Here is a 461,373-nt window from a genome sequence, read left to right as displayed (position 1 = left end):
TCGACGCGCGAGTCGCCGACGACGTAGGCGCCCCACCCCTCCGACGTGTAGGAGGCGACGGTGACGGTCTTGCCCGCGAACTCGGGATTGTCGGCGGCGGCCTGCGCGAAATCCGCGTCGATCTGCGACAGCAGTTCGGCACCCTTGTCCGGGACACCGAGCGCCGCTGCCACGGTGGCCACCTGGTCGTCGAGCGACGTGAGGTAGGCGTCGCTGCCTTCCGGGCCGCCGACGGTCGGGGCGATCCCCGACAGCGTCTCGTAGCGGGCCGGCTCACCGGAACTCTTGGTGTCGAGGATCAGATCGGGCTCCTGCGCCGCGAGCATCTCGAAGGACGGCTCGATCGTGCCGATGAGCTCCGGCGGCGAGTCGTACAGCCCCTGCGCCCACGGCCCCACGCCGTCGCCGCCGAAGGCGAGCCAGTCACTCGCCGCCACCGGCTGAACGCCGAGTGCCAGTGCAGTTTCGGCGTCGCCCCAGCCCAGAGCCGCGACGCGTTCGGGGGCGGACTCGATGGTGCCCTCCCCGAACTTCGTGTCGACCGTGACGGGGAAGGCGCCGTCGGCCGGTGCCGAACCGGAGTCGGACTCCGTGTCGGACGATCCGCACGCGGTCAGCACGATCGCGGTGGCCGTGAACAGAGCGGCGGAACGGAGCAACGCAGCGGATCGGCGTGTCATGACGGGCCTCGAGTCTGTCGAACAACAAGTGAGGCGATCCTAACCCGGCGGGGTGACCGAAGGTGAAACCCCGCCGGAAACCGCGCAGGGCAGCCGCTCGAGCGCGCACTATGTGTCCGTGACCCGACCTGACGACGGTCGGCCGGCACGGGCGAAACCGGTGCTGGCCTCCTTGATCCTCGTCGCCGCCGTGGCGAATTCGAACCTCGCCGTCGCGAACGTGGCACTGCCCGACATCGGGAAGGCGTTCGACGCGAGCCAGACCCAGCTCAACCTCGTCGCAGTCGGCTATTCCGTCGGTCTCGCCGCGTCCGTGCTCTACCTCGGTGCCGTCGGCGACCGTTACGGACGCAAGACGATGCTGCTGCTCGGCATGGCGTTGTCGGTTCCCGCCTCGGCGGTCGCCGGGTTCGCGCCGAGCACCGAGGTGCTGTTCGCGGCGCGGGTGCTCGGCGGTCTCTCCGCCGGTCTGGCGTTCCCCACCACCTTGGCCCTGATCACTGCACTGTGGTCGGGCGCAGCCCGCACGCGCGCGATCGCGTTGTGGTCGTCGATCGGTGGTGGCCTGACCGCGCTCGGCCCGCTCGTCGCCGGCACCCTGCTCGAACAGTTCTTCTGGGGTTCGGTTTTCCTGGTGACGATTCCGCTCGCGCTGATCGCTTTCGCCCTGACCTGGATATTCGTGCCCAGTCACGTCAACGAATCGACCGATCCGGTCGATCATCTCGGCGGTGTGGTCTCGATCGTGTTGGTCGGCTCGCTCGTCCTCGGCATCAACTTCGTGCCCGTCGACGGGATGGAGACCATCGCGGTGTCCGCTCTCGTGATCGCTCTCGTCGCGGTGATCCTCTTCGTCATGCGCCAGCTGCGAGCGGCGAACCCCCTGTTCGACCTGCGGGTCGCCCGGCGTCGCGTGTTCTGGGTCGCGGCCGTCGCGGGCATCATCGTGTTCGGCACCCTGATGGGCACGATGTACATCAGTCAGCAGTACCTGCAGAACGTGCTCGGCTACTCGACTCTCGCAGCTGGATCGGCGGCGCTGCCCGCCGCTTTCGTGATGGTGCTGGTGGCGCCGCAGTCGGCGAAACTCGTCGGGTCGCGCGGCTCCCGTTTCACGCTGCTGTCCGGTTACGTGGCGATCGTGGCCGGACTCGTCGTCGCACTGATGCTCTGGGACGAGGACGCGCATTACTGGGTGATCGCCCTCGGATACATGTGTCTCGGAGCCGGTGTCGGTCTCGCCGGTACCCCGGCCTCGCATTCGCTCACCGGCTCGGTGCCGGTCGCCCGTGCCGGGATGGCCTCCGGCACGGCCGATCTGCAACGCGATCTCGGTGGCGCGATCGTCCAGTCGATCCTCGGCGCCCTGCTCACCGCCGGATACTCGGCCTCCCTCGCCGCGACGATCGCGGCGAGTCCTCAGGCCACGGCCGTCGACGAGCAGACCGAGACCGCACTGGAGAAGTCGTTCGCGGGTGCCGTCGGGATCGCCGAGCACTATCCGCAGTACGCGCAGCAGATCATCGAGGCCGCGCGGTCGGCCTTCCTCGACGGCGACACCCGCGCCTACACGGCCGCGATCGCGATCGTGCTGGTCGGAGCGGCGCTGGTGGCCCTTGCGTTCCCCTCACGCTCGGCCGAGATCGCGCTGCTCGAACGGTACGCCGAGGAGGACGGTGACGCGGCGGTCGACTCGTCGGAAAAACCGGCCCACTGAACCCGGATCCTCACGCAGTTCGGGTCGGTCAGGCGGTCAGAACGACTGCGACCAGCGTCCGACGTCACCCCGCTCGAGCGCGACGGCGAGCAGTTCCGGGAAACGGTCGGGCGTGCACGCGAAGGCAGGAACTCCGAGTTCGGCGAGTGCCGCCGCGTTGTCGCGGTCGAAGGACGGCGCCCCGTCGTCGGACAGAGCCAGCAACACCACGACCTGCACACCCGCGGCGAGCATCTCCCGGATGCGCGAGAGCATCTCGGCGCGGATGCCGCCCTCGTACAGATCCGAGATGAGCACGAACAGCGAATCGGCCGGGCGCGTGATCAGCGACCTGCTGTAGGCGATCGCCCGATTGATGTCGGTGCCGCCGCCGAGCTGGGTGCCGAACAGCACGTCCACCGGGTCGGCGAGCTTGTCGGTCAGGTCCACCACCGCGGTGTCGAAGACGACCAACGAGGTGCGCAGTGCCCGCATCGACGCCAGGACCGCCGCGAACACCGACGCGTACACCACGCTCGACGCCATCGACCCGGACTGGTCCACCGCGAGCACCACGTCGCGTTTCACCGCCTGGGAGCGGCGCCCGTAGCCCACCAGCTTCTCGGGCACCACCGTGCGATGCTCCGGCAGGTAGTGGGCCAGGTTCGCGCGGATCGTGCGATCCCAGTCGATGTCGCGGAGTTTCGGGTTCGACGTCCGCGACGACCGGTCGAGCGCACCCGTGACGGCGGCACGGGTGTGCTGCGCGATGCGAGCCTCGATCTCGCGCACGACCTTCTCGACGACCGTCCGTGCCGTCGCCTTGGTGGTCTCCGGCATCACGCGGTTCAGGCTCAGCAACGTGCCCACGAGATGCACGTCCGGTTCGACGGCTTCGAGCATCTCGGGTTCGAGGAGCAGCCGGGTCAACCCGAGCCGATCCACCGCGTCGCGCTGCATCACCTGGACGACGGATGTCGGGAAGTAGGTGCGGATGTCGCCGAGCCAGCGCGCCACCCGGGGCGCGGACGCGCCGAGACCTGCGGTGCGCGGTGCGGTGCCGTCGCCGGGCGCGGTGTCGTACAGCGCGGCGAGCGCGGCGTCCATGGCGCTGTCGTCGGCCGAGGACAGGGAGCCCGTCGAGTCCTCGGCGGCCTCGCCGAGTGCGAGCCGCCAGCGGCGCAAACGTTCGGTGTCTCCGGATTCGGTTGTCATGCCGACACTCCCAGGATCGACGCGGTGGCGGTCAGGGCGATCCGGCCGCGATCCACGGCGGGCGGTGCCTCCGTGCGGCGGGTGCGTTCGCCCCGCACCGTCTGCCCGAGCAGGCGTCGCTCACCGAAGGCGAACGACCCGAAGGTGCGCCGGAGGACGGGCAGGACGTCGACGAAATCGTCGTCGGTGAGACCGCTGATCCACTCGTCGACGAGATCGAACAGTGCGCTGTCGTGGACGAGCAGGAGTCCGCCCCCGCCGAGGAACCCGTCGATCCAGCGCGCCTTCGCGGGTGCCGATGACCCCACCGACAACGCTCGCGCGACCCGCACGGACGCCTCGTACTCGCCGAGTCGGCCGGTGTCGCGCAGCATCCGGGTGGTGCGGCCGACGAGCAGACCGTCGATGTCGTCACGCTCGCTCACCGACGTCAGTGTGTCGAGCCATCGGACGGTCGCGGTCGGGTCCTCACGCAGCGCGAGAGCGAGATGCACGTCGTCGATCGCGGTGCGCAGTGCATCGGCGGCGTCGTGGTCGAGACCGGTGACCGCCGCCGGGAGACCGGCGCACACACGCGCGAGCAGGGCGTCGCAGACATGTTCCAGGGAGGACAGATCGGTGCCCCGCACATCGCCGTAACGGACGGTGCGCACGAGGGTCGGCAGGGCGCTCATCAGGTGCAGCACATCGTGATCGAGTGCAGCCGCCGCGTCGATCGCCGTCACCAGCGACGGGATCGTGGTCCGCAGGTCGGCGAGCAACGCCCGTTCGAGCAGTTCGGTGAGGTCGGCGAGCGCGATCCCGGAACGAGTGGCACGGTCGGCCACTGTGGCGCCCGCTGCGGATTCCACCGTCGTGCCCCACCGCGACGCCTCGACGATCGCCACCGACAACTCCGGTTCCCACCGCAGCGTCCAGGTCTCGCGGAAGGTGCCGGTCGAGCGCACCTCGCTCTCCGCCGGTCTACCCCAGTCGATACCGAGCAGCGCCAGGCGGTGCAGCAGTCGCGACCGGGCGACGTCGATCTCCCGGCGCAGGTCCAGATCGAGATGCCTGGCTTCGGCGGACCGCTTGAGACGCAACGACTTCGCATTCCGCTGCAGGTCGGTGTCGAGCGGGACGGTGGGGGTGTCCTCGGAGACGGAACCGAGTGCCTCACCGACGACGAGCCGGCGGGAGACGAGACCGAGCAGGACGTCGTCGCCGTCGCACAGCACCGACCGCGTCGCCTCGACGACCTCGTCGAGTCCGGCCACCGCGCGACCGCGCAACGCCGCGAGCGTGTCGGCGAGACGTGTCGCCTCGATGATGTGGGCGCTCGAGACGGGTAGATCCTCCTCGCGCAGGACACGGGCCACGCGGGTGAACCAGCGTGCGGTCGTGTCCGCGGGCTGTGTGAACAGGTGGTGGTACCAGCCGGGTGAGGTGATGCCGGCGCCGTAGCCCGACGACAGCGACAACCGGGAGTGGCTCCACGGCACCCACGTGAGGGTGGTCTTGACCTTGGGCATGCCCTTGAGCAGGCGCGCGTCGGGCGCTGCCGGTCCGAGCCGGCCGGTCAGTGCGGGTGCGTGCATCGCTCCGCACACCACGGCGATCGCGCGGGCCCCGGCCTTGACCGTCGCGCGCAGCACCTGCCGCATGTGCGCCTCGCGTCGCGCGGTGTGGTCGTCGATCCCGACGTCCTCGCGCAGCGCGCGCATCGCGTCCGTGATCTCGTCGAAGGCCTGTGCGGTGCCGTGCTCTACCACCGCGTCCCACCACTGCTCGAAGTCGGAGTATCCGCCGGCGCGGGCGAGTATGCCGAGCAGGTTGTCGGTCGCGCGGTCGCCGACCTCGCGCTCCGCGCCGAGCGACATCGACGCCGGAAGGTCGCAGAACCGCACGTCGGCATCGTGCAGGTACGCCCAGCGCAGGGCCTGCCATTCGGGGGAGAAGGCCGCGAACGGCCAGAACGCCGCCCGCGCCGGTTCGTCGCGTGCGTAGGCCAGCAATGCCACCGGCGGCACCATGTCGTCGGCCACGGTGAGCGGGAGCACCGGATCGGCGTCCGACGGACCCTCGATGAGGACGGTGTCGGGTTCGAACTCCGCGAGTGCCTGCAGGACCGCACGCGCCGAACCCGGCCCGTGGTGCCGGATCCCGAAGACCCGGATCTCCGCGGGCGCATCCGCGCGGTCGAAGAGAGCGTCGGTCACCCGGTGATCTCCCGGCACGCCCGGTAGAAGTCGGTCCAGTCGCCGCGTTCTCGGACGACGGCCTCGAGATATTCGTTCCAGACCACCCGATCGGAGACAGGGTCCTTGACCACCGACCCCAGGATTCCGGCCGCAACGTCGGAGGGCCGAAGCACCCCGTCACCGAAGTGCGCCGACAACGCCAGGCCGCCCGTGACCACCGAGATCGCCTCGGCGGTGGACAGCGTGCCCGACGGGGACTTCAGCTTGGTCCGGCCGTCGGTGGTGACGCCGCTGCGCAACTCCCGGAACACCGTGACGACGCGGCGGATCTCCTCCGCGGCCGCAGGCACGGTGGGAAGTTCGAGTGCGGTGCCGAGCTGTTCGACGCGGCGGGTGACGATCGAGACCTCGTCCTCCTCGCTCGCCGGCAACGGCAACACGACGGTGTTGAACCGTCGACGCAGCGCGGACGACAGGTCGTTGACCCCGCGGTCGCGGTCGTTGGCGGTGGCGATGACGTTGAACCCCTTCGTCGCCTGCACCTCGATGCCGAGTTCGGGGACGGGAAGCGTCTTCTCCGACAGGACGGTGATCAGCGCATCCTGCACGTCAGCGGGGATGCGCGTGAGTTCCTCGATCCGTGCCACGGCGCCGTCGCGCATCGCGGTCATGACCGGGGAGGCGACCAGCGCGTCGGCGCTCGGCCCTTCGGCGAGCAACCGCGCGTAGTTCCAGCCGTACCGCACCGACTCCTCGGTCGTACCCGCCGTTCCCTGCACGAGCCGGGTCGACGAACCGCTGATCGCGGCGGCGAGATGCTCCGACACCCAGGTCTTCGCGGTACCCGGCACACCGAGCAGCAACAGTGCCCGGTCGGTCGCCAGGGTCGCCACGGCAACCTCGATCAACCGGCGCGGACCGACGTACTTCGGGGTGATCACGGTGCCGTCGGGCAGTTCGCCGCCGAGCAGATAGGTCACCACCGCCCACGGGGAGAGTTGCCACGACGGCGGGCGCAGCCGGTCGTCGAGTCGCGCGAGCGCCGCGAGTTCGTGCGCGTACTGCTGCTCGGCGTGTGGGCGCAGCAGGTCGGTGCCGGACCCGGCGGTCTCGGACGTGCCCGTCTCGGGCATCGCGGCCTCGTCGGTGCCGACAACTGCAGGGGTCGACTCGAAGTCGGTCAACTCAGCTCCTCGTGGATCGTCTTGCGGAGGGGCAGGGTGTCGGCTGCGCTCGCGAACAGGTGCAGGCGACCGAGATCGTCGGTGCGGTTCGCGGCGTCGGCCAGCAGATCGGCCAGCTCGAACGGTGCCCGGTGGGCGAGCAGCGTCAGGACGTCGCTCACCAGACGGGTGGTCGTCAGCTTCGTGTACAGCGCGGTGAGCACCTTCTCGGCGACATCGCGCGGCCACGGCGCCGGGAGCGCGGCGAGCAACGCGTCGTCGAGAACCGCGGGCGGCGACGCCTCGCGCAGGTGCGTGAGCAGGATGTCGCGAGGTACGACCCGGGCGACCGATGTGTCGCCGGTGCCGTCGCGTCGCAGCAACGCCGCGGCCCATCCGCTGTCGCGTTGCCGGACCGCCGCGCGGCCCCACGCGTCCGTCAGTGCCGTGCGGAGGGCGTCGTCGACGTCGAACTCCGGCAGCACCCCGTCTCCGACGTGCTCGCGCCACACCGACAGCGGAGCGGCCGCGACTGCCGCCACCAGCAGATCGCGGGCCGGACCGTCGGAGAGACCGTCGCGGAGTGCGCTCTCGTCCGGCCGTTCGGGGACGGCGAGGGTGACGGTCGAGCCGTCGACGAGCAGCCATTGCCGCACTCGTTCGGCCATGCGTCGCGCGAACGCGGAGTCGGGGAGGCGGGGAAGAAGGTCGAGCGCGACGGCGCGAACCTTGCGGCTACGGTCGTCGAGGGCGCGCTCGAGCAGGTCTTCGTCGTGCGGGCCGAGACCGACCGCGAGCAGGGCGACGAGCTCGGCCCGCTGGGCGGCGGTCTGCGCACCCCATGACGCCGCGAGCGTGGCTGTCGCCGCGGCCGGATCGTGCGCGCGGAGCACCTCGAACCATCGGCGTCGCCGGGCGGGCGGACCGACGTGCCAGGGCGTGTCGTCGAGCGGGTCGGGTGGCAGCAGATCGGCCCATTCCGGGTGGCGCGCGGCCACCCAGCGCCCGCGGGCGCCGGTGAGAGCGATCAGCCGGTCGCGGTGCACCGCGTCGGTGGTCGCGACGATCAGCAGGTCGACCACGATGTCGTGCGACGCGCGGAGCCGGGCCGCCACCTCGAACCATTCGTCGAGTAGCGGGGAGCGGACGGCGAGCAGCGCGCGCAGGCGTTCGGCAGCCGCGCCGGGCAGGACGGGACGGTCGTCGTCCGGGGCCGGCGACGGCAGCTCGCGGATCACCGGCACGGTCGCGGCGGTGAGGAAGGTCGCCTCCAAGGCGGCAGCGGCGAGCAGTGTCGCGGCGGGGTCTCCGGCGAGTTCGCCCGCGGCACCGGCCGTGTGCAGCGCGCCGAACTCCGGAGCGGAGCGTGCCGTTCCGAGAAGTGCTGCGGCCGTCAGCGATTCGGGCAAGGCGGTCACCAGGTCATCACCTGTCCTCCGGTGAACAGTGAGACGGGAGTGAGAGCGGTTCCGTCCCAGTCGCCGCAGACCGTCACGGGACGGCCTCCCGCGACGGCGTGCAGCCGCCAGCGGCTGTCGTCGTCACCGGCCAGCGGCAGCGCCCGTCCGGACGGGTCGACGACGTACCAGCCGTCCTCGCTGTCGGTGGGAGTGACCGCGTCGAGCAGGACGGGCCAGGTGCGCAACCACGGATCTGCTCCGCGCATGCGGGCGTACTCGTCCAGTGCAGCGTCGAGTCCGGTGGCGGGCAGGGTCGTGAACGGCTCCGTCTCCCCGTGCTGCCGGCCGAGTACGGCTCGCAGTGGGGCCGCGCCGGGGGAGAAGTGCAGATCGGCGTCGACCAGCGAACCGGGGAAGGGGAGGGGCGTGGCGAAACGCGCTGTGCCGTGAGCGAAGTCGAGCAGGATCGCCCAGCGTCCGCTCGACCTCCCCCGAAGCCACGTCTTGCGGGCGAACATCCGGCTCTCCTCGGTGACGCGCACGGCGAGGACCTGCCAGCGGTCGCGCACAGCCGTTTCGGCGCGGACCTCCTCGCTGCGGGTGCCGAAACCGAGATGGGTCTGCAGCGCACGCAGGAGCGGCCTCGGCAGCTCGTCGCGCTGCCGGTACGCCACGGCCATGAGGTGCAGGCGCGCATACTCTTCGAGCAGACTGGCGGGCCAATCGGTTTCGTCGTTCACGACGGCGGCCAGAGCGCGCAGTGCCGACGCCGCGCCGGGAGCCTGGGCATCCACCATGCGGGCAGCGATCGCCTCGTAGATGTCGTAGCCGTGATCCACCGCCCCGAGGCCGTGCCGGATGCGGTCGGTGAGCCAGCGGTCGAGGTCGTCGAGTCCTGCCGCGACCCGCTCGGCGCGACGCCGGGCGGTCGCAGGGTCGGGCGCCTTGACCGGCTCGTCCGCCGGGGCGGGAAGTGTGGTGGACGCGATGCGGGCGGCGAGCCATCCGGTCACGAAGTCGGGCGCCTGCGCGGCCGGCACGGCACCCTCGGACCAGCGCACGAGCAGTGACAGGGCGTGCTTGCAGGGCAGCTTCCGGCTCGGGCACGTGCACGTGTAGGCGGGAGCGCTCGGGTCGATCGCCGTGCGGTACGGCGTGGTGCCGCGTCCGCGGCACAGTCCCCACAGGGCGGTGGTGTCGTGGCCGGTCTCGAGCCATGCGGAGGCGACGCCGCGCGCAGCCGTCATCGAGGACGGATCGGGCGCGACGGCGTTGATCTGCTGGAGGGTCCAGGGGGCGGTCACGAGCGTCGAAGGTAGGAGACGGGTCCGACAGGAACGGCGGGATCAGGATGTCGCACGGGTCTCCAGACGTGCGCGGATGCCGTCGACGAACAACCGCAGACCGAATTCGAACCGGACGGCGGGGTCGCCGTCGAGCAGGTCGTCGTCGGCCTCGGCCGGCTGTTCGGTCGCGACATCGGGGGAGAGAGGTGCGCGCGTGAGCGCACCGAGTTGCTCGAGTTGCGCGCGGGACTGCTCGTCGACGGTGTGGCCGAGCACGTAGTGCAGCAGCGCGTAGCCGGTCAGTTCGGCGTACGCCCGGGACAGACCCGCGCGTTCGGCGGTGGCCACGAAGGCGTCGCGGGCCCGGGAAGTGGTCAGCCGGGAGGCGTAGCTCGAGGCGACGAGTTCGGCGCCGTCGCGATGGGCGAGCAGCGCGGCGCGGAAACGGTGCGCCAGCTCGGAGAGGGCGTCGTCCCAGGCATCGCTCGCGGGCGGCTCGTCGACACCATCGAGGATGCGGTCCGCCATGGCGCCGAGCAGGGTCTGCTTGTTCGGGAAGTGCCAGTACAACGCGCCGGGCTGGACGCCGAGCGACGACGCGAGCTTGCGCATCGTCAGGTCGCCGAGTCCGTACTCGTCGAGGATCGCCATGGCGCCGTCGAGGACGTCGCCGCGTCGCAACTGCACTGCTCTTCTGCTCCCGCTTCTCCTGCTGCCCGCGGCGGTACAGCGCCACCGGGGATCCGACCGAAGGATTCGTGCCTTTGACACTATCGGACGCTTCGCCCTAACCTGAACGCTGTTCAATTGAACGATGTTCAAGTTCTCGCCACCCCAGGAGACGGCAGTGACCCAGGCGCCCGCCCGCACCGACATCCTCGACATCGCTCGCGACCAGGTGCTCCGTCGCGGCATCGGTTTCGACCGCGACCAGACCCTCGAGGTCCTGCAGCTGCCGGACGATCGCATCGACGACCTGCTGGCGGTCGCCCACGACGTGCGCATGGCGTGGTGCGGACCGGAGGTGGAGGTCGAGGGGATCATCAGCCTCAAGACCGGTGGCTGCCCCGAGGACTGCCATTTCTGCTCGCAGTCCGGCCTGTTCGCCTCCCCGGTGCGGGCCGCCCGGCTCGACATCCCGTCGCTCGTCGAGGCCGCGAAGCAGACCGCCAAGACCGGGGCGACCGAGTTCTGCATCGTCGCGGCCGTGCGCGGACCCGACGAACGCCTCCTCGCGCAGGTCGCGGCCGGTATCGAGGCGATCCGCAACGAGGTCGACATCCAGATCGCGTGCTCGCTCGGCATGCTCACCCAGGAACAGGTCGACCGACTCGTCGCGATGGGTGTGCACCGCTACAACCACAACCTCGAGACCGCCCGCTCGCACTTCCCGAATGTCGTCACCACCCACACCTGGGAGGAGCGCTTCGAGACGCTGCGCATGGTCCGCGAGGCGGGTATGGAGGTGTGCTGCGGAGGCATCCTCGGAATGGGTGAAACCGTCGAGCAGCGAGCCGAATTCGCAGCCGACCTCGCGGCGCTCGAACCCGACGAGGTACCGCTGAACTTCCTCAATCCGCGCCCCGGCACCCCTTTCGGGGATCTCGAGGTGCTGCCCGCCACCGAGGCGCTCAAGGCGGTGGCGGCCTTCCGATTGGCGTTGCCGCGCACCATCCTCCGGTTCGCCGGTGGCCGCGAGATCACGCTCGGCGACCTCGGCGCGCAGAAGGGGATCCTCGGCGGGATCAACGCCGTCATCGTCGGCAACTACCTCACCACGCTCGGCCGACCGGCAGAGACCGACCTCGATCTGCTCGGCGAACTCAAGATGCCGATCAAGGCCCTCGGCGAGACGATCTGATGTTCGATCCGTTCACCGGCGAAGCGATCGTCGACGGGACGATCCGAACCCGTTCCACAGCAGTGCAACTCGGGCTCGAACCGCCGCGCTTCTGCGCGCAGTGCGGTCGCCGGATGATCGTCCAGATCGCGCCGGACGGGTGGTGGGCACGGTGCTCGCGCCACGGGACCGTCGACTCGGTGATGAGCGAACAACGCTGACCTACCGTGGCGCGTCTCGGATCGTGCCGGGCCGACTGTGCGACCGATTCGCGAAAGTTACGGCGACCGAACGATGTAGCTTCGTGTGCATACTGAATACTCGACTGCTGCCGTTACGCAACGACCGAGCACAGCTGCGGGCGATGATCGGCGACGACGCGGCCGCCTACGCCGCCGGGACGGCAGATCCACTCGTGCGCCGGTACGCGCACCTGCCCGAACCGGCGTATACGGAAGCGTCCGTCGCAGCGTTGATAGACGGCGAGATTCGGCACGGGCTGGAGCGCGGAGATCTGGCCGTACTGACGATCGCCGATCCGGAGACCGATCGCTTTGCCGGCAGCCTGGTGTTGTTCGACATCGCCGACGAGGAGGCAGAAGTCGGATTCTGGTTGCATCCGCACGGTCGTGGGAAAGGGCTCGCTGCCGATGCACTCGAACTTGCGGCCGAGTTCGCGCGGCGCAGCGGATTACTTCGCCTGACCGCGCGCACCCTCCCCGAGAACGAAGCATCACAGCGCGTGCTCGAGCGGTGTGGTTACATCCGCGGTGACCGAACCCGGACCGTCACTCCGTCGGGGGCGGAAGCCCTCGCCGTGCACTACTCACGGGATCTCGGATGATGCGTGTTGTCGCTGTCTCCCGGGCGGGGCGAGCACGCGGGCCTCTGCGAGGCTCGGAACGCTACGGGAGCTCACGTTCTTCGGCAGGATAGGTCACGATCCCGTCGGAACCCACCGACGGCGTCGCGCCCCACTGTCCCAGTTCGTGCTGTCGCGGCTTCGCGTTGTTGACGAGATGCACGACGGTCCATCCCCGTGCGGCGAGGGTGTTCGCGATCAACAGTCGGTGACAGCGCCACGGCATCGGCTCGCCGCACATGATCGCGACGTGCCGATGCTCGGCCAGTTCGGTAAGGCGCTCCAATCCGGCCTCGAAGTCGTCGGTGAGGGTGTAATCGGCGTAGTTCTTGAAACTCGCGTTCTTCCAGCCCGCGTTGACGGCCGGATCGATGCCCTTCTGCTTCGGCCGCCTGCCGCCGAGTTCGGTGAGGTGCAGATAGCCGATCCCGGCGCTGTCGAGCCAGGAGGGCATCTCGTCGGCGTCGAACTGTGGGCTGCGGCGCGAACCGGGCATCTTCCGTACGTCGACGACGAGTTCGATGTCGGCCGAGGTCAGCGTGTCGAGCAGGACGGACTGCGGACACGTCCAGTGGCCGATGGTCCACAGGACGCGGGTGTCGGCACTCATGCCTCCATCGTGCCATCACGCGTGCGCCAGCCGGCGGCGCAGTTCCCCGGCGCCGTCGCCCTCCAATCGGGACAACCCCGCGCGACGGCCCGAGAGCAGCAGCAGGATCGCGGAGATCGGTCCCCGCACCTCGGGTCCGGAACCGGAGGACCACTCGGCATCGGTTGCGGTGAGACGGAATCCGTCGAGCGGGAGGTCGGCGAAGACACGGGCCTTCCCGGTGCCGCGGGTGGACCACAACCGAGTGGCGCCCGCTGTTGCGGCGTCCGGCGGCATCGGCAGGTCGCGCTGCAGGGGTATCGCGATGTCCTGGCCGTGGACGAGCAGATCGACCATCGTCTCGAGCGGGGTGATGCCCACATTGTGCCGGCGGGAGCCGATCATTCCCCGGAGATCGGCGATCAACTCGGCCGTCGGCTGTCGGGCGCGGTGCCGGGAGGACTCACGGATGATCGTGTTCACGCCACCGGGATGACGCAGCGCCATCCGAACGAGGTCGACCACGGTGAGCTGCTGTAGCGTGAGGTGGGCCGCGACGTCGCGCACGGTCCAGCCCTCGCACAGCGACGGCCGGCTCCACTCGTCGTCGGTCAGTTGCTCCAGCAGATCGGCGGTGCGTACGCGCTGCTCGTCGATCGCGTTCCAGATGTCGTCGACGTTCATGGGATCACCCGACCTGTGCTCCGCCCGACACACGATCCACCCATTCTAGATCGCGGATCGTGCCCCACCCGAGGATTCCGGTGCCGGTACGGCGTCCTCCGCGGCACGGCTCACCGACTCCCACTCGAGCCAGGTGGCAATCTTCTCCCGGGTGGCGGCCACGGCCGCATCCAGGACGGCGCTGCCCAGGACGATGCGTCGCGGCGGTCGGTCGGCATCGACGACCTCGAGCAGTGCCCGCGCGGCCAGGGCGGGGTGGCTGTCGATGCTCGTGGACGCGCTCTGCTTTTCGATCTCGGCTCGCAGCGAGTCGTAGTCCGATCGCGGAGCGCTCACCGTCATGGTGGTATAGAGGTCGGTCCAGTAGCCGCCCGGCTCGACGATCGTGACGTCGATGCCGAAATGCGCGGCCTCGAGAGCCAGGGCTTCACTGAGTCCTTCGAGGGCGAACTTGCTCGCGCTGTACAGCCCTGTGCCGGGCCCGCTCAGTACGCCCCCGATGCTCGAGATCTGCACGAGATGCCCGCGCCCTCGGCTCCGGAAGGCCGCCATGGCGGCCTGGCTGACCCACATCGCTCCGAAGAAGTTCGTCTCGAACTGTGCACGCGCCTGCTCCTCGGTGAACTCCTCGACGAATCCGTAGGCCATGGTGCCCGCGTTGTCGACGACGATGTCGAGGCCTCCGAAATGCTCGCGGGCGGTGTCGAAAGCGGCGAACACCGCCGTGCGGTCGGTGACGTCGGCCGGGAGTCGGAGGAGACGTTCCGGATCCCGGGGGAGATCGGCCGATTCGATCGATCGGGAGACGGCCACGACGTTGTCGCCTCTCGACAGCGCCGCACGGGCGAACTCCCTGCCCAGGCCGCGGCTCGCGCCGGTGATCAACCAGGTGCGGGGACGGACGCCGGGGGTGGTGGGGGACGCGGTCGTCGGTTGGGCCTTCAATGCATATCTCCTGAGTGAGACGAGACGGTCCGTCTCGTTCATTCGAGGATGACCCTCCGAAGGGCGCCTGTCAAGACGCAACGTCTCGTCTCGATGAGATATCGTCGTCCCATGCCCCCACGCCCCGAAACCGGACACTCCCGGCGGAACCCCGCCTCGCGGAAAGCGATCCTCGATGCCGCTTTCGGCCTGGTCGCCGAGGTCGGCTACTCGAAACTCGGTATCGAGGCGATCGCCGCCCGGGCCGGCGTGGGAAAGCAGACGATCTATCGCTGGTGGCCGTCGAAGGGAGCCGTGCTCCTCGACGCGTATCTGGCACACACGCAGGGCGATGCCGGAGACGAGGCCGCGCTGCCCGACACCGGCGACCTCCGCGCGGACCTCGTCGCGGTGCTGCAGGCCACCGTGGCGGAGCTGCGTGATCCGACGTTCGCCGTCCCCCTGCGAGCGTTGACCGTGGCGGTACTCGAAGACCCCGAACTCGCAGCGGAATACGAACACCGCCTCGACGCGCCGATGCGGGAGATGAAGAAGGCCAGGCTCCGGGCCGCGCAGAGTGCGGGGCAACTGCCGGACGACCTCGATCTCGATGTCGCCGTGGACATGTTGTTCGCGCCTGTCGCTCAGAAGTGGTCGACCGCCGGCGAGCCCCCGTCGGACGGCTATGTCCGCACACTGGTCGAGACCGTTCTCTCCGGCCTGACGCGCTCGGCCGAGGGCGACCGGTCCGCCGATCTGTAACGTACGACTCCTCTTGTCCGACACACACGTCGGAATCACATGACGATCAGGGGAGGGGCAGCATGGGTTCGGTCGATGTTCTGGAATGGATCCGCGAAGGTTATCTGGCGGGCGACCCGCTGCGCTCGGCGCTGTTCGTCGGGTCGGCCTTCCTGGCGATGCCGCTGCAGTTGCTCGAGGTCATCATGGGACGGCCTTTCTGATCTCCTCCGGGAGGTTCACACCGGCGGTCGCAGGGCGGCGAATTCGTCCGTCACGCGCAGCCTGGAATCGGTGAAGCGGTAGAGCGCCGGGGGGCGACCTCCCGCTTTGCCGGACGGTGCGGTGTTGCCGGTGCGGGTGAGCACGTTCCGGCGCGCCAGCACCCGTTGGAGATTGGTGGCATCCACCTCGTAACCCAATGCAGCGCAATAGATGTCGCGCAGCGTGGACATCGAGAACTCCGCCGGTGCGAGGCCGAATGCGATGTTCGTGTACGACAGCTTCGCGGCAAGGCGCGCATGGGCGTTCGCCACCATCACCCCGTGGTCGAAGGACATCGCGGGAAGGTCCGAGACCGGATGCCAGGCCGTATCGGACGGCAGCTGGGGATCCGAGGTGAGGGGGATCAGACCGAGATAGGTCGACGCGATCGTGCGCGGTCCCGGCACCCGATCCGGGTCGGAGAAGACCGACAGCTGTTCGAGGTGCGCGACCTTGCGGACGTCGACCTTCTCCGCCAGTTGCCGCCTCGCCGACGTCGTGAGGTCCTCGTCGTTGCGTAGTTGGCCGCCGGGGAGCGACCACGTGCCGACCTGCGGATCGAGGGCCCGCTGCCACAGCAGCACCCCGAGTTCGGGCTCCTCGCGGAGGGCTCCCGAGGCGTCCGGGAAGCGGCGAACCTGGAACACGGCGATGAGCACTTCGTGGCGGGGGTTACCATGTGTCATGTTTTCGATCCTAAGTCGAAAACCTCGAATACGGCAATTCCGGTAGAACCCGCCGGGATGACACCCTCGAAGGAGCTAGGCCATGACCACGACCGAGTGGGCGGGAGCCGCCACCATCGTCGACGGCCCCGGCGGATACACGGGCGTCGAGGCGACGCCGGAGTGGGCCGAGGAGGTCCGCCGGTTGGCCCGTGAGCGCAACGCCACGCTGCTCGCGCACAACTACCAGCTTCCCGCGATCCAGGACGTCGCCGACCACGTCGGCGACTCGCTCGCGCTCTCGCGTATCGCCGCCGAGGCCGAGGAGGACACCATCGTCTTCTGCGGCGTGCACTTCATGGCCGAGACCGCGAAGATCCTCAGCCCGAACAAGACGGTGCTCATCCCCGACGAGCGCGCCGGCTGCTCGCTCGCCGACTCGATCACCGCCGACCAGCTGCGCGAGTGGAAGGCCGACCACCCCGACGCCGTGGTGGTCTCGTACGTCAACACCACCGCCGAGGTCAAAGGCCTGACCGACATCTGCTGCACGTCCTCGAACGCCGTCGACGTCGTCGCGTCCATCGACCCCGACCGCGAGGTGCTGTTCCTGCCCGACCAGTTCCTCGGCGCCCATGTCAAGCGCGTCACCGGTCGCGAGAACATGCACATCTGGGCCGGGGAGTGCCACGTGCACGCCGGCATCAACGGCGACGAGCTCGCCGCGCAGGCCAAGGCGCACCCCGACGCCGACCTGTTCGTCCACCCCGAGTGCGGTTGCGCCACCTCGGCGCTGTATCTCGCCGGGGAGGGCTTCGTGCCCGACGACAAGGTCAGAATCCTGTCCACCGGCGGGATGATCGACGCCGCCCGGGAGACCGGCGCGAAGCAGGTCCTCGTCGCCACCGAGGTCGGCATGCTGCACCAGCTCCGCAAGGCCGCGCCCGGCATCGACTTCCAGGCGGTCAACGACCGGGCGTCGTGCCCCTACATGAAGATGATCACGCCCGCCGCGCTGCTGCGCTGCCTGCAGGAGGGACGCGACGAGGTCCACGTCGCAGCCGACGTCGCCGAGCGGGCCCGCCTGTCGGTGCAGCGCATGATCGCCATCGGCAACCCGGGCAGCGGCGAGTGACCACCGCCATCACGGTCGCGTGGGAGGACCACGCCGACCTGGTGGTCGTCGGGGGTGGCGTCGCCGGTCTCACGGCCGCGCGCGCCGCCTCCCGGCGCGGCGCGCGGGTGCTCACGGTGAGCAAAGGGGGCCCCACCGACACGGCCACCCAGTACGCCCAGGGCGGTATCGCCGTGGTGGCGCCGGTGGGCGACAGCGTCGACGCCCACGTCGCCGACACCCTCGCGGCGGGCGGGGGACTGTGCGACGAGGACGCGGTGCGCTCGATCGTCACCGCCGGCCCCGATGCCGTCACCGCTCTGCGCGATCTCGGCGCGGTGTTCGACACCGCCGGAGACGGCGACATCGCCCGCACCCGCGAGGGTGGGCACAGCACCCGCCGCATCATTCACGCCGGTGGCGACGCGACCGGCGCCGAAGTTCAGCGCGCCCTCGGCGAGGCGGGCTTGCCCGTCCTGTTCGGCGCCGCTGCCGCCCGGGTCCTCACCGACGCGCGGGGTGTCACCGGACTGCTCGTCCTCGACGAGCGCGGGTACGGCGTCGTCCACGCCCCGGCCGTGTTGCTCGCGACCGGTGGCCTCGGGCAGCTGTACGCGTGCAGCACGAATCCGCCCGGCGCCACCGCCGACGGCATCGCGCTGGCCCTGGCCGCCGGCGCCGGTGTCGCCGACCTCGAATTCGTCCAGTTCCACCCGACCGTGCTGTTCGCGGAAGGGGGCACCGGACGTCGGCCGCTCATCAGCGAAGCGGTGCGCGGTGAGGGAGCGCGACTGGTCGACTCCCGCGGCCGATCGATCACCGAGGGTGTGCACCCGCTCGGCGACCTCGCACCCCGCGACGTCGTCTCACGGGCCATCGCCGAGCGTCTCACCGCGCTCGGCGAGGGCCACGTCTACCTCGACGCCCGTCACCTCGACGGCTTCGCCACACGTTTTCCGACCATCACGGCGATGTGCGCCGACGCCGGTCTCGATCCGGCCCGGGATCTGCTGCCGGTCGCTCCCGCCGCCCACTATTCGTGCGGCGGTGTCGTCACCGATGTGCACGGCCGCACCCGCATCCCCGGTCTGTACGCGGCCGGTGAGGTGGCACGCACCGGCCTGCACGGCGCGAACCGGCTCGCCTCCAACAGCCTTCTCGAAGGGCTCGTCCTCGGCGAGCGCGCCGGGGTGGCCGCAGCGATCGAACGGACCGGAACGCGTGTCGAGACCGACGGCATTCCCGTCGTCGCCCCGACCGTCTGCGATCGTGCGGTGCTGCAGCAACTCATGACCCGGCACGCGCTGGTCGTGCGCGACGCCGACGGATTGTCCGCTGCCGCAGTCGAACTCGACGGCGCGAGCGTCGCCACGGCGTGTGCCGACGCGGAGCGGCTCGAGGACGCGGCGCTCACCGTCACCGCGCGGGCCCTGCTGCTCGCGGCGCAGCGCCGCACCGAATCGCGGGGATGCCACACCCGCAGCGATCATCCGGACTCCGACCCGGCGCAGGCTCGCAGCCTCGAACTGCGTATCGACGATGACGGCGAGTTGTCCTTCACCACACCGGAACTGACAGGAGTCAACTGAGATGACCACAGCGCTGCCCGACGGACTCGACCTCGCCGAGACCCGCGAGCTGGTCCGGAAGGCGCTCGACGAGGACCTGCGCTACGGACCGGACGTCACCACCGACGCCACCGTGCCCGCCGACGCTGTCGCCACCGCCTCGGTGGTCGCGCGGCAGGCCGGCACCCTCGCCGGTCTGGACGTCGGTCTGCTCGTCCTCGACGAGGTCATCGGTGCCGATCATTACGGCGTGCTCGATCGCAGGTCCGACGGCGAGCGCGTGCTGCCCGGGGATTCGGTCCTGACCGTCGAGGCGCCGACCCGCGGCCTGCTCACCGCCGAGCGCACGATGCTCAATCTCCTGTGTCACCTGTCGGGCATCGCGACGGCGACCTCGCACTGGGTCGATGCGGTGACGGGCACCGAGGCGAAGATCCGCGACAGCCGCAAGACACTGCCGGGAATGCGCGCGCTGCAGAAGTACGCGGTGCGGAGGGGTGGCGGCGTCAACCACCGCATGGGGCTCGGCGACGAGGCGCTGATCAAGGACAACCATGTCGCGGCGGCCGGTTCGGTGGTCGCGGCGCTGCGAGCCGTCCGCGAGCATGCCCCCGACATCGCGTGCGAGGTGGAGGTCGACACCCTCGAACAGTTCGACGAGGTGCTCGCCGAGAACGTCGAGTTGATCCTGCTCGACAACTTCCCGCTGTGGCAGACGCAGATCGCGGTGCAGCGGCGCAACACCCACGCGCCGCAGACACGACTCGAATCCTCCGGCGGCCTGTCCCTCGACGTCGCCGCGGACTACGCGCGCACGGGCGTCGACTTCCTCGCGGTGGGTGCGCTCACCCACTCTGTGACCGTCCTGGACTTCGGCCTCGACATGTGAGCGTGCAGGTCGCAGGTCGCGGCACGGATGAATCGGATGCGCCACCGGAACATCCGTCGGTGAGACGGTCCCCGCACGTGCGCTTTCTGGGGTAGAACTGACAGCACATCGACGTGCCGGTACCGGTCACGTAGGGGCGGTGCTCCGGTTGTCGCCGGTGCCGGGTGGGGGAGGAAGACAGAACACGATGCGGTTACCGATGTCACCGACCGACTCGATGTTCCTGCTCGGCGAGTCGCGCGACCACCCGATGCATGTCGGCGGTCTCCTGCTGTTCCAGCCGCCGGAGGGCAAGGACGCGAGTGACCTGAAGTCGATGTTCGCCGAGGCGCTCGCCCGGGAGGAACCCGCCGGGCCGCTGTGGCGCAAGCGGCCCACCCGCTCGCTGTTCACCCTCGGGCAATGGGCCTGGGAGGACGATCCGCGTTTCTCGATCGACTACCACGTCCGGTTCAACGCGCTGCCGTCCCCGGGCACGATGGACGATCTGTGGGAACTCGTCTCCCGTCTGCACGCCTCGCTGCTCGACCGCACGCGCCCACTGTGGGAGATGCATCTGATCGAAGGGCTGGCAGACGGTCGCTACGCCCTGTACGTGAAGATCCACCACGCGCTCGCCGACGGGGTGGGGGCCATGCGTCTGATGCGCCGCGCGCTCAGCACCGACCCGGAACGCACCGACATGCCGGCGCCGTGGGCGGTCGACGACGCCCGGTCGCCGAGCCGCTCGGCGATGGGCACCGCGATCGGGTTCCCCGGTGCGGTCGTCCGTGCGGCGACCGGCGTGGTGAACGACGCGGTGAACATGGTGTCCGAGGCGATGGCGCTGGTCCCGGCCCTCGTCGGCACCGTCGACCGGGCACTGCACAATCGCGGGGGTTCGTTGTCGCTGGGCGCTCCGAACACCATCCTCAACCGTCAGATCTCCGGATCGCGCAGGTTCGCGGCCCGGTCGTGGCCGATCGAACGCCTGCGCATGGTGGCCAAGGCGGCCGACGCGACACTCAACGACGTCGTCCTGGAACTGTCGGGTGGGGCTCTACGGGCGTTCCTCACCGAACACGATGCGCTGCCGGACGATTCGCTGGTTGCCATGGTTCCGGTGTCGTTGCGCCAGAGCACGAACTCGTCGGGCAACGAGATCGGCATCCTCATGTGCACGCTCGGCACGCAGTGCGCCGACCCGGTGGAACGGCTTGCGCGCGTGCGGGGGTCGATGATCGAGGGCAAGCATGCGATGAATTCGATGTCGAAGCTCGGTCGTCTCGCGACGAGCGCGGTGGGCGTGGCACCCCTTGCGGTGGGGGTGCTCACCGGTAACCGGGCGCTCCCACGGCCGCCGTTCAACGTGATCGTCTCGAACGTGCCGGGACCCGATTCGCCGCTGTACTGGAACGGTGCGCGCGTCGACGCGTTGTATCCGCTGTCGGTGCCCGTCGACGGACAGGCGCTGAACATCACGTGCACGAGTACCGACGACGAGATCGCCTTCGGGCTGACGGCGTGCGGCCGCACGGTGCCGGACCTTGCCCGGCTGCTCGATCACCTCGACGACGAACTCGGCGCCCTGGAATCCGCTCTCGGAGTCCGGGTGGAGGTCGACGACGAGGGGAGCGGGGAGGGAGACGCCGGGAACGACTGACCGTGCCGTTTCGAGAATCGGCGCGCCGCATCGCCGAACGGCCCGGGATGAGTCAGGACGTCGCCGCCACACGGCGGGCGTGCGGCGTCCACACTTCGGTGAGGGTGCGGCGGCCGATGAACAGCCCGATGTGACCGGCGTCGGCGACGGTGCTGGTGATCCTCTGCGGCGGGGTCGATACGTACTCCGCGAGCGTGGTGACCTGCCGGGGAGTCGCGATCGGGTCGGCGGAGCCGGCGATCAGATGGACCGGGCAGTCGACGGCCGCGAGATCGACGACGCGTCCTTCGGCCTTCAGGCTGCCGGCGACGAGTTCGTTGCCCACGAACAGGTGGCGCATTATCCACGCGCGGAAGGCCGAAGGGATCTCCTGCTTCCACGTGAACCAGTGCCGTTCGGCCTCCCAGCGCGCCACTTCGTCGGGATCGTGGAGCAGGGCGAGCAGCGTCATCGCTCGTTCGATCTCACCGATCGGATCGGTGGTCGGCACTCCGACGGTCCGAGCCGCCCCGTACCAGAAGTCGATCGTTGTGGCCGCGGCACCGTGGGGCGCGCGGGCCAGCACCGACAACGCCGGCTGGTCGACGTGGAAGTCGATGGGTGCTCCCGCCACGGTCAGCGAGTGCACGCGCTCGGGATGCAACGCCGCGTAGACCGTGCCGAGCCACCCGCCCTGACTGTCGCCGATCAGGTTCACCCGGCCACCGAGATGGTCGACGGCCTCGGCGACGACCGCCAGGTGCTCGTCGATCGAGCAGCCGTCCGTCGCGAGGGTCGCGGGCGCCCAGTCGAGACAGTGCAGGCGGGTCAGGCCACCGGCTCGGAGGGCTTCGACCTGACTGCGGTCGGCGGAATGGTCGACGATGCACGAATGGGTGCCCGCCTGCGGCGGCAACAGCAGCGTCGGGATCTCGTCGCGTGCGGGGTCGGAGGTGCTGCAATCACGCAGGCCTCCGAGGGGCCACCGGCGCACGACCGGCCAGTCCGTGGTCCAGCGCGGCGGCGTGGCCGATGTCAGGGCGCGGCTGTACCGGTTCGCGTCGGAGACCAACGTGCACGGTGTGGCGCCGCGTCGTACGAGGCCGGCGAGATAGCCGCTCCAGCCGGCGATCGCCGCGGTCCCGAGACGAAACGGGGCCGCGGCGATCCGGGCGGGTGTCAGGGACAGCATGCACTGCACCGGAGAACGTCCGCTGATGCGGTGTTCGGTATCGACTGCATCGAGGAGTCGACGATTACTTCAGCAGGTCGCGAGCGGTGCTCGTGACGGTGGTGGTGAGCTCGCGAGCGAAGGAGACCTGCGCCTTGGCGAGATCGGCGACCCACTCGACGGGGGTGGCGTCGGCGACCTTCTCCTGCAGATCCAGGAGGCTCGAGACGGCCTTCTCGTAGGTGTCGACGCCGAGGTTTCCGCTCTGCTTCGCGGCGTCGACGAACTTCGCGTTGAACTCCTGGAAGCGCTCGGTGGCCTCGTCGACGGTCTTGGTGAACTCGGTCGCGGCCTTGTCGGCAACCGCAGCGGCCGTCGAGGTGAGCTTCTCGGCCGACTGCTGGGCCGTTGCGGTGGCCTCGGCGGCGGCCTTCGTGGCGGCTTCCGTCGCCTTGGCAGCGGCATCGGTGGCCTTGGCGTTGGCGGCGGTGGTCTTGGTCGGTGCGGTCATGATGTGTACCTTCCGTGGGCGCTCGTGACAGGAGCGGGGCTTCCCCTGTGGGGGTGCGCTCGGATCAGCGCTGTTAGCAGGTTAGCAATATGATAGCTAACGCGCAACGTCACTCGAAGACATAGGTTCCCGGGGCATCGCACCGCGGCGGATGCTGCGCGCTGCCCATCGCCGGGGGAGCGACCAGCTCACCGGCGCGCTTCGTCGACCATGCGGTCCAGTCCTCCCACCACGACCCGGCGGTGCGAGTGGCCTTTTCCGACCACGCCTTCGGGTCCTCGGGTAGCGTCGGCAGCTTCTCGCCGTCGGGCGCGCCGACGGCCTCGAACCAGGCCTTCGGGTTGGGGGGATTGACCGCGCCGGCCACATGGCCGCCGCTGGTCAGGACGTACCGGACCGACCCGCCGAGCAGGCCCGTGGCCTTATACGATGACGTCCACGGCACGATGTGGTCGTTGATCGCGCCCACCACATAGGTGTCGCACGTGATGTCCGACAGGTCGAGGACCTCGCCGTCGAGCTCGTACACGCCGCGCGCGAGCTCGTTGCGGCCGTACAGCGACCGCAGGTAGTGCGAGTGCATCTTCGCCGGCATGCGGGTGCTGTCCTCGTTCCACGCGAGGATGTCGAAGGCGGCGGGCTTCTCGCCCTTCATCCACCGCGACACCCAGTAGTTGAAGATCAGATCGCGCGCGCGGATCATGTCGAAGCTGCCGGCCATCTCGTTGCCGGAGAGGAAGCCCTGCTTGCTCATCCGGAACTCGACGCGGTCGAGTGTGGCCGGGTCGGTCAGCAGTGCCAGCTCGCCGACCTCGCTGTAGTCCAGGAGTGTGTTGAGCATCGTGAACGCGCTGATCCGCTTGTCGCCCAGCCTGCCCATGCGGGCCGCGGCCATCGCCGCCATCGCGCCGCCCAGGCAGATCGACAGCACCTCGATACGCGAGGATCCGGTGATCTCCTCGACGGCGTCGAGAGCCGCGGCGACACCCTGCCGGTAGTAGTCGTCCATCGTGATCTCGTGCATCGACTCGTCCGGGTTGCGGTACGAGATCGCGAACACGGTGCGGTTGTGCTGCACGGCCCACTCGATGAGGCTGCGCTGCGGCGCGAGATCGAGGATGTAGTACTTGTTGATCCACGGTGGCGCCGCCAGGATCGGGATCTCGTGCACCTCACCGGTCTGGGGGGCGTACTGGATGACCTCGATGAGGTCGTTGCGGAAGACGACCTTGCCGGGGGTCGCGGCCATGTTCTCGCCGAGGGTGAACGCCTCGCGGTCGACCTTGAGCGGCAGGCCCTTCCGGTGCACGACATCCTCGATGGCGTACTTCGCGCCGCGGAACAGGCTTGCGCCACCGGTGTCGAGCGCGCGCACGAGCACACCCGGGTTGATGAGGAAGTTCGAGGGGGCGAGTGCGTCGAACATCAAGTTCGCGAACTGGCGGGCCTTGCCGTCCTGCACGGGATCGCCCGAGCCGGCGTCGGCGAGATCCTCGACGTACTCGCGGGTGGCGAGATAGCTCTGCAGCAGCGAGAAGTAGGCCGGGTTCTCCTTCCAGGCGGCATCGGAGAACCGGCGGTCCTTCGAATCCAGCGGCATCGGGGGCTGCGGATCGGCGGCGTTCCACACGCGTGTCGCCGCTGCCGGGATGTTCGCCAGGCGGGTGGCGTACTCCGTGGTCGCGCCGGCCACGGCCCGCGGATTCTTCACTGCACGGCCGGCGACGGATGCGACGGCCGGTCCCCACCCGATCGGGTCGAGGGAGGAGGTGAGCTTCTTCTGCAGATGGTTGAGCACCGAGCAACTCCAGAACTGGGTGAATGGTCCGGAGCCGATGGTGACGTCGCCGAGAAAGGTGCGCATCTTACCCCCAGGTACGTGCTACCTGCATGTTCGTCGATGAGGCGACGAAATCGGGCTGACCTCGGACGCTAGGTGGCGCACGAACGCACTCGGTACCGATTGTGAGAATGCTCACTTCTCGTCGGGTTCGCGTCCTCCACCACGCCGACGGCGCGCGACGGTGACCTCGCGGAACGCCTCGTACATCTCCTCGAGCGAACGCCGTTGGGGATTGGTCAGGTCGGGATCCTCGCGGATCGCCCGCAGGACCGCGGACTCCGCTCCGTCGTCGGCCTGCGCGTGGGTCGCGAGGGTGTCCGCTGACAGGTGCAACTGTTCGGCGATCGCTTGCAGCACACGCTCGCTCGGCGCCCGCAGGTTCCGCTCGATCTGCGACAGGTACGGATTCGAAATGCCCACCATCGCCGCGAGTTGACGCATGGGCAGTTCTGCGAGCTCACGCTGGCGGCGGATCAATTCGCCCAACGTGCTCGGGCGCGACTCGTCCTCGTCCATGCCGTCAGCATAAGCACGGTGATCCGTGTCGAGAGCATCCTCACGCGGGCGCGACTTCGAACGTCACCACTCGATGCGAGATAGTAGAAGGTGACCCCTGTTCGACGAGAGAGGACACCTCATGCTTGCCCGCACCGACCTGCGCGGTCGTACTCCCACCACTGCGGAGCTCAGGGGCGCACTGCCCCGCGGCGGAGTGGATGTGGACGCGGTGCTCCATCAGGTCCGTCCCGTCGTCGACGACATACGCGATCGCGGCGCCGAGGCCGCGCTCGACTACTGCGAGAAGTTCGACGGGGTCCGCCCCGCCTCGGTACGTGTTCCCGCCGCGGAACTCGGCCGCGCGCTGGCCGAACTCGCCCCCGCCGTCCGTGCCGCTCTCGAGGAGGCCATCGCGCGCACGCGCGTCGTGCACGCGGCCCAGCGCCGCACCGACGTCACCACCGAGGTCGTCCCCGGCGGTACCGTCACCGAACGCTGGGTGCCGGTCGAACGCGTCGGCCTCTACGTGCCGGGTGGCAACGCGGTCTACCCGTCGTCGGTCGTGATGAACGTCGTGCCGGCGCAGGCCGCCGGCGTCGAATCGCTCGTCATCGCCTCGCCGCCGCAGAAGAACTTCGGCGGACTGCCGCACCCGACGATCCTCGCCGCCGCGGCCCTGCTCGGCGTCGAGGAGGTGTGGGCCGTCGGCGGCGCACAGGGTGTCGCACTACTGTCCTACGGCGGCACCGACACCGACGGCGCCGAACTCGCCCCGGTCGACATGATCACCGGCCCCGGCAACATCTACGTCACCGCCGCCAAGCGGCTGTGCCGCGCGGTCGTCGGCATCGACGCCGAGGCCGGTCCCACCGAGATCGCGATCCTCGCCGACCACACCGCCGACGCGGTGCACGTCGCCGCCGACCTGATCAGTCAGGCCGAGCACGACGTCATGGCCGCCTCGGTGCTCGTCACCACCAGCACCGACCTCGCCGACGCCGTCGATACCGCGCTCGCCGCGCAGCTCGAGCTCACCGAGCACCGCGAGCGCGTCACCACCGCGCTGTCCGGCAGCCAGTCCGGCATCGTCCTCGTCGACGACATCGAGCAGGGCCTGAAGGTCGTCAACGCCTACGCCGCCGAGCACCTCGAGATCCAGACCGAGAACGCCTCCGAGGTCGCCGCGCGTGTCCGGTCGGCGGGCGCGATCTTCGTCGGGCCGTGGGCGCCGGTCTCCCTCGGCGACTACTGCGCCGGATCGAACCACGTGCTGCCCACCGCCGGCTGCGCCCGGCACTCGTCGGGCCTGAGCGTGCAGACCTTCCTGCGCGGCATCCACGTCGTCGAGTACACCGAGGCGGCCCTGAAGGACGTCTCCGGTCACGTCATCACCCTCGCGAACGCCGAGGACCTGCCCGCCCACGGTGAAGCCGTCCGTCTGCGATTCGAGGCGCTGAAGTGACCCAGATCCCCGGCTCCCGCATCACCCTCGCCGACCTGCCGTTGCGCGAGAATCTGCGCGGCAAGTCGCCCTACGGTGCACCGCAGCTGACGGTGCCCGTCCAGCTCAACACCAACGAGAACCCGCACCCGCCCACGCAGGCGCTCGTCGACGACGTCGCCGAGGCCGTGCGTGAGGCGGCGACGCAGCTGCACCGCTATCCCGACCGCGACGCGGTCTCGCTGCGCACCGACCTCGCCGCTTATCTGACGAAGGCGTCCGGTGTTCCCCTCGGCGTCGAGAACGTCTGGGCCGCGAACGGTTCCAACGAGATCCTGCAGCAGCTCCTGCAGGCCTTCGGTGGCCCCGGGCGCACGTCGATGGGCTTCGTGCCGTCGTACTCGATGCACCCGATCATCGCCGACGGCACCCAGACCGAGTGGCTGTCCACCTACCGGCGCGACGACTTCACCCTCGACGTCGAGGCGTCCGCCGCGGCCGTGCGGGAGCGGCGGCCCGACGTCGTCTTCGTCACCAGCCCCAACAACCCGACGGGACACAGCATCCCGCTCGACCAGTTGCGGGTGATCCTCGACGCCGCCCCCGGCATCGTGATCGTCGACGAGGCGTACGTCGAGTTCTCCTCGCAGCCGAGCGCTCTGTCGCTGATCGACGAGTACCCGACGAAGATCGTCGTCTCGCGGACGATGAGCAAGGCGTTCGCCTTCGCCGGCGGACGGCTCGGTTATCTCGCCGCCGCCCCCGCGGTGATCGAGGCGCTGCTGCTCGTGCGCCTGCCCTACCACCTGTCGGTCGTCACCCAGGCCGCCGCGCGTGCGGCCCTGCGGCACGCCGACGAAACTCTCGCGTCGGTTGCGGAACTGGCCGCCCAGCGCGACCGCGTCGCCGCCGAACTCGCCCGGTTCGGCTACGACGTGATTCCCTCCGACGCCAACTTCATCCTCTTCGGCCACTTCGCGGACGCCCCTGCCACCTGGCAGCGGTATCTCGACGAGGGTGTGCTCATCCGCGACGTCGGGATCCCCGGCTACCTGCGCACCACGATCGGCCTGACCCACGAGAACGACGAGTTGCTGCGAGTGAGCGAGAAGCTCGCGGCCACGGAAATCGAGGAAACCCGATGAGCGACCGCATCGCGCGCGTCGAACGCACCACCAAGGAATCGAGCATCACCGTCGAGATCGACCTCGACGGCACCGGTCGCACCGAGATCTCCACGGGGATCCCGTTCTACGACCACATGCTCACCGCGCTCGGCCAGCACGGTTCGTTCGACCTCACCGTGCAGGCGCAGGGCGACATCGAGATCGAGGCCCACCACACCGTCGAGGACACCGCCATCGTCCTCGGCCAGGCCTTCGGTCAGGCCCTCGGCGACAAGCGTGGCATCCGGCGCTTCGGCGACTGCTTCATCCCGATGGACGAGACCCTCGCACACGCGTCGGTCGACGTCTCCGGCCGTCCCTACTGCGTGTTCACCGGTGAGCCCGACTACATGGTGCACTCGGTGATCGGGGGATATCCGGGCGTGCCCTACTCGACGGTGATCAACCGGCACGTGTTCGAGTCGTTCGCCTTCCACGCCCGCATCGCACTGCACGTGCGGGTGCTCTACGGCCGCGACCCGCACCACATCACCGAGGCCGAGTTCAAAGCGGTCGCCCGCGCGCTGCGTGAGGCCGTCGAACCCGACCCGCGGGTGACCGGCATCCCGTCGACGAAGGGCAGTCTCTGACATATGGATGTCGTCCTCACCTACCTGTGCTTCATCGTGGCCGGATTCGCCGCGGGCGGAACGTGGTCGATGTGGAAGGCGCGCAACACGTTGTTCGCGGGTGTGCTGCTGGCTCTGACCGTGCTGGCAGTCGCCGCGGGCGTCTTCCGGCTGCTCTGACGTGGCGGAACAACAAGGACTGTTCACCGTTCGTGGTCTGATCCCGGCGTGGTCGACGTCCGCGGCGGCCTTCGGCGGCTTCTCGTTGCTGCTGCCGGTCGTGCCATGGGCGATCGCCGAGGCCGGCGGCAGCGACACGCTCGCCGGGTCGGTGACGGCGGTGTTCATGTTCACCACCGTCCTCACCCAGCTCGCGATGCCGCGACTGCTGCGCGCGTTCGGTCACCGCGCGACGCTCGCGGCCGGCTGCCTGTTCCTCGGGCCGCCGTCGCTGCTGTTCCTCGTATCGATGGCTCCGGCGGCGGTGCTCGGCATCTCCGCGCTGCGCGGTATCGGTTTCGGCATGATCACCGTGGCGGCGGCCGCCCTCGTCGGCGAACTCGCGCCGCCGCGATTGCTCGGCCGGGCCACCGGCATGCTCGGCATCGCCATCGCCGCGTCCCAGACGATCGGCCTGCCCGCCGGCCTGGCGATCGCCGAGCGGTTCTCCACCACGCCGGTGTTCGTGCTCGGCGCGATCATCTCGTCCGCCGGTCTGCTCGCCGCGATCCGTCTGCCGCGGCTGACCGCGAAACAATCCCGGACGGCGCGACGGGTGCCTCCGGTCGTGCTGTTGTTCCCGCTGGTCGCGGTGGGCGCGGGTGCGATCGCCTACGGCGGTCTCACCTCGCTGTTGCGCATCGCGGTCGCCGGTCTGCCCGTCGCGGCGGCATTGGCCGTGCTCAGCGCGTCCTCGCTGATCGGGCGGTACGCGGCCGGTTCCGTCGCGGACCGGATCGGCGCCGGCAAATTGCTGCCGGTCGGTCTCGGGCTCGCGGGCCTGGCGATGATTCCCTTCGCGCTCGTCGCCGACGACCGAGGGGGAGCGGTGCTGCTGATCGTCGCCGCGATCGCCTTCGGCTTCGGCTTCGGTGTCGTGCAGAACGAGGCGCTGCTCGTCGCGTTCCGTCGCGCCGGCGCGGGCAACACCGGGTCGGCGAGCGCCGCCTGGAACATCGGCTTCGACGCCGGCACCGGCGCCGGTTCGTTCGCCCTCGGCGCGGTGGCCGCCGCGGCCGGATACCCGGCGGCCTTCGCCGCCGCCGCGGTCCTGGTCCCGGCGCTGCCGTTGCTGGCCCGACTGGCCGGGCCGTCGGAACGTCCCCGTCCCACCACATAGAATCGACATCATGAGCGCAACCACGGTCGCCGTCCTCGACTACGGCTCGGGCAATCTCCACTCCGCCACGCGGGCGGTCGCCCGTACCGGCGTGCACGTGGAGGTCACCGCCGACCCGAAGATCGCGCTCGCCGCCGACGGACTCGTCGTCCCCGGCGTCGGCGCCTTCGACGCGTGCATGAGGGGCCTGCGCAGCGTCGGCGGAGACAAGATCATCGGCCCCCGCCTCGCCGGTGGACGCCCGGTGCTCGGCATCTGCGTCGGCATGCAGATCCTGTTCGAACGCGGCGTCGAGCACGGCATCGAGACCGAGGGCTGCGGGGAGTGGCCGGGCACGGTCGAGCGTCTGGACGCGCCGGTGCTGCCGCATATGGGCTGGAACACCGTCGAGGCCCCCGCCGATTCGGTGCTCTTCGCCGGCATGGACGCCGACACCCGGTTCTATTTCGTCCACACCTACGCCGCCCGCACGTGGGAACTGGATGCTCCCGAGCGCCTCGCCCCGCCGAAGGTGACCTGGGCCGAACACGGCAGCCGGTTCGTCGCCGCCGTGGAGAACGGTCCGCTGTCGGCCACCCAGTTCCACCCGGAGAAGTCCGGCGACGCCGGCGCGCAGCTGCTGCAGAACTGGGTCGACTCGTTGTGACCGACCCGCGGCGCGGCCGGTCGAGCGGAGACTTCTCCTTCGGCCGTCACGCCCTGATGTCCGTCGGCACGGCGACCGTCGTGCTGCTCGTCACCGCGATCGTCGTCGTGGCGGTCCGTCCCACGCCGGTCGTCGGGCTGGTCGTCGCACTCGTCGGCATCGTGGCGGCCGTCGTGGCGATGGGTGTCGTGTCGACGCGGTCGGCCCGCCGCGCCTTCGGTCCCGCCGAGGACGACCGCCCCGGAAGCTGACGCGCCGAACCGGATTTCGCCCGGCGTGTTGCGGTAGCGAACCCCGGTCGGGCGCGCGAGGAGCTTCGTAACGCAGCTGTGCGGAACTCGAAATCGATCTGCCGCGCCCAGATTCACCTCGCGCCGTCCTCGGAGGGGACGACGGCGTCCTGCGCCGCCGCGCGCAGACGATCGGCGAACACCGCGCAGGCCCGGACGATCTCCGGGTCCGCGCGCATCCGGACGTCGGCGTCGAGGGTGGCGAGCGCGAGGACGAGCCACTGCCACGACTCGACCGCGAGGTGCACCTCGGTCCGGTCGTCACCCGTCGGCCGGATCTCGGCGTCTTGGTACTTCAGCGCGTCGGCGACGTGCGTGGCCGAGGCCGCCACGTCCAGGTGCACCGGTGTCCGCCCCTGCCGGAGTCCTTGCCGCAGGTATTCCGTGGCGGACCCGGCGGGAAGTCGGCGGGGTGCGAACCGTCGGCCGGTGCGGAGCAGGTCGCGCACACGATCGAGGCGGAAGACCCGCCAGTCCTCGCGATCGACGTCCCATCCGAGGAGGTACCACCGCAGCAGGTGGTGGCCCTGCCGGTACGGCTCGACCCTGCGCGAGGTCGGCGAGCCCTGCGCGTCGACGTAGTCGAAGGTGAGCGTGTCACACCGTGCGATCGCCTCCGCCACGGAGCCGAGCAGCTCCGCCGACACGCTGGGCGCCTGCAGCGCACTCGTCTCCACCGCGCTGCGGACGGCCGCGACCCGCGGGCGCAGCCGCGCGGGCAGGAACTGGTCGAGCTTGCCGTAGGCGCGGGTGGCAGCGTCGTCGAGTCCGCCTTCGGCCGGCCCGGTCGCGGCGAGAGCGCCGAGCCCCAGAAGCACCGCGACGGCCTCGTCGTCGTCGAGCACCAGCGGCGGCATCGAACGTCCCGACGCGAGACGGTAGAAACCGCCGGGCCCGGAGCGGGTTTCGACGGGATATCCGTAGCCGCGCAGCCGGTCGACGTCGCGGCGGAGCGTCCGGCGGCTCACCTGCAGCCGCCGGGCCAGCTCGTCCCCGCCGATCGCGCGTCCGGTCTGCAGGATCGACAACAACGCGAGCATCCGCTCGGTGACGTCCGCCATGCCGTCATCCTCCCACCGGTTGCGGTCAGGATCCGGCCGCAACCGGTCGTAGCGTCGAATCCATGACCACCACCGTCACGACCACCGAGGCGGCAGTGCGAGGCCGCGCCATCACGATCCGTCGCGTCCGCACCCACAACCTGGCCGACGTCGATCTGACCGTTCCGCGCAACCGGCTCGTGGTGATCGTCGGGGTGTCCGGCTCCGGGAAGTCGTCGCTCGTCTTCGACACGATCGCCGCGGAGGCCGGCTACCAGCTCAACGAGACGTACCCGCCGTTCACGCGCAATCGGTTGCCGAAGTGGACACGACCCGACGTCGACCACATCGACGGTCTGACGCCGGTGATCGTCGTCGACCAGCGCCGCCTCGGCGGCAACGCCCGCTCGACGGTCGGCACCATCACCGACACCTGGACCTATCTGCGGCTGCTGTATTCCCGTGTGGGCACACCCGTCCTCGGGGAGTCGAACCGCTTCTCGTTCAACGACCCCACCGGGATGTGCCCGACCTGCTCCGGGCTCGGCGAGATCGTCGTCAGTGCCGTCGAGCGGTTCCTCGATCTCGACAGGTCCCTCGCCGAGGGCGCGATCCTGGTGCCCGGCTTCGGCAACGGTGGGTACTGGTACTCCCAGTACGCCGACATCGGTTCCTTCGACGCGGACACACCCCTGCGCGAGTGGAAGCCCGCCGAGCGGGAGGCACTGCTCTACGGCGGCGAGGCCGCAGCGGCGCTGGGCCACAAACCGCCGGACGGATACGAGGGCGTCGTCGAGAGGTTCGAGCGCATCCACCTGCACACCTCCGACAACCTCTCCGAACGCAAACAGGACGTCATCCGACGTTTCACCCGCGCCGAGACGTGCCCGGACTGCGCCGGAGAACGGCTGAACGCGGCCGCGCGGGCGGTCACCCTTCGCGGCCGCACGATCGGGGAGCTGTCCCGCCTCGAGATCATCGAGCTGCTCGAATTCGTGCGCACGATCGACGACTCGCGCGCCGCACCTGTGGTGTCCGCACTGGTGGGCCGTCTCGAGGCGATGGTGACGATCGGCCTCGGCTATCTCGCGCTCGCCCGGGCGACCACCACGCTCTCGGGCGGCGAATCGCAACGGATCAAGTTGGTCCGGCACCTCGGGTCGAGCCTGACGGAGATGACCTATGTCGTCGACGAACCGACGGTCGGTCTGCATCCCGCCGACGTGGAGACGATGATCGACCTCCTTGAACGGCTCCGCGACAGCGGCAACACCGTCCTCGTCGTCGAACACGACCCGAGCGTGATGGCCCGGGCCGACCAGGTGATCGAGATCGGTCCCGGTGCGGGCTCGTCCGGTGGTCGCCTCGTCTTCCAGGGCACTTTCGACCGGCTCCGAACGGCCGACACTCCCACCGGCCGATCGCTGCGGCGCGACATCGGCCGCGGTCACCCCGCCCGCGAGGCGACCGGTCGTCTCACGATCGCCGATGCGTGTCGCAACAACCTCCGCGACCTGACGGTGCGGATCCCCACCGGCGTGCTCACCGTATTCACCGGGGTCGCTGGTTCGGGAAAGTCCAGTCTCGCAGCCGAACTCGTCGATCAGTACGACGCCACGGTGATCGACCAGCGGCCGGTGAGCACCAATCGCCGCTCCACCCCGATCACCTACGCCGGCATCGCACCCACCCTGCGGCGGATGTTCGCCGAACACAACGGTGTGCCGGCGAGCCTGTTCAGCGCGAACTCGGCGGGTGCGTGCCCGACCTGCACGGGGGCCGGTGTCGTGTACATCGACCTCGCCTTCATGGACGGACGCGAGGTCGTCTGCGACACCTGCCACGGCCGCCGGTTCACCGCCGAGGTGCTCGGGCACACCGTGAACGGCCTGTCGATCGCCGATGTCGACGACCTCACCGTCGGTCGCGCCATCGAGGAACTGCCGCACGCGGAGATCGCGCACCGACTGAGTGCGCTCGCCGGGGTGGGCCTCGACTACCTCCGCCTCGGACAGTCGCTCGACACGCTCTCCGGTGGCGAGTGTCAACGGGTGAAGATCGCCAAGGAACTCGGACGAGCGAAGACGCCGACCCTCTACGTCCTCGACGAGCCGACCACCGGCCTGCACGCCGAGGACGTCGGCACCCTCCTGTGCGTCTTCGACGACCTCGTCGACCGAGGGCACACCGTCGTCGTCATCGAACACCACCTCGACGTGATCCGGCACGCCGACCACATCGTCGACCTCGGGCCGGGACCTGGACGGCACGGCGGAACCGTGCTGTACGAGGGGTCCGTCGACGAGTACACCGGCCGTCCGACCCCGACCTGCCGGGCCCTCGACGCAGCACGGTCGGCATGACGCACGGCGCTTTCCCGGCGCCCCGGCCACGCGTTTGGCGATGTCACAGGTACAGGCACTAATGTGTACGCAGTGAGCCTGGTCCTTTTGCCCGCAGTCGACGTCGTCAACGGTGAAGCAGTTCGCCTCGTTCAGGGAGAGGCGGGCAGCGAGACCGGCTACGGTTCGCCCCGCGACGCCGCCCTCGAATGGCAGAACGCCGGCGCCGAATGGGTGCACATGGTCGACCTCGACGCGGCGTTCGGTCGCGGCGACAACCGCGCCCTCCTCGCCGAGGTCATCGGCGAACTCGACGTGAAGGTCGAGCTGTCGGGCGGCATCCGCGACGACGAGACCCTCGCCGCCGCCCTCGCGACCGGCTGCGCCCGCGTCAACCTCGGCACCGCCGCGATCGAGAATCCCGAGTGGTGCTCGCGCGTCATCGGCGAGTTCGGCGACCGCATCGCCGTGGGCCTCGACGTCAAGCTCCTCGACGGCCAGTGGCGGCTGCGCGGCCGCGGCTGGGTCTCCGACGGCGGCGACCTGTGGGAGGTGCTCGAACGCCTCGAACGCGACGGCTGCTCGCGCTACGTCGTCACCGACGTCACCAAGGACGGCACCCTCTCCGGCCCCAATCTCGACCTGCTCCGCGAGGTGTGCGCGGCCACCGAATCGCCGGTCGTCGCCTCCGGTGGCGTCTCGACCGTCGACGACCTGCGTGCCATCGCGACGCTCGTCGACGAGGGTGTCGAAGGTGCCATCATCGGAAAGGCGCTGTACGCGGGCCGATTCACGCTGACCGAGGCGCTCGACGCCGTCTCGCGCTGACCCATGGCCGATCCCGCAGACCTGAACCGGCTGCTCGCCGTCGCGAGCGGTGTACTCGACGAGGTCGCGGAACGATTCGTCGCCGGGCACGGTGCGCCGCGTTCCGTCGACAAGGGGCCGAACGACTTCGCGACCGACCTCGATCTCGAACTCGAGCGGCGGATCTCCGGTGCCCTCGCCGAGCGCACCGGTATCCCCGTGCACGGTGAGGAGTTCGGCGGCCCGTCCGCGGGGGAGGGCACCGTCTGGTTGCTCGACCCGATCGACGGCACCATCAACTACTCCGCCGGGCTGCCGATGGCCGGGATCCTCCTCGCTCTCGTCGAGGACGGCGAACCGGTCCTCGGCCTCACGTGGCTGCCGCTGACGAATCAGCGCTTCGCGGGAATCGCCGACGGGCCGCTGCTCGTGAACGGCGAGCCCACCGAACCGCTGCAACCGGCGCGGCTCGAGGACGTGATGATCGCGGTCGGCAGTTTCGACATCGACAGTCGCGGTCGGGTGCCCGGCACCCGGCGTCTCGCCGTCATCACCGAGCTGAGCCGGCGCGTCGCCCGGCTGCGGATGCACGGCTCCACCGGTGCCGACCTCGCGTTCACCGCGGGAGGCGCGATCGGCGGTGCCGTCGTGTTCGGCCACCACCCCTGGGACAACGCCGCTGGTGTCGCACTCGTGCGGGCCGCCGGTGGCATCGCCACCGACTTCGCGGGCCGGCCCTGGCGGATCGGGTCCGGATCGGTGGTCGCTGCAGCGCCCGGAGTGCACGGCGAGATACTGAAGATTGTGCAGTCGGCGACGGAACGGTCCGTGGCCGAGCAGTCGGGTTCCGAAGGAGATCGAACATGACACTGGCCGTGCGGGTCATCCCGTGCCTCGACGTGGACGCGGGGCGGGTGGTCAAGGGTGTCAACTTCGAGAACCTGCGCGATGCGGGTGACCCGGTCGAACTCGCCGCGCTCTACAACGAGCAGGGTGCCGACGAACTGACCTTCCTCGACGTCACCGCGTCGAGCGGCGACCGCGGCACCATGCTCGACGTCGTCACGCGCACCGCCGAGCAGGTGTTCATCCCGCTCACGGTCGGAGGCGGCGTCCGCACCGTCGAGGACGTCGACCGGCTGCTGCGTGCCGGCGCCGACAAGGTCTCGGTCAACACCGCGGCCATCGCCCGGCCCGAGGTGCTGCGCGAGATGTCCGAGCGCTTCGGCTCGCAGTGCATCGTGCTGTCGGTCGACGCGCGCACCGTGCCCGCCGGTCAGGAACCGACGCCGAGCGGCTGGGAGGTCACCACGCACGGCGGCCGCCGCGGTACGGGGATCGACGCGGTCGAGTGGGCCCGGCGCGGCGAGGAACTCGGCGTCGGCGAGATCCTGCTCAACTCGATGGACGCCGACGGCACGAAGAACGGATTCGACCTGAAGATGATCGAGGCCGTGCGCGGGGCCGTGCACGTGCCCGTCATCGCCTCCGGGGGCGCCGGAGCCGTCGAGCATTTCGCGCCCGCCGTGCAGGCCGGTGCCGACGCGGTGCTCGCCGCGAGCGTCTTCCACTTCCGGGAGCTGACGATCGGCGAGGTCAAGGACGCGATGCGTGCGGAAGGGATCACGGTTCGATGAGCAGCGACATCCTGAATCCGGCGATCGCCGCCCGGCTGAAGCGCAACGACGACGGTCTGTTCGCCGCCGTCGTGCAGGAGCGGGCCACCGGCGCCGTGCTGATGATGGCGTGGATGGACGACGAGGCGCTCGCCCGCACCCTCGCGACCCGCAAGGCCACCTACTACTCGCGGTCGCGGCAGCAGTACTGGGTCAAGGGCGAGACGTCCGGGCACACCCAGTACGTGCACGAGGTGCGTCTCGACTGCGACGGCGACACGGTGCTGCTCGTCGTCGACCAGGTCGGCGCCGCCTGCCACACCGGCACGCACACCTGCTTCGATACCGACGTCCTACTCGAGGCACCGCAGATCGCCGAGTAGCCGGTCGCCGAACTCCACCGGCAGGTCGTGCGGGCGCAGACGGAGTGCCCTGAGGCCGCGGTGCGCATCGTCGGTTTCTCGCAGGGCGCCGCTGTGGCCGGTGACGTCCTCGCCGACCTCGCGCACGCCTCCGACCGACCGGCCGATCTCTCCGGTCTGCTCATCGCCGATCCGCGGACGTCCGGGACCGGCGCGGAGGTCGTGGTGCCCGCCGCCCTGCCCGGTATCTCGCCGAGCGGGGCGCGAGCGGGCTTCGGGGACGTTCCGGTGGCCACCGTGTGCGCCGCCGGCGACGCCGTGTGCGACATGGTCGATCCGCTGTCGGATCCCACGGGCGCCGCGGGCCGCATCGAGGGCTATTGCGCTCTGCGCCAGCACTATTCGACGCCGGTGGTCGACGGTGTCCCGTTCGTCGATGCGATGGTTGCGCTCGTCGAGCATCCGCGGACGACGGAGGTCCGGATCGTACCGTGACGGACACGGCGCAGGACCGATCAGCGGGTCGTGCGACGGGCTGCAACAATGCCCGCATGCCTCTCATCCAGATCAGCCAGACGCCGGGCCTGTCCGACGAGCAGAAGGCCGAGGTGATCTCCGCAGTGACCCGCGCGTACGCCGAGGCCTCGGGCAAGAATCCGTCGTCGGTGTGGGTGACGATCACCGAGGTGCCCCGCGAGAACTGGGGCGTGGGCGGAACTCCGCTCGGCTGAACCGACTCGGTCCACCCGAGTCCGTCCTCGCGTACCCGTTTCTTATCCGATGAGACTAGTGTTCTCTGTATTGAGAGTGCTGTCTTCTGACGACGGGGTGAAGGGGCGTGCGGTCGCGACATCGAGCCCCGATGCGGACGAACTCTTCTGTGCCGCAAAGGCCTACATCGGGCAGTACGGCAGCGAGTTGGTGCAGGACTGCATCCGGATCCACGACGGGATCGGCGTGACCTACGAACACGCGCGGGAGGGTCGTCGAGCGGCGGCTCAGGCCTTGCCGATACCGCCGGCGATACCTTCGTCGATCTGCTCGACCAGGGCGGAGCCCAGGCGCGCGAGCGCGCGGACCTGGTTGTCGTCGAGGCCGTCGAACACGAGCCTGCGCACCGCCTTCACGTGGCTCGGTGCCGCTTCGACTACTGTGTCGTAGCCGGCATCGGTGAGCACTGCGTACGAACCGCGACTGCCCGGAACCGGTTCGCGTCGCACCCAGCCGCGCTTCTCGAGGCGGGTGACGACGTGCGAGAGCCGCGACAGCGACGCGTTGGCCTCGGCGGCGAGGGCGTTGAGACGGAGCCTGCGCTCGGGGTGCTCGGAGAGCAGCGCGAGGACGAAGTACTCGAAGTGCGTCATGTCGGAGTCGCGCTGCATCTGGGTGTCGAGCGCGGCCGGCAGTCGCGTGACGACGGAGACGAGCGCCCGCCAGGCGTTCTGCTGCGCCGGATCGAGCCACTGCGGGTCCTCGTTGCTCATGCCTGCTCCTCGCTCGTTCGGTTTCGCTGTCGCACCCGGTCGGGGAATGGGAATGGCCGCGCGACGGGTTCTCCTCTATGATACTTGAAGCTTCAACTTGAGGGGATGTCATGACCATCGATTCCGCGACCACGCCCGCCCTGTTCCTCAGTCACGGCGCCCCGCCGCTCGTCGACAGCGAACTGTGGGTCTCGCAGCTGCAGCGTTGGGCGGCCGACCTGCCGCGACCCACAGCGATCCTCGTGGTCTCGGCGCACTGGGAATCCGCTCCGCTGACCATCGGGTCGACGATCACCGGCACCCCGCTCGTGTACGACTTCGGCGGCTTCCCGCGCCGCTTCTACGAGGTGACCTACACCAGCCCCGGCGCGCCCGAACTGGCCCGGCAGGTCGCGGCACTGATGCCCGACGACGAACCGGTGGTGCAGCAGCCGAACCGAGGACTCGACCACGGTGCCTACGTACCGCTGACCGTCATGTACCCGGACGCCGACATCCCGGTGCTGCAGATCTCCCTGCCCACCCTCGACCCGGAACGGCTGTTGCACCTCGGCGCCCGGCTGCGTCCGCTGCGTGAGCAGGGCGTACTCATCATCGGGTCCGGGTTCACCACGCACGGTCTGCCCTTCCTGCGCGACCCGCGTCCCGAGGCCGCCGCGCCGGGCTGGTCGTCGGAGTTCGACCACTGGACCGCCGAGCAACTCGCGCGCGGCGACGTCGACGCTCTGCTGGACTTCCGGCACCGCGCACCGGGCATGCCCTACGCGCATCCGTCGGTCGAGCACTTCGCTCCGCTGTTCGTCACCCTCGGTGCCTCCGACGCCCCCGGCCACGGCATCGACCAGGTCGTCGACGGCTTCTGGATGGGCCTGGCCAAGCGCTCGTTCCAGGTCGCCTGACGGCGGCTGCAGAGCCGGACGAGGTCCCTGGGATGATGGGGCGCATGTCCGGCGAGCCCACCACCATTCCCGCAGCCACCACCGACTCCTCGGGTGGCGGCCGTTCCGATTCGACGACCACCCGCGAGCAGTTCCGCCAGCTGGCCGCCGAGCACCGCGTGGTCCCGGTGACCCGCAAGGTGCTCGCGGACGCGGAGACCCCGCTGTCGGCCTACCGCAAGCTCGCGGCCGACCGCCCCGGAACCTTCCTGCTCGAGTCGGCGGAGAACGGCCGGTCGTGGTCGCGGTGGTCGTTCATCGGCGCCGGGAGCCCGGCCGCGCTGACCGTCGTCGATGGCGACGCTGCCTGGTACGGCAACGTCCCGGCCGGCGCGCCCACGGGTGGCAACCCCGTCGACGTCCTCGGCGAGACCCTCCAGTTGCTCCACACCGACCGCATCCACGGACTGCCGCCCCTGACCAGCGGCATGGTCGGTTATCTCGGCTACGACGTCGTCCGCCATCTCGAGAAGCTGCCGACGCTCGCCGAGGACGATCTGCAGATCCCCGAAATGGTGATGCTGCTGGCCACCGACCTCGCGGCCGTCGACCACCACGAGGGCATGATCTGGCTCATCGCCAACGCCGTGAACTGGGACGGCTCCGACGAGCGCGTCGACGAAGCCTACGACGACGCCGTCGCCCGCCTCGACCGGATGACCGCGGCCCTCGCCGCGCCCGCATCGGCCACCGTCGCGATCTACTCGCGGCCCGAACCCGACTACCGCCGCCAGCGCACCACCGAGTCGTTCTGCACGGACGTCCGCAAACTGATCGGCGACATCGAGGCCGGTGAGGCCTTCCAGGTGGTGCTCTCGCAGCGCTTCGAGATCGACTGCGACGCAGAGCCGATCGACGTCTACCGGATGCTCCGCGCGTCCAACCCCAGCCCGTACATGTTTCTGCTCCACATCCCCGGCCCGGACGGTGAGACGGCCTTCTCGATCGTCGGATCGAGCCCGGAGGCGCTCGTGACGGTTTCGGACGGGGTGGCCACCACTCATCCCATCGCAGGGACCCGGTGGCGCGGCGCGAACGAGGAGGAGGACATCCTGCTCGAGAAGGACCTCGTCCACGACGAGAAGGAGAACGCCGAGCACCTCATGCTCGTCGATCTCGGCCGCAACGACCTCGGCCGGGTGTGCACGCCGGGCACCGTCGAGGTGCACGACTACCGCCACATCGAGCGGTACAGCCACGTGATGCACCTCGTCTCCACGGTCACCGGGCGACTCGCGGAGGGCAAACACGCCCTCGACGCCGTCACGGCGTGTTTCCCCGCCGGGACCCTGTCGGGGGCGCCGAAGGTGCGCGCGATGGAACTGATCGAGGAACTCGACCCCACCCGCCGCGGCATCTACGGCGGCATCGTCGGCTATCTCGATTTCGCGGGCGACGCCGACACCGCCATCGCGATCCGCTCCGCGCTCGTCAAGGACGGCGTCGCCTACGTGCAGGCGGGTGCCGGCATCGTCGCCGACTCCGATCCGGAGGCCGAGGACACCGAGGCCCGCAACAAGGCCATGTCCGCCCTCGCCGCAGTGGCCGCCGCGTCCACCCTCACCACCTACGGCGGTGACGCACGGTGACCGCGGAGACGCCGGACGCCGGCCCCACCACCGGACGCCGGCGCCGGCCGACCGTCATCGCCGCCCTGCTGCTCGGGGTCGGTGCGGCCCTGCTCTGGGCGTCGAGCCGGATGACGTGGGTCACCGCGGTCTCGTCCGACGGACTCGGGATCGACCGCGTCGACGACCTCGAGGGTGGCCGCTGGGCGGCGGCACTGACCCCGCTCGCTCTCGTGCTGCTCGCGGCGGTCGCCGCCGTCTTCGCGGTGCGCGGACTCGCGCTGCGTCTCGTCTCGCTCGTGGTCGCGGCCGTCGCCGTCGCCGCCGCGATCCCCGCCGTCCGGTTGCTCACCGGCGACGCAGACCCCGAGACCGCGGCCGGTGTGGCCGCGCTGCCCGACCGCGCGACCGTGACCGCCGTCGAGACCTATCCGTTGCCCGCCGTCCTTGCGATCGTCGGCGCCGTCGCGGCCCTCGCCGCGGCGGTGACGCTGTGGCGCACCCCGCGCGAGGCGGCCGGACTGTCGTCGAAGTACGACGCCCCGGCAGCACGTCGCGAGGCGGCCGCCCGGCGCGCCGAGAACGATGAACCCCTGTCCGAACGCGGTCTGTGGGACGCACTGGACGCAGGTGAGGATCCCACCGACGACGGTGGCGAGGGTGATACGGGCACCCGCCGGTGACCGCTGTAAACCACTTCACTACTCTTCTAGACAGATCCGATGAGCTTGATCACATCGGGATTGAGCAGGGTGGGAAAGGACTCGAGCCACGATGACAGTTCTCGATTCGATTCTCGAAGGAGTGCGAGCAGACGTCGCCGCCCGTGAGGCGGCCCTCGATCTCGCGTCCGTCAAGGCTGCCGCCGCAGCCGCGCCCCCACCGATCGACGCCAAGGCCGCGCTGCGCGAACCGGGCATCGCGGTCATCGCCGAAGTGAAGCGTGCCAGCCCCTCGAAGGGTGCTCTCGCCGACATCGCCGATCCCGCCGAACTCGCAGCAGCGTACGAGTCCGGAGGCGCTCGCGCCATCAGCGTTCTCACCGAGGAACGCCGATTCCACGGCAGCCTCGCCGACCTCGACGCCGTCCGTCGCGCTGTCCGTATTCCCGTACTGCGCAAGGATTTCGTGGTCGGTCCCTACCAGATCCACGAGGCGCGGGCACACGGCGCCGACATCGTGCTCCTCATCGTCGCGGCCCTCGAGCAGACCGTCCTGACGGCGCTGATCGACCGCGTCGAGTCGCTCGGCATGACCGCGCTGGTCGAGGCGCACACCGAGGAGGAGGCCGACCGTGCCCTCGAGGCCGGCGCCACCGTCATCGGCATCAACGCCCGCAACCTCAAGACCCTCGAGGTCGACAAGACGACCTTCTCGCGCATCGCGCCGGGCCTGCCCAGCAACGTGCTCAAGATCGCCGAATCCGGTGTCCGCGGCCCGGCCGATCTGCTCGCGTACGCGGGTGCCGGCGCCGACGCGGTGCTCGTCGGAGAGGGACTGGTGACCAGTGGGGATCCGCGCCAGGCAGTCGCCGAACTGGTGACGGTGGGCACGCATCCGTCGTGCCCCAAGCCCGCACGCTGACCGTCCCGGCCGGTCCGGACCCCCACGTGATCCGCATCGCGTGGTGGGGCAGACTGGACGCGTGACTGCAGACGATTCCGCACTTTCCGCCAAAGGCCGAGGGCTTCCCTCGATGAGCGAAGCCCTCGCCACTCCGACCGCGCACGAACCCGACGTCCGCGGCCATTTCGGAGTCTTCGGTGGCCGCTATGTGCCTGAGGCGCTCATGGCGGTGATCGAGGAGGTCACCGCTGCCTACGAGAAGGAACGCGTCGATCCGGGCTTCCTCGCGGAACTCGACCGCCTGCAGCGCGACTACACCGGCCGCCCGTCCCCGGTCTACGAGGCCACCCGCCTGAGCGAACACGCCGGCGGAGCGCGCATCTTCCTCAAGCGCGAGGATCTCAACCACACCGGCTCGCACAAGATCAACAACGTGCTCGGGCAGGTGCTGCTCGCCAAGCGCATGGGCAAGACCCGCGTGATCGCCGAGACCGGCGCCGGCCAGCACGGCGTCGCCACCGCCACCGCATGCGCGCTGCTCGGTCTCGAATGCCGCGTCTACATGGGCGAGGTCGACACCGAACGGCAGGCCCTCAACGTCGCGCGCATGCGTCTGCTCGGCTCCGAGGTCATCGCCGCCAAGACCGGCTCGCGCACCCTCAAGGACGCGATCAACGAGGCGATGCGCGACTGGGTCACCAACGCCGACAACACCTACTACTGCTTCGGCACCGCCGCCGGCCCGCACCCCTTCCCGGCGATGGTCCGCGACTTCCAGCGCATCATCGGCCTCGAGGCCCGCGCACAGATCCGCGAACTCACCGGTCGCCTGCCCGACGCCGTCGTCGCCTGCGTCGGCGGCGGATCGAACGCGATCGGCATCTTCCACCCGTTCATCGACGACCCGTCCGTCAAGCTCGTCGGCTGCGAGGCCGGGGGGGACGGGGTGGAGACCGGACGGCACGCCGCCACCATCGGCGGCGGCACTCACGGTGCCCTGCACGGCGCGTTCTCGTACCTGTTGCAGAACGAGGACGGCCAGACCATCGAATCGCATTCGATCTCCGCCGGTCTCGACTATCCCGGCGTCGGCCCCGAACACGCCTGGCTCGCCGACACCGGCCGGGCCGAGTACCGCGCCGTCACCGACAGTGAGGCCATGGAGGCCTTCGCGTTGCTGTGCCGCACCGAGGGCATCATCCCCGCTATCGAGTCGGCCCACGCCGTCGCCGGTGCCGTCGAGCTCGGCCCCGAACTCGGCAAGGGCGCCATCGTCCTGGTCAACCTCTCCGGCCGCGGGGACAAGGACGTCGACACCGCCGCCAAGTGGTTCGGTTACCTGCCGACCGACGAGTCCGCCGACCGGACCGGCCCCGAAGGAGCAGCCCAGTGAGCGCCCCGCACGAACGCCTGACCGAGATCTTCGCGACCTGCCGCGCCGAGAACCGCGCCGCACTGGTCGGTTACCTGCCGGTCGGCTATCCCACCGTCGAGCGCTCCGTCGAGGCGATGAAGACGCTCGTCGAGGGCGGCTGCGATCTCATCGAGGTCGGCATCCCCTACAGCGACCCGGTCATGGACGGCACCACCATCCAGAACGCGGCGTTCGAAGCGATCGCCAACGGCGTCCGGGTCCGCGACGTCTTCCCGGCCGTCGAGGCGATCACCGCCGCCGGCGGCGCCGCGGTCGTGATGACCTACTGGAACCTCGTGCTCAAGTACGGCGTCGAGAACTTCGCGCGCGACCTCGCGGCCGCGGGTGGACTCGGCATCATCACGCCCGACCTCGTCCCGGACGAGGCGGAAGAATGGATCGCCGCGGCCGACAAGTACGGACTCGGCAGGATCTTCCTGGTCGCACCGTCGTCGACCAACGAGCGCCTCGCGACCACCCTCGACAAGTGCCGTGGCTTCGTCTACGCCACCTCGACCATGGGTGTCACCGGCGCCCGCGACAGCGTCGACAACCGCGCGCCGGAGATCGTCGCCCGGGTGCGCACGCACTCCGACATCCCGGTCGGTGTCGGTCTCGGTGTGCGCAACGGTGCCCAGGCCGCGGAGATCGCGGGCTACGCCGACGGCGTGATCGTCGGTTCGGCGCTGGTCTCCGCCGTCGCCGAAGGGCCCGACGCGTTGCTCGCACTGACTCGGGATCTCGCGAAGGGCGTTCGCTCCGCTAACGTGCACTCGTGACATCCACTGCGTCTGTTCTGGCCTATCTGCCGAGTCCGCCGCAGGGCGTCTGGTATCTCGGACCGTTCGCCCTCCGTGCCTACGCCCTGTGCATCATCGTCGGGATCGTCGTGGCGATCTGGTGGGGCGACCGCCGCTGGGTCGCGCGCGGCGGACAGGCCGGCACCGTCCTCGACATCGCCGTGTGGGCGGTGCCCTTCGGCCTGATCGGTGGGCGGCTCTACCACGTCGCCACCGACTGGCAGAAGTACTTCGGAGACGGCAACGACCCGGTCGACGCCCTGAAGATCTGGGAGGGTGGCCTCGGCATCTGGGGTGCGGTCGCCTTCGGTGCGCTCGGTGCGTGGATCGGGTGCCGTCGGCGGGGGATCCCGCTGCCGGCCTTCGGGGACGCTCTCGCCCCGGCGATCCTGCTGGCGCAGGCCATCGGACGCCTCGGCAACTGGTTCAACCAGGAACTCTACGGTCGCGAGACCACGGTGGCGTGGGGACTCGAGATCTACGAACGGCGCAACGACGCAGGGCAGGTCGCGCCAGGATTGGTCGACGGCGTGTCCACCGGCGAGGTGGCCTTCGTCGTGCACCCGACCTTCCTCTACGAGCTGCTGTGGAACCTCGCCGTCGTGCTGCTGCTGGTGTTCGTCGACCGGAAGTTCACGATCGGTCACGGACGCCTGTTCGCCCTCTACGTGGCCGGGTACTGCGCGGGCCGGTTCTGGATCGAGCTGATGCGCACCGACGCGGCGACCCAGATCGCCGGTATCCGGATCAACTCGTTCACCTCGGGCATCGTATTCGTGCTCGCGGTCGCCTACTTCGTCCTCGCCCGCAAGGGCCGCGAGGACCCCGCGTCGCTGAACCCCGCCGCCGCGGGCGCCGGGGGAGAGCCGGCCGCGCAGGGCGAGGGCGGGGCGGGCGCCGAGTCGGACAGCTCGTCGTCCGCCGCCGGTAGAGTCGACGAAGCGACGTCCGGAGACAGCAAAGGGGATCACTCGTGACCACACAGGACCCGGGAACTTCGGGAGCATCCGATTCGGAGCCTGCCAAGCCGGAGCCCGACAAGACGGAGCCTGCCCAGCCCGACCTGACGAAGCGGAGCGAGTCCGCCTCCGGCGCCGACACGCCGGAGCGGTCCTCGGAGAGCGAGCACACCCCGCCGCCCGATCTCGGACGCGCGTTCGACTACGACGCCACCGCGCAGGCCTCGTTGTCCGCTCAACCGCCCACACTCGACTCCCTCGGTGGCGCCACCGGCACTCCGGGACCGGGATGGGACACCTACTCGGGTGTCGGCAACGGACCGGGCTGGGGGACCACGCCCAGCTACCCGCCGCCGGCCGAGCACGAGTCCGACTATCCGTCCCCGGGCGACTACCCCTACGGCGAGCATCAGGGCCGGCCCGAGACCGGCACCGGACCGGTCTACGGGACACCCGACCCGCACTACCCGATCGGGTCCCCGCAGCAGGACCCGTCGCAGGGCCGGTACACCGGTCCGCAGGGAACGCAGCAGCCGGGTTACGGTCCGCCTCCGCAGGGCGGGCAGGGTTACGGTCCGCCTCCGCAGGGCGGGCAGGGTTACGGTCCGCCTCCGCAGAGCGGACAGGGATACGGTCCGCCGCCCGGCTACGGGGTGATGCCCGCCTACGGCTACCCCGACCCGTCGAACCCGTACGGTCACGACGCCGCAGCGCCCTTCGGACGCGATCCCTACACCGGCGAGCCGTACTCCGACAAGAGCAAGGTCACCGCAGGTGTGCTGGGGATCCTGCTCGGCGCCTTCGGTGCCGGACGCTTCTACCTCGACCAGCCGGGCACGGCGGTCGCGCAGATCGCCGTCACCTGGCTCACCTGCGGTATCGGGGGCATCTGGCCGCTGATCGACGGCATCCTCATGCTCACCGGCAAGGTCCGCGACAAGAACGGACGCCAGCTCCGTCCGTGACATCCCGACGTCTCCGTCGCCTGTGACATCCCGACGTCTCCGTCCCATCGGCACCCCGGCGACACGCACCGGGGTGCTGGGATGGAGGGTCGCAGGCTCGGAGGCTAGGCTCGAAGCGTGACCCGACGCACCAAGATCGTTTGCACTATGGGGCCGGCCACCGCCGACCCCGATGTCCTGCGGAATCTCGTCGACGCCGGAATGGACGTCGCCCGCCTGAATTTCAGCCACGGTGAACACGCCGACCACGAGGGCCACTACAACCGGGTCCGCGCTGCGTCGGAGGCCTCCGGGCACGCCGTCGGTATCCTCGCCGATCTCCAGGGGCCGAAGATCCGGCTCGGACGATTCGCCGAGGACCGCACCGTGTGGGAACACGGTGAAGTGGTCCGCATCACCGTCGACGACGTGGTCGGAGACCACGACCGCGTCTCGACCACCTACAAGGAACTCGCCCAGGACGCCGTCGCCGGCGACCGGTTGCTCGTCGACGACGGCAAGGTCGGTCTCGTCGTCGAGGCGGTCGAGGGCAACGACGTCGTCTGCCGCGTCATCGAGGGCGGACCCGTCAGCAACAACAAGGGTGTCTCCCTGCCGGGGATGAACGTCTCCGTTCCGGCCATGTCGGAGAAGGACATCGAGGATCTCGAGTTCGCACTGCGCCTCGGTGTCGACTTCATCGCCCTGTCGTTCGTGCGGTCGCCGGCCGACGTCGAACTCGTTCACGAGGTCATGGACCGCGTCGGGCGGCACGTGCCGGTGATCGCCAAGCTCGAGAAGCCCGAGGCCGTCGAGAATCTCGAGGCCGTGGTCCTCGCCTTCGACGCGGTCATGGTGGCGCGCGGCGACCTCGGCGTCGAACTTCCGCTCGAGCAAGTACCGCTCGTGCAGAAGCGCGCGATCCAGATAGCACGTGAGAACGCCAAGCCCGTCATCGTCGCGACGCAGATGCTCGAATCGATGATCGAGAACTCGCGTCCCACTCGCGCCGAGGCCTCCGACGTGGCCAACGCCGTGCTCGACGGCACCGACGCCGTGATGCTCTCGGGTGAGACCTCCGTCGGCAAGTTCCCCGTCGAAACGGTCCGCACGATGGCGCGCATTATTGCCGCCGTCGAGTCGGATTCGACGGAAGTGCCTGCGCTGACGCACGTTCCGCGCACCAAGCGCGGTGTCATCTCGTACGCCGCCCGCGACATCGGCGAGCGTCTCGACGCCAAGGCGCTCGTCGCGTTCACCCAGTCGGGCGACACCGTGCGACGACTCGCGCGGTTGCACACCCCGCTGCCGCTGCTCGCGTTCACGCCCGTCCCGCACATCCGCAACCAGCTGGCGCTGACGTGGGGCACCGAGACCTTCTCGGTCGAGCCGGTCGACACCACCGACCAGATGGTCGAACAGGTCGACGCGGCGTTGCTGTCGCTGGGCCGGTACCAGCGCGGCGACCTCGTGGTGATCGTCGCCGGAGCGCCTCCGGGACGCTCGGGTTCGACCAACCTCATCCACGTGCACCGGTTGGGTGAGAAAGACACCCGGTGACACTGTCGGACACAACGGATCTCGACGTTCTCCTCGGCCTCCTCGATCTGGAGCAGGTCGAGGAGAACGTCTTCCGTGGTGGTCATCCCGAGCAGGTCGGCAGCCGCACCTTCGGCGGTCAGCTCGTCGCGCAGGCGCTCATTGCGGCCGGACGCACCGTGGGTGATCGTCCTGTGCACGCGATCAACGCCCATTTCATCCGGGGCGGCGACGTCAAGCGGCCCATCGACTACCACGTCGTCACCCACCGGGACGGCCGCGACTTCGCGAACCGGATGGTCACCGCCTACCAGGACGACCAGGAACTGTTCGTCATGCTCGCCGCCTTCCAGCGGTGGGGCAAAGGCCTCGAACACTCGGTGACCGTTCCCGATGTTCCCCTGCCCGAAGCGCTTCCGCCGATCGGCGAACGCCTGCGCGGCTTCGAGGAGCAGTTGCCGCATTTCGTCGGCGCGCTCAAGCCGATCGACATGCGGTACGCCAACGACCCCGCCTGGGTGTTGCGGGGAACGGGGGAGAAGCTCGGCCACAACCGCGTGTGGATGCGCGCCGACGGGCAACTGCCCGACGATCCGCTGCTCCACGTCGCCACGCTGGCCTACGCGTCCGACACGACCGTCCTCGATTCGATCCTCACCACGCACGGCCTGTCGTGGGGACTCGACCGGATCGTGGCGGCGACGGTCAACCATTCGATCTGGTTCCACCGTCCGCTCCGCTTCGACGAATGGCACCTGTACGCCACGGAATCCCCGGTAGCGGCCGGTTCCCGTGGTATGGCAACGGGACGCTACTTCACCATCGAGGGCGAACTCGTCGCGACCGTCGTGCAGGAAGGGCTCATCCGTCACTTCCCGCCGCGTCGTCCGTCGGGGAGCTGATCGGCCGATCGGTCGAGGGCGGCCGACAGCGCGCGCATGCCCTCCACGATCCGCGCCAGGTTCTCGGATCCGGTCTCCTCGCACAGTGCCCGCGCGGCGTCGGCGTGAGCGGGGCCGATGGCACGGATCGCGTCGCGACCGGCCGGTGTCATCGCGACGAGCTTGGCGCGACGGTGCGCCGGATTGGGCCGGTACTCCGCCAGGCCCTTGTCGACGAGGAGATCGGCGATGCGCTGCACGCTCTGCCGGGTGATGCCCATCTCGCGGGCGATCGCGGACACCGGCAGCGGAGCGGAGGAGACCGCGCCGAGGACCTGCCACCAGGCCGCGGTCAGGCCCACCGGACGCGCCAGGGTCTCGGCCAGCGCGAAAAACTGGCCGTTGAGCCGGAAGGCCGTCAGTGCGGCCGCGCTGAGCAGTTCGGCCTCCGCCGGGTGCTGCTCGGCCGCGTTCTGCTCCGTCACGAGCCGGAGGACATGAGCTCGTAGTAGCCGCGCGGGTCGCGCTCGCCGTAGAGGGCGTACCAGGCGTCGAGGACGCGCGGTTCGTACATGTCGAGCCGGGTGAAGATCGCGCGGGCGAAGTCGACCGGGGCGATGCCGCTCGCGGTGATGAGATCGCCGTCCGTGACCGCGGGTTCGTCCCGGTACAGATCGGCGCCACCGTATCCGACGCTCTGCAGGAATTCTGGAGCGTTGCTCGTGTGCGGCCGCTCGTCGAGCAGGCCGGCAGCCGCGAGCGCTCCGGTCGCGCCACAGATCGCGGCCACCGGAACGCCGGCGTCGAGGAATTGCCGGGTCTTGTCGACGAACGGGGCGTAGGCGTCGGTCGGCCAGATGTCGTTGCCCGCGAGGATCAGCATCGCGCTGTCCTCCGGCGTGATGTCTGCGAGCACGGCGTCGGGAAGGATGCGGAGTCCGCCCTTGGTCGTGACCGGTTCCGTCGTGGCTCCGACGGTACGGACGCGGTACCGGCCGGGGCTGCGCTGCCATTCGGGATCTGCGATATGTGGCGTGACGTATCCGATCTCCCAGTCCGCCAGGGTGTCGTACACGGCGACGTGAACTGTTTCGGTCATGACAGTATGCTGACAAAACGACAGCCTACTGTCAATGATGTCGCACTGCCGGTCGAGGATGATTTGCCGGGTGGTCCAGGCGGCGATTAGCCTTGATCAGGACCACGTCGTGGCGCCACTGTCGTCGAAGGTCGCACGCGACCTCATCGGAGGAGAACATGGGCAACACTCACGCGCAGACTGTGAGCACACGCGCTCGAAGCGCCGTGGCTCCTGCGTGTTGTCGTTGCCGCTGATCACCCCTGTCGGGGCTGCTCGCACTGTTCTCACGATTCCCCTGGGTCCGCTGTGACCGACGATCCGGCGGTGACCGGGATTTCCTCGCATCCGATGCGGTTCGAAAGGCACATCATGTCCGATTCGACAGTATTGCCCGTCATCGATCTGTCCGATCTCGACGGCGACGACACCACACGCAACGCCCTGCTCGATCGCCTCCGGGAGGCCACCCACGAGATCGGGTTCTTCCATCTCGCCGGTCACGGGATAGAGCCCGCGCTCGCCGACGGGCTCGTTGCGGCAGCACGCGAATTCTTCGCCCTCCCCGAGGCGGGCAAGCTCGCGATCGAGAACATCCGCTCGCCCCACTTCCGCGGCTACACCCGTGTCGGTGGCGAACGCACCCAGGGCTATGTCGACTGGCGCGAACAACTCGACATCGGCCCGGAACGCGATGCCGTCGCCGAGGTCGACCCCGACCGCCCCTGGGAGGTGCTGCACGGCCCCAATCTGTGGCCCGAGCAGGTCCCCCGACTACGCGAACTGGCCCTGCGGTGGATCGACGAGGCCGGCAACGTCGGACGCCGACTGCTCGGTGCATGGGCCGAATCCCTCGGTGCCCCCGCCGATCACTTCGAGGACGCCTTCGCCGATCCCGACCCGCTGCTGAAGATCGCGCGGTATCCCGGGCACGACCGCTCTGTCACCGATCAAGGGGTCGGCAGCCACAAGGATGTCGGCGCGCTGACGTTGCTGTATCCCGAACCCGGCAGCACCGGCTTCCAGGTCGAACGCGACGGACGTTGGGTCGACATCGACCCGCTCCCAGGGCATTTCATCGTCAACATCGGAGAACTTCTCGAGGTCGCCACCGGCGGTTACCTCCAGGCGACCGTCCATCGTGTGCTGCCGCCCCCGGCGGGCACCGACCGCGTGTCGCTGCCCTTCTTCCTCAATCCCGGCCTCGACCGCGAACTCCCGGCGGTGGAGTTGCCCGCAGATCTGGCCGCGGCCGCCCGCGGCGTCGGCCCCGACGCACACGGCGGCACGCTGCACGCCGTCTACGGCCTCAACGCACTCAAGTCCCGCCTGCGGGCACATCCGAACGTGGCGGAGCGTTTTCACGCGGATCTCCTCGCCCGCTTCGCCGCACCCCGATAATCGATCTGTCCGTCCCCGTATTTCCAACGTCCCCGCATTCCCAACGGAAGGTATCCACCCGATGTCACTGCGTCGTATCGTCGTCGCGTCCGCCGCGCTCACCCTCGCTGCGGGTCTCGCGGCCTGCTCGTCGTCCGAAGGTGACGACACCACCCTCCGGATCTCGGCGTCGTCCACCCCGCACGTCGAGATCCTCGACCAGATCGTGAGCACCGGGGCGCTGGGCGACTACAAGCTCGACATCGTCGAGATCACCGGGGAGGTCGATCCCAACGAACTGCTCGAGGCCGGTGACGTCGACGCGAACTTCTTCCAGCACGAGCCCTACCTGGCGGACTGGCAGAAGCAGAAGGGTATCGACGACCTCGTCGCCGTCGCCGACGTGCACCTCGAGCCCATCGGCCTCTACTCGAACAAGATCGCCTCGCTCGACGAGCTGAAGGACGGCGACACTGTCGCCGTGCCGCGCGACACCACCAACTACGCCCGCGCGCTGTACCTGCTCGAATCGGCCGGTCTGCTCGAGATGGACGTGCCCTTCGAGGAGGCCGACCTGTCGGTGGTCACCGAATCGAACATCACCGCCAACCCGAAGAACCTGAACCTCGTCAGCATCGAGCGTCCGCAGCTCGCCCGTCAGCTCGACGACGCGCAGATCACCGCCGCCGTGATCAACTCCAATTACGCGCTCGAAGCCGGCCTGAACCCGGCCGAGGACGCCATCGTCACCGAAGAGGTCGAGAACAACCCCTTCTCCAACCTGCTCGTCGTGCGGGCCGAGAACGAGAACGACCCGGCAGTGACCGCGCTGGCCGAGGCCCTCGAGTCGCCCGAGACGGCTGCCTGGATCGAGGAGACCTACTCCGGCGCCGTGCTTCCGGTCCACTCGACGAACTGATGATCGTCGTCGAGAACCTCGTCAAGACCTTCCCCGGAGCCGGGCGCTCCGGGGAGGTCGCGGCGTTGCGAGGGGTGTCGCTCGAGATCCCCGACGGCGAGATCTACGGCATCGTCGGCCCGTCCGGATCCGGCAAGTCCACCCTTCTGCGTTGTCTGAACCTGCTCGAGCGGCCTACCTCGGGACGGATCCTGCTCGGCGGGGACGACCTGTCGACCCTGTCCGGCGCGGAACTGCGAGCGGCGCGTCGCCGGATCGGGACGGTCTTCCAGCAGTTCAACCTACTGCACTCGCGCACCGTGATCCGGAACGTCGAATTCCCGCTCGAAGTGGCGGGGATCGACAAGGAACAGCGCCGCAAGCGGGCGCTCGAGCTGCTCGATCTCGTCGGCCTGGCCGGCAAGGGGGAGAGCTATCCCTCGCAGCTGTCCGGTGGACAGCAGCAGCGCGTGGGCATCGCCCGCGCACTCGCCGTCGAACCCGAGGTACTGCTGTGCGACGAGGCCACGAGCGCCCTGGACCCGGACACCACCGATCAGGTCCTCGATCTCGTCGCCGAGGTGAACAGACGACTGGGCGTCACGGTCGTGGTGATCACCCACGAACTCGGGGTGCTGCGCCGGATCTGCAGCTCGGCAGCTCGGCTCGCCGCCGGGCAGGTGGTCGAGACGGGCCGGATCGTCGATCTCGTCGCCGATCCCGAGTCGGCGCTCGGGCATGCGCTCGTCCCGGTCGGCACCGACCCGTCGACGGGTTCGGGTGCCGACACGGCTCTGGTCACCGCGATCGGTGATGCCGCGCACGGACCGTGGCTCGCGGAGATGATCCGCGCGATCGACGCCGACATCGCTGTGGTCGGCGGCCGGGTCGAACAGGTCGGCAGCGTCACCGTGGGCCGGATGCGCCTTCGGTTCACGGCGGGTACCGATCGGGCACTCATCGAGGGGTTCGTGGCCGAACGCCCGTATCTGAGCCTGGCGTGGGGGACGGAAGCCGAATTGGAGGGACTCACGGAATGACGGTGCAGGCGCGATGAACAAACTGCAGTGGTACGACGCCTTCCCGGAGGTGTGGGAAGCCACCCTCGAGACGCTCTACATGGTTGCGGTGTCCTTCGTGCTCACCGTCGTCGGTGGTGTGCTGGTCGGAATCGTGTTGCAGTTGACGTCCCCGTCCGGACTGTGGCCGCGCAGGACGCTCAACACCGTCCTCGGCGTGATCGTCAACCTCTTCCGGTCGCTGCCCTTCCTCATCCTGCTGATCGCGCTGATCGGGTTCACCCGCTTCATCGTGGGTACCGCGATCGGGCCGACCGCGGCGATCGTGCCGTTGACCATCGGTGCCATCCCGTTCTTCGGCCGGATCGTCGAATCCGCTCTGCGGGAGGTGCCCCGGGGCCGGGTCGAGGCGGCTCAGGCGATGGGGGCCACCAACGGGCAGATCGTGCGCAAGGTGCTGCTGCCCGAAGCACTGTCCCCGCTGATCGCCGGTGCCACCCTCACCCTCGTGCTGCTGGTGGGCTATTCGGCCATGGCCGGTGTCATCGGTGGTGGCGGTCTCGGCGACTTCGCGATCGTCTACGGCTACCAGCGGTTCAACACGCCGGTGCTGTTGCTCGCGGTGGTCGTCCTCATCGTGATGGTGCAGATCATGCAGTCGATCGGTGATCTCATGGTCCGCAGGCTCCCGCACCGGCGGTGACGCCCGAGAGCCGGGCGCACCACCGGTGCGTCCGGCTCAGCGGTCGAGCTTCGCGATCGCCTCGTCGACGAGCGGGACGTAGCGGTCGATCGACCACGGCACGGTGAGCGGATTGATCATCGACGATCCCGTGACGAACGGCTGTTCCTCCGGCGCGACGAGCGAGCCGCGCGCGATCGCCGGAATTTGCTGGTAGACGGCCTGCGATTCGATCTCCGCGCGGTTCGCCGGGTCGGAATAGAACGTGAAGATCAGATCCGAGTCCTTCAGCAGTCCGGCGTTCTCGAGCCCGATGACCGCCGAGTCGGTGCCCTCGGTCTCCTCGAGCGTCTCCGCGACCGGGTCGACCGTCAGCCCGAGTCCGCGGACCATCGCCACGCGCTGCTCGTCGGGCATGAACACGCCCAGCGTGCTGGGGCCGGTGTTGTAGATATACGAGAACGTCACCCCGGCGTATTCGGGATGCTCCGCCGCGGTGCGTTCGAAGGTGTCGTCGATCCCCGTGATCAGATCCAGCGACTCGTCGTGCCTGCCGAGTGCGGTGCCGATGGTCTCGATCTGGTCCTGCCAGGTGATCGTCCAGGGCAGTTCGGGGTAGGCGACGGTCGGGGCGATCGCCGACAGCAGGTCGTACTGCTCCTGCGTGATGCCCGACCACGGCGCGAGGATGACGTCCGGGGCGAGTCGGGCGATCGCCTCGACGTCCACCTCGGCGCCACCGGTGAACTGCTCGGGCAGCGGCTCGCCGCGTTCGGTCAGTTCCTCGTGGATCCAGGGCAGATATCCGGTTTCGTCGCTGCCCCAGGGATATTCCTCCATCCCCCCTGGGGTGACACCCAGTGCGATCGCCGTCTCGGCCGAACCCATCCCGAGCGTGACGACCCTTTCGGGCTGCGCGTCGATCTCGGCGGTGCCCAGTGCGTGCTCGATCGCGACGGGTTCGAAGTCGCCCGTCGGAGAACCGTTCGAGTTGTCGCCACTGCCGGACGAGCAGGCGGTGAGTGCGACGGAGGCGGCGAGCGCGACTACCGCGCGTGACCCGAGGCGGCGCGGGGACAGAAATTTCATGGATACCTCTCACTGATCGGACCGGTTCGAGAGGTGAGCCTAACCTTCTGAATGGGATGACGGTTATCGGCAGATTTCCGGGCCGTCCGCAACTTCGTGATGTCCCACAAACAGATCACGAGACGGATGTCACATTTGATAGTATTCTGTTATCGAAACCGCTCACGTCCCGGGCGGGAAAGGGGACAGCCGCACTCGGCCACCGCGGGGGTTCGCTCATCACCGACGATTCGTCGACCGGGAACGATGAGTGGATGCGGGGGTACCGGATGCGTCGTTCCGGGGAGGAACGGAGATGCTCATGGTTGCATCCACGGATAAGAGGTCCGATTCGATGCCACGCTCGAACCGGCGGATTCTCGCGATCATCGCGCTCACGGGAATGCTCACGATCGGATTCCTGGCTGCGGTGTTCACCGCGTCGTATCTGATCGGTGCCGCATTCGCCATGCTCACCGGCGCATGCATCGTGCTGGCGCACCTGATGATCGCGCCCGCCTCGATCATCCACGACGACGAGACGGAGACGGCCGTCCGTCCCGAGATCCGCGAGCGGTGGCATCCGCTCGGTAGCGAATCCTGAGCTCGTCCCGGCCCGCCGACGTCGCGGCGCCGCCGCGACACGCGGGTTCCCCGGACGGGCGGGTGTGCTCGGTTAGCATCTTGCCCGTGACCGACTCGCTGCGCATCCTCGTCTACAGCGACGATGCGACCGTGCGGCAACAGGTTCGTGATGCCCTCGGTACCCGGCTGCACCCGGATCTGCCTCCACTCGACTACGTCGAGGTCGCGACACCGCCGGTCGTCGTCGAACGCATGCACGCCGGCGACATCGCCCTCGCCGTGCTCGACGGTGAGGCCGCCCCCGCGGGCGGCATGGGCCTCGCGAAACAACTCGAGGACGAACTCGACTCGTGCCCGCCGATCATCGTGTTGATCGCCCGGGCCGACGACGAATGGCTCGCCCGCTGGTCGGGCGCCGAGGTGGCGCTGCGTCATCCCGTCGACCCGATTCGGCTCGGCCGGCAGGTCCTCGCGCTGCTCACCCCTCGCTCCCGCCCCTCCTGACCCTTCCGACGCGCGACCGCCCGGCCGCGAACTCGTATGTGGGGCCGGAAAATCTACCCTCCTTCCCGTTGTCGAGCAGCCCGACACGCCGCCCCGAATCGAGGGCGTGAAATCGCGACAAGTCCGACGCGAACAGCACTAGTGTGTGCCGTGACTCACAACCCTGGGCCGGGACGGAACCGCCCGGTGCACGGCGGGGGTGGGTTCGCGGGCGACGAGCAGACCCGCGGCCGGATTCGCGCAAGCAACCGGAGGTCGCATGAACGCTTACGTACCGATCCTGGTACTCGGTGGCATCGCGCTTGCCTTCGCGGTCTTCTCCGTCGCGGTGGCGAGCCTCGCGGGCCCGAGCCGATACAACCGCGCCAAGCTCGATGCGTACGAGTGCGGCATCGACCCCACACCCCAGCCGGTGGGAGGTGGCCGCTTCCCGGTGAAGTACTACCTCACCGCGATGCTGTTCATCATCTTCGACATCGAGATCGTCTTCCTGTACCCGTGGGCGGTCCATTTCGACGCGCTCGGCGTCTTCGGTCTGGCGGCGATGGCGCTGTTCATGTTCAACGTCTTCGTCGCCTACGCCTACGAGTGGAAACGAGGAGGCCTGACATGGGACTGACGACCCGCGTGTACGACGGGATGTCCTGCCAGCGAAGGGGTTACGAGAGCGGACGACAAACGACCGGGCGTCCGGTCCGATTCCGGGGAAGGTGACGGGCGATGGGCATCGAGGAGAAGGTCCCCAGCGGTTTTCTGCTCAGCACCGTCGAGACCCTGGCCGGTTTCGCGCGCAAGGGCTCCTTGTGGCCGGCGTCCTTCGGGCTCGCGTGCTGCGCCATCGAGATGATGGCCACCGCCGGTGGCCGCTACGACATCGCCCGCTTCGGTATGGAGGCCTTCCGGGCCTCCCCGCGACAGGCCGACGTCATGATCGTCGCCGGCCGAGTCAGCCAGAAGATGGCTCCCGCCCTGCGCCGCGTCTACGACCAGATGGTCGAACCGAAGTGGGTGCTCGCGATGGGCGTGTGCGCCTCGTCGGGCGGCATGTTCAACAACTACGCGATCGTTCAGGGGGTCGACCACGTCGTCCCCGTCGACATCTACCTTCCGGGCTGCCCGCCCCGGCCCGAGATGCTCCTGCACGCCATCCTCATGCTGCACGAGAAGATCGCGCAGATGCCACTGGGTGTGAACCGGGCCGAGGCGATCCGCGCCGCCGAGGAAGCGGCCCTGGCCCAACGTCCCCTCATCGAACTGACGGTGCCGCCGCGATGACCGATCTCGAACGGACAGGATCCGACCACGACGACCGCGCCGACGAGGTGATCGCCGTCCGACGCGGCATGTTCGGGGTGCGTGGATCCGGTGACACCAGCGGCTACGGCCGCCTCGTGCGCCGGGTGACGCTGCCCGGCAGCACCGAGCGACCCTACGGCGGGTACCTCGACAACCTCGTCGACACGCTCGAGGACGTCCTCGACGAGCGATCCGGCGACACCGGCGTCGGCTATGCCCAGGCGGTCGAGAAGGTCGTCGCGCACCGCCACCAGCTGACCGTCTTCGTCCGCCGCGAACATCTGCCGCTCGTGGCCCGCACCCTGCGCGACCATGCGGACCTCCGCTTCGAGCTGTGCCTCGGGGTCAGCGGGGTGCATTACCCGCAGGAGACGGGCCGCGAACTGCACGCGGTGTATCCGCTCGTCTCGATCACCCACAACCGCCGGATACGGCTCGAGGTCGCGATCCCCGACAGCGACCCGTACGTCCCCTCGCTCTACCGCACCTACCCGACGAACGACTGGCACGAGCGCGAGACCTACGACTTCTTCGGAATCGTCTTCGACGGGCACCCCGCGCTCACCCGCATCGAGATGCCCGACGACTGGCACGGACATCCCCAACGCAAGGACTACCCTCTCGGCGGCATCCCGGTGGAATACAAGGGCGCCCGGATCCCGCCACCCGACGAACGGAGGGCGTACACGTGACGAGCGAACCCGCGACCGAGACCGTCTTCGACGCCGTCGGACGCGACTGGGACGGCATCACCGCTGCCGTACGCGACAGCGGCGAGGACCACATCGTCGTCAACATGGGCCCCCAGCACCCATCCACCCACGGAGTGTTGCGCCTGATCCTCGAGATCGACGGCGAGACCGTCACGGAGGCCCGATGTGGAATCGGCTATCTGCACACCGGAATCGAGAAAAACCTCGAATTCCGCAACTGGACGCAGGGCGTCACCTTCGTCACTCGCATGGACTACCTCGCCCCGTTCCACAACGAGACGGCCTACTGCCTCGGCGTCGAGAAGCTGCTCGGCATCGAGGATCTCGTCCCCGAACGCGCGCAGGTCGTGCGGGTGATGCTCATGGAACTCAACCGCATCTCCTCGCACCTGGTGGCGCTGGCCACCGGTGGCATGGAACTCGGCGCGACCACCCCGATGCTGTTCGGTTTCCGCGAACGCGAACTGATCCTCGACGTCTTCGAGACGATCACCGGACTGCGGATGAACCACTCCTACATCCGGCCCGGCGGACTGTCCCAGGACTTGCCCGACGAAGCCGTGCCGATGATCCGCGACCTGCTCGCCCTCCTACCCGGCCGGCTCGCCGATCTCGAAGCCCTGTTCACCGACAACCCCATCTTCATCTCACGCACCCGCGACATCGGCTGCCTCGACCTCACCGGTTGCATGGCCCTCGGGATCACCGGACCGATCCTACGGTCCACCGGACTGCCCTACGACCTGCGCCGCGCCGAACCCTACTGCGGCTACGAGACCTACGAGTTCGACGTCGTCACCGCAGAGGGATCCGACTGCTACGCGCGCTATCTCGTCCGGATCGGGGAGATGCACGAATCGTTGAAGATCGTCGAACAGTGCCTCGACCGGCTCCGCCCCGGACCGGTGATGGTCCAGGACGGCAAGATCGCCTGGCCGTCGGAACTGCAGCTCGGACCGGACGGACTCGGCAACTCGCCCGACCACATCCGGCACATCATGGGCGAGTCGATGGAGGGTCTGATCCACCACTTCAAGCTCGTCACCGAAGGCATACGTGTCCCGGCGGGACAGGTCTACATCGGCGTCGAATCGCCACGCGGCGAACTCGGCGTCCACATGGTCAGCGACGGCGGCACACGCCCGTACCGCGTGCATTACCGCGACCCGTCGTTCACGAATCTGCAGGCCGTCGCGGCGATGTGCGAGGGCGGCATGGTCTCCGACGTGATCGCTGCCGTCGCCAGCATCGACCCGGTGATGGGGGGAGTGGACCGATGAACACCGAATTCGTGCGGGCTGCGGGCGCGGAGACCACCGGCACCGCGGCCACGAGCGAGACGACCGCCGCCGTGCCGATGACCGAACCGGCCGGACGCGAACCCGTCCTCGTGCCGCTCGGGCCGCGACCCGACGAGGACACCTATCTCACCCCACCTGACGCACCGCGCCGCTATCCCGACGACGCGCGCGCGCGCCTCGACGCCGACGCCGACCGGATCATCGCGCGCTACCCGCAGCCACGATCAGCGCTGCTGCCGCTGCTGCACCTCGTGCAGGCGGAGGACGGTTACATCACGCCGGCCGGCATCGAGTTCTGCGCCCGGCGGCTCGGACTCACCGGCGCCGAGGTCGCCGCCGTCTCCACCTTCTACACCATGTACCGCCGCTCGCCGACCGGCCGCCACCACGTCGGAGTGTGCACGAACGCGTTGTGCGCGACGATGGGCGGCGACGAGATCTTCTCCGCGCTGTGCACCCGGCTCGGCATCGGGCACGACGAGACCACCGCCGACGGCGCGATCACCCTCGAGCACATCGAATGCAACGCGGCGTGCGACTACGCCCCGGTGATGACCGTCGACTGGGAACTGTTCGACAACCGCACTATCGACTCCGCGATCGAACTCGTCGACGACCTGCTCGCCGGCGGCACCCCCGCACCGACGCGCGGCGCCCCGCTGCGCAGCTTCCGCGACACCGCACGCTTGCTCGCGGGGATCCCCGACGACCGGCCCGGTGCGCTCGAGGCCGCCGGTACCGCCGGGCCGGCCTCCCTCGCCGGGCTCGAGGTCGCCCGCAAGCACGACATGCGGGCACCCGAACCGCCGGAGAATGACGAGGCCGTCGTCGCCGTCGCGAAATCACCGACAGGTCTGACCCCCGTACTCACCCGTTATTGGGCCGAGGAACAGGCGTGGACCCTCGACGCCTACCGGCGGCACGGTGGATACGAAGCCCTGCCCATCGCGCTCGGCATGGACCCGGATGCGGTCATCGCCGCAGTCAAGGATTCCGGGATCCGCGGTCGCGGCGGCGCCGGATTCTCCACGGGCACCAAGTGGTCGTTCATCCCGCAGGGCGACGACAAGCCGCACTATCTCGTCGTCAACGCCGACGAATCCGAACCGGGCACCTGCAAGGACATCCCGTTCATGCTGGCCACCCCGCATGCCCTCGTCGAAGGCGTGATCATCGCCGCCTACGCGATCCGCGCCCGGCACGCGTTCGTCTATCTCCGCGGCGAAGCCGTCCCGGTGCTGCGGCGCCTGCACGCGGCGGTCGCCGAGGCCTACGAGGCCGGTTATCTCGGACGCGACATCCTCGGCTCCGGATACGACCTCGAACTCGTCGTCCACGCCGGTGCGGGCGCATACATCTGCGGTGAGGAGACGGCGCTGCTCGACTCCCTCGAGGGCCGCCGCGCCCAACCACGCCTGCGCCCGCCCTTTCCCGCCGTCGCCGGCCTGTACGCATGCCCGACCGTCGTCAACAACGTCGAATCCATCGCGAACGTCCCGTTCGTCATCCGCAACGGTGTGGACTGGTACCGCTCGATGGGCACCGAGAAATCACCGGGATTCGCGATGTTCTCGCTGTCCGGGCACGTCACCACCCCCGGCCAGTACGAGGCCCCGCTCGGCATCACCCTGCGCGAGCTGCTCGGCTACGCCGGAGGTGTGCGCGCCGGCCACCGGCTCAAGTTCTGGACACCCGGCGGTTCGTCGACCCCGATCTTCACCGACGAACACCTCGACGTCTCCCTGGACTACGAGAACGTCGCCGCCGCCGGGTCGATGCTCGGGACCCGGGCCCTGCAGATCTTCGACGAGACCACCTGCGTCGTCCGCACGGTGCTGCGCTGGACCGAGTTCTACGCGCACGAATCGTGCGGCAAGTGCACCCCCTGCCGCGAGGGCACCTGGTGGCTCGTGCAGATCCTCGAGCGGCTCGAACACGGCCGGGGCGCCGAAGCCGACCTGGAGAAGCTGCTCGACATCTCCGACAACATCCTCGGCCGGGCGTTCTGCGCGCTCGGGGACGGCGCGACCAGCCCGATCACGTCGTCGCTGAAGTACTTCCGCGACGAATACGTCGCCCACTTCGAGCACGGCGGCTGCCCGTTCGACCCGCACCTGTCGACGCTCGCCGCCGACGCCCCCGCGGAAGGAGGCGAGCGATGACCGCAGTGTCCGGTGCCGGTGCGGAGAAGTCCGAGACCACCGACCTCGTGAACGTCACCATCGACGACACCGAGATCGCCGTGCCCAAGGGCACTCTCGTGATCCGCGCCGCCGAACTGATCGGGGTCCAGATCCCGCGGTTCTGCGACCACCCGCTGCTCGAACCGGTCGGTGCGTGCCGCCAGTGCCTCGTCGAGGTCGAGGGCCAGCGCAAACCGCTCGCCTCGTGCACCTCCGTGGTCACCGACGGGATGGTCGTGCGCACCCAGTTCACCTCACCGGTGGCCGACAAGGCCCAGCGCGGCGTGATGGAACTGCTTCTCATCAACCATCCGCTCGACTGTCCGGTATGCGACAAGGGCGGCGAGTGCCCGCTGCAGAACCAGGCGATGTCCAACGGACGCGCCGAGTCCCGCTTCGAGGACACCAAACGCACCTACCCGAAACCCATCGCGATCTCCTCGCAGGTGCTCCTCGACCGCGAACGGTGCGTGCTGTGCGCGCGGTGCACCCGCTTCGCCGACCAGATCGCGGGCGACCGGTTCGTCGACATGCTCGACCGCGGGGCGCTGCAGCAGGTCGGTATCTACACCGAGGAACCGTTCGAGTCGTACTTCTCCGGCAACACTGTCCAGATCTGTCCGGTCGGCGCGCTCACCGGCGCCGCCTACCGGTTTCGCGCCCGCCCGTTCGATCTGGTCTCCACGCCGAGTGTGTGCGAACACTGCGCGAGCGGCTGCGCCCAGCGCACCGACCATCGTCGCGGTGCCGTGCTGCGCCGACTCGCCGGGGACGACCCCGAGGTCAACGAGGAATGGAACTGCGACAAGGGACGCTGGGCGTTCACCTACGCTACCGCCGACGATTGCCTCACGACACCGCTCGTCCGCGACGATACCGGAGCGCTCGTCCCCGCCTCGTGGATCGAGGCGCTCGGCGTCGCCGCCCGCGGGCTCGCGGCGGCGCGCGGTAGGGCCGGGGTGCTCACCGGTGGCCGGCTCACCGTCGAGGACGCCTACGCGTACGCGAAGTTCGCGCGAACGGCGCTCGGCACCAACGACATCGACTTCCGCAGTCGAGCCCTGTCGGGGGAGGAGACGGACTTCCTCGCCTCGCGGGTCGCCGGGCGGCGCCTCGACGTCACCTACCGCGACCTCGACCGCGCGCCGGCGGTGCTCCTCGTCGGATTCGAGCCGGAGGAGGAGTCGCCGATCGTCTTCCTGCGGCTGCGCAAGGCGGTCCGGCGGAACAGGCTGCAGGTCTTCACGATCGCACCGTTCGCCTCGCGCGGTGTCCACAAGCTGTCGGGCCGGGTCGAACAGTGCGTCCCGGGCGACGAGGCACGCGCGCTCGACGCGATCCGCACCGGCGCATCCGCCGACGCCGCGGCCGCGCTCCGGGCTCCCGGTGCGATCGTGCTGGTGGGGGAGCGGGCAGCAGCCTCGCCCGGCACGCTGTCCGCCGCCGCCGTCCTCGCCGACGAGACCGGAGCCCGCCTCGCGTGGATCCCGCGCCGCGCCGGTGATCGCGGAGCCCTCGAAGCCGGCGCCTTCCCGACACTTCTCCCCGGCGGTCGCCCGATCGGCGACCCGCAGGCCCGGCGCGACATCGAGTCGGCGTGGGGTCTACCGGCCGACACCCTGCCGTCGGAGCCGGGCCGCGACACCGACGCCATCCTCGCCGCGGCCGCCGAAGGTGATGTGGCTGCGCTCGTGGTCGCCGGCGTCGCCCCCGCCGACCTGCCCGACCCCGATGCCGCACTCGCGGGTCTCGACGGTGCCGGCTTCGTCGTGAGTCTGGAAGTGCGACGCAGCGCGGTGACCGACCGCGCCCACGTCGTCTTCCCCGTCGCGCCGGTGGTCGAGAAGGCCGGGAGCTTCCTCGACTGGGAGGGACGCGAACGTGCCTTCCCGATCGCCCTCCGCGACACCGGAGCACTGCCCGACCACCGGGTGCTCGCGGCGATCACCGACGCGATGGACCTCGATGGAGGCCTCGACGATCCCGGCCCCCACGACGTCGAGCCCCTCCGCCACGAACTCGCGGAGCTCGGACGATGGACGGGCACCGTTCCCGAATCGCCGGGAGTGTCCCCGCGACCCCCGCGACGTCCCGTTCTCGGGGAAGCGGTCCTCGCCACCTGGCGGATGCTCCTCGACGCGGGCCGGTTGCAGGACGACGAACCGCACCTCGCCGGAACGGCGCACGAACCCGTCGCCCGTCTGTCGGCCGCGACAGCCGCGGAGATCGGCGCCGCCGACCATCATTCGATCACCGTCTCCACCGAGCGCGGCTCGATCACGCTGCCGCTGGTGGTCGACGACCTGCCCGACCGTGTCGTCTGGCTGCCCACCGCCTCACCAGGATCGATGGTGCACGCCGATCTCGGTGTCACCGCCGGTGACGTGGTGCGGATCCGGGCCACCGCCACGACGGGCTCCGGATCGGACGAGGAGGATCCGCGATGAGCGTCACCGCCCAACCCGTGGACCTGTCGATGTTCGGCATCGACCCCTGGTGGCTCGTCGTCGTCAAGGCCGTGGCGATCTTCGCGTTCCTCGTCCTGACGACCCTCGTGATGATCCTCGCCGAACGCAAGATCATGGCCTGGATGCAGATGCGGGTCGGACCCGACCGGGTGGGGCCGAAGGGACTGTTCCAGACCGTCGCCGACGGTCTGAAACTCGCGCTCAAGGAAGGCATCATCCCTACCGGGGTGGACAAGCCGATCTACATGCTCGCCCCGATCATCGCGACGGCCCCGGCGTTCATGGCGTTCGCGGTCATTCCCTTCGGGCCCGAGGTGTCGATCCTCGGGAACCGGACGCCGCTGCAGCTGACCGATCTTCCCGTCGCGGTGCTCTACGTCCTGGCGATCACCTCCGTCGGCGTCTACGGGATCGTGCTCGCCGGCTGGGCCTCGGGTTCGACCTATCCGCTGCTCGGTGGTCTCCGCTCGACCGCGCAGGTCATCTCCTACGAGATCGCGATGGGACTCGCGTTCGCCGCGGTCTTCCTGCAGGCGGGCACGATGTCGACCTCGGGCATCGTCGCCGCGCAGAACGACCTGTGGTTCGTCGTGCTGCTGCTGCCGTCCTTCCTGGTGTACTCGGTGTCGATGGTGGGGGAGACCAACCGCGCCCCCTTCGACCTGCCCGAGGCCGAGGGCGAACTCGTGGGCGGTTTCCACACGGAGTACTCGTCGCTGCGGTTCGCGATGTTCATGCTCGCGGAGTACGTCAACATGGTCACCGTCTCCGCGCTCGCGACCACCCTGTTCCTCGGTGGCTGGCACGCGCCGTGGCCGCTGACACTGTGGAGCGGCGCGAACTCGGGCTGGTGGCCGCTGCTGTGGTTCGTGATCAAGGTGTGGGTCGTGCTGTTCGTCTTCGTGTGGCTGCGCAGCACCCTGCCGCGACTGCGCTACGACCAGTTCATGGCCCTGGGCTGGAAACTGCTCATCCCCGTCTCGGTGGTGTGGGTGATGATCGTGGCCGCGCTGCGCATCCTCGACACCGACGACGTCCTGCCCGGCACCGCGAGCCTCATCGTCGCCGGGGTGCTGTCCACCGCCCTGCTGTTCGCCTACCTCACCCTGCAGGGGCGGCGGAGCCGGCGCATCGCACAGGCGACGGAACCACCCGCCGGCGTCGACGAGGAGTTCGACGCCATGGCCGGAGGTTTCCCCGTGCCGCCACTACCTGCTCGGTCGAGCACCCGATCGAGTCCGCCCGCCCCGGCGGGTCGTCTCCCAGGAGGATCGTGATGGTCGAATTCCGCGGCCCGCTCGCCGGTTTCGGTGTGACGCTCACGACGATGTTCAAGAAGCCCAACACCGAGCAGTATCCGGAACAGAAGAGACCCACCGCCCCCCGCTATCACGGACGCCACCAGCTCAACCGGTATCCGGACGGACTCGAGAAGTGCATCGGCTGCGAACTGTGCGCGTGGGCCTGCCCCGCCGACGCCATCCACGTCGAGGGTGCCGACAACACCGACGAGGAGCGGTACTCGCCCGGCGAACGGTACGGGCGCGTCTACCAGATCAACTACCTGCGGTGCATCGGCTGCGGATTGTGCATCGAGGCGTGCCCGACCCGCGCGCTGACGATGACGAACGAGTACGAGATGGCCGCCGACAACCGCACCGACATGATCTACGAGAAGGACCGCCTGCTCGCGCCGCTCGAACCCGGGATGCAGCCACCCCCGCATCCCATGGCACCCGGCGCCACCGACGAGGACTACTACCGGGGCACGATCCCCGTCCCGGAACATGCGTCCGCCGCCGACGGGGAGGAACACCGGTGACCACCGCGCTGCTCGCCGCCGAACTCACCACGACCTCCACCGGGGAGGCCGTGCAGTTCTGGATCCTCGGTGCCGTCGCGGTACTCGGGGCGCTCGGTGTCGTCGTCGCCCCGAAGGCCGTGTACTCGGCGCTGTTCCTCGCCATGACGATGATCGTGCTCGCCGTCTTCTACATCGCGCAGGATGCGTTGTTCCTCGGTGTGGTGCAGATCGTCGTCTACACCGGCGCCGTGATGATGCTGTTCCTGTTCGTGCTCATGCTCGTCGGTATCGACTCCGCCGACTCCCTCGTCGAAACCATCAAGGGACAGCGCGTTCTCGCGATCGTCGTGGCGGTCGGCTTCGCGGCGATGCTCATCGGTGGCATCGGGAACACCGCGGTCTCCGGCTTCGCGGGACTCGACGCGGCCAACGCCGGCGGCAACGTCGAGGGCCTGGCGGTGCTGCTGTTCATCGACTACGTCTGGACGTTCGAACTCACCGGAGCGCTGCTCATCACCGCCACCGTCGGTGCGATGGTGCTCGCCCACCGGGAACGTCTGCAGCCGAGGCAGACCCAACGCGAACTCGCCGCACGCCGGTTCCGCGAAGGGGAGCGCGTCACACCGCTGCCGGCCGCGGGTGTCTATGCCCGCCACAACGCCGCCGACGTCCCGGCCCTGCTCCCGGACGGATCGTTCTCCGAACTGTCTGTCGGTGAGCTGCTCGGCCGCATCGGGCGTGACTGGGACCACACCGAACTCGGCCTGCGCGAACCCGGCGACGACGCGAGGAAGGATCGGCGATGAACCCCGAGAACTACCTCTACCTGTCGGCGCTGCTGTTCACCATCGGCGCGGTGGGAGTTCTCCTCCGCCGCAACGCGATCGTCGTGTTCATGTGCGTCGAGTTGATGCTCAACGCCGCGAACCTGGCCTTCGTCACCTTCGCGCGGATGCACGGCAACCTCCACGGACAGGTGTTCGCCTTCTTCACGATGGTCGTCGCGGCCGCCGAGGTCGTCGTCGGCCTCGCGATCATCGTGACCATCTTCCGGACGAGGCGATCGGCCTCCGTCGACAACGCCGACCTGCTCAAGTACTGACGACCCCACGAGGACGGTGAGTGTGAGAGCCCACGACGAACCGAGAGGACACGCGGCATGACTTCGTTCCTGAACTCGGCGCTGTGGACGATACCGGCACTGCCCCTGGCCGGCGCGTTCGTTCTGCTGCTCCTCGGGCGTCGCAGCGACCGCTGGGGACATCTGCTCGGGTGCGCCACGGCGATCGCCTCGTTCGTCGTCGGCGCCGTTATGTTCGCCGGACTGCTCGGACTCGACGCGAGCGAGAGGCTCGCGCAGCAGACCGTGTTCACCTGGGTGCCGGTCGGAGAACTGCAGGTCGATCTCGGACTGCGGCTCGACGCGCTGTCGATCTGCTTCGTACTGCTCATCACCGGCGTGGGCTCGCTGATCCACCTCTACTCGATCGGCTACATGGCGCACGATCCGGAACGCCGGAAGTTCTTCGCCTATCTCAACCTGTTCCTCGCGGCGATGCTGGTGCTCGTCCTCGCCGACAACTTCCTCGTCCTGTACCTCGGGTGGGAGGGCGTCGGTCTCGCCTCCTACCTGCTCATCGGCTTCTGGCAGTACAAGCCCACCGCCGCGACCGCCGCGAAGAAGGCGTTCGTCGTCAACCGCGTCGGCGACATGGGGTTGCTCATCGCTCTCATGATCATGTTCGCGACCTTCGGCAGCCTCGACTACGACACGGTCTTCGCCTCGGTCCCCGCCGCGACCGAAGGCACGGTGACGGCGATCGGCCTGTGTCTGCTCCTGGCCGCGTGCGCGAAATCCGCTCAGCTGCCGCTGCAGTCGTGGCTCCGCGACGCCATGGAGGGCCCCACCCCCGTCTCCGCACTCATCCACGCCGCGACCATGGTCACCGCCGGTGTCTACCTCGTGGTCCGCGCGAACGCGATCTTCGACGCCGCACCGTCCGCACGACTCGCGGTGGTGATCGTCGGCGCCGCGACGCTGCTCTTCGGCGCGATCATCGGCTGCGCCAAGGACGACATCAAGAAGGCGCTCGCGGCATCGACGATGAGCCAGATCGGCTATATGGTGCTCGCCGCCGGTCTCGGCCCCGCCGGGTACGCCTTCGCGATCCTGCACCTGCTCACCCACGGCTTCTTCAAGGCCGGACTGTTCCTCGGCGCCGGCTCGGTGATGCACGCGATGAACGACGAGACCGACATGCGCCGCTACGGCGGACTGCGCGCGGTCATGCCGATCACCTTCGCCACCTTCGGGCTGGGCTACCTCGCGATCATCGGCATCCCGCCGTTCGCCGGGTTCTTCTCCAAGGACAAGATCATCGAGGTGGCCTTCGCCGCCGGCGGTGTCGAAGGCCTCGTGCTCGGTGTCGTCGCGCTGCTCGGTGCGGGACTGACCGCCTTCTACATGACCCGCGTGATGATCCTGACCTTCTTCGGCGACCGGCGATGGGCGCCCGACGCCGTCCCGCACGAGTCGCCGGCCTCGATGACCTGGCCGATGATCGCTCTCGCCATGGGCTCGGTCGGTGCCGGCGGTCTGCTGGTGTTCGGTGGCTCGTTGCAGCACTGGCTCGAACCCGTCGTCGGCTACGACCATCACGAAGGTGGTTTGCCCGTCTGGCTCGTCACCACCGTCACGCTGGCGGTCGTGCTCGCCGGTGTCGCCGTCGCCTACCGGCAGTACGTGCGCGCACCGGTCCCGGCGACGGCACCCGAAGCGGTGTCGGCGCTGACCGTCGCCGCGCGTCGCGACCTCTACGGCGACGCCGTGAACGAAGCGGTGTTCATGCGTCCCGGTCAGGGTCTGGTGCGCGCCCTGGACGGCGTGGAATCCACCGGCATCGACGGCTCGGTCACCGGTGCCGCCACCGGGATCGGTGCGCTCTCGCGCGGACTGCGCCGGCTGCAGACCGGCTTCGTCCGTTCGTACGCGTTGTACATGTTCGCCGGCGCGACCGTCGTGGTCGGCGCGCTCGTCCTGATGACGCTGTGATGGGGGTGTACTGGTGACCACCGTTCCCTGGTTGACGATCCTGTGGGTGCTCCCGCTGCTCGGCGCCGCCGCGATCGCGGCCCTGCCCGCACGCCTCGGTTCCGCCACCCGGTCGATCGCCCTGACGGTGTCGATCGCCGTTCTGGTGGTCGCGGTGATCGTTGCCGTCGGATTCGACCGCGCGGGAGAGCGTTTCCAGTTCGTCGAATCGCACGACTGGATCCCCTCGTTCGGCGCCGGCTACCGGCTCGGCGTCGACGGCATCGCCCTGGTGCTGGTCCTGTTGACCGCCGCGCTCGTGCCGTTGCTCCTGGCCGCCGGATGGCACGATCACCGCGCCGCCGACGAGGACGCCGGCGCGGCCCGCCCACGCTCCGCGCACACCTATGTGGCGCTGATCCTGCTCGTCGAGTCGATGGTGCTCGTGTCGTTCACCGCCCTCGACATCCTGCTGTTCTACGTCTTCTTCGAGGTGATGCTCGTCCCGATGTACTTCCTCATAGGCGGGGTCGGGTCGCCGGGGACACCGCGTGCCGACCGGGCACGAGCCGCCGTGAAGTTCCTGCTGTACAACCTGCTCGGCGGACTGGTGATGCTCGCCGCGTTGATCGGCCTGTACGTGGTCACCGCCCGATCCGGGCTGGGGGAGACCGCGGGAGTGGGCACCTTCGACGTCCGGACCGTCACCGCCGCCGCCGTCGCCGGTGATCTCGACGCAACCCCCGCCGTGCTCGCCGCACTGTGTTTCGGTTTCCTCGTCGCCTTCGCGGTGAAGGCTCCACTGTGGCCGCTGCACGGGTGGCTACCCGACGCGGCGGTGCGGACCACGCCGGTCGCGGCGGTGCTCATGATGGCAGTGGTCGACAAAGTCGGCACCTTCGGCATGCTGCGCTACTGCCTGCAGCTCTTCCCCGACGCCTCGGTGACCTTCGCGCCGGTCGTGGTGACTCTCGCCGTCATCGGCATCGTCTACGGCGCGGTGCTCGCGATCGGTCAGACCGACGTGATGCGCCTGATCGCCTACACCTCCATCTCGCACTTCGGGTTCATCGTCCTCGGCATCTTCGCGCTGACCTCGCAGGGGCAGGCCGGCTCGACGCTGTACATGGTCAACCACGGGATCTCCACGGCCGCACTGTTCCTCATTGCCGGTTTCCTCGTCTCGCGGCGCGGAGACCGCACCATCGCCGCCTATGGCGGGGTGCAGAAGGTCGCTCCGGTCCTCGCCGGAACCTTCCTCGTCGCCGGACTGGCGACCCTGTCCCTGCCCGGGCTCGCGCCGTTCGTCAGCGAGTTCCTCGTCTTCGTCGGCACCTATCCGCGCTACCAGGTGGCTGCGGTGATCGCGACACTCGCGCTCGTGCTGTCCGCGCTCTACGTGCTGTGGCTCTACCAGCGCATGATGGGCGGACCCGTGCGCCTGCCCGGTGGGGACGACGGTGACGACGGGAACGGCGGTGCCGAACACGCCCGCAGGCTCTCCGATCTCGTGCCTCGTGAGGTCGCGGTGGTCGCGCCGCTGATCGCGTTGCTGCTCGTTCTGGGGATCTATCCGAAACCCGCGCTCGATGTCATCACCCCGGCGGTCGACGACACGCTCGTCTCGATCGACATCTCCCGGCCCGAACCGGTGGTGCCCGCCGAGCGACCCGTCGCCGAGAGTGGTGTTCCCGCGCACGGTTCCGAGGAAGGTGAAGCCGAATGAACCCCTCCGAGGGCATCGTCGTTCTAGCCGCATCAATTCCCGCCCCGGCGATCGACTACGGACTGATCGCACCGATCCTCATCGTCTTCGCCGCCGCCGTCGTCGGTGTGCTGATCGAGTCGTTCGCGCCGGCCTCGGCACGCTACCTCGCCCACGTGCTCCTGACGACGGGTGCGCTCGTGGCGGCGTTCGTCGCCGTGGTGATGCTCGCGGGAACCGGTGCGACCACCCTGTCGGGGGCGGTCGTGATCGACGGACCGGCGCTGTTCCTGCAGGGATCGGTCCTGATCGTGGCGGTGCTGTCGGTTGCGCTCGTCGCGGAACGGAGTATCGAACAGGTTCGCGCGCAATCGGTTTCCCGCGCCGCGGCCGGTGCGCATCTCGACGCATTCGCGCCCCAGGCGTCGGCGATTCCGGGTACCGCGGCCGAACGGCAGGCGCTCGCGGCGGGCGGCGCACGGACCGAGGTCTTCCCGCTCCTGCTGTTCGCGGTGGGCGGGATGCTCGTGTTCCCGGCCTCGAACGACCTGCTGACGATGTTCGTCGCGCTCGAGGTGCTGTCGCTGCCGCTGTACCTGCTGTGCGGTCTGGCGCGGCGCCGGCGGTTGCTCTCCCAGGAAGCAGCACTGAAGTACTTCCTGCTGGGCGCGTTCTCGTCGGCGTTCTTCCTGTACGGCGTGGCGATGCTCTACGGCTACGCCGGGACCGTCCACCTCGGCGGGATCGCCCTGGCCATCGACACCGGCGCGGGCAGCGAGACCACCGCGCTCGTCGGGGTGGGTCTGCTGGCCGTCGGGTTGCTCTTCAAGATCGGAGCGGTGCCCTTCCATTCGTGGACGCCGGACGTCTATCAGGGCGCGCCGACGCCCGTGACGGCGTTCATGGCCGCCGCGACGAAGATCGCCGCATTCGGCGCACTGCTGCGAGTGCTCTACGTCGCGGTTCCCGGTTCCGCCGACCAGTGGCGTCCGATCCTGTGGGCCGTCGCGATCGCGACGATGATCGTCGGTGCGGTTCTGGCGGTGACGCAGAACGACATCAAGCGCATGCTCGCGTACTCGGCGATCAGCCATACCGGATTCGTGCTCACCGGTGTCGTGGCCGGCACCGCGTCCGGGGTGTCGTCGACGTTGTTCTATCTGCTCGTCTACGGGATCGGGACGGTCGGTGTGTTCGCCGTGGTGACGCTTGTGCGCGACCCGGAAGGCGAGACGTGGGAGCTGTCGCGCTGGGCCGGTGTCGGGCGGCGCTCACCGTTGCTCGGCGGGGCGTTCGCGCTGTTCCTGCTGTCGCTGGCGGGCATTCCGCTCACCAGCGGGTTCATCGCGAAGTTCGCGGTCTTCGGTGCGGCGATCGAGGGCGGTGCGGCTCCGCTCGTGATCGTCGGTGTGCTGGTCAGTGCGGTCGCCGCCTACTTCTACGTGCGGGTGATCGTGCTGATGTTCTTCACCGACCCGACCGACGACGCCCCGCGGCTCGCGACCTCGACCGTGGCGACGAGCGCGGCGATCGCGTTCGCGGCGGTGGCGACGGTGCTGCTCGGCATCCTGCCGCAACCCGTCCTCGACCTCGCCGAACGGGCGGCGGTGTTCGTGCTCTGACCACGAGCGGGCGCGGGCAGGGAATGTCGCGACCGTCGTATCGGTTCCACCTCCCGAGGAGGCGTAATGACCGATACACGCAACGCGATTCTGGCAGGCGGATGCTTCTGGGGGATGGAGGAGCTGATCCGGAGACAGCCCGGGGTGGTGTCGACGCGGGTCGGCTACACCGGTGGGCAGAACGATCACCCTACCTACCGCAACCATCCGGGGCACGCGGAGTCCGTCGAGATCGTCTACGACCCCGCACGGACCGACTACCGGGCGCTGCTCGAGTTCTTCTTCCAGATCCACGATCCGACCACCCTGAACCGGCAGGGCAACGACGTCGGGGCGTCCTACCGTTCTGCGATCTTCTACCTCGACGACGAGCAGAAGCAGGTCGCGGTGGACACCATCGCCGACGTCGAGGCGTCGGGTCTGTGGCCCGGCACGGTGGTCACCGAGGTGACTCCCGCGAGCACCTTCTGGGAGGCCGAACCCGAGCACCAGGACTATCTCCAGCACTACCCGAACGGGTACCCCTGCCACTTCCCGCGGCCGGGCTGGAAGCTGCCGAACAGTCGCATCACCGACGCGGCGAACTGAATCACGCGCACGGGTGGTTCCTTCCGCGGATCCGTATCGTGGAGGTACAGGTTGTGACGCCACTGCGGAGGAGTGCTCGATGGGAATGTTCGGCAAGGCTATGAAGAGCGCCGCCGTGGTCAAGGCGATCCAGGTCGTCCGACGCGAAGCGGCCAAGCCGGAGAATCAGCGCAAGGCCAAGGAGATGCTCGCCAAGCTGCAGCAGAAGCGCCGCGGCCCGCAATGATCTGTCCCTCGCCGGTCCGTTGTCCACCCGGGCAGCGGATCGGCGTGCAGGCTCCCCGGTTTCGTTCTGCCGTCGGTCCGCTCGGGACCGAGCCTCAGCGGTGCTGCTGCTTCACGAGGGTGAACTGCTGGACGTCGATGAGGCGACGTCGGAAGTTCGCGGCGCACCCGGTGAGGTACCTGATGTATCGCTGGTAGACCTCCTCGGAGGCCATCCGCACCGCGTCGTTGCGCCGCGCCTCGAGGGCTCGCGCCCACAGGTCGAGCGTGCGAGCGTAATGAGGTTGCAGGGACTCGATGTTCTGCACCCAGAAGCTGTTGCGTTGTGCGCCGGTGATGACCAGATCCCGGTCGGGGAGCTGTCCTCCGGGGAAGATTTCCCTCATGATGAACCGCAGGAACAGTGCGTCCTCGCGGGTGACCGGCACCTTCATCGCCTCGAACTGGGCGCGGGAATGGCCCACGATGGTGTGCAGCAGCATCCTGCCGTCGTCGGGCAGGATGCGAGAGGCGCGGTCGAAGAAGGTTTCGTACCGCTGTCGGCGGAAATGCTCGAACGCTCCGATGCTGACGATGCGGTCCACCGGCTCGTCGAACTCCTCCCAGCCTTGTAGACGCACTTCCGCGGTACGGCCTCCGGAGGCCATGCCCGAGAGCAGACCGGACACGTGTTCGTACTGGTTGCGGCTCAACGTCAGACCGATGACGTGCACGTCGTATCGCTCCGCCGCCCGCATCATCGTCGAGCCCCAACCGCAACCGATATCCAGCAGCGTCATCCCGGGCCGGAGATCGCACTTACGGAGAGCAAGATCGACTTTCGCGATCCGAGCTTCCTCGAGGTTCATGTCGTCGCATTCGAAGTAGGCGCAACTGTACGTGCGCGTGGGGTCGAGGAACAGTTCGAAGAAGTCGTCGGACAGGTCGTAGTGGGTCTGGACCTTCTCGTAGAACGGCGTCAGTTGCTGCATTCGGACCTACTCTCCGCGAGGAGTGGGACATGAGTTCCGGTGCGGGGCGTCGGTGCGTCCCGGCGATACACCGCTATCGGTCGATAGTGCTCCGGCAGAGCGCCTTCTCCCACGGGAACGGCGATTCCTGGGGCAGATGTCCGACTCGGGCACCGGCGTGCTGCCGTTATTCCGTGGTGTCAGCCCGCACGGACGGATGTCTCGTCGGCGACCGGCACGATGTCGAACGCGTCCTCCAGCTCTCCGAGGGCGGTATGGAAGTGGTCGAGCAGAGGCTGCAGCTGCGGCAGGCTGCGACTGCACGAGGTCAGGCCGAAAGCGATCGCGTCGTCGGTGCTCGTGCACGTGATGTTCAGTGCCTGACCGTCGACCGGCACGGACAGTGGATACACCGCATCCACGCGAGCGCCGTTCCAGTACAACGGATCCGGAGCTCCCGGCACGTTCGAGACGATGACGTTGAAGGGCGGTCGCGGGAGTGCACGATTGCGGGTGAGGATCCCCACCGCCAGAGGCGCGACGCCGAGTGCACTGGCCGCCAACCGGGACAGGGAGGACATCCCCTGCATAGAGGCCTTGCCCTGCGTCGTCGATGCCGACACCCGGGCCAGCCGGTCGGCCGGATCGGCGAGATCCGTACCCATATCAGCCATCAGGACACCGAGTTCGTTTCCGGCGCAATCTTTGTCGGGTCGCAGGCACATCGGGACCATGGCCACGAGCGACTTGTCGGGCAACGCCCCCTGCTCGCTCAGGAAGGCGCGCAGTGCTCCCGACGACATGGCCAGCACGACATCGTTGACGGTCGCGTCGGCCGCTCTCGACACAGCACGCAGGCGGGTCAGCGTCCACGAGCGCGCGGCAAACCGGCGCGTCCCCGAGATCGGCACGTTGATCATGGTGTTCGGCGCGGCGAGCGACAGCGATCCGCCACCGCCGCGCAGCGCCCTGTTCACGGTGCCGGCCAGCGCGGGCACGAAACCGGTGACCTCGGACGTCGCCGTCCGCACCGCCTGCATCGCGGCTTCGGGAAGATCTGGCGCGGTCCCGGACGAGTGGGAGCGGCTCGGCGCGTCGAAGAGCGACCACGGTGCCGGCATGTCGGTCTGCTCGGAGTCCGGACTCAGGGCGCGGCGCAGCAACTTCATCGCGCCCACGCCGTCGGCGAGGGCATGGTGGATCTTCGTGTAAACGGCGAGCCGGCCGTCCGCGAGACCCTCGATGACATGCATCTGCCACAACGGCCGGCTCCGGTCGAGCAGCGTGCTGTGCAGCCGGGAGACGAGATCCCACAGTTCGTCGAGCCCGCCGGGCTGCGGCAACGCGTTGCGTCGTACGTGGTAGCTCAGGTCCAATTCCGAGTCCTCTTCCCACGCCCACTGGCCGAAGGTGCCCAGGGAGCGGACCGCGCGCTTACGCCACAGCGGGGCGACCTCACCGTTCTGTGTGGCGGCGGTGAACAGTGCCCCGAGATCCGCGGCGCTCGTACCGTCCTGGGGACTCAGAAGGATCAGTCCGCCCACATGCATCGGATGATCACGGGACTCCCCGAGAAGGAACATCGAATCGGCGGGCGACATGGGTGGACGCATCAGCACGTTTCCTCCGCCCGGTACCCCGGGCAGTTCGCGACGAGGCCCCCCGCTGCCCCGTCGACATGTGCGTCAAACCATGACCCCATCACAGATTTATGACGCGACACAACTAATACGCGACACCGGGCCATATCGCCAAGTCCGGACGCCCGATTTCCCACCGAAGTGAGAATTGTTGTCCGATTTGCGAACTCCGAGGCGCTTTCGCGGTCCACATGACGCTGTCGACGACGGTTCCCCATTCAGCATCTCGGACCTCCGACATCTGCCAGTGGACGTCGAATCCTTTCAAGGATCACCCCGCGCGGCGGTTGGGGAATACCCGGACGCCGAATCGCGTAGGTCGATCCCGTGATCGGTCACTCCTCGTCCCCGCGATTGCGACGACGCCACTGCACGGCGGCCGTGAGCAATCGGATCCCGAGAGCGAGGAAGATCAGATTTGCGATCATCTGCACCGACACGACGGCTCGCGCGGTCTCGGTTACAGCGGAGATGTCCCCGAATCCCACCGTGGAGAAGACCGTCAGACAGAAGTACAGGGCATCGACGCGGGACAGTGGTTCGGTGAAGTTGTCCGGATGCGCCACGGACATGCGGAGGTAAAGGGTTGCGAAGACCACGAGATAGGCGGACACGATCGTGGTGAGTGCCTCGACGGCCTGGACCGCCGGGTACTCGGACGCGAGAATCCTGCGGATCTGCCACCAGCCGACCATCAGGACCGCAGTGCCACCACCGACGAGGGTCAGGACCTCGGACGTGCTGCGGACATGCTCGACCGGAATCACGAAGTAAACGCTGACCAGCACGAAGGCGGTGAGCGTCGGACGCGCTATCGCGGTCAGGATCAACCGTTTCCGCTCCCGCGGATCAGGTGTGCGCGGAGGATCGGCCACGGTCGTCCCCGTCCCGGAATGATGACCTTTGCCCCTACGGTATCGATCGGGCCGGGGCGACGATGGGAAGACCGAGTATCCGATCCGGCCCGGAAGGTCGACGCGGGCGGGGAGTGTGGGGAGTCGTCGATGACCGAACACGAACTGTGGGTCCGACCGATCGCGGAGGTGGGCGCCGCCGACGCGCCGACCGTCGGTGGCAAGTCCGCGAACCTCGGAGAGCTCACCCGCGCAGGCTTTCCGGTACCGCCGGCGTTCGCCGTCACCACCGCCGCCTATCTCGACGCGATGGACGCAGCCGGCATCCGATCCCGGCTGGCCGCCGAGGCCGTGCCCGACCCCGATATCGACGACGCCACCCTCATCCGTACCTCCGCGGAACTCGCCGCCCTGGTGACGGGTTCGAGCGTCCCGGCCGGGATGCGCGCGGCGATCGTCTCCGCCTACGAGAGCCTCGGTCCCGACGCGCCGGTTGCAGTGCGGTCGTCGGCTCCCGCGGAGGACGCCTCCGACACATCGTTCGCCGGGATCCACGAGTCGTACACGAACGTCATCGGTCCGGACGCGGTGATCCGCGCGGTGCAGGCGTGCTGGGCCTCGTTGTGGTCCGAACGCGCCCGCACCTACCGAGGGTTGCGCGGGGTGACCGACGAGCCGTCCATCGCGGTGGTGGTCCAGGTGATGGTGAAGTCCGAATTGTCGGGCGTGGCCTTCACGGCCGACCCGCGCACGGGCGAACTCGATCGCATCGTCATCGAGGCAGCTCTCGGTCTCGGAGAGGTCGTCGTCGGCGGGCAGGTCGAACCCGACACCTATGTCGTCGCGAAGGACGGCCTCGAGGTGCTCGACGTGCGTCTCGGTCATCAGGAGTTCCGCATCACCTCCACCGACAGCGGGGACAGTCGCGTCGCCGTCGATCCCACGCGCCGCACCCGAGTGCTCGACGACGATCAGCTCGTGCGCGTCGCGCGCCTGGCCGCCGGAGTCGAAGAGCACTACGGGCGCCCCCAGGACCTCGAGTTCGCGTTCGCGGACGACGAATTGTGGATCGTGCAGACCCGCCCGATCACCACGCTCGATCACCCGGCGGCGCCCGCCCCGTCCGGAAACGGCGAGGCACGAGCGTTGCTGGCCGGTCTCGGTGCCGGCCCCGGGACGGCGACCGGCCGAGTGCGGGTGCTCCACGAACTGGTCGACGGGAAGAAGCTGAGCGACGGCGAGATCATCGTGGCGCCGATGACCAGACCCGACTGGTTGCCGATTCTGCGCCGCGCCGGCGGCATCGTCACCGACGGTGGTGGTATCACCTGCCACGCGGCCATCGTCGGACGCGAACTCGGCAAGCCCGTCGTGGTCGGTGCACGTACCGCCACCAAGGATCTGAAGGACGGGCAACTGATCACCGTCGACGGCAACGCCGGTGTGGTGTTCGACGGCGCAGTCCACACGGCGGAACGGCCCGTCGCGACGGTATCCGCGTCTGCGGCGTCGGCCGTAGCCGCCGAAACCGTTACGGCCACAGCGGTCTACGTCAATCTCGCGACTCCGGATGCCGCGGAGTCGGTCGCCGCGACCGATGTCGACGGCGTCGGTCTGCTCCGTGCCGAGTTCATGATCACCGAAGCACTCGCGGGCGAACACCCTTCGCACATGATCGCGCAGGGGCGCCGCGACGAGTACGTGGAGAAGATGGCGGGTGGCCTGGCGCGGATCGCGGCGGCATTCGCCCCGCGTCCGGTCGTATACCGTGCGATCGACTTGCGCAGCAACGAATTCGCCGATCTCGAGGGTGGGGAGGTCGAACCCCACGAAGAGAACCCGATGATCGGTTACCGCGGGTGCTTCCGGTACATCCGGGATCCGGAACTGTTCTCCTTGGATCTCGATGTGCTGCACCGGGTTCGGCGCACACACCCGAACGTGCATCTGATGATCCCGTTCGTGCGCACCCGCTGGGAGCTGCGGGACTGCCTCGCCCAACTCGACCGGCATCCGCTCGGTTCCGACCAGCGCATGCAGCGCTGGATCATGGCCGAGGTCCCGTCGGTCGTCTACTGGTTGCCGGAATACGCGAAGCTCGGCATCCACGGCGTGTCCATCGGAACCAACGACCTCACGCAGTTGATGCTCGGCGTGGACCGGGACTCGGAGGTGTGCAAGGACCTGTTCGACACCCTCGACCCCGCGGTGCTCGACGCGATCGACCACATCATCGAACGGGCCTCGGCCGCGGGACTGACGACGTCGTTGTGCGGTCAGGCCGTGTCGACGAGCACCGACCTCGCCGAGCATCTCGTGCGGCGCGGCATCACCTCCGTGTCGGTCGCGCCCGACGCCGCGGCGCAGACGAGACGGACGGTGGCGCGAGCGGAACAACGCATCCTGCTCGACCGCGCCCGGCGCGCCGGGGCATGACCGGCGGGGAACCGTCCTTCGTCAGGGGCGCCGCGCACTACGGGACGACCATCACGGGCCAGGTCACCGTGTACAGCAGCGCCCATGTGGTGGATCCCAGCATCAGGTTCGGGACCCCGCCTCGACCACGACGGCCGAGAACGAGCAACTGCGCATCGGCAGCGTGCGATGCCAGATAGTGGGAGGGCTGGTCCAGCACCACCACCGGGTGCACCCGCACGTCGGGGAACTCCTCGCCGTGCCCGGCGAGACTCTCGGACAACAGTGCCCGCTCCTTGTTCTCCACGCTGTCCCACTCGATCCGGAATCGGAACGGACCGCGCACATCGAGGTCGGACCACGCGTGGGCTGCCACCACGTCGGTGCCGCGCAGCGAGGCCTCCTCGAACGCGGCGGACACCGCGCACACTGTGCTCCGAACCGTCGACGCCGACGACCACCGGACGCGTGACCACCGCTCGGCTGACCGAACCGAATCGCTCCCAGCCGAACCGGTTGTCCCCGGCCCCGACCACGACCATCGACGCCGACTTCGATCGGTCCACCAGTTCGAGCGACGGAGAATCGGTGCACAGGTGGGTCTCGATGTCGAGCTCATCCTCGGGCACCGCGCGGCGCGCGTATCCGGGCGGCATCGAGGAGCATGTCGCGTCCCTCGGATCCCTCCTGCTCGAAGAATCCGGCGGGCATGCCGATCGGGACACCGAACGTGTTGCGGACCGACACGATGGTGACCAGCGACAACCGGAGCCGGCACCGTTCCGCCTCGCGAGCTGCCCAGACCACGGCCTGCAGGGACGCTCTCGATCCGTCCACTCCGGCGACGATGGGGTGGTGTGCTGTCATCACGATCACCTCGGTGCCTGTCCGAGCTGCGGGCACGGCCGTTTCGGGCCCTGCTTTTTCCGGGATCCTGCGGTTTCGGGACCCTGCCAGCACACGCTCGGACCGGTCGGTCGCACAAGAGTCGACGGTCCCGACCTGCCCGCAGGAAGTGACCGAAGACCCTCACGTGCCGTGCACGCCGCTTCTCACACTGGAGACTGCATCCGGCGCAATCACCCACTGCCGAAAGGCCCCGCCATGTCCGTCCTGATCGGCTACGCGACCGCTCGAGGGTCGACGCGGGGAATCGCCGAACGCATCGCTACGGGACTGGAAAGCCGCGGTGCCGTGGAACTGCGCGCGCTCGGCGATGTCGCGTCGGTACGAACGTACGAGGCGCTGATCGTCGGAAGTGCGATCCACAACGGGCAGTGGCTCCCCGAGGCTTCCGATGCGATCTATCGGCTGGGCACCGAATCGGAAGGGCGACCGGTGTGGGCGTTCTCCGTCTCGTCGATCGGAGCGACCAGCACGATTCTCTCGCCCCGGGTGGCGGCATATCTGCGACGGGTCACGCCGGAACCTCGGGCGGTGCAGAACCTCCGTTCGATCACCGATGTGCGTGATCACCGTTTCTTCGCCGGTGCCATCGCTTCGGGCGACTGGGCCGGAATCGGGCGGATCGTCTTCCGGCTGATGGGCGGACACTACGGCGATGCCCGGGACTGGGTCGACGTCGACGCGTGGACGGAGAGGATCCGGGAAGGCCTCATCGATATACCGCGTGATCAGGGCTGACCGGTGCCGGTCGGGCCGGCCGGGGGAGTGACGGAGACCTAGCCATTTCCCCAGCCACAGCCACCGCGACAACGGTTCGTCGAGATCGCCGCGCAGATGCACCGGATAGGGCACCGCCGCCGGGTGCGAAGGTGCGGTGACCGGAGTGGCGCCGGTAGCGGGAGCGGACACCGGACTGGGCGGCGGAGGCCCGTGCCGACCGAGTCCGACCGCGCCGGCGAGCAGCAGAGGGACACCGACGGCGAGAAGAACCAGACCGAGGATCAGCAGGGCGAGCACGGCCGGTCCGAGCAGGTCGATGTGGATCCCGGCGCGCACGTCCACGCCGATCCCTGCGGATGCGTCGGCGTTCATCACCACCACGGTCCATGTGCCGTCGCGCAGATCCCATTCCACTTGCTGGGTGCCGGTCCCTTCCGCCGATGCGACCCAGAACTGTTGCGCGTAAGGAGCAGCCGGGGTGTCGCCCCCGGGAACGTCACGGTAGGTGACCTCGAACGGCTCGAACCGCAGATCGGTCACGACGGTGTGGGCGACCCCTGAGAGATAGGCCTCGACCTCCCCGACGGGAGCGATCCCGACGAACACCGCCGATGCGGGATCGAGTGCGGTGGCCTGCACCAGAAGCCGGCCGATGTCCTCACTGCGCAGACCCGTGGGGCTCTGATCGTCGGTGACGAGGTCGAGACGTTCGGAGACCAACGCGTGCGTCTGCGTCCGGAGGGTCCCCTCGGGACCGGTGATGAAACCGTCGGCGCGCTGGACGACGAAGAACCACCCCAGAATGAGCGCTCCGACCGCGGCAGCGCCTCCGAGGAGCACGAGGAGAATACCGACGACCAGCATGACCACTTTGCCGACGTTCATCGATCCGTCCTCCGCGCACCGTGACGATCACCGAGTCGCTACGGGAGGGTGTTCGTAGAACGATTGTGGCAGCTCGATCGGTCTTTCTCGGCGTCAATCGAGCATTACGGGGTATCGAGAACTTCCTCGGCCGATCGAGCGATCAGCGAAGGCCGAAGGACGGACTCTCCTCGCGCCGCCGCGCGACGATGTCGTCGAACGCGTCGATCAGCCCCTCGGGATACCAGCGGGGATTCGTGTCGGCGGTGGTGGCGACGAGCAGCAACTGGTGTTCGCGTGCGTCCACGGCTACCCGGGCGAGCCGGGTGCGCCCCTCGTCGTCGAGCGCCGCGACCGTGGCGGCGAGATCGGCGACGAGCAACACGCGCGGGGGGTCGACGACCGGCGAATCGAGTTCGGCGACCACGTCGGTGATCTGATCGGTGGTGGTGGCCCAGCAACACGGCCCCGTGGGGAGCGAGGCGGAGCCACCGAGCCAGCGATGACGACGGTGCGGATCGATGACCACCAGGTCGTGGGTGCCGCCGGTCAGTGTCGTCATCGCGATCAGGTCGAGCGACACGCTGGGCGACGAGCGGCGCTCGTCGCGTCGGATCAGCAGGTGCCGTCCGGCGGACAGATCCCACGAGACGGGCGTGCCGTCGTTGTCGCGCCCGAACGGGATCGTCGTCCGGCACGCGATCACCCGGGAGCCCGGTCCGCGAGCGGGGCGCACCGGGACAGACGATCGACACGGTCGACGAGTGGGCGGAGTGGCGGGCATCGACATGGTGGATCCGTTTCGTGTCGCTGGTTCCGGAGCGATCCTCGGACGACCGAACTGTAGAGGCGGGCACCGACAGGAACGGCCGCGTGCAGGTCGCGGCCGTCACTGCTCGTCCGCTTCGGGGTAACCGCCCGATTGCGACAGCCCTCGCCGTAGCCGCCCTCACCGCCCTCGGCGGTCACATCGCCTCCGCAGCGCCCGCGCCGATCGTGGACGACACCGGCGCGATCCCTGCTCCCAGCAGTACCCAGATCTCGTTCGCGCACACCCCGACCGGTCTGCGCGCCGGCACTGCGAACGAGCACGAGTCCCGCGCCGACGTGTCGATCGTCAAGATGTATCCGGCCGAGTACGTTCTCACCTACGTCGATCCTGCGGATCACGCCGACGCGACGGAGATGATCCGGTCGTCGAACGACGCGATCGCGGACCGCCTGCACGCGGAATACCCCCAGGCGATCTCGTCGACCGCGGCGGAGTTCGGGCTCACCGACACCCACGTGCCCGGCTACTGGGGTGTGGGCACCACGTCGACGCACGACATGGTCACCTATCGCGAGACGAAGAAGCGCACTGATCCCGGTTCGCCGGTGCTCGCCGCGATGGCCACGGCCTACGACACCGCGGTCGACGGATATCCGCAGGACTACGGCACGGCGCTGATCGCCGGAGTGATCGGCACGAAGCGGGGTTGGAGCGACGACCGCTCGTTCCACGCCTCCGCCTCGTTCGGTCCCGATTTCTCGGTCGCGGCGTCGACCTACGGATCGGCAGGGACGCTCTCGGAGCACGTCCTCGGCGCGTTCACCGAAAGGGTCCCACCCGGACCGGAGACCGGTCCTTCTCTGCAGGATTGCCCGCCGCTGTGCCGGCTCGCCGACGATCCGCTTCTCGGGCCGCCCGCGCAGGATCTCCTCGACGGGTTGCCGCCGGTCGTCACCGATCCGATCTGCGGCTGATCCCGGTAGGCATCAGATGCGGCGCATAACGGACACGACGGTGCCCAGCACCACCGCCTCGTCGCCGTCGAGGACGGGATAGGCGGAATTCCGGGGTTCGAGGTGGACGTGGCCGCCTCGGCGCCGGTACACCTTGACCGTCGCCTCGCCGTCGATCATCGCCGCGACGATCTGACCGGAGTGGGCCTCGTGCTGCCGCCGAACCACCACTGTGTCGCCGTCGCAGATCGCCGCGTCGACCATCGAGTCGCCTCGCACGCGAAGCGCGAAGACCGTGCCGGAGCCGACCAGATCGCGGGGGAGGGTGAGCAGGTCGTCGGTGTGCTCCTCGGCGAGAATCGGTGCGCCCGCGGCGATGTCGCCGACGACCGGCACGGTCACGGTGTCGTCGGATGCGCGTTCACCGCCGGACGAGCCGAGGAAGGGGCGCACGTCGAGCTGGCGTGCCACAGCGGTGCCGCGGCGGAGGAAACCCTTGTCCGCGAGGCTCTTCAGATGCTTCGAGACCGTCGACGTCGACCGCAGACCCACCGAATCGGCGATCTGCCGGGTGCTCGGCGACGATCCCTGCGCAACGATCCAGTCGCGGATCGCGGCCAGGATCTGCTGCTGGCGCAGCGGCAGGGACGCGGGGTCGAGGCCCCCGAACATGTCGAACTCGTCGAAACCGGTCACCCGGAGAATCGTAGCTACGCGGTCTCCGCCAGGTCCGGGGGAGTACCTGCGGAGGAGCTCTGCCCGTTCTGCAGCTGTTCCATGGCCCGTCGCTCCCGCAGCGCCCGGATGAGCTGCCGCTCCTGCAACTCCGCCGGATCGGCGGACAGGCCGGGAATCGAGAATCCGACCAGGGCACCTGCCAGCAGCGCGAGCGCCACCCGCGCCGAGTCGCCCTCCCGGATGCCCAGGACGAGTTCCACGAACACGAGCGCTCCGACGGCGACGAACACCACTGCGATCAGGGCCAGGATCCGGCGGATCCTGGGCTTCGGACGCGATCCCGGCGCCAACGGCATCGACTGGGCCGCGAGCTGCCACAACCGGGCATCGACGCTCTCCCGCAGGGGGCGCTTCCGGAACTCGTCGCCGAGTCCGTTGTAGATGGCCAGATCGGCTGCGATCCGGGTCCGGAGGTTTCGACGGGACAGCTCGCGCGACAGACGTGCGGCCGCCCACGACACCACCCCGGTGACGAGTGCAACGACGACGGGAACCCAGATACTCACGCCGGAACATTACGACAGCGGAGCCGGAATCGGCGGGATGCGGAAAGCGTGCTCCGGCCGTGTAGCGCGAACCGAAAAGTGGTGCCCCCGGTGAGACTCGAACTCACACTGGACGGGTTTTGAATCCGTTTCCTCTGCCAATTGGGATACGGGGGCGTTGCGGACACCACTGTAGAGGATCGGGCGAAGCGGGCGCGCACCGGTACCCTTCTTACGTTCCACCCTGCACCGGGGACCGCCAGTACCGAGGGGAAGGCCCGACCATGACCTCCGCGCCGCACGACAGCACACCAACTCCTCGTCGGGTCGTCGTAGCGGAAGACGAGGCCCTGATCAGGCTCGATCTCGTCGAAATGCTGCGCGAGGAGGGCTACGAGGTGGTCGGTGAGGCCGGCGACGGACAGCGTGCCGTCGAACTCGCCGAGGAACTCCGGCCCGACCTGGTGATCATGGACGTCAAGATGCCGCGCCGCGACGGCATCGACGCCGCCTCGGAGATCGCACAGCGGCGCATCGCCCCTGTGGTCATTCTCACAGCCTTCAGTCAGCGCGAGCTCGTCGAACGCGCCCGCGACGCAGGCGCCATGGCGTATCTCGTCAAGCCGTTCTCGAAGAGCGATCTCGTGCCCGCCATCGAGGTGGCCGTCAGCCGCTTCTCCGAGCTGCGCGAGCTCGAGCGCGAGGTGCAAGGGCTCAACGAGCGATTCGAGACCCGCAAGCTCGTCGACCGGGCCAAGGGACTGCTCATGGAGAAGCATGCGATGACCGAACCGGAGGCGTTCCGCTGGATCCAGCGCGCCGCGATGGACCGCCGTACCACCATGAAGCAGGTCGCGGTGGTCGTCCTCGAGACCCTCGGAAGCGACACCGCCGGCTAGCCGCGCGAACCGGTTTCGAGTGCTCACGGCGCCCGACGCGTTACCGCCACATCAAATCTCCGCCCCGCAGATAACGGTCGTATCACAAGGATTTCGGCCGGGTTCGCGGGGTGCTTCCGACCGCTATGTTTCGACCACATCCGGAATCCGCCGGATGCGGTGTCAGGCGTTCGAAGGAGAGTTGAATGGCAAGACGGACTCTGGTCCGCGCCGTAGCGGTACTCGGTGCTGCGACGCTCGCCCTCACCGGGTGTGGTTCGGACAGCGACGATTCGGCATCCGGTACGTCGGCCGGTGACGAGGGGGCGGCGGCCGCGACGACCGTCGAGACCGACTGCGAACCACAGCAGGCCACAGCAGGGGCGACTCCCGCCACGGGACCGCTGAAGATCGGCACGATTCTCCCCGAGACCGGCAGTCTCGCCTTCCTCGGACCGCCCGAGGTCGCTGCCGTCCGGCTCGCCGTCGACGACATCAACGCCGCGGGCGGTGTTCTCGACCAGCCGGTCGAACTGTTCCCGGGCGATTCCGGGGACACGACGACCGACACCGCGAACACCACCGTCGACCGGCATCTCGCCAACGGCACCCAGGTGATCGTCGGCGCCGCCTCGTCGTCGGTCTCGCTCAAGGTGATCGACAAGATCGTCAGTGCCGGCGTGGTGCAGTTCTCGCCGGCGAACACCTCCGACCAGTTCGTCTGCTACGCCGACCGCGGGTTGTACTTCCGCACCGCCCCGACCGACGTGCTCCAGGCGCAGGCGCTCGCGCAGCTGATCGCCGAGGACGGGGCGCAGCGCGTGTCGATCCTGGCGCTGAACGATCCGTACGGCACCGGCCTCGCCGAGAACACCGTGACCAATCTCGTCGACGCCGGTATCCCGGAGGACCAGATCCAGAAGATCATCTACGACCCCAACGCGCAGTCGTTCAACGCGGAGGTCGACCAGGTGGCCAACTTCGCACCGGATGCTGTGGCACTCATCGGCTTCGAGGAGTCGGCGAAGATCATCACCCGCATGCACGAGGTGGGCATCGGCCCGTCCGACGGCATGGCGGTCTTCGGTGTCGACGGCAACATGGGGAACGCGCTGGGCGAGAACGTCGCCGAAGGACTGCTCGACGGCATGGCCGGCACCACGCCGCTGACCGACACCGGCGAGGAGTTCCAGCAGCGACTGCTCGGCGTCGATCCGGGCCTGATCGACTTCAACTACGCCGGAGAGTCCTACGACGCCGTGATCGTCTCGGCGCTGGCCGCGGAACAGGCAGGGTCGACCGCGGGGGTGGACATCGCCGCGAACATCAACTCGGTGACCCGCGACGGGGAGAAGTGCACCAGCTACCAGCAGTGCCTCGACCTGCTCCGTGCGGATCAGGACCTCGACTACGACGGTGCCACCGGTGAACTCACCTTCGTGGATGCGGGCGAACCCGGCGTGGGCTCGTACGGCCGACTCGTGTTCGGTCCCGACAACACCCTGACCACCGAGGACTACATCGTGGTGGGTGAGTGCCCCGCCGGTCGTGAGCGAAGGGGTGATCGCCGGTAGGCGGTCACCCCTTCCGCTTCTCCCGGCTGCCGGCGAGAGTGCCGAGATACAGTTCGACGACCTTCGGGTCGTGCATGAGATTGCTGCCGGTGTCGGTGTACGCGTTGCGGCCCTGGTCGAGAACGTATCCGCGATCGCAGATCTGCAGGCAGCGACGCGCGTTCTGCTCGACCATGATGATCGACCCCCCCGCCGCGTTGATCTTCTTGCAGCGGATGAAGACCTCGTCCTGGAACATCGGCGACAGTCCCGCCGACGGCTCGTCGAGGAGCAGCACCGACGGCTCCATCATCAGCGCGCGGCCCATCGCGACCATCTGCCGCTCACCACCGGAGAGCGCTCCCGCCTTGACCTTCCGGCGCTCGGACAGCAACGGGAACAACGACGCCACCCGCTCGAACTGCTTCTCGAAGTCCTTCGGACGCAGATAGATCCCCATCTCGAGGTTCTCCTCGATGGTCAGTGAGGGAAACACGTTCTGCGTCTGCGGCACGTAGCCGATCCCCTTGCGCACCAGGATGTGTGCGGGCGCCGAGGTGATCTCGTCCCCGCCGAGCGTGACGGTGCCGCTGCGGATGGGGATGAGGCCGAACAACGCCTTGAGCAGGGTCGACTTGCCGGCTCCGTTCGGGCCGATGATGCCCACGATCTCACCGTCGCGCAGGTAGAAGTTGCAACCGCGCAGAATATCGACCCCGGGGAAGTAACCGGCCACGAGATCGTCGGCGCGCAGGAGAGCTATGGTCGCCAGGCGCGCATGTTCCTCCGGGGTCGCGGCACGTTCCGCCGGCGTCGTCCCGGTGAGTGCAGGAGTGATGTTGTCGCTCAAGGCTTCTCCAGGGTCGTGGCCGTCGCGTCGGTCGACGCCGAATCGGGATCGGACAGGTCGCCTCCGGCCTCGAGGGTCTGCGCTTCCGCGTCCGCGAGGGCGTCGGCGAGTTCGGCGGTCGCGCCCACGGGATTGCCCTCGTCGTCGAATTCGAGTGCCTGGTCGTGGTGACTGCCGAGATAGGCGTCGACCACGGCCGGATCGGACGACAGGGCGTCCGGCGGTGCCTCCGCGATCACCGAACCCTGCGCCATCACCACGACCCAGTCGGAGATGTCGCGGATGACGTCCATGTCGTGCTCGACGAATACCACGGTCGTCCCGTCGTCGCGCAGGGTCTTGATGTGTCCCAGCAGATTCTGCGTGAGCGCCGGATTGACGCCGGCCATCGGCTCGTCGAGCATGACGACGGTCGGTTCGGTCATCAGCGCACGGGCCATCTCGAGCAGTTTGCGTTGACCGCCGGACAGTGAACCGGCGAAGTCGTCGGCCTTCGCGGCCAGACCGAAACGGTCGAGCAGTTCGTATGCGCGCGCGGTGATCTCGCGTTCCTGGCGGCGCCACGTCCACGGTAGCAGTGCACCGGCCATGCGCTCGCCGGTCTGGTGCCGGGCGCCGAGGCGGACGTTGTCGAGGACCGTCATCTTCGACAGCGCCTTGGTGAGCTGGAAGGTGCGCACGATCCCGCGCCGCGCCACCTGATGGGGATGGAGCCGGCCGAGCGGGACGCCGTCCATCGCCCAGGTGCCGGTGTCGGGCCGGTCGAAGCCCGTGAGGAGATTGAAGAGGGTGGTCTTGCCGGCGCCGTTCGGGCCGATCAGGCCGGTGATGCACGAGCGCTGGATCTCGAGGTGGGCCACGTCCACGGCCTTGAGCCCTCCGAATGTGCGGCACAGATCGTCGACGACGAGGATCGGGTCGGGTTTGGCGGCGCCGGGGGCGCGGTCGACGCCGGCGAACAGTGCGGCGCGTTCGTCCGCGCCGAGGACCGTGCGCGGTGGTGTCGGGTCGGGTCGGATCGTGTCAGGCATCGAGTTGCACCTTCCGCTTGCTTCCCAGGATGCCTTGTGGCCTGAAGACCATCATCACCGCGATGAGGATGCCGAGCAGCACGTACCGCATCGCGCCGACCTGTTGTTCGGTGAGCGGGAGCAGCGGGTCGGGTCCGGCGATCGCCTGACGCAGGAAGGCATCCGGGAGGGTGAGCAGGAACCAGAACACCATGGCGCCGAGCACCGGTCCGAAGACCGTTCCCGCACCCCCGAGGATCAGCGCGCCGAACGCGAAGAAGGTCTGCGCGGTCGAGTAGAAGTCGGGGTTGATCGACTTGGTCTGCAGAGCGTTGAAGACGCCGCCGAGACCGCCGATCATGCCGCCGAGTACCAGGGCCTGCATCTTGTAGGCGAAGACGTTCTTGCCGAGCGCGCGGGCAGCGTCCTCGTCCTCACGCACCGCCTCGAGGACCCGCCCCCACGGACTGTGGGAGAGGAGGTAGACCAGCCCGCACAGCAACAGCACGAGGGTCCAGCCGACGACCATCGCCCACAGGTCGTCGCCGTAGAACCGCATACCGAGCAGGTTGTACTGGCGACTCGAATCGAACGGGCTCAGGGACGTGAACGGGTCGGCGAAACCCCACAGGCCGCGGGTCGATCCGGTCACCGAGTCGGACGCGGTCGAGCGGAACATCAGCCGCAGGATCTCCGCCGCGGCGATCGTCGCGATGGCGAGATAGTCGGCCCGCAACCGCAGGGTGGGGATGCCGAGTACGAGCGCGAGCAGACCTGCCAGTGCGAGACCGACGAGGATGCCCACCCACAACGGCTGGTCGTAGGTGACGGTCATGATGCCCACGCCGTAACCGCCCAGGAGGGCGAAACCGATCTGCCCGAAGTTCAGCAGCCCTGCATAGCCGTAGTGCAGGTTCAGGCCGATCGCGAGCAGTGCGTAGAAGATCGCCGACGGGCCGATGAGCTGGGCGAAGGAAACCTGGAGTACCGACACGATATCCATGGGTCAACCGATCCTTGTCCGACTGCCGAGGATGCCCTGGGGGCGGATGACCAGGATGACGATGAGTACGAGCAGACCGCCGATGTACTTCAGGTCCGGGTTGATCACGAGGGTGGACAACTGGACCAGCAGTCCCACCACGACGCAGCCGACCAGTGCACCGTAGGCGGTGCCGAGGCCGCCGAGGATGATGCCGGCGAACATCAGCAGGAGCAGCTTGAAGCCCATCTCCCACTGCACGCGCCCGCCGAGTTCCGACAGGCCGAACAGCACCCCGCCGAGCGCGGCGAGCCCGCCACCGAGACCCCACACGAAGCGGATGACGTGTTCGACGTCGATCCCCGACGATGCCGCGAGGTCGCGGTTGTCGGCCACCGCGCGCATCGCCTTGCCGATCCGGGTGCGCTGCAGCAGCAGGGCGACCCCGACGAGCACCACCAGGCTGATCACGATGCACGCGAGGTTGCCCGGGGTGATCGCGATCGGCCCCCACACCAGTTGCTGCTGTGCCTGGTAGTCGTCGAACGGCTGGGTGCGGTCGGAGTAGAAGGCCAGGATGAGATAGCGCAACGAGATCGCGAGGCCGATCGACACCACCAGCTGGGCGATCAGGCCCGTGTGGCGGCGCCGGAGCGGAGCCCAGATGAGTGCGTTGTTGAGCAGGCCGATGATGACGCCGACGATCACCGCCAGGATCGTGGCCGGTATCAGCTGGACACCGAGGGTGACATTGAAGATCCACGCCGCGACCGCCCCGAGGGTGACCAGCTCGCCGTGGGCGAAGTTCGTCAGGCCGGTCGTGCCGAAGATCAGACTCAGGCCCACTCCGGCGATCGCGATGACCAAACCGAAACGCAGACCGTCGACGATCGTGCGCACCAGCGTCTCGCCCCACGCGACCGTCGAACCGCTACGCGCCTCCCCGAACGAGAAAATCACCGTGTTCGCCCGTCCCGGAGCGACATCGCGGGTCACCGAGGTCTGGACGGTGACGTCGTCGGGCAGGCTCTCGGTGTCGACCTCGAAGACGTACGTGCCCGGCGGAACGGTGAGTTCCCAGCGCCCACCGTCGGCGGACTCCGTCTCGGTGACCACCTCGCCGCTCTCGGTGGTCGCACGGACGACGACACCGTCGAGTCGTTCGCCGGCATTGTTGAGCGTTCCGCGGACGGTCACCCCCTCCGCGGATTCCTCGTCGGGTGCGGCCGGTGCCGTGTTCGCGGGCGGTGAGGGTGGGTCCGGCGGATCCTGGGCGGAGGAGAGGCCGGCGCCGACGAGGACGAACAGGACACTCGCGAGCGTGACGAGTGCGGCGCGGACCGATCGGTGGAGGGTCGAGGTCGGTCGTCGCCGACATCCCGAGGTAGGGGCCACGCAGGTCCTCCCGGTGGGTGCGCTGTCATCGAGCGCGGCACTGCGCCCGGGGCATCATCGTCAACCTCGATGACGCCGGACTACGGTGTCGTGACAGGGGACTCTAGCGGCTGGATCGCACGTCCACGGGAAAAATTGGATCACCCGGACGTTTCGGTCTCGTTTCTTCGGACAACGAGTGTTCGCACATACCGGAGAGGTGCTGGTCGGGCGGTGTGGCCGACGCTGTCGTCCTCGGTCCCTAGACTGGCACGCGTGACCCGTGCATCCACTTCCGCGACGTCCACCGCGGCCACCGACGACCGCCCGACCCTGCTGCTCCTCGACGGCCATTCCCTCGCGTTCCGCGCGTTCTACGCGCTGCCCGCCGAGAACTTCAAGACCCACAGCGGGCAGACCACGAACGCGGTCTACGGGTTCACCTCCATGCTCATCAACCTGCTGCGCGACGAGCAGCCCACGCACGTCGCGGCGGCATTCGACGTCAGCCGCAAGACCTTCCGTGCCGAACTGTTCGCCGCCTACAAGGCCCAGCGCAGCGCCGCACCCGACGACTTCAAGGGGCAGATCGACCTCACCAAGGACGTCCTCGGCGCGATGGGGATCCCGGTGATGGCGATCGAGGGCTACGAGGCCGACGACATCATCGCCACGCTCGCGACGCAGGCGCACGCCCAGGGCTTCCGGGTGCTCGTGGTGACCGGCGACCGCGACGCGCTCCAACTCGTCAACGGCGACATCACGGTGCTGTATCCGCGGCGCGGCGTCTCCGACCTGACGCGCTTCACCCCCGACGCGGTGGAGGAGAAGTACGGACTCACCCCCCAGCAGTATCCGGACTTCGCGGCGCTGCGCGGCGACCCGAGCGACAACCTGCCCGGCATCCCCGGCGTGGGCGAGAAGACCGCCGCGAAATGGATCCGCGAGTACGGAAGCCTGAGCGGACTCGTCGACCGCGTCGACGAGGTGCGCGGCAAGACCGGCGACGCGCTGCGCGAGAACCTGTCCAACGTGTTGCTCAACCGCCAGCTCACCGAGATGGTGCGCGACGTGGCCGTGCCGTACACCCCCGAACAACTCGCCCTCGCCCCGTGGGACCGCGACCGCATCCACCGCCTGTTCGACGACCTCGAGTTCAAGGTGCTGCGCGACCGGCTGTTCGAGACGCTCTCGTCGGCCGAGCCCGAGGCCGAGGAGGGCTTCGAGGTGCGCGGCGGGATCGTCGAGCCGGGTGCCCTCGGCGACTGGCTCGCCGAGCACGCCCCGGCGGGTCGACGTCATGGGCTCGCCGTGGTGGGCACCGGCACTCCCTACGGAGGCGACGCGACCGCGATCGCCGTCGCCGGGGCCGACGGTGAGGGCGCCTATGTGAGCACGGTGGCGCTCACGCCCGAGGACGAGAACGCCCTCGCCGCATGGCTCGCGAACCCCGCAGTGGAGAAGGCCGTGCACGAGGCGAAGTTCGCCATCCACGCGCTGCGCGGACGCGGCTGGACGCTCGCCGGCATCACCAGCGACACCGCGCTCGCCGCCTATCTGGTGCGGCCCGGCCAGCGCTCGTTCAAGCTCGACGACCTGTCGCTGCGCTACCTCAAGCGTGAGCTGCGAGTGGAAGACACCGGCGCGCAACAACTCTCGTTGCTCGACGACGAAGACGCCGCCGACGCGCAAGCGGCCGAGGCGCAGATCCTCGCGGCGCGCGCCGTCGTCGACCTCGCCGCGGCCCTCGACACCGAACTCGGCGAGATTGAATCGGTGCGCCTGCTCACCGAGATGGAACTGCCCCTGCTCGAGGTCCTCGCAGAACTCGAGGCCACCGGCATCGCCGTCGACTCGGCGCACCTGCACGACCTGCAGTCCGAATTCGCGGCCCAGGTCGCCGCCGCCGCGAACGCCGCCTACGAGGTGATCGGCAAGCAGATCAACCTCGGCTCGCCGAAACAGTTGCAGGTGGTGCTGTTCGACGAGCTCGAGATGCCGAAGACGAAGAAGACCAAGACCGGCTACACCACCGACGCGGATGCCTTGCAGAACCTGTTCGACAAGACGGGCCATCCCTTCCTCGAACACCTGCTCGCGCACCGTGAGCACACCAAGATGAAGACCACCGTCGACGGACTCATCAAGTCCATCGCCGACGACGGTCGCATCCACACCACCTTCAACCAGACCGTCGCGGCGACGGGCCGGCTCTCGTCGACCGAGCCGAACCTGCAGAACATTCCGGTGCGGACCGAGGCCGGTCGCCGGATCCGCGACGGTTTCGTGGTGGGCGACGGATTCGACGTGCTGCTCACCGCCGACTACAGCCAGATCGAGATGCGCATCATGGCGCACCTGTCGGCCGACGAGGGGCTCATCGAGGCATTCCGTACGGGCGAGGACCTGCACACCTTCGTGGCGTCGCGGGCGTTCGGGCTGCCGCTCGAGGAGGTCACCCCGGAGCTGCGTCGCCGCGTCAAGGCGATGTCCTACGGTCTCGCCTACGGGTTGAGCGCCTACGGTCTCGCCCAGCAGCTGAAGATCTCCACCGACGAGGCCCGCGAGCAGATGGAGGCCTACTTCACCCGCTTCGGCGGCGTGCGCGACTACCTCTACAACGTGGTCGAGGAGGCCCGCAAGGTCGGCTACACGTCCACCCTCTACGGCCGCCGCCGGTACCTGCCCGACCTCAACAGCGACAACCGGCAGCGCCGGGAGATCGCCGAGCGCGCCGCGCTCAACGCCCCCATCCAGGGCACGGCCGCCGACATCATCAAGGTCGCGATGATCGACGTGCAGAAGGCGCTCAGCGAGGCCGGACTGCGGTCGCGGATGCTGCTGCAGGTGCACGACGAACTCGTGCTCGAAGTGGTCGAAGCCGAGCGCGAACAGGTCGAGGCGCTCGTGCGCGACAAGATGGACTCCGTCATCGAATTGTCGGTGCCGCTCGAGGTCTCGGTCGGTTACGGCCGCAGCTGGGACGCCGCGGCGCACTGAGTCGCGGGGACACCGAGTCGCAGGGACACCGGCCGCAGGTACACACACCGTACGTACGACGGCGCCCGCCCCCGGATCACCGGGGACGGGCGCGGTCGACGCGACGAGTGGGTCAGCTCTGCTCGGCGCGAGCCTCCGCGATCTGCTTGCGCACATCGTCCATGTCGAGGTTCTTGACCTGCGAGACGAGATCCTCGAGAGCGGCGGGCGGAAGAGCACCGGCCTGGTTGTAGACGAGGATGCCTTCGCGGAACGCCATGATCGTGGGGATCGAGCGGATGTTCGCCGCCGCCGCGATGGCCTGCTCGGCCTCGGTGTCGACCTTCGCGTGCACGACGTCGGGATGCTTGTCCGACGATGCCTCGAAGGTGGGCGCGAACTGCTTGCAGGGGCCGCACCAGTCGGCCCAGAAGTCCACGAGCACGATGTCATTGCTCGTGACGACCTCGTCGAAGTCCTGCTGGGTGAGAGCCTTGGTTGCCACGGAAATCCTTTCGGTCGGGCGTGTCGACGGGTCCAACATCCGGCCGCCGCTGTTTCTTCCCGTTCGTTCCCGCCGTCACGCGTCGTGACGGGGTTCCTTCCGCCACGCTACGTGACGTGTCCGATCCGGGGGTGTCGTCGGGAGGTGCCGATCGAGGGACGCGTCACACGCCGACCGGTTCGACGGACCGCCGGAAGGTCCGTCGGTAGGCCTGCGGAGTGGTCTGGCGCAGGCGCAGGAAATGCTGGCGCAGCACCGCAGCGGTGCCGAAACCGACGCGGTCGGCCACCACGTCGATCGGAAGGTCGGTCTCCTCGAGCAGGCGCTGCGCGGCCAGGACCCGCTGATCGCGGAGCCAGCGCGCGGGCGTGACCCCAACCTCGGCGACGAACCGCCGCGCGAAGGTCCGCGCCGACATGTGCGCCTTCTGCGCCAGTGCGGCCACCGGGAGTTCCCGGTCGAGGTGCTCGCTCATCCAGTCGAGCAACGGCGCGAGCGACTCGTCCTTGCATTCGGGCAGTGGCATCGCGACGTACTGGGCCTGCCCACCGTCGCGGTGCGGTGGCACCACCATGCGCCGGGCGATCGTGTTGGCGACCTGGGCTCCCTGGGCGGAGCGGACGATGTGCAGGCACAGGTCGATGCCGGCCGCGGTGCCTGCGGCGGTGAGGACCGGATGGTCGTCGACGTAGAGCACGTCCCGGTCGACCTGCGCCGTCGGATAGGTCCGGGCGAGACGGTCGGCGTGCATCCAGTGGGTCGTGCAGCGACGCCTGTCGAGCAACCCGGCCGCACCGAGGATGAACGCCCCGGTGCACATGCTCGCCACGCGCGCGCCGCGGTCGACGGCGGCCCGCAGTTTCGCGAACAACGGTTCGAGGCGCCCGTCGTCGAGCGCGATGCCGTCGCTGTTCACCGCTGGCAGGAGAATCAGGTCGGCGTCGTCGAGGAGATCGAGCCTGTGAGGCACCTCGATGGTGTAGCCGAAGCGGGTGCGCACCGGATCGGAGGTCGCGGCGACGAGGTGGAAGTCGTAGGTCGGCAGGCCGTCGTCGGAGCGGTCGAAGCCGAACACCTCGCACGCCACGCCGAGTTCGAAGGTCTCGACGTAGGGGAGGACGGGGACGACCACCTTCTCGAGCCGGCCGGTGGTTCCAGGTGTTCCGGACACGCAACCCAGTGTGACACCGTGGTGGCAGAAAAACGATGTTCTCCGACGGCTCTGCCACTGTCGGGTGGGACCCCGGCGCGGCAGGCTCGAAGCATGATCCTGCTGGTCCTCGTACTTCTGGCGGTCTTTCTCCTCCTCGACGTGCTGGCCCTCACCGGACGCACGCCCGACACCCATATGGAAGTGACGCAGTTCGGCGACTACCGTTTCTGAACGGCGCACCGTCCCGCTGCTCAGGTGAGCAGCCACTCCCGCTTGGCCTCGCCGTCCCAGCGCCGCACTCCTGCACTCGATCCGGTCAGCTGCCGCTCCGGCGTCTGCGCCGCCAGGACCGCGGTACCGATGCGCGCGGCCGGCACCCGCCGTGCGAGGGTGACGTGCGGCGTCCACTCGCCCGGCCGGATGTGTGCGGGGATGCCGGGGCATTCCGAGAGCACCTCGAACACCCGCGCCTGGAGTTCGAGCAGTTCGATCGACGGCACGACCGTGCGGGCGAGCGTCGCGTACCGGCCACCGAAGATCACCACGCCACCGAGCCGGAGGGTGATCCGCCGGACCGTGATGGTGGCCCGCAGCGCGTCCTCGAGTTCGTCCGGCAGGGCATGGGCGACGAACAGCGTCACGTGCGGACGGTTGGATTCGGAACGGACGCGTCCCTGACTGTGCAGGCCGGCGTCGAGCAGCCGGGTCCACTCGTCGCGCACCGCCGTGTCGAGCGGGGCGTCGAGGAGGAGTTCCACCGACTGGACCACGGTAGGCAATGATGACCGGGTGACCGACGACACCGCAACGCTTCAGACCCATCGCATCGGACTTCTCGAGGGGGACGGCATCGGTCCCGAGATCGTGCCGGCGACCCGCAGGATCGTCGACACCGCCGTCGCGGCAGCCGGGGTCGCGGTCGACTGGGTGCCGCTGCCCGTCGGTGCCTCCGCGATCGAGACGCACGGCAGCCCGCTGCCGCAGGTCACCCTCGACACCCTCGCCGAGCTCGACGCGTGGATCCTCGGCCCGCACGACAGCGCCTCGTACCCACCCGAGTTCCGGGGTCAGCTCACTCCGGGCGGTCGGATCCGCAAGCACTTCGACCTGTACGCGAACATCCGGCCGGCGTGCGCACTGCCGGGAGCGGCGTCGGTGTCACCGAAGATGGATCTCGTGGTCGTCCGGGAGAACACCGAGGGTTTCTACGCCGACCGGAACATGGCCGTCGGCAGCGGCGAGTTCATGCCCACACCCGACATCGCACTCGCGGTCGGAGTGATCACCCGCGCCGCCTGTGAACGCATCGCGCACACCGCCTTCGACCTCGCGTCGCGTCGCCGCAAGCGCGTGACCATCGTGCACAAGGCCAACGTGCTCGCCAGCACGACCGGCCTGTTCCGGGACGTGTGCCAGGAAGTGGGTCGTCTCTACCCGAGCGTCACTGTCGACGACCAGCACGTCGACGCGATGGCCGCGCTGCTCGTCCGCCGCGGCGCCGAGTTCGACGTGATCGTGACGGAGAACATGTTCGGCGACATCCTGTCCGACCTCGCCGCCGAACTGTCCGGCTCGCTCGGTACCGCGGCGTCGATCAACGCGTCGCGCACCAAGGCCATGGCCCAGGCCGCGCACGGCGCCGCACCCGACATCGCCGGGCAGGGCCGCGCCAACCCGATCGCGCTGATCCTCTCCGCCGCCATGCTTCTCGACCGTGTCGGTGCACGCGCGGACATCGAATTCTCCGCGGCCGCCCGCGCCATCGAGGACGCCGTGCGCGCGACCGTCGCGGCGGGTGTCGCGACCGCCGACCTCGGTGGCACCGCGTCGACGGACGAGTTCACCGCCGCCGTCATCGCCCGCCTCGAAGCCTGAGCTTCGGGTTTGCATTCGGACCCCTCCCTGGTTGGATACTGTGCGACTGTGAATCGAGCAGTGCACACCCGCCGCGTGACCTCGTGGGGGCGTCGTCATGTCCGGACCCTGAGCAGGCTGGCGGCGGGAGCGGCGGTGCTTGCCTTCGCGACCGGGTGCGTGGTGAACAGCGAATCGACCGTGCCGCCCGGCGACCGAGTCACCGTCGAGAAGGTCGACGCCATCGCGAGGCAGTTGCCGCCCGACATCGCCGACGGCGGCACCCTCGAGGTCGGGGTGAACGTCCCGTACGCCCCCAACGAGTTCAAGGACGACGACGGCACCATCGTCGGCTTCGGCGTCGAACTCGTCCACGCCCTCGGCGACGTCCTCGGACTCGAGGCGGTGCTCAACGAAGCCGACTTCGACCGGATCATCCCGGCCGTCCAGGCGGGCACCTTCGAGATGGGCTCGTCGTCGTTCACCGACACGAAGGAACGCGAGGAATCGGTCGACTTCGTCACCTACTACAGCGCCGGAGTGCAGTGGGCGCAGCGCACCGGCGAATCCGTCGACCCCGACAACGCGTGCGGACTGCGGGTGGCGGTACAGACCACCACCATCGAGGACCTTGAGGAGGTCCCCGCGAAGAGCGAGGAATGCGTCGCCCGCGGGCTGCCGCCCATCGACAAGGTCAAGTACGACAGCCAGGACGAGGCTGCCAATGCCCTCATCCTCGGCCGGGTGGACGCACTGTCCGCCGACTCGCCGGTCACGGCGTACGTCATCGCCCGCAGCGAGGAACGACTCGAACCGGCCGGTGAGGTCTTCGACGCCGCGCCCTACGGATTCGTCGTCGCGAAGGGGTCGCCGTTCGGTCCCGTACTGCAGCAGGCAGTGCAGTACCTCATCGATTCCGGTGCGTACGACGAGATCACCGCGCGCTGGGGCATGGAGGACGGCGCGATCACCGCCTCGCAGATCAACGGCGCGACGAGCTGAGAAAGGGAACCATGAGCGAGTCCACGTCCGCGAGATCCGCGGAACCGCGACCGGACGACCCGGAGCCGATACGCGCAGTACCCCTGCGACATCCCGGACGATGGATCTCCGGCGCGATCGTCCTGATCGCACTCGGGTTGTTCGCCTGGGGAGCGGCCACCAACGAGGCCTACCGCTGGGACATCTACGCCCGGTACCTGTTCGACGCCCGCATCACCGCAGCCGCGTGGAAGACCGTGCAGCTGACGGTGCTCGCCATGGCCATCGCCGTCGTCCTCGGCGTGGTGCTCGCGGTGATGCGTCTGTCCCCGAATCCCGTGCTGCGTTCCGTCGCGTGGCTGTACCTGTGGGTCTTCCGCGGTACCCCGGTGTACGTCCAACTCGTGCTGTGGGGACTGTTCCCGTCGATCTACAAGCAGATCGACCTCGGGATCCCGTTCGTCCACCAGTTCGTCCACATCGACGTGCAGGGTCTGAACGCGGCGTTCCTGTTCGCCGTCATCGGCCTGGCACTCAACGAGGCGGCCTACATGGCGGAGATCGTGCGCGCCGGCATCACCTCCGTGCCCGAGGGGCAGCTGGAGGCGTCCACGGCGCTCGGCATGTCGTGGTCGCAGACCATCCGCCGCACCGTCCTGCCGCAGGCGATGCGGGTCATCATCCCGCCGACCGGCAACGAGCTGATCAGCATGCTCAAGACCACCTCGCTGGTCGCCGCCGTGCCCTACAGCCTCGAGCTGTACGGCCGTGCCCGCGACATCTCGGGTGCGAACTTCCAGCCGATCCCGCTGCTGCTCGTCGCCGCGACCTGGTACCTGGCGATCACCAGCCTGCTCATGATCGGCCAGTACTACCTCGAGCGGCACTACTCGAAGGGCCTGAGCCGGCAGCTCACGGCCCGTCAGCTGCAGGCACTCGCCGACGCACAGAACGTACCGGTCGCCGAGGCCGGCAAGCCGACGCCGAAGCCCGGCGCACCGGGGGAGGAACACATATGACGTCCGTCGAGACGCCGATGGTGCGGGCCGACCGGGTCTGCAAGAGTTTCGGCGCCGTCAAGGTGCTCAAGGGCATCTCGCTCGAGGTGGGGCGCGGCCAGGTGACCTGCCTGATCGGTCCGTCCGGATCCGGCAAGTCGACCTTCCTGCGGTGCATCAACCACCTCGAACGCGTCGACGCCGGTCGCCTGTACGTCGACGGCGATCTCGTCGGTTACGCCGAACGGGGTTCGAAACTGTACGAACTGCACCCGCGGGCCGCCGCGAAGCAGCGCCGCGACATCGGCATGGTGTTCCAGCACTTCAACCTGTTCCCGCACCGCACCGTGCTCGAGAACATCATCGAGGCGCCGATCCTCGTGAAGAAGCTCAAGCGTGACGAGGCGGTGGAGAAGGCCCGGGACCTGCTCGCGCGGGTCGGGCTGGCCGACAAGGTCGACGCCTATCCCGCGCAGCTCTCGGGCGGCCAGCAGCAGCGCGTCGCGATCGCCCGCGCGCTCGCCATGGATCCCAAGCTCATGCTGTTCGACGAGCCCACCTCGGCCCTCGACCCCGAACTCGTCGGCGAGGTGCTCGCGGTGATGCGCGATCTCGCCGACGGCGGCATGACGATGGTCGTCGTCACGCACGAGATGGGCTTCGCGCGGGAGGTCGCCGATCAGCTCGTGTTCATGGACAGCGGCGTGGTCGTCGAGGCCGGTGATCCCCGCCAGGTGCTGGCCGACCCGAAGGAGAGCCGGACCCGGGAGTTCCTGTCCCGGCTGCTGTGAGTCGGGATCAGGTGGGTTTGCGGCTGCAGAAGATGGCGGTGCCCGGGAAGATCGAACCGCGCAGCGGGCTCCACTGTCCCCACTCGCGGTCGAGATGCTCGGGCCACTCGGGTTCGACGATGTCGTAGACCTCGAGGCCGGCGGCGACGAGTTCGCGCACCCGGTCGCCCACGGTGCGGTGGTGCTCGGCGTAGGTCGCCCGGCCCGTCGCGTCCACCTCGACGTAGGGGGTCCGGTCGAAATACGGGAACATCGCGACCAGGCCCTGTTCGCCCGGATCGTCGGGGAAGATCCACCGCATCGGGTGGTTCACGGAGAACACCCACCGTCCGCCGGGTCGCAGCACCCGCGCCACTTCGCGCATCACCCGGGCGGAATCGGCGACGAAGGGCACCGCGCCGAACGCCGAGCACACGATGTCGAAGCTTCCGTCGGCGAACGGCAGGTTCTCGGCGCCGGCCTGTACGAGCGGAACCGTCGGGCCGGAACCGGTCATCGCCGCGCGTCCGCGCTGCAGCATCCCCATGGAGATGTCCAGCCCGACCGCCCGGGCACCCTGCCCGGCGATCCAGCGGGCGCACGGCGCCGAACCGCACCCGAGTTCGAGGACGTCGCGTCCGGCAACCGGGCCGAGCAACTGCACATCGCCCTCGTGCAGGCCCTCCGGGCACCACACGAACTCCCCGGCGGCCGAGTCCACGCCCAGGAACTCGCCGTGCGTGCGGTGGTAGTCGTCGGTGTCGGCGTCCCACCAGACCCGGTTCGCGCGTTCGCTCTCGAGGGAGCCGAGGCGGGTCCGGGTGGGTCGGGTCTCGCCGAGGATCGTCTCGGCGTCCGCGTGCCGCGCGGCCTCGTCGTCGGTTCCCTCCGGGACGCCCGAAAGGTCTGGAAAAGGGGGGTTCGCGGAGCCCGGCATGGGTGTGAGCCTATCGGGTGCGGGGGAGCGGTCCCGATATCGGTTTGCCCGGGTCCCCTCGAAGCGCGTAGCCTGGTGATCGCGAGTGTCCGCAGTTCGGCCCCAGGCTCGAACGAGGAACTCGCCGTGACTCGCACATCGCCGTATCGCAGTGGGTGTTTCACGTGCCCGACCGAATTTGACCAACCGACTATCAACCCGTCCGGAGCAACTCAACACATGGCCTCCACCACCGTCACCTCGCCGCAGGTAGCCGTCAACGACATCGGCTCCGCCGAGGATTTCCTCGCCGCCATCGACGCCACGATCAAGTACTTCAACGATGGCGACATCGTCGAGGGCACCATCGTCAAGGTCGATCGCGACGAGGTGCTGCTCGACATCGGTTACAAGACCGAAGGCGTCATCCCGTCCCGCGAGCTCTCCATCAAGCACGATGTCGACCCCAACGAGGTCGTGTCGGTGGGCGATGAGGTCGAGGCTCTTGTTCTCACCAAGGAGGACAAGGAAGGCCGTCTGATCCTGTCCAAGAAGCGTGCTCAGTACGAGCGCGCCTGGGGCACGATCGAGGAGCTCAAGGAGAAGGACGAGGCCGTCAAGGGCACCGTCATCGAGGTCGTCAAGGGCGGCCTGATCCTCGACATCGGCCTGCGTGGCTTCCTGCCCGCGTCGCTCGTCGAGATGCGACGCGTCCGCGACCTCCAGCCTTACGTCGGCAAGGAGATCGAGGCCAAGATCATCGAGCTCGACAAGAACCGCAACAACGTGGTCCTGTCGCGCCGCGCATGGCTCGAGCAGACCCAGTCCGAGGTTCGCAGCGAGTTCCTGCACCAGCTCCAGAAGGGCCAGGTCCGCAAGGGCGTCGTGTCCTCCATCGTCAATTTCGGCGCCTTCGTCGATCTCGGCGGTGTCGACGGCCTCGTGCACGTCTCCGAGCTGTCCTGGAAGCACATCGATCACCCGTCCGAGGTCGTCGAGGTCGGCACCGAGGTCACCGTCGAGGTTCTCGACGTCGATCTCGACCGCGAGCGCGTCTCCCTGTCGCTCAAGGCGACGCAGGAAGATCCGTGGCGTCAGTTCGCCCGCACCCACGCGATCGGTCAGATCGTGCCGGGTAAGGTCACCAAGCTCGTTCCGTTCGGCGCGTTCGTCCGCGTCGAGGAGGGCATCGAGGGCCTCGTCCACATCTCCGAGCTGGCCGAGCGCCACGTCGAGGTCCCGGACCAGGTCGTTGCTGTCGGCGACGACGCGATGGTCAAGGTCATCGACATCGACCTCGAGCGTCGTCGTATCTCGCTGTCGCTGAAGCAGGCGAACGAGGACTACACGGCCGAGTTCGACCCGTCGAAGTACGGCATGGCCGACAGCTACGACGAGCAGGGCAACTACATCTTCCCCGAGGGCTTCGATCCCGAGACCAACGAATGGCTCGAGGGCTACGAGAAGCAGCGTGAGGAGTGGGAGTCCCGCTACGCGGAGGCCGAGCGTCGCCATAAGATGCACACCGCTCAGATCGAGAAGATGGCTGCCGACGAGGCCGCCGAGGCTGCGGCCGGCGTGTCCGGTAGCAACTACTCCTCCGAGTCGGGTGCCGAGGCGGCTCCGGAGACCACCGGTGGATCGCTCGCGAGCGACGCCCAGCTCGCCGCTCTGCGCGAGAAGCTGTCGGGTAACGCCTGATACAGCGCTTCGACGGACGACCCCGCACTGTTCGGTGCGGGGTCGTCCGCGTTCCGGGGGGTCATTGTTGCTGTGGCACAAGGGCTCCCGGGCCGCAACGGGACCGGCCCCCTTCCGAATCGGAGGGGGCCGGTCTTCGTGTGTCGTCGATAGCAGGTGCTCAACTCACGGCGAGCTCATCCCACGGCGGGAGTGGCCCACTGCGCGGGTAGGGCCGTCGCTCGCTTGCGCATCGCGGCGTGGCTGTGGCGCGCGTTCGTCAGCAGCGCGGTGAACCAGTTCCGCCGGTGCTCGGCGAGGGCGGCAGCGACCTCGGGGATGAGGATGCAGTGAACACCGTTTTCCATGCCGAGGCGATGCCGACCTGTGGTTGAGGTGGAGGATCGCATGGCCTGCCTTCTCGAATGCTCCGGACGAGCCGGGACGGATGCTTCGCAACGACGATATCGGACAGTCGGTCGAATTCTCCGCATTTACCCCAGGTAGAAGGGGGTGTGTCCAGTTTCCGAGCGGCGTTGCGACCGCCTCGTGACCCCGCCGTGATCGATGTGTGATCCCCGGAGCCCCTCTGAGGGGAGACGTCGACGGTTCTCTCGGCCGTCCAAGAAGTACACCCGGTTCGTCCCAAGCGACGCGGCGCACCGTGTCCGAGGTCCACACACCTCGACACGGAAGGATTCTCGATGACCACACCGACCCCTGCGAGAAGTACCGCGACGAAACGGATCACGCTGCTGGTCGTGTGCGTGACGACGGCGATGCTCATGCTCGACATCGCCGTCGTCAACACCGCACTGCCGTCGATCGCCGTCGACCTCGACGCGGGCGTCAGTTCACTGCAGTGGGTGATCGACGCCTACACCCTCGCCCTGGCCACAGCCGTCCTCGGCGCCGGGTCGTGGGCCGATCGTCGCGGCCGCCGCCAAGTGTTCGTCGTCGGCCTCGTCTGGTTCACGGGCGCCTCGCTCCTGTGCGCCCTCGCACCGACGATCTGGGTCCTCGATCTCGCCCGGGCAGTGCAAGGCATCGGTGGGGCGGTCCTGTTCGCCTGCTCGCTCGCCCTCCTCGCCGACGTCTTCGACCGAGGGCGGGCGTGGGCGTCGGCCCTGGCCGCCTACGGCGCGACCATCGGCGGCGCCTTCGCGGTCGGTCCGCTCGTCGGAGGTCTGCTCACCGAACTGCTGGACTGGCGCGCGATCTTCTTCGTCAACGTGCCGATCGGTCTCGTGACCCTGCTCCTGACCCTGCGCTGGGTGCCCGAATCGCGAGATCCCCGTCCGCGCGCCGCCGACGTGCCGGGGCAGCTCCTGGCCGCGGTGGGGCTGGCGGCGTTCGTGTTCGCCGTGCTGCGTGGCCAGGAGATCGGGTGGTCCGATGCGCAGGCCGTCATCGCCTTCGTGCTCGCTGTCGGTGCCCTCGTCGCCTTCGTCGCGCACGAGATGCGCACCGCCGAACCGATGCTGCCCCCGTACCTGCTCGCCAACCGGGCCTTCGTCGGAGCGCAGGTCGCGGCCTTCGCCATCTCGGCGTCGTTGTTCGCGGTATTCGTCTACACCACGCTGTATCTGCAGAACGTCCTGCTGCTGTCGCCGGTGCAGGCCGGGCTGGTGTACCTGCCCGCGACCGTCGCCATGTTCGTCGTCGCCGGTGCGACGGCGAAACTCGATCGTGTCGTCCCTGCGTGGGTCTCGTTGTCGTGCTCGCTGGCGCTCGTCGCCGTCGGGTTGCTCATGATGACGGTCGCCGAGGCGGACAGTTCGAAGTACGTCCTGCTGCCGGGACTCGTCGTGGCCTGCGCGGCCGCCGGCGTGTTCAACCCGGCGATGAGCGGGATCGTCCTCGGGGAGAGCACCGCGGCGCATTCCGGTCTCGCGGCCGGTATCAACGACGCTTTCCGTCAGACCGGCATCGCCGTCGGCGTCGCGGTGCTCGGGATGTTCCTGCCGGCCGAGTCGCTGTTGCCCGGCGGATCACCGCAGGACTTCGTGTCGGGCCTGCAGGGGGCGCTCGTGGCGGCGGCGTTCGTTGCGGCTCTCGGAACCTTGGTGTGTGCAGTCTGCCTGCGTCCCCGGCCGCAGACCGCACCGGTGTTCGGGGACGCCGAGAGCGACACGGTCGAACTCCCGGCCGTGACGGGATGAGAAGTCGCCGCGCACCCGGCGAAAACGTCCTTACACTGCAACGATCGCGTAGTTCGGCCGGGGTCGAGGGGGCTCACCACATGATGTACCGACTGCTCGGACCGCTGGAGGTGGTCCGGGTCGCGTCGACGGCCGATCCGGCGGTGCCCTCGTCGGAGTCGCAGGTCGATCTCGGGCCGCGCAAGCAGCGAGCGGTCCTCGCCGTCCTGCTGCTCAACCGGGGGCGGGTGGTCTCCACCGACCGGCTGATCGACGCCCTGTGGCAGGACGAAGCGCCTGCCAGTGCGATGGCGAGTATCCAGGCGTACATCTCCAATCTGCGCAGGGTGCTGCGAGGGGAGAGCGGTGCGGCCTCCCCGATCGTGCGCCAGCCGCCCGGCTATGTCCTCGATATCCCGGCCGAGTCGGTCGACCTGGCCCGCTTCCTCGACGACGCCGAGACCGCCCGTCGGCATGCCGAGAACGGGGAATGGGAGTTCGCACTCGACACCGCCGACCGTGCCCTCGACTCCGTGCGGGGGCATCTCCTCGAGGACCTGCGCGACGAACACTGGGTGGAGGTCGCGGCGGCATCCTTCGACGAGGTGCGCACCGAATGCCGCGAGACCCGGATCACCGCACTGCTCGCCCTCGGTCGCCTCGCGCCCGCTCTCGTCGACGCCACCGAACTGTGCAGCGAGTTCCCATTCCGCGACCGCACCTGCTGGCTGCGCATGCTCGCTCTGCACCGAGCGGGGCGTTCGTCGGAAGCACTCGAACAGTTCCGCGTCCACGAGACAAGGCTGGACACCGAGCTGGGGTTGCGGCCCGGCACCGAACTCACCGACTTGCAGGGCGCGATCCTCCGGCACGAACCGGGACTCGCCGCGTGGCCCCGAACCCCGGGATGGACGGGCGCGGAGGAGGTTCCGACACCGGCCGCGCCCACCATTCCCGCACCCACCCCGGCGCCGGGCCCCGGACGCATCTTCGTCGGACGCACCTCCGAGACCGGCGTCCTCGACCGCATGCTCGACGAGGTCCGCTCCGGCGCCACCCGCTGGGTCGTCCTCACCGGGCCCGCCGGTATCGGCAAGACCCGCCTCGCCGAGGAATGCGACGCCCGGACCGCCGCGATCGGCGGGAACACCGTGTGGGCGCGGTGTCTCGAGGACGACGGAGCACCCGCCTGGTGGCCGATCCGGCGCATCCTGCGCGAACTCGGCGTCGACGCCGACACCACCCTGATCCCGCCCACCGGAGTGGAGTCCGACGAAGCCCGCTTCGCGGTCTACGAACGGGTTCTGGGCGTCGTCGAAACGGCCGCGACGCAGACTCCCGTCTTCACCGTCGTGCTCGACGACATCCAGTGGGCCGACCCGACCTCTCTGCGTTGCCTGCTGTACCTCGTGGGAGCCCTGCACAAGCGGGGTGTCTGGATCGTGTGCACACTCCGCGACTCGGAGACGACCCCCGGCGTCCAGCGGTTCGTGGACGCCGTGCTGCACGGCGAGGGTAACCGGCACATCGACGTCCCGGCGCTCGCCGAACCCGAGGTCGCCGCCCTGGCCGGGCATGTGAGCGGCGCGCCGCTCGATTCCGACGAGGCGCGCCTGCTCGCCGAACGCACCGGCGGCAACCCGCTGTTCGTGTCCGAATACGCGCGACTTCCCCGGGACGAACGCCTCGACGGTGGGATCCCCATGGCGGTCCGGTCGGTCCTCGCGCGGCGGCTCGCCGCGGTGGAACCGGCCGTGCTGCAGGTGCTCCGGGTGGCCGCGGTCGTCGGCGACACCATCGAGATGGACATCCTCACCGGTGCGACGCGCCTCGATCCCGACACCCTCGCCGACTACCTCGACGACGCCGCCGACGAGCGCATCATCGTCGCCGATCCGGGACTGCGGGGGTACGCCTTCGCCCACGGATTGCTCCGCGACGAGGTCCTCGCGGCGATTCCCGCCCTCCGCCGCCAACGCATGCACGCACGCGTCGCGGAGGTCCTGGCAGACTCCTGCGACCCGGATCGTGCCGGCAGACGAGCCCGGCATCTCATGGCGGCACTGCCGCTCGTCGACGCTCGCGTCGTGCTCGACGCCTGCGTCATCGCCGCCCGCGAGGCCACCGAGAGATGGAACTCGGAGGAGGCGGCACGCTGGTGGGACGATGCCGTCCGGGCCTTCGACCTGCTGCCCGCCGCGGAACGATCCCCGGGCGATCGCGACGATCTGCTCGTCGCGCGTGTCGAGGCACTCGCCCGGGCGGGGCGCGGCCAGACCGTACTCGACGTCGTCGACGCGGGCCTGCTCGACGCGGTCCGGGACGGCCGAACGTCGACGGCCGGTCGCCTGGCCGCAGCGCTGCTGCGCGCAGCCGGTGCATGGCCGTGGGTGTCCTACGGCAAGGATCCGGGACCGGTCCTCGACCGCCTCGCCGCACTCGAACCGTTCGTCGCGGCCGACCGCGCGGCGCACGCACGGGTACTCGCGGCGCTCGCCGTGGGCAGTTGCTATCACCCCGATTCGTCCGTCCCCGACGGGATGAGCCGCACCGCGCTGGAGATCGCACGCGAACTCGCCGACCCGGACGTCGTCGCCGACGCCTTGCTGGGCCGCATCCTCCTCTACTCGGGGGTCGCGACACACAGCCGCGAATCCGCCCGGCTCACCGACGAACTCCTCGCACTGCCGCACCAGCAGGCCCGGTTCGACGAGGTGATCGCCCACGCCGTTGCGAGCATGACACTGACGAACCTCGGCGACGTCGACGCCGCGACGTCCCACGTCCGCCTGGGCATCGCCGGTTGCGATCTGCTGCGTCTGCCCGTGCTGCGCGTACAACTACGATGGATGGAAGCGACGCTTGCGGCATGGCACGGCGACTTCGCCGAGACCCGGCGCCACTACGACACCGCCACTCAGTTCCACCTGCAGACCGAGCTGTACACGGCGGGCAGCTCCGACCTCGCCACCAACACCCTCGAATGGGAGTACGGCACCCTCGCCGACGCGGATCCCGGCACCGTGGAACCGGATTCCTGGAGCATCGCGATCGCCGGCGCCCGTCGGGACACCGGGACGGTGATCCGCGACATCGAACAATGGGCGGCAAAAGGCGCACCCTTCACCTGGACGACCCTCGGGCATCGCACACTCATCGCGCGCGTCGTCGCCGACCTCGCCCTCGTCGACTACGCCGAGATGTTCCTCGAGCTCCTCGATCCGTTCACCGATCGCATCGCGACGGTGGGACAGGTCGGGGTGATCGGTTCGGTGGCGGAGGTCTGCGCACGCCTGCAGGCACTGCTCGGGCGCACCGACGACGCCGCGGCGCTGCTGGATCGGGCCGAGGACCTCGCGACCCGCACATCGAGCCCCCCGACGCTGATGCGGTGCCGGTTACTGCGCGCCCAACTGCGGCCGGACGCGCCCGAACGCAGCCGGGAGATCGCCGCGATCGCCGACGAAGCGGCCCACACCGGCATGCTCGGACTCGCCGCCTACGCCCGCTCGATCCCCACCTGACCGGTTCTTGGCGACCGCTTGGACGGCGGCCCGCGCCACCGCAAGAAGCCGCCAAGCCGGTCCCGGCACTCTTTTGTCGCACCCCATCCAGTGCGACGAAAGGAAGTGCACATGAACCAGCGGACGCCCACCGTCGGCACCGACCCCATCGACGCTCTCCGTACCGCGGTCACCGGATCGATCTCCCTTCCGGGCGAACCCGGCTACGACGTCGCAACCCCGTGGAACGTGGCGGTGCCAGTCCGTCCCCGCGCGGTGATCGCGGTCGAGAACGCCCTCGACGTCAGCGCCACCGTCCGGTTCGCGGGCGAACACGGCCTGAAGGTGGCCGTGCAGCGCACCGGTCACGGCGCCGTGCCGCTCGGCGACGATGTGCTGCTCGTGCACACCGGCCGCCTCACCGAATGCTCGATCGACCCCGACACCCGCACCGCCCGTCTCGGCGCCGGCCTGGTGTGGCAGCAGGTCGTCGACGCCGCCGCACCCCACGGCCTGGCCCCGCTCGCCGGATCGGCACCCCACGTCGGCGTGGCCGGTTTCCTCACCGGCGGGGGCATCGGCCCATTGGTCCGCACCTACGGACTCTCCTCCGACCACGTGCTGGCCTTCGATCTCGTCACCGGTGACGGAGACCTGCTCCGGGTGACTTCCGAACAGCACGCCGAACTGTTCTGGGGCCTGCGCGGCGGCAAGGCGACCCTCGGGATCGTCACCGCGGTGGAGATCGATCTCGTGCTCCTGCCGCACTTCTACGGTGGCGCGCTGTATTTCAACGGCGCCGACGCGGACGCGGTGGCGCACGCCTGGCTGGACCTGTGCGCTGGCCTGCCCGAGCACAGTTCGACCTCGCTGGCCTTCCTTCAACGGCCACCGCTGCCGGGAGTCCCGGAACCGCTGGCCGGTCGCGCCACCGTGGCCGTCCGTTTCGCGAGCGTCGCCGGCGAAGCCGAGTCCGAGGAGATCCTCGGCGCGCTGCGCACGGTCGCGACCCCGATCCTCGACGGCATCGGCACCCTGCCGTACACGGCACTGGGAGCAGTGCACGCCGACCCGGTCGACCCGATGCCCGTCCACGAACACAGTGCGCTGACACGCGAACTGACGCACGACGCGATCGACGTATTGCTCTCGGTGGCGGGACCTGGTTCCCACTCGCCGCAGACCATCATCGAGATGCGGCTCCTCGGCGGAGCGCTGGCACGTGAACCACGGCATCGCAGCGCCTTCTGCCACCGCGACGCCGCCTTCTCCCTCTTCGTCAGCGGCGTCCTCGCGCCACCCTCGGCCGACGTCGTCGTCGCGCACATCCAGGTCATCGATCGGGCACTGGCACCGTGGGCCACGGGCACGTCGCTGCCCAACTTCACCGCCACCTCGGATCCGGACCGCATCGCGCGGACCTACGACGACGACACCGCGCACTGGCTCGGCGCTCTCGCCGACGAGCACGACACCCACGGTGTGCTGCGCGTCGGGCAGGTCGTGCGCCGACCCCGATGAGACCGACACCTCCCACCGCGAACCCATCCACTCACGCAAGGCAGGCAATGCGCACTTCTCGATCGATCACCGCACTCGCCTTCTCCACCTGCACCGTTCTGACCCTCGCGGGTTGCAGCGACGGATCCGTCCCGACCGCCGAGGGTGCGGAGACGGCAGGGCACGACCATGGTGTCACCACCCTCTACGGGCCGGAAAGCGAACTGGGGGAGGGAATCTCCCGCGCATATATCGTCGTCGATCACGGCGGGAGACCGCGCGAGGTCGGTATCCGGATGTCGGAGTCCGTGCTCACCGGACTTCCCGAGGGTCCGGGCGCCGGCACGACGATGCTCATGCCGGATCTTCCCGCGGGTGCTCCGGACACCGGTTTAGACCACGTGATGCTGGGCTGGAACCCGAACGGGCACGACCCGGAGATCCTCTACGGCGCGCCCCATTTCGACATGCACTTCTACACGACGGACGCCGACCACGAGGTGGACCCGGCCGCACCTGATTTCGCGGCGCGCGCGGCGCGGCTCCCCGAACCCGAGTACGTTCCGGAGGGATACATCCCACCACCCGGTCCACCCGTCGAGAACACCGTGCCGTTCATGGGCATGCACTGGACAGACACCGCGGACGACGTGATCCCCGGCTCCTTCGAGTTCACCGAGGTGCTGCTCAACGGATCGTGGGACGGGGAGTTCATCTTCATCGAGCCGATGATGACGCGGGAGTGGTTGGCGACGAAGCCGTCCCTGCGGGAGATCGTGAAACAACCGTCGTCCTACCGGCGGACCGGCTACTACCCGACGGTGTACACCGTCGACTTCGACGAACAGGCGGGCGAGGATGTCGTCGCGCTGTCGGGGCTGACGATGCGCGAGGCCTCGTAGGGACCGCGAAGGTGCCTCGGTGACGTAGTGATGCGAGACTGGGCAACGTGCTGCGAATGGGGTTGACCGGAGGAATCGGCGCGGGCAAGTCGACCGTCGCCAAGGAGCTCGTCGAACTCGGGGCGGTGATCGTCGACTCCGATGTCGTCGCCCGGGAGATCGTCGCTCCCGGCTCCGAGGGCCTCGCCGAGCTCGTGGACGCCTTCGGTGAGGACATCCTGCAGCCCGACGGCACCCTCGACCGTCCTGCCCTCGCCGCGAAGGCGTTCGCCAGCGAGGACGCGCGCGCGGTTCTCAACGCCATCACCCATCCCCGGGTCGGGCGCCGTACCGCCGAGCTGGTCGCCGCTGCGCCCGACGACGCGGTGGTCGTGCAGGATATCCCGTTGCTCGTCGAGGGCGGGATGACGCCGGCCTTCCACCTCGTCGCCGTCGTGCACGCCGACGAGGCGGAGCGGATCCGGCGTCTCGTCGAACTGCGCGGCATGCCCGAGGCGGACGCCCGCGCGCGGATCGCGGCGCAGGCGACGGAGGAACAGCGACGCGAGGTCGCCGACGTGTGGCTCGACAACACCGGTGATCAGCAGGTGCTGGTCGAGCAGGTCCGGACGCTGTGGAACGATCGCCTGGTGCCGTTCGAGAGAAATCTGCGCACCGGTGTGGTGGTCGAGGCGGATCCGGTTCTCGTGCCCGCGCGCGAGGAATGGCATCGGCAGGCGCAGCGGCTCGTCGCCCGGCTGGCCCTCGCAGCCGGGGGCGCGGCGAAGCGTATCGACCACGTGGGCTCCACCGCGGTGCCCGGTCTGGCCGGCGTCGACGTCATCGACCTGCAGATCACCGTCGGCGATCTCGCGGCAGCCGATGCGCTCGCACCCGCCTTGGCTGCTGCGGGCTTCCCGCGCATCGACGATGTGGTGACCGACGATCCGAAACCGTCCTACGGGGCCGGGGGAGAGACCGACCCGGCGGTGTGGGAGATGCGGTTGCACGGCAGCGCCGATCCCGGCCGTCCGGCGCGGGTGGCGGTCCGGGTGGACGGCTGGCCCGCCCAGCAGTTCGCGTTGCTACTGCGCGACTGGCTGTCCGCGGTCGACACCGCGAAGCGCGAGTACGCCGACCTCAAGGCCGATGCCGCAGTCGGGGCGTCGCAGAAGACGGATCGTGCCGAGGCGGCGGCCACCTACGCAGCGCTCAAGGCGCCGTGGTTCGACCGGGCGCATCACCGCGCGTGGGAGTGGGCCGAGAGCACCGGCTGGTCGGCCTAGGGGGTCCGGATCCCGGGCGGAGACCCGCCCGGGAATCTTCCGGGCGACCCGCCCGTTAGAATAGTTGACAGTTCAACTACTTGACGGAGGTTCGACCGTGCAGTTCGGCATCTTCACCATCGGCGACGTCACGCGCGACCCCACGACGGGCCGGGTCCCCACCGAACATGAGCGCATCGTCGCGATGACGAAGATCGCGCTGAAGGCCGAGGAGGTGGGCCTGGACGTCTTCGCGTCCGGCGAGCACCACAATCCCCCCTTCGTCCCGTCCTCGCCGACGACGATGCTCGGCTGGATCGCCGCGAGGACCGAGAAGCTCATCCTCTCGACCGCGACCACCCTCATCACCACCAACGACCCGGTGAAGATCGCCGAGGACTTCGCGATGCTCCAGCACCTGTCCGGCGGCCGCGTCGACCTCATGATGGGACGCGGGAACACCGGACCGGTCTACCCGTGGTTCGGCAAGGACATCCGGCAGGGCATCCCGCTCGCCATCGAGAACTACCACCTGCTGCGACGGCTCTGGCGCGAACGCATCGTCGACTGGGAGGGCAAGTTCCGCACACCGCTGCACGGCTACACCTCCACCCCGTGGCCGCTCGACGACACCCCGCCCTTCGTCTGGCACGGTTCCATCCGTTCGTCCGAGATCGCGGAACAGGCCGCCTTCTACGGCGACGGCTTCTTCCACAACAACATCTTCTGGAACAAGGAACACATCCAGCAGATGATCGCTCTCTACCGGCAGCGGTTCGAGCAGTACGGTCACGGTGCCGCAGACCAGGCCGTCGTCGGGCTCGGTGGCCAGGTGTTCATGGCGGAGACCGAGGCCGAGGCGAAACGGATCTTCCGTCCCTATTTCGACAACGCCCCCGTCTACGGCCACGGCCCGTCGCTCGAGGATTTCTCGACGATGACACCGCTGACCGTCGGCACACCCGAGCAGGTCGTCGAACGCACGCTCGGTTTCGCCGACTACGCCGGCGACTATCAGCGTCAGCTGTTCCTCATGGACCACGCCGGCCTGCCGCTCGACGTCGTGCTCGAGCAGATCGAGATCCTCGGCCGGGAGGTCGTGCCGGTACTGCGAGCGGAATTCGAACGCCGCCGCCCTGCCCACGTGCCGTCCGACCCGCCCACACACAGCACGCTCGCCGCGCAGGGAGCCGACTCGGCGCACCGTCAGGTGATCCCGGCCCGCGTCGACCTCGTGCCGGAAGAGGCGGACGCCCGATGACCCGCCGTATCGTCGTCGTCAGCGGTGGCCTCGCCGAGCCGTCCACCACCCGTCTGCTCGCCGACCGCATCGCCGAGGCCACTCGTGTCGCGGTCGGCACGCGCGGAGACGACGCGGAAACCGAGGTCATCGAATTACGCAGCCTCGCGATGGATCTGGCCACCACCTTCACCGCCGGTGTCCCTACCGCAGCGGTCGCACGAGCCCGTGAACAACTCGCGACTGCCGACGGCCTGATCGCGGTGAGCCCGGTCTTCGCCGCCGGTTACTCGGGTCTGTTCAAGATGTTCTTCGACGCGCTCGATCCGGACACGCTCACCGGTGTGCCCACGTTGCTCGCCGTGACCGCGGGTAGCGCCCGACACTCACTGGTCCTCGACCATGCGATGCGGCCGCTGCTGAGCTATCTGCGTGCGCTCGTCGTGCCCACCGGCGTCTTCGCCACCACCGACGACTTCGGAACAGGCGAGGCCGCCACGGCACTGAAGGGGCGGATCGGCAGGGCGGCGGACGAACTCGCCGAGCAGATCACCCGCAGCACGGGATCACCCCGCGGGTTCTCGGACGCCGTGCCCGCCGGACGGCCGCGCGTGTCGGGAAACGCGGTCCGCACGGACGGGCCGTCCTTCCGGGAACTGCTCGGACGTCACCTGGGGTGAGCCCCGACGTCGCGGACCGGTTCGGTCGTCCGCCGGCGGATGCGCGCTGAGCAGGTTCGCGGCGAGAGCGAAGCTCGGCCGCCGGGCCGTTCGCCCGGTGCAGCCCGCCGAGAACGAATCGGCGACTTGCCGTTCCCTGAAGCCACACCTATAGTTCCTTAAGTTATGGGGTCTAACTCAAGGTGACCGGAGGAACGAGCGGGGTGGCCGGCGTCCGCAGACGTGTACGCAAGATCGACATGGAGGACATCATCCGTGTCGGTCGAGCGATCGGGCTGCGCCAGTTGAGCCTCAACGCTGTCGCCGCGGAACTCGGCGTCTCCACAACGGCGCTGTACCGCCACGTGGACGGTCGCTGGGGACTCGAACTCGTCGTGGGGGAGAGTCTGCTCGGCGATCTCGTTCTGCATGACGATTCGGAGCACGACATCGAACGGCACCTGCTGTCGTTCGGTCTGCAGCTACGCGCGTTCGTCCTTGCCCATGCGGGCCTGGGAACCTACATGCAGACCCTCTTCCCGCGTGGGGAAGCGGGGCAGCGGCTGATGGTGAGCGAGGTCGAGGCTCTCGTGCGCCGCGGGTACACACCCGACGTCGCGGTCGCACTGGCGAGTGCGGTGGCGAGCACCGCGATCAACTTCGCGGTCGCCGAGGAAGCGCAGCTCGCGCGTATCTCGGGGCTCCGACAGCAACGCGACGACGTCGCCGAACGGCTGAGCACCGACGAACGCTTGGGTGAGGCCCATCGCGACCTTCCGGAATTCGACCACGAAGGATTCTCGACGATGGTCCTCACGGCGACGATCCGAGGTCTACTGGCGGTCGGTCCGGTCGGGCGACCACTGCACGAGGTGGTCGCCGATCTCGGATCGACCGGGATGGGACTGCGATGATGCGGGCCGGATCTCTGCAGGGCCGGCTACCTCGAGTCGGGATCGGTTGCGTCGACGACGAATTCCGGCTTCGGCAGCTCGTCGTTGCCGTGATCATCGAGTTGTTCGATCGGCAGGTCGTCGATGGCGGGGTGCTCGATATCGTTCTCATCGATTCCCTCGACGGGAACCAGTTCGGTTCCGATGCGAGGGGTGAGGGGATCGGTGGCGATATGGAGCACCCGACGCCAGGCGTCCTCGGGTAGTTCGGGAATCCGGTCCATCGGATCGAGTCCCAGCGATTCCCTTGACGGGGGCAACGAAATCGGTTCGCTCTGCGTCATTGCTCATCCTTCCGGGTTGTCCTCGGCGGTTCGGTGCCCTCCGTTTCGGCGGACCCGACCGTCGGTCGGAGGGCAACCTCTTCGGCGCCGAGCAGTGCCGGACTCAGTAGATCGGCGAGTTGCATACGGGCACGCCTGATCCGGCTCTTCACCGTCTGCACACCCACGCCCTGGTGCGTTGCGATCTCGGCGTAACCGAGCTGCGCATACTCACGCAACACGATGACAACCCGAAACTGTTCGGGGAGAAGGAGAAAAGCTCGCCGGACCACATCACCGTCGACCACGCTCTCGGCGAGAGGCGTTTCCCCGGAGACGTATTCGCCCCGAGCCGTTCGTCGAGGACCTCACCACGTCGCGTCCGCACGACAGCGAGCGCCGCATTGCTCGCGATGTGATACAACCACGTTCCGGATGCTGCTGTGCCACGGAATCTGCCGAGATTCTGCCACGCCGCGATCAGCGCATCCTGCAGTGCATCCTCGGCGTCGTGCCGGTTTCCTGTGATCCGGACGCAGACCGCCCACACGCCTTCCCGTGACGGTGCGACGAGCTCGGCGAACGCTGCCCGATCGCCTGCCCGTCACCGCTCGATCAACTCGGCTTCGTCCATCGAGCCCCCTCGCCATCCCGAGCAGTCACATTGCCCCACATGCGCATTCGAGACTCGGCTCGACGGGCGGCGGAGTTACGAACGTTTCGCGGCCCGAAGTGGTCGACGCCGTCGGGGGCAGCGTCGACCACCCGTCGACAATACCGCGAGATCAGTTCTCGCCCAAGCCTATCTCCTCGGAGCGGACGAACTTCACGTACTGGGTGGCCAAGCGCTGTGACATCGTACGAAGCGAGTCGTTCTCGGGAGCCTCGTTCCCCACCGGCCGCAGCCCGAGAGTTCGGCCACGTACCGCTCGTGGACCATCGACCGTCTCCGCGAGCGCAGCCTCGAAGTCCCGGTGCTCGTGCTCACGACCTTCGACGACGACGAACTCGTGCTCGCGGCCCTACGTGCCGGAGCCCGGGGAAATCTCCTCGAGGACGTCACGCTCGAGCAACTCGCCCGTGCGGTACGGACCCTCGAGGAGGGTGGCACGCTCGTCGCCCCCTCGATCACCGACCGGTTGCTGCGCGCGATCCGCTCCGCTCCACAGCCCGACGACACCCCGGTCGTGCAGGAGTTGACCGAACGTGAACTCGAGGTGCTGCGGTTGATGGCCGAGGGCTTCGGCAACCGCATGATCGCCGACGTGCTGTTCCTGGCCGAGGGCACCGTGAAGAACCACGTGTCGTCGATCCTGCTCGAGCTCGGCGCCCGGGACCGCACGAATGCGGTCCTCCGAGCCGTGCGGGAGGGAATCCTGCGGTGACGGTCAGATCAGATCCTCGCCGTCCCGTCGGGCCTGCAGCCACTCCTTGAAGAACCCGCGGCAGAGCGCCGCCAGAACACCGGCGACGAGTACGGGCCAGATCAGGACGTAGACGGTCAGTGCGAGCGTGCTCATCGGTTCTCCTTCTCCGGAGTGGTCGCCGCGGCGTCCGTCTCGGACCCAGGGGTTTTCGCCGAGGCAGGGACGTTCGCCGAGGCAGGGGCGTTCGGGGAGTCAGGGTCGGTTTCGGGTGTCACGTCGTCCGCAGCCACGTCGAAGTCACCGACACGCTGCGCGATGACCTCGAAGTCGAAGTTCTCGTCGGAGTTCACGGACATCGCCCAGCACACGACCGTGCTGACCGCGTAGGCGACGAGCGAGGCGCTGAGCACGGCGTAGTCGTGGACCGAGCCGAGCGCGAAGGGCGCCACGACCCCCGCGGCGACGACACCGATGACGCGTGCGGCCCGGAGTCCGAAGAAGCCGAATGCCATCAGACCCGCGATCACGCCGACACCGACGACCGATGCGATGTCCACCGTCCAGGCGAGCACCCCGTCCATCGGGAACCACCCGAAACGCACCGGCAGGAACGCTGCCAGGGCGACGAGCACCGACGTCGTGAACGCCTTGTTGGTGACCTTGTGCCAGTAGAAGCTCGCGATGACGGGGAAGACCAGCGCACCCCAGAGCGCGCCGACGAACACGAGCAGGTCGAGGATGCTCAATCTCATGCTCGCGAACGCCACGGCGGCTGCGGTCGCGACGACCATCGTGGCGCGCCCGATGAAGAGCATCCGCTTGGGATCGGCATTGCGGGTGCCGCCGGCGATGTTCTGGCCGTAGATGTCGGCCATGACGATCGACGACAACGCCGACAGGTCGGAATCGGCCGTGGACGACAGCGCACCGATGATCATGACGAAGAACACGACGACCAGAGCCGTGGGCAGGAAGGACGCCACCATCTGCGGCACGATGTTGTTGACATCGCCGTCCATCGGGTCGATGCCCAGGTACAGCGCGAGCACACCGAACATGCCGACGCCGATGACGGTGGCGCCGTAGCCGATCGTCGCGGTGACGAAGGTGGGCTTGATGAGATCCTCCCGCACCGCGAACAGGCGCTGCGCGATCGTCTGGTTGCCGATGGCGTACGCGAGCACGGCGGCGATGTACGGCGCGCCCTGGTTCAGGAAGGCATCGCTGGAGAAGAAGTCGCTCTGCTGGTCGGTGAGGTTCCCGGAACCACCGTCGAACGCGTCGGGGAAGCCGGTGATGAAGAAGACCGCCGGGATGATGACAACGACCGCACCGAGCATCGCCACGACCTGCATGAAGTCGGTGAGCACGGACGCTCGGAAGCCGGACCACAGGGTGTAGAGCAGCACACCGGCGGCGATGAAGACGACACCCTGGACGAAGCCGAACGGCGAGATCAGCGAGATGAGCACACCGCCGGCGATGAAGTTGGACATCAGGCTGATGAGGCTGCCGACGAGATTCGAACCGGCCAGCATGAGCTGGCTCGACCGCCCGTGCCGGGCGAACATGACCTCGGCGAGGGTGTGTGCTTTCGGGGCGACCGCGCGGATGCGCTTCCCGAAGGGGTAGATGAACAGGATCATCAACGCGCCCCACAGCCCGTAGTGGATCGGGCCGGAGATGCCGTAGGTGTATCCGGAGGTCGCCGAGGCGTACAGCGAGGACGCCCAGATCCAGGTGGCGGTCATGCTGGCCGCCGACACCCCGAAACCGACCTTGTTGCCAGCGGTCATGTAGCCGTCGGCGTTCTCGTCCTTCTTCCCGATTCGGGCGGAGACGAGAAGCGTTCCGCCGTAGAAGATTACGAGCAGGGCAACGATCGTCGCGGCGCTGAACTGAACGAGCTCGGTGCCGTTCACTGCGACCTCCTTCGTGTTCGCGTCACGTCCGCGGTCGTCGGAGCGCAGTGGAACGCAGGGCGCGCTGCACGCGTCCTGTCTGTCGGTTCCGCTGCGGCGTCGGTCCGATCCACCGCCGGACGGTGGGCATGCGTCGGGCGCCCGATCGGCCACGGGCCGGCGGGCGCGGCATACCGCTCCAGCAGGGCACGCCCGGATCCGGGCGTGTGCCGACGAAGTGATCGGCGGTGTTCTCGTCGGCGCTCGTGGGCTGCACGGGCGCGCGCCGCCGGCGCGAGGGGTGTCCTCGGTCGGGTGATGTGCACGCGGAGGGGCGATCCGGGCCGGCCCCGATGGTCGCCTTCTCGGTGCACTGCTTCGCCGGCCGGGGCAGATTACCATGTCCTTTGCGGCAGTAACTTTTTCGCTTCTGCGCCCCCGCTGTCTGCGCAGGTGACGGCACCTGCGCAGCGGTGGTGCGCGTCAGCGCCAGGAGACGGGCGCGCCCCGCTCCCGCAGCCACGCGTCGAGGTCGTGGCCGTGCGCGGCGATGCCGTCCACCGCCCGCAGTGCCGTGTCGATCGCCGTCTCGGCCGCCGCCGCGTCGATCATCCCGGCGGTGACCGCGACCACCAGTTCGTCGATGTCCTCGACCGTCGTGTCGCGGCCCGTGCGGACGATCAGGTCGAGATAGTGGTCGCGGGAGTACCAGACGTCGCCCTCGCGCCGAAACTCACCGACGTCGACGTAGCGGTCCTGGTCGCGTTCGTTGCCCGGCGTGAAATGGAAGATCGAGGCCCGCAGACGCAGGTCCGGCAGCAACCACGATTCGAGATAGTGGAACTGCGGGTGGTCGGACGATCGCGCCATGTACAGCCCCCACTCCTCGACGCGGTACTCGTCGACCGCCCGCGCGAAGCCCTTGGGGTCGATGTTGGTCTTCGTGGCGACGTCGAAGATCTCGGTCTTCACGGGATGCGGGGTCGCGGACACGGGATGCACGCTAGCGTGCGAACCGCGCCGCACGCAGGACCGCGATGCGTGTCGGTGGGAGCGCTTACTCTGGATTCCATGGCGTTCGCAAGTGAGCATCCCGTCGTCGCACACTCCGAGTTCCGGCCGGTGGGTGAGATCGAGCGCACCGAGGCCCGTTTCGAGGTCGTCAGCGAGTACGAACCGGCCGGCGATCAGCCGGCCGCCATCGACGAGCTCGAGCGCCGGCTGAGGGCGGGGGAGAAGGACGTCGTCCTGCTCGGTGCCACCGGTACCGGCAAGTCCGCCACCACCGCGTGGCTCATCGAACGCGTCCAGCGACCCACCCTCGTGATGGCGCCCAACAAGACTCTGGCCGCGCAGCTCGCCAACGAGCTGCGAGACATGTTGCCCAACAACGCAGTCGAGTACTTCGTCTCGTACTACGATTACTACCAGCCCGAGGCGTACATCGCGCAGACCGACACCTACATCGAGAAGGACTCGTCGATCAACGACGACGTCGAGCGGCTGCGGCACTCCGCCACCTCGTCGCTGCTGTCCCGCCGCGACGTCGTGGTGGTCGCGTCCGTCTCGTGCATCTACGGTCTCGGTACCCCGCAGTCCTATCTCGACCGGTCCATCCAGCTCGAGGTCGGTGTGGAGGTGCCGCGTGACGCGCTGCTGCGCCTGCTCGTCGACGTCCAGTACGCCCGCAACGACATGGCGTTCACCCGCGGATCGTTCCGCGTCAAGGGCGACACCGTCGACATCATCCCCGCCTACGAGGAACTCGCCGTGCGGATCGAGTTCTTCGGCGACGAGATCGACGCGCTGTACTACCTGCACCCGCTCACCGGCGACGTCGTGCGCAAGGTCGACTCCCTGCGCATCTTCCCGGCCACCCACTACGTCGCCGGTCCCGAGCGCATGGAACGCGCCGTCGCGAGCATCGAGGCCGAGCTCGAGGAGCGCCTGGCCGATCTGGAGAACCGCGGCAAGCTGCTCGAGGCGCAGCGTCTGCGCATGCGCACCCAGTACGACATCGAGATGATCCGGCAGGTCGGCTTCTGCTCCGGCATCGAGAACTACTCCCGCCACATCGACGGACGACCCGCCGGGTCCGCGCCGGCGACGCTCATCGACTACTTCCCGGAGGACTTCCTACTGGTCATCGACGAGTCGCACGTCACCGTGCCGCAGATCGGCGCGATGTACGAGGGCGACATGTCGCGCAAGCGCAACCTCGTCGACTTCGGTTTCCGTCTCCCGTCGGCGGTCGACAACCGGCCACTGACCTGGGAGGAGTTCGCCGCCCGCATCGGGCAGACGGTCTACCTGTCGGCCACCCCCGGCCCGTACGAGCTCGGACAGACCGGCGGCGAGTTCGTCGAGCAGGTCATCCGCCCCACCGGCCTCGTCGACCCGCAGGTCGTCGTCAAGCCCACCAAGGGGCAGATCGACGATCTCGTGCACGAGATCCGCGAACGTGCCGAGCGCGACGAACGCGTCCTCGTCACCACCCTCACCAAGAAGATGGCCGAGGACCTCACCGACTACCTGCTCGAACTCGGTATCCGGGTGCGCTATCTGCACTCCGACATCGACACCCTGCGCCGCGTCGAACTGCTGCGACAACTGCGCCTGGGCGAATACGACGTGCTCGTCGGCATCAACCTGCTCCGCGAGGGTCTCGACCTCCCCGAGGTGTCGTTGGTGGCGATCCTCGACGCCGACAAGGAAGGCTTCCTACGGTCGACGACCTCGCTGATCCAGACCATCGGCCGCGCGGCCCGCAACGTCTCGGGCGAAGTGCACATGTACGCCGACAAGATCACCGACTCGATGGCGCGGGCCATCGAGGAGACCGAACGGCGGCGCGAGAAGCAGATCGCCTACAACACCGAACACGGTCTCGATCCGAAACCGCTGCGCAAGAAGATCGCCGACATCCTCGACCAGGTCTATCAGGAGGCCGAGGACACCGAGGCCGTCGAGGTGGGCGGCTCCGGCCGCAACGCTTCGCGTGGTCGCCGAGCCCAGGGCGAGTCCGGACGGGCCGTCAGCTCCGGTGTGGTGGAAGGTCGCGACACCTCGACGATGCCGCGCGCCGAGCTCGCCGATCTCGTGCAGCAGCTCACCGACCAGATGATGCAGGCCGCCCGCGACCTGCAGTTCGAGTTGGCCGCACGGCTTCGCGACGAGATCTCCGATCTGAAGAAGGAACTGCGCGGGATGGACGCCGCGGGTCTGAAGTAGTCGCCCGGCCCGATCGGCGCCGGCGACTCGGTAGGGTCCACTCCCATGGATCCCTCTTCCGCCGGGCGTGCTGCCCGCGCACTCGAGCTGCTGCACTCGGTCGTCTACTTCGCGCCGGACATCGCGGGTGAACTCGCCGCGCTCGGTGTCGACGGACCGGCTGCGCAGTACTTCGGTGGACGCGCGGCACCCCTGGGTGCCGTCGGCCCCGGGGTCGTGACCGCGACGTTCTGCAGCTTCTCGCCCCGCCTGGTGGCATCGGCCGTCCCGGCAGTGTGGGAGACGGCCGAGCCGGCCACGATCATCGCGGCGCGGTTGCGGGCTTTGGACGCACTCCATCGACGGGTCCTCGGGCAGGACGTACTCGGCTCCGCGGAGATGAACGAGGCGGCGGACCTCGCGGCCACCGCGGCGCGGGCGATTCCCGGCCCGGACGGTCGCCCGCTCTACGCCGCCTACGCCGATCTGCCCTGGCCCGAGGAGGCGCACCTGCGCCTGTGGCACGCCCTGACCCTGCTGCGCGAGTATCGCGGCGACGGTCATATCGCGGCCCTGCAGACGGCAGGGCTTTCGGGGCTCGATGCGCTCGTCACCCACACGGCGACCGGTATCGGGTTCGCCACTGATCCGGCCCGGAAGCTGCGGGGCTGGTCGCGGGACGAGTGGGCGGACGCCGAGAAGGGATTGCGCGGGCGCGGCCTGCTCGACAAGCGCGGCGAGCTCACCGGTGAGGGCTTCGAGGTCCGCGAACTCGTCGAGGATCTCACCGACGACCTGGCGGTCGCGCCGTGGACTGCGCTCGGTGAGGAGGGGGTGGAACGTTTGCTCGACCTCGCGTTGCCGTGGCGCGACGCCTTCGTCGACGCCGAGGTATTCCCTGCCGGCCTGTTCGGCCCGCGTTACGGTGACGCGCGGTAACATCAAACCTGATTGTGGGATGAGACCCAAACCTCCCACCCGGGCCGCCCATCCCGCTACTGTCGACGCAGCGTATGGCGGGGGAGCGTGCGTGTCCTCCGTCGACGACGGCATCGGCGGCCCGCGTCGATGGACCACACACTCGATGGAGGATGAATGAGCGCCTACCGGACCATAGTCGTCGGAACCGATGGTTCCGAATCGTCGTATCGGGCCGTGGAGAAGGCAGCTGCTCTGGCCGGCGACGCGGGCGCCCAACTGGTGATCGCCTGCGCCTACTACCCGGCCGACCCCAAGGACACCGCACAGGCCGCCGACGCGCTGCGCGACGAGGCGTACCAGGTCACCGGCTCCGCACCGACCTACGAGATCCTGCGCACCGCACGGGAGAAGGCAACCGTCGCCGGCGCCCGCAAGATCACCGAGCGGCCCATCGTCGGTGCACCTGTCGAATCGCTCCTCACGCTCGTCGAGGAGGTCGAAGCCGATCTCATCGTCATCGGCAATCGCGGCCTCAACACGCTGACCGGGCGGCTGCTCGGCTCCGTCCCCTCGGACGTCGCCCGCAAGGCCCTGTGCGACGTGCTGGTAGTGCACACGGTCCGCTGACGGATCAGCAGTACTCCTCGCGGGCGGTTTCGAGATAGCGCGCGGCGGCGTCGTCCGCCGACATGCGCGAACCCGAGGCGCCCGCGGCGTAGGCGGCGATCGGCCGGAGCGTGACGAGGACGTCGTGCTCCGGCACGCCCGCGCGCAACTGGTCGCACACCCCTCGCACCACCGCAAGCACCGTGTCGTCCGTGACGTCGGCGACCAGACCGGACGCCTCCAGTGCCTCCTTCACCCGCAGAAAACGCGCGTCGGGCGGCGTCGACGAGGTAGGGGATACCGACGTCGTGGACGTCGTGGCCTGCGCCTCGTCCTGGGTCGGCGTGACCGATCCGCACGCGGCGGAGACGAAGAACCCGCTCAGCGCCGCGATCGCAGCGCACCCCGCTCGACGTATCCGGTGGTGCGCTGCCCGATAGGCCACGTGTTCGTTCCCTCCGCGGATGATCCGTCCCATCTCCTTGCCCCGAAGGACGGTACCGTCCGGTGGCCGGTCCCGGGGTCCGCTCGGCGGTGTCGGCCGAACCGTGTCGGTTCAGCAGCGTGTCGGTCCGGCGATACCGGCCAGCACCTCCGGCAACGCCTCCGAGTGCACCACCCCGAGACGCTGGGTGGCGCGGGTCAATGCCACGTACAGGTCGTTCATCCCGCGTGAGGAATCGGTGAGAATCTCCGCAGGTTCGACGAGCAGCACCGCGTCGAACTCGAGTCCCTTGACCTCCTTGACGGTCGCGACCGTGACCGACTCGGACGCGAGGTGCTCCCACGCACCCACGAGTCGCGCCGGGGCGAGCACGGCAGTCGTACCCGGGCCGGTCTCCGCCTCGAGAGCTGCCTGCACGGTGGCGAGCACCGCGTCCGCCTCGACGTGCTGCGACCACGGCTCGAAACCGGACTCGCGCACCGACTGCGGCGGCACCTGGTCGGGATCGATCTCCGCGAGCACCGCGTGCGCGATCCGCATGATCTCCGCCGGCGTGCGGTAGTTGACCGTCAGTTCGGTCTTCTTCCACCGGTTCGCGACATACGGTTCGAGAATCTGCTGCCACGACTCGGTTCCCGCCGGATCCCCGGTCTGCGCGGTGTCGCCCACCAGGGTCATCCAGCGATTCGGGATGCGGCGCATGATCGTTCGCCACGCCATCGCCGACAACTCCTGCGCCTCGTCGACGATCACATGACCGTACGTCCAGGTGCGATCGCCGGCCGCCCGCTCCGCCGTGGTCTCGTGACGACGGTGGTTCTGCCGTTCGGCGAGCTGGGTGGCGTCGATCAGGTCGTACGCCATGAGCAGTTCGGGATCGAGGTCGTCCTCGAGATCCTGCGGTGCCGAACCGGTGAGGATGTCGAGTGCGCCCTGCGCGTCGGCGATCTGCTTGCGCCAGCGCCGCTTCGCGCGTTCGCGTTCGGCGGCGTCGTCCACCCCGAGCAGTTCGGCGAGCTCGTCGAGCAGTGGAGCGTCGGCGGCGCTGAAGTGTCCCGATGCATCGGGACGGTGCAGCGCATCGATCTGCTCGTCGGTCAGGGCCGGAGCCGCCGACGCGATCCGGTCGCGGGAGGCCAGCAGATCCGAGAGCACCTGCTGCGGGGACAGTTCCGGCCACAGCGCGTCGATCGCACCGACGATGTCGGGATCCGAACGCATCTCGGACCGGATGTCGTGGATGTCCTCCCGGCTCAACAGGTTCGCGCCACCGAGCGGGTTCGATCCGATGATCCCGGCCAACTGGTCGGCGAGGGCATCGATCACACCGTTCACGAAGATCGGCCGGGCCAGGTTGTGCGGCCGACGGGACGACCGGGCGCGACCCCGCGCACGGGTCACGATCGTGCGGTCGAGGGTGAGCGCGTAGGTGTCGAAACTCAGCTGCACGGGGGATCGGGGCACCTCCTGCCGGTCGCGGACCGCCTTCTCGAGCACCTTCACCATGTCCAGGGAGCCCTTCAGTTCGCCGGCCATCGGATCGTCCTCGATCGTCGGCGTGACCCCCGGATACAGATCCCCGACCGTCGACAGCAGCACGCCGGTCTCACCGAGCGAGGGCAGCACCTGACCGATGTAGTCGAGGAAGCGGCTGTTCGGACCCACGATCAGCACGCCGCTCTTGGCCAGTTGCTTGCGGTAGGTGTAGAGCAGGTAGGCCGCGCGGTGCAGCGCGACCGCGGTCTTGCCGGTGCCCGGACCGCCCTGGACGACGAGCACACTGCGATGCTCGGACCGGATGACCGCGTCCTGCTCGGCCTGGATCGTCGCCACGATGTCGTGCATCTGCCCGGTACGCGCGGCGTTCAGAGCGGCGAGCAGCGCCGATTCTCCGGCCACGCCACCGGCCGGTGGGGTGTCGGCGTGCTCGAGCGCGGCGTCGAGGTCGAGGTACTCGTCGTGCAGTGCGGTGACGGAGCGGCCGCGGCTGCGGATGTGGCGGCGCAGCACGACACCGTCCGGAGCGGCGGGGGGCGCGAGGTAGAACGGGCGGGCCTGGGGTGCGCGCCAGTCGAGCAGCAGCGACTCGTAGTCGTTGTCCTCGTCGAGGATGCCGAGGCGGCCGATGTAGCGGGTCTCCGCGCCGTCCTCCGTCACGGGGCCGGAGGTGTCCGTCCCGTCGTCCCTCACATCGATGCGGCCGAAGCACAAGCCGTGCTCGGCGGCGTCGTACTTCGCGATGTCCTCGGTGTACATGTGGGTGTACGACTCGCGTTCGCTGCGCGCCTGGGGGGTGCCTCCGGTCTCGCGCAGCACGCGGGCCAGCCGGGTCTTCGCGTAGTCGCGCAGACCGTCGAGATGCGTGTAGAGCATCGCCACGTAGGCCTGCTCGCGATCGAGCTCCGGATGGGACGCGCCATCAACCGGCACAGGGACTCCTCGGGGATAGACAGGACGAGATCGCTCGCCGCCGCAGGGGTGACGCGTCGACGAAAGTGCCCGAGAAGTCTAGTCGCCGCAGGAGGAAAACGGGCAGAAAGCCTGATCACAGCAGTGCGGGCGTGCGATGCCCTCGCACGCCCGCACCACGGTGCCGTACCGGACTACTTCTTCTTCTCGATGCTCTTCTCGAGCGCCTTCAGGTTCTTCGCGAGCTTCTTCTCCGCCTTCGTGCCCTGCTTGCGCGCGGCCTCGGCACGCAGACGGGCCTTCTCCGCGGCGACGTGAGCCCGAGCGTTCAGGATCGCGGACTGCTCCTCGGCGAGCTTCGCCCATTCCGAGCTGCGATCGACCGTGGTGTCCCACAGCTTCGAGCCACGCTTGCGGGCGACGTCGGCGAGCTCAGGGGTGCGCTCGCGCGCCAGCCCGAGCAGTTCGGTGCCGCGTTCACGGGCGCCCTCGGCGAGTTCGGGGGCGCGCTCACGCGCGACACCGAGGATCTCGGCGCTGCGATCGCGCGCCCGTTCGGTCAGCACCGGGCCGCGGTCGCGGGCGACCTCGAGCAGTCCGCTGCTCCGCTCGCGTGCGGCCTCTGCGAGTTCGGGTGCACGTTCCTTGGCGATCTCGAGGATGTGTCCACCCTGCTCGCCGGCTTCCTCCGTCAGCGTCTTGACCCGCTCGGCGACGGTGTGCAGCGTTTCGGCCGTGTGACCGTCCGAGGAATGGCCCGGCAGTGCAGCGGCCACCGACTTCTGCGCGGCACGCGCGGCGCGACGGCTCCGCCAGCCCAGCGACGGCTTGCCCTCGGTGTCCACGGCGGCGATGAGCAGACCGCCGATCAGGCTCACGTTCTTGATGAGCTGGGTGCGCTGCTGGGCGCGGGCCTCGGGGTCCTCGACGTTCCAGAAGTCATGGCCCGCGACGGTCGTCGGCACGAGGCTGCCGATCAGCGCGAGAGCGGACAGACGAGGTGCTTTCCCGAGAGCGAACAGGGTCCCGGCGCCGATCTGCACTGCGGCGTTGATCTGGACGAGAGTCTCGGGATTGCTGGGAAGCCGGTCGGTGATCGACGCCGGCAAGGCGTTCACAGCCTGATCGAGCCCGGGCTGCGCGGCACCTGCTTTCGGCTCGGGCTTCCGCAGGGCGTCGATACCCCCGGCGATGAAGATGGACGCGAGCATGGGCCGCGCAATTCTCCGGACGAGCATGTGGTTCCTCCCGTGGTCGGCTGTGTTTCCAAACCCTGACACAGGTACCCCAAGCGTCACGGGAATATGCACGAAGCAGGGCCGAAGGGTATGAAACGATATTTCGGGCCATACGGAAACTCGAAAAAACCCGAATTTCGTCGTCGACGAGCGCCCCCGACATCACCTCGACGGCCGACTCGCCGCGCGGGACGTCGGAATCTCAGGCGGCCGATCCTCAGTAGTGAGCGGCAGATCCGTGACGGTCTCGAACAGGTGCGGACCCGAGGCGGTGTCGACGCTGCGCTCGATGGTCAGGTGCGCGACGCGTCCTCGCGTCCGCAGGGTGGCGATCTGGTTCCCGAAGCTCGGACCTGCCATCTTCGACCACGAGAACGACGTCTCGGGAACGGCCGTCACCGGACCGAGCAGCAACCGCACGACGCGCTCCGCCTTGCGTCCCCATGCGGCGCGGAAGGCGACCCGGACAGCTGCGGGGACGTGGTTGTGCAGGGGCGAACAAGTCAGTTGGTACACCGTGCCGGCGGTCGGCGTCGCGAATCGGACGCGGGCGGCGTAGGCATGGTGCACGTCGCCCGAAAGGACACAGATTGTCGCGGGCGCGCAGCCGGATGTTTCGGCGCGACGCCCGGCAGCGACATCCAGCAACAAACGGGCGAGTCGCTCGAACGAATCGCGGAAGGCCGCCCAGTGTTCGAGATCGGCGGCGCGCCGGAGCTTCTCGGCCCACCGCGCCCATCGGTCACCGCGTACACCGGACGCGAGCTTCTCGTCCCACGCCTCGAGGTCGTGCATCGTGCGGGGGAGGAGCCACGGCAGCGACGTGCCGATCAGGAGGTGGTCGTAGTCGCCGTCGGTCTGCTCCTCGATCCAGTCGAACTCCGGATCGGACACCATGTCGCGCCGGTCGGGCGCGAGCACCCGCCCGCACCGCGAATCGATCACCAGCAGACGCACCGGTCCGAAATCGCGGCGATACGACCATCGCACTCCCGGACTGCCGTCGGCTTCCTCGTCGGCGCCGGACGCGAACGCACGCAAGATCGGTTCGGCGTCCCCGGCACAGTTCCGCACCCGGTCGTAGAGCGGGTCCTCGTCCAGCTCCGAGGGAGCGAGGTTACCGAGATGCTGATAGATCCAGTACGACGCCAACGCCCCGACGATGCGTTCCTCCCACCACGCGGAGGCCTCCATCTCCCTGCGCCACGAATAGGAGGTGTTCCAGTCGTCGTGCACGTCGTGATCGTCGAAGATCATCGAGGTCGGCACGTTCGACAACAGCCATCGGACGTTGTCCTCGGACCACGACCGGCTGTACAGCCAGGTGTACTCCTCGAAGTCGCGTACCTGGGCTCCGGGCGGTTCCGACAGATCGTGACGCTCACCGACCCGTCGCTTCATCTCCTCCGACAGCTCGTCGGCGTAGACCTGATCTCCCAGCAGCAACAGCGCGTCGGGCCATTCGTCGACCGGTAGGGAACGCATGCGCTGCGCGTAGGCGACGAGAGCGTCCTTTCCGAGGACGGCTGTCGGTTCCGCGCTCTCCGAGGCCACCCGGCACGACCCGAAGGCGAGCACTAAATCCTCGGGGTCGTCTTCCGCGGTCCTGATCAGCGGCGATGCAACACCGACGGGTGGCCACACGACCCGGCCGTCGAGATCCACCTCGTAGGGCGTCACCGATCCGGGTTCGAGGTCTCGGACGGTGACGAGCGCGTAATGGTGCCCCGCGACGGTCCACGTGTGTTCGGAACTGCCGAGCACATGCACCGTGCACGGCTCGGACGTCTCCACCCAGATCGTGGCGTCCGTATCGCCGATGTGCCTGAGCACCGGCCCCAGTACGAGATCCGCCACAGTGTCAGGCCTCCGTGCTCGTGCGAGCTCGTCCGGTTTTCGAGCGTACTCGCGGCAGTGGAGCACAGGAGGATTCCGGCGAACTCCGATCCTCGTTCGGCCTCCGCGCCTCTGCGACGGGGCGCACGCTGGAACGGACGCAGCACAAGCGGCCCGCTCGGGTCGTTGCCGCGTGCTGGAAGGGGGCCCGGACATGACCGACGCGGAGAATCCGACCCGCTGGGATCGGCTCGACGACGAAGAGAAACGGCAGGCGAGGGAGAAGGCCGAGGAGATCGACCGCATGTACGAACCGGGAGCGCGGCCGACCACGGTCGTGCCGGGCACGAACGGGATGGTCTCGGGAACGGCCTTCGCAGATATGGCGGGCGAGCGCTCGAGGGACGAGCCTGCCGGAGCGGGCAAGGGCGAAGGGTCGGCCGACAGGGACGGTGCCCCCGACTAGACGTCGTGCGAGCACGCTCGGGTGTCACAGATCCGGCCGTCGCAGGCTAGGCCTCGTACCGAGTGCCGTCCGGCCCGAGGCGGACCGAGACGGACCGTCACCAGCCCCGCTCGCGCCACTCGCCGAGATGCGGACGTTCGGCTCCGAGGGTCGAGTCCTTGCCGTGTCCGGGGTAGAAGATCGTCTCGTCGTCGAAGCGGTCGAAGATCTTGGACTCGACGTCGCCGAGGAGCGATCGGAAGGCGTCGTCGTTCGGGGTCTTGCCGACGCCGCCGGGGAACAGTGAATCGCCGGTGAAGATGTGCGTACGACCCGTGCCCCGTTCCGTGAGGACCAACGCAACCGACCCCGGAGTGTGTCCTGAGAGGTGGATCACCTCGAGATTCAGCTCACCGATCTGCACGGTGTCGCCCTCGGCCAGGATCCGGTCGGGCGTCACCGGCAGGGGATCGGCGTCGAGTTCGTGTGCGGCGGTAGGCACACCGGTCTCCGCGGCGACCCGCTCGAGACCCTGCCAGTGATCCCAGTGCTGATGGGTGGTGACGATGAGCTCGAGCTCCGGCGCGTTGTCGCGGAGGAATCGCACGAGACGGTCGGGTTCGTTTGCGGCGTCGATGAAGACGGACTTGCCGGTGGCGTCGTCGGTGACGAGATAGGTGTTGTTGTTCATCTCGCCGACGGCAAGTTTGACGATGCTCGCTCCGGGAATCCTTCGGCGTTGCGCGGGTCCGCCGGGAGTGACGTCGCCGGTGTAGGTGTCTTCGATGATCACGGGCTGCTGCGTCATGCAGCCAAACCTACCTTCGGGTGCGCGCGCGTGAGCCTGAGGCGCGCGGTTGTTCGTCACGGAAACGTGTCGGTACCCGCGCCTACCATGGCTGAGGGCCGAATTCCGGCCTTGTCTACAGGAAGGATGTGGCGTGGCAGACCGCCTGATCGTGCGTGGAGCCCGGGAACACAACCTGCGTGGTGTCGACCTGGACCTGCCGCGCGACAGTCTGATCGTGTTCACCGGGCTGTCGGGTTCGGGCAAGTCGAGCCTCGCGTTCGACACCATCTTCGCCGAGGGGCAGCGGCGCTACGTCGAGTCGTTGTCGGCCTACGCCCGCCAGTTCCTCGGTCAGATGGACAAGCCGGACGTCGACTTCATCGAGGGCCTGTCGCCTGCGGTGTCGATCGACCAGAAATCCACCAACCGCAACCCGCGGTCCACCGTGGGCACCATCACCGAGGTCTACGACTACCTGCGTCTGCTGTACGCCCGGGCCGGCACTCCGCACTGCCCGGTCTGTGGCGAGCAGATCTCCCGGCAGACGCCGCAGCAGATCGTCGACCAGGTGCTGGAGATGGAGGCCGGGGCCCGTTTCCAGGTCCTCGCGCCCGTCGTGCGCACCCGCAAGGGCGAGTTCGTCGACCTCTTCGAGCAGCTGACCGTCCAGGGCTACTCCCGCGTGCGTGTCGACGGGGTCGTCCACCCGCTGTCCGATCCGCCGAAGCTGAAGAAACAGGAGAAGCACGACATCGAGGTCGTCGTCGACCGCCTCGCCGTCAAGCCCAGCGCGCAGCAGCGACTCACCGACTCCATCGAGACCGCGCTGCGGCTCGCCGAGGGTGTCGTCGTGCTCGACTTCGTCGATCGTGAGGAGGATGCCCCCGATCGCGAGCGTCGGTTCTCCGAGAACCTGGCGTGCCCGAACGCGCACCCGCTGTCGATCGACGAACTCGAGCCGCGGTCGTTCTCCTTCAACTCGCCCTACGGTGCGTGCCCCGAGTGTGCGGGTCTCGGTGTGCGCAAGGAGGTCGATCCCGATCTCGTCGTGCCCGACCCGGATCTGAGCCTGGCCGACGGCGCGATCGCGCCCTGGTCGATGGGCCAGAGCGCCGAATACTTCGGCCGACTGCTGTCCGGCCTGGCCGACGCCCTCGAATTCGACATCGACACCCCGTGGCGGAAACTGCCCGTCAAGGTGCGCAAGGCCGTGCTGGAGGGCAGCACCGAGCAGGTGCACGTGCGCTACAAGAACCGCTACGGCCGCGTCCGTTCGTACTACGCCGAGTTCGAGGGCGTCATGCCGTTCCTGCACCGCCGTCTCGAGCAGTCCGAGTCCGAGCAGGCGAAGGAACGTTACGAGGGCTACATGCGGGAGATCCCGTGCCCGGCCTGCGCCGGTGCCCGCCTTCGTCCCGAGATTCTGGCCGTGACGGTCAGCGCGGGCGACTTCGGTGCGATGTCCATTGCCGAGGTGAGCGACCTGTCGATCGCCGAGTGCGCACGCTTCCTCGACGGTCTCGTCCTCGGCGCCCGCGAGGCCGCCATCGCTGGGCAGGTCCTCAAGGAGATCCAGGCCCGGCTCGGCTTCCTGCTCGACGTCGGACTCGACTACCTCACCCTCTCGCGCGCCGCGGGCACCCTCTCCGGTGGTGAGGCACAGCGCATCCGTCTCGCCACGCAGATCGGATCCGGTCTCGTCGGCGTTCTGTACGTGCTCGACGAGCCGTCGATCGGTCTGCATCAGCGCGACAACCGTCGTCTCATCGACACCCTCACGCGACTGCGCGATCTGGGCAACACGCTCATCGTCGTCGAGCACGACGAGGACACCGTCCGTGCCTCCGACTGGGTCGTCGACATCGGACCGCGCGCGGGCGAGCACGGCGGGACGGTCGTCCACAGCGGCACTTACAAGGAGCTGCTCGACAACCCGGAATCGCTCACCGGCGCCTATCTGTCCGGACGCGAGGAGATCGAGATCCCCGCGCTCCGGCGGCCGATCGACAAGGGCCGGCAGGTCACCGTCGTCGGCGCCCGCGAGAACAATCTGCGCGAGATCGACGTGGCGTTCCCACTCGGCGTCCTCACCTGCGTCACCGGTGTCTCCGGCTCCGGGAAGTCGACACTCGTCAACGACATTCTCGCGACGGTGATGGCCAACAAGCTCAACGGCGCGCGGCAGGTTCCCGGACGGCACACCCGCATCAACGGACTCGACCAGCTCGACAAGCTCGTGCAGGTCGACCAGTCGCCGATCGGCCGCACCCCGCGCTCGAACCCCGCGACCTACACGGGTGTATTCGACAAGATCCGCAGCCTGTTCGCATCCACCACCGAGGCGAAGGTGCGCGGCTACCAGCCGGGTCGGTTCTCGTTCAACGTCAAGGGCGGGCGGTGCGAGGCGTGCTCGGGCGACGGCACGTTGAAGATCGAGATGAACTTCCTGCCCGACGTGTACGTGCCGTGCGAGGTGTGCCACGGCGCCCGCTACAACCGCGAAACGCTCGAGGTGCATTACAAGGGCAAGACCATCGCCGAGGTGCTCGACATGTCGATCGAGGAGGCGGCGGAGTTCTTCCGGCCGGTCACCTCCATCCACCGCTACCTCAACACGCTGGCGGAGGTCGGTCTCGGTTACGTGCGCCTGGGCCAGCCGGCGACGACCCTGTCCGGCGGTGAGGCGCAGCGCGTCAAGCTCGCCGCCGAACTGCAGAAGCGTTCCAACGGGCGCACCGCGTACATCCTCGACGAGCCCACCACGGGCCTGCACTTCGAGGACATCCGCAAGCTGCTCGGGGTCATCAACGGTCTGGTCGACAAGGGCAACACCGTGATCGTCATCGAGCACAACCTCGATGTCATCAAGACCGCCGACTGGATCATCGACATGGGTCCCGAGGGCGGTTCCGGTGGCGGCACGGTGGTCGCGGAGGGCACTCCGGAAGAGGTGGTCACGGTGGAGGAGAGCTACACCGGACGCTTCCTTGCGGAGATCCTCGACGGGCGGATCACTGCACCTGCTTCCGCGCCGGTACGCAAGCGCGCGACGAAGGCGACCAAGGCGACCGCGACCAAGACTGCCGCTACGAAGTCGGCCACGAAGGCGAAGACCGCCAAGAAGAAGGTGGCGGCCGCGAGCTGACGAATCGAGCCGCCCGCCTCGGAAGAGGCGGGCGGCTCGATCTCGTGGCTCGTGAAGCAGCCGGGGAGCGTGAAGTGGGCGGGACTCCGGTTCGGCTCAGTAGACCGGGCCGGTGTACTTCTCGCCCGGGCCCTTGCCGGGCTCGTCGGGCACCGCCGACGCCTCGCGGAAGGCGCGCTGCAGTGCCTGCAGTCCTTCGCGCAGCGGGCCGGCGTGCGGACCGAGATATTCCACCGACGAGGTGATCAGGCCGGCGAGTGCGGTAATCACGCGGCGGGCCTCGTCGAGGTCACGTCGCGCGCTGCTGTCGGGATCCTCGTCGGCAAGACCGAGCTTCTCGGCAGCCGAACTCATGAGCATCACGGCTGCGCGGCTGATCACCTCGACGGCCGGGATGTCGGCGAGTTCGCGCACATCCTCCGCCGCAGCGTCCTGATCGGGGGTCTCGGGAGCATCCGTCATAGCGTCGAGCATAGGGTCGCGCCGCTCGGCGCCGACCGTGCGGGTGCGGCGCCGACGCGCCGATTCGTCGTCGACGTGGCTTTTTGTTAGACTTGATCCCACGACCGCCCGCGGTGATCCTCCGTGGGCAGCAAAGTGGAGTCCGACTCCCACCTCTGGCGGCACATCGATGCAGCTGAGAGGTCCGGTCCTCCGGGCGTAGAAGCCCGGATGTCCGCCCTGCATCGGGCGGTGCGGATCACGCAGCGTGAGCTGGGTGCCGTCGACCGGTCGGTATCGGACCCCGCGTGGAGCCTCGGCACCACAGCGGGGTCTTCTTGTCGAGGAGTAGGGCCACGTGCTGCGGTGCGGTCAAACCGACCACACCGCTCTACCTAGGAGGCCCCATCAGCGCTGAGACCCGCATCAACGAACGCATCCGAGTTCCCGAAGTCCGGCTCGTCGGACCCGGCGGTGAACAGGTCGGAATCGTGCGTGTTGAAGATGCCCTCCGCCTGGCAATCGAAGCCGACCTCGACCTTGTCGAGGTGGCGCCCGACGCCCGGCCGCCGGTCTGCAAAATCATGGACTACGGCAAGTTCAAGTACGAAGCCGCGCAGAAGGCGCGCGAATCGCGCAAGAACCAGCAGCAGACCGTGATCAAGGAGCAGAAGCTCCGTCCGAAGATCGACGACCACGACTACGAGACCAAGAAGCGCAACGTCGTGCGCTTCCTCGAGGCCGGTTCGAAGGTCAAGGTCACGATCATGTTCCGCGGCCGCGAGCAGTCGCGCCCCGAACTCGGATACCGGTTGCTGCAGCGCCTCGGCGCCGATGTCGCCGACCTCGGCTTCATCGAGACCAGTCCGAAGCAGGACGGCCGGAACATGACCATGGTGCTGGCCCCGCACAAGGGTGCGAAGACCCGCGCGAAGGCTCAGGAAGCCGCGCAGGCCGCACCGGCGCAGGCCGCACCGCGCCCGGCAGCCTCCGCTGCCCCGACCACGGAGTCCGCGCCGTCCGCGCCGGCTCCCGGGACGGGCGACGCCCCGAGCAACTAGCCCGCTCAGGCAGCACATCCGGTGCTGTCCGTGAGCACCGATGTACGCACACGACAAGAACTGAGGACTCCATGCCCAAGTCGAAGACCCACAGCGGCACCGCGAAGCGATTCAAGGTGTCCGGTAGCGGAAAGGTCCTGCGCCAGAAGGCGGGTCGCCGCCACCTGCTCGAGCACAAGTCCTCGCGGGTGACGCGTCGCCTCGACGGCAAGGCCGTCGTCGCCGATGCCGACGCTCCGCGCGTCAAGCGCATGCTCGGGCTCTGAGCCTCTCCGACCGATCCATCCGGGGACACCTCGTTCGTCCCCCGAACTCTGACAGGACACATAACCAGTGGCACGCGTGAAGAGGGCCGTCAACGCCCAGAAGAAGCGTCGTTCGATTCTCGAGGCCTCGAAGGGCTACCGCGGACAGCGCTCGCGTCTGTACCGCAAGGCCAAGGAGCAGCAGCTTCACTCGCTGACCTACGCCTACCGCGACCGTCGCGCCCGCAAGGGTGATTTCCGCAAGCTGTGGATCAGCCGCATCAACGCTGCTGCCCGCGCCAACGACATCACCTACAACCGCTTCATCCAGGGCCTTAAGGCCGCCGGTGTCGAGGTGGACCGCAAGATCCTCGCCGAGCTCGCCGTCTCCGACGCCGAAGCCTTCGCCGGCCTCGTGGCCGTCGCCAAGGCTGCCCTTCCGGCCGACGTCAACGCTCCGGCTGCCTGAGTGCTGCCCTGAGCTACGACAACATCCAGGAACGACCCGTGGACACGCTCACCGAGCGCACACCACGGGTCGTTTCTGCTGTGAAACTGCTCCGGGCCGCCGAGCGTCGCAAGACCGGGCGGTTCCTCGCCGAGGGTGAGAACTCCGTCACCGAGGCGCTCGCCGCTGCACGCGTGCACGAACTATTCGTCACCGAGGCGGCCGCCGGCCGGTACGCGACGGTCGTCGACGAAGCACGCCACAAGGGTGTGCGCGTGGGGATCGTCACCGAGCGGGCCGCCGCCCGGCTGTCCGACACCGTCACCCCGCCCGGCCTCGTCGCTGTGTGCGACACCCTCGACGTGCCGCTCGCCGAAGCGGTGACCCCGCGGTCGCGGCTGCTCGCCGTGCCCGTCGCGGTCGCCGAACCCGGCAACGCCGGCACCCTCATCCGCGTCTCCGACGCCGTCGGCGCCGACGCCGTGGTCCTCGCCGGCGACAGCGTCGACCCGCACAACGGCAAGTGCGTGCGCTCCTCGGCCGGCAGCATCTTCCACCTGCCGGTCGCGCGCGAACGCGACACCGACCGGGTACTGGCCACGCTCGCCGAGGCCGGCGTGCAGATCCTCGCGACGGCCGCCGACGGGGAGATCGACCTCGACGACGCCGACGAGTTGCTCGCCGCGCCCACCGCGTGGCTGTTCGGCAACGAGGCCCACGGACTCGATCCGCAGGTCGCCGCCCGCGCCGACCACCGCGTCCGCATCCCCATCCGCGGACGCGCCGAATCGCTCAACCTCGCCACCGCCGCCTCGATCTGCCTGTATGCGAGCGCGCGGGTGCAACATCGGGCCGCTCGGCCCATCACATAGGATTTCCCGGGTGCGCCGCGGCCTCCGGCCCGGACCGCACCCACCGAGATCACCCGTTCGTCCGAAGAAGGAGATGCACCGGTCGTGGCCAAGAAAGAGGGCGGGCCCCCGCCGGCAGTCGATCCGAGCGCCCTGACCGAGGACGCGCTCACCGCCGCCGAGAAGTCCGCGATCGACGCGTTCGCCGCTGCGACCGACCTCGACGAACTCGCCCAGTCGAAGATCGACCACCTCGGCGACAAGGCGCCCATCTCCCTCGCCAAGCGCGCCCTCGGCTCGCTGCCCGGCAACGAGCGCGCCGACGCCGGCAAGCGGGTCAACGCCCACCGCACCAGCGTGCAGGCCGCCTTCGACGACCGCAAGGCCGTGCTGCAGGCCGAACGCGACGCCGCGGTCCTCGTCGCCGAAGCCGTCGACGTCACCCTTCCCGCGACCCGCCGCGCGCTCGGCGCCCGCCACCCGATCTCGATCATCTCCGACGAGGTCGCCGACGTCTTCGTCGCGATGGGCTGGGAGGTCGCCGAAGGCCCCGAGGTCGAGACCGAGCATTTCAACTTCGACGCCCTGAACTTTCTGCCCGACCATCCGGCGCGCACGATGCAGGACACCTTCCACATCGCCCCGGAGGGTTCGCGGCAGGTGCTGCGCACCCACACCTCGCCCGTGCAGGTCCGCACCATGCTGCACCGCGACATCCCGATCTACGTCGTGTGCCCCGGCCGCACCTTCCGCACCGACGAACTCGACGCCACCCACACCCCGGTCTTCTCGCAGGTCGAGGGTCTCGCCGTCGACAAGGGCCTGACCATGGCGCACCTGCGCGGCACCCTCGACGCGTTCGCGCGGGCGCTGTTCGGGCCGGAGACCCGCACCCGGATGCGCCCGAACTACTTCCCGTTCACCGAACCGTCCGCCGAGGTGGACGTGTGGTTCCCGAACAAGAAGGGCGGCGCCGGCTGGGTCGAGTGGGGCGGCTGCGGCATGGTCAACCCCAATGTGCTCCGGGCCTCGGGCATCGACCCCGACGTGTACACCGGGTTCGCGTTCGGAATGGGCCTCGAACGCACCCTGCAGTTCCGCAACGGCATCCCCGACATGCGCGACATCGTCGAGGGCGACGTGCGCTTCACCCTGCCGTTCGGCGTGCAGGGCTGACAGCCCGCTCCCGACACCGACTCCACCGACCGACGACCGAACGAAAGAGCTGAGCACAAGTGCGAGTAGCGCAGTCCTGGCTGACCGAGATCCTGCAGCGCGCCACCCCGGAGTGGAACGTCACCGCCGAGGAACTCGACGCGGGATTCGTCCGGGTCGGACTCGAGGTCGAGGACATCGAGACCCTCGGCCGCATCGACAACCTCGTCGTCGGACGGGTCGTGGAGATCACCGAGCTCACCGAATTCAAGAAGCCCATCCGTTTCTGCAAGGTTGACGTCGGTGAGGAGGAACCGCGCGGCATCGTGTGCGGTGCCCGCAACTTCGCCGAGGGCGACCTCATCATCGCCGCCCTGCCCGGCGCCGTGCTTCCCGGCGACTTCGCCATCGCATCGCGCAAGACCTACGGGCACATCTCCGACGGCATGATCTGCTCGCTGTCCGAGCTGGGCATCGGCAAGGACCACTCCGGCATCCTCGTGCTCGAGCCCGGCACGGCCGAACCCGGCACCGACGCCAACGATCTGCTCGGTCTCGGCGACACCGTCGTCGAACTGAACATCACCCCCGACCGCGGATACTGCTTCTCCGTCCGCGGCCTCACCCGCGAACTCGCGTGCGGCTTCGACCTCGAATTCGCCGATCCCGCGGCCGTGCCGGCACTGCCGTCCGACGGCGGGGAGGCCTACCCGATCCGGCTCGAGTCCGAGACGAAGGCCACCCGGTTTGCCGCACGCCGCGTCACCGGCATCGACCCGAAGGCCGTCACCCCGTGGTGGATGCAGCGCCGCCTGCACACCGCCGGTGTCCGCCCGATCTCCCCGGCCGTCGACGTGACCAGCTACGTCATGCTCGAACTCGGCCAGCCGCTGCACGCCTTCGACGCCGCCAGCCTGCAGGGTGAGCTGGTCGTGCGACGCGCCCGGGCAGGGGAGAAGCTCACCACCCTCGACGGTGTCGAGCGCGATCTCGATCCGGAGGACGTCGTCATCACCGACGACTCCGGGGTGATCTCCCTCGCCGGCATCATGGGCGGCGCGACCACCGAGGTCGGCGACAGCACCACCGACGTGCTGCTCGAGGCCGCCGTCTGGGATCCGCTCGCCGTCTTCCGCGGCAACCGTCGGCACAAGGTCAGCAGCGAGGCCGGCAAGCGTTTCGAGCGCACCGTCGATCCGGCCCTGGCCCGCGCCGCGCTCGACCGGGCTGCGAGCCTGCTCGTCGAGATCGCCGGCGGCCGCGTGGAGTCGACCCTCACCGACATCGTCGTGCCCACCGAGAGTCCGACGATCCGCATGGACATCGACCTGCCCGACCGCATGGCCGGGGTGAGCTACCCGAACGGCACCGCTGCCCGCCGTCTCACGCAGATCGGATGCGCGGTCGAGGTCGGTGTCGGCGAGGACGGCCACGGCCAGCTCGTCGTCACCCCGCCGACCTGGCGCCCCGACCTGCGTCAGCCTGCCGACCTGGTCGAGGAGGTGCTGCGCCTCGAAGGCCTCGAGCAGATCCCGTCGGTGCTGCCCACCGCTCCCGCCGGCCGCGGTCTCACGGCCACGCAGAAGCGCCGCCGCGCCGTCTCCCGCGCGCTCGCCCACGACGGCTATGTCGAGGTCCTGGCTCCGGTGTTCCTGCCGGCCGGCGTGTTCGATACCTGGAAGCTCGACGCCGACGACCCGCGCCGGGTGACCACCAAGGTGCTCAACCCCCTCGAAGCCGATCGTCCGGAGCTGGCCACCACGCTGCTGCCGGGCCTGCTCGAGATCCTCGGCCGCAACGTCTCGCGCGGCCAGCGCGACCTGTCGCTCTACGCAATCGCGCAGGTCGTGCATCCCACTTCCGAGACCAAGCCGGTCGACGCGCTCCCGGTCGACCGTCGTCCCACCGACGACGAGATCGCCCTGCTCGAAGGGTCGCTGCCGAAGCAGCCGGTCCACGTCGGTGGTGTGCTCGCCGGTTTGCGCGAACCGGCCGGGCCGTGGGGCACGGGACGCGCCGCCGATGCCTTCGATGCCTTCGCCGCCGCGGAGACCGTGGCACGTGCCGCCGGGGTGCGCCTCGAGCGCCGCGCCGCGCAGTACCTGCCCTGGCATCCCGGCCGCTGCGCCGAACTGCTTGTCGACGGGGTCGTCGTCGGCCACGCCGGTGAACTGCATCCCGCGGTGATCGAACGGGCCGGTCTGCCCGCACGCACGTGCGCCTTCGAACTCGACCTCGACGCGTTACCGATCGTGGAATCGCTTCCGGCGCCGGTGGTCTCGCCGTTCCCGGCGGTCCTGCAGGACGTCGCGGTCGTGGTCGACGCGAATGTGCCGGCCGCCGACGTCGAGAGCGCCCTGCGCTCGGGTGGCGGCGAGCTGCTCGAGGACATCCGTCTGTTCGACGTCTATCAGGGCGCCCAGCTGGGGGAGAACCGCAAGTCCCTCGCGTTCGCGCTGCGCTTCCGCGCCCTCGATCGCACCCTCACCGAGGACGAGGCCAGCGCCGCCCGCGAGGCAGCGGTGGCCGCCGCGGCCACCGCGGTCGGTGCCGAACTGCGCGCCTGAGCCGCCCGCGTCCCCGCCCGGCAGCCACACCTCGGGCGGGACCGTGGTGACCTTGCGGACCGCCCGGTCGAGGATGTGCCCGGCGATCTCCGCGAGGGTGCGCATCGGGGTGCGGCCGTCGACCGCGAGCGCCGACAGGGTCGCGCGATCGGTGGCGGAGATCGTCGTGCGTCCGCGCCGCTCACCCACCCGCCGGGAGCCCGACGTCAGTTCCCCTCGCTCTCCCGGACCGAGCGCGTTCAGCCGCCACGCCCCGCCCTCGGTGAACCACTCCGAGACCACATGGGTGCGGATCGACGCAACGCCGGGCAGCTTCCCCAGGTCGGCGCCCGCCCACGGCACCTCGACGGTCACCGTGCCCGAGATCGCCGCGATGACAAACCGCAAATCCCTCACGGTGCCCGCCGCGGTCCTGAAGTTCGCCCTGAGGATCGGGCGCGCGTTGGGATCGACCGAGCACGGCCCGGAGCGGGTCGCCTTCCTGCAGTACCGTCCAGTGCTCGACAACCGGCGGTTGCGTGAGGAACTCGGTGTGCCCCTGCGGTACACGAGCCGGGAGGCCCTCGAGGCGTATCTGCTGGCTCGCGCCGAAGAGGACTCAGTGGCAGCCGGGCGACGTAGCCTGGAGGCATGAGCAAGGACGAAGCCGGCCGGGTGCCGTCTCCCGAGGAGCCCGACAAGCCGGAGCAGCCCGTCCCCGACGTGACCCCGGCCGGGCCGGAGACGCCGACGGTGCCGGATATTCCCCCCGCCCCGGATATCCCGGACGTGCCGCCGATCGACCCGGAGCCGAGCCCCGATCCCGACGTGACCCCACGCGAGGAAGAGGTCCACGACGCTCAGGTCCACGACGCCGAGATCGTCGAACCGGGTGTCGTCGACACCGGATCCGTCGACGGCCCGGTCCGCGCACCGACGATCGAGGAGATCACCGGATACACCGCGGACGGGGTGCCGACCTTCGAATCGGTGCGTGAGAAGATCGAACAGCGTTCGGCGACCGCGCTCGGCGCGGAGGAACTCGCGCACGCGACGGGTGCGGGTCGCACGCTCGAGGAGCAGTACGAGGAGCGCAAGGCGGCCGCTGCCGACCGGCTCGCGGAGATCCGGCGGTCGTTGCGGTCGGAGTGAATCCTCCGAAAGGGACACCCCCTATGAAATGATTTGCATGAGGGTGCATAATCATTCGTATGGGTACTTCACCGGACTTCACCGCCACCTCCGAGTCGCCGCTACGGGTCGCCGTGGCCGGCGCCAGCGGCTACGCGGGCGGCGAGATCCTGCGCCTGCTCCTCGGCCACCCCGCCTACCAGGACGGCTCGCTCGTCATCGGCGCGCTCACCGCCGGGGGTAACGCGGGCGCCACCCTGCGCGAGTTCCATCCCCATCTGCTGCCGCTCGCCGACCGCGTGCTCGGCGCCACCGACATCGACACCCTGCTCGGGCACGACGTCGTCTTCCTCGGCCTGCCGCACGGCCACTCCGCCGTGATCGCCGAGCAGCTGCCCGAGACGACCGTCGTCATCGACTGTGGCGCCGACTTCCGGCTCGAGAACGCCGCCGACTGGCAGCGCTGGTACGGCAGCGACCACGCCGGCACCTGGCCCTACGGCATGCCCGAGCTGCCCGGCAAGCGCGACGCCCTCGTCGGCGCCACCCGCATCGCGGTCCCCGGTTGCTACCCGACCTCCGCCTTGCTCGCACTCGCACCGGCCGTCGCCGCCGGCATCGTCGAACCCGTCGTGAACGTCGTGGCCGTCTCCGGCACCTCCGGCGCCGGGAAGTCCCCGAAGGTCGACCTGCTCGGCTCCGAGGTCATGGGCTCGGTCCGCGCCTACAGCGTCGGCGGCGCCCACCGGCACACCCCGGAGATCAAGCAGAACCTCTCCGCTCTTGCCGACACCGACGTGAAGGTCTCGTTCACCCCGATCCTCGCGCCCATGCCGCGCGGCATCCTCGCGACCTGCACCGCACCGACCACGGTGACCGCCGCCGAGGCCCGCGCCGTCTACGAGAAGGCCTACGCCGACGAACCGTTCGTGCAGCTGCTGCCGGAAGGCGCACTACCGGCCACCGGCGCGGTGGTCGGCTCGAACGCCGTCCAGATCGCCGTCACCGTCGACACCGACGCCGGACTGCTCATCGTCGTCGCCGCGCTCGACAACCTCACCAAGGGCACCGCCGGTGCCGCCGTGCAATCGATGAACCTGGCACTCGGCCTGCCCGAGACCGCCGGCCTGTCCACCGTGGGAGTGGCTCCGTGACCGAGAACAAGTACGCAGACGACGTCTACACCGGCGCCACCGAGATCGCCGGGGGACGCCTGATCCGCACCCAGGGTGTCACCAGTCCCGCCGGCTTCCGGGCCGCCGGCATCCCCGCCGGCATCAAGGTCTCGGGCAGACAGGACCTCGCGCTCGTGGTCAACGAGGGCCCCGAACTCACCGCCGCCGGTGTGTTCACCACCAACAAGGTCAAGGCCGCCCCCGTCCTGTGGTCCCAGCAGGTGCTGAAGTCCGGCAGCCTGCGCGCGGTGATCCTCAACTCCGGCGGCGCCAACGCGTGCACCGGCGCCGGTGGTTTCCAGGACACCCACGCCACCGCCGAGGCCGTCGCCGACGCCCTGAGCAACTGGGGCACCGAGACCGGTGCCGGTGAGGTCGCCGTGTGCTCGACCGGCCTGATCGGCGACCGTCTGCCGATGGACAAGGTGCTCTCCGGGGTGCAGGAAATCGTCCACGAACTCGCCGGAGGCATCTCCGGTGGCACCGACGCCGCCTACGCGATCATGACCACCGACACCGTGCCCAAGCAGGCCGCCCTGCACCACGCCGACAAGTGGAACGTCGGCGGCATGGCCAAGGGCGCCGGCATGCTCGCCCCCGCCCTGGCGACGATGCTGTGCGTGGTCACCACCGACGCCGTCGCGACCGCCGATCAGCTCGACACCGCGCTGCGCCACGCGTCCCGGCTCACCTTCGACCGCCTCGACGTCGACGGCGCGACCTCCACCAACGACACCGTGCTGCTGCTGGCCTCCGGCGCGAGCGGGATCACCCCGAGCCAGGACGAGCTCAACGCCGCCGTCCTCGCCGTGTGCGACGACCTCGCCGAGCAGATGATGGCCGACGCCGAGGGCGTCACCAAGCGGGTCACCGTCACCGTCCGCGGCGCCGCCAGCGAGGCCGACGCCCTGATCGGTGCCCGCACCGTCGCCCGCGACAGCCTCGTCAAGACCGCACTGTTCGGCTCCGACCCCAACTGGGGCCGCGTGCTCGCCGCCATCGGCATCGCCCCGATCGAACTCGACCCCGACAAGATCTCCGTGTCGTTCAACGGCAACCCGGTGTGCATCGACGGTGTCGGTGCGCCCGGCGCCCGCGAGGTCGACCTGTCCGCGGCCTACATCGCACTCGACATCGACCTCGGCCTCGGCAACGCGCAGGTGTCCATCCGCACCACCGACCTCTCGCACGCCTACGTCGAAGAGAACTCGGCGTACTCGTCGTGACCGGAACGAACACAGGAGACGACGTGACCGACGCACTGATCGCCGACCTCACCTCGCACCAGAAGGCGTTCGTCCTCGCCGAGGCCCTGCCGTGGCTGCAGAAGTTCCGCGACAAGATCGTCGTCGTCAAGTACGGCGGCAACGCCATGATCGACGACACCCTCAAGACCGCCTTCGCCGCCGACATGGCGTTCCTGCGCACCGTCGGCATCCACCCCGTCGTCGTGCACGGCGGCGGCCCGCAGATCAACGCCATGCTCGAGCGACTCGGCCTCGCAGGTGAATTCCGCGGCGGCTTCCGTGTCACCACCCCCGAGGTCATGGACGTCGTGCGGATGGTGCTCTTCGGGCAGGTCGGACGCGAACTCGTCGGCCTGATCAACAGCCACGGCCCCTACGCCGTCGGCACCTCCGGCGAGGACGCCGGACTGTTCACCGCGACCCGCCGCACGGTCGTCGTCGACGGCGAGGCCACCGACATCGGGCTCGTCGGCGACGTCACCAGCGTCGACCCCGGCGCGGTGCTCGACCTCATCGCCGCCGGGCGCATCCCCGTCGTCTCCACGATCGCGCCCGACGCCGACGGCGTGGTGCACAACATCAACGCCGACACCGCCGCGGCCGCCCTTGCCGAAGCGCTCGGCGCGGAGAAGCTGGTCGTGCTCACCGACGTCGAAGGCCTCTACACGAACTGGCCCGACCGCAGCTCGCTCACCTCGCGGATCGACGCCGACGCGCTTACCGCGCTGCTGCCGTCGCTCGACTCCGGCATGGTCCCGAAGATGGAGGCGTGCCTGCGCGCCGTTCAGGGGGGAGTGCCCACCGCGCACGTCATCGACGGGCGCCAGCCGCACTCCGTGCTCCTCGAACTGTTCACCGAAGAAGGCATCGGCACCATGGTGGTGCCGTCCTCCGAGAAGGAAGGCCCCGCATGACCGGCACGTCCGACCTCCAGCAGCGCTGGGCGGGTTCGCTGATGAACAACTACGGCGTGCCCAAGGTCGCGCTGGTCGCGGGCGACGGTGCCGTGCTCACCGACGCCGACGGCAAGCAGTACCTCGACCTGCTCGGCGGCATCGCCGTCAACAGCCTCGGCCACCGCCACCCGGCGATCATCGAGGCCGTCACCGCCCAGCTGAACCAGCTCGGCCACGTGTCGAACCTGTACGCCTCGCCGCCGGTGCTCGAACTCGCCGAGAAGCTCCTCGATCGCTTCGGTCACGAGGGCCGCGCCTTCTTCTGCAATTCCGGCACCGAGGCCAACGAGGCGGCCTTCAAGATCGCCCGGCTCACCGGACGGCCGAGGATCGTCGCGTGCGAGAAGGCCTTCCACGGCCGCACCATGGGCGCCCTCGCCCTGACCGGCCAGCCCGACAAGCGCGCCCCCTTCGAACCGATGCCCGCCGGCGTCGAGTTCGTGCCCTACGGCGACCTCGACGCCCTCGAGGCCGCGGTGGACGAGAACACCGCCGCCGTCTTCCTCGAACCGATCATGGGCGAATCCGGCGTCGTCGTCCCGCCCGAGGGTTATCTCGCCGGCGCGCGTCGCATCACCACCGAACGCGGCGCCCTGCTCGTGCTCGACGAAGTCCAGACCGGTATCGCCCGCACCGGTACCTTCTTCGCCCACCAGGCAGCGGGCATCACCCCCGATGTGATGACCCTCGCCAAGGGCCTCGGCGGCGGACTGCCCATCGGTGCGGTCCTCGCCACCGGTCCGGCCGCCGAGCTGTTCCGGCCCGGCAAGCACGGCACCACCTTCGGTGGCAACCCGGTGTGCGCCGCGGCCGCCCTCGCGGTGCTGCGCACGATCGACGAGCAGAACCTGCTCGACCACGTGAACACCGTCGGGAAGACCCTCGCCGCCGGCATCGAGGAACTCGGGCACCCGCTCGTCTCGCACGTGCGCGGCTCCGGGCTGCTCCTCGGTGTCGTCCTCACCGCCGCGAAGGCGCCGGCCGTCGAGACCGCCGCCCGCGAGGCCGGTTTCCTCGTCAACGCCGCCGCACCGGACGTGATCCGCCTCGCGCCCCCGCTGATCCTCACCGAACAGCAGGCCGAGAGCTTCGTGACGGCGCTGCCCGCCGTCCTCGACACCGCCGACCGGGAAGGGAACTGACGACCCGTGCTCCGCCATTTCCTGCGCGACGACGACCTCACCCCGGCCGAACAGACCGAGGTGCTCGAACTCGCCGCCGAACTGAAGAAGGCGCCGCTGTCCCGCCGCCCCCTCGAAGGGCCCCTCAGCGTCGCCGTGCTGTTCGACAAGACCTCCACCCGCACCCGCTTCTCCTTCGACGCCGGCATCGCCCAACTCGGCGGGCACGCCGTCGTCGTCGACACCGGCTCCACCCAGATCGGGAAGGGTGAGACCCTCGAGGACACCGCCCGGATGTTCTCCCGGTTCACCGAAGCGGTCGTGTGGCGCACCTACGGCCAGGACCGCATCGAGACGCTCGCCGAGCACTCGACCGTGCCCGTCGTCAACGCGCTCACCGACACTTTCCACCCCTGCCAGGTCCTCGCCGACCTGCAGACCATCCGCGAGAACAAGGGCGCCACCGCGGGCCTGCGGATGACCTACTTCGGCGACGGCGCCAACAACATGGCGCACTCGCTGATGCTCGGCGGCGTCACCGCCGGCATGCACGTGACCATCGCGTCCCCGGCCGGGTTCACCCCCGACTCGCAGGTCGTCGACGCGAGCCGCGCACGGGCAGAGGAGACCGGCGGCAGCGTCACCGTCACCGACGACCCGCGTACCGGAGCCAGCGGCGCCGATGTGCTCGTCACCGACACCTGGGTGTCGATGGGGCAGGAGGACGACGGCAAGGATCGCGAGGCACCCTTCCGGCCGTTCCAGCTGAACGACGACCTCGTCTCCCTTGCCGACACCGACGCGATCGTGCTGCACTGCCTGCCGGCCTACCGCGGCAAGGAGATCACCGCCGAGGTCATCGACGGACCGCGGTCTGTGGTGTGGGACGAAGCCGAGAACCGCCTCCACGCACAGAAGGCCCTGCTGGTGTGGCTGCTCGAGCAGAGCCGGAGCTGACCGTGAGCACCGCGGCGAACCATGCGGACAGTGCGGCGACGGCGACGGCGCCGACGCGCGCGGCGCGGCAGGCCCGCATAGTCGCACTGCTCGCCGCGCACCCGGTGCGCAGCCACACCGAACTCGCCGCACTCCTCGCCGAGGACAGCATCGAGGTGTCCACCGCCACCCTGTCCCGCGACCTCGAGGAACTCGGCGCCGTCAAGCTCCGCGCGGCCGATGGGGGCGCCGGGGTGTACGTCGTCCCGGAGGACGGCAGCCCTGTGCGCGGCGTGACCGGAGGCACCGACCGCCTGTCCCGGTTGCTCGGCGAACTGCTGGTGTCCACCGACTCCAGCGGCAACATCGCCGTGCTGCGCACCCCGCCGGGGGCGGCGCACTATCTGGCCAGTGCACTCGATCGGGCATCATTACCCGAGGTGGTCGGAACGATCGCCGGCGACGACACCATCGCGGTCATCGCCCGCGAACCGACGACGGGAGCCGAACTGGCCGCGAAAATCGAATCACTCGCCTGACCTACCACTCATAGACGCACGTCGAAATACGAAGGAGCACAAAGACAATGGCCGAACGCGTCGTACTCGCCTATTCGGGCGGGCTGGACACCTCCGTCGCCATCAGCTGGATCGGCAAGGAGACCGGCAAGGAGGTCGTCGCCGTGGCCATCGACCTCGGCCAGGGTGGCGAGGACATGGAGGTCGTGCGTCAGCGCGCCCTCGACTGCGGTGCCGTCGAATCGATCGTCGTCGACGCCAAGGACGAGTTCGCCAACGAGTACTGCCTGCCCACCGTCCAGGCCAACGCGCTCTACATGGATCGCTACCCGCTCGTCTCGGCCATCAGCCGCCCGCTGATCGTCAAGCACATCGTGCAGGCCGCCCGCGAGCACGGTGGCACCGTCGTCTCCCACGGCTGCACCGGCAAGGGCAACGATCAGGTCCGCTTCGAGGTCGGCTTCGGCGCCCTCGCACCCGACCTCCAGGTCATCGCACCGGTCCGCGACTACGCCTGGACCCGTGAGAAGGCCATCGCCTTCGCCGAGGAGAACGGCCTGCCCATCAACGTCACCAAGCGTTCGCCGTTCTCCATCGACCAGAACGTCTGGGGCCGCGCCGTCGAGACCGGCTTCCTCGAGGACCTGTGGAACGCCCCCACCAAGGACGTCTACGACTACACCGAGGACCCCACCGCCCACTGGCAGGCCCCCGACGAGCTGATCATCAGCTTCGAGGCCGGTCGCCCCGTCGCGATCGACGGCAAGCACGTCACCGTCCTCGAGGCCATCCAGGAACTCAACCGTCGCGCCGGCGCTCAGGGTGTGGGCCGCCTCGACATGGTCGAGGACCGCCTCGTCGGCATCAAGAGCCGCGAGATCTACGAGGCCCCCGGCGCCATCGCCCTCATCACCGCGCACCAGGAACTCGAGCACGTCACCCTCGAGCGCGAACTCGGCCGCTACAAGCGTCGCGTCGAGGAGCGCTGGAGCGAGCTGGTGTACGACGGCCTGTGGTACTCGCCGCTGAAGACCGCCCTCGACGCCTTCATCAAGAACACTCAGGAGCGCGTCACCGGCGACATCCGCATGGTGCTCCACGGCGGACACATCACCGTCAACGGCCGTCGCAGCCCCGAGTCGCTGTACGACTTCAACCTCGCCACCTACGACGAGGGTGACAGCTTCGACCAGTCCAACGCCAAGGGCTTCGTGCAGATCCACGGCCTGTCGTCGAAGGTCGCCGCGAAGCGCGATCTGGGCCTGTAGTCATGACGGCTCACGGCACCAACGAAGGTGCCCTGTGGGGCGGCCGGTTCGCATCCGGACCGGCCGCCGCCATGGCGGCGCTGAGCAAGTCCACGCACTTCGACTGGGCGCTCGCCCCGTACGACGTGCGCGCCTCCCAGGCCCACGCCAAGGTTCTGCACCGTGCCGGACTCCTCACCGACGACGACCTCGCCACGATGCTCGACGGCCTCGACCGGCTCGCCGCCGATGTGGCCTCCGGTGCGTTCGGCCCCGCCGAGTCCGACGAGGACGTGCACGGCGCGCTCGAACGGGGACTCATCGAACGGGTCGGCCCCGAGGTCGGCGGCCGGCTCCGCGCGGGCCGCTCCCGCAACGACCAGGTCGCGACGCTGTTCCGCATGTGGCTGCGCGACAGCGCGCGGCGCATCGCCGACGGTGTCCTCGATGTGGTCGATGCGATCGCCGACCAGGCCGCGGCGCACCCCGATGCCGTCATGCCGGGCAAGACGCACCTGCAGGCGGCGCAGCCCGTGCTGCTCGCGCACCACCTGCTCGCCCATGCGCATCCGTTGCTGCGCGACGTCGACCGGTTACGCGACTTCGACAAGCGCGCGGCGGTCTCGCCGTACGGGTCGGGAGCGCTCGCCGGATCGTCGCTCGGTCTCGACCCCGACGCGATTGCGACCGACCTGGGCTTCGACTCGGCGGCGGACAACTCGATCGACGCCACCAGCTCCCGCGACTTCGCTGCAGAAGCGGCGTTCGTGTTCGCGCAGATCGCCGTCGACCTCTCCCGCATGGCGGAGGAGATCATCCTGTGGAGCACCCCCGAGTTCGGGTACGTCACCCTCGCGGACGAATGGTCGACCGGGTCGTCGATCATGCCGCAGAAGAAGAACCCGGACGTCTCCGAGCTCACCCGCGGTAAGGCCGGTCGCCTCATCGGCAACCTCACCGGTCTGCTGGCCACGCTCAAAGCGCAGCCGTTGGCCTACAACCGCGACCTGCAGGAGGACAAGGAGCCGGTCTTCGACTCCGTCGCACAGCTCGAGCTGCTGCTCCCGGCGATCGCAGGGCTCGTCTCGACGCTGACCTTCCACACCGAGCGCATGGCCGAGCTCGCACCCGCCGGCTTCACCCTCGCGACCGACATCGCCGAGTGGATGGTCCGCCAGGGTGTGCCGTTCCGCGTCGCCCACGAGGCGGCCGGGGCGTGCGTGCGGGTCGCCGAAGGCCGCGGAGCCGGCCTCGAGGACCTCACAGACGAGGAGTTGGCCGGTGTAGATCCGGCACTGACCCCGCAGGTGCGGGAAGTGCTCACCGTCGAAGGCTCCATCGCCTCGCGCGACGCTCGCGGCGGCACCGCGGGCGTGCGGGTGGCCGAGCAACTCGGCCGCGTGCGCGACGCCGCGGCACAACTGCGCGACCGGGTTCGCGACTGACACGCCTGCCGTCCCGGGCACACCCCGAGTTGCCCGGGACGGTGAGGGCCGTGTGGCAGGCTGGCACATACTCTCGGCATGCAGCGGGTACCGGTGTAGAACCGCAGGTGCCGGGGACCGGTGCGGATACATCGTCGAGAAGGGGAACGGACCGTGGGACTGGACGCCGATGTAGTGACCGAGTCGGTGCGACGGCTCGTCGCCACTGCCCAGAACGGTCTCGAAGTCCTGCGCTTCGGTGGCCTCGAACCCGGCCGGTCGTCGTCGCCCTATCAGGTCGTCGAGCGCACCTCCATGTACCGGCTCCGCCGGTACTTCCCCGAATCCGACACCGCCTCCACGGGCATCCCCGTCGTTCTCGTACCACCGATGATGGTGTCCGCCGAGGTGTACGACGTCACCCGTGACGCCGGCGCCGTCGGCAGCCTCCACGAAGCGGGTCTCGATCCGTGGGTCGTGGACTTCGGATCGCCCGACCAGGAGGAGGGCGGCTGGAAGCGCACCCTCACCGATCACATCCTCGCCCTCGACGAGGTCGTCGACTGCGTCCGTGCCTACACCGGTCGCGACGTGCATCTCGGCGGATACTCGCAGGGTGGCATGTTCTGCTATCAGGTCGCGGCCTATCGGCGCAGCCGCGGCATCGCGAGCCTGATCACCTTCGGCAGCCCGGTCGACACCCTCGCCGCCCTGCCGTTCGGGATCCCGGAGATCGTCGCGACCCACTCCGCCGACTTCCTTGCCGACCACGTCTTCAACCGCCTCGCGATCACCGGATGGATGGCGCGCACCGGCTTCCAGCTGCTCGATCCGGTCAAGACGCTGCGATCGCGCATCGACTTCCTGCTCCAGCTCCACGACCGGGAGGCGCTGTTGCCGCGCGAGCCGCAGCGCCGATTCCTCGACACCGAGGGATGGGTGGCGTGGTCCGGTCCCGCCGTCGCGGAGGTACTGCGCCAGTTCATCGCCCACAACCGCATGGTCAGCGGTGGGTTCGTCATCAATGACCGGGCCGTGAGCCTCGCCGAGATCACCTGTCCCGTCCTCGCAGTCGTCGGCGAGGTCGACGACATCGGGCAACCGCTCGCCGTGCGCGGCATCCGCAAGGCCGCACCCCGCGCGGAGGTCTACGAATACACCTTGCGCGCAGGTCATTTCGGACTCGTCGTGGGCAGTGTCGCCGGCCAGCAGACGTGGCCGTCGGTCGGGGAATGGGTGCAGTGGCGCGAGGGCGTCGGGGACCGGCCCGTCGGCATCGCGCCGATGGCGGTGCCGAACCCCACCGACGAGGGCACGGGCGTCTCGGTCGCATCCCGCATCACGCACACGGCCGCAACGCTCGCCGACGTCGGGACCGATCTCGGCAAGGGGCTCGCGGGGATCGCGGTCGGTGCCGTCCGCGGCGCACGCGATCTCACCGGGGAGGCCGCCCGCGCCCTTCCCCGCCTCGCGCGGCTCGGGCAGATCCAGCCGCGCACCCGCATCTCCGTCGGCGGTCTGCTCGCCGAGATCGGCCGCAAGTCGCCGAAGCGGGAGTGCTTCATCTTCGAGGACCGGGTCTACACCTTCGAGGCCGTCAACCGGCGGATCGACAACGTCGTCCTCGGGCTCGCCGACAACGGCATCCGTCCCGCGATGCACGTCGGCATCCTCATGGACGTGCGCCCCAGCGCAATGGCGGCGGTCGCGGCGATCTCCCGCCTCGGCGCCGTCTCCGCCCTCATCCCGCCGGGACCGGACATCGCCGAGGCCGTGCGACTGGGCGGTGTCGAAAAGATCGTCGCCGATCCCGAGAACCTCGACGCGGCCGTCGCGACCGGTCTTCCCGTGCTGGTCCTCGGCGGCGGCGACGTCCGCGACCTCGACGTCGAGCCCGGCGCCGACGTCGTCGATCTCGAACGACTCGACATCTCCTCCGTGCAACTGCCGGGCTGGTACGTCCCCGATCCCGGACTCGCGCGCGAACTCGCATTCATCCTGTTCTCCGGTGGTGGCGACACGCTCGCGGTGCGGCGGGTCACCAACTACCGGTGGGCGCTGTCGGCCTTCGGTACCGCCACCGCCGCCTCGCTCGGCCGCGGTGACACCATGTACTGCCTTGCGCCCCTGCATCATTCGTCCGGTCTGCTGGTCAGTTTCGGCGGGGCGCTCGCGGGCGGGGCGCGTATCGCACTGTCGCGCGGGGTGAATCCGTCGCTCTTCAGCGACGAAGTGCACCGCTACGGCGTCACCGTCGTCACCTATACCTGGTCGATGATGCGTGAGGTGCTCGACAGCCCGTCGCTGCACATCGACGCCATCCATCCCATCCGGTTGTTCATCGGTTCCGGCATGCCACCGGGCCTGTGGCGCCGCACGCTCGACCGGTTTGAGCCCGCCCGGGTTCTCGAGTTCTACGCGTCGACCGAGGGCGACGTCGTGCTCGCGAACGTCTCCGGTTCGAAGATCGGCTCGAAGGGCCGGCCGTTGCCCGGTAGCGCCGATGTGCGCCTCGCTGCCTACGACGCCGGCGTCGGCCGACTCGTGGAGGACGAACGCGGCTTCGTGCGGGAGGCGCAGGTCGGCGAGGTCGGACTGCTGCTCGGCAGACCCGGTCCCGCAGCCTCGGCAATCACCGGTGTGATGCGCGGCGTGTTCGAACCGGGCGACGTGTGGGTGCCCACCGACAACCTGTTCCGACGCGACGACGACGGCGACTACTGGTTGCTCGACAGTCGGGGGACGGTGATTCCCACCTTCCACGGCCCGGTTTTCACCCAGAGCGTGGCGGACGTGCTCGAAGCGATCCCGCGTGTCGATCTCGCCGTCGCCTATGGCATCTCGGTGGGAGGTCGCGACATCGCAGTGGCCGGCTGCTCGCTGCGGGGCAACCGTGCACCGACGGCCGCGGAGATCACTGCGGCGTTCGACTCGGTCTCGGCCGACGAGCGACCCGATCTCGTGCACGTCGTGCCCGACATCCCGTTGGGCCCGTCCTATCGCCCGTCCGCCGATCGTCTGCGCGAACAGGGATTGCCCGTGCCCACCGTCCGTACCTGGTACCTGAACCCCGACACCGGGACGTACAAGCGGTTCACCAAGGCCGTGGCCACGGCGTGGAAGGCGGGCACGGCCGGTTCGCCCGCCGGGGCGCGGTAGCCTGGGTCCGGTTCGGTTCCGCCCTTCGAAAGGACATCCGTGGCTGTCGATCCCACGTTGCTGAGCATTCTGGCCTGTCCGGAGGACAAGGGGCCGTTGCTTCTCGTCGACGACGTCGTCCTGTACAACCCGCGACTGCGGCGGGCGTATCCGATCGAGAGCGGTATTCCCGTCCTCCTCGTCGACGAGGCGCGGGAGGTCAGCGACGCCGAGCACGAGGACTTCACCGCGCGCGGTGTCGCCGGATGGAGCACCGACTGAGCCGCAATCATCGATCCGTCCGCGGCGAACTCGAAAGACTCGATCCGGTCGAGGCCGCCGAAGCGCTGCTCGGAGCAACCATCCGAGTGGGGGAGACCGCCGTCCTGCTGACGGAGGTCGAGGCCTACGGCGGCCCCGAGGACGGACCGTGGCCGGACCCGGCCGCGCACTCGTACCGCGGACCGACCCCGCGCAATTCGGTCATGTTCGGACCAGCGGGACATCTGTACGTCTACCGCAGTTACGGACTGCACTTCTGCGCGAACGTCTCCCTCGGTCCCGACGGCACCGCTGCGGCGGTGCTGTTGCGCGGTGGTGAGGTGATCGCGGGGGAGCAGGCCGTCCGTTCCCGGCGCACGTCCGGCACGCCGTTCGCGAACCTTGCGCGCGGTCCGGGCAATCTCGCTGCTGCGCTCGGTCTCGATCTGGGCGACAACGGCATCGACGTGGATGGTTCCGACGCTCGGGTGCGGGTGGAACTCCCGGCCGAACCGCTGGTCGGGGAGGCCGCGCGGGGGCCGCGGGTGGGGATCAGCGTGGCGGCCGACAGACCGTGGCGGTTGTGGGTTCCCGGGGCGATCGGGGTCTCCGCGTACCGGCGCAGCCCACGCGCGCCCGCTGCGCCTCGAGCGTGATGGGATGATCGAACGGTGACTGAGCACATTCTCGACGAACTGACCTGGCGCGGGCTCATCGCGCAATCGACCGATCTCGACGCACTTCGAGGCGAACTCGACAAGGGTCCGATCACCCTCTATGCCGGTTTCGATCCGACCGGCCCGAGCCTGCACGCCGGTCACCTCGTTCCGCTCCTCGCACTCAAGCGTTTCCAGCGCGCCGGCCATCGGCCCATCGTTCTCGCAGGTGGCGCGACCGGCATGATCGGTGACCCGCGGGACGTGGGGGAGCGCACCATGAACTCCGCCGACACCGTCGCCGAGTGGGCAGGGCGGATCCGTGGGCAGCTCGAGCGGTTCGTCGACTTCGACGACTCCCCGACGGGAGCCGTGGTCGTGAACAACCTCGACTGGACCGGCAAGCTGTCCGCGATCGACTTCCTGCGCGACATCGGGAAGCACTTCTCGATCAACGTGATGCTCGCCCGCGACACCGTCAAGCGCCGCCTCGAAGGTGACGGCATCTCGTACACCGAGTTCAGCTACATGCTCCTGCAGGCCAACGACTACGTGCAGCTCCGCCGCGAGTACGGATGTGCGCTGCAGGTCGGTGGTTCCGATCAGTGGGGCAATATCATCGCCGGCGTCGAGCTCAACCGCCGTACCGACGGCGAGAGTGTGCACGCCTTGACCGTCCCGCTCGTGACCTCGTCCGACGGCAAGAAGTTCGGCAAGTCCACCGGTGGTGGCAGCTTGTGGCTCGACCCGGAGATGACGAGCCCGTACGCCTGGTACCAGTACTTCGTCAACGCTGCCGACGCCGACGTCATGAAGTACCTGCGCTGGTTCACCTTTCTCGACAAGGACGAACTCGCTGAACTCGAGACCGCCACCACGGAGCGTCCGCACGCACGGGAGGCCCAGAAGCGACTCGCTGCCGAGATGACCACGCTCGTGCACGGAGCGCACAACACCGCAGCGGTCGAGTTGGCCAGCCGCGCCCTCTTCGGGCGAGGCGAGCTGGGCGAGCTGGACGAGCCCACGCTCGCGGCCGCCCTGACCGAGGCGTCCGTGACGGAGCTCCGCGCCGGCGAGCCGGACACGATCATCGACCTGCTCGTCGCGTCGGGGCTGTGCGAGAGCAAGGGAGCTGCGCGTCGCACCATCAAGGAAGGCGGCGCGTCGGTCAACAACGTCCGTATCGCCTCGGAGGAGTGGACCCCGCGCGACGGAGAGCTGCTGCACGGACGCTGGCTCGTCCTGCGTCGGGGCAAGCGGAACTTCGCCGGTGTGCGAGTCGTCCGCGACTGAGGCCTTTGCCGACGCTGGCGAGCCCCTGACCAGCGGGTTTGACGGCGCGTTAGCGTCGGCGTAACTTAGTCGTCGTTCGAGCGACACCGAACAGCCCGCCGGACCGAGAGGTTCGGAAACAGGCATGTTCGATGTCGCATCGATCGGCTCTCACAGAAGAGAACGGGAAAGCAACGATTTGCGGCCCTGAAATCGGACGTGATAGCTTGGAACGGTTGCCTCAGAGCGAGCCGGACAGGTGTCCGGTAACGTGATGATGTGTGCGTGTTCTTTGAGAACTCAACAGTGTGCCGATGAATGTCAGTGCCAAATAATATTTGGTGCGGCCACTTCACTTTTTGTGGGTGGTTGTTGCTGGACATCGCATTCTTCCGTCTGCGGTGGTCCAGTGTTTGAGCTAGTTTGAGTTTTTTTGCTAGTGATTTGACTCTTTTGTCTTTGACTAATTACCCCTTTTTTGGGGGTGATTGTGAGTCTTCAACGGAGAGTTTGATCCTGGCTCAGGACGAACGCTGGCGGCGTGCTTAACACATGCAAGTCGAACGATGAAGCCCAGCTTGCTGGGTGGATTAGTGGCGAACGGGTGAGTAACACGTGGGTGATCTGCCCTGCACTCTGGGATAAGCCTGGGAAACTGGGTCTAATACCGGATATGACCTCTTGCTGCATGGCGAGGGGTGGAAAGTTTTTCGGTGCAGGATGAGCCCGCGGCCTATCAGCTTGTTGGTGGGGTAATGGCCTACCAAGGCGACGACGGGTAGCCGGCCTGAGAGGGCGACCGGCCACACTGGGACTGAGACACGGCCCAGACTCCTACGGGAGGCAGCAGTGGGGAATATTGCACAATGGGCGCAAGCCTGATGCAGCGACGCCGCGTGAGGGATGACGGCCTTCGGGTTGTAAACCTCTTTCACCCATGACGAAGCGCAAGTGACGGTAGTGGGAGAAGAAGCACCGGCCAACTACGTGCCAGCAGCCGCGGTAATACGTAGGGTGCGAGCGTTGTCCGGAATTACTGGGCGTAAAGAGCTCGTAGGCGGTTTGTCGCGTCGTCTGTGAAATCCCGCAGCTCAACTGCGGGCTTGCAGGCGATACGGGCAGACTCGAGTACTGCAGGGGAGACTGGAATTCCTGGTGTAGCGGTGAAATGCGCAGATATCAGGAGGAACACCGGTGGCGAAGGCGGGTCTCTGGGCAGTAACTGACGCTGAGGAGCGAAAGCGTGGGTAGCGAACAGGATTAGATACCCTGGTAGTCCACGCCGTAAACGGTGGGCGCTAGGTGTGGGTTTCCTTCCACGGGATCCGTGCCGTAGCCAACGCATTAAGCGCCCCGCCTGGGGAGTACGGCCGCAAGGCTAAAACTCAAAGGAATTGACGGGGGCCCGCACAAGCGGCGGAGCATGTGGATTAATTCGATGCAACGCGAAGAACCTTACCTGGGTTTGACATGTACCGGACGACTGCAGAGATGTGGTTTCCCTTGTGGCCGGTAGACAGGTGGTGCATGGCTGTCGTCAGCTCGTGTCGTGAGATGTTGGGTTAAGTCCCGCAACGAGCGCAACCCTTGTCCTGTGTTGCCAGCACGTGATGGTGGGGACTCGCAGGAGACTGCCGGGGTCAACTCGGAGGAAGGTGGGGACGACGTCAAGTCATCATGCCCCTTATGTCCAGGGCTTCACACATGCTACAATGGTCGGTACAGAGGGCTGCGATACCGTGAGGTGGAGCGAATCCCTTAAAGCCGGTCTCAGTTCGGATCGGGGTCTGCAACTCGACCCCGTGAAGTCGGAGTCGCTAGTAATCGCAGATCAGCAACGCTGCGGTGAATACGTTCCCGGGCCTTGTACACACCGCCCGTCACGTCATGAAAGTCGGTAACACCCGAAGCCGGTGGCCTAACCCCTTGTGGGAGGGAGCCGTCGAAGGTGGGATCGGCGATTGGGACGAAGTCGTAACAAGGTAGCCGTACCGGAAGGTGCGGCTGGATCACCTCCTTTCTAAGGAGCATCTCCTGTCTCGGACCAGCACGTAGGTGCTGGGGGAGCAGGCAGAGCCATTACGGATTCACAGGTAATCCGGTGGTGCTCATGGGTGGAACGCTGACAATCATCACCGCGTATGGCGGGGATACAGATCCTCGTCGCGGTGGTTATATCGGTGCACTGTTGGGTCCTGAGAGAACACGCAATGTGTTTGATCAGCGACGATGACTTACGAAGGCGGTTGGCCGTGTGGCCGGCGTTGGTAGGGGTTGTTGTGTGTTGTTTGAGAACTGCACAGTGGACGCGAGCATCTTTGTTGTAAGTGTTTATGAGCGTACGGTGGATGCCTTGGCACCAGGAGCCGATGAAGGACGTGGGAGGCTGCGATATGCCTCGGGGAGCTGTCAACCGAGCTGTGATCCGAGGATTTCCGAATGGGGAAACCCAGCACGAGTGATGTCGTGTTACCCGCATCTGAATATATAGGGTGTGTGGAGGGAACGTGGGGAAGTGAAACATCTCAGTACCCACAGGAAGAGAAAACAACATGTGATTCCGTGAGTAGTGGCGAGCGAAAGCGGATGAGGCTAAACCATGGGTGTGTGATAGCTGGCAGGCGTTGCATCCGTGGGTTGTGGGGCTTTTCTTCCCGTCACTGTCATGACGGGCGAGAGTAAGAAACCGGTTGGTTAGTCGAAGTGGTCTGGAACGGCCTGTCGTAGAGGGTGAGAATCCCGTAGACGAAAACTTGCCGGCTCTCGTGAGAAGTACCCGAGTAGCACCGGGCCCGTGAAATCCGGTGTGAATCTGTCGGGACCACCCGATAAGCCTGAATACTCCCTGGTGACCGATAGCGGACTAGTACCGTGAGGGAAAGGTGAAAAGTACCCCGGGAGGGGAGTGAAATAGTACCTGAAACCGTGCGCTTACAATCCGTCAGAGCCGATGCACGATTCAGTTCGTGGTGGGTGATGGCGTGCCTTTTGAAGAATGAGCCTGCGAGTTAGTGGCATGTCGCGAGGTTAACCCGTGTGGGGTAGTCGTAGCGAAAGCGAGTCCGAATAGGGCGTATGTAGTGGCATGTTCTAGACCCGAAGCGGAGTGATCTACCCATGGCCAGGGTGAAGCGATGGTAAGACGTCGTGGAGGCCCGAACCCACTTAGGTTGAAAACTGAGGGGATGAGTTGTGGGTAGGGGTGAAAGGCCAATCAAACTCCGTGATAGCTGGTTCTCCCCGAAATGCATTTAGGTGCAGCGTCGCGTGTTTCTCACCGGAGGTAGAGCTACTGGATGGTCTAGGGGGCCCACAAGCTTACCGAAATCAGCCAAACTCCGAATGCCGGTGAGTGAGAGCGCGGCAGTGAGACTGCGGGGGATAAGCTTCGTAGTCGAGAGGGAAACAGCCCAGATCGCCGGCTAAGGCCCTAAGCGTGTACTAAGTGGAAAAGGATGTGGGATCGCTGAGACAACCAGGAGGTTGGCTTAGAAGCAGCCACCCTTGAAAGAGTGCGTAATAGCTCACTGGTCAAGTGGTTCTGCGCCGACAATGTAGCGGGGCTCAAGTACACCGCCGAAGCCGCGGCACTCACACAACACCCATTCGTTCCTGCGGGAACGTGTGCAGTGGTGTGGGTGGGTAGGGGAGCGTCGTGCAGCCGTGGAAGCGCCGGAGTGATCCAGGTGTGGAGGCTGCGCGAGTGAGAATGCAGGCATGAGTAGCGAAAGACGAGTGAGAAACTCGTCCGCCGGATGACCAAGGGTTCCTGGGCCAGGTTAATCCGCCCAGGGTGAGTCGGGACCTAAGGCGAGGCCGACAGGCGTAGTCGATGGACAACGGGTTGATATTCCCGTACCCGTGTATCCGCGCCCAATGGCGAATCAGTTGTGCTAACCGTCCAAAAGTTTCCGCTGTTCCTTCGGGAACTGTGGGGATGGCTGCACGGGACCCTGATTGTAGTAGTCAAGCGATGGGGTGACGCAGGAAGGTAGCTGGGCCAGGTGATGGAGTACCTGGTGTAAGCCGGTAGGGCGAATGGTAGGCAAATCCGCCATTCATCAAGCCTGAGAGGTGATGCGTACCCGTTGAGGGGAATTCAGTGATCCTATGCTGCCGAGAAAAGCCTCTAGTGAGTTGGTACACGGCCCGTACCCCAAACCGACACAGGTGGTCAGGTAGAGAATACCGAGGCGATCGAGAGAACTGTGGTTAAGGAACTCGGCAAAATGCCCCCGTAACTTCGGGAGAAGGGGGACCACGCTCGGTGACGGCCCTTGCGGTCCGAGCTGGGGGTGGTCGCAGAGACCAGAGAGAAGCGACTGTTTACTAAAAACACAGGTCCGTGCGAAGTCGTAAGACGATGTATACGGACTGACGCCTGCCCGGTGCTGGAAGGTTAAGAGGACCGGTTAGCGGAGCAATCCGCGAAGCTGAGAATTTAAGCCCCAGTAAACGGCGGTGGTAACTATAACCATCCTAAGGTAGCGAAATTCCTTGTCGGGTAAGTTCCGACCTGCACGAATGGCGTAACGACTTCTCTGCTGTCTCGACCACAGACTCGGCGAAATTGCATTACGAGTAAAGATGCTCGTTACGCGCGGCAGGACGAAAAGACCCCGGGACCTTCACTATAGCTTGGTATTGGTGTTCGGTTCGGTTTGTGTAGGATAGGTGGGAGACTGTGAAGCTCATACGCCAGTATGGGTGGAGTCGTTGTTGAAATACCACTCTGATCGTATTGGACCTCTAACCTCGGACCATGATCTGGTTCAGGGACAGTGCCTGGTGGGTAGTTTAACTGGGGCGGTTGCCTCCCAAAATGTAACGGAGGCGCCCAAAGGTTCCCTCAGCCTGGTTGGCAATCAGGTGTCGAGTGCAAGTGCACAAGGGAGCTTGACTGTGAGACTGACAGGTCGAGCAGGGACGAAAGTCGGGACTAGTGATCCGGCACCGGCATGTGGAAGCGGTGTCGCTCAACGGATAAAAGGTACCCCGGGGATAACAGGCTGATCTTCCCCAAGAGTCCATATCGACGGGATGGTTTGGCACCTCGATGTCGGCTCGTCGCATCCTGGGGCTGGAGTAGGTCCCAAGGGTTGGGCTGTTCGCCCATTAAAGCGGCACGCGAGCTGGGTTTAGAACGTCGTGAGACAGTTCGGTCTCTATCCGCCGCGCGCGTTAGAAACTTGAGGAAGGCTGTCCCTAGTACGAGAGGACCGGGACGGACGAACCTCTGGTGTGCCAGTTGTCCCGCCAGGGGCATGGCTGGTTGGCTACGTTCGGAAGGGATAACCGCTGAAAGCATCTAAGCGGGAAGCCTGTTCCAAGATGAGGTTTCTCACCCCCTCGAGGGGGTAAGGCCCCCGGCAGACCACCGGGTTGATAGGCCGGAACTGGAAGCCCAGCAATGGGTGGAGGTGACCGGTACTAATAGGCCGAGGACTTACCACGAAGATGTTACGCGTCCACTGTGCGGTATCTGAAACAACACACACAGATCCGAAAATCCTGCAGCAGCAGGTGATTCGAGGAATCTGCGTGGACTATTGTTTCATAGAGTTACGGCGGTCATAGCGACAGGGAAACGCCCGGTCCCATTCCGAACCCGGAAGCTAAGCCTGTCTGCGCCGATGGTACTGCACTCGACAGGGTGTGGGAGAGTAGGACACCGCCGAACACCCGTTCCGAAAGGGGACCCACTCGTTTGGGTCCCCTTTCGCGTTTTCATGAGAGGATTTTTCTGTGTCCGACGGCAACGGTGAACGTCGGTCCTTCAGGAGTGGAGGATCCACTCCGTGGTCGGGCCGCAAGAACGAGCGCGAGGAACGCGCCGGCGACAGCCGCGACGAGCGCGCACCCCGCGACCGCGACGAGCGTGGACGCGGCGACGACCGCCGGAAGGGTGGCTACGGATCCGCCGGACGTTCGTCCGGACGAGACGACCGTCCGCAGCGCGGTGACGATCGGCGCCCCCAGCGCAGTGACGATCAGCGCTCCCAGCGTGGCGACGACCGCCGTTCCTTCCAGGGCGGAGACCGCCGGGATCGCGGCCGCGACGACGCTCGTTCCGGTCGCAGCGACCGTCCCTACCGCGAACGTTCCGGAGGCGACGACCGCCCCCGCCGCAGCGATGACCGGTCGAGCCGCGGCGACGAGCGTGGTCGGCAGTACGGCGACCGTCCCCGTCAGGGTTCGGACCGTCCCGGCGGTGAGCGCAGCTACGGCAACCGCGACGATCGTCGTGGTGGCGACCAGCGAGGTGGCGGCGACCGGCGAGGCTATTCCGGCGACCGCCGTGGCCCCCAGTCCGGCGACCGTCGTGGCGAGGGAGCACCCCGTCGTCGTGGCGGTGAAGGTGGATTCGGTCCGGGTCGCGGGCGCGATGGCATCGCACCGCAGCGCCGCGATGCACGTCCGGACGAGCCGGACATCCCCGACGACGTCGAGGCATCCGAGCTCGACCCGACGATCCGCCGCGATCTGCTGAGCCTGGACAAGTCGAACGCGAACTCCGTCGCCCGGCATCTGGTGATGGCCGGTCGTCTGCTCGACGACGATCCTCGCGCCGCGCTCACCCATGCTCGCGCCGCCCGTCAACGCGCCGGCCGCATCGCGGTCGTCCGCGAGGCCGCCGGCATCACCGCCTACCACGCCGGGGAGTGGGCGGAGGCGCTGTCCGAACTCCGCGCAGCACGTCGCATGTCCGGTGGTACCGGACTGCTCGCCGTGATGGCCGACTGCGAACGCGGTCTCGGTCGCCCCGAGAAGGCGCTCGAACTGGGCCGGAGCGAGGAAGCTCGCAAGCTGACCGGCGACGAGGCGACAGAGCTGCGGATTGTCCTCGCCGGTGCCCGCATGGATCTCGGTCAGTACGACCAGGCCGTCGTCACCCTGCAGACGCCCGATCTCGACCCCGAGCGGACCGGTACACCGGCTGCCCGTCTCTTCTACGCCTACGCCGACGCTCTCGTCGCCGCCGGGCGGACCGAAGAAGGCCTGCAATGGTTCCTGCACTCCGCAGGCGCGGACATCGAAGGCGTCACCGACGCCGAGGAGCGGGTGGAGGAGCTCACCGGAGAGTCGCCGTGACCGACGGCACCGACGTTTCCGGCAGTACGGCTTCCAGCGACAGTCTGCGTCGGATCTACGACGTCCTGCTGCTCGACCTCGACGGCACCGTCTACCGGGGCGCCGAACCCGTCCCGGGTGCTCGCGAGGCGCTGGCCGCCGGTGACGACACCGTTCTGTACGTGACGAACAACGCCAGCCGCCGGCCGTCGGAGGTCGCCCTGCACCTGCGAGAACTCGGCTTCCCGGCCGACGACTCGTCGGTGGTGACGAGCTCGCAGTCCGCTGCGCGCCTGCTGGCCGAGCGGTTCCCGGCCGGTGTGCCGGTGCTCGTCGTCGGCACCGAGGCCCTGGCCGAGGAGGTGGCCGGTGTCGGCCTCACCCCGGTTCGGTCCGCGGACGCGCATCCGGTGGCGGTGGTGCAGGGGCATTCCCCGGACACCGGATGGGCGATCCTGGCGGAGGCGACGCTCGCCGTCCGCGCAGGCGCTCTGTGGGTGGCCACCAACGTGGACTCGACTCTGCCGACCGAGCGCGGACTCGTCCTCGGCAACGGGTCGATGGTCGCGGCGGTGCACAACGCCACCGGCGCGACCCCGATCGTGGCGGGCAAACCCGCAGCTCCGCTGCTCGAGGACGCGATCCGTCGCGGCGGTGCCCGTCGTCCCCTCGTCATCGGTGACCGGTTGGACACCGACATCGAAGGCGCCAACGCCGTCGGTGCGGATTCCCTGCTCGTGCTGACCGGGGTCAGCACCGTCGACGATCTGCTGCGGGCTCCGGCCGAGCAGCGCCCGACCTACGTCGCGGCCTCGCTCGCGAGCCTCGATCAGCCGGCCGACCGGATCCGTGTCGCCCCGCACGACTCGTGGGACGTCACGGTCGACGGAGGTGATCTTCACCTCGCCGCCGCGCAGTCGGCCGCCGATCCGATGGAGGCGCTGCGGGGTCTGCTCGACATCGCCTGGGCCAACCCCGGATTCGGACAGGTCCGTCCGGTGGACGAGCGTGCGCGGTCCGTCGTGGACGCGTGGGCGGCGACGGTCTGATCCGCACCGGAGGGTGTAGCCCGGTCGCATCCATCGACTAGCGTGGACGGCGATGAGCACGCCGATTCCACGTCCGGGCGAACACCTTCCCGGCGCACGCCCCACCGTCGATCCCGCACACGTCCGCGAGGAGGTCGACGCGTTGCTGGCGCGTGTCCGCGAGGGCGCATCCGTCCCCGGTGCCGAGAGCGCCGATCAGTCCGTGCTGCTCGAGCAGGCCGACCTGCTCGAACGAGCCCACGAGGTCCTCGTGCAGGCTTTGTCGACCGTGGACAAGATCTGACGTGGCACGCCGGGCACGCGTCGACGCGGAACTGGTGCGGCGGGGTCTGGCGCGCTCACGCGAGCACGCCAGCGAACTGATCGCCGCAGGTCGGGTGCTGATCGCCGGCACCGTGGCCTCCAAACCGGCGACCGCCGTCGAACCGAACACGCCGCTGATCGTCACCGAGGGGAGCGACGAGGTCTCCTGGGCGTCCCGCGGTGCCCACAAGCTCCTCGGCGCCCTCGAGGCGTTCACGCCGCAGGGGTTGCAGGTGTCGGGGCGTCGCTGCCTCGACGCCGGCGCGTCGACCGGCGGTTTCACCGATGTCCTGCTGCACGAGGGTGCCGCGGAGGTCGTCGCAGTGGACGTCGGCTACGGCCAGCTGATCTGGCGCCTGCAGTCCGACGAGCGTGTCCACGTGATCGATCGAACGAATGTGCGTAGCATCGACGCGGAGACGATCGACGGGCGTGTCGACCTGGTGGTCGCGGACCTGTCGTTCATCTCGCTGAAGTTGGTGTTGCCGGCGTTCGTCGCCTGCGTCGCCCCCGGCGGCGACCTGCTGCCGATGGTCAAACCGCAGTTCGAGGTGGGCAAGGACCGCGTCGGCAGCGGTGGCGTGGTGCGCGATCCGGCGCTGCGCACCGAGGCGGTGCTCGACGTCGCGCGCGAAGCGCAACGCCAGGGTCTGCTCACCCTCGGAGCGGTGGCGAGTCCGCTGCCCGGACCGTCCGGGAACGTCGAGTACTTCCTGTGGCTGCGGGCCGGAGAGCCGGGGCCGGCGGAACTCGACCCTGCGGTGGTCGAACTGATCGAGCGTGCGGTGCAGGAAGGACCACAGTGAGCGAAGAGACCGCCGCGGCCGCCGCGGCCGCCGCGGCCGCCGCGGCCGACGCGGTGCGATCGGGCCGGGAGATCCTGCTGGTCTCCCATTCGGGGCGCGACGAGATCGCCGGCACCGCGCTGCGGGTCGCCAAGATGCTCGGTGAGGCCGGCATCGGTCTGCGCACCCTCGACGACGAGGCGGTGAGCAACGGACTCGGCGTCCTCGCCCTGCCGGGCAGTTTCATCAGCGTCGTCGAACCGGGACCGGAGGCGGCCGCCGGCTGCGAGATGGTGATCGTCCTCGGGGGCGACGGCAGCTTCCTGCGGGCCGCCGAACTCGCGCAGTACTCGGCGGTGCCCGTCCTCGGGATCAACCTCGGCCGCATCGGTTTCCTCGCCGAGTCCGAGGCCGAACACCTCGAGGAAGCGCTCATGCAGGTGGTGCGCCGCGAGTACCGCGTCGAACAACGCATGACGCTCGACGTGACGGTGCGCATGGACGCCGAGGTCCTCGACCGCGGGTGGGCGCTCAACGAGGCGAGTCTCGAGAACAAGTCGCGGCTCGGGGTCCTCGAGGTGGTGCTCGAGGTCGACGGTCGTCCGGTCTCGTCGTTCGGCTGCGACGGTGTCCTCGTCGCCACCCCGACGGGATCGACGGCCTACGCCTTCTCGGCCGGCGGACCGATCGTCTGGCCCGAACTCGAAGCGCTGCTGGTGATCCCGAGCAACGCACACGCTCTGTTCGCGCGCCCGCTGGTGACCAGCCCCGAGTCGATCATCGCCGTCGAGACCCTCGCCGGCGGCCACGACGGGGTGGTCTTCTGCGACGGTCGCCGCATCATCGACGTCCCGGCCGGGGCCCGGCTCGAAGTGGTGCGAGGATGCGATCCGGTCCGCTGGGTGCGGCTCGATTCGGCACCGTTCGCGGATCGGATGGTGCGCAAGTTCGAACTTCCGGTGAAGGGCTGGCGGGGAAGGAAACTCTGAGATGCTCGCAGAGATCCGGATCGACAACCTGGGTGTGATCTCCGAGGCGTACGCGCGCTTCCACGGGGGACTGACGGTGCTCACCGGCGAGACCGGTGCCGGCAAGACGATGGTCGTCACGAGCCTGCATCTGCTCTCCGGGGTGCGCGCCGACCCCTCCCGGGTACGGGTCGGCGCCAACCGCGCCGTGGTCGAAGGACGCTTCGAGATCGAACCGGCGCCCAGCCACATCGAACAGCAGATCGCCGAACTGCTCGAGGCCACCGGCGCCCAGCGCGACGAGGACGGCAGCATCATCGCCGTGCGCACCGTCGGTAGCGACGGCCGCTCCCGCGCCCACCTCGGCGGACGCAGCGTGCCGGTGGGGGTGCTGTCCGAATTCACCGGGCCGCTGCTGACCGTGCACGGCCAGAACGACCAGCTGCGGCTCCTGCGTCCCGACGAGCAGCGCGCCGCGCTCGACCGGTTCGGCGGCAAGACCGTCGCCGGTCTGCTCGACCGCTACCGAACCCGGCGACGCCGCTGGCTCGAGGCCCGCGCCGAACTGCAGGAACGCACCGAACGGTCGCGTGAGCTCGCGCAGGAGGCCGATCGCTTGCACTTCGGTCTCGACGAGATCGACCGCGTCGCACCCGAACCGGGGGAGGACACCCGCATCGTCGACGAGGTGCGGCGCCTGTCCGACCTCGACTCGCTGCGCGAGGCGGCCACCGTCGCGCACAACGCCCTCGCCGGCGACGACAGCGGCGACGCCGACGCGTACTCGGCGGCACTCGACCTGCTCGGCGAGGCCCGCGCCCGCCTCGAGGGCTGCGACGATCCCGCCCTGCGCGAGCTCGGGCCCCGCCTCGGCGAGGCGATCGCGGTGGTCACCGACGTCACCGGCGACATCTCCGGTTATCTGTCCGACCTGCCGTCCGACCCGAGCGCGCTCGAAACCCTGCTCAACCGGCAGGCGGAACTGAAGAACCTCACCCGCAAGTACGCCGCCGACATCGACGGCGTGCTCGAGTGGGCGCGCGAGGCCCGCGAACGCCTGTCCGGACTGGACGTCTCCGCGGAGGCGATCGACAAGCTCGCCGCCGAGGTCGACGCGGAGGCCGCCGCGACCGCGGAGACCGCCACCGCGCTGTCGGCGGCGCGGCACAAGGTCGCCGGCAAACTCGCGAAGGCCGTGAGCAAGGAACTGTCCGGCCTCGCGATGGGGCGCGCCGTGCTCGACGTGCACATCGCCGACCGCGCGGCGACCGTGAGCGACACCGCCCCGCTGTCGGTCGGCGACCGGCTCCTGCACGCCGGCGAATCCGGGATCGACGAGGTGGAGTTCCGGCTCGCTCCGCACAGCGACGCCCCGGCCCGCCCGCTCGCCCGCAGCGCGTCCGGCGGTGAGCTCTCCCGCGTCATGCTCGCCCTCGAAGTGGTGCTCGCCGGTTCCGAGCGCGGCGCGACGATGGTCTTCGACGAGGTCGACGCCGGGGTCGGTGGCCGCGCCGCCGTCGAGATCGGCCGGCGTCTCGCGCGCCTGTCGCGCACCCACCAGGTCATCGTGGTCACGCACCTGCCGCAGGTCGCGGCGTTCGCCGACACCCATCTCGTCGTCGACAAGGTCGACGACCGGGCCGGGGTGATCAGCAGCGGGGTGCGCACCCTCAGCGAGGAGGAGAGGGTTACCGAACTGGCCCGCATGCTCGCCGGTCTCGACGACACCGAGACCGGACGTGCGCACGCCGAGGAACTGCTGGCCGTCGCCCACGCCGAGCGCACCGGCTGACCCGCCCGGCGCGCCGGGGTGATGTTCACACGACTACCGGCGCGCCTCCACAACCTCACTCGTATACCGGCGCATCATCTCTTGCATGAAGATGCCGGCGCTGCTGTCCCGTAACAACGAAACGCTGCCCGGAGTGAGTGGCATTGCCCGGGTCGACAGGAACACCGCGAAGCTGCTGCGCCGGATCGGTCCCGGCGACGTGGTCGTCCTCGACGCCATCGACCTCGATCGTGTCACCGCCGACGCGCTCGTCGAGGCGGGCGTCACCGCGGTGATCAACGCGTCCCCGTCGATCTCGGGCCGGTACCCGAATCTCGGTCCCGAAGTGATCGTCGCGCACGACATCGTGCTCGTCGACAACGTCGGCACCGAGGTCTTCAAGAAGATCAAGGACGGCGCGAAGGTCCGGGTGCACGAGGGTGGCGTGTACGCGGGGGAGAAGCTGCTCATCGAGGGCGACGAGCAGACCGACATCGAGATCTCCGACCGCATGATCGAGGCGCGAACCGGGCTCGTCGATCACCTCGAGGCGTTCTCGGGCAACACCATCGAGTTCATCCGCTCGGAGAGCCCGCTGCTCATCGACGGCGTCGGCATCCCCGACATCGACCTGGACCTGCGCGACCGGCACGTCGTCGTCGTCTCCGACGGCCCCGGGCATGTGCAGGACCTCAAGGATCTCAAGCCGTTCATCAAGGAGTACTCACCGATCCTGGTGGGCGTCGGCCCCGGCGCGGACGCCCTCTCCAAGGCGGGCTATCGCCCCGACCTCATCGTCGGCGACCCCGACGAGATCGGCACTTCCACCCTCAAATCGGGCGCCGAAGTGGTGCTGCCCGCCGACCCGGACGGCCACGCCCCGGGTCTCGAGCGGATACAGGATCTCGGCATCGGCGCGATGACCTTCCCCGCCGTCGGCACCCCCACCGACCTGGCGCTGCTGCTCGTCGAGCATCACGGTGCGGCGCTGGTGGTGACCGTCGGCAGCACTGTCTCGCTCGACGAGTTCTTCGACCACGGCCGTCGCGACACCAATCCGTCGGCGGTGATGACCCGTCTGAAGGTCGGGCCGAAACTCGTCGATGCGAAGGCGGTGGCCACCCTCTACCGCAGCCGCGTCTCGGGCGGCGTGATCGCCCTGCTCGTCTTCGCGGCCCTCATCGCCGTGATCGCCGCACTCGCCGTGTCCAATCTCGGTGCCGACGTCGTCGAACTCGCCCGGCAGTGGTGGGACTCCGCCGTCGAGTGGATTCGGGGTCTGCGCGCGTGATCTCGATGCGCCATCACGTCGTTTCCCTGGTGGCGGTGTTCCTCGGCCTGGCGGTCGGGATCGTGCTCGGCTCCGGATTGCTGGCCGACAGCGTCGTCTCCGGTTTGCGCGACGACAAGGCCGAGCTGCGCCGCGAGATCCAGGAGGCCGAGGACCACGGCAGCCGGCTCGAGGCACAACTGCTCGCCGCCGACGGGTTCGACTCGACCGTCGGCCCGCGGATCGTGCGCGACGAACTCCTCGACCGCACCGTCCTTCTCGTGACCACCCCGGACGCCGCACCCGAGGACGTCGACGCCGTCGTGCGGTCCGTCGGTGATGCCGGCGGCCGGGTCACCGCCCGGATCGCGCTGACCGATTCGTTCGTCGACGCCTCCGGCACCGACCAGCTCCGCACAACCGTCACCAACGTCGTGCCCGCCGGCGTGGAACTGCAGACCGGCGCCGTCGACCCGGGCAGCCTCGCCGGGGATCTGCTCGGCGCGGTGCTGCTCGTCGACCCGGGCACCGGGCAACCGCGCAGCACCCCCGAGGAACGCGCCCTCGCCCTGACCACGCTGCGCAGCGGCGGTTTCGTCACCTACGAGGACGGTCAGGTCGAACCGGCCCAGAGCGCCCTCGTTGTCACCGGCGACCACAGCGGCAACGCCGAACGCGCCGGCAATCGCGGGTCGCTCATCGCGCGCTTCGCCGGGGTCGTCGACGGCCGCGGCGCCGGCGCGGTGCTCGCCGGCCGCACGGGGGCAGCGGAGGGCAACGGACCGATCGCCGTCGTGCGGGCCGACGCCGCGCTCGCCGCGGGCCTGTCCACGGTCGACAATCTCGACCGCGAATCGGGGCGCCTGACGACGGTTCTGGCGCTGCGCGAGCAGTACGACGGGGGCACCGGCCGGTACGGGACGGGGCCGAGCGCCACCGCCGTCACAGTCGGCTCCCCGGCCCGCTGAGCGTCGCCGCCTGTGACGTCGATTGCACCGAGGGTCGGCAATCGCGAGTCGGGTACGCGCCCGCCCACGGAGGTGTTACCGTGAAGTTCCGTGGGTCGGCAGGCCCCAGCTGTATCGCATCAGTCCAAAAGTCCTGCACCTGACGTCACGGGAGCTTCTTTGCCACAGTCACGCCACTCGCGTACCCCTACCAAGCACATCTTCGTCAGCGGGGGCGTCGCGTCCTCTCTCGGCAAGGGGCTCACAGCGTCGAGCCTGGGCACTCTGCTCACCGCACGCGGCATGCGCGTGACGATGCAGAAGCTCGACCCGTACCTCAATGTCGACCCCGGCACGATGAATCCGTTCCAGCACGGTGAGGTCTTCGTCACCGAGGACGGCGCCGAGACCGACCTCGACGTGGGCCACTACGAGCGCTTCCTCGACCGCGACCTGTCCGCCGACGCGAACGTCACCACCGGGCAGGTGTACTCCACGGTCATCGCCAAGGAACGCCGCGGCGAATATCTCGGCGACACCGTGCAGGTCATCCCGCACATCACCGACGAGATCAAGCGCCGCATCCTCGCGATGGCCGCACCCGACTCCGAGGGCCAGACCCCCGACGTGGTGATCACCGAGATCGGCGGCACCGTCGGCGACATCGAGTCGCAGCCCTTCCTCGAGGCCGCCCGCCAGGTGCGCCACGAGGTCGGCCGCGACAACTGCTTCTTCCTGCACGTCTCGCTCGTGCCCTATCTCGGGCCGTCCGGTGAGCTGAAGACCAAGCCCACCCAGCACTCGGTGGCCGCGCTGCGCAACATCGGTATCCAGCCCGACGCGCTCGTACTGCGCTGCGACCGCGACGTGCCGGCCTCGCTCAAGGCGAAGATCTCGCTGATGTGCGACGTCGACGTCGCCGGCTGCATCTCCTGCCCCGACGCGCCGAGCATCTACGACATCCCGAAGGTGCTGCACAGCGAGGGACTCGACGCCTACGTCGTGCGCCAGCTCGGCCTGCCCTTCCGGGACGTCGACTGGACCGTGTGGGGCAACCTGCTCGAGCGGGTCCACAACCCCCGCGAGACCGTCGAGGTCGCGCTCGTCGGCAAGTACATCGACCTGCCCGACGCCTACCTGTCGGTCACCGAGGCGCTGCGCGCCGGCGGTTTCGCGCACCGCGCGAAGGTCAAGATCCGCTGGGTCGCCTCCGACGAGTGCGAGACCGAGGCCGGTGCCGAGAAGCACCTCGGCGACGTCGACGCCGTCCTGATCCCCGGCGGCTTCGGCATCCGCGGTATCGAGGGCAAGCTCGGCGCCATCCGGTTCGCCCGCACCCGCCGGATCCCGCTGCTCGGCCTGTGCCTGGGCCTGCAGTGCGTCGTCATCGAGGCCGCCCGGTCGGTCGGCATCGAGGACGCCTCGTCCACCGAGTTCGATCCCGACACCACCGCCCCGGTCATCTCCACGATGGCGGACCAGGAACAGGCGGTCGCCGGTGAGGCCGATCTCGGCGGCACCATGCGTCTCGGTGCCTACCCGGCCGCGCTGAAGAAGGGATCGGTCGTGGCCAGGGCCTACGGCAGCGAGCAGGTCTCCGAACGGCACCGGCACCGCTACGAGGTCAACAACGCCTACCGCGACAAGATCGCCAAGTCCGGTCTGGTGTTCTCCGGCACCTCCCCGGACGGGCGACTCGTCGAGTTCGTCGAGTACCCGGCCGAGCAGCATCCGTTCTTCGTCGCCACCCAGGCGCACCCGGAACTCAAGAGCCGGCCCACCCGCCCGCACCCGCTGTTTTCCGGCCTCGTTGCCGCGGCACTGCAGTACAAGGCGGCTGAGCGACTCCCGGTCGACATCCACGGCGAGAGCAGCACCTCCGAGGAATCGGTCGGCTCGACCGCGTCGACGTCCACCGCCGGCGACGCCGAGTAGTCGACATGGCGCAGCGACACGACTTCCGCACCCTGGACAGCCGGCGGATCTACACGGGCGCCATCGTGTCGCTGCGCGTCGACAACGTGGCGATGCCCGACGGGCACACCGCCGAACGCGAAGTGGTCGAACACCACGGTGCGGTCGCGGTGGTGGCCGTCGACGAGAAGGACCGGGTGGTGCTCGTGCACCAGTACCGGCACCCGCTCGGCCGGCGACTGTGGGAACTGCCCGCCGGGCTGCTCGACGCACCCGGCGAGGACCCCCTCGACACCGCCCGCCGCGAACTCGCCGAGGAGACCGGCCTGGCCGCCGCCGACTGGGAACTCCTCGTCGACCTCGCGCTCTCACCCGGATTCACCGACGAAGCCGTGCGCGTCTTCGCCGCCCGCGGCCTGAGCGAGGTCGACCGGCCCGAACCCGAGCACGAGGAGGCCGATCTCGAGGTCCGCCGCGTCCCGGTGGACGAGGCCGTGGCGATGGTGCTGCGCGGGGAGATCGTCAACGCCACCGCGGTGTCCGGTCTCCTCGCGTTCGCAACCGCCCGCGCGACGGGCACCGCGACCCGCGCACCGGACGCGCCGTGGCCGGACCGGCCCACCACCTTCGCCCGCACGCGCGCGGAGGGGTGAGCAGTGCTGCCCGGTGAGGAGCGTCCCGCCACGCAGGTCGCTCCGCAGCCGTCCCCGACACTCACCGGGCAACTCGACGCCTATCTCGCGCACCTGACCGTCGAACGGGGGGTCGCGACGAACACCCTCGCCTCCTACCGCCGCGACCTGCTGCGCTACGTCGAACACCTCACCGACATCCACATCGGTGACCTCGCCGACGTGCACGAACACCACATCAGCGACTTCGCCGCGAGCCTGCGCCGCGGAGACCCGGAACGCAACCGCCCGGCGCTGGCAGCGAGCTCGGCCGCCCGCGCCCTGATCGCCGTGCGCGGCCTGCACCGCTTCGCCGCCGCCGAAGGACAGACCCCGGTCGACGTCGCCCGCACCGTCAAACCCCCGGCGCCCGGGCGTCGCCTGCCCAAGGCGCTGACCGTCGACCAGGTCACCGCGATCCTCGACGCCGCCGGCCGCGACGCCGACGGACCCCGCAGCATGCGCGACCGCGCCCTGCTCGAACTGCTGTACTCCACCGGCGCCCGCATCTCCGAGGCCGTCGGGCTCGACGTCGACGACATCCACACCGAATCACGCTCCGTGCTGCTGCGCGGCAAGGGCGGCAAACAGCGACTCGTCCCGGTCGGACGCCCGGCGCTCGGCGCGCTCGACGCCTATCTCGTGCGGGGACGACCCGCCCTGACAACCGGCCGCACCGCCGCGGTCTTCCTCAACGCGCGCGGCGGCCGCCTGTCGCGGCAGAGCGCGTGGAAGGTGCTGCAGACCGCCGCCGAGCGCGCCGGAGTCGACGTCGGGGTGTCCCCACACACGCTGCGGCACTCCTTCGCGACGCACCTGCTCGACGGTGGCGCTGACGTACGCGTGGTACAGGAGTTACTGGGGCATGCTTCTGTGACGACCACGCAGATATACACCCTGGTCACCGCCGGTGCCCTCCGCGAAGTATGGGCGCAGGCGCATCCGCGGGCACGATGACCGACTCCCCAGGGGACGCGTGTCCGTGCGGTGATCCTGCCGCCGAAGCGGTAGCGTTCTGGGGACGAGCCGCCGGGCCACCCGGCGGGTCGAGGAGAGAACATCTGGGTCGCAAGACAGGGGGAGTACCGAACGTGGGCACACCTCGGCCACCCGCCACGTACATGGAGCCGGAGCACCTCCGGTCGCACACCGTCCCGGTCGACGCACACGGCCGCGAGGACACCGACAGAACGTCCACCACCGAGCCGACCACGACCTCCGGAACCGCCGCCGAGCCCGATCTCGGACCGACCGGCCGGCCCCGCCGTCCCGTCCCGGAACCGGTGCCGTTGTCCACCCACGGACCGGCCCGCATCATCGCGATGTGCAACCAGAAGGGCGGGGTCGGCAAGACCACCTCGACCATCAACCTCGGGGCGTCCCTCGCCGAGTACGGGCGCCGCGTCCTGCTCGTCGACCTCGATCCGCAGGGCGCACTGTCCGCCGGACTCGGTGTCGCCCACCACGATCTCGATCTCACCGTGCACAACCTGCTCGTCGAACCGCGGGTGTCCACCGACGACGTGCTCGTGCGCACCCACGTCGAGGGCCTCGACCTGCTGCCGAGCAACATCGACCTGTCGGCGGCCGAGATCCAGCTCGTCTCCGAGGTCGGCCGCGAACAGGCCCTGGGCCGCGCCCTGTACCCGATGCTCGACCGCTACGACTACATCCTCGTCGACTGCCAGCCGTCGCTGGGGCTGCTCACCGTCAACGCGCTCGCCTGCGCCGACTCGGTGCTCATCCCCATGGAATGCGAGTTCTTCAGCCTGCGCGGCCTGGCACTGCTCAACGACACCGTCGCCAAGGTCCGCGACCGGCTCAACCCGAAGCTGACCGTCGCCGGCATCCTCGTCACCATGTTCGACCAGCGCACCCTGCACGGACGTGAGGTGATGTCGCGGGTCGTGGAGGTCTTCGGCGATCTCGTCTACGACGCCGTCATCAACCGCACCGTCAAGTTCCCGGAGACCAGCGTCGCCGGCGAACCCATCACCCGCTGGGCGCCCACCTCCGCCGGCGCCGAGTCGTACCGCGCCCTCGCGCGGGAAGTGATCCACCGGAGCGGTCGCTGAGCCCCGTGCACGCTCCCGTCCAGGACTCGGCGGAGACCGGCACGGCACCCGATGTGGAGGTCGACGCGGTGGTCCTCGAGGAACCCCCCGAACCGGCCGGCTCGCAGGTCGAGGAGACCACCTCGGGCTTCCATGTGCGCCTGCGCAACTTCGAAGGCCCGTTCGACCTGCTGCTCACCCTCATCTCGCAGCGTCGCCTCGACGTCACCGAGGTGGCCCTCCACGAGGTCACCGACGACTTCATCGCCTACACCCGCAAACTCGGTCCCGAACTCGGCCTCGACCAGACCACCGAGTTCCTGGTCGTCGCCGCGACCCTGCTCGACCTCAAAGCCGCCCGGCTGCTGCCCGCCGGCGAGGTCGACGACCCCGAGGATCTCGCCCTGCTCGAGGCCCGCGACCTGCTGTTCGCGCGTCTACTGCAGTACCGGGCCTACAAGCAGATCGCCGAACAGTTCGCCGCCCTCGAGGCCGCCGCCCTGCGCCGCTATCCGCGCGCGGTGTCGCTCGAGGAGTGCTACGAGAATCTCGTACCGGAGGTCGTGCTCGGTGTCGACGCGCACCGCTTCGCCGAGATCGCGGCCGCGGCGTTCCGGCCGAAACCACCACCGACCGTCGGCCTCGACCACCTGCACACCCCGAAGGTGTCGGTTCCCGAACAGGCCGCCCACATCCTCGGCCTGCTGCGCGCCCGCGGCGCCGGCGTCTGGGTCGGATTCGACGAACTCGTCGCCGACTGCGATCTCGGACTGCTCGTCGTCGCCCGGTTCCTCGCGCTGCTCGAGCTCTACCGCGAACGTGCCGTCACCTTCGAACAACCCGACCCACTCGGACATCTGCAGGTCGCGTGGACAGGGGAGACCGACGGGGAGGCCATCGATTTCGAGGAGGACTACGGGTGAACGACGACACCGTTGCGCGGGAGCACGCGGACGACACCGTCGCGCGGGAGCACGCGGACGACGCTGCGCCCGAGAGTGACGCTGCGCCCGAGAGTGACGCTGCGCCGGGGAGCGCGGACCACACCGCGCGGGAACGTGACGAAGACGCTGCTGCGCCGGAACGCGCGTGGGACGGTGAACTTCTCGAGATCGCCGCCGACGAACTCACTGCGGCACTCGAGGCACTGTTGCTCGTCGTCGACACCCCCGCGCCGACAGAGCAGCTCGCGACCGCCATCGGGGTCACCGCCGACCACGCCGAGGCCGCACTGCGGCGTCTCGCACAGGACCTCACCGCGCGCGGATCCGGCATCGACCTGCGGTTCGCGGGCGACGGCTGGCGCTTCTACACGCGCCGCGATTTCGCGCCCTACGTCGAGAAGCTGCTGCAGGGTGGCGCGCGCACCAAGCTCACCCGCGCCGCACTCGAGACGCTCGCCGTGATCGCCTACCGGCAACCGGTCACGCGCAGCCGTGTCCGTGCCGTGCGTGGCGTCAACGTCGACGGGGTGATGCGCACCCTGCTCGCGCGGGATCTGATCGCCGAGGCGGGCACCGATCCGGAGACCGGCGGCACGCTCTACGTCACCACGGAGCTGTTCCTCGAACGCCTCGGCCTGGCATCTCTGCAGGATCTGCCGCCCGTTGCGCCGCTTCTGCCCGATGTCGATGTGATCGACGACATCGCCGACAGTCTCGAGTCGGACCCACGATTTGAGAGAATGGGTAGGAACGCGCGTCCCGAGACTCTCTCGCCCGCGGAGTTCGATCCAGAGAACTGACAGGAACCAAGTGAATACACCCGCTCGCCGTGATGGCACACCGGACCGTAGAAGAGACAATCCTCGTAGCGCGAACACGCGCAACACCGGGGGATCCCGCTCGGGACGCGCGGAAGCACCGCGTTCCGGAGGACGCACCGAAGCTCCCCGCTCGGGGCGCGCAGGGGCTCCCCGTTCGGGGGAGCGCACCGACTCACCCCGCTCCGATCGCCGGGCCACTCCCGGCCAGTCGGCCGGGGGCCGCAATCCGGCACAGTCGGCCGGAGGTCGCAAACCGGCACAGTCGGCCGCCGGTCGCAAACCGCACCGCAAGGGCACCTCGACCGGTAAGCCCTCCAAGCCTGCCGCCAAGCGCGTCGCGCAGCGCGTCGTTCCGACCGTGAGCAACGCCCGTCCCGCGCGGCACCAGCATCGCGAGGCCGGCCCCGCCCAGCTGCCCGCCGGTGAAGGCGTGCGGCTGCAGAAGGTGCTCGCCCAGGCCGGCGTCGCCTCGCGCCGCGCCGCCGAGGAACTCATCGCCGCGGGTCGCGTCGAGGTCGACGGCAACATCGTCGTCGAGCAGGGCCTGCGCGTGGACCCGGAGAACGCCGTGATCCGGGTCGACGGCGTCCGCGTCGTCATCAACAAGGATCTCGTGCACCTCGTGCTGAACAAGCCCCGCGGCTGGCAGTCCACGATGTCCGATGATCTCGGCCGTCCGTGCGTCGGCGACATCGTCTCCGAACGCGTCGCCGCCGGGCAGCGCCTGTTCCACGTCGGTCGTCTCGACGCCGACACCGAAGGGCTGCTGCTGCTCACCAACGACGGCGAACTGGCCCATCGGCTGATGCACCCGTCCTTCGAGGTGCCCAAGACCTACCTGGCGACCGTCAAGGGTGTGCTCGCCCGTGGTGTCGGCAAGCAGCTCAAGGCAGGCATCGAACTCGAGGACGGCCCCGCCTCCGTCGACGAGTTCTCGCTGCTCGAGGTCCACGAGGGCCAGTCGCTCGTGCGGCTCGTGCTGCACGAGGGGCGCAAGCACATCGTGCGACGTCTACTCGACGCGGTCGGGTTCCCCGTGATCCGGCTCGTGCGCACCAACATCGGTCCCGTGGCGCTCGGCGACCAGCGTCCCGGCACCCTCCGTGTCCTCGGCCGCAACGAGGTCGGGGGCCTGTACCAGGCGGTGAAGCTGTGACCGGCGCACCGGCCGACGCGTTGGTCGTCGCGATGGACGGGCCGTCCGGCACGGGCAAGTCCACCGTCTCCAAGCGTCTCGCGCAGCATCTCGGTGCCGCCTATCTCGACACCGGCGCGATGTACCGCATCGCGACGCTGCACGCCCTGCGCCGCGGCGCCGATCTGACCGATCCGGCCGCGATCGCCGCGGTCACCGCCGGCCTGCCGTGGTCGATCGGCACCGACCCCACCGTCGAGGACATCCGCCTCGACGGGGACGACGTGCGCGAGGTCATCCGCGGTGCCGAGGTCACGGCCGCGGTCTCCGCGGTCTCCGCCGTGCCCGAGGTGCGCACCCTGCTCGTCGAGGCCCAGCAGCGGCTCGGCCGCGCCGAGCACCGCGTCGTGATCGAAGGACGCGACATCGGCACCGTCGTCTTCCCCGACGCGGACGTGAAGATCTTCCTCACCGCTTCGGCGGAGGCCCGCGCGCACCGGCGCAACAACCAGAACATCGCCGAGGGTCGCGGCGACGACTACGAGGCGGTCCTCGCCGCGGTGCAGCGCCGCGACCACCTCGACTCCACCCGCGCGGTGTCCCCGCTGCGTGCGGCGGACGACGCGGTCGTCGTGGACACCAGCGACATGAACATCGACGAGGTGATCGCCGCGCTGCTCGCGGTGGTCACCGAGCAGACTGGAGCGAAGCTGTGAGCGACGACCTGAGTACCGACTACACCGGGTTCGACGGCGACGGCACGTGGTCGGAAGAAGGCGACTGGGACATCGAATTCGCCGAGGGCGGCGACCTCGAGGAGTTCGTCCCGGTCCCGACCGTCGCCGTGGTCGGCCGACCGAACGTCGGCAAATCCACCCTGGTCAACCGCATCATCGGCCGACGGGAAGCCGTCGTCGAGGACGTCCCGGGCGTCACCCGCGACCGCGTCTCGTACGAGGCGTCGTGGAACGGCCGCCGGTTCATGGTGCAGGACACCGGCGGATGGGAACCCGACGCGAAGGGCATGCAGCAGTCCGTGGCCCGCCAGGCGGAGGTCGCGATGCGCACCGCCGACGCGATCCTCGTCGTCGTCGATGCCACCGTGGGCGCCACCAGCGTGGACGAGGCCGTCGCGAAGGTGCTGCGTCGGTCGAAGACTCCGGTGCTGCTCGTGGCGAACAAGGTAGACGACGACCGTGTCGAATCCGAAGCCGCGACACTGTGGTCTCTCGGACTCGGCCAGCCCTATTCGGTATCGGCCACCCACGGTCGCGGCACCGGTGATCTGCTCGACGAGCTGCTCGCCAAGCTGCCGGCCACGCCCCGCGAGGGTACCGGTGGGGAAGGGCCTCGCCGCGTCGCGCTGGTGGGCAAGCCGAACGTCGGCAAGTCGAGCCTGCTCAACAAGCTCGCCGGCGACGAACGGTCGGTGGTGCACGACATCGCCGGCACCACCGTCGACCCGGTGGACTCGATCGTCGAGCTCGGCGGCAAGCCGTGGCGCTTCGTCGACACCGCCGGTCTGCGCAAGCGCGTCAACAGTGCGTCCGGCGCCGAGTTCTACGCCTCCCTGCGCACGCGGGGTGCGATCGACGCGGCCGAGGTGGCGGTGCTGCTCATCGACGCCTCGCAGCCCATCACCGAGCAAGATCAGCGGGTCATCACGATGGTCGTCGAGTCCGGGCGCGCCCTGGTGATCGCGTTCAACAAGTGGGATCTCGTCGACGAGGATCGCCGCTACGAACTCGGCCGCGAGATCGACCGCGACCTGTTGCGGGTGCCGTGGGCATCGCGGGTGAACATCTCCGCCAAGACCGGTCGCGCCGTGCAGAAGCTCGTCCCGGCCATGGAGACGGCCCTCGAGTCGTGGGACAAGCGCATCTCGACCGGACGCCTGAACTCGTGGCTCAAGGAGGTCGTGGCCGCGACTCCGCCGCCGATGCGCGGCGGTCGCCTGCCCCGGGTGTTGTTCGCCACCCAGGCGGCCACGCGGCCGCCGACCTTCGTGCTGTTCACCACGGGCTTCCTCGAGGCCGGCTACCGCCGCTTCCTCGAGCGTCGCCTGCGGGAGGAGTTCAACTTCGACGGCAGTCCCGTGCGGATCTCGGTGCGCGTGCGGGAGAAGCGCGACCGCCGCAAGTGAGCTCCCGACGTCCGGTCGTGAAAACGCGCTGACCAGCCGATTAGTGTTTCGGTCCGTTCCTGTTGTAATCTCTGAGAGCGCTCGGAGAGAGCGCGGACGGGCTGTGGCGCAGCTTGGTAGCGCACTTGACTGGGGGTCAAGTGGTCGCAGGTTCAAATCCTGTCAGCCCGACGTAAACGCCCAGGTGAGAGTAAGTTTCTCGCCTGGGCTTCGTCATGTCCCGGGGGCGTTTTTGCCTGGTCCCCCGGCCGGCCGAGCAGCCGCGTCGGTGCGGTGCGGTGCGCGACGTTGGCTCGGCGGCTTCCTGTGGATAAGGGGACCAGAGCCGCAGCGAAGCGGTCGATCGGCGGTCACAGCCTGCGCCCCTGCCGGGCTCGCGGTGCCTTGGACTTCGCGGCACCGCGAGACGATCTGCTGAGAAGGGCGTTGGCCTGCCGGTAGTCGATTTTCACCTGGGCGAGGGCGGCCTGGAGCCTGAGCGAGTTGGTCCAGGCGTACTCGGGTCCCTGGACACCCCGGCGCCGGCGCACTCCAGCAACAGGCGGACGTTCGCTTCCCGCAGCCCCTCCAAGAAGGCGCCGATATCGCAGCCATAGACCCCGATCGTCATGATCGTGAGCATCGTATGCTCCCCATCTTCCTGCTGCTCGCGCCGGCGAGACCGGCACGAGCAGCAGGAGTGGCAAGGCCGCGTTACGCGACAGCGGTTCCTTCGAGTTCGATCATCTGACCGGGGATCGCCAGCCGCGTCACCCCGAGCATCGTGGTTGTGGGCGCGACGCCCGCGGCGCCGAGCCGCCCGGCGAGCACGCCGTAGTGCGGGAACAGCGCGTCCACGTCGGTGGTGTACACGTTGAGCCTGACGAGGTCTGTTAGGGACATGCCGGCCTCGGCGAGCACGGCTTCGAGGTTGTCCACGGCCAGCGCGAGCTGGGCCGCGATGTCCCCGTCGTGCTCGGGCCGGCCGTCCTTGCTCATCGCGGTCTGCCCCGAGATGTAGAGGGTCCGGGTGTGCCCTGCGACGACCTCGCCCTGGTTGAATCCCATCTCCTGCGACCATGTCACCGGGTTGACCGCTGTTCGTTCCATTGCCACTCCAATCGTTGCGACTGCGAGCGCCCGGCGGCCGGGTGGCCGCCGTCCTCAACGCCCGCAAACTCAGCCTCCCAACAAAACGCGACATCTTGTGTCATGATTTTTGATAGGAATGAAACTATGCGAGCCGATCGGTTGGTCTCACTGGTGCTGCTGCTGCGCCAGCGGGGTCGGATGACCGCGGACGAGCTCGCCGGCGAGCTGGAGGTCTCCGCCCGCACGGTGCTGCGCGACATCGAGGCGCTGTCCACTGCCGGCGTCCCGGTCTACGCCGATCGCGGGCGACACGGCGGGGTTTCCCTGCTTCCCGGCTTCCGCACGGAGCTGACCGGACTGAACCATGACGAAGCCCTCGCGCTGCTGACCGCCGGGTCGGGCCGCGGCGAGAAGGTCTTCGGCCTCGGCACCGCGCTCGCTTCCGCGATGCGCAAGGTGGTCGATGCGCTGCCCGAAGGCCACCGCACCAGCCTGGACGATGCGGCCCGGCGGTTCCTGGTCGAGCCCGACACCGACCTGCTCTCACGACGGCTGGTCACCGAGGACGTGGCGAGTGGCGTGATGGGCGTAGTCCGCCATGCCGTGCTCACCGAGCACAAGCTTCGCTTCCAGTACACCGCACCGGACAAGGCACCCCGCTGGCACGCCGTCGATCCGATCGGTCTGGTCACCGTTCGCGGCCGCACCTACCTGCTGGCCACCAAGTCGGGAGAGGATCGGACGTACCGGCTCTCGCGCATGGTGACCGCCGAGGAGCTTCCGGAACTGGCCGAGCGTCCCGCGCAGGTTGACCTCGACCGCATCTGGGCCGAGCGCAGCGCCCAGTTCTTGTCGAAGAACCACATCCCTGTGCTGGTCAGGGTCGAACCCACGCGACGTGAGGAGTTGCTGAACACCGCGCGAGCTGTCCGCGCCGAGGAACCGGAGGAAGACGGCTGGGTGCGTCTCGACGTGACCTTCGAGGACCTGCGGCACGCTGTCTGGGCGATCTGGCAGCTCGACACCGCCGCCGAAGTCCTCGCACCCGAGTCGCTGCGTGCGGCCCTCCGCGACCGGGCGGCAACCCTCAATGCCAGATACGAGAGCTTTGCCCGGTCACCTGCGGAGCCTTCGCGCGGCTCAACGCCCGACAGCCACTAGGAGTGACGCCCACGCTACGGCGAAACTGACGGGCAGCGAAGTTCGGATCGCCCCACCCCACCCGCTCAGCGATCGTCGTGATCGGCGCAGCCGTAGTGCGCAGACATGCTGCCATTCGCTCGGTCCGGAGCATCGTCGGGTACGCGATCGGAGATTGCCCGAAGGGCGACGACGCCGAGGCAACGGTGTCCGACGGCGACGTCTCGTCGTGGGCGGTCCCGCGACGTGCGGTCGGGCGCGTGCTGGCCGATCTGGTCGACCGACCCGAGTATGCCCGCGCCACAGTGGCGGTCTCCTGACACGGATCGCGCCGAACGCTCCCGGATCCGGTGCGCACCGTCCACGATGAGAAATGCGTCGGCAGACGGTCATTCTTCGTGCGGCACCATCCGTGCCCTGCGGCACCCGCGAAAGGACCACGATGACCACACGATTCAATCCCTATCTCGCATTCCGCGATTCCGCGCGCGAGGCCATGGAGTTCTACAGGTCGGTGTTCGGCGGCGAACTGACGGTGAGCAGATTCGCGGACATGAACGCCTCGCAGGATCCGAGCGAGGACGACAAGGTGATGCACTCGATGCTCACCACCGACCGCGGCTTCGTGCTCATGGCCTCGGACACCCCGAACGGCATGGACTACACGCCCGGCACGAACTTCTCGCTGTCGCTCAGCGGGGACGACGAGAGCGTGCTCCGGGGTTGGTGGGACGCGCTGAGCGACAGCGGTCGCGTCGACATGCCGCTCGAACGTGCCCCCTGGGGCGATCTGTTCGGCATGTGCACCGACCGCTTCGGCGTGTCGTGGATGGTCAGCATCGGCGACCAGCAGGGCTGAACCCGCGCCGCTCGGCGCCCGTCAGCCGAGGCGGGCGTCGAGCTCGCGCACCAGTTTCGGTGGCGCGGTCTGCCGATAGGACATGTCGAGCAGTTCGGCGACCTCGTCCCAGTCCACCTCCGGACGGGCGAGGTCGTACCCGACCCACCCGGACGGCCCGAAATACATCGGCACATAGGTGTGGGGTTCCTCGAGCAGCGCGCGGCGCTCCTCCTCGTCGGGCTTGACGATGAGGGAGCGGGGAAACGGTGCGCGGGTGCCCTTCTCGCCGCCTCCGTAGACCGCGAAGGCCGTCCTGGTGGAGAAGAACGGACGGCCGTGCGAGATCTTCTCGGAGGCGCCGGGCAGGGCCAGCGCGAGCGAGCGCACACGAGCTAGCAGGGGATCCGCCTCGTCGAACATCACCGGATGCGGCATGAGCGGAGCGTACCGAGCGACTACGACAACGGTCGCGAGATCAACTCTTCCGACTCGTCAGCGCATGGATACCGGCGTGCAACAGCGGCTCGACGCCGCGGCCGAGTTCCTCGAACCCGTCGCCGACCGTCTTGCCCTGACGGAACCGGAAGTAGATGCCCTCGAGGATCACCGCGAGCTTGTAGTAGGCCAGGGCGAGGTGGAACGCCATGTCCGACAGGTCGCGTCCACCGGCGGCCTCGTACCGCGCGAGCAGTTCGTCGTCGCCGAGGAAGCCCGGAGCGCGGGACACCGTCGAGACGGGGAATTCCGTGTTCTCCCGCGCCAGCCGCTGGTAGACCAGCAGCAACGCCACATCGGTGAGGGGATCGCCGATCGTGGCCATCTCCCAGTCCAGCACCGCGACCACCTTGTCGTCGTCGTCGACGAGGACGTTGTCGAGCCGGTAGTCGCCGTGCACGATGCCCACCTCGCCGTCGCCCGGCAGATTGTCGACGAGCAGCCGGTGAAGCTCGTCGGCGCCGTCGAGGTCCCGGCTGTGCGAGTTCTCGAGCTGGGTGGTCCAGCGCCGCACCTGCCGCTCGAGGAAGCCCTGGGGGCGGCCGAAATCCTCGAGTCCCACGGCGGACGGGTCCACCGCGTGCAGGGCGGCCAGGGTGTCGACCATCCGCTCGGAGATCACGCGCGTGCGCTCGGCGCCGAGCGGTTCGAGTTCCTCCGCGGTGCGATAGGGCGTCCCCACGACCAGATCCATGAGATAGAAGGGCGCACCGAGCACCGAATCGTCCTCGCACAGCAGGTACGAGCGGGGGACCGGTACCGCGGTGCCGGCGAGCGCGGAGATGACGCGGTACTCGCGAGCCATGTCGTGTGCCGTCGCGAGGACGTGTCCGAGTGGGGGACGGCGCAGCACCAGCCGCCGGTCACCGTCGGTCACCTCGTAGGTGAGATTCGAGCGCCCACCGCTGATCAGGCGCGCGCGGAGGGGACCGGAGAACAGGTGGGGGGCGGAGGTCTGCAGATAGGCATCGAGCGCATCGAGGTCGAGGCCGGCGGGCACGTCGTTCATCGAGCTCCTTTCCGTCGGCTCCCACTATGACCGCGGGTGGGGATCCGTGTTCGGAGAACTCCCACCCCATGCAGATAATCCGGACTGCACGGAAACCATAAATAACCAGAACTCTCCCCCTCAAGGCCGGTGTCACCGACACCGGCCAGGGCATGCGCCTAGCCGCCGGGGCAGTTGTGACGAACTACTGTCGACCCATGCCCGCTGCTCATCCTCTCGACAGAGACAACGTCCGCGACGCGCTGGACGCGTTCGATTCGCGCCGACTGCCGCTCGACGGCCGCCGGCACGCAGCCGTCGTCGTGGCGGTGCTCGACGACGGGAACGGTAACCCCGTCATGCCCCTCACGCGGCGACCGACCCGTCTGCGGGCGCATCCCGGCCAGTTCGCGTTGCCGGGCGGGCGTCTGGACGAGGGGGAGCAGGCCGAGGAGGCCGCCTTGCGCGAGTTGCACGAGGAACTCGGACTCGACCTCGGCCCCGAGGCCGTGCTCGGCCGGCTCGACGACTACATCACGCGCTCCGGTTACGTCATGTCGCCGTTCGTCGTGTGGTCGGACACCGCCGTGACCGATCTGAAGCCCAGCCCCGACGAGGTCGACGTGCTCTTCGCCGTCACCACCGACGAACTCGACGTCGATCCGCGCTTCGTCACCATCCCCGAATCCGACAAGCCGGTGATCCAGTGGCCCTTCCGCGGTCACCTCGTGCACGCACCGACCGCCGCGGTGGTCTACCAGTTCCGCGAGGTCGTGCTGCGCCGGCGGGCCACGCGCATCGACGGTCTCGAGCAGCCGGTCTTCGCCTGGCGTTGACACCCCGGAATCTCCGGTCGCGCGGCTGTGGAAGGCTGGACTCCGTGCCCGAACGGAACTCCGGCGGGGCACCACGAGAACGACCTCACGAGAACACGGAGCGGCCCACCATGACCGATGCGACCGGAACCGCCGACGCGCGCGGATCGGACCGCATCCTCACCGTGCCGAACGTCCTCAGCTTCGTCCGACTGCTGGGTGTGCCCGTCTTCCTCTATCTCGTCCTCGTCGCCCACGCCGATGTCTGGGCGCTGATCCTGCTGGCCGCGAGCAGCATCACCGACTGGGCCGACGGCAAACTCGCCCGGTTGCTCGACCAGACCTCCCGACTCGGCGCCCTTCTCGATCCCGCCGTCGACCGCCTCTACATCGTGGCCACCCTCGTCGCCCTCGTGGCGCGCGACATCGTGCCCTGGTGGATCGCGGTGATCCTCGTCGGCCGCGAACTCGTCCTGGCCCCGACGCTGGCCGTCTACCGGCGCCGGGAACTGCCCCCGCCGGACGTGCTGTACCTCGGCAAGGGCGCCACCTTCCTGCTCATGTGCGCACTGCCGCTGATGCTCGGGGCCGTCGCAGTGCCCGCCTCGGAGCCGATCACCGGCCCGCTCGGCTGGGCTGCCCTGATCTGGGGGACCGTGCTGTACGTGTGGACCGGCCTGCTGTACCTCGGGCAGGCCGTCGTGACGGCACGGATCGTGCCGGCCGGGCGGTGATCCGATGAGCCGCGCATGGGAACGCATCCGGCGCAATCCGGTGCCCTCGCTCCTGAAGTCGCTCCTCGAGGATCATCTCGACCCCGGCTACGCCGCGTCCGCCGCGGACCGGGCGGCAGGGCGCTCGAGCACCTCTCCGCGCGCGTCGCGCGCGTGGCTCGGCGTCGGAGTTCTCCTCGCCGGCCTCGTGATCGGCGTCGCGTACGCGCAGAACGCCGACGTGCAGGCCGGCACCGACAGCACCCGCGCCGAGATCCTCGACTCCCTTCGGGCAGGGGACGAACGCATCGCCGCGCTCACTGCCCAGCGGGACGAACTCGGTGCCGCGGTCGACGAACGACGCACCGCCCTGTTCTCCGACGGAGGCGACGGCGCGACCATCCTCGACCGACTCCGCGACGCCGAGGCCGCAGCCGCGGCAACACCGGTGCGCGGTCCGGGGATCACGGTCACCCTCACCGAACCCACCGCGCGACCGAACCTGTCGGATGCGGCGCGAATCGAGGACCGACCCACCGCGCTCGTCCTCGACCGCGACCTGCAGTCGGTCGTCAACGCGCTGTGGGCGGCCGGTGCGGAGGCCGTAGAGGTCGGGGGCGTGCGGGTGGGTCCCGGGGTGACCATCCGGCAGGCCGGGGGAGCGATGCTCGTCGACAACCGGCCCGTATTCTCCCCGTACACGGTCTCGGCGGTGGGATCTCCCTCCCGACTGCAGACGACCTTCGTCGTCAGCGACGCCTACCTGCGCATCGCGGGGATACAGCAGCTCTACGGGGTGGGATTCACCCTCGCAGAGGAGGACGATCTCGAGTTTCCGGCCGCCACGGTCCGGAAACTCGGCAGCAGTGGAGAAACGGGGTACAGGTGAAGCGACTCGAACACGGTCACGCGCTCTACGCGGTGCTCGCACTGGCGATCGGGATCGGCGCCGGAATCGTGTTCAGCCCACAGGTACCCGATGTCGTGCAGCCCTACCTGCCCATCGCGGTGGTCGCCGCGCTCGACACGGTCTTCGGCGGTCTGCGCGCCTATCTCGACGACATCTTCGACGCGAAGGTGTTCGTGGTGTCCTTCGTCTTCAACGTCCTCGTCGCCGCCCTGATCGTGTGGCTCGGCGACCAGCTCGGCGTGGGCACCCAGTTGTCGACCGCGGTCATCGTCGTCCTCGGCATCCGCATCTTCGGAAACGCTGCAGCCCTACGTCGTCGCCTGTTCGGGGCCTGACCGTGACCGAACCGCAACAACCCCGCCCCGCACCCGACACCGGCGCAACGCCCGAAACCGGCACTGCGCGCGCCACCCGATCGCAACGCGTCTTCCTCGTCCTCGCGGCGATTCTCGTCGTCCTGCTCGGCGCCGGCATCGCCACCCAGGTGCGTACGACCGATACCGGCGACGACCTCGACTCGGCGCGCCCTGCGGACCTGCTCGTGCTGCTCGACAACCTCAATCGCCGCGAAGCCGCTCTCCGCCAGGAGATCACCGAACTCGAGCGCACCCTCTCGAGTCTCGAACAGGAAGGCTCGGAAGCGGCACTCGAGGAAGCCCGCACGCGCCTGTACACGCTGTCGGCGCAACTCGGCACCGAACCCGCCACCGGGCCCGGAGTGGTTCTCACCGTCGACGATCCGCGCGAGGGTGTCGGATCGGAGGTGCTGCTCGACATGATCCAGGAGCTGCGCGCGGCGGGTGCCGACACGATGCAGATCGCCGGGGCGAACGGTGAGACCGTGCGCATCGGGGTCGATTCGTGGGTCACCGGACCGGGCGGCGACATCGTCGTCGACGACCGCCGACTCGATGCTCCGTACACCGTCACCGCCATCGGCGACGGACCGACTCTCGCCGCCGCGCTGAACATTCCCGGCGGAGTGGTCGACACGGTCGCCCGTGCGGGCGGATCATTGTCCGTAGAACAGTCTCCGCAGGTGGAGGTGTCCGCCTTGCGGGAGATCGAGCCACGCCAATACTCTCAGCCCGGTAACTGAATCCGACGTTCCGGTCGAACGTCGTCTCCGAAAGGACCAGTCTTGACCGATTTCGCGACACCCGAGGATCTGCGGTACACCCCCGAGCACGAGTGGGTGCGCAGGACGGGCGCGACGACCGTGCGCATCGGGATCACCGACTACGCACAGTCCCAACTCGGCGACGTGGTCTTCGTGCAGCTGCCCGAGGCGGGCGCCGAGATCGCCGCCGGCGAGTCCTTCGGAGAGGTCGAGTCCACCAAGAGCGTGTCGGACGTGTTCGCGCCGCTGACCGCGAAGGTGACCGCCGTCAACATGGAACTCGACGCGAATCCCGAACTGGTGAACAGCAGCCCGTACGAGGACGGCTGGCTCGTCGACGTGGAGATGGGCAACGAGAACGACCTCGACGAGGCGCTCGCGGAGACGCTCGACGCGGAAGGTTACCGCGGGATCACGGAAGGCTGACGGACCCGACAGGTAACGTGACCGCGACTGTCTGCGTCAGTACCCCCGAGCGGGGTACGGTCGGATATGACGTGTGCCGTGTCGGACCTGAACGGGGCGAACGAATCAGCGACCGTCCGGGATCACCCGGGTGGTCGAACGGATAAGGAGAAACGGTGAGCGAGAACGGCAACGCGGGTTACGAGGAGACTCCTGCAGAGACCACTTCGGTATTTCGCGCCGACTTCCTGAACGAAGTGGAGGGCGCGGGTTCGGCCACCACCGAAGCGCCCGTCTCGGGTGTCGAGGGCCTGCCCGCCGGATCGGCGCTGCTGGTCGTCAAGCGGGGGCCCAATGCAGGATCGCGCTTCCTGCTCGACCAGCCCACCACCTCGGCGGGTCGGCATCCCGACAGCGACATCTTCCTCGACGACGTGACCGTCAGCCGTCGGCACGCCGAGTTCCGCCAGGACGAGGGCGAATTCCAGGTCGTCGACGTGGGAAGCCTCAACGGCACCTACGTCAACCGCGAGCCGGTCGACTCCGCCGTTCTCGCGAACGGCGACGAGGTGCAGATCGGCAAGTTCCGGCTGGTGTTCCTGACCGGTCCGCGAGGTAACCAGGGCGCAGGTAGCTGATGACCGCGGCCCGCCAGCCGGCGCCGGCCGGAATGTCGATCGGGTCGGTGCTCGACCGCCTGCGTCCGGAATTTCCGGACGTGACGATCTCGAAGATCCGGTTCCTCGAGGCCGAGGGACTGATCAGCCCGGAACGCACACCCTCGGGCTACCGCCGCTTCTCGATCGCCGATTGCGAGCGTCTGCGGTACGTGCTCACCGCGCAGCGCGATCAGTACCTTCCGCTCAAGGTGATCAAGGAGCAGCTCGAGGCGATCGACCGCGGCGCCGCCACGGTGGGATCGGTCGAGACCCGGATCACCCGGCCGCGTCCGCTGGCGGTGGCCCGCGGCGAGGTCTCGCCGGAGGATCTGCGCACCGATCGCGAGATCCGGGTGAGCCGCGAGGATCTGTGCACCCGTGCCGGGATCGACGCGGCCTTCCTCACCGAGCTGGTGGGGGCGGGCCTGCTCAAGCCGGGCCCGGCCGGTTTCTTCGACGAGGACGCGGTGCTGCTCGCCCGCACGGCGAAGGCGATGGCGGAGTTCGGCCTCGAGGTTCGGCACCTGCGGGCGTTCAAGCTCGCCGCCGACCGCGAGGCCGCGCTCGTCGCTCAGATCGCCGGCCCGATCGCGAAGGGCCGCGACGCCGGGGCACGGCAGCGCGCCGAGGAGATGGTGCGCGAACTGGCCGCACTGTCGTTGACATTGCACACCTGCCTGGTGAAAGCGGCGGTGCAAGGAGCCCTCGACCGTTAGGCGACGAGTTCGTCGTCGAGTGCGACCACGGCCCTCCGCCAGGTGGTGACCTACGGCACCTGACGGATGCGCTGGAGGACACTAGAATTCCAGGCAGTACCTGTCGGGTGGTCCCACCACCGACGAGCAGCAGGACGGAGGCATCGCGATGAGCGAGATGCGGATAGTAGGGATTCGTATCGAACAGCCGCAGAACCAGCCTGTCCTCCTGCTGCGGGAGGTCGACGGCGATCGGTATCTGCCGATCTGGATCGGGCAGAACGAAGCGACCGCCATCGCCCTCGAACAGCAGGGGGTCGAACCGGCACGGCCGCTGACCCACGACCTGATCAAGAACCTCCTCGAGGCGTTCGGTCGCAACCTCCGCGAGGTGCGCATCGTCGACCTGCGCGAAGGGACGTTCTACGCGGATCTGGTCTTCGACGGAGGGATGCGTGTTTCCTGCCGGCCCTCCGACGGGGTCGCGGTGGCCTTGCGCATCGGCGCGCCGGTCCACGTCGAGGAACCGGTGCTCACCGAGGCAGGACTGGTCATGCCCGACGAACGGGAGGACGAGGTCGAGAAGTTCAAGGAGTTCCTCGACTCCGTCTCGCCCGACGATTTCAAGGCGACGGACGGCTGAGCGCCGTCCGTCGCACGGCGACGAGCGTTGGCGCGCGCGTCGGCCGTGACGGTAGTAATGTCGAACGTTGCCTTCCGGTCGGCGTGTCGCAGCCCGACGCCCAACACCGGAGCGTACGCTGAGTTGATCCGCCAGGGATGACTCGGTGAGCCTGGGAGGGCTCGATGATCGGATGTGGTCGGGGGATCCACCAATCGATCGTTGCGAGGCAGAACTGGGCGCGCGAGAGGGAGTCAGTAGTGCGAGATCGGACGAAGGGACAGCCACTCGGCGTCGATTCCGGCGATCGCTCGAATCCGGCGCCGCGGACGAACGAGACCGACGAGATCCAACCGGGCCTGTTTCCGGACAACTCGGCGCCCGACGAGCTCGTCGGCTACCGCGTGCCCATCGCCTGCCAGATCGCAGGAATCAGCTACCGCCAGCTCGACTACTGGGCCCGCACGAATCTGGTCGTACCGTCCATCCGCGGGGCTGCCGGTTCCGGTAGCCAACGGCTGTACTCGTTCAAGGACATCCTCGTCCTCAAGATCGTCAAGCGCCTGCTCGACACCGGCGTCTCGCTGCAGAACATCCGCGTCGCCGTCGACCATCTCCGCAGCCGTGGGGTGGGCGACCTCGCGAAGATCACTCTTTTCTCCGACGGCACCACCGTCTACGAATGTACGTCGCCCGAAGAGGTCGTCGACCTGCTGCAGGGCGGGCAGGGCGTCTTCGGGATCGCGGTGAGCGGCGCGATGCGCGAGCTCACCGGCAGCATCGCCGATTTCCCCGCCGAACGCGCCGACGGCGGCGGCGTCGAGGAACGCCCCGAGGACGAACTGGCGTCGCGTCGCCGCGAACGCATCAACCGCCGCATCGGCTGACCACACCACTGATGTCGCATCGGCCGACCACATGACCGCTCCACTCCACCGCCGGCGGCACTTTCCGCACCTGCGGTATTTCGACCCCCGCGACGTGAACTAGACTCGAAGACGCGTCGCCATCACGCGGGAGAGACCCGGACACCGAGCCGGGCGCCGAAGGAGCAGCACCTCCCCGTCAATCTCTCAGGCAACCGGGACCGCGTGAGCTCCGACGTCTCTGGAAAGTGGCGGGAGCACCCGCCCGCCCACGGGGAAAGGCTCTGGCCGGCCGAATCTCTCAGGCGCTCGCTCCGCGAGCTCACGACAGAGGGGGAGGAACCACCTCGCGCGACCGCGCGCATGTGGACCTCGCCGACCAGCCCGGGAGCTGCGATGACAGATGCCGTCACCTCGAACTTCGCCGATCGCCACATCGGCCCCGACACCGCCGGCCTGAACCGGATCCTCGACGTCGTGGGAGTCGATTCCCTCGACGCCCTCGCCACCGCCGCGGTGCCGGCCGCCATCCTCGACGACCGTGCAGACAACGTGCCGACCGGCCTCGACGTCCTCGACGCGCCCCGCTCCGAGCACGACGTACTCGCCGAACTGAAGGCACTCGCGTCGCAGAACACCGTGGCGACGTCGATGATCGGCCACGGCTACTACGACACGCTCACGCCGCCCGTGCTGCTGCGCAACATCATCGAGAACCCCGCCTGGTACACGGCCTACACCCCCTACCAGCCGGAGATCAGCCAGGGACGCCTCGAGGCGCTGCTGAACTTCCAGACCATGGTCGCCGACCTGACCGGCATGGAGATCGCGAACTCGTCGATGCTCGACGAGGCCACCGCCGCTGCCGAGGCCATGACCCTGCTGCGCCGCGCAAACCGCAAGTCCAAGAGCCCGCGCCTGGTCGTCGACGTCGACCTGTTCGCGCAGACCGCCGCGGTGCTGGCGACCCGCGCCGAACCGCTCGGTATCGAGATCGTCACCGTCGACCTCGCTGCCGACGGACTTCCCGAGGGCGAGTTCTTCGGCGTGATCCTCCAGGTGCCCGGCGCTTCGGGCCGCATCATCGACGCCGCTCCGATCATCGCGGCAGCCCACGGCCGCGGCGCGCTCGTCGCCATCGGCGCCGACCTGCTGGCCATGACCTTGATCACCCCGCCCGGGGAGCAGGGTGCCGACGCGTGCTTCGGCACCACCCAGCGGTTCGGTGTGCCGATGGGCTTCGGCGGGCCGCACGCCGGCTACCTCGCCGTCGGTAGCGCCCACACCCGCACCCTGCCCGGACGCCTCGTCGGTGTCTCGGTGGACGCGGACGGCAACCCGGCCTACCGCCTCGCGTTGCAGACCCGTGAGCAGCACATCCGCCGTGAGAAGGCCACCAGCAACATCTGCACCGCCCAGGTGCTCCTCGCCGTGCTCGCGGCCATGTACGCCTCGTACCACGGCGCCGAAGGCCTCACCGGCATCGCCCGCCGCGTCGCCGGGCACGCCCGCCGCCTCGCCGACGGTCTGCGCGCCGGTGGCGTCGAGGTTGTCCACGATGAGTTCTTCGACACCGTCCTCGTGCGCGTCCCGGGGCGTGTCGACGCCGTGCTCGCCGCCGCCCTCGAGGCCGGCATCAACCTGCACCGGGTCGACGACGATCACGTGTCGATCTCGTGCGACGAGGCCACCACCGCGGCGCACGTCGACGCGGTCCTGCGCGCCTTCGGCGTCACCGCCGGGGACGCCGCCGAGGGAACGGCGCTGCCGCAGGCCCTTGCCCGCACCAGCGAGTTCCTGCAGCATGCGGCGTTCACCCGCTACCGCACCGAGACCGCGATGATGCGTTACCTGCGGCGCCTGTCCGACAAGGACCTCGCCCTCGACCGGACGATGATCCCGCTGGGCTCGTGCACGATGAAGCTCAACGCCGCCGCCGAGATGGAAGCCATCACCTGGCCCGAGTTCGCGGGTCTGCACCCCTTCGCTCCGGCGGATCAGACGGCGGGGATCCGCCGCCTCATCGCCGACCTCGAAGGCTGGCTCGCCGCGGTGACGGGGTACGACGCCGTGAGCCTGCAGCCCAACGCCGGCAGCCAGGGCGAGTACGCGGGTCTGCTCGCGATCCGTCACTACCACCTCGATCGCGGCGACACCGATCGGGACATCTGCCTGATCCCGTCGAGCGCGCACGGCACCAATGCCGCATCCGCCGTGATGGCGGGCATGCGTGTCGAGGTCGTCGCGTGCCGCCCGAACGGGGATGTCGATCTCGACGACCTGCGCGCCAAGATCGCCGACCACGGTGCGCGCCTGGCCGCGATCATGATCACCTATCCGTCCACGCACGGTGTGTACGAGCACGACATCGCCGACATCTGCGGTGCCGTGCACGACGCCGGCGGTCAGGTGTACATCGACGGTGCCAACCTCAACGCTCTCGTGGGTCTGGCGCGGCCGGGCAAGTTCGGGGGCGATGTGAGCCACCTGAACCTGCACAAGACGTTCTGCATCCCGCACGGTGGCGGCGGTCCGGGTGTCGGCCCGATCGGCGTCCGTTCGCATCTGGCCCCGTACCTGCCGGGCCATCCGGCGGAGCCGGGACTCGGGGGAGCGGGACCGGTCTCGGCGGCGCCCTACGGATCGGCGTCGATCCTGCCGATCACCTGGGCGTACATCAAGATGATGGGTGCCGAGGGGCTGCGTCGCGCGTCGCTGACGGCGATCGCGTCGGCCAACTACATCGCGCGTCGTCTCGACGAGTACTTCCCGGTGCTGTACACGGGGGAGACCGGCATGGTCGCCCACGAGTGCATCCTCGATCTGCGTCCGCTGACGAAGGCGACGGGGGTGACGGTCGACGACGTCGCGAAGCGTCTGGCCGACTACGGCTTCCACGCGCCGACGATGAGCTTCCCGGTGGCCGGCACCCTCATGGTCGAGCCCACCGAGAGCGAGGACATCGCCGAACTCGACGCGTTCATCGACGCGATGATCTCGATCCGCGGTGAGATCGACCGGGTCGGGGCAGGGGAGTGGCCGGTGGACGACAATCCGCTGCGCGGCGCTCCGCACACCGCGGAATGCCTGGTGGGCGAGTGGAACCACCCGTATTCGCGGGAGATCGCGGTGTTCCCGATGGGGAAGAGCCGAGCCAAGGTTTGGCCGGCGGTGCGGCGTATCGACGGCGCACACGGCGACCGGAACCTGGTGTGCGCGTGCCCGCCCCTGGAGGCGTACAGCGGCTGATGCCGGGGATGGCCGACGGACACGTCCGTCGGCCATCGTCATCGATAGGATAAATCCGAACGATACGGAAATCATAGAAAACCAGAATTGTCTCCCTGCCTACAACGAAACTCACCGAACCACTAAGACAAGGCCGTCAGTTCGCGGCGGTCAGCTCGAGGACGGAGATCTCCGGTGGAGTGCCGACCCGCACGGGCGGTCCCCACGCGCCGGTGCCCTGGGACGTGTAGATCTGCGTGTCGCCGAAGCGGTCGAGTCCGGTGACGGTCGGGTTGGCCAGGGAGACGAACGGCCGCAGCGGCCACATCTGTCCGCCGTGGGTGTGCCCGGACAGTTGCAGGTCGACTCCGAGCTCGCGTGCCTCGTCGACGTGCCGCGGCTGGTGGGCGGCGAGGATCACCGGGGTACCGTCCGCGATGCCGGCGAGGGCGGCGGGCATGTCGGGGTGGTGCGGTTCGGGGGCGGTGTAGTCGTGGACGCCGGCGAGCGCGACGACGTCGCCGTCCCGCTCGAGGACGACATGGTCGTTCCGCAGGGTGCGTACACCGAGCGTCTCCCAGTGGTTCAGCCACGATTCGGCGTCGTCGGAGTAGTACTCGTGGTTGCCGCTGACGCCGTACACCCCGAGCGGGGCCTGCAGTTGCCGGAGCGGTTCGAGATCGGAGCCGACGAGTTCGACGGTGCCGTCGGCGAGGTCGCCGCCGAGCACGATCAGGTCGGGTTGCTCCTCGGCGACGAGGTCGACGACACCTTGCACGAAGTCGGCTCCGCGGGAGGGTCCGACGTGCAGGTCGGTGACGAGCGCGATGCGGGCACCGTCGAAGCCGGCAGGCAGGTCCTGCAGGGCGACGGGCACAGTGACGATCTGCGGCCGGTCGGCCTCGATCGTGCCGTATCCGACGGCGGCGACCGCGGCCACGACGAGCACGGCGGTCGCGATACGCAGCCCCCGTCGCGGGGTCTCGACGGTGCCGTCCTCGGTGATCGGCCGGGGTTGCCCGCGTCGGGCGAGGCGGGCGACGAACAACGCGACTCCGATGAGCAGGAGCCCGAGCATCAGGTACAGCACCACCGCCAACCAACTCCAGCCGAGGAACCCGATGGGGCGGGCCCAGGCAGGATCGAGCACCGTGCCCACCCCGGAGGCGCCGAGCGTGAGCACGAACAGGACGACGAGGACGAGATCGGCGGCGAGTGCGGCAGGTCGCGGCAGGCCGGGTGCCCGGACGAGTCGTCGATGCAGCAGGTAGGTGAGGAGGGCAAGGAAGACCCCCACGACGAGAAGTCGGAGCACGTCAGGACGTCAGCTTTCGGAGGAGGTCGGTGAGATCGGCGGGGTCGGTGGTGTCGACGACGGTGAGGCTGCCGTCGGTGGCTTCGGCGGCCTGTTCGAGGACGAGGTCGGCGCGGTCGCCGAGGACGACGACGTCGATCCGCACGGGGGTCTCGGGGGACGAGAGTTCATCGATCGCGGCGCGCAGGTCGCGGGCGGCTGCTTCGTCGGGGTCGTCGCTGTCGACGACGACGAGTACGGAGTTCGGTCGGCCCGGGTCGTAGTTGTCGACGGCGTCGCGGTAGGCGGCGGTGAGAGTGGCGTAGACGGGTTCGCGGTCGACGAGATCGATGTCGTCGAGGATCGAGGACATCGCCGCGCGCTTGGCTGCGGTGAGCCCGTCGCGGATGACGGCGACGCGGTGTCCCTCGGGGGTGTCGGCGAAGACGTACATGCCCATCACCGAGTTGATGGACGCGCGACGCATGGCCTCGCGTACGGCGCCTGCGGTCGCGGTGAGGCGGGTGCCGTCGCCGGCGGGGGTGCCCATGGAGGTGGAGGTGTCGACGACCATCGTGACCTTGCGCGGGGACACCGGGGCGAGACGCAGTGCGACGAGGACGTCGTCGACGGTGGGGTCGGCGGGGGCGAGGACGGTGTCGACGCGGGGCAGCGGAAGTTCCCCGGCGGGTTCGGGGACGGCGTCGGCGGTGCGGAAACCGTGGGCGGTGAGGATGCCGGCCTGCTCGGGGCGCCGCGCGTAGTCGGTGAACTCCGCGGCGGCGCGGGCGAGCGTCTCGTCGACCCAGGGGGCGTCGACGACGGCCGTGGGGAAGTCGACGACGGGCGCGACGCCGATCGGCAGGTGGCCGGTGAGGCCGCGGACCTGTCCATCTGTGAGGGCGCGGTGCAGTTGCTGTTCGATGACCGGCACGGCGTGGATCGGGGCCGCGGTGTCGGGGTGGGTGCCGAGCGCCGCGAGGGTGTCGGCGGTGGTACCGACCGCGCCGAGGGTGTCGGCGCCGAGGGCGAGGGTGCTCACGGCGGTGATGGCGGCGGGGGTGGCGGCCTGTTCGAGGGTGACCGGTCCGGCGCCGATGCCGGTGGTGGCGGCGGTGACGGCTTCGAGGGCGAGGGTGGTGGCGTGGGTCTGGGTGCCGGTGGGCAGGGCGAGGCCGAGGGTGCCCCAGATGTCGAGTCCGCTCTCGCGCATGGCGGCGGGGTCGTTCTGGAGTCGGGGCAGGTCCTGCCAGCGGACGGTGGCGGTGGTGAGGGCGCGGCCGAGGTCGGTGGGGACGGCGAGCACGACCGGGGAGGTGGCGAGGGATCGGGGGGTGCCGTCGATGGCGTCGGCGGCGCGGGCGCTCATACGGGTGTCGAGGGGTACCCACAGGGCGGGTTCGGGGCCGAGCGTCGGATCCCAGGCGTCGGTGCCGAGGGTGTCGGCGGCGGCGAGGCTGTCGACGGCGGTGATCTCGGCGGTGACGCAGTGGTCGCGGATGACGCGGACGCCGCCGTCGGTCCATTGTTCGGCGAGTTCGGTGAGGGCGGGGGCGATGAGGGGGTCGGCGGCGATGTGCAGGACGGTGTCGCCTTCGACGCAGGTTTCGGCGGCGGCGGTGGCCTGGTTGTCGATGTTGTCGCGGAGGCGGAACCAGCCGAGGACGGCGAGCAGGGAGAGTACTACGCCTAGGGTGACCACGATGACGCTGGTGCTGATTCCTCGTCGTCCGCTACCGCGATGTCGCCCGCTCACGTCGTGTCCGCCTCGTTTCGTTCGTCGATCCGATGGTCGAGTCTAGTGAGGGGCGGGATGTGATCCGGCTCCGCCGCGCGGTGCGGGGACGGGCAGGGCCCCGATCCGTGTGGATCGGGGCCCTGTGGTGTCGGTGTGCGGGTCAGGCGTACTTGGCCTTGTACTCGCGGCGACGGCGGTGCAGGATCGGCTCGGTGTAGCCGCTGGGCTGCGTGGTGCCTTCGAGGATGAGTTCCTTGGCGGCCTGGAAGGCGATGCTGTCGTCGAAGTTCGGGGCGAGCGGCCGGTAGCCGGGGTCGCCTTCGTTCTGCCGGTCGACGACGGGGGCCATGCGCTCGAGGGAGGCGACGACGTCGTCGGCGGTGACGACGTCGTGGCGGATCCAGTTGGCGAGGAGCTGGCTGGAGATGCGCAGGGTGGCGCGGTCCTCCATGAGCGCGACGTCGTGGATGTCGGGGACCTTGGAGCAGCCGACGCCCTGGTCGATCCAGCGCACGACGTAGCCGAGGATGGACTGGCAGTTGTTGTCGAGTTCTTCGCGCTTCTCCTCGGCGGACCAGTTGGGGTTCTCGGCGAGGGGAATGGTGAGGATGTCGTCCACGGTGGCGCGGCTCTTGCCCTGGAGCTCGTTCTGGACCGCGAAGACGTCGACCTCGTGGTAGTGGGTGGCGTGCAGGGTGGCTCCGGTGGGTGAGGGTACCCAGGCGGTGTTGGCGCCGGCCTTGGGCTGGCCGATCTTCTGCTCGACCATGTCGCGCATGAGGTCGGTCATGGCCCACATGCCCTTGCCGATCTGGGCCTTGCCCTGCAGGCCGCAGGCGAGGCCGGTGTCGACGTTCCAGTCCTCGTAGGCGGCGATCCAGCGCTGCTGCTTCATGGCGGCCTTGCGGACGACGGGTCCGGCCTCCATGGAGGTGTGGATCTCGTCGCCGGTGCGGTCGAGGAAGCCGGTGTTGATGAACACCACGCGGTCGGAGGCGGCCTTGATGCAGGCGGCGAGATTGACGGTGGTGCGTCGCTCCTCGTCCATGATGCCGACCTTGAGGGTGTTGGTGGGCAGGGAGAGGACCTCTTCGACGCGGCCGAACAGTTCGGTGGTGAAGGCGGATTCCTCGGGGCCGTGCTGCTTGGGCTTGACGATGTAGATCGAGCCGGTGCGGCTGTTGGCGAGCGGGCCGTGGTCCTCGTCGATGTGCAGGCCGTGGATGGCGCACAGGCTGGTGATGAGCGCGTCGAGGATGCCTTCGGGGATCTCGTTGCCGTCGCGGTCGAGGATGGCGGGGTTGGTCATGAGGTGCCCGACGTTGCGGACGAACAGCAGGGAGCGGCCGTGCAGTTCGAGGTCGCTGCCGTCGAGGGCGGTGTAGACGCGGTTCGGGTTCAGCTTACGGGTGAGGGTCTTGCCGCCCTTGTCGAAGGACTCGGACAGGTCGCCGCGGTTGAGGCCGAGCCAGTTGCGGTAGCCGACGACCTTGTCGTCGGCGTCGACGGCGGCGACGGAGTCCTCGAAGTCCATGATGGTGGTGACGGCGGATTCGAGGACGACGTCCTTGACGCCGGCGGCGTCGGTGCTGCCGATGGGGGATTCGGGGTCGATCTGGATCTCGATGTGCAGACCGTGGTTGCGCAGCAGCACCGAGGAGGGGGTGGCCTTGTCGCCGAGGTAGCCGACGAGCTTGTCGGGCTGGGCGAGTCCGGTGACGGTGCCGCCCTCGAGGGTGACTTTCAGTTCGGTGCCGTCGATGCTGTAGCCGGTGGAGTCGGCGTGCGAGCCTTGCGCGAGGGGTGCGGCCTTGTCGAGGAAGTCGCGGGCCCAGGCGATGACCTTGTCGCCGCGGACCTTGTTGTAGCCGGTGCCCTTCTCGGCGCCGCCCTCTTCGGGGATGACGTCGGTGCCGTAGAGCGCGTCGTAGAGCGATCCCCACCGCGCGTTGGAAGCGTTGAGCGCGAAGCGGGCGTTGAGGACGGGCACGACGAGCTGCGGACCGGCGGTCTCGGCGATCTCGGTGTCCACGTTCTCGGTGCCGATGGTGAACGGTTCGGGGGTGGGGACGAGGTAGCCGATCTCTTCGAGGAAGGCCTTGTAGGCGACGGGGTCGTGGGGCTGTCCGGCGCGGTCGCGGTGCCAGCCGTCGATCTTGGCCTGGAGGTCGTCACGCTTGGCGAGCAGTGCCCGGTTCTTGGGGGCGAGGTCGTGGACGATCTTGTCGGTACCCGCCCAGAAGGTGTCCGCGTCGACCCCGCTGCCGGGGATGGCCTCGTTGTTGATGAAGTCGTAGAGAACCTGCGCGATCTGGAGTCCGCCGACCTGCACGCGTTCTGTCATCACCCTCACTCTTTCCGGTTGCTGTGCGGCCGGAAACGTCCCGGCCACACGGAATCGTCGATTATGTTACCCGCCGGTAGTAACGGACGCAGTGGTTCTGTGCGTCTGCAGGACGGTACATCGATTCACCAGCTCTTCTCTCAGAGCTGCGGCGCGACGGGTGAGCGCCGACTGCTCGCGGACGTACTGTGCGCGTCCTGCGGCAGTCTCGATCCTGATGGGCGAGTAGCCGTAGTCCTCGAGATCATACGGGCTCGCCCGCATGTCCAATTCACGGGCTGCGGACGCGTGTCGCAGGCACCGCACCGTCAGCTCCGAATCCGTCAGGGGCAGCAGCTTGTACGCCCACTTGTACAGATCCATGCCGGCGTGCAGACAGCCGGGTTGCTCGGTGCGTACCTGCTGGTCGCGGGTCAGTTCGGTGGCGTTGCGTGGGACGGCGTCGGGGGTGAAGAACCGGAACGCATCGTAATGGGTACATCGGAGCTGCATTGATTCCACCACTGTGTCGGTTCCGGTAGGGCCGAGCCGCAACGGCACCGACGAGTGCCGCACCCCGTCGGCTCCCGCCCGGTACACCATCGCCCATTCGTTCAATCCGAAGCAGCCGAGCTGCGGCGGCCGGGAGGCCGTCGCGGTGAGCAGCCCCGCGACGAAGTCGACGGTGTCGGCGCGCCGGTCGAGCACCTCCCGGCCCACCCGCACCCCCGGCTGCCCGTCGACGGTGACCCGCTCGTAGCCCGGATGGTCGCGGTAGCCGCGCACCGCGGCCGCGCCGAGCAGCACGGTGCCGTAACCGGGATGCCAGCGCCGCAGCTGGCTCGGCCGCAGGTTGTAGTAGGTGAACAGGAAGTCGTGCACGGGATGGGTGCGGCCGGCGGCGCGTCGTTCGAGATGCCCGGCGAGCAGCTCGTCCACGGCGGCGTGATGGGCGTCGCGCCGCGCGGTCCACTCGTTCTCGGTGAGGATCGCCGGGCGGTCGGTCACGGACAGGGAGCGGGTCATGGTTCTCGTTCGGTCGATCGGGGTGCGGTGGTGCGGGGGCGGTTGCCCAGCGGATCCGCGACCCGGTGGGTGGCGTCGCGGACCGTTCCGACGAACTCTTCCACGAGGTCCTCGAGCGCGACGATGCCCCGCAGCGTTCCGGTGGTGTCGGTCACCCCGGCCAGATGCGCGTTGTTGCGGCGCAGCGCGGCCAGCGCCTCGTCGAGACCGTCACCGATCCCGATGGTCGGCAGCTTCCGGATCACCGCGGTAGGGATGACGGTCTCGGGACCGGTGGACTGTTCCCGCACCAGATCGAGCACGTCCTTGATGTGCACATAGCCGGTGATCGTGCCGTCGGGTCGGCGCGTGGGATACCGGGAGAAGCCGGTGGTGGTGACCGCGTGCTCGACGTCGCCGAGGGTCGGGCCCGCGCCGGTGTGCGGGACGGTGCGCACCCGGGCGAGCGGGATCATCACGTCGGCGACGGTGCGGTCGCCGGTGGCCAGAGCACGGGTGAGGCGCTTGTGTTCCTCCGCGTCGAGCAGCCCCTCGGAGCGGGATTCACCGATCATCTCGGTGAGCTCCACGGCGGAGACGGAGGTGTCGAGTTCGTCCTTCGGGTCGATGTGCGCCGCGCGCAGGGTGGCGTTGGCGCACAGGTTGTAGAAGGCGATGACCGGCCGGGCGGGTCGCATGAACAGCAGGTGGATCGGCACGAGCAGCATCGCGGCGCGTTCCGGGCCGGCGATGGCGATGTTCTTCGGCACCATCTCGCCGAGCAGGATGTGCAGTACCACCACGATCGTGAGCCCGATGGTGAACGCGATGGGGTGCAGCAGCGCGTCGGGCACCCCGGCCGCATGCAGCGGTACCTCGATCAGGTGCGCGATGGCCGGTTCGGCGACGCGGCCGAGCAGGATCGAGCAGATCGTGATGCCGAGCTGGGAGCCGGCGAGCATGAGCGAGAGGTGTTCGCCGGCGTGGATGACGGTGCGGGCGCGGGTCTTGCCCTGGGCGAGCAGTGTCTCGAGCCGGTCGCGTCGGACGGTGATGAGGGAGAACTCGGCGCCGACGAAGAAGGCGTTGCCGGCGAGCAGCAGAACGGCGAGGACGATCGCGAACCAGTCGCTCATCGACGCTCACCACCCTCGTCGGCAGCGGGGGCGTCGTCGCTGTCGTCCCTGTCCCCATCGCTGTCGCCGTCGGGGTTCTCGGGGTCGGGGGCGGCGCCGGGGACGAGCAGCACCCGGTCGATGCGGTGCCCGTCCATCTCGAGGATGCGCGCGTACCAGGTGAGGTCGCGTTCGCCGCGGCGCAGCGGCAGCTGGATCTCGTCGTCGACCTCGGGGATGCGGCCGAGTTCGGTGAGGATCAGCCCGGCGAGGGTCTCGTAGTCGCCGTCGGGGGCGCGGTAGCCGGTGAGCTGGGCGAGCTCGTCGGTGCGCAGCAGACCCGTGCACGACCAGCCCTCTCCGTCGCGGTGGGCGTCGAGTTCGGTCTCGTCGTGTTCGTCGCGGACGTCGCCGACGATCTCCTCGACGAGGTCCTCCATGGTGATCAGTCCGGCGGTGCCGCCGTATTCGTCGACGACGAGCGCGACCTGCATGCCGTCCGAGCGCACCCGTTCCATGACGGTGTCGCCGTCGAGGCTGGTCGGCACGGTGGGCACGAGGCGGGCGAGGGCGCCGACGGCGGTGGTGCCGCGCGCCGGGCCGGGCACGGTGAACGCGTGCTTGACATGCACGACGCCGAGCGGGGCGTCGAGGTCGCCGTCGACGATCGGGAAGCGGGAGTAGCCGGTGCGGGCGGACAGTTCGATGAGGTCGAGGACGGTGGCGTTGCGGTCGAGGCTCTCGACGGTGCTGCGCGGGGTCATGAGGTCCTCGGCGGTGCGGTCCCCGAACTGCAGGGATCGGTAGACCAGGCGGGCGGTGTGCTCGTCGAGGGTGCCGCTGCGGGCCGAGGCGCGCACCAGCGAACCGAGCTCCTGCGGGGAACGCGCTGAGCGCAGTTCCTCGGCCGGTTCGATGCCGAAGCGCCGCACGATGTGGTTGGCGGCGCCGTTGAGTCCGAGGATCGCCCAGCGGAACAGCAGGGAGAACGCCAGTTGGAGACCGGCGGTGGCGCGGGCGGTGCCCATGGGCCGAGCGATGGCGATGTTCTTGGGGACCAGTTCGCCGAAGACCATGGAGAAGGACGTGGCGATGAGCAGCGCGAGGATCAGCGAGGCGGTCGAGGCGACGGAGGTGCTCAATCCGATCGCGTCGAACAGCGGGGTGAAGAACTGCGCGAGGATCGGTTCGGCGAGATAGCCGGTGATCAGTGTGGTGATGGTGATGCCGAGCTGGGCGCCGGACAGCTGGAACGACAGGGTGCGGTGCGCGTGCTGGACCTGCCGGGCGCGCCGGTCGCCGTCGTGGGCGTGCGCGTCGACGGCGCTGCGTTCGAGGGCGGTCAGGGAGAACTCGGCGGCGACGAACAGGGCGGTGCCTGCGGTGAGCGCCACGAAGCCGAGGAGCGCGACGATATCGAGCAGGACGGACATCAGAGGCGGTCCTGCCGGGCGGGGTGGTGGCCGGGGTGGTGCCCCGGCCCGATAGAGGATCCTTCCGGCCCGGAGTCGCACTCCGTGCAGGGGGAGGAGGTGTCGGGCGGTGGGGTGGCTGTGGGTGCCGCGGGCACCGGTGTCCTCTCGTCGGGTCCGGTCGCGGACGGTGTCTGCTTGCCGGAAGTGGTTTCGACGGGTACCGATTCTACTGAGGGTGGTTGCCGTGTGTTGCGGTGCCGGTGACGGCGCGGCGCCTACGGTGGGGATCGAGCAGGTGTCCCGGTGGAACGAAGGAGCGTGGATGAGCGGCGGCGAGGGTCCGGAACACGGTGGCGGCGAGCGGGTGCCGAGCCGGTGGGAGGAGATCGTGGCGGAGAATCCGGCGCATTCGTCGTGGTACGTCAAACGGTTCCGTGCGATGGTCGCCCAGGGGCAGGACACTGTCGGGGAGGCCCGGTTGATCGATGCGATGGTGCCGCGTGGGGCGCGGATCCTCGACGCAGGGTGCGGGCCGGGCCGGCTCGGCGGTTATCTGCATCGGGCCGGGCACAGTGTGGTCGGGGTGGATGTCGATCCGGTGCTGATCGCGGCGGCGGAGGAGGATCATCCGGGGCCGAGGTGGCTGGTGGGGGATCTGGCCGAGCTGGATCTGCCGGCCCGCGGTGTCGACGCCGATTTCGATGTGATCGTGTGCGCGGGGAATGTGATGACCTTCGTGGCGCCGTCGACCCGGGTGGCGGTGCTGCGCAATTTCGCGGCGCATCTGGCGCCGCAGGGCCGGGGGGTGATCGGTTTCGGGGCGGGCCGTGAGTATCCGTTCGAGGAGTTCTTCGCCGATGCGCAGCAGGCGGGTCTGGCGGTGCAGGTGCGGTTGTCGACCTGGGATCTGCGGCCGTTCAGCGATGACGCGGAGTTTCTGGTGGCGGTGCTGGGGCGGGCGTAGCCGCGGCGTCGGCGGGGGTGTCGGCGGCCTGGGCGCGGGAGAGCGCCACGGTGGTCACGAGCATCACGACGACGGCGGCGCTGACGAGGATCCGTCCGGGGCCGTCGGTGCGCAGGTGTTCGCCGAGCACGGTCATGCCGAGCACGATCGCGGCGAGCGGTTCGCCGACGGTCAGGGCGGGCAGCGATGCGGTGAGCGATCCGGCCTGGAAGGCACGTTGCTGCAGGTAGATCGCGGTGGCGCCGGCGGCGACGAGTGTCCAGGTCTGCCACGAGCCGAGCAGTTGCGGGATGCCGTGTTCGGCGAGGTCGGTGACGTGTTTGGTGAACGCGCTGGTCACGCCGTAGAGGACGCCGGCGGCTATCCCGAACGACAGTGCCCGCCGTCGCGGGGAGAGGAGGGCGACGACGACTGCGGCGGCGGTGACGGCGAGCACCGTTCCGAGCGGCAGCGCCCAGCGGGCGGCGGCGGCATCTCCGGTGCCTTCGCTGGGGTTGCCGGCGAGCAGGAAGATCGCCAGCGCCGCGCACAGTGCGCCGGCGAGTAGCCAGGTGGTGCGGGTGACGCGGCGGCCGGTGGTGGCGGCGGCGAGCGGCAACGCGAACAGCAGTGACGCGACGAGCAGGGGCTGGACGAGCAGCACCGATCCGAAGACGAGCGCGATGACCTGCAGTACGTAGCTGCCGCCGTCGCCGAGGATGCCCGCCCACCAGCGGGGGCTGCGCAGCAGCGAGCCGACGAAGGAGTCGGTGTCGGGCACGGCAGCGGCCGAGGTCTGTTGCGCGACACTGCCGACCGCGATGAGCGCGGCGGCGGCGAGTGCGCACAGGACGGCGACTGCCGTGCCCGTCATCGGGTCAGGCCTGCACTTCGGAGCGGTCCCCGCTCCACAGGGTGTGGAACTTGCCGGGCTTGTCGGTGCGCTCGTAGGTGTGGGCACCGAAGAAGTCGCGCTGGCCCTGGGTGAGGGCGGCGGGCAGCCGGTCGGCGCGCAGCCCGTCGTAGTAGGACAGCGACGACGCGAAGGCCGGGACGGGGATGCCGAGTTGGGTGGCGGTGACCACGACGCGCCGCCAGCTGTCGATGCCGATCTCGATGGCGTCGCGGAAGTACGGTGCGAGGATCAGGCTGGGCAGGGCCGGGTCGGCGTCGTAGGCCTCTTTGATGCGGTTGAGGAACTGGGCGCGGATGATGCAGCCGCCGCGCCAGATCGTTGCGAGCGCGGCGCGGTCGACGTTCCAGCCGTATTCGGCGCTGCCGGCGGCGATCTGGTCGAAGCCCTGCGCGTAGGCGACGATCTTCGACGCGTACAGGGCGGCGCGGATGTCCTCGGTGAACTGCGCGGCGTCGGTGGGGGCGGCGCCGAGGTTGCCGGCGGCAAGGCCGCGGGCGGCGGCGCGCTGGTCGCGGGAGCCGGACAGGGCGCGGGCGAAGACGGCTTCGGCGATGCCGGTGACGGGGACGCCGAGGTCGAGGGCGGCTTTGACGGTCCAGCGGCCGGTGCCCTTCTGTTCGGCGGCGTCGACGATGACGTCGACGAGGGGTTTGCCGGTGGCGGCGTCGGTCTGGCGCAGCACCTCGGCGGTGATCTCGATGAGGTAGGACTCGAGGGTGCCGGTGTTCCAGTCGGCGAAGACGTCGGCGATCTGCCCGGCGTCGTAGCCGAGGGCGTCGCGCAGCAGGTGGTAGGCCTCGCCGATGAGCTGCATGTCGGCGTATTCGATGCCGTTGTGAACCATCTTCACGAAGTGGCCGGCGCCGTCGGGGCCGATGTGGGTGCAGCAGGGGGTGCCGTCGACCTGGGCCGCGATGGTTTCGAGCAGCGGGCCGAGCGCCTCGTACGATTCGGCGGGGCCGCCGGGCATGATGGACGGGCCGTTGAGGGCGCCTTCCTCGCCGCCGGAGATGCCGGCGCCGACGAAGTGCAGGCCGCGGGCGCGCAGGGCGGCTTCGCGGCGGATGGTGTCGGTGTAGAGGGCGTTGCCGCCGTCGATGATGATGTCGCCGGGTTCCATCGCGTCGGCGAGCTCGTTGATGACCGCGTCGGTGGCGTCGCCTGCCTTGACCATGATCAGGACGCGGCGCGGCTTTTCGAGGGCGGCGACGAATTCGTCGATGGTTTCGGTGCGGACGAAGGTGCCGTCGCTGCCGTGCTCGGCGAGCAGCGCGTCGGTCTTGGCGATGCTGCGGTTGTGGAGGGCGACGGTGTAGCCGTGGCGGGCGAAGTTGCGGGCGATGTTCGAGCCCATCACGGCCAGTCCGGTCACGCCGATCTGGGCCTGCGGTGTTTCGGTGCGTTCGACGGTCATGGTCTACAGCTTCCCCCGAAACGGGGGCCGATCGAAATCGGGGCGGGCCGAACGGCGCGGCGTGTCGCGGCTCAGAGGCCGAGCAGCAGGGACAGTTCGGTGAGCCAGGGCACCGCCACGGCGATGGTGGGTACGACGAGGATGGCGGCGGCGGCGGTGTAGGCGGCGGCGGAAATGCCGAGGTTGGGCCCCGGTCCGGTGAGGCGCTGCACGCGCAGCACGGTGCTCGGTCCGCCGACGGCGAGGGCGCCGGTGGGCGTGTGGGCGCCGGCGCAGGCCACGAGGGCGCGGGCCAGCGGTGCGGGGCCGGTCTTGCGGACGGCGGAGTCGTCGGCGAGCAGCTCGACGAGCAGTTTGACCGAGCCGAGCGCCGAGCCGGAGCGCACGACGCGGGGGAACGCTTCGTAGACGGCGGTGAACGCCTCGAGGATGAGGTCGTGGCGGGCGCGCAGGTGGGAGTGTTCGTGGCGCAGGATCGCGCGTAGTTCGTCGTCGCCGAGGTTGTCGAGGGTGCCTTCGCTGAGCACCACCCGGTGCCGCAGCCCGGGCAGGCAGTAGGCGATGGGGTCGGCGGTGTCGAGGATCCGCACGTGCGGGTGGTGGCGGACGGCGGCGCCGCTCTCGCGGCGGTCGAGCAGGTCGACGAGCATGCGGTGGCGGGAGCGGCGGCGGCGGGTGCGTACCGCGACGCGCAGCATGGAGAAGGTCAGGCGGGCACCGATGAACACGGTCAGGGCGAAGACGATGACGTAGGTCAGCCACAGGGGCAGACCGAGGGCGTCGATCTCTTCGAGGGGCCCGGTGGTGGGTCGGCCGTCGGCGCCGGGTGCGAGGAGGCGGGCGGCGATGGCCAGGCCGCAGGAGAACGCGGAGAGCACCGCCGCCAGGGCCACGGACTGCCACAGCACGAGGGCGGCCCGGGGGTTGCGGTGCGGCCAGGTGGCGCGGGCGAGCAGCCCCGGCACCGGACCGGCGAGGAGAAGCGCTGTGGTTCCGAAGAACAGCGCCGTGGTCGCGTTCATGACATCGAGTGTGTCAGCCGGCCCGCTCGGTGTCGTGGCCGGTGCTGTCGTCGCCGTGTTGCGCTTCGAGTTTCGCCAGCGCCGCGCGCAGGGCGGCTGCTTCGTCGGCGCCGACGCGGCCGACGAAGTGGACGAGGGCGGCGGCGCGGCCGGCGGTCTCGTCGGCCTGGTCGAGGGCGTCGACCATGAGGCTGGCGACGAGTTCGTCGCGGCCGTGCACCGGCAGGTAGCGGTGGGCGCGGTCGTCGCGTTGCTGGATGACGAGGTTCTTCTTGGCGAGGCGCTGCAGGACCGTCATGACGGTGGTGTACGCGAGGTTGCGTCGAGCCGAGAGGGCTTCGTGGACCTGCCGGACGGTCTGTGGTTCGGGGGTGGACCACAGGTGGTCCATCACTGCGCGTTCGAGTTCGCCGAGTGCTGCCATGGGTCGATTCTACGGATTTCTCCGACGAATGTGCGTACTACCCCCAGTCGTAGGTTCTGACCTGCGGTGGGACCATCGTCACCTCCGGTGGGGACCTCCGGCGGCGCCGTAGACGTGGCGGGTGCCGATGGGCACGATCAGCGGCCGGTCGGACACCGGATCGTCGATGACCGAGGCGTCGAGGTCGAACACCTCGCGCAGCAGTTCCACGGAGATCACCTCCGAGGGCACCCCGGAGGCGACGACGCGGCCGTCCTTCATCACCACGAGGTGGTCGCTGTAGCGCACGGCGAGGTTCAGGTCGTGCAGCACCATCACCACGGTGCGACCGAGTTCGCTGTGCAGCCGGTCGACGAGGTCGAGGACCTCCACCGAGTGCGCCAGGTCGAGATAGGTGGTCGGTTCGTCGAGCAGCAGGATGTCGGTGCCCTGTGCGAGCGCCATGGAGATCCAGGCGCGTTGCCGTTGCCCGCCGGACAGTTCGTCGATGGGCCGGTCGGCGAGGTCGGCGATGCCGGTACGTTCGAGGGCGATGGCGACCTCGTCCTCGTCGTCGGAGGACCACTGCCGGAACCACGACTGGTGCGGGTGCCGGCCGCGGGAGACCAGATCGGCGACGGTGAGCCCTTCGGGCGCGACGGGGGCCTGCGGCAGCATGCCGAGCACCCGGGCGACCTCGCGGGTGCGCATGGTGGTGATGTCGTGCCCGTCGAGCAGCACGGTGCCGGTGCGGGGCTTGAGCAGCCGGCTCAGCGCGCGCAGCAGGGTGGATTTGCCGCAGCCGTTAGGGCCGATGACGGTGGTGACGACCCCGGTGGGGATGGACAGGTCCAGGTCGTCGACGATGAGCCGTTCGCCGTAGCCGAGGCTGATGTGCTCGGCGACCAGTCGCGGCGCCGCGTGCTCGATCGGGCCGGGGGCCGGGACGGCAGGCAGATGGGTGTCGGTCATCGGGAGACCTTTCGGTTGGAACGCACCAGCAGGTACAGCAGGAAGGGGCCGCCGAGTGCGGAGGTGACCAGGCCGACGGGCAGCGGCACCGGCAGGATGGTGCGGGCGATGAGGTCGGCGGCGACGACGAACAGCGCCCCGGTCAGGGCGGAGGCGATGATCGGGCTGCCCGCCGAGCCGACGAGGCGCAGGGCGATCTGCGGGGCGGCGAGGGCGACGAAGCCGATGGGGCCGGCGGCGGCGGTGGCGACGGCGGCGAGCGCGCACGCCGCGACGAGCAGCAGCGCCTGCTGGGTCTGCAGCTTCACGCCGAGGGAGCGGGCGGTGTCGTCGCCGAGGCGCAGCGCCCCGACGGTGAAGGAGGCGGTCGCGGCCCAGCCGCCGACGAGCAGCAGCGCGATCGCGGCGGGCACCACCTGACTCCAGGAGACACCGTTGAGCGAGCCGGTCAGCCACACCTGGGCGCGGCTGACGTCGTTGATGTCGGCGGAGACGAGCATCCACTGGGTCAGGGCGATGAGCATGGCGTTGATGCCGATGCCGATGAGCACGAGCCGGAAGCCGTCGGCGCCGCGCCGCCAGGCCAGCAGATAGATGACCGTGGCGGTGAGCAGCGCGCCGAGCAGCGCCGACATCGGCAATCCGAGGGTGGCGAGCAGTCCGACGATGGAACCGCCGCTGGTGACGACGATCAGGGCCACGGCGGCAGCGGAGGCGCCGGCGGTGATGCCGAGGATGTCGGGGCTGGCCAGGGCGTTGCGGGACACCGATTGGGTGATGGCGCCGGAGACCGCGAGGGCGGCGCCGACGACCACGGCGGCGATCCCGCGCGGCAGGCGCAGGTCGAAGACGATGAACCGGTCGAGGCGTTCCCCGCCGCCGAGGAGCACCTCGACGACCTGCAGGGGGCTGAGCGGGTAGTCGCCGCGGCCGAGGGAGATCGACAGCAGCACCGCGGTGGCGACGACGATCAGCGCGCACACGATGACCATGCGGGCACGCCAGACGACGGAGACGGAGCCGAGCCGGAAGGCGGGCCGGCCCGGGACGCGGGTGGAGACCTGCGCGGGTGAGCGGCGCTTGTCCGTCGTCGGCTCGTTCGTGTCGAGGGACGGGGTGGGGGTGTCGTTCACAAGGCCACCAGCTTCCGGCGACGGACGAGGGCGATGAAGAAGGGGGCGCCGATGAGGGCGAGCACGATGCCGACCTGCAGTTCGCCGGGGCGCACCACGATGCGGCCGACGACGTCGGCGAGGACGAGCAGTGCCCCGCCGAGCAGCCCGGCATAGGGCACGAGCCAGCGGTAGTCGGGGCCGGTGACCGCGCGGGCGATGTGCGGGACGATCAATCCGACGAAGGCGATGGGTCCGCAGGCGGCGGTGGCGGCGCCGGTGAGCACGGTGATCGCGGCGATGCCGATCACCCGGGTGGTGACGACGTTGGTGCCGAGCGAGCGGGCGACGTCCTCGCCGAGGCTGAGCAGGTTCAGGGCCGGGGTGGAGGCGAGCGCGACGAGCAGTCCGACGACGATGAACGGCAACACCTGCCAGAAGACGTCCATGCCGCGGCCGGCGACGGAGCCGACCACCCAGAAGCGGTAGCCGTCGAGGCTGGTCTGGTCGAGCAGCACGATGGTCTGGATCATCGCCTGCAGGAAGAACGCCACCGCCGCGCCCGCCAACGCGAGACTGAGCGGACTCGAGCCGCCGTTGCCGATGGACGCGAATCCGAACACCACGATGCTGGCGAGCGCGGACCCGGCGAAGGCGAACCACAGATACTGCGCCGGGGTGGAGAGCCCGAACAGGTAGATCGACAGCACCACCAGGAAGGCGGCGCCGGCGTTGATGCCGAGCAGACCGGCGTCGGCGAGCGGGTTGCGGGTGTGCCCCTGGATCAGTGCGCCGGCGACGCCGAGCGCGGTGCCGACCAGCAGCGCGAGCAGGGTGCGGGGGATGCGCAGCGAATGCACGATCACGTCGGTTTCGGAGCCGTCGTTGACGACGAGGGCGTGGAAGACCTCCGCGAAGGTCATCGGGCGGGCGCCGACGGCGATGCTGGCGAGCGCGCCGAGCACCAGCAGTACGAGCAGCGCGGCCAGGCCGAGCAGGCGCCGGCGGCGCAGGGCGGCGACGTTGCCGTCGGTGGGGCGCGGGGTGAACTCGTCGTGGCGGGCGTGGCGTTCGGTGACGATCTCGGTGCCGCGGCGCAGCAGGGCACGGCGGGTGCCGGCCGGTCCGGTGGTGGCGCGGTCGCGCAGCACGAGCCCGGTCCACTGCAGGCCCAGACTTTGGCCGGTGCGGCCGGCGCGGTAGCCGTGGTTCCACCACAGCAGTCCGGCGGCGGCGGCCAGGGCGGCGCCGCCGAAGACGATGCGGTCGGTCTGGCCGCCGCCGTTGGCGTCGGCGAGGGTGTCGACGACGAGGGCGCCGATGAGCAGGGGGATGGCGAGGAGCGCGAGGTCGCACAGGACGGCGGCGATCCGGCGTCCCGGGCGGGGCGGGGCGGTCGGGTCGGCGTCCGGTGGGGCGTGGGGGGTGACGGTCACGGGCGCGGGGTGCTCCTCGGGAAGGCGGTGGTGCGGTTCGGGTCGTCGCGGATCGTGGGGAACGCGAAGGCCTTCGGAGTTAGGTTACGGAATCCTATGTGCCGACGGGAGTAGGGGATGGGGTTGCGCACACCACCCCCGGATGCAATGGTTAGGCTTACCTAATCAAGATTCACCGTCGATCAGGAGGTGTCGGATGACGACGCTGCTGCTGCCGCCCACGGCGGCACCCGTCCGCCCGTTCGAGGACACGCGCGCTCGGCTGCGCGCACTCGCTGCGGGAGCCCCGCGCGTGTATGCGGTGGCCTGTATCGACGAAGAACCCCGCCGCCGCTGGTGGTTCCTCGGCGGCGGTGAACGCCAGCAGCGCATCGAGGCGCTCTACGACCGTGCCCTGCTCGACACCGAGGACCCGCGCATCGCCGTCGAGCAGGTCGCCGGCGCCCTCATCCACGCCGTGGTCGGCCGCGTCCTCGCCCCCTACGCCCTCGAGGGCCGCGTCTGGGATCCGGGTCTGGACAATCTGTGGCTGCACCAGGACAGCGACGGCTGCATCGACTGGGCCGGTCTCGCCGACGACACCCTGCGGGTGCTGCCCGAGGACCGCGCCGTCGGGGAACGCGACGTGGTGGTGCTGCCGTGCGAGCAGGCGATGGCGGTGTGGACCGCGCACCGCGCCGCGACCGCTCTCGATGCCGTCCATCTCGCGCTGCGGTCCCTCGTCCCGCTCGACCGGAACCGCTTCTGGGCGATCGTCGGGCGCACCGTCGTCACCGGCGCCGCCCAGCTACCCGTGCTCGGTGGTGCCTCCCGCCGTACCGCCGCGCGCCGCGGTCAGGCATTGCTCGACGCCTTCGTCGCCGCCGGCTATCCCGTCCGAGGCCTTGCCGGATTAGGGCAGCCTTCCCTATAATCGAATCCGTTCCGACTGCCGGACCGCAGCGGAGTCCTGAGGGCTGCAGTGACTCCCGGTCCCTTCCCGCGGCGGGCCTCACATCCATGTGGGGCCCGCCGTCGTGTGTCCGGAGCACCCCGCGCCCGGCGTGCACGGCAATTCGGTCATGGACGACGCCGGTGCCCGCTTCACACGACGCCGGAGCGAACTCGGCCCCGACGCCACCCCCCGTGAGGCGATCCGCGCGGTCCTGACGGAACTGCTGCCCTCGACGAGCAACGACGCGAGGAGACCCCGGTGCTCGGCGCGTTCGGATGGTCCGCGATCACCGGCGGGGGCATCACCGCCGAGGACACCTTCGCGGCGCCGCGCGCCCTGGCGACCATCGTCGCCGACCAACTCCGGCGGACACGCACCGGCGAGGACGCCGGTGATCCGGAAGCGGGCGCCGATCTCGTCGTCATGGCAGCGGGGGGACTGGCGCAGGGCATGCTGCAGGGATACTCGACCTCACGGACGCCGCTCGACCTCGTCGAGCATCTTCTCGACCGTGTCCTGGGAAGCACCGAGAGATGACCACCCTGTGGATGATCGAAGACCTCGAACCGTGGCCCGACCCGCCTGCTCCCGGCCAGGTGTGTGAACCGACCACCTCCTGGATCACACCGGGCGCGAGCGACTGCATCCGCGAACTCGCGCGGCACGTGCCCGCCCGGGTCGAGCAGGTCACCGTCGACGATCGGGTCGAGCTGCTCGCCCATCTCGGTCACGGCTTCACCACCGTGCTGCCACCGCAGCTCGACACCCTCGGCGACGTCGTGCTCACGGGGCATCTGGTGTGGGACCGCTATCTGTGGATGCTGTACCGCATCCGACCGCACGGGCGCGCCCGGGTCGCCGAACGGCATCCGGTGATCCAACGAACCAGGAGGATTCCGACCGCGGACGCGGGTTGGTACGGCGTCGAGTACGAGGGCCCGCGGACCGTGCACCGGTTCGGGCCGATCCCCGACGGCCACTCGATCGTCGCCTACGCGCTGCTGGTGACCCTGCAGTGACCACCCCGCTTGCCACGGTCGGAGGTGGGCCGGCCGAAAACCGCCATGTCCTACCATCGTTCGACGGCCACCTGTCCCGGCGGCCGGTCGAGACCACGCACGAACAAGGGAAGCCCGTATGAGCGACCAGTCCACCTCCGCCCCGGCCCAGCACGACGTGCAGGCGATCAACGCCGTCAACGACACCGGCTTCAACACTGCCCTCGGCCTCGAGTTCGTCGAACTCGGCCCCGATCTCGCGCGAGCCCGGTGGACGATCACCCCCACGCAGCACCAGCCCTACGGCATCGTGCACGGCGGGGTGTACTGCGCGGTGATCGAGACCGTCGCCAGCGTCGCCGGCGCCAACTGGTTGGGGGACAAGGGCAACGTCGTCGGGGTCAACAACAACACCGACTTCCTCCGCGCCACCCGCGAAGGGGTCCTCACCGCGACCGGCACCCCGGTCCACCGCGGCCGCACCCAGCAGGTGTGGCGGGTGGAGATCGTCGACGAGCAGGACCGTCTCGTCGCGCAGGGACAGGTGCGCCTGGCGAACATCACGAACGCGGACCGCATCGGGCACTGACCCTGTAGCCGGGCGGCTCCGGCCGGGACACCGCGCCCGGCCGGAGCGCCGACGGTCAGCCCGCAGCCTGCGTCCCGCCGCGGCCCTGCCCGGCCGGCGCCTGTGCGGAGCGGTCCCCGTCCTTCGTCGCGCTCTCGCCGTTCTGCGAGTCGCCGTCGGGTTCGTCCGCGCGCATGTGCTCGAGCGCGATCCGCGCGAACACCTGCTGCTCGGTCGCGGCCATCTCGTTGCGGCCGGTGGAGAAGAACGCCTGCGCCCACGACAACAGCGTCGACAGCTTCGACGAGAACCCCACCAGATACAGCAGGTGGATGAACAACCACGCCACCCAGCCGAGGAACCCGCTGATCTCGAGTTTGCCGACCTTCGCGACCGCACTGAACCGCGAGATGGTCGCCATGCTGCCCTTGTCGAAATACTTGAACGGTTCCCGATGGGTCGGGTCGGCGCCGTCGAGGGAGGCGATGATCTGCCGGGCCGCGTACTTGCCGCCCTGCATCGCCACCTGCGCCAGACCGGGCAGCTTGTTCAGCGACATCATGTCGCCGATGACGAACACGTTCGGATGCCCCGGCAATGTCAGATCCGGCAGCACCTCCACCCGCCCCGCCCGGTCGACCTGCGCCCCGGACTGCTCGGCGAGCTGCTTGCCGAGCGGACTGGCCGACACGCCCGCCGACCACACCTTGCACTGCGACTCGATGCGCCGCTGCGAACCGTCCTTCTCCTTGACGACGAGACCGTCGGCGTCGACATCGGTGACCATCGCGCCGAGCTGGATCTCCACCCCGAGCCGCTCGAGGGTGTTACGGGCCTTGCGGCTGAGTTTGCCGCCGTAGACCGGCAACACATCGGAGGCGCCGTCGAGCAGCACCACCCGCGCCTCGGTCGGATCGATGTTGCGGAAGGTGCCCTTGAGGGTGCGGCGTGAGAGCTCGGCGATCTGCCCGGCCAGCTCCACCCCGGTCGGACCGGCACCGACCACCACGAAGGTCAGCAACCGGGCGCGTTCGTCGTGATCGTGGGACAGTTCGGCCTGCTCGAACGCCCCGAGGATCCGGCCGCGCAGCTCGAGGGCGTCGTCGATGGTCTTCATGCCCGGCGCGAACTCGGCGAACTGGTCGTTGCCGAAGTAGGACTGGCCGGCGCCGGCGGCGACGATGAGACTGTCGAAGGGCGTGGTGGTGTAGCGCTCGAGGAACCGGGAGGTCACCGTCCGGTTCTCCAGGTCGATCCTCTCGACGTCCCCGAGCAGCACCTGCGCGTTCTTCTGTTTGCGCAGCACCATGCGGGTCGCGGGGGCGATGTCGCCGACCGACAGGATGCCCGTGGCCACCTGGTACAGCAACGGCTGGAACAAGTGATGGGTGGTGCGCGCCACGAGCGTGACGTCCACATCGGCACGAGCCAGGGCCTGGGTCCCGAACAGCCCACCGAAACCGGATCCGATCACGACCACACGATGACGGCGGGGGTCGGTCTGCTCGACGCTCATGGATGCTCCTTCACGTTGCCGGATGGATCTTGTCCCCAGTCTTGCAGTTGCCGCGCCCGCCCACAGCGCAACCGACGAGCTAGCCCGGCCCGTCGCCGAGCGACCCGAGCAGCCCGTAGACGGGGTTGTGCCGGGCGGCGTGCCGCACCGCATCGTTGGTCGCCGAGGTGTACACCTGCACGGTCTGCAACGACCGGTGCCCGAGCAGCTGCTGCAACTCGACCATCGTTGCGCCGCTGTCGGCCAGGCTCGTCGCGAAGGTGTGCCGCAGCGCGTGGGCGAGCGCACCGCGTTTGCGTTCGGACTCGATACCCGCGCGGCGGTAGATGCGCCGCACCCGGTACTGCAGGGTGCCGCGGGTGATGCGTTTGCCGTCCGCGCCGACGAACAGCGGGTCGGCCGGGTCGTGCCGCTCCCACACGGGCAACTCGTCGCGGTCGCGGGTGCGGCGCCGCGCGGCGGGGAAGCGGGCGTAGCGTTCCTCGAGATAGGCGGTGACGATCGCCGTCCAGCTGTCTTCGAGGGGGATCTCCCGTTCGATCGCGCCCTTGCCGAGCACCCGCAGCACCGGTGCCCGGCAGCCACCGAGGATGCTGCCCACATCGAGCCGGATCAACTCGTCGGAGCGGATCCCGGTGAGCAGCAGGGTCGCGATGAGCGCGAGATCGCGTTGCGGCCAGTCCCGCGCCGACTCCGCGGGGCGTTGCGCCTCCACGGTGACGGTGTCGACGAGTTGGTTGATCGCGGTGGGGGAGAACGCCTTCGGGGTGTGCTGTGGTTTCTTGGGCTGCGCGATCGAAGCCATCGGGTTGCCTTCCGACACCCCTTCGGAGACGAGGAAGTTGCAGAAGTTGTTCCACACCGACCAGGCGCGGCGCACCGACGCCGGCTGCCGCTCGGCGGCGAACGCCGCGAACGCCGACCGCAGCCCGCGTACCGTCACGTCCCCGAGCGTCAACGCGTCCTGCGGCACGGCGGCAGTCGCCGCGAGATGCGCGCGCACCGCGTGCAGGTCGAGCCGGTAGGCCTTGATGGTGTGCGGAGACCGTTTCGCGGTCTGCAAGGTCTCCAGATACGACCCGATCCAGTCCGACAATCCCGGCTCGGTCGCGCTGCCCACCACGATGCCCCTCCCGTGAAGATCCGCTCGTACAGATGTGCGAGTCCAGTGTGACAGCAGGGACCGACGGGACAGCAGAGACCGCGTCCGGATTCGGGGAGACCGGCGCCGGGTACGCGATGGACAACCGACCGTTCGTGGAGAGGAGCACCCCATGCCCGCAGGCGATGTCGAGACGTTCCACCAGGACGGATCCTGGCACAACCGCATCGAGGGCTCGAGCGACCTGCTCGGCACCTATCCCACCCGCGAGGAGGCCGTCGCCGCCGGCCGCGACGAGGCGCGCCGCCGCAAGGTCGAACACCTTGTCCACAACCTCGACGGGACGATCGGCGAACGCAACACCTACGGTCACGACCCGCGCGACATCCCGGGCTGATCGACCCCGAACCGACCGTCGCCGGGGCGATCGATACCGAGGAGGTCAGTCGCGGCGGCGTTTGGCGCGCGCGGCGAACTCGTCGAGCACCCGCACCACATCCTTGGCCTGCCAGATGCGATTGCGGCGCCCCTCGGTGATCTGCGTGAGGATCCCCGCGTCCACCAGCCGATCGATGGCGATCTGCGCGTTGGCGCCGGTCACCGACAAGGCCGCGGCGGCCGACCGGTTGTCGATCACCGGCTGGCGCAGCAGTACGTCCGAGAGCCGGTGCACTGCCGAATCCCGCCGCGCCGTCACCCGGGACCGCCACAGCTCGCGTACCGCCTCGAGATCGGCGACGAGCGTGCGGCCGTTGGCGACCGCCGCGAACGACGCGTCGACGATCGAGTGCACGATCGGCCCGATGTCCCCGGCGCGGTAGGCGCCGAGCGCATCGAAGTACTCCCCGGTGTTGTGCAACAGGCCCGCCGAGACCGGCACGGCGACACTGCGGGTGAGCTGCCCGCCGCGCAACATCGCCTGGATCAGCGCGCGACCCACCCGGCCGTTGCCGTCCGGGAACGGGTGGATGGTCTCGAACTGGGCGTGCGCGACCGCGATCTGCGCGACCACCGGCAGATCCACCCGGTGGGCGAAGGCCACCAGATCGTCGATCAGCTCGGGCACCCGCGCGTGGTGCGGGGGCACGAACTGCGCGGTGTGCGGGCCCAGGCTGCCCCCGCCGATCCACACCTGCTGGGTGCGCCACCGTCCCGCGATGGTCGGATCGTCGTACTCGAGCAGCGCGTGGTGCATCCGCAGGATCGCGGCGGCGTCGATCGCATCGGACAGCTCGAGCGCCGCGCGCATCGCCCGCACGTTGCCGACGATCAGGCGAGCGTTGCGGGAGGCGTGTTCGCCGAGTTCGGCGAGCGCGATCTGCCGCGCCCCGCTGGAGAGGTTCTCGATCTCCGAACTCGACGCGCTCTCGGTGCGCAGCAGGATGGAGGCGAACGGGGCGGTGATATGCCCGACCTCGACATCGAAGCGGGTCAGTTCCGTCGCGGCTTCCTCGGTGAGGGCCTGCAGTTCGCCGTCGAGCGGGAGGGGCCGGTGGGCGATGAGCGGGGGGACCGCGGCGCGGTAGGGGCCGGTGGTCAGGCGTTTCTCCCGCCGCGAGCCGTAGGCATCGCTGCTCACCCACGGGTGCTGTTCGTAGGTGACCGCGGGCCAGCCGGGCGCGACGTCAACCGATGCCATCCCCGGAACATACCATCGGATAGTCGATTATCCGATGGTATGGATCGGGGGTGGGTTCGGATCCGGCCGTTGTGCACGGCCGGAACCGGAGGTTTGGGCCACAGGTGGTTCGGACGTAGGGTGCTGGGCCATGGCATTACCGACCTTCGACATCGACACGCCCATGGCCTATCACGTTGCGCAGCACAACATCCTGCAGAGACTCGATGCCGGCGACGACGCCGGGACGGTGCGGGAGGAATGGCGGCAGGCCATCGAGCGCATCATCGACAACCATCTCGCCGGCCACGACGCGCTGAGCTTCGTGACCGCTCCCGCGCTCGGCCCGGTCGACTGACGCACCGCTCGGTACACCCCGCCCCGCGGACCGGCACGGGCCGCGGAGCGGGGACGCCGGGCTTGCGCACCGCTACACGACGGTGTCGAACAACTGGCCGACCCCGTAGGTCACCACCATCGCGAGCGCACCACCGAACACCACCCGCACCACCGCCCGGCCCCGCCGGGCGCGGCCGAGCCACGCACTGATCGATCCCGTCGCCGCCAGCGCACACAACACCGCCACGAACGTCACCGGGATACGCACCGTGTCGGGCGCCGCGACCACCATCAGCAGCGGCACCAGCGCCCCCAGGGTGAACGACACGGCCGACGACAACGCCGCCACCCACGGATTCGCGAGTTCGGTCGGGTCGATCCCCAACTCCACTTCGGCGTGCGCGGCCAGCGGGTCCCGCGCCGTCAACTCCTCCGCCGCGGCACGCGCCGTGACCGCCGACAATCCCTTCCCCTCGAGCAGGGCGGCGAGTTCGGCGAGTTCGGCCTCCGGCATGGCGGCGAGTTCGCGACGTTCCGTGTACAGCGCCGCGCGCTCGGTGTCGCGTTGGGCGCTCACCGACACGTATTCGCCCAGCGCCATCGACACCGCCCCCGCGGCCAGCCCGGCCGCACCGGCGGTGAGGATCGCCGACTCGTTCGCCGTCGCGGCCGCGACACCGACGACCAGTCCCGCGGTCGAGACGATGCCGTCGTTCGCGCCGAGCACACCCGCCCGCAGCCAGTTGAGTTTGCTCGCCAACCCGGCGGTGTGCGGTTCGCGGTCCTCGTGCGGCCTGCGGGAATCGTTCGGGGACGACGGATCCGGACGTGACATGTCATGAAGCTACACCGGCGGTCGGCGGCGCGGTGGGATACCCACGGCGGAGTATCGGCGCGCCTCCGCGGCGGCGACCGCCCATTCCGGATCCCCGGGCAGCGCACCCATCGGGTCCCGCTGCGCGCACGGCACACTCACATCGGCGGGCAGCACTGCGCGCTGCAGCGCCTGCACGATCCCCACCGGCCGATGAGCGGCCGGGACCAGGCGGCCGATCCACCGACGATCGCGGGCCGTCATGTCGTGTCGCAGGCTCTCCATCAGCGCCGCCACGGTTCCCGACGGCACCTCCGTCAGCCACGAGCCGATCCGGCCGATCACCGCGCCCGGCAATCCGGCGACGGTGACCTGGGCGCGCGGCATGCCCGTGATCTGCCCGTAGAGGCGGAGCAACTCGGGATAGCGCAGCGACTGCCCGCACCCCACGTCGAACGAGTCCGTGGGGGTGTCGGCGACGGCCGCCCCGAGCACCGCGGCGACCAGGTCGACGACCGCGATCGGCTCGACCCGCGAGTCCATCCAGTCGGGTACCACGGTGACGGGTAGGCGCCCCGCGAGTTGGCCGAGCACCTCGAAGCTCGTCGACCCGGAGCCGAGCACCACCCCGGCCCGCAACGTGATGACCGTCCGGTGGGAGCGGGACAGTTCCTGCTCGACCTCCCAGCGGGAGAGCAGATGCTCGGACAGCGCGTCCGGCGCACAGTCGGGGACGAACCCGGAGACGTAGACGACACGCGTCACCTGCGAGGCATCGACCGCGTGCCGGACGGTGCGGGCCGCTGCCAGGTCGAGGTCCCGGAAGTGCGCCGAGCGCATCCCGTGCACGAGATAGACCACGACGTCGACATCGTCGAGCGCGGATGGGAGAGTGTGCGCGTCGGTGACGTCCACTCGCGTGGTCTCGACCTGGTCGTGCCACCAGCAGCCTCGCAGGGACGCGGGGTTCCGGGCGGCGGCGCGCACGGGGCAGCCGATAGCGAGGAAGGCGGGGACGACCCGGCTGCCGACGTAGCCGGATGCACCGATCACGAGAACTCTCATGCGCTGTCCCGTCCCTTGTCGCCTTCGGGAGGATGCACCGTGTAGGACGGCGGTGAAACATCGGGACCGGTTCCCGCCACAAAAATAGTGTTACCGTTGGTCACAAATACAGTGGCCGGTATCGAAGGAGGCCTCCCATGTCGATGCTGCGCGACAGCCCACTCCGACATCGGATCCTGTTCGTCCTCGCCGTCCCCCTCGGCGCCGGACTGCTGTCCGCCCTCGGACATCTCGTCCAGCGCCGCCACGGCCGGCCCACCTCCGTCTCCGAATCCCTCTTCGCCATCGCCAGCAGCCTGCGCCGCCGCACACTGTTCACCCGGCCCACCGGCGACCACCCACCGGCCCCCGAGACGCCAGGACAACCATGACCACAGGACGACCATGACCACCCACACCGTCACCAACGGGCCCGTCCGACTCCACGTCGTCGAAGAAGGCAACCCGCACGGACCGACCCTCGTCCTCGTCCACGGCTGGCCCGACACCCACGCCCTGTGGGACCGCGTCGCACCCCTGCTCGCCGACGACTTCCGCATCCTGCGCTACGACAACCGCGGCGCCGGCGCCTCCACCGTCCCCCGCGAGGTGGCGCACTACCGGCTCGAACACCTCGCCGCCGACCTGCACGCCGTCATCGACGCCCTCGCCCCGAACGACCCCGTCCACCTGCTCGGCCACGACTGGGGCGCCGTGCTGTGCTGGGAAGCGGTATGCGAACCCGACGCCGGCGAGCGCATCGCCTCCTACACCTCGATCTCCGGTCCCAACCTCGACCACCTCGGCCTGTGGATGCGCCGCCGCCTCCGGCACAAACGCCCACTCGGCCCCGCCGAACAGGCCCTCGCCTCCGCCTACACCCTCGCCTTCCAGATCCCCGGCCTGCCGAATCCGGTGCTGCGCGGCCCGCTCGCCCGCCACTGGCCGGCCTTCGTCGGATTCTTCGACCGCACCGACCCCGCCGCGATCGCCCCCGTCGCCCCGACCCTCGCCGACGACATGGTGCACGGACTGTCCCTGTACCGGGCGAACATCCGCACGCGGCTCGCCCGACCCCGCGAGCGGCACACCGACGTCCCGGTCCAGCTGATCCAGAACCTGCGCGACCGAGCCGTACGCCCCGTCGGCTACGAGGACACCTCCCGCTGGGTCACCGACCTGCGCATCCACCCACTCGACGCCGGGCACTGGTCGCCGCGCTCCCACCCCCGCAACATCGCCGACGCCACCGCCCGATTCGTGCAGCAGATCGAAGCCGCGCGCACCTGACCGCATGACCTCAGCCGGACGACTCCGCGCGCGGCGCCGACTCCACCGGCGCATCGTCGTCGTGCACCGATAGCCGCCGCGGACCCGGACCCTGCTGCCCGAGCACGTCACCGGGATTCGCGAGCGGACACGACGCCAAACTCAGGCACCCGCAGCCGATGCAATCGGTGAAACTGTCGCGCAACGCGGTGAGATCCTCGATGCGGCGGGTCAGCCGGTCGTGCCACGCCCGCGACAGTCGCGCCCAGTCCTCCGTCGTCGGCACACGACTGTCCGGCAACGAATCGAACGCATCCTTGATCTCCTCCAGGGACACCCCCACACCCTGCGCGACCTTGATGAACGCCACCTTGCGCAGCGTGTCGCGACGATAACGCCGCTGATTGCCCGAGGTGCGGCGACTGGTGATCAGACCACGCGACTCGTAGTAGTGCAGCGCCGAGACCGCCACCCCGGAACGGTCCGCCAACTGCCCGGGTGTCAGCCATATCGCAGGGTTCATCGGCCCCCTCCTCGCCCCGCAGACATCGTGATCGAGTTGTGCTGCACAGTACCGGCCACCGAAGACACCGGGCACCCGGGTCGCGTGAGCGCCCGGGGTCAGAACGACGGCGGCCCGAACTCGGCAGCGACCTCCGGCGCATCCATCCGCAACATGTCGTACGCGGTGTGCGCCAGCGTCCGCACCGACTTCGGGTACGGCCGCTCGAACCGCTCGCAGACCCGCGCCGTCGCCAACGCCGCCTCGAACCGCCACTTACGGGAACCGCTCACGAACGTCCGGGCCTGGAACAGATAACTCGATGCGGGGATCGTCACGTCGACCACCGTAGAACCTCCGACCGGCACAGCGGGGGAGCGGCACCCCGCGCGCCACGCCGATCCCACCCGTCCCGACCACATTCCTAAGGGAGTGTTAGGAACCGCCACAGACCCTTCCGCAACCACTGTGACCCGAACCACTGTGGGGAGCGCACAGATCCACGCAGCGAAAGGAGTCCCGGGTGAGCACCACCTCGACGGGCGAACGCCGAGTCATCGGCAACGTGTTGAAAGGCTCGGTCGGCAACCTGATCGAGTGGTACGACTGGTACGTCTACGCCGCGTTCAGCGTCTACTTCGCGAAGGAATTCTTCCCCGAAGGCGACCCCACCGCCCAACTGCTGTCCACCGCAGCGATCTTCGCCGTGGGATTCCTCATGCGACCGATCGGCGGCTGGATCATGGGCCGCTACGCCGACCGGCGCGGACGGCGCTCGGCGCTGACCCTGTCGGTCACCGTCATGGCCGTCGGCTCCCTCATCATCGCCGTCACCCCGGACTACGCGACCATCGGACTCGCCGCACCCCTTCTTCTCGTCCTCGCCCGCATGATGCAGGGACTGTCCGTCGGTGGTGAATACGCCACCAGCGCCACCTATCTCGCCGAGGTCGCCTCACCCGGACGCCGCGGGTTCTACTCGAGCTTCCAGTACGTCACCCTCGTCGCCGGACAGCTCATCGCCCTCGGCGTCCAGATCGTCCTGCAGCTCACCCTCTCCGCCGAGGCCATGCAGGCGTGGGGCTGGCGCATCCCGTTCGTCATCGGCGCCGTCGCCGCCGTCGCCGTGATGTGGCTGCGCCGCACCATGGACGAATCCGAAGCGTTCACCGAGGAAGTCGCGGCCAAGAGCGCCACCGACCGGCCGGAGAGCACGCCCGAGCAGGGCGGCATCCGGATGCTGCTGCAGTACCCCCGCGAATGCCTACTGGTGTGCGCGCTGACCCTCGGCGGCTGCGTGGCGTTCTACACCTACACCACCTACATGCAGAAATACATGATCAACACCTCCGGCATCTCCAAGGACACCGTCGCCTGGATCAACTTCGCCGCCCTGCTGGTGTTCATCGTCCTGCAACCCATCGGCGGGGCCCTGTCGGACCGCATCGGCCGCCGCAAACTGCTCATCTTCTTCGGGGTCGGCGGCACCGTGCTCACCGTCCCGTTGATGACGATCCTCGGCAGCACCACGAACCCGCTGATCGCGTTCGGGTTGATGATGCTCGGCCTGACCGTCGTCACCGGCTACACCTCGGTCAACGCCATCGTGAAGACCGAACTGTTCCCCACCAAGGTCCGCGCGCTCGGCGTCGGCCTGCCCTACGCTGACCCTGGCGATCTTCGGCGGCACCGTCGAAACCGTCGCACTCGCGCTCAAGCGCGCCGGCCACGAATCGCTATTCTTCTACTACGTGACCGGCTGCATCGCCGTCTCGCTCGTCGTGTACTTCTTCATGCGGGAGACCTCCGACGGCTCACCCCTGGACCGCACGAGCACCGACCGCACGAGCACCCACACCGACACCCCCGACGAGCACGCCGACCTGGCCACCTCGCGACACTGACCGAAAGGGACCCACGTGCAGATCGCGGTGGTCGAGGACGACGACGGCGTCGGCGACGCCCTCGTCGAAGCCCTCACCTCCCACGGCCACCGGCCGATCCGCATGCGGCGCGGCGCCGACCTGCTCCTCGGACACCGCGACCTCGACGTCGTCATCCTCGACCTCGGCCTGCCCGACGCCGACGGCCTGCAGGTGCTCCGGCAACTGCGGGCCGTCAACGACGTCCCCGTCGTGATCCTCACCGCGCGCGGCGACGAACGCTCGGTGGTACGCGGCCTGCGCGGCGGCGCCGACGACTACCTCGTCAAACCGGCCCGCCTGGCCGAACTGCTCGCCCGCGTGGACGTCGTCACCCAACGGCGCCGCGCGCTGTCCGAGTCCTCCCGCATCGTCCGCGCCGGCGACGTCGTCGTCGACCTCGACGCCCGCGAAGTCGAGGTGGGCGGCGAACCGGTCACCCTCACCCCGAAGGAATTCGACCTGCTCGCCGTCCTCGTCGCCCGCCCCGGCGCCGCGGTCAGCCGCCAACAACTCATGGACGCCGTGTGGGGCGACGCCTATGTGGCGATCTCCCGGTCGCTCGACGTGCACATGACCGGGCTGCGCGCCAAACTCGCCCGCCCCGGACTCATCTCCACCATCCGCGGCTACGGCTACCGGTGGGGCGGCTGACATGCAGCGACGCGTCCTGGCGGTGCTGCTCGTCTTCGCGACCGTCGCCGTCGTCGCCTTCGCCGTCCCGCTCGCCCTCGCCACCAGCGCCGGCCGCACCGCCGTCCTGGGAGCGAACCGGGAAGCCGACGCCCACCACTTCGCCACCCTCGCCGTCCAGACGCGCGCCCCCGGCAGCACCGCCCTGCTCGACGAGGAGGTCACCCGCTACGACCGGCTCTACGACGAGGGCGTGCTCATCGTCGACGCGCGCGGCGCACCCCGCGCGAGCGCGGGCCTGACCCCGACCGACCCCGGTGTGCCGGAGGCGATCACCGCCGGTCTGCGCAACCAGAAACAGGGCATCGGCGGTCCGCTGACCCCGTGGTCCCCGCACCGGGTACTGCTCGCCGTGCCGGTGGGTACCGGCGCCCAGGTCGAAGGAGCCGTCGTCGTCGACGTGTCCACCGACGCCGCCCGCCACGACATCCGCACCTCGTGGCTGCTCATCGTCACCGGCGCAGCGGCGGCGCTCGTGCTCGTCACCATCCTCGCGACCGCCCTGTCACGGTGGACGGTCCGCCCGCTCACCGCGCTCACCGCGCGGGTCGCGGCGCTCACCGACAGCGTCCCGGCGCTGCATCCACGCTCCCGGACCGGGGACACCACCACCTCGGTCCGGCATCACGGCCCCCCGGAGGTCCGGGAACTCACGCAGGCCTTCGACACCATGTCCGAGGCGGTCCGCACGTCCACCCGCGCCCAGAGACAGCTCATCGCCGACACCGCGCACCAACTCCGGAACCCGCTCGCCGCCCTGCACATCCGACTCGACTCCCTCGAACCGCACGTCGGCGCCACCGGCGTGGAGACCTATCGGCGCACGGCCGTCGAAGTCGACCGGCTCGGCGGCATCCTCGACGGCCTGCTCGCCCTCGCCACCGCCGAATCACCTACCGATATCACCGAGACGGACGGGCACGACGGGTGCGATGTCGGCGCCGTCGTCGCCGACCGCGCGGATGCCTGGTCCGAGGCCCTGGCCGAGGCCGGTATGACCGTCAGCGTGGACGAACCGTCCGGGCAGCGCCTGCAGGCCGGCTTCTCCGCCGACCATCTCGCTCAGGTGCTCGATGTGCTGCTCAGCAACGCGAGCAAGTACGCCCGCGCGGCCACCGGGGTCCGCATCACCACCCGACACCACGACGGGACCATCCGGATCCGCGTCGAGGACGACGGCGCCGGAGTCGCACCCAATGAGCTCGGCGCCCTCACCTCCCGGTTCTTCCGCGGGTCCCGAGCCGACGGGCCCGGCACCGGCCTCGGGCTGTCCATCGCGGTCGCGCTCGTCGAGACCGGCGGCGGCACCCTCGACCTCGCCGCCGCCGACCCGCACGGACTGGCCGTCACCCTGACCCTGCCCGCCGACTCCCGCGCGGAGGCATCATGATCACCCGCCGCGATCTCCTGCGGTCCGTCGCGCTGCTGGCGGTGGGCGGAGCCGCCGCCGGCTGCACGCGCACCGGAGAGCGTGAGGAACTGATCCTGGCGGCAGGGGAGGAGGGTGGGTTCTTCTGGGAGTTCGCCGAACTCACCGCGGCCGCCGCCGACCGGGCGGGCCTGCCCATCGCGATAGTGCCGGAACACACCCCGGGGTCGGTCACCAATCTCGCCGCGCTGACGGCGGGGAATGCGGAGCTGGCGTTGACCCTCACCGATGTCGCGGTGCGTGCCCACGACGAGGGCGCGCGGTTCACGGCGATCGGACGGGTCTACGAGAACTACATGCAGTTGGCCGTGCGTGCGGACTCACCGATCCGGAAGATCGCCCAGTTGCGGGGCGCACGGATCAGCCTCGGCGCTCCCGGATCGGGTGCCGAATTCACCGGCGAACGCATCCTCGCCGTCGCCGGGCTCGCCGAGCCGGGAGCCGTCACCCGGGTGCACCTGTCGATGGCCGACGCCGGTCGCGCGCTGGTGGACGGCGAGATCGACGCGGTGCTGTGGGCGGGTGGTGTTCCTACCCCGTCGTTCGCGAACCTGGGCGTGCCGTTGCGGCTGATCGATCTGTCCGTGCTCCTCGAACCGCTGCGGGCCCGATTCGGTCCGCGATACGAACCGGTGCTCATCCAGCCCGGCACCTACGGGCAGCCGGACGCCGTCGCCACTATCGGGTTGGGCAACCTGCTGCTCGCCGGGGCATCGGTGTCGAACGAGGCCGCCGCCGCACTGGTGGATCTGCTCGTCGACCATGCCTCCGAACTCGTGCCGGCCCAGGCCACCGGCAGTCAGTTCCTCGACCGGCAGTCGCTGATCGTCACGGCCGATGTCCCGCTGCATCCGGGAGCGGTGGCCGCGTACCGGCGTCATCACGGCTGACGAGACGGGCGGACAGGGGAGAAGGGGCCCTGAATCGTGCCGACCCAGGCACATAGTGGGGTGGAAGGCATGCGCTGGTGTCGGTGGGATGCGGTGCGGAGATCGGGCTCGCCCTCGAGGTTCGAGGAGATCGGGACCGGATCGGCTGTGCAGGGGACATGCGCGGGGCACAATGGAACCGTTCACCTCTGTGTGCGTGAAATTCGTTGGCAGCCAACACGATTCATGGATAACGGTGATTATCCATCAAATGTGGAAGAGGCGAGAAGGGGCGATCGGTGGTCGCAGCACCCCGGGGGACGGGATGATCCCGCGCCACCAACATGCGCATCGTCCGCGCGATCTGCGGCGCGCAACGCGCACGCGAGACGACCACACGGTGCTGCCGCAACGCCGCATCGGTGAACCGTGGGTCGGTGCAGTGTGCGCGTCGCTGCGGCATGGCACCCGATGCATGAGCAGCCGAACGCGCGTCGAGCGGATCGGCGGCTCGATCCGGCACGGGCGCCGGCAGGCCGGTCGCAGTCCGGAGGTGAGCCGGACTCGAGCCAGAGGCGGTGGGGCCCATCGCATCGATCCGGGGCGAACCAGGGATCTCCGAACGCCTCGGACGCCCTGCCGCACCTGTCCGGAGGAGGTCCGGTTCCACTCTAGTTAACATAATGTAGATTATCGGCAATTTGGATATGGGCGGTGACCTGGGGTTCGGCGCTGATAATCCCGATGCCGCCGAGTGACGTCCCTGATCCGCAGATTCGAGCCGTCGTCGCACGCACTGCATCGCGTCGTGCGACGTGCCGTCCGGCGCGCGTTGTTCCCTCCGCCTCGTGCGACGTGCGAACCGCGCCGCACGACGCGCTCCCGGCGCTCGAGCTTGCCGCGCATTCGCCGTGCCTGGACCGGTCCGCCGCCTGGTGTCGGTTCGCCGCCTCGGACGCCCGATACGACCTTCCGGGCCCGCCACCCTCGCCCCCTGCCTGTCCGCCCAGCCGTCGTGAAAACGTCACAGTGACGTTTTCACGTGGTCTAGCGGGTCCCGCTGTGGACACCTATCTGCGTCGATATCATCGGCGCGGCAGTGACAACGCGATCCGGGAAGGTCGACCGTGACGCAACCACGGCTCCTGCGTTCCTGGGTGGTCTTCGCGATCAACACCGTCCCGTTCTATCTCTGGGGTGCACTCACCGACGGTGAATTCGACATCACCGGTGCGCGTCTGCCGGTCAGTGCGTTGATGTTCGTCTGCCCGGCACTTGCGGCCCTCGCCGCCGGCGGCGGGCGCGAGTCGGCCCGGCGGCGCATGTGCACGCTGCCGCGCGCGCTGTGGCTGATCGTCGCACTGTTTGTATCAGCTGCGCTGGTGCTGGTCGCATCCATCGTGGTCGCCGGTACCGGTCCGTCCGGCATCTCGGTCTCCCTCGTGGCGGTCGTCGGTGCGTATTTCGTTGCGGCGGTGTGCGAGGAACTCGGGTGGACGGTGGACGCTCCTGGCGGCGAGCGGGACCTGCTCGCCTGTCGCGTCCGCGGTGGCCGTCGGGGTCGAGGGTGCGGACTCCCCTCCTCTGCCTCGGACGATAAACCCAGAAACGTCACAGTGACGTATTAATCTCGCCTCCCGTGCATTATGACGCTCGCCGCAACCGCCGCAACTGCGCGGACAGATAATCCCGGGCACGGCGATGACCACCGACCCGGACGAGTTCGTCGGCGAGCTCCTCGAGCAGCCGTGACAGCAGCTCCTCGTCGGGTGACCAGCCCTCGCGCTGCCGGCACCGGTCGAGCCATTCGACCGGCGCGATGTGTCCGCGGTCGGCGTTGCAGCGTCGGCACGCGGCGACCTCGTTGGCGGTGATGCTCGGCCCGCCCTTCAGGCGCGGCACCAGATGATCGGTGGTCGGGGTGATCAGCCGCCCGAACTCCCGTCCACACCACAGGCACCGCCCGTCCTGACGGTCCAGGGCGAGCGAGAGTCGGGTGACTCGGTCCATCCTCCGATCGTCGCCTATCGGCGCCGTCGTAGTCGCCGATGAGTCCGATCCGGTGTCCCGGAGACTGTTTCAGGGGCGTGCTTCGAGGACGAGGTTGAAGGGTGTTTCGGTGGCGCGGCGGAAGGTGCCGAATCCGGCTTCGGCCGCGACATCGGCGAGCCGTCGCTCCCCGGCCTGCGCGCCGAGCCCGAGCGCGACCGGCTGGTCGAGGGACGACGGGGTGCACAGCACTGTCGATGCGGCGTAGTACATCCGGCCGACCGGGTTGAGGTTCTCGGGCAGGCTGTCGCGGGCGAACGGTTCGACGAGCATCACCGCGCCGTCGTCGGCGAGCGCGCCGCGCGCGTACCGCAGTGCGCCGACGGGATCGCCCATGTCGTGCAGGCAGTCGAAGTAGCAGATCAGGTCGTAGTCGGATCCGGGGAAGTCGGTCGCCGAGGCGACGGTGAAGGTGGCGTTGTCGACGCCGTCCTCCGCGGCCAGTTCCGTCGCCCGCGCGATGGACGCGTCGTGGTAGTCGAAGCCGCGGATGGTGGACTGCGGGAACGCCTGCGCGAGCAGGGTCGTGGAGACACCGTGGCCGCAGCCGATGTCCGCGACGGTGGCGCCGGCGCGCAGTGTGTCGACGACCCCGTCGAGGGCGGGCAGCCACACGTCGACGAGGTTGGCGCGGTAGCCGGGGCGGAAGAACTGTTCGGTGCCGACGAACAGTTCGGGATCGTGTTCGTGCCAGCCGAAACCTTCGCCGTTGCGGATGCGTTCGGCGATGCGGCTGCGGTCCTTGTACACGGAGCCGATCAGGTGGAAGCCGCCGGCCAGATAGACGGGGCTGTCCTCGCGGGCGAGGGTCATGGCGTGTTCCGGTGCCAGACTGAACGTTCCGGCGTCGGGATCGTAGGTGAGATAGCCGCTGGCGGTCTCGGCGGAGAGCCATTCGCGCAGATAGCGTTCGCGGATGCCGGTGCGGTCGGCGAGTTGTTCGCTGCTGACCGGGCCGGCTTCGTCGAGCGTGCGCCACAGTCCGAGTTCGGCGCCGATGAGCACCAGTGCGCCGTTCATGGCCGCACCCATGTCGACGACGAGTTGTCCGAGGGTCTGCTCGAGTCGTGCTTGGTCGGGTTCGTGCATCTCCGTGGTCATCACGCACCTCCTGGCGATGGGAGTACTCGCTCACGGTAGGTCGCGTGGCCGGTTCCGCGGCGACGGCTCGGGTTCGATCGGGTGTCGATCCGGGTGGCGGTGCGTAGCGGGAGGTCACGAACCGGGTGGTGGCGGGAGGATTCGGGGGTGCGTGGCGTGTTGCAGACAGCTACGCTTGTAGCAGACTGCAACATCAGGAGGCCGTCATGACGTCATCCACCGACAAGGTCACCCGCTTCGACGCCGAACTCGTCGACAGCGCCATCGCCGAGGGCGGCCGCCAGAACCGCACCGGACGCCAGCAACTCGAATACTGGGCCCGCATCGGCCGCGCGATGACCGCCCACGAGACCGCCTCCCTGCACCGGGTGCGCGAGGCGCTGGCCGGGACACAAGAGCTGAGCGAGCTCACCGCCGCCGAGGGACGGCTGTTCGACGCGGAGATCGATGCGCGCCTGGCGGACGGGCTGGCCCGCACCGACTACGCCGAGATTCTCGCCGCGCGTGGGGTCACCACGGTGGTGCTCGACGACGAAGGCCGGCTGGTCGAGCAGCGTCCCGACGGTAGTCGCCAGGTGCTCGACGACGCATGAGGCGTCTGGATCTGATCGTCGGTCCCAACGGTTCCGGCAAGTCGACGTTCGTCGAGTTGTCCCTCGCTCCCCTGCTGCCGCGCAGCGTGTTCGTCAATGCGGATGTGATCGCGCGGCAGCGCTGGCCCGACCGGGCGGAGGAGATGTCGTACGAGGCGGCGCAGCTCGCCGCGGCGGCGCGGGACCGGTTGCTGCGGCAGGGCCGGTCGTTCATTGCGGAGACGGTGTTCTCGCATCCGTCGAAGCTGGAGTTGATCGACCGCGCGCACGAGGTGGGGTTCACGGTGGTGCTGCACGTGATGCTGGTGCCCGAGGCGATGTCGGTGCTGCGTGTACAGCACCGGGTGGCCTCCGGTGGGCATGCGGTGCCCGAGGACAAGATCCGGGCGCGTTATCGGCGGTTGTGGCCGCTGGTGACCGAAGCGATCGGCCGCGCCGATCAGGCGTCGGTGTACGACACGGCGTCCGGGACCCCGGTGGTGGTGGCGCGGTTCGCCGGCGGGGGGCCGGTGGGTGCGGTGCGCTGGCCGGGATGGGCGCCGGCGGCGCTCACCGGGCTCGGCTGAGAGATCCGGGCCCGGTGGGCGGATGCGTCGAGGTCAGTTCCGGCGGTCCCCGTTGCGTCCGGCGACCTGCACCGCGACTCGTCCCCACCGGCGCAGCGCCGCGTCGCTCTCGGTCAGCCGCGCCGAGAGCACCGCGACGATCGTCTCTACCGCCCGGGCACTCACCATCTCGTGGTGATCGCAGTCGAGCCGGTACTGGTGGATCTCGCCGGCGATCACGTTGTGCCAGGCCGCCACCGCCGGGACCGGGGTCTCCGAGCGGGCCGCGGTGAAGAACAACGCGTCCCCGTCGAAGGTGTCCGGTTCGTGCCGCCGCGCGGCGCGGGCGGTGTCGGTCGACCCGGCGTGCAGCCGTTCGAGGTGGGCGGCGGTCAGGCCGGTGCCGCCCCCGAACGCCTCGTCGAGCACCGCGGCGGCGTGTTCGAAGCTCGGCTCACCGTCGTCGACGGGAAGCCCGAGATCGCGCAGCATGTCGCGGGTGCCGACGGCCGGGGACGCCCCGACCATCAGGTGGCTGTCGAGCAGGGCGAGGGTGTCGACGATCTCCCCGTCGCGGCGCAGTTCGACGGCGACGGCGTGCGCGACCACCCCGCCGAGCGACCAGCCCAGCAGGTGATATGGGCCGTGCGGCTGCACCCGGCGGATCTCCCGCACGTAGTGGCGGGCCAGCGCGGTGATGGTGTCGTGCCGCGGACCACCGGACAGGGCCGGCAACTGCAGACCGTAGACCGGCCGGTCGTCGTCGAGGCGGTGCGCGAGGGCGCTGTACGGCCAGGCCAGCCCCGCGGCGGGATGGATGCAGAACAGCGCGGTGCCGGTGCCGGGGCGCAGCGGCACGAGCACCCGGAACGCCTCGTCGATGCCGTTGCTCTCCTCGGACTCGCCGCTGCTCAGGTGTGCGGCGAGTTCTGCCGGGGTCGGATGGGTGAAGATCGACGCGATCGGCACCCGCCGCCCGAGTCGTTCCCCGAGCGCCGGTAGCAACCGGGTCGCCAGCAGCGAGGTGCCGCCGAGGTCGAAGAAGTCGTCGTCGACACCGACCCGGTCGAGGCCGAGATGCTCGGCGAACAGGTCGGTGACGAGCTTTTCGAGGTCGGTGCGCGGCGCCCGGTAGTCCCCGACCGGGGCGGTGAAATCCGGGGCGGGCAGCGCGGCGCGGTCGAGTTTGCCGGCCGGGGTGAGCGGGATGTCGTCGAGCACGGTGATCACCGCCGGCACCATGTGCGGCGGAAGATGCTGCGCGACGAACGTTTTCACCTCGGCGGCGGTGATGTCGGTATCAGGGGCGAGGCGGAGGTAGGAAACCGGCACGGCCTGCCCGGACGGGGCGGTGTGGCCGAGGGTGTGGGCGAAGACCACCTGCGGGTGCGCGGTCAGCGTGGCGTCGATCTCGCCGAGTTCGACGCGGAAGCCGCGGATCTTGACCTGGAAGTCGGTGCGGCCGACGTAGTCGAGGCGATGATCGGTGGTCCACCGCACCAGATCCCCCGTGCGGTACATCCGCTCCCCCGTGCCGGTGGGATCGGGCACGAACCGGGCGGCGGTCAGCGCGGGCCGGTCGTGGTAGCCGCGGGCCAGACCCGGCCCGGCGACATATAGTTCCCCGGCCACCCCGACCGGGACGGGTTGCAGCCGCCCGTCGAGGACCAGGGCGTGGAAACCGCGGCTGGGGGTGCCGATGCTGACGGGTTCGCCGACGGTGAGCGGCTCGCCGAGGGAGGTCATGATCGTCGCCTCGGTGGGACCGTAGGCGTCGATCACCCGCCGCGACGGCGCCCAGCGTGCCACCAGCTCCGGTGGGAGTGCTTCGCCGGCGACGAGCAGGGTGTGCAGTTCGGGGACGGTGTGCGGGTCGAGCGAGGCCAGCGCGGTGGGGGTGATGAAGGCGTGGCTGACCCGCTGTGCGCGCAGCACCGCGGCGAGCTCGTCGCCGCCGTAGACGTGCGGCGGCACGATCACCAGCGTCGCCGCGGCGCACAGCGCCATCATCTGCTCGAAGATCGACGCGTCGAAGCTCGGCGACGCCAGATGCGACACCCGGGCCGCGGCGGTGACCTGCAGACGGTCGCGTTCCTCCCGGGCGAGGGAGGCCAGGCCGCGGTGGGTGACCGCCACGCCCTTGGGGCGGCCGGTGGAGCCGGAGGTGTAGATCAGGTAGGCCGGATGATCCGGGCGCAGCACCGTCGGCCGGTCCGCGTCGTCGATCGGTGCGAGCGGCCCGGCGGTGAGGTCGAGGTCGTCGAGGACGAGCCAGTCCACCTCGTCGGGCAGCGCGTCGCGGTGCGCGGCGACGGTGATGCCGATGCGCGCGGCACTGTCGTCGAGCATGAAGGCGATGCGGTCGGCCGGATAGGTGGGGTCGACCGGCACGAATGCCGCGCCGCTGCGCACCGTCGCCCACACCGCGGTGACCGATTCGAGCGAGCGCGGGATCGCCAGGGCGATCACCTGTTCGGGTCCGGCGCCGCGGTCGAGCAGGCGCCGCGCGAGCCGGTGCGCGCGGGCGTCGAGTTCGCGGTAGGTGACCTGCCGGTCGTCGTCGACGACCGCGACCGCGTCCGGGGCGGTGGCAACGGCGGTGTCGAGCAGGTGCGGCCACAGCACCGCCGGTTCGGCCTGCGGTCCGATGGCGGGCACCAGCGCGGTGTGTTCTGCGGTGGTGAGCAGGTCGAGATCGCCGACAGGACGGTGCGGGTCGGCGGCGATCGCGTGCAGCAGCCGGGTGAACCGGTCGGCGAAGCCACGCACCGTCTCGGCGTCGAACAGGTCGGTGGCGTAGACGAAGGCGGCGTCGAGGCCACCTTCGGCGTTCTCCCCGATGAGCAGTTCGAGGTCGAAGTTGCACACCGTCGGGTCGAGGGCGACGCCCTGCACGCTCAGGTGCGGCAGTTCCACCGCGGGCAGTTCGGCGGTGTGGAATTCGATGGAGACCTGGAACAGCGGTGAGTGTGCGGTCGAGCGGGTCGGGGCGAGCGCGTCGACGACCCGGTCGAAGGGCAGGTCGGCGTGCGCGAAGGCATCGAGGTCGCTGTCGGTGACGGCGGTGAGCAGCTCGGTGAACGACGCTTGCGCGGGCACCGGGGTGCGCAGCACGACGGTGTTGACGAACATGCCCACCAGATCGTCGAGGGCGCGGTGTCCGCGACCGGCGACCGGCGAGCCGACGGCGATGTCGTCGCTGCCCGACAGGCGGGCGAGCAGCACCGCGAACGCCGCGTGCACGGTCATGAACACGGTGCTGTGCCGGACGGCGGCGAGCTGCTGCAGCCGGGCGAGCAGATCGGCGTCGACGGTGAAGCGGGTGATGTCGCCGCGGAAGGACTGCTGCGGCGGCCGGGGCCGGTCGGTGGGCAGCGGCAGCACCTCCGGCAGCCCCGCGAGGCGCTGCTGCCAGTAGGTGGTCTGGTCGGCGGCGAGGGTGCCGGGGTCGTCCGGGTCGCGGAGCCGGTCGAGTTGCCACAGGGTGTAGTCGGCGTACTGCACCGGCAGCGGTCCGAACGCCGGGGTCTCGCCGCGGCTGCGGGCGGCGTAGGCGATCATCAGGTCGCGGGCGAGCGGGCCGGTGGAGCCGCCGTCGGCGGCGATGTGGTGTACGACCAGCACGGCGAGATGGTCGTCGCGGCCGAAGGAGAACACCCGTGCCCGCACCGGGATGTCGACGGTGACGTCGAATCCGGCGCCGAGGAAGTCGGCGATGGCGGTGTGCACGGTGTCCTCTCCGGCGGGCACCACGTCCAGCGGCAGCGGGGCGTCGGCGGCGGCGAGGATCCGCTGGTGCGGTCCGGCCGCCGACGCCGGGTAGATGGTGCGCAGGCTCTCGTGCCGGGCCAGCACGTCGTGCAGGGCGGCGCCGAGCGCGGCCGGGGACAGATGCCCGGACAACCGGATCGCCAGGGGGATGTTGTAGGCGGCGGAGGTCGGATCGAACTGGTTGATGAACCACAGTCGTTGCTGCGCCGGGGAGAGCGGGATGTGCTCGGGGCGCGGTCCGGCGATCGGGCCGGAGGTGGTGTCGGCGGTGGGTTCCTCGACCTCGGTGGTGGGCCGGTGGTCGAGGTGTGCGGCGAGCGCGGCGACGGTGGGGGCTTCGAACAGGGCGCGCACCGGCACGGGTCGGCCGAGCCGGTCGCCGAGGCGGGCGACGGCGCGGGTGGCGAGCAGTGAGTTACCGCCGAGGTCGAAGAAGTTGTCGTCGACGCCGAGTCGGTCGAGGCCGAGCACGTCGGCGAGTTCGTCGGCGACGAGCGACTCGAGCGGGTCGGTGGGTGCCGGACGGTCGCCGGTGCCGGCGGTCAGGTTCGGTGCGGGCAGGGCGGCGCGGTCGAGTTTACCGACGGGGGTCAGCGGGATCTCGTCGAGCACGCTGATGACGGTGGGCACCATGTGCGCCGGAAGACGCTCGGCGACATGGTATTTCACAGCGGCGTGGTCGATGTCGGCGCCGGGTGCGGGGTGCAGGTGGGCGACGAGGACCGTCTCTCCGCTCGGGGCGCGGTGCGCGACGGTGGCGGCGAATCCGACGGCCGGGTGGGCGGCGAGCACGGCGTCGATCTCGCCGAGTTCGACGCGGAAGCCGCGGATCTTGATCTGGAAGTCGCTGCGGCCGACGTATTCGATGCGCAGATCCCGCCGGTCGAGGTCACCGACCCAGCGCACCAGGTCCCCGGTGCGGTACATGCGTTCGCCGGGGGCGCCGTAGGGGTCGGCGACGAACCGGGCGGCGGTCAGCGCGGGCCGGGCGTGATAGCCGCGGGCCAGGCCCCAGCCGGCCAGGTACAGCTCACCGACGGCACCGAACGGCACCGGTCGCAGCGCGGTGTCGAGGACGACGGCGTGCACCCCGCGCAGCGGACCGCCGAGGGTCAGTGGGTCGTCGACGCCCAGGGGGTCGCTGATCGCGGCCATGATGGTGGTCTCGGTGGGCCCGTAGGCGTCGACGAGACGCCGCCCGGGCGCCCAGGTGGCCTGCAGGTCCGCCGGCCACGCCTCCCCACCGACCGCGAGATCGGTGAGGTCGGTCGGATCCGCCGGGTCGAGGGAGGCGAGCGCGGCGGGGGGGATGAACCCGTGGGTGACCCGCTGCTCGCGCAGCAGCGCGCCGAGTTCGGCGCCGCCGACGATGTGCGGGGGCACGATCACCAGTTCGGCGCCGGACCCGAACGCCAGGAGGTATTCGAAGATCGACGCGTCGAAGCTCGGCGACGAGACGTGCATGACCCGCGCGCCGGGTCCGGCACCGAAGCGGCTGCGCTGGTCGCGGGCGAAGTTGTCCAGGCTGCGGTGGGTGGTGATCACACCCTTGGGGCGGCCGGTCGAGCCGGAGGTGTAGATCAGGTAGGCGGGATGATCGAGCCGCAGCGCGACGGGGCGGTCGGTGTCGTCGATCGTGGTGGTGTCCTCGCCCGCGGCGTCGCGGTCGAGGTCGTCGAGCAGCAGCCACGGCACCGTGTCCGGGAGCCGGTCGCGGTGTGCGGTGGTGGTCACACCGACGGTGGCGCCGCAGTCGTCGAGCATGAATGCGACGCGTTCGGCCGGATAGCGCGGGTCGACGGGCACGAACGCCGCCCCGGTCTTGGTGATCGCCCACATCGCGGTCACCGACTCGACGGAGCGGGCGATGCCGAGGGCGACGAAGGTCTCCGGTCCGGCGCCGCGGCGCAGCAGCACCCGCGCCAGCCGGGTGGAGCGTTCGTCGAGTTCGCGGTAGGTGAGCACCCGCTCCCCCTCGCGCAGGGCCGGCCGGTCCGGGTGTGCGGCGGCGGTCGCGGCGAGCAGTTGCGGCAGGGCGACGTCGCTGCCCCCGGCCGGGCCGTGCACCGGCAGCAGCGCGTCCTGCTCGGTGGCGGTGAGTGCCGGCAGCGCGGTGATCGGGGCGGCCGGGTCGCCGGTGAGTGCGTCGAGCACAGCGGTGATGCGCGCGGCGATCGCGGCGACGGCGTCGCGGTCGAAGACCTCCGGCAGGTATTTCATGCGCAGGTGCACCGCGGTGTCGGTGTGCACGACCACCGACAGCGGGTAGTGCGCGGCGTCGCGGCCGGTGATGTCGGCGACCCGCATGCCGCCGAGGTCGGTGTCGCGGTCGAGACCGGCGCGTTCGACCGGGTACGACTCGAAGACGGTGAGGGTGTCGAATCGCACGGCGGCCCCGAGGTGCCGGTCGAGGGTGCCCAGGTCGAGATGGTGGTGATCGAGCAGGGCGACCTGTTCGGCCTGCACCCGGTCGATGAGCGCACCGACGGTGTCGTCGGGCCGCACGGTGATGCGCACCGGGACGGTGTTGATGAACAACCCGACCATCGCCTCGATGCCGGGGATCTGCGGTGGCCGCCCGGAGACGGTCGCCCCGAACACCACGTCGGTGCGGCCGGTGAGGGCGCCGAGCACCACACCCCAGGCGGTCTGCACGAGGGTGTTGACGGTGACGCCGCGGGCGGTGGCGGTGTCGTGCAGCCGCACCGACAGAGCGGTGTCCAGGTCGAGGTCGAGGTCCTCGGAGATCCCGGCGGTGGTGCCGGGGCGGTGCTGCGGGGCGAGCAGGGTCGGTTCGTCCACCCCCGCGAGGGCGCGGCGGTAGGCGTCGAGGGAGGCTTCCGGGTCGCGGTCGGCGAGCCAGGTGAGGTAGCTGCCGTAGTGCGGCGCCGGGGGCAGTGCCCGCTGGTCCGCGTCGGTGGCGTAGAGCATCAGCAGTTCCCGGATCAGCACCGGGGTGGACCAGCCGTCGAGCAGCAGGTGATGGTTCGTCAACGCCAGCAGGTGCCGGCCCGGGCCGGTGTGCACGACGGTCGCGCGCAGCAGCGGCGTGGTCTCGGTGTCGAAGCGGGTGCGTCGATCGAGGGCGAGCAGTTGCGCGGCGGCGTCGTCCGGGTCGGGGTCGTCGCTGGTGTCGGCGACGGTGAACGGCACCTCCACGTGGGTGGGGATGACCTGGACGTGTCCGTCGCCGGCGGCGGGGAACGCCGCGCGCAGCGCCGGATGCCGGTCGAGCAGCAGTTGCAGGGAGCGGCGCATCCGGCTCGCGTCGACCTCGCCGCGCAGGTCGAGGACGAGCTGCACGATGTAGGCGTCGGGGCGGTCCCCGGCGAGCAGGGCGTGGAAGAGCAGCCCGGTCTGCAGCGGCGCGGTCGGCCACACCGTGTCCAGGGGCCCGTAGCGTTGCTCGAGGCGTTCGATGACGTCCTGGTGCAGTCGCACCAGCGGCAGATCCGAGGGGGTCAGGCCACCGGCGTGCGGGCTGCGGGTGTGCCGGGTCAGTGCGGTGGCGGCGGTGGCGAAGTGGTGCGCGAGGGCGGTGACGTCGGTGTCGTCGAGCAGCCCGGCCGGGTACGACCAGTGCACCTCGAGTACCGGCCCGGTGGGGGTGTCGGTGGTGACGGCGTTGATGTCGAGCACCGCGGCGGCGGGCATGTCCGGGCTCTGTGCCCCGCCGTGGGGGAAGCCGTCGATGGGCAGCCAGGGGGTGTCGGTGTCGGTGACCCCGGCGGTGGGGCGGCCGAGATAGTTGAAGCTGACCTGCGGCGTCGGTGCGTTCGCGAGTTCGGTGGCGGTGTCGGGGTCGAGATAGCGCAGCAGCCCGAAGCCGGTGCCGTGGTCGGGGACGGCGGCGAGGTGTTCCTTGACGGTCTTGACGGCGCGACCGGCGGCCGGGCCGGCGGCGAGCGCGTCGTCGAGGTCGATGCCGGTCAGGTCCAGGCGCAGCGGGTGGATGGTGGTGAACCAGCCGACGGTGCCGGACAGGTCGGCGCCGGCGGCGGCATTGCTGTCGCGGCCGTGCCCTTCGAGGTTGAGCAGCAGCTGGGCCGGGTGGTGGCCGCGGTCGCGGCGCCACGCCGCCACCGCGAGGGCGAGTGCGGTGAGCAGGCCGTGGTCGACGGCGCCGTGGAAGGCGTTGGGCACGGCGGTGAGCAGCGCCTCGGTGACGGAGGTGGGCAGTTCGGTGGCGACGGTGATGACGGTGGCGTTGGTGTCGCGGACCGGATCGAAGGGGCGGTGCCCGAGCGGCGGGTTCGGTCCGTCGAGCGTGGCGCGCCAGAAGTCGAGTTCGGTGCGGCGGGTGGGGGCGGCGTCGCGCAGGGCGTGGGCCCAGCGGCGCACGCTGGTGCCGGTGTGGGGGGGCAGCAGCGCACCACTCGTGGCGCCGTCGGCCGCGGCGGCCGCCCACGCGGCGGCCAGGTCGGGGACGAGGATGCGCCAGGACACCCCGTCGACGGCGAGATGGTGGATGACGATGAGCAGTCGGCCGGCGCCGCTGGTGGCGTCGAACCACACCAGCTGCACCACCCGCCCGCTGTGCGGGTCGAGGCGGTCGGCGGCGGCGTCGAGTTCGGCGGCGGCCAGGGCGAAGAAGTCGTCGCTGTCCGCGGCGCTGGTCACCGGCACCCGGTGGATGACGGTGTCGACGTCGACGCTGCCCGGGGCGGGCACGTGCAGGACGTGTCCGCCGGGGACGTCCGGCACCGCGTGCAGGTGCACGCGCAGCATGTCGTGCCGGTCGAGGACCGCGGTGACGATCGCTCGCAGCGTCGCCGCGTCCAGGCCGGTGGGCAGGCGCAGCAGCAGCGCCTGCGAGTAGCGGCCGATGCTGCCGCCGCGGTCGAGCATCCAGTGCGCGATCGGCGGTAGCGGCATGTCCCCGACCCCACCGCCGGGCAGCTCCGCGAGCGTTTCGGTGGGGGTGGCGGTGCCGACGACGGCGGCGAGCGCGGCGGGGGGCTTGTGTTCGAACACCTCGCGCGGAGTCAGGTCCAGGCCGGCGGCCTTCGCGCGGGAGACCAGCTGGATGGACATGATCGAATCGCCGCCCAGGGCGAAGAACGAATCGTCCACCCCCACCGTCGGCAGACCGAGGACCTGCGCGAACAGTTCCACCAGCACCGTTTCGTGGCCGCGCGCGGGGGCGCGGGAGACGGTGGTGCGGGCGGCGAAGTCGGGGGCGGGCAGCGCGCGCCGGTCGAGTTTGCCGGTTGCGGTGACCGGCAGCGTGTCGAGCACCACCAGGGTGGACGGCAGCATGTACGCGGCGAGTTCCCCGGCGGCATGCTCGAGCACCACGTCGACGTCGAGGTCGTGGCCGGGTTCGGGTACCGCGTAGCCGACGAGCCGGTCGGTACCGGAGGCCGGGTCGGTGTGGACGACGACCACGGCGCGGCCGACACCGGGGGCGCGCAGCAGCGCCGCTTCGATCTCGCCGAGCTCGATGCGGAAACCGCGCAGCTGCACCTGGAAGTCGGCGCGGCCGAGATATTCGATCTCGCCGTCGCGGGTGCGGCGCGCCAGGTCCCCGGTGCGGTAGATCCGGTCGCCGGGGGCGCCGTGCGGGTCGGCGACGAACCGGGTGGCGGTCGGATCGGGGCGGTGCAGGTAGCCGCGGGAGAGCTGGGCGCCGGAGACGTACAGTTCGCCGATCACCCCGGTGGGCACCGGATGCAGCCGGTTGTCGAGGATGTGCAGGCGCAGCGACGGCAACGGTGGGCCGATCAGGCTTGCCGCGGCGGTGGCGGCGAGTTCGCGGGTGATGGTGCGGGCGGTGACGTGCACGGTGGTCTCGGTGATGCCGTACATGTTCACCAGCGTCGGGGCGGTGTCGTCGTGGCGCCGGTACCAGCGGTCGAGCTGCCCGAAGTCGAGGGCTTCCCCACCGAAGATCACCCGGCGCAGCGCCGGCAGGTCGGTGCCGGCGGCGCGGTCGGCGTCGATGAGCTGGTAGAAGGCCGTCGGGGTCTGGTTGAGCACGGTGACCCGTTCGCGGCGCAGCAGTGCCAGGAATTCCTGCGGGTTGCGGGCGGTGTGGTAGTCGACGACGACGAGCCGGCCACCGTGGGCGAGGGCGCCCCACAGTTCCCACACCGAGAAGTCGAAGGCGTAGGAGTGGAACAGTGTCCACACATCGGAGGCGTCGAAACCGAACATCTCGGTGGTGTCGGTGAGCAGGGTGACGACGGTGCGGTGCGGGACCATCACGCCCTTGGGGCGGCCGGTGGAGCCGGAGGTGTAGATGACGTACGCCGCCGCCTCCGGGTGCACGCGTGGCAATCCGTCACCGCCGCTGGGCATCTCGTCGAGGCGGGTGCGCACGGCCGGGTCGTGCAGGTCCACGATCGGCGGGGTGTGCGGGGGCAGAGCGGTGGCGTGGTCGGCGGTGGTGAGCAGGCACACCGGGGCCGCGTCGTCGAACATGTACGGGAGCCGGTCCGGGGGGAACGCCACGTCGATGGGCAGATAGGCGGCGCCGCTGTGCAATACGGCGAGCAGCGCGACGATCAGGTCGGTGCCGCGCGGCAGGGCGACGGCGACGAGCCGGTCGGGTCCGGCGCCGTGCTCGACGAGCAGCCGCGCCAGGCGCTGCACCCGGTCGGTGAGCTCGTCGTAGCGCAGCGTCCCGTCGGGGGCGGTGACCGCGATCGCCGCCGGGTCGAGTCCGGCGCCGCGGGCGTACAGATCGAGCAGCGACGCCGAGGCGGAGCCGAGCACGCTCGCCGAGGCGGAGCCGAGCACGCTCGCCGTGGCCGGGCGCAGCGGCGCCGGGGCGGTGGGACGTTCGTCGTCGGTGAGCAGGTCGACGTCGCCGATGGGGCGGTGCGGGTCGGCGGTGACCGCGTCGAGCAGCCGCACCAGCCGCTGCGCGAAGGAGGCGACGGTGTCGGGATCGAACAGGTCGGTGGCGTAGGTGAACGCCGCGGGCATTCCGTCGCTCTCCCCTGTTCCGGTCGGGTCTGGATCCTGCAGGGTCAGTTGCAGGTCGAACTTGGCGACGGGCAGCTCCGGGTCGAGGGCGTCGACTTCGAGTTCGGGCAGCACCAGGTGGGCCCGTTCGGTGTTGCCGTATTCGAGCACCACCTGGAACAGCGGGGACCGGTCGGTCTCGCGGGCCGGGGCGAGCACGTCGACGAGGGTCTCGAAGGGCAGCTCGGTGTGCCCGAAGGCCGCGAGGTCGATCTCGCGGGTGCGGTGCAGGTGGTCGGTGAACGACAGCGCCCCGTCGACGGGGGTGCGCAACACTACGGTGTTGACGAACATGCCGACCAGGTCGTCGAGGGCGCGGTGGCCGCGACCGGCGACCGGGGAGCCGATGACGATGTCGGATGTGCCGGTCAGGCGGGCCAGCAGCGCCGCGAACGCTGCGTGCACGGCCATGAACACGGTGGTGTCGTGCTCGGCGGCCAGCGCCTCGAGGCGCCGCTGCACGTCGGCGGGCACGGTGAAGCGGTGCAGGGCACCGTGGAAGCTGCGCTGGGTGGGGCGCGGCCGGTCGGTGGGCAGCGGCAGCAGTTCGGGGGCGTCGGCGAGGGTGTCGCGCCAGAACCGCAGCTGCGCGGCGGCGAGGGAGGTCGGGTCGTCCGGGTCGCCGAGCAGCCGGCGCTGCCACAGGGCGTAGTCGGCGTACTGCACCGGCAGCGGCGACCGATCCGGGTCCGTCCCGCCGGTGCGGGCGGTGTAGGCGAGCATCAGGTCGCGGGCCAGCGGCGCCATCGACGAGCCGTCCGCGGCGATGTGGTGCACCACCACCGCCAGGACATGAGCGTGCTCGTCCAGGCGCCACAGCCGTAGCCGCACCGGCACCGCCGCGGCCACGTCGAAACCGGCACCGATGAAGTCGGCGAGGTCGGTGGGCAGGTCGTCGCCGGTGACCGGCCGCGCCGTGAGCGCCGGCAGCACCCGGTCGGTGTCGACGACGACCTGGCGCGGGCCCTGTTCGTCGCCGGGATACCAGGTGCGCAGGCTCTCGTGCCGGTCGAGCACGTCGCGCACCGCTCCGGTCAGTGCCGCGACGTCGAGGCGGCCGGACAGGCGGATGGCGAGCGGAATGTTGTAGGCGGCGGAGGTGGTGTCGAACTGGTTGACGAACCACATGCGTTGCTGGGCCGGGGACAGCGGCAACCGTTCGGGCCGGTCGGCGGCGACCAGCGGCACCCGTCCGTGCCCACCGTGATCGTCGAGGATCCGCGCGGCGAGCGCCCGCACCGTGGGCGCCTCGAACAGGGCGCGGACCCCGGCGTCGGTGCCGAGCGCGGCGTTGAGGCGGGCGACGACGCGGGGGGCGATCAGCGAGTTGCCGCCGAGATCGAAGAAGTTGTCGTCGACGGAGACCTGCGGGTGCCCGAGGACCTCGGCGACGATCTCGGCGACGGTTGCCTCGAGGTCGGTGCTCGGGGGACGGTAGTCGCCGCCGAGCCGTGTCAGGTCCGGCACCGGCAGGGCGCGGCGGTCGAGTTTGCCGACCGGGGTCAGCGGCAGCTCGTCGAGCACCACCACCGCGGCGGGCACCATGTGACCGGGCAGCCGCGCCGCGGCCCAGGCGCGCAGTGCCCGCGGATCGATCTGCGTGGCGGTGGTGTCGGTGGTGTCGGGCAGTATGTAGGACACGAGCACGGTGTCGCCGCTGGGTGCGGGGTGCCCGATGGTGTGGGCGAAGGCGATCGCGTCGTGGGCGGTGAGCGCGGCGTCGATCTCGCCGAGTTCGATGCGGAAGCCGCGCACCTTGACCTGGAAGTCGGAGCGCCCCAGATATTCGACGGTGCCGTCGTGCCGCCAGCGCACCACATCCCCGGTGCGGTACATGCGTTCGCCGGGGGTGCCGTAGGGGTCGGCGACGAACCGGGCGGCGGTGAGGTCGGGGCGGCGATGGTAGCCGCGGGCCACGCCCGGCCCGGCGATGTACAGCTCGCCGGCCACCCCGACGGGGACGGGCCGCAGTCGGTCGTCGAGGACGGTCTGGTGGAAGCCGACGGCGGGGCCGCCGATGGTGACGGTGTGCCCGGGCCGCAGCTGCGGGCTGACGCTGGTCTCGATGGTGGCCTCGGACGGGCCGTAGCCGTTGAACATGCGCCGTCCCGGCGCCCAGCGCGCCACCAGTTCCGGTGGGCAGGCCTCGCCGGCGACGACGAGGACCTCGAGGTCGTCGAGTCCGGTGGGGTCGAGGGAGGCGAGCGCGGTGGGGGTGATGAAGGCGTGGGTGACCTTCTCCTCGCGCAGCAGCCGGGCGAGTTCGTCGCCGCCGTAGACGTCCGGCGGCACGATCACCAGGGTGGCGCCGGCGCAGAACGCCTTGGTGAACTCGAAGATCGACGCGTCGAAGCTCGGCGACGCCAGGTGCGAGACGCGAGCCTGGTGGGTGATGGTGAAGTGGCTGCGCACCTCGGCGTTGAGGTTGGTCATGCCGCGGTGGGTGACCACCACGCCCTTGGGGCGGCCGGTGGAGCCGGAGGTGTAGATCAGGTAGGCCGGGTGGTCGAAGTGCAGCGCGGCGGTGCGGTCGGCGTCGGTGATGGGTGCGTCGCTCGTCGCGGCGATCCGGGCGGCGACGGCGTCGTCGTCGAGCACCAGCCACGGCACCTCGGCGGGCAGCGCGTCGCGGTGCGCGGCGGTGGTGATGCCGAGGGCGGCAGCGCTGTCGGTGAGCATGTAGCTCACCCGCTCCGGTGGGTAGGCGGGGTCGACGGGCACGAACGCCGCGCCGGTCTTGGTGACCGCCCACACCACCGCGACCGATTCGAGCGAGCGGGTCAGCGCGAGCGCGACGACGGTTTCCGGGCCGATCCGGTGCTCGTCGACGAGCAGCCGCGCCACGCGGGTGGACCAGGCGTCGAGTTCGGCGTAGGTGATCTGCCGGTCGGCGAAGCGCAGGGCGACCGCGTCGGGCAGGATCGCGGCGATCGAGGTGAGCAGTTCCGGCCACAGTTGCGGTGAGACCGGTGGCAGGCCCCGCGCCGGGGCCAGGTCGGCCAGTTCCCGCTCGGTGACGATGTCGATGTTGCCGACCGCGATGTCGGGGGTGTCGGTGATCGCCTCGACGATGCGCACGAACCGGTCGGCGAACGAGGCGACGGTGGCGGCGTCGAACAGGTCGGTGGCGTAGGTGAACGACGCGCGGATGCCGGCGGGGCCGTCGGCGTCGGTGGTCTCGGCGATGGACAGCTGCAGGTCGAACAGCGCCAGCATCGGGTCGAGGTCGATCACCCGCACCGACAGGTCGGGCAGTTCGATCTCGGGGCGTTCGGTGTCCTGGAATTCGAGCAGCACCTGGAACAGCGGGGTGTAGGCGGTCGAGCGGGGCGGGTCGAGGCCCTCGACGAGCCGCTCGAAGGGCACCTCGGTGTGCCCGAAGGCGGTCAGGTCGCCGGTGCGGATGCGGTCGAGCAGCGCGGTGAACGGCTCGTCGTCGTCGACGCGGGCGCGCAGCACCACGGTGTTGACGAACATGCCGACCAGGTCGTCGAGGGCCCGGTGGCCGCGCCCGGCGACGGGGGTGCCGACGACGATGTCGTCGCTGCCGGACAGGCGGGCGAGCAGCACCGTCAGTGCGGCGTGCACCAGCATGAACACCGACGCGTCGTGGGCGCGGGCGATGTCGAGCAGCCGGCGGTGCGCGGCCGCGTCGAGGGTGAACGGGATGCGGGCGCCGCGCCGCGACGGCTGCACCGGGCGCGGCCGATCCAAGGGCAGTTCGAGCAGTTCCGGGGCGCCGGCGAGGGCTGCGCGCCAGAACCGGAGCTGTTCGGCGGCCAGGGAGGTCGGGTCGGTGTCGTCGCCGAGCACCCGGTGCTGCCAGAGGGTGTAGTCGACGTACTGCACCGGCAGCGGGGTCCACTGCGGGGTCTGCCCGGCGTGGCGGGCGCTGTAGGCGGCGATGACGTCGCGGGCCAGCGGCCCCATGGAGAAACCGTCGGCGGCGATGTGGTGGGCGACGAGCACGAGCACGTGCTCGTCCTCGGCCAGGGCGAGCACCCGGATGCGGGTGGGGATCTCGGTGGCCACATCGAATCCGGCCGCGAGGATCGGGGTGAGCTCGCTGTCGAGGTCGGTGCCGTCGTCGACGGTGAGCATCACCAGATCGGGGACGGCGGCGCCGGTGGGCACCACGACCTGCACGGGCCCGTCGTCGGTGAGCGGATAGCGGGTGCGCAGCGATTCGTGCCGGGCGACGACGTCGCCGATGGCGTGCTGCAGCGCCGCCTGATCGAGCCGGCCGCTCAGGCGCAGCGCGACGGCGATGTTGTAGGCCGGGGAGGTGGTGTCGAACTGGTTGATGAACCACATCCGCTGCTGCGCCGGGGACAGCGGGACCGGGTCGGGGCGCGGCCCGGCCACCGGGGCGCCGCGCCCGGCGCCGGTGCGGTCGGGCTGGTCGAGATGCGCGGCGAGATCGGCGACGACCGGATGATCGAAGATCTCCCGGATGCCGAGCTCACCGCCGGTGTCCGCGGCGAGCCGGGCGGCGGCGCGCATCGCGAGCAGGGAGGTGCCGCCGAGGTCGAGGAAGTGGTCGTCGGCGCCGACCCGGTCGACGCCGAGCAGGTCGGCGAAGACGGTGGCGACGAGCTGTTCGGTGGGGGTGCGCGGCGCCCGGTAGCCACCGGCGGCGGTCGGTGCCGGCGGAGCGGGCAGCGCGTTGCGGTCGAGTTTGCCGTTGGGGCCGACCGGCAGCGCGTCGAGGACGACGAGGGCGGCGGGCACCATGTAATCCGGCAGGTGCGCGGCGAGATCGGCGGTGACCGCGGCGGTGTCGATGCTGCGGCCCGGGGTGGGCACGAGATAGCCGGTGAGCCGGTCGTCGGCGCCGTGGTGGACGAGCACCACCGCCTGCCCGATCTCCTCGCGGGCGCGCAACACCTGCTCGATCTCCCCGAGCTCGATGCGCAGACCGCGGATCTTGACCTGGAAGTCGGTGCGCCCCAAGTACATCAGGGCACCGTCGGCGCGGCGGGTGGCCAGATCCCCGGTGCGGTACATCCGCTCCCCCGGCGCCCCGAACGGGTCGGCGACGAACCGGTCGGCGCTCAGGCCCGGGCGGTCGAGATAGCCGCGGGCGAGCTGGATCCCGGCCAGATACAACTCGCCGGCGGCGCCGGCGGGCACCGGATGCAGCCGCGCGTCGAGCACGTAGGTGCGGGTGTTCCACACCGGGCGCCCGATCGGCACCGACCCGGCATCGGTGTCGGTGGTGGTCCAGGCGGTGACGTCCACCGCGGCCTCGGTGGGCCCGTACAGATTGTGCAGGGCGGTGTGCGGCAGCGCCTCGCGTAGCGCGGCGGCGGTCTCGGCGGGCAGCGCCTCCCCCGACGCGAACACGTGCCGCAGCGCGAGCGGCTCCCGGCCGCGGCCGTGCAGGGCGTCGACGAACACCGCGAGCATCGACGGCACGAAATGCGCCACGGTGACCCGCTCCTCGGCGAACAGCCGCAGCAGGTAACCGGGATCGCGGTGCCCGCCGGGGGCGGCGACGGCCAGCCGCGCCCCGACCTGCAGCGGCCAGAAGAACTCCCACACCGACACGTCGAAGGTGGCGGGGGTCTTCTGCACCACCGTGTCGTCGGCGGTCAGCGGATAGGTGTGCTGCATCCAGCGCAACCGGTTGGCGATCGCGGCGTGCGGCACCGCCACCCCCTTGGGGCGGCCGGTGGAGCCGGAGGTGAAGATCACGTAGGCGAGATGCGCGCCGGTCGGCTCCGGTCGATCCGCCGAGGTGAGGGCCGCCGGGGATTCGTCGGCGAGGTCGAGGCGGTCGATGCGCAGCACCTCGGCGCCGGTGTCGGGCAGGGCGTCGGCGACATCGCTGGTGGTGAGCACCGCGCGCGGGGCGGCGGTGTCGAGGACGTAGCGCAGCCGCTCGGCGGGATGCTCCGGATCCAGCGGCAGGTAGGCGGCACCGCTCTTGACGATCGCGTACATGCCGACGAGCAGATCCAGCGACCGCGGCGCGGCGAGGGCGATCACCCGGTCCGGTCCGGCGCCGGCGCGCAGCAACCGCCGCGCGAGTCGGTTGGTGACCGCGTCGAATTCGGCGTAGCCGAGGGTGTGGCCGTCGACGGTGACGGCCGGGGCGTGCGGGGTCGCGGCGACCTGCGCGGCGAACAGTTCCCCGAGGGTGGTGGCGGGTCCGGTGTCGGCGGTGGTTGCGTTCCACGTGTCGAGGACGGTGCGGCGTTCGTCGGCGGTGAGCAGCTCCACGTCGCCGACCGGCACCGCCGGATCCGCGGTGACCGTCTCGAGCAGCCCCACGAGGCGCTGCCCGATCGCGGCGGCGGTGGCGGGATCGAACAGGTCGGTGGCGTAGGACAGCGCGCCGCGCAGTGCGTGGGTGCGGCCGTCGCCGTCGGCGACCGCGCCGAGCTGCAGATGCAGGTCGAATTTGGTGGTGTGCGTGTCGATTTCGGCGATGTCGACGTCCAGGCCGGGCAGGGACAGGTGCGCGCCGGTGGTGTCGGAGAAGGCGAGCATCACCTGGAACAGCGGCGAGTAGGCCGCCGAGCGGGCGGGCACCACGGCGTCGACGAGCCGGTCGAACGGCAGGTCGGTGTGCGCGAAGGCCGCCAGGTCGGTGTCGCGCACCGCGGCGAGGAAGTCTGCGAAGGACAGGTCGGCGGGTACGGCGGGGCGCAGCGCGACGGTGTTGACGAACATGCCGACCAGGTCGTCGAGGTGGCGGTGGCTGCGCCCGGCGACGGGGGTGCCGACGACGATGTCGTCGCCGCCGGACAGGCGGGCCAGCAGCACCGCCAGGGCGGCGTGCACGACCATGAACTCGGTGGCGGTGTGGGCGTGGGCGAGCTGCCGGATCCGCCCGTACAGCTCCGGGGCGATCTCGACGTCGACGCTCGCGCCGCGGAAGGACTGCTGCGGTGGGCGCGGCCGGTCGGTGGGCAGCGCCAGCAGGTCGGGGGCGCCGGTGAGGATCTCGCGCCAGTACTCGAGTTGCCGGGCGGCGCGGGAGGTCGGGTCGTCGACGTCGCCGAGCAGATCCGCGAACCACAGGGTGTAGTCGGCGTACTGCAGCGGCAGCGGCGCCCAGTCCGGGGCGGTGCCCGCGGCGCGGGCGGCGTAGGCGGTGACCAGATCCCGGGACAGCGGCGCCAGCGACGCGCCGTCGGCGGCGATGTGGTGCACCACCACGGCGAGCACGTGCTCGTCGCCGGCGACGCGGAACAGCCGCATCCGCAGCGGCGGGTCGACGGTGACGTCGAACCCGGCCGCGACCACCGCCGCGACGTCCGCGTCGAGATCGTCCGTGACCGTGGGGGTCAGATCCAGGGCGAGCGCGTCGACGGGCAGCACCTGCTGGATCGGCCCGGCCGGGGTGGCCGGGTAGACGGTGCGCAGCGCCTCGTGCCGGTCGAGCACATCGCGGGTCGCCGCGACCAGCGCCGCGTGGTCGAGGGCGCCGCGCAGCCGCAGCGCGATCGGGATGTTGTAGGCGGCCGAGGACGGGTCGAGCTGGTCGACGAACCACAGGCGTTGCTGGGCGGCGGAGACCGGGATGCGGTCCGGGCGCGGCAGCACCGGCGCCGGGGCGGGCCGGTCGACGTCGTCACCGGCGGGCAGGTTCGCCGCCAGCGCCCGCACGGTGGGGGCCTCGAACAGCGACCGCACCCCCAGATCGGTGCCGAAGGCGTCGTTGATGCGGGAGATCACCCGGGTGGCGACCAGCGAGTTGCCGCCGAGCTCGAAGAAGCTGTCGTCGGCGCCGACCTCGGCGACGCCGAGCTGGTCGGCGAAGATCGCGGCCAACGCGGTCTCGGTGGGCGACATCGCCGCCGCCCCACCGGCGCCGGCGAAGACCGGTTCGGGCAGTGCCGTGCGGTCGAGTTTGCCGACGGCGGTCAGCGGGATCTCGTCGAGCACCATGATCGCGGCGGGCACCATGTGGGCGGGCAACCGCGCCGCGAGCGCCGCGGACAGCTGCTCCGGGTCGAGGGTGCAGCCGGCATCGGGCAGCACATAGGACACGAGCATCTGTTCCCCGGAGGGCGCGGCGCGGCCCAGGGTGACGGCGAAGGCGACGTCGGGGCGGTCGCTGAGGGCGGCGTCGATCTCGCCGAGTTCGATGCGGAACCCGCGGATCTTGACCTGGAAGTCGGAGCGGCCGAGATATTCGACGGTCACCGAGCGGGCGGGACGGTGCGGGTCGCGGATGCGCCAGCGGGTGACGTCACCGGTGCGGTACATGCGCGATCCGGGAGGGCCGAAGGGGTCGGCGACGAAACGGGTGGCGGTCAGGCCCGGCCGGTCGTGATAGCCGCGGGTGACGCCCGGCCCGGCGATGTACAGCTCCCCGGCGATCCCGACCGGCACCGGGTGCAACCGGCCGTCGAGGATCAGCTCGTCGATACCGCACACCGGGTGGCCGATGGTGACGGTCTCCCCCGGCACCAGCATGTCGGTGATATTGCAGACGATGGTGGTCTCGGTGGGCCCGTACGCGTTGTACATCCGGCGGCCGGGTGCCCAGCGCGCCACCAGTTCCGGTGGGCACGCCTCGCCCGCGACGGTGACCGCCTCGCATTCGACGCCGGTCGGGTCCACCGACGCCAGCGCGGCCGGGGTGGAGAACAGGTGGGTGACCTGTTCGCGGCGCAGCAGCGCCGCCAGTTCGTCGCCGCCGTAGATGTGGGCGGGCACCACCACGAGGGTCGCGCCGATGGCGAAGGCGGTCATGTACTCGAAGATCGACGCGTCGAAGCTCGGCGAGGAGAAGTGCGAGACCCGGGCCGCCGGGGGTGGGGCCAGGCGGGTGTGCAGGGTCGCCGACAGGTTCGCCAGGCCGCGGTGCGGCACCACCACACCCTTGGGGCGTCCGGTGGAGCCGGAGGTGTAGATCAGGTAGGCGGGATGGTCGAACAGCAGGGTGGCCGGCCGGTCGTCGTCGGTGACCGGCTCATCGCTCGCCTGCGCGATCCGCGCGTCGAGATCCGGATCGAGGACGAGCCAGGGCACCGTGTCGGGCAGCTCGTCGCGGTGCGCGGCGGTGGTCAGGCCCAGGATCGCCCCGGAGTCGGTGAGCATGTACTCGATGCGTTCGGCCGGATACTTCGGGTCGACGGGCACGAAGGCGGCCCCGGACTTGGCGATCGCCCAGATCACCGCCACCGATTCGACGGAGCGGGTGATGCCGACCGCGACGAAGGTCTCCGGTCCGGCGCCGGCGTCGATGAGGACGCGGGCGAACCGGTTGGACCAGGCGTCGAGTTCGCCGTAGGTCATGCGCCGGTCCTCGCACACCACCGCCTCGGTGTCCGGCACCACCGCGGCGACCGCGCACAGGATCTCCGGCAGGGTCTGCGCGGAGCGGGCCGGGTCGCCGTGCGCCGGGACCAGACCGGCGACCTCGTCGCTGCCGACGAACGGCAGATCCCCGATGGGCAGGTGCGGGTCGGTGAGCACCGCGGTCAGGGCGCGGCCGAGTCGCCGGCCGGTGGTGGTGGCGGTGTGCGCGTCCACCCGGTCGGGCCGGTAGCCGGTGCGGACCTGCAGGGCGGTGCCGGTGGTGTCGATCGTCACGCGTAGCACCGCGTCCGCGGGGGCGGAGGTCGGGTCGTCGAGGGTGAGCACCACCGGGCAGGCGGGGGCGAGGCCGGCGAGCACGGCCGGGTCGACCTCGGCGTGGGCGGCGAGATCGGCGCCGAGGGTGCGCACGCGCCGCACCAGCTCGGCGAAGGGCTCGGCCGGGTCCAGCTCGACGCGCAGCGGCAGCACCCGCCCGTCGCGGGCCACGCCGACGAGGACGTCGTCGTGACCGGTGAGCCGGGCGATGAGAGCCGCCGTGGCGGCGTGCAGCACGGCGGCGACGGTGGTGTCCGGGGCGTCGCCCTCGGTGGTGGCGAAACGCGCGGCGAGCGCCGCGGCCGTGACCGCCAGGCGGTCCTCGACGTCGGCGGGGGTGTCGTCGGCGGGGGCGGTGACGGGGCGGGGCAGTTCGAGGCGTTCGGCGGCGTCGGCGAGCTGCTGCCGCCAGAAACCGGCGTCGGCGGCGGCGCGGCGGCGCTGCTCGCCCAGGGTCACGCTGGCCGGATGGATCACGGCGACCGCGCGGTCGGGGGCGCTGCGCAGGAAATCGTCGAGCAGTTCGACGAACCGGTCGTGGTGGGCACGGAGTTCGTCCTCGTCGTAGCGGTGCGGGTTGCCGCGGAAGTCGAGGAAGGTCCGGGCCGGGTCGCCGCTCTGATAGATGTTGACCAGCAGGTCCTCGACGGGACCGGAGGTCATGATGTGGAACTCGCCGCGGATGTCGCCGAGCACGATCTCCTGCCGGAACAGCATGACGTTGACCATCGGCCCGGCATAGCGGTACGGGTCGCCGGCGGCGCCGGTCTCGCGGCGGATGTCCTCGAGGCTGAATCGCTGGTGGCGCAGCGCCCCGGTGAGTTCGAGCTGCACCCGCCGCACCAGGTCGGTGCGGGTGTCGTCCGGTTCGAGAAAGATGTGCAGCGGCGCGGTGTTGACGAGCATGCCGCCGGAGCGGCGGGCCATGGCGGTGGTGCGGGCGAAGACCGGCAGGGTGATCATCACGTCGTCGCGGCCGGTCATCCGCGCCAGATAGCACGCGAACGCCGCGATGACCGCCGCCGTCGACGACAGTCCCGGTTCGTCGTCGACCGCGGTCAGCGCGTCGACGAGGTCGTCGGGGAGGGTGTGGCTCGACAGCAGCGACACCGCCGCGGTGGGGGCGTCGCGTTGCGCCAGAGTCGAGCCGTCCTCGAGTCCGGCGACCCGCTCGATCCAGTAGTCGCGGTCGGTGCGGTAGCGCTCGGAGGTGCGGTACTCGCGGTCCCAGTCGTACAGGGCGCGCAGGTCGGCGGCTTTCGACGGTTCCGGCTCGCGGCCGTCGATCTCCGCGGTGTAGAGGGCGGCGATGCGGTTGACCATGGTCATCGCCGCGAATCCGTCGAGGGCGACGTGGTGGATGCGGGCGTACCAGAGGAACCGGTCGTCGGCGACCTGCAGGATCGTCATGTTCACCAGCAGGTCGTTCGCCAGGTCCACCGGGGTGGCGTAGTCGGCGGTCATCCACTCGTGCGCCGCGGCCATCGGGTCGGGTTCGCCGCGGAAGTCGAGCAGCGGGATCCCGTTGCGGTCCTCGACGGTGGGGTCGACGTACTGGACGGGTTCACCGTCGACGTCGACGACCCGCAGATAGGCGGACCGGAACTCGGCACCGGCGCGATATCCGCAGCGACGCAGCAGATCCAGGTCCGGGGCGCCGCGCAGATCCACATACTGCGCGATGCACACGGGTACCTCGGGTGCGAGCTGCTGCGCGAACCAGATGGCCCGTTGCGCGGACGACAGCGGGAAAGCGCCGACCGGTATCTGCGGACGACGGTGTCGCAGCGACATGTCCCCTCCGAAAGCGATGTTGTTGGCCGTGATCGGCGTGTGTCCCCCGACATCGCGTGCAGGGGCCGACCCCGGTGCCGCTGGGCGTGCGGCGCCGCGATCGGACCCCCGTTCGATCGTGTGATCCCGTGTGACCGGGACCACACAACAAGCTAGACCACCTGTGCGACCGGTACGACCGGATTGCGGCGACGACCGCACCACTCCCCGCCGATGCGCCCCGGAGGCCGTGCCCGTGCCGCGACAGGACCGGTACGGAACCGCGAGTGACCTCGGAGATCGTTCCCGTGCAGGGGATCAGTCGCGTTTCGATAACGTTTTCCCGACGGCCGGGAGGAATGCCCTGTTCGTGACCGGAGTGACGAATGAGGTCGGCGTCGAAGCAGGATCGGGCTCGCCGGAAACGCCCCGAAACCGGACAGCTCTCCTTATTCTCGAAGCGGCCGTCACCTTCGTGCCCCCGTGCCGCGACCCGTGCGTGATCGGATCGCGACCGGATCGTCTCGTCCCGCCCGCTCGACCCGATTCGAAGGAGCCCGAGATGTTGCGTCGCCGATCCGCCCCGCTCGTCACCGCCCTGCTCGCCGCAGCCCTGCTCGCGGCCCCCGCCCAGGCCGCCGCCGACACCGCCCCGCCGGGGGTGCCGCTCGATCAGCTGCGCGCGGAGGTCGCCGACTCCCCCGAGACCCTCGCCGCGCTCGAGCGGCTCGTCGCCGACTCCGGCTCGGCGGATCCGTTCGCGCCGCCACCGAAGAACATCCCGCAGCCGTTCTCGTCACCCGCACCGACCGTCGGTCCGGGCTGCGGCGGCGGTTTCGTGCCGTTCGCGATGACCACCGCGTGGGTGCATCCCGGCCCGCACGGTCAGGTGCCGTTCGGGTCGATCGAGGTGATCGTCGAACCCACCGCCGGTGCGCCGGTGACCGCCTCGGACCTGAAATTCGTGTGGATCAACATGGAGAACATCCGGGCCGGGGTCGCCACCCTCGACAACAACGGCGGCGGATTGCAGTCCACAGTGATCGACAGCGGTCCCGGCGCGGTGCTCGGCGCCCTGTTCGGCTCGCTGCAGTACGCCAACGGTGCGTTCTGCCAGGTGATCTACACCATGGGTGGCTTCTTCGCCTGAGCCCGCGCTCCCCGATCGGGGCGGTCAACGCAGTCGTTCGGCGTCGCGGGCCAGATCGAGCAGCTCCGCGCACAGGGCGGTCAGCTCGTCGGCCGCGGCGCCCTCGGCGACCGCGGTGGCGACGTCCTCGGCGGCGCAGCGCGCCCGGAACGCGCGGTCGGCGAGTGCCTCGACCTCGCCGGCGGTGAGCACCACCGAATCCTCGGGCAGTCCGGCGCGGCGGGCGCTGCTGCGCTGCTCGTAGGCGCGTTGCCGGCACGACTGGCGGCAGTAGCGGCGTCGCCGCCCGGTGCCGATCTCCGGTACCGGGCGCCCGCACCACAGGCACGTGCTCGCTCGGGTGTCACGTCCGGTCACGAGCGTCACTGTACTGCCCACCTGCACCCCCGGCGGGGCGGCGGGAACCCCGGACGCACGGGCCGGTGCGGGCACCGTGCGCGCGGCGGTGCGGCGAGTCGGTAGACTGGTCCCTCGGCTCCTCGGTGGGCCGCGGGAACGGAATCGGCTCCGCAGACGTTGAGCACAGTGGACGTCGAGCCCGGTGTCGATGCCGCACGGCATCGTCACCCGGGCGGAGCACACAAGGAAGGACACCACCATGGCAGATCGTGTACTGCGAGGCAGCCGACTCGGGGCGGTGAGCTACGAAACCGACCGCGACCACGATCTGGCGCCGCGGCGAATCGCGCGCTACCGCTGCGACAACGGCGAGGAATACGACGTGCCGTTCGCGGACGACGCGGAGATCCCCGGCACCTGGATCTGCAAGAACGGCCTCGAGGGCACCCTGGTCGAGGGCGCCGCACCGGAGCCGAAGAAGGTCAAGCCGCCGCGCACCCACTGGGACATGCTGCTCGAGCGTCGCTCCGTCGAGGAACTCGAGGACCTGCTCAAAGAGCGCCTGGACCTGCTCAAGGCCAAGCGCCGCGGCGCCTGACACCCGCGCCGCCGAACACGTACGTGTGCCGCCCCGGACGATCGTCCGGGGCGGCACACGTCGTTACGGACCCCGCAAGCGCAGCCCGACGGGACGGTGGTTCCGCGAATTCGATTGCGGCCCCGCCACGAATCGATCAATCGTCGATATCGGCCGGACGGTGCGTGCAATCATGATCGCACGCCGATCGATCATGATCGGCACGCCCGATCCACGACCTTCGCGCCGGTGCTCCGGCGGGTCGCTTGCAAGGGGGTGAATGTCCGTGACCGACCGTCACCACACTGCGGCGGACGCGCCGCCGACACAGGCCGCCGCCGATTTGGCCGACCTGCGTGCCGAACTCGACGACATCGACCGGACCCTGCTCGACGGGATCCGCGCCCGCCTCGAGGTGTGCGGACGCGTCGCCGAACTCAAGCAACGCCACGGCCTCGACGTGCTGCAACCCGGCCGCATGGAGGTCGTGCACCGCCGCGCCCAGGACTACGCGCACAGGCACGGCCTGTCGGGCGACTTCGTGCGCTCGCTGTACACCCTGCTCATCGACGAGGCATGCCGGGTCGAGGACCGCATCGTCTCCGGCGGCGCCCCCGCGGACCGGGTCGGCTCCGGTCGCCGCGGCGACGGCACGAACTGAGGCCCGTCGTGTCCGCGCCCCGACCGATCCGCACGGTGTTGATCGACAACTACGACTCGTTCACCTACAACCTCTACGACCTGATCACCCGCGTCAACGGCATCCCGCCGCGGGTGCTCACCAACGATCGCAGCTGGGACGAGCTCGTCGCCGAACCGTTCGACAACATCGTCATCTCCCCCGGCCCGGGCCGACCCGACCGGGCCAGGGACTTCGGGATCAGCGCCCGCGCCCTCACCGACGCCGAAGTGCCGCTGCTCGGGGTGTGCCTGGGCCATCAAGGGCTGTGCCAGCTGTTCGGCAGCGCCGTGATCACCGCCCCCGAACCGGTGCACGGCCGCACCAGCCCGATCCTGCACGACGGCACCGGCCTGTTCGCCGGGCTGCCGTCGCCCTTCGAGGCGGTGCGCTACCACTCGCTGATCGCCGACCCCGTCCCCGACGAGCTCGTCGCCACCGCCCACACCCCGGACGGGTTGCTCATGGCCGTCGCGCACCGGCACCGGCCGCTGTGGGGGGTGCAGTTCCATCCCGAATCGATCGGCACCGCCCACGGCGCGCAACTGCTCGCCAACTTCCGCGACGCCACCCCGCCGCGCAGCCCGATCACCGTCACCGCCCCCGTCGATCCGGAACCGGTACCCGAACCGGCTCCGCGCTATCTGCTGGCCAGCCGCCGGCTGCCGCTGCACCCCGACCCGTCCGCGGTGTACGAGGCGCTCTTCGCCGCCGGCCCGCACGGCTTCTGGCTCGACGGCAGCGCCGCGCTGGAGCCGCAGTCGCGGTTCACCGTCCTCGGCAACGGCGCCGGACCCCGCGCCGACTACCTGACCTACCGGGTCGGGGAGGGCATCGTGCGCGAACACCGCGCCGACGGCACCGTCGAGGAACACCGCCGCCCCGTCTTCGACCATCTCACCGCCCGCCTCGCGGAGCGCCGCGCCGCCGCCCGCGACGACCTGCCGTTCGGGTTCGCGCTCGGCTACGTCGGGTATCTCGGCTACGAACTCAAGGCCGACGCCGGCGCGCAACTCGTGCACACCTCCCCCTACGCCGACGCCGCGCTGGTCTTCGCCGACCGGGCGGTGATCGTCGACCACGACGACCGCTGCTGCTACCTGCTCGCCCTGACCGAGGACACCGACGATCCCGAGACCCTCGCCTGGTTCGACGCGACCGCCGCGATCCTGTCGGCGCTGCCCGAACCGGTGACCGACGAGCAGATCCCGGTGCCGCTGATCGGCGCGGACGGTGGCCCGCAACTGCGGCTGCGGCACTCCCCGCAGCGCTATCTCGATCTGATCGCCCAGTGCCAGAACGAGATCCGCAGCGGCGAGACCTACGAGGTGTGTCTGACGAACACCGTCACCGTCGACGGCGGCATCGACCCGCTGAGCACCTATCGGGCGTTGCGCCGCATCAGCCCCACCCCCTACAGTGCGCTGCTCGACTTCCCCGAGGTCGCGGTGCTCAGCGCCTCCCCGGAACGGTTCCTGCGGATCGACGCCGACGGCACCGTCGAATCGAAACCGATCAAGGGCACCCGCCCACGTGGCCGGACCCCCGGCGAGGACGCCGCGTTGCGGGACGAACTGTGGGCCAGCAAAAAGGACCGCTCCGAGAACCTGATGATCGTCGATCTGGTGCGCAACGACCTGTCGCGGGTGTGCGTGCCCGGCTCGGTGCACGTGCCGGCACTGTTCGCAGTGGAAACCTATGCGGCGGTGCATCAGCTGGTGTCCACGGTGCGCGGCACGCTGCGTCCGGACGTCTCGGCGGTGGACTGTGTGCGCGCCGCCTTCCCCGGCGGATCGATGACCGGTGCCCCGAAGCTGCGCACCATGGAGATCATCGACAAGCTCGAGGACGGCCCCCGCGGGGTGTACTCCGGGGCCATCGGATATCTGTCGCCGACCGGCGCCGCCGACCTGTCGGTGGTCATCCGCACCCTCGTCGCCACCGCCCACGAGGTCACCTTCGGGATCGGGGGGGCGATCGTGGCGCTGTCCGATCCGGACGACGAACTCGACGAGACCCTCGTCAAATCCGTGGTGATGCGCCGCTGCCTCGCCGCGGCCCGCGACACCACCCCGACCAACGGATCCGGGGAGGTCGGCTCCGCGGACCCGGACGATCTCGTCGACGGGCCACCGGTGCTGCCGGGGCGGGCCGGGCCGTGACCACGCCCGGCCGGGTGATCGTCGCCGGCGGATGCGGCGCCGTCGGCGCCTTGCTCACCGCGGCGTTGCGCGAGGCCGGCCGTCAGGTGCTCGTCGTCGACCCGGCCGCCGCCCCGGCTGCACCCGGGATGCTGCGCGCCGATCTGACCGCCCCCGACACCCGCCTCGCCGCGGCACTCGACGGCGCCGACATCGTGGTCCTCGCCGTCCCCGACGTCGTCGCCGGTGCCGCCCTGCCGGTGCTCGCGCGGCTGCTGCCCCCGCACACCCTGCTGGTGGAGACCCTGTCGGTGAAGACCCCGATCGCCGCGGCGCTGCACACCTACCGGCCCGGCGCCCCCACGCTCGGCATCAACCCGATGTTCGCCCCCGATCTCGGATTGCCCGGCCGGCCCGTGGTGGCGGTGCGTCACCACGACGCACCGGTCGTGACCGAGTTCGTCGCGGCGCTGCGCGACTGGGGTGCCACCGTGGTCGAGACCACCGCCGACGAACACGACCGGATCACCGCCGCCGTGCAGGTGCTCACCCACGCCGCGATCCTCGCGTTCGGTATCGCCCTCGACCGGCTCGACGTGCCGGATGCCGCCGCGCGGGTCGCCGCGCCCCCGCACACCGTGCTGCGCGCGCTGCTCGCCCGCGTTTCCGGTGGCACCGCCGAGGTCTACCACGACATCCAGCTCACCAACCCGTACGCCGCCACCGCCCGCCGCGCCCTCGCCGGCGCGGTCGCCGATCTCGACGCCGCCACCGACGCCCTGCCCGACTTCGCGGCGCTGCTCGACCGGGCCCGCGCCGCGCTCGGCGACGGGCAACCCGCCGCCACGCAGCTGTGCGGGCAGCTGTTCGCGGCACTGCCCCGCGATCCGGGCGCGGTCGGCGGTCCGAGCGAGGAAAGGAGCCGGACATGAACGAATCCGACATCCCCGGCCCGCAGCTGCGCGCGCCGGAACTCCCGCAGTACGACCCGTCCGATCCGGCGGAGAGCGCGGTGATCGCCGGGCTGACCCGCTCGTGGCCGCGCCGCGCCGCCGTCAAGAAACCCGAGGTCGACCTCGACGCGCTGTTCGAGGCGGACCGCGCCGACTATCCCGAGCAGATGCTGCCCTTCGCCGAGCATCCGCGTTATCTCGCGCTCGACGAACAACAACAGGCGCGGCTGCGGGCCTGGGCGTGGATCGCCTACAACAAGAGCGTCGTCGACATCGAACAGCACGTCGTCAACCCCGGCTTCGCGTTGATCACCGAGGACGCCTTCGGTATCGGCCCGTCCGACACGGTGGTCACCGGGGGGCTCCAGGCGATGGTCGACGAGCAGTACCACACCCTCATGCACCAGCAGGCCAACGTGCTCACCCGCCGCCGCCGCGGCTGGGCGCTGAAGGAGTCGGTGCTGCCGCCGTGCCCGACCGTGCGCGAGCATCGCGCCGCGGTCGCGCACGCCGAGACCCCGCGGGACGCGGCGCTGGTGCAGCTGGCGTTCACCACCGTCGCAGAGACTTCGATCAGCGCCTATCTGGCGTTGCTCACCACCGACCCGGAGCTGCAACCGGTCAACCGCGCGACGGTGACGGTGCACCGCCGCGACGAGCTGTGCCACGCCTCCCTCGCGGGTGGGCTGCTCACTGCGGTGCTCACCGAACTCGACGACACCGATCGGGTGCGGCTGCTCGACGCGCTTGGTACCGCGGTCGCGGCGTTCAACGGCGCCGACACCTCCACCTGGGCGGCGATCATCGCGCGCGAGAACATCCCCGGCGGCGACGAGTTGGTCGCCGACACCATCGCCGTGACCGAGGGCCGGCCGGTGGTGCAGGACTGCAGCGCCATCCGCCGGCTGTGCGCGGGACTGGGGCTCGGGGAGGAACTCGACGCCCGCTGGCCGTGGCCGCGCAGCGCCTAGCGCCTCGGCCGCACAGCGCCTAGCGCCTCGGCCGCACAGCGCCTAGCGCCTCGGCCGCACAGCGCCTGGTATCCCGGCCGCGCGGGCCGAGTCAGCGGCCCAGCAGTGCCCGCAACCGCGCGAGACGGCTGCGCAGCCCCCACACGGTGACCCGCACGAGGGCCTCCTGCACGATGTTGCCGTTCATCTTCGACTCGCCGATTTCCCGTTCGGTGAACGTGATGGGCACCTCGGCGACGGTGAATCCGGCCTGCAGGGTGCGCCACGCCAGATCGACCTGGAAGCAGTAGCCGTGCGAGGCGATCGCGTCGAGGTCGAGCTTCTCGAGCACCTCACGGCGGTAGGCGCGGTAGCCGCCGGTGATGTCCTGGATCGACACCCCCAGCGCGAGACGCGAGTAGATGTTGCCGCCGCGGGAGAGCACCTCGCGGTGCCACGGCCAGTTCACCACCGTGCCGCCGGGCACGTAACGGGAGCCGAGCACCAGATCAGCGCCGGCGTCGACCTTCTCCAGCAGCAGGTGCAACTGCTCGGGGGCGTGGCTGCCGTCGGCGTCCATCTCCACGAGCACCGTGTAGCCGTGCTCGAGCCCCCACCGGAAACCGGCGATGTAGGCGGCACCGAGACCGTTCTTCTCGGTGCGGTGCAGCACCGCGATGCGCTCGTCGGCGGCGGCGAGGTCGTCGGCGAGGTCACCGGTGCCGTCGGGACTGCCGTCGTCGACGACGAGGACATGGGTGTGCGGCAGCGCAGCGTGCAGCCGCGTGATGATCCGACCGAGGTTCTCCCGCTCGTTGTAGGTCGGAATGATCACCAGGGTGCGGGCGCTGGGTGCGCTGTCGTTCCCGGCCGGCGTCGCCGCTGCCATCAGAGGTCCTCCTTGTCGAACCGGCCACCGGCCGGTGCTCCTGCTGCGCCGGTGCTGGTGCGAGCTGCCGCACCGGCCTTCTCCCGCCGTCCTCGCACCAGGACGAAACCGGCGGCGGCCACGGCCGCGGCGCAGAGCACAAGCTCCGGCGCCACTCCGAGCCGACTAGCCAGCGTAACGTCTGCGCGCACGGGCACCTGCGCCACCAGGGCATCGGGCACGAACAACGGTGTGCTCTGCTGCACCCGACCGGCCGGATCGACGATCGCGCTGACCCCGCTGGTCGCCGCGACGATCACGGCCCGGCCGTGCTCGACGGCCCGCACTCGCGACATCGCCAGCTGCTGGTAGGTCATCTCGGTGTCGCCGAAGGTGGCGTTGTTCGTCGGCACCGCCAGCAGTTGCGCGCCGGCGTCGATCGAGTCGCGGAACGCCCGGTCGAAGGCCACCTCGTAGCAGGTCGCCACCCCGATGTCGATGCCGCCGGCGGTGACCATGCCGTCGCCGTCGCCGGGCACGAAATGGCCGGCGCGGTCGGCGTACTCGGAGAACAACCGGAAGAACGACCGCCACGGCAGGTATTCGCCGAACGGCTGGATGATCTTCTTGTCGTGCCGCTCCCCCGGACCGGTCTGCGCGTCCCACACGATCACCGAATTGGTGGTGGTGCGGTCGTCGTTGACGAGCACCGCCCCGACGAGGATCGGCGCGTCGATCGCGGCGGACGCGGCGGAGATGTCGCGTGCGGCATCGGCGTTGCGCAGCGGGTCGATATCGGAGGCGTTCTCCGGCCAGATCACCACATCCGGGGCCGGGGCCCGTCCGGCGGCGACGTCCTCGGCGAGGACGAGGGTGCGGGCGACATGATTGTCGAGCACCGCCTTGCGTTGGGCGTTGAAGTCCAGGCCCAGGCGCGGCACACTGCCCTGGATCGCCGCGACCGTCACCGTCGACGACTCGTCGGTGGTGGTGCGCACCAGCGGCCACGCCGCCGCGGCGAGCAGCGGACCGAGCAGCGTCACCGCGACCGGCACCGTCCAGGCCCGCACGGGGCGGGGACGGCGGGAGGCGGTCAGGGCGAGGGCGGCGAGCCCGGCGCCGGTCGCGGCCACGGCGAACGACACCAGCGGGGCGCCGCCGACGACGGCTAGGGAGACGAACCCACCGTCGGGTTGGCCGAAGGCCAGCCGACCCCACGGGAACCCGCCGAACGGGACGCTCGAGCGCAACCATTCGGTCAGGCTCCACGCCGCCGCGATCCACAACGGCGCGACCGGCAGCGACCGCAGGTGCACCACCAGCGCCCCGAACAGGCCGACGAAGACCGCCTCGGCGGCGGCGAGCGCCAACCACGGCAACGGCCCGACATAGACGCCGATCCAGGGCAGTAGCGGCACCAGGAATCCGAGGCCGGCGAGATAGCCGTAGCCGAACCCGGCGCGTCGCCGCATCGGTACTGCAGTCGATACACCGACCAGGAGCGCGATCCCGACGGGGGCGAGGAACCACAGCGGACGCGGCGGGAACGACGCGAACAGCAAAACTCCCGCGACGACGGCCAGCAGCGCGCGCAGCGCGACGACACGCACCGCCCGCACGGTGACCGTCGCGAGGGGCCGGCCGGTCACCGCGCGTACACGACCCGGCCGCGGTGCACACTGCGCACCAGCACCGGATCGGCGGTGCCCGGGGCGAGATCCGGCAGCGGCGCCACCCGGGACCGCGGATCCGTCGACCATCGCTGCACCGAATCCTTCGGGGCGCTGACCACCAGCTCCCCGACCTCCCAGATCGCATACGACGCCGGCGCACCCGGATCGAGGGTGCCGGCCAGACCGTCACGCACCCCACCGGCACGCCACGCCCCGCGGGTCGCGGCGGCGAACGCCGCCCGCGGCGAGATCCCGCTGCCCTCGGTGCGGTGGTGCACCGCCGCCCGCAGCATCGGCCACGGCTGCGGCGCCGTCACCGGCGCATCCGAGCCGAACGCCAACGCCAGCCCGGTCGCTGCCAGCGGCGCGAACGCGTTCAACGCCGCGGCGCGGTCGGCGCCGAGCCGCTGCGCGTACATCCCGTCCGCCCCGCCCCACAGGGCGTCGAAGCTCGGCTGCATGCTCGCGATCACCCCGTACCGCGACAACACCTCCGCCTGCGCGACCGTCAACGACTCGACGTGCTCGAGCCGATGCCCGCGCGCGGCGAGCACCGGTCCCCCGACCTCCGCGGCGACCGCCTCGAAGGCCGCGACCGCGGCGGTGGTCGCCGCGTCACCGATGACGTGGAAACCGGCCTGAATGCCCGCCGAGGTGCACGCGCGCACGTGCGCGGTCAGCTCGTCCTCGGTCAGATAGCGGGTGCCGCAGCAGTCCGGCAGATCGTCGTACGGGCGGGCCAGCGCGGCGGTGTGCGAACCGATCGACCCGTCGACGAACAGATCCCCGCCCAGGGCATCGGCGCCGGTCTCGGCGAGCAGCTCCGCGGCTTCCTCGCCGGTGCGCGCCGCCTGACCCCAGTAGCCGCGCACCTGCACCGGATGGTCGGTGCCGAGCAGTTCGGTGAAGTCGTCGAGCCCGGAGATGTCGGGGCCGGCGCATTCGTGCACCGCGACGTAACCGTGCGCGGCGAAATCGTCGAGGGCCGCCAGGCGGGCGCGGGCACGCTGCGCGGCGGTCAGCCCGCGGCGGGCGGCGCCGCGCACCGCATGATGCGCCGCGGCGGTCAGCGGCTGCTGCGGATCGAAGCCGGCCAGCTCGTCGAGGGGTTCGGCGACGGCCCGCAACGCGCTCGACGCCGCCGCCGAATGCGCATCGATCCGGCCGAGATAGACGAGCCGGGCCGGGGCGGCGGCATCGAGGTCGGCGGTGGTCGGTGGCGTCGGGTCGGGCCAGCGGGTCTCGTCCCAGCCGTGCCCCCAGATCACCGCGTCGTCGTGCGCATCGGCGTGCGCGCGGACCCGGCGCAATGCGTCGTCGCGGTCGACGGCGTCGGTCAGATCCAGCCCGGTCAACGCCAGGCCGTGGCTGGTGGTGTGCACGTGGGTGTCGACGAAACCGGGGGCGACGAACGCGCCGTGCAGATCGACGATCTCGGCGTCCGGGTGCAGGGCGCGGCCGGGCCGGTCCTGCCCGACCCACACGACCGTGCCGTCGGTGACGGCCATCGCGGTGGCATCGGGGGCGCTGGCGCTGTAGATGCGGACGCCGACGAGAAGCTGGGTGTGCGGTGCAGGGCTCACGAGTGCCCAGTCTGCCCGTTACCGCTCCTCGTGGCGGCGCGGGGTCTCCACGATCTCCCCTTCGAGCACGGTGCCACGGTCGTCGACCTGCTCGGTCACGGCCGCACCACCGGTCAGGTGCGGGGCACCACCGACGACACTGTGATCGACGACCTGCCCGTCGACCACCACCAGCCGCTGCGCGGAGAACTCGGTGACGCGGGCCCGCCGCGCGACCAGCGTGCGCACCGCCGGACGCAGCGCGGCGCGGGACGGCAGCAACAGCAGCACCCCGAGCACGGTGCTGACGATGCCGGGAATCAGCACCAGGGCCGCGCCGGCGCCGATGAGCGCGCCGTCGGTGAGCACCCGCTCCGGGGAATTCGCGTGCGGTGCCCGGCCGCCGCGCAGCTCACCGAGGTTGCGCAGCGCGCGGCGACCCAGGGCGGCAAGCACGAGATAACCGGCGGCGCTGACACCGAGGAAGATCAACACGGTGGCCAGGGCTCCGAGGGTGGAGCCGAGCCAGGCCAGCACCGCGATCTCCGCCACGACGTAGAGCACGAACAACAACGGGTACACGGCGGGACTTCCTTCCGTCGGCGGTTTCTGTCCGGTCAACGAACGGGCCACCGGTTTTGCTCCCGCACCCGACCCGCGGATGCGGCGCGTGATCGAATGGCCGCCATGACTGCAGGTGACTGGGCGTTGCTGATGACCGCCGCGACAGCCGCCGGCTGGGTGGACGCGGTGGTCGGCGGCGGCGGGCTGATCCTGCTGCCCGCCCTGTTCCTCGTCGCCCCGCAATTGACGCCACAGGCGGCGCTGGCGACGAACAAGCTCACCGCGATCTGCGGGACCGGCGCGGCGGTGCTGACCTTCGCGCGGCGCATCCCGCTGCGCTGGTCGCTGCTCGGCCCCGCCGCCCTGGTCGCCGCGCTGGCCGCGGCGGCGGGGGCGGCGGCGGTCTCGCTCATCGACCGGGAGGTGTTCATCCCGATCGTGATGGTCGTGCTCGTCGCGGTGGCGGTGTTCGTCACCGCCCGCCCGAAACTCGGCACCGGCAGCACCCGCCGCCCGTCCACGCTGCGGCTGGCCACCGTCGTGGTCACGGCCGCGGCGGTGATCGGCTTCTACGACGGGATCCTCGGGCCCGGCACCGGCACCTTCTTCATCATCGTGTTCGCGGCGATGCTCGGCAGCGAGTTCGTCACCTCGGCGGCGATGGCGAAGGTGCTCAACTTCGGCTCGAATCTCGGGGCGCTGGTCCTGTTCGCCGTCGGCGGGCACGTGTGGTGGGCGCTCGGGGCGGCGCTGGCGGTGTGCAATGTCGCCGGCTCGGTGCTCGGCTCCCGGATGGCGCTCGCCCGCGGCGCCGGGTTCGTGCGGGTGGTGTTGCTGGTCGTGGTGATCGCCATGGTGATCCGCCTCGGCATCGAACAGTTCGGCTGAACCACCCCGCGGGGCTCGGTGCGGCAACCCCGATGCCGCACATCCCGGCGTTACCGTGGGCGGGTGAATGCGGTGGACGACGATTTCCTGGCCCTGCCGTTGCACGCGGCCGCCGACGCGGGCCTGACGGTCGCGCGGGCGGCGGGCGCGAGTCACGCCGATGTGCGGGTGCATCGGATCCGGACCGGGACGAGCACCCTGCGCGACGGCGCCCTGCAGGCGGCGGTGGACGACAGCGACTGCGGGGTGGCGGTGCGGGTGCTGCTCGACGGCACCTGGGGATTCGCGTCGCATCCGGTGCCCGGCCCGGACGGCGCCGCCGACGCCGCGGCCCGCGCCGTCGCGGTCGCCCGCACCCTGCGCGCGTTGAACCGGGATCCGGTGCAGTGGGCCGACGAACCGGTCCACCGGGACGCGGTGTGGGTCTCGCCGTACGAGATCGACCCGTTCACCGTCCCCGCCGCCGAGCGCATCGCGTTGCTCGAGGACCGTTCGCGGCGACTGCAGGACGCCGACGGCGTCGACCACGTCGCCGCGAATCTGACGCTGGTCAAGGAACAGACCTTCTACGCCGATCTCGCCGGGTCGACGATCACCCAGCAGCGGGTGCGGATCCACTCCGACCTCGACGCGACCCGCGTCGACCGTGCGGCCGGCACCTTCGAGTCGATGCGCACCCTGGCCCCGCCGGCCGGCCGCGGCTGGGAGTATGTGGCCTCGGACCGGTGGTGGGACTGGAGCCGTGAGCTCGCCGAACTGCCCGAGCAGCTCGCGGAGAAGGCGCAGGCCCCGTCGGTGATCCCGGGCCGCACCGATCTGGTGATCGACCCGACGAATCTGTGGCTGACGATCCACGAATCGGTCGGGCACGCCACCGAATACGACCGCGCCATCGGCTACGAGGCCGCCTACGCCGGCACCTCCTTCGCCACCCCCGACCTGCTCGGCAGCCTGCGCTACGGCAGCGACGTCATGCATGTCACCGCCGACCGCACCGAACCGCACGGCATGGCCACCGTCGGCTACGACGACGACGGGGTCGCCGCCCAGTCCTGGGATCTCGTGAAGGACGGGGTGCTCGTCGGCTACCAACTCGACCGGGCGTTCGCCCCGAAGCTCGGGGTGGCCCGCTCGAACGGCTGCGCCTACGCCGATTCGGCGCATCACGTGCCGATCCAGCGGATGGCGAACGTGTCGCTGCGACCCGATCCGAGCGTCGATCGCAGCACCGCCGATCTGATCGCCGGGGTCGACGACGGGCTGTACATCGTCGGCGATCGCAGCTGGTCGATCGACATGCAGCGGCACAACTTCCAGTTCACCGGTCAGCGGTTCTACCGGATCCGCGGCGGCCGGCTCGCCGGGCAGGTCCGCGATGTGGCCTATCAGGCGTCGACCACCGAGTTCTGGGGTGCCCTCGAGGCAGTCGGCGGCGCGTCGACCTGGCAGCTCGGCGGCGCGATGAACTGCGGCAAGGCGCAACCCGGGCAGGTCGCGTCCGTCTCGCACGGCTGCCCGTCGGTGCTGGTGCGCGGCGTGAACGTGCTCAACACGGTGCAGGAAGGTGGCCGATGATCCCCGGAGACCGACTCGTCGAAACCGCCCTGGCGACCTCGCCTGCCGACGAGACCATCGTGATGGTCACCGACAGTGCCGAGGCGTCGCTGCGGTGGGCCGGCAGTTCGATGACCACCAACGGCTCCGCCCGTGCCCGCGGCGCCACGATCCTCGCGATCCGCCGCACCCCCGACGGGGCGCACTGCGGGGTGGTCAGCGCCCCGATCGTCGACGCCGACGACATCGGCGCGGTGGTTGCCGCGGCGTGGGCGGCCGCGCAGCAGGCCCCGGCGGCCCCGGATGCGATGCCGTTGATCGACGGCGACGACACCGACCCGCAGTGGGGCGACGAGGCCGTCGGCACCGACGTCGAGGTCTTCGCCCCGCTCCTCGACGGGCTCGCCGCCGGCTTCGACGACACCGACGCCCTCTACGGATTCGCCCACCACCAATCCACGACGATGTGGCTGGGCACCTCCACCGGGGTGCGGCGCCGCTGGGTGCAACGCGACGGGTCGCTCGAGATCAACTGCAAACGCGGCGGCCTGACCGGGGCGAGCGCCTGGGTCGGCGCCGGCACCGTCGACTTCACCGACATCGCGATGGATCCGCTGCGCGCCGAACTGGCGCGGCGGATGGACTGGGCCGGTACCCGCGTCCACCTGCCCGCCGGACGGTACGAGACGCTGCTGCCACCCTCGGTGGTCGCGGACCTGATGATCCCGCTGCTGTGGTCCCTCGACGGGCGCGGCGCCGAGGAGGGCCGGTCGGTGTGGGCGGGGCCCGGCGGACCCCGCCTCGGCGAGCAGATCGCCGCGCTGCCGGTGACGTTGACGTCCGATCCGGCCGCCCCGGGGCTCGGTTATGCGCCGTTCGTGGTCGCCACCGCCTCCACCGACAGCGTCTCGGTGTTCGACACCGGGATGAGCGCCTCGCGGGTCGACTGGCTCCGCGACGGCGCCCTGCACGCGCTGGCGTATCCGCGGGCCGCAGCCGCCGAATTCGGGGCCACCCCCACGGCGCCGGGTGAGAATCTGCTGCTCACCGGTGGCAGCACCGCCGATGTGGACGACATGATCGCCCGCACCGAACGCGGTCTGCTGCTGACCACCGTGTGGTACCTGCGGGAGGTCGATCCGGCGGTGCTGTTGCTGACCGGCCTGACCCGCGACGGGGTGTATCTCGTCGAGGACGGGCAGGTGCGGGCGGCGGTGAACAACTTCCGGTTCAACGAATCCCCGGTCGATCTGCTCGGCCGCGCCACCGAGATCGGCGCCACCGAACGCACCCTGCCGCGGGAGTGGAAGGACTGGTTCACCCGCACCGCGATGCCGCCGGTGCGCATCCCCGACTTCCACATGTCCTCGGTCAGCGCCGCCCACTGACCTCCGGTCCGGTCGGTGACGTCCATCGATCGGACCCGGTAGGGGCTCAGAGCAGGTCGGTGAGTTCCTTGCCGATCTCCTCGGGGGTGACCGTCGGCTCGAAGCGGCGCACCACCGCACCCTGCGGGTCGACGAGGAACTTGGTGAAGTTCCACTTCACCTCGTCGGTGCCGATCGCCTCCGGACGGGTCTTGCTCACGTGCTCGAACAGGAAACCGTGCTGCGGCCCGAAATCACCGGGAGCCTCGGCGCGCAGGTGCCGGTAAAGCGGGTGCGCGTCGTCGCCGTTGACATCGACCTTCGCGAACACCGGGAAGGTGACGTCGAAGTTCACGCGGCAGAACTCCTGGATCTCGCTGTCACTACCCGGTTCCTGACCACCGAACTGGTTGCACGGGAACGCCAGGATCTGCAGGCCGCGCTCGCCCAGCTCGCGGTGCAGCGCCTCGAGGGCCTCGTACTGCGGGGTCAGGCCGCACTTGCTGGCGACGTTGACGATCAGCAGATGCCGGCCGGCGAAGCGGGCGAGATCCTCGCTGCCGCCGTCGGCGGTGGCCACGGTGTACTCGTGCACGGACATGCGCTCTCCTGAACTGGGTTCGATCGGCTCCGCCCCGCAGGTGAGGCCGAGATCACCACGGACCCTACGGGATCGGACGACCCGGGCGGGGCTGCCGGTGCGGGGTCAGTCCAGGTCGCGGACGTGCCGGGCGGGGCTGCCCAGATGCAGCGTGTGCGGGGCACAGTCCTTCGTCACCAGCGAGTTCGCGCCGATCACCACACCGGCGCCGATGCTCACGCCCGGCATGACCACCGCACCGGAGCCGATCCACGCGCCGTCGCCGATGGTCACCGGCTCCCCCGTCAGCGTCGACGCGCGCTGTTCCGCGGTGCCCATGCGGTGGCTGCTGGTGAGCACCCGCACGTGGTCGCCGAGGAACACCCGCTGCCCGAGGGTGATGTCGGCGACCGTGTCGAAATAGCAACCGTGGTTGACGAACGAGCCCGCGCCGAGGGTGAGCCGGCCGAGGCCCTGCACCACCACGCCGGTGTGGATCAGGCTCGGCGGTGCGGCGTCGACACCGGCGCGGCGCAACCACTTCCAGCGACTCCCGCTGGAGATCAGCGGGCTGCTTGCGAGCGCCACCGCGATCGCCTGGGACCGATAGGTATGAGAACGAGCCACGACGCCTACCCGCCGAGCTTCTCGTCGGCAGGATCGAGCACACACGCCAACCCGACGGTGCCGGTGCGGCCGCGGCGCACCACGCTCGCGCCGACGATGATCCGGCCGAGCAGCCCGTACTTGCGGGCGATCAGCGACCGGGCGTGCGCCGACCCGTCGGCGTCGAGCACCTCCCCGGTGCCGGGCACCGCCGCCGACTTCGGGTTGCCGCGCGCGTCGCAGATCGCCAGGGACACCCGCGGATCGCGGCGCAGTCGCCGCACCTTGTAGGCGTCGGCGACCGTCCACACCAGCAGCCGGTTCCCGTCGGGCGCCGCCCACACCGGGGTGTCCACCGCGCTGCCGTCCTTGCGGTATGTGGTCAGCAGCACGAACTTGGCGGCGGCGAGGTCCGCGAAGGTGGGGGTCGTCGACTCGGGCATGGCCACCACCCTACAAACCGCCCGGTCTCACGGCACCGCTCGTCCCCCCGGCGCCGCGTTCTACGCTGGCGGTCATGGCCGATACCGCTGTCGACGTGCACCTGCCCGCCGGGCACCTGACCTCCGCGCAGGTGCAGGTGCTCGCCGAACTCGCCCACACCCACGGCGGCGGCGAACTGCACCTGACCGCCCATGCCCAGCTGCGGGTGCGCGGCGACCACGCCGCGATCAGCGCGGCCGTCACCGCCGCCGGTCTCACCGTCGACGTGCCCACCCGCGCACGGCTTCTCGTCTCCCCGCTCAGCGGCCGCATCGGCGGACACCACGACCTGCGCGAACTCACCGCCACGGTGATCGCGCGCCTGGACGACCGGCCGGTGGCGGCCGGCACCGTCCTCGGGCTCGACGACGGCACCGGCGACATCGTCGCCCTCGCCTCCACCGTCGCGGTCCTCGCCCGCCCCGACGGCCGCTTCGCGGTGATCCGCGACGGCGCCGACACCGGGGTGCGCGTCGACCCGCAGGACGCCGCCGAGGCGCTGCTCACCCCACCGACCGACCCCACCGGGGATCCGGAACCGGTACCGGAGCAGCCGCGGCCACCGATCGGGTGGCTCGACCAGCCCGACGGGGCCGTCACCCTCGCCGGCGGGCTGCCCGGCGGGATCCTTCCCGCACGACTGGCGGAATTCCTCGCCGCCGTCGAACGTCCGGTGATCGTCACCCCGTGGCGGTCGGTGCTGCTGTGCGATCTCGACGAGTGGACCGCCGAACAGGTGGTGCGGGTGCTCGCCCCGATGGGGTTGATCTTCGACGCCGACTCCCCGCATCTGCGCTGAGCCGCCGCTGACCTGCACGAACGGGCGGACTTCGCGAACCGGACCGTCGCCCCCGATCCGGCCCGCCGACGGTTCGGCCGCGCCTATCGTGGACGGATGAGCGGTCCGACAGCGGAATCCGACAGTTATGACGTGATCGTCCTCGGCGCGGGCCCGGCCGGGGAGAACGCCGCCCAGTACGCCATCGCCGGCAGCGACCGCACCGCGGTGCTCGTCGAACACGAACTCGTCGGCGGCGAATGTTCCTACTGGGCCTGCATGCCCAGCAAAGCCCTGCTGCGCCCCACCCAGGTGCTCACCACCGCCCGCAACATGCCCGGCGTCGCCGACAAGATCAGCGCCCACGGCGTCGAGGTACCGGCCGTACTCGCCCGCCGCGACAGCTTCACCCACAACCGCGACGACAGTTCCCAGGTGGACTGGGCCGAGGGCGCGGGCATCGACGTCGTGCGCGGCCACGGCCGCCTCGACGGCGAACGCACCATCACCGTCTCCGGTGCCGACGGCGAGCGGCGCCTGCAGGCCCGGCACGCCGTCGTCCTGGCCACCGGCACGCTGCCCTCGATCCCGGACCTGCCCGGGCTGCGCGACGCGCTGCCGTGGACCTCCCGCGATGCGACGAACCTGCTCGAGGTCCCCCGCCGGGTGCTGGTGGTCGGCGGCGGTGTCGTCGCCTGCGAAACCGCCACCTGGCTGCGGCAACTCGGCGTCGAGGAACTCACCCTCGCGGTGCGCGGCGACCGGTTGCTGCCGCGCGTGGAGCCGTTCGCCGCCGAACGCGTCGCCACCCGCATGGCCCACAAGGGCCTGAATGTGCGCTACGGCACCGAGATCCGCTCGGTGCAGCGCCCCGACGTCAAGGACACCGGCGTCGGCCGCATCCACGGCGGTCCCGCCACCGTGGAGTTGTCCGACGGCAGCACTGTCGAGGTCGACGAGATCGTCGTCGCCGCCGGCCGCTGCCCCGCCGTGGACGGGCTCGGTCTCGACACTGTCGGCCTGACCGACGGGAAGGTGACCGTCGCCGACGATCTCACCGTCGACGGGGTCGACGGCCAGTGGCTGTATGCGGTCGGGGACATCGCCGGTCGCGCCGCACTGACCCACATGGGCAAATACCAGGCGCGGGTGTGCGGGGACGTCATCGCCGCCCGCGCCGAGAACCGCCCCACCGACGGGTCACGATTCCGGGCGAGCGCCGACCACGGCCAGGTCCCGCAGGTGATCTTCACCGTCCCGGAGATCGCCGCGGTCGGCCGCACCGCCGAGCAGGCCCGCGCCGACGGACTCGACGTCGAGGTCCTCGAGGCCGACATCGACGTCGCCGGGGCCTCGCTCGCCCGCGACGACTACGCCGGCCACGCCGCGCTCGTCGTCGACCGCGCCACCGACACCCTCGTCGGCGCGACCTTCGTCGGTCAGGAGGTCGCCGAACTCGTCCACGCCGCCACCATCGCCCTGGTCGGGAAGGTGCCGCTGGACGCCCTGTGGCATGCGGTGCCGTCCTACCCCACCATCAGCGAGATCTGGTTGCGGCTGCTCGAATCCCGCCGCAGCTGACCGCCTCTCGAACGTGCAGTTGTCGTGGCGACACGCCGCGTGGCGACGAGAACTGCACGCCGACGGTCAGCGCGGCAGACGCCGCCACACCGCGCGCGGCAGCAGGCGCATCCCGAAGAACACCGACGGCATGCTGCGCCGCACCCTGCGCTCCCCCGACGGTGCCGAGGGCACGCAGTTCCCCGCGGTCTACGTGCATTTCGGCACGTAGACCGGCGACTTGTTGGAGCCCGGGCCGACGATGAGCGCGGGTTGCCTCCGGTGATGCGGACGCCACGGACCTCATCAACAGCGGTGACTGTCACCTGATGCGCCGGTGCCGCCACCTACCTGCTCACCGTTTGTTTCACGCCCGTAGTTCCCTGGCTCCGACCGACACCACCACCAGGACGGTGGGTTTGACAATGTGACGGCCGACCGGCGCGGACGACATCGTGAACGATCGAAGATCGTCATTCCGATTCCCTGTCGATGTCCTTGTCGGCTCCCCGCGCCGGTGAAGGACAGTCGGACCGTAGGCTGGGACCAGGACGCGAGCGAGGGAAGGAGGCGATTGTGCTGGTAGGTGTGCTGGCCACAGTCCTCGGTTGTCTGCTCCATAAATGGGCAGCCGTGGCAGCCGCTCGACTGAATTTCGGCTCTCGGTTTCCTTATCTGTGGGGCATGTATCCGGTGCGTCCGACGCGTCGGGTCAAGCGCGCTCAGACAGCAGGGTGGCTGCTCAGCATTGTCGGTGCGTTCGGTGTCGCGAGGCGTTGTGGAATACGGCCCCTGGACGGAGTCTCGACGCCGTCCTCTCCATACTCGTCGTGGTCAACCTCGTCGTGGTCAACGCAGGTCCGAATCTCGTCACGACAGTCATTCATAACCGCACTGTTCCCCAACCTTGAGCAGTGGCGGTATCGGCTGTCGGGAACTTTCGCTCACGAATATTCAACATTCCCACAGACATCCGGCTGGTCCTGCAAGGTCGTGGACGCGATCGAGCGCTCCGAGACGGGCTGGACACGGACAAACGTCTACCTCGGGGTGCACGAGCGACGATGACCCTAGTCTCGGAAAGGTGCCTTTCGGAGAACTGGTCGCTCCGCCTCTGGGGCGGTAGGTGGACCCCTACCCGCAACGTCGCTGCTGAGGGGATCCCTGTGACTTTCCGAGACACGTCTCGACACCGATATCGTCCGGGTGTTCGCGCTGGCAGGTGTCGCCGTCGGCCTGATCTTGTATGTCGCTGCCTTCTTCATCACCGCACCGACCGAGGTGTGCATGACTCGACTGACATCGCACATGACCGGCTCCGAGGCAGTGGTAGCGACCTCAGCGAGCGCCGACAAGCAGTGGGTGGGGATCGTCGCATCCCGCTGTCAGTGGACGTTCGCGACCGGGCCCCACGCCGGCGCTTCCGTGTCCGAGCATGTCGTGGAATGGGGGCCGTCGGCATTGGCGATCGTTGGCCTTGTCGTCGCGGTGGCCGGCGTGGGGAGCTGGATGTGGTTCCGCACCAAGCACATAAATGTTGCGCGGACCGACCGCGGGTGACGTCACATCACGGAGGCGCGGATCGAGCGAGCGACACAGCAGACTCGGGGTCGTCTACCGATGCTGAATGCCGTTGTCGCTACGAACAATATTTGTCAGACCTGCCCCTGGTTCTGCAAAGTTATGGACGCGATCGGCCGGTCTCCGGCACCGTCCCGGTCCAGAAAACGCGCTCACCTTGGGTTTCGAGGCTGGCGGTGCGTAATTGACAATTAGCAGCACCGACTTCGCACAAACCATGAGTGACAAGGGGTCGCGTCAAGTTATCGTGCGGTTTCGCTTCGCGGGTGTAGGTTCTACGAGTCAGTATCGGTTTCCGTATTCGTGTCGGTGAACCCTCTCATCTCGGCGTTTCCCCAGTTCAGAGGTAGAGGCGCAGCGAGATGAGGACGGAATGTCTGTGGACTTCGACAAGCTCGCAAGCATCCCTGGCATGAGCTTGGAACCGAGCAGGTCCAGAGCTGCACTTGCACTACTGGACGACTTTCAGCGAGAACCTCCATTGTCGACTCTCCCGTCCAGGAGTGTTTCTGGGGATCGGCTGCGGCCTTCAACTCGGTTGTTCGTGCAAGTTCGGAAGGCCTACCTGGGTTGTTCGCCAGATCAATCGCGAATCATAGATTTGATCAAATAATGTCGGTAGCGGGTTCTCGCCCGGGTCTCATTCCGCGAACCTAGCAGCTGAAGTGTCAGTTTCCAGAAATGGTTCTTTGCAGGAAGGGATGAACACCGCCATCCCGTCACAGAAGGGGTGGAAATTTGATCAAATCTTGGTAGTCTCGGCACATCCTCGCTGTCATCATCGAGCTGAACTCTCGTTGTGGAAGGAGTTGCTGATATGAGGGAAGACATCCTCGGCCGGTCCCGCGTGGAGGACACCGACGAGTTGGTGCAGTTCTACCGCCGGCTCGAGACGATGGGCGCCGGAGCGTTGTGGACGGTGGCCAACGACATCGAGCCGTGGTATCCACAACCGAAATCGGTGCCGATGCTGTGGCGCTATGAGCAGCTGCGACCGTCGGTGCTCGAATCGGCCTCGTTGGTCTCCGGTGACGATGCCGGCCGACGGGTGGTGATGCTGGTCAACGACGGCCGCAAGGACCTCAGTGCGGCCGTGGGTCTGCTCTACACCGGACTGCAGATCATGAACCCGGGCGAGTCGATGACCGCACACCGACACGCAGCCTCCGCGCTGCGGTTCGTCATCGAAGGTGAAGGAGCGTGGACGATCGTCGACGGCGACCGACTCGAGGCCGGAGCGCGGGATTTCCTGATCACCCCGAGTGGCACCTGGCACGAACACGGCAACGATTCGGCCAGCTCCCCGGTGATCTGGCAGGACGGACTCGACATCCCCCTGGTCAACACACTCGACGCGAACTTCTACGCCGTGCATCCGGAGCTGCATCAGCAACCCGGAAAAGTCGTCAACACCTCGCTGCGCGAGTACGGGTCCGGGATCCTCACCCCCGCCGACCGCGGATGGAACAAGCGTTACTCCCCGCTGCTGGCCTACCCGTGGGAACGCACCTACGAGGCGTTGCTCGCCCGCGCGGAGGTCTCCGACGGATCACCGTACGACGGCATCATCATGGAGTACGTCAACCCGCTCACCGGCGGTTCGGTCATGCCGACGATGGGCGCGCACATGCAGCTGCTGCGTCCCGGTCAGGCCACGCTCGCGCATCGGCACACCGGGTCGGTGATCTACCACGTGGCCAAGGGCCGCGGTCATTCCATCATCGGCGGGCAGCGGTTCGACTGGCAGGAAAACGACATCTTCTGCGTGCCCTCGTGGGCCTGGCACGAACACGCCAACGACGACGACCGCAACGATGCGTGCCTGTTCTCGTTCAACGACTTCCCCGTCATGCACGCACTCGACCTCTACCAAGAAGCCGCCTACACCGACAACCACGGACACCAAACCGTAGAAGACACCCTCGAACCGGCGACGACGGTGCAGCAGTAAGTACATCACCACCGTGGATGCAGTGCCCCGAGCACCGCAGACAACGGCCTCGAAGAAGGATCTGGAACTTCCATGGGTAAGTACATCGATATCGTTAAGGCCTCTGGCGAAACATTCGCCGCCTACCTCGCCGAACCCGAGCAGGGATCCGGACCCGGCCTGGTCTTGTTACAGGAGATCTTCGGCGTCAACGACTACATGCGCGAAACCGCCGAGCTGTACGCCCGAGAAGGCTATGTCGTGCTCGTGCCGGACCTGTTCTGGCGATCCGAACCGCGCGTGGAACTGGGTTACGACGACAACGGCGTTGCCCGCGGACTGCAACTTCGAGATGCGCTCGACAATGACACCGCGATCGACGACATCGCCGATACCATTCGCACCCTGCGTGCGTTCGACAATCAGGCCGGGGGGGTTGGCATCGTTGGATACTGCATGGGCGGGTTACTGTCCTATCTATCGGCGGTCCGTCTCGACATCGACTGCGCGGTAAGTTATTACGGTGTCGGCGTACATGAGCACCTCGACGAGGCAAAGAACCTGCAGGTGCCGACTTCATTCCACCTGGCCGAGCTGGACGCATTCTGCCCCGAGCCGGCGCGAACCGCTATCCGTGCAGCGTTTACCGACAACGATCTTGTGCAGATCTACGACTACGACGGTGTAGACCACGCGTTCGGCACGACCGGACGAGACGTATTCGATCCGGTTGCAGCCGACCTCGCTTACGCTCGAACACTGGCAGTGCTACGCAACACGATCGGCCCCCGATACGATCTCAACGCGATCTGGGACAATCACGTCTACCACGAATTCGTCACCCGCGATGTGCCCGCGACCATGGCGACGATGATCGACGAACCGTACGTCAACCACATCCCGACACTTACTGGCGGAGTGGGACAGAAGGATCTGTCCCGGTTCTATGCCTACCACTTCGTCCCTACCAATCCCTCCGACCTGAAGTCCATCACCCTGTCTCGTACCGTCGGTGCCAACCGGATTGTCGAAGAACAGCTGCTGTGCTTCACACATGATCGAGAGATGGATTGGCTTCTTCCCGGTATCCCGCCCACCGGCAAGTATGTGGAGATCCCCCTCGTGGCCATCGTCACCATCGAAGGCGACAAGCTTTGCAACGAACATATCTACTGGGATCAGGCCGGTGTGTTGGTGCAGATCGGCTTGCTGGAACCGACCGGACTTCCTGTGGCAGGAATCGAACAAGCACGCAAGCTGGTCGACAAGACTTTGCCGTCGAACGAGTTGATGGCGAAATGGTCCACCAGCGAGGGGAAGCCGATTTCGTGACGGCCTCCGCACCGGAACAACACCGTAGCGCTTTGGTCACCGGCGGCGCCGGCGCCATCGGACGACATATCTGCCTTGCTCTGGCCCGATCCGGGTTCGCCGTCGGAGTCGGCTATCGAGGTGACAGCACACGGGCACAGGAAGTCGTAGATGAGATCAACACCGAGGGCGGAGCCGCAAGGGCCGTCCCAGCGGTGCTGGACGATCCGGACTCGGTGATTCCGACGATCGCAAGGATGCACGCCCAACTCGGCCCTCTGGGTGTGCTGGTGAACAATGCGGTGGCCTGGCCAGACAATGTCGAGCAGGCGGAGCCTTTCTACCAGACCACAATGGACTGGGCGTCGCTTGTGCGCACGAATCTCGAGGGCACCTTAGCGATCACTCGGCATTGCGCACAGGCAATGGCCCACCACCACTGGGGACGAATAATCACCGTCTCCACCGATCTGGTCGACGGTTCGATGCAGTCCGATGTCTCGTACATCGCCGCCAAGGGCGGGATGACTGCGGCCTCACGCGCGCTGGCGTGGGAGCTGGGGCCGGCAGGAGTCACGGTCAATCTCGTAGCTCCCGGCCTGACCGCCGAGAAAGGCGCCACGATTGCCCCGCATGTCGTCGCCGAGCTCGTCGAACACACTCCGCTTCGCCGGTTGGTGACAGCGGCCGAGGTCGCCGCGGCGGTGGCGTTCCTCGCGTCCGAGAATGCAGGCGCGATCACAGGACATGTCCTGACGGTCAGCGGCGGGCACTGAATCTCTTCGTTCCTTCGCTTCCGTCGAGCAGCAAAGGACGTAACGGAACCCGTGCGCCGCACACTCCGGCCGATAGACGAGGACAACGACACCGGACCCTAGACAGATGCAGTGCCCCGCCAAGCTCATCCTTGGCGGGGCACTGCATCTGTCCAGGACGAGAACCTCGCCTGCTTCAGAGTGACTGAACGCAACTCGTCTCGGAGCTGAACCCGTGGTACGGCTACAGCTTTTCCCACGTGTCGTCGGTGACACCCTCGTTCCGAAGAACTGCCTTGGACACCTTGCCGTTGGCAGTCAGCGGTAAGGCGGCGACTATACGCACATAGCGGGGCAGCGCAAAGGCCGGCAGATGAGGTTCCGCGAATGCCATCAGTTTTTCGATCTCGGTGGTACTACCGTCGGTCATCTGCAAGCAGACCATCACTTCGTCCTCACCGAGATCACTCGGTACTGCGATCGCTGCTGCTGCAGCCACCTCCGGATGCTCGAGGAAGGCAGCTTCGACTTCGTAGCTGGAGATGTTCTCGCCGCGGCGACGGATCGAGTCTTTCAGCCGGTCGACGTATCGGTACATACCATCTGACTGTTTCCTCACCAGATCACCGGTGTGAAACCACAGATTGCGACGTGAGGAAGTCGTGGCCTCGGGGGCGTTGAAATCCCCCGCCGAGATCAGAGCAGGTTGCCGGGGGCGAATGACGAGCTCACCGACGTGCCCGTCCGGCAGCGGGCAATCCGCGGCATCGACGACAGCGACCTCGTAGTCCGGATGGGGAAATCCCAGCAGTCCTTCGGTGTGCTGGCCCAACGGGGTATAGAACGCCACTCCGATTTCGGTCATGCCGAAGCCCTCGGCCACTTCGACTCCGAAGTGGTCTTCGAAGTCGCGTTTGATGGCAGGTTCGATGCCTGGTCCGAGGATCACACGCAGTGCGGAGTTCTCCTTGTCGAACACCTCGGGTTTGCGGTTCCACAGCATGCTGCTCATCGCCCCGAGAAGGAAGGTGACCGTGGCCTCGGACTGACGCAGGCGGTCCCAGAACGCCGACACCGAGAACTTCGGACCGATGACCGCGCGTGCCTGGGCGCCCAGCGCCTGCAACAGCGTGGTCAGCGCATTGGTGTGAAATAGCGGCAAGCAGGTGTACAAGGTGTCGGCCGACGTCAACTGCAACTGCTCGGTGCAGATCACCGACCACCAAAAGAACTGCCCATGGGGCATGATGACACCCTTTGATGGTCCCGTGGTACCCGAGGTGAACAAGATGGCCGCCGTCGTCTCCGGCACTACCGTAACTGCTTCGGCGCCGGTCTCCCCGAGCTGGAACTCGACTGCATTCGCTACCGAAGCGTGGTGTCGATCCACTTCATCGTCGGCATATCCGTCCAGCGGCTCTGTCGAGATCCGGACCAACACCGGATCCGGGTGATCGAATACATCGCTCGCCTCGGCGAGATTGGTCTCGGTGACACGATCGAACACCACCACAGTAGGGCGTGCTGCGCGGAGTTGGTGGCGCAGCATCTCCCCCCGCAGTGCAGGGTTGAGAGGAGTGAATACTGCTGCGCTCCACGCACACCCGAGGAACAGTTCGATCATTTCTCGGCGATTGGCGGTGGCAACGACCACCCGGTCCCCGGGTGTGACACCGTGACGCTGCAAGAACTGCGCACAGCGGGCAGCGACATCGGCGAGGTCACGTCCGGTATAGGAGCGATCGGCGACGGTCAGTACCGGTTCATCCGCCTGGTGTTCAGCAGCGTGACAAATGATTTCTTGGAGCGTACGACGTCGATGAGGCCACTGACGCCACGGATGCGCCCCGGTCGATGCTGGGGTCTTCATTGTGCACTGTCTTTTCTGTCACCACCGGATCGGTGGCCACGTAGATAGGCCGCAATATCGGCAGGGCAGCCGAAGACTTCGGCAGCCCTGCCGTCACGGAAAGTGGTGTTACCGATCGTGAATGTGTTCGCGATCCCATGTGGTGTCGGTCCTGCCGCGCTCGCGGAGTTCCGCTTTGCGTATCTTGCCGTTGGCGGTCCTGGGCAGTTCGGCAACGATGTCGACGAAGCGGGGCACAGCGAACTTGGCCAGCCTGTCGCTGCAATGGGCCACGATGTCTGCTGGGTGCAGTTCGTAGCCCTCCTTGGGCACGACTGAGACCATGACCTCGTCCTCGGCCATGTCCGATGCCACCGGAAACGCCGCGGCGGTTCTCACGCCGGGATGCAGACAAAGAACCTGCTCGACCTCGAACGAGGAGATGTTCTCGCCGCGACGCCGGATCACGTCCTTGAGACGATCGACGAATCTGAACCATCCGTCCGGCTCCCGGACCACCCGATCACCGGTATGGAACCACAAGTTCTGCCAGGCTTCGACGGTCTTGTCCGGCATGGTGAAGTAGCCGGTGGCGAAGCCGAACGGCACACGGGATCGCAACAGCAGTTCGCCCGGAGTACCGTCCGGAACTTCCACGTCGTATTCGTCGACGACAATCGCTTCGAAGTCGGGTTGCACGCGCCCCAGATAACCGGCCCGAGGCGCTTCTGGCGCCGAGTTGATCGTCGCGTTCGTTTCCGTGGATCCGAACCCGTCGCTGAGATCGAACCCGAAACGCTGCCGGAAAGGTTCGAACAAGGTGGCCGGTGTGGCCGGTGACAACGCGATACGCACCCGGTGGGCGCGGTCGAAGGGACCTGGCTCACGGGACCACAAGATGTTGATCATCGCACCGAGCAGATAGGTGACCGTAGCACCCGATTCGGTGACCTCTTGCCAGAATCGACTGGCGGAAAATCGTCTGCCGACAACGAAAGTGGCACCCGAGACCAGAGCCTGGACGAAGGTATTGAGGGCATTGGTGTGGAACAACGGCAGACAGGTGTAAAGGACATCCTTCTCGGTGATACCGAGCTGCTCACTGACATTGACGCCCCACCAGTAGAACTGGGCATGAGGGCAACACACTCCCTTGGACACACCGGTGGTGCCCGAGGTATAGAGCAGTGCTGCGGTGTCTCCCGGAGCAACAGGCGCGGCCGGTCTCGCACCCGAGAGTGCGGGGAATCGCTCGACACGTAGCGCAGAAACCGGCTCGGCGGAAGGGCTGTCCAAGGACCACACTCGCTCCAATGTGGAGGGGAGGGTGATCTCCTGGAGCCGTTCGAGCAGAGCGGGTTCGATGACCAGAATGCGGGCGCCGGAGTTGGCCAGCGCATGGAGAAGTTGCTCTCCTCGCAGTTCTGCGTTCAAGGGCACCGCCACCGCCCCCATCCAGGTAGCTCCCAGGATGGTTTCCAGCAGTTCGAGTCGATTGCCCGTCAGTGTCGCGACTCGGTCTCCGGACCGGATTCCAGCCTGTTCGAACACCGCGGCCGTCATGGCAGCGCGATCACGAACCTGGATGTAGGTGTAGGACGAGCCGTCGATCTCGAGCAATGTCTTGCTCCCGAAGGCGTCGGCCTGTCGGTTCAACAACGCCGGCAACGTGCATTCGGTGATGGGCAGTCCACGTAAGGGCGCGGACGCACGTTCGCGTGCAGCTAGTTCCACTGTCATCGTTTCTCCTGGGCGTGGGGTGTCGGTACGTACCCGATCGGGTTGTCCGGCGCTGTCGGAGGTATCGAGGTCAGCTCGATCGTCGTTCCCGGTGTGATGGGCGGACCGTGGACGGCCGCGACGACGATGGGGCCGAGGTCGCAGCGGACGGAGGCGAAGCGAGTAGGTGGTTCGGTGTGTTGGGCGGTCCATTCTTCGACGGTGCCCTGCCGTGCCATGACGTTCTCGAATTCGTGACCATGGCAGTGAGGGCACAGGAGCCGGAACGGAAAGGCGACGGTGGCGCATCGGGTGCAGCGCTGCATCTGGATTCCGGTAGTCACATCGCCTCCAGAATCGTCATGTTGGCGCACGCACCATAGCGGTAGGTGACCATGCCGTATCCGGTCACTGCCGCCAGGCGTGCTTCGACTTGCCGCTTCCCGGCGTGCCCGAGCAACTGCGTAGTCGCTTCAACGAGCCCGTGCAGTCCCCCTGCCGACCCTGCCTGGCCTGCGGACAATTGCCCGCCCGAGGTGTTGACGGGCCATCGGTGGTGGAGCATGCGATGTACCGCTTTGCCGAAGTCGTCATCAGGCACGAGCCCGAGGTCGGCGAGTTGGATGAGCACCATCACGGGGTAGTCGTCGTAGACGTTGACGAGGTCGATATCGGTCGGGTCCACGCCGCTGCGCTCCCACAGACCGGGTGCGATATCTGTCAATCCTGTCTGTAATCCGTCACCGGTGTGGTTGTCCCAGTTGATACTCCCGCCGATGGCGCGAACTCGGACAGTATGTCGGTCGGCAGCCAGGTCCGCTCGGGTGACGACGACAGCATCAGCACCGCTGACGGGGGGAACGCAGTCGAAACGCCGCAGCGGTGCGGCCACCATCGGGGCGGCGAGGTAATCGTCGAGTGTCATGGGCGTGCGGTAGACCGCACGGGGATTCAGCGATGCCCATTGCCGCTGGGCCACAGCGATGGCGCCGTAGTCGGTTTCCGCCAGTTCGTACTTTTTCATGTGGCGCTGGGTCAGCAGAGCGAACATTGCGTTGGGACCCGACATACCGGCAGGTGTGACGTGGTCTCGAGTAATGCCGTTGTATTCGGAGACCAGGATCCGGAAGTCGTCATGAGTCATACGGTCACCAGCGGCGATGACAATTGTGTTGGCGTCGCCGGCTTCGACTGCGCGTACCGCGTGTTGGAGCATGTTGACCCCGCTGGCGCCGCCGTTGGTGTCTTCCATGATCCAGCGCAGACTCAAACCACACTTCACGGCCAGATCGACAGCATGGTCGGGTTTGAGGGTGAAGCTCGATACCGCCAGGCCATCGATATCCGCAATCGTCAAACCCGCGTCGGCGACAGCACTGCGGATGGCGGCAGCAAGCATCGATTGTGTAGTCGTAGCGCCGGCGGGATGCCGAGTGTAGGGCTCTTCTGCAGCGCCGATGAGGACAGCAGTGTTGGCGGCGCTCATACCGACTCTCCGATGCGTCCTGTGTTCGCTGAGTTGTGATCGCGACCCGAGCCCGGCGTCGAGGTCTGGAACCGGCTTGCGGGCTCGGGAGCGCAGTAGACCGCGATGGTGCTGATCAGACCGAGAATCGCCAGGTAGATGGCGATCGGCCAGAAGTGCCCGGCCCAGGCGAGCAGGGCCGTAGCGATGAGTGGGGCGACGCCACCGGCGAAGATCGCCGCGACTTCATGACCGATCGACAGACCGCTGTAGCGGACCTTGCCGGTGAACAACTCGCTGAAGAAACTCGGTTGGGTGCCGATCATGGCGCTATGGCACAGACCCACGGCGACGATAATGGCGATCCAGATCATTGCCGGTGTTCCCGTGTTCATCAGCAGGAAGAACGGCACTGCCCACACGACGACGCCGATCGCACCGAAGAGATAGACCGGTCGGCGACCCACACGGTCGGACAGTCTGCCGAAGCCGACCATGGTGAAGGTCTGCACGACGTTGGCCGCAATGATGGCCGGCAGGATGACATCGCTGCTGATACCCAGATGACTGCCGTACGCCAGGGAGAAGACCAGAAAGATGTAGGAGCCGCCGTTCTCGGCCATCCGCGCACCGACCGTGAGCAGGATGGAACGCCGTTGCGTGCGAATCGCCTCGAGTGCGGGGTAACGCTCGACCTTGCCTTCGGTCTGCAGTTCTTGGAAGACAGGGGTTTCGGTGATCTTCATGCGGATGATCAAACCGGCGAGCATGAGAACCAGACCCAGCAGGAAGGGGATGCGCCAACCCCATGTCAGAAACTGGTCGTCCGGAAGGAGAGTGACCAGGGCGAAGACCGACGATGACAAGATGAAACCGATGGTGACGCCGACCTGGCTGAAGGCGGAGAAGAAGCCTCGGCGATGGGGCTGAGCATTCTCACTGATCAGCAGCACAGCACCGCCCCATTCACCGCCGACTGCGATGCCCTGGATGATGCGAAGCACAACCAGCAGGACCGGGGCCCAGAAGCCGATTTGCTGATAGGTGGGAAGCAGACCGATCAGGGCGGTACATACGCCCATCATCATCAAGGTGATCACGAGCATCGACTTCCGGCCGAGTCGGTCACCGAAGTGACCGAAGACAACCCCACCGATGGGTCGGGCGACGAAGCCGATGGCGAAGGTGCCGAAAGCCGCCAGCGTACCGGTCAGCGAATCATCGCCGGTGAAGAACAATGGGCCGAAAACCAGTGCGGCGGCGGTGCCGTACAAGAAGAAGTCGTACCACTCGAGGGCGCTGCCGATCAAGCTGGCCGTTGCAACCCGTTTGATCGGAGTCGCCGGTGGTGAGGGATTGGATCCGGGATTGCCGGTGTCAGTTGTCATCGATCAGGTCCTTCGAACGTCTCACGTCCCGTGCGGAATATGTTCGGGAATCGGAGGGGATGTGGGAGGGGGCTTGTGGGGTCGGGCTCGATGGTGCGATCACCTTCGCAGTTGGGAGCCCCTCGAGGTGACCGAGGTGGCGGTCAAGTGGTTTGGTGTCCGTGGTTGTCGGTGTAGGCGGCTTCTTGGTAGAGGTCGAGTGCGTGCATGACGGGGAAGTCGTTGAACGAGAACAGGCACGCATCGTTGCGGTCGTCGTCGTTGGCGTGTTCGTGCCAGGCCCACGAGGGCACGCAGAAGATGTCGTTTTCCTGCCAGTCGAACCGCTGCCCGCCGATGATGGAATGACCGCGGCCCTTGGCCACGTGGTAGATCACCGACCCGGTGTGCCGATGCGCGAGCGTGGCCTGACCGGGACGCAGCAGCTGCATGTGCGCGCCCATCGTCGGCATGACCGAACCGCCGGTGAGCGGGTTGACGTACTCCATGATGATGCCGTCGTACGGTGATCCGTCGGAGACCTCCGCGCGGGCGAGCAACGCCTCGTAGGTGCGTTCCCACGGGTAGGCCAGCAGCGGGGAGTAACGCTTGTTCCATCCGCGGTCGGCGGGGGTGAGGATCCCGGACCCGTACTCGCGCAGCGAGGTGTTGACGACTTTTCCGGGTTGCTGATGCAGCTCCGGATGCACGGCGTAGAAGTTCGCGTCGAGTGTGTTGACCAGGGGGATGTCGAGTCCGTCCTGCCAGATCACCGGGGAGCTGGCCGAATCGTTGCCGTGTTCGTGCCAGGTGCCACTCGGGGTGATCAGGAAATCCCGCGCTCCGGCCTCGAGTCGGTCGCCGTCGACGATCGTCCACGCTCCTTCACCTTCGATGACGAACCGCAGCGCGGAGGCTGCGTGTCGGTGTGCGGTCATCGACTCGCCCGGGTTCATGATCTGCAGTCCGGTGTAGAGCAGACCCACGGCCGCACTGAGGTCCTTGCGGCCGTCGTTGACCAGCATCACCACCCGTCGGCCGGCATCGTCACCGGAGACCAACGAGGCCGATTCGAGCACCGACGGTCGCAGCTGCTCATAGCGCCACAGCATCGGCACCGATTTCGGTTGTGGATACCACGGCTCGATGTCGTTGGCCACCGTCCACAACGCTCCGGCGCCCATCGTCTCGAGCCGGCGGTAGAACTGCACCAACTCGTCGGTGTCCTCCACGCGGGACCGGCCGAGGATGTCTTCCCTCATATCAGCAACTCCTTCCTGCATCACTGCGGGGGAACAAACGCGTTGTGAGGGAACGGTAGACCCTAATTTGATCAAATGCGAGACCTGACAACGAATTTTTTCATGACGGAAACATGACTAGGCAAGAGGCACTCTTCGAATAGGTGGTGAATTACCTGCTCAAACCTCTGAACGCTCAACTCTCGATCGAGGCACCTCTTGCGAGTAGACGTATAATTTGATCAAATCCTAGGCATGATGGTCTACACGTTCAGCAACGAAGGACACCGGAGATGACCGCATACCCGAAGTTTCGAGCCGCCGCAGTGCAGGCGGCTCCGGAGTTCCTCGACACGCCCGCCACGGTGGACAAGGCATGCCGTCTGATCGCAGAGGCGAGCGCACACGGTGCTGAGCTGATCGCTTTTCCCGAGGTGTTCGTCTCGGCGTACCCCTACTGGAACTGGACCATGACGCCCGTTGAAGGGGGCCCCTGGTTCGAAAAGCTATTTCACGCAGCCATCGACATCCCCGGGCCCGAAGTCGCGGCCTTGTGCGCTGCTGCTCGCGCAGCCGATGCCCACGTCGTCATCGGAGTAAACGAACGAGATCCGTACTCCTTGGGCACGCTGTACAACTCGGTCCTGTTCATCAGCAATACGGGTGAACTACTGGGCGTCCACCGCAAGCTGGTGCCGACCTGGGCCGAGAAGCTGACCTGGGCCGGCGGAGACGGCAGCTCACTGCGCGTCTACGACACCGGTATCGGGCGACTCGGTGGACTGGCATGCGGGGAGAACACCAACACCTTGGCCCGGTTCAGTCTCCTGGCACAAGGAGAGCAGGTCCATATCGCCAACTACATCGCCCTTCCAGTCGCACCGGCCGAGTACGACATGGTCGAAGCCATCAAGACCCGCGCTGCTGCACACAGCTTCGAAGGCAAGGTCTTCACCATCGTCGCCTGTGCCGCGATCACAGATCAGATCGTCGATACCGTGGCACACAACGAGGCCGCCCGCGCGCTACTCGAGCGTCCGCACAGCGCCTTCAGTGGCATCTTCGGTCCGGACGGGCGCCTGATAACCACGCCCCTCATCGACGAGGAGGGAATCGTGTACGCCGACATCGACATCAATGCATCGATCCAACCCAAACAGATGCACGACATCATCGGCCACTACAACCGGTTCGACATCTTCCAACTCAGCGTCAACCAGCAACCGCAGTCCAGCGTCGTCCTCAACAGTCACCAGGCACCTACCTTCCCACCTCCCCACTTCACGGAAGTTCCTGGCGAGACCGAAACGGCCTAAGGGTTTTCCCGTACATTCATCGAACAAGGAGAATTTCGTGCGCTTTGTCAACTTCAGCTTCGGCACCGACGGGGAACGTCATCTCGGAGTCGTCCTCGACGATGCTCTCGTCCTCGATCTTGTCCCCGCCCTGCAGTCGGTGATCGATGTTCCCAACGACCTGCGCGACTACATCGCCGCCGGCCCGGACCTGCACCGCCGGGTCGCCCAGACCATCGCCACCACCCAGTCCTGGCCCGCAGAAGCCACCCGTTCACTGGACGAAGTGGTGCTGCACGCCCCATTCCGTCCCGGCAAGCTCATCGGTGTCGGACTGAACTACGTCGAGCACGTCGAAGAATCGAGCCGATCCCTCGACACCGACGAGAACCTGCCGACGCGACCGGTGCTGTTCAGCACACCGGGCACCGCGGTGATCGGCCCCGACGAGCCGATCCTGCACAACAGCGAGCTGACCGAACAGCTGGACTGGGAATGCGAACTCGCCGTGATCATCGGCGATATCGCCAAGTCGGTGACCGAAGACGACGCGATGAACCACGTCTTCGGCTACAGCATCGTCAACGACATCAGCGCCCGCGACCAGCGCCGCTCCGGGCAGTGGTTCTTCTCCAAGGGACAGGACAGCTACAAGCCCTTCGGTCCCATGGTCGTCACCGCGGACGAACTCGGTGACCCCCACACCCTCCAGTTGTCGCTGACCGTCAACGGTGAGCAGCGCCAGAACGGAAACTCTCGGCACATGTTGTTCAAGATTCCCCAGCTCATCGCCGATATCACCTCCGGAGTCACTCTCGAACCCGGCGATATCATCGCCACCGGCTCCCCTCAGGGCGTAGGTGCGGCGATGACCCCGCCGACGTACCTGACCCCGGGTGATGTCGTGGCCGCAACCATCGAAAAGATCGGCACCCTGGCCAACCCCGTCAAGGCGGTCTGACCATGACCACACCGGCATCCCCCCGCGCCTACCGCATCGGCCAGATCGTCCCGAGCTCCAACATCACGATGGAAACCGAGATCCCCGCGATGCTGCGCGCCCGCGAAGAGGTCGAACCCGAGCGCTTCACTTTCCACTCCTCGCGTATGCGGATGAAAGAAGTGACCAAGGCTCAGCTCGAAGCGATGGACGACGAGTCCGATCGCTGCGCCCTGGAGCTGTCCGACGCCCACGTCGATGTCCTCGGCTACGCCTGTCTGGTAGCGATCATGACCCGCGGCGCCGGGTACCACTGCACCTCGGAGAAGCGCCTGCACCAGGTGACCGTCGACAACGACGCCGAAGCGCCGGTGGTCACCAGCGCCGGCGCCCTGGTCGACGGGCTGAAGGTACTCGGTGCCCGCAAGGTCGCCCTCATCGCACCGTACATGCGCCCCCTGACCGAGCAGGTCGTCGACTACATCTCCGGTGAGGGCTTCGAGGTCACCGACTTCATCGCCCTCGAAATTCCCGACAACCTCGAGGTCGGCTCCCGGGACCCGATGGCGCTGGTGGACATCGTCGAACGACTCGACCACAGTCAGGCCGATGTAGTCGTGCTGTCCGCGTGCGTGCAGATGCCGTCGCTGGCAGCCGTCCAGGTCGTTCAGGACCGAATCGGCAAGCCTGTGCTGTCTGCAGCCGTCGCCACCACCTACCAGCTGCTGAAAGAACTCGGCCTGAAGCGGTACGTTCCCCGTGCAGGCGAACTGTTGAACGGGAGCTACTGATATGACCGCAGCCGGAGTGAAGAAACCCAAGCGCTCGACAACACTCGAACAGGCGTACAACGCCATTCTCGAGTCCATCTGCAACGGTGATATCCCGCCGGGCGCTCCACTCCGGCTGCAAGAGCTGTCGACCACCTTCGGGATGAGCATGATGCCCATCCGCGAGGCACTCCGCCAGCTCGAGGCCATCGGCGTGATCGAGATGACCCCCCACAAGGGGGCGCGGGTCCGAGAAATATCGACGGACGACCTCATCGACACCTACCGGACCCGCATCACGCTCGAAGGCATCCTCTGCAGCCGCGCCGCCGAAAATTTCGACGCAGACGACGAAGCGGCGGCCCGCGAGGCATTGGAACGGCAGCGCATCGCACTCGAAGACGGCGACATCATCGAGGCTCGCATCGCACACAAGGACTTCCACTACGCCATCTACCGCGCCGCCGGCTCGGTATGGATGCTCCGCTCCATCGACCCGACCTGGCTCAACAGCGAACGCTACCGTGTCACCAGCGAACAGGATGGTGACCAACTCACCCTCCGCCGCGAAGAACACGAACGCATGCTCGCAGCGTGCGTTGCGCACCGGCCCGAGCAGGCCCGCCAAGCCTTGCGAACCCACCTGATCAGCACCGTTGCCCATCTGGACAAGAACCTGGCCAAACGCCTGGACATCCTTACCGCCGGGGCGTGCTGTTGACCCAAGGCCGCTCCCCCATGTACTCGATCGACCCGACCGCCGACCCATATACTCGCTTCGATCCGGCCGTGATGCGTGCTGCGGACTTCTATCACGTCCTGGCTGCCTCGGTGGTGCCGCGCCCCATCGCCTGGGTGTCGACGCGCTCGAGCGCCGGGATCTTGAATCTCGCTCCGTACAGCTTCTTCACCGTTGCCTCCACCAAGCCTCCGATCGTGCAGTTCAACTCGGTCGGTCACAAGGACAGCTGGCGCAACATCACCGAAACCGGTGAATTCGTTGTGAACATCGGGACCGAAACACTCATCGACCCCATCAACGCCACCTCCGAATCCTTTCCATACGAGATCGATGAGTTCACCCAGGCGGGAATGAACCCCCACGACAGCGACGTCCTGGCTGTCCCTCGAGTTGCCGAAGCGCCGATCGCGTTCGAATGCGTCAAGCACACGATCGTGGAGATGGGAAACTGCTCATTGATCTTCGGACGCGTCGTCAACGTCGTTGTCGCTAGCGCCGTACTGGCCAAGGACGGACTTCCCGACTTTTCCAAGGTCGCACCGCCGAGCCGACTCGGACGTTCGGAGTGGGGCCTTGCCCCATCCACGGTGACACGCGTACGACCCTGACACCTCCAACGCAACCAGCAGGAGCATCGCGATGCGCATATATCCCGTGATCCACGTCCACGATCTCGACCAGGTGTCCGAACAAGTCGAGGTCGCTCGTCGACATCCCATTTCCGGAGTCTTTCTCATCGATCACGACGCAGATGACATCCGCCTGGCCCGATGCATCGATCACGTCCGCCTGAAGCAACCCGACATCTTCCTGGGCGCAAACGTCATTCGCCGCAGCGCAACTGAGGCACTGAACATCCTCGCACCGCACTTTCCTGGCGGTATTCCTCTCGACGCCATCTGGACCGACAACGCCGGCGTCTCCCTCGACGGCGACGACCACGAGTTCCGTTCACTCCACTCAGCACGAGAACGAACCGGATGGACCGGACTGCACTTCGGCGGCATCGCCTTCAAATACCAAACCCCCGTCTCAGAATCCGATCTTCCCCGCCTGGGCGAACTCGCACGCCGCCACGTCGATATCCCCACCACCTCCGGACCCGGCACAGGACTAGCCGCCGACACCCACAAACTTGAGGCCCTTCGCCAGGGACTCCACAACCATCCGCTCGCCTTGGCCAGCGGTGTCACGCCGGACAACGTCGAGTCATTCATAGGCCTTGTTGACCATATTCTCGTTTCCACAGGAATCGCCGACGACAACGACCGCATCGACTCCGGAAAGTTGGCGGCCCTACTCGAACGTTGCACTGTCGAACAAAAAAAATGAACCCTACTTCCGTCCCCGCGTAGACGGTGAAGCACCGAAGCGTTCCCGCGTTCCGCTGAAACGGAGAGTTCAGCCTTCGACCGGAACCTTCACATATGGGTGCCCCTCGTCTTCTAGGGGAATATGAGCAGCCCCGTTGCTGAGACCCGATTCCACTCCGAAGGTGTCAGGGTTCCCTGATGGACTATCAGGTAATCGGTGGATTCGTTTCTGACACATCGGATTAGTTGGTGTTCAGGGTGATTCGTCCTTCGAAGGCGATCGCGAAAGCGTTCAAGGCTCCTTCCACCGTGATGTCCATCGTGCGCGTCCTTTGCCGGTCGGGTCCAGAGCACGAGTGGCAGATACAGGCACGCGAGCGCGGCTGCTCGTTGGGAAACGCCCACGAGCCTGGTTCGTCCGCCGGTACCGGACGTTGAGCGACTCGATCGCGAACGCCCTCGCAAAGCATCCGGCGCATCGTGGTCCGACATTGGAGGAGCCGCGAAGGTCAGCCATCAATCTGCCCATGAGCGGTGGGGTTGACGGCGTGTGCTGTTCGACGATCCCTAACCAGCATGATTTCGAGTACAGGGCCAGAGCAGTGGTGAGACTTCGTTGCGCCGGGATGGACGCCCTGACTCTGGCAGTTGAAGTGGCTCCTGGTTCTTTGCAGCAGTCAATTCGTGGCCGAATCCGATGCTTGGCGGAGTAGGAACTTCGTGAGGTGAGCGCCCTACATCCGCGGTGCGCTGCTGATGGGCAGGTCGATGATGAACCGTGCCCCGCGGCCAGGGCCAGCACTGTCGGCGCGGATCCGGCCCTGGTGGGCCTCGACGAGTGCGCGGGTGATGGTCAGGCCGATTCCGCTGCCGCCGTGGCGGCGGTTGCGGGCGAGATCGGCTCGGTAGAAGCGGTCGAAGAGGTGATCGAGGTGTTCGGCGGCGATACCTTCTCCGGTGTCGGCGACCACGATCTCGGCGTAGGTGGGGTCGGTCTGCCGGCAGGTGATGGTGACGGTGCCCCCGTCGGGGGTGTGGCGCAGCGCGTTGTCGAGCAGGTTGCCCAGGACCTGCCCGAACCGGTCCGGGTCGACAGTGACCGGCACGGAGTGCTCGATGCAGGTCTCGAGGGTGACGCTCTTGTCGTCGTAGCGCGTGCGGACCGCCTCGGCGGCTGCGGTGATCAGGGTTGCGGTGTCGGTGGGGACCGGGATGATGCGGGTGAGATGTTCCTCGGCGCGGGAGACGGCGGTGATGTCCTGGGCGAGGCGGTCGAGGCGTTGGGTGGCGGCACGCAGGATTTGCAGAGTGTCCTCGTCCAGGCTGCGGACGCCGTCTTCGAGGGCTTCGAGGTAGGAGTCGAAAGTGGCGATCGGGGTGCGCATCTCGTGACCGAGGTCGGCGAGCATCCGGCGCCGGGTGGTTTCGGTGGCTTCGAGGCGGCGGGCGACTTCGTTGACGGTGACGGTGAGATCGTCGAATTCGCGGCCAAGTCCGGGGCTGTGCATGCGGGTGTCGTAGCGGCCGGCGGCGATCTGGGCGGTGGAGGTGGTCACCGCCGTCAGCGACCGTTGAACGCGCCGGGCGATGTACCAGCTCACCGCCAGGGACAGCAGCACCGCGATGGCGATGGCCAGTCCCCAGGCGAGGATGATCGCCCAGGTGAAGGCCTCTTCGACGTGATGGGCCTGGTTGGAGTTGTGGTCGATGCCGGCTTGACCGAGGTGATCGTGGAAGATGCCGGGTGCGAGCGCCGAGGCCACGATCCAGGCGCTGACGGCGCAGCCGAGCACCACCACGGTCAGGGCGAGGAACAGTCGGGTGCCGAAACTCGCGGTGTTGATGGTGCGGCGCAGGGACCCGCCTGGTGTGGACGATCGGGCGGTCATGATCCGGTGCCCATTCGGTAGCCGACACCGCGGATGGTGCGCACGTAGCGGCCGCGGGTGGCGTCGTCGCCGAGTTTGCGGCGCAGGTGCCCGATGTGCACGTCGACCAGGTGTTCGTCACCGACCCAGCTCGGCCCCCATACCGCTTCGATCAGCTGGGTGCGGGTGAGCACCACTCCGGGATCGCGTGCCAGGGCGGCAAGGATGTCGAATTCGGTGCGGGTCAGGGCGATCGGCCGCCCGGCGACGGTGGCCTCGCGGCCGTCGACGTCGAGGGCCAGGTCCCCGAAGCGGTGTGGCTGCGCAACGGTCGCGGCGATGGTGGTGCGGGGACGGCGCAGCATGGCCTGGATGCGCGCTGTCAGCTCGCGGGGGCTGAACGGTTTGGTCATGTAGTCGTCGGCGCCGACGGACAGCCCGATCAGGGTGTCGATCTCCTCGGTGCGGGCGGTGAGCATCACGACGTAGGCGTCGGAGAAGGTCCGCAGTTGCCGGCACACCTCCACCCCGTCCAGGCCCGGCAGTCCGAGGTCGAGGACCACCACATCGGGATCGACCTGCCGGGCGAGGGGAACGGCCTCGGCGCCGTCGCCGGTGACCGCGACCTCGAAACCGTCCCGCTCGAGATAGGAGCCCACCAGATCCGCCAGTGACGGTTCGTCCTCGACGACCATCGCCCGCAAGCCGGTGGAGGGACGCGCCGGCGTCGCCGGGTCGCTGCCGGGTGCGGGTGGTCGAGCAGAGGAGGTCATGGGGTCCATCATCGCCAGCACCGTCGCGGTGCCGGTATCGCGGCGACGCGACAGGGAGTTTCTTGAGCAAATCTTCATACGACCTCCATCGAACCTGTGGGGTGGGAACCCGATGCTGAAGCTACGAAACCGAGGGATGGAGACGATCATGATGGGCTGGGTCGGTGACATCGGTTGGGCGGGATGGACCGTCATGGCCGTGTGCATGCTCGCGTTCTGGACGGTGGTGATCTATCTGGTGGCCGTCATGTTCCGCGCCGACCGTACGAGCGGTCCTGCTGGCATCGAGCATGAGGGTGATCCGCTGCGGATGCTCGAAGAGCGGTTCGCCCGAGGCGACATCGACTCCGATGAGTTCGTCGCCCGGCGGCAGGTATTGACGCAGACCGGCAACCTCGCTGCGATTGCTGATCGGCGAGGGCAGGTCCGTGGGTAGATTGACCCGCCGAGCCTTCCTGATCGGCTCGATGCTGACCGGTGCCGGAGTCCTGGCGGCCTGTTCCGGGGCGGGGGCGGCGACCGGCGTGCCGGTGGCCGCCACGTCACCGGTGGTGCGTCGTCTCGAGCAGCAGCGACGTGTCCCGGGCCAGCAGGTGGTCTCGGCCCGGTTGACGCCGCGTCCGGTCGAGGTGGACCTCGGGGGACGCATCGTGTCCACCTGGGCCTATGACGATCAGGTGCCGGGACCGCTGATCCGTGCCCGAGCCGGGGATCTCCTGCGGGTGGAGGTCGACAACCAGCTACCAGCGGAGACGAGTGTGCACTGGCACGGGCTGGCGTTGAGCAACGACATGGACGGTGTTCCCGGGCTGACCCAGGACCCGATCGCCACCGCAGACCGATTCGTCTACGAGTTCACCGTCCCTCATGCGGGCACGTACTTCTATCACTCGCATTCGGGTCTGCAACTCGACCGCGGGCTCTACGGTGCGCTGATCATCGATGATCCGGCCGAGCCGGGCGACTACGACCACGAATGGATCGTGGTGCTCGACGACTGGCTCGACGGCACCGGCCGCACCCCCGACCAGGTGGCCCGCGAGCTCGGCATCGGCAGCGGAGCAGGAAACGGTGACGGCGCCGCGATGGGCACGATGGACCACGACGCCACGGATATGGACATGGGTGGGGAAACGATGCTCTCCCCGCTGCTCGGGGGCGCCGGGGACGTGCGCTATCCTCACTTCCTGCTCGGCGGGCGCGTGCCCGAAGATCCGATGGTCTGGACCGCCGCACCCGGACAACGAGCACGGATCCGGTTCGTCAACGCCGCCGCCGACACCGCCTTCCGGGTCGCGTTGGGTGGACACCGGATGACGGTCACCCACACCGACGGTTTCCCGGTCGTACCGCAGGACACCGACGCAGTGCTCATCGGCATGGGTGAGCGTGTCGACGTACTCGTCACCCTCGACGACGGGGTGTTCCCGCTGTTCGCTCAGGCCGAGGGCAAGACCGGGCACGGGCAGGCCGTGGTGCGCACCGCCTCTGGCGAGCTGCCACCACAACCCCGTCCCGACGAGCTCGATCGGCGGGTACTGCTCGGCACCGACCTTGCGCCACGGGAGTACGTGCGGCTGACCGAACGTGATCACGATCTGTACCACAGCGTGGACATGGGCGGCACCATGTCGCCGTACCGCTGGACCCTCAACGGTCGCGCCCACCCCGACAGTGCACCGCTGACCGTCAACGAAGGGCAACGGGTGCGCATGCGGATGCGCAACATGTCGGACATGTTCCACCCCATGCACCTGCACGGACACACCTTCGCGCTCACCGATACCGGACTGCGCAAGGACACCGTCACCATCGGGCCCATGCGCACCGTCGAGATCGAATTCGACACCGACAACCCCGGTCAATGGGCGTTGCACTGCCACAACGCCTATCACCAGGAAGCCGGAATGATGACCACCGTGTCCTACCTGGCGTGACCTGGGTCCTGCCGACCGGCGAGGCCGAACTGGGCCATCACGATGCCTGTGCTCGTTCGAGAAAGGAACACACCCTGATGAACAAGAAGACCCTTGCTGCCGGCGTCACCGCCCTGGCGGTGGTGTTCACCGCCGCTGCCTGCAGCGACTCCGACACCGGCACCACGGCCGCGACCTCGACCTCGACCTCGCCAGCTTCGGCGAGCACGCCCACCGAACAGACCGCGGCACACAACGATGCCGATGTGATGTTCGCGCAGATGATGATCCCGCACCACAGTCAGGCCATCGAGATGAGCGACATGATCTTGGCCAAGGACAACATCCCCGCCGAGGTCAGTGCCTTGGCCGAGCAGATCAAGGCCGCGCAGGGTCCGGAGATCGACCAACTCGAGTCCTGGCTCGATCAGTGGGGTGCACCCACCTCGATGCCCGACGGGGCTCACGACATGCCCAGCATGGACGAGGACATGGGCATGGATGGGATGAGCGACGGCATGAGCGGGATGGACGGGATGATGAGCGACGAGGACATGCAGGCACTATCGGATGCCCAGGGCACCGACGCGGCCCGCCTGTTCCTCAAGCAGATGATCACCCACCACGAAGGCGCCGTCGAGATGGCACGGACCGAGATCGCCGAGGGACAGTTCCCCGAGGCGGTGGTGATGGCCCGCAGCATCGTCGAGACCCAGCAGCAGGAAATCGAGACGATGCGCCAACTGCTCGACACCCTCTAACGCACCCCGCTCACCCCCGTCGGCCGCCCCAGACAGGAGCTTTTCGATGTCGCACCCGGAACACCGACACTCCCATCCGGCGCCGGCCGGACACGATCACGGCACCTCCACACAGAGCCCGCCGCCCGACGCGGAAGATGCGCATGCCGGGCACGGCGAACACCTCGCCCACCTCGGCGGGTCCGCCGAACACACCGGGCACGGCGGCCACGACCGGCACGCCGGGCACGGCGCGCACGGGGAGATGTTCCGCCGCCGCTTCTGGGTGTCGCTGATCCTGTCGATCCCGGTCGTGGGGTTCAGCCACATGGTCGCCGAGCTGCTCGGCTATCCCATGCCGGACTTCCCCGGGGCCATGTGGATTCCGCCGGTGCTGGGCACGGTGATCTTCGCCTACGGCGGCATGCCGTTCCTCACCGGCGGCTGGGCCGAACTGCGTTCGCGCCGCCCGGGAATGATGCTGCTGATCGCGATGGCCATCAGCGTCGCCTTCGCCGCCTCGTGGATCACCACGCTCGGCCTGGGCGGCTTCGACCTGGACTTCTGGTGGGAGCTGGCGCTGCTGATCGTGATCATGCTGCTCGGGCACTGGCTCGAGATGCGTGCCCTCGGTTCGGCCTCGGGAGCGCTCGACGCGCTGGCGGCGATGCTGCCCGACACCGCCGAGAAGATCACCGACGACGGCACCGAGGAGGTGCCGCTGTCGGAGTTGACCCTCGACGACGTGGTGCTCGTGCGGGCCGGGGCCCGCGTCCCGGCCGACGGCACGGTCGTCGACGGGCGCGCAGAGGTCGACGAGTCGATGATCACCGGCGAATCGAAGACCGTTACCCGCGAGAGCGGTGACACGGTGGTCGCCGGCACCGTCGCCACCGACAGCGCCCTGCGCGTACGGATCACTGCCATCGGTGAGGACACCGCCCTGGCCGGCATCCAACGCATGGTCGCCGACGCTCAGGCCTCCTCCTCGCGGGCACAGGCGCTGGCGGACAAGGCCGCGGCGTTCTTGTTCTACTTTGCCGCCATCACCGGGCTGCTCACCTTCGTGGTGTGGGCGTTGCTCGGCAACGTCGACGAAGCGGTGGTGCGCACGGTCACCGTGCTGGTCATCGCCTGTCCCCACGCCCTGGGGTTGGCGATCCCGCTGGTGATCGCGATCTCCACCGAACGCGCCGCCAAGGCCGGGGTGCTGGTCAAGGACCGTCTCGCCCTCGAACGCATGCGCACCGTCGAGGTGGTGCTGTTCGACAAGACCGGCACCCTGACCCAGGGCCAGCACCAGGTCACCGGCGTCGCGACCGCCGATGGGATCGGCGAGTCGTATCTGCTGGCCCGCGCCGCCGCGGTCGAAGCCGACAGTGAACATCCCGTCGCGCGTGCGATCGTGGCCGCAGCGGACACCGGTGTCCCGACGGGCGAGAAGATCACCGCCACCGACTTCCGGTCGTTGCCCGGCCGTGGCGTGCGCGCGGTCGTCGACGGCACCGAGGTCACCGTCGGCGGCCCCGCGATGCTCACCGACCTGGCGTTGTCGGTACCCGAGGAGGTCACCGCCGTCACCGAACAGTGGGTGCAGCGCGGAGCGTCGGTGCTGCACATCGCCGAAGGTGATCGGGTGCTCGGTGCCGTGGCGCTCGAGGACGCGGTCCGGGAGGAGTCCCGCCAGGCGATCGACGCCCTGCACGCCCGCGGAGTCAAGGTCGCGATGATCACCGGTGATGCCCGGCAGGTCGCCGACGCCGTCGCCGCCGATCTCGGCATCGACGAGGTGTTCGCCGAGGTGTTGCCCGAGCACAAGGACGCGAAGGTCACCGAACTGCAGCAGCGCGGGCACAAGGTCGCCATGGTCGGCGACGGGGTGAACGACGCCCCGGCCCTGGCCCGCGCCGACGTGGGGGTGGCGATCGGTGCCGGTACCGATGTGGCGATCGAATCCGCCGGGGTGGTGCTGGCGGCGAACGATCCGCGGGCGGTGCTGTCGATCATCGAGCTCTCCCACGCCAGTTACCGGAAGATGTGGCAGAACCTGGTGTGGGCGACCGGCTACAACATCATCGCTGTGCCCCTGGCCGCCGGTGTGCTCGCCTTCGTCGGGGTGGCGATCTCCCCGGCGGTGGCCGCGGTGCTCATGTCGGTTTCGACCATCGTCGTTGCCCTCAACGCACAACTGTTGCGCCGCCTCGACCTCGACCCCGCCCACTTAGCCCGCACCTGACCTGCGTGGCCCTGCCCCAGAGAGAAAGTTCTTCTGCGTCCATGTGGATATCGTTCGCGCGCCCCTGCCGGGGTGTGCTCGTCGCCGCTGCCCTGACCGTGCTCGTCGGATGCTCGACCCAGCAGCCCGCTACGACACCGACCCGATCGGGGTCTGTCCCGACCGCGGAGGTGCCCGCGGTGGCATTGACCCCTGCCCTCGATCACCTGCACGGGTTACACCTCGGTGCCGACGGCACGATCCTGGCCGGCACTCACACCGGCCTGGTCACCCTCGGCGTCGACGGGCGCACCACCCGGGTCGGCACCTCCGACGACGACTTCATGGGACTGACCGGGGTGCCCGGCACCGATCGGCTCTTCGCCTCCGGACATCCCGGACCGTCGAGTTCGGCACCGAACCCGCTCGGACTGATCGACAGCATCGACGGCGGACGGACATGGACCCCGAAATCCCTGACCGGAGAGGTGGACTTCCACGCCCTGGCCACCGACGGGACGGTGCTCGTCGGCTTCGACGGAACCACCGGACTGCTGGTCTCCACCGACGCCGGCACCACGTGGAGTTCGGGAGCCCCGCTGGCCGCCGCAGCACTGGCTGTCACCGACAGCGGTGTCTGGGCGGCCACCGCCGAGGGGCTGCAGCACAGCACCGATACCGCCCGCACCTTCACCACCATTCCCGAGGCCCCCACACTGGTATTGCTCTCCGCCGCCGGTGACGGATCCCTGTGGGGTGTCGACACCGACGGTGTCGCCTGGCGCAGCCACACCGGTCGAAATTGGGAACAGAAGGCAATGGTCGGTCCGGTCGAGGCGTTGCTGGCCGTCGATGCCGACACCGCCTATGCCGCCACCGCGCACGATCTCTACACCCTCGAGTGACCCGATACTGCCGAGCGCGGTCCCACCACTCGGCGCCGCCGACCGAGGGGACCGGTACCAAGTGCACCTCGCCTCGGCATCGGTCGCGGGAGGGGCTCAGCCGGCGGTTTCGGGTTGATCGGACAATCCCAGGCGCAGGTGCTCGCTGTGGTAGACGGCCTCGTCGAGAAGTTGGGCGACGTGGTTGTCGTAGAGGCTGTAGACGATGGAACGGCCCGCTCGGGTGCCGACAACCAAGCCGAGATTGCGGAGCAGGCGAAGCTGGTGGGAGACCGCGGACTGCTCCATTCCGACGGCCTCGGCCAGTTCGGTGACCGGGCGCGGGCCGTGGCGCAGTTCGGTGAGGATCAACAATCGGCTCGGCGTCGCCAAGGCCTGCAAGGTGGTGGCGACATGGGCGGCGGACTCGGCGTCCAGCCGGGCGGCCGGGCGGTCGCGGCCCTCGATTCCGTGTCCCATGACCGCGGAGCCTACCCCGAAATCAATACATGAAGACCTCTTCATTTGTTCTGTTATCGTGGTTCGCATCTGTTGTCTGTCGCCCTGGAGGTGACCTGTGGTCGCACCGACCGCCACATCCACCCATCCGCATCCGACGCCCCCGTCGACAGCGGTACGCCGTACGACCCTGTTCGAACTCACCGAGGTCCGCTGGGCCGGCGCAGCCCTCGTCCTGTTCCTCCTCGGTCTGATCGCCCAGTTCGCCGGTGCGCCGACCTGGACATGGTGGGCGCTGTATCTGGCCTGCTACGCCGCCGGCGGCTGGGAACCCGGCGCGGCCGGGATCCGGGCGCTGCGGGACAAGACCTTGGATGTGGATCTGCTGATGGTCCTCGCCGCGATCGGCGCGGCGGCCATCGGGCAGATCACCGACGGCGCACTGCTGATCGTCATCTTCGCTACCTCCGGCGCGTTGGAAGCATGGGCGACCGCCCGCACCGAGGACTCGGTGCGCGGACTACTGGAGCTCGCCCCGGAGACCGCCACCCGCCTCGATGCCGACGGCCGGGAACACTCGGTTGCCGCGGCCGAACTCGAGGTCGACGACCTGGTGCTGGTGCGCCCCGGGGAGCGGATCCCGGCCGATGCGACGGTCATCGGCGGGGGCAGCGAGGTCGATCAGGCCAGCATCACCGGCGAGCCCCTGCCGGTGGACAAGACCGCCGGGGACGAGGTGTTCGCCGGGACCGTCAACGGCACCGGTGTCCTGCGGTTGCGGGTGGTTCGCCGGGCCGCCGATTCGGTGATCGCCCGCATCGCCACTTTGGTCGAGGAGGCCGGCCGCACCAAGGCCACCACGCAGTTGTTCATCGAGAAGATCGAGCAGCGCTACTCGGTGGGCATGGTCGCGGTGACCCTCGCGGTGTTCACCATCCCACTGCTGTTCGGCGAACCGCTCGAACGTGCACTGGTGCGGGCGATGACATTCATGATCGTCGCGTCCCCGTGTGCGGTGGTGCTGGCAACGATGCCACCGCTGCTGGCTGCCATCGCCAACGCCGGCCGCCACGGGGTGCTGGTCAAATCCGCCGTGGTGATGGAACAGCTCGGCACCGCCACCCGCCTCGCATTCGACAAGACCGGCACCCTGACCCACGGCACCCCCGAACTCGTCCGGATCGAGGCGGTGGACCCGCGAGTCGACCCCGACGAAGTGCTGCGGTGGGCGGCCGCTGCCGAACACCCCAGCGAGCATCCGCTCGCCGCGGCGATCATGCGCGCCGCACATACCCGCACCCTGACCTGGCCGGCAGCACAGCAATTCACCGCACTGCCGGGCCGCGGGGTCTCCGCCCTGATCGACGACCACATCGTCACTGTCGGCGCCCCGGCCGCGCTGCTCGAACGACACAGCACCCACCCCCCCGCCGTTACCGTGGTCGAGGACTTCCAGAACCAGGGTTACACCGCGGTGGTCGTCACCCGCGACGATCATCCCGTCGGGGTGCTGGGCCTGACCGACACACTGCGCCCGCAGGCAGCGATCGCCGTGGCCGCCACTCGGGCGCTCATCGGCACCGCCCCCACGCTGCTGACCGGCGACAATCCGGTCGTCGCCGCACGGCTCGCCGCCGAGGTCGGCATCAGCGAGGTACAGGCCGGGCTGCTGCCCGACGACAAGGTCGCCGCCGTACGCGCGCTGCAGGCCGACGGAGAAAAAGTTGTCGTCGTCGGCGACGGCATCAACGACGCCCCCGCGCTGGCCGCTGCGCATGTCGGTATCGCCATGGGCGGCGCCGGATCGGACCTGACCTTGCAGACCGCCGACGCGGTCGTCGTCCGCGACGACCTCACCACCATCCCCACGGTGATCCACCTGGCACGGCGGGCCCGACGCGTGGTCATCGCCAACCTCGCCATCGCCGCCTCGGTCATCGCGGCCCTGGTGACCTGGGACCTGGTCGGCCCCCTGCCGTTGCCGCTGGCGGTGGCCGGCCATGAAGGCTCCACCATCCTCGTCGGCCTCAACGGACTGCGGCTGCTGCGAGAGACCGCATGGCGCCGTGCTGTCCGCACAGGCTGACACGGTCCCGCGGCACACGTGTGACCTCGCCACCGGTGGTGATCTGACCGAATCCACCTTCGGCGCTCACCCAACCCGGCCGTGCGGGACAGCACGGTCGAACCCGAACGCCGCGGAACGATCAGCCCTTCGCTGCGTCGGCGCTCGCACAGTTCATTACGGGCGAAGCGTTTCCGCAGGGCGTGACTGCCGGACTGTGGTCACCCCACCTCTACTGCAAATGCCGATACAGCGTCGTACGACCAACCCCAAGAATCTCCGCGATCTCGACCTGACTCATTCCGTTGTCGCGCATCAACTTCGCCTGCTTGATCTTCTTCGCCGTCATCTTCGGCGGCCGGCCCCCGACCCGGCCCCGAGCTCGGGCCGCTGCAAGTCCGGCCGAGGTGCGTTCACGGATGAGGTTGCGCTCGAACTCGGCGAGCGCACCGAAGATCGAGAAGATCAGCTTGCCGCCGGCCGTGGTGGTGTCGATCGACTCGGTCACCGACCGGAACCCGATGCCCCGTTCCTCGAGATCGGTGACCACCTGAAGCAGATGCGGCAGGGAGCGGCCGAGCCGATCGAGCCGCCACACCACCAGGGTGTCGCCAGCCCGCAGGTGCGAGAACAGGTCGTCGAGTTGCGGCCGGGCGGTCGTGGCACCGCTGGCGGTCTCGGTCCAGATCCGCGAACACCCCGCCGCCCTCAGCGCGTCGCTCTGCAGATCGAGGGTCTGATCGGTCGTCGAGACCCTCGCATAGCCCAAAAGTTCGCTCACAAGCTCGCAGTGTTCCATAACTCGCCGACAAGGCTGGTTTTGAACCAGAGGTTTTAGACATGGGTTTCGGAACAGTTGTCGCGCCTAGTCGGTTGTGACCTTCAGAAAGAGATGGCTGGAGATCTTCGATGAAATGTGGCATTGAGCCAGAGGCCACCGGCCGCTGTTGACCGATGAGTGCACCCCTGCACCCGGTAATCTCCAGATCGGGTTCGGATTCGGACAACTCGTAGAGGCCGTATCGAAGGAGACGTACAGAAGTGCAGCCACGACGTCGCGGGGTGAAGGCTCTGGCAGCAGTAGCCGTCTGCGCTGTTGTGGCTGCTGCGGCGATCGGAGTGTGGAAGACCGGATCGAGGGACACTCCGGCCGCGGCGCGCAGTCACGATGCGGCGAGTACGCCATCCAGCCCGACCTCAGCCCCGGAATCGTCTATCGAGAATCCGCCCGATCCCGTTGGTACGTCGGAGCGTTTGACGACCGTCGTGCAACGCGCCGCGGAGTTGTTGCGGGTCAACGGCGCCGCATGGGGGCCGCAGGTCGCCACCGGGACCGAACTGTCCATCGGCGAAGCACTTGCGCAAGCCAGTTCGGTACCTGGGGACGCCACGATCGCGGAAATGGAATGGCTACGCCAGGCGGATCGGGACGGGATGTACGACGACCCGAATCGCCCTCTCGACAGGCTGGTTCAGCACCTCGAGGCGACCACGATCACCGACGCTGACCTCGCCGAGCATCTGGGACCGAACTGGCCGACCATCGTCGATACCTTCACCACCGTCGCGGCGATCGGGTTCGACGACTACGTCGCCCAGGTGCGCCGGTCCCCGCCGATGCGCGTCGCCGATGCCCTCGATATCCGTGCGCAGTTACAGGAGGCGGCTGCCGCAACCGGACTGCGGGAGCAGTGGGCTCGTTCCCAGGACCTGGTCGCCGCCTACTTCGAGCGGTGCATCACCGAGTCGTTGAGCAGGCGCGATCCCACGGATCCTCTGGACGAGTACATCCGGGACTGGTCGCTTGCGCAGGCGCTGGCCCACGATGCGGTCGCAGCAGCGTTCTTCGCAGAGGGAGCCGGTGCCGATGAGGACCAGGTCGAAACACTGGCGCGGGGTCTGCAGATCGTCCAGGCACCGGAGAGATTCGATCGAGACGGCTCGCTGACCCGCACGGTGCAACCGGGCGAGAACCTGTCTGCCGAAGACGCCGAACTGCTCGACGCGGAAGAGCCCTTCCTCGAGGATGAATGACCCTGCCCGAGCGCACCGCATGGACGATGCCGGCTGCGCTCAGTGGTGCAGGCGGTCGATGTAGTCGGTGAGTTCCCCGATCGGCGCGACGACCTCCCCCGTGTATCGTCCCCACACAGCTCGACCGTCGACGATTCTGGGTGTCAGATGCCGGCCGTCGGGCAGCGTGGGCCATTGCAGCCATTCGTCGACGTCTTGGAAGTAGGAGGCGATCTCGACCGTGGTGGCGACGTCCTCCACCGCGCTGGAGATACCGAAACCGCTGTGCGGCGTGCCGCCGACGACGAGGGAGCACACCAACCCCGGCACGGGGACGACCTCGAGTCGGATGTCGATGCGCCACACCCCGGGATCGAACGTGTTCATCGCCTCGAAGCGCAGCGTGTCGCGGGAGAGCCGGGCGAACGCGGAGACGAGTACGTCCCGAATGTGATCGGTGGGTTCGAAGGTGAACTCGATGTCCCACCGCGAACCGATCTCCGAGCCGGGTATGCGCATGCTGCGACATTATTCGATGCTCGTTCCGGCAGGTGGACGGAGAGCATCGGTGTCCACCGGCTGCCGGGACCGCGACTCTTCTAGGCTGACGAGGTGTCCGAGAGGCGTGGCGAATACCGATTGGCGTTGCTGTGGTGGAGTGCCTTCGCCGGGATCCTCGTCTGCGCATTGAGCTACTGGCCGGCGGTGATGGCCATGCAGCGCGCGTTCGACGTGCCGTCTTTTCCACCCGGCGGGGTCGACTACTGGCTGTGCTGGGCTGCTCCGCTTGTCGCAGTGGCGACAGCGGGCGCGGTCGCGTTCCTGGTGTGGCGGCGTGCCCGGTTGGCCCTCGCGGGCTTTCTCGTGGCATTTCTGCTGACCGGCCTGTGCATGGGTATGTTCGGCTATTCGGTCGACAGCATGCCGTACTACATGTGACCCGGGCACGGCCGGTGGGACATCGGCACAGTGCTACCGAGCCGGTCGATCGACCTTCATCACCGGGGTCGGTGGTCTCGGCGCGGTTTCGGGCCATAGCTGCATGAGATAGCGTTCGACGAGATCATCGCCGGCTTCTTGCAGTTCAACTGCGCAGTCGCGACCTGTGGCGTAGAGGCGGGCTCGGTACCGACCCGGTAGGGAAACAAGGCTTGCGTCGAGGAGTGCGGTGTCGGCGTCGAGATCCCGAAGTCGGACATCGCCGCTGTCGAACTGGACCGATACCTCCTGCCATTCGTCCCATCCGGCACCGTCTATCGCAGGCTCGGCAGTTACTATCTCGGAGCGAAATGCGACCGCACCCAACGAGGACGCCGTCGCTACGACCAGGAGTCGTTGGGCGCCATCCCACGTGAGGATGTCGCCGGTCGCGGCAGGAAGATCCGGCATCGGCATGCCGACCTGCTGAAAGGGCAAGGTGGATCCGTATTGGACATAGAGTTCGGCTTCGATCACCTTGATGCTCTTCCGATCTCACGCCACCTCAACGGGAAGTCCGTACGGCCCACCTCGCTGATCGTCGCTGCAGACGGATCGGTGAGCGGCAGGTCACCGGTAATCGTCGACCTCGGTCGCGGCTTCACGATTCGTCCGTCACCGAGCTGCCGGATTCGTGCGTCGAGGACGGGGTGTTCTCCGGAATGCCGTAGCCCGGCATCTCCCACCGTTGCGCGGGCTCGAGGACGCTGCAGTCGTCGGGCCACAGCCGCAGGCGCCACACATCCCCTGGGGTGGTCGAACCGGGCCAGCCGTAGTTGACGAAACCACGCCCGGACACCTCCACCACATATTGCCCGGGCGGCACCGCAACGGTGACCGGCTCGGTGGTCGGGGACGACAGGCTCAGCACCCCGGGCGCGTCGACTTCGAGGCGGTCTTCGCTGACCTGCTGCCACTCCGACCGATCGGCGGCGGGACGGCGGTCGAAGACCTGCACGTCCACGCTCATCTCGAAGTTGTTCTGATGCGGGCACACCACCACAACCATGGTGCCGTCACCTGCGCTGGGCTGCTCCGCTTGGGCCTGCTCGAGCAGCTCGATCTCGTTGTCGATATCCCCGAGTCCGCCGTCGAGGCAGAACTGCCCGTAATCCATCGCCAGTACCACCGTCGATTCCAGGATCGGGCTCGTCTCTGCGTTCATGCCGGTGATCTTGACACGCCTACCCGACAACCATGCGGGTCCGCGCCGATGATCGCAGCTGTATCGAAGCAGCGATCTCGATCCGGTGCATCCCCGGAAGCAGCGGGGCGATCGACAGGCTACTTCGACAGAACGTAGATCACGCTGGTTGCTCTTCGTACGAATAAGCACAGGTACGAGCGGTCGGTCCGAGTGATCGTTGTCGATCCAGGCGGTCGGGCTTGTCGATCTTCGCCGCATCTCAACACCTACAAATAGGGATAAATCAGGCAGATTCGCCCTAGCGCCGTGGTCACTCACGGTTTCTGCGGGGTCGGAGTCGTAAATTGCCGTTTACGCACCATCGACCCCGAACCACCAGGTGAGCGCGTTTTCCGTGCCGGAACGGTGCCGGAGCCCGGCCGATCGCGTCCATAACCTCGCAGAACCAAGGCAGGGGTGACAGACATTGTTCGTAGCAACAACGGCATTCAGCATCGGTAGACGATCCCGAGTCCGCTGTGTCGCTCGCCCGATCCGCGCCTCCGTGTGAGACGGCAAAAACGACGTTCCCCGAGCGGGCGATTTGACTGACCGTTTCAGAATGACGGTCCTGCCGCCGGGCACTCCGGCGAGCGTTGAACAGATCGAGGGGGCGCGCCGGCACGGGAATCGTCGTCTACCGTGGGCACAATGGCACACCGGCACGCCGTGATCCTACTTCGGGGGTGTACACATGGAGTTCTACTCCCTGAGCTTGCCGCGTCCGGACCTGTCGATCCAATGGCGGGAGGACGACATGATGCGCAGCGGTCCTGCGTCCACGATCGAGAACGAACACTGGTCACCGGTGTCCGTCCTGTACACCACCGATCCGGAGAGTTTCCCGCACGAGATCACACAGCAGGTCTGGCCCGGAGACAGCCTCGACCCGACATGATGGTTGGTGATCGGCGCACTGAACACACCGACGGCGGCAGCAGCTCAGCTCGCCGACGGGATGGACCCCCAAGGTGGCTGGGTGCCGATCCGGTGGTTCTGTCGAACATCCGGACGATCGGCGCTGCCCCATTCGGGTGGGCGGCCTCTGATGCTCGTCGATCAGGCGACGGGCACGAGCCAGGCGGTGAGTTCCGTTTCTACGGTGGATCCTCAGCCTGGTGTCTTTTACGTCCTAGTCGGCGAATGTTGCGTATAGCGTCACCGACGACGAAAAGACCTACCAGTGGGGGAAGGATAAGAACGAATATCTGGGCGGCATAGTCATTCGAGCCCACCAGGGATAATTCACCGCGTGCGAGGCCGAGATATCCGTTAAGGGACTGCCCTGCGATGAACAAACCGACAAGTATCTGAACGATTTGGCGCGTGTACGTCGTACGCCGCCGTTGTGGCGCTGTGGTCATGTCTCGCGTCCTCGTCTAGCGCATGTGTGACAAACATATCCTGCAATCGGCGAGCGCTCGCCGAATTCTTCTACGGCAGAGCGATGATCGCGTCGGCAAGATCCGCCGGGTCCGGAAGCACCAGGTGCGTGATCACAGGTTCGAGTCCGATCTCGGGCCATTCAGCGATCAACGGCAGATCACGGGTGGGCGGTAGCCCGGTGACTTCGTACAGGTACTCGCGTTGATACAACTCGTCGGTGTCGTACCATCCGCGATTGTCGCTCCGAGGCACCGGCTGAAGAACCGAATCGTCGAGGGCACGCAGCCGCAACGGGCGACCGCGTACCTGCCCGGGGCGGCGTTTACCGGTCTGCGGATCGATGACCGCCGGTGCCCTGTACTGCCGCTTCATCGCTTCGACGTGTATGCCGCGGCCCACGACGGTCACCGCGATCTCGAGACCGGCCGAATACGCCATGATCGACTGTAGTCCCACGGTGATGCCCTCGACGCGGGCGAGTAGCACCGGACCATGGGCGATCGCCCCGATCTCCTTGTCGTTCGACGGGTCGATCATGAACCAGGCCATGTCCGGATCCTGACATGTTTTCAGGGCGTGCCGACCGTGAACGCCCCCGCACCAAGGATCCCCACACGGGATCGCCGATCGAGCAGCACAGCGATGTAGACGCCGAGGGAGTCGACGGCACGGGAAAACTGACCACGGTAGGGCCGGTGCGGACCTGGCTCCTACCCGATCATGGTGTCCCCACGCGGTCGCCGTCACCGATGCCCGACGGGTCGCTGCCGGGGGGGAACTCGTGTAGATAGAACGTCGCTCCCTCCTCGATCTCGCCCGCGTGGAAAGAGGGCGACTCGAACCGGTTCACAGTAATCGTGTAGCCGCGCTGATTCGCAGGGACCGCGTCGAAGTGCGCTACATAGGTACAGACCCCCGTAGCGTCGGCGTTGCGTTCGACGGTGTCGACTTCCAGCACAGAACGTGCCGAGGCGGCCGCGCTCTCGCCGTGTATCCACACCGTGTCGTTCGGTGCGACCGGGACGGCGGCGATGATGCACTGTCCGGTCTGGGGGTCGGCGTGCTCCGCGTTCCCGACGACGGTCACCGTAGCGGGGAAGGTCTCCGGCTTCTCGGTATTGGATACACAACCGGTCAGGACCACCGTCCCGATCGACAATGACGCTGCAACCAGTCCGCTCCTTCGTCCCATGAGGCCACCGTACGGTCTTCGAAGAAGGTCTGTCCCTTGCTGACCGTTTCAGAAATGACGGCCCTGCTGCCGGGATACTCCACGCGGGCATTGAAGAAATCGAGGTGCGCGACGGCACGCGAAGTGTCGTCTACTGTGTGCACAACGGCACGCCGTGATCCCATGTCGGAGGTGTACGCATGGAGTTCTACACCCTGACCTTGCCGCGTTCGGGCCTGTCGATCCAATGGCGGGAGGACGACATGGAGCGCAGCGGTCCCGCGTCCACGATCGAGAACGAATACTGGTCGCCGGTGTCCGTCATGTACACCACCGATCCGGAGAGTTTCCCGCACGAGATCAAACAGCAGGTCTGGCCCGGAGACAGCCCCGACCCGACATGGTGGCTGGTGATCGGCGCGCTGAACACACCGACAGCGGCAGCAGCTCAGCTCGCCGACGGCACCGTCGTCCCGGTGCACCGCCTCGGTCCACTGGTGCTGTGCGAATGGACGAGCACCCCACAGCTGCTGACGTTGACGCTCGGATCCGTCACCCACACATTGGCGCCGTTTCGAGCACCGTCACGGGGTCCGGCTCCCTATCCGTACCCGCGATCCGATACTCCCGGCGGCGAGGGCGGCTGGGTCGATTTCACACGAATCGAGTGACGTACATGTCTATTTCTCGCCCACGTGGTCGACCGCTTGCCGGAGCAGCCCTCCTGCGGAACGTGCTGCTGTCCTGGAGGCATGGGCAGCCTCGAGACTGAGCCTGGCTCGATCGGCATCGATATCCTGACGTCTCGCCCCATTTCGACGCTGCACACCCCGGCAAGGCCCCTTTTATCGGGCCGCACCCTCATGTGTTGTGCAGACCCCCGGGCCGACGCTCCCGATGCACACTGGTCACACACACCTATCGAGGCGCTTCGTTGTCCCCTTGGATGACACCGATCGAGTCCCCACCGAAGATCACCTGCCCACCCACGGCGGGTGGCGGACCGTCCGGGTACTGACCGACCGCGGCGTCGCGAGCAAGCTCTTCCCAGGTGGTGGGTTCACCGTCCTCGATGACCGGATCCTCGAGTGAGAGGTCGTAGTCGTCCTCGAGCTCGGCCTCATCGTTCGGGAAAGGATCGTTCGAACTGGTCATGGTGGTACCTTCCTCGGCCGGATTGGGGGTGTCAACAGGACTGTGCTGCATAGCCACCGCACCACCCATCATCGCTGCCGCCCCGGCAAGGAGTGCAGCACCCATCAGATATGCGGCCCTGCGCATCCTTACCTCCCAGTGTCGCCGGCTCCCCGATGGAGAAGCGTGTTGCTCGGCGCTGCCTCCCTCTGGGACAGTAGTCGGCTCCAACTCCCCGGACCGGAATGATGTCGATCATGCCCCGTGTGGACCCGCGGAACGAAGACAGCTTGATATGGCGCATCCCTGTAGTCGACAGCGAACCCGGACCGACCGAGGGGCCCACTGTCGATCCCCTGGCCCGTGGGTCAAGGCTCTGGCCGCCGTCGGCCGAGATCTGCGTTGCCTTCGATACGGACGGTACGTGGACACGAACAAGCTGGTGTGGGACTTGACGATCAACGGCGACTACTACGTCTTCGTCGGCTGGCAGAGCATTCGGGGGATCGGCGGGTTCAACACCGGTGGAGGGTTGACCATGGACGCCTCATTCGGTGAAGCCGCCGCCTGGATCGCAGAAGTCGTTCAGGACAACCTCGCGGGATACGAGTTCGTGCAATGGCCCAGCCACGGCAGTCATCTGCTTGTTCCCCGACTACGGTCGGCAGAGGCGGTCTGGATCGATCCGCACGGCGACGCGACGATCTGCCCGGTCGGCACACTGTGCGACCACGCTGACCGGTGACCGGTTACGCCGACCTCGGAGTACCCCGTCCGAGGAACTCCAAGGAACGGAGGTCACGATCTTCCTCGAGTTCGCGACCTCGTTCGCCGCGATTCAGTGAGACTGCTCGACATCCCTTCGCGGGATATGTGCCGGGCTAGGCTGCGGATGTGTCCAGAGCAGTGTGGTGGGTTTCGGCATTGGTCGCGTTGGCTTTCACGGTGTGGGTGGGGATCTCGTGGTCGATGGCCGAGGTGTCGTTGTCGTGCTCGAAGATCGGTGAAAGCCAGTCCTGGTTCCGGTGTGAAGACCGCCTGGTCGACGTGCTGGGGATCTGGCCTCTGGTCGGCCTGGGACTGTTGCTCGTGCTCCCGCCCGTGGTGGCGGCATTGGCCATGCGCAGGTGGGTTTCCTGGCTGATTGTCGCCGTGCTTGTTGGTGTGGCCATCGCCGGGTTGGCGAACTGGACTTCCCTGTGGGGATCGCTGCTCTTCGCTGTTCTGCTGGCAGCCCTGGGAGCGGTCGCGGCTGCGCTGCAAGGCCGCCCCGCGCCGGGCAACTCCCGCGAGCGGTCTGTGGCAGCGACGTGAGGACAGGGTGGACGACGTTCTCCCCGGGGTGGTCATGTGCCAGGCATGCGTTAGCTGTCGAGGGTTTCGTCAGCGGACAGCCCTACGTCCGGGTCTACGAGGACGCCGGCCTCTACGCTCACGGTCATGGTGCGCCGTGCAGTGTTCGACCCCACCGATCGTGAATTGTTCAGCAAGCAGCGGCAACGTTTCGATTGGAGCCTGCTGCAGAACGGCCATGCCTTCCGTTACGACACCGGCTTCGAGCTCGACAGTGCGTGTGATCGGCTCGGCGGCGTGGGATATCTCGTGCACCGCATCGATGCGCACCCGTGGACCTCGGTCGAGGACATGTACGACGCCCTCGCCGATACCTTGTCCTACCGCCGTTCTTATGGCGGAAGTCTCAACGCGCTCGCGGATGTGTTCGCCGATGTGGGCGCCTATCTGTTCGGCAGTGACCCCGCCACCACGGGCACGGTCCTGGCGATCGCCGGATTCGACACTCTGCTCGGTCTCGATTCCCGCACCGCGCATGTGCTTCTCGACGATTTCGCCCGACAGGCACGCCTGGCCGGCTTGTACGGCCATCCCATGCTGTGTCTGATCGACACCAGCGCCACCGACCTTCCGCCGGTCGGCGGAATCGGCATCTACCGTGGCAGCGTCTGGGATGCCGAACCGGATCCCCCGAATCTGTTCCACCCCGACGACCTGCTCGAGTACACCCTGCACGTCTTGACCGCCGATGTAGTCGGCTACCTCGTCGCCCTCCGAGCAGTGCTGACCGACCTTCTTGCACCTATCGGGCGCTGGCAGATCAGCGACCCCCACCGGATCACCGATCCCAGGGTGATGGACGATGCCCGAGCCAACGCCCAGCACCGCCCGCACCCGTTGACTTCGGATGACGAGTTGTGGCACATCCGCATCGGGATCCGCGGCGCAGGCGATGAAAATCAGCTCGGGGACCACCTCGTCCACGCCCACCACGACGCGGGGCTGCATTTCGAGGGATTCTTCTCGCACCTGTACGCCGCCGGCACCACCGAGCACGCGCAGGCATCGACCAGGTATCCGGACCTGCAGGACTGAACCGGCAGAAAGAAGGGGCTCGAGATACCGGTCACGACCAGAGCAGACGACCCTCAACGGATCCGGGCATCCGGACGCCCCGCGCCGATCGAGGTCCACACCCTGCTCCGACCCGAGAACCTCGGCGCGCACCGGGCGCTGTTCGCCCGGGCAGACGGGTGCGCCCTGACAGACGGATGCCACACGATGAGCTCTGCGGACTCGGGCGGGTTTGTGAACTGGCGTGTCCGTCGCGGTTAGAGTAGGTGCACGGTGACTCCGTGCCCGAGAGCGTCGCCTCTCGGACCTTGTCTAGTGCACGGAGATGGTCATGTCGTCCGACAACGAAGACACCCGATCTGAACGAGTGGAAGCATCCTCGGTTGTTCCTACGCCGCGGCGTCTGTTGACAGTGGTGGTCGACGGGTGGGTGATCGAGGACGGATCGATCGTGCCCCCGAAGGTGGGGAACACAGTGTCGGTGGCGTTGCAGTTCCACCAGTACACACCGGATCCGGCCGATCCACGGACCTGCACGGTGCGAGCCTGGGCGCAACCGATCCAGGCAGACACAGCCCCAATCGTCGACCGCGACGGGCAGTGGTGGTGGACGATCATGCTGCGCGGCGACGGCTGGAGCGCAGTGTGCCGAACCCCGCGGCCGCTGATCGATCATGTCGAGGTCACCGGGATGTTCTTCGCCCATACCGATCTCGGCAGCGGCACCGCCCGCGGGTTGGTGCGGCGGGTGCAGTTGATGACCGGCGAGACCACCTTCGATCCCCACACCCGGAGTTGGGCAGCGGTGGCGGACGAAGACATCCGGTACACCGATATCGAGGCGTCGCCGCGGTGGTTCGAGCGCCCCGACCCACCGGACCCCGCGCACGCCGACCATCCTGTCGAGCGTCAGCTGGGGGTGCTGATCGAGCTGGATCTCGATGCCGCCGAACCGGCTCCGTTGCGGCCGCGGGTGCGTCCCGGTGTCATCAGCAGCGGCGGCCGGGTGTTGTGGGTGCTCGACCGGCAACTGCCGGTCCTGCTGCAGATCGACGACCCGGCCGGGGCCGTGGCAGTGACCGAGCATCTTCTGCCCCTCTCCATCGCCACCACGGCCTTTTCGCCGCCACGGGGGCGGGTAGTTGCCGACGCGTCGGGATGCTGGGTCGTCGCCGAGCAGGCGGTGCTGCGCTGCACCCTCGCAATGGCCGGAGCCCTCGAGGTGCACCGAATCGATGTGGGCCACCGAATGGCAGCGGCCGCGGCCTGTGGCTCGGTGCTGCTCGCTGCGGGCGAGGGCGTGTTTGTGCTGCGTCCCGGCACCGAACCGCTGAGGGTGGAGTTGCCGACCGCACGATGGGTGGCGGCTACCTCGGAAGGGTTCGTGGCGGTGGTGCCGGCCGTGCCCGAGGATTGCGCGGCGCCATTCCCGCGGATCTATCGTATGGTGCGCATCGATCTCGACGGCACGGTCACCGACGGACCGCAGATGCCGTTGTCGTTTCCTGTTCGTATCGCCTCTGTCGGTGACCGGATGGCCATCTACGATCGCCGCGGTGTGGCGGTGTCGATCGGTGTGGATCTGACGAGCACGCCTGTGCCCGCTCTCCCGGCTCGGCCGCTGACGTTCGGTGGAGCCGGTGGGTATCTGTGGATGACCACCCACCGTCCCGACGGCACCGGCAAGACCGGCTGGTGGCCGTTCGACGGTTCGGACGAGGTGCCGGCCCGCGAGCACGGGCGGTGGCTGCTGGTGCTGCTCGATCCCGCCACCCACCGGGTCGTCGCGGCGGCGATCGACGATCCGGAGCCAGCGGTGACGATCGACGAGCAGAAAAGGGTGTGGGTGGCCACCAAGAAAGGCGTGTATCTGCTCGATCCGGTCGGCACACTCGTCGAACTCGATATTGCTGCACGGCTATGCACCGCATAGCTCGAGGCCTTTCGAGCGGGCGGAGCATGTCGTGGGGTTATCTACGATGTCGCTGGGATCGTGGGCCCTTGTCGATGCGGCGTTGCCGGTCGACGGGTTCGTCGGGGTGAAGCATGCGGTGAAGATCGGCGATGGTGTCGTCGTTGAGGTCGCCGTGGATCACCCCGGCTGCCCAGTCCCAGGCGGGAGTCGACCAGACGTAGAACAGTGCGCCCCACGACGGTTCCCACCCCTCGGCGCTGCGGGGCCGACGCGAGAGCATCGTCAGGTCGTTTCCCGCGTCGAACGCCCCCGTTTGCGGATCATGGGACGGTACCCGATCGGGGGTGAAATCCATCGGCACCCGCGTGCGGAGCGGCACCTCGGTGACCGCGGTGGTGAACCAGTGTTGTTGGTCGCGTTCGAGAGCGAACTGGCGTTCGCGGTACATCTGCTGTTCCTGTTCGGCGGTGAGTACCGGCCCGTCCCACCCGAACAAAGTGTCGTCGACGGGTTTGCCGACGACGAGGTCGACGAAGTGCGCGCCCAACCCCGCCTGCTCGATATGTTCGCCCAGCATCTGCCCGGTCTCGATGTCCACCCAGATCTGCATCGGGTACGGCTTGTGCGGCGGCGGTGCCAACTCCACCGTCCAGCAGCGCCGGCCCGCGAACTCGACCTCCTCGACCGGGCCGGTCGGTTGGGCGAAGTCGTCACCGGACCATTCGGCCGCGCTGCGCCGCTGCAGCAGGAACTGACTGGTGCCCAGATACTGCACCTGGCCGACCGGACCGATCCGCGGCCGTTGCGGATCGCGGGTGAAATCCCACGCGGCCGATCCGTCGGTGACAAAGACCGGGGTGCCGTCCTCGCGTTCGACGCGCAGGCGTGCGCCGTGACGCCAGATACGGTGGCCATTACCGGCCATCACCCGAAGCTTGCGCCCGATGGAGACGAATTGCTCGGTGTGCCCGTCCGGGTGCACCGCGCGGATCGTTCCCCGCACAGGCAGATCAGGACCGGTCGTCAATGCCCGGAGCACCTCGATCCACGCCGTCATCATTCGACACTAAGCGACATCCGCGCCGTCTCCAGAAGCAGACACGCGGTGTCAGAGGTGATCGCCTGCGGCCTAGCTGCCGATAGCTTCGTCAGAGGGGCAGCCCGACGTCCAGGTCCACCAGGACGCCGGCCTCACGGGTCCACGGACCGTCCCGGGGCGGGATCATCGGGCTGTGCCATCCCCGTGGATCAGCAGGAACAGTGGTGGCAGGTACCAACCCGAGCCGAAAGCCGGTCTGCCCGTCCCGCACGGGTCCGAGCGTGTCGGTCCATCCCTGGGTGTGTCGGCCGTCGGCATCGGGAACGCTCACGCGGGTGATCAAGCGGCATCGAGTCACCGTGCCGGCGACCTGTGCCTCGGCCGGAAGCACTCCCGGCCAGTCGGCCTCGAACCACCCGGCACACTGGGCGGTGCCCGCGTAGAGACGGCTCGACAGGAAATACGCGCACCAGCGGTCACCATGCAGCAGCATCGAGTAGGAACCGGCACGGATGCGGCCGTCGGGGTCGACCCAGTCCGCCGAACACCGGCCGTTGTTCAACTGCTCGACGCGTGCGGTGACCTCGTTCGACATCTCCGGATGGATCCACGCCCGTGCTTCGTGGAACTGCAGCGTGTAGTCGACGCGGTCCCCGATGCGAGGAATGTCGACCACCCCGTCCATGATCAAGTCCTCGGGAACAACGATCCGCAACGTCGTCACCACCCCATCATGCCTACGCTCGCTGTCATCGCCGTGCAGTGTTCGACCCCACCGATCGGGAACTGTTCATCGAGCAGCGGCAACGCTTCGACTGGAGCATGCTGCACAACGGCCACGTTGTCCGTTGGGACACCGGCTTCCAGCTCGACAGTGCCGGTGAGCGGCTCGGCGGCGTGGGATATCTCGTGCACCGCACCGAGGCGGCTCACTCCTACGGCGCAGGTTGTAGAGGGCCGCGGCCATTGCGACGAAGGTTCACTACCTGCGCAAGGCCGGTCACCAGTGCCGCCAGGAACACGACCGGCCAGAAAAGCCGAACAGATCAGCCCGTGTCGGCTTCGACGAGAAGACGAGCGCGCAAAACCTACGACGGAAAAAGCGAACAGGGCGGCGGTGGCCAACCAGGCAACACGCTGCCGCGGCACGAACACCGGTATCAGACACACCATCACCGGCACCGCAAGAACAGGCCAGACCGCCGTCCCGAAGTAACTTCGGATCGAGGCATGACAGGCCTCGAGATTCGGGACCTCCCGCGAATGCACACCGATTTCGCACTCCGCGATTTGCAGCATCGGGCTGGTGGCTGCCCCGATACCGAGGAACACAGTGACAACTGCCAGCACGATCCAGCCCACACGGATCACGATCATCACAGGATCATGCACCACCTGAAACAGCTGCGCATGACCGCGACCCGCCCGGCAAGAGCACACATCGGAAACACTCTCTTACTGCCCGGTCGAGTGCCCGGCCGAGACCCTGATTTCCCCGCACACCGGGCCGACAGGCCGAGTGCAGTCGCCGCCGAGGACGGATCCAGGACAATCGCGAGCTGCAACGATTCGCCGCTGTTGGCTCAACAACCTTCGCCCACTTCCACCTCGGGGTGGGGAGCCGGTGGAAGGAAGTTCGGCCTTCTGAACTTGATTCGCGGGACCCTAAGATCGTCACTCCGATGGATATAGATGGTCGTTGGCAAACTGACCCATTCACATCCCCAGAGCTCGCCGAGGCGATACACCCGTGCCTCCGACCCGGCCGCCAGTGCCGGCCTGAACGGCCCCATCACATGGTCGTCAGCAAAGGTCACCTGAATCTCGGTGTCGGGGTCGGCCGTCCCCGAAATCACCCACCAGGTGGGGTGAGGAACATCGCCGGCGAACTCTTCTTCGAACGCGGTCATCGCCTTGTAGTTCGGCTCGGTCCAGATCGACAGACCGCGGCGTTCGGCTTCATACAGTTCGGGAAGTCTCTCTTCGCGTGCGATCAGGTACTTCCCGTCCTCGCGGTACTGCATCACCACGTTCGATACCGGGAGCGTGAGGCGATCGACGTGCATGAACCCATGATCCCTTGCGGGGTACCTCCCTAGCCGGTTTTCAGGAGCCGACACCGAAAACCTCCCCTGGCAGGTGGAGTCCCGCGAAATTCCGGGTCATCTCACGGCCTTCCCCAGACCTTGATCCCCTGGCAAAAGCGCACGTCAAACTATGCCTCACCACCGGTCATACTGAACCGATGGTGAGCCGAGGAGTGGTTCGCAGCTGGGACCTCGAACGCATGCACGGAGTGATCGACGGGGACGACGTGCCCGGCGGCTGCCTCGTACGCTTCGCCGCGGTCGCAGTCGACGGATTTCCCGCCCTGACCCCCGGCGAGCCGGTCGACTTCGAGTGGCATCGGCTGGAGAACCCGACCTCGGGTTACGCCTACGAATGCACCCGAGCCTGGCCCGCCGGACAACAACCCGCCACCCGCGACCGGCACGTGTTCCGCACCGGACTGTGGACGATCCGCGCCGACGGCACCGCCGACACACTCACCGTCGCAGCACCCGAACAGGTCTCGCCCGCAGCGGCATTCGATGGGCAGACGACCGGCGTCGTGCGCATGTGGAACGACGACGAAGGGTGGGGTGTGATCGACTCGCCGCACACCCCCGGCGGATGCTGGGCGCACTTCAGCCACCTCGCCGTCGACGGATTCCAGACCCTAGAGCCAGGGGCCACGGTGATCGTGTCTTGGAAGCAGGTCACCGACCAGGACGGCTACCGCTACTGTGCCACCCGCGTCGAACCCCACCAGCCCTGACCGACGAACCAGTGCTGGTCGCGGCAGCTACACAGATCCCACGGGTCGACCATCGATTCGGATGACGGGCAGCCACGTCGCCAAGGTCCGGCCCAGTGACCCGACGAGGCGTTCCCCGAACACGCACAGACTCTGCTCCCACGGATGCCCGACGATACCGTCACTGAAGTCCTCACGCAGAAAAATCGAATAGTCACCTTGGGGGTACGCCGACCCCCGCCAATCGGGATGACGGGTGGCCGCGTGCACGGCCGCATCGAGCCGATAACAAAAGTCCTGCCGGACCAACACCACCCACATCGGATCCTCGGCGAACTCGGCGACGAAACACCGCAACGCCTCGGCGTTGACCGCATCGACGCGGCTGCGCCACACCCCCACCCGATCATCGGGCACGGTGAGATCGACGGTGATCGACGGCGCCGGCTCGACGATCACCGGCCGCGTCGGCTCCCGCCCACCGGGCCGGAAACCGAACGCGTCGGTGAACCGCTCCCAGAGGAGCTGCTGGTCGTCGAGCACCGTCCAACCCGGCGGCAGCAGCGCACCGCCGTGAGGGGTGCGGCCCTGCCGCGCGGCAGCTTCCTTCGCCTGCTCATCAGCAGAGCGGACCTGGTCGATGAACAGGCCCATCATCGCTCCTGTCCGATCGCCGGGATCATCCTCGTCGAAGATGCTCTCCAACAGTGCCGTGATCGGCAACGGCTTCGAGATTTCCTCGAACCGGCCGGTCACCCGACCCAGCCGAAGCCGATCGCTGGTATCGACACAGTCGAGCACACGGCGCACGTCGTCCCGGTCGGCGACAAACGACGATGTCCCCATCACCTTCAGGGCATCGGCGACCGACACCCAATCGTCGACGGCACGCATCTCCACAATGATCAATTCCGCCAAATCCATCCCCGGGCTCCGTCCCTCGCCTTTCCCCAGTTCTACCGGGTCGTCCCCCTCGCGTACCCCAGGCGATCTGCGTCGTTGGCACGGCCGAGCTCGCGGTCTGTGTGCGCACCCGTGTCCGGAGCGGCACACCGGTTCGAGTGCAGGGCGCCGATATCGGCGCTCACCTGATCCGACCTGCACGTGGCCGGCGACGTCCAGCGAGATCCGACGTGTGCGCCTCCCGAATCCCCGGCAAGGGTCACGGGTATCCGTGTCGTGCTCGATCCGGCGCACATCCCGTCGGGCTCGGTACGGTGATGCAATGAAAGACGCGAACGCGCAGGCCCGGTTCACAGCTCGTAGTGCAGGGGTGAGAACTGTCGCGGTCGAGGTGTGTCTGCTCCTCGCAACGGTCTGAATCGTCCCTGGTTTCATTGAGGGTGAGCCAGATATCCCGGAAGGATCACCCCAGACTCACCATGGCGAACTACAAATACCCACAGGAACTGCGCGAGCGAGCGACCCGACTCGCCGTCGAAGCCCGCCGCGACCCCGATACCCGCACCGGCGCCATCAACCGGATCGCCGAGCAGACCGGCGTCCACAAGGAGGCCTTGCGGACCTGGGTGCGCAAGGCCGAAGACGCCGAACTCCCGACCGAGCCCGTCGATGCGGAAGCACGCATCCGCCGCCTGGAGAAAGAGAACCGCGAACTACGTCAGTCGATGGAAATATTACGTTCTGCCACAGCTTTTTTCGCGAAGGCGGAGTTCGACCGCCGACTGAAGTGATCGTCGCGTTCATCGACGAACACAAACACCGCTGGGGGATCGAACCGATCTGTCGCGTTCTGTCGGAGAACACCGAGGTCAAGATCGCCCCGGGCACCTACTACGCCTTCATCGGTCGCGAACCCAGCGCCCGTGCACGCCGCGATGCCGTCCTCAAAGAACACATCATGCGCATCCACTCCCACCCACGGATGCGGGTCTACGGGATCCGCAAGATTCACGCCCAGCTGGTCCGGGAGGGCCGCGAGGTGGCCCGCTGCACCATCGAGCGGCTCTGCCGCGAACTCGGTGTCCGCGGCACCGTGCGCGGAAAATGGCCACGGACGACGAAGCCGGCACCGGAAACCGATCGGCCTGGGGACCTCGTCGAGCGGGATTTCACGGCCACTGCGCCGAACCAGTTGTGGGTGGCCGATCTGACGTATGTGCGCACGCAGTCCGGGTGGGTCTACGTCGCGTTCGTCCTGGATGTGTTCTCTCGCATGATTGTTGGTTGGCAGACCTCGACGCGGATGTACACCGATCTGGCTCTCGACGCGTTGAAGATGGGCCTGTGGGCACGGCGCCGTGCAGGCCACGACGTCACCGGCCTGGTCCATCACAGCGATCGCGGCGTGCAATACCGAGCACTGCGCTACGCCCAGACTCTGGATCAGGCCGCGGCGGTCGCCTCCGTCGGATCGAAGGGCGACTCCTATGACAACGCGATGGCGGAGGCGCTGAACTCGCTGTACAAGGCCGAGTTGATCTTCCTCGACGGTCCCTGGGCCGGTCGGGAGGACGTCGAGGCCGCTACGGCGCAGTGGGTGCATTGGTTCAATACCGAACGGGTCCACGGCATGCTCGACTATCGGACTCCGGCCGAGGTCGAGACCGCCCACTACGCACAACCGCCAGCCGCTTCTGCGGCCTGAGAACTGAACACACGCTCAGCCTCAACAAAACTCGGGACTTGACAGTCCTGTCCCTGAGCGTGCTGCTGGGCATGTACTACGGGTGGCCGGCGGTCGGGGGCGATCTGGATTACGATCACCAGATTTTCATCGCGATGCCCGCGCTTTTCCTGTTGGGTGTGGCCGGTCTGGTGTGGGCTTTGCGTGTGTGGTCCTCCCTTCGAGGTACCCGATCCTGGTCCTGGTGGACTGGCTGCGGCGCCGGTGGTCGTCCTGGGCGCCCTGCTTGTCGTGGTGTTGTTTCCCCGCCCGGGGTTCGACGAAGCCCGGCCCCAACTCGAGGCGATCGCGCGTGAGGTCCTTACCGAACCCGACGGCGTCAGAAGTGGTGTGGAGGTCGGTGGACTCGACATCTCGCGTGTCGAACAACTCGATGGGGCCGTCTACTTCATCGAGTCCGACGATTCGTTCGGCACCACTCACGGGTGGATCTACTCACCGGAGGGCTACCCGGACGGCCAGCAGCATGTCGGGTCGATCGAGCATCTCGGAGGTCCCTGGTACGAGTTCGAGCGCAGCTCATAGGTCCGGATCGATCACCAGCACCCTTCCCGGAACTGCCGGGCGCCTTCCACAGTCGGCTTCGATGTCGACGAACCACGTGCCGGCCCCGGCAGGCGTGTGCGAGTCCGGTTCATTCGCGCCATACCGCCGTGAACTCGTACCACGGGCCGTCGAGGTGGATCGTGTCGAACTGCTCGATTCCCGAACGGTCCGGAGGGGGTCCTGCCGGCGAGTAGATCCAGCCGCCGAAGGTGGTCAGGAAGCTCTGGTCGGCGTCGTAGAAGTACACCGCGTTGTCGCGTCGGAAGATCCCGGACATCGTGTAGGGCCCGACCTGCACATCCAACACGGCCGGATCCGGTGAGGACAGCACCGTCCGGGCGGCGAGATCGAAGTCGCTGCGCGCGGCCTGGAACGACGGTGACGGAATCACCGCAGCGACTCCGGTCGCGGCGACCACGACGATCGGAGCAGCCGCGATCCACCACGACCACCGCCGGTCCCGCCCGATCACGTATGCGGACTTGATCGCCCACACCAGGCCGACGACGACCAACAACACCCCGAAGGCCAGGACGATCATCGAATTGGTGAAGGTATCGACGGTGTGCCCGTGGCCCGGCCACCAATCCAGCAGGGCGAACACGAATCCCGTGCACAACAGCACCGACGCCCCTGCCACGATCAGCCCCGGTGGGCGTGCCGGGCGGCCGATCGGACCACGCAACACCAACGGCTGCCGCGGCACCGGTGGCGTGTCATCGCCGTGCATGAGTCGAGCATTGCACGTCAGAACACCGAGTCACGCCATCTGGACGCCACTGGAATGGGTGATCCGCGTTCGGGAATAGGCCCCCAACACGGTCCGCTGCATCTCGTCCGCCAGAGCGAATCCCGCGCTGTAGACGGGCGCCCGGCACGACCGCGGTGTGGCAGGGTCGGATACGTGAGTGAGCACAGCGACTCCGGTCCCCGCGACCGGCAGCAGATGAATCGCCATGTCGACCCGAACTCGCAGCCGCTGGTGTGGCGGATCGACGACGTACTCGACGACACCACCAGCGGCGACTGGATCGCAGACGCCCTGCCACGCTTCGAGTACACCGTCGGATCGCTGGTGCCCCCGATCTACACGCTGTACTCACGGGTGCTGCACCCTGCCGCCCGGATCGACCCCGACACCGGGCAGCAGGTTCCGGTGCGCTGGGCCGAGGTCGCCGCCCATACCGGCGGGGTGATCCACCAGACCGTCGAGTGAGGCTCGCTGCTGCAGGCCGGTATCCACAATGGAGTCGGGGACGGCCGCGACCTCGTCTGGCACCGAAAGCCCGACCGAGGTGATATGCCGGAAGAGCAGTTCGCGGCCCTCGCCGAGGTTCTCGTCGAGCACACCAGCACCCCGGACGAGTGCTGGTTCGGTTTCTGGGAAGGCCGCGCCGGCCAGGCCCTGCACCTTCCTGCACCCGGACCGCTGCTCCGCCTCCCACACCGGGACAACCTCCTCGTGCACGGCACCGTGCGCGATGTCGTACGCACCCTGGGCTCGTGGGGGCCGAACCTATGGTGGCCGCAGGACCGGGCATGGCTCGTCGCCACCGACATCGACCTGATGTCGACCTACATCGGCTCGTCCACCGACTGCGCCCTGGCGCTCGCCGCGCACCCCGATCTGGAGGTCATCGACACCAGCAAGCTCCGGAAGGTCACCTGGGACAGCGACGAGATCAACCCGCTCCCCCCGCGCCCCTACGGGCAGTAACCCGCGACGGTGACCTGCGCTTCGGCGCACCCGACTTCCGTATGGGAGACGACGATCGTCACTTATCGTCGACCGGGTGCACGCGCACCGCTACGAAGGCGAAGCCCTCCACCGGACCGCTCGCTGTCTGCCACTCGAAGGCGACGTGCCGGCCAGGGATGAGTTTTCTGAAGCCCTCAACCTTGACCTCGCTGAAGTGAACCCAGCAGCCTCCGGGGGTCTGTTCGCAGTCGATGACGCCCCACCCGTCCTCACTGTTCCAGAATCGGACGACGCCTCGGGAAGTCATCTCCCGATGATGCAGTACAGGGTTGTCGGAGGAGACACTGACGACATGGGAGAGGACGAGGCGATCGCGACGACGCGCGTACGCCAGGATGTGCCCGTGGCCTATCGCGGCCCCGACACCGACCGCGACATTCTCAATCCCGAGACGGGGCCTCCGATGCTGTTCCACGGCCATCCGGGCCGGATCACCAGTCCTGCAGTGCAACACATTCTGGTGGACTGGGTCGGTCTCGAGGACGAGCCTGCAAGCTTTGCCGTCGGCTACTGCCCCGACACCATCGACGGTGGGTGGGCCGGCCCTGTCGTGCCCGCTCTGGCGGAGATCTCGGAAGACGAGTACCTCCTGCGGAAGCAGCGGATCGACAAAGGCGAACGTCCCATCCCGTAGGCGCTGAGAATCCTCGAGCTTGACGACCTGCGCAATGACCGCACGCTGCGCCGGGTGCTGCGGACCGAGGTTCCTACCCCATCATGGTGTCCCCACGCGGTCGCCGTCACCGATGCCCGACGGGTCGCTGCCGGGGGGAACTCGTGTAGATAGAACGTCGCTCCCTCCTCGATCTCGCCCGCGTGGAAAGAGGGCGACTCGAACCGGTTCACAGTAATCGTGTAGCCGCGTTGATTCGCAGGGACCGCGTCGAAGTGCGCTACATAGGTACAAACACCCGTAGCGTCGGCGTTGCGATCGACGGTGCCGACTTCCAGCACAGAACGTGCCGAGGCGGCCGCGCTCTCACCGTGTATCCACACCGTGTCGTTCGGTGCGACCGGGACGGCGGCGATGATGCACTGTCCGGTCTGGGGATCGGCGTGCTCCGCGTTCCCGACGACGGTCACCGTAGCGGGGAAGGTCTCCGGCTTCTCGGTATTGGATACACAACCGGTCAGGACCACCGTCCCGATCGACAGTGACGCTGCAACCAGTCCGCTCGTTCGTCCCATGAGGCCACCGTAAGGTCTTCGAAGAAGTTCTGTCCCTTGCTGACCGTTTCAGAAATGACGGCCCTGCTGCCGGGATACTTCACGCGAGCGTCGAAGGGTCGGAGGGCGCGCCGGCACGCGAAGCGTCATCTACCGTGGGCACAACGGCACGCCGTGATCCCATGTCGGAGGTGTACGCATGGAGTTCTACACCCTGGTCTTGCCACGTTCGGACCTGTCGATCCAATGGCGGGAGGACGACATGATGCGAATCGCTCCCGCGTCCACGATCGAGAACGAATACTGGTCGCCGGTGTCCGTCATGTACACCACCGATCCGGAGAGTTTCCCGCACGAGATCAAACAGCAGGTCTGGCCCGGAGACAGCCCCGACCCGACATGGTGGCTGGTGATCGGCGCGCTGAACACACCGACAGCGGCAGCAGCTCAGCTCGCCGACGGCACCGTCGTCCCGGTGCACCGCCTCGGTCCACTGGTCCTGTGCGAATGGGCAAGCACCCCACAGCCGCTGACGTTGACGCTCGGATCCGTCACCCACACATTGGCGCCGTTTCGAGCACCGTCACGGGGTCCGGCTCCCTATCCGTACCCGCGTTCCGATACTCCCGGCGGCGAGGGAGGCTGGGTCGATTTCACGCGAATCGAGTGAAGTACCTGCTTATTTCTCGCCCACGTGGTCGATCGCTTGCCGTAGCAAGCCCACCGCTGAACGGGCTGTTGTCCTGGAGGTAGGGGCGGCCTCGACGCTGGTCCTGGCTCGATCGGCATGGATATTCTGGCGTCTTGCCCCCTGTTCGACACCGCCCACCCGCAAGGACACTTCCATGACCGCACGCCTGCTGAGCAGCATCGTAGCCGCCATCGTCGCAGGCGTGGCGATCTGCGGGTGCAGCACCGATCCGGGCTCGCCGGCCACCGGGCCCGTCCCCACTTCTGCGGACGCGTTCCCACCGGCGCACTCGTCCCTCGAGTTGCCCGCCTCCACGATTCCGTCGGCGGAGCAGGTCACCGAGATGCTCGCTGCCGCGTTCGACTACGACGTCGATCTGGATACGCGCGTGCTCCTGTTCGAAGGTGCCAGTCTCGACACACCCGATCCCGTCCAGCAGGTAGCGCACACCGGCGAGGCGACGCTGCGCGCCACCACTGTCGTACCGGATGGTGAACAGGCTCTGGCGGTCTCGGTGGTGGGCACCGGTGCCCCCGGTGGTGGTGCGCAGGCCATCACCGTCGCGCCCGGGGACAGCGCCGTCGTCCCGCTCGTGGCTGAGCACGGCGTCTGGAAGATCAGCAGAGCGTGGATATGCGCCTTGGCCGGGCCGCACTGTCGGTAGCAGCCGCATCAGTGACCGCGTCGTCGGCTCCGTTGGGTGTAGGCGATGCGCTCGGTCGATACCCCGGGTAGTCGCGGCAGCCTTTGGGCACCGGTGGCTACGGCGATACTCGACGTTGCTGGACGTGGTGAACGTGAGCGTTCGCCTGGCGCATTCGTGCTCGCGTAGCCAGGCCGGCGCGGCGTCCTCGTCCGGGGGATATGAGTGATAGTGAAGTGACGTCACCCGCGGTCGGTCCGCGCAACATTTATGTGCTTGGTGCGGAACCACATCCAGCTCCCCACGCCGGCCACCGCGACGACAAGACCAACGATCGCCAATGCCGACGGCCCCCATTCCACGACACGCTCGGACACGGAAGCACCGGCGTGGGGCCCGGTCGCGAACGTCCACTGACAGCGGGATGCGACGATCCCCACCCACTGCCTGCCGGCGCTCGCTGAGGTCGCAATCACCGCCTCGGAACCGGTCATGCTCGATGCCAGTCGAGTCATGCACACCTCGGTCGGCGCAGTGATGAAGAAGGCGGCGACATACAAAATCACGCCGACGGCGGCACCTGCCAGCGCGAACACCCGGACGATCCCCGACCGATATCTGTGTCGAGACGTAGCACGGAAAGTCACAGGAATCCCCCTCGGCGGCGCAGCAGCAGCCCCACCCCGACCGCCGCGGCGCACACGCCGACGAGCGCGGTGACCAAGGCCGGGACCAGATGGTAGGTGCCGGTCTCAGCCAGCGGCAGCCACCCACGTCCGAGGTCCGAGGAGGACAGCGCCCCGATGACGATCGCACTGAGCCCAGCATTGCGCACCGCCGGCAGGTGTTCACTCAAGCCGATGATCGCGAATCCGACCCCGAGCACTGTCAGCGCACCGGCTACCTGAACCGCGGCAGGCATCCAGGGTGTGGCCACCACACAGATCGCGGCGACGGCGGTGTAACCGGTACGCCACCGCCCCGGGGGTGGGTCGAACCACGGCGTTGCCGCGATCACAGCGAGTACGACGAAGACCGCCGGCACGGCGAAACCGGACCAGGGGACGGGAAACGATCGTGCTGCCAGGCCCGCCACGCCCAGGCCGAATGCGGCCACCCCCAGCAACGCCAGATTCAGTGCCGCCTGCAGCGTTGTCGCGGCTGCGGCTGCGGCGCAGGTGGAGAGGGATCGATGCGTGGAGGTGGCCATACCGCAGTGTCTATGGTCCTAGCAGCGCGCGCAATCGATCACGTCGGATACTGATGGCATGGGAGGGGACGAGGCGATCGCGACGACGCGCGTACGCCAGGATGTGCCCGTGGCCTATCGCGGCCCCGACACCGACCGCGACATTCTCAATCCCGAGACGGGGCCTCCGATGCTGTTCCACGGCCATCCGGGCCGGATCACCAGTCCTACGGTGCAACACATTCTGGTGGACTGGGTCGGTCTCGAGGACGAGCCTGCAAGCTTTGCCGTCGGCTACTGCCCCGACACCATCGACGGTGGGTGGGCCGGCCCTGTCGTGCCCGCTCTGGCGGAGATCTCGGAAGGCGAGTATCTCCTGCGGAAGCAGCGGATCGACAAAGGCGAGCGTCCCGTCCCGTAAGCCCTGAGCCGCTGCAACCCGCGGTACACCTCTCGACCACTCCGATCCACCCCGAGATACCCCCCGGAGTAGATCACCGGCCTCGATCCGCGGCGCCGCAGGAGCCCACCTTCACACCTGCGTCACCGCGGTGGTGGCGTCGGTCTTGTCGAGTCGGTACACCACACCGAGCCAATCGAGCACGGTGATACCGCCGCGGTGATCGACTGCGATGCCGATCGGCCGGAGCACGCTCAGTTCACGGAACGGAACTCGCGAGGCGTTGCCGTTGCGGTCCAGGCGGGCGATGTTGTCGGTGAACGAATCTGCACCGAAGTTGGTGATGTAGACGTTCCCGTCGGCGTCGACATCGACGTCGGTCGGTGAACCGGTCTTCCCGAATCCCAGGGTTGTCTCTACGCCGTCGGCGCTGAGCTTTTTGATCGGTTCGACGCCGTGGTGCCGGACGGTGACGATCACACTGTTGTCCGCATCGACGACGATTCCCCACGGCTGCGCGGAAGCATCGAAGGTGAACGGCAGTTCGACCTGGTCACCGCCCGGGGGAAGCGCAAGAACGCGACTGTTGTTGCTGTCGGTGACATAGACGGTTCCATCAACAGCGACATCGACCCCGGAAGGACGGTTCAATCCGACGAACCCCAAGGTCCTCTGGTTGCCGTCGGGGTCGAGGACGACGACCCGGTCGTTGCCCTGATCGGCAACGTAGATGCTGCCCTCGTCGGTGACCTTCACTCCGCACGGCATCGACAGGCCCTGCAGCGGCACGACGGTCTGCTCACCGGTAGCGCTGAGTGTGATGACGGTGTGGCTGCCCTGATCGGTGACGTAGGTGTTCCGCTCTCGGTCCACGTCGATCCCGAGCGGATTGCGCAGGTTGCTGAACGGAAGCTTGACTTGGTGGTAGGTCACGGAACATCCCCTGCTCTGCGTGTGGTGCGGCCATCCCGACCAGATGATCATGACAACAGGCACCGACACCCTCGGCGGCCGCGGCACTCGATCCATTCATAGATCTGTGTCGGCGCACCTCGGTAGCGTCGCTGGTCGTGGACAGCGAGCACATCCCCGCCGGTGAGGTCGTGGAGACATCCAAGGCCGGTTCTTCCCTCGACCTGCCCGATCTTGCGCCGCAGATTCTCGAACGGATCGGTGCCTCGGTGGCCTCGTCCCGCTCCGCCGGGACCCGCCGCACCTACGCCTCGGCGTGGCGGAAATTCACCACCTGGTGCCGCAGCGAAGGACATCAGCCGTTGCCGGCGCATCCGGCGACCGTCGCCGCCTATCTGGTCGCCGCGGCCGACACCCTCACCCCGGACGGCACGCGTGCCTACGCCCCGGCCACGCTGGCGCATCACCGCGAATCGGGACAGTCCAGTCCCACCGGCGATGACCTGGTGCGCCGGACGATGTCCGGGATCCGCCGGGACTACGCCACCGCCGGGGACCGGCCCCGCAGCCCGCGGGCACCGCTGCTGACCGCCGATGTCCTCACCATCGTCGAGCGGGCACGGACCAGCTGCGGCAGCTGGGCCGATGAGGTCCTCGAACGCCGCGACACCGCGATCGTGCTGCTCGGGTTCGCCGGGGCGTTCTGCCGCAGCGAACTCGTCGGCCTGACCTGCGGGGACATCTCGCTGCACCGGCTCGATGGGCTGCACATCCGCCTGCGCAAGTCCAAGACCGATCAGGAGGGCCGCGGCACCATCCGCGCCCTGCCGTTCACGCACGGTCATCTCAGTTGTCCGCCGTGTGCGTGGATGCGGTGGGCGCAGATCGTCGCCGCCTACGACAGTGGTGGGCGTCCCGCGGTGATCCGGTTGCTGCGCACCGCCGAACCCTTCGAATCCCATGTGTGCCGGGGGCCGCGTCCGCGTACCGCCTCCGATGCGCCGTTGCTGCGGTCGATCCGCAAAAACGGCAACCTTTCCGAGACCGCCTTGTCGGGGGCGGCGGTGCACAAGGCGATCCGCCGCCGCGCCGAGCAGGCCGGCTACGACCCCGAGCTCGTACAACAGCTCGGTGGGCATTCGCTGCGGGCCGGGTTCGTCACCCAAGCGTTCCGCAACGGGGCCTCCGCGCACGCGATCATGCGCCAGACCGGGCACAGCACTCCGGCGATGCTCGAGGTCTACGCCCGCGAGAATGCCCCGTTGATCGGCAACGCTGTCACGAATTTGGGTTTGTAGCACCGTGACCACCACACCCCCTCTGACCGACCACTCGATATCGCTGGCGGGGCTGCGGATCCCGAAGCGGGATCGGCACGACTGGGCACTGTTCGCCGACTGGTGCCTTGCCGCCGACCAGCGGCCGATCCCCGCCGCCCCGCAGACGTTGGCGATGTTCGTGCGCGAGCATCCCGCGGCGATGGCGACGCAGCGGCGCCGACTGTCGGCAATCAACACCGTCCACACCCGGCACGGCTACCCACCGCCCGGGCGCACCGAGACGGTGCGCCGCCACCTCGACACCACCCGCGGCCGGCGATCCGATCGACTCGCACCGATCCTGCTGCGCACCGCCGCCGCGTTGCCGACCGAGGGCTGGCCCAGTGGACTGTTCGGCCGCCGCGATGCGCTGCTGCTCGTGCTCGCCGCCACCGGCCTGAGCTTTGCCGACATCACCCGGCTGCGCCGCCGCGACATCCGCATCGACGACGGGGCCCTCGAGGTCACCACCCGGGCCGGGGAACGCATACGCCTCACCCCCGCACCCGATGCTGAGGACCATCCCGCGGTGGCGATCTACCGGCGGTGGGCGCACATCCAGGCGTTTCTCGACGAGAATCCCGGCACGCATCTGCTGCGCCATTACCTCACCGACCCGGTCGACATTCTCGCCAATCCGCTCACCGCCGAGCAGGGACGCCAACCGCTGGTGTGTCCGATCGACCGCTGGGGACACCTGCCCCACGGACAGTCGATGACCGCCCAGTCGATCTCGGCGCTGGTACGCGCTCACCTGTCCGGCCGCGCCCCCAACCGCCCGACACTGCCGGTGGTCCCGCCGGACACCGACGAGGCAGGGACCGAACCCGAGGTGGTTCTCGACCCGGACTACTACGAACGCGGGATCGCGGCTCGCCGTCGCGATCATCAGGACCTCGAGGACCTCGCCGACACCTTCGACGAGATCGAACAGCGCGCCGATGCCCTGTTCGACGACCTGCTCACCGTGCTCGAAGACCTGCAGCCGTAGCTGCACGAGGGTGCTCGCCGAAGCAATGTGCACAAGTAATGCAAGCAATGCCGGTATTGCTGACGGCGCCGGCGTCGTACTGGGGCAGACGCCCGCACCCCCCGAGAGCGCGGCTTTGGTCCCGGTAGGGCTTGGTGAGTGCTGTCACCGAATGGGGGCGGGGCGTAGCGTCGATCCCAGGTGCCCGACGAGTCATCAATCGGGTGGGTGCCTAGAGGATCGATGATGGCCGCGGTGGAGTTGACCCCGGCGCAACGCACCGAGGCGATGCGCCGCTACCGGATGCTCGAACCGCACCTGACCGGCGGTGTCCCCCTGACGCAGGTGGCCCGTGAGGCCGGCATCGGGGAACGCACCGCCCGCCGCTGGCTCGCGCACTACCGCGCCCACGGCCTGTCCGGACTCGCCCGCACACCCCGCCGGACCGGCGGCCGCACCACCCATCCGGAGCTGGTCCAGTTGATCGAAGGGCTGGCCCTGACCCGCCCACCGCCGAGCATCGCCGCGATCCACCGGCGGGTGTCCACCGTCGCCGACCACCAGAAGTGGCCCGTCCCGTCCTACAGCACCGTCTACGCCATCGTCCGCGGCCTCGACCCCGAGCTGCTCACCCTCGCCCACGACGGCACCGCGGGGTGGCGGGACCGCTACGAGCTGGTCTACCGGCGCACCGCCGACGCCCCGAACCGGATGTGGCAGATCGACCACACCCTGCTCGATGTGCTGGTCCTCGACCCGGCCGGCACCGCGGTGCGGCCATGGTTGACGGTGGTTCTCGACGATCACTCCCGCGCCGTGCCCGGCTACAGCATCACTCTCGGCGCGCCGTCCACCCTGGGTACCTCCTTGGCGTTGCGGCAGGCGATCTGGACCAAAGCCGATCCGAGTTGGCCGATGTGCGGGATCCCCGAAATCCTCTACGCCGATCACGGCAGCGACTTCATCAGCGACCACCTGCGCCAGGTCGCCGCCGACCTGAAGATCACCCTCATCCACTCGACCGTCGCCCGGCCCCAGGGCCGCGGCAAGATCGAACGCTTCTTCGGCACCCTCACCAGTGAGCTGCTGCCCGAACTACCCGGTCACCTCGACCACGGCCGACCGGTCACCGAGCCAGCCTTGTCGGTGACCGACCTCGACCACCGGATGCGCGGCTTCATCATCGAGCAGTACCACCAGCGACCCCACCGCGAGACCGGCGAGAGCCCACACCGGCGCTGGCTCGCCGACGGCTGGCTGCCGCAGCTGCCCGAGAACATCGACACGTTGGATCTGCTGCTCGTCCAGGTCGCCACCGGGCGGATCGTGCACCGCGACGGGATCCACTTCCAGGGTCTGCGCTATCTCGACCCGGTCCTGGCCGCGTACGTGCGTGAACCGGTCACCATCCGCTACGACCCCCGCGACATCACCGCCATCCGGGTCTTCCACCACGACCGCTATCTGTGCACCGCGATCAGCCCCGAACACAGCGGCCGGACGATCTCCCTCAAAGACATCGACACCGCCCGCCGCGCCCACCGCCGCCGCCTGCGCAGCCAGATCCACGAACGCATCCAACTCGTCACCGACTACCTCCCCGCCCCCGCCGCACCACCCGCGCCGGAGCCTGCTCCGGCCCGCCGCCGTTCCACGCTGCGCACCTACCGCGAGGACTGAACGGTGAGTCCCACCGACAGCGGCCGGTTCATCGTCACCAAAGAACACCGCCGTTTCACCGAATTCGCCGACGCGGTCCGCCGCGATCGCACCATCGGACTGTGCTTCGGCCCCGCCGGGGTCGGCAAAACCCTCTCCGCCCGCCGCTACGCCCACTGGGACACCGTCGAACCTCTCCTCGACGACTGGGGACCCCGCGACAACGACGCCGAACAACCCATCAACGCCGCCCTCGCCCGGGCCCGCACCATCGTCTACACCCCCTACGTCGGGGTCACCCCCCGCCGGCTACGCGAGGATCTGCACCAACTGCTCACCCGCGCCGAGATCTGCATCGACACCCACCTGAACCCACCGCCGCGGCCGCTGACTCATCCCCGGCCCCGCAGCCGACGAGCGAGCCGGGTCGAGTTGTGCATCGTCGACGAAGCCGAACGATTGAGCACCAGCGCCCTCGAACACCTACGTGATCACTACGACCGCGGGGAGCACGGACTGATTTTCATCGGCATGCCCGGCATCGAAAAACGCTTCGTGCGCTACCCGCAGCTCTACAGCCGCGTCGGGTTCGCCCACCACTACCGGCCGTTGTCCCACGACGAACTGATCTTCGTGCTGACCCACCATTGGCGCAGTCTCGCCGAGGGCCTGGACCCTGCCGACTTCACCGACCACCAGGCCATTGCTGCCGTCGCCCGTCTGACCGGCGGCAATTTCCGGCTCATCCAGCGCCTGTTCCGTCAGGTCGATCGCATCCTCGAGATCAACGATCTGACCGTCATCACCGCTGACGTCATCGACACCGCCGCCGAAACCCTCGTCATCGGCACCACCTGAGATCACCCCGTACCTGCCATACTCCACGGAAGATCCCCGGTCATACAGGCCCGAAGGTCACATCGCCCGATTCGGCGGCGGACGTTTCATATACGTTCGTTTTCGGAACAAGATCAATTTTGCGGACCGATCCTCAAACAGCACACCCCGACACGGTCCGACACTCGATCGCGTCCTGCGGAAGACGGCCGTCCGACCGTCCTGCTTAACCGTCCTGCATGTCGGTCTCGAATAGCTGACCCAAACAGCACTTTCGTCGCCTCATGGATGGAATCCTGATCGGCTATTCCCGATGCAGCACCGTGGGCCAAGATCTGCAACCGCACCACGGAGCCCTCAAAGGCCGGAGTCCGCGACGACCGGATCTATACGGACAAGGGCGCTCTATACGGACAAGGGCTACGCGGGAGACAAGCGACATCGGCCCGGTCTGTGCGAAGCGCTCGCCGTCTGCCGCAGTCGTCAGCGCGGCAAACGCCGCCACATCGCCCGCGGCAGCAGGCGCATCCCGAAGAACACCGGGCGCAGCACCGCCGGCACCCACACCTCCCCGCGCCCGCGGTGCAGCGCCTGCACCGTCGCGCCGGCGACCTGCGGTGGGGTGCTCGACAACGGTGCAGGGCTCATGCCCTCCGTCATCCGGCCGATCACGAAACCGGGGCGCACCAGCAGCAACGACACCCCGCTGCCGTGCAAGGCATCCGCCAGGCCGGACGCGAAACCGTCGAGGCCGGCCTTCGCCGACCCGTACACATAGTTGGCGCGGCGCACCCGCCACCCGGCCACGGAGGAGAACACCACCAGCCGCCCCGAGCCCTGCGCGCGCAGCCGCTGGGCCAGGTCGGTGAGCAGCGCGACCTGCGCGAGATAGTCGGTGTGCACGATCGACACCGCATGGGCCGCATCGGTTTCCGCGTGGGCCTGGTCGCCGAGGATGCCGAAGGCCAGCACCGCCACATCGATCGGCCCGAAGTCGGCGATCCGGTCGAGCACCGCGGTGTGTGCGTCGAGGGCGTCGGCGTCGAACTCGACCGGGTGCACCGCCGTCGCGCCTGCTACCCGCACGGCGGCGCACTCGTCGGCGAGGTCGTCGGCGCGACGGGCGGCGAGGATCACGGTGCGGCCCGGCGCGAGTCGGGTGGCGACCTCGACGCCGATCTCGCTGCGTCCCCCGAAGATGACGACGGTTCCCTGCGCGGTGTGGTTCATGCGGCCAGTGTCCCGGGTCGAGCTCCGGGATGCAGTGGCGGGGGTCTACTCTCTGCGGGATGGACAGTGACCGCACCCCGAGCATCGACGTCTCCCTCGCCGACAAGCTGCTCGCCCTGCTCGACGAGCGGTGAACCCGGCCGGGTGTCAGCCCGGCAGCACCGTCAATCCGTGCGGGCGCAGGTTCATCGACTCGCAGCCGTCCTCGGTGACGACGACGATGTCCTCGATCCGCGCACCCCACTCACCGCGGAAGTAGATGCCCGGTTCGATGCTGAACGCCATGCCGGGCTGCAGGATGTCGTCGTTGCCGGAGACGATGTACGGCTCCTCGTGCACCGACAGGCCGATTCCGTGCCCGGTGCGGTGCACGAACGCCTCCCCGTAGCCGGCGGCGGCAAGCAGGTTGCGGGCGGCGGCGTCGACGTCCTCGGCGCGCACGCCGGGCCGCACCGCATCCACTGCGGTCTGTTGTGCCTTCTCGAGCACCGCAATCTTCGTCGCGATCTCCGGGTCCGGTTCGCCGATGCTGTAGGTGCGGGTCGAATCCGAGTAGTAGCCAGGTTCGACGGGACCACCGATGTCGACGACGACGATGTCGCCGGATTCGATGACCCGCTCGGACACCTCGTGGTGCGGGTCGGCGCCGTGCGGGCCGGAACCGACGATGACGAACGCCGCCGCGGTGTGTCCCTCTTCGAGGATCGCGGCGGTGATGTCCGCGGCCACCTCGGCTTCGGTGCGTCCCGCGCGCAACCATTCACCCATGCGGGCGTGCACCCGGTCGATGGCGGCACCAGCGCGGCGCAACGCCTCGACCTCGTCGGTGTCCTTGACCATCCGCAGCTGCCGGATCACCGACGTCGCAAGCGCCGGGGCGTTGCCGAACCGGGCGGTCAGCGGCACCAGGTGCAGCGCCGGCATCGCCTCGGCCACCGCGAACGCCCCCGCCGTCGCGACGAGTTCGCGCACGAGCGCGTAAGGATCCTGACCGTCCACCCAGTCCCGCACCGGCAGACCGAGCTCACCGATCGCGGAGTCGTTCAGCGACGCCAACTCCAGCCGCGGCACCACCGCGGTGGCGCCGGAGCCGTCGGTGGGGATCACCAGGCAGGTCAGGCGCTCGAACGACTCGGCGCGCGAACCGGTGAGATACCGCAGGTCCGGTCCGGGGGTGATGAGCAGCGCGTCGAAGCCGGCGACGGCACCGAGTTCGGCGGCGCGGGCCAGGCGGGCCGCGGAACGGTCGGCGGGGAATCGGGGGGCGGCAGTGGTCATGTCTTCGAGCCTAGTGGCCGCGGCCGGATGGCAGGATGTGGTCCGTGACCGCACCGGAGAACCCCACGCCCGCACCGGACCCCACGCTGATGTTGCTCGACGGCGCGAGCCTGTGGTTCCGCGCCTTCCACGCCATCCCGGAGAAGGTCACCGCCCCCGACGGCAGCCCGGTCAACGCGGTGCGCGGCTTCGTGGACATGGTGGCCTCGCTGATCCGCACCCACCGCCCCACCCGGCTGGTGGTGTGCCTGGATCTGGACTGGCGGCCGGCCTTCCGTGTCGCGGCGATCCCCAGTTACAAGGCGCACCGGGTCGCCACCGGGTCGGACGGCACCGTCGAGGAGGTCCCACCCGCGCTGCTGCCGCAGGTGCCGGTGATCCTCGACGTGCTCGCCGCCGCCGGCATCGCCACCGGCGGGGCGGCCGGTTTCGAGGCCGACGACGTGCTCGGTACCCTCGCCGCCCGCGAGACCATAGACCGGGTGATCGTGGTCAGCGGCGACCGCGACCTGCTGCAGGTCGTCGCCGACAGTCCGGTGCCGGTGCGAGTGCTCTACGCCGGGCGCGGATTGGCCAAGGCCGAGTTGTTCGATCCGGCGTTGGTCGCCGAACGCTACGGGGTGCCCGGCGAGCGGGCCGGCGCCGCCTACGCCGAACTCGCGGTGCTGCGCGGCGACCCGTCGGACGGACTCCCCGGCGTCAAGGGGGTCGGGGAAAAGACCGCCGCGTCGTTGCTGCAGCAGTACGGCTCCCTCGACGCGGTGCGCGCGGCCGCGGTCGACAAGTCGTCGTCGATGGCGAAGGGCATGCGGGTCAAACTCGCCGCTGCGGCGGACTATCTGGATGCGGCGCTGCCGGTGGTGCGGGTCGCCACCGACGCGGACGTGGACCTGTCCCGCTCGGACGTGTTGCCGGAGGCACCGGCCGCTCCGGAGCAGCTCACCGCGCTGGCGCAGCGGTGGGGTCTGGAACGGCCGGTGTCCGCGCTGGTCGCGGCCCTGGCCGACCGATGACCGCTTCCGGTCAGTTGGGGCGGCCGACCTCGTAGGTGCCGTTGTCGTCGGTGACGGTGACGGTCACCTCCCGGAACTGGCCGTCCACGGTGACCGCGCAGGTGAAGCTGTGGCCGGCCTCGACCTTCTGATCGCTCGGGCACTGCACGTCGCCGACCTGCCCGGCCCCGTAGGACTCGGTGAGCACCTTCGCGATGCCCGCCTGGGTGGATTCGGTGTCGAGGACTTTCCCGCCGAACATCGTCGTGGCGAGGATCCCGACGATGGCGAGCACCACGACGAGCCCGGCGCCGCCGAGGATCCACGGCAGCTTCGACTTGCCGTTCTGCTGAGGCGCGCCGCCGGGCTGCTGCCAGGTGTTCGCGGGCGCTCCCCAGGGCTGCGCCCCGGCGGGCTGCTGCCCACCCCACCCGGGGACGGGCTGCGTCGGTTGCTGGCCGGGCGCGCCCCACGGCTGCTGTGCGCCCGGTTGCTGACCCCAGCCCGGTGCCTGTCCTGGTGCCTGCTGACCGGGTGCCGGCTGCCCCCAGCCGGGGGCGGGCGGCTGTGGGGCCGGACCCCAGCCCTGTTGCGGCGCACCGGTCGGCGCACCCCACGGATTCTGATGCCCCGCACCGGGCTGCGCGGGAGTCTGCTGCCCGGCGGGCGGCGCCCACCCGGGCTGCGGAGCGTTCCCGCCCGCACCGGTGTCGGGTTGCCACGGCGACTGCCCGGCGGTCGACTGTCCCCAGCCGGTGCCGCTGCCCTGCCCCCACTGCTGCTGGCCGGCGGGCGACGCCCACGGTGATCCGGGCTGCTCACCGCCCCCGGAGGTCGGGTTGGGTGCCCATGGATCCGTCGATTCCGGCGGCTTCTGCCCCGGCGAGTCCTGCGGTTCGTTCGGCCCGGTCATCGTCGTCTCCACTCACCCTTCCCGTTGTGTGCCCATACGGTAGCGTCCCCCCGCCGCGGGCATCCACGCCTACCGGGCGTCCCGGACACCCCGCAGGGGCCGGGTCATTCGGCGGTGGGATCGACGGCGACGACCCCGCGACGCACCGCCCCGACCGCCTTGCCGGCGGTGCGGGCGAGTTCCGGATCGTCCGCGCAGGTGCGGATCTGGTCGAGCAGATCGATCAGCTGCCGGCACCACCGCACGAAATCTCCGGGTGAAAGTTCCTTGCCGGCGGCCTCCGCGGCGACGAGCGCCTCGGTCAGCGACGCGGTGGACGCCCAGGTGTAGGCGGCGGTGACGAAACCCAGATCCGGTTCGCGGGTCGGGGGCAGCCGGTGCCGGATCTCGTCGGCCCGCAAGCCGTCGCAGATCCGGGTGGTTTCGGCCAGCGCGTGCCGGATCGGGCCGGTCGGCCCGACGACGGTGACCGGTTCGTCGGTGCGCGACTCGTAGATCACCGCCGAGGCGACCGCCGCGAGTTCGGCGGCGGACAGTCCCGCCCAGGCACGGCGACGCACGCATTCGGCGACCAGCAGATCCGATTCGGTGTAGATGCGGGCGAGCCGCTCCCCCGCCTCGGTGGTCGCCGGATCGTCACCCTCGGTGAGATAGCCGCGTTCGGTGAGCAGCGCGACGATCCGCTCGAAGGTGCGCGCCAGCGAATCCGTCGCCGCGGCGGCCTTGCGGCGCTGCTGCTGGGTTTCGCGCAGCAACCGGTGGTAGCGCTCCCCGGCACGCGCCAGCGAGTCCAGATCGGGGTGCTTGCGAGCCGGATGGTGCTTGAGTTCGCGGCGCAACGCGTCGATCTCGCGGGTGTCGCCCTTGGACGTGCTGCGCTTGGGACGGCGCGGCGGCACGAGGCCCTTCGACCGCAACGCCGACGCGATGTCGCGGCGCCCACGGCCGGTGCGGTGATCGACGTGCCGCGGCAGCCGCAGCGTGCCCAGCACCGTCGCCGGGGTCGGGAAGTCCCCGGCGGAGAGGCGACCGGACCACGCGTCGGCGGTGACGACCTGCGGCCGCGGATCGCCGGCGTCGGTGTCCGGCAGCACCACCACGGCCAGGCCGGTGTGTTTACCGGCGGGCACGGCGATGATGTCACCGCGCCGCAGTGTCACCAGCGACGCCACCGCCGCGGCCCGGCGATCCTGCTTGCCGCGCCGCTCGTGGGCGCGTTCGGCGTCGGTCAGTTCGGCGCGCAACCGCAGATAGTCGAGGATCTCGCTGCCCTCACCGCCGAGTTGGTCGCGCAGCTGTGCGAGGGTGGCCTCGTTGCGGTCGATGCCGCGTTTGAGACCGACCACCGACTTGTCGGCCTGGAACTGGGCGAAGGACATCTCCAGCAGCGCCCGCGACCGCTCCACCCCGACGGCGTCGATGAGGTTGACCGCCATGTTGTAGGACGGGCGGAACGAGCTGCGCAGCGGGAAGGTGCGGGTGGAGGCGAGCCCGGCGACCGCCGCCGGTTCGATGCCCGGCTGCCACAGCACCACCGCGTGGCCCTCGACGTCGATGCCGCGCCGCCCGGCCCGGCCGGTCAGCTGCGTGTACTCGCCGGGGGTCAGCTCGGCGTGGGTGTCGCCGTTGAACTTGACGAGCTTTTCGAGCACCACGGTGCGGGCCGGCATGTTGATGCCCAGCGCGAGGGTCTCGGTGGCGAACACCGCCCGCACCAGCCCCCGCACGAAGAGCTCTTCGACGGTGTGCCGGAAAGCCGGCAACATCCCGGCGTGGTGGGCGGCGATGCCGCGTTCGAGGGCGGTGCGCCACGACGCGTAGCCGAGGACCTCGAGGTCGCCGCGCGGCAGATCCCGGGTGTGCTCGTCGACGATCCGGCGGATCTCGGCGGCTTCGGTCTCGTCGGTCAGGTGCAGACCCGAGCGCAGGCACTGCTGCACCGCGGCGTCGCAACCGGCGCGGCTGAACACGAAGGTAATCGCCGGCAACAGACCGTCGCGGTCGAGACGGACGATGACCTCCGGGCGCGGCGGCGGCCGGAAGCGGGGGCCGCGTTCACCCCAGCGGTCCATCCCGGACAGACTCTGCCGTTGCCGCACCGCCGACGCCAGCTCCGGGTTGACGACGATGTCGCGGCGCCGCCGGGTCGGGGCGGTGTCGGTGTCGGCGCGGCGGTCGAACAGGTCGTAGATGCGGGAGCCGAGCATCATGTGCTGGTGCAGCGGGATGGGCCGCACCTCGTCGACGACGACGGTGGTGTCGCCGCGCACCGTGGTCATCCAGTCGCCGAACTCCTCGGCGTTCGACACGGTCGCCGACAGCGACGCCAGCCGCACGTCCTCCGGCAGGTGCAGGATCACCTCTTCCCACACGGCGCCGCGGAACCGGTCGGCGAGGAAGTGCACCTCGTCCATCACCACGTGGGTGAGCCCGATCAGGGCGGTGGACGACGCGTAGATCATGTTGCGCAGCACCTCGGTGGTCATCACCACCACCGGCGCATCGGAGTTGATGGACTGGTCGCCGGTGAGCAGACCCACCGAGTCCCGGCCGTGCCGGGCACACAGATCGGCGTACTTCTGGTTGCTCAGCGCCTTGATCGGGGTGGTGTAGAAGCACTTGGAACCGCCCTGCAGCGCCAGATACACCGCGAACTCGCCGACGACGGTCTTGCCGGCGCCGGTGGGGGCGCACACCAGCACCGAATGCCCACCCTCGAGGGCGCGGCACGCCTCGATCTGGAACGGATCGAGCGGGAATCCGAGGCCGGTGGCGAACTCCGCGAGCTGCGGGGTGGGGACGAGCGGCGCGGTGCCGGTCTCGTCGTTACCGGCAGGGCCGGGAGTGGGGTCGCCGGTCACAGGGTGTCGGAGTAGTCGGTGCGGGCCGGATCGGTCCGTACGGTGTCGGTGGGCGCCGTCGGCGCTGCCGGCTCCACCGGGCTCGGGGCCGGGATCGTCGAACCCTCGTCGTCGTCGAGATCGGCCCAGCCCTCGGCGCGGGCCTTGCGGGCGCGGCGCCGGTCGGTCAGCCGGGCGATCTGGATGGCGAACTCCACGAGCAGCGTGAGCGCCAACGCCAGGGCGAGCATGGAGAACGGATCCTGGCCGGGGGTGGCGATGGCGGCGAAGACGAACACCGCCATGATCAGCCCGCGCCGCCACGCCTTGAGCTTGGCGTAGGGCAGCACCCCGACGCCGTTGAGCGCGACGATCACCAGCGGGATCTCGAAGGACACCCCGAAGATCACCAGCAGGTTGATGAGGAACCCGAAGTATTCGGCGCCCGACAGGGCGGTGACCTGCACGTCGTTGCCGACGGACAGCAGGAACGACAACGCGTGGGAGATCACCAGATAGGCCAGTACCGCGCCGGTGACGAACAGCGCCGCCCCGCAGGTGACGAAGCCGATCGCGTAGCGGCGTTCCTTGCGGTACAGGCCGGGGGTGACGAACGCCCACAGTTGGTACAGCCAGATCGGGCACGCCATGACGATGCCGGCGGTCGCGGCGACCTTCAGGCGCAGCATGAACTGCTCGAACGGTCCGGTGGCGAGCAGTCGGCACGCCCCGTCGTTGCTCAGGTCGGCGCGGGCCGAGGCGGGCAGATCGCAGTAGGGGCCGCGCAGGATCTCCCCGAGGCTGTCGAGGCCGAACAGGCTGCGGCTGTACCAGACGAATCCGAGGATGGTGGTGAGCACGATCGCAGCGAGAGCGATCAGCAGACGCGTGCGCAATTCGTACAGGTGCTCGACCAGCGACATGGTGCCGTCGGGATTGGTCTTGCGCCGGCTTCGGCGCGGATCGAACGGGATGCGCACGGTGCGGTTCTCAGCTCCTGTCGAGACCACCGGCGTGCGGGCGTGCCGGGGTCAGCGGAACGCCGGGACACCCGTGGTGGGCGCCCCGGCAGGATGAACGTCGGTCAGGCAGACCGCGGTTCGGTGTGCGTGTTCGGCGCGGCGGGATCGGCTGTCGGCTGCGCGGCCGGCAACGGATTCGGCGCCGGCTGCGGCGTGGACGCCCGGGCGTCGTCGTTCTGCATCTCCTTGACCTCGCTCTTGAAGATCCGGAGCGAACGACCGAGACCGCGCGCGGCGTCGGGCAGCTTCTTCGAACCGAAGAGAATCACGACCACCAGCGCCACGATGGCCCAGTGCCAGGGGCTCATTGCACCCATTTACAACAACCTCCACTGATCGGCTCCGATCGATGCTACCGGACCTCGAGCACAGCCCGAGCCTTCGCGCCGGTGTATCCACCCACAATTCGCGGAGGGTTCACACAGATGTTTCACAACGTGACCGTCACGGTGTCGGACCCGCGCCGCGGGCCGGGTTCTCCCCGTCGAGCTCGGCGTAGGCGGCCAGCGCCGCCTCGGCCCGCGCCCGCACCGCGGCCCGCAACTCCGGTGGGTCGAGCACCTGCACCCCGGCGCCGAGACCGACGAGCAGCCGCGCCATCCACCCCGGCGACGCGTACCGCATCGACGCCTCGCACCTGCCGTCGGAAAGCACCTGCACGTCGGTGAGCGGGTAGTAGTCGAGCAGCCAGGTATACGACGGGGCGATGCGCAACCGCGCGGCGGGCAGCGACGGGTCGCCCTCGAACAGTTCGAGGTGCTCGTCGTCGGTGATCGCCCGGTGCGGCGGTCGCGTCGGCTCGTCGAGCACGGTGGCGGCGTCGATGCGGTCGAAGCGGAACAGCCGCACTCCTTCGGCGCTGCGGCACCACGCCTGCAGGTAGGCGTGTTCGTCGATGATGACGATGCGGATCGGGTCGACGTCGCGTTCGGAGACGGTGTCGCGGGAAGCCGAATAGTAGGTCAGGTGCACGGCGCGCCCGTCGCGCACCGCGGCCCGCACCTGTCCGGCGGCGTCGGAGTCCCCGGCTGCCTCCGGATCAGGCTCGGCAGTCGCCGCGGTGGCGGTGTCGGTGGTGGCGGTCCCGGCGGCCGCCTCGATCTTCGCGATCGCCGACTGCGCCGCGGACGGGTCGACGACGCCGGGCATCTCCTGCAGCGACCGCAGCGCCACGAGCAGCGCGGTGGCCTCGGTGGAGGTCAACCGCAGGGGTCGTTCGATGCCGGCGGTGAAGGTCACCACGATGCTGTCCTCGGAGAACGACAGGTCGATCAGATCACCGGGTCCGTAGCCGGGCAGGCCGCACACCCACAGCTGGTTCAGATCGTCCATCACCTGCTTGGGCGTGACCCCGAGATCGCGGGCGGCCTCGGCCGCGCTGATCCCCGGGTGCGCCAGGAAGTAGGGCACGAGATTGAGCAGTCGTCCCAGTCGCGCCGACAGTCGTGTGCTCATCGCTCCTCCTCCCCCGCATCCGTGACCGCCTGTTCGAGGATGCGGTGCACCTCGGCCCGTAACTCCGGTGGGTCGAGCACCAACGCGTCCGCGCCCTGCCCGGCGACGATCCGGGCGATCCATTCCCACGAGCGCACCGGCACCTCGAGTTCCACCCCGTCGCGGTCTCCGATCCGCCGTGCCGCGCCGGTCCGTCCGAGCCGGCGTAGCTCCCACGCGCGTCCATCGGCCACCCACAGGCGTGCCGATCCGCTGACCTCCGCCGGGGAGGTCGCGGCGAGCACCCGCCCCCGCAGATCCACGCCCTCCGGGATCTGCACCGCCCCCTCTGGGCCGATCGCGGTGATCTCGTCGCCGATGCGCGAGAGCCGGAAGGTGCGCACGGCGTCGCGGTCGCGGTCGTGGCCGACGAGATACCAGCGGCCGTGCACGGTGACCACACCCCACGGTTCGACGGTGCGCGTCGACCACGGCTCGGTGGGGGAACTGCGGTGGGTGAACCGCACCGCGCGGCGCGCGTCGATCGCGGCGAGCAACGCCGTCAACGCGGGTTCGGAACCGCGGGCGCGCGGCGGCAGCGGCGCGACGACCTCCCCGCCGTCGGAGTCGACACGGATCCCGGCGGCGCGCAGCTTGAGCACCGCACCCTGCGCCGCGGCGGTCAGCTCCGGCGATTCCCACAGCGCGGCGGCGACGGCCACGGCGGCGGTCTCCTCGCGGGTGAGGTCGATCTCGGGCAGTTCGTAGGCGTCGCGGTTGATGCGGTAGCCCTCCACCGTCGACGACCGCGACGGCCGGCCCGTCTCGAGGGGCACCCCGAGATCGCGCAGTTCGTTCTTGTCCCGCTCGAACATGCGGCTGAACGCCTCGTCGCTCGCGCATTCGGAGTAGCCGGCCACCGAGGCACGGATCTTCTCCGCGGTCACGAACTGTCGGGTGGACAGCAGCGCGATGACCAGGTTCACCAGCCGTTCGACTTTCGAGATCGCCACGCGCCAACCCTAGTGCCCGCGCGCCGCCGGCACCGCATCACCGTCCATCGGAGCGGACCGGACGGGCCGCTCCGATGGACGGCGGTACTCACATGGAGGCGATGAGCCGTTCGACGCGTTCGTCCACGGACCGGAACGGGTCCTTGCACAACACGGTGCGCTGCGCCTGGTCGTTGAGCTTCAGATGCACCCAGTCGACGGTGAAATCGCGGCCCGCGGCCTGCGCGGCGGCGATGAAATCACCGCGCAGCTTCGCGCGGGTGGTCTGCGGCGGGGGGTTCACCGCGGCGTCGACGGACTCGTCGTCGGTCACCCGCGCCGCCAGTCCCTTGCGTTGCAGCAGGTCGAACACACCGCGTCCGCGTTTGATGTCGTGATAGGCCAGGTCGAGCTGGGCGATCTTCGGGTCGGACAGCTCCATGTTGTAGCGGTCCTGGTAGCGCTGGAACAGCTTGCGCTTGATCACCCAGTCGATCTCGGTGTCGACCTTCGCGAAGTCCTGCGATTCGACGGCGTCGAGGACGCGGCCCCACAGGTCCACCACCTGCGCGACGTGCGGGTCGGGTTCGCGCTGGTGCAGATATTCCACCGCCCGCGCGTGGTATTCGCGCTGGATGTCCAGGGCGCTGGCCTGCCGGCCGCCGGCCAGGCGCACCGGGCGCCGGCCCGTCAGGTCGTGGGAGACCTCGCGGATGGCGCGGATCGGGTTGTCGAGCGCGAAGTCCCGGAACGGCACCCCGGCCTCGATCATCTCGAGCACCAGCGCCGCCGACCCCACCTTGAGCATGGTGGTGGTCTCGGACATGTTCGAGTCCCCGACGATCACGTGCAGGCGCCGGTACTTCTCGGCGTCGGCGTGCGGCTCGTCGCGGGTGTTGATGATCGGCCGCGACCGGGTGGTCGCCGACGAGACACCCTCCCAGATGTGCTCGGCGCGTTGCGACAGGCAGAAGGTAGCGGCCTTGGGGGTCTGCAGCACCTTCCCGGCGCCGCAGATCAGCTGGCGGGTCACCAGGAAGGGCAGCAGCACATCGGAGATGCGGGAGAACTCGCCGACGCGGGCGACGAGATAGTTCTCGTGGCAGCCGTAGGAGTTGCCCGCCGAGTCGGTGTTGTTCTTGAACAGGAAGATGTCGCCGCCGATGCCTTCCTCGGCGAGACGCTGCTCGGCGTCGATGAGCAGTTCCTCGAGGACCCGCTCACCGGCATGGTCGTGCTCGACGAGCTGGAGCAGGTCGTCGCACTCGGCGGTGGCGTACTCGGGGTGCGAGCCGACATCGAGATACAGTCGCGCCCCGTTCCGCAGGAAGACGTTCGAACTACGCCCCCAGGACACCACCCGGCGGAACAGATAGCGGGCCACCTCGTCGGGGCTCAACCGACGATGCCCGTGGAAGGTACACGTGACGCCGAACTCCGTCTCGATACCCATGATTCGTCGCTGCACACCTCGACAGTACCGCGCGAACCCGACCCCCATGGGTCGCAACGACATCTACGGTCGAGGTGTGTTCATCCGCGAGCGTTACCGCACCGCCGACCGGGCCCTGTTCGAGCGCTCCGGGGCGCTGCGCGCGTCCCCCGCCGACCCGCTGCTGCGCGACCTCGGACGCGCCGCCAACCACAGTGTGCTGTGGGTGGCGTGCGCCGCGGTGTGCGCCACCGCCGGCGGTCACGCCCGCCGCGGGGCGGTGCGGGGTCTGCTGTCGGTGGCCGGGGCCAGCGCCTTGACCAACGGGCTGCTCAAACCGCTGTTGCCGCGCCGCCGGCCCCCGGCGCGCACCGACCCGAAGTTTCGGCGCCGCACGGTGCCGATCCCCCGCTCGTCGTCGTTCCCGTCCGGGCACGCCGCGTCGGCGGCGGCGTTCGCGACCGGGGTGGTGCTCGAATCCCCTGCGGCTGGGGCGGTTCTGGCGCCGCTGGCCGCGGCGGTGGCCTATTCGCGGGTGCACACCGGCGTGCACTGGCCCGGCGACGTCGTCGTCGGCGCCGCGGTCGGGGCGACGGTGGCGTGGTCGACGCGCCGCTGGTGGGCGGTGCGCAGCCGCGAACCGGCGACCGTGCAGGTCGCGGCGGCCGCGCCCGCCCTGCCCGGCGGCGACGGAATGCTGCTGGTGGTCAACCGCGATGCCGGGACCGCCGAGGAGATCGCCGCGCGGGTCACCGCCGCGCTGCCGAGGGTGCGTCGCGTCGATCTGGATCCCGACGGTGATCCGGCGGAGCAGTCGGAACGTCTGCTGACCGAATATCGGCCGCAGGCGGTGGGGGTGTGCGGCGGGGACGGCACCGTCGCGGCGGTGCTCGACGTCGCCGTCGACGCGCGGCTGCCGGTGGCGGTGTTCCCCGGCGGCACCCTCAACCATTTCGCGCTCGATCTCGGCGTGGTGGATCTGGAGGAGACGGTGCGGGCGGTCACCGCCGGGCAGGCGGTGGCCGTCGGGCTCGGGCAGGTGACGGTGACCGGGCCGGACGGGCGCACGGTGCGGCGGTTCGTCAACACCGCCAGCCTCGGTGGCTATCCGGATGCGGTGCGGTTGCGGCAGCACTGGGAACCGCGGATCGGCAAGTGGCCGGCGGCGGGGTTGGCGATGCTCGCGGTGCTGCGCACGGCGAGCCCGATGCCGGTCCGCATCGACGGGGCGGGGCGGGCGGTGTGGTTGCTGTTCGTCGGCAACGGCCGCTACACCCCGGCAGATCAGGTGCCGATGTCCCGGGCGCATCTGGATCCGGGCACCCTCGACGTGCGGTATCTGCCGGCCGAGAGCCGGTTCTCGCGGTTGCGGCTGCTCCTCGCTGCGGCGACCGGCACCCTCGGCGCGTCACCGATGTATCGGCAGCGGCACAGCCCGGGCCTGACGGTGGAGGTCATCGGGGATCCGGTGGCGTTGGCCACCGACGGGGAGGTCCTCGCCGACGGCACCGGTTTCGACTTCGAGGTGGTGCCGTCGGCGTTGACGGTCTATCGGCTCGCGGTGGATCAGCCCGCGTCGGGACCGGACTCGGTCTCCGAACCGGTCGCGGTGTCGGACCCGGAAGCGGTGTCGGACCCCGACTCGGGCGCCTCCGACGGCGCCGCCTGAGCAGAACTGCTGGGCAGCAGCGCGTCGAGCGCCGCCCCCGAGATGCGCCGGAAGGCACGGCGCGGCCGCTGCTTCTCGAGCACCGCGACCTCGAGTTCCCCGCGGCCGAGCACCCGCGGCGCCGCGTCGGCGGTGGCGGGCTGCTGCAGCGCGGTCACCGCCACGGCGACCGCCTCGTCGAGCGGCAGACCCGGCTTGTACGACGAGCGCAGCGCGGTGATGATCGGTTCGGTGTTGCCGCCCATCACCACGAACTGCGGTTCGTCGACGATCGAGCCGTCGTAGGTGATGCGGTACAGCTGCGGGCCGTCGTCGGTGTCGGCGCGCCCGACCTCGGCGACGCAGATCTCCACCTCGTACGGCTTGGGCTGCTCGGTGAAGATGGTGCCGAGGGTCTGCGCGTAGGCGTTCGCCAGTGCCCGCCCGGTCACGTCCCGCCGGTCGTAGGAGTAGCCGCGCATGTCGGCGTGCATGATCCCGGCGCGCCGCAGATTCTCGAACTCGTTGTACTTGCCGACGGCCGCGAAACCGACCCGGTCGTACAGTTCGCTGATCTTGTGCAGCGCCTTCGACGGATTCTCCGCCACCAGCAGCACACCGCCGGCGTAGGTCAACGCGATCACCGACCGGCCGCGGGCGATGCCCTTACGGGCCAGCTCCGAGCGATCGCGCATGATCTGCTCGGCGGACGCATAGTACGGAAGTGTCACCGGGCATCTCCTGCGGTGCGGTCGGCCACGATGGTGCGGGCCAGCTCGGACAGGGTTTCCTCCGCGACGGCCACGGCCCCGGCCGCGGTGATCACCACCGCCGTCGGGTAGATCCCGCGGGTGGTGTCGGGACCACCGGTGGCGGTGTCGTCGTCGGCCGCGTCGTACAGCGCCTCGACGGCGCTGCGCAGCGCGCTCTGCTCGTCGGCATCGGCGCGGTAGAGCTTCTTGAGCGACGAGCGGGCGAACAACGATCCGGAGCCGACCGCGTGGTAGCCGGCGCGTTCCTCGTAGCGGCCCCCGACCACGTCGTAGGACACGATCCGCCCGGCGCGGTGCGCATCGGACGCGTCGAGGTCGAAACCGACCAGCAACGGCACCACGGCCAAGCCCTGCATGGCCGCACCGAGATTGCCGCGCACCATCGACGAGAGCCGATTGGCCTTGCCGTCGAAGGTCAGCGGCACACCTTCGATCTTCTCGTAGTGCTCGAGTTCGACCGCGAACAGTCGCACGAGCTCGATCGCCAGACCCGCGGTGCCGGCGATGCCGGCCGCCGAATAGTTGTCGGTGATGAACACCTTGTCGACATCGCGGGAGGCGATCAGGTTACCCATGGTCGCGCGCCGGTCGCCGGCGATGAGCACACCCCCGTCGAAGGTCAGCGCCACGATGGTGGTGCCGTGCGGGGCGAGGTCCACGTGGTCACCTCGTTCGAATCGGAACCGGTTCTCCGGCAGCATCTCCGGGGCGTGCATCCGCAGGTGGTCGGAGAACGACGACAAGGGCGACGCGAGGTGCAGCTTCGGCTGCACCTCGCGGTAGGGAAGAGAGGATCGTTCGGCTGTCACTGGCCACCTTTCTGCACATATGCCCGCACGAAGTCCTCTGCGTTCTCCTCGAGCACGTCGTCGATCTCGTCGAGAAGATCGTCGGTGTCCGAGGCGAGCTTCTCGCGACGCTCCTGACCGGCACCGCCGTCACCGACGACCTCGTCGTCGTCTCCGCCGCCACCGCGTGTGGTCTGCTCCTGTGCCATAGCCGCCGACCTCCTCCTGTACTCGGCGCGGAACCGTCACCGGTCGACGATCGGTGTGGTCACCGCTGCTTCGAACTCCTACCCTACCCAGCGAACCGGTCCACCGGTGGCGACACGCGTACTCGCGGCCTGTGATCCGGCCACCGCCCTCCGCCGGGAGGGGTGGTCAGTGAGTGAGCTGATCGACCAGTTCCGCCGCCGACTGCGCAGTCTCGAGCAGCTCCCCGACATGCGCGCGGCTGCCACGCAGCGGCTCGAGCGTCGGGATGCGCACCAGCGATTCGCGACCGAGATCGAAGATCACCGAATCCCAGCTCGCCGCCGCGATATCGGCACCGAAACGGCGCAGGCACTCACCGCGGAAGTAGGCGCGGGTGTCCGAAGGCGGGGTGTGCACCGCATCGAGGACCTGCTGCTCGGACACCAGCCGCTGCATCGACCCGCGGGCCACGAGGCGGTTGTACAGGCCCTTGTCCAGGCGCACATCCGAGTACTGCAGGTCGACCATGTGCAGGCGCGGCGCCGACCAGGACAGTCCCTCGCGGTTGCGGAAGCCCTCGAGCAGCCGCAGCTTCGCGGGCCAGTCCAGCAGGTCGGCGCATTCCATCGGGTCGCGTTCGAGCAGATCGAGCACCATCGCCCACTTGTCGAGGATGTCGAGGATCCGCTTGTCCTCGGTGCCGTCGTGGAACTTCGCGACCCGCTCGTGGTAGATCCGCTGCAGCGCCAGACCTGTCAGCTCCCGGCCGTCGGCGAGCGCGACGGTCTTGCGCAGCGACGGGTCGTGGCTGATGTGGTGCACCGCGGTGACCGGGCGGGCGAGCTGCAGATCCGACAGGTCGATGCCGGCCTCGATCAGGTCGAGCACCAGCGCGGTGGTGCCGACCTTGAGGTAGGTGGACATCTCCGCCAGATTCGCATCGCCGATGATCACGTGCAGGCGCCGGTACTTGTCGGCGTCGGCGTGCGGCTCGTCGCGGGTGTTGATGATGCCGCGCTTGAGGGTGGTCTCGAGACCGACCTCGACCTCGATGTAGTCGGCGCGCTGCGAGAGCTGGAAACCGGGCTCGTCACCGGACTGGCCGATCCCGACCCGGCCGGAGCCGGTGATGACCTGCCGGGAGACGAAGAACGGGGTCAGGCCCGCGACCACCGCGGAGAACGGGGTCTCCCGGTCCATCAGGTAGTTCTCGTGGGTGCCGTAGGAGGCGCCCTTGCCGTCGACATTGTTCTTGTACAGCTGCAGTCGCGGCGCGCCGGGCACACTCGACGCGTGCCGGGCGGCGGCCTCCATCACCCGTTCCCCGGCCTTGTCCCAGATCACCGCGTCGAGGGGGTCGGCGACCTCCGGGGCGGAGTATTCGGGGTGGGCGTGGTCGACGTACAGGCGCGCCCCGTTGGTGAGGATCATGTTCGCGGCACCGACCTCGTCGGCGTCGATGACCGGGGCCGGGCCGTTGAACCGCCCCAGATCGAAGCCCCGCGCGTCGCGCAGGGGCGATTCGACCTCGTAGTCCCAGCGGGTGCGGCGGGCGCGCGGCACCCCTTCGGCGGCCGCGTAGGCCAGCACCGCCTGCGTGGAGGTCAGGATCGGGTTCGCCGATGGCTCGTTGGGTGAGGAGATCCCGTACTCGACCTCGATACCGATGATCCGCTGCATGCCCTCGAGCCTAGGCGATCCGGACGCTCACGGTCGTGACCAGCCCCGCCACCGGTCAGCGGTGCGGCTGCGGGGTGCAGTCCAGATAGCCGTGCGGCCCGATCGCCTGCAGCGCCACCCGCACCGGCAGCGGCGCCCAGCTCGCCTGCGGATCGGTCCCGAGTCGCGGGTCGCGCACCGGGATCGCCCTGCCCCGGGTGTGCACCACCGCCTCGCCGGCGGCGCACACGTTGCGCACCCAATCGGTGTCGGCGCCGTAGGTCAACGCGATCCGCAGATCGTCACCGACGGTGAACAGCAGCACCGGGGTGCGGAACACCCGGCCCGAGCGGCGCCCGCGATGCTCGACCACCGCGGTGCCCGGCAGCAGCTGCGCGAACGGGGTGGTGACCCGGTTGGTGACGATCTTGTCGAACCGGGCCAGGGTGGGCGGCAACGGCACGGTCGGTCTCCCCCTGGATAGGCCGCGACGGCCGGACCTTCCGGAGGAGGGAAGGCCCGGCCGTCGCGGATCGATTGTCGCGGGTCGATTCCTACAGGTACTGGCCGGTGTTCGACTCGGTGTCGATCGCGCGGCTCGCGCTGGCGTTCTTGCCGGTGACCAGGGTGCGGATGTACACGATCCGCTCGCCCTTCTTCCCCGAGATCCGGGCCCAGTCGTCCGGATTCGTGGTGTTGGGCAGGTCCTCGTTCTCGGCGAACTCGTCGACGATCGAATCGAGCAGGTGCTGCACCCGCAGACCGGGCGCCCCGGTCTCGAGCACCGACTTGATCGCATACTTCTTCGCCCGGTCGACGATGTTCTGGATCATCGCGCCGGAGTTGAAGTCCTTGAAGTACAGGACCTCCTTGTCGCCGTTGGCGTAGGTGACCTCGAGGAAACGGTTGTCCTCGGACTCGGCGTACATCCGCTCGACGACCCGCTCGATCATCGCCCGCACGCACGCGACCCGATCGCCGCCGAACTCGGCGAGATCGTCGGCGTGCACCGGCAGGCTCTCGGTCAGGTACTTCGAGAAGATGTCCTGCGCGGCCTCCGCGTCCGGACGCTCGATCTTGATCTTCACGTCGAGGCGGCCGGGCCGCAGGATCGCCGGGTCGATCATGTCCTCACGGTTCGACGCGCCGATGACGATGACGTTCTCGAGCCCTTCGACACCGTCGATCTCGGCGAGCAGCTGCGGCACCACCGTGGTCTCCACATCGGAGGACACACCGGAACCGCGGGTGCGGAAGATCGAATCCATCTCGTCGAAGAACACGATCACCGGGGTGCCCTCGGACGCCTTCTCCCTGGCCCGCTGGAAGATCAACCGGATGTGCCGTTCGGTCTCACCGACGAACTTGTTCAGCAGCTCCGGGCCCTTGATGTTCAGGAAGAACGACTTCGCTTCCTTCGAATCGTCCCCGCGGGCCTCGGCGATCTTCTTCGCCAGCGAGTTCGCGACCGCCTTCGCGATCAGGGTCTTACCGCAACCGGGCGGGCCGTACAGCAACACACCCTTCGGCGGGCGCAGCGAGTACTCGCGGAACAGGTCCTTGTGCAGGAAGGGCAGCTCCACCGCGTCGCGAATCTGCTCGATCTGCCGGCCCAGACCGCCGATGTCGCTGTAGCCGACGTCCGGGACCTCCTCGAGCACGAGATCCTCGACCTCGGCCTTGGGGATCCGTTCGAAGGCGTAGCCGGCCTTGCTGTCGACCAGCAACGAATCACCGGGGCGCAGCGTGAACGAGTTCTCGTCGTCGACGAGCAGATCGGTCTTGTCGTCGGCGGCGGCCGCGGCGAGCGGGGCGGCCAGCCACACGATGCGTTCCTCGTCGGCGTGCCCGACCACCAGCGCGCGGGTGCCGTCGTCGAGCACCTCCCGCAGGGTGGTGATCTCGCCGACGCGTTCGAAACCACCGACCTCCACGACGGTCAACGCCTCGTTCAGCCGCACCGTCTGACCGGGCCGGAAGGTGTCGAGTTCGAGATTCGGGGACACCGCGACCCGCATCTTGCGGCCCGAGGTGAACACGTCGACGGTCTGATCGTCGAACGTCTCGAGCAGCCCCCCGTAGCCGCTCGGCGGCTGGGCCAGCCGGTCGACCTCCTCGCGCAGCGTGATCAGCTGCTGGCGCGCATCCTTGAGGGTCTCGAGCAGTTTGCCGTTGCGGACCGTGAGGGACTCGAGCCGGGCTTCGAGGTCGCGTACCTGATCGGACGGTTCGCCGAGCCGACGACGCAAGGTCGCCACCTCTGCGCGCAACTCTTCGATTTCGCGTGCCGCCGCAACCGCATCCGGCTTCTCTGACGAGCTCATAGCGACTCCCTCCACTGTCGGTCATTCCACGCTACCGGGACATCGCCCCACATGGGGGAGGACACGAAACAGTCGTGTTCCGAACATGTGTCGCGCGTGGGGCGCGCCATGGCGCCGCACCTCCGGCACGCTGTTAGGCTCCCCTAAATATCGTGCGTCGACCGTTTCTCTCGAAAGGTACTCCTCCGTGACCCCACGTCCAGTTCGCACACTCTGCGCCGCCACCGCGATCGCCGCCCTCACCGCCCTGACCGGCTGCAGCTCCGACGACGCCGGCGACGACACCGCTGCCACGACCAGCGCAACGACGACCACCAGCACCACCGTGACCGCCGCGGTCACCGTCGAGCAACTGCAGGAACAGATCGACGTGTTCTTCGACCCGGCCGCCACCACCGAGGACCGTGCCGCGGTCGTGGAGAACGGCACCGCGCGCACCGCCGTGCTCGATCAGTTCACCGGTGTGCTCGCCGGTTACCCGCTCACCGGCACCGTCGGCGAGATCACCACGGTCGACGCCGACACCGTCACCGCGACCACCGAGGTCGCCGGCCCGCACGGCGGCGCCCCGATGCCGCTGACCTTCGAGCAGATCGACGGCACCTGGGTCATCGCCGACGAGAGCGCCTGCTCGATCCTGGCCGCGGGCACGCTCAGCTGCGAATAACCCCTGTGGGTCGGCGTCGGCTCAGCCCTTGCTGGGCCGGCGCTGCGGCTTCGGGGTCTCCACCCCGTCCTGCAGGCGCCGGGCACTGACCAGGAACGCCGTGTGCCCCTGCATCCGATGCTCCGGCCGCACCGCCAGCCCCACCACGTGCCAGCCGCGCACCATCGACTCCCACGAACGCGGCTCGGTCCAGCAGGTCTGCTCCCGCATCGCCTCGACCACCCGCGACAGCTGCGTCGTCGTCGCCACATAGACGATGAGCACCCCGCCGGGCACCAGCGCCTTCTTCACCGTCTCGAGCACATCCCAGGGGGCGAGCATGTCCAGCACCACCCGGTCGACGCGGCCGTACTTCTCGACGTCGTAGTCCGCCAGGTCCCCGAGCACCGTCGCCCAGTTCGCCGGGCGCTGCCCGAAGAAGGTGTCGACATTGCGCTCGGCGTATTCGAGATGGTCCTCGCGCACCTCGTAGGAGATCACCCGGCCGCTCTCGCCGACGGCGCGCAGCAGCGAACACGTCAGCGCGCCGGAACCGGCGCCGGCCTCGAGCACCGTCGCGCCGGGAAAGATGTCGCCCTCCTGCACGATCTGCGCGGCGTCCTTCGGGTAGATCACCTGCGCACCGCGCGGCATCGACATCACATAGTCGACGAGCAGCGGACGCAACGCCAGATAGGGGGTGCCGTTGGTGGAGGTGACCACCACACCCTCGTCGGTGCCGATCAGATCGTCGTGCAGGATCCCGCCGCGATGGGTGTGGAACTCCTTGCCCGGTTCGAGCACCACGGTGTACTTGCGGCCCTTGGCGTCGGTCAACTGCACCCGGTCCCCCACCTGGAAGGGTCCGCTGCGCCCGAGTCCGCCTACCGCCATCGCCGTGTCCACCTTCGTTCCAGCCCCGCACCCGGGATCGGGCACGCGGGTCCGGCACCGTGTCGGACCCGCGTCCTAGCCTGCCAGGTGTGACCACAGCTGCGCCCACACCCCCCACCGACACGACGCGGCCGGTCGCCCTGTCCCCCTCCCGGGCCGCCGACTTCACCCGCTGCCCGCTGCTCTACCGCTTCAAGGCGGTCGACCGGCTCACCGCACCCCCGACCCGCGCCCAGGCACGCGGCACCGTCGTGCACGCCGCCCTCGAAGCGTTGTTCGGCCTCGACGGACCGGCCCGCACCGCCACCGCCGCGCAGACCCTGCTGCCCGACGCCCTGGCCCGGGTCCTCGCCGCCACCCCCGATCTGGGCGTGGACACCGACGACGCGGGGTTCCTCGCCGAGGCCGCCGCGCTGCTGGACACCTACTTCACCGTCGAGGACCCCACCGCGGTCACCGCCGACGGCTGCGAACTGCGGGTGGAGACCACCCTCGACGGCGACGTCCCGCTGCGCGGCATCATCGACCGCCTCGATGTCGACGCCACCGGTGCGGTGCATGTCGTCGACTACAAGACCGGCCGCGCCCCGTCCCCGCGCGGCGAGCGGGCGGCGCTGTTCCAGCTGAAGTTCTACGCGCTGATCGTGTGGCGGCAACGCGGCATCGTCCCGGCCTCGCTGCGGCTGCTGTATCTCGGCGACGGTCAGGTGCTGCACTACCGGCCCGACCCCGAGGAACTGCGTCGCTTCGAACGGATCGTGCGGGCGATGTGGGCGACGATCCGGCAGTTGCGCGCCAGCGGCGACTTCCGCCCCAATCCCGGTCCCGGCTGCCGGTGGTGCGATCATCGGGCATTGTGCCCGGCGTTCGGCGGTACCCCACCGCCGTATCCCGCCGACGGCGTTGCGACGCAATCGACACCGGGCGCGCCCCACCGCATCGAGCAGCAGGAGAATCCCGAGTGAGCGACGCCGCCTACTACGTGCCGGTCCCCCGGCCGACCACCCCCACCGGCCCGGTCGACGACGTCGAGATCGCGGTGTTCCGCCCCACCGAACACACCGTCAGCACCTGGGGACCGCACCTGCAGCACGGCGCCCCACCCTCGGCGCTGCTCGCCCGCGCCATCGACCGGCACCGGCCCCGCCCCGACACCCGCCTGAGCCGGCTCACCGTCGAACTGCTCGGCCCCGTCCCCCTCACCGACCTCGAGGTGCGCACCCACATCGAACGACCCGGTCGCCGCATCGAACTGGTCGTCGCCGAATTGTGGGCCACCGCCCCCGACGGCACCGACCGCCCGGTGGCGCGCGGCACCGGCTGGCGCCTCGAAACCATCGACCTGCCGCAGGTCGCGCGGACCTCCGAAACCCCGCTGCCCGCCCCCGACCACTTCGAAGCCACCGCCCCGCACGTCTTCTGGAAGGGCGGCTACATCGACACCGTCGAATGGCGCATCATCGTCCCCTTCGGCGCTCCCGGCCTGTCGTCGGCGTGGGTGCGCAGCGAGATCGCCCTCGTGGAAGGCGAAACCCCCAGCGGGCTCGACCGGTTGATGAGCGTCGCCGACGTCGCCAACGGTGTCGGATCCAAACTCGACCCCCGCGAGTACACCTTCCTCAACACCGAACTGACCGTGCACCTGTTCCGCGCCCCCGAGTTCCGCGAACAGGACTGGGTGGGGATCGCCGCGGAGATGTCCGTCGGACCCGACGGGGTCGGCATGACCGCCGGTCTGCTCTACGACGAGACCGGCGCGCTCGGCCGCATCGCCCAGAACGTGCAGGTGCGGTCCCGCTGATCAGCGGGACCGCACCGGAAGATGTCGGGATCGGTGCGCGTCTATTCGGGGGCGCGCATCGCCCGGCACGAGCGGATGTTCGACGCGAGGATCGCGCGGGCACCGATCTCGGCGAGCCGGTCCATCACCGCGTTGTGGCCCTTGCGCGGCACCATCGCCCGCACCGCCACCGAATTCTCGTTCGCCAACGGCGAGATCGTCGGCGACTCGAGACCGGGCGTGACCTGCACGGCCTGCTCGAGCAGGTGCTTCGGGCAGTCGTAATCGATCATCACGTACTGCTGCGCGAAGACCACACCCTCGAGACGGGCGATCAGCTGGTTGCGGGCCCGATCCGAGCGATCCGAATCCTCCCGCTCGATCAGCACACCCTCCGAATCGCACAACGACTCGCCGAAGGCGACGAGATCGTGCTGCCGCAACGTCCGGCCCGAGCCGACCACATCGGCGATCGCGTCGGCGACCCCGAGCTGGATGGAGATCTCCACCGCACCGTCGAGCCGGATCACCTCGGCCTCGATGCCGCGGGCGGCGAGATCACGACGCACCAGATTCGCGTACGAGGTGGCGATGCGCAGACCCTGCAGATCCTCGACCGACCAGTCGCGGCCCTTCGGCGCGGCGTACCGGAAACGCGAGGACCCGAAGCCCAGCGACAACCGCTCGGTGACCGGAGCCCCCGAATCCATCGCCAGGTCGCGGCCGGTGATCCCCAGATCCAGCTCGCCGGAACCGACGTAGATCGCGATGTCCTTCGGCCGCAGGAAGAAGAACTCGACGTCGTTGACCGGGTCGATGACCGTCAGATCCCGCGAGTCGGTGCGCCGACGGTAGCCGGCCTCCTGCAGGATCTCGGCGGCGGACTCGGACAGCGAACCTTTGTTGGGGACTGCGACGCGCAGCATGACGGATTGGGTCCTTTCGAACGACGAGCAGAAGCGAGGAAGGGATCTACAGGGGGCACGGACGGCGGCACCGGCACAGCGGGCCACCGGCCGTCACAGATGCTTGTAGACGTCCTCGGGCTTCAGACCCCGCCCCACCATCAGCACCTGCACCCAGTACAGCAGCTGCGAAATCTCCTCGGACAGTTCCTCGTCGGACTGGTACTCGGCGGCGATCCACACCTCACCGGCCTCTTCGAGTACCTTCTTGCCCTGGAAATGCACGCCGGCGTCCAGGGCGGCGACGGTGCCGGAGCCCTCGGGGCGGGTCGCGGCGCGTTCGGACAGCTCGGCGAACAGGGAATCGAAGGTCTTCACAGGGGTCGATTGTTTCATGCCCCGCCACCGGCCCCACAGCCAGGACACCGACCCTCGCTCAGAACTCGAGTTCCCGCCCGCTGACGAACCGCCGCTCCACCCCGCTGATCGGATCGGTGAACTCCAGCGACCGCGCCAGCAACCGCAGCGGATCGGTGAAATCGTCCGCGTCGCGCCGCCGGAACCACGGATAGAAGTTGTCCCCCACGATCGGCACCCCCAACGACGCCAGATGCAGCCGCAGCTGGTGGGTGCGACCGGTGCGCGGGAACAACCGGTAGCGGGCCAGCTCCCCACGCCGCTCGACCAGCTCGATGCGCGTCTCCGAATTCGGTTCGTCGGCGAACTGCTCGGCCGTCGGCTCCCCGTGCCGCTTGACGATCCGCGTGCGCACCACCTGCGGGAACGACAGGTCGGACCGATAACCGGCGACCGCCTCGTACACCTTGCGCACCCGCTGACGCTCGAACAGCTCCTGATAGGGCCGCCGCCATGCCGGATCCGTCGTGCACAGCAGCACCCCGGCGGTCATCCGGTCGAGCCGGTGCACCGGCACCAGATGCGGCAACTCCAGCTCGCGCCGCAACCGCACCACCACCGACTCGCGGATGTGCGCTCCGCGCGGGATCGTCGCCAGGAAATGCGGCTTGTCCACCACCACGAGACCGTCCTCCCGATGCAACACGCGCACCGGGAACGGCACCGGCACCTCCGGCGGCGGATCGCGGTAGAAGTACACGAACCGCGTCGGCTGATACGGCGTGCACGCGTCGACGCGGCGGCCGTGCTCGTCGACCAACTCCCCCGCCCCCATGTGCGCCGCCCAGTCCTCCTCGGGGTGGCCGGCCTGCAGGAACTCGACGATCGTGGCCGCGTCGGCATCGGCGGGCATCCGGATGCGGTCGGGGCCGAGCCCGTCGCGCACCGGCAGCGGTGCAGCACGCACCGGTCTACGCCTCCACGAGGTCCGGGACGCAGCCCTCGCACACCAGAGTCAACTCCCGGCCGTGGAGATCCGGATGATTCCGGTACCGCGAGGTCGGCGTCCCGCACAGGGTGCAGCGGCCGATCACCGGCGCCTCGGCGCTGAACTCGACGTTCATCCGCCCGTCGAAGACGTACAGCGAACCCTCCCACAGGCCCTCGTCTCCGAAGGTCTCGCCGTAGCGGACGATGCCTCCGTCGAGCTGGTAGACCTCTTCGAACCCGCGATTGCGCATCAACGCCGACAGCACCTCACAGCGCACCCCACCGGTGCAGTAGGTGACCACCGGGCGGTTCTTGAGATGGTCGTAGCGTCCGCTGTCGAGCTCGGCGACGAAATCGCGGGTCGTGGCGACATCCGGCACGATCGCATCCCGGAACCGGCCGATCTGCGCCTCGAAGCGGTTGCGGCCGTCGAAGAACACCACCTCGTCGCCGCGCTCGGCGACCAGCTCGTGCACGCCGTGCGGCGACAGATGGGTGCCGCCGTCGACGATGCCGTTCTCGTCGACCTTCACCTCGTCGGGCACCCCGAACGTCACGATCTCCGGACGTACCTTCACCGACAGCCGCGGAAAGTCGTCGCCGGTGCCGTCGGACCACTTGATATCGGTGTCCTTGAAGGCCGCATAACCGCGCAAGCCACGCACGTACTTCTTCACGTCGGCGATGTCACCGCCGACGGTGCCGTTGATGCCGTGCTCCGAGATGAGAATCCGCCCGGTCAACCCCAGCGACGACGCGAGGGTGTGCTGCCACAACCGGATCGCCTCCGGGTCGGGCAACGGGGTGAACTTGTAGAACAGCACGATCTTCGGGACCGCCACCTCAGGGCACCCCCGCACCGTGCAGCTCGTGCAGATCCTCGGCGCTCAGCCCCTCGAGCGTGGACCGGAACACCCGCCGCTCCGAGCCGGGCACATCCACCAGTGACGGCACCACCAGCACCGTGCACCCGGCCGAATCCGCCGCGGCCGCCCCGGTCGGAGAATCCTCCACCGCCAGACACTGCGCCGGATCCAGACCGAGCAACTCCGCAGCCCGACGGTAGGGCGCCGGATCGGGTTTGCCGGCCGGCACCTCGTCGCCACACACCGAATGATCGAAATGCTCACGGCCCAGGGTCGCGAGGGCCACCTCACACAACGCCCGCTCGGTGTTGGTCACCAGCACCGACCCCAGTCCCGCCTCGCGGACGGTGCGCAGCGCGGCCTGCGCGCCGGGCCGCCACGTGAGCCCGTCGGCGAACAACCGGCCCATGTAGTCGGTCAGCCACGCCGCCGCAGCCGCCGCCTCGTCCGGGGTCGGTTCCAGACCCAACCCGGCGAAGGTGCGCAGCACCGCCAGATCCATCGGCCCCCCGATCGTGGAGATGCGGGTCTCGTCGCTCATCGGCCCACCGAGATGCAACGACAACTCGTGCATCCCGATGTCCCACAAGCGTTCCGATTCGAGCAGGGTGCCGTCCATGTCCCACAGCACCGCCCGCAGCGCACCGGTCTGCACCGCGAGCGGCGCCTCCACCCGATCAGACATTGAAATACTTCGCCTCCGGGTGGTGCAGCACGAACGCATCGGTGGACTGCTCGGGATGCAACTGCAGCTCCTCCGACAGCTCCACCCCGATCCGCTCGGGTTCGAGCAGCTCGACCAGTTTGATGCGGTCCTCGAGATTCGGGCACGCGCCGTAACCGAACGCGAACCGGGCACCGCGGTAGGCAAGCTTGAAGTACTCCGCGACCTCCTCCGGATCCTCGTCCGCGGCCGTGCCGCCCTCGGCGAACGCCAGCTCCTGCCGCACCCGCCGATGCCAGTACTCGGCCAGCGCCTCGGTCAGCTGCACACCGATGCCGTGCACCTCGAGATAGTCGCGGTACGAATTCGACGCGAACAACTCGTTCGCGAAGTCCGCGATCGGCTGCCCCATCGTCACCAACTGGAACGGCCACACATCCACCTGGCCCGACGCGAGCGCATCCTCCCGCGACCGCACGAAATCGGCGATGCACAGGAACCGCGAACGCTGCTGCCGCGGGAAGGTGAACCGGTAACGCTCGGGAGCATCCGGGCGCGGCTCGGTCAGCACCACCACGTCGTCACCCTCGGACACCGCCGGGAAGTAGCCGTACACCACCGCCGCGTGCTGCAGGATGCCCTCGGTCGCCAACCGGTCCAGCCAGTACCGCAACCGCGGCCGGCCCTCGGTCTCCACGAGCTCCTCGTAGCTCGGGCCGTCGCCACCGCGCTGCCCGCGCAGGCCCCACTGCCCCAGGAACAGCGCACGCTCGTCGACCAGCGCCGCATAGTCGGCCAGCGGGATGCCCTTGATCACCCGGGTGCCCCAGAACGGCGGCGTCGGCACCGGCAGATCCTTCGCGACGTCACTGCGCTCGGGGATCTCCGCCGGCGTTTCCGCGGCCTTGCGCTTCTCCGCGATCCGCTTGCTGCGCTCGTGCCGCTCCTTGCGCTCGGCGGCCTTGCGGGCGGCCTCGATCGCCTCCGGACTGTCCGGCGCCGGACCCTCACCGCGCTTCTCGGCCATGACCCGGTCCATCAGCGACAGACCCTCGAACGCATCGCGCGCGTAGGACACCTTGCCCTCGTAGACCTCCGCCAGATCGTTCTCGACGTAACTGCGGGTCAGCGCCGCACCACCGAGCAACACCGGGAACTGCTCCGCGACCCCGCGGGAGTTGAGCTCCTCGAGGTTCTCCTTCATCACCACCGTCGACTTCACCAGCAGACCCGACATGCCGATCACATCGGCGCGCTTGTCCACCGCCGCGTCGAGGATCGTCGCGATCGGCTGCTTGATGCCGAGGTTGACCACCTCGTAGCCGTTGTTCGACAGGATGATGTCCACGAGGTTCTTGCCGATGTCGTGCACATCGCCCTTGACCGTCGCCAGCACGATCCGGCCCTTGCCCTCGTCGCCCGTCGACTCCATGTGCGGCTCGAGGAACGCCACCGCGGTCTTCATCACTTCGGCGGACTGCAGCACGAACGGCAACTGCATCTGACCCGACCCGAACAGCTCACCGACAGTCTTCATGCCCGACAGCAGCGTGTCGTTGATGATCGCCAGCGGCGGGGGGGTCCTCATCGCCTCGGTCAGATCGTCCTCGAGACCGTTGCGCTCGCCGTCGACGATGCGCCGCTCGAGCCGCTCGAACAGCGGCAACGCCGCCAGCTCCTGCGCCCGCGACTCGCGTGCCGACGCCGCCGACACCCCCTCGAACAGCTCCATCAGCTTCTGCAGCGGGTCGTAACCCTCGCTGCGCCGGTCGTACACCAGATCCAGCGCGACCTGCCGCTGTTCCTCCGGGATCCGCGCCATCGGCAGAATCTTCGACGCGTGCACGATCGCCGTATCCAGACCCGCCGCGGTGCACTCGTTCAGGAACACCGAGTTCAACACCTGCCGCGCCGCCGGATTCAGACCGAACGACACATTCGAGATGCCCAGCGTGAAGTGCACCTCCGGATGCGTCTCGTGGAGGCGGCGGATCGCCTCGATCGTCTCGATCGCATCGCGCCGCACCTCCTCCTGACCCGTCGAGATCGGGAAGGTCAACGCATCGACGATGATGTCCTGCGGCGACAACCCCCACCGACCGGTCAGATCCGCGATCAACCGCTCGGCGATGCGCACCTTGTGCTCGGCGGTGCGGGCCTGGCCCTCCTCGTCGATCGTCAACGCGACCACCGCCGCGCCGTGCTCGACGACGTGCTCCATGATCCGCTCGAACCGCGAACCCGGACCGTCGCCGTCCTCGTAGTTCACCGAGTTCACCGCACACCGACCACCGAGATGCTCGAGACCCGCCTTGATCACGTCCGGCTCCGTCGAGTCGATCATGATCGGCAACGTCGACGACGTCGCGAACCGCGACGCCAGCTCCGCCATGTCCGCCGCCCCGTCACGCCCGACATAGTCGACGTTCAGATCAAGCATGTGCGCACCGTCGCGGATCTGATCCTTCGCGATGTCCAGGCACTTCTGCCAGTCCGCGGCGAGCATCGCCTCCCGGAACGCCTTCGACCCGTTCGTGTTGGTCCGCTCACCGATCATCAGGATCGACGCGTCCTGCTCGAACGGCACCGAGGTATACAGCGACGACACACCCGGCTCCGGCTGCGCGGCGCGCGGCGCCGGCTGCACCCCCCGCACCGCCGCCGCAACCTGCCGGATGTGCTCGGGGGTGGTGCCGCAGCAGCCACCGACGAAGGTCAACCCGTACTCGGAGACGAAACCTGCCAGGGCCTCGGCGAGCTCCTCCGGCTGCAGCGGGTACTCGGCGCCGTTCGCGCCCAGCACCGGCAGACCCGCATTCGGCATCACCGACACCGGGATCGTCGCGTGCTGCGACAGATACCGCAGGTGCTCGCTCATCTCCGCCGGACCGGTCGCGCAGTTCAACCCGATCAGGTCGATGCCGAGCGGCTCGAGGGCGGTCAGCGCGGCACCGATCTCGGAACCGAGCAGCATCGTGCCGGTGGTCTCCACTGTCACGTGGGTAACGATCGGGATCCGGCGACCGGCCTGCTCCATCGCCCGCTTGCTACCGATGATCGCGGCCTTCGCCTGCAACAGGTCCTGACAGGTCTCCACCAGGATCGCGTCGGCACCACCGTCGAGCATGCCCAGCGCCGCCTCACCGTAGGCGTCGCGCAGCGCAGCGAACGGCGCGTGGCCGAGGGTGGGCAGCTTCGTACCCGGACCCATCGACCCGATCACCATCCGGGCCATGCCGTCGGCGCCGGGACCCATCTCGTCGGCGACCTCGCGGGCGAGGCGGGGACCGAGCTCGGACAGCTCACGGATGCGGTCGGCGATGTCGTAGTCGGCGAGGTTGGGCAGGTTGCAGCCGAAGGTGTTCGTCGAGACGACATCGGCGCCGGCCTCGAAGTACGCCCGGTGGATCCCCCGGATCACATCGGGACGAGATTCGTTGAGGATCTCGTTGCACCCCTCCAAACCGCGGAAGTCGTCGAGCGACAGATCCGCGGCCTGCAACATGGTGCCCATCGCCCCGTCTCCGATGACAACGCGCTGGCTCAGCGCATCGAGCAGGACAGAATGAAGTGGGGTGGACATGCCCTTCAGACTAGTGGGCGCCCGGATCGGGCCGGGTCGTAGGCTGGACGAGTGAGTACACCAGAGTTTCCCGAGACCCCGGACCAGGACGTCCCCGTCCTGCGCGATCCGGTGCTCGTCGCCGCCTTCGAAGGGTGGAACGACGCCGGCGACGCCGCCAGCGGCGCCGTCGAACACCTCGAGTTGATCTGGGACGCCGAGCCGTTCGCGGAGCTGGACTCCGAGGAGTACTACGACTACCAGGTCAACCGGCCGCAGGTGCGGCTCGTCGACGGGGGCACCCGCGAGATCGACTGGCCCACCACCCGGCTGTCGCTGTGCTCCCCGCCCGGCAGCGACCGCGACATCGTCCTCCTGCACGGCATCGAGCCGAGCATGCGCTGGCGCAGCTTCTGCGACGCCATCATCGAACTCGTCGACGAGTTCGAGGTCCACACCGTCGTCCTGCTCGGCGCACTACTCGCCGACACCCCGCACACCCGCCCGGTCCCGGTGACCGGCACCGCCTACAGCTCCGAGGCCGCCGAACGCTTCAAGCTGCAGACCTCCCGCTACGAAGGACCCACCGGGATCACCGGCGTGCTGCAGGACGCCTTCGTCCGCGCGGGCATCCCCGCGGTGTCGTTCTGGGCGGCGATCCCCCACTATGTGTCCAACCCGCCGAACCCCAAGGCCACCGTGGCGCTGCTGCGCCGCGTCGAGGACGTCCTCGACCTCGAGGTGCCCCTTGGCGAACTCCCCCTCCTCGCCGAGGAGTGGGAACAGACCGTCACCGACATGATCGAGGACGACGAGGAGATCGCCGAGTACGTGCGCACCCTCGAGGAGCGCGGCGACGCCGAGGCCGAGGAGGACATCTCCGAGGTCATCGCCAAGATCGACGGCGACGCCCTCGCCGCCGAGTTCGAACGCTATCTGCGGCGACGGGGCCCCGGCGGCTTCAACAAGTGAGGGATCTGCGCGAACCGCTGCAGCGCACGGCGCTGTACGCGGGCGGCTTCCTCGGTCCCTTCGGCGGCAGTGTCGTCGTGTCGATGCTGCCGGAGATCGGCGCCGACACCGGTGTGTCCACCGGCACAGCCGCGACGACGGTCACCGCCTATCTCGGTGTGTTCGCCGCCGCGATGCTGTTCTCCGGCACGCTCGGCGCACGGTGGGGACGCGTCCGCACCGTGCGCACCGCCTATCTCGTCTACGCGGCGGTCTCGATCGCCGCGGCGCTGGCGCCGACCTTCTCGGTGCTCATCGGCACCCGCATGCTGCAGGGCGCGGCCAACGCGTTCACCACTCCGCTGCTGCTCGCGGCGCTGGCCGTTATCACCCCGAAGGACAGGCTCGGCCGCGCTCTCGGATTGTTCGGGGCGATGCAGGCCGCCGGCCAAACCGTCGCCCCACTGATCGGCGGTCTCGCCGCCGAGGTGAGCTGGAGATGGGCGTTCGTCGTGCTTGCCGGCGCCGCGCTGCTCCTGGCGCTCGCCGGCCTGCCCGAATCGGTGCGCGACGACCCGTCCGGTACCACTCGGGTCCGACTGCGCGACGCGCTGACCCCGCGCGTCCTGCGTATCGGGCTGGTCGCATTGCTCGGTTGGGGTGCGCTCGGCGGACTCGGATTCCTCCTCGCCTTCCGGGTCGAGGACGACTTCGGGTTGTCCCCGTCCGAACGCGGCGTGGTACTCACCGTGTTCGGACTCGCCGGCATCCTCAGTTCCCGGCCGGTCGGGATGCTCATCGACCGCGTCGGTGCCCGCGCGATCGTGCTCATCGGCGCGGTGAGCGGCGCAGCGCTGGTCGTGGTCGTCGGTACCGTCCCGTGGCTCGTCGTGCTCGGCGTCGCGTGGTTCCTGGCAGGTATCGCTTCGCAGTTCATCCTCGTCGGGGTCAACGCCGCGGTGCTCGGTGGGCCGGGCGGCAACCGCGGTGGCGCGGTGTCCGTCGTGCAGGCCTTCCGCTTCGGCGGTGCGGCCTTCTCCCCTCTCCTGCTGACGCCGGTGTACGGCGCCGACCCGGTCCTCGCGTTCCTGCTGCCTGCCGCGCTGCTCGGTGTGCTCGTTCCCCTGGCCATGGCTCGACGCCCTGAGGCATCGAGCCGCTGACACCGACGTTCTCCTGGCAAGTTTGGTGGTTGGTAGCTGGTGCCCCGCTGTGCGGTGAGTAGGTCCTGAAGGAGGATAGATTCTGATTTTCTATGATTTCCGTATTATTCAGAATATCTCCAAGAGCTCTCGAACCGGTCCCGCAGTCGCCTCAGACCGAGCGTCTCTCCCATCCTCGCCCACCCGGCGTCCGGCCGGTCCACCGCTGGAACGCCACCGAGAAGCTCGACGCATCGGCGTAGCCCAGACGGTGCGCCACCCTCTCCACCGGCAGGCCCGCATCCAGCAGCTCCCCCGCCATCGTCCCCCAGCGTCTCGGCCACGATCGCCCGGTACGAGGCCCCCCTCCTCCCCCAGCGTCTCGGCCACGATCGCCCGGTACGAGGCCCCCCTCCTCCCCCAGCGTCTCGGCCACCTGGTCCTGCGTGGGGCCCTCCGCGGCCCGGCGCAGCAGCACTTCCCGCACGCGGGCGCCGAGCTCGCCGTGGTTCTGTCTGCGCTGCAGCAGTTCCGCGCACTCCCGCAGCAGTACGGCGGCGGCCTCCGGGCTCGTGGTCGGCATGGGCCGGTCCAACGCCCGCGCGTCCACTACCACCGCATGCGTCGACGCCGTCGTCTTCACCAGGAACCCCCGGTCGCGAAACACCGGCGCGATCCGCTCACCGAGCGATTCGGCCACCTCGATGCGACGGATCTCGGACGGCTGCCCCCACAGCGCACCCCAATGGGCGAGAATCCCCGGGACGTCGCGCTCCAGCAGGAAGCCCCGCAGCTGCGCCGGCACGTGCCGGTCGTCGAGGCAGAAGCGGACTTCGTCGCCCGCATACTCCAGGGCGGCGCGCGAGAAGGCGAAGGTGAGATCGAAGAAACGGGTGCCCACCTCGATGCCGTCGCGCACCGTCGCACAGCTCATCAGGGCGTAACCGAAGATCCCGTGCACCGCCGCCCGGATCGATGCGCGCTTCGGCACCACGGTGTTCCGGTGGCCTCTGGACGTCACCGACCGAGGGTCCTTCGACGAATTCCTCAGCCTGGCCCACATGGAGTTCGGCGGGATCGACGTGCTCGTCAACAACGCCGGTATCATGCCCACCGGCGCGTTCCTCGAGGAGACCGACTCGGTCACCGACCGGCAGATCGACATCAACGTCCGCGGTGTGATCCTCGGTTCGAAGCCGGCCGCGGCGCGGTTCACCGAACAGGGCTACGGACACATCGTCAATCTCGGCTCCGTCGTGGGCATCGAAGGCGCCCCCGGCCTCACGGTGTACTCCGCGACCGAGCACGCCGTGATCGGCCCGGACGAGGTCGCCGCCGCGATCGTGCAGGTGATCGCGACGGCTCGTCCCGGCCTGCGGTACGTGCCCCGCACGGCGGGCGCGATCCTCGGAGCGCGGAAGGCGGTGCCGGAAGCGACCCGTCACCGCATCACCGCGGCATTCGGTCTGCAGTCGCTGGCACTGAACACCGACGAGACCGCGCGGGCGGCCTACCGTCGGCGCACCGAGGCTCCGAACCAGGCAGCGGCCGGCGAGGACTCGGCGGCGAAGAATCCCTCCGGCAGCGCACGCTGATCCGACGCGCGCTGCCGACCGGGGCTCAGTCTCCGGTCGGCAGCGCGCGCAGCGAGCGCACCGTGGCGTCGACGGCGCGAGCCGCCTCGGCGCCCTTCTTGACGAAGTGCCGCGTGAAGTACTCGACGTGCTCGTCGTGCTCGTGGAAGTTGTGCGGGGTGAGCACGACGGAGAAGACCGGCACATCGGTGTCGAGCTGGACGCGCATCAGGCCGTCGATCACCGCGGTGGCGACGAAGTCGTGCCGGTAGATGCCGCCGTCGACGACCAGCCCGGCCGCGACGATCGCGTCGTAGCGCCCGGTCTTCGCCAGCCGCTTGGCGTGCAGCGGGATCTCGAAGGCGCCGGGGACCTCGAAGAAGTCCAGGGCGTCCTGCGAGACGCCGAGGCGGGTGATCTCCTCGGTGAAGCCTGTACGTGCCTGGTCGACGATGGTGCGGTGCCAGGTCGCCTGAACGAACGCGATGCGCCCGGTGATGTCGGTCATGGTCACGAAACTAGCGCATGCCGCGTCATAGTTTGCGGTGCGGGAGAGGGGCTGTTCCGCCCTATGGGATTTCGATTATTTCTCTTTTCCGTCATGCACAGAGTGACTACGGTGGTGGATGTGACACAGTCGGCTCCCGCCCCCGAGAACACCATCGGTCCCCGCCCCGAGCGGTACATCGACATCTACCGTCGCGCCACCGCCCGACTCGAGGCGTGCCTGCCGCTCGGCTGGTCGCTGTCGAGCGACCGCCCCCGCTCCCCCGAGGCACCCACCCGGATGCTCGTCTCCGCCCCCGACGGCGACACCGTGTCCTTCTCCGTGGTCGCCTCCCGAGGTGTGCTCTCCGGCGACGTCGCGCGCATCGCCGCCGACCTGTCCGACTCCGACCGCGGCTTCGTGTGCGCCCACTATCTGTCCGATCCGGTGCGCCGCCAGCTCGACCGGCACGGCATCTCCTACGCCGACGCGACCGGCAACCTCTCGCTCGTCGCCGACCGCCCGGCGGTGTGGGTCCGCGACCGCGGCGCCGACGCCGACCCGTGGCGCGGCCCGGGCCGCCCGTCCGGGGTGCTCACCGGCGAACCGTCCGACCGCGTGGTGCGCGCACTCGCCGATCACGTCGGGGAGATCTCCGTCCCGGAACTGATCAAGCTGTCCGGCGCGTCCACCGGCGCGACCTACCGCGTCGTCGAGGTGCTCGTCGAACGTGAGCTCGTGCGCCGGGTCCCGCGCGGCCCGATCGTCGAGGTGCGCTGGGAACCGATGCTGCGGGCCTGGGCCGCCGAGCGGAAGGTGTGCGCGGTCCGCCGGTTCACCGCCCCCGAGGGCGTCACCGCGACCCGCGCGCGACTGGCCGAACGCATCGACATCCCCTACGCGCTCACCGGCGTCGGCGCCACCGACTACGCGGCCCCGACGCTGCTCGAGGTCTACGCCGACGACCCCGACGACTTCGCCGACAGTCTCGGCCTGCGCCCGGTCGAGCACGGCGGCGACGTCGTGGTGGCGATCCCCTGGTCGCCGGTGATCTTCGAACGGATGGACCGTCGCGGCGGACTGCGCCATGCCGCCGTCTCACACGTCTACGCCGACCTGCTGGCCGGCCCGTTCCGCAACGACGATGCCGCCGAACACGTCCGCTCCCGGCTCACCGCGGACGAGCACTGGCGACGCCCGGTCCGCTGACCGCTGCATCCGGCCGATCCCCCTCCCCGGATCCACGGCCGAGCCTTTCGATCTTTGTGTACGGTGCGAACCATGACGGGTCGCCGCGACGACAGGAGTACCGATCAGATGACCGCGCCGCGCACCGTGGAGGACCTACCGTCGGCACTCGACGGCGCCGCTCTGTCCGATCGTCTCGCGGGCCGCCGGCCCGCGGTCTTCCTCGACTACGACGGTGTGCTCACCCCGATCGTCGCCCGTCCCGAGGACGCGGTGTGGTCGGATGCCATGCGCCGCACCGTCCGTGAACTCGCCGACCGCGTGTCGGTGTGCATCGTCACCGGCCGCGACCGCGACGTCGTCCAGCAGCTCATGGGGGTCGACGATCTCGTCGTCGCCGGCAGCCACGGTTTCGACATCTGGAGCCCCACCCACGGGCAGATCGCCCACGACGTCCTCACCGACTTCACCGATCTGATCACCGAGACCACCGAGACCCTGCGCACCCGCCTGGACGGTCTCGACGGTGTCGGCATCGAACCGAAGCGCGCGTCGGTTGCCGTGCACTACCGGCAGGCCTCCCCCGAGGTGCACGACCGGGTGGGTGCGATCGTCGAGACGCTGTTGCAGGAGAACCCCGACCGGCTCGCCGTGGTGCCGGGAAAGATGGTCTACGAACTCAAACCGGCCGTGGACTGGAACAAAGGCAAGGCGGTTCTGCACCTGATCGAGGTCCTCGGTCTCGCCTCCGACGACGTCGTGCCGCTCTATCTCGGCGACGACATCACCGACGAGGACGCCTTCCGGGCGTTGCGGGGTCGCGGCATCGGGATCCTCGTCGGCAGCCCCGACGACCCGGAGATGGCCGGACGCCGCACCGACGCCGAGTTCGTCCTCGCGTCGGTCGACGACGTCGAACGTTTCCTGTCGGCCCTGGGTAGATGACAGCGCCGCCGGGTGACAGCACCGCCGGACAGTTCGTGTCGAGTACGACCCGCCAGGAGGTTCGCGTGTACGACCCGGAGTTCACCCTCGACTACGACGGTTTCGATCCAGACGACGAACCCCTGCGCGAAGCCCTGACCTCGACGGGCAACGGCTACTTCTGTTCACGCGGCACCGCCGAGTGGGAAGACATGGGCGAGGTCCATTATCCGGGGACCTACGCGCATCGTTGCTACAACCGCGAGACCACCATCATGGGTGGCAGCCCGGTCCTGAACGAGGATCTGGTCAACCTCCCGAACTGGCTCGTGCTGAAGCTGCGCATCGACGGCGGCGAGGCGATCCGCCTGGCACAGGTGGAGATCCTCGACTACCGGCACGTCTACGACATCCGCACCGCCACCGTGGTCCGCGAACTGCGGTTCCGGGATCGGCACGGCCGCGAGACGTCGCTGTGCAGCAGGCGGTTCGTGAGCATGGAGCATCCGAACCAGGGGGCGCTCGAATGGTCGCTGACCCCGGAGAACTGGTCGGGGCGGGTCGAGATCGTCACCGCCCTCGACGGCCGGGTCTCCAACCGCGCCGTGGCCCGCTACCGCGATCTCGAGGCACGGCACCTCGATCCGGTCTCGCCGCGCACCTACGGCCCCGAGACGATCGCGCTGAAGGTGCAGATCCGCCAGTCCGACACCTACATCGCCCAGGCCGCCCGCACCCGGGTGTTCCGGGAGGGCTCGTGCGGGGCGATGCTCGTCGACCGCGATCTGTACCAGATGGAGGACTACATCCAGCAGGTCCTCTCCTTCGACATCGCCGAGGGCTCGACGGTACGCATCGAGAAGATGGTGGCGATGTTCACCTCCCGCGACGACGCGATCACCGAGCCCCTCGCGTCGGCGGGCCGGCACGTGTTGCGCTATCCGGATTTCGCCGAGGCGTACGACGAGCACGTCGCGGCCTGGGACGAGTTGTGGGACATCTGCGACATCCGGCTGCCGCGGGAGCCGCGCGCGCAGTTGCTGTTGCGTCTGCACGTCTCGCACGTGCTGCAGGTCTGCTCACGGCACACCGCGCGCCTCGACGCGGGAGTGCCGGCGCGCGGACTCAACGGCGAGGCTTATCGCGGGCACGTGTTCTGGGACGAGATGTTCGTCTATCCCTTCCTGAACATGCGGGTCCCCGAGATCACCAAGGGACTGATCCTCTACCGTTACCGCCGGTTGGGCGAGGCGCAGGCCGCGGCGAGCGAGGCCGGTTACCGCGGCGCGATGTTCCCCTGGCAGAGCGGCAGCGACGGCACGGAGGAGACCCAGACGGTGCATCTCAATCCGATGTCGGGGCAATGGGATCCGGACTTGAGCCGGAACCAGCGTCACGTCAGCGCCGCGATCTTCTACAACGTGTGGCACTACTATCAGGCCACCGACGACGTCGACTTCCTGGCCGACTACGGCGCCGAGATGATGCTCGAGATCGCGCGGTTCTGGGCGTCGATCGCGCACTACAACCCCGACCGGGACCGCTACGAGATCCATGGGGTGATGGGCCCGGACGAGTTCCACGAACGGTATCCGGGAGCCACCGAGGGCGGTCTGCGCAACAACGCGTACACCAACGTGATGGTCGCGTGGATCGCGGCGCGCGCCCTGGACGTCTTCGAGGTGTTGTCGAAGAGCCGGCGCACGGCCCTGCGGGCCCGGTTGCGGGTCACCGACGAGGAACTGCGCACCTGGTCGGAGATGAGCCGGAGAATGTTCGTGCCCTACCACGACGGGGTGATCAGCCAGTTCGAGGGCTACGAGGATCTCGAGGAACTCGACTGGGAGCACTACCGCACGAAGTACGGCAACATCGGTCGGATGGACCGCATCCTGCGGGCGGAGGGCCGCGACCCGGATGCCTACAAGGTGGCCAAGCAGGCCGACACGGTGATGCTGTTCTTCCTGTTCGACGACGCCGAGCTGCGGCAGGTGTTCGAACAGCTCGGCTATCCCTACGATCGCGACCTCGTGCGCCGCACCGTCGACTACTACGACCAGCGCACCTCGCACGGCTCGACGCTCAGTCACGTGACGTTCGCCGGTGTGCTCGCGACCTTCGATCCGCAGTCGTCGTGGCTGCGGTTCAAGCTCGCGCTCGAGAGCGATGTCAGCGACCTGCAGGGCGGCACCACCAAGGAAGGCATCCACATGGGGGTCATGGGCGGCACCCTCGATCTGGTGCAGCGCTACTACGTCGGTGCCCGCGCGTACGGCGACGTGCTCGTCTTCCGGCCCAAGCTCGTCTCGCACCTCGACGGGGTGTCGTTCTCCATGCGGTACCGCGGCACTCCCCTGCGGGTGCGGATCGACGGCGACAAGCTGTCGGTGCGCGCCGAGACCGAGGGCTTCCGGGTGCCGGTGCAGGTCGCGGTGGACGGCGAACTCGTCGAGCTCGGCGCCGGCGAGTCGCACGAGTTCCGGCTCGCCGCCGTCCCCGCCTGACCGCGAGGAGGACATCGTGCCCGAGACGCAGTCGCGGTTCCGTGCGGTGATCTTCGACGTCGACGGGGTGCTCGTCGATTCACCGCACGAGACGGCGTGGCGGGAAGCGCTGGCGGAGTTGATGACCGGCGACTGGCGCGACCTGCAACCCGAGACCTCCTGGACCGACGACGCGTTCACCGCGGCGGTGTACCGGCAGGGGCTGTCGGGTCGGCCGCGGATGGACGGCGCCCGCGCCGCGCTCGAATACTTCGCGGTGCCCGACGCCGAGCGCCGCGCGGTGGACTACGCCCAGCGCAAGCAGGCCCGGTTGCTGCGGTTGATCGACGAGCGCCGGTTCCGCGCCTACGACGACGGGGTGCGCTTCGTCGCGGCCGTGCAGGCGGCGGGGATCGCGGTGGCCGCGGCGTCCTCGTCGAAGAATGCCGGGCTGTTCCTGCGGGCGGTCCCCGCCCACGACCGTCCTGGCGAGACGCTGCTCGACCGGTTCGACGCGGATCTGTCCGGCCGCCCGGTCGCCCACGGCAAACCCGACCCGGAACTGTTCCTCACCGCCGCCGACGAACTCGAGGTGCCCGCCCAGGCGTGCGTGGTCGTCGAGGACGCGATCAGCGGGATCCGGGCGGCGAAGGCCGGCGGCATGTGGGCGCTCGGTGTCGCCCGTTTCGACGACGCCGCCGACCTCGAGGACGCGGGCGCCGATCTGGTGGTGACCTCCCTCGACGAGGTCGACGTCGACGCCTTCACCGCCGGGCGACTGGCCCGCCGCGGATCGGTTTGACGCTCAGTCAATTCCGACGCCCTGCCAGTGCCAGTCGGTGATCACCGGCATGTCCTCGCCGTGGGTACGCACGTAGCGGGTGTGTTCGGCGAGGATGTTCTCGAGTTCCTCGCGGGCGTGCCCGGCGATCGGCCGGATCCGCTCGACGCGGTCGAGGACGTCGAGCGCGAGGTGGTAGCGGTCGATGCGGTTGAGCACGCACATGTCGAACGGTGTGGTGGTCGTGCCCTCCTCGATGTAGCCGTGGACGTGGAAGTTCTCGTGGTTGGTGCGCCGGTAGACGAGACGGTGGATCAGCCACGGATAGCCGTGGTAGGCGAAGACCACCGGCTTGTCGGTGGTGAACAGCGCGTCGAAGTGCGCGCCCGGCAGCCCGTGCGGGTGCGCCCGGTCGTCCTGCAGCCGCATGAGGTCGACGACGTTGACCACCCGGATCCGCAGGTCGGGGAAGCGGCGGTGCAGGATGTCGACGGCTGCGAGGGTTTCCATCGTGGGGATGTCGCCGGCGCAGGCGAGCACCACATCCGGTTCGACGTCGCGGTCGGTCGAGGCCCACTGCCAGATCCCGATGCCCTTGCGGCAGTGGGTCATCGCGTCGTCGATATCGAGGAACTGTACGGCCGGTTGCTTCCCGGCGACGATCACGTTGATGTACTGGCGGGTGCGCAAGCAATGATCGGCCACCGAAAGCAGGGTGTTGGCGTCCGGCGGCAGGTAGACGCGCACGACCTCGGGTTTCTTGTTGACGACGTGGTCGATGAATCCGGGATCCTGGTGCGAGAAGCCGTTGTGGTCCTGCCGCCACACGTGGGAGGTGAGCAGGTAGTTCAGCGACGGGATGGGGCGGCGCCAGCGGATCCGGTTCGTGGTGAGCAGCCATTTGGCGTGCTGGTTCACCATCGAGTCGACCAGGTGCGCGAAAGCCTCGTAGCTGGAGAACAATCCGTGCCGGCCGGTGAGCAGATACCCCTCGAGCCAGCCCTGGCAGGTGTGTTCGGACAGGATCTCCATGACGCGGCCGTCGGGGGCGACCCGGTCGTCACCCGGCTCGATGCGCGCGTTCCAGGTGCGGTCGGTGGCGTCGAGGACCGCGTCGAGGCGGTTGGAGTTGTTCTCGTCGGGCGCGAACATCCGGAAGTTCGTGGCGTTGCGCCGCATGACGTCGCGCAGGAAGGTGCCGAGGATGCGGGTGGCCTCGCCGGTGGCGGTGGCCGGTTCGGGAACGTCGACGGCGTAGTCGCGGAAGTCGGGCAGGATCAGATCCCGCAGCACCGCTCCCCCGTTGGCGTGCGGGCTGGCGCTCATCCGCCGGGTGCCACGGGGCGCGAGGTCGCGCAGGGCCGCGACGGGAACGCCGTCGTCGTCGAACAACTCCTTCGGCCGGTAGCTGCGCAGCCACTCCTCGAGGAGGTGGCGGTGCTCGTCGTTCCTGCGCGGATCACCGATCGGCACCTGGTGGGCGCGCCACGTGCCCTCGACCGGGGCGTCGTCGACCTCCACCGGGCCGGTCCAGCCCTTCGGGGACCGGAGCACGATCATCGGCCACGCCGGGCGGGTCGCGTTTCCTGAGCTGCGGGCGGTCTGCTGGATCTCGGAGATGCGGTCGAGCGCCGCGTCGAGGGCGGCGGCGAAGCGCCGATGCATGTCGGCGGGATGGTCGCCGGCGACGACGATCGGTTCGTGCCCGTAGCCACGCAGCAGCGAGATCAGTTCGTCCTCGCCGATGCGCGCGAGCACCGTCGGGTTGGCGATCTTGAAACCGTTGAGGTGCAGGATCGGCAGTACCGCGCCGTCGCGGCGCGGGTCGACGAATTTCGTCGAATGCCAGCTCGCGGCCAGCGGCCCCGTTTCGGCTTCGCCGTCGCCGACGACCGCGGCGACGATCAGATCGGGATTGTCGAAGGTGGCGCCGTAGGCGTGCGAGAGGGAGTAGCCGAGTTCACCGCCCTCGTGGATCGATCCGGGGGTCTCGGGGGCGACGTGGCTGGGAATGCCGCCGGGGAACGAGAACTGGCGGAACAGGCGCCGCATGCCGTCCTCGTCGCGGGAGATATCCGGGTAGACCTCGCTGTAGGTGCCTTCGAGCCACGCCGCGGCCACCGGTCCGGGTCCGCCGTGACCGGGACCCATGACGTACATCATGTCCAGGTCGCGGGTGGTGATGGCGCGGTTGAGGTGCGCGTAGACGAAGTTCAATCCCGGTGTGGTGCCCCAGTGTCCGAGCAGCCGCGGTTTGATGTGTTCGGGCCGCAGCGGTTCGCGCAGCAGCGGATTGTCCATGAGGTAGATCTGGCCGACGGACAGATAGTTCGCGGCCCGCCACCACGCGTCGAGGGTGCCGAAGTCGGTGTCGGTGGTGGGGAGCTGCATCGTTCTCCTCGTCGTCGCTGATATCCGGCGCCGGCCAGGGCTTTCCCGCGAATGCGCATGCGGGGCCCGGCCTGCCGCGTACCCTCGCTCGGAACGGTACCCAATCGCGGAGGTACCCACTCCCGGTACCGACCGGAACGATCCGACACCGGAAGTCGAATGCGAATGCCCTGGGCCAGGACCGCACAGGAACGCACAGTCGATTACGAAGCACCGCAGCGGCGGGGGATCCATCCCGTTCGCAGGCCGCGCGGTGGGGGTGATCGGGCGCTCGTGGCGTTCGCACACCTGGTCACGGCGGTGGCCGGTGGCCGCGGATACTGGTTCGACGAGATGTACATGCTGGCCGTGGGCCGCAATCACCTCGACTGGGGGTCGGCCGACCAGCCGCCGGTCGCGCCGCTGATCGCATGGGTCGCCGAGGTGGTCGTGCCCGGGTCGGTCCTCGTGCTGCGGATACCGGCGATCGTGGCGACGGTGGCTGCGGTCGTGGTCGTCGCGCTGATCGCCCGCGAGCTGGGTGGTGATCGGCGTGGCGCTCGCCGCGCTCGTGCCGTCCGTCTCGGTGCCGATGTCCAACAGCGACGTCGGGGAACGGATCGCCGCGAGCACCGCGGGCGCGTACGAGGATCTGTCGGCGCACAGCCCAACCGCGCGTACGGCTATTTCCCTCTTCCCGACGAGTCGAGCACCGATGTGCTGTTCACCGGTGCCGACCCGTTCGACCTCGAACCGTATTTCACCGAGATCCGTGAGGTGCGCGGACCTGTGAGCGACGACATCGACGTCCGGGTGTGGCTGCTGACGGGAAGGACCACCGGGTGGCACGAGATCCGGCAGCAGATCCGCACACTCGACGTGGCGTGAGCTACGGCTGGGTGGCCTTCGCCTCGTTCTTCCGTTGCACCATCTCGCCGATCCAGGCCGGCGCGTACGGTGACGTGCAGCCCGGTGACGTCGGATAGTCCTTCAGCACCTCGAGGCGTTCGCCGATGTCGAGCGCGCGGGCCCGGTGGTCGGGGTGTTCGATGCCGACCTGCGCCAGGCACGTGTTCATCGCCCACTGCAATCGTTCGGGGGCGTCGCGCATCTGAGCGTCGATGATGTCGAGCAGGCCGGACAGGTCGAGGCCGTCGGCGTTCTTGACGACACGCTCGGCGGTGAGTGCCCAGCCTGCGCTCGCGACGATCGGATCTGGATCGGTCATCCATCGCCCGCGCAGCTCCTCCGCGTGCGGGTTCTTCTTCACGACGTAGTTCACGAACCAGTCGTGCACCTTCGGGGTGCCGGTCTCACGGACCATCGTGTCGAGTTCGTCGGCGGTGAACGCCTTCGGGCGGCAGACCAGCAACGCGAGCAGCCGGGCGGCGGTGTCGCCGGTGGCCCAGAGTTGCTGCGCGAGCTCGTGCTGCGTCTTCACCCGCTTGGCGACGGCGCGCAGGGCGCTGAGGTTCACGCCGTGGTCGTCGCCGTGTTTCTCGTTCACCGCGCGGATCTTCGGGTCGTCGAGTGCAGCGAGTTCGGTGAGCAACTCGTCGATGGTCGGAGCGTCCGTTTTCGTCTGTGCCACCGCGATCTCCTGTCCGTATGTCGGTCGCGCCTCAGCCTACGAGCGTCGGGCGACGGCCTGGGCTGGTTCCATCGTCGATTCGGGTGGGTTCGGCGTCGCTGAGTGGGATCGGATCCACCCGGATCCGTTCACAGGCCGAGTTGGGTGACCGCGTTGCCGACGAGACCGGCGTGGTGGCGGCTGTACAGCGCGACCATCCGTTCGTCAGCGTGTCCGGTCTGCGTCATGATCGTCTGTGTGGTCGCGCCGCCGCGCACCGCCTGGGTGACGAACCCGGCCCGCAGGCTGTGCCCGCCCAGGGTGGCGACGAGGTCGTCGCTGAATCCGGCGCGGCGGGCGCGGCGCTGGATCATCGAGTGCACGGACTGCCCCGACAGCGCGGTCGTCCCCACCGCGCCGCTGTGGTGCACCGGCCGGAACAGGGGCCGGTCGCCGTCCTGCGTGCGCCCGGCCGCCAGACCGCGGCAGCAGTGCTCGGCCGGGTCGGCCGCGGCGGTACCGAGCAGGTCGACGACGGCCTCGCGTCCGGACTCGTCCCACGCGTCGAGCACCTCCCGCCAGCGTCGACAGGCACACACCGGACAGGTGTGCGGATCGGACCCGTACGGCAGGGTGACCGTGCGGCCGCGCGCACTGCGGTCGGTCTTGGACCGGCGGACCGTCACGTAGAGCCCGTCGGCGCGGTGCGGGACGACGTCGGAGACGACGAGCCCGGTGAGCTCCGAGCGGCGCAGCGCCCCGGCCAATCCCATGAGCAGCAGCGCCGCGTCGCGACGTTCGGCGACGCGTTCGGCCCACCCTCCGTCGGCCGCCTCGACGCGCATCGCGGAGAGGATGGTGCGGATGTCGTCGGTGAGCAGCGGGGTCCGGCGCGCCGGCGGGGGGGCCCGATCGCGTCGGATGCCTCGCAGCAGGTCCCGGACCGATTCGTGCCCACCGGGTTTCGGTAGGCCCGCCAGGGCGTGCATCTTGTTGATGGTCGACACCCAGCGCGACAGCGTCGACGGCGCGTACGCCCAGCGTCCATCGGGGCGCACTTCGGCGGCCTTCTCGGTGAGGAACCAGCTCAGTTGCTCGGCGGTGGCCGGCATCGGACTGTGCCCGGTGCGTTCGCACCAGCGGGTGAAGATCGTCCAGTCGCCGATCTGGGCGGCGCGGGTGTTCTCCGAAGTCGCCTTCTCCCGCAGCCGCCGCATCGCGGTGGCGACCGTGTCCGGGACCGCGGGCCCCTCGGGACGGGGCAGATCCGGGCTGGTCACGGCGTGTTGATCCTCTGGACACGCAGGTCGCGGGCGAGATGATCGCGCTGTTCGATGACCAGGCGCCGCAGCGCGGCCGGGGCATCGGTGTGGGCCTCGAGCCAGGTGTCGACGGGTTCGAGGCTGTCGGCCGCGGGAAACAATCCGACGACGATGCGGCGGGCGATCTCGATGCTGCGGCTCGTCCACGTCTCACAGAGCACCGCGAAGTAATCGGTGTCGTAGGCGGAGATCAGGTCGCGGCGCTCCCCGGCGCGGAACCCGGCGATGGTCGCGTCGAGGTGGTCGTTGGTGAGGGTGTGGTCGGCGAGGATCGTCGCCCACGCGTGCGCCTTGACCTCGGCGCGCGGGCGAGAGGCGAGCGCGCGCAGGTGCGCGGTGCGTCCCGAGGCGGTGTCGTCGTTGCGCAGTTCCTCGTCGAGGTCGGCCTCGTCGGCGTCGCCGGTCGTGGTCAGCGCTGCCCACCAGCTCCATCGCAGGTCGGGGTCGAGGCGCAGGCCCTCCGGCGGTGCGAGGTTGCCGCACAGGATCGCTCGCAGGTCGGCGGCGTGCCGGTCGTCCACGCTCGCCGCGACACCGAGCGCGCGGGCGAATGCCAGCTGGGCGTCGCTGCCGGGTGCGACACCGTGCATTCCGTCCCAGACCGCGTCGAGCCAGCGACGCCGCGCATCGGTGCGCGCCGAGTCCGGCACATAGTGTTCGACGGCCTGGGCCGCGTTGGCAAGCACCGCGGTGAGCAGCGCGATGTCCGCCTCGTACGGGGCGAACCCGGCGGCCATCGACAGATAGCGGTCGACGGCGAGTTCCCCGTCGCGGGTCGCGTTCCACAGCGCCGACCACAGCAGGCCGCGCGCGAGCGGTTCGCGGACGCGGTCCAGGGAGGACTCGACCGTGTCGAGCGACCGCGTGTCGAGGCGAACCTTGGCGTAGGTGAGGTCGTCGTCGTTGAGCAGCACCAGCGCCGCCTCGGGCAGGTCGACGGGGGTGCGTTCGTCGGCGAGGTCGACCTCGACGCGGTGGGTGCGGACGAGGTCGCCGGAGTCGTCGGAGTCGTAGCAGCCGACGGCGAGGCGATGCGGGCGCGGATCGCCCTGCACGATCTCGTACCCGGTCCCGGACTCCTCGAGATGCAGGGTTGATACGCCGGTGGTCTGCAGCCACGCCTGCGCCCACGACGTCAGGTCGCGGCCGGAGGTGCTCGACAGTTCGACGAGCAGATCGTCGAGGGCGGTGTTGCCGAAGGCGTGCTTGCGGAAGTACCGGCGGGCACCTTCGAAGAAGGCGTCGCGGCCGACATAGGCCACGAGCTGCTTGAGCACGCTCGCGCCCTTGGCGTAGGTGATGCCGTCGAAGTTCAGCTTCGCGGCCTCGAGGTCGACGATGTCGGCGACGATCGGATGCGTCGTGGGCAGCTGGTCCTGCAGATACGCCCAGGCCTTGCGGCGGTTCGCGAAGGCCACCCACGCGTCGGTGAACTTGGTGGCCTCAGCGCTGGTGAAGGCGCCCATGAAATCGGCGAACGACTCCTTCAGCCACAGGTCGTCCCACCACTTCATGGTCACCAGATCGCCGAACCACATGTGGGCCATCTCGTGGAGGATCGTGTTCGCGCGACCCTGATGCTGGGCGGCGGTGGCGGCACCGCGGAAAACGTACGCCTCGGTGAAGGTGACGCAGCCGGGGTTCTCCATCGCACCGAGGTTGTATTCGGGCACGAACACCTGGTCGTACTTGCCGAACGGATACGGATAGTCGAAGTGCTCGGCGTAGAAGTCCATGCCCTGCCGGGTGACCTCGACGATCTCGTCGGCGCCGAGATGCTCGGCGAGTGACGCGCGGCACAGCACTCCCAGCGGCACCGTCAGCTCGTCGCGGCTCCACGACGCGTCGACCCGGTGGTACGGGCCGGCGACGATCGCGGTGATGTAGGTGGAGATCGGCTGGGTCGGCGCGAACGTCACGGTCTGGGTGTCGTCGCGCTGCACCGTGCGCTCGGCGGCCTCGTTCGAGAGCACCTGCCAGCGGCGCGGGGCCGTGACCACGAAGGTGAACGGCGCCTTGAGATCCGGCTGTTCGAAGCACGCGAACACGCGACGGGCGTCGGCCGGTTCGTACTGGGTGTAGAGATAGGTTTCGCCGTCGACGGGGTCGACGAAGCGGTGCAGCCCCTCCCCCGACCGGCTGTACCGGCCGGTCGCGACGACGGTGACGACGTTGATCTCCTTCAGACCACCGATGGTGATCCGCGCGCCGTCGTAGACGACGGGCACGAGCTCACCGTTGATCGTCACCGACTCGACGGAGTCGCCGATGAAATCGAGCCAGGCCTCGTCGGTGGAGGCGGTGAATTCGAGCGTCGTGACCGTGGGGAATCCGGTGCGTCGGGCGTCGACGGCACCCCGCAGGTCGAGTTCGACGCGGTAGGAGTGCACGTCGAGTGCGCGGGCGCGCGCGGCGGTTTCGGCACGGGTCAGATTCGCGGAGCTCACGAGTCCCGATCCTGCCATCACGCGCCCGGACCCGGCGGTATTAGCCTGAATCCACCGATGCCCCCGGCGGGTAGCGGCGTGTCGAAATAAAGAAAGCGCCCCCTGAACTGGGATGATTGATGTTCTTCACGCACAAACCAGTCCAGTTCAAGAAAGGCACTTCCAGTGCAAGTGTCCCACACGTTCAACGCCGAGTCCGCACTGTTCGACGACGACAACATCGTGTCGTACGGCGGCCTGATACCGGTGATGACCTTGGCGCAGCTGACAGGCCTGTCCGACCTGCTGACCGAGAAGATCGCGATCACCACCTCGAAAGTCAAATCCGGGGCAGCGAACCCCGCTCCGAAACTGACCACCCTGATCGCCGGAATGTGCGCCGGCGCGGACAATATCGACGACGTCGACGTGCTGCGCTCCGGTGACATGACCACCTTGTTCGACCGGGTATACGCACCATCGACCATCGGAGCATTGCTGCGCGAGTTCACCTTCGGACACGCCCGCCAACTCGAATCGATGCTGCGCGCACATCTGGCCGCACTGGCGAACAGGGTCGAACTGCTGCCCGGACGTGCGCGCCAGATCTATCTCGACATCGATTCGCTGCTCCGTCCGGTCTACTGACACGCCATACAGGGCGCGAACTACGGGCACACCAAGATCGCCGGCAAGCAACTACTCCGCAAAGGTCTGTCCCCACTGGCCGCGGTACTGAGCACCGACGACTGTGCCCCGGTGATCGCCGGGATGCGGCTGCGCTCCGGCAAGACCGGATCCGGCACGGGTGCCGGGCACATGATCGCCGGAGCGATCGCCACCGCCCGCTCCGTCGGCGCAGCAGCACAGATCCTGGTACGCGGCGACTCGGCATACGGCACCCGCAAAGTCGTCCGCGCCTGCCTACGCGCCAGCGCCGAGTTTTCACTGGTGATGACGAAGAATTCGGCGATCACGAAGGCGATCGCCACGATCGATGAGAACGCATGGACGCCGGTGCAGTACCCGAATGCGGTCCGTGACCCGGGCACCGGAGCATGGATCTCCGACGCTGAGGTCGCCGAAATCCGTACACCGCGTTCGCCTTCACGAAGGACCGGACCACCGCCCGACTGGTGGTGCGCCGCGTCAAAGACGCCCGCTACCTCGACGCTCCGGAACCGGTGTGGCGGCATCACCCGTTCTTCACCAACTCGGTCCTGCCGACGGTGGAGGCAGACCTCGTCCACCGCAAACACGCGATCATCGAAACAGTGTTCGCTGACTTGATCGACGGTCCACTCGCCCACATCCCGTCCGGGTCGTTCGGGGCGAATTCCGCGTGGGTGCTCTGCGCTGCGATCGCCCACAACCTACTGCGCGCCACCGGCATCCTCGCAGGTGGGCGGTACGGCCGTGCCCGCGGAGCGACGCTGCGGCGGCGGAGCGACGCTGTCCCAGCTCGTCTGGCTCGGCCGCAACGCCGACCGGTCCTGCATTTGCCCAGTTACTGGCCGTACGCATCGCGATCGTTGCAGTGTGGCACAACACGATCGGATATACGCCTTTGGTGGCTGCCTGAACCCGTCCATCTCCGACGCTGTCGGCTGACCTCGTTCGCAGTGGAAAAGCTGGGTAGACCAGTGGGTACCGCATGCCCGCAGTCGCTGTCATGCACGCCGGTCAGCCGCGTGCCCGCTTCACCAGCGAGTCGGTGGATTCAGGCTAAGAGCATGTCTCATTTGGTCAGTGTCTTGAAGGAGGTCAACGCGGCAGCGAGTTGGAGAAGGGAAGCGAGGTTCTCACCGTGACGTTCGTAGCGCATCGTCAGCCGGCGATAGCCGCTCTGCCACGCCAGGGTGCGTTCGATCTTCCACGGTAACGGCCGAGGCGCTCGCTGCTGTCGACGCCGCGGCGGGCGATGCGTGGGACGATGCCCCGTGCCCGCAGCCTCCGGCGGTGTGCGGGATAGTCGTAACCCTTGTCCGCCCGCACCCGGCCGGGCCGGCGACGACACGGACCACGACGCGAACGCACCGCCGGAATCGCAGCAACCATCGGCTGCAACATGACACTGTCATAGGTGTTCGCCGAGGGCACCGCCGTGACTAGGGGAATGCCATCGGCGTCGGAGAGGATGTGGATCTTCGAGCCGTTCTTACCTCGATCGACCGGGCTGGGACCGGTCAGAGAGCCCCTTTTCGCCCGGACGTGCGCTGCGTCCAGGATCGCGGCGGACCAGCCCAAGTCCCCGTCGGCGCCGAGCCGATCGAGGACCCGGCGGTGCAGCTCGTCGAACACCCCAGCCTTGACCCAGGTCGTGAACCGTCTGTGCGCGGTCGGAACACTGACCCCGAATGACGGTGGCAGGTGCCGCCAGGCACAGCCGCTGGTAAGCACGTAGACGATAGCGGTGAACACCGCCCGATCATCGAGTGCCGCCCGGCCGCCGCCCTGCGGCCGCGCCCGGAAGCCAGGCAGCAACGGTTCGACGATCTCCCACAACGCATCTGGCACCAGCCGGGAAGACAACGCATCGACCACGACGGTGCATTATGCCGCACAAACGATCTAGTCCATAAGAGACATGCTCTAACTGAACGGTATTGCGGCTAGGCCGCTGGTGGCCCAGTGGGTGTGTAGAGGCGATTAATGGTGAGGGCGGCAGCGAGTAGGCGGGAGTTGCTTGGTTCGCCGGGGTCGATTCCGGTGAGGTCGCCGACCCTGCGCAGCCGGTAGCTGAGGGTATTGGGATGGACGTGCAGATGTGCGGAGGCGCTTTTGCGGTCGGCTCCGAAACGCAGGTGCGCTTCGAGTGCTTCGAGCAGATGCGGTGCCCCCAGCAGCGGCACGATACGGGCCGCGAGCCGGTCGCGGGCCGCACCGGGCCGGGTGAGCTGGTACTCGAGCAGCAGGTCATCGAGGCAATACGCGCCGGGGGGTCGGCCCAGGGTGCGTGCGAGGGTGGCGAGTTCGGTGACCTCAGCCGCGGCGTCGGGTAGCTGCGTGCGCGGCACCGCGACCGATTCGGCGAGATAGATTACCGCACTGAGCTTCTCGGTGAGTATTGAGCTCAGGGAGTCGGTGCGCAGCCCATGCCCGGGGTCGGTGTGCACCGGGATCAGCGCGACTCCGGTGGAGCCGTCGAAGGAGACCAGCGCGGTGCCGTTGCTGAGTGTGTCCAGGGTGTGGTGCAGAATTCGGATCCGTCGCCGTGCCAGCAGGTCTGCGGTCGCGGTGCTCGGGTCTTCGGGTCGGGCGTGGATGGCCAGCACGGTGTAGGAGTCGGTCAGCGGGGTGTCGGCGCGGGCGGCGAGCGCTTCGACGGGTCGCCCGCGTAGCAGGGCCGAGCACAGTTCGCGGCGGGCTTCTCGGTCGGCGTTGTGGATGGACTGGCCGACCTCGGTGTAAGTCTCGGTCACGGTGATGGTGATGTTCTTGAGCAGGTCGAGCAGCCCGGATCCGATCGCCACCAGTTGGTCGATCTCCTCGGGTGCGGCGAGGGTGGCGGCCTCGGCGAGCACCGACTGGGCCGAGTTGTGGATGGCTTCGATCAGGCTCGCCAAGGGGAACCGGTCCTCGGCGTGACGTTCGGCGACCGGGGCCACGAAGTCGGCGACTTCGGCGCGGGTCAGGGCGCGGCCCTCGCTGATGGCTTGCAGGACCGCTCGTCCGCAGGCGTAGATGGAGGGCAGTACCTCGGGGCGGAAATGTCCGTCGGGTAGATCCGCCGCTGGTGGTGTGGCCCCCAGTCCATCGGCGAGTATCCGTTCAGCTATCTGCGGCCATCGGGGCAGCAGACGAGTGAGCAGCAGGGTGTCGGTGGCGAACGGCGGTGGAGCGGAGGACATGCAGAGATTGTGGCCCGCGACATCGAAAAGGGACACCCCGGCGAACGATCAGCGAGATGGTTTGTCTCCATCGACAAGAACCGCTTGCAGTAGTTCGTTCGTGCGTGCAGTGACGGCATCGGCCACCCGGTACAAACTCGCTGTACCGCCAAAGCGCAGCGGCTTTGATCACGCAACAGCCGCACTATGCGCCGAGCCACATGACCTGGTGTGGCGCTGCGAGGAGTAGATGGGAAGTACACATAAATGCTTGCAACGAGGCGACACTTGCGCTGGACGGTCTGCGCCGCGATCATTTCGTGCGTAGCGCTGGCGCAGAGTCCCGGAGTGGGAACCGCCGATACGGCGCCCTCGGCAGAAGCCGAGCTGGCGGCCTTCGCCGACACCCTCTCCGAGGGTCTTGCCCCGGCCCCCGACGGCCGCCAACCCAAGGCGATTGTCGATTCGGGCAGCGGATCGAGCAGTGGCTCCGGTAGCGGCTCGGGGTGGGGCAGCAGCACCGCTGCGGCCCCCGTCGGGCAGGGCCCGGAGCTGAGCGCGCCGCTGGCGGCCTTCGCCCACGGGCTGCTCAACCCCGATGTCGCCCCGGCCGGGGCCAACAAGTGGGACTGCAAACCCAGTCCTGAGCATCCGCGACCGGTAGTGCTGCTGCACGGCACCTGGCTCAACGCCTTCGACACCTTCTCTTTCCTGTCCCCGCAACTGGCCAGGGCCGGTTACTGCGTCTACGCGCTGAACTTCGGCAAGTCCGGTCTCGTGCAGGGCGGTGGAGTCGGGGCGATGCTGCCCGGCCGCTACGGTGTCGGGCCGATGGAGGAGTCCTCACTACAGGTCGCCGAATTCGTCGACCGTGTACGCACCGCGACCGGGGTGGACAAGGTCGACATCGTCGGGCACTCCCAGGGCGGCACCGTGGCCAACCACTACCTGAAATTCAACGGCGGCGCCGAAAGGGTCTCCAAACTCGTCACGTTCGGCGCCACCCACCACGGCACCACGCTGATGGGCATCGCCACCCTTGGCCGGACCATCAACAACCTCGGGGTCAACATCCTCGGGTTCGTCGAACCTATCGCGGGCATGTCGAATATCCAGCAGGCCGTCGGCTCGCCGTTCTACGCCACCCTCAATGCGGGCGGCGACACGGTGCCCGGGGTCGACTACACCGCGGTGGCCTCGCGCTGGGACGAGGTCACCAACCCCTACGACTGGGCATTCCTGCGCGCCGGCACCGGAGCCACCGTGCAGAACATCACCTTGCAAGAAGGGTGTGAACAGGACCTGTCCGACCACCTCACCATGATGTACTCGCCGCGCTCGGCGAGCATCGCTCTGAACGCCCTGGACCCGGCCGCCGCGACAGCGCCGGTGTGCACCTTCAACCCGTGGCTGATCGGCGGTGGCGGCAAACTATGACCACCAGCGTGACCGCGGGTTTGTGCGCGGCCGCACAGACCGAGAACATCGTGCGGCAACTGCTCGAGCGGATCCGCCGTCACAGCGGGCCGGGGGATCCGCTCCGCGAGGAGATCAACGCCGTCGTGGCCGGATGCCTGGACCTGGTGGCCGGCGAGGCGATGGCCCCGAGCGCCAGGATGGAACGCATCCACCGCGCCGCAGCGCGGTGGGCCGGAGTCGGGGTGCCAATCGAGACCGTGCACCGGCTCGTGCGCGAAGGCTTCCGACTCCACCTGGACACCCACCTCGACGATCGCCAATCACCGCCGCTGCGGCGCAATCAGATCGATCAGCTGATAGGGGCACAGAACGCGGTGAACGCGACCATGGCCAGAGCGTATCTGGAAGTTGCGCCAAGCACCGGCCCCGCACAGCAGCGGGAAGTGGCGCGTGCTCTGTTCGGTGGCCGCCATCCTGACCGGGTATCGCTGGAACACGGTGTGCCCCTCACACAGTGCTATACCGTCCTGGCGGTCGCGGCCACCGACGCGCGCGGTGCCCGGGCGATGGGCGCGTTTGCAGGAGTTGCCCGCGAGACAGTGCGGTTATCAAGTGCCGGCCTTGCTCAGCGAGTTCGGTGGCACAATCTTGGTCCCGGGCACGATCGCGGACGCCGAGGAGGGGCTGTGCACGTTCCTGACTCGGGTGCCACTGACCGCGTCGGTGGTCCGGGCCGACCCCCGCGGCGATACCCGCCGTCGCGGAGACCTCGCACGACCTGCTCGATGTGGCTCGCTGGGTTTATGGCAGCCCCGGGCTCTACCCGTTCGAGGATCTGGCCCTGGAATACCAGCTCACCCGGCCGGGCCCGACCCGTGACAGCCTGGCCGCCCTGCTGGACCCGAGCCCGAGCACCCGGAACTCTTGCAGACTCTGCGTGTACACATCAGCACCGATCTCAATCGTCGACTCAGCGCGCGGGCCATGTGCGTCCACGCGAACACCGTGGACTACCGGCTACGCCGGATCGGCACGCTGACCGGGCTGAACTGCACTCGTGCGACCGGGGTGTGGCGCTTGCGTGCGGCCCTGATCGCACGCAACTCTCCACCCCAGTCCTCGATGGCGCAGTGTTCGAACCACAACGCGCTGCGAGCAGCGATAACACTGCCCTCCGGAGTTGAGGCCCCCAGTGCCCGGCCAATGCCGACGTCGAGCCTGCCCCGCGGGTGCAAACGAAACGATCGAACTATGTTGAAAGACAATTTTTTCTCACCACCAGTTCTTGCTAGGTTTGGGGTGTGCATACGGTCGATCGGCCGACTATCCCCTTTGCTGTATCGGTACCCCGACATATGGGCGCGCGAAAGGACCACCAGGATGAGCTCGCCCAGCGTTTCCGATGCTGCGCCCCCGACGCTCACCGACCATCCCGCCGCCCGAGCGACCCGCCCGGAAAACGACGAGTTCTACTGCCCACCCCCCGATCTTGCGGCCCGACCGCCGGGCGCGATCCTGCGCACACGCGTCACCGAGATCGCCTTGTTCGGTGTCATCGCTCAGCGGTTCCCTGCCTGGCAACTGCTCTACCGCACCAGCGATCTGCACGGGACCCCCGAAGTCGCCGTCACCACGGTGCTGCTACCGGCCGACGCCGAGGCCATAGCCCGCCCGCTGGTGTCGTTTCAATGCGCGATCGACGGTGTCGGGTCGAACTGCTTCCCCTCCTACGCCCTACGCCGGGGCGCGCGAGCGCTTGGCGCGATTCCGCAACTGGAACTACCGGTCATCGCCGAAGCCCTGGCCCGAGGCTGGGCGGTCTCGATCCCCGATCACGGAGGCATGGGCGGGCATTTCGGGGTCGCGCGCGAACCCGGCTATCGCGCCCTCGACGCCGCCCGCGCGGCACTGGCCTTCGAACCACTGGGCTTGACACCCACCACCGAGGTCGGCCTGTGGGGCTATTCCGGCGGAGGGCTGGCGACCGCGTGGGCGGCAGAAGTCGCCGCACACTATGCTCCCGACCTCAATATCGTCGGCGCGGTCGCGGGCTCGCCCGTCGGTGATCCCGGGGCCACCTTCGTCCGGCTCAACGGCTCACTGCTGTCCGGGTTCTCCACGGTCTGTGTCGCGGCATTGCAGCGCGCCTACCCAGAACTCGAGCAACTACTGGCCAAGCACGCCAAACCCGAATTCCATACCCTCCTCGCCGACGCCGCCTCACGCACCACATTGGCACTGTTGTCACGATTTGCGGGCAAAAACCTGGACCGCTACAGCGAGTCCAGCTTCGCCGACCTGCTGAACCTGCCCGAGATGCGCGCCATCCTCGACGACATCCGTCCCGGGCTGCACGCGCCCTCGATGCCGGTCCTGGTCATTCAAGGTGTCAACGACGAACTGATCGCCGTCCAGGACGTGGACCGCCACGTCGAGCGATACCGGCGCGCGGGACTGCTGCACGGATAGGTGACATCTGAACTGTGGTGCCGTGAGGCACTGCTGGAAGGATGGACCCCGTGCCCAAGCCCTATCCGAAAGAGTTCCGCGACGACGTCGTCCGCGTGGCCCGCAACCGCGAACCAGGTCAGCACCTGCGGCAGATCGCCGCCGACTTCGGCATCAGCGAATCCTGCCTGACCAACTGGCTCAGGAATGCCGACGTCGAGGACGGCACCAAGCCAGGGACGACGAACGAGGAGTCCAGAGAGAACCGCGAGCTGAGAAAGCGGATCCGGTTGCTTGAGCAGGAGAACGAAGTGCTGCGGCGGGCCGCGGCGTATCTATCACAGGCGAATCTTCCGGGAAAATGATGTACCCGCTCGTCCGCGAGCTGGCCGCCGGCGGGATTCCCGTCGCGGTGACGTGCCGGGTTCTGGGGATCGCGCGCCAGCCGTACTACCGGTGGCTCGCCGACCCGGTCACCGACGCCGAACTCGAGGAGGCGTACCGGGCGAACGCCCTGTTCGACGCCCACCGCGAGGACCCGGAGTTCGGCTACCGGTTCCTCGCCGACGAAGCCCGCGATGCGGGCGAGTCGATGTCGGACCGCACGGCGTGGCGGATCTGTTCGACCAACAGGTGGTGGAGTGTGTTCGGCAAGAAACGTGGCTCGAAGAAGGGCCGCTCCGGGCCGCCGGTGCACGATGATCTCGTCGGCCGCGTCTTCACCGCGGATGCTCCAAACACTTTGTGGCTCACCGATATCACCGAACACAGAACCGAGGAAGGCAAGCTCTACCTGTGTGCGGTCAAGGACGTGTACTCGAACCGGATCGTCGGCTACTCGATCAGCGATCGGATGAAATCCCGTCTGGCTGTCACGGCCCTCGAATCGGCAGTGGCACGGCGGGACTCGGTTGCCGGATGTGTGGTTCATTCCGACCGTGGATCGCAATTTCGCAGCCGGAAATTTGTCCGCGCCCTCGCCCGCCACGACCTGGTCGGATCGATGGGTCGGGTGGGTGCGGCCGGCGACAATGCCGCGATGGAATCGTTCTTTGCGCTGCTCCAGAAGAACGTCCTCGACCGGCAGAGATGGGCCACACGCGAGCAGTTGCGCATCGCGATCGTGACTTGGATCGAGCGGACCTATCACCGCCGGCGACGTCAGCTCCGGCTCGGCAGATTGACGCCTGTCGAGTTCGAGACCATCATGACCACACCAGCCACACAGGCTGCGTGACCGAATCTGTCACCGGATCGTGCAGCAGTCCCCGCCGGCGCACACGTGCGCTACGTCCGCGATCGTCTGAGTACGCACCTCGCCCTGCTCTACCTCGGCACCCCGATGACGATGGCTTGGCTGGCCGATCGATTCGGGGGTAACCCTCTGCCGCCCAGCACCACCACGACGGTGTGGTCGCTCACCTGGCGCGGATGCGATGTCGCGGCCCACCTACGATTCGCCGCAGTGTTCGTCCGGATGCTGTGCAGCAGGACTATCTCCCAACGTCACAAATAGGAAGGCACACTCCCGGCGGGTTCACGGACTCGTTTTGGTGGGCACGGGCTTCTCACAGCACCAGCATTATCCCGGGATAACGGCTTGCTATGAACCATCCCGGGGTTCATGCACACACTGTCATTTGTGTGCGACCGGTTGATCGGCACGGTGTTCAGCGTAGTACCTGGCTTCGTACTCGGCCGGTGGGATCCGCCCGAGGCGATGCATAAGCCGGCCGGTGTTGTACCAGTGCACCCACGCAAAGGCAGCCTCCTCGACGTCACTGATGGTGCGCAACGGGCCCTCGCGGAACGGGGAATCGTCGGCGATGCACTCGGTCTTGTAGAGCCCGATCGTCGTCTCTGCGAGAGCATCATCGTAGGCATCGGCCACCGAACCTATCGACGGCCGAATCCCTTGCAGGAACAGGGTTTCCCCGAACCAAAAAGCCGTATACTGCGAGCCCGCATCTGAGTGGTGAATAGTTCTCTCGCGCAACGGATTGCCGTGCATCGAGTGCAGCATGCAGGCCTGATTCACTGCCCGCTGCACAAACGCGGTCTCCTTCGACGTCGACACCTCCCAACCGACGATCGTGCCGGCGAACGCATCGATCACGAACGCCGTGTACGCGAAGCACGGCACCATCCGCACGTAGACATCCCACGCCGGTCAGCTGTCAAGCGGCGGCCGGATTCGGGCCGTCGTGAGCCTGGGGCCAGGCGGCCCGGTCGTCCCATGCCTCGCCGTGCTGCAGGCACCACCACAGGCGCCCGAGGAGCTTGTTGGCGAGGTTGCGCAGCGCGGCGTTGTGGTGGTCCCCGGCGGCTCGGCGTTTGTCGTAGTGGGCGCGGGCGCCGGCGGACTTGGTAAGCATCGCGAACGCCCACCAGTGGCAGGCGTCGCAGAGCAGCTTGTTGCGGACCTTGCGGGCCTTGACGTAGTGCGAGCGTCCGGAGGCGCGGGTGATCGGCGCCGTGCCTGCGAACGCCCGCAGCCCGGCTGGTGTGACGAATCGGGTTTGGTCGTCGCCGATTTCGGCGAGAACCCGGGCGGCGAGAATTGGCCCGAGTGCCGGGACCGAGCGCAGGATCGGTGCCTGCGGGTGCGTGTCGAAGACGCGGCCCAGTTCCTTCTCGAGGTCGTCGACGGCCCGGTGCATCGAGTCGACGATGCCGAGCAGCCCGGCGACCGCATGGCCGAGGGAGGCCTCGACCTGCGGCGGCTGCCGCAGCGTCGGGGCCCTCAGGTCGGTGAGAATCTGCTCGACCAGGCCGGGGTCGTTGCGGCGGCCGCAGCGGCGCAGCAGGGACTCCAGTCGGTGCCGGGTCAGTTTCTGCCCCGCCTCGGGGGTGGGCGCCGCCGTCAGCACCGTCAGCGCGGCACGGTGCTTCAGGTTCGGGAATGCTTGCAGCGCAGCAGGGTAGAACTTGAGCAGTACCGACCGGAGGCGGCTGATGGTTTGGTGCAGCGCCCAGATCGCCTCCTGATGCTGACGGGCCAGGGCCTTGACCGCCCGCCCGTGTTCGCTCACCGCCGGGAGCACCCGGTGCACGTCCGGGTCGGTGCGCAGGACGTTCGCCAGGACCGCGGCGTCGCCGGGATCGGACTTGCCGCCGGCCTGCCCGTGGCGTTCGCGGTAGCGGGCCACCGCACGCGGGTTGATCGGGTAGATGGTGAACCCGGCCTCGGCGAGGGCGACGACGAGCAGATTCTTGTCGGTCTCGATGGCGACCGGGGTGCCTTCGGGGGTGCCTCCGTGCTCGGCGATCATGCGCAGTAGGTCGTTGAAACCAGTTGCGCCGGTGTCGATTCGTGCTCGTGCGACGATGTGTCCGGTGTCGTCGGCGAGCGCAACGTCGTGGTGGGATTCGGCCCAGTCGATCCCGCAGTTGATCCCCATGTGCGGCCCCTTTCGTTTCGGCGTTCCCTTGCGGAGCTCCAGGTGGTGCGGCGACCTAATGGACAGCGCTCGCGGCGCGGCATCTCACAAGCCGATCACGTTCCCGGGGGCGACTGGCAGGGCCACCACCGTCTACCTTTCAGACCTCTCACGCAGTCCGTGTCGTCAACAGCAGTGGTCACCTTCCAGCAGCTCACTGCTACAGCCTGCGCCCGGATCGGTGAAATCTCAGTGACCACCTGCCTGTCGCTTCCTCGTGTCGGATCGGGGTCCGACCCTCCCATTACGTGAAGTCGGCGACATAGAGCGCGTCGGGCCGCTCGACCCGGAAGTTCCGGTCGACCAGATCCGGTGGCCGCGGCGCCGACGGCTCCGAGATCGTGGTGCGGACCTTGGAGCGAGCGGCGCGGACCCAACTTCGGATTCGGGTGGCCGCGCGTGGCGCGCTGTCGTCGGGTGCTCGACTCCGGCCTGCTTCGACCTCTGGGGTGGTAGGACCGGCCGGCGCAACTGTGTCTTCGACGGTGGTGGCTCCTGGTTGTTCCGACCGCGGCTGCAGAGATTCGAGGCGCTGCGGTGGGGATGGAGCCACCTCTGGTGTCCACGACGGCACAGAAGGCCGCCACCATGAAGGTGGAGTCCACTGCGGCGGCGTCGACGTAGGAGGTCGAGGGGGCGGCCGCGAGAGGGTGAGAGTCGGGGCCCGCGGAATGACGACTTCGCCACCCGTTCCACCGGAACCGCGCTTCGAACCGGATCCATCACCTCCCGACGTCCCTCCTTCGGTACCGGACTCGGTCTCTCCTCGGTCGGGCCCCGAACAGGTCGAACACGCGTCGACTCCGGGCTTCCTCTGTGCTGCTGCGTGCATTGTGGACATCCCACCAACGAGAACCACTGCAAGGCAAAGCGTGAACAAGGCGCTGTATCGGCGTGACGGTGTCATCATGGTGCCCTCCGTGCGTGACATCCACTTTCGCGTCGCTTTACGGGCAACTCGCGAGTAGAGCACTACGCGAATCGGCGAACACGGTGGCGCACGCGGTGGCCTGCGGGTCCCCACCGATGTTTCGATCGCTGCCGCACCGCCGTTCGACGCCCTGCTGGTCTGGCACTGCACCCGGTCTCGCTCGTCGACCACGAACCGGCGTGCCGGGTCGCGCGACAGATGGACTACCGGTGGCAGGAATCCCCGGAACTCGACAGACCGGGACCGGCCGACCTCTGGCCGCAATGCAAAAATCCACCCCCACCGGCCCGGACGTGGCTGACAGAATGAAGCAGCCGGTCGTTCCGACCGGTATCGCTCGCCGGAAGGACATTCACGATGGCGCATGTCAACCTCGGTAAGCAGCACCCGGCCGCCTACAAGAGCGTATTGGCCCTGAACGAGGAGGTCGAGGAGGCCGTCGCGCGAGCCGGACTCGATGCGAAGCTGGCCGAACTGGTGAAGGTCCGGACGTCGCAGCTCACCGGATGCGCGTTCTGTCTGCGCATGCACACACGCGACGCGCTCGACAAGGGCGAGACCACCGATCGTCTCGCGGTCCTTGCCGCATGGTGGGAGTCGCAGTACTTCACCGAACATGAGCGGGCCGCGCTCGCCGAAGACGTCACTCACCACATGGAACCCGCTGGTCACGAGTGGGACAACGGATCACTGAGCGACGAGCAGATCTCCGCGATCACGTGGCTCACGATCGTCATGAACGCGTGGAACCGCATCGCCGTCCGAAGCCACTACCCCGTCGCTCCGTGACCTGCGCCGGACACCACCTCCGACCGGAAGATCTCCCGCGTCAGAAGTCGGTGAGGTCCGGGAAGAACAACACCTGCCCGACGGTGATCTTGTTCGGATCGGCGATGTGATCGGCAGCCGCAACGATCGGGAACATCTCCGCGTTCCCGTAGTGGTGTTGCGCCAAGACCCGCAGGGTATCGCCGGCGACGGCGGTGTGCCGGAGATTGAGTCCCGGACGGATCAGCACGCGTCCGACCTCGACGTGGTCGGGGTCGGCGATGGTTCGGGAACGAAATGATCGGATGCAACTGCGCCTCGCCGTACCAGCGACGTGCCCGTTCCGAGAGCGTCTCCCCTGCGACCACGGTGTGCCCGACGTCCCCGAGTTCGGGAATGAGAAGCGATCGACCTACCCGGACAACGTTCGGATCGCCGATGTGGTTGGCCGCTGCGAGTACCGGAAAGAAAGTCCCGTCATCGTAGAAGTGCTGAGCCAGCCCCGACAGTGTTTCGCCGGACGCGACGGTGTGCCGGCGGGGGATATACGGGATGAGCAGTTCCTGACCCACACTGATCGTGTTCGGGTCGGCGATGCCGTTGGGGACAGCGATGACGGGGAAAAGAGTTGCGTCGCCGTAGAACCTCTGAGCCAGCTTCGACAGGTATCGCCTGCGGCAACTTCGTATTTCGTAACCATGGCCGTGCCCCGGGTGGTGTGGACGTCGGCGATTCGGATCGAGCCGCCGATGACCATGCTGCTCACCATCAGGAGCAGGTACACGCGTAGCGCGCTACCCGAAATCACTACCGAGGAGTCCCTTCGACTACGTCGGTGGCAGCAGTGGTCAGCAGAGAGGAGTGCGGCACCAAACCCGCACGAGTGAGCGCGCTCATCACGATGCTCTCGATGTGTCGCCACCGGCTCGGTCGGTAGGTGCGCTCGGGACGGAACGAACTATCGGTCATGGTCTGCCTTTACGACCGTCGCGCACCCCGGAAAGCGCGCGGAACGTGCTCGAAAAGGTTGGACACCGACGTCCCACACGCCCCGGGCTCGCTGAGCCGGGGCGGCGTGGCCGACATGTCCACATGTGTCCGGTCGGTCGGGCGACCCGTCAGTGCCGGCTGGTGGATTCGTCGGTAACGAGGCGGTACAGCACGTACACCGCGAACCACGCGATGAGCACCGACGCGATCACGAGCGCGATCTCGTAGAAGAGGACCATGTGCTCGATGCTACGACCCGCCGTGGCTACCTGCCTGTTATCACCGGAATTGTCCGCCGCGCCAGGTCGGCAGGTCGCGCGTTCCGAGTGCCACTTCGAGGGCCGCCTGTCCGGACAGTCGTGTCGAGTCCAGTGCCGGTAACGGCGAGTCGGCCGGGGAGACCAACAGCGGGATCTCGGTGCACACCAGCGCAACCGCGTCGCATCCAGAGTCCGCGAGTCTGCCGATGAGGTCCACGAAGGACGTCCGGGTCTCGTCCCGGAAGATGCCGTGCACCAGTTGGTCGAAGATCGTCGCGTGTACCAGGTCCTGGTCGTCGTCGGTCGGGATGATGGCCTCGATTCCGCGTGCCACCAGTTCGCGAGGATACAGAGGGCCCTGCATGGTGAACCGCGTTCCCAGGATGCCGACGCGTCGGTGCCCGGCACGCTGCGCTGTGTCGGCCACGATGTCGATCAGGTGCAGCCCGGGAATTGCGAGTGGTTCGCCGGGTGCTTCGAGCGCGAGGTGTGCGGTGTTGTCCGGGCACACGAAGAAGTCGCAGCCGGCCCGGGCCAGTCGATCGACGCTGGTCGCCGGCACGGCGCGCACCGCTTCGTAGTCTCCGCGCTCCCACGCGGGCATACAGCGCTTGAAGGAGATGCAGTCCATCGTCACGTCCGGATGTGCCGGGTGCCCGAGACGGTTGCTGTGCTGACAGACCTCACGCCAGCACAGCGAGGCACCTTCCCAGCTGTGGCCCAGGATTCCGACGTCTTTCACCCCTGCACCCTCTCTGTCCTGCACCTGTGGTCGCCCTCCGTGTGACGAGCGGGAGAGCGACCACGACGGTGACGGATCAGGATCCGGACGACGATCCGGTCTCGATCAGCTGCGTGATGACGGCGACGAGAACATCCGCAAGGAACATTGCTGCAGAGCCCATTCGATTACCTCTTCTCTTCGGTGTACAGGTACGCGCGCTCGGGCGAGCGCAGACTGCCTAGCGCTGCAATGGCTTTCATTGCATCCGCCGGCTGGGGGCAGACAGTAGACAATTCTTGCTCCGCGCACTCGGTGACCGGCGCCACAGCCGAGGGGCGCTCCCCCCTCGGCAACCTTCCCGGCCCCGATCCGAGGGGTGCACAGTTTTCGATCCGCGCGCGTGTCTGATCGTCATAAGTGGGGATTATGACGATCAGTACGCACACTCGATCACGGATGAGATCAAGTTGTTTCTACTGCGCTCTTCGTTACGAAAAGCCACATCGTGTGGTTTTTACCCAGTTCACAGCGTTACATATCGTTTCGTTTCATCACAGTCCCATTGCTTAATTACGTAACTAAATGCGGTACGATACCTGCGACCCGGGATTTCGACGCGCCACGACGAGGACCTCCATGACCGACGCACACTCCCCCACTCCCGAAGCGACCACCGACGAGGAGGACTCGAGCAAACCCCGGGTGGGACGCCCTCGGAAGTACGCCACGGCAGCCGACCGTGTGCGCGCCTATCGCGAACGCGAACGCGCCAAGAAAGAAGCCGCCGGCACGGCCCCGGCGGTCGTCGAGAGCCCGGACGATGCGGTCTCCGCGCTCACGGCCGCCACCACTGCCCTACGCGCCCTCGCAACCAACAGCGTCGAGCAGTACTCGGCGATCGCCGAACGGATCACCACCGCGGTCGACAAGCTCACCGACGCCGAGGCTCTCGAGGCGCAGATGACGCGGTCCGCCGCCGAACTCGCGAAGGTCAAAGCCGACGCCGACGCGAAGATCGTCCGTCTACGCGAACAACTCGCCCAGGCACTCGAGGACCGCGACAACGCCGACGCGGCAGTGGCCGCCGTCGACGCCGAACTCGCCGACGCTCGTACCGCACACACCGAACAGGTGCGCCGACTCGACGAGGCGCATCACGCCGAGTTGACGCGCCTCAAGGACGAGCACGCCGCAACACTGCAGCGGTGGAAGGACGAGTTCGAGGCCGCGACCGCCGAGCACACAGGGGTAGTCGGCGACCTGCGTGCGACGATCGTTCAGCAGGACGAATCCCTCACCGCGCAGCGACGCGAACTCGACGAGGCAGCAGCCCAGCGTGAGCGCGCGACCGTCGAGGTCACCGACCTGCGAGCCGAGATCGCGCGCCTGCAGACCGCACTCGACCGGGAGGTCTCTACCCGCGAGCGCCTCGACACCGAGCTCACCACCGAGCGCGACCGCACCTCCGAGCTACGGAGCCGACTCGAGGAATCGCGCATCACCGCCGCGACGGCCCAGGCAGCCGAGACCGCGGCACGAGCACGCGGCGACGAACTGCGGGCCGAACTGTCGGCACTGCGCGACGAGATCACCGCCTTGCGCGACGAGACGAAGACGCTTCAGACTGAAAATCTGACGCTGAGAACCGAATCGACCTCTCTCCGCGCCGAACTGGATGCAGTGGGGGCCGCCGGGACGAGCTGAGCCGGTCGCCCGATCATCGAGAGGTTCGATGCCGATCTCCGCCGGCGGGGGCGAGCGTCAACCGAGCTGTTCGAACAACGACACGATGATGCCGTCCGGTCCCCGCACGTACGCCATTCGCACGCTGTTCTCGTATTCACCGATACCCCCGACGAGCCCGTAACCCTGCTCTGCTACAGCGTCGACGGCAACTTGGAGGTCGCCGACCTCGAACGACACATTGCGGATCCCGAGCTCGTTCGGCATCGCCGTCGGCGAACCGGGGAGGTGGCCGGGCGCGATGAAGCGCGAAAGCTCGAGCCGGGTCCCTCCGTCCGGGGGTCGGAGCATCACGATCTCGCAGTGCGTGCCGGGGAGTCCGCAGACGGTCGCAGGAAAGTCGCCCTGCACAGAGCCGGTGCCTTCGACCTCGAAGCCGAGGCCGGCGAAGAACGCCGTCGCAACGTCGAGGTCGGAGACGGTGAGGCCGACATGGTCGAAACGTCGTACGTGTGCCATGGGATCCATCCTTCGATGTTGTCTCGTCCGTTTACTGCTGGGACGGAGCCGGTGCTCGGATCTCGGCATTCCGCGGACTCGGTGGGATATCGGATCGTTCCCCACCACCGCATCGATGAGCTACGACGCGTCCCTCTGATCCGAGCAGCCCTGACAAGCATCAGCAGGCACAGCGCGATGCCCCATCCGATCTCCGACAGCATCACACCCGCACCACCGCCCCGTCATATCACACACCTGCTCATCCACATTCAGAGCAGTAGAGCCCGAATTGTTTCTGTGAGAAGTTCAATTCTTCCACTGCGACAGGGCATTTCGTTGTTACGACGCGCTGGTTATCTCCGCCGGTTCGGTGCATCCAGGCTTACCGGTAGCTACGGTCAAGGCCACGAACTCGGGGGGGATGTCTTCGTCGAAGGTCAAGGCACTCCGCTCGGAGCGACAGACCGGCCGACCCCGCGGCCACCGCTTCGGACTTCGGCGCACCCACCCGCACGGGTGCCGCGCCGCAGACCGGCTCGATCGACTGCGTTCGGTTCCCGAGCAGACTGAACAGTCATGTCAAGGTCCTTACCTCTGACTGTGGAAGGCGTCCGGGTAGAGCCGCTCCGCGATGGTTTCGACCGCCTCGACGTTGCCGATGGTGCCGGGATAGAAGTCGCTCTGTGGGACGCCGATGAGCAGACCGTCCCGAACCGCTGTGACGTTCGGGAATGTGGCGCGCAAGTATTCGAGCACCTGCTGTTCCTGCTTGTCGCTGGTGGTGCCGAACACAATGGCGTCGGGGTTGCGGCTGATGATCTCTTCAGGGTTGATCTCGGCCGAGAAGAAGTCCGCGAACTCCGGGGCGTCCGGGTCGAAGACGTTCTCGCCGCCGGCGGTGCGGATGATGTCGTACTCGATGCCCGCACCGATCGCACCGAGAACGTTCCCCTCGACCCAGACCTGGGCCACGGTCACAGGCTCTTCTCCTCTGATCGACTCTTCGACGGCCTCGAGGCGGTTCTGCGCGCCCTCGGCGAGCGCATCGGCCGCGTCGGCAACTCCGAGGATCTGCCCGAGGTTGGCGATGTCGATGAACAGGTCGGTGACTTGTGCGCTGGAGCGACGGTCCGCGCATCCGCCGGTGGCAACGTAGGCCTGGGCGCCGTTTTCGGAGAGTTGTTCGATGCTGGCGTAGCCCTGCTCGGCGGTGAACTCGTACTCGGTGGGCGAGACCACCAGATCCGGTGAGACCGTCAGGAGGTCCTCACGAGCCGGAGGCGTGTCCGTGCTGAGCACAGGGACGTCGGCAGCACGACCGGCGACGTCGTCAGGGAGTTCTGAGGTGCTGACCTGGGCCTGGCCGACGAGCGTGTCCTGGGCTCCGAGGCGCAGCAGCAGATCGGTCTGGGACGGCATCATGCCGACGACCCGAGTGGGCGGTTGCTCGAAGGTGAGCTCGCGCCCGCAGTTGCTGAACGTCACCGTCTCGCGCGTGCCTTCGGAAATGCCACTGCCGGTGGATGTCACGCTCGTGCCGCAGGCAGTGAGCAGAAGTGATGCGAGGACGAGAAGACCGACACCAGCGGTCAGGCCTTTACTCGCTGGTCTCGGGTTGCTGGAAAGAGAGTTCATCGGATGGGGATTTCCTTTCTCAGGGTGATACCGGCTTCATCGGCGGTGCGTACGCGCTCGTCGAAGACGAAGTGCCGTTGTCCGGTACGCGGGTGGACGACCGAGGTGGACTCGACATGGAAGACCGAACGGATGAGGTCGACGTCGAGCACTTCGTCGGGGGCTCCGTAGGCGATGAGCCCTCCGTCTGCGAGCACACCGATCGCGTCGCAGTTGCGAGCCGCGAGGTTGAGGTCGTGGAGGGCGACAAGTACTGTGCGCTCGGTCGTGCGCACAAGGTCGAGCAGCTCGAGCTGATGGGCAATATCGAGGTGATTCGTCGGCTCGTCGAGAATGAGCACCGGCGTGTCCTGTGTGAGCGCCCGGGCAAACAGCACGCGCTGCCGCTCACCGCCGGACAGCTCCGAGAACGCTCGAGATGCGAGGTGACCGGCGCCGACCTGGGCAAGCGCGCCCAGCGCGAGCGCGATGTCCGAGTCCGAGTCACGTCCGAAGCCCGCCCCGTGCGGGATGCGTCCGAGGAGTACAAGATCGAGGACGGGGATCTCGAATTCTTCGCTGTGCTCCTGCGTCATCACCGCCACCCTCTGCGCGAGCTGGCGGCGGGTGAGGGCGGCCAGCGAGGCATTGTCGTAGCGCACCGTCCCTGCTGATGGGATGTCGATTCCGGAGAGGGCGCGCAGCAGAGTCGATTTCCCGCTGCCGTTCGGCCCGAGCAGGCCCAGAACCGTGCCGGAAGGGACCTCGAAGCTGATGTCGCGGAGGATGTCCCGGTCTCCTCGGCGCGCGCCCAGTTGGTCGACGGTGACTCTCATCGGCTCATACCCAGCCGGTCGGCGCGGTCGCGGCGCAACAACCACAGGAAGAACGGGGCGCCGACCAGTGCGGTGAGCACTCCGAGAGGGACCTCCGCAGGTGCGGCCAGCGTGCGTGCCAGCAGGTCGCAGGTCGTGAGGAACACCGCTCCCCCCAGGACTGCGACCGGCAGCATCTTGCGGTGATCGGAGCCGACGATGATGCGGGCCACGTGCGGCACGACCAGGCCCACGAACCCGATGCCGCCGGAGACTGCCACCACCGCGCCGGTCAGAAGCGCGGCGGCGATGAGGACCGTGGCGCGCAACCCGTTGACGTTGATGCCGAGTGAGGTGGCCGCGTCGTCGCCGACGAGCAACGCGTTGAGCGCACGCGCACGGGTCGCGGCGAAGATCGCAACCGCGATCAACGCGATCACCGGGAGGAGCAACTGTGGCATCGTCGCCGCCGAGACGGAGCCGAGCAGAAAAAACATGATGCTGTACACGTTCTGTGCATCGGTTGAGATCGTCAGGTAGCTGGTGACTGCGCTGAACAACGATCCGAGAGCAACCCCTGCCAAGATCAGCCGTTGTGGAGCGATTCGACCGCCCTTGCACGCCAGGAGGTACACCGCACCCGTCGCGATCCCCGCCCCGATGAACGCTGATGCCCCGATACCGAGCGAACCGATCCCGATGCCGAGCACGATGTACGACACGGCCCCGACGCCGGCACCCGCCGAGACTCCGAGGATGTACGGCTCGGCGAGCGCATTGTGCGCCACGGCCTGGATGAGCGCTCCCGCCAGCGCGAGCGACGCACCGGTCAATGCCGCGAGAACGGCACGCGGAAGCCGGAACTGCCACACTGCGTTGTCCTGCATCGTCGTCAGCGAGCCGTCCGTCATCCACGGCATACCCGGCACCAGATGTCCGACAAGGATCTTCACGGCGTCCATCGCAGGTACCGCGATCGTCCCCACGCTCACGGACAACACGAGCATCACCACTAGGAGCACCGCCAACGACGGCACCAGGATCCGCACCGCCAGCGCGCCCCTTCGGCGGGGGACGTGCGCGGCAGCGGCTGTGTCATGACCGGCCGCAGCTGAGAGGGAAACGGGCGGCTGCGGCGTTGCCGCAGCCGTCGAAATATCCGGTGTCATGCGTGTCGTCCTTCGGAAGAGCGGGTGCGTCGGGTGGTGTGTGCAGCGAAGCTGAGAAGCACCGAACCCATCGAGTGCAGACTGTCGAGATGATTGGAGCCGTGACCGGCGTGCGGTGCTTCCCACACGAGTGCTTCTGCTCCCGCTTCTCGGAGAACTGAGGCCAACGCATAGCTGTCATCGGGATTCACGCGCGAGTCCTCGGCGAGCACGATCCCGAGGAATCGCGGCAGCCTGTGCTCCGGGTCGATCATCTTCGCGCGGTGCAGCGGTGATATCGCACGAAGTTCCTGCGTGCCTTCGGGACTGCTCGTATCACCGAACTCGTCGAGCCAGATTCGGCCGAGCGGGTGCTTCTCGAGGGAGAGCAGATCCAAAGGTGCTGCCGTGGTGGCGAAGCCCGTGCATATTCCGCGATGGTCGAGAGCGCAACTCGCCACCACGGTTCCGCCGTGAGAAGCACCGACGAGCACGAGCAATTCGGGGTTCGTCAAGTCTGCGCCGGCCAGACCACGAGCAGCGTCGGCAAGGTCATCGATCCCTCGCCGCTTCCCGGCGCCGTAACCGGCCCGACGCCACTGCTCACCGTGCTCCCCACCGCCACGGATGTGTGCTGTCGCGTATCTGCCCCCGGACTCCACCCACGCGGGAATCGTCGGTTCGAAGACGGGAAGATCAGGGACTCCGAAGCCGCCGTAACACGTCAAAATGGTCGGGGCCGGGCCGGTGAGCCCTTTCGGAGAGGTGACGACGACCGTCAAAGTCTCCCCATCATCTGCCGCGAACTCGTGCCGCACAGTCTCGAAGTCTCCGGCGACCGTCGCCGCGCCACCGCCGCGGGTGCGCTCGTCGACGGTTACCACGTGCGGAGGCACTGCCGGTGCTTCGATTACGACATACGTTCTGCCGCCGTCGGCGCCCAGATCCGTGATCGATGCGACCGACCCGCCGCTATTCACGGGCCATTCGTCGATCACGGTTCCGTGTGCGAGTCGCAGTAGCACGCTGGCGCCGGCGCGAACCGCGCTCGCATGAACCGTGTCCCCGGTGACGGTGACGGCGGTCAGCCGCACCGCAGGGTCCATCCATCGCCATCGTTCCACCCCCGAATGCGCGTCGAGCACGTGCAATGCATTGCCCCCATACACGAGGACGTCGCCGTCGTTGATTCCGAATACGCCCGTGATCGATGGGAAGGAACCGAGACGCGCACTGTTGTCGAGGCGGATCAATCGGGTCGGGCTCGCTGGTCGACTCTCGGCGAGAAGCATGTGGATGCCGGCAGAGAAGAGTCTGCATCGTGCATCACCGGCGACCGGTTCGACGGTGACTTCGTCGTGGACGACATCGACCTGCACGAGCCGTTGAGGGGAACGAGCAACCACTGCCAGCGACCGGGCGTCCGGAGTCCATTGCATCGGTTCGTAGCGGCAATGGATGTCGTTGTAGTGGCGGAGATTTCCGGAGGTGGTATCGAGCACGGCGAGAACCCCGTCTTCGTCTGCCCGCTCCGCGAGCTGAAGGGCGATGCGGCGGCCGTCAGGCGCCGGCGACATCGCCAGGATGTGCGCGTCCGGTTCGAAGATCGGTTGCTCCGATCCGGCGACGTAGATTCCGCGTGTGCGTCTGCCGGGCAAGCGGCTGAGTACGAACCCCGTGTCGGGTGTGCCGGGGCGGCCGTACTGTTCCCAACGTGCGAGCGCGGCATCGAGAGCATCGTTGATCGGGAAAGAGGATGAGGTCACGACTCAGCGGCCCATTCCGTCGTGAGGGCCTCCCGGCCAGAACAGCAGGCCCCCCTCGTCCACGGGGGTGGGAACAGTGACGGTCTCGAACGATCGGTCGGCGATCAGGTGGAGTTCGCCGTCCCCGCCGCGTGTGACGGCAACAGTGTCACCGGCGGGGGCAAGGGCGACGGCCCTGCGTTGCGCCGGTGCGTCACCGACCGGATCCCAGGGCAGGCGTCCCGGTGTCGGAGGGGCACTCATGTCGGGCAGTGACAGCTGCCGGTGAATGCGTAGCTGCGGTCTCTGCCGTTCGAAGATCGTAAGTTGGTCGCCGTCCGGATGGATCGTTGCGACTGCAGCGCGGGTGCGTGCCAGCGCGAAGCGAAAGGCAAGTCCCGGGGGCAGTGATGCGTGAGCGGTTCGGCCGGTGGTGAGATCGATCTCGACGAGGTGGTTCGTCCATTCCGCCCATGCAGTCGGGTTCGCCGGGCCCCCGCGCACAACACCTAGGGCTTTTCCTGCGTCGGAGTCCATGCGCAGGTAGAACGCACGACCGGGTACCGGCCACGGTACGATCCCCAGTGGCACAGGAACGCCCGCTTCCACCGCGAAGCGCTCGAGACCTCGGCTCGTCGCGGTGGCGAAGATTCCGGTCCGCGCATCTGCGACATCGCCATGCCCGTCGTCCGCGACCTCGGTCATCGCTCCGCGCAGGACGGGAACGTGGGGACCGACCCTGAGCGCTGCCGCGAGCGCGAGCGCCTCAATCGCCCCTGGCGAGCGATGCCGGAGGACGATGAACGGTTCACCGGTCGCTCGATCGCGGACGAGGCCCGCGCCGGGTTCGCCGATGCGTGAGCGGAACCGCCTGGATGTATTCGTATCGAGGTCGACGACTGTCACGACGTCACTCCACGGCTCGGAATTGGCACCGAAGCCTGTAGTTGCCACTACGTATCGTCCGCTCGGGTCACTTGCGATGTGTTCCACAGGCGTTGCGACCGGAACCGTCGCTGCGACGCCCTGTCGCACCACAATGAGTTCGCCGCGCAGATCATCGGCGAAGGCGTGCCCTCCCGATGTTCCCCCCAGGGAAAGAACCCCTGCGTGCTCCGCTGCGTGCCCGCGCCCGGGCCCGTGGAGCGTCGCTGTCGTATCGCTGATGCCGTACACGCGATCGGCGCGGTAATCGACGAGCACGAGCTGCGAAGGTCTCATGCGTCCACATGCTATTGATTCTGACAATCGTTTTCAATTATGCTCCGGTCGTTCGCCTCGCGGACACGGCCACCCCATCCGGTGCGGCCGACAGAACACACGAAGGAGAAGTCCCATGGACAAGCAGATCCTCGCCGAGATCGAAGAGACCGAGCAGCTGGCCCACCTGTCGGCCACGCACTCGAACGCACTCGTCGAGAACCCGTTCGACTGACCTTCGCAGCACACACTGCACACGCCCGGTCGAGCAGCCACCGGGGCTGCTCGCCCGGGCTCGTTCGAAAGGCTGCCGATGTCCTCCAATTCTTCCGTTGTTGCGCTCCCTGGCGCTCCAGGCCATCTGATCGCCTCCAGGGACAACACAGTCACGCTCCGCACCACCGCGGGCACGCTCCTGCAGGTCCAGAACCCGCCGACCGATCTTCTTCCCGCACTGCACGATCCGGCGTCAGCGACCAAGACTGCCTGCACCTACGTGCAGCGCCTGAACGAGGAAGTCGCCGAACGCGACACCGCCGACATGCAGGCACGCTGGCCCGAAGCGCGACGTGCAGTCATCCTTACCGGAACGGGACCGATCGCCGACGACACCGCCGACGCGCTCCGCACGTGGGGAGCCACACCGTCGCGTTTCGCCACCATCCAAGAACTCTCGAGAGATCCGATTCTCCGCGACGAAACCTGCGCCGACGATCCGAGCCTGGTGATCTCATACGCGGACTCGCCGAACGAGCGCCAACATTGGGGCCTGCTGGACGCACAACGTCGCCCGTCCGTCGCCTGGCTCCGCACATACCGAGAAGGCGACGTGTGTTTCGTGGACCCATTGACACTCGCTGCGGGCGACGCAACGGCCGACCACGTGCTACGGCGACGTATCGCCGCCAGCCTCACACCCACTGCGATGACCGAGTGGATCCACAACGCACCCGGTGCCACCACGGTGCCCGACACCTACGCCCGCGCCATGACAGTGAGCAAAGTCCTCACCGTCGCGCTTGCATGGGCGCAACAAGCGCCGACGCTGACACACCACCGCCACACACTCTGGAAACTCGTCCCCGCCACAGGCAGGACGACCGAACATCCGATCCTCGGATACGAACCGCCATACCTCCCCGACCAACCGCAGGCCACGGCATGACCCCGCCACCACTCCCCCGGTTACACACCATGACGACCTCGGACGACATCCGCCTCGGCGGCCTGTTGTGGGAGATCGACGACGCCGCCGGGATCGTCCTGCTCCGCACCCCGTACGACGCCCGGCGTCACACCGAGACCGGCCGATCCTGGGCAGGCCGCGGATACCACTGCCTGATCCAGGACGTACGCGGACGGTATCTTTCGTCCGGCGAATGGGATCCATATCAGCATGAGACCATCGACGGCGCCGAGGTCATCGCGCAGCTCCGCGCGCACTTCCCGGGTCTACCGCTCATCGCATTCGGGGCCTCGTACGCTGCACATGCAGCACTCGAAGGCGCGTACGGCGCGATGCGGCACGAGCAATCAGCCCCCGACGGGATCATCGTGCTGGTGCCGGCACTGGGATTGGCAGAGACGGCATGGAATCCCGACGGTGCCCCTCAGATCGAACATCGCATCGCGTGGTGGCACGAGCACGGCATCGGCCCACGATCGCGGAAGCCGCTGCCGCCTGACGAGCTCGCCACCCGCGTTCGCCGAACCGAACAAATCGGCGTGATCTCAGCCGCCCGCGAATGGTCCTGGCCGGCAGCCGTGTTCGAGCGCTGGGAACGTCTCTGGACTGCGACGCACCTCAGCGTGCGCACCCGCTACGCAGAACTGACCTCACCATTGCTCGTCGTCACCGGAGCACACGACTTCTTCGACGCCGATGCCCGCCGCCTGGCCGCTTCCTGGCCGAGCGACAGTCATCTCGTGACCGGCCCGTGGGGGCATCGTCTCGCCGCAGACCTCACTGACCCCCACACGCGCGAACAACTCGACAACAGCGGAGGCATCGGGGGCATCATCGACGGCTGGCTCCGCACCCACACACCCTTCGCTGCACGGCTCGGCCGGCTCGAGCCCGCTCGTTACGTTTCTGCTTTCGATCCGGACAGCGGCAGCTGGCAGCAGAGCAGAACGGCAGCATGAGCAGAAAGGACCGCCCATGAACCCCCGAGACAGCGGCAAGAATTCACACAGCACCGACCTCACCGTCCACGAGCTCCCTACACTGCCGGTCGAGTCACTGGTCGACGCAGAGTGCGGTGTCATCCGATCCGTACGCGCCGTTCCACACCCCGACGGCGCCCCCACCGCCTACCTGGGACTGACCGCGTCGGTAGCGGATGCTCGCCAGCTCGGGGAATGGCCCGCCGATCGCGTCTCGCTCGGCACGTCATTCGACGACCCGGACATTGCGCGGATCGCCGCGATCGCCGAGGGCGTCGAACGGTACTGCGGCAACTGGCTTCCCGCCGAGCTCCCTACCGAACAGTTCAGAATCGCTACATACGCAGACCTGCTGTCCGACGACAACGCCCCACTTCCACTCGACGACCTCCCCACATTTGCGTCGTGGCAGTACCAGCGATCGCGATTTCCCTACGCACCGTTGACGGAAACCACTCCCACGCTGTGGACCCGGTGTCAACGCACGGACGGTGAACACGCCTGGATCCCGGCGTCATTGATCTACCTGAACTGGCGGCAGTCGAGATTCCGACACCTGCCGCGAACGCATCACCTGAACTATGCAGGGATCGCTACCGGTCAAGGCGCCGACGATGCCCGGGACCGAGGTGTTCTCGAAGTCATCGAACGCGACGCACTGGAAGTCTGGTGGCACCTCGACGGGCCGACATACGGCATCGACCCGGACAGTGTTCCTGGCCTGCGTGACGATCTCACCGGGGGCAACTTCGAGGTGTCACTCGTCGCCATGCCTTCCGAGTTCGCTCCCGCTGTCGCGGCTCTCCTCCGCGACACGAAACGAGGGATCTACGCCGCCGGGTTCTCCGCTGCACTCGATCCGGACCGGGCCGCACGCAAGGCCGTCCTCGAAGCCGTGCATACCTGGGTCTACACCCAAGGTTGCACCACAGCCGACGGCTGGGTGTTCCGTGCAGTCGAACAGGGGCTCATGGCTCGCGGCCTCTACCTGGACTTCCGCAGCGACGCGCGCTACCTCGACGATGCCGGGGAACAGTTCGAGCATGTCGTCGACCTCGGCGCTCACGTACAGGTCTGGCTCGATCCGAGGGCCCGCCGCCACGCTCGACGCTTCACAGCCCCCGCACTCGGGATTCGGGCCATCGACGAAATGCCGACGGCCACGATGGCGGATATCTACGAACGGCTCGCCTCGCACGGGCATCAGATCTTCACGCGAGACGTGACCACCGCTGACATCCGGCGTACACCTCTACGCGTCGTTCGTACCTTCATCACCGGTCTCGTCCCGAACGCCCCGGCCGCATTCGCCTACTTCGGCATTCCCAGATTCCGAGCAGCCGCGCAGAATCGCGGCTGGCGCTCGACCTGGGAAGACAACGTCAACGACTTCTCACTCCTACCCCCTCCGCACATGTAGGCCCGCGATGACCACCTCGAATCGACCAGCGCACCCATCCGCACCGAACGAACCCGGTAGCAGCATCGGCCTCCCGCCGACGCTGGCGATGTCATTGACGGCACACACCCCCGGAGCCCCCCTCCCCCCAGGACCGCGGATGAACCCGTGGCGCCGATTCGGTACTCCATGTGTTCCCACAGAAGGACGAATCGAAGAGCTGCTCTGCGCCTTGTGGTACCCGGGCGACTGGCACCTCCGCGACGACGGCAGCGTCACAAGTATCGCGCGCCGGCCCATCCCGTCAGCCGGCGCGACATACGCGGTGCATACTCACGTGATTGTCGGCGGGGATGGAACCGACGGCCTCGATCCAGGCCACTATGCGTACGACCACGACAAAGGACAGCTTCTTCGCAGAGACAACGCCAGGGAAACCGCGGCGGGCTGGGAACTACCGCGCAGCCCTTCCCCAGGCTCGCGGTTGGTGTTCAGTGTGCAGCCAGGCCGTAGCTTCGGCCGATACCGGCACCGCGCGTGGCCGCTGTGGATCGCCGATGCCGCATATGCGCTGGAGGCGGTGCGCTTTCTTCTCGACACGGACTTCCCCACCGTCTTCGGCCCAGGGCCGGAGATCCGTGCACAACTCGGCGTGCCACCTGCTACCGAGACATCCGCCTGGCTCTCTCGGGGCCTCGTACCCGAGATTCCGCTCGTCTCCATCGAACTGCCCAGCAACTGGGACATCGCCTCACAGCGGAGACATGCTCTTGCGCGGCGACGCTCACCGAAACTTGCCGACTTCGTAAGAAATCCGGTCCGCGACACCAACGCCGCACACCTCGCCGAACTCGCAGGCCAGGCCTGGATTGCCCATGCCGACCGCATCGAGACATGGAAGATCATCCCGAGTGCCTCAGCCGAGACCATCTACGACGCCCTCTGGCATGCCCATCGCGCCGCCGCCCGGCTGTGCTACGACGCCGCGCTGTCCCAGAAAGTGAGATGCCGGCCTGTCTCCGGAATCCCTGCTGCGGCAGAGAGTTGGACGATGCACGCAGTGGCAATGCTCGACGGCGTCGAGAATAAGGAGGAGAAGGCCGAATGATGATCGTCCGCGAGCTGTGGCGTGAAGCGAGGCACTTCTCCGGATTGCTCGCCGGGAGCGTGCTGCTTGCTCTGCTGGTGTTCGCCAGTTATGTCGGCCAAGCGGTCGCGATCGCGTGGGCACTGACCGCGACGCTCCAGGGCACCGGCCCTACGGTGATCATCGCGCTGGCATCTGTCACAGGGCTCGCAGTTGCGCGAGTGCTGCTGGTGGTGGCGCAAGATTCGGTCTCGGCGCGTCTCGGAGGCCTGGTTCGTCGAGAATTGCGGCATCGAGCAATCCGGTCGGCGTTGACCGCAGAACGGTTGCACGATGCGGGAACCCGCGACGGCTCCATTCGCGTCGCGCTCAGCGACGGCATCGATGGGACGGACACGTACGTCTCGAAGTACATCCCTGCCGTTGCTCTGATCCTCATAGCATGCCCGTGCATCGTCGTTGCTCTCGCGGTACTGAACCCCTGGGCGGGTTTGTGGGTCGCGGTCGCCGTGGTCATGGCTCTGGCAGGACCGCTTGCGTGGAAGACGATGATGTCGCGCCGGGGCCTCGAGCATTGGGACTCCTATGAAGCACTGAGCGCGGACCTGCTCGAGTCGCTTCGAGGCATGGCGACATTGCGTGCACTCGGCGACGTGCCCAGCACCCGGCAGCGGATGCACGAGCGATCGGAGGCGCTGCGCACGGCAACCGAACGGGTGATGCGAGTGTCCCTGGCAGAGACCGGCGTAACGGATTTCGCGATCCAGGCAGGTACCGTCGCCGCGGTCATGACGGCGATCGTCCACGCCGCGACCGGGCAACCCCCGGCGTTCGAGGTCTACCTGATTCTTCTGCTGTCCTCGGAAGCGTTCCGCCCGATCCGTGACCTGTCCCGCTACTGGCACGCCGGGTTCCTGGGGCTGACCGCGGTGCCCGGCCTGCACCGCTTGGGCGCGTTCGATTCGCCCGACAACGGTTCGGGTACGTGTGTCGTCGAACACGGAAGGTCCGGCAGGAACATACAGTGCCTGCAAGCTCGAGGACTGCGATACCGCTACCCAGGCTCCGACACCACGGTGTTGGAGAGTTTGGATATGACGGCACATCGGGGCGTACTCACGGCGATCATCGGTCCGTCCGGGGCCGGCAAATCGACGTTGTTCGACGTGCTCCTCGGCTTCCTGACACCCGAGTCGGGCACAGTCGAACTCGACGGCAAGTCCCTGCGCGCCGGAGACATCGCCGTCGTGTCGCAACGCCCCGTCCTGTTCACCGGAACGATCCGCGACAATCTCACCGTCACAGGCGAAACGACGGACGCCGACCTTGTGGACGCGTGCCGGGCAGCGGGCATCCTCGACGAGATTCTGGCCTTACCGTACGGTTTCGACAGCCGCGTCGCCGAAGCCGGCCTGAGCCTGTCCGGCGGTCAGCGGCAGCGTCTCGCGCTCGCACGCGCCCTGCTGACACGGCGTCCGGTGCTCCTCGTCGACGAGCCCACCAGTGCGCTCGATCCCGCACGCGCCGCTGAGGTAATGGAAACGCTCCGACATGCTGCGGCAGATCGGATCGTCGTGATGATCACGCACCGGCCCGAAAGCCTGTCCGGTGTCAACGAGCAGTTCCGGCTCGAGCACGGCCGGCTGGAAAGGAAACTCGTTTGAGCATCCGCAGCTCCCTCCATGCGTTCCGCGCGCTACTTCCCGCACTGCGCCCCGAGTACCGCGGCATGCTCGCCAGCTATCTCACCGGCACAGCCAGCGCCCTCGTCCTTGCTGCGCTGGGCGTTCTCACCGCCTGGGGTATCGGACATACGGTCGTCGAACGCACCGTCCCCGGCGCGACGTGGTGGGTTGCTGTAACCGTTCTGGTGCTGGTCCGCGCTGTTCTGACCTGGCAGGAGATGAACGTCTCGCATGCCGTTGCCTACCGGGTGCTGGCTCGGCTGCGCATGGCGCTGTTCGACTCGTACGCACGCAGCGTGCCCGGACGCCGTCGTGAACACTCGGGCCGCGCGGCCGCGGTCGCGATGGACGACATCGAAAAGCTCGAGTTCTTCTACGCACACACACTCGCCCAAATCGCCACATCACTCACGGTGTTCATCTCTTCATTCGCCACGGCGTTCATCTTCCTGCCGTCCGCCGCGTGGATCATGCTGGCCGGAGCTGTACTCATCGCGGCCACCGCACTGGTCGCGCGACACCGGATCCAGCAGCTGGGTGATGCGGAGCAGCGACTGCGCGCGGACCTTTCGACGCAGATCGTCGATGCACTCGGATCGCTCCGAGAAGTCCTCTCCTACGAACTGGAAAGCAAGGTTGTCGCTGACACCCTTAACACGACGGAGCGGGCTACCGACGTCACCCGGCACCAGGGAAAGCTGACACAATTCGTTACCGGACTCCGCGAAGCGCTCGTCACCACGACCATCATCGGTGTCGTCCTTGTCGGTGCTTATGCGACCGGAGCGCTGGGCGGCGCCGCGACCGGAAACTTGCAGCTTGCGCTGCTCCCCTCGATGGTCGCTCTCACCCTCGCCGGTGTCTCGGCGGTCTCTGACGCTGCGACCACGCTCACGCAGCTCCATCCCCTCACGGCCAGCGCCGGACGCGTCCACGACGTCCTCCGGCGCGAGCCGGTTGTTTCCGAGCCGCCCTGCCCGCGCGCGATCCCCGACGGGCCGCTCGGACTGCGAATCCAGAACCTGTCGTTTACCTACGATGACCGTGCCATGGCGGTATGTGGCTGGTCTGTCGAAGTGCAACCGGGAGAACACGTCGGTCTCACCGGGGCTTCGGGAGCGGGCAAAAGCACGATCATCGCGCTGGCCGCACGGCTCTGGGAACCCCTGTCAGGAACGATCGAGCTGTTCGACGATCACGGCGAGCGCGTTCCGCTCCAGGACGTTGACGATTTTGCGCTCCGGCAGAGCGTCGCGCTGGTGGATCAGGAGACCACACTGTTCCATGGCACCGTGCGAGACAACCTGCTCCGCGGGGCAGGCCCGGTTTCGGATGACGAACTTCTCCGGATACTCGAACGCGTCGAAGCGGACGGGTGGGCCGGTCTCGACAGCGAGATCGGGCAGGGAGGGATCACTCTCTCCGGTGGGCAGCAGGCGCGCCTTGTCCTTGCCCGAGCGCTTGTTCGTCGGCCGCGGATCCTTCTCGTCGACGAAGTCACTGCCAGCCTCGATCCCGAGACCGAACACGCGATCTCCGGTGTTCTTGCCAACTACCCGGGCACCGTTGTAATTGCCTCGCACCGGGACGAAACCCTTCAGCGCATGCACCGGGTAGTCCCGATCCGATCTGCAAGTGAAGCCATCGCGTCACCGGCACGATAGGTAACGATCAGCTCGTGGTTCGGCCGCGCGGCGATGCGCGCCGCGCAGTCGACTCTATGGTCGACCCGGTTCAGCCCCTGATCGCCGGACGGCGGGGTCCCAGATTCCCGTCTCATCACCGCACAGTGCATCGTCATCGAAGTTCCCATTGCGGTTGCCGCAGGATCTGGTCCGGGCGGGGTCAATTCGCCACCAAGCGCAGATACAGCAATCTGTCATCAGCGACGATGACGCCGAGCTCGGGAGAACCCACCCGGATCAGCCGTCCGTAACGGACGACCCCGAGCACGATGACGGGCAGCTCCCGCGGCGAAAGGCCGAGCTCGTGCGGCTCCACACCGCGTTCAGAGACGGCGAACCCATCCTCGGGAGTCAACAGGTCCTCGATCATCTCCATCACCGTGGGAGTGGCAGGGGCCAGGCCCAGCAACCGGCCCGCCCGTCTCAGCGGACACCACGACCGTATCGGCACCAGACTGGCGCAGCACATGGCCCCGGCCAAGTGCAACACATCCGACTTGGTGGCCGAGCCCTGTACGGTCACCAGACCCTGCCGCGATGAGGAAGAACGCTCGCAGCGGCGTGATGACCAGGATGTTTACCAGCCGCGCCTGCGGGGTGAGCGGAGTGATGTCGCCGTAGCCGGTGGTCGACAGCGACACGGTGGCGTAGTAGACGCAATCCAACAGCGGCAACGGGGTTGTCCTGTACGTCGCGGTAGCCGTCCCGACCCGGATACACCACGATCACCGCCGCGGTCAGCGCGGCCAGGGCGTAACCGATGCGGCGCACGATCGCCCGGCCCGGGCTGGTCTGTTCCTCCGGGACCCGCAGCACCCCGACCAGAGCGAAGTCGGGACGGTCGGTGAGGGTATCCGAGCGTCGCAGCGGCACCCGCAATCTACTGGGCATCGACGGTCGGATCTGTCGATCGGACGGTGAAAAGCGCTACCCACGGCATGGTCATCAGCGTCTACGTAACCCTGATACTGAACCATCCCGGGTCTCATGCACACATTGTCATTTGTGTGCGACCGGTTGATCGGCACGGTGTTCAGCGTAGTACTTGGCTCCATACTCGGCCGGTGGGATCCGCCCAAGGCGGTGCATGAGCCGGCCGGTGTTGTACCAGTGCACCCACGCCGAGGTGGCTTCCTCGACGTCACTGACAGTGCGCAGCGGGCCCTTGCGGAACGGGGAATCGTCGGCGATGCACTCGGCCTTGTAGAGCCCGATCGTCGTCTCTGCGAGGGCATTATCGTAGGCATCGGCCACCGACCCTATCGACGGCCGAATCCCTTGCAGGAACAAGGTTTCCTCGAACCGAAGAGCCGTATACTGGGCGAGTTCAACCGGTCGATGCAACACCGGGCTACTGCAGGGAGCGTAGCTGCTCGGCGAAGACCTCGGCCGGGGTTCGCCAGCCGAGCACCTTGCGTGGCCTGTTGTTGATCGCCGGTCTGCAGGCAGTCAACTACGACGACAAGCTCGACGCTCGGTGGATGTCGCTGGTCACCGATCTCGACGGTCAACTGGCAGCGCAGATCAGCAGGGACTCCGACGCCGGGGCGATCACTTCGCTCTCGGACGACCATGAGGGTCTTGTCACGACGCTGACCGACATGATCGTTATGGCGTTCTCGAGGACCGATCGAACCCGCCGTCGCATCGAGTCGACTGATACGGCGGCGTCATATCGCCTTCGTGGCGTGGTGCGACCGGTCCACGCCTCCTCTACTACTGCAAGGAAATTCGCTTTTCCGTTACCTCTTCACCTTCATTTCATCGCGCGCTCAGAACAGCCCGACTGCTCGGATGATCAGACCGACAGCCACCACCAGGACCACGATCACCACGATCGCGATGGCGATGAGGGCCCCGGCACTGCGGCGCTGCGGCGGTTCGTGTTGCGGACCGCCCACAGCAGTCTCGGCGGGCGGAGTATCTCCGGGCGCCCCCCCGCCTCCGGGTTCGAGACCAGGAGTGTTCGCGGGATCAGGGTTCTGCGGGTCGAACTTGGACGCGTCGGGATTCTCGTCAGCCATACTCTCCTGTACCCGATTATCGGCGAGCAACGCCTCGACTTTTCTTCTTCGCAGCGCCGCGCGTGCGAGTGCGCAGGGTACAACGACTGGGACAACGGTTCGATGATCCCGGAATCGACGTGGCCGCCGATGCGCCCGGATAAGCTGACAACGGCCGAACGATATACCGCTGCAGGCTCCAGGAGCCGGTAACGCCGCTGTTCCCAAGCCTTTTTTACCTCGGGAGGAATCATGACCGACCCACAGCAGGATCCGAACAAGGACGAAGGCCAGGAGGGCCCGGCGGACGGCGGTGCAGTCGGCGTCCCGGGCGTTCACGATGGTGGCGCTGATGGAGGCGCCGACGGGGGCGCCGACAGCGGTGGCGACGGCGGCGCCGATGGTGGAGCCGACAGCGGCGGTGACGGCGGGGCTGACGGAGGTGCCGATGGCGGAGCCGACGGAGGCAGCTAGGTGTGAGGACTCCTCATATCGCATCCAGGACTCCGGCGTCGAAACGGACGTCGGAGTCCTGGAAACACGCTTGATCGACATCGGTCGGGAGAAGTTCGCGTCCGAAATCTGGGGACGTGCACCACTGCTGACGCGTCGCGCCGGCACATTCACCGACCTGTTCTCCGCCGAGGCGGTCGACGAACTCATCTCGCGCCGAGGACTTCGCACGCCCTTCCTTCGCGTCGCCAAGGACGGGACGACACTGCCGGACTCGTCGTTCACCTCCCCCGGCGGGGTCGGAGCGACCATCTCCGACCAACTCGACGACACGATGCTCTGGCGCAACCTCGCCGACGGTGCCACCCTCGTCCTGCAGGCACTGCACCGCACATGGGAACCGATCTCGCAGTTCGGCACCGCTCTGAGCGACGAACTCGGACATCCCGTCCAGGTCAACGCGTACATCACACCACCTCGGAACCAGGGGTTCAGCCACCACTACGACGTCCACGACGTCTTCGTCGTGCAGATCGAGGGAACGAAGAGGTGGGTGATCCACGAGCCCGTCCACCCGGCGCCGCTACGCAATCACCCCTGGACCGATCATCGCCCCGCTGTCGCCCGAGCCGCGACAGAGCCGGCGTGCATCGACACAGTGCTCGAACCCGGCGACTGCCTCTATCTGCCGCGAGGCTGGATCCATGCCGCCGAGGCCCGAGGGGAGATCTCGATCCACCTCACCGTCGGCATCCATACGTGGACGCGCCACGCACTCGCCGAACATCTGACCCGAGCAGCACTCGCTGCGCTCGGCGACGATCCCGGGATGCGCGGCGCACTGCCCATGGGCATCGACGACCCGAATGATGAGATCACCGCTGTCCGTGATCATCTCATTGCCGCAATTGCCAACGCGGACGTCACCTCCCTGTTCCATCGTGCCCGGCGGGAGCAGGCGCGTCCGGCACCGCTGGGGCCGCTCGCCCAATTCGCCGCCGTCCACGATCTCGGCTCCGACACCACGGTGAAACTCCGCAGCGCGCTGTATGCACGTCTGGAAGGTTCACACCTGGTCACGCGCGTCGGCCGCGTCACCGTGGCGGACGATGAAATGCCGTCTGTCACGCGCCTGCTCGACGGCCGATCCCACCCGACGAAAACCCTCGGGACCGACCTGGTCGAACGGCTGTTGCGCGCAGGGATCCTCGTCCCCGCGGAACAGTGACGGTGCACTGTGGCCTCAGCCGAACGCTTCTTCTGCGCAGACAGTGCCCGACAGCGGGGTGACCCGATGGCCGGCACGGCCCCACGCGGATTCGCTTGGATCCTCGTCGAATATCGGGGCAGATGGCCGGTGAACGGGTTCGAGGGGCTCGATCTCGACGCCGCGACCAAGACGGCCGTGTTCTCCGCCGCGCAGGCGGCTCGCGCACGCATACTGCTGGTCAAGCGCCCGGGCCGTCGTCGCCGCGGAGGACACGACCATTGGGCGGTGCTCCGCCGCGAGACCTCGGGCGCGGTGCGTCAGCAATGGGGAACGTGGGATCGCGAGGAGGATCTGACACAGATCGTCACCGCCCTCGAGACACCCGGCGACCTCGGTGGCCCCTCCGTCCTCCTGGTCTGCGCTCACGGTCACCACGATCCGTGCTGCGCTGTGCGTGGGCGGCCGGTCGCACGCGCTCTGGCCGAGCGCTGGCCCGACCAGGTGTGGGAATGCTCGCACGTAGGCGGAGACCGGTTCGCCGCCAACGTCGTCGTCGTACCCGACGGTGTCTACTACGGCGGTCTCGACGCCGAATCGTCCGTCCTCACGATCGAAGAACACTTCTTCGACCGGATCCACCACCACCATCTACGCGGCTACACCGATATGTCTCCGCCTCAGCAGGCCGCGCTCGCCGCCACGCTCCGACGCTTCGGTCCGGCCGGGCGCAGCGGTTACGTGATCGCCGAGAGTGTGCGCGAGGGTGATCGCTGGCGGGTCCGGCTCGCCGGTCGTGCACCGCACCCGGAGCGTGTCGACGTCGAACTGCAGGCCCACCGCACTCCCCCGTGCCGATTGACCTGCCGTGGAGCGCCGACGGGTTCCGTCATGCTCTACGAACCCACCTCGGTCCGCGCGGTGTGAGCGGACGGCCGCGCAATCGGCCGCAGGTCGTCACCCCAGCTCTTCCTCCGCCTTCGCGAGGGCCGCGAACTCCTCGTCCGGGGAGTTCGCGACGAGGTGGTGGCGGCTGTAGAGACCGAAGTAAGCCATGCATGCAGCGAACGCGGCGAACGTCCACAGAGCCGCAACAGGATCGACGAGGAAGGTGGCCACCACAGCGGCCGCAGCGATCACCAGCGCGAACGATGTCGTGACGATTCCACCGGGTGTGCGGTACGGACGCCGCATCCCGGGCTCGCGGACGCGCAGCACGATGTGGCTGACCATCATGAGTACATAACTCACGGCGGCACCGAAGACCGCCATGTTGAGGAGCATCGCGCCCTCACCGGTCAGCGACAGGACGAAACCGATCACGCCAGGAACGATCAACGCGAGCATGGGTGCCTTGCGGGAATTCGTCACCGACAGGCTCGTCGGCAGGTAGCCGGCCCGGGACAGCGCGAAAGTCTGCCGCGAGTACGCGTACATGATGGAGAAGAAGCTGGCGATCAACCCGGCGAGCCCGATGTAGTTGACGACCTTCGCCGCTGTCCCGTCACCCAGCGCCTCGACGAGCGGGTTGCCCGAGGTCGACAACCCCTCGGCGCCCAACGCACCGGTCGCCAGGAACAGCACGGTCGCTCCGGTCAGCAAGAGCACCAGCATGCTGGAGATGATGCCGCGCGGCACGTTCTTCTCCGGCTCACGAGCTTCCTCCGCAGCGAGAGGAACGCCCTCGATCGCCAGGAAGAACCAGATCGCGAACGGGACCGCGGCCCAGATACCGAAGTAACCGAACGGCAGGAAGCCCGAGGCGCCGACGGCATCGGTCGGCGCGATGTCCGTGAGATTGTCGGACTCGAACAGTCCCACCGCAGAGACTGCGAAGATCACGAGTCCGGCAAGTGCGATGGCGGTGATGACGAACATCGCCTTGAGCGCTTCGCCCGCACCGGTGAGGTGGATGCCGATGAAAATGGCGTAGACAGCGAGGTAGATCCACCATCCGTCGGTGATCCCGAAGATGTTCAACGATTCGACATAGCTGCCGATGAACGTCGCGATGGCCGCCGGTGCGATCGCATACTCGATGAGAATGGCCGTACCGGTGGCGAATCCGCCCCAGGGGCCGAGCGCGCGGCGGGCGAAGGTGTATCCGCCCCCTGCGGCCGGAAGGGCCGACGACAATTCCGCCATCCCGAGCACCATCGCGAAATACATGCCCGCGATGACCACGCCGGCGATGAGCAGACCGCCGAATCCGCCTTCGGCGAGTCCGTTGTTCCATCCGGCGTAGTCACCGGAGATGACATAACTGACACCGAGTCCCGCAAGGAGCACCCACCCTGCGGTTCCTTTACGAAGTGAACGTTTTTCGAGGTATTCGCTCTTCTCGGCGTGGAAGTCGGCGCCGTCGTGGTGCTTGCGGGTCCTCGAACTCTTCGATGGTTCTACGACTGCCATTCCGTCTCCCTGAGGCGATCGGTTCGTACGGCGGCGTCACGCCGAGGTGGAACGTCGCGCGAGCAGCTGCCGGTGTTCATGAGCTACCCCCCGGGGTCGTGGAGAATCGCGCAACGAGATGGAGTGCAGCCGTGTAACTCGGATGATCCAGCATCCTCCCGGGCGAACAGGGTGTCTGTTCGTTTCTCGAGTATCGGAGAAGACTGTTGCAACTCTGTTGCGCGCCTGTAATGGAACGCACGGTTACGCAGCCTGCGGGCGGTCTTCTACCAACCGACGACACGTGGAGGATTCGAAGTGACAGCGCCGCTGTGGGCGGTAGCGATCGTGGCCGTGGCTGCGTTCGGATGGGGCGCATCGGTGGTGTAGCGGGCTCATCGTAGTGTCGTACGCCGATCCGAAGGTCTGCTCTCGGCAACTGGGCGTACCCGGGTGAAGACAGGGCGCAATGTTGCGGTCGCCGGACTGGGCGTCGGAGCTCCGAGTCTGGCGATCGCGCTCCTGCCGACCATGGACAAGGTGGTCGTGGTGATCGTCGTTGCGCTGCTGATGCCCGGCTTGTTCCATCTGACTCGCGAGACCCTCGCCTACCCCGTGAACGAGCACTGAGACTGCGGATACGACCGTCAGCTGTCGGTGTCCACGTCCGTGGTAGCGAGAATCGATGCCCGCCATCGACCTTCGGTTCGACGACCGAGTGCGATATCGCGTCCGAGAATGCGGTTGCTCGGTCCGGCACTGCTCCCTAGGGTGGCCCGCATGGCATCGGTCAGGCAGGTACAGGTCACGTTCGATTCCACCGAACCCGAGCGACTCGCGCACTTCTGGTGCGCTGTTCTCGGCTACGAGGTGCCCACGCCGCCCGACGGGTTCGCGACATGGACCGACTACGACGCAAGCCTGCCCACAGAGTCGCAGGGACGCGCGTTCGTGTGCGCCGACCCGACCGGTACCGGGCCACGGCTGCACTTCCAGCGAGTACCCGAAGAAAAGGTAGTGAAGAACCGGGTGCATCTCGACGTCCGCGTCGGGACAGGCTTGGAGGGTGACGAACGCCTGTCTGCTCTGCAAGCCGAATCCGACCGGCTGGTCGCGCTCGGCGCTGCGCAGGTGAAGGTTCTGCACGCCGACGGCGTCGACGAGTCCTGCATCGTCATGCAGGACATCGAAGGCAACGAGTTCTGTCTGGACTGAAGGACGCGCGGCAACCGGTGGTGTCGCGATCGAGGAACGGCGCTACACACCTACCGATGGCGTGCCACCGACGATCGGAAGCCGCAGACGAACCTCGGTTCCCCGCGGCTCGTTCGGAGAGAACTCGATGTCGCCGCCGTGACGCTCGACGATGTGCTCCGACACGATCAAGCCGAGCCCGGAGCCGTCCTGCTTCGCGGAGAACGCCCCTGAGACGAGTTGATTTCGTGGGGCTCGTTCCATGCCTCGGCCTTCGTCGGCCACCCGGATGCATGCCCAGTCACCATCACGGCAGGTCGTGACCCTCAATTCCTTCGCCTCCGTTGTGGGCAGGACGATCTCGTCGATCGCGTTGAAGCACAGATTGATGATGACCTGACCGATCAACACGCTCTCCCCCTGCACAGGCAAGCTCTCGACGGTCCGATCGACCACCACCCGCACGCCCCGTTCAGCCGCGCGCAACCGAACGAAATACAGGCTCTCCTCCATCACGTCGTTGAGATCGATGGCCGACGACGTCGATTCGATGCGCCGCACATACCGTTTGACCGACGCCACGATCTCCGCAGCACGGCTCAACTGCTTCTCCGCCATGTCCAGACCGTAGGAGAGTTGATCGCGGTCGAGAGTGCCACCAGCAACGCGCGTTTGGAGACCACGCAGGTAGTTCGACGATGCCGCCAGTGGTTGCCCGAGTTCATGGGCCAGGATCATCGCCATGTCACCCATCGCGTTGTAGCGGCTCAAATACTGCAGGTTCGCTACCTGGTATTCGTGGCGCTGCTCCAACTCGACGCGGTCGGTCACGTCCCGGATCACGAGCACCCGCGAGACCATGCCGTCGTGCACCACGTCCTCGAGCTCACCGGCGAGCCAGGTGACGCGGCCGTCCGGCTTCTCGATCTTCTGCCGGATCTTCACCGATCCGGTGCCCGACGCTAGCTTCGACACCACCTGCTCGGAATCCAGCGAGGGATCGCATCGCCCCAGGTCCTCGAGGTGGGCCCCCATCAACTGTTCGGTGGTCGAGCCGAACAACCGCGCCGCGAGTGGTGAGATGTCGTCGATGCAGTTGCCGTCGTCGAGCACCAGGATGCCGGCCGAGGTGTGCGTCATGATCCGCTGCAACGACTGCGACACCCAGCTGAGTTCCTGCTGGATCTCCACCTCATCGGAAATGTTGCGGAACTCGACCATCACCACCGGACCGTCCTGGAACTGCACCAGGGACGCGTTGGCGTCGGTGAGGAAGTCCATCCCGTCCTTGGTTCGATATTTCCACTGCCGCCGACTCGATCCATGTACGACCGCGGACTGCAGCCACGCCACTCCCAGCGCCCGGCGATACTGACGTTCCTGACTGCTCATGTGGTGCGCTTTGAGCGGCCGCAACTCCTCGAGCGTGAAACCGAACATCCGGCACGCAGCGGGATTGGCCCACAGGATGTTCTTCGACGCAGCCTCGTGGATCAGGATGCCGGTCTGCGTTCGCTCCGCCATCGCCTGGAAGTCACGTCGGGTAGGGAACATCGATCAACACCTCCGGGAGCAGGACGGTCCATCGTCCGACGCGCAACGTCGTCACCGCCATTGGGAATTACTTTATGGCCTCGGGAGAAAGTCCCGATACCGCCGTAACCGGCTCGTCCATAGCGTGTTCATCAGCGCGAACACGTACCGAAACGGAGACGGCATGACCATCCCCAGCACGACCGAACGGATCGAGGCAGCGCCGGCGGGTCCGGCGCGGGATCGCGCGTTCGAGCACGCGCTCGAAGTGCTCCGCGACCGGCGCGACGAGTTCGACCAGCAACGCTTCGTACCCCCCGACTACATCGCATTGCTCAAACAGGCCGGACTGTACCGGGCATCCACGCCGGCACAGTTCGGTGGCGAACCGATGGCGCCGTCGTCCTTCATGCACCTCGTCGAACGGATCTCTGCGATCGATCCAGCCACGGGCTGGGTCGCCAGCTTCGGATCGTCGCTGGTGTACTTCTCCGCTCTCCCGGTCGCGACCCAGGCGAAGATTTACGCTGACGGCCCGGACATCGCCTACGCCGGCGGCTTGTTCCCCATGCAGGAAGCCGAGAAGGTCGACGGTGGCTATCTGTGCAGCGGGCTGTGGCAGTTCGCGAGCGGCTGCCGAGGCGCCGACATCCTCGGGATCGGTCTCGCCGGCGGCCCGGACACCAACGGCATGCCTCTCACCGCGCTGGTGAATCCAGCGGACGTCGAGATCGTCGAGAACTGGGACGTGGCGGGCATGGGAGCCACCGGCTCGCACTCGATACGCGCTGACCAACTCTTCGTGCCCGAAGAGATGACCTTCGTCCGCGGCGGCGCACCGAAAGTCGACGAACCGATCACCCGCTACCCGATGCTTCCCTACGCCGCGCAGGTGCTCGCGGTGGTCACGCTCGGAGCAGCGCGCGGTGCCCTCGACTACGTGCAGGAGGTCGGTGCAGCGCGCTCCAGCATCACCGGCGGTGCCGCCAAGGGCAACCGTCCCGCCTACAAGATCGGTCTGGCCAGGGCTGAGGCCGATCTGCGGTCGGCACGTGCATTCTTCTACGAGGTCACCGACGAAGTGTGGAGTCTTGCGCTTGCGGGCGATCCGATCTCCGACGAACACAGGGCGATGCTCCGCTTGGCAGCGACACATGCCGCGCATGTCGGTCGCACCGTGGTGCTGTCGGCCTTCGATCTCGCCGGCACCGGCGCGATCTACGACAGTCATCCTCTCCAGCGATATCTGCAGGATGCGCTCGTTCCTGCCCAGCACGCCATGTTGCAGACCAACACGTTCGAGGCCGCCGGTTCGATTCTGCTCGGTCTCGACGCCGATATCCCCAGCTTCCCCTGATCGCCTCTCCGACCGTGCGAGCCCGCAAGGCTCACCCGACCGAAAGGACACCTGTCGTGCCCGAACCATTGCGCACCTTGTTCTGCATCGGCAACAACCAGAACTTCTTCGATCTCCCCAAGGCGGAGATCGGCCCGGTCTGGGTCGGCATCTCCACTATGCTCTCCGATCTCAAGCGCATGGACGGCGTCGACGTCATCGGCACCTTCGACGACGACGCCCACATGGTCGGACCGTCCGATGGGTGGCCGTGGACGTGCTACGTCCTCGCCGACGTCAAAGACCAGGAGACAGTGAAGAACGCGTGCAACCTGTTGCGCACCACCATGATCGGTGAGTTTGCATTGTGGAGGTATTTCAAGATCGAAGCTCGTATGGGTCGTGAGCTGACCATTCGGGACGACGTGGACGTGTAGACGTGACCGACATGTCGGACCGACTGTCCGCGCTCGAAGTCAAGGACGCTGCCCGGCTATGCCTGATGCGCTACATGGACCTGTGCGACGTCCCCGGTTCCCTGGAGCATCCCGAACAGATCGGCGCGCTGTTCACCGGCAATGCGACTTGGGAAGGCATCGGATCGGAGTACACAGACAAGTTCGGGATCGCTCACGGGCGCGAGGACATCGTCGCTCTGGTCTCTCGATATCTTCCACCAGCCGAACATTTCGTTCGCAACACGCATCTGCTCGGCAGCGAACGGATCCGGGTCGAGCGCGACAGTGCTCACGGTCGATGGATCATGCAACAACTGTCGCTGTACACGGACGGCACGGCCGAACTGCTGTGTGCCCGACTCGAGATCGATTTCGAGATCACCCGCTCGGCGGACATCACGGCCCGCATACACCGATTCCGCACCCAGCGCATGTTCGCGGCACCCCTGCCCATCGACGCGATGAGTCATCTGCACTGATGCGGACACCCGCACGTGACGAGTTCGAAGGAAGCAAACACATGACGACGATCGAACATTCGATCCAGAACAATTACGGGGATCTCGTCGGCACCGATCGGGTCGCCGGACGGCTCTACACGGACCCGGAGATCTTCCGTGTCGAGATGGAGAAGATCTTCTACCGCACGTGGGTGTGGGTCGCGCACGAGAGCGAGATCCCTGAGCCCGGTTCGTTCAAGACCACTCAGGTCGGGAATCAGCCGGTGATCGTCACTCGTGACCGCAAGGGAAACTTCAACACCCTCCTGAACCGCTGCCGGCACCGCGGCGCGACCGTCTGCGACCAGCGCAGCGGCAAGGCCAACGGCTTCACGTGCCCGTACCACAACTGGTCCTACGCTCTCGACGGTCGATTGCGCGGTATCCCCTATCCGGACGGCTACGAGGGAGTCATCGACAAGAAGGACTTCCCCCTCCAGACGCTGCGCACCGAGAGCTACCTGGGCATGATCTGGGCAACCTTCAACCGGGACGCCGAATCCCTCGAGGATTTCCTCGGTGACGCCAAGCTCTGGATGGAGCGCTTCTTCAAGCAGAGCAACGGACTGCCGACCAAGGTGCTCGGCGTCCACAAGTTCCGCTTCAAGGGCAACTGGAAGATCCAACTGGAGAACACCACGGACGGCTACCACTTCCCGATGGTGCACAAGTCATGGATGGCCTCCGTCGACGCGGAAACCGCCGACATGATGTCGTTCATGGACGATCCGGCCGCCGAGACACATTCGCTCGGCAACGGACACAGCGTCGCGATCATGGCCGCTGCCCACGTCGACCTCGATATTGACGACGGCACCGAGGAGATCCAGCCACGCTTCCAGCATCTCGTCGACGAACTCACCGAGGCCGGGGAGAGTCCGGAGCGGATCCGTCGCTACATGCGCTCGATGCACGGCTGCGGGTTCAACCTCAACACTTTTCCGAATGTGGCGATGTCCTCGTCGTTCTTCCGGGTCTTGATTCCCATCTCCGTCGACGAGACCGAGATCTGGCACATGGCCATCGGCATGGACGGCGGCCCTGAATCCGTCAACCGGGAGCGTCTGCGTATTCACGAGCACTTCCAGGGCCCGTTCGGCTTCGGCAGCCCCGACGATGCGGAGGGTTGGACCCGGGTTCAGATCGGTGCCGGCGGCAATCCCGACATGCCCATCCTCGTCAACCGCGGCGAGGGGCGCGAATACCTCACCGAAGAAGGTTGGCCCACTTCACATGTCACCGACGAGACAGGAATGCGCGAGGCCTACGCAATGTGGAAGAAGCTGATGAGCGATGACTGACCTGAGCCTGACCGATCCCCGCGTGTTGCGTGCCATAGAACTGGTGTGGAAGGAGGCCGAGGCCCTCGACGCGAAGGACTACAAGTCCTGGGAGCAGATGTACACCGATGATGGCATCTACGTGATCCCCATCGACCCGGACACGGATGACTTCGCGTCCTCGCTCAACATGGTCTACGACGATGCACGGATGCGCCGACTGCGCGTCCAACGCATGCTCCAGGGTTACTCGCCGTCCGCGGTCGCCGCAGCACGCACCGTCCGCGTGATCTCCCGCTTCACCGTGCAGGAACGCACCGATACCTCGGTCACCCTCCGCTCGGCGCAGATCGTCAATGCCTTCAAACGCAACGAGTTCTTGACCCTCGGCGCGGATCTGACGCACACGATCGTGTTCGACGACGAGGGCGACGACAGGATCGCGCTCAAGGTGATCCGTCTGATCGACAGTGAGGACGCGGTCAGTGCGTCCGGCTATCTGCTCTGAGAGGCCGCCATGAATCCTCATGCCCCGGGTATCGCGGTCGTCACCGGAGCCGCCGGCGGAATGGGCACCGCCATCGCCCGTAAACTGCATACCGACGGCCGGCGGGTGCTCCTCGCCGACCTCGACACCGCCGCGGTCGACGCCCTCGCGGCGGAACTGTCCCCCGACGGGTCCACAGCCCGCGGCATCAAGTTGGACGTCGGCCGCAAGGCGGCCTTCGAGGAAGGCCTCGCAGTCTGTGAAGACCTGTGGGGCACGCCCACCATCGTCGTCAACAACGCCGCGGTCACCCGCGCGGCCGACCTGATGACACTCGGTGAAGACGAGTTCACGGACGTGCTCACCACGAACGTCAACAGCGTCTTCTTCGGCTGTCAGGTGTTCGGAGCGGCGATGGCCGACAAGGGATTCGGTCGCATCGTCAACATGGCTTCGCTCGCGGGCCAGAACGGCGGCACCGCCACCGGCGGGCACTACGCGGCGTCGAAGGGTGCGATCCTGACCGCCACCAAGATCTTCGCGCGGGAACTCGCCGCGCGAGGCGTGACGGTCAACGCGATCTCCCCGGGCCCACACGATCTGCCGGTCGTCCGCAAGACGGTTCCGGCCGACAAACTCGACGGCATCGTTGCCGGTATTCCGGTCGGGCGACTCGGCAGTGCATCGTTCGTCGCTGACACCGTCGCGCTGTTGATCTCCGACGACGCTTTCTTCGTCACCGGTGCCTGCTGGGACATCAACGGCGGCCTGTATCTGCGCTGAGCGTTCCATCCCTATCGGCCCGCACCCGTCGCTACACGAGGAGAACCTGACATGACACTCATCGACGTCATCGTCTCCGACATCACCCAGGAAACACCGACCGTCAAGTCGATCACGCTCGTGAAGGCGGACGGGTCACCGCTGGGTCCGTACCTGCCTGGCGCACACATCGACGTCGAGGGCCCGACAGCGATCACACGTCAGTACTCGCTGTGCAGCACCCCGGACGCACCGGACTCGTTCGTCTTCGCCGTCAAGAAGGAGGCGAACTCACGCGGTGGATCCGCTGCCCTGCACGAACTCTCTGTGGGCGACACCCTCCGCATCAGCACACCTCGGAACCTGATCGCCATCGCCGAAGAGGCACAGCACCACGTGCTCGTCGCCGCCGGCATCGGCATCACTCCGATGCTGAGTATGGCCCGCTACATGGACGTTCACGGCATCAGCTTCGAACTGCACTACTTCGCCCGCACCGAATCCGAAGCGGCATTCCTGCCGCTGCTGAACGATCGCTGCCCGGACAAGCTACATCAGCATTTCGGAGTGACGCGCGAGGCCCAGGAGCATGTCCTGAAGGACGAATTGGCCGAATTGCCTCCACACACTCACATCTATACGTGCGGACCGGCCGGATTCATGGACAAGGTCGTTGCGGTCGCGCGTGAGCACGTCTCCCCCGACGCCATCCACCTCGAGAACTTCCACGCCTCGGAGCAACCCGACGCGTCGGCGAACGCCGCATTCGAAGTTGAGCTGGACGGAGAGACCTATCGGATTCCGGCCGATAAGAGCATCGTCGAGGTCCTCCAGGACAACGGTTGCGACGTCGACACCTCCTGCCAGGAAGGCATCTGCGGAACGTGCATCATGCAGGTCCTGGAGGGTTCGCCCGAACACCGCGACAACGTGCTCACCCGTGCCGAGAAGGAATCCGGGGAAGTCATGGCAGTGTGCGTGTCGCGCACGAGAGGGCAGCGACTCGTCCTCGACTACTACTGATCGACCGTGGTCAGGCTTCGTTCGGGACCTCTACGCCGTAGCGGAGGAGGTCCCGAACGAAGGTGCCGATGCTGTCGGAGTCGGTCTTGCTCTTGATCCGAGCCCGATGGACATCGACGGTCTTCACGCTCATCCCCAGCTTGCGGGCGATATTCTGGCTCGGCAGGCCTTCGACGACCAAGGCCAGGATCTGCCGCTCACGCGGCGTCAGCCCCTGGAGTTTCTCCCGCAGCGCTACGCGTGCAGCATGCTCCGCGAAACGCGTCCGAGCGCGCTCGACGCCGGACTGGACCGCGTCGAGCAGCCGTTGCGGATCGTACGGCTTCTCCAGGAAATCCATGGCGCCCTTCTGCAGTGTCGAGACGGACATCCTGATGTCGCCGTGCGCCGAAACGAAGATGATCACCACATGCGGCGCGAACTCGTTGATCCGCTCCTGCAACCTCGTGCCGCTCATGCCCGGCATGCGCACATCGAGCACGATGCAAGCGGGATGCGTGCCGTCGTAGACATCGAGGAAGACATCGGCACTGTGGCAGATGACCGGTCGGATGCCGATGCTCTCCAGAATCCAGTCGACGGAATCGCACAACGCTGGATCGTCGTCGACGACGTACACGATGGCCTCGGACGCCGGCGCATCGTTGCCGGTCACATGCTCGGCCATGTCAGCTGTCCGCATCCCACGCTGCTTCGGCAGTCCAGTACGGAGCCCCGACTGCGCTTGTCTTCGGCTCCCAGTCGGTGGTGCGGCGGAGCAGGGGTTCTTCACGACGGACCGATACGTCGGCCGCTTCCGGTCCATCCGCCTCCACGGTCCAATGCACCCAGTTGACCTCGCGTCCGTACTCGTCGTGGACGAACAGGTCGACGTGATGCCATCCGTAGTTGAAGGTGTCCTCGTAGCAGGTGAGGAACATCCGATGGTGATTGACCGGGCGCGGTTTCAGCATCGAGAATTCTCCAGTCGTCATCAGGGGCATGGTCTTCGAATCACTCGTCCAGCGGGGGACTTTCGCGGAGAATTGCTTCGAGTCTCTCCCCGACCTCGAACAGGTCATCCTCCCTGCCCGGCAGGCCGACGAGCTGTATTCCGAGCGGCAGTCCCGCAGTGGTGCGCGCTCCGGGCACAATCACCACGGGTAGGCCCAGCAACTGCCACGGGCGGCTGAGGATCGGCGAACCGGTCGCCGACAATCCCTTCGGTGCAGGTCCGGTCGCGGCAGGACCGACGATGAGGGATGATCCGTCGAGTATCTCGCCCAACAACTCCCGCGAGCGATCCCGTCGGATCAACGCAGCCGTGTGGTCGGAGACCGAGATTGTCTGTCCCTGCTGCAGCAGATCTCGGATCTGCGGGCTCAGATCGTCCCGCTGCCGTTCGAACTCACGAGCTCGGGTGCGTGCGGCCTCGAAGGCCATGATCGTCGCGTGGTCCTCGGCGAGAGTCTGCACGTGGTCGTCCCAGTCGAGCATTTCCGAATGCAGGCCCAGTCCGGCCAGAACAGACGGAAGACGGCCCAGCAGAGCGATCATCGGAGGGTCGAGATAACCGAGATAGCTTCCGCCCCAGACGAACGCACATTCCGGAAGACCGGACTGAACAGCGGCGGCTGAGCCGAGGAACGCATCGTGGACGTAACGCAGATCGGCGACGGTGCGGGTGAGCAGCCCCAGGGAATCGAGGGAGTCGCTCAGGCCGACAATTCCTGCCATCTCGGTACTGCCGTGGGCGAGAACCAGTCCGGCCGTGCCGCAATAGGACGCCGGTCGGGTCAAAGAACCCGCGGTCTGGGTACCGAGCGCCAACGGCACGGTGCCAGCACCGACCGCGGCGGCGGACCCGCTCGACGATCCTCCGGGCGTGTGCTCGGGTGCATGAGGATTGCGTGTGGGACCCGGACGGAAGTAACCGAACTCGGTCGTGACGGTCTTACCTTGGACGACGGCGCCGAGCGAACGCAATCGTTCCACGCAGGGCGCGTCCGCGACAGCTGCCGCGGCGGATGTGACCGGCGATCCCGCACGGGTCGGCATGCCGGCGACGTCGATCAGGTCCTTCACACCGACGGAAATCCCTCGCAAAGGCAGGTCTCGGCGGTCGGCATCGATCGTCGCGACGTCCTCGGCAGTAGTGCTCGACAATTGCACCCACGCCTGCAGTACGGGTTCCTGAGCGTCGATTGCCGTTCTGGCTCGGGACACGAGTTCCGTCGCCGTCGTCGAACCGGTCCGGACCGACCTCACCTGATCTTCGATGGACACGTCAACCACGGGCGCGTTCACATCATCCTCCTGCAGTCGCTGACCTCCCCATTCTGCCCAGGAAAAGGACGTACCGACAGTAAAGGTTTCCCTCCTACCCGAGTGACGCAAGGCGACATAGGTTTTCCACACCGTTGGGCTTCCGATCACCAACGGAGCACTCGCCGCTCACTCCAGCCCCATTCCCAGCCCACAAGAAAGGCGGCCTCTCATGGCTTCGACCGTGGCGCCGGACAAGATCATCGATCCTTCCGATCCGAAGGCATCGAAGAAGATCGACTTCGGCAGAATGAACCGCAAGGCCTGGTTGATCACTGCACTCCTCGTTCTTTTTCAGATCGTCGCGTTCGCCGACAAGGCTGTACTCGGACTCGTTGCGTCAGAGGCGATCCCGGACCTGGGAATCTCGGCCGTCGAGTTCGGTTTCATCGGCAGTGCGTTCTTCTTCCTCTACGCCGTGGTCTCGGTCGTTACCGGATTTCTCGCAGCGCGGTTCTCGGTGCGGTGGATCATCCTGACGATGGGCGTCGTGTGGGCCGTGATGCAGTTCCCCATGCTGCTCGGTGGCGGCGCCGCGATCCTTCTGGTCACCCGCATCGTTCTCGGCGGCGCCGAGGGCCCGGCCACCGCGATGTCACTGACCTCCGCCCACTCCTGGTTCGAACCCCGACGTCGCGCGCTTCCCTCCAATCTTGTCGCTGCGGGCTCGACCCTCGGTCCGGTCCTCGCCGCACCTGCCCTGGCCTGGGTCATCGGTGCTTGGGGATGGCGCTGGGCGTTCGGTGTCCTCGGTATCGTCGGTCTGGTCTGGGTGATCGCCTGGTTGATCCTGGCCGGCGACGGGCCCTACGCGGGCCACGGGAAGAAGGATTCCGCCGGCAAGGATGCCCCCGAGGCGGATGCCGAGTCCGCTCACGAAATCGCCACGGATGATGTCGACAAACAACCGGCCGTCTCGCTCTGGCGGGCATTCGCGAGCTTGACTTTCCTCGCGGCGGTCATCGGCGGAGGTTCGAACTTCTGGGTGCAGGGGTTCGTGACCACCTGGCTGCCCCAGTACCTGGGGACCGTGGTCGGACTTTCGTTGCCCCAGGTCGGGACGGTCACCACGATTCCCTGGATCCTGGGAGCGCTCGTGCTTCTCTTCCTCGGATTCCTCGGTCACCGACTGATGCAGCGGGGATACAACGCGCATCGGTCCATCGCGATCCCCTTCGGTATCGCAGCACTCGTTGCCGGTGTGTGCTTCATCCTGGTCCAGGCGGCCTCCGGTGTCGCCGCCGTCGCGTTGCTCTGCATCGCCGCAGGTTGCAGCCTCGCCTACCCGATGACCGCCTCAGCGCTGGCATTCGCGGTCGGCGCACGGCAGCGTCCGATCATGATGGCCACGCTGGGCGGTGTCGCGTCGATCGGCGCAATCATCTCCCCCACCCTCGTCGGATGGCTGATGACGCGCGCGGGGTACGTCTCGCCGCCCTCGGGCACGTCCCTCACCCCCGAGATGGCGAACAACATGGCCGTAGGCGTACATCAAGCCTTCACGATCACCGGTGTCGTCCTGCTCGTCGGCGGCGTGCTGTGCATCCTCTTCCTCCGCCCCGAAGCCCTTGGACGCACCCTCCAGGCGCGTCACCGCAAAGGCTGAACCGAGCCGGATCGATCGTCGTTCCGACCAAGGAGTGCTTATGTCCCTCGACACCGTCAGTATCGACAAGGGCCTGTTCCGCGAGGTGATGGGCCACTATCCCACGGGCGTTGCAGTGATCACCGGACGCGCCGCCGACGGCGAACTGCTCGCCCTCGTCGTCGGAACCTTCAGTTCGGTGTCCCTCGATCCTCCCCTGATCTCGTTCATGCCGATGAAGACGTCCCGGACGTTCGACAAACTCCGGCGGTGCGAGTCGATATGCATCAATGTCATCGGGGGCGAGCAGGAGGATCTCGTCGCCACGATCGCCCGGCGCTGGGAGAACAAGTTCGACGGCATCGAGTGGTTCACCTCTCCGTCCGGCAACCCGGTTCTCGATCAATCGGTCGCCTGGATCGACGCACGCGTGACGAACACGGTCGATGCCGGCGACCATTGGATCGTCCTCTGCACCGTGAGCGATCTGGCGGTCACCAACCCCGTGGCGCCTCTGATCTACTTCCAGGGCGGTTACGGCAGCTTCGTGAGTACGTCGCTGATCGCTCGGCTGCAGCACGAGATCACCGATTCGATCAGCGCGGCGGAGGCCCTCCGCCCGGAAGTGGAAGCGCTCGCCCACTCGATCGGTTGCGAGGTCGCGCTGTATACGACGATCGGCCGGGACGAGATGGTCCGAGTGCTGTCGGCCTTCGGCCCCGGCGTGGAACAGACGAACGGACTCGCACGACGTATCCCGATCGTGCCTCCGATCGGCGACAGTATCGTCTTCGACCTGTCCGAGGACGAACAGGAACGCTGGCTGTCCAGGGCCATCGGAATCGACGAGGACACGAAGGGGGTCTACCGCCGGCGACTCGGTTTCGTACGCGCCCACGGATACGCGCTCTCGTTTCTTCCTCGAGAAGGCCGCACCGCATACGAGACGATGTGCGAAGCGACGCGACGCTACGAATCAGGTCTGCTCACACCCATGGAGGAACGTGACATCCGGACCGTGATCCCTGGGTCGGACGTCGACTATCGCGTTCAGGAGCTCGATTCCGACGGTCGCTACGATGTCGGGTCCCTCGTCTTCCCTGTACGCGATCCGGAAGGCCGCTGCACCTCGACCTTGCGTCTGGCTCAACTCCCGCTTCGGAGCACCGGCGCGACGGTCGCTGCATGGGTTTCGCATGCCAGAAGCGTCGTTGCAGCACTCGAGGGCGATAGACACCCCCACGGTTCGTAGGCAGTCGAATGCACCTCTTGTGCCTACATCGCTCTCGAGGGAACCGCTGTGGACCGCCCGACGGACGGACTGTGCGTGATCGGACAAACGATCACAGAGAAGCGGTGTGGTCCTCGACGATTCGCTCGGCAATTCGAGCGACGGCGACGTTGAGATCCTGTGACAGCGTCCGCAGCATCACGAACGCGCGGGCGGTGTCGACGTCGCAGCGCTGGATCAGAACACCTTTGGCCTGGCAGATGGTGTCTCGGGTGGCCAACGCCGAGCGCAGATGCAGCTCCGCGCGTGCAGCCGTGAGCTCGGACGCCGCCTGCGCCGCCAATGCGATGCCCAGCGCCACCGCTGCACCGTCGAAAGTCTGCGGCTTCGATGCGAACAGGTTCAGCGAACCGGCGATATCGGTTCGGGTGTGAGTTGGAAGGACAACACACTGCCGACCCCGACCAGCAGGGCTTCCTCGGTGAACTGCGGCCACCGTCTCTCGGACCGCAGGTCGCTGCTGTAGACCACGCTCGTGACCCCGGCAGCGTCGATGCAGGGACCACCGGCGTCGCGTTGGATCCGACCGAGTTCCCGGGACGATGACGACGCCACTCCGTGCGCCTCGAATGTGTCCTTGCCGATGAGCACGATGTCGGCGCACTCGACCCCGGCGATCGTCACCGCGGCGGCCGTGGTCACCGCACGCAGTGCTTCACCGAAATCGTGCCGTCCGCTCGGCGGTCTTCATAGATCTCCAAGGGCCTTGATCAAGATTTCGATCGATTCGGCCATGAAATGCAGCCTCTTCCGCCTGTTTCACGATGCCGCGTGTCAAGGCGAGAAAGTGTCGGGCAAGATGCCCGTACCGCCCACGCTACTCGTGATTGTCGACGTGGGGTGAGGAACACCTGCTGGGCGTCCTGCGGAGACCTCAGGACTAGGGGGTGCCGACCAGGTCCGGAGATCAGAGGGTGTGGCCGAGGATGTGGGTGAGAGCGATGAGGGCGGCGAACCAGATGAGAGTTCCGCCGAGTGTGGCGAAGTCTGTGTACATGAGTGGTGTCGAGCGTACGCCGGTTGAAGCATCAACCGGCGTATCGTTCGTCACAGCCTGTCGCGCACGCAATCAGCTTCCGCACGCGCTTACCTCCCGCGGGGAATAGACGGGGATCTGGTCGCGTTGTGCTGGGCGGATCGGGTGCATATTCGTGTCCCCCGGGCTCAACCCTTTGCCTTCACGGAAGTTCCGTTCGACTGGAGCCGTGTTGCGCCTTTCGCCGAGAGGCGACCGAACGCACCCGATCCCTTCACACTTCGTAACGCGAGTCGGCGCACTCCGCCACGCGAGCCTTCGCCACCGGATGCGCTTCCCGCACGGATGTGGCCGACCCGCCCCGGCGACCGAATACCACCGGGTTCGGCCACCGCTCCACCGGGTACCTCCGGAAGACACCGACAGGTTCGAAAGAACAGCAAGTGCAGGAGGACATGTGCCCACCAACTTGACCGCCACCGACCTTCGAGAACTCCTCGATTCGACGCTCGATGACCCCGCACTCGTTCTGGAGGAGGGACGCTTCCGCGTGGTCGGAGGTCAGGAGCTCACGGATGAGAACCGAGCGTTCCTCGTGGTCACCAGGGAAGACCTCCGCAAGCAGCTACCGCAGGATCGGGACCACGACGAGAGCGACCTGGAGCTACAGGCGGGCGTGCTCGGCTCGACCGTCGCGAACCTCGGCGGGTGATCGCCTTGTATCGGCTGCCGACCGGAACAGTAGGTGACACACTCGGAGAATGAGCGAAGAACCCACATCCGCGCCGGTCTGGAACTACCTGATGGACATGGATGGTGTTCTCGTGCACGAGGATCACCTGATCCCCGGTGCCGACGCGTTCCTGACGGAGCTCCGCGACACCGGTACGCCGTTCATGGTGCTCACCAACAATTCCATCCGCACACCCCGAGATCTGCGGGCGCGCCTGCTGCGCTCCGGCCTCGACGTGCCCGAGAAATCGATCTGGACCTCCGCGCTGGCGACGGCGACGTTCCTCGCCAATCAACGTCCCGGTGGCAGCGCTTACGTGGTGGGTGAATCCGGATTGACCACCGCGCTGCACGACATCGGCTACGTCCTCACGGACAGCGACCCGGACTACGTCGTCCTCGGTGAGACACGCACGTATTCCTTCGAGGCGATCACCACCGCGATCCGACTGGTCGAACGCGGCGCCCGGTTCATCGCGACCAATCCGGACCCGACCGGCCCGTCACGAGAGGGTTCGCTTCCTGCCACCGGGGCAGTCGCAGCGCTCATCACCCGCGCGACCGGCCGTGAGCCGTATTTCGTGGGCAAGCCGAACGCCCTGATGATGCGGTCGGCCCTGCGTGCGATCGGTGCGCACTCCGCACACACGCTGATGATCGGTGATCGCATGGACACCGACATCGTCTGCGGCCTCGAGGCCGGTCTGCAGACACTGCTGGTCCTGACCGGCATTTCGACCCGCGAGTCCGTCGAGCGGTTCCCCTACCGCCCGACCCGCGTCATCAATTCCGTTGCGGATCTCGTTGGGTCAACGGCAAACCCGTTCTGAAGAGTATCGGGGGTCCGAACTTTCGGCCGGATCCGATGAGGGTGGGCTTTTCATGCACCGAGAGCGAAGGCGACCAGGAATCCCAGCGAAGTGCAGATACCGACCCACCATCCGCCTTCTCGATAGGCTTCCGGCATCAACGAGTCGGCGATCACCGCAATGGTGGCGCCTCCGGCGAATGCCTGGATCAGCGGAATTCCCGCTTCCGGCAGAGAATCGGCGAACGCAGTGGCCACCACAACCACCGCCACCAGCAGAACGGCCGTCACGCCCCAGATGAGCAGAGCAGAGCGATGCGACAGAGCCGACCGCATCGACGCCGCACCCGCCACCGCCTCGGGGATGTTGCCAACCGCCACGGCCACCAGCAACACGATTCCACCGCTGCCGGATGCGAGAGTGGTCCCCAACGCAGCATTCTCCGGAACGCCGTCGAGGAGGGCCCCGAGCATCAGCGCCCAACCCAGGGCTGCAGGGCCGAGCATGTTCTCGATCACGCGATCGGCAACGACATAGACGACGGTTCCCAGCATCAAGGCCCCGCCGGCCGCCCACAACCCCTGGTCGGCGAAGGCCGGGGCGAACAGTTCTGTGGAGACCGCCGCCACCATGGCACCGGCGCCGAAGGCCATCAACCCCGCGAGCACCGGGCGGGGCAGGTTGTAGAGCAGGCCGATCGCAGCTCCGAGGAACAAGGGCACGGCGGTCCCCAGTCCGTACCACAGGGCCGTCAACATCGAACCGAACCCCCGCGTCGGCACCGTCCTCTACTCGTTACGCTCATGTGTACCTCTTCCGTCCCGGCGACCGGGTACCCAGGGACGTCACCGCCGACCGACTCGGCAGGGTCACCTATAACGCGATGATCGACGATTCCGTCGGCAAGGACACGGTGCCCAGGCATAATTTGCTCGAATCAGCGAGTATCGGCCCACCCCGTCGATGAAGCACCGAGTCCGAGCGAAGCATCGTGAAGGGCCGAATCGACCGGTGGAGGATTCGTGCGCATGGGCCGTGCACCGATTATTCCGCGCGCCGCTCATCAGGTCGGCGCACACTGGCGTGCTCTGTCCGAGATCAGGGGCACCGGTGACCGGTTCGTCCCGGCCCTGACCGAACCCCTGCCGCCTGCTGCGCGGCGTTGGATCAACCATGCGGTGGCCGAGGGCACGCCGATGGCCGCAGCCGCACGACTCGAGATGTCCGGGCAGATCCGGCTCGGATCCTGGCGACCGTTCACCGCTGTCCAACTCCTCGCCCCGACGTCGGGATTCGTGTGGGCTGCGACCACTCGGATCGGCCCGGTATCAGTGTCGGGGTACGACCGCTTCACCGACGGTTGTGGCGAGATGCGTTGGCGAATAGGGGGAATCATTCCGGTGATGTCCGCGGACGGCCCTGATGTCAGCGACAGCGCGGCCGGCCGCCTGGCCGGGGAGAGCATCTTCGTGCCGACGTCGTTTCCCCTCGCACGGTGGCGCGGCGACGAATTCGTCGCCGCGGCGACCTGGACGGTGGCCGGCCGCAAGGAAACCGTGCGTCTGGATGTCGCCGAGGACGGGGCGTTGTGCGGGGTGCGGATGCTGCGGTGGGGCAACCCCGACAATCACGAGTTCGGCCGGTATCCGTTCATCGTCGCGGTCGAGGCCGAACACCGGTTCGGTGGCATGACCATCGCCTCCCGGATCCGCGCGAGCTGGGACACGGGCACCGGCACGGACGGCGAGTTCTTCCGCGCCGAGATCACCTCTGCCGACTTCTTCTGACGGTCCACGAGGCCTGCCGCGTAAACCGACGTCGTCACTGTCTGCCGGGTGTCTGTGTGCGGTCCCGCCGGTCGGCCGTCCACACCGATTGCAGCATGTGCCAGTCGGCGGGATGCGCGGCGATACCGGCGGCGAACCGGTCGGCCAGTAACTGGGTCGTGGCTTCTACGCCGCCTGCGGTATCGATCGGGGCGTCGATGTGGAACCCCCAACCGCCCGGAGTGAACCAGCAGTGCACCGGCAGCAGCGGCGCACCCGTATCGATCGCGAGCTTGGCCGGGCCGGCAGGCATGCAGGCCGGTTCGCCGAAGAAGGTTACCGGCACGCCCGCTCCGGTCAGGTCACGCTCACCGAGGAGTCCGACGAACCGTCCCTCCCGGATCCGGGCGATCAGCTGTTCGAACGGTGGAACTGTGCCACCGGTGAGCGGGATGATCTCGAAACCCAGGCCTTCCCGGAACCGCACGAAGCGGCGGAACAACGATTCCGGTTGCAGCCGCTCGGCGACGACGGTCGGTGTGCCGATCCGCTGTACGATCCACACTCCCGCCAGGTCCCAGTTCCCGCTGTGCGGAAGCGCCAGCACTGCGCCGCGCCCACGCGCGACGGCCTCGTGGATGTGTTCGAGACCGGTGGCCGCGGAGTCGATGGTCTCGGCCAGCCGTAGCGGATCCATCGACGGCAACCGGAACGCTTCGCACCAATACCGCGCGTACGAACGTAGACTCGCGCGCACGAGTTCGTCGGGCACCTGAGCGGGAGTGGTGGACAACACCCGAGCGAGGTTGCGTCGTAATTGGATCGGCCCGCCGTTTCGGGCCGCTCGATCCGCAGCCATCTCGAACAGGCGCCTCGCCGGTTTTTCCGGTAGCGCGCATACCGTCCACCAGCCGGCGGCGTACGCGAGGTCCCAGGCTCGATCCTTCATGCGCATCGAGTACCCCGAACGCGGAGGTCGACAACGATGACCATCACGACGGGCGCTGCGCGACGTTCATCCGATCGGCCACCCCGGGAGTCGTCCTGCTTCCTGCCACTTACGGTCCCACCGAGACAGTCTCTGCCGGTTCATCTCGACGTGGACGCCGAACAGCGTGAGCGCGCATGCCACGGTGCCGAGGACGAGAATTGCCAGAGCCGCACCGAGGGCCGCGAGCGCGTTCTCGATTCCGGTGCGGGGAACCGGCATGTAGTCACCGGTCTCGTCGACCCAGATGCGTACCGTCTCCCCTGCACGCCCGCGGGCTTCGAGTCCCACGCGGCCGATGTGCTCGACGCCGTCGACCTCCCACCGGGCGAGTGCCGGACCGGGCGACGACGAGGACTCGGCCAACGGGTTGGGGATCGACGCTTCGTCCGGATCGTCGTCGAGAACGAACGCCGGTACCTGCCGTCCTTCGGCCACCTGCTGATGTGACTGTTCGCTGAACTGCGCATACGACACGGTCCCGACGACACCGGCAACGGGCACCACCAGGAGCATCAGACCCACCAGGAGCATGAACGCGACAGCTTCGACGCGGTCGATTCCGCGCAGGAGCGGATTCGCGCTCCATGGCCGCAGACGCCACCACCGCACCGCCAGGGTGTCTTCGCGAATCATCACACTCTCCGGACATCGAGCTCCTGCCCCCGAGTGTCGATCGTGCGCGCCTGTAGATGTAGTGCCGAAGGTCGTATCCCAACCGGGTCCACCTGCAACGATCGAGGGACCTCGGTAACGAACCACGCCCGCCCGCGAACAGAAAATCCGGCTGCCCGCAGATTCGCTCTGCCGACAGCCGGATTCGGTGTGCCGTATCCAGTTTCGCCTATCCCATGGGCTGGGCGGCCGGTGCCTCGCGCGACAGGATCGGAAGCCGCGACGCGAACGGCAGAAGCACCACGACGACCAGCGCGACCATCAACACGCCGAGCGCCATGCCCGACAGCACGTCGTGGACGTAGTGCACCCCCACCGTCACCCGGGAGAAGGCGAGCACCGCGGCGAGCGGAGCGACCAGCCAGATCAGACGCGGAGCCGCGAGGACACACGCCGTGGCGAACGACGCCGCGATGACGGAGTGGTTCGACGGCCAGGACCAGTCACCCACCTCGGGGCATTCCAGCACCGTCTCGATCCCGAGTGCGCGACACGGTCGCGGCTCCGTCACCACGAGCTTGACGAGTTCACTCGACAGGTAGGCACCCACGACACCGATACCGCCGACGGCGAGGGTGCCGAAGCTGCGTCGATCGTTCCGCCACAGCCACGCCGCGAGCACACCGGTGAAGGCGACCAGGACGAGCAGCCCCTTGTCCGCGACGAGACCTGCGAGCGGTCCGAGGAAGGACCCCTCGACGGTCTGAGCGACGGACAGATACAGGCGGTCGCGCATCGGTACCGTCGCCGCCGCGAGAAGAGTCAGCACGAGCGCCACCCCTACGGCAGGGATGAACATCGAGCGGACCAACCGCGGGGATACAGGAGGTGAATTCTCGGTGACGACCATGACCGAAGACGCTATCGCGCCACCTTGCCCGGCGGCAGACCGGCTGGTCGGGCGGGGTGACGGGGAGCTTCGAGCCTGCGACGCGTCCCGTTCCGAGGCGACTGCAGGCCGGCGGACGAAGTGGCTTCTGCCTCCCGCCCGGGCGATAGGCTCGCACGCGTGTGGCGAACCTGGATCCTCTCCGCAGCGATGGTGGCCGTCGCGGCGGTCGTTCTGCTCACTGGCGCATTCGACGTGACCTCGGTGGTGACGGCAGTACTGCTCCTCGTCTTTGCGTGGGTCACCTCTCCCCTGTTCTTCCCCCATCACGTCGACGACGCGACCGCCCGTCGCGACGCCGCAACCCGCGGCGTTCCGGTGGTGTACTGGCGCCCGGGGTGTACGTTCTGCATCCGGTTGCGCGCCACCCTGCGCACTCGCGCGCGTCGCGCGATCTGGGTGAACATCTGGCGGGATCCCGCTGCGGCCGCTCGGGTCCGGGAAGTCAACGGCGGGAACGAGACGGTGCCGACGGTGTTCGTCGGCGACGTGTCGCATACCAATCCCGACCCACGTTGGTTTCGCGATCAACTGGTCTGACGAGCCGACCCCCGACACGAACGAGGTCCCGGATCCGTGTGGATCCGGGACCTCGTTGATGCAGAGCGGTCAGCGGCGCACGCCTCGGCCGGTGACGGCCTTGACGAGGAACAGCAGGATGACCGCGCCGAGGAGGCAGGTCAGGAAGCTGAAGATCAGTCCGCCGCCTTCGACATCCACCCCGAAGACCTTCAGCAGGAAACCACCGATCAAGCCGCCGATGACGCCGACGACGATGTTGAGAAGAATGCCCTGCTGGGCGTCGGTGCCCATGATCTTGCTGCCGATCCAACCGGCGAGACCACCGATGATGATCCAACCGAGGATTCCGAGTCCGAGCATGTGCAGTCCTTTCGTGAACACTGGCTAGTTCGACCCAACTCAGATACCCAGTCGTCCCACCAGTCACACCTCTCACTTCTGACAAGATCAGAGTGGCACGAATGCGACGCCCGGAAGGTCGGATTCGACGGCTCCGACCGTGGCACGTGCCGTCTGCCCGACGGGGACGGCTCGCGCTGGCACACTCGTGCGCATGACCCAGCCTCCCGTCACGATCACCGTCACCGGCCACGCCGAGCGCACCGTCGCACCCAACCGGTGCACGGCGGTGTTGCGGGTGCACGCCGACGGCTCGTCGCGCAAGCAGGCCGCTGAACCGGTGACCGCGGCCGTCGCCACCATCACCGATCTCGTCACCGAACTGCACAAGCGCACCCCGAACCCGGTGAAGCGGTGGACCTTCGATCGGGTACGCCACAGCCGGCGGCGCCCGTTCAACCGCGAAGGCAAGAACCGGCCGTGGGTGTACAACTCGTCGGCGTCGATCACCGTCACCTTCCACGAGTTCGACGCTGTGGGTGCGTTCGTCGAGCAGGTCGCCGAACTCGAGGTGGTCACCGTCGCCGATCTCCAGTGGTGGATCACCCGCAAGGCGCGAAAGAAGCGACTCGCACAGGTCCGCGACCTCGCCGTCCGCGACGCCCTCGACAAGGCGAAGGCGTACACGACGTCCTTGGGTCTCGACACCGTTCGTGCGGTGGCCATCGCCGATCCGGGCATGCTCGGCTCCCAGCCCTCACCCGTCCACGCGGGCGGCGCTCCGATGATGCGCACAGCGATGCTGCGCTCGGATGCGATGAGCGCACCCGAGTCCGCCGAACCCGCGCTGGTCTTCGAACCCGACCGCGTCACCCTCACCGCCGACGTCGAGGCGCGGTTCGAAGCGTCCCCCTAGCGTCGGGGAAACCTCGGTGTTCCGGACCCCGCTCAGCGACGTCGAGAACACCGAAACTCGAGCACCCTCCGCTCGATTCCTTGCGCGCCTTGTACAGACGGTGGCACGATGCCAGCACGCCGCCGATCCGCGCGGCCACAATCGAATAAGGCCCGCCAGGAGTTGCAGCTCCCGACGGGCCGGATGTCCGACTGAACAGGAGTCGAACGTGGGTCAGAATACCCTGGCCGGCGGCGTGCGTCGTGGACCGCGCCTTGCCGCCAACTTCACCGTCCTCAGCAATGCCGTCATCACCGACGAGCGGCTGTCCTTCCGCGCGCGGGGTGTGCTCGTCTGGTTGCTGTCCAAGCCCGACGACTGGCGCACCCGCGCCGACTCGATCGCGGCACAGTCACCGAAGGAAGGTCGCGACGCGATCCGATCCGCTCTGCGCGAGCTCGCCGACCTCGGCTACCTGGTACGCGAGAAGATCCAGAACGAGCTCGGCCAATGGATCACCATCCAGACCATCTACGAACGTCCCGCCACCGACCCGGCGCCTGAGAATCCGACCGGCGGCAGCGCGGACATCGCAGACCCAGGCGCTCTTTCAAGTACCGATACACCAAGGACGGAAACCAACCGCACACCGCGCGTCGCGAAGACACCGCTCGGTCCGGCGGTGGTCGAGCTTGCGGCAGCCTGCAGGCAGGCCGGGCTCACCGCGACCTTCGTCTACCTCAAACCCGATGCGGCAGCGGCGATCGAAACACTCGTCGCCACACACGGCGTGCCGGCTCTGGTTGCGGCAGCGAAATCCGTGCACAGACCGGGCAATCCGATGCGACTGGCGCACGGATGGTTGCCGTTGTGGCGGTCGCTGTCGACGCCCCGTGTCCTCCACCCGAAGTGCGGCGACTGCGACGAGTACGGGTGGCTTCCCGATGACGAGCAGGGGCGTGCCGTGCGGTGCGGGTGTCGCGCGCCGGCTGCGGCCTGAGATCCGATGCAAAGGCGCTCGGCCGAATTCCGTTGACCGATCGGATGGATCGGTTGTCTCATGAGGGGTAGGTAACGTTCTGCGGTAGACAGTCTCGCCGAGCTATCGACGGCGAGGGATGGTGATGGTGTCGGGAACCCGTATCGAAGTGCCCGTCGACGACGGCGTGCTGTCGGGACTCGATTTCGGTGGCCGTGGGCCGGAAGTGCTGTTGGTCCACGGCAGCGGACACAACGCCGTCACTCGTGATCGCCTGGTGTTCATTCGTGCTCAGCAGAATGGCGTAAATTCCATTGCCCCAGCACTTGTCGAGGAGTACTACTGGAGGCTGGCGAATTTCGAGATCCTCGAGGAGAAACACGGCGATGGCCACCACGATCGAACGGCCGGACGGCACGAGCATTCACGGTCCGGGCAAGCTGTCTGCGGAGCGCTTGCAGCACGAGCTGGCGTTGCGTCGACGTGCGCAGCGGATACCGGCAAGGCGACGTCACGACGGAAAAGGCGGGCGTCGGCAGCAGCGACGTGCCGCCGCCGGAGCGTGGTAACTCTGCCCAGCATCGTCGAGGCCGCGGCGTGATCGGTCAGCGGCGCGCCGGCGAGGCGAGAGGAGAATCCCGACGACCTCCGGCGACGGCACTCCCCCACTGGCCGATACAACCGGACGAGCAGGGGGCATCAGCACGATCGCCGACAGTGCGGCGATGTCCACCGAGAGGATGCCGCCGAGGGGAAATCCGACCAGAACGTTGAGCCGGGACTTCGCGAGATCCCGCACCGTCCACTTCTCTTCCACCGCCTCGGAGGAGAAGAACACCTCGTACGGAGTCCTCGCCGCACCGAACAACGCGATCGCGTAATACCGATATGCCGCCAGGTTTTCGCTGTCCGCCAGGGATGGAGTGAACATCTGGTTCGCGAGCTGCCCCCAGTCCGGGCCGAGAAGGAACACCGCCACTGCGAACATGACCAGGCACAGTCCGACCACCCCGGTGACGTTCTCCATCACCGAGAACTTCACCCGCCAGATCACCAGCCACACCGCCAGGGCGGCTACCGGAATCCACATCTTCGGGTTCACACTGCTCGCCAACTGCAACGCCAGCGCGATACCACCGACCTCGGCGGTCCACGTCGACAGGTTGATCAGAAACGACGCGCTCAGATTCGCCACTGCCATGCGCGGCCGGAGACGTTCGCGAATGATCTCGAAAGTGGCTCCGCCGCTGACCGCAGCGACGCGGCCGGACATCTGCGGAAGACACAGATTCCCAGCACGCCTACCGGCACCACCCAGGCCAGGACAACCCGAAACGCGCGCCCACCACGGCATTGGTGACCAGATCACCGATGTCGAGAAATCCCCCGATCGCGGTGAGGATTCTGAGAGCGACGGCGAAGAGACTTTTCATCCGGCCGCCTCGAGACGGTCTCCGAGATCGAGCAACTCCGTACCTGCACGTCCGAGCTCAGCCGCAACCGCAGTCAGGTCGGTCTGCTCGCCGACTCCGGCAACCATGTCTCGTCCCCGGATGATCTGTCCGGTAACCGTGTTCGCCGCCTGCAGGACCTCGGCGCGCAGGGTTCCCTGGCCGGGGGTGTCCACCTCTCGATCCGCGGTTGCCGAGACGGCCTGGTCGACCTCTTCGAGCATGTCCGACAGGGCGGTGTCCGTGGCGGCGGTGGTGTTGTGACCGTCGGCGAAACCTGCAGGCTCAGCTGAGCCGAGACCGCCGCCGAACCGATCTGCTGCGCTGCCCGACCGAAATTGCCTTCCACCCCGCCGCGCATCGAAGCGCACCCTGATGCGAAGACACCCAGGAGCAGCGCTGCAGCGACCACAGAAAGCAGCACACCCCTGCTCCGGCGTCCACCCGTCTCATGCGAGACGCGCCGTGAAGACCACGCTTTCCTCAGCAACCTCACGATAGAGGCCGGTTTCCGTCGCCGGTCGGTTTCGACAGCCGACACTCGCCGCGCTGTCGACCGGCGCCTATCGTTGTTCCCATGGATCCGCCCGTGACGCGGTACATCCAGCGCGACGGCGCCGCACTGGCGTATCAGATCGTGGGTGAGGGGCCACATCCGATCGCGTGGTTCTTCGAAGACATGATGCATCCGGACCTGATGTGGACCGATCCGCACTTCCACTACAACTTCGAACGTTGTGCCCGCTTCGCGCGTTCGCTGTTCTTCCAGCGACGCGGATTCGGACTGTCCGATCCCGTCGAGCACGTCCCCACGCTCGAGGAGCAGGCCGACGACGTCGTCGCGGTGCTCGACGACGCCGAGGTCGATCGCGCCACGCTCGTCGGCGCAGCCAGCACCTGCGGGCCCCTTGCCCTGGTAGCCGCTCGGCACCCCGACCGCGTTTCCGGGCTGGTCCTCGCCGAACCCTGGTCCGATACCCTGCTGTCCGACGGTGATCCGCCACCAGGATGGACTGCTGACGAGCGAGACCGGTTCATCGAGTCGTATCGGGATGCGTACGCATGCTGGGGTCAAGGGAAGCTCACGTCCCTGGCGCACCCGACCCTCGATGTCCCACACAATCGACGGATCATGGCGCTGCTCGAACGCTGCTCCGCCACACCGAGAACTGCCCAGAAACATCTCGAGTGGGCTCTCCGCGCGAACTACTCCTTGATTCTGCCGGCAATCCAATGCCCGACGAAGGTGTTGCATCAGCCGGACACTCTGTTCGCTCGAGAGGCCGGCTGCAGGATGGCCGCGCAGATTCCGAACGGCCGCTTCTACGAGCTGCCACCGATCGCCCTCGGCGCAACTTTGGGTGAAGTGCTGATTCCTGTTCTCGACCACGTGGAGGAACTCGTCAGCGGCACGGACCATCCGGTCGAGGCCGATCGGTTCCTGGGCGCGGTTCTGTTCACCGATGTCGTCCGCTCCACCGACCTGCTCGCGGAGGTCGGTGACAACCGGTTCGCGAGGTTGCTGGGCGCGCACGACCGACTCGTGCGTGCGGAGGTCGAGGCCGGCGGAGGCACGCTGGTGGGCATCGCGGGCGATGGGACCCTCAGTGTCTTCGACGGTCCAGTGGCCGCACTGCAGTGCGCGCACCGGATCATCCGATCGACATCGACTCTCGGAATCTCTGTGCGCTCCGGCGTGCATGTCGGGTCGGTGACCCGCACCGGTCCCGGGTTGACCGGAATGACGGTCCATATCGGAGCGCGGATCGCTGCCTCCTCCGGGCCTGGCGAGGTGCGATGCTCACAGGCGGTGCGCGAGCTTGCGGTCGGCGGAGATTTCGATTTCACCGACCTGGGCAGGCATCGGCTCAAAGGTGTGCCCGGTCAGGTCCAGGTGTTCAGGGCGACGGTCGGGGCCCGTCCTGCACAGCCTGCGCTGCCACCACGCCCGACCGTCTCGGACCGGGCAGTATTGACCATGGCGCGCCGGGCTCCCGGCATGCTTCGTGAGCTCGCCCGCCTCGCAGACCGTCGCAACAAGGCAGTGAGGCGTCCACGATGATCGTCGCCGACTAGGCTCGGCTCCGTGAGCGTGCGTGCAGGAATCATCGTGACCGGGACCGAAGTGCTGACCGGGAGGATCTCCGACCTGAACGGACCGTGGTTGTCCGACCAACTCCTGAAACTCGGCGTCGACGTCGCCCACATCACGATCTGCGGTGACCGGCCCGCCGACCTGACCGCACAGTTACGGTTCCTCACCGAGCAGGGCGTCGATCTCATCGTCACCAGCGGGGGCCTCGGTCCCACCGCCGACGACCTCACCGTCCCCACCGTCGCCGAGTACTGCGATCGCGAACTGCTGCTCGACCCCGAACTCGAAGAACACATCGCAGGTGTCATCCGCCGGTTCCGCCCGGACACCCCCGATCTCGACACCGGACCGACGCGTATCGGGATCCGAAAGCAGGCGCACGTGCCCGCCGGTGCCACCGCCCTGCCGCCCACCGGTACAGCGCCGGGCGTGGTCATCCCCGCGGTCGCCGGCGAACGGCCGGTACCGACCATCGTCATCCTGCCCGGCCCGCCCGGTGAGCTGCAGGCGATGTGGCCGAGCGCGGTCGCCTCCCCCGCGGTCGCCGACGTGTTGGCGCGAGCCGACGACCTGCAGCAGCACACCGTGCGCGCCTACGGATTGCACGAGGCACAACTCGCCGAGACGCTGCGCCGGGCCGAATCAGAGATCGCCGGCCTCGAACGCCTCGAGATCACCACCTGTCTCCGACACGGCGAACTCGACATGGTGACGCGAGTCGCCTCCGGTGACGCGGACATCTACCATCGCCTTCTCGACGTCCTCACCGAACACCATGGACGCGAGATCTTCTCGACCGACGGTTCCACCATCGACGACCAGCTGATCGCCGTCCTCGACGGCCGCACGATCGCGACTGCGGAGTCGTGCACCGGCGGACTCGTCGCCGCGCGGCTCACCGACCGTCCCGGGTCGTCGGCCTATGTCATGGGTGGCGTCGTCTCGTACTCCAACGACGCGAAGTCCGATCTGACCGACGTACCGGCCGAGATGATCGCGGAACACGGGGCGGTGAGCGAGCAGGTCGCCGCAGCCATGGCCGAGGGTGCCCGACGGCGCCTGAAGGTCGACGTCGCGGTCTCCACCACCGGGGTCGCCGGCCCCGACGGGGGAACCGAGGCCAAGCCGGTGGGCACGGTGTGCTTCGGCGTCGCGATCGAGGGACGGCCGACGTACACGGTCACCCGCCGCTTCCCCGGAGACCGCGAACGGGTCCGGACTCTCACCACCACGGCGGCACTGCATCTGGTTGTCGGACAGCTCGGCCGGGATTGAGCCTGCACGCGCGCCCCTCGGCGGCCGTCAGTTCTCCCCCACCGCCTTCAGCTGTGCCCGAAGAGAATCCACTTCGGCTCGAAGGTCGTTGATCTCGTCGATGTAGGGACGGATCCGGGCGCGGACCGCTTCGTCGGTGTACTGCGGGATCAAGCTCCGTGAGCAGTTCCAGTCGAAGGCCTCGACATCGATGACGATGCTTCGCTCACATCGCGCCGAGATTCTCCGACCGTCACCGAGATCGCGCAGCCGGTCGAGAAGCTGCGGGTCGTCGTCCGCATCGACCACCCGCGCGGTACCGAAGACCTTCAACCGCCTCTTCAGCGGAAAGTCGGCGAGGAACAGCGCGACCCTCCCGTTGTCCGCGATGTTCCCGACCGAGACGAACTGCTGGTTGCCTCGGTGATCCGCAAACCCGATCGTCTGCCCACCGAGGTGGTGCAGGAACCCGACGGGTCCGCTGCGGTACTGGACATAGGGCCATCCGCTCGGGGTCACCGTCGCCATGTGGAACTGGAAGCTTTCGCGTACGAGAGCGAGTTCCCGGTCACCCAACGGCTGAGGTCCTCGGTCGGGTTCGTCGAGGTCGGCACCATAGGCAACGATGCTGCCCGCAGCTTCCTGACGAGCGACCGCCTCCGGGCCGAACGCCAGATGGTGATACCTCAATCCCATACCGATCTCCTCGCCGATGTCCGTTATGCCGACAGCGAGACAGTGCATCACAATCGACCGCGACCGGAAAGACGCGGGTGTCGACCCTGCAGTTCGCCGAACAGCGGCCGCCTGGTTTACGATACGGAACGTGTCGTATCTGAATGAGCCGCCTGCGCAACGCGGACGTCCACGCGACGCCGAACTCGAGCGTCGGATCACCACCACCGTTCTCGAACTACTGGCCGAACAAGGCTACGAGGGCGTGACGTTCGAAGCGGTCGCTCGACGTTGCCAGGCGTCGAAGGCAACGCTGTATCGACGTTGGCCGTCCAAGCGCGACATGGTCCTCGCAGCAGTGAAGGACGCCCCTGCGCATCCCTCGGCGGTTCCACTCCGGCGCGGCGACACACTCCGCGACGATCTGCTGATGCTTGCGCAACGCCTCAGCCTCACCATGTCCGCAACCGACAGCAACGCCGCCTTCATGCTGCTCCACGCGGGACTCGAAGACCCGGAGTTGTGCGACGCTATCGAGGAGACCGTCGGCCCGACAGGCGCACGTCTCCCCCAGGCGGTCCTCGACGATGCCGTTGCGCGAGGCGAACTCCCTTCGGGTGCTCAATCATTCGCATACGAGGAGGTCGTGGGAACCGTCCTGCTCCTGCGACGAGCGAACGGTCTCACCGTCGACGACACCTACCTCGAAGCCCTCGTCGACACCGTCATCATTCCCGCGCTCACCGCGTCCGCCGGCCGAACGGACCTGCCCGCCGGGATCTTCTCCGGCCACCCCGAAACCTCCACCACGACTACGACTACGGAGACCCCATGACCCGCTGCACCATCGAGGACTTCACCTACCGCACGATCACCGTGGACGGCGGCGTGAAGCTCAACGTCGCCGTCGGTGGGCAAGGTCCGGCCGTCGTCCTGCTGCACGGTTTCCCGCAGACCCACTACATGTGGCGCCACGTCGCCCACGCACTCGCTGAGGACCACACCGTGATCGTCCCCGACCTGCGCGGCTACGGCGCCAGCGACCAACCCCCGGTCGACAATCCCGAGTCGTATTCCAAGCGCACCATGGCGAACGACATCGTCGCGGTCGCCCGCGAGATCGGTTTCGACCACTTCGGGCTCGTCGGTCACGACCGCGGTGCGCTCGTCGCCGTCCGTGCGGGACTCGACCACCCCGACGCCGTCGACTACCTCGGCATCCTCGATGTCCTTCCCACGATGGACACCTGGGCCGTACTTCAGGGCGTGAACGCCAAGGTTGCCTGGCACCTCTACCTCATGGCCCAGCCCGCAGGGATGCCCGAGAAGATGATCGCCGCTGTCGCCCCGGAATTCTTCGGCTCGTTCCTCGATGCGTGGGACCCCACCGGAACCACCTTCACGCCCGAGGAGCGCGATCACTACGTCACCAGCTCGATCAACTCTGTCGACTCGATCGTGGCCGACTACCGCGCCACCGCCGGCATCGATCTCGACATGGACCTCGCCGACCGCGAACGCGGGGCTCGGCTCACCATGCCCGTCGCGGTCATCTCCCAGGACTGGGGCTCGCAACTGGGCTTCGACGCCTCGGCTCTCTGGCAGGCGTGGGCACCCGATCTCACCTACCAGGGCACCACCAGCGGCCACTTCATGGCCGAAGAGAACCCCGACGAGATCGCCGGCTTCATCACCGAGCTGGCCGCCCGAATCCCGGCCGACCAGCCCTGACGGACATGCCACCGGAGTCACCGGTCGGGGGTGACCACGATCACCGAAAAGCACGCATCCTTAACATGACGAACAAACGGGACATCGATATCATCGACCGCAGTTATTGTCTGTCGGGGGCACACGAGGAGAATCGCGCATGTCCCGGATCGATCGCAGACGCACACGCACCGTCGGCCTGCTCGCCGCAGGTCTGCTCACCGCAGGTCTGAGCGTCGCGGGTCCGGTCGGTTCCGCGTCCGCTGACCCGGTCCGCAATTGCCCTGAACGGTACGTCCTCGCCGTCGACGGAACCCGCGGCTTCGAAACCCGCGACTCGATCGACCCGGCATCCCCCTTGGCGAAGATCTCCGCTCGGTTCGAGTCTCCCGGCACCGTGGTCGAACACATCCGCTACCCCGCAGTGGTTGTGCCGTTGCCCGGGACCGGCTCGCCCGACGATTTCGACGGCATCGACGACGACGGCACCATCGCCTACGACAGGTCGAAGCAGATCGGGCATCAGCGACTCCGCCAGACCATCACCGTCCGACACAGCACCTGCCCCGACTCGGACCTGTTGGTGCTCGGCTACTCGCAGGGCGCCTCGATCGCGGGCGATGTTCTCGCCGAGATCGCAGCCGACGGGTCCGTTCCCCCCGAACGGATCTCGGGCGTCCTCTATTCCGACCCCCGCGACGACCGCGGCGTCGAGACCCTGTTCCCGGGTCCCGTCGCTCCCGGTGTGACGCTCGGCGGCGGCCGGAACGACTTCGGTGAGATCCACGTCGAACGAGTCTGCATCGAAGGCGACGCGATCTGCGACGGTCGCACACCCGAGGACGGCAAGGACTGGCTGCGCGAGAACGTGACGGGGTACTTCCAGCTGCACACGAAGTACCCCGACTACCAGCCCTGACCGAGTCGGGCCGGAGAGTTCGCCGACCGCGCGGTGTGCATCAGTTCCAGAGTGACGAACTCGGGGGAGGTTGTGTGCGTGTTCTTCGCCGGAACCGCACACAACCTCCCCCGAGTTTCGACGGCCGCTACTCCTCCTCGACGCCACCAATGGCCCAACGCAAAAGGGAACCCATCCTCAGGTAAGGATGGGTTCCCTCGTCGGCGAGTCCCTAGCGGACTGTCGTTACTGCAGTCTGCGCAGGACTGTTATGCCTGTGCAGCGGTAGGTTCCTCGACGTGCTCCACGGGGCCGGCTTCCGTGATGGGATAGACGGGGTATTCCACACCCGACAGGTACTGGACCGTTCGCACCACCTGGCACGAGTAACCGAACTCGTTGTCGTACCAGACGTAGAGGATGGCGGTGTCGCCGTCGACGATCGCTGCATTGGCATCGATGATGCACGCCGCGCGCGAGCCGATGAAGTCGCTCGACACTGCGTCGGTGGCCGAGGTGTAGTCGAGGTTGCGGCGCAGCGCACCGGTAAGCGACTCCTGGTGCAGGTGCTCGAGCACCTCTTCCTTGGTGGTCTCACGAGTCAGCTGAAGGTGAAGGATCGCGACGGACACATCCGGCGTAGGAACGCGGATCGAGTTGCCGGTGATCTTCGCCTTCAGATCGGGAAGCGCCTTCGCGACCGCCGAAGCGGCGCCGGTCTCGGTGAGCACCAGGTTGAACGGCGCGGAACGTCCGCGACGGTCGGCCTTGTGGTAGTTGTCCAGCAGGTTCTGGTCGTTTGTGAACGAGTGCACCGTCTCGACGTGACCACGCACCACACCGAATTTGTCGTCCATGGTCTTCAGCGGCGGAACGATGGCATTGGTGGTGCAGGACGCGCACGACACGATCGTCTCGTCCGGGTCGAGGTCGCGGTGGTTGACACCGTGCACGATGTTCGGGAGATCACCCTTACCCGGTGCGGTGAGCACCACCTTGGCGATACCGGGGCGGAGATGCTTCGACAGCCCGTCACGATCGCGCCAGATGCCGGTGTTGTCGATCAGGATGGCGTTGTCGATGCCGTACTCGGTGTAGTCGACGCTTTCCGGATCGTTGCTGTAGATGAACTTGATGACATTGCCGTTGGCGACCAAGGCGTTGTTCTCGGTGTCGACCTTGATCGTGCCGTTGAACTGTCCGTGGACGGAGTCGCGACGCAGCAGAGAGGCACGCTTGGTCAGGTCGTCGTCACCTCCCTTACGGACCACCACAGCACGCAGGTTCAGCCCATTGCCCGAGCCTGCCTTCTCGATGAGCAGACGGGCGACGAGCCGGCCGATTCGCCCGAACCCGTACAGGACCACGTCCTGCGGTTTCGCGGGGCTCGTCTGCGCGCCGCCGACCAGATCCGCGAGGCTCTCAGCGACGAAATCCGGGATGGATCGTCCGGCACCCTGGGCCTGATAATCCGTCACCAGCAGGCCGAGGTCGATCTTCGACGGCTGCAGGTCGAGGTCGGTCAATGCCTGGAGGAACGGGAAGGTTGCCTCGACCGACAGCTCGTCGCCGCGGATCTGACGCGCGAAACGGTGCGTCCGCAGAATACCGATCACCGACTTGTTCACGAGGGAGCGGCTGTGAAGCAAGATCGTGACCGAATGCCGGCGGTGCAGACCGCCGATGATCGGGATCATTGCTTCCGCAATAGCCTCTTGCGAGTTCCACTGTGCCAATTCCGGGGTGCTCACTGCGCTCCTCTGCCTTTCCGGCTCGTCTGACACGTCGCAGGCTGTTGGGTGCAGCCCAGACGAGACGCACGTCACTCGCCGGTCGGTGTCCGGATCGGTGGAACCGTACGCGACCGACGCCGATTACGGCGTGCGTACCGCCAAGCATATGAAAGAGCTCTCACGGTTCGACGCCCGGTAGGCGAATCGTGCCCGCGCGTGCGTGAAGCTGATCGTCCCTCCCCGGATAGGAAGGCGTCGTCGACCCTGGAGCTGTAGATGAACCGGCGAGCTGCGTGTGTCGCCAGTCACAACAATTGTGGCGGCATGCCGGATGGTATCAAGAGTCCATCGGCGGGGATTGCGTCATCAATATTCCGGCGCGCAAATGAATCCGGGTCACATCCTATTTCGAAACCTTCGAACCGCCAACAGATCTACTTGTCATTTCACACAACCGGGGCAGAGCCCAGGACTTACTCCGAGCTGCGAGAATCCGCGGCTTGCGCGTTCCGATGCCAAGACCGTGCTGCACGTGGCAAACCCGTGAGAAATGACGAGGCCGAGGAATACTTGCTTAGCCTCGATCTTTCGCGCGGATCACGTGTCGGACTGAGCAGCTTCGGATTCGGTGTGGAGACCGTGGATGCGGTGTGCATCCACGGTCGACTGCCCGACACGGTCGGGTGACGCCGAGGTCCACGGCCCCGGAAACAGTTCCTTCGTCTCGATGGAGCAGGTACGCGCACAGCAGATGGAAAACGAAGCCTCGCGTGAACGTCGGGGCGGCCTGTTCCTTCTCGGAATGCGCGGTGACCTTCGGTGGCATCGATGTCGAGGACCAGCGGATGCGCTTCGTCGATGGCGTGCTCGGGGGAGCCGACGCACCGGCGGCGGTCCAGGCGTGGCGACGGGCTGTGGCGCGGGCCCGGTCGATCGCGGCGAGCGCGGTGTCGGCGTCGACGGCCAACACGCTGATCAGGCGGGAGACGGTGGGTCGGAGGCCACCGCACCGAAGATCTCCGGGTGAGTCCGCAGTTGGCTGATGTCGGCGAGGCAGTCCCCACCGATCGCGAATGCCGTCGCGAGATCGAGCACGATCTTGCCGGGATCGTGTCGGGTCAGCGGTTTTCGATACGGTGCGAGCTCGGCCCGAGGTTAGGACGATCTGCTCCCCGATGAGCGTCGGTCCGCAAGCGCGGCACCCCGGCTGTCGTGTCGGTCATGACGGACGCAGATCCGGCCCGTAGCCCTCCACAGTGCGTCGCGCCGCGTCGGCAACCACATCGGTGAAGGAACCCCCGCTCTCGAGAATGCGACGCTGCCTGATCGCCCCATTACCTCGATCCAGGGTTCCCGACAGAGTGTCGTGCACGGAGCGGTAGACGTCGAGTTCCTCCAGGATCGGCCGGACCTGAGCGAGCAGTCGCCAGATCAGGTCGACTGCCGGAACCAACTGCCCAGAGCCGAGATCGACACCGCGCCCGGCCAGACCGTCCCGGGCCGCTCTCCAGCACGCCGCGCGCAGCAGCTCCTGATCGACCGAGGGCGTCGGCTCGCCGCGTTCGATCGATGCCGTCGCCTGGGCGACCAATGCATACACCAAGGTGGCCAGCGTGACGGTCTCCTCGACGGTCGCGGGCACGTCCGCGATGCGGATCTCGAGGGTCGGATGATGCGCGGAGATCCGCACATCCCAATAGATCATTCGAGGATCCAGGATCGTGCCGGTGGTGAGCAGCGATTCGACCGCCGCGTCGTATTCCGCGGCCGTGGCGCACTGCGGGGGGCAGTCCCGCGCTCGGCCAGCGCCCCCACCGCAGGTATCGCCAGCTGGCATATCCGGTGTCCCGGCCGTCGGTGATCGGCGAGTTGGCGGTCAGCGCCAGCAGGGCGGGAAGCCATGGGCGCAGATGGTTGATGAGCTGGGCCGCGCGGTCACGATCGTCGACACCGATATGCACGTGGCATCCGCAGATCACGCCGTCGGCGACGCCACGATAGTGCTGTGCCATGCGTTGGTAGCGAGGCGTGGCGGTGACCGATCCGCTCGGAGGTTCGAAGATCGGTGTGCCGACCGCTACGAGCCGGCATCCTGCGCGCGCTGCGGCGTCGGCGGCCGTCGCGCGGGAGCGGCGCAGCTCTTCGCGTAGGTCCTGCAGGTGTGTACATACCGTGGTGGCGGTCTCGACCTGACACGGGGAGAGCTCGACCTCGAGCTCGATGCCGAGTGTGCGTCCGGCCGCGAGCACGTCGAGACTGCGCAGGAGGGGACGACCGGTACGGGGATCGACCAGGACGAATTCCTCTTCGACGCCGATCGTGGCCGCCGCCCCGCCGCGCACAGGAGAGGTGTCGGTCGGTCCTGTGGCGGCCATGGCGTTCTCCCCACTCGAGATCTTTCACTCTACGAAGGAAGAGCGGCCGTCGTGGGTGTACTGCAGTCGGAGATCTGTCTTACCGGACGGTGCGTGCGCGTTGCCGGTTGGCGGCGTGGCGGAGCTGCAGAATCCGCAGGCCCCCGGCGAGGCCGACGATCACCGCTCCGGCGATCGCAGCGAACAGCAGTGCCACACCCAGCGGCAACGAGAAGTCCCACGCGAACAGTTCGAGGGTGACGCTGTCCAGGTTCTGCAGGATGAACACCAACAGCAACAGCAGGATCAACATACCGACGATCAGGGCAGTCCACAACGCCCCGGTGCGGGTGCCTCTGATGCCTTTGCCCCGGGCGACGTCGGGATGCAGCCTGCTGGGAGCGTCCGGATCCGGTGTCGCCCCGGATGGGGGTACCGGAGTATCGCTACGTCGCGCGGGCGCCGAGAAATCGGGGTTCGAATCGTCAGGGCCCCTCGAGCTGGTCGTCATGTGCGATCGGGTACCCCGGCCCTGTTCCGGTTATCCCACCGGCAGAATCTTTGCGGTCAGTTCACGTCCCGGCTCCGCACCAGAATCCCGGTGGCGACCACTGCGACGGCGATGTAGGCGGCGACGGTGATGAGCGCCCTCGGTCCCGAGATCACATCCACCACCCCGGGTGTGCTCTCCCCTCCCCCGGTCACCGCGCCGACGAGCGATCCGGCTGCGGTTCCCGACAGGAAGGCCGTCACGTCCTCGACGAGCTGCAGCGCGGAGCCGACGCCTCGCAGCAGATTCTCGACGACAACCGTCCATACCAGCCCCAGGCCGACCGACAGCGCCGCACTGCGGGCGTAGGTGCCGAGGGCGAAGCCGATCGTTCCCCACATCATGAACACGAGGTACGCCGCACCCGCGGAGCGAAGAAGTGCGCCGGCCGACGGCATCGTGAGCGGTTGTGTTTCGATCGTGGCGAGCGAGACGGACACGACCGTGCACAGCACAGCGGTGACGACCACCATCGCGGCAACGATCACCGCAAGAGCGAGCAGGGCACCGATTGTCGGGCGCAGACGGCCGTGAGTGAACACGGTCTTCCACGTTCCCCAGCTGTACCCGTTCCCGGCGGTGAGAGCACCCAGGACGAGCACGAGCGCACCACCGAACAACGGTGTGCCCTGGACCAGGACGTCAGGGATCGATTCGGGCAGGACGCTCTGCAGCAACGCTTCGGTCGGCTCCCCTTCCGTGGGGAAGCCGGCCGTTCCGGTCGTGTAGGAGACGTACGGGAATACGTAGCCGAGAACCATCGCGAGCAGGAACCACGTGCCGACCGTCGTCCACATCGCCGGCCACGAACGCAACCGGTACAACTCGGCACGCAAGCTCCGAGCAACGGTGTTGTGCCGTGCGGCAAGTGAGGTGGAATCGGAGTGCGAGCGGAGTGTCGAGGCGGACATGTCACGCCCCCTTCGTGGGTGTGGAACGAGTGGTCATTTCGAGGAACACGTCCTCGAGGATGCGTTCGGCCGGTCCGACCGACAACACATCCACGCTGTCGGCGACGAGCGCGCGGACGACGTCGGGCCGCGATCGGGCGGCAGATCCAGCAGCACCGAGTCGCCGTCGATTTCGAACCCGTTCTCTCCGGCGAGATCCGATGCGATCGAGACCACCCGATGCCCGGGCGTGCCACGATCTTTCAGCACCGCGTCGCCGAGCAGGGTGGAGACGGTCGTTTCGTGCACCGGGCGCCCGGTGACGAGATCGGCAGGATCGGTATTCGCTCCGCACAAAATGACGCAGGGCCTCGGGTGACACCCTCTCACCGAATGTCCCACCATGGGCGCCGCTTCTGTAGGAACGCCGTCATCCCCTCCGCGGCTTCCTCGGAACCGAACATCCGCGCCGAACGTGCTGCCAGGTCGTCTCCGTAACGATCGAAGTCCTCGAGGATCCGCTGCGTGACGAGGCGTTTCGATTCGGCCAGACCCTGCGGTGAGCAGGCACGGATCTCCGCGAGCAATTCCACCAGGACAGCGTCGGTATCGGACACCGACAGGGTGACGAGACCCTCGGAGGACGCCTCCTCGGGACCGAACCGTTCGCCGGTCAGGAAGTACCGTGCCGCTGCGCGCGGCGACAATCGCGGGAGCACGGTCAAGGAGATGATCGACGCGGCCAGACCGAGCCGTGCCTCGGTAAGTGCGAACGTCGACGCCGGCCCGGCGACGACGATGTCGCAGGCCCCGATCAGACCCATGCCGCCGGCGCGGACGTGCCCGTCGATGCGGGCCAAGACCGGCTTGGGGAGCTCCAGGATCTGCCGGAGCAAGGTCGTCATGTCGCGGGTGCGTGCGGCAGCCGTTTCCTGCGCGGATCCGGAAGAGCCGCTCAGATCCGCTCCGGCACAGAATGTTCCACCGGTATGGGTGAGGATGACCGCGCGGACGGCGGGGTCGGCGGCCGCGTCGACGAGTCCGCGGCTCAGTTGGGTCAGCAGCGGTACGGACAGGGCGTTGCGGTTGTGCGGGGAGTCGAGGGTCAGTGTCGCAGCGCCGTGGTCGACGACGTAGCGCACCACCACCGGATCGGGTTCGGTCATGACAACTCCTCGATGTGGTGGCCCCCTTCGCTGTCGGGGCTCTCGACCGGTGCGGACACGTCGTGCGGGGTGAGGACAGCGAGGACGGTGCCGACGGCGACCTGATCGCCGACTTCGACGGCGAGCGTCGTGAGCGTGCCGGCAGTGGGTGCGGTGACGGTGTGCTCCATCTTCATCGCTTCGAGCCACACGAGCGGCCTCCCCGCTTCCACCACATCGCCGACGGCAGCGCCGAGCCGGATCACCGATCCCGGCATGGGTGCGAGCAGTGATCCTGCAGCAATTCGGGCGGTGGGGTCCACGAAACGCGGCACCGCAGTCAAGCGCACCGGTCCGAGCGACGAGTCGACGTGCACCGCGTCGCCGTATCGCGCCACCACAAAATGCCGGCGGACACCGTCGACGTCCAGAACCACGCGATCCGGGGCGAACCCGACGACACCGAGGTCGTCACGGCCGTCGACGTGGACACCGTCGCGGGTGACTCGGTAACGCACCACGTGGTCATTGTGGACGCCCGTGAATCGTGTGGCCTGCGGCTGCGAGGGCAGATTCCGCCATCCCGAGGGCAGTCCCGCATTCACCGTGGCAGCGGTGCGATTGGTGGCCGACTCCGCCAGAGCAGCGGCGATCGCGGACACCGCTTCCGCGTGCGCTGAGGCGAGCGGTGCCGACAGTTCCGTGAGTCCGTGGGTGTCGAAGAAGGCGGTGTCGGTCTCCCCCGCACGGAAGGCGGGATGTTTCAGCACCGCGACGAGGAGGTCGCGGTTGGTGACAATGCCGTGGATCTCGGTGCGCGTCAACGTCGATGCCAGCAGCCGCACCGCGCGGTCACGGGTCGGTGCGTACGAGATGATCTTGGCGAGCATCGCGTCATAGTGGACCCCGACCTCCGATCCCGCGAGGACACCGGAATCGACGCGCACACCGGTGTGCCGGAGCACGTCGAACTCGCGTGCCTCCTGCGGCAGCGCGAAACGGTGCACGGTGCCGGACTGCGGTTGCCAGTCTCGGGCCGGGTCCTCGGCGTAGAGCCTGGCCTCCACGGAATGGCCGTGTACCGGGGGTGGTTCGGGGTCGAGGAGGTCACCGTCGGCGATGCGGAACTGGAGATCGACGAGATCGAGCCCGGTCGTGCATTCGGTGACGGGATGCTCGACCTGCAGGCGCGTGTTCATCTCCAGGAAGTGGAACCGCCCCGAGCGGTCCGCGAGAAACTCGACGGTGCCGGCGCCCTCGTACCCGATGGCCTGAGCGGCGCGCCGGGCGGCGTCGAACAGGCGTGGGCGCATCCCCTCGATCGCGTCGACGAGCGGCGAGGGGGCTTCCTCGATCACCTTCTGGTGGCGACGTTGGATCGAGCATTCGCGTTCGCTCACCGCCCACACCGTGCCGTGGCGGTCCGCGAGGATCTGGACCTCGATGTGCCGCCCGTTCTCGAGATACCGCTCGCAGAACACCGTCGGGTCGCCGAACGCCGACGCGGCCTCCCGGCGGGCCGCGTCGAGTTGCCCAGGCAGGTCGGCCAATGTCCGCACCACCCGCATTCCGCGCCCACCGCCGCCTGCGGAGGCCTTGACGAGCACCGGGAGGTCGGCGTCGGTGATGTCGGCAGGGTCGAGTTCGGCAAGAACAGGGACACCGGTGTCGGCCATGATCTTCTTGGCCTCGACCTTCGAGCCCATCCGTTCGATCGACTCCGGGCGCGGTCCGATCCAGATCAACCCCGCCTCGAGCACTTCGCGCGCGAATCGTGCGTTCTCGGAAAGGAATCCGTAACCCGGGTGGACCGCGTCGGCGCCCGTCGCCAACGCTGCCGCGACGATCTTCTTCCCGTCGAGGTAGGCCTCGGAAGGGGTGACTCCCGCAAGTCGCACGGCGGCATCGGCGTCGCCGACATGCGGACTGTTCGCGTCGGCATCGGAGAACACTGCGATCGCCCCCAGTCCGGCCCGACGGCACGACGCGAACACGCGGCGGGCGATCTCCCCGCGATTCGCCACGAGCACCGTGGTGATGGTCGATTCGGTCACGGGAACCTCACATCCGGAAGACGCCGAAGGATTCGGCACCTGTGATCGGGGCGGTGGCAACAGCCGACAAGCACAGTCCCAGCACAGTGCGGGTATCGCGGGGGTCGATGATGCCGTCGTCGTAGAGACGACCGGACAGGAACATCGGCAGCGATTCGGCTTCGATCTGGTTCTCGACGGCCGCGCGCATCGCCTCGTCGGCGGCCTCGTCGAAGTCCTGGCCGCGTGCCTGCGCGGCAGCGCGTCCGACGAGAGAGATGACCCCGGCCAGTTGGGCACCGCCCATGACCGCAGACTTGGCGCTGGGCCACGCGAACAGGAACCGCGGTTCGAAGGCACGTCCGCACATGCCGTAGTGACCGGCGCCGTAGGACGCGCCGATGAGGATGGAGATGTGCGGCACCGTGGAGTTGGCGACCGCGTTGATCATCATCGCCCCGTGCTTGATCATGCCGCGTTCCTCGTATTCCCGACCGACCATGTACCCGGTGGTGTTGTGCAGGAACAACAGCGGCGTATCGGCACGGTTCGCGAGTTGGATGAACTGGGCTGCCTTCTGCGATTCCTCGTTGAACAGCACGCCGCGCGCGTTGGCGAGAATCCCGACCGGATAGCCGTGCACCTGTGCCCAGCCGGTCACGAGCGACGACCCGTAGAGCGGTTTGAACTCGTCGAAGTCGGAATCGTCGACGACGCGGGCGATGACCTCACGCGGATCGAAGGGTTGCCGAAGATCCTCAGGGACGATCCCGAGCAACTCCTCGGCGTCGTACCGCGGTTCGCGTACGTCCGTCCGGGGTGCAGGGCCGGCCTTGCGGTAGTTGAGGCGCCGCACAATGCTGCGACCGATGCGCACCGCGTCCTGTTCGTCGACCGCGAAGTGGTCGGCCAGACCCGAGATACGCGCGTGCATCTCGGCGCCGCCGAGCGACTCGTCGTCGGATTCCTCACCGGTGGCCATCTTCACCAGCGGCGGGCCGGCGAGGAACACCTTCGACCGCTTCTCGATCATCACGACGTGGTCGGACATGCCGGGGATGTATGCGCCGCCGGCGGTCGAATTGCCGAAGACCACCGCGATCGTGGGGATACCTGCCGCCGACAACCGGGTCAGATCGCGGAAGAGCCGGCCACCGGGAATGAACACTTCTTTCTGCGTGGGCAGATCCGCGCCGCCGGATTCGACGAGGGAGATCAGCGGCATCCGGTTCTGCAGGGCGATGTCGTCGGCACGCAACGTCTTGCGGAGCGTCCACGGGTTACTAGTTCCCCCGCGCACGGTGGGGTCGGTGGCCACGATGACACATTCGACGCCTTCGACCACACCGATGCCCGTGACGACGCTGCCGCCGACGGGAAACTCGGTGCCCCAGGCCGCGAGCGGTGAGAGCTCGAGGAACGGCGAGTCGGGGTCGAGGAGTAGTTCGATCCTCTCCCGCGCAAGCAACTTGCCTCGGTCGTGGTGTCGCCGGACGTACTTTTCTCCCCCGCCGGCGAGGGCCTTGCCGTGTTCTGTGTCGAGTTCGGCCAGGCGAGCACGCATTGTATCGGCGGCTGCGCCGTATTCGGTGGAGCCGGCATCCAGGGTCGAGATCAAGGTGCTCACGTGTGCTTCTCCAGCAGGACGGTAGGGATGTCGAGGTATCGGGCGCGCAACCATTCACCGAGGCCCTTGGCCTGGGGGTCGAAGCGGGCACGGGAGGCGACACCGCGACCGAGGATTCCCTCGATTACGAAGTTCACGGCCCGCAGGTTCGGGAGCAGATGACGTGTGACAGGCAAGGGTTCGATCTCGGGGAGCAGGTCCTTCAGCGTGTCGACGGTGAGAGTGTTTGCAAGCCATTGCCATTCGTCGTCGGATCGGACCCACAACCCGATGTTGGCGTCACCGCCCTTGTCGCCGCTGCGGGCACCGGCGATCGTGCCGAGCGGAACGCGACGAGTCTGTCCGGGCGACAGCGGCGCGGGCACACTCGGGTCCGGCAACGGTTCGAGGGTCCGGGTGGTCGCCGCGGCCGGGATGTCGACGCGGGTGCCGTCTGGCAACACTGCAATGTGCGGCACGCGGGTCGCCTCGACGTACTCGGCCGTGTAGACACCGTAGGCGGTGCCCGGGCCGGGCGGAGCGGTGACGAAGAACCCGGGAGAGCTTGCAAGGGCGAACTCGACCGCCGTGGAGGTGAATGCGCGTCCGACGACGTCGGGATCGGGATCGCGCGCAGTGCAGCGCAGCAGAGCGCTCGCGGTTTCCTCCGTGTCGGCATCGGCATGGTCGGTGCGAGCGAGAGTCCATTCGAGTTCGGCAGGCCGCCTCGGCAGATTCGATTCCATCTGAGATCGCACCAACTGAGCCTTCGCGTCGATGTCCAGTCCGGTGAGGACGAAGACGACCTCGTTGTAGAACCCGGCGAGCGCGTTGAGGCACACCTTCAGGGTCGGTGGGGGCGGCTCGCCCTTCACGCCGGTGATGCGGACACGATCGGGTGCTTCCCGGCTCAGCGTGGCGGTGTCGATGCGCGCGGTGACATCGGGGTTCGCGTAGCGTCCGCCCGTCACCTCGTACAGCAGTTGTGCGGTGACCGTGCCGACGGTGACGGCTCCTCCCGTGCCCGGGTGCTTCGTGATGGTCGCCGCGCCATCGGCCTCGATCTCGGCAATGGGGAATCCGGGGCGGACGAGGTCGTCGAGTTCGGTGAAGAACGCATAGTTTCCGCCGGTCGCCTGGGTACCGCATTCGATGACGTGCCCTGCGACAACAGCACCCGCGAGTGCATCGAAGTCATCAGGAGCCCAACCGAAGTAGGCGGCGGCGGGACCGACGATCACCGAAGCGTCGGTGACGCGCCCGGTCACGACGATATCGGCTCCGGCATCGAGGCACCGCGTAATGCCCCACGCACCGAGATACGCGTTGGCGGTCAGCGGGCGCCGGTCGGCGTCGAAACCGAACTCGTCGATGCGAGCAAGGAGATCGTCGCCTTCGACGTGGGCGATGCGCGGGGACAGACCGAGCCGATCCGCAACCGTGCGCAGCGCCGCGGCCAGACCCGCAGGATTGAGACCCCCGGCGTTCGCGACGATCCGCACCCCCTTGTCGAGGGCAAGACCCATGCAGTCCTCGGCCTGCCGCAGGAACGTCTTGGCGTAACCGAGATCCGGATTCTTCAGACGATCGCGACCGAGGATGAGCATCGTCAGTTCGGCGAGGTAGTCACCGGTCACATAGTCGAGTTCGCCGCCTTCGAGCATCTCGCGCATCGCCGACAGACGGTCACCGTAGAAACCGGAGCAGTTGCCGATTCGCACGACGCGGCTCACGCGATCCACTCCTGGACCGGGCGTCCTGTCCGCTGAGTAACGAGCGGACAGAGATCGTCGAGAAGCTCACGCAACTCCACCATGTGGTCAGCGTCACATGTCGCTGCTCTCGGAGCAAGCACTCATGACTGTTTCACGCGGCCCCTGGTCGTACCCCTCACCGCCGATAACGGGCTCACCGCTGTGCGCGGCGACGACGCCTCCCATCCGGCACGTCGGATTGCCCGGCCGGCTCTGCGGCTCCTCGACTGCTCCCGAACTCGGCGGCATCTGCGTCCGCACCTCGGCCGGTCAGTGCCTGCACCACCATCTCGAGGTCGTGCAGCGTCACCTCATCTGCCGACGAACGGCCTTCTTCATCTCGAACGGAACGGGCCATGACAACTCCTGACAGAAGAACCACCGACCGCACCGTCGACCGTCGCAACACGAACAGAACCATCGCCACACGAACCGGCACCGGCAAGGCACCGGGCCCGACATCATCGGCAGGCCTGCGACACCGGCAAGTCTAATCGCGCCCGGAAGTACTTTCGCCGCGATCGGTCGCGCGCACGTAACTTGCCAGGACGGCGAACCTCGAAATCGTCACGACTCCTCGTTCACGACTCCTG

General features: G+C 68.3%; 418 protein-coding genes, 2 tRNA genes, 3 rRNA genes, 12 pseudogenes, 1 riboswitch and 1 other annotated feature (1 of these 437 running past the window's edge). Of the genes and pseudogenes, 256 read left to right on the top strand and 179 right to left on the bottom strand.

Annotated features, from left to right (window positions below):
- Positions 1 to 680: the 5' portion of an iron-siderophore ABC transporter substrate-binding protein gene (locus IM25_RS19570; RefSeq protein WP_052040083.1), read on the bottom strand. Its footprint begins 316 nt before the window's first position; 680 of the gene's 996 nt are visible here — the first part of the coding sequence; the start codon lies at positions 678 to 680; its stop codon lies beyond the left edge, outside the window.
- A 118-nt stretch (positions 681 to 798) separates the two neighbouring features.
- Here IM25_RS19570 and IM25_RS19565 point away from each other — a divergent pair, with 118 nt between their 5' ends.
- The gene (locus IM25_RS19565) at positions 799 to 2,397 is read left to right on the top strand and encodes an MFS transporter (protein ID WP_033097688.1); all 1,599 of its coding nucleotides are present in this window, start codon (positions 799 to 801) and stop codon (positions 2,395 to 2,397) included.
- Between the two features lie 36 nt (positions 2,398 to 2,433).
- On the opposite strand, the gene IM25_RS19560 is transcribed toward IM25_RS19565, so the two are convergent.
- The 6 genes from IM25_RS19560 to IM25_RS19535 are packed head-to-tail and all read right to left on the bottom strand — an operon-like array spanning position 2,434 to position 10,307.
- Positions 2,434 to 3,591, bottom strand: coding sequence for a VWA domain-containing protein (locus tag IM25_RS19560; protein ID WP_033097627.1), 1,158 nt, complete (start codon positions 3,589 to 3,591; stop codon positions 2,434 to 2,436).
- Positions 3,588 to 5,789: a DUF5682 family protein gene (locus tag IM25_RS19555; RefSeq protein ID WP_033097628.1), complete on the bottom strand. Its 2,202-nt coding sequence runs from the start codon at positions 5,787 to 5,789 to the stop codon at positions 3,588 to 3,590. The genes IM25_RS19560 and IM25_RS19555 overlap by 4 nt, the downstream gene beginning before the upstream one ends.
- On the bottom strand, positions 5,786 to 6,904 hold the full coding sequence (locus tag IM25_RS19550) for an ATP-binding protein (RefSeq protein ID WP_033097689.1): 1,119 nt from the start codon (positions 6,902 to 6,904) through the stop codon (positions 5,786 to 5,788). The genes IM25_RS19555 and IM25_RS19550 overlap by 4 nt, the downstream gene beginning before the upstream one ends.
- A gap of 47 nt (positions 6,905 to 6,951) precedes the next feature.
- Positions 6,952 to 8,352, bottom strand: a complete 1,401-nt coding sequence (locus IM25_RS19545) for a DUF5691 domain-containing protein (protein WP_065996279.1) — start codon at positions 8,350 to 8,352, stop codon at positions 6,952 to 6,954.
- Entirely contained in the window at positions 8,349 to 9,638 is a 1,290-nt protein-coding gene (locus tag IM25_RS19540; RefSeq protein ID WP_065996277.1) for an SWIM zinc finger family protein, read from the bottom strand. Before IM25_RS19540 ends, IM25_RS19545 begins: the two co-directional genes overlap by 4 nt.
- Positions 9,639 to 9,680: 42 nt before the next feature.
- Positions 9,681 to 10,307 (bottom strand): TetR/AcrR family transcriptional regulator C-terminal domain-containing protein, encoded by a 627-nt coding sequence (locus IM25_RS19535; RefSeq protein ID WP_006554093.1) that lies wholly within the window; start codon positions 10,305 to 10,307, stop codon positions 9,681 to 9,683.
- Between the two features lie 160 nt (positions 10,308 to 10,467).
- Between IM25_RS19535 and bioB the strand changes: the two genes are divergently transcribed.
- From bioB to IM25_RS19520, 3 genes are all read left to right on the top strand, one after another.
- Complete coding sequence (gene bioB / locus IM25_RS19530) at positions 10,468 to 11,481, top strand: biotin synthase BioB (protein ID WP_019289721.1); 1,014 nt, start codon at positions 10,468 to 10,470, stop codon at positions 11,479 to 11,481.
- Positions 11,481 to 11,681 (top strand): biotin synthase auxiliary protein BsaP, encoded by a 201-nt coding sequence (gene bsaP / locus IM25_RS19525; protein WP_006554091.1) that lies wholly within the window; start codon positions 11,481 to 11,483, stop codon positions 11,679 to 11,681. The genes bioB and bsaP overlap by 1 nt, the downstream gene beginning before the upstream one ends.
- Before the next feature lie 83 nt (positions 11,682 to 11,764).
- Entirely contained in the window at positions 11,765 to 12,304 is a 540-nt protein-coding gene (locus tag IM25_RS19520) for a GNAT family N-acetyltransferase (protein WP_231911915.1), read from the top strand.
- A gap of 61 nt (positions 12,305 to 12,365) precedes the next feature.
- Here IM25_RS19520 and IM25_RS19515 read toward each other — a convergent pair whose 3' ends face one another.
- Genes IM25_RS19515 through IM25_RS19505 form a run of 3 tightly spaced genes read right to left on the bottom strand, consistent with a single transcriptional unit; the run spans position 12,366 to position 14,540 of the window.
- On the bottom strand, positions 12,366 to 12,932 hold the full coding sequence (locus IM25_RS19515; protein ID WP_006554089.1) for a DUF488 domain-containing protein: 567 nt from the start codon (positions 12,930 to 12,932) through the stop codon (positions 12,366 to 12,368).
- Positions 12,933 to 12,947: 15 nt separating this feature from the next.
- Complete coding sequence (locus tag IM25_RS19510; protein WP_006554088.1) at positions 12,948 to 13,595, bottom strand: maleylpyruvate isomerase family mycothiol-dependent enzyme; 648 nt, start codon at positions 13,593 to 13,595, stop codon at positions 12,948 to 12,950.
- 45 nt (positions 13,596 to 13,640) lie between these two features.
- Entirely contained in the window at positions 13,641 to 14,540 is a 900-nt protein-coding gene (locus IM25_RS19505; protein WP_033097691.1) for an SDR family NAD(P)-dependent oxidoreductase, read from the bottom strand.
- Between the two features lie 111 nt (positions 14,541 to 14,651).
- Here IM25_RS19505 and IM25_RS19500 point away from each other — a divergent pair, with 111 nt between their 5' ends.
- Together IM25_RS19500 and IM25_RS26530 are read left to right on the top strand one after the other, a co-directional pair.
- Positions 14,652 to 15,281 carry a TetR/AcrR family transcriptional regulator gene (locus tag IM25_RS19500; RefSeq protein WP_033097631.1) on the top strand — a complete coding sequence of 210 codons (630 nt, stop codon included), beginning with the start codon at positions 14,652 to 14,654 and terminating at the stop codon, positions 15,279 to 15,281.
- Positions 15,282 to 15,343: 62 nt separating this feature from the next.
- The gene (locus tag IM25_RS26530) at positions 15,344 to 15,484 is read left to right on the top strand and encodes a hypothetical protein (RefSeq protein WP_197481773.1); all 141 of its coding nucleotides are present in this window, start codon (positions 15,344 to 15,346) and stop codon (positions 15,482 to 15,484) included.
- A gap of 15 nt (positions 15,485 to 15,499) precedes the next feature.
- On the opposite strand, the gene IM25_RS19495 is transcribed toward IM25_RS26530, so the two are convergent.
- Positions 15,500 to 16,210 carry an NUDIX hydrolase gene (locus IM25_RS19495; RefSeq protein ID WP_065996276.1) on the bottom strand — a complete coding sequence of 237 codons (711 nt, stop codon included), beginning with the start codon at positions 16,208 to 16,210 and terminating at the stop codon, positions 15,500 to 15,502.
- A gap of 82 nt (positions 16,211 to 16,292) precedes the next feature.
- Here IM25_RS19495 and nadA point away from each other — a divergent pair, with 82 nt between their 5' ends.
- The 4 genes from nadA to IM25_RS19475 all read left to right on the top strand — a co-directional run bounded on the left by nadA (position 16,293) and on the right by IM25_RS19475 (position 21,402).
- Positions 16,293 to 17,324 (top strand): quinolinate synthase NadA, encoded by a 1,032-nt coding sequence (nadA, locus tag IM25_RS19490; protein ID WP_019289717.1) that lies wholly within the window; start codon positions 16,293 to 16,295, stop codon positions 17,322 to 17,324.
- Positions 17,321 to 18,892 (top strand): L-aspartate oxidase, encoded by a 1,572-nt coding sequence (locus tag IM25_RS19485; RefSeq protein WP_033097633.1) that lies wholly within the window; start codon positions 17,321 to 17,323, stop codon positions 18,890 to 18,892. The genes nadA and IM25_RS19485 overlap by 4 nt, the downstream gene beginning before the upstream one ends.
- Position 18,893: 1 nt before the next feature.
- Positions 18,894 to 19,760 (top strand): carboxylating nicotinate-nucleotide diphosphorylase, encoded by an 867-nt coding sequence (nadC, locus tag IM25_RS19480; RefSeq protein ID WP_033097634.1) that lies wholly within the window; start codon positions 18,894 to 18,896, stop codon positions 19,758 to 19,760.
- Positions 19,761 to 19,959: 199 nt separating this feature from the next.
- Positions 19,960 to 21,402 (top strand): WS/DGAT/MGAT family O-acyltransferase, encoded by a 1,443-nt coding sequence (locus IM25_RS19475; protein ID WP_033097635.1) that lies wholly within the window; start codon positions 19,960 to 19,962, stop codon positions 21,400 to 21,402.
- 52 nt (positions 21,403 to 21,454) lie between these two features.
- Here IM25_RS19475 and IM25_RS19470 read toward each other — a convergent pair whose 3' ends face one another.
- The 4 genes from IM25_RS19470 to IM25_RS19455 all read right to left on the bottom strand — a co-directional run bounded on the left by IM25_RS19470 (position 21,455) and on the right by IM25_RS19455 (position 25,422).
- A complete protein-coding gene (locus IM25_RS19470) occupies positions 21,455 to 22,573 on the bottom strand; it encodes an alpha/beta fold hydrolase (protein ID WP_033097636.1) in 1,119 nt (372 codons plus the stop codon).
- Positions 22,574 to 22,637: 64 nt separating this feature from the next.
- Complete coding sequence (locus IM25_RS19465; RefSeq protein ID WP_059380999.1) at positions 22,638 to 23,063, bottom strand: hypothetical protein; 426 nt, start codon at positions 23,061 to 23,063, stop codon at positions 22,638 to 22,640.
- 109 nt (positions 23,064 to 23,172) lie between these two features.
- Positions 23,173 to 24,927, bottom strand: coding sequence for a PHA/PHB synthase family protein (locus IM25_RS19460; RefSeq protein WP_230826261.1), 1,755 nt, complete (start codon positions 24,925 to 24,927; stop codon positions 23,173 to 23,175).
- A gap of 111 nt (positions 24,928 to 25,038) precedes the next feature.
- Positions 25,039 to 25,422: a helix-turn-helix domain-containing protein gene (locus tag IM25_RS19455; protein WP_006554077.1), complete on the bottom strand. Its 384-nt coding sequence runs from the start codon at positions 25,420 to 25,422 to the stop codon at positions 25,039 to 25,041.
- Between the two features lie 121 nt (positions 25,423 to 25,543).
- Between IM25_RS19455 and hisD the strand changes: the two genes are divergently transcribed.
- Genes hisD through IM25_RS19425 form a run of 7 tightly spaced genes read left to right on the top strand, consistent with a single transcriptional unit; the run spans position 25,544 to position 30,816 of the window.
- On the top strand, positions 25,544 to 26,866 hold the full coding sequence (gene hisD / locus IM25_RS19450) for a histidinol dehydrogenase (protein ID WP_006554076.1): 1,323 nt from the start codon (positions 25,544 to 25,546) through the stop codon (positions 26,864 to 26,866).
- Positions 26,863 to 27,990, top strand: coding sequence for a histidinol-phosphate transaminase (locus tag IM25_RS19445; protein WP_033097638.1), 1,128 nt, complete (start codon positions 26,863 to 26,865; stop codon positions 27,988 to 27,990). Before hisD ends, IM25_RS19445 begins: the two co-directional genes overlap by 4 nt.
- On the top strand, positions 27,987 to 28,601 hold the full coding sequence (hisB, locus tag IM25_RS19440) for an imidazoleglycerol-phosphate dehydratase HisB (RefSeq protein WP_006554074.1): 615 nt from the start codon (positions 27,987 to 27,989) through the stop codon (positions 28,599 to 28,601). Before IM25_RS19445 ends, hisB begins: the two co-directional genes overlap by 4 nt.
- Positions 28,602 to 28,604: 3 nt before the next feature.
- Complete coding sequence (locus tag IM25_RS26525) at positions 28,605 to 28,760, top strand: hypothetical protein (protein WP_169823833.1); 156 nt, start codon at positions 28,605 to 28,607, stop codon at positions 28,758 to 28,760.
- A 1-nt stretch (position 28,761) separates the two neighbouring features.
- On the top strand, positions 28,762 to 29,919 hold the full coding sequence (locus tag IM25_RS19435) for an MFS transporter (RefSeq protein ID WP_033097639.1): 1,158 nt from the start codon (positions 28,762 to 28,764) through the stop codon (positions 29,917 to 29,919).
- Positions 29,920 to 29,929: 10 nt separating this feature from the next.
- A complete protein-coding gene (gene hisH / locus IM25_RS19430; RefSeq protein ID WP_065996274.1) occupies positions 29,930 to 30,565 on the top strand; it encodes an imidazole glycerol phosphate synthase subunit HisH in 636 nt (211 codons plus the stop codon).
- Positions 30,562 to 30,816, top strand: coding sequence for a hypothetical protein (locus IM25_RS19425; protein WP_033097641.1), 255 nt, complete (start codon positions 30,562 to 30,564; stop codon positions 30,814 to 30,816). The genes hisH and IM25_RS19425 overlap by 4 nt, the downstream gene beginning before the upstream one ends.
- A 113-nt stretch (positions 30,817 to 30,929) precedes the next feature.
- On the opposite strand, the gene IM25_RS19420 is transcribed toward IM25_RS19425, so the two are convergent.
- A complete protein-coding gene (locus IM25_RS19420; RefSeq protein ID WP_065996272.1) occupies positions 30,930 to 31,916 on the bottom strand; it encodes a helix-turn-helix transcriptional regulator in 987 nt (328 codons plus the stop codon).
- Positions 31,917 to 31,978: 62 nt separating this feature from the next.
- Between IM25_RS19420 and IM25_RS19415 the strand changes: the two genes are divergently transcribed.
- From IM25_RS19415 to IM25_RS19385, 7 genes and pseudogenes are all read left to right on the top strand, one after another.
- A complete protein-coding gene (locus IM25_RS19415) occupies positions 31,979 to 34,258 on the top strand; it encodes an ATP-binding cassette domain-containing protein (RefSeq protein ID WP_052040084.1) in 2,280 nt (759 codons plus the stop codon).
- 72 nt (positions 34,259 to 34,330) lie between these two features.
- Positions 34,331 to 35,065: a bifunctional 1-(5-phosphoribosyl)-5-((5-phosphoribosylamino)methylideneamino)imidazole-4-carboxamide isomerase/phosphoribosylanthranilate isomerase PriA gene (gene priA, locus IM25_RS19410; protein WP_006554069.1), complete on the top strand. Its 735-nt coding sequence runs from the start codon at positions 34,331 to 34,333 to the stop codon at positions 35,063 to 35,065.
- A gap of 3 nt (positions 35,066 to 35,068) precedes the next feature.
- Positions 35,069 to 35,911: an inositol monophosphatase family protein gene (locus IM25_RS19405; protein ID WP_033097643.1), complete on the top strand. Its 843-nt coding sequence runs from the start codon at positions 35,069 to 35,071 to the stop codon at positions 35,909 to 35,911.
- Complete coding sequence (gene hisF, locus IM25_RS19400) at positions 35,908 to 36,681, top strand: imidazole glycerol phosphate synthase subunit HisF (protein WP_006554068.1); 774 nt, start codon at positions 35,908 to 35,910, stop codon at positions 36,679 to 36,681. Before IM25_RS19405 ends, hisF begins: the two co-directional genes overlap by 4 nt.
- Positions 36,678 to 37,043: a phosphoribosyl-AMP cyclohydrolase gene (hisI, locus tag IM25_RS19395; protein ID WP_006554067.1), complete on the top strand. Its 366-nt coding sequence runs from the start codon at positions 36,678 to 36,680 to the stop codon at positions 37,041 to 37,043. The genes hisF and hisI overlap by 4 nt, the downstream gene beginning before the upstream one ends.
- Positions 37,044 to 37,064: 21 nt before the next feature.
- Positions 37,065 to 37,517, top strand: a pseudogene (locus tag IM25_RS19390) (cutinase family protein); the annotation flags it as partial.
- Positions 37,518 to 37,573: 56 nt separating this feature from the next.
- The gene (locus IM25_RS19385) at positions 37,574 to 37,753 is read left to right on the top strand and encodes a tautomerase family protein (RefSeq protein ID WP_016935788.1); all 180 of its coding nucleotides are present in this window, start codon (positions 37,574 to 37,576) and stop codon (positions 37,751 to 37,753) included.
- A 267-nt stretch (positions 37,754 to 38,020) separates the two neighbouring features.
- On the opposite strand, the gene IM25_RS19380 is transcribed toward IM25_RS19385, so the two are convergent.
- On the bottom strand, positions 38,021 to 38,506 hold the full coding sequence (locus IM25_RS19380) for a MarR family winged helix-turn-helix transcriptional regulator (RefSeq protein ID WP_006554065.1): 486 nt from the start codon (positions 38,504 to 38,506) through the stop codon (positions 38,021 to 38,023).
- A gap of 110 nt (positions 38,507 to 38,616) precedes the next feature.
- On the opposite strand from IM25_RS19380, the gene IM25_RS19375 reads away from it, so the two are divergent.
- The 10 genes from IM25_RS19375 (at position 38,617) to IM25_RS19330 (ending at position 49,136) form a co-directional block, all read left to right on the top strand.
- Complete coding sequence (locus tag IM25_RS19375) at positions 38,617 to 39,405, top strand: dioxygenase family protein (RefSeq protein ID WP_006554064.1); 789 nt, start codon at positions 38,617 to 38,619, stop codon at positions 39,403 to 39,405.
- Positions 39,406 to 39,449: 44 nt separating this feature from the next.
- Complete coding sequence (locus IM25_RS19370; protein WP_198162511.1) at positions 39,450 to 41,033, top strand: anthranilate synthase component I; 1,584 nt, start codon at positions 39,450 to 39,452, stop codon at positions 41,031 to 41,033.
- The gene (locus tag IM25_RS19365) at positions 41,030 to 41,695 is read left to right on the top strand and encodes a TIGR02234 family membrane protein (RefSeq protein WP_006554062.1); all 666 of its coding nucleotides are present in this window, start codon (positions 41,030 to 41,032) and stop codon (positions 41,693 to 41,695) included. The genes IM25_RS19370 and IM25_RS19365 overlap by 4 nt, the downstream gene beginning before the upstream one ends.
- 91 nt (positions 41,696 to 41,786) lie before the next feature.
- On the top strand, positions 41,787 to 42,596 hold the full coding sequence (gene trpC, locus IM25_RS19360; RefSeq protein WP_016696041.1) for an indole-3-glycerol phosphate synthase TrpC: 810 nt from the start codon (positions 41,787 to 41,789) through the stop codon (positions 42,594 to 42,596).
- Between the two features lie 112 nt (positions 42,597 to 42,708).
- Positions 42,709 to 43,971, top strand: coding sequence for a tryptophan synthase subunit beta (gene trpB / locus IM25_RS19355; RefSeq protein WP_006554060.1), 1,263 nt, complete (start codon positions 42,709 to 42,711; stop codon positions 43,969 to 43,971).
- Positions 43,968 to 44,771, top strand: a complete 804-nt coding sequence (gene trpA / locus IM25_RS19350; protein WP_006554059.1) for a tryptophan synthase subunit alpha — start codon at positions 43,968 to 43,970, stop codon at positions 44,769 to 44,771. Before trpB ends, trpA begins: the two co-directional genes overlap by 4 nt.
- Positions 44,768 to 45,769, top strand: a complete 1,002-nt coding sequence (gene lgt, locus IM25_RS19345; RefSeq protein ID WP_033097645.1) for a prolipoprotein diacylglyceryl transferase — start codon at positions 44,768 to 44,770, stop codon at positions 45,767 to 45,769. Before trpA ends, lgt begins: the two co-directional genes overlap by 4 nt.
- Positions 45,766 to 46,716 carry a TM2 domain-containing protein gene (locus tag IM25_RS19340; RefSeq protein WP_033097646.1) on the top strand — a complete coding sequence of 317 codons (951 nt, stop codon included), beginning with the start codon at positions 45,766 to 45,768 and terminating at the stop codon, positions 46,714 to 46,716. The genes lgt and IM25_RS19340 overlap by 4 nt, the downstream gene beginning before the upstream one ends.
- Positions 46,717 to 46,833: 117 nt before the next feature.
- A complete protein-coding gene (pyk, locus tag IM25_RS19335) occupies positions 46,834 to 48,255 on the top strand; it encodes a pyruvate kinase (RefSeq protein ID WP_006554056.1) in 1,422 nt (473 codons plus the stop codon).
- Entirely contained in the window at positions 48,252 to 49,136 is an 885-nt protein-coding gene (locus IM25_RS19330; RefSeq protein ID WP_006554055.1) for an acyl-CoA thioesterase II, read from the top strand. The genes pyk and IM25_RS19330 overlap by 4 nt, the downstream gene beginning before the upstream one ends.
- Here the strand turns inward: IM25_RS19330 and IM25_RS19325 are convergent.
- A complete protein-coding gene (locus IM25_RS19325; RefSeq protein WP_024101204.1) occupies positions 49,103 to 49,600 on the bottom strand; it encodes a MarR family winged helix-turn-helix transcriptional regulator in 498 nt (165 codons plus the stop codon). The two genes, IM25_RS19330 and IM25_RS19325, sit on opposite strands and share 34 nt — an antisense overlap.
- Entirely contained in the window at positions 49,597 to 50,214 is a 618-nt protein-coding gene (locus tag IM25_RS19320) for a DJ-1/PfpI family protein (protein WP_019289699.1), read from the bottom strand. Before IM25_RS19320 ends, IM25_RS19325 begins: the two co-directional genes overlap by 4 nt.
- 351 nt (positions 50,215 to 50,565) lie before the next feature.
- Here IM25_RS19320 and IM25_RS19315 point away from each other — a divergent pair, with 351 nt between their 5' ends.
- The 4 genes from IM25_RS19315 (at position 50,566) to IM25_RS19300 (ending at position 54,193) form a co-directional block, all read left to right on the top strand.
- A complete protein-coding gene (locus IM25_RS19315; protein ID WP_033097695.1) occupies positions 50,566 to 51,594 on the top strand; it encodes an isopenicillin N synthase family dioxygenase in 1,029 nt (342 codons plus the stop codon).
- A 61-nt stretch (positions 51,595 to 51,655) separates the two neighbouring features.
- Complete coding sequence (locus tag IM25_RS19310) at positions 51,656 to 52,492, top strand: MetQ/NlpA family ABC transporter substrate-binding protein (RefSeq protein WP_033097647.1); 837 nt, start codon at positions 51,656 to 51,658, stop codon at positions 52,490 to 52,492.
- Complete coding sequence (locus IM25_RS19305; RefSeq protein ID WP_006554050.1) at positions 52,492 to 53,511, top strand: methionine ABC transporter ATP-binding protein; 1,020 nt, start codon at positions 52,492 to 52,494, stop codon at positions 53,509 to 53,511. The genes IM25_RS19310 and IM25_RS19305 overlap by 1 nt, the downstream gene beginning before the upstream one ends.
- A 13-nt stretch (positions 53,512 to 53,524) precedes the next feature.
- The gene (locus IM25_RS19300) at positions 53,525 to 54,193 is read left to right on the top strand and encodes a methionine ABC transporter permease (protein ID WP_065996266.1); all 669 of its coding nucleotides are present in this window, start codon (positions 53,525 to 53,527) and stop codon (positions 54,191 to 54,193) included.
- A 36-nt stretch (positions 54,194 to 54,229) separates the two neighbouring features.
- Here the strand turns inward: IM25_RS19300 and IM25_RS19295 are convergent, their stop codons facing one another.
- A complete protein-coding gene (locus tag IM25_RS19295; protein WP_033097648.1) occupies positions 54,230 to 55,261 on the bottom strand; it encodes an iron-siderophore ABC transporter substrate-binding protein in 1,032 nt (343 codons plus the stop codon).
- Between the two features lie 334 nt (positions 55,262 to 55,595).
- Here IM25_RS19295 and IM25_RS19290 point away from each other — a divergent pair, with 334 nt between their 5' ends.
- From IM25_RS19290 to IM25_RS26520, 17 genes are all read left to right on the top strand, one after another.
- On the top strand, positions 55,596 to 55,844 hold the full coding sequence (locus tag IM25_RS19290) for a hypothetical protein (RefSeq protein WP_019289695.1): 249 nt from the start codon (positions 55,596 to 55,598) through the stop codon (positions 55,842 to 55,844).
- Positions 55,845 to 55,924: 80 nt separating this feature from the next.
- Complete coding sequence (locus IM25_RS19285) at positions 55,925 to 56,329, top strand: response regulator transcription factor (protein WP_080678464.1); 405 nt, start codon at positions 55,925 to 55,927, stop codon at positions 56,327 to 56,329.
- 259 nt (positions 56,330 to 56,588) lie between these two features.
- A complete protein-coding gene (locus IM25_RS19280) occupies positions 56,589 to 56,948 on the top strand; it encodes an NADH-quinone oxidoreductase subunit A (protein ID WP_016935086.1) in 360 nt (119 codons plus the stop codon).
- A gap of 101 nt (positions 56,949 to 57,049) precedes the next feature.
- Entirely contained in the window at positions 57,050 to 57,604 is a 555-nt protein-coding gene (locus IM25_RS19275; RefSeq protein ID WP_006554043.1) for a NuoB/complex I 20 kDa subunit family protein, read from the top strand.
- The gene (locus tag IM25_RS19270; RefSeq protein WP_019289692.1) at positions 57,601 to 58,317 is read left to right on the top strand and encodes an NADH-quinone oxidoreductase subunit C; all 717 of its coding nucleotides are present in this window, start codon (positions 57,601 to 57,603) and stop codon (positions 58,315 to 58,317) included. The genes IM25_RS19275 and IM25_RS19270 overlap by 4 nt, the downstream gene beginning before the upstream one ends.
- Entirely contained in the window at positions 58,314 to 59,618 is a 1,305-nt protein-coding gene (locus tag IM25_RS19265; RefSeq protein WP_006554041.1) for an NADH-quinone oxidoreductase subunit D, read from the top strand. The genes IM25_RS19270 and IM25_RS19265 overlap by 4 nt, the downstream gene beginning before the upstream one ends.
- Complete coding sequence (gene nuoF, locus IM25_RS25680) at positions 59,615 to 61,801, top strand: NADH-quinone oxidoreductase subunit NuoF (RefSeq protein ID WP_084295045.1); 2,187 nt, start codon at positions 59,615 to 59,617, stop codon at positions 61,799 to 61,801. The genes IM25_RS19265 and nuoF overlap by 4 nt, the downstream gene beginning before the upstream one ends.
- Positions 61,798 to 64,269, top strand: a complete 2,472-nt coding sequence (locus IM25_RS19255; protein WP_065996265.1) for an NADH-quinone oxidoreductase subunit G — start codon at positions 61,798 to 61,800, stop codon at positions 64,267 to 64,269. Before nuoF ends, IM25_RS19255 begins: the two co-directional genes overlap by 4 nt.
- Positions 64,266 to 65,567, top strand: coding sequence for an NADH-quinone oxidoreductase subunit NuoH (gene nuoH / locus IM25_RS19250; RefSeq protein ID WP_006554038.1), 1,302 nt, complete (start codon positions 64,266 to 64,268; stop codon positions 65,565 to 65,567). The genes IM25_RS19255 and nuoH overlap by 4 nt, the downstream gene beginning before the upstream one ends.
- Positions 65,567 to 66,112, top strand: coding sequence for an NADH-quinone oxidoreductase subunit NuoI (gene nuoI, locus IM25_RS19245; RefSeq protein ID WP_006554037.1), 546 nt, complete (start codon positions 65,567 to 65,569; stop codon positions 66,110 to 66,112). Before nuoH ends, nuoI begins: the two co-directional genes overlap by 1 nt.
- The gene (locus IM25_RS19240; RefSeq protein ID WP_033097649.1) at positions 66,109 to 66,900 is read left to right on the top strand and encodes an NADH-quinone oxidoreductase subunit J; all 792 of its coding nucleotides are present in this window, start codon (positions 66,109 to 66,111) and stop codon (positions 66,898 to 66,900) included. Before nuoI ends, IM25_RS19240 begins: the two co-directional genes overlap by 4 nt.
- On the top strand, positions 66,897 to 67,196 hold the full coding sequence (nuoK, locus tag IM25_RS19235; protein WP_006554035.1) for an NADH-quinone oxidoreductase subunit NuoK: 300 nt from the start codon (positions 66,897 to 66,899) through the stop codon (positions 67,194 to 67,196). Before IM25_RS19240 ends, nuoK begins: the two co-directional genes overlap by 4 nt.
- A gap of 57 nt (positions 67,197 to 67,253) precedes the next feature.
- Positions 67,254 to 69,146 (top strand): NADH-quinone oxidoreductase subunit L, encoded by a 1,893-nt coding sequence (gene nuoL / locus IM25_RS19230; RefSeq protein ID WP_065996263.1) that lies wholly within the window; start codon positions 67,254 to 67,256, stop codon positions 69,144 to 69,146.
- 13 nt (positions 69,147 to 69,159) lie between these two features.
- Positions 69,160 to 70,851 (top strand): NADH-quinone oxidoreductase subunit M, encoded by a 1,692-nt coding sequence (locus IM25_RS19225; RefSeq protein ID WP_065996262.1) that lies wholly within the window; start codon positions 69,160 to 69,162, stop codon positions 70,849 to 70,851.
- Positions 70,848 to 72,452 (top strand): NADH-quinone oxidoreductase subunit NuoN, encoded by a 1,605-nt coding sequence (gene nuoN / locus IM25_RS19220; protein ID WP_006554032.1) that lies wholly within the window; start codon positions 70,848 to 70,850, stop codon positions 72,450 to 72,452. The genes IM25_RS19225 and nuoN overlap by 4 nt, the downstream gene beginning before the upstream one ends.
- 66 nt (positions 72,453 to 72,518) lie before the next feature.
- Positions 72,519 to 73,040 (top strand): peptide-methionine (S)-S-oxide reductase MsrA, encoded by a 522-nt coding sequence (gene msrA, locus IM25_RS19215; RefSeq protein WP_065996261.1) that lies wholly within the window; start codon positions 72,519 to 72,521, stop codon positions 73,038 to 73,040.
- An 85-nt stretch (positions 73,041 to 73,125) separates the two neighbouring features.
- Positions 73,126 to 73,266, top strand: coding sequence for a hypothetical protein (locus IM25_RS26520; protein ID WP_162648018.1), 141 nt, complete (start codon positions 73,126 to 73,128; stop codon positions 73,264 to 73,266).
- 94 nt (positions 73,267 to 73,360) lie between these two features.
- On the opposite strand, the gene IM25_RS19210 is transcribed toward IM25_RS26520, so the two are convergent.
- From IM25_RS19210 to IM25_RS19200, 3 genes are all read right to left on the bottom strand, one after another.
- Entirely contained in the window at positions 73,361 to 74,236 is an 876-nt protein-coding gene (locus IM25_RS19210) for a cyclopropane mycolic acid synthase family methyltransferase (protein WP_033097652.1), read from the bottom strand.
- A 179-nt stretch (positions 74,237 to 74,415) separates the two neighbouring features.
- The gene (locus IM25_RS19205) at positions 74,416 to 75,828 is read right to left on the bottom strand and encodes a WS/DGAT/MGAT family O-acyltransferase (protein ID WP_231911916.1); all 1,413 of its coding nucleotides are present in this window, start codon (positions 75,826 to 75,828) and stop codon (positions 74,416 to 74,418) included.
- 362 nt (positions 75,829 to 76,190) lie between these two features.
- Positions 76,191 to 76,730, bottom strand: a complete 540-nt coding sequence (locus tag IM25_RS19200) for a potassium channel family protein (protein ID WP_006554027.1) — start codon at positions 76,728 to 76,730, stop codon at positions 76,191 to 76,193.
- A 129-nt stretch (positions 76,731 to 76,859) separates the two neighbouring features.
- Here IM25_RS19200 and ppsA point away from each other — a divergent pair, with 129 nt between their 5' ends.
- On the top strand, positions 76,860 to 79,145 hold the full coding sequence (gene ppsA / locus IM25_RS19195; protein WP_065996260.1) for a phosphoenolpyruvate synthase: 2,286 nt from the start codon (positions 76,860 to 76,862) through the stop codon (positions 79,143 to 79,145).
- Between the two features lie 37 nt (positions 79,146 to 79,182).
- Here the strand turns inward: ppsA and IM25_RS19190 are convergent.
- Positions 79,183 to 79,991, bottom strand: a pseudogene (locus IM25_RS19190) (universal stress protein).
- 237 nt (positions 79,992 to 80,228) lie between these two features.
- Between IM25_RS19190 and IM25_RS25675 the strand changes: the two are divergent.
- A complete protein-coding gene (locus tag IM25_RS25675) occupies positions 80,229 to 80,768 on the top strand; it encodes a flavodoxin domain-containing protein (RefSeq protein WP_082920942.1) in 540 nt (179 codons plus the stop codon).
- 192 nt (positions 80,769 to 80,960) lie between these two features.
- Entirely contained in the window at positions 80,961 to 81,311 is a 351-nt protein-coding gene (locus IM25_RS26515) for a hypothetical protein (RefSeq protein WP_197481776.1), read from the top strand.
- Positions 81,312 to 81,777: 466 nt separating this feature from the next.
- On the opposite strand, the gene IM25_RS19180 is transcribed toward IM25_RS26515, so the two are convergent.
- Positions 81,778 to 82,350 (bottom strand): hypothetical protein, encoded by a 573-nt coding sequence (locus tag IM25_RS19180; protein WP_006554022.1) that lies wholly within the window; start codon positions 82,348 to 82,350, stop codon positions 81,778 to 81,780.
- 137 nt (positions 82,351 to 82,487) lie between these two features.
- Here IM25_RS19180 and IM25_RS19175 point away from each other — a divergent pair, with 137 nt between their 5' ends.
- Positions 82,488 to 83,360: a hypothetical protein gene (locus IM25_RS19175; RefSeq protein WP_052040090.1), complete on the top strand. Its 873-nt coding sequence runs from the start codon at positions 82,488 to 82,490 to the stop codon at positions 83,358 to 83,360.
- 12 nt (positions 83,361 to 83,372) lie between these two features.
- Here IM25_RS19175 and lexA read toward each other — a convergent pair whose 3' ends face one another.
- The 3 genes from lexA to IM25_RS19160 form a co-directional block, all read right to left on the bottom strand.
- Complete coding sequence (lexA, locus tag IM25_RS19170) at positions 83,373 to 84,035, bottom strand: transcriptional repressor LexA (protein WP_033097654.1); 663 nt, start codon at positions 84,033 to 84,035, stop codon at positions 83,373 to 83,375.
- A gap of 14 nt (positions 84,036 to 84,049) precedes the next feature.
- Positions 84,050 to 84,583 carry a hypothetical protein gene (locus IM25_RS19165; protein WP_019289675.1) on the bottom strand — a complete coding sequence of 178 codons (534 nt, stop codon included), beginning with the start codon at positions 84,581 to 84,583 and terminating at the stop codon, positions 84,050 to 84,052.
- A gap of 79 nt (positions 84,584 to 84,662) precedes the next feature.
- Positions 84,663 to 84,739, bottom strand: a tRNA-Leu gene (locus IM25_RS19160).
- Positions 84,740 to 84,846: 107 nt separating this feature from the next.
- Here IM25_RS19160 and IM25_RS19155 point away from each other — a divergent pair.
- Together IM25_RS19155 and IM25_RS19150 are read left to right on the top strand one after the other, a co-directional pair.
- Positions 84,847 to 85,461: an ANTAR domain-containing response regulator gene (locus tag IM25_RS19155; RefSeq protein WP_006554018.1), complete on the top strand. Its 615-nt coding sequence runs from the start codon at positions 84,847 to 84,849 to the stop codon at positions 85,459 to 85,461.
- Between the two features lie 185 nt (positions 85,462 to 85,646).
- Positions 85,647 to 87,014 (top strand): ABC transporter substrate-binding protein, encoded by a 1,368-nt coding sequence (locus tag IM25_RS19150; RefSeq protein ID WP_065996259.1) that lies wholly within the window; start codon positions 85,647 to 85,649, stop codon positions 87,012 to 87,014.
- Between the two features lie 4 nt (positions 87,015 to 87,018).
- Here IM25_RS19150 and IM25_RS19145 read toward each other — a convergent pair whose 3' ends face one another.
- Genes IM25_RS19145 through IM25_RS19130 form a run of 4 tightly spaced genes read right to left on the bottom strand, consistent with a single transcriptional unit; the run spans position 87,019 to position 91,230 of the window.
- Complete coding sequence (locus tag IM25_RS19145) at positions 87,019 to 87,843, bottom strand: ABC transporter ATP-binding protein (RefSeq protein WP_065996257.1); 825 nt, start codon at positions 87,841 to 87,843, stop codon at positions 87,019 to 87,021.
- Positions 87,840 to 88,874, bottom strand: coding sequence for an ABC transporter ATP-binding protein (locus tag IM25_RS19140; RefSeq protein ID WP_033097657.1), 1,035 nt, complete (start codon positions 88,872 to 88,874; stop codon positions 87,840 to 87,842). The genes IM25_RS19145 and IM25_RS19140 overlap by 4 nt, the downstream gene beginning before the upstream one ends.
- A complete protein-coding gene (locus tag IM25_RS19135) occupies positions 88,867 to 89,856 on the bottom strand; it encodes a branched-chain amino acid ABC transporter permease (protein WP_006554014.1) in 990 nt (329 codons plus the stop codon). Before IM25_RS19135 ends, IM25_RS19140 begins: the two co-directional genes overlap by 8 nt.
- A 3-nt stretch (positions 89,857 to 89,859) precedes the next feature.
- On the bottom strand, positions 89,860 to 91,230 hold the full coding sequence (locus tag IM25_RS19130) for a branched-chain amino acid ABC transporter permease (protein WP_033097658.1): 1,371 nt from the start codon (positions 91,228 to 91,230) through the stop codon (positions 89,860 to 89,862).
- A gap of 255 nt (positions 91,231 to 91,485) precedes the next feature.
- Here IM25_RS19130 and polA point away from each other — a divergent pair, with 255 nt between their 5' ends.
- Positions 91,486 to 94,209 carry a DNA polymerase I gene (polA, locus tag IM25_RS19125; protein WP_024101177.1) on the top strand — a complete coding sequence of 908 codons (2,724 nt, stop codon included), beginning with the start codon at positions 91,486 to 91,488 and terminating at the stop codon, positions 94,207 to 94,209.
- Between the two features lie 112 nt (positions 94,210 to 94,321).
- On the opposite strand, the gene trxA is transcribed toward polA, so the two are convergent.
- From trxA to IM25_RS19110, 3 genes are all read right to left on the bottom strand, one after another.
- Positions 94,322 to 94,693 (bottom strand): thioredoxin, encoded by a 372-nt coding sequence (trxA, locus tag IM25_RS19120; protein WP_006554011.1) that lies wholly within the window; start codon positions 94,691 to 94,693, stop codon positions 94,322 to 94,324.
- A gap of 163 nt (positions 94,694 to 94,856) precedes the next feature.
- Entirely contained in the window at positions 94,857 to 95,864 is a 1,008-nt protein-coding gene (locus tag IM25_RS19115; protein WP_170318564.1) for a GlxA family transcriptional regulator, read from the bottom strand.
- 233 nt (positions 95,865 to 96,097) lie between these two features.
- Positions 96,098 to 96,616 (bottom strand): 2'-5' RNA ligase family protein, encoded by a 519-nt coding sequence (locus IM25_RS19110; RefSeq protein ID WP_033097659.1) that lies wholly within the window; start codon positions 96,614 to 96,616, stop codon positions 96,098 to 96,100.
- A gap of 19 nt (positions 96,617 to 96,635) precedes the next feature.
- Here IM25_RS19110 and IM25_RS19105 point away from each other — a divergent pair, with 19 nt between their 5' ends.
- The 4 genes from IM25_RS19105 (at position 96,636) to IM25_RS19090 (ending at position 100,470) form a co-directional block, all read left to right on the top strand.
- Entirely contained in the window at positions 96,636 to 97,721 is a 1,086-nt protein-coding gene (locus IM25_RS19105; RefSeq protein WP_006554008.1) for an isocitrate/isopropylmalate dehydrogenase family protein, read from the top strand.
- Positions 97,722 to 97,829: 108 nt separating this feature from the next.
- Complete coding sequence (locus IM25_RS19100; protein WP_170318567.1) at positions 97,830 to 98,702, top strand: ABC transporter substrate-binding protein; 873 nt, start codon at positions 97,830 to 97,832, stop codon at positions 98,700 to 98,702.
- A gap of 11 nt (positions 98,703 to 98,713) precedes the next feature.
- Complete coding sequence (locus IM25_RS19095) at positions 98,714 to 99,700, top strand: amino acid ABC transporter permease (protein WP_006554006.1); 987 nt, start codon at positions 98,714 to 98,716, stop codon at positions 99,698 to 99,700.
- Positions 99,697 to 100,470, top strand: coding sequence for an amino acid ABC transporter ATP-binding protein (locus IM25_RS19090; protein WP_019289663.1), 774 nt, complete (start codon positions 99,697 to 99,699; stop codon positions 100,468 to 100,470). Before IM25_RS19095 ends, IM25_RS19090 begins: the two co-directional genes overlap by 4 nt.
- 7 nt (positions 100,471 to 100,477) lie before the next feature.
- On the opposite strand, the gene IM25_RS19085 is transcribed toward IM25_RS19090, so the two are convergent.
- Complete coding sequence (locus tag IM25_RS19085; protein ID WP_006554004.1) at positions 100,478 to 101,386, bottom strand: class I SAM-dependent methyltransferase; 909 nt, start codon at positions 101,384 to 101,386, stop codon at positions 100,478 to 100,480.
- 219 nt (positions 101,387 to 101,605) lie between these two features.
- Between IM25_RS19085 and rpsA the strand changes: the two genes are divergently transcribed.
- Positions 101,606 to 103,066 carry a 30S ribosomal protein S1 gene (rpsA, locus tag IM25_RS19080; protein ID WP_006554003.1) on the top strand — a complete coding sequence of 487 codons (1,461 nt, stop codon included), beginning with the start codon at positions 101,606 to 101,608 and terminating at the stop codon, positions 103,064 to 103,066.
- 176 nt (positions 103,067 to 103,242) lie between these two features.
- On the opposite strand, the gene IM25_RS19075 is transcribed toward rpsA, so the two are convergent.
- On the bottom strand, positions 103,243 to 103,455 hold the full coding sequence (locus tag IM25_RS19075) for a hypothetical protein (protein WP_016934979.1): 213 nt from the start codon (positions 103,453 to 103,455) through the stop codon (positions 103,243 to 103,245).
- A 294-nt stretch (positions 103,456 to 103,749) separates the two neighbouring features.
- Here IM25_RS19075 and IM25_RS19070 point away from each other — a divergent pair, with 294 nt between their 5' ends.
- From IM25_RS19070 to IM25_RS19035, 8 genes are all read left to right on the top strand, one after another.
- Entirely contained in the window at positions 103,750 to 105,207 is a 1,458-nt protein-coding gene (locus IM25_RS19070; protein WP_033097661.1) for an MFS transporter, read from the top strand.
- An 80-nt stretch (positions 105,208 to 105,287) separates the two neighbouring features.
- A complete protein-coding gene (locus IM25_RS19065) occupies positions 105,288 to 108,710 on the top strand; it encodes a BTAD domain-containing putative transcriptional regulator (protein WP_082920939.1) in 3,423 nt (1,140 codons plus the stop codon).
- Positions 108,711 to 108,821: 111 nt separating this feature from the next.
- Positions 108,822 to 110,210, top strand: a complete 1,389-nt coding sequence (locus IM25_RS19060; RefSeq protein WP_033097662.1) for an FAD-binding oxidoreductase — start codon at positions 108,822 to 108,824, stop codon at positions 110,208 to 110,210.
- A 47-nt stretch (positions 110,211 to 110,257) separates the two neighbouring features.
- On the top strand, positions 110,258 to 111,091 hold the full coding sequence (locus tag IM25_RS19055) for a DUF5602 domain-containing protein (protein WP_065996256.1): 834 nt from the start codon (positions 110,258 to 110,260) through the stop codon (positions 111,089 to 111,091).
- 47 nt (positions 111,092 to 111,138) lie between these two features.
- Positions 111,139 to 112,356: a dephospho-CoA kinase gene (coaE, locus tag IM25_RS19050; RefSeq protein ID WP_198162510.1), complete on the top strand. Its 1,218-nt coding sequence runs from the start codon at positions 111,139 to 111,141 to the stop codon at positions 112,354 to 112,356.
- A 97-nt stretch (positions 112,357 to 112,453) separates the two neighbouring features.
- The gene (locus IM25_RS19045; protein ID WP_033097665.1) at positions 112,454 to 113,596 is read left to right on the top strand and encodes an LLM class flavin-dependent oxidoreductase; all 1,143 of its coding nucleotides are present in this window, start codon (positions 112,454 to 112,456) and stop codon (positions 113,594 to 113,596) included.
- Positions 113,593 to 114,255: a CE1759 family FMN reductase gene (locus tag IM25_RS19040; protein WP_033097666.1), complete on the top strand. Its 663-nt coding sequence runs from the start codon at positions 113,593 to 113,595 to the stop codon at positions 114,253 to 114,255. The genes IM25_RS19045 and IM25_RS19040 overlap by 4 nt, the downstream gene beginning before the upstream one ends.
- Before the next feature lie 239 nt (positions 114,256 to 114,494).
- Positions 114,495 to 115,148, top strand: coding sequence for a TetR/AcrR family transcriptional regulator (locus IM25_RS19035; RefSeq protein ID WP_232333362.1), 654 nt, complete (start codon positions 114,495 to 114,497; stop codon positions 115,146 to 115,148).
- Positions 115,149 to 115,174: 26 nt separating this feature from the next.
- Here IM25_RS19035 and IM25_RS19030 read toward each other — a convergent pair whose 3' ends face one another.
- Genes IM25_RS19030 through IM25_RS27030 form a run of 3 tightly spaced genes read right to left on the bottom strand, consistent with a single transcriptional unit; the run spans position 115,175 to position 116,000 of the window.
- A complete protein-coding gene (locus tag IM25_RS19030) occupies positions 115,175 to 115,471 on the bottom strand; it encodes a hypothetical protein (RefSeq protein ID WP_033097668.1) in 297 nt (98 codons plus the stop codon).
- On the bottom strand, positions 115,468 to 115,692 hold the full coding sequence (locus IM25_RS27035; protein ID WP_232333361.1) for a sigma factor-like helix-turn-helix DNA-binding protein: 225 nt from the start codon (positions 115,690 to 115,692) through the stop codon (positions 115,468 to 115,470). The genes IM25_RS19030 and IM25_RS27035 overlap by 4 nt, the downstream gene beginning before the upstream one ends.
- On the bottom strand, positions 115,620 to 116,000 hold the full coding sequence (locus IM25_RS27030) for an RNA polymerase sigma factor (RefSeq protein ID WP_231911919.1): 381 nt from the start codon (positions 115,998 to 116,000) through the stop codon (positions 115,620 to 115,622). Before IM25_RS27030 ends, IM25_RS27035 begins: the two co-directional genes overlap by 73 nt.
- A 424-nt stretch (positions 116,001 to 116,424) precedes the next feature.
- On the opposite strand from IM25_RS27030, the gene IM25_RS19020 reads away from it, so the two are divergent.
- A complete protein-coding gene (locus tag IM25_RS19020) occupies positions 116,425 to 116,835 on the top strand; it encodes a LuxR C-terminal-related transcriptional regulator (RefSeq protein ID WP_006553993.1) in 411 nt (136 codons plus the stop codon).
- A gap of 3 nt (positions 116,836 to 116,838) precedes the next feature.
- Here the strand turns inward: IM25_RS19020 and IM25_RS27025 are convergent, their stop codons facing one another.
- The 3 genes from IM25_RS27025 to IM25_RS19010 form a co-directional block, all read right to left on the bottom strand.
- Entirely contained in the window at positions 116,839 to 116,970 is a 132-nt protein-coding gene (locus IM25_RS27025; protein ID WP_006553992.1) for a putative transporter small subunit, read from the bottom strand.
- The gene (locus tag IM25_RS19015; RefSeq protein WP_033097703.1) at positions 116,967 to 118,739 is read right to left on the bottom strand and encodes a sodium:solute symporter family protein; all 1,773 of its coding nucleotides are present in this window, start codon (positions 118,737 to 118,739) and stop codon (positions 116,967 to 116,969) included. Before IM25_RS19015 ends, IM25_RS27025 begins: the two co-directional genes overlap by 4 nt.
- Positions 118,740 to 119,201: 462 nt before the next feature.
- Entirely contained in the window at positions 119,202 to 119,720 is a 519-nt protein-coding gene (locus IM25_RS19010) for a DUF402 domain-containing protein (RefSeq protein WP_033097704.1), read from the bottom strand.
- Positions 119,721 to 119,789: 69 nt separating this feature from the next.
- Here IM25_RS19010 and uvrB point away from each other — a divergent pair, with 69 nt between their 5' ends.
- The 3 genes from uvrB (at position 119,790) to IM25_RS18995 (ending at position 123,476) form a co-directional block, all read left to right on the top strand.
- Positions 119,790 to 121,949 (top strand): excinuclease ABC subunit UvrB, encoded by a 2,160-nt coding sequence (gene uvrB, locus IM25_RS19005; protein ID WP_019289647.1) that lies wholly within the window; start codon positions 119,790 to 119,792, stop codon positions 121,947 to 121,949.
- Positions 121,950 to 121,994: 45 nt separating this feature from the next.
- Positions 121,995 to 122,867 (top strand): SCO6745 family protein, encoded by an 873-nt coding sequence (locus tag IM25_RS19000; protein ID WP_006553988.1) that lies wholly within the window; start codon positions 121,995 to 121,997, stop codon positions 122,865 to 122,867.
- Positions 122,868 to 123,023: 156 nt separating this feature from the next.
- Positions 123,024 to 123,476 carry a universal stress protein gene (locus IM25_RS18995; RefSeq protein WP_006553987.1) on the top strand — a complete coding sequence of 151 codons (453 nt, stop codon included), beginning with the start codon at positions 123,024 to 123,026 and terminating at the stop codon, positions 123,474 to 123,476.
- Between the two features lie 4 nt (positions 123,477 to 123,480).
- On the opposite strand, the gene IM25_RS25665 is transcribed toward IM25_RS18995, so the two are convergent.
- The 4 genes from IM25_RS25665 to IM25_RS18975 form a co-directional block, all read right to left on the bottom strand.
- Positions 123,481 to 123,900 carry a DUF732 domain-containing protein gene (locus IM25_RS25665; RefSeq protein WP_033097705.1) on the bottom strand — a complete coding sequence of 140 codons (420 nt, stop codon included), beginning with the start codon at positions 123,898 to 123,900 and terminating at the stop codon, positions 123,481 to 123,483.
- 111 nt (positions 123,901 to 124,011) lie between these two features.
- Positions 124,012 to 126,330 (bottom strand): HelD family protein, encoded by a 2,319-nt coding sequence (locus tag IM25_RS18985; RefSeq protein WP_065996253.1) that lies wholly within the window; start codon positions 126,328 to 126,330, stop codon positions 124,012 to 124,014.
- A 173-nt stretch (positions 126,331 to 126,503) separates the two neighbouring features.
- Positions 126,504 to 127,547: a DoxX family protein gene (locus IM25_RS18980; protein WP_024101156.1), complete on the bottom strand. Its 1,044-nt coding sequence runs from the start codon at positions 127,545 to 127,547 to the stop codon at positions 126,504 to 126,506.
- Between the two features lie 162 nt (positions 127,548 to 127,709).
- A complete protein-coding gene (locus tag IM25_RS18975; protein WP_033097669.1) occupies positions 127,710 to 129,404 on the bottom strand; it encodes an alkaline phosphatase D family protein in 1,695 nt (564 codons plus the stop codon).
- A gap of 193 nt (positions 129,405 to 129,597) precedes the next feature.
- Between IM25_RS18975 and IM25_RS18970 the strand changes: the two genes are divergently transcribed.
- On the top strand, positions 129,598 to 129,849 hold the full coding sequence (locus tag IM25_RS18970; protein ID WP_024101154.1) for a hypothetical protein: 252 nt from the start codon (positions 129,598 to 129,600) through the stop codon (positions 129,847 to 129,849).
- A 97-nt stretch (positions 129,850 to 129,946) separates the two neighbouring features.
- Here the strand turns inward: IM25_RS18970 and IM25_RS18965 are convergent, their stop codons facing one another.
- Positions 129,947 to 130,636: an MBL fold metallo-hydrolase gene (locus IM25_RS18965; RefSeq protein WP_006553982.1), complete on the bottom strand. Its 690-nt coding sequence runs from the start codon at positions 130,634 to 130,636 to the stop codon at positions 129,947 to 129,949.
- A 133-nt stretch (positions 130,637 to 130,769) separates the two neighbouring features.
- On the opposite strand from IM25_RS18965, the gene uvrA reads away from it, so the two are divergent.
- Complete coding sequence (uvrA, locus tag IM25_RS18960; RefSeq protein ID WP_006553981.1) at positions 130,770 to 133,763, top strand: excinuclease ABC subunit UvrA; 2,994 nt, start codon at positions 130,770 to 130,772, stop codon at positions 133,761 to 133,763.
- Between the two features lie 96 nt (positions 133,764 to 133,859).
- On the opposite strand, the gene IM25_RS18955 is transcribed toward uvrA, so the two are convergent.
- Entirely contained in the window at positions 133,860 to 134,225 is a 366-nt protein-coding gene (locus tag IM25_RS18955) for a DUF1844 domain-containing protein (RefSeq protein ID WP_016692782.1), read from the bottom strand.
- Positions 134,226 to 134,542: 317 nt separating this feature from the next.
- Here IM25_RS18955 and infC point away from each other — a divergent pair, with 317 nt between their 5' ends.
- From infC to IM25_RS18745, 41 genes are all read left to right on the top strand, one after another.
- Positions 134,543 to 135,265, top strand: coding sequence for a translation initiation factor IF-3 (gene infC, locus IM25_RS18950; protein ID WP_033097706.1), 723 nt, complete (start codon positions 134,543 to 134,545; stop codon positions 135,263 to 135,265).
- A 71-nt stretch (positions 135,266 to 135,336) separates the two neighbouring features.
- Positions 135,337 to 135,531 carry a 50S ribosomal protein L35 gene (gene rpmI / locus IM25_RS18945; protein ID WP_006553978.1) on the top strand — a complete coding sequence of 65 codons (195 nt, stop codon included), beginning with the start codon at positions 135,337 to 135,339 and terminating at the stop codon, positions 135,529 to 135,531.
- Between the two features lie 67 nt (positions 135,532 to 135,598).
- Positions 135,599 to 135,979, top strand: coding sequence for a 50S ribosomal protein L20 (gene rplT, locus IM25_RS18940; protein ID WP_006553977.1), 381 nt, complete (start codon positions 135,599 to 135,601; stop codon positions 135,977 to 135,979).
- A 38-nt stretch (positions 135,980 to 136,017) separates the two neighbouring features.
- Complete coding sequence (locus tag IM25_RS18935; protein WP_033097670.1) at positions 136,018 to 136,830, top strand: TrmH family RNA methyltransferase; 813 nt, start codon at positions 136,018 to 136,020, stop codon at positions 136,828 to 136,830.
- A gap of 84 nt (positions 136,831 to 136,914) precedes the next feature.
- The gene (pheS, locus tag IM25_RS18930) at positions 136,915 to 137,985 is read left to right on the top strand and encodes a phenylalanine--tRNA ligase subunit alpha (protein WP_065996251.1); all 1,071 of its coding nucleotides are present in this window, start codon (positions 136,915 to 136,917) and stop codon (positions 137,983 to 137,985) included.
- A gap of 59 nt (positions 137,986 to 138,044) precedes the next feature.
- Entirely contained in the window at positions 138,045 to 140,531 is a 2,487-nt protein-coding gene (gene pheT, locus IM25_RS18925; RefSeq protein ID WP_033097672.1) for a phenylalanine--tRNA ligase subunit beta, read from the top strand.
- Positions 140,532 to 140,577: 46 nt separating this feature from the next.
- Positions 140,578 to 141,165, top strand: coding sequence for a hypothetical protein (locus tag IM25_RS26510; RefSeq protein WP_197481778.1), 588 nt, complete (start codon positions 140,578 to 140,580; stop codon positions 141,163 to 141,165).
- Positions 141,162 to 141,662 (top strand): PspA/IM30 family protein, encoded by a 501-nt coding sequence (locus IM25_RS18915; RefSeq protein ID WP_033097674.1) that lies wholly within the window; start codon positions 141,162 to 141,164, stop codon positions 141,660 to 141,662. The genes IM25_RS26510 and IM25_RS18915 overlap by 4 nt, the downstream gene beginning before the upstream one ends.
- 59 nt (positions 141,663 to 141,721) lie before the next feature.
- Complete coding sequence (gene argC, locus IM25_RS18910) at positions 141,722 to 142,795, top strand: N-acetyl-gamma-glutamyl-phosphate reductase (protein ID WP_033097675.1); 1,074 nt, start codon at positions 141,722 to 141,724, stop codon at positions 142,793 to 142,795.
- Entirely contained in the window at positions 142,792 to 144,042 is a 1,251-nt protein-coding gene (gene argJ, locus IM25_RS18905) for a bifunctional glutamate N-acetyltransferase/amino-acid acetyltransferase ArgJ (protein ID WP_033097676.1), read from the top strand. Before argC ends, argJ begins: the two co-directional genes overlap by 4 nt.
- Positions 144,039 to 144,977, top strand: coding sequence for an acetylglutamate kinase (argB, locus tag IM25_RS18900; protein ID WP_006554811.1), 939 nt, complete (start codon positions 144,039 to 144,041; stop codon positions 144,975 to 144,977). The genes argJ and argB overlap by 4 nt, the downstream gene beginning before the upstream one ends.
- On the top strand, positions 144,974 to 146,161 hold the full coding sequence (locus IM25_RS18895) for an acetylornithine transaminase (protein WP_033097677.1): 1,188 nt from the start codon (positions 144,974 to 144,976) through the stop codon (positions 146,159 to 146,161). Before argB ends, IM25_RS18895 begins: the two co-directional genes overlap by 4 nt.
- Positions 146,162 to 146,167: 6 nt before the next feature.
- Positions 146,168 to 147,097 carry an ornithine carbamoyltransferase gene (argF, locus tag IM25_RS18890; protein ID WP_006554813.1) on the top strand — a complete coding sequence of 310 codons (930 nt, stop codon included), beginning with the start codon at positions 146,168 to 146,170 and terminating at the stop codon, positions 147,095 to 147,097.
- 2 nt (positions 147,098 to 147,099) lie between these two features.
- Complete coding sequence (locus tag IM25_RS18885) at positions 147,100 to 147,615, top strand: arginine repressor (RefSeq protein WP_052040087.1); 516 nt, start codon at positions 147,100 to 147,102, stop codon at positions 147,613 to 147,615.
- A 47-nt stretch (positions 147,616 to 147,662) separates the two neighbouring features.
- Positions 147,663 to 148,862, top strand: a complete 1,200-nt coding sequence (locus IM25_RS18880) for an argininosuccinate synthase (protein ID WP_006554815.1) — start codon at positions 147,663 to 147,665, stop codon at positions 148,860 to 148,862.
- A 2-nt stretch (positions 148,863 to 148,864) separates the two neighbouring features.
- Positions 148,865 to 150,286, top strand: a complete 1,422-nt coding sequence (argH, locus tag IM25_RS18875) for an argininosuccinate lyase (RefSeq protein WP_033097679.1) — start codon at positions 148,865 to 148,867, stop codon at positions 150,284 to 150,286.
- Positions 150,287 to 150,439: 153 nt separating this feature from the next.
- The gene (locus IM25_RS18870; protein ID WP_065996250.1) at positions 150,440 to 153,424 is read left to right on the top strand and encodes an AMP-binding protein; all 2,985 of its coding nucleotides are present in this window, start codon (positions 150,440 to 150,442) and stop codon (positions 153,422 to 153,424) included.
- A gap of 39 nt (positions 153,425 to 153,463) precedes the next feature.
- Positions 153,464 to 153,685, top strand: a complete 222-nt coding sequence (locus tag IM25_RS18865; RefSeq protein WP_033097680.1) for a Trm112 family protein — start codon at positions 153,464 to 153,466, stop codon at positions 153,683 to 153,685.
- On the top strand, positions 153,670 to 154,320 hold the full coding sequence (locus IM25_RS18860) for a DNA-3-methyladenine glycosylase (RefSeq protein WP_006554819.1): 651 nt from the start codon (positions 153,670 to 153,672) through the stop codon (positions 154,318 to 154,320). The genes IM25_RS18865 and IM25_RS18860 overlap by 16 nt, the downstream gene beginning before the upstream one ends.
- A 15-nt stretch (positions 154,321 to 154,335) precedes the next feature.
- Entirely contained in the window at positions 154,336 to 155,613 is a 1,278-nt protein-coding gene (tyrS, locus tag IM25_RS18855; RefSeq protein ID WP_006554820.1) for a tyrosine--tRNA ligase, read from the top strand.
- Between the two features lie 477 nt (positions 155,614 to 156,090).
- Positions 156,091 to 157,612 (top strand): 16S ribosomal RNA (locus tag IM25_RS18850).
- A 301-nt stretch (positions 157,613 to 157,913) separates the two neighbouring features.
- Positions 157,914 to 161,046 (top strand): 23S ribosomal RNA (locus tag IM25_RS18845).
- 109 nt (positions 161,047 to 161,155) lie between these two features.
- Positions 161,156 to 161,272: ribosomal RNA gene (gene rrf / locus IM25_RS18840) — 5S ribosomal RNA — on the top strand.
- Together the 16S, 23S and 5S rRNA genes form the textbook arrangement of a ribosomal RNA operon.
- Before the next feature lie 65 nt (positions 161,273 to 161,337).
- The gene (locus IM25_RS27675) at positions 161,338 to 162,684 is read left to right on the top strand and encodes a hypothetical protein (RefSeq protein ID WP_082921088.1); all 1,347 of its coding nucleotides are present in this window, start codon (positions 161,338 to 161,340) and stop codon (positions 162,682 to 162,684) included.
- Positions 162,681 to 163,712, top strand: a complete 1,032-nt coding sequence (locus IM25_RS18825; RefSeq protein WP_033098322.1) for an HAD-IIA family hydrolase — start codon at positions 162,681 to 162,683, stop codon at positions 163,710 to 163,712. Before IM25_RS27675 ends, IM25_RS18825 begins: the two co-directional genes overlap by 4 nt.
- Before the next feature lie 52 nt (positions 163,713 to 163,764).
- On the top strand, positions 163,765 to 163,995 hold the full coding sequence (locus IM25_RS18820; protein ID WP_019289625.1) for a hypothetical protein: 231 nt from the start codon (positions 163,765 to 163,767) through the stop codon (positions 163,993 to 163,995).
- A 1-nt stretch (position 163,996) separates the two neighbouring features.
- Positions 163,997 to 164,821: a TlyA family RNA methyltransferase gene (locus tag IM25_RS18815; RefSeq protein WP_024101115.1), complete on the top strand. Its 825-nt coding sequence runs from the start codon at positions 163,997 to 163,999 to the stop codon at positions 164,819 to 164,821.
- A gap of 53 nt (positions 164,822 to 164,874) precedes the next feature.
- Positions 164,875 to 165,789 carry an NAD kinase gene (locus IM25_RS18810; protein WP_033098333.1) on the top strand — a complete coding sequence of 305 codons (915 nt, stop codon included), beginning with the start codon at positions 164,875 to 164,877 and terminating at the stop codon, positions 165,787 to 165,789.
- Between the two features lies 1 nt (position 165,790).
- Positions 165,791 to 167,560, top strand: a complete 1,770-nt coding sequence (recN, locus tag IM25_RS18805) for a DNA repair protein RecN (RefSeq protein WP_006552722.1) — start codon at positions 165,791 to 165,793, stop codon at positions 167,558 to 167,560.
- Between the two features lie 85 nt (positions 167,561 to 167,645).
- Positions 167,646 to 168,830 carry a putative cytokinetic ring protein SteA gene (gene steA / locus IM25_RS18800; RefSeq protein WP_006552723.1) on the top strand — a complete coding sequence of 395 codons (1,185 nt, stop codon included), beginning with the start codon at positions 167,646 to 167,648 and terminating at the stop codon, positions 168,828 to 168,830.
- Positions 168,827 to 169,777, top strand: a complete 951-nt coding sequence (locus IM25_RS18795; RefSeq protein ID WP_019289621.1) for a copper transporter — start codon at positions 168,827 to 168,829, stop codon at positions 169,775 to 169,777. The genes steA and IM25_RS18795 overlap by 4 nt, the downstream gene beginning before the upstream one ends.
- A gap of 159 nt (positions 169,778 to 169,936) precedes the next feature.
- Positions 169,937 to 171,691 (top strand): CTP synthase, encoded by a 1,755-nt coding sequence (locus IM25_RS18790; RefSeq protein WP_082921086.1) that lies wholly within the window; start codon positions 169,937 to 169,939, stop codon positions 171,689 to 171,691.
- A 5-nt stretch (positions 171,692 to 171,696) separates the two neighbouring features.
- Positions 171,697 to 172,323, top strand: a complete 627-nt coding sequence (locus IM25_RS18785; protein WP_019289619.1) for an NUDIX domain-containing protein — start codon at positions 171,697 to 171,699, stop codon at positions 172,321 to 172,323.
- A 3-nt stretch (positions 172,324 to 172,326) separates the two neighbouring features.
- A complete protein-coding gene (xerD, locus tag IM25_RS18780) occupies positions 172,327 to 173,298 on the top strand; it encodes a site-specific tyrosine recombinase XerD (RefSeq protein ID WP_052040137.1) in 972 nt (323 codons plus the stop codon).
- A gap of 134 nt (positions 173,299 to 173,432) precedes the next feature.
- Positions 173,433 to 174,416, top strand: a complete 984-nt coding sequence (locus IM25_RS18775; protein WP_372473929.1) for a ParA family protein — start codon at positions 173,433 to 173,435, stop codon at positions 174,414 to 174,416.
- 5 nt (positions 174,417 to 174,421) lie between these two features.
- Positions 174,422 to 175,318 (top strand): segregation/condensation protein A, encoded by an 897-nt coding sequence (locus tag IM25_RS18770; RefSeq protein ID WP_033098319.1) that lies wholly within the window; start codon positions 174,422 to 174,424, stop codon positions 175,316 to 175,318.
- Positions 175,319 to 175,506: 188 nt separating this feature from the next.
- Positions 175,507 to 176,139 carry an SMC-Scp complex subunit ScpB gene (gene scpB, locus IM25_RS18765; RefSeq protein ID WP_052040140.1) on the top strand — a complete coding sequence of 211 codons (633 nt, stop codon included), beginning with the start codon at positions 175,507 to 175,509 and terminating at the stop codon, positions 176,137 to 176,139.
- Positions 176,140 to 176,149: 10 nt separating this feature from the next.
- Positions 176,150 to 177,316, top strand: coding sequence for a pseudouridine synthase (locus IM25_RS18760; protein WP_197481882.1), 1,167 nt, complete (start codon positions 176,150 to 176,152; stop codon positions 177,314 to 177,316).
- 32 nt (positions 177,317 to 177,348) lie between these two features.
- The gene (cmk, locus tag IM25_RS18755; RefSeq protein ID WP_033098330.1) at positions 177,349 to 178,011 is read left to right on the top strand and encodes a (d)CMP kinase; all 663 of its coding nucleotides are present in this window, start codon (positions 177,349 to 177,351) and stop codon (positions 178,009 to 178,011) included.
- The gene (gene der / locus IM25_RS18750) at positions 178,008 to 179,438 is read left to right on the top strand and encodes a ribosome biogenesis GTPase Der (RefSeq protein ID WP_019289613.1); all 1,431 of its coding nucleotides are present in this window, start codon (positions 178,008 to 178,010) and stop codon (positions 179,436 to 179,438) included. The genes cmk and der overlap by 4 nt, the downstream gene beginning before the upstream one ends.
- Before the next feature lie 97 nt (positions 179,439 to 179,535).
- A tRNA-Pro gene (locus tag IM25_RS18745) sits at positions 179,536 to 179,609 on the top strand.
- Positions 179,610 to 180,131: 522 nt separating this feature from the next.
- On the opposite strand, the gene IM25_RS18740 is transcribed toward IM25_RS18745, so the two are convergent.
- A complete protein-coding gene (locus IM25_RS18740; RefSeq protein WP_006552734.1) occupies positions 180,132 to 180,527 on the bottom strand; it encodes a RidA family protein in 396 nt (131 codons plus the stop codon).
- 126 nt (positions 180,528 to 180,653) lie between these two features.
- On the opposite strand from IM25_RS18740, the gene IM25_RS18735 reads away from it, so the two are divergent.
- Positions 180,654 to 181,670, top strand: coding sequence for a helix-turn-helix transcriptional regulator (locus IM25_RS18735; protein WP_065996249.1), 1,017 nt, complete (start codon positions 180,654 to 180,656; stop codon positions 181,668 to 181,670).
- On the opposite strand, the gene IM25_RS27670 is transcribed toward IM25_RS18735, so the two are convergent.
- Positions 181,597 to 181,785, bottom strand: coding sequence for a hypothetical protein (locus IM25_RS27670; protein WP_350247647.1), 189 nt, complete (start codon positions 181,783 to 181,785; stop codon positions 181,597 to 181,599). The two genes, IM25_RS18735 and IM25_RS27670, sit on opposite strands and share 74 nt — an antisense overlap.
- Here IM25_RS27670 and IM25_RS26505 point away from each other — a divergent pair.
- Complete coding sequence (locus IM25_RS26505; protein WP_198162591.1) at positions 181,766 to 181,969, top strand: hypothetical protein; 204 nt, start codon at positions 181,766 to 181,768, stop codon at positions 181,967 to 181,969. The two genes, IM25_RS27670 and IM25_RS26505, sit on opposite strands and share 20 nt — an antisense overlap.
- Positions 181,970 to 182,091: 122 nt before the next feature.
- Positions 182,092 to 182,508 (top strand): VOC family protein, encoded by a 417-nt coding sequence (locus IM25_RS18725; protein ID WP_033098316.1) that lies wholly within the window; start codon positions 182,092 to 182,094, stop codon positions 182,506 to 182,508.
- A 21-nt stretch (positions 182,509 to 182,529) separates the two neighbouring features.
- On the opposite strand, the gene IM25_RS18720 is transcribed toward IM25_RS18725, so the two are convergent.
- Positions 182,530 to 182,925, bottom strand: coding sequence for an MmcQ/YjbR family DNA-binding protein (locus IM25_RS18720; protein WP_024101105.1), 396 nt, complete (start codon positions 182,923 to 182,925; stop codon positions 182,530 to 182,532).
- A gap of 40 nt (positions 182,926 to 182,965) precedes the next feature.
- Positions 182,966 to 183,994 (bottom strand): phosphotransferase family protein, encoded by a 1,029-nt coding sequence (locus IM25_RS18715; RefSeq protein WP_033098315.1) that lies wholly within the window; start codon positions 183,992 to 183,994, stop codon positions 182,966 to 182,968.
- Positions 183,995 to 184,191: 197 nt separating this feature from the next.
- Between IM25_RS18715 and IM25_RS18710 the strand changes: the two genes are divergently transcribed.
- The 11 genes from IM25_RS18710 to gcvP all read left to right on the top strand — a co-directional run bounded on the left by IM25_RS18710 (position 184,192) and on the right by gcvP (position 194,027).
- On the top strand, positions 184,192 to 184,809 hold the full coding sequence (locus IM25_RS18710) for an NUDIX hydrolase (protein ID WP_033098314.1): 618 nt from the start codon (positions 184,192 to 184,194) through the stop codon (positions 184,807 to 184,809).
- A 110-nt stretch (positions 184,810 to 184,919) separates the two neighbouring features.
- Complete coding sequence (locus IM25_RS18705; protein WP_006552741.1) at positions 184,920 to 185,522, top strand: CDP-alcohol phosphatidyltransferase family protein; 603 nt, start codon at positions 184,920 to 184,922, stop codon at positions 185,520 to 185,522.
- Between the two features lie 4 nt (positions 185,523 to 185,526).
- Positions 185,527 to 186,390 carry a DUF881 domain-containing protein gene (locus IM25_RS18700; RefSeq protein ID WP_033098313.1) on the top strand — a complete coding sequence of 288 codons (864 nt, stop codon included), beginning with the start codon at positions 185,527 to 185,529 and terminating at the stop codon, positions 186,388 to 186,390.
- Entirely contained in the window at positions 186,387 to 186,746 is a 360-nt protein-coding gene (locus IM25_RS18695) for a small basic family protein (protein WP_006552743.1), read from the top strand. Before IM25_RS18700 ends, IM25_RS18695 begins: the two co-directional genes overlap by 4 nt.
- A 2-nt stretch (positions 186,747 to 186,748) precedes the next feature.
- Complete coding sequence (locus IM25_RS18690; protein ID WP_006552744.1) at positions 186,749 to 187,510, top strand: DUF881 domain-containing protein; 762 nt, start codon at positions 186,749 to 186,751, stop codon at positions 187,508 to 187,510.
- A 42-nt stretch (positions 187,511 to 187,552) separates the two neighbouring features.
- The gene (gcvH, locus tag IM25_RS18685; protein ID WP_033098312.1) at positions 187,553 to 187,957 is read left to right on the top strand and encodes a glycine cleavage system protein GcvH; all 405 of its coding nucleotides are present in this window, start codon (positions 187,553 to 187,555) and stop codon (positions 187,955 to 187,957) included.
- Between the two features lie 155 nt (positions 187,958 to 188,112).
- On the top strand, positions 188,113 to 188,574 hold the full coding sequence (gene garA, locus IM25_RS18680) for a glycogen accumulation regulator GarA (RefSeq protein WP_006552746.1): 462 nt from the start codon (positions 188,113 to 188,115) through the stop codon (positions 188,572 to 188,574).
- Positions 188,574 to 189,311 (top strand): transcriptional regulator FtsR, encoded by a 738-nt coding sequence (gene ftsR / locus IM25_RS18675; RefSeq protein ID WP_006552747.1) that lies wholly within the window; start codon positions 188,574 to 188,576, stop codon positions 189,309 to 189,311. Before garA ends, ftsR begins: the two co-directional genes overlap by 1 nt.
- A gap of 148 nt (positions 189,312 to 189,459) precedes the next feature.
- Positions 189,460 to 189,933 (top strand): bifunctional nuclease family protein, encoded by a 474-nt coding sequence (locus tag IM25_RS18670; RefSeq protein WP_006552748.1) that lies wholly within the window; start codon positions 189,460 to 189,462, stop codon positions 189,931 to 189,933.
- A gap of 239 nt (positions 189,934 to 190,172) precedes the next feature.
- A complete protein-coding gene (locus IM25_RS18665; RefSeq protein ID WP_006552749.1) occupies positions 190,173 to 190,799 on the top strand; it encodes a MerR family transcriptional regulator in 627 nt (208 codons plus the stop codon).
- A 117-nt stretch (positions 190,800 to 190,916) separates the two neighbouring features.
- Positions 190,917 to 191,012, top strand: a riboswitch (glycine riboswitch).
- A 162-nt stretch (positions 191,013 to 191,174) separates the two neighbouring features.
- On the top strand, positions 191,175 to 194,027 hold the full coding sequence (gene gcvP / locus IM25_RS18660; protein ID WP_033098311.1) for an aminomethyl-transferring glycine dehydrogenase: 2,853 nt from the start codon (positions 191,175 to 191,177) through the stop codon (positions 194,025 to 194,027).
- 136 nt (positions 194,028 to 194,163) lie between these two features.
- Here the strand turns inward: gcvP and IM25_RS18655 are convergent, their stop codons facing one another.
- The 6 genes from IM25_RS18655 to IM25_RS18630 all read right to left on the bottom strand — a co-directional run bounded on the left by IM25_RS18655 (position 194,164) and on the right by IM25_RS18630 (position 202,914).
- On the bottom strand, positions 194,164 to 195,321 hold the full coding sequence (locus IM25_RS18655) for a metallophosphoesterase (RefSeq protein WP_024101098.1): 1,158 nt from the start codon (positions 195,319 to 195,321) through the stop codon (positions 194,164 to 194,166).
- A 1-nt stretch (position 195,322) separates the two neighbouring features.
- Complete coding sequence (locus IM25_RS18650; RefSeq protein ID WP_183079123.1) at positions 195,323 to 197,056, bottom strand: substrate-binding domain-containing protein; 1,734 nt, start codon at positions 197,054 to 197,056, stop codon at positions 195,323 to 195,325.
- A gap of 142 nt (positions 197,057 to 197,198) precedes the next feature.
- Positions 197,199 to 199,382: a malate synthase G gene (locus IM25_RS18645; RefSeq protein ID WP_033098309.1), complete on the bottom strand. Its 2,184-nt coding sequence runs from the start codon at positions 199,380 to 199,382 to the stop codon at positions 197,199 to 197,201.
- Between the two features lie 66 nt (positions 199,383 to 199,448).
- Complete coding sequence (locus IM25_RS18640) at positions 199,449 to 200,387, bottom strand: 3-methyladenine DNA glycosylase (protein WP_065996248.1); 939 nt, start codon at positions 200,385 to 200,387, stop codon at positions 199,449 to 199,451.
- The gene (locus IM25_RS18635) at positions 200,384 to 201,502 is read right to left on the bottom strand and encodes a hemolysin family protein (RefSeq protein ID WP_033098307.1); all 1,119 of its coding nucleotides are present in this window, start codon (positions 201,500 to 201,502) and stop codon (positions 200,384 to 200,386) included. The genes IM25_RS18640 and IM25_RS18635 overlap by 4 nt, the downstream gene beginning before the upstream one ends.
- Positions 201,499 to 202,914, bottom strand: a complete 1,416-nt coding sequence (locus IM25_RS18630; RefSeq protein WP_033098306.1) for a hemolysin family protein — start codon at positions 202,912 to 202,914, stop codon at positions 201,499 to 201,501. The genes IM25_RS18635 and IM25_RS18630 overlap by 4 nt, the downstream gene beginning before the upstream one ends.
- Positions 202,915 to 203,218: 304 nt before the next feature.
- Here IM25_RS18630 and IM25_RS18625 point away from each other — a divergent pair, with 304 nt between their 5' ends.
- On the top strand, positions 203,219 to 203,860 hold the full coding sequence (locus IM25_RS18625; RefSeq protein WP_052040139.1) for a class I SAM-dependent methyltransferase: 642 nt from the start codon (positions 203,219 to 203,221) through the stop codon (positions 203,858 to 203,860).
- Here IM25_RS18625 and IM25_RS18620 read toward each other — a convergent pair.
- The 7 genes from IM25_RS18620 to IM25_RS18590 all read right to left on the bottom strand — a co-directional run bounded on the left by IM25_RS18620 (position 203,814) and on the right by IM25_RS18590 (position 211,114).
- Positions 203,814 to 204,713, bottom strand: coding sequence for a DMT family transporter (locus tag IM25_RS18620; protein WP_024101095.1), 900 nt, complete (start codon positions 204,711 to 204,713; stop codon positions 203,814 to 203,816). The genes IM25_RS18625 and IM25_RS18620 overlap by 47 nt on opposite strands.
- A 4-nt stretch (positions 204,714 to 204,717) precedes the next feature.
- Entirely contained in the window at positions 204,718 to 206,169 is a 1,452-nt protein-coding gene (gene gndA, locus IM25_RS18615; RefSeq protein ID WP_006552760.1) for an NADP-dependent phosphogluconate dehydrogenase, read from the bottom strand.
- A 71-nt stretch (positions 206,170 to 206,240) separates the two neighbouring features.
- Entirely contained in the window at positions 206,241 to 207,191 is a 951-nt protein-coding gene (locus IM25_RS18610) for a M56 family metallopeptidase (RefSeq protein ID WP_006552761.1), read from the bottom strand.
- 13 nt (positions 207,192 to 207,204) lie between these two features.
- Entirely contained in the window at positions 207,205 to 207,615 is a 411-nt protein-coding gene (locus IM25_RS18605; RefSeq protein WP_006552762.1) for a BlaI/MecI/CopY family transcriptional regulator, read from the bottom strand.
- 78 nt (positions 207,616 to 207,693) lie between these two features.
- Positions 207,694 to 208,566 carry an ABC transporter ATP-binding protein gene (locus IM25_RS18600; protein WP_006552763.1) on the bottom strand — a complete coding sequence of 291 codons (873 nt, stop codon included), beginning with the start codon at positions 208,564 to 208,566 and terminating at the stop codon, positions 207,694 to 207,696.
- On the bottom strand, positions 208,563 to 209,699 hold the full coding sequence (locus tag IM25_RS18595) for a FecCD family ABC transporter permease (protein ID WP_019289597.1): 1,137 nt from the start codon (positions 209,697 to 209,699) through the stop codon (positions 208,563 to 208,565). The genes IM25_RS18600 and IM25_RS18595 overlap by 4 nt, the downstream gene beginning before the upstream one ends.
- Positions 209,696 to 211,114, bottom strand: a complete 1,419-nt coding sequence (locus tag IM25_RS18590) for a FecCD family ABC transporter permease (RefSeq protein ID WP_006552765.1) — start codon at positions 211,112 to 211,114, stop codon at positions 209,696 to 209,698. Before IM25_RS18590 ends, IM25_RS18595 begins: the two co-directional genes overlap by 4 nt.
- Before the next feature lie 196 nt (positions 211,115 to 211,310).
- Between IM25_RS18590 and IM25_RS18585 the strand changes: the two genes are divergently transcribed.
- The 4 genes from IM25_RS18585 to IM25_RS18570 all read left to right on the top strand — a co-directional run bounded on the left by IM25_RS18585 (position 211,311) and on the right by IM25_RS18570 (position 213,635).
- A complete protein-coding gene (locus tag IM25_RS18585; protein WP_006552766.1) occupies positions 211,311 to 212,027 on the top strand; it encodes a hypothetical protein in 717 nt (238 codons plus the stop codon).
- A gap of 279 nt (positions 212,028 to 212,306) precedes the next feature.
- Positions 212,307 to 212,585 (top strand): hypothetical protein, encoded by a 279-nt coding sequence (locus IM25_RS18580; protein WP_006552767.1) that lies wholly within the window; start codon positions 212,307 to 212,309, stop codon positions 212,583 to 212,585.
- Entirely contained in the window at positions 212,582 to 213,067 is a 486-nt protein-coding gene (locus IM25_RS18575) for a hypothetical protein (protein ID WP_033098305.1), read from the top strand. Before IM25_RS18580 ends, IM25_RS18575 begins: the two co-directional genes overlap by 4 nt.
- 118 nt (positions 213,068 to 213,185) lie before the next feature.
- Positions 213,186 to 213,635 (top strand): PaaI family thioesterase, encoded by a 450-nt coding sequence (locus IM25_RS18570; RefSeq protein ID WP_006552769.1) that lies wholly within the window; start codon positions 213,186 to 213,188, stop codon positions 213,633 to 213,635.
- A 55-nt stretch (positions 213,636 to 213,690) separates the two neighbouring features.
- On the opposite strand, the gene IM25_RS18565 is transcribed toward IM25_RS18570, so the two are convergent.
- Together IM25_RS18565 and IM25_RS18560 are read right to left on the bottom strand one after the other, a co-directional pair.
- Complete coding sequence (locus tag IM25_RS18565) at positions 213,691 to 215,130, bottom strand: NAD(P)/FAD-dependent oxidoreductase (RefSeq protein ID WP_065996247.1); 1,440 nt, start codon at positions 215,128 to 215,130, stop codon at positions 213,691 to 213,693.
- Between the two features lie 79 nt (positions 215,131 to 215,209).
- Positions 215,210 to 216,250, bottom strand: a complete 1,041-nt coding sequence (locus tag IM25_RS18560) for a tyrosine-type recombinase/integrase (protein WP_006552771.1) — start codon at positions 216,248 to 216,250, stop codon at positions 215,210 to 215,212.
- 154 nt (positions 216,251 to 216,404) lie between these two features.
- Here IM25_RS18560 and IM25_RS18555 point away from each other — a divergent pair, with 154 nt between their 5' ends.
- On the top strand, positions 216,405 to 216,629 hold the full coding sequence (locus tag IM25_RS18555; RefSeq protein WP_024101088.1) for a DUF2188 domain-containing protein: 225 nt from the start codon (positions 216,405 to 216,407) through the stop codon (positions 216,627 to 216,629).
- Positions 216,630 to 216,674: 45 nt separating this feature from the next.
- On the opposite strand, the gene IM25_RS18550 is transcribed toward IM25_RS18555, so the two are convergent.
- Positions 216,675 to 217,871 carry a Fic family protein gene (locus tag IM25_RS18550; RefSeq protein ID WP_019289591.1) on the bottom strand — a complete coding sequence of 399 codons (1,197 nt, stop codon included), beginning with the start codon at positions 217,869 to 217,871 and terminating at the stop codon, positions 216,675 to 216,677.
- Positions 217,872 to 218,001: 130 nt separating this feature from the next.
- Between IM25_RS18550 and IM25_RS18545 the strand changes: the two genes are divergently transcribed.
- Positions 218,002 to 218,208: a hypothetical protein gene (locus IM25_RS18545; RefSeq protein WP_033098304.1), complete on the top strand. Its 207-nt coding sequence runs from the start codon at positions 218,002 to 218,004 to the stop codon at positions 218,206 to 218,208.
- A gap of 72 nt (positions 218,209 to 218,280) precedes the next feature.
- Here IM25_RS18545 and IM25_RS18540 read toward each other — a convergent pair whose 3' ends face one another.
- Both IM25_RS18540 and IM25_RS18535 read right to left on the bottom strand, forming a co-directional pair.
- Positions 218,281 to 219,024 (bottom strand): VIT1/CCC1 transporter family protein, encoded by a 744-nt coding sequence (locus IM25_RS18540; protein WP_033098303.1) that lies wholly within the window; start codon positions 219,022 to 219,024, stop codon positions 218,281 to 218,283.
- A 9-nt stretch (positions 219,025 to 219,033) separates the two neighbouring features.
- Positions 219,034 to 220,068, bottom strand: a complete 1,035-nt coding sequence (locus IM25_RS18535; protein WP_033098302.1) for an NAD(P)H-binding protein — start codon at positions 220,066 to 220,068, stop codon at positions 219,034 to 219,036.
- A 137-nt stretch (positions 220,069 to 220,205) separates the two neighbouring features.
- On the opposite strand from IM25_RS18535, the gene IM25_RS18530 reads away from it, so the two are divergent.
- Positions 220,206 to 220,439, top strand: a complete 234-nt coding sequence (locus tag IM25_RS18530) for a hypothetical protein (protein ID WP_033098301.1) — start codon at positions 220,206 to 220,208, stop codon at positions 220,437 to 220,439.
- 13 nt (positions 220,440 to 220,452) lie between these two features.
- Positions 220,453 to 221,337, top strand: a complete 885-nt coding sequence (locus IM25_RS18525) for an alpha/beta fold hydrolase (RefSeq protein WP_033098300.1) — start codon at positions 220,453 to 220,455, stop codon at positions 221,335 to 221,337.
- A gap of 10 nt (positions 221,338 to 221,347) precedes the next feature.
- Here the strand turns inward: IM25_RS18525 and soxR are convergent, their stop codons facing one another.
- Positions 221,348 to 221,839 (bottom strand): redox-sensitive transcriptional activator SoxR, encoded by a 492-nt coding sequence (soxR, locus tag IM25_RS18520; RefSeq protein WP_033098299.1) that lies wholly within the window; start codon positions 221,837 to 221,839, stop codon positions 221,348 to 221,350.
- Between the two features lie 98 nt (positions 221,840 to 221,937).
- A complete protein-coding gene (locus tag IM25_RS18515; RefSeq protein WP_231912079.1) occupies positions 221,938 to 222,156 on the bottom strand; it encodes a hypothetical protein in 219 nt (72 codons plus the stop codon).
- A gap of 185 nt (positions 222,157 to 222,341) precedes the next feature.
- Here IM25_RS18515 and IM25_RS18510 point away from each other — a divergent pair.
- The 5 genes and pseudogenes from IM25_RS18510 (at position 222,342) to IM25_RS18490 (ending at position 228,359) form a co-directional block, all read left to right on the top strand.
- Positions 222,342 to 223,722 (top strand): annotated as a pseudogene (locus tag IM25_RS18510) (MFS transporter).
- A gap of 15 nt (positions 223,723 to 223,737) precedes the next feature.
- On the top strand, positions 223,738 to 224,394 hold the full coding sequence (locus IM25_RS18505) for a response regulator transcription factor (RefSeq protein ID WP_006552782.1): 657 nt from the start codon (positions 223,738 to 223,740) through the stop codon (positions 224,392 to 224,394).
- 1 nt (position 224,395) lies between these two features.
- Complete coding sequence (locus tag IM25_RS18500; RefSeq protein ID WP_033098297.1) at positions 224,396 to 225,823, top strand: sensor histidine kinase; 1,428 nt, start codon at positions 224,396 to 224,398, stop codon at positions 225,821 to 225,823.
- Positions 225,820 to 226,752, top strand: coding sequence for a TAXI family TRAP transporter solute-binding subunit (locus IM25_RS18495; RefSeq protein WP_033098296.1), 933 nt, complete (start codon positions 225,820 to 225,822; stop codon positions 226,750 to 226,752). Before IM25_RS18500 ends, IM25_RS18495 begins: the two co-directional genes overlap by 4 nt.
- A 1,106-nt stretch (positions 226,753 to 227,858) precedes the next feature.
- Positions 227,859 to 228,359, top strand: a complete 501-nt coding sequence (locus tag IM25_RS18490) for a hypothetical protein (RefSeq protein ID WP_157126970.1) — start codon at positions 227,859 to 227,861, stop codon at positions 228,357 to 228,359.
- 16 nt (positions 228,360 to 228,375) lie between these two features.
- On the opposite strand, the gene IM25_RS18485 is transcribed toward IM25_RS18490, so the two are convergent.
- Positions 228,376 to 228,741: an HNH endonuclease gene (locus IM25_RS18485; protein WP_024101068.1), complete on the bottom strand. Its 366-nt coding sequence runs from the start codon at positions 228,739 to 228,741 to the stop codon at positions 228,376 to 228,378.
- Positions 228,742 to 228,810: 69 nt separating this feature from the next.
- Complete coding sequence (locus IM25_RS18480) at positions 228,811 to 229,881, bottom strand: class I SAM-dependent methyltransferase (protein ID WP_198162509.1); 1,071 nt, start codon at positions 229,879 to 229,881, stop codon at positions 228,811 to 228,813.
- A 206-nt stretch (positions 229,882 to 230,087) separates the two neighbouring features.
- On the opposite strand from IM25_RS18480, the gene IM25_RS18475 reads away from it, so the two are divergent.
- Together IM25_RS18475 and IM25_RS18470 are read left to right on the top strand one after the other, a co-directional pair.
- Positions 230,088 to 230,474, top strand: a complete 387-nt coding sequence (locus tag IM25_RS18475; protein ID WP_033098294.1) for a TA system antitoxin ParD family protein — start codon at positions 230,088 to 230,090, stop codon at positions 230,472 to 230,474.
- Positions 230,471 to 231,040, top strand: a complete 570-nt coding sequence (locus tag IM25_RS18470) for a zeta toxin family protein (RefSeq protein WP_065996245.1) — start codon at positions 230,471 to 230,473, stop codon at positions 231,038 to 231,040. The genes IM25_RS18475 and IM25_RS18470 overlap by 4 nt, the downstream gene beginning before the upstream one ends.
- Before the next feature lie 33 nt (positions 231,041 to 231,073).
- Here IM25_RS18470 and IM25_RS18465 read toward each other — a convergent pair whose 3' ends face one another.
- Positions 231,074 to 253,147, bottom strand: a complete 22,074-nt coding sequence (locus IM25_RS18465) for a non-ribosomal peptide synthetase (protein ID WP_065996553.1) — start codon at positions 253,145 to 253,147, stop codon at positions 231,074 to 231,076.
- 541 nt (positions 253,148 to 253,688) lie between these two features.
- Between IM25_RS18465 and IM25_RS18460 the strand changes: the two genes are divergently transcribed.
- Positions 253,689 to 254,276 (top strand): hypothetical protein, encoded by a 588-nt coding sequence (locus IM25_RS18460; protein WP_033098325.1) that lies wholly within the window; start codon positions 253,689 to 253,691, stop codon positions 254,274 to 254,276.
- A 24-nt stretch (positions 254,277 to 254,300) separates the two neighbouring features.
- Here IM25_RS18460 and IM25_RS18455 read toward each other — a convergent pair whose 3' ends face one another.
- Positions 254,301 to 254,642 carry a hypothetical protein gene (locus IM25_RS18455; RefSeq protein WP_006554803.1) on the bottom strand — a complete coding sequence of 114 codons (342 nt, stop codon included), beginning with the start codon at positions 254,640 to 254,642 and terminating at the stop codon, positions 254,301 to 254,303.
- 232 nt (positions 254,643 to 254,874) lie between these two features.
- Between IM25_RS18455 and IM25_RS18450 the strand changes: the two genes are divergently transcribed.
- From IM25_RS18450 to IM25_RS18430, 5 genes are all read left to right on the top strand, one after another.
- Positions 254,875 to 255,213: an RNA polymerase-binding protein RbpA gene (locus tag IM25_RS18450; RefSeq protein WP_006554802.1), complete on the top strand. Its 339-nt coding sequence runs from the start codon at positions 254,875 to 254,877 to the stop codon at positions 255,211 to 255,213.
- 259 nt (positions 255,214 to 255,472) lie between these two features.
- Positions 255,473 to 255,853 (top strand): chorismate mutase, encoded by a 381-nt coding sequence (locus IM25_RS18445; protein ID WP_006554801.1) that lies wholly within the window; start codon positions 255,473 to 255,475, stop codon positions 255,851 to 255,853.
- An 8-nt stretch (positions 255,854 to 255,861) separates the two neighbouring features.
- Positions 255,862 to 258,033 (top strand): aminodeoxychorismate synthase component I, encoded by a 2,172-nt coding sequence (pabB, locus tag IM25_RS18440; protein ID WP_033098293.1) that lies wholly within the window; start codon positions 255,862 to 255,864, stop codon positions 258,031 to 258,033.
- Positions 258,030 to 258,944, top strand: coding sequence for a prephenate dehydrogenase (locus IM25_RS18435; RefSeq protein WP_033098292.1), 915 nt, complete (start codon positions 258,030 to 258,032; stop codon positions 258,942 to 258,944). Before pabB ends, IM25_RS18435 begins: the two co-directional genes overlap by 4 nt.
- Positions 258,941 to 259,936, top strand: a complete 996-nt coding sequence (locus IM25_RS18430) for an AurF N-oxygenase family protein (protein WP_065996243.1) — start codon at positions 258,941 to 258,943, stop codon at positions 259,934 to 259,936. Before IM25_RS18435 ends, IM25_RS18430 begins: the two co-directional genes overlap by 4 nt.
- Positions 259,937 to 260,027: 91 nt before the next feature.
- On the opposite strand, the gene IM25_RS18425 is transcribed toward IM25_RS18430, so the two are convergent.
- From IM25_RS18425 to IM25_RS18410, 4 genes are read right to left on the bottom strand one after another with little or no spacing between them, the layout of a single operon-like run.
- The gene (locus tag IM25_RS18425) at positions 260,028 to 260,804 is read right to left on the bottom strand and encodes a polyprenol monophosphomannose synthase (protein ID WP_006554797.1); all 777 of its coding nucleotides are present in this window, start codon (positions 260,802 to 260,804) and stop codon (positions 260,028 to 260,030) included.
- Complete coding sequence (gene lnt, locus IM25_RS18420; RefSeq protein WP_065996552.1) at positions 260,804 to 262,432, bottom strand: apolipoprotein N-acyltransferase; 1,629 nt, start codon at positions 262,430 to 262,432, stop codon at positions 260,804 to 260,806. The genes IM25_RS18425 and lnt overlap by 1 nt, the downstream gene beginning before the upstream one ends.
- Positions 262,429 to 264,039 carry an amidohydrolase gene (locus tag IM25_RS18415; RefSeq protein ID WP_065996241.1) on the bottom strand — a complete coding sequence of 537 codons (1,611 nt, stop codon included), beginning with the start codon at positions 264,037 to 264,039 and terminating at the stop codon, positions 262,429 to 262,431. The genes lnt and IM25_RS18415 overlap by 4 nt, the downstream gene beginning before the upstream one ends.
- 18 nt (positions 264,040 to 264,057) lie before the next feature.
- Positions 264,058 to 264,600 carry an FxsA family protein gene (locus tag IM25_RS18410; RefSeq protein WP_033098289.1) on the bottom strand — a complete coding sequence of 181 codons (543 nt, stop codon included), beginning with the start codon at positions 264,598 to 264,600 and terminating at the stop codon, positions 264,058 to 264,060.
- A gap of 105 nt (positions 264,601 to 264,705) precedes the next feature.
- Between IM25_RS18410 and IM25_RS18405 the strand changes: the two genes are divergently transcribed.
- The 3 genes from IM25_RS18405 (at position 264,706) to IM25_RS18395 (ending at position 268,412) form a co-directional block, all read left to right on the top strand.
- A complete protein-coding gene (locus IM25_RS18405; RefSeq protein ID WP_033098288.1) occupies positions 264,706 to 265,470 on the top strand; it encodes a TSUP family transporter in 765 nt (254 codons plus the stop codon).
- A 63-nt stretch (positions 265,471 to 265,533) separates the two neighbouring features.
- Positions 265,534 to 267,045: a TldD/PmbA family protein gene (locus IM25_RS18400; RefSeq protein ID WP_033098287.1), complete on the top strand. Its 1,512-nt coding sequence runs from the start codon at positions 265,534 to 265,536 to the stop codon at positions 267,043 to 267,045.
- Positions 267,042 to 268,412 (top strand): metallopeptidase TldD-related protein, encoded by a 1,371-nt coding sequence (locus tag IM25_RS18395; RefSeq protein WP_065996239.1) that lies wholly within the window; start codon positions 267,042 to 267,044, stop codon positions 268,410 to 268,412. Before IM25_RS18400 ends, IM25_RS18395 begins: the two co-directional genes overlap by 4 nt.
- A gap of 46 nt (positions 268,413 to 268,458) precedes the next feature.
- On the opposite strand, the gene IM25_RS18390 is transcribed toward IM25_RS18395, so the two are convergent.
- The 3 genes from IM25_RS18390 to IM25_RS18380 form a co-directional block, all read right to left on the bottom strand.
- Positions 268,459 to 268,992, bottom strand: coding sequence for a glutathione peroxidase (locus IM25_RS18390; protein ID WP_006550017.1), 534 nt, complete (start codon positions 268,990 to 268,992; stop codon positions 268,459 to 268,461).
- Between the two features lie 105 nt (positions 268,993 to 269,097).
- Positions 269,098 to 269,598, bottom strand: coding sequence for an acyltransferase (locus tag IM25_RS18385; protein WP_033098285.1), 501 nt, complete (start codon positions 269,596 to 269,598; stop codon positions 269,098 to 269,100).
- A 5-nt stretch (positions 269,599 to 269,603) separates the two neighbouring features.
- On the bottom strand, positions 269,604 to 270,020 hold the full coding sequence (locus IM25_RS18380) for a PPOX class F420-dependent oxidoreductase (RefSeq protein WP_033098323.1): 417 nt from the start codon (positions 270,018 to 270,020) through the stop codon (positions 269,604 to 269,606).
- A 74-nt stretch (positions 270,021 to 270,094) separates the two neighbouring features.
- On the opposite strand from IM25_RS18380, the gene IM25_RS18375 reads away from it, so the two are divergent.
- From IM25_RS18375 to IM25_RS18345, 7 genes are all read left to right on the top strand, one after another.
- On the top strand, positions 270,095 to 270,859 hold the full coding sequence (locus IM25_RS18375) for a precorrin-3B synthase (protein ID WP_033098284.1): 765 nt from the start codon (positions 270,095 to 270,097) through the stop codon (positions 270,857 to 270,859).
- A gap of 96 nt (positions 270,860 to 270,955) precedes the next feature.
- The gene (locus IM25_RS18370) at positions 270,956 to 272,419 is read left to right on the top strand and encodes a dihydrolipoyl dehydrogenase family protein (RefSeq protein WP_033098283.1); all 1,464 of its coding nucleotides are present in this window, start codon (positions 270,956 to 270,958) and stop codon (positions 272,417 to 272,419) included.
- 13 nt (positions 272,420 to 272,432) lie between these two features.
- On the top strand, positions 272,433 to 272,630 hold the full coding sequence (locus tag IM25_RS18365; RefSeq protein ID WP_033098282.1) for a hypothetical protein: 198 nt from the start codon (positions 272,433 to 272,435) through the stop codon (positions 272,628 to 272,630).
- 1,055 nt (positions 272,631 to 273,685) lie between these two features.
- The gene (locus tag IM25_RS18360) at positions 273,686 to 273,958 is read left to right on the top strand and encodes a hypothetical protein (RefSeq protein ID WP_157126969.1); all 273 of its coding nucleotides are present in this window, start codon (positions 273,686 to 273,688) and stop codon (positions 273,956 to 273,958) included.
- Between the two features lie 838 nt (positions 273,959 to 274,796).
- Positions 274,797 to 275,930: a cupin domain-containing protein gene (locus IM25_RS18355; RefSeq protein ID WP_065996238.1), complete on the top strand. Its 1,134-nt coding sequence runs from the start codon at positions 274,797 to 274,799 to the stop codon at positions 275,928 to 275,930.
- A 72-nt stretch (positions 275,931 to 276,002) separates the two neighbouring features.
- Positions 276,003 to 277,241, top strand: coding sequence for a dienelactone hydrolase family protein (locus IM25_RS18350; RefSeq protein ID WP_033098824.1), 1,239 nt, complete (start codon positions 276,003 to 276,005; stop codon positions 277,239 to 277,241).
- A complete protein-coding gene (locus IM25_RS18345) occupies positions 277,238 to 277,996 on the top strand; it encodes an SDR family NAD(P)-dependent oxidoreductase (protein ID WP_157741807.1) in 759 nt (252 codons plus the stop codon). The genes IM25_RS18350 and IM25_RS18345 overlap by 4 nt, the downstream gene beginning before the upstream one ends.
- A 223-nt stretch (positions 277,997 to 278,219) precedes the next feature.
- Here IM25_RS18345 and IM25_RS18340 read toward each other — a convergent pair whose 3' ends face one another.
- From IM25_RS18340 to IM25_RS18315, 6 genes are all read right to left on the bottom strand, one after another.
- Positions 278,220 to 279,845, bottom strand: coding sequence for an AMP-binding protein (locus IM25_RS18340; RefSeq protein WP_084295043.1), 1,626 nt, complete (start codon positions 279,843 to 279,845; stop codon positions 278,220 to 278,222).
- Between the two features lie 108 nt (positions 279,846 to 279,953).
- Positions 279,954 to 281,564, bottom strand: coding sequence for an ATP-dependent acyl-CoA ligase (locus IM25_RS18335; protein WP_033098825.1), 1,611 nt, complete (start codon positions 281,562 to 281,564; stop codon positions 279,954 to 279,956).
- Positions 281,561 to 281,869, bottom strand: coding sequence for a zinc ribbon domain-containing protein (locus IM25_RS27665; protein WP_247610358.1), 309 nt, complete (start codon positions 281,867 to 281,869; stop codon positions 281,561 to 281,563). Before IM25_RS27665 ends, IM25_RS18335 begins: the two co-directional genes overlap by 4 nt.
- A 14-nt stretch (positions 281,870 to 281,883) precedes the next feature.
- Positions 281,884 to 283,029, bottom strand: a complete 1,146-nt coding sequence (locus IM25_RS18325) for a thiolase family protein (protein WP_052040231.1) — start codon at positions 283,027 to 283,029, stop codon at positions 281,884 to 281,886.
- On the bottom strand, positions 283,026 to 284,396 hold the full coding sequence (locus IM25_RS18320) for an MFS transporter (protein ID WP_084295042.1): 1,371 nt from the start codon (positions 284,394 to 284,396) through the stop codon (positions 283,026 to 283,028). The genes IM25_RS18325 and IM25_RS18320 overlap by 4 nt, the downstream gene beginning before the upstream one ends.
- 143 nt (positions 284,397 to 284,539) lie before the next feature.
- Positions 284,540 to 285,637 carry a cupin domain-containing protein gene (locus IM25_RS18315; RefSeq protein ID WP_065996233.1) on the bottom strand — a complete coding sequence of 366 codons (1,098 nt, stop codon included), beginning with the start codon at positions 285,635 to 285,637 and terminating at the stop codon, positions 284,540 to 284,542.
- Between the two features lie 272 nt (positions 285,638 to 285,909).
- Here IM25_RS18315 and IM25_RS18310 point away from each other — a divergent pair, with 272 nt between their 5' ends.
- From IM25_RS18310 to IM25_RS18285, 6 genes are read left to right on the top strand one after another with little or no spacing between them, the layout of a single operon-like run.
- A complete protein-coding gene (locus IM25_RS18310; protein WP_052040157.1) occupies positions 285,910 to 286,932 on the top strand; it encodes a carbon-nitrogen hydrolase family protein in 1,023 nt (340 codons plus the stop codon).
- A gap of 37 nt (positions 286,933 to 286,969) precedes the next feature.
- The gene (locus IM25_RS18305; RefSeq protein ID WP_033098388.1) at positions 286,970 to 287,872 is read left to right on the top strand and encodes a fumarylacetoacetate hydrolase family protein; all 903 of its coding nucleotides are present in this window, start codon (positions 286,970 to 286,972) and stop codon (positions 287,870 to 287,872) included.
- Positions 287,873 to 287,874: 2 nt separating this feature from the next.
- Entirely contained in the window at positions 287,875 to 288,642 is a 768-nt protein-coding gene (locus tag IM25_RS18300; RefSeq protein WP_033098387.1) for a maleate cis-trans isomerase family protein, read from the top strand.
- 1 nt (position 288,643) lies between these two features.
- The gene (locus IM25_RS18295; RefSeq protein ID WP_033098386.1) at positions 288,644 to 289,342 is read left to right on the top strand and encodes a GntR family transcriptional regulator; all 699 of its coding nucleotides are present in this window, start codon (positions 288,644 to 288,646) and stop codon (positions 289,340 to 289,342) included.
- A gap of 17 nt (positions 289,343 to 289,359) precedes the next feature.
- Positions 289,360 to 289,971: a flavin reductase family protein gene (locus IM25_RS18290; protein ID WP_033098385.1), complete on the top strand. Its 612-nt coding sequence runs from the start codon at positions 289,360 to 289,362 to the stop codon at positions 289,969 to 289,971.
- A 31-nt stretch (positions 289,972 to 290,002) separates the two neighbouring features.
- Positions 290,003 to 290,695, top strand: coding sequence for an adenine phosphoribosyltransferase (locus IM25_RS18285; RefSeq protein WP_157126968.1), 693 nt, complete (start codon positions 290,003 to 290,005; stop codon positions 290,693 to 290,695).
- 223 nt (positions 290,696 to 290,918) lie between these two features.
- Here the strand turns inward: IM25_RS18285 and IM25_RS27015 are convergent.
- The 3 genes and pseudogenes from IM25_RS27015 to IM25_RS18275 form a co-directional block, all read right to left on the bottom strand.
- Positions 290,919 to 291,127: pseudogene (locus IM25_RS27015) on the bottom strand (IS256 family transposase); the annotation flags it as partial.
- 283 nt (positions 291,128 to 291,410) lie between these two features.
- Entirely contained in the window at positions 291,411 to 292,565 is a 1,155-nt protein-coding gene (locus IM25_RS18280; RefSeq protein ID WP_052040156.1) for a sensor histidine kinase, read from the bottom strand.
- Positions 292,562 to 293,239, bottom strand: coding sequence for a response regulator transcription factor (locus tag IM25_RS18275; protein ID WP_033098383.1), 678 nt, complete (start codon positions 293,237 to 293,239; stop codon positions 292,562 to 292,564). The genes IM25_RS18280 and IM25_RS18275 overlap by 4 nt, the downstream gene beginning before the upstream one ends.
- A 76-nt stretch (positions 293,240 to 293,315) precedes the next feature.
- Between IM25_RS18275 and IM25_RS18270 the strand changes: the two genes are divergently transcribed.
- The 5 genes from IM25_RS18270 to IM25_RS18250 all read left to right on the top strand — a co-directional run bounded on the left by IM25_RS18270 (position 293,316) and on the right by IM25_RS18250 (position 299,093).
- Complete coding sequence (locus tag IM25_RS18270) at positions 293,316 to 293,753, top strand: SHOCT domain-containing protein (protein WP_225623907.1); 438 nt, start codon at positions 293,316 to 293,318, stop codon at positions 293,751 to 293,753.
- Positions 293,746 to 295,254: a multicopper oxidase family protein gene (locus IM25_RS18265; RefSeq protein ID WP_033098382.1), complete on the top strand. Its 1,509-nt coding sequence runs from the start codon at positions 293,746 to 293,748 to the stop codon at positions 295,252 to 295,254. Before IM25_RS18270 ends, IM25_RS18265 begins: the two co-directional genes overlap by 8 nt.
- 77 nt (positions 295,255 to 295,331) lie before the next feature.
- Complete coding sequence (locus IM25_RS18260) at positions 295,332 to 295,994, top strand: DUF305 domain-containing protein (RefSeq protein WP_033098406.1); 663 nt, start codon at positions 295,332 to 295,334, stop codon at positions 295,992 to 295,994.
- A 46-nt stretch (positions 295,995 to 296,040) separates the two neighbouring features.
- Positions 296,041 to 298,209 (top strand): heavy metal translocating P-type ATPase, encoded by a 2,169-nt coding sequence (locus tag IM25_RS18255; protein ID WP_082937604.1) that lies wholly within the window; start codon positions 296,041 to 296,043, stop codon positions 298,207 to 298,209.
- Between the two features lie 41 nt (positions 298,210 to 298,250).
- Positions 298,251 to 299,093 carry a F510_1955 family glycosylhydrolase gene (locus tag IM25_RS18250; RefSeq protein ID WP_006554866.1) on the top strand — a complete coding sequence of 281 codons (843 nt, stop codon included), beginning with the start codon at positions 298,251 to 298,253 and terminating at the stop codon, positions 299,091 to 299,093.
- A 96-nt stretch (positions 299,094 to 299,189) separates the two neighbouring features.
- Here the strand turns inward: IM25_RS18250 and IM25_RS18245 are convergent, their stop codons facing one another.
- Positions 299,190 to 299,552 (bottom strand): ArsR/SmtB family transcription factor, encoded by a 363-nt coding sequence (locus IM25_RS18245; RefSeq protein WP_006554865.1) that lies wholly within the window; start codon positions 299,550 to 299,552, stop codon positions 299,190 to 299,192.
- A 97-nt stretch (positions 299,553 to 299,649) separates the two neighbouring features.
- Here IM25_RS18245 and IM25_RS18240 point away from each other — a divergent pair, with 97 nt between their 5' ends.
- Complete coding sequence (locus IM25_RS18240) at positions 299,650 to 301,617, top strand: heavy metal translocating P-type ATPase (RefSeq protein WP_065996231.1); 1,968 nt, start codon at positions 299,650 to 299,652, stop codon at positions 301,615 to 301,617.
- Between the two features lie 211 nt (positions 301,618 to 301,828).
- On the opposite strand, the gene IM25_RS18235 is transcribed toward IM25_RS18240, so the two are convergent.
- The gene (locus IM25_RS18235) at positions 301,829 to 302,377 is read right to left on the bottom strand and encodes a recombinase family protein (RefSeq protein ID WP_065996229.1); all 549 of its coding nucleotides are present in this window, start codon (positions 302,375 to 302,377) and stop codon (positions 301,829 to 301,831) included.
- A gap of 473 nt (positions 302,378 to 302,850) precedes the next feature.
- Here IM25_RS18235 and IM25_RS18230 point away from each other — a divergent pair, with 473 nt between their 5' ends.
- Entirely contained in the window at positions 302,851 to 303,630 is a 780-nt protein-coding gene (locus tag IM25_RS18230; protein WP_033098381.1) for a hypothetical protein, read from the top strand.
- A 39-nt stretch (positions 303,631 to 303,669) separates the two neighbouring features.
- On the opposite strand, the gene IM25_RS18225 is transcribed toward IM25_RS18230, so the two are convergent.
- Complete coding sequence (locus IM25_RS18225) at positions 303,670 to 304,128, bottom strand: hypothetical protein (RefSeq protein WP_033098380.1); 459 nt, start codon at positions 304,126 to 304,128, stop codon at positions 303,670 to 303,672.
- A 93-nt stretch (positions 304,129 to 304,221) separates the two neighbouring features.
- On the opposite strand from IM25_RS18225, the gene IM25_RS18220 reads away from it, so the two are divergent.
- Entirely contained in the window at positions 304,222 to 304,548 is a 327-nt protein-coding gene (locus IM25_RS18220) for a hypothetical protein (RefSeq protein ID WP_033098379.1), read from the top strand.
- 33 nt (positions 304,549 to 304,581) lie between these two features.
- Here IM25_RS18220 and IM25_RS18215 read toward each other — a convergent pair whose 3' ends face one another.
- Positions 304,582 to 305,064 carry a hypothetical protein gene (locus IM25_RS18215; protein WP_052040153.1) on the bottom strand — a complete coding sequence of 161 codons (483 nt, stop codon included), beginning with the start codon at positions 305,062 to 305,064 and terminating at the stop codon, positions 304,582 to 304,584.
- A 124-nt stretch (positions 305,065 to 305,188) separates the two neighbouring features.
- Complete coding sequence (locus IM25_RS18210) at positions 305,189 to 305,752, bottom strand: hypothetical protein (RefSeq protein WP_052040159.1); 564 nt, start codon at positions 305,750 to 305,752, stop codon at positions 305,189 to 305,191.
- A gap of 715 nt (positions 305,753 to 306,467) precedes the next feature.
- Between IM25_RS18210 and IM25_RS18205 the strand changes: the two genes are divergently transcribed.
- Complete coding sequence (locus IM25_RS18205; protein ID WP_033098378.1) at positions 306,468 to 306,671, top strand: hypothetical protein; 204 nt, start codon at positions 306,468 to 306,470, stop codon at positions 306,669 to 306,671.
- A 536-nt stretch (positions 306,672 to 307,207) separates the two neighbouring features.
- Here the strand turns inward: IM25_RS18205 and IM25_RS18200 are convergent.
- Both IM25_RS18200 and IM25_RS18195 read right to left on the bottom strand, forming a co-directional pair.
- Complete coding sequence (locus IM25_RS18200) at positions 307,208 to 307,708, bottom strand: hypothetical protein (RefSeq protein WP_033098377.1); 501 nt, start codon at positions 307,706 to 307,708, stop codon at positions 307,208 to 307,210.
- A 169-nt stretch (positions 307,709 to 307,877) separates the two neighbouring features.
- Complete coding sequence (locus IM25_RS18195; protein ID WP_052040152.1) at positions 307,878 to 308,246, bottom strand: hypothetical protein; 369 nt, start codon at positions 308,244 to 308,246, stop codon at positions 307,878 to 307,880.
- Between the two features lie 284 nt (positions 308,247 to 308,530).
- Between IM25_RS18195 and IM25_RS18190 the strand changes: the two genes are divergently transcribed.
- Positions 308,531 to 309,001, top strand: coding sequence for a hypothetical protein (locus IM25_RS18190; RefSeq protein ID WP_033098376.1), 471 nt, complete (start codon positions 308,531 to 308,533; stop codon positions 308,999 to 309,001).
- Between the two features lie 247 nt (positions 309,002 to 309,248).
- On the opposite strand, the gene IM25_RS18185 is transcribed toward IM25_RS18190, so the two are convergent.
- Positions 309,249 to 309,485 carry a hypothetical protein gene (locus IM25_RS18185; RefSeq protein ID WP_033098375.1) on the bottom strand — a complete coding sequence of 79 codons (237 nt, stop codon included), beginning with the start codon at positions 309,483 to 309,485 and terminating at the stop codon, positions 309,249 to 309,251.
- Between the two features lie 403 nt (positions 309,486 to 309,888).
- On the opposite strand from IM25_RS18185, the gene IM25_RS18180 reads away from it, so the two are divergent.
- The 4 genes from IM25_RS18180 to IM25_RS18165 all read left to right on the top strand — a co-directional run bounded on the left by IM25_RS18180 (position 309,889) and on the right by IM25_RS18165 (position 313,764).
- Entirely contained in the window at positions 309,889 to 310,209 is a 321-nt protein-coding gene (locus IM25_RS18180; RefSeq protein WP_232333360.1) for a hypothetical protein, read from the top strand.
- Between the two features lie 149 nt (positions 310,210 to 310,358).
- Positions 310,359 to 310,778, top strand: coding sequence for an ABC transporter permease (locus IM25_RS18175; RefSeq protein WP_065996225.1), 420 nt, complete (start codon positions 310,359 to 310,361; stop codon positions 310,776 to 310,778).
- Positions 310,779 to 310,904: 126 nt separating this feature from the next.
- Positions 310,905 to 311,852, top strand: coding sequence for a barstar family protein (locus IM25_RS18170; RefSeq protein ID WP_232333359.1), 948 nt, complete (start codon positions 310,905 to 310,907; stop codon positions 311,850 to 311,852).
- 394 nt (positions 311,853 to 312,246) lie between these two features.
- The gene (locus IM25_RS18165) at positions 312,247 to 313,764 is read left to right on the top strand and encodes a hypothetical protein (protein WP_157126967.1); all 1,518 of its coding nucleotides are present in this window, start codon (positions 312,247 to 312,249) and stop codon (positions 313,762 to 313,764) included.
- 37 nt (positions 313,765 to 313,801) lie between these two features.
- Here the strand turns inward: IM25_RS18165 and IM25_RS26500 are convergent, their stop codons facing one another.
- From IM25_RS26500 to IM25_RS18145, 4 genes are all read right to left on the bottom strand, one after another.
- Positions 313,802 to 314,803 carry a hypothetical protein gene (locus tag IM25_RS26500; protein WP_033098373.1) on the bottom strand — a complete coding sequence of 334 codons (1,002 nt, stop codon included), beginning with the start codon at positions 314,801 to 314,803 and terminating at the stop codon, positions 313,802 to 313,804.
- A 91-nt stretch (positions 314,804 to 314,894) separates the two neighbouring features.
- Positions 314,895 to 315,509, bottom strand: a complete 615-nt coding sequence (locus IM25_RS18155; protein ID WP_152640979.1) for a hypothetical protein — start codon at positions 315,507 to 315,509, stop codon at positions 314,895 to 314,897.
- Positions 315,506 to 316,162 carry a hypothetical protein gene (locus IM25_RS26125; RefSeq protein WP_157126966.1) on the bottom strand — a complete coding sequence of 219 codons (657 nt, stop codon included), beginning with the start codon at positions 316,160 to 316,162 and terminating at the stop codon, positions 315,506 to 315,508. Before IM25_RS26125 ends, IM25_RS18155 begins: the two co-directional genes overlap by 4 nt.
- Positions 316,163 to 316,368: 206 nt before the next feature.
- The gene (locus IM25_RS18145; RefSeq protein WP_033098370.1) at positions 316,369 to 316,851 is read right to left on the bottom strand and encodes a hypothetical protein; all 483 of its coding nucleotides are present in this window, start codon (positions 316,849 to 316,851) and stop codon (positions 316,369 to 316,371) included.
- Positions 316,852 to 317,030: 179 nt separating this feature from the next.
- On the opposite strand from IM25_RS18145, the gene IM25_RS27010 reads away from it, so the two are divergent.
- On the top strand, positions 317,031 to 317,603 hold the full coding sequence (locus IM25_RS27010; protein WP_232333358.1) for a cold shock domain-containing protein: 573 nt from the start codon (positions 317,031 to 317,033) through the stop codon (positions 317,601 to 317,603).
- 27 nt (positions 317,604 to 317,630) lie between these two features.
- Here IM25_RS27010 and IM25_RS18135 read toward each other — a convergent pair whose 3' ends face one another.
- Positions 317,631 to 318,506, bottom strand: a complete 876-nt coding sequence (locus IM25_RS18135) for a DUF2716 domain-containing protein (RefSeq protein WP_232333357.1) — start codon at positions 318,504 to 318,506, stop codon at positions 317,631 to 317,633.
- A 458-nt stretch (positions 318,507 to 318,964) separates the two neighbouring features.
- Between IM25_RS18135 and IM25_RS18125 the strand changes: the two genes are divergently transcribed.
- Together IM25_RS18125 and IM25_RS18120 are read left to right on the top strand one after the other, a co-directional pair.
- Positions 318,965 to 320,190, top strand: a protein-coding gene (locus IM25_RS18125; protein ID WP_157126965.1) for an IS3 family transposase whose coding sequence is annotated in 2 segments (ribosomal slippage) — positions 318,965 to 319,247 and positions 319,247 to 320,190 — 1,227 coding nt in all. Because the reading frame shifts where the segments join, the coding sequence is not laid out codon by codon here.
- Positions 319,234 to 319,368 (top strand) — a sequence feature (AL1L pseudoknot). It overlaps the preceding gene by 135 nt.
- 243 nt (positions 320,191 to 320,433) lie before the next feature.
- Positions 320,434 to 320,754 carry a hypothetical protein gene (locus tag IM25_RS18120; RefSeq protein WP_052040150.1) on the top strand — a complete coding sequence of 107 codons (321 nt, stop codon included), beginning with the start codon at positions 320,434 to 320,436 and terminating at the stop codon, positions 320,752 to 320,754.
- Positions 320,755 to 320,863: 109 nt separating this feature from the next.
- On the opposite strand, the gene IM25_RS18115 is transcribed toward IM25_RS18120, so the two are convergent.
- Positions 320,864 to 321,505: a hypothetical protein gene (locus tag IM25_RS18115; protein WP_052040149.1), complete on the bottom strand. Its 642-nt coding sequence runs from the start codon at positions 321,503 to 321,505 to the stop codon at positions 320,864 to 320,866.
- A 174-nt stretch (positions 321,506 to 321,679) separates the two neighbouring features.
- Here IM25_RS18115 and IM25_RS18110 point away from each other — a divergent pair, with 174 nt between their 5' ends.
- Complete coding sequence (locus IM25_RS18110) at positions 321,680 to 321,991, top strand: hypothetical protein (protein WP_052040148.1); 312 nt, start codon at positions 321,680 to 321,682, stop codon at positions 321,989 to 321,991.
- 84 nt (positions 321,992 to 322,075) lie between these two features.
- A complete protein-coding gene (locus IM25_RS18105; protein WP_052040147.1) occupies positions 322,076 to 322,492 on the top strand; it encodes a hypothetical protein in 417 nt (138 codons plus the stop codon).
- Positions 322,493 to 322,550: 58 nt separating this feature from the next.
- Here the strand turns inward: IM25_RS18105 and IM25_RS18100 are convergent, their stop codons facing one another.
- Complete coding sequence (locus tag IM25_RS18100; RefSeq protein ID WP_033098367.1) at positions 322,551 to 322,781, bottom strand: cold shock domain-containing protein; 231 nt, start codon at positions 322,779 to 322,781, stop codon at positions 322,551 to 322,553.
- Between the two features lie 45 nt (positions 322,782 to 322,826).
- Here IM25_RS18100 and IM25_RS18095 point away from each other — a divergent pair, with 45 nt between their 5' ends.
- From IM25_RS18095 to IM25_RS18085, 3 genes are all read left to right on the top strand, one after another.
- Positions 322,827 to 323,168 (top strand): hypothetical protein, encoded by a 342-nt coding sequence (locus IM25_RS18095; RefSeq protein ID WP_033098366.1) that lies wholly within the window; start codon positions 322,827 to 322,829, stop codon positions 323,166 to 323,168.
- 732 nt (positions 323,169 to 323,900) lie between these two features.
- On the top strand, positions 323,901 to 324,371 hold the full coding sequence (locus IM25_RS18090) for a hypothetical protein (RefSeq protein ID WP_065996224.1): 471 nt from the start codon (positions 323,901 to 323,903) through the stop codon (positions 324,369 to 324,371).
- Between the two features lie 175 nt (positions 324,372 to 324,546).
- A complete protein-coding gene (locus tag IM25_RS18085; protein WP_033098364.1) occupies positions 324,547 to 325,056 on the top strand; it encodes a hypothetical protein in 510 nt (169 codons plus the stop codon).
- A 221-nt stretch (positions 325,057 to 325,277) separates the two neighbouring features.
- Here IM25_RS18085 and IM25_RS18080 read toward each other — a convergent pair whose 3' ends face one another.
- Both IM25_RS18080 and IM25_RS18075 read right to left on the bottom strand, forming a co-directional pair.
- The gene (locus IM25_RS18080; protein WP_033098363.1) at positions 325,278 to 325,631 is read right to left on the bottom strand and encodes a hypothetical protein; all 354 of its coding nucleotides are present in this window, start codon (positions 325,629 to 325,631) and stop codon (positions 325,278 to 325,280) included.
- Positions 325,632 to 325,678: 47 nt separating this feature from the next.
- Positions 325,679 to 326,245 carry a hypothetical protein gene (locus tag IM25_RS18075; protein ID WP_033098362.1) on the bottom strand — a complete coding sequence of 189 codons (567 nt, stop codon included), beginning with the start codon at positions 326,243 to 326,245 and terminating at the stop codon, positions 325,679 to 325,681.
- 58 nt (positions 326,246 to 326,303) lie between these two features.
- On the opposite strand from IM25_RS18075, the gene IM25_RS18070 reads away from it, so the two are divergent.
- Positions 326,304 to 326,645 (top strand): hypothetical protein, encoded by a 342-nt coding sequence (locus IM25_RS18070; RefSeq protein ID WP_065996223.1) that lies wholly within the window; start codon positions 326,304 to 326,306, stop codon positions 326,643 to 326,645.
- A gap of 111 nt (positions 326,646 to 326,756) precedes the next feature.
- Here the strand turns inward: IM25_RS18070 and IM25_RS18065 are convergent, their stop codons facing one another.
- On the bottom strand, positions 326,757 to 327,557 hold the full coding sequence (locus IM25_RS18065; protein WP_161793638.1) for a hypothetical protein: 801 nt from the start codon (positions 327,555 to 327,557) through the stop codon (positions 326,757 to 326,759).
- A 137-nt stretch (positions 327,558 to 327,694) separates the two neighbouring features.
- Here IM25_RS18065 and IM25_RS18060 point away from each other — a divergent pair, with 137 nt between their 5' ends.
- From IM25_RS18060 to IM25_RS18045, 4 genes are all read left to right on the top strand, one after another.
- Positions 327,695 to 328,834: a tyrosine-type recombinase/integrase gene (locus IM25_RS18060; protein WP_033098359.1), complete on the top strand. Its 1,140-nt coding sequence runs from the start codon at positions 327,695 to 327,697 to the stop codon at positions 328,832 to 328,834.
- Between the two features lie 4 nt (positions 328,835 to 328,838).
- Complete coding sequence (locus IM25_RS18055; protein WP_065996222.1) at positions 328,839 to 329,846, top strand: hypothetical protein; 1,008 nt, start codon at positions 328,839 to 328,841, stop codon at positions 329,844 to 329,846.
- Positions 329,847 to 330,068: 222 nt separating this feature from the next.
- On the top strand, positions 330,069 to 331,505 hold the full coding sequence (locus IM25_RS18050) for a Mu transposase C-terminal domain-containing protein (protein WP_232333356.1): 1,437 nt from the start codon (positions 330,069 to 330,071) through the stop codon (positions 331,503 to 331,505).
- Between the two features lie 3 nt (positions 331,506 to 331,508).
- Complete coding sequence (locus IM25_RS18045) at positions 331,509 to 332,342, top strand: AAA family ATPase (RefSeq protein WP_065996221.1); 834 nt, start codon at positions 331,509 to 331,511, stop codon at positions 332,340 to 332,342.
- Between the two features lie 462 nt (positions 332,343 to 332,804).
- Here the strand turns inward: IM25_RS18045 and IM25_RS18040 are convergent, their stop codons facing one another.
- Positions 332,805 to 333,551 carry an SDR family NAD(P)-dependent oxidoreductase gene (locus IM25_RS18040; RefSeq protein ID WP_033098357.1) on the bottom strand — a complete coding sequence of 249 codons (747 nt, stop codon included), beginning with the start codon at positions 333,549 to 333,551 and terminating at the stop codon, positions 332,805 to 332,807.
- Positions 333,552 to 333,698: 147 nt separating this feature from the next.
- Positions 333,699 to 334,829: a M24 family metallopeptidase gene (locus tag IM25_RS18035; protein ID WP_065996220.1), complete on the bottom strand. Its 1,131-nt coding sequence runs from the start codon at positions 334,827 to 334,829 to the stop codon at positions 333,699 to 333,701.
- 35 nt (positions 334,830 to 334,864) lie between these two features.
- On the opposite strand from IM25_RS18035, the gene IM25_RS18030 reads away from it, so the two are divergent.
- Positions 334,865 to 335,842, top strand: coding sequence for a 5'-3' exonuclease (locus IM25_RS18030; RefSeq protein WP_065996219.1), 978 nt, complete (start codon positions 334,865 to 334,867; stop codon positions 335,840 to 335,842).
- A gap of 10 nt (positions 335,843 to 335,852) precedes the next feature.
- Here the strand turns inward: IM25_RS18030 and IM25_RS27005 are convergent, their stop codons facing one another.
- The 7 genes from IM25_RS27005 to pafA form a co-directional block, all read right to left on the bottom strand.
- Complete coding sequence (locus tag IM25_RS27005; RefSeq protein ID WP_033098392.1) at positions 335,853 to 336,734, bottom strand: DUF4333 domain-containing protein; 882 nt, start codon at positions 336,732 to 336,734, stop codon at positions 335,853 to 335,855.
- 104 nt (positions 336,735 to 336,838) lie between these two features.
- Positions 336,839 to 339,595: a DEAD/DEAH box helicase gene (locus tag IM25_RS18020; protein ID WP_033098354.1), complete on the bottom strand. Its 2,757-nt coding sequence runs from the start codon at positions 339,593 to 339,595 to the stop codon at positions 336,839 to 336,841.
- Positions 339,592 to 340,554: a twin-arginine translocase subunit TatC gene (gene tatC, locus IM25_RS18015; RefSeq protein ID WP_033098353.1), complete on the bottom strand. Its 963-nt coding sequence runs from the start codon at positions 340,552 to 340,554 to the stop codon at positions 339,592 to 339,594. The genes IM25_RS18020 and tatC overlap by 4 nt, the downstream gene beginning before the upstream one ends.
- Positions 340,555 to 340,658: 104 nt before the next feature.
- Entirely contained in the window at positions 340,659 to 340,913 is a 255-nt protein-coding gene (gene tatA / locus IM25_RS18010) for a Sec-independent protein translocase subunit TatA (RefSeq protein WP_033098352.1), read from the bottom strand.
- A gap of 127 nt (positions 340,914 to 341,040) precedes the next feature.
- Positions 341,041 to 342,051: a helix-turn-helix transcriptional regulator gene (locus IM25_RS18005; protein WP_033098351.1), complete on the bottom strand. Its 1,011-nt coding sequence runs from the start codon at positions 342,049 to 342,051 to the stop codon at positions 341,041 to 341,043.
- Complete coding sequence (locus tag IM25_RS18000; RefSeq protein ID WP_006552178.1) at positions 342,048 to 343,043, bottom strand: helix-turn-helix transcriptional regulator; 996 nt, start codon at positions 343,041 to 343,043, stop codon at positions 342,048 to 342,050. The genes IM25_RS18005 and IM25_RS18000 overlap by 4 nt, the downstream gene beginning before the upstream one ends.
- 88 nt (positions 343,044 to 343,131) lie before the next feature.
- Positions 343,132 to 344,490, bottom strand: coding sequence for a Pup--protein ligase (gene pafA / locus IM25_RS17995; protein WP_157126964.1), 1,359 nt, complete (start codon positions 344,488 to 344,490; stop codon positions 343,132 to 343,134).
- Between the two features lie 31 nt (positions 344,491 to 344,521).
- Between pafA and IM25_RS17990 the strand changes: the two genes are divergently transcribed.
- The gene (locus IM25_RS17990) at positions 344,522 to 346,123 is read left to right on the top strand and encodes a bifunctional phosphatase PAP2/diacylglycerol kinase family protein (RefSeq protein WP_052040143.1); all 1,602 of its coding nucleotides are present in this window, start codon (positions 344,522 to 344,524) and stop codon (positions 346,121 to 346,123) included.
- Here the strand turns inward: IM25_RS17990 and prcA are convergent.
- The 6 genes from prcA to arc all read right to left on the bottom strand — a co-directional run bounded on the left by prcA (position 346,021) and on the right by arc (position 351,835).
- The gene (gene prcA / locus IM25_RS17985; RefSeq protein WP_033098350.1) at positions 346,021 to 346,833 is read right to left on the bottom strand and encodes a proteasome subunit alpha; all 813 of its coding nucleotides are present in this window, start codon (positions 346,831 to 346,833) and stop codon (positions 346,021 to 346,023) included. The genes IM25_RS17990 and prcA overlap by 103 nt on opposite strands.
- Entirely contained in the window at positions 346,830 to 347,684 is an 855-nt protein-coding gene (gene prcB / locus IM25_RS17980) for a proteasome subunit beta (RefSeq protein ID WP_006552174.1), read from the bottom strand. Before prcB ends, prcA begins: the two co-directional genes overlap by 4 nt.
- Positions 347,681 to 347,872 carry a ubiquitin-like protein Pup gene (locus tag IM25_RS17975; protein WP_006552173.1) on the bottom strand — a complete coding sequence of 64 codons (192 nt, stop codon included), beginning with the start codon at positions 347,870 to 347,872 and terminating at the stop codon, positions 347,681 to 347,683. The genes prcB and IM25_RS17975 overlap by 4 nt, the downstream gene beginning before the upstream one ends.
- Positions 347,873 to 348,038: 166 nt before the next feature.
- The gene (gene dop, locus IM25_RS17970) at positions 348,039 to 349,532 is read right to left on the bottom strand and encodes a depupylase/deamidase Dop (protein WP_006552172.1); all 1,494 of its coding nucleotides are present in this window, start codon (positions 349,530 to 349,532) and stop codon (positions 348,039 to 348,041) included.
- Between the two features lie 55 nt (positions 349,533 to 349,587).
- On the bottom strand, positions 349,588 to 349,974 hold the full coding sequence (locus IM25_RS17965) for a nitroreductase family deazaflavin-dependent oxidoreductase (RefSeq protein WP_033098349.1): 387 nt from the start codon (positions 349,972 to 349,974) through the stop codon (positions 349,588 to 349,590).
- Between the two features lie 91 nt (positions 349,975 to 350,065).
- Positions 350,066 to 351,835, bottom strand: a complete 1,770-nt coding sequence (gene arc / locus IM25_RS17960; RefSeq protein ID WP_065996215.1) for a proteasome ATPase — start codon at positions 351,833 to 351,835, stop codon at positions 350,066 to 350,068.
- Positions 351,836 to 352,022: 187 nt separating this feature from the next.
- Between arc and IM25_RS17955 the strand changes: the two genes are divergently transcribed.
- The gene (locus IM25_RS17955) at positions 352,023 to 352,502 is read left to right on the top strand and encodes a hypothetical protein (protein WP_033098348.1); all 480 of its coding nucleotides are present in this window, start codon (positions 352,023 to 352,025) and stop codon (positions 352,500 to 352,502) included.
- Positions 352,503 to 352,523: 21 nt separating this feature from the next.
- Here the strand turns inward: IM25_RS17955 and IM25_RS17950 are convergent, their stop codons facing one another.
- Positions 352,524 to 353,375 carry a tRNA (adenine-N1)-methyltransferase gene (locus IM25_RS17950; RefSeq protein ID WP_033098347.1) on the bottom strand — a complete coding sequence of 284 codons (852 nt, stop codon included), beginning with the start codon at positions 353,373 to 353,375 and terminating at the stop codon, positions 352,524 to 352,526.
- Positions 353,376 to 353,464: 89 nt separating this feature from the next.
- Between IM25_RS17950 and IM25_RS17945 the strand changes: the two genes are divergently transcribed.
- Together IM25_RS17945 and IM25_RS17940 are read left to right on the top strand one after the other, a co-directional pair.
- Positions 353,465 to 354,340 (top strand): RecB family exonuclease, encoded by an 876-nt coding sequence (locus IM25_RS17945; protein ID WP_033098346.1) that lies wholly within the window; start codon positions 353,465 to 353,467, stop codon positions 354,338 to 354,340.
- Positions 354,337 to 355,176: a thioesterase family protein gene (locus IM25_RS17940; protein WP_033098345.1), complete on the top strand. Its 840-nt coding sequence runs from the start codon at positions 354,337 to 354,339 to the stop codon at positions 355,174 to 355,176. The genes IM25_RS17945 and IM25_RS17940 overlap by 4 nt, the downstream gene beginning before the upstream one ends.
- 41 nt (positions 355,177 to 355,217) lie before the next feature.
- Here IM25_RS17940 and hisG read toward each other — a convergent pair whose 3' ends face one another.
- The 6 genes from hisG to metH all read right to left on the bottom strand — a co-directional run bounded on the left by hisG (position 355,218) and on the right by metH (position 362,520).
- Positions 355,218 to 356,081 carry an ATP phosphoribosyltransferase gene (hisG, locus tag IM25_RS17935; protein ID WP_006552165.1) on the bottom strand — a complete coding sequence of 288 codons (864 nt, stop codon included), beginning with the start codon at positions 356,079 to 356,081 and terminating at the stop codon, positions 355,218 to 355,220.
- Between the two features lie 93 nt (positions 356,082 to 356,174).
- Entirely contained in the window at positions 356,175 to 356,456 is a 282-nt protein-coding gene (locus IM25_RS17930; protein ID WP_172506045.1) for a phosphoribosyl-ATP diphosphatase, read from the bottom strand.
- 40 nt (positions 356,457 to 356,496) lie between these two features.
- On the bottom strand, positions 356,497 to 357,384 hold the full coding sequence (locus IM25_RS17925) for a pseudouridine synthase (protein WP_033098344.1): 888 nt from the start codon (positions 357,382 to 357,384) through the stop codon (positions 356,497 to 356,499).
- A gap of 4 nt (positions 357,385 to 357,388) precedes the next feature.
- Positions 357,389 to 358,249 carry an oxygen-dependent tRNA uridine(34) hydroxylase TrhO gene (trhO, locus tag IM25_RS17920; RefSeq protein WP_019289517.1) on the bottom strand — a complete coding sequence of 287 codons (861 nt, stop codon included), beginning with the start codon at positions 358,247 to 358,249 and terminating at the stop codon, positions 357,389 to 357,391.
- Position 358,250: 1 nt separating this feature from the next.
- Complete coding sequence (locus tag IM25_RS17915; protein WP_033098343.1) at positions 358,251 to 358,958, bottom strand: HAD family hydrolase; 708 nt, start codon at positions 358,956 to 358,958, stop codon at positions 358,251 to 358,253.
- A complete protein-coding gene (metH, locus tag IM25_RS17910; RefSeq protein WP_065996213.1) occupies positions 358,951 to 362,520 on the bottom strand; it encodes a methionine synthase in 3,570 nt (1,189 codons plus the stop codon). Before metH ends, IM25_RS17915 begins: the two co-directional genes overlap by 8 nt.
- Positions 362,521 to 362,571: 51 nt before the next feature.
- Between metH and IM25_RS17905 the strand changes: the two genes are divergently transcribed.
- Positions 362,572 to 363,471 (top strand): PAC2 family protein, encoded by a 900-nt coding sequence (locus tag IM25_RS17905; RefSeq protein WP_065996211.1) that lies wholly within the window; start codon positions 362,572 to 362,574, stop codon positions 363,469 to 363,471.
- Positions 363,468 to 364,613 carry an MFS transporter gene (locus IM25_RS17900; RefSeq protein WP_033098341.1) on the top strand — a complete coding sequence of 382 codons (1,146 nt, stop codon included), beginning with the start codon at positions 363,468 to 363,470 and terminating at the stop codon, positions 364,611 to 364,613. Before IM25_RS17905 ends, IM25_RS17900 begins: the two co-directional genes overlap by 4 nt.
- 151 nt (positions 364,614 to 364,764) lie before the next feature.
- Here the strand turns inward: IM25_RS17900 and IM25_RS17895 are convergent, their stop codons facing one another.
- Positions 364,765 to 365,613, bottom strand: a complete 849-nt coding sequence (locus IM25_RS17895) for an AraC family transcriptional regulator ligand-binding domain-containing protein (protein WP_198162507.1) — start codon at positions 365,611 to 365,613, stop codon at positions 364,765 to 364,767.
- Between IM25_RS17895 and IM25_RS17890 the strand changes: the two genes are divergently transcribed.
- Positions 365,588 to 366,187, top strand: a complete 600-nt coding sequence (locus IM25_RS17890) for an SDR family NAD(P)-dependent oxidoreductase (protein ID WP_006552157.1) — start codon at positions 365,588 to 365,590, stop codon at positions 366,185 to 366,187. The genes IM25_RS17895 and IM25_RS17890 overlap by 26 nt on opposite strands.
- A 25-nt stretch (positions 366,188 to 366,212) precedes the next feature.
- Here the strand turns inward: IM25_RS17890 and IM25_RS17885 are convergent, their stop codons facing one another.
- Positions 366,213 to 366,674 carry a 6,7-dimethyl-8-ribityllumazine synthase gene (locus IM25_RS17885; protein ID WP_006552156.1) on the bottom strand — a complete coding sequence of 154 codons (462 nt, stop codon included), beginning with the start codon at positions 366,672 to 366,674 and terminating at the stop codon, positions 366,213 to 366,215.
- 120 nt (positions 366,675 to 366,794) lie between these two features.
- Here IM25_RS17885 and IM25_RS17880 point away from each other — a divergent pair, with 120 nt between their 5' ends.
- The 4 genes from IM25_RS17880 (at position 366,795) to IM25_RS17865 (ending at position 372,050) form a co-directional block, all read left to right on the top strand.
- The gene (locus IM25_RS17880) at positions 366,795 to 367,862 is read left to right on the top strand and encodes a helix-turn-helix domain-containing protein (RefSeq protein WP_006552155.1); all 1,068 of its coding nucleotides are present in this window, start codon (positions 366,795 to 366,797) and stop codon (positions 367,860 to 367,862) included.
- Between the two features lie 72 nt (positions 367,863 to 367,934).
- Positions 367,935 to 368,786 carry a trehalose-phosphatase gene (otsB, locus tag IM25_RS17875; RefSeq protein WP_230810854.1) on the top strand — a complete coding sequence of 284 codons (852 nt, stop codon included), beginning with the start codon at positions 367,935 to 367,937 and terminating at the stop codon, positions 368,784 to 368,786.
- A gap of 65 nt (positions 368,787 to 368,851) precedes the next feature.
- The gene (locus IM25_RS17870; RefSeq protein WP_198162506.1) at positions 368,852 to 371,269 is read left to right on the top strand and encodes a glycoside hydrolase family 65 protein; all 2,418 of its coding nucleotides are present in this window, start codon (positions 368,852 to 368,854) and stop codon (positions 371,267 to 371,269) included.
- Positions 371,270 to 371,285: 16 nt separating this feature from the next.
- A complete protein-coding gene (locus IM25_RS17865; RefSeq protein WP_065996209.1) occupies positions 371,286 to 372,050 on the top strand; it encodes an HAD family hydrolase in 765 nt (254 codons plus the stop codon).
- A gap of 3 nt (positions 372,051 to 372,053) precedes the next feature.
- On the opposite strand, the gene IM25_RS17860 is transcribed toward IM25_RS17865, so the two are convergent.
- Positions 372,054 to 374,420, bottom strand: coding sequence for a phosphoketolase family protein (locus tag IM25_RS17860; RefSeq protein ID WP_033098338.1), 2,367 nt, complete (start codon positions 374,418 to 374,420; stop codon positions 372,054 to 372,056).
- Positions 374,421 to 374,693: 273 nt separating this feature from the next.
- On the opposite strand from IM25_RS17860, the gene IM25_RS26495 reads away from it, so the two are divergent.
- Complete coding sequence (locus IM25_RS26495) at positions 374,694 to 375,287, top strand: hypothetical protein (RefSeq protein ID WP_065996208.1); 594 nt, start codon at positions 374,694 to 374,696, stop codon at positions 375,285 to 375,287.
- Between the two features lies 1 nt (position 375,288).
- On the opposite strand, the gene IM25_RS17850 is transcribed toward IM25_RS26495, so the two are convergent.
- The 3 genes from IM25_RS17850 to pepN form a co-directional block, all read right to left on the bottom strand.
- Entirely contained in the window at positions 375,289 to 375,990 is a 702-nt protein-coding gene (locus IM25_RS17850; RefSeq protein ID WP_006552149.1) for a DNA alkylation repair protein, read from the bottom strand.
- Positions 375,991 to 376,118: 128 nt separating this feature from the next.
- Positions 376,119 to 377,249, bottom strand: coding sequence for a tyrosine-type recombinase/integrase (locus tag IM25_RS17845; protein ID WP_065996203.1), 1,131 nt, complete (start codon positions 377,247 to 377,249; stop codon positions 376,119 to 376,121).
- Positions 377,246 to 379,738 (bottom strand): aminopeptidase N, encoded by a 2,493-nt coding sequence (gene pepN, locus IM25_RS17840; protein WP_033098389.1) that lies wholly within the window; start codon positions 379,736 to 379,738, stop codon positions 377,246 to 377,248. The genes IM25_RS17845 and pepN overlap by 4 nt, the downstream gene beginning before the upstream one ends.
- 165 nt (positions 379,739 to 379,903) lie before the next feature.
- Between pepN and IM25_RS17835 the strand changes: the two are divergent.
- Positions 379,904 to 381,299 (top strand): annotated as a pseudogene (locus tag IM25_RS17835) (IS1380 family transposase).
- Between the two features lie 156 nt (positions 381,300 to 381,455).
- On the opposite strand, the gene IM25_RS17830 reads toward IM25_RS17835, so the two are convergent.
- Positions 381,456 to 382,261 (bottom strand): IS5 family transposase gene (locus IM25_RS17830; protein WP_157126963.1). Its coding sequence is split into 2 segments (ribosomal slippage): positions 381,456 to 381,595 and positions 381,595 to 382,261, totalling 807 coding nucleotides; the frame shifts between segments, so codons are not numbered across the junction.
- A 68-nt stretch (positions 382,262 to 382,329) separates the two neighbouring features.
- Positions 382,330 to 383,568 (bottom strand): PucR family transcriptional regulator, encoded by a 1,239-nt coding sequence (locus IM25_RS17825; protein WP_024102494.1) that lies wholly within the window; start codon positions 383,566 to 383,568, stop codon positions 382,330 to 382,332.
- Positions 383,569 to 383,895: 327 nt separating this feature from the next.
- On the opposite strand from IM25_RS17825, the gene IM25_RS17820 reads away from it, so the two are divergent.
- The 5 genes and pseudogenes from IM25_RS17820 (at position 383,896) to IM25_RS27655 (ending at position 388,930) form a co-directional block, all read left to right on the top strand.
- Complete coding sequence (locus tag IM25_RS17820; RefSeq protein WP_231913120.1) at positions 383,896 to 384,984, top strand: esterase/lipase family protein; 1,089 nt, start codon at positions 383,896 to 383,898, stop codon at positions 384,982 to 384,984.
- Positions 384,985 to 385,890: 906 nt separating this feature from the next.
- A pseudogene (locus IM25_RS27660) lies at positions 385,891 to 386,049 on the top strand (helix-turn-helix domain-containing protein); the annotation flags it as partial.
- A 297-nt stretch (positions 386,050 to 386,346) separates the two neighbouring features.
- Positions 386,347 to 387,435, top strand: a complete 1,089-nt coding sequence (locus IM25_RS17815) for a lipase family protein (protein WP_052040142.1) — start codon at positions 386,347 to 386,349, stop codon at positions 387,433 to 387,435.
- Between the two features lie 50 nt (positions 387,436 to 387,485).
- Positions 387,486 to 388,651, top strand: a protein-coding gene (locus IM25_RS17805; RefSeq protein WP_112320133.1) for an IS3 family transposase whose coding sequence is annotated in 2 segments (ribosomal slippage) — positions 387,486 to 387,758 and positions 387,761 to 388,651 — 1,164 coding nt in all. Because the reading frame shifts where the segments join, the coding sequence is not laid out codon by codon here.
- A 45-nt stretch (positions 388,652 to 388,696) separates the two neighbouring features.
- Positions 388,697 to 388,930 carry a lipase family protein gene (locus tag IM25_RS27655; RefSeq protein ID WP_033098207.1) on the top strand — a complete coding sequence of 78 codons (234 nt, stop codon included), beginning with the start codon at positions 388,697 to 388,699 and terminating at the stop codon, positions 388,928 to 388,930.
- Positions 388,931 to 389,050: 120 nt separating this feature from the next.
- Here the strand turns inward: IM25_RS27655 and IM25_RS17795 are convergent.
- Positions 389,051 to 389,569 (bottom strand): annotated as a pseudogene (locus tag IM25_RS17795) (DDE-type integrase/transposase/recombinase); the annotation flags it as partial.
- A 22-nt stretch (positions 389,570 to 389,591) separates the two neighbouring features.
- A complete protein-coding gene (locus IM25_RS17790; protein ID WP_033098206.1) occupies positions 389,592 to 390,815 on the bottom strand; it encodes an IS110 family transposase in 1,224 nt (407 codons plus the stop codon).
- 1,327 nt (positions 390,816 to 392,142) lie between these two features.
- On the opposite strand from IM25_RS17790, the gene IM25_RS17785 reads away from it, so the two are divergent.
- Entirely contained in the window at positions 392,143 to 392,574 is a 432-nt protein-coding gene (locus IM25_RS17785) for a carboxymuconolactone decarboxylase family protein (protein ID WP_033098205.1), read from the top strand.
- 40 nt (positions 392,575 to 392,614) lie between these two features.
- On the opposite strand, the gene IM25_RS27000 is transcribed toward IM25_RS17785, so the two are convergent.
- Positions 392,615 to 392,803, bottom strand: coding sequence for a LysM peptidoglycan-binding domain-containing protein (locus IM25_RS27000; RefSeq protein ID WP_232333355.1), 189 nt, complete (start codon positions 392,801 to 392,803; stop codon positions 392,615 to 392,617).
- A gap of 1,019 nt (positions 392,804 to 393,822) precedes the next feature.
- Positions 393,823 to 394,545, bottom strand: a complete 723-nt coding sequence (locus tag IM25_RS17775) for an aspartate/glutamate racemase family protein (protein WP_033098204.1) — start codon at positions 394,543 to 394,545, stop codon at positions 393,823 to 393,825.
- Positions 394,546 to 395,163: 618 nt separating this feature from the next.
- Here IM25_RS17775 and IM25_RS17770 point away from each other — a divergent pair.
- Positions 395,164 to 396,231 carry a hypothetical protein gene (locus IM25_RS17770; RefSeq protein WP_033098203.1) on the top strand — a complete coding sequence of 356 codons (1,068 nt, stop codon included), beginning with the start codon at positions 395,164 to 395,166 and terminating at the stop codon, positions 396,229 to 396,231.
- A gap of 57 nt (positions 396,232 to 396,288) precedes the next feature.
- On the opposite strand, the gene IM25_RS17765 is transcribed toward IM25_RS17770, so the two are convergent.
- From IM25_RS17765 to IM25_RS26990, 6 genes are all read right to left on the bottom strand, one after another.
- Positions 396,289 to 396,729 (bottom strand): VOC family protein, encoded by a 441-nt coding sequence (locus IM25_RS17765; protein ID WP_033098202.1) that lies wholly within the window; start codon positions 396,727 to 396,729, stop codon positions 396,289 to 396,291.
- Positions 396,730 to 397,299: 570 nt separating this feature from the next.
- Positions 397,300 to 398,346, bottom strand: coding sequence for an ABC transporter substrate-binding protein (locus IM25_RS17760; protein WP_071935002.1), 1,047 nt, complete (start codon positions 398,344 to 398,346; stop codon positions 397,300 to 397,302).
- A complete protein-coding gene (locus IM25_RS17755) occupies positions 398,343 to 399,161 on the bottom strand; it encodes an ABC transporter ATP-binding protein (protein ID WP_052040130.1) in 819 nt (272 codons plus the stop codon). The genes IM25_RS17760 and IM25_RS17755 overlap by 4 nt, the downstream gene beginning before the upstream one ends.
- Complete coding sequence (locus IM25_RS17750) at positions 399,158 to 400,309, bottom strand: FecCD family ABC transporter permease (RefSeq protein WP_232333354.1); 1,152 nt, start codon at positions 400,307 to 400,309, stop codon at positions 399,158 to 399,160. The genes IM25_RS17755 and IM25_RS17750 overlap by 4 nt, the downstream gene beginning before the upstream one ends.
- Positions 400,306 to 402,054, bottom strand: coding sequence for a prolyl oligopeptidase family serine peptidase (locus IM25_RS17745; protein WP_033098201.1), 1,749 nt, complete (start codon positions 402,052 to 402,054; stop codon positions 400,306 to 400,308). The genes IM25_RS17750 and IM25_RS17745 overlap by 4 nt, the downstream gene beginning before the upstream one ends.
- Before the next feature lie 3 nt (positions 402,055 to 402,057).
- Entirely contained in the window at positions 402,058 to 402,297 is a 240-nt protein-coding gene (locus IM25_RS26990) for a hypothetical protein (protein ID WP_232238088.1), read from the bottom strand.
- Between the two features lie 414 nt (positions 402,298 to 402,711).
- Here IM25_RS26990 and IM25_RS26985 point away from each other — a divergent pair, with 414 nt between their 5' ends.
- The 8 genes from IM25_RS26985 to IM25_RS17710 all read left to right on the top strand — a co-directional run bounded on the left by IM25_RS26985 (position 402,712) and on the right by IM25_RS17710 (position 411,234).
- Positions 402,712 to 402,894, top strand: a complete 183-nt coding sequence (locus IM25_RS26985; protein ID WP_019289485.1) for a hypothetical protein — start codon at positions 402,712 to 402,714, stop codon at positions 402,892 to 402,894.
- 475 nt (positions 402,895 to 403,369) lie between these two features.
- Entirely contained in the window at positions 403,370 to 403,468 is a 99-nt protein-coding gene (gene amiA, locus IM25_RS27315) for a streptamidine family RiPP (RefSeq protein WP_016691944.1), read from the top strand.
- Between the two features lie 261 nt (positions 403,469 to 403,729).
- Positions 403,730 to 404,398 carry a hypothetical protein gene (locus IM25_RS17735; protein ID WP_157126962.1) on the top strand — a complete coding sequence of 223 codons (669 nt, stop codon included), beginning with the start codon at positions 403,730 to 403,732 and terminating at the stop codon, positions 404,396 to 404,398.
- A gap of 29 nt (positions 404,399 to 404,427) precedes the next feature.
- A complete protein-coding gene (locus tag IM25_RS17730) occupies positions 404,428 to 405,378 on the top strand; it encodes a CocE/NonD family hydrolase (protein WP_033098198.1) in 951 nt (316 codons plus the stop codon).
- A 16-nt stretch (positions 405,379 to 405,394) separates the two neighbouring features.
- A complete protein-coding gene (locus IM25_RS17725) occupies positions 405,395 to 406,819 on the top strand; it encodes a YcaO-like family protein (RefSeq protein WP_033098197.1) in 1,425 nt (474 codons plus the stop codon).
- 139 nt (positions 406,820 to 406,958) lie between these two features.
- Positions 406,959 to 407,906: a hypothetical protein gene (locus IM25_RS17720; protein ID WP_152640992.1), complete on the top strand. Its 948-nt coding sequence runs from the start codon at positions 406,959 to 406,961 to the stop codon at positions 407,904 to 407,906.
- Complete coding sequence (locus IM25_RS17715; protein WP_033098195.1) at positions 407,903 to 409,549, top strand: ABC transporter ATP-binding protein/permease; 1,647 nt, start codon at positions 407,903 to 407,905, stop codon at positions 409,547 to 409,549. The genes IM25_RS17720 and IM25_RS17715 overlap by 4 nt, the downstream gene beginning before the upstream one ends.
- Positions 409,546 to 411,234, top strand: coding sequence for an ABC transporter ATP-binding protein (locus IM25_RS17710; protein WP_033098194.1), 1,689 nt, complete (start codon positions 409,546 to 409,548; stop codon positions 411,232 to 411,234). Before IM25_RS17715 ends, IM25_RS17710 begins: the two co-directional genes overlap by 4 nt.
- Before the next feature lie 181 nt (positions 411,235 to 411,415).
- Here IM25_RS17710 and IM25_RS17705 read toward each other — a convergent pair.
- The 3 genes and pseudogenes from IM25_RS17705 to IM25_RS26980 all read right to left on the bottom strand — a co-directional run bounded on the left by IM25_RS17705 (position 411,416) and on the right by IM25_RS26980 (position 413,279).
- Positions 411,416 to 412,146: pseudogene (locus IM25_RS17705) on the bottom strand (potassium channel family protein).
- Positions 412,147 to 412,254: 108 nt separating this feature from the next.
- Positions 412,255 to 412,578: pseudogene (locus IM25_RS17700) on the bottom strand (integrase core domain-containing protein); the annotation flags it as partial.
- Between the two features lie 449 nt (positions 412,579 to 413,027).
- Positions 413,028 to 413,279, bottom strand: coding sequence for a DUF6480 family protein (locus tag IM25_RS26980; protein WP_084295036.1), 252 nt, complete (start codon positions 413,277 to 413,279; stop codon positions 413,028 to 413,030).
- 292 nt (positions 413,280 to 413,571) lie between these two features.
- Between IM25_RS26980 and IM25_RS17690 the strand changes: the two genes are divergently transcribed.
- Positions 413,572 to 414,939 carry a cupin domain-containing protein gene (locus IM25_RS17690; RefSeq protein WP_232333353.1) on the top strand — a complete coding sequence of 456 codons (1,368 nt, stop codon included), beginning with the start codon at positions 413,572 to 413,574 and terminating at the stop codon, positions 414,937 to 414,939.
- A 66-nt stretch (positions 414,940 to 415,005) separates the two neighbouring features.
- On the top strand, positions 415,006 to 415,845 hold the full coding sequence (locus IM25_RS17685; protein ID WP_052040129.1) for a sucrase ferredoxin: 840 nt from the start codon (positions 415,006 to 415,008) through the stop codon (positions 415,843 to 415,845).
- Positions 415,846 to 415,875: 30 nt separating this feature from the next.
- Here the strand turns inward: IM25_RS17685 and eat are convergent, their stop codons facing one another.
- Positions 415,876 to 417,330 (bottom strand): ethanolamine permease, encoded by a 1,455-nt coding sequence (gene eat / locus IM25_RS17680; RefSeq protein WP_006552114.1) that lies wholly within the window; start codon positions 417,328 to 417,330, stop codon positions 415,876 to 415,878.
- A gap of 432 nt (positions 417,331 to 417,762) precedes the next feature.
- Here eat and IM25_RS26120 point away from each other — a divergent pair, with 432 nt between their 5' ends.
- Positions 417,763 to 417,939: a hypothetical protein gene (locus IM25_RS26120; protein WP_019289471.1), complete on the top strand. Its 177-nt coding sequence runs from the start codon at positions 417,763 to 417,765 to the stop codon at positions 417,937 to 417,939.
- A gap of 150 nt (positions 417,940 to 418,089) precedes the next feature.
- Positions 418,090 to 418,524: a VOC family protein gene (locus tag IM25_RS17675; protein ID WP_019289470.1), complete on the top strand. Its 435-nt coding sequence runs from the start codon at positions 418,090 to 418,092 to the stop codon at positions 418,522 to 418,524.
- Positions 418,525 to 418,566: 42 nt separating this feature from the next.
- Here IM25_RS17675 and IM25_RS17670 read toward each other — a convergent pair whose 3' ends face one another.
- Positions 418,567 to 420,057, bottom strand: coding sequence for a PAS domain S-box protein (locus tag IM25_RS17670; protein ID WP_198162505.1), 1,491 nt, complete (start codon positions 420,055 to 420,057; stop codon positions 418,567 to 418,569).
- 163 nt (positions 420,058 to 420,220) lie between these two features.
- On the opposite strand from IM25_RS17670, the gene IM25_RS17665 reads away from it, so the two are divergent.
- Genes IM25_RS17665 through IM25_RS17635 form a run of 7 tightly spaced genes read left to right on the top strand, consistent with a single transcriptional unit; the run spans position 420,221 to position 425,882 of the window.
- Positions 420,221 to 421,393, top strand: coding sequence for an acyl-CoA dehydrogenase family protein (locus IM25_RS17665; protein WP_033098224.1), 1,173 nt, complete (start codon positions 420,221 to 420,223; stop codon positions 421,391 to 421,393).
- A gap of 56 nt (positions 421,394 to 421,449) precedes the next feature.
- On the top strand, positions 421,450 to 421,809 hold the full coding sequence (locus IM25_RS17660) for a hypothetical protein (protein ID WP_033098189.1): 360 nt from the start codon (positions 421,450 to 421,452) through the stop codon (positions 421,807 to 421,809).
- A 2-nt stretch (positions 421,810 to 421,811) separates the two neighbouring features.
- Positions 421,812 to 422,309, top strand: coding sequence for a nuclear transport factor 2 family protein (locus IM25_RS17655; protein WP_033098188.1), 498 nt, complete (start codon positions 421,812 to 421,814; stop codon positions 422,307 to 422,309).
- A gap of 41 nt (positions 422,310 to 422,350) precedes the next feature.
- The gene (locus IM25_RS17650; RefSeq protein ID WP_033098223.1) at positions 422,351 to 423,631 is read left to right on the top strand and encodes an aromatic ring-hydroxylating oxygenase subunit alpha; all 1,281 of its coding nucleotides are present in this window, start codon (positions 422,351 to 422,353) and stop codon (positions 423,629 to 423,631) included.
- Positions 423,624 to 424,118: an aromatic-ring-hydroxylating dioxygenase subunit beta gene (locus IM25_RS17645; protein WP_006552107.1), complete on the top strand. Its 495-nt coding sequence runs from the start codon at positions 423,624 to 423,626 to the stop codon at positions 424,116 to 424,118. Before IM25_RS17650 ends, IM25_RS17645 begins: the two co-directional genes overlap by 8 nt.
- Positions 424,119 to 424,127: 9 nt before the next feature.
- Entirely contained in the window at positions 424,128 to 424,880 is a 753-nt protein-coding gene (locus tag IM25_RS17640; protein ID WP_006552106.1) for an SDR family NAD(P)-dependent oxidoreductase, read from the top strand.
- Positions 424,881 to 424,931: 51 nt separating this feature from the next.
- Complete coding sequence (locus IM25_RS17635; protein ID WP_033098187.1) at positions 424,932 to 425,882, top strand: PDR/VanB family oxidoreductase; 951 nt, start codon at positions 424,932 to 424,934, stop codon at positions 425,880 to 425,882.
- 10 nt (positions 425,883 to 425,892) lie between these two features.
- Here IM25_RS17635 and IM25_RS17630 read toward each other — a convergent pair whose 3' ends face one another.
- From IM25_RS17630 to IM25_RS17620, 3 genes are read right to left on the bottom strand one after another with little or no spacing between them, the layout of a single operon-like run.
- Positions 425,893 to 426,549 (bottom strand): response regulator transcription factor, encoded by a 657-nt coding sequence (locus tag IM25_RS17630; protein ID WP_033098186.1) that lies wholly within the window; start codon positions 426,547 to 426,549, stop codon positions 425,893 to 425,895.
- A 1-nt stretch (position 426,550) separates the two neighbouring features.
- Complete coding sequence (locus IM25_RS17625) at positions 426,551 to 426,835, bottom strand: hypothetical protein (RefSeq protein WP_033098222.1); 285 nt, start codon at positions 426,833 to 426,835, stop codon at positions 426,551 to 426,553.
- Positions 426,836 to 426,875: 40 nt separating this feature from the next.
- Positions 426,876 to 428,168, bottom strand: coding sequence for an amidase (locus tag IM25_RS17620; protein WP_019289463.1), 1,293 nt, complete (start codon positions 428,166 to 428,168; stop codon positions 426,876 to 426,878).
- Positions 428,169 to 428,358: 190 nt separating this feature from the next.
- Here IM25_RS17620 and IM25_RS17615 point away from each other — a divergent pair, with 190 nt between their 5' ends.
- Positions 428,359 to 429,792: an MFS transporter gene (locus IM25_RS17615; protein WP_006552101.1), complete on the top strand. Its 1,434-nt coding sequence runs from the start codon at positions 428,359 to 428,361 to the stop codon at positions 429,790 to 429,792.
- Between the two features lie 40 nt (positions 429,793 to 429,832).
- Positions 429,833 to 431,023, top strand: a complete 1,191-nt coding sequence (locus tag IM25_RS17610) for a flavin reductase family protein (protein ID WP_006552100.1) — start codon at positions 429,833 to 429,835, stop codon at positions 431,021 to 431,023.
- 91 nt (positions 431,024 to 431,114) lie between these two features.
- Here IM25_RS17610 and IM25_RS26975 read toward each other — a convergent pair whose 3' ends face one another.
- Both IM25_RS26975 and IM25_RS26970 read right to left on the bottom strand, forming a co-directional pair.
- Positions 431,115 to 431,363: an ANTAR domain-containing protein gene (locus IM25_RS26975; RefSeq protein WP_232333352.1), complete on the bottom strand. Its 249-nt coding sequence runs from the start codon at positions 431,361 to 431,363 to the stop codon at positions 431,115 to 431,117.
- A gap of 41 nt (positions 431,364 to 431,404) precedes the next feature.
- Positions 431,405 to 431,704, bottom strand: a complete 300-nt coding sequence (locus IM25_RS26970; protein WP_228045063.1) for a hypothetical protein — start codon at positions 431,702 to 431,704, stop codon at positions 431,405 to 431,407.
- Between IM25_RS26970 and IM25_RS27650 the strand changes: the two genes are divergently transcribed.
- From IM25_RS27650 to IM25_RS17595, 3 genes are all read left to right on the top strand, one after another.
- The gene (locus tag IM25_RS27650) at positions 431,646 to 431,906 is read left to right on the top strand and encodes a hypothetical protein (RefSeq protein ID WP_442971905.1); all 261 of its coding nucleotides are present in this window, start codon (positions 431,646 to 431,648) and stop codon (positions 431,904 to 431,906) included. The two genes, IM25_RS26970 and IM25_RS27650, sit on opposite strands and share 59 nt — an antisense overlap.
- Before the next feature lie 589 nt (positions 431,907 to 432,495).
- The gene (locus tag IM25_RS17600; RefSeq protein WP_019289459.1) at positions 432,496 to 432,750 is read left to right on the top strand and encodes a hypothetical protein; all 255 of its coding nucleotides are present in this window, start codon (positions 432,496 to 432,498) and stop codon (positions 432,748 to 432,750) included.
- 49 nt (positions 432,751 to 432,799) lie between these two features.
- Complete coding sequence (locus IM25_RS17595) at positions 432,800 to 433,600, top strand: HAD-IIA family hydrolase (protein ID WP_006552097.1); 801 nt, start codon at positions 432,800 to 432,802, stop codon at positions 433,598 to 433,600.
- Between the two features lie 50 nt (positions 433,601 to 433,650).
- On the opposite strand, the gene IM25_RS17590 is transcribed toward IM25_RS17595, so the two are convergent.
- On the bottom strand, positions 433,651 to 434,337 hold the full coding sequence (locus IM25_RS17590) for a ZIP family metal transporter (protein ID WP_033098221.1): 687 nt from the start codon (positions 434,335 to 434,337) through the stop codon (positions 433,651 to 433,653).
- 270 nt (positions 434,338 to 434,607) lie between these two features.
- On the opposite strand from IM25_RS17590, the gene IM25_RS17585 reads away from it, so the two are divergent.
- Positions 434,608 to 435,366, top strand: a complete 759-nt coding sequence (locus tag IM25_RS17585) for a DUF6920 family protein (RefSeq protein ID WP_232333351.1) — start codon at positions 434,608 to 434,610, stop codon at positions 435,364 to 435,366.
- A gap of 34 nt (positions 435,367 to 435,400) precedes the next feature.
- On the opposite strand, the gene IM25_RS17580 is transcribed toward IM25_RS17585, so the two are convergent.
- From IM25_RS17580 to IM25_RS17570, 3 genes are all read right to left on the bottom strand, one after another.
- Positions 435,401 to 436,300 carry a phosphatidylinositol mannoside acyltransferase gene (locus tag IM25_RS17580; RefSeq protein WP_033098185.1) on the bottom strand — a complete coding sequence of 300 codons (900 nt, stop codon included), beginning with the start codon at positions 436,298 to 436,300 and terminating at the stop codon, positions 435,401 to 435,403.
- Positions 436,301 to 436,360: 60 nt separating this feature from the next.
- Entirely contained in the window at positions 436,361 to 436,969 is a 609-nt protein-coding gene (locus IM25_RS17575; protein ID WP_033098184.1) for an Rv1733c family protein, read from the bottom strand.
- A 208-nt stretch (positions 436,970 to 437,177) separates the two neighbouring features.
- Positions 437,178 to 437,858, bottom strand: a complete 681-nt coding sequence (locus IM25_RS17570; RefSeq protein WP_230810883.1) for a phosphatase PAP2 family protein — start codon at positions 437,856 to 437,858, stop codon at positions 437,178 to 437,180.
- 159 nt (positions 437,859 to 438,017) lie between these two features.
- On the opposite strand from IM25_RS17570, the gene IM25_RS17565 reads away from it, so the two are divergent.
- On the top strand, positions 438,018 to 438,437 hold the full coding sequence (locus IM25_RS17565; RefSeq protein ID WP_006552091.1) for a glutaredoxin domain-containing protein: 420 nt from the start codon (positions 438,018 to 438,020) through the stop codon (positions 438,435 to 438,437).
- A 69-nt stretch (positions 438,438 to 438,506) separates the two neighbouring features.
- On the opposite strand, the gene IM25_RS17560 is transcribed toward IM25_RS17565, so the two are convergent.
- Positions 438,507 to 438,779: a GlsB/YeaQ/YmgE family stress response membrane protein gene (locus tag IM25_RS17560; protein ID WP_019289453.1), complete on the bottom strand. Its 273-nt coding sequence runs from the start codon at positions 438,777 to 438,779 to the stop codon at positions 438,507 to 438,509.
- Positions 438,780 to 438,972: 193 nt separating this feature from the next.
- Here IM25_RS17560 and IM25_RS17555 point away from each other — a divergent pair, with 193 nt between their 5' ends.
- On the top strand, positions 438,973 to 439,674 hold the full coding sequence (locus IM25_RS17555; protein ID WP_033098183.1) for an SIMPL domain-containing protein: 702 nt from the start codon (positions 438,973 to 438,975) through the stop codon (positions 439,672 to 439,674).
- 208 nt (positions 439,675 to 439,882) lie between these two features.
- Entirely contained in the window at positions 439,883 to 440,653 is a 771-nt protein-coding gene (locus tag IM25_RS17550) for a helix-turn-helix domain-containing protein (RefSeq protein ID WP_006552088.1), read from the top strand.
- Between the two features lie 646 nt (positions 440,654 to 441,299).
- Here IM25_RS17550 and IM25_RS17540 read toward each other — a convergent pair.
- Together IM25_RS17540 and IM25_RS17535 are read right to left on the bottom strand one after the other, a co-directional pair.
- Positions 441,300 to 442,065: pseudogene (locus tag IM25_RS17540) on the bottom strand (Nramp family divalent metal transporter); the annotation flags it as partial.
- Positions 442,062 to 442,307: a hypothetical protein gene (locus IM25_RS17535; protein ID WP_232333350.1), complete on the bottom strand. Its 246-nt coding sequence runs from the start codon at positions 442,305 to 442,307 to the stop codon at positions 442,062 to 442,064. The gene IM25_RS17535 and the pseudogene IM25_RS17540, both read right to left, overlap by 4 nt.
- 353 nt (positions 442,308 to 442,660) lie before the next feature.
- On the opposite strand from IM25_RS17535, the gene IM25_RS17530 reads away from it, so the two are divergent.
- Entirely contained in the window at positions 442,661 to 444,145 is a 1,485-nt protein-coding gene (locus tag IM25_RS17530; protein WP_033098181.1) for an adenylate/guanylate cyclase domain-containing protein, read from the top strand.
- A 24-nt stretch (positions 444,146 to 444,169) separates the two neighbouring features.
- Positions 444,170 to 445,453, top strand: a complete 1,284-nt coding sequence (locus IM25_RS17525; protein WP_006552083.1) for a competence/damage-inducible protein A — start codon at positions 444,170 to 444,172, stop codon at positions 445,451 to 445,453.
- A 27-nt stretch (positions 445,454 to 445,480) separates the two neighbouring features.
- On the opposite strand, the gene IM25_RS17520 is transcribed toward IM25_RS17525, so the two are convergent.
- Positions 445,481 to 446,128, bottom strand: coding sequence for a pyridoxamine 5'-phosphate oxidase family protein (locus IM25_RS17520; protein ID WP_230811066.1), 648 nt, complete (start codon positions 446,126 to 446,128; stop codon positions 445,481 to 445,483).
- Between the two features lie 130 nt (positions 446,129 to 446,258).
- Between IM25_RS17520 and IM25_RS17515 the strand changes: the two genes are divergently transcribed.
- The 3 genes from IM25_RS17515 to IM25_RS17505 all read left to right on the top strand — a co-directional run bounded on the left by IM25_RS17515 (position 446,259) and on the right by IM25_RS17505 (position 448,736).
- Entirely contained in the window at positions 446,259 to 446,942 is a 684-nt protein-coding gene (locus tag IM25_RS17515) for a TetR/AcrR family transcriptional regulator (protein WP_006552081.1), read from the top strand.
- The gene (locus tag IM25_RS17510) at positions 446,939 to 447,838 is read left to right on the top strand and encodes an alpha/beta fold hydrolase (RefSeq protein WP_006552080.1); all 900 of its coding nucleotides are present in this window, start codon (positions 446,939 to 446,941) and stop codon (positions 447,836 to 447,838) included. The genes IM25_RS17515 and IM25_RS17510 overlap by 4 nt, the downstream gene beginning before the upstream one ends.
- 139 nt (positions 447,839 to 447,977) lie before the next feature.
- Complete coding sequence (locus IM25_RS17505) at positions 447,978 to 448,736, top strand: cutinase family protein (RefSeq protein ID WP_065996198.1); 759 nt, start codon at positions 447,978 to 447,980, stop codon at positions 448,734 to 448,736.
- Between the two features lie 248 nt (positions 448,737 to 448,984).
- Here IM25_RS17505 and IM25_RS17500 read toward each other — a convergent pair whose 3' ends face one another.
- The 10 genes and pseudogenes from IM25_RS17500 to IM25_RS17460 all read right to left on the bottom strand — a co-directional run bounded on the left by IM25_RS17500 (position 448,985) and on the right by IM25_RS17460 (position 460,699).
- Complete coding sequence (locus tag IM25_RS17500) at positions 448,985 to 450,466, bottom strand: glyceraldehyde-3-phosphate dehydrogenase (RefSeq protein ID WP_033098180.1); 1,482 nt, start codon at positions 450,464 to 450,466, stop codon at positions 448,985 to 448,987.
- Between the two features lie 694 nt (positions 450,467 to 451,160).
- Positions 451,161 to 451,594: pseudogene (locus IM25_RS25600) on the bottom strand (transposase); the annotation flags it as partial.
- 73 nt (positions 451,595 to 451,667) lie between these two features.
- Complete coding sequence (locus tag IM25_RS27335) at positions 451,668 to 452,285, bottom strand: carboxylate-amine ligase (protein ID WP_250637325.1); 618 nt, start codon at positions 452,283 to 452,285, stop codon at positions 451,668 to 451,670.
- A 16-nt stretch (positions 452,286 to 452,301) separates the two neighbouring features.
- Positions 452,302 to 452,823 (bottom strand): annotated as a pseudogene (locus IM25_RS27330) (carboxylate-amine ligase); the annotation flags it as partial.
- 79 nt (positions 452,824 to 452,902) lie between these two features.
- Positions 452,903 to 453,313, bottom strand: a complete 411-nt coding sequence (locus IM25_RS25595) for a LapA family protein (protein WP_082331796.1) — start codon at positions 453,311 to 453,313, stop codon at positions 452,903 to 452,905.
- Between the two features lie 56 nt (positions 453,314 to 453,369).
- Positions 453,370 to 454,263 carry a hypothetical protein gene (locus IM25_RS17485; RefSeq protein ID WP_033098179.1) on the bottom strand — a complete coding sequence of 298 codons (894 nt, stop codon included), beginning with the start codon at positions 454,261 to 454,263 and terminating at the stop codon, positions 453,370 to 453,372.
- A gap of 365 nt (positions 454,264 to 454,628) precedes the next feature.
- Positions 454,629 to 455,408 carry an enoyl-CoA hydratase family protein gene (locus IM25_RS17475; RefSeq protein WP_033098177.1) on the bottom strand — a complete coding sequence of 260 codons (780 nt, stop codon included), beginning with the start codon at positions 455,406 to 455,408 and terminating at the stop codon, positions 454,629 to 454,631.
- On the bottom strand, positions 455,405 to 457,441 hold the full coding sequence (locus IM25_RS17470) for an acetyl/propionyl/methylcrotonyl-CoA carboxylase subunit alpha (protein ID WP_033098176.1): 2,037 nt from the start codon (positions 457,439 to 457,441) through the stop codon (positions 455,405 to 455,407). Before IM25_RS17470 ends, IM25_RS17475 begins: the two co-directional genes overlap by 4 nt.
- Before the next feature lie 7 nt (positions 457,442 to 457,448).
- A complete protein-coding gene (locus IM25_RS17465; RefSeq protein WP_006552071.1) occupies positions 457,449 to 459,047 on the bottom strand; it encodes an acyl-CoA carboxylase subunit beta in 1,599 nt (532 codons plus the stop codon).
- On the bottom strand, positions 459,044 to 460,699 hold the full coding sequence (locus tag IM25_RS17460) for an acyclic terpene utilization AtuA family protein (RefSeq protein WP_232333469.1): 1,656 nt from the start codon (positions 460,697 to 460,699) through the stop codon (positions 459,044 to 459,046). Before IM25_RS17460 ends, IM25_RS17465 begins: the two co-directional genes overlap by 4 nt.
- Positions 460,700 to 460,883: 184 nt before the next feature.
- Here IM25_RS17460 and IM25_RS26115 point away from each other — a divergent pair, with 184 nt between their 5' ends.
- Positions 460,884 to 461,150, top strand: a complete 267-nt coding sequence (locus IM25_RS26115) for a hypothetical protein (protein ID WP_157126961.1) — start codon at positions 460,884 to 460,886, stop codon at positions 461,148 to 461,150.
- The last annotated feature ends 223 nt before the right edge of the window (positions 461,151 to 461,373 follow it).

The sequence above is a fragment of the Rhodococcus sp. p52 genome, from assembly GCF_000763325.2.
Lineage (GTDB): Bacteria > Actinomycetota > Actinomycetes > Mycobacteriales > Mycobacteriaceae > Rhodococcus > Rhodococcus pyridinivorans.
The sequence above is the reverse complement of the archived record's forward strand: the minus strand, read 5'-3'. Positions and strand labels throughout refer to the sequence as shown.

What these genes read in the sequence shown, in the direction of transcription:
- IM25_RS19560 (WP_033097627.1), bottom strand. Translation starts at nt 3,591, where the DNA reads ATGACAACCGAATCCGGAGACACCGAACGTTTGCGCCGCTGGCGGCTC.
- IM25_RS19550 (WP_033097689.1), bottom strand. Translation starts at nt 6,904, where the DNA reads ATGCCCGAGACGGGCACGTCCGAGACCGCCGGGTCCGGCACCGACCTG.
- bsaP (WP_006554091.1), top strand. Translation starts at nt 11,481, where the DNA reads ATGTTCGATCCGTTCACCGGCGAAGCGATCGTCGACGGGACGATCCGA.
- IM25_RS19515 (WP_006554089.1), bottom strand. Translation starts at nt 12,932, where the DNA reads ATGAGTGCCGACACCCGCGTCCTGTGGACCATCGGCCACTGGACGTGT.
- IM25_RS19510 (WP_006554088.1), bottom strand. Translation starts at nt 13,595, where the DNA reads ATGAACGTCGACGACATCTGGAACGCGATCGACGAGCAGCGCGTACGC.
- IM25_RS19500 (WP_033097631.1), top strand. Translation starts at nt 14,652, where the DNA reads ATGCCCCCACGCCCCGAAACCGGACACTCCCGGCGGAACCCCGCCTCG.
- IM25_RS26530 (WP_197481773.1), top strand. Translation starts at nt 15,344, where the DNA reads ATGGGTTCGGTCGATGTTCTGGAATGGATCCGCGAAGGTTATCTGGCG.
- IM25_RS19495 (WP_065996276.1), bottom strand. Translation starts at nt 16,210, where the DNA reads ATGACACATGGTAACCCCCGCCACGAAGTGCTCATCGCCGTGTTCCAG.
- nadA (WP_019289717.1), top strand. Translation starts at nt 16,293, where the DNA reads ATGACCACGACCGAGTGGGCGGGAGCCGCCACCATCGTCGACGGCCCC.
- nadC (WP_033097634.1), top strand. Translation starts at nt 18,894, where the DNA reads ATGACCACAGCGCTGCCCGACGGACTCGACCTCGCCGAGACCCGCGAG.
- IM25_RS19475 (WP_033097635.1), top strand. Translation starts at nt 19,960, where the DNA reads ATGTCACCGACCGACTCGATGTTCCTGCTCGGCGAGTCGCGCGACCAC.
- IM25_RS19470 (WP_033097636.1), bottom strand. Translation starts at nt 22,573, where the DNA reads ATGCTGTCCCTGACACCCGCCCGGATCGCCGCGGCCCCGTTTCGTCTC.
- IM25_RS19465 (WP_059380999.1), bottom strand. Translation starts at nt 23,063, where the DNA reads ATGACCGCACCGACCAAGACCACCGCCGCCAACGCCAAGGCCACCGAT.
- IM25_RS19460 (WP_230826261.1), bottom strand. Translation starts at nt 24,927, where the DNA reads ATGCGCACCTTTCTCGGCGACGTCACCATCGGCTCCGGACCATTCACC.
- IM25_RS19455 (WP_006554077.1), bottom strand. Translation starts at nt 25,422, where the DNA reads ATGGACGAGGACGAGTCGCGCCCGAGCACGTTGGGCGAATTGATCCGC.
- hisD (WP_006554076.1), top strand. Translation starts at nt 25,544, where the DNA reads ATGCTTGCCCGCACCGACCTGCGCGGTCGTACTCCCACCACTGCGGAG.
- hisB (WP_006554074.1), top strand. Translation starts at nt 27,987, where the DNA reads ATGAGCGACCGCATCGCGCGCGTCGAACGCACCACCAAGGAATCGAGC.
- IM25_RS26525 (WP_169823833.1), top strand. Translation starts at nt 28,605, where the DNA reads ATGGATGTCGTCCTCACCTACCTGTGCTTCATCGTGGCCGGATTCGCC.
- hisH (WP_065996274.1), top strand. Translation starts at nt 29,930, where the DNA reads ATGAGCGCAACCACGGTCGCCGTCCTCGACTACGGCTCGGGCAATCTC.
- IM25_RS19420 (WP_065996272.1), bottom strand. Translation starts at nt 31,916, where the DNA reads ATGGCGGACGTCACCGAGCGGATGCTCGCGTTGTTGTCGATCCTGCAG.
- IM25_RS19415 (WP_052040084.1), top strand. Translation starts at nt 31,979, where the DNA reads ATGACCACCACCGTCACGACCACCGAGGCGGCAGTGCGAGGCCGCGCC.
- IM25_RS19405 (WP_033097643.1), top strand. Translation starts at nt 35,069, where the DNA reads ATGGCCGATCCCGCAGACCTGAACCGGCTGCTCGCCGTCGCGAGCGGT.
- hisF (WP_006554068.1), top strand. Translation starts at nt 35,908, where the DNA reads ATGACACTGGCCGTGCGGGTCATCCCGTGCCTCGACGTGGACGCGGGG.
- hisI (WP_006554067.1), top strand. Translation starts at nt 36,678, where the DNA reads ATGAGCAGCGACATCCTGAATCCGGCGATCGCCGCCCGGCTGAAGCGC.
- IM25_RS19385 (WP_016935788.1), top strand. Translation starts at nt 37,574, where the DNA reads ATGCCTCTCATCCAGATCAGCCAGACGCCGGGCCTGTCCGACGAGCAG.
- IM25_RS19380 (WP_006554065.1), bottom strand. Translation starts at nt 38,506, where the DNA reads ATGAGCAACGAGGACCCGCAGTGGCTCGATCCGGCGCAGCAGAACGCC.
- IM25_RS19375 (WP_006554064.1), top strand. Translation starts at nt 38,617, where the DNA reads ATGACCATCGATTCCGCGACCACGCCCGCCCTGTTCCTCAGTCACGGC.
- IM25_RS19370 (WP_198162511.1), top strand. Translation starts at nt 39,450, where the DNA reads ATGTCCGGCGAGCCCACCACCATTCCCGCAGCCACCACCGACTCCTCG.
- trpC (WP_016696041.1), top strand. Translation starts at nt 41,787, where the DNA reads ATGACAGTTCTCGATTCGATTCTCGAAGGAGTGCGAGCAGACGTCGCC.
- trpB (WP_006554060.1), top strand. Translation starts at nt 42,709, where the DNA reads ATGAGCGAAGCCCTCGCCACTCCGACCGCGCACGAACCCGACGTCCGC.
- IM25_RS19320 (WP_019289699.1), bottom strand. Translation starts at nt 50,214, where the DNA reads ATGACCGAAACAGTTCACGTCGCCGTGTACGACACCCTGGCGGACTGG.
- IM25_RS19315 (WP_033097695.1), top strand. Translation starts at nt 50,566, where the DNA reads ATGTCCGATTCGACAGTATTGCCCGTCATCGATCTGTCCGATCTCGAC.
- IM25_RS19310 (WP_033097647.1), top strand. Translation starts at nt 51,656, where the DNA reads ATGTCACTGCGTCGTATCGTCGTCGCGTCCGCCGCGCTCACCCTCGCT.
- IM25_RS19305 (WP_006554050.1), top strand. Translation starts at nt 52,492, where the DNA reads ATGATCGTCGTCGAGAACCTCGTCAAGACCTTCCCCGGAGCCGGGCGC.
- IM25_RS19300 (WP_065996266.1), top strand. Translation starts at nt 53,525, where the DNA reads ATGAACAAACTGCAGTGGTACGACGCCTTCCCGGAGGTGTGGGAAGCC.
- IM25_RS19295 (WP_033097648.1), bottom strand. Translation starts at nt 55,261, where the DNA reads ATGAAATTTCTGTCCCCGCGCCGCCTCGGGTCACGCGCGGTAGTCGCG.
- IM25_RS19290 (WP_019289695.1), top strand. Translation starts at nt 55,596, where the DNA reads ATGCCACGCTCGAACCGGCGGATTCTCGCGATCATCGCGCTCACGGGA.
- IM25_RS19280 (WP_016935086.1), top strand. Translation starts at nt 56,589, where the DNA reads ATGAACGCTTACGTACCGATCCTGGTACTCGGTGGCATCGCGCTTGCC.
- IM25_RS19275 (WP_006554043.1), top strand. Translation starts at nt 57,050, where the DNA reads ATGGGCATCGAGGAGAAGGTCCCCAGCGGTTTTCTGCTCAGCACCGTC.
- IM25_RS19270 (WP_019289692.1), top strand. Translation starts at nt 57,601, where the DNA reads ATGACCGATCTCGAACGGACAGGATCCGACCACGACGACCGCGCCGAC.
- nuoF (WP_084295045.1), top strand. Translation starts at nt 59,615, where the DNA reads ATGAACACCGAATTCGTGCGGGCTGCGGGCGCGGAGACCACCGGCACC.
- IM25_RS19255 (WP_065996265.1), top strand. Translation starts at nt 61,798, where the DNA reads ATGACCGCAGTGTCCGGTGCCGGTGCGGAGAAGTCCGAGACCACCGAC.
- nuoH (WP_006554038.1), top strand. Translation starts at nt 64,266, where the DNA reads ATGAGCGTCACCGCCCAACCCGTGGACCTGTCGATGTTCGGCATCGAC.
- nuoI (WP_006554037.1), top strand. Translation starts at nt 65,567, where the DNA reads ATGGTCGAATTCCGCGGCCCGCTCGCCGGTTTCGGTGTGACGCTCACG.
- nuoK (WP_006554035.1), top strand. Translation starts at nt 66,897, where the DNA reads ATGAACCCCGAGAACTACCTCTACCTGTCGGCGCTGCTGTTCACCATC.
- nuoL (WP_065996263.1), top strand. Translation starts at nt 67,254, where the DNA reads ATGACTTCGTTCCTGAACTCGGCGCTGTGGACGATACCGGCACTGCCC.
- nuoN (WP_006554032.1), top strand. Translation starts at nt 70,848, where the DNA reads ATGAACCCCTCCGAGGGCATCGTCGTTCTAGCCGCATCAATTCCCGCC.
- msrA (WP_065996261.1), top strand. Translation starts at nt 72,519, where the DNA reads ATGACCGATACACGCAACGCGATTCTGGCAGGCGGATGCTTCTGGGGG.
- IM25_RS26520 (WP_162648018.1), top strand. Translation starts at nt 73,126, where the DNA reads ATGTTCGGCAAGGCTATGAAGAGCGCCGCCGTGGTCAAGGCGATCCAG.
- IM25_RS19210 (WP_033097652.1), bottom strand. Translation starts at nt 74,236, where the DNA reads ATGCAGCAACTGACGCCGTTCTACGAGAAGGTCCAGACCCACTACGAC.
- IM25_RS19205 (WP_231911916.1), bottom strand. Translation starts at nt 75,828, where the DNA reads ATGCGTCCACCCATGTCGCCCGCCGATTCGATGTTCCTTCTCGGGGAG.
- ppsA (WP_065996260.1), top strand. Translation starts at nt 76,860, where the DNA reads ATGACCGAACACGAACTGTGGGTCCGACCGATCGCGGAGGTGGGCGCC.
- IM25_RS25675 (WP_082920942.1), top strand. Translation starts at nt 80,229, where the DNA reads ATGTCCGTCCTGATCGGCTACGCGACCGCTCGAGGGTCGACGCGGGGA.
- IM25_RS19155 (WP_006554018.1), top strand. Translation starts at nt 84,847, where the DNA reads ATGACCTCCGCGCCGCACGACAGCACACCAACTCCTCGTCGGGTCGTC.
- IM25_RS19150 (WP_065996259.1), top strand. Translation starts at nt 85,647, where the DNA reads ATGGCAAGACGGACTCTGGTCCGCGCCGTAGCGGTACTCGGTGCTGCG.
- IM25_RS19140 (WP_033097657.1), bottom strand. Translation starts at nt 88,874, where the DNA reads ATGCCTGACACGATCCGACCCGACCCGACACCACCGCGCACGGTCCTC.
- IM25_RS19135 (WP_006554014.1), bottom strand. Translation starts at nt 89,856, where the DNA reads ATGGATATCGTGTCGGTACTCCAGGTTTCCTTCGCCCAGCTCATCGGC.
- IM25_RS19095 (WP_006554006.1), top strand. Translation starts at nt 98,714, where the DNA reads ATGAGCGAGTCCACGTCCGCGAGATCCGCGGAACCGCGACCGGACGAC.
- IM25_RS19090 (WP_019289663.1), top strand. Translation starts at nt 99,697, where the DNA reads ATGACGTCCGTCGAGACGCCGATGGTGCGGGCCGACCGGGTCTGCAAG.
- IM25_RS19085 (WP_006554004.1), bottom strand. Translation starts at nt 101,386, where the DNA reads ATGCCGGGCTCCGCGAACCCCCCTTTTCCAGACCTTTCGGGCGTCCCG.
- rpsA (WP_006554003.1), top strand. Translation starts at nt 101,606, where the DNA reads ATGGCCTCCACCACCGTCACCTCGCCGCAGGTAGCCGTCAACGACATC.
- IM25_RS19075 (WP_016934979.1), bottom strand. Translation starts at nt 103,455, where the DNA reads ATGCGATCCTCCACCTCAACCACAGGTCGGCATCGCCTCGGCATGGAA.
- IM25_RS19070 (WP_033097661.1), top strand. Translation starts at nt 103,750, where the DNA reads ATGACCACACCGACCCCTGCGAGAAGTACCGCGACGAAACGGATCACG.
- IM25_RS19065 (WP_082920939.1), top strand. Translation starts at nt 105,288, where the DNA reads ATGATGTACCGACTGCTCGGACCGCTGGAGGTGGTCCGGGTCGCGTCG.
- IM25_RS19060 (WP_033097662.1), top strand. Translation starts at nt 108,822, where the DNA reads ATGAACCAGCGGACGCCCACCGTCGGCACCGACCCCATCGACGCTCTC.
- IM25_RS19055 (WP_065996256.1), top strand. Translation starts at nt 110,258, where the DNA reads ATGCGCACTTCTCGATCGATCACCGCACTCGCCTTCTCCACCTGCACC.
- IM25_RS19040 (WP_033097666.1), top strand. Translation starts at nt 113,593, where the DNA reads ATGACCCGCCGTATCGTCGTCGTCAGCGGTGGCCTCGCCGAGCCGTCC.
- IM25_RS19035 (WP_232333362.1), top strand. Translation starts at nt 114,495, where the DNA reads ATGGAGGACATCATCCGTGTCGGTCGAGCGATCGGGCTGCGCCAGTTG.
- IM25_RS19030 (WP_033097668.1), bottom strand. Translation starts at nt 115,471, where the DNA reads ATGACGCAGAGCGAACCGATTTCGTTGCCCCCGTCAAGGGAATCGCTG.
- IM25_RS27025 (WP_006553992.1), bottom strand. Translation starts at nt 116,970, where the DNA reads ATGAGCACGCTCGCACTGACCGTCTACGTCCTGATCTGGCCCGTACTC.
- uvrB (WP_019289647.1), top strand. Translation starts at nt 119,790, where the DNA reads ATGGCGTTCGCAAGTGAGCATCCCGTCGTCGCACACTCCGAGTTCCGG.
- IM25_RS19000 (WP_006553988.1), top strand. Translation starts at nt 121,995, where the DNA reads ATGGATCCCTCTTCCGCCGGGCGTGCTGCCCGCGCACTCGAGCTGCTG.
- IM25_RS18995 (WP_006553987.1), top strand. Translation starts at nt 123,024, where the DNA reads ATGAGCGCCTACCGGACCATAGTCGTCGGAACCGATGGTTCCGAATCG.
- IM25_RS18980 (WP_024101156.1), bottom strand. Translation starts at nt 127,547, where the DNA reads ATGCTCGTCCGGAGAATTGCGCGGCCCATGCTCGCGTCCATCTTCATC.
- IM25_RS18970 (WP_024101154.1), top strand. Translation starts at nt 129,598, where the DNA reads ATGACCGACGCGGAGAATCCGACCCGCTGGGATCGGCTCGACGACGAA.
- IM25_RS18965 (WP_006553982.1), bottom strand. Translation starts at nt 130,636, where the DNA reads ATGACGCAGCAGCCCGTGATCATCGAAGACACCTACACCGGCGACGTC.
- IM25_RS18955 (WP_016692782.1), bottom strand. Translation starts at nt 134,225, where the DNA reads ATGACGGATGCTCCCGAGACCCCCGATCAGGACGCTGCGGCGGAGGAT.
- rpmI (WP_006553978.1), top strand. Translation starts at nt 135,337, where the DNA reads ATGCCCAAGTCGAAGACCCACAGCGGCACCGCGAAGCGATTCAAGGTG.
- IM25_RS18915 (WP_033097674.1), top strand. Translation starts at nt 141,162, where the DNA reads ATGAGCAAGGACGAAGCCGGCCGGGTGCCGTCTCCCGAGGAGCCCGAC.
- argC (WP_033097675.1), top strand. Translation starts at nt 141,722, where the DNA reads ATGGGTACTTCACCGGACTTCACCGCCACCTCCGAGTCGCCGCTACGG.
- IM25_RS18895 (WP_033097677.1), top strand. Translation starts at nt 144,974, where the DNA reads ATGACCGGCACGTCCGACCTCCAGCAGCGCTGGGCGGGTTCGCTGATG.
- IM25_RS18880 (WP_006554815.1), top strand. Translation starts at nt 147,663, where the DNA reads ATGGCCGAACGCGTCGTACTCGCCTATTCGGGCGGGCTGGACACCTCC.
- argH (WP_033097679.1), top strand. Translation starts at nt 148,865, where the DNA reads ATGACGGCTCACGGCACCAACGAAGGTGCCCTGTGGGGCGGCCGGTTC.
- IM25_RS18860 (WP_006554819.1), top strand. Translation starts at nt 153,670, where the DNA reads ATGGAGCACCGACTGAGCCGCAATCATCGATCCGTCCGCGGCGAACTC.
- IM25_RS18820 (WP_019289625.1), top strand. Translation starts at nt 163,765, where the DNA reads ATGAGCACGCCGATTCCACGTCCGGGCGAACACCTTCCCGGCGCACGC.
- recN (WP_006552722.1), top strand. Translation starts at nt 165,791, where the DNA reads ATGCTCGCAGAGATCCGGATCGACAACCTGGGTGTGATCTCCGAGGCG.
- steA (WP_006552723.1), top strand. Translation starts at nt 167,646, where the DNA reads ATGAAGATGCCGGCGCTGCTGTCCCGTAACAACGAAACGCTGCCCGGA.
- IM25_RS18785 (WP_019289619.1), top strand. Translation starts at nt 171,697, where the DNA reads ATGGCGCAGCGACACGACTTCCGCACCCTGGACAGCCGGCGGATCTAC.
- cmk (WP_033098330.1), top strand. Translation starts at nt 177,349, where the DNA reads ATGGACGGGCCGTCCGGCACGGGCAAGTCCACCGTCTCCAAGCGTCTC.
- IM25_RS18740 (WP_006552734.1), bottom strand. Translation starts at nt 180,527, where the DNA reads ATGGAACGAACAGCGGTCAACCCGGTGACATGGTCGCAGGAGATGGGA.
- IM25_RS18735 (WP_065996249.1), top strand. Translation starts at nt 180,654, where the DNA reads ATGCGAGCCGATCGGTTGGTCTCACTGGTGCTGCTGCTGCGCCAGCGG.
- IM25_RS27670 (WP_350247647.1), bottom strand. Translation starts at nt 181,785, where the DNA reads ATGGCAGCATGTCTGCGCACTACGGCTGCGCCGATCACGACGATCGCT.
- IM25_RS18725 (WP_033098316.1), top strand. Translation starts at nt 182,092, where the DNA reads ATGACCACACGATTCAATCCCTATCTCGCATTCCGCGATTCCGCGCGC.
- IM25_RS18720 (WP_024101105.1), bottom strand. Translation starts at nt 182,925, where the DNA reads ATGCCGCATCCGGTGATGTTCGACGAGGCGGATCCCCTGCTAGCTCGT.
- IM25_RS18715 (WP_033098315.1), bottom strand. Translation starts at nt 183,994, where the DNA reads ATGAACGACGTGCCCGCCGGCCTCGACCTCGATGCGCTCGATGCCTAT.
- IM25_RS18710 (WP_033098314.1), top strand. Translation starts at nt 184,192, where the DNA reads ATGCCCGCTGCTCATCCTCTCGACAGAGACAACGTCCGCGACGCGCTG.
- IM25_RS18705 (WP_006552741.1), top strand. Translation starts at nt 184,920, where the DNA reads ATGACCGATGCGACCGGAACCGCCGACGCGCGCGGATCGGACCGCATC.
- IM25_RS18700 (WP_033098313.1), top strand. Translation starts at nt 185,527, where the DNA reads ATGAGCCGCGCATGGGAACGCATCCGGCGCAATCCGGTGCCCTCGCTC.
- ftsR (WP_006552747.1), top strand. Translation starts at nt 188,574, where the DNA reads ATGACCGCGGCCCGCCAGCCGGCGCCGGCCGGAATGTCGATCGGGTCG.
- IM25_RS18670 (WP_006552748.1), top strand. Translation starts at nt 189,460, where the DNA reads ATGAGCGAGATGCGGATAGTAGGGATTCGTATCGAACAGCCGCAGAAC.
- gcvP (WP_033098311.1), top strand. Translation starts at nt 191,175, where the DNA reads ATGACAGATGCCGTCACCTCGAACTTCGCCGATCGCCACATCGGCCCC.
- IM25_RS18645 (WP_033098309.1), bottom strand. Translation starts at nt 199,382, where the DNA reads ATGACAGAACGCGTGCAGGTCGGCGGACTCCAGATCGCGCAGGTTCTC.
- IM25_RS18640 (WP_065996248.1), bottom strand. Translation starts at nt 200,387, where the DNA reads ATGACCCGCTCCCTGTCCGTGACCGACCGCCCGGCGATCCTCACCGAG.
- IM25_RS18635 (WP_033098307.1), bottom strand. Translation starts at nt 201,502, where the DNA reads ATGAGCGACTGGTTCGCGATCGTCCTCGCCGTTCTGCTGCTCGCCGGC.
- IM25_RS18630 (WP_033098306.1), bottom strand. Translation starts at nt 202,914, where the DNA reads ATGTCCGTCCTGCTCGATATCGTCGCGCTCCTCGGCTTCGTGGCGCTC.
- IM25_RS18625 (WP_052040139.1), top strand. Translation starts at nt 203,219, where the DNA reads ATGAGCGGCGGCGAGGGTCCGGAACACGGTGGCGGCGAGCGGGTGCCG.
- IM25_RS18620 (WP_024101095.1), bottom strand. Translation starts at nt 204,713, where the DNA reads ATGACGGGCACGGCAGTCGCCGTCCTGTGCGCACTCGCCGCCGCCGCG.
- gndA (WP_006552760.1), bottom strand. Translation starts at nt 206,169, where the DNA reads ATGACCGTCGAACGCACCGAAACACCGCAGGCCCAGATCGGCGTGACC.
- IM25_RS18610 (WP_006552761.1), bottom strand. Translation starts at nt 207,191, where the DNA reads ATGAACGCGACCACGGCGCTGTTCTTCGGAACCACAGCGCTTCTCCTC.
- IM25_RS18605 (WP_006552762.1), bottom strand. Translation starts at nt 207,615, where the DNA reads ATGGCAGCACTCGGCGAACTCGAACGCGCAGTGATGGACCACCTGTGG.
- IM25_RS18600 (WP_006552763.1), bottom strand. Translation starts at nt 208,566, where the DNA reads ATGACCGACACCCATCTGCCTGCCGTCCCGGCCCCCGGCCCGATCGAG.
- IM25_RS18585 (WP_006552766.1), top strand. Translation starts at nt 211,311, where the DNA reads ATGACGACGCTGCTGCTGCCGCCCACGGCGGCACCCGTCCGCCCGTTC.
- IM25_RS18575 (WP_033098305.1), top strand. Translation starts at nt 212,582, where the DNA reads ATGACCACCCTGTGGATGATCGAAGACCTCGAACCGTGGCCCGACCCG.
- IM25_RS18570 (WP_006552769.1), top strand. Translation starts at nt 213,186, where the DNA reads ATGAGCGACCAGTCCACCTCCGCCCCGGCCCAGCACGACGTGCAGGCG.
- IM25_RS18565 (WP_065996247.1), bottom strand. Translation starts at nt 215,130, where the DNA reads ATGAGCGTCGAGCAGACCGACCCCCGCCGTCATCGTGTGGTCGTGATC.
- IM25_RS18555 (WP_024101088.1), top strand. Translation starts at nt 216,405, where the DNA reads ATGCCCGCAGGCGATGTCGAGACGTTCCACCAGGACGGATCCTGGCAC.
- IM25_RS18550 (WP_019289591.1), bottom strand. Translation starts at nt 217,871, where the DNA reads ATGGCATCGGTTGACGTCGCGCCCGGCTGGCCCGCGGTCACCTACGAA.
- IM25_RS18545 (WP_033098304.1), top strand. Translation starts at nt 218,002, where the DNA reads ATGGCATTACCGACCTTCGACATCGACACGCCCATGGCCTATCACGTT.
- IM25_RS18540 (WP_033098303.1), bottom strand. Translation starts at nt 219,024, where the DNA reads ATGTCACGTCCGGATCCGTCGTCCCCGAACGATTCCCGCAGGCCGCAC.
- IM25_RS18535 (WP_033098302.1), bottom strand. Translation starts at nt 220,068, where the DNA reads ATGAGAGTTCTCGTGATCGGTGCATCCGGCTACGTCGGCAGCCGGGTC.
- IM25_RS18530 (WP_033098301.1), top strand. Translation starts at nt 220,206, where the DNA reads ATGTCGATGCTGCGCGACAGCCCACTCCGACATCGGATCCTGTTCGTC.
- IM25_RS18525 (WP_033098300.1), top strand. Translation starts at nt 220,453, where the DNA reads ATGACCACCCACACCGTCACCAACGGGCCCGTCCGACTCCACGTCGTC.
- soxR (WP_033098299.1), bottom strand. Translation starts at nt 221,839, where the DNA reads ATGAACCCTGCGATATGGCTGACACCCGGGCAGTTGGCGGACCGTTCC.
- IM25_RS18500 (WP_033098297.1), top strand. Translation starts at nt 224,396, where the DNA reads ATGCAGCGACGCGTCCTGGCGGTGCTGCTCGTCTTCGCGACCGTCGCC.
- IM25_RS18495 (WP_033098296.1), top strand. Translation starts at nt 225,820, where the DNA reads ATGATCACCCGCCGCGATCTCCTGCGGTCCGTCGCGCTGCTGGCGGTG.
- IM25_RS18485 (WP_024101068.1), bottom strand. Translation starts at nt 228,741, where the DNA reads ATGGACCGAGTCACCCGACTCTCGCTCGCCCTGGACCGTCAGGACGGG.
- IM25_RS18480 (WP_198162509.1), bottom strand. Translation starts at nt 229,881, where the DNA reads ATGACCACGGAGATGCACGAACCCGACCAAGCACGACTCGAGCAGACC.
- IM25_RS18475 (WP_033098294.1), top strand. Translation starts at nt 230,088, where the DNA reads ATGACGTCATCCACCGACAAGGTCACCCGCTTCGACGCCGAACTCGTC.
- IM25_RS18470 (WP_065996245.1), top strand. Translation starts at nt 230,471, where the DNA reads ATGAGGCGTCTGGATCTGATCGTCGGTCCCAACGGTTCCGGCAAGTCG.
- IM25_RS18465 (WP_065996553.1), bottom strand. Translation starts at nt 253,147, where the DNA reads ATGTCGCTGCGACACCGTCGTCCGCAGATACCGGTCGGCGCTTTCCCG.
- IM25_RS18460 (WP_033098325.1), top strand. Translation starts at nt 253,689, where the DNA reads ATGTTGCGTCGCCGATCCGCCCCGCTCGTCACCGCCCTGCTCGCCGCA.
- IM25_RS18450 (WP_006554802.1), top strand. Translation starts at nt 254,875, where the DNA reads ATGGCAGATCGTGTACTGCGAGGCAGCCGACTCGGGGCGGTGAGCTAC.
- IM25_RS18445 (WP_006554801.1), top strand. Translation starts at nt 255,473, where the DNA reads ATGTCCGTGACCGACCGTCACCACACTGCGGCGGACGCGCCGCCGACA.
- IM25_RS18430 (WP_065996243.1), top strand. Translation starts at nt 258,941, where the DNA reads ATGAACGAATCCGACATCCCCGGCCCGCAGCTGCGCGCGCCGGAACTC.
- IM25_RS18425 (WP_006554797.1), bottom strand. Translation starts at nt 260,804, where the DNA reads ATGGCAGCGGCGACGCCGGCCGGGAACGACAGCGCACCCAGCGCCCGC.
- IM25_RS18405 (WP_033098288.1), top strand. Translation starts at nt 264,706, where the DNA reads ATGACTGCAGGTGACTGGGCGTTGCTGATGACCGCCGCGACAGCCGCC.
- IM25_RS18395 (WP_065996239.1), top strand. Translation starts at nt 267,042, where the DNA reads ATGATCCCCGGAGACCGACTCGTCGAAACCGCCCTGGCGACCTCGCCT.
- IM25_RS18390 (WP_006550017.1), bottom strand. Translation starts at nt 268,992, where the DNA reads ATGTCCGTGCACGAGTACACCGTGGCCACCGCCGACGGCGGCAGCGAG.
- IM25_RS18380 (WP_033098323.1), bottom strand. Translation starts at nt 270,020, where the DNA reads ATGCCCGAGTCGACGACCCCCACCTTCGCGGACCTCGCCGCCGCCAAG.
- IM25_RS18375 (WP_033098284.1), top strand. Translation starts at nt 270,095, where the DNA reads ATGGCCGATACCGCTGTCGACGTGCACCTGCCCGCCGGGCACCTGACC.
- IM25_RS18370 (WP_033098283.1), top strand. Translation starts at nt 270,956, where the DNA reads ATGAGCGGTCCGACAGCGGAATCCGACAGTTATGACGTGATCGTCCTC.
- IM25_RS18360 (WP_157126969.1), top strand. Translation starts at nt 273,686, where the DNA reads ATGACTCGACTGACATCGCACATGACCGGCTCCGAGGCAGTGGTAGCG.
- IM25_RS18355 (WP_065996238.1), top strand. Translation starts at nt 274,797, where the DNA reads ATGAGGGAAGACATCCTCGGCCGGTCCCGCGTGGAGGACACCGACGAG.
- IM25_RS18350 (WP_033098824.1), top strand. Translation starts at nt 276,003, where the DNA reads ATGGGTAAGTACATCGATATCGTTAAGGCCTCTGGCGAAACATTCGCC.
- IM25_RS18340 (WP_084295043.1), bottom strand. Translation starts at nt 279,845, where the DNA reads ATGAAGACCCCAGCATCGACCGGGGCGCATCCGTGGCGTCAGTGGCCT.
- IM25_RS18335 (WP_033098825.1), bottom strand. Translation starts at nt 281,564, where the DNA reads ATGACAGTGGAACTAGCTGCACGCGAACGTGCGTCCGCGCCCTTACGT.
- IM25_RS27665 (WP_247610358.1), bottom strand. Translation starts at nt 281,869, where the DNA reads ATGCAGCGCTGCACCCGATGCGCCACCGTCGCCTTTCCGTTCCGGCTC.
- IM25_RS18325 (WP_052040231.1), bottom strand. Translation starts at nt 283,029, where the DNA reads ATGAGCGCCGCCAACACTGCTGTCCTCATCGGCGCTGCAGAAGAGCCC.
- IM25_RS18320 (WP_084295042.1), bottom strand. Translation starts at nt 284,396, where the DNA reads ATGACAACTGACACCGGCAATCCCGGATCCAATCCCTCACCACCGGCG.
- IM25_RS18315 (WP_065996233.1), bottom strand. Translation starts at nt 285,637, where the DNA reads ATGAGGGAAGACATCCTCGGCCGGTCCCGCGTGGAGGACACCGACGAG.
- IM25_RS18310 (WP_052040157.1), top strand. Translation starts at nt 285,910, where the DNA reads ATGACCGCATACCCGAAGTTTCGAGCCGCCGCAGTGCAGGCGGCTCCG.
- IM25_RS18300 (WP_033098387.1), top strand. Translation starts at nt 287,875, where the DNA reads ATGACCACACCGGCATCCCCCCGCGCCTACCGCATCGGCCAGATCGTC.
- IM25_RS18295 (WP_033098386.1), top strand. Translation starts at nt 288,644, where the DNA reads ATGACCGCAGCCGGAGTGAAGAAACCCAAGCGCTCGACAACACTCGAA.
- IM25_RS18290 (WP_033098385.1), top strand. Translation starts at nt 289,360, where the DNA reads ATGTACTCGATCGACCCGACCGCCGACCCATATACTCGCTTCGATCCG.
- IM25_RS18285 (WP_157126968.1), top strand. Translation starts at nt 290,003, where the DNA reads ATGCGCATATATCCCGTGATCCACGTCCACGATCTCGACCAGGTGTCC.
- IM25_RS18280 (WP_052040156.1), bottom strand. Translation starts at nt 292,565, where the DNA reads ATGACCGCCCGATCGTCCACACCAGGCGGGTCCCTGCGCCGCACCATC.
- IM25_RS18275 (WP_033098383.1), bottom strand. Translation starts at nt 293,239, where the DNA reads ATGGTCGTCGAGGACGAACCGTCACTGGCGGATCTGGTGGGCTCCTAT.
- IM25_RS18270 (WP_225623907.1), top strand. Translation starts at nt 293,316, where the DNA reads ATGGGGTCCATCATCGCCAGCACCGTCGCGGTGCCGGTATCGCGGCGA.
- IM25_RS18260 (WP_033098406.1), top strand. Translation starts at nt 295,332, where the DNA reads ATGAACAAGAAGACCCTTGCTGCCGGCGTCACCGCCCTGGCGGTGGTG.
- IM25_RS18255 (WP_082937604.1), top strand. Translation starts at nt 296,041, where the DNA reads ATGTCGCACCCGGAACACCGACACTCCCATCCGGCGCCGGCCGGACAC.
- IM25_RS18250 (WP_006554866.1), top strand. Translation starts at nt 298,251, where the DNA reads ATGTGGATATCGTTCGCGCGCCCCTGCCGGGGTGTGCTCGTCGCCGCT.
- IM25_RS18245 (WP_006554865.1), bottom strand. Translation starts at nt 299,552, where the DNA reads ATGGGACACGGAATCGAGGGCCGCGACCGCCCGGCCGCCCGGCTGGAC.
- IM25_RS18225 (WP_033098380.1), bottom strand. Translation starts at nt 304,128, where the DNA reads ATGCGCATACCCGGCTCGGAGATCGGTTCGCGGTGGGACATCGAGTTC.
- IM25_RS18210 (WP_052040159.1), bottom strand. Translation starts at nt 305,752, where the DNA reads ATGAACGCAGAGACGAGCCCGATCCTGGAATCGACGGTGGTACTGGCG.
- IM25_RS18205 (WP_033098378.1), top strand. Translation starts at nt 306,468, where the DNA reads ATGGAGTTCTACTCCCTGAGCTTGCCGCGTCCGGACCTGTCGATCCAA.
- IM25_RS18200 (WP_033098377.1), bottom strand. Translation starts at nt 307,708, where the DNA reads ATGGCCTGGTTCATGATCGACCCGTCGAACGACAAGGAGATCGGGGCG.
- IM25_RS18190 (WP_033098376.1), top strand. Translation starts at nt 308,531, where the DNA reads ATGGAGTTCTACACCCTGACCTTGCCGCGTTCGGGCCTGTCGATCCAA.
- IM25_RS18185 (WP_033098375.1), bottom strand. Translation starts at nt 309,485, where the DNA reads ATGACCAGTTCGAACGATCCTTTCCCGAACGATGAGGCCGAGCTCGAG.
- IM25_RS18170 (WP_232333359.1), top strand. Translation starts at nt 310,905, where the DNA reads ATGGTGCGCCGTGCAGTGTTCGACCCCACCGATCGTGAATTGTTCAGC.
- IM25_RS26500 (WP_033098373.1), bottom strand. Translation starts at nt 314,803, where the DNA reads ATGACGGCGTGGATCGAGGTGCTCCGGGCATTGACGACCGGTCCTGAT.
- IM25_RS26125 (WP_157126966.1), bottom strand. Translation starts at nt 316,162, where the DNA reads ATGATCGTGATCCGTGTGGGCTGGATCGTGCTGGCAGTTGTCACTGTG.
- IM25_RS18145 (WP_033098370.1), bottom strand. Translation starts at nt 316,851, where the DNA reads ATGCACGTCGATCGCCTCACGCTCCCGGTATCGAACGTGGTGATGCAG.
- IM25_RS27010 (WP_232333358.1), top strand. Translation starts at nt 317,031, where the DNA reads ATGGTGAGCCGAGGAGTGGTTCGCAGCTGGGACCTCGAACGCATGCAC.
- IM25_RS18135 (WP_232333357.1), bottom strand. Translation starts at nt 318,506, where the DNA reads ATGGATTTGGCGGAATTGATCATTGTGGAGATGCGTGCCGTCGACGAT.
- IM25_RS18115 (WP_052040149.1), bottom strand. Translation starts at nt 321,505, where the DNA reads ATGCACGGCGATGACACGCCACCGGTGCCGCGGCAGCCGTTGGTGTTG.
- IM25_RS18105 (WP_052040147.1), top strand. Translation starts at nt 322,076, where the DNA reads ATGCCGGAAGAGCAGTTCGCGGCCCTCGCCGAGGTTCTCGTCGAGCAC.
- IM25_RS18100 (WP_033098367.1), bottom strand. Translation starts at nt 322,781, where the DNA reads ATGACTTCCCGAGGCGTCGTCCGATTCTGGAACAGTGAGGACGGGTGG.
- IM25_RS18095 (WP_033098366.1), top strand. Translation starts at nt 322,827, where the DNA reads ATGGGAGAGGACGAGGCGATCGCGACGACGCGCGTACGCCAGGATGTG.
- IM25_RS18090 (WP_065996224.1), top strand. Translation starts at nt 323,901, where the DNA reads ATGGAGTTCTACACCCTGGTCTTGCCACGTTCGGACCTGTCGATCCAA.
- IM25_RS18085 (WP_033098364.1), top strand. Translation starts at nt 324,547, where the DNA reads ATGACCGCACGCCTGCTGAGCAGCATCGTAGCCGCCATCGTCGCAGGC.
- IM25_RS18075 (WP_033098362.1), bottom strand. Translation starts at nt 326,245, where the DNA reads ATGGCCACCTCCACGCATCGATCCCTCTCCACCTGCGCCGCAGCCGCA.
- IM25_RS18070 (WP_065996223.1), top strand. Translation starts at nt 326,304, where the DNA reads ATGGGAGGGGACGAGGCGATCGCGACGACGCGCGTACGCCAGGATGTG.
- IM25_RS18050 (WP_232333356.1), top strand. Translation starts at nt 330,069, where the DNA reads ATGATGGCCGCGGTGGAGTTGACCCCGGCGCAACGCACCGAGGCGATG.
- IM25_RS18040 (WP_033098357.1), bottom strand. Translation starts at nt 333,551, where the DNA reads ATGAACCACACCGCGCAGGGAACCGTCGTCATCTTCGGGGGACGCAGC.
- IM25_RS18035 (WP_065996220.1), bottom strand. Translation starts at nt 334,829, where the DNA reads ATGACCACTGCCGCCCCCCGATTCCCCGCCGACCGTTCCGCGGCCCGC.
- IM25_RS18030 (WP_065996219.1), top strand. Translation starts at nt 334,865, where the DNA reads ATGTGGTCCGTGACCGCACCGGAGAACCCCACGCCCGCACCGGACCCC.
- IM25_RS27005 (WP_033098392.1), bottom strand. Translation starts at nt 336,734, where the DNA reads ATGACCGGGCCGAACGAACCGCAGGACTCGCCGGGGCAGAAGCCGCCG.
- tatA (WP_033098352.1), bottom strand. Translation starts at nt 340,913, where the DNA reads ATGGGTGCAATGAGCCCCTGGCACTGGGCCATCGTGGCGCTGGTGGTC.
- IM25_RS18005 (WP_033098351.1), bottom strand. Translation starts at nt 342,051, where the DNA reads ATGAGCACACGACTGTCGGCGCGACTGGGACGACTGCTCAATCTCGTG.
- IM25_RS17990 (WP_052040143.1), top strand. Translation starts at nt 344,522, where the DNA reads ATGGGTCGCAACGACATCTACGGTCGAGGTGTGTTCATCCGCGAGCGT.
- IM25_RS17975 (WP_006552173.1), bottom strand. Translation starts at nt 347,872, where the DNA reads ATGGCACAGGAGCAGACCACACGCGGTGGCGGCGGAGACGACGACGAG.
- dop (WP_006552172.1), bottom strand. Translation starts at nt 349,532, where the DNA reads ATGCAGCGGATCATCGGTATCGAGGTCGAGTACGGGATCTCCTCACCC.
- arc (WP_065996215.1), bottom strand. Translation starts at nt 351,835, where the DNA reads ATGAGCTCGTCAGAGAAGCCGGATGCGGTTGCGGCGGCACGCGAAATC.
- IM25_RS17950 (WP_033098347.1), bottom strand. Translation starts at nt 353,375, where the DNA reads ATGGCGGTAGGCGGACTCGGGCGCAGCGGACCCTTCCAGGTGGGGGAC.
- hisG (WP_006552165.1), bottom strand. Translation starts at nt 356,081, where the DNA reads ATGCTGCGCGTCGCAGTCCCCAACAAAGGTTCGCTGTCCGAGTCCGCC.
- IM25_RS17930 (WP_172506045.1), bottom strand. Translation starts at nt 356,456, where the DNA reads ATGAAACAATCGACCCCTGTGAAGACCTTCGATTCCCTGTTCGCCGAG.
- IM25_RS17915 (WP_033098343.1), bottom strand. Translation starts at nt 358,958, where the DNA reads ATGTCTGATCGGGTGGAGGCGCCGCTCGCGGTGCAGACCGGTGCGCTG.
- metH (WP_065996213.1), bottom strand. Translation starts at nt 362,520, where the DNA reads ATGTCCACCCCACTTCATTCTGTCCTGCTCGATGCGCTGAGCCAGCGC.
- IM25_RS17885 (WP_006552156.1), bottom strand. Translation starts at nt 366,674, where the DNA reads ATGACCGACATCACCGGGCGCATCGCGTTCGTTCAGGCGACCTGGCAC.
- otsB (WP_230810854.1), top strand. Translation starts at nt 367,935, where the DNA reads ATGACGGGTCGCCGCGACGACAGGAGTACCGATCAGATGACCGCGCCG.
- IM25_RS17860 (WP_033098338.1), bottom strand. Translation starts at nt 374,420, where the DNA reads ATGCAGCTCCCCACCACCGACACCGACTTCGGCACCCTCGACGCGTGG.
- IM25_RS17825 (WP_024102494.1), bottom strand. Translation starts at nt 383,568, where the DNA reads ATGTCCTCCGCTCCACCGCCGTTCGCCACCGACACCCTGCTGCTCACT.
- IM25_RS17815 (WP_052040142.1), top strand. Translation starts at nt 386,347, where the DNA reads ATGAGCTCGCCCAGCGTTTCCGATGCTGCGCCCCCGACGCTCACCGAC.
- IM25_RS17790 (WP_033098206.1), bottom strand. Translation starts at nt 390,815, where the DNA reads ATGGGGATCAACTGCGGGATCGACTGGGCCGAATCCCACCACGACGTT.
- IM25_RS17785 (WP_033098205.1), top strand. Translation starts at nt 392,143, where the DNA reads ATGGCGCATGTCAACCTCGGTAAGCAGCACCCGGCCGCCTACAAGAGC.
- IM25_RS17770 (WP_033098203.1), top strand. Translation starts at nt 395,164, where the DNA reads ATGACCGACGCACACTCCCCCACTCCCGAAGCGACCACCGACGAGGAG.
- IM25_RS17765 (WP_033098202.1), bottom strand. Translation starts at nt 396,729, where the DNA reads ATGGCACACGTACGACGTTTCGACCATGTCGGCCTCACCGTCTCCGAC.
- IM25_RS17760 (WP_071935002.1), bottom strand. Translation starts at nt 398,346, where the DNA reads ATGAACTCTCTTTCCAGCAACCCGAGACCAGCGAGTAAAGGCCTGACC.
- IM25_RS17755 (WP_052040130.1), bottom strand. Translation starts at nt 399,161, where the DNA reads ATGAGAGTCACCGTCGACCAACTGGGCGCGCGCCGAGGAGACCGGGAC.
- IM25_RS17750 (WP_232333354.1), bottom strand. Translation starts at nt 400,309, where the DNA reads ATGACACCGGATATTTCGACGGCTGCGGCAACGCCGCAGCCGCCCGTT.
- IM25_RS26990 (WP_232238088.1), bottom strand. Translation starts at nt 402,297, where the DNA reads ATGAGTGCCCCTCCGACACCGGGACGCCTGCCCTGGGATCCGGTCGGT.
- IM25_RS26985 (WP_019289485.1), top strand. Translation starts at nt 402,712, where the DNA reads ATGCCCGTCGTCCGCGACCTCGGTCATCGCTCCGCGCAGGACGGGAAC.
- amiA (WP_016691944.1), top strand. Translation starts at nt 403,370, where the DNA reads ATGGACAAGCAGATCCTCGCCGAGATCGAAGAGACCGAGCAGCTGGCC.
- IM25_RS17730 (WP_033098198.1), top strand. Translation starts at nt 404,428, where the DNA reads ATGACGACCTCGGACGACATCCGCCTCGGCGGCCTGTTGTGGGAGATC.
- IM25_RS17725 (WP_033098197.1), top strand. Translation starts at nt 405,395, where the DNA reads ATGAACCCCCGAGACAGCGGCAAGAATTCACACAGCACCGACCTCACC.
- IM25_RS17720 (WP_152640992.1), top strand. Translation starts at nt 406,959, where the DNA reads ATGAACCCGTGGCGCCGATTCGGTACTCCATGTGTTCCCACAGAAGGA.
- IM25_RS17715 (WP_033098195.1), top strand. Translation starts at nt 407,903, where the DNA reads ATGATGATCGTCCGCGAGCTGTGGCGTGAAGCGAGGCACTTCTCCGGA.
- IM25_RS26980 (WP_084295036.1), bottom strand. Translation starts at nt 413,279, where the DNA reads ATGGCTGACGAGAATCCCGACGCGTCCAAGTTCGACCCGCAGAACCCT.
- IM25_RS17685 (WP_052040129.1), top strand. Translation starts at nt 415,006, where the DNA reads ATGGCCGGCACGGCCCCACGCGGATTCGCTTGGATCCTCGTCGAATAT.
- eat (WP_006552114.1), bottom strand. Translation starts at nt 417,330, where the DNA reads ATGGCAGTCGTAGAACCATCGAAGAGTTCGAGGACCCGCAAGCACCAC.
- IM25_RS17675 (WP_019289470.1), top strand. Translation starts at nt 418,090, where the DNA reads ATGGCATCGGTCAGGCAGGTACAGGTCACGTTCGATTCCACCGAACCC.
- IM25_RS17670 (WP_198162505.1), bottom strand. Translation starts at nt 420,057, where the DNA reads ATGTTCCCTACCCGACGTGACTTCCAGGCGATGGCGGAGCGAACGCAG.
- IM25_RS17665 (WP_033098224.1), top strand. Translation starts at nt 420,221, where the DNA reads ATGACCATCCCCAGCACGACCGAACGGATCGAGGCAGCGCCGGCGGGT.
- IM25_RS17650 (WP_033098223.1), top strand. Translation starts at nt 422,351, where the DNA reads ATGACGACGATCGAACATTCGATCCAGAACAATTACGGGGATCTCGTC.
- IM25_RS17645 (WP_006552107.1), top strand. Translation starts at nt 423,624, where the DNA reads ATGACTGACCTGAGCCTGACCGATCCCCGCGTGTTGCGTGCCATAGAA.
- IM25_RS17640 (WP_006552106.1), top strand. Translation starts at nt 424,128, where the DNA reads ATGAATCCTCATGCCCCGGGTATCGCGGTCGTCACCGGAGCCGCCGGC.
- IM25_RS17635 (WP_033098187.1), top strand. Translation starts at nt 424,932, where the DNA reads ATGACACTCATCGACGTCATCGTCTCCGACATCACCCAGGAAACACCG.
- IM25_RS17630 (WP_033098186.1), bottom strand. Translation starts at nt 426,549, where the DNA reads ATGGCCGAGCATGTGACCGGCAACGATGCGCCGGCGTCCGAGGCCATC.
- IM25_RS17625 (WP_033098222.1), bottom strand. Translation starts at nt 426,835, where the DNA reads ATGCTGAAACCGCGCCCGGTCAATCACCATCGGATGTTCCTCACCTGC.
- IM25_RS17615 (WP_006552101.1), top strand. Translation starts at nt 428,359, where the DNA reads ATGGCTTCGACCGTGGCGCCGGACAAGATCATCGATCCTTCCGATCCG.
- IM25_RS17610 (WP_006552100.1), top strand. Translation starts at nt 429,833, where the DNA reads ATGTCCCTCGACACCGTCAGTATCGACAAGGGCCTGTTCCGCGAGGTG.
- IM25_RS27650 (WP_442971905.1), top strand. Translation starts at nt 431,646, where the DNA reads ATGAGCACGATGTCGGCGCACTCGACCCCGGCGATCGTCACCGCGGCG.
- IM25_RS17595 (WP_006552097.1), top strand. Translation starts at nt 432,800, where the DNA reads ATGAGCGAAGAACCCACATCCGCGCCGGTCTGGAACTACCTGATGGAC.
- IM25_RS17590 (WP_033098221.1), bottom strand. Translation starts at nt 434,337, where the DNA reads ATGTTGACGGCCCTGTGGTACGGACTGGGGACCGCCGTGCCCTTGTTC.
- IM25_RS17585 (WP_232333351.1), top strand. Translation starts at nt 434,608, where the DNA reads ATGGGCCGTGCACCGATTATTCCGCGCGCCGCTCATCAGGTCGGCGCA.
- IM25_RS17580 (WP_033098185.1), bottom strand. Translation starts at nt 436,300, where the DNA reads ATGCGCATGAAGGATCGAGCCTGGGACCTCGCGTACGCCGCCGGCTGG.
- IM25_RS17575 (WP_033098184.1), bottom strand. Translation starts at nt 436,969, where the DNA reads ATGATTCGCGAAGACACCCTGGCGGTGCGGTGGTGGCGTCTGCGGCCA.
- IM25_RS17570 (WP_230810883.1), bottom strand. Translation starts at nt 437,858, where the DNA reads ATGGTCGTCACCGAGAATTCACCTCCTGTATCCCCGCGGTTGGTCCGC.
- IM25_RS17560 (WP_019289453.1), bottom strand. Translation starts at nt 438,779, where the DNA reads ATGCTCGGACTCGGAATCCTCGGTTGGATCATCATCGGTGGTCTCGCC.
- IM25_RS17555 (WP_033098183.1), top strand. Translation starts at nt 438,973, where the DNA reads ATGACCCAGCCTCCCGTCACGATCACCGTCACCGGCCACGCCGAGCGC.
- IM25_RS17535 (WP_232333350.1), bottom strand. Translation starts at nt 442,307, where the DNA reads ATGCTCGAAGAGGTCGACCAGGCCGTCTCGGCAACCGCGGATCGAGAG.
- IM25_RS17530 (WP_033098181.1), top strand. Translation starts at nt 442,661, where the DNA reads ATGGATCCGCCCGTGACGCGGTACATCCAGCGCGACGGCGCCGCACTG.
- IM25_RS17520 (WP_230811066.1), bottom strand. Translation starts at nt 446,128, where the DNA reads ATGGGATTGAGGTATCACCATCTGGCGTTCGGCCCGGAGGCGGTCGCT.
- IM25_RS17510 (WP_006552080.1), top strand. Translation starts at nt 446,939, where the DNA reads ATGACCCGCTGCACCATCGAGGACTTCACCTACCGCACGATCACCGTG.
- IM25_RS17505 (WP_065996198.1), top strand. Translation starts at nt 447,978, where the DNA reads ATGTCCCGGATCGATCGCAGACGCACACGCACCGTCGGCCTGCTCGCC.
- IM25_RS27335 (WP_250637325.1), bottom strand. Translation starts at nt 452,285, where the DNA reads ATGCCAGCTGGCGATACCTGCGGTGGGGGCGCTGGCCGAGCGCGGGAC.
- IM25_RS25595 (WP_082331796.1), bottom strand. Translation starts at nt 453,313, where the DNA reads ATGACGACCAGCTCGAGGGGCCCTGACGATTCGAACCCCGATTTCTCG.
- IM25_RS17485 (WP_033098179.1), bottom strand. Translation starts at nt 454,263, where the DNA reads ATGTCCGCCTCGACACTCCGCTCGCACTCCGATTCCACCTCACTTGCC.
- IM25_RS17475 (WP_033098177.1), bottom strand. Translation starts at nt 455,408, where the DNA reads ATGACCGAACCCGATCCGGTGGTGGTGCGCTACGTCGTCGACCACGGC.
- IM25_RS17460 (WP_232333469.1), bottom strand. Translation starts at nt 460,699, where the DNA reads ATGCGCGAGATGCTCGAAGGCGGCGAACTCGACTATGTGACCGGTGAC.
- IM25_RS26115 (WP_157126961.1), top strand. Translation starts at nt 460,884, where the DNA reads ATGACTGTTTCACGCGGCCCCTGGTCGTACCCCTCACCGCCGATAACG.